Here is a 413,038-nt window from a genome sequence, read left to right on the forward strand (position 1 = left end):
TCGGCCTCGGCTAGGTCGCCGCGATTGCGCAGTTGTTTACCGAGATTCACCATGCACCAATCATTGCCGGCATCTGCGCCACGCCGATACCACATCTCCGACTCAGTCAACTCGCCGCGATTCCATAACAAGTTCCCGAGAAGACTCATCCCCTCCGCGTCGTCAGCCTGTGCGGCGCGTCTAAATAGGGCTTCGGCAGCATCAACCTGTCCATCGTCGAGAAGTTGTCGTGCCCGGTCGACAATTTCCGACAGGTCGGTGCTTGCTGTGCCACTCGTGTGAGGCTTGTCCTGAGCACTCCGATCGCGGAGAGACAAAGAAACCGCTCGCGCAAGCATCGTGGTGGGGTTTTCGCCCAAGTCGACAGCATGCACGGCCTGAGCGAGTGCACCGGCAGTTCGATATCGGTCACTCGGTTCTTTGCACATGCCCCGTGAAATAACAGCGTTCAACGATTCGGGCAGCGTCGGAACGAGATCGTTCGGGCGTGGAGGCTCCGCATTCAAGTGTGCCGCCACCAGTTGTGCGGTGCTGGTCGCCTCGTGGAATGGGTGGCGACCGGTCAAGCTTTCGAACAAGACCATTGTCAACGCGTAGACATCGACGCACCGGCCGGACTTGCCATCAAACTGCTCAGGAGCCATGTAGGCCAACGTTCCTGTACGACCATTCGTATACGCGCTCTGGTCGCGGGCAATTCCAAAGTCGATCAGATACATGTGGCCACTGTCGTGGATAAACATATTCGATGGCTTGATATCGCGATGTACAAGCCCTGCTTGATGTGCCCTATCCAGTGCGGACGCCGCTTCGCGGACGAGTTGGACGGCAGTCGATAGGGGGAGTGGACCTTGCCCGCGCAGGAGTGTTTCGAGATCGACTCCGTCCAGCAATGGCATGTCGATATAGAGGCGGCCGTCAATCTCTCCAAAATTGTGAATCGGGATGATATTAGGGTGTTGCAGGCGCGAAACAGCCCGGGCTTCCCTTTCGAATCGCTCTCGGTAGCGCGTGTCCTCGGCGTATTCGGATAGCAGCACCTTGACCGCTACTTCGCGATCGGTTGCGGTGTCGAATGCCTTCCATACTTTGCCCATCCCGCCGCGGCCCAACATCGTGTGTAATCGATACCGGCCGAAGAGCTCCTCCATGGCAAGTACTTTAGAAGAGCCCACAGACTCCGGATGCCGGAAGGGCATGTAATACACATGCGGTCATCGAACGACTTCTGTCAGGTTTCATCGGGAACTGCCAGGTGGACTCGCATCTGTTCACGTCCTCGCGCAACGAATTGTCGTGTCGCCACTTTCGTTGCTGACGTTCCAGCGGGCGTCTACTCAGGTGCGCCGATCAATTCCGAACGTCACGTTCGCCGACTGTGTGGACGAGCTGGTCGCGCGCCACATCGGACCGCTTTGAGGACCGCAATTGAGGATTTTCAATCTCGCTGTCGATCCAAGAACTCAACTGCGAGGTGATCTTGTCGAGTTCGGCTACAGCGGAATCGCAGTTGACGAGCTGCGGAGCACGGTCGAGCCGAGGAGAACGGTAGCCGGCGGCGGATTCTGAATCCGGCTAGAGACCCGTCGTCGAGTTCTTAGGCGAGTTCGCGGATTTCCCCAACCAGGTTGGTCAGGTGCTCGGGAGCGAATGTGGATTCCGGCATAGGTCAAGTCTCGAGTCGTGCTCAGCATCAGTCGATGCGCTCTGCGTTCGCCAGACAACCGTTCGAAATGTTGCATGCGTGGCGGTGATGGCGTAAGCAGTTTCGTCGGGGTTGTTGTCAGCCGGGATCGCTAGAGTTCACCCGCTGCATATTTCGGGAGGGGATGCAAGGTGGGGCAGGTACAGATCGATGGGCAAGACGTCGTCGCCGTGGATGGCCTATCGGACGAGGTGTTGAGCCGACTAGTTCGTCAACTCGAGGCATGGCAGCAGGACCTGCTTACGTTGGATCGGCGTCAGCGGCTCCTGTACTTCAAACACACGAAGAGCGCTTCCCTCGAGATTGGGTCACCGCAGGGCAGTGACCTGCTTGCCTTGGTCTCAAACGGCGAAACCCCGCTCCATCCGGCCGCCGATGAGCAAGAACAGTCGCCGACACGGTCCATCACAGTGGCGAACAAGGCTGCTGACACGCTGAGGACGGCGTTGCGCAGGCTGGATCAGCAGTCGCAGCAAACGTATGCAGACAAGGGCGTGTGGACGCTGTATCTCGGTATTGGCATACTTCGCTGGATCGACCCGGGAGACGGCGCCCCGGTCGACAGTCCGGTCCTGATGGTGCCCGTTCAGCTGAAGCGGACAGGTGCGAACTCGCCATACGTGCTCTTCCGCGGCGACGACGACATCTCGCTCAACCCCGCTCTGAAACTGCAGATGGAAGAGCTCGGTATCGCTCTTGATGACGTTGACCCAGACACGCCGGACATCAAAGGGCTTTGGGACGCAATTAATTACACGATCAGCGACCGGGATGGGTGGGAGCTGGTCGAACGGACCGTGTGCTCCACGTTTACGTTCCACAAGGAGGCGATCTTCCGAGACCTGCTGAATAATTCGGAAGCTGTGGCTGGGCATCCGATGGTTCAGCTTCTTGCTATCGGTCCGGACGCGCCGGCAGCTGGCGATTTCGCGTTCGAGCCCGCACCTCTGGCCGTGCTGGATGATGTCACGCCACCGGAACGGATGCATAGCATCCTCGACGCCGACTCGAGTCAGCGCCGCTGCATCCTCGCGGCGGCGAATGGTAAGAGCTTTGTGATGGATGGTCCGCCCGGAACCGGCAAGAGCCAGACGATCGCCAACATGATCGCGGAGCTCATGGCGACCGGGAAATCGGTCTTGTTCGTCAGCGAGAAGGCCGCGGCACTAGATGTCGTCCGAGACCGTTTGCGAGATGCAAAACTGGAGCAGTTCCTTTTCGAGCTTCACGGAAATGCTGCTACCCGCAGGGCGGTTGCACAAGAACTTGCCGACACTCTTAAGACGCGTCTCTTAGCACCACGCACGTTCACCGAGCTCGATGCGGGACGGCTTGTGCAGACCCGCGAGGAGCTCAGCGCATTTGCGCAAGCCATGAACGAGATCCGTTCTCCATTGGGGATGTCGGTTTTTCAGGTCGTTGGCCGAATCGAATCGCTCCAGGAACACGTCGATGCCTCCGCAACGCCAGGGTCGCAAGGATCGGATATGAAGCCCGGGGACCTCGCGGCCCTCCGCGAGCACGCCGGTCGACTCGGGAAGCTTTGGCATGTCACCGAAAGCGGTGAAGATTTTCTGTGGCGTGGGCTTGAACGCGACGATCTCGGTTCCCCAGAGGCTCGTGAACTCAAACGAGCCGCGGGTGACTGTGCCGCCGCAGGGTCGGCGCTCTCGGTCCGTATTGATACCGTTGATGCTGAAACGAACCTCAAGCTTCCCCGCGATTCAGAGGGGGTGAAGATCCGATCGAACCTGCTGCGACTCCTTGAGAAGCGGGTCCAGGTTCCTGTGGACTGGTTCACCCGGGACTCTCTCGTTCCGGCGCGGGAGCGCCTCGAGCAGGCTCGATCGGCCGTCGAAAGACTCTCGGCGGGGATCAGCGACCTGGAGAGCACGGTCGGTCCTCGATGGGATGACATCGATGAGGCCTGGCTGGACCCGATGTTGGAAGGATCTACGGATACGCTGCTCGGAATCTCGGTGACTCCGAGCTCGATCGATGTCCTGCGTCAGCAGCTCGCAGACGTCGCCGGTCAAGTAGAGCCTCTCGTTGCGGATGCGGCTCAGCTGGCGACGCTGCTCGGTGTGCCGACGGAGGGAATGACCGCCGGGCGTGCGAGCGAATTGGTGGAGCTGGCGTTGCTCGGAGCGGCTACTGAACGCCCCGAAAGCAGGTGGCTCAATGCTGCATTGCAGAACCAGATCTCCGAGTCTATTGACGCGATGGACAGCCTCGTCGAGCACGCGCGACGCCGCGCGGATGCCATGCGCGACCACTTCACACCCGACGCGCTCGAACTGGACCTCGCGGCGTTAGCAGTACGGTTCCGAGAGGTGCACACCGGCTTCCGAAAGCTATCGAAGGCGGCTCGCACTGATAGGAAGACACTCCGTGCCGTCACCGTGACGGGCAAGGTGAACAAGGACCTGATCGCCCGGCTCGACGAGGCGGCGAGCTGGCAGCAGTCGACCCGAGAGATGGATGCGGGTGCGAAAGTGCACTCGCCCCGTCTGGGCGCCTCCTACGACGGCTTTGCGACAGATTTCGACGCTCTCCGCGCCGCGCTGGAGAACGCACGCCGAGCAACTCAACTTGCCGGTGTGGAGGTTGATTCGGTCAAGCTGGCAAGCCAGCTCGATCGGAACGGCGTGCCGGATCCGGCCTTGGTCCTGATTGCGCAGCGTCTGTCGGGACTACTCGAGAGTTGGCGTGCAGCCACGGGAGCGTTGGGTGATCATCTGCCGGCTTCGGCGGGCGAGAACGGGCCGATAGATGAGGTCGGCCGATGGGCGATGGCAGCGAACGAGCGGCTTGCTCCGGTGCGCTCCGCACTGGGTCAGGTATGCACGGTTGCGCAGGACCAGATCTCGCTCGGACTTGCCATCTCCTACGTCAAGGCGGCGTCCAATGTTCGGGCCAGCATGCGCGAACTCGCGGCGGACTCAGCAGGGGACCGCGCCCTGTTCGGCGACGTCGAGCTCGGCATGGACTCTGATTTCGCCGGAATCGCGGCTGGGCTGGACTGGGCCGAACAGGTTCGCTCGGCGGTCGGGGAGCGCATTCCCGATGCGGCCGCGAGCCGTTTCGCGTTCGTCACGATGCTGGCTTCCGAGATGGACGAGGTCGCCGAACGATGGCACCGTGCATGCGGCAACCTCGTATGGCACTTCTCGTCAGCACGTCAGGCAGAACTCGAAGTCGATCTCACCGCCGATGTCGACGATGCCGTCGAGCTACTGAGCGAGTTGGAGCGCACAGCGGTTCCGGACATCGAGAACTGGTGCGACTATGAGAGAGAGCGGAAGTGGGCCGAACAATCCGGGTTCACGCCGGTACTTGCAGAACTCGCGAAGTCACTGCGGTCCCCTGAAACTGTCGCCCAGTCGGTCGAGTATGCAGCCCTAGAGGCGTGGGCTGACGAGACTGTCCGGCTGGATAAGAGGCTGGCGGGTTACCGGGCGAACGACCGTGATGGTGCGGTTGCTCGGTTCCGGCAGCTGGACCATGCACTCATGAACGACGCCTACGTACGAGTGATTGAGCGATGCAACGATCGTGCGCCGCGTTCATTGACTAGCCGGGCAGCGCAGGTGATCATCCGTGAAGCGGAGAAGAAGACCCGGCACAAGCCGGTGCGTGTACTGCTCGACGAAGCCGGGCCCCTGGCGCAGCAGCTCAAACCGTGTTTCATGATGACTCCCCTCACGGTGTCCCAGTTCCTGTCGTCAAAGATGCAGTTCGATGTGGTGATCTTCGACGAGGCCTCGCAGGTGTTGCCCTCGGACGCGGTCAACTGTGTCTATCGTGGCCGGCAGCTCATCGTCGCTGGCGACCAGAAGCAGCTGCCGCCCACAAGCTTCTTCTCCTCGTCCACTGACCCAACTGACGACGAGGAGGGTGACGAGATCGACGTGTTCCAGTCCGTTCTCGACCTTGCCAAGGGGACCGGAGGACTGACGTCACTGTCCTTGAACTGGCATTACCGCAGTCGGCATGAGGATCTGATCACATACTCGAACTACCGCTTCTACGGTGGGAATCTCTTCACATTTCCCAGTGCGGTCTTCGACGCACCGAACCTCGGCGTAGAGCTGATCCCCGTCAACGGTACCTATCGACGGGGTACGAGTCGTGACAACCCTGTCGAGGCGGCCAAAGTGGTCGAGCGGGTGTTGTACTTCGCCGAGCACCATCCGGATGAGTCGATCGGTGTGGTGACCTTCTCGACCGCCCAAGCCGACTCGGTCCAGGCCGAGATGGAGCGGCAGTCCGCGGAATATCCACGGCTCGTCGGCCTGCTTGGCGACCACAATCGGCTCGACGGTTTCTTCGTCAAGAGCCTCGAGAACGTGCAGGGCGATGAGCGTGACGTCATCATCTTTTCGCTCGGGTACGGTCCGGACGAGAACGGCAAGTTCACGATGAACTTCGGCCCGCTCAACCGAGATGGCGGTTGGCGCAGACTGAATGTCGCGATTACTCGTGCGCGGAAGCGAGTCGAGATCGTATCCTCGTTCCGTGCGGCTGACATGCAGGCCTCTACCAATAATGGTCTTAGGCACCTGAAGCAATACCTTGACTTCGCCGAGCGCGGACAGAAGGCGCTTGCGCTCGACCTCAAAGACAGTCTTGGCGACGTCGAGAGCCCTTTCGAAGAGCAGGTGATCGATCGTATCCGGAGCTGGGGGTACGACGTCATCCCGCAGGTCGGCGTGGCAGGCTACCGCATCGACATGGCGGTGAGGCATCCCGACAGACCGGGAAGCTATGCGATCGGGATCGAGTGTGACGGTGCGGCCTATCACTCGTCCCCGACGGCCCGTGATCGAGACCGGTTGCGCGAGTCGGTGCTTCGGAACCTCGGCTGGGAGATTCACCGAATCTGGGGGCTGAGCTGGTGGCGCGACCGCGAAGTCCAGGAGAAGAGGTTGCGGGCCGCGATCGAGCAGGCGATCGCCACCGACGGGACGGTTACCAAGGTGACTGCCGACCGCGAGATTGCCACACCTGATGTTCAAGTCGTCGACGTCGACTTCGATTCGAAGCCCGATTGGGTGTCGGACTACGACGTGTTCTGCGACTACGACGGTTGGACCGGTGACGTCAAGACCTCCGAAGGTCGGCGGGACCTGCGTAGGTTCTTCAAGCAGGCAATCAAGGCGGAGGCTCCTGTCCACAAGGAAGTACTGCTCGAACGGTTCAAGTACGAATGGGGGATCAAGAGTCTCCGGGCAGCGAAACGGATGATTGCGGAAGACGTCCTTCAATCCGTGGAAGTGGATGGGTATTCGGTCGCCCCTAGTGAAGACGGGGTTTGCCGAATCCCGGGACCATCGAAGCCTGTCGTGCGGATCCCCGCTCCGGGATGGCCTGTGCGCAAGCTCGAGCATGTTCCCCCTGAGGAACTCGATCTCGCGGTCGCACACATAATTCAGGACGCGCACTCGATCGACGTTGATACGCTCGCGCAGCAGGTCGTAAGGCTCTTCGGCTGGCAGCGTGTCACGGACGACGTGCGGTCTATTACTGAATCATCGGTAGATCGGTTGCTCGAGGTAGGGGATGTGACACAGATGGGGACGGGGGAGCTGTCGGTGGTGTTCGACTGACGCCAATGGACTGAGGAGCCTTAGGAAATCGTTGCGCGCAGAAGCTTCAGCGATCCGCAGTCGGTTCCTCCGTGTACAACAAACAACTATCTCCTGCTGTGGGGGAGGATTGAGGGGGAGGGCAGGTGGAGGAGTCCGCGGACTTGCTAACGGATGCCGTTGAGAGGGCTGTCCGAAGTGGCGAGCGTGAACTAGATGACCTCGACCAGGTGGTCGCGTCTATCCTCGAGGCCGTCGAGGGACTCGAGGCGGCTACGGGGTCGGAGATCGGGTCTGTTCTCGAGCTCGAAGAAGAAGTCTTCAAGGCCATTGAGGGGTTCGGTGAGAAGCTCTTTGCCCACCTGGCGAAGCAACGTGAATTACTGTCCACCTTCAACATTGCGTTCTTCGGCAGGACGGGTGCAGGCAAGAGCACGCTCCTTTCGGCATTCGGGGAACTCGACGGCGCGTATGTGTCGCCCGGCGAAAGCGACTGGACTACGAGCGTCGCAGAGATTGACTGGCGTGGATGCCGACTCTGGGACACACCGGGCATCAATGGTTGGGGCCGCACGCAAGCGCGCGCCGACCTCGAGGAAACCGCCCGGCGTGCGATTGAGGTCGCCGACACGGTGCTGCTGTGTTTCGACACCCAAAGCCAGCAGGCATCGGAGTTCGCAAGGGTCAGTGAGTGGATTCGCGAGTACGGAAAGCCCTCAGTGGCTGTCTTGAACGTGCGCAACCTACGGTGGCGACACCCCGCGAAAGTTGCCAGCGAATCAGCGCGAAGAGCGCTGTCGCAGAGCGTGCGTGAACACGTCGATAATGTCAGGACCGAGTTGTCCAGAATCGGCTTGCCCGCGACCCCGATCGTTGCCGTCCAAAGCCGGCGCGCATTGTTTGCTCGTGCCGCTACACCTTTCAAGGGGCCAGCGGTGGCGAACTTTGAGTCGGACCGCGCAAGGTTCGGCGTCGAGTACCTGTCCCGCTGGTCCAATTTCGCCGTCCTCGAGGAGCTGATCGTCGCCTCGATTGATGAAGGCGGGGAAGAGCTACGCAAGACCGCGTTGCGCGAGGGACTACGTGGAATGCTTGAATCCAAGGCTGATGATCTCGATAGGCTGACACAAGACCTCGAGCAACGAATCGACGCAAACGCGAAGCGCATCGAGGATCTTCTCGACGTGCTGGGATACATCGAGGGACTCGACCGGAAGAATCTCCTCGGCAGTAACGGCACGGACCCGCTCACTTCCTTCGAGTCGGCTCGTGGCGTCCGTTTAACATCCGCCCGCGAGGGCCGTCTCGATCGATACGTCGACGACCTGCTGAAATCACACTTGTCCGGCCCGCGTGAAGACTCCCTGAGAAAAGCTGACGAGCTGGTCAATTCTGCATTCCGTGACGGCAAGCTAGTCAGTGAACGCTGCTTCCGTAGCGCCGTCTACACGAGAGCTGATATCGATGCCGCTCTATCGGAAGTGAATGAATCGGCTTCGGCTTTTCTCTTGCGGGAGCTGCAACTAGCTGTTCCCGCTGCGGCTCCAGTGTCCGGGCTTTCTGTGGAGTCGGCAACGGTCGACGGTAAGACGGGTCGGATGAAGGCCAATATGGCAAGAGCGATGAAGTCTACGGGTCTGGCTGCAGGCGCTGTAGCTGGCGTTGTCGTGGTGCCCGCGGTCGTCAATATCTGGAACCCTGGCGGGTGGGTTGGAACCGCGACAGCGTTTGGGCTTCGTACGGTCGCACAGGCGGGCAGGCATATCGGATCGCGCACTGCGAAGAATGCTGAGCGCCAGCGCACTCGAGAAAAGTCGGATGCCCTGCGGGCATCCAGGAAAGCGGTCCACCAGATGTACGACGGGATCGTTCGAGAATCACTCGTGGAAAGTAGGAAGTATTCATGGCAGGCGGCTGCGCCAATCCTGCGAGAAAGACTGATGGAGTCGCTCGCGTTGATTGAGAAGCGATCGGCCGTGAGCGAGTTGACGTTTTGCCTCCGCCAGGCATCGTCGGCAATACCGAGGTCGGATGGCGCCGAGGAAGTTGTGGCACGGGCACGAACCCGTGTGCTGGAACGACATGCTGACTCGCTGCCAGGCGAATTCGTATCAGGCGGCACCAGTGATACGGCCCTTGGTCGATGTGTCTGGTTGGGGGAGGACTGGCTTGATCACACTGAAATCTCGACCGACGTCAGACTGCCCGATCAATTGCAGCAGTTGATCTTCAAGGAGCAGAGCGCGGCTGATCGCTACGATCTCGAACAAGCGCTGAAACGTGCATGGGACGTCGACTCACACTCCGCCGCTGTCGAGCTCGCGCGTACCATCGATGACTTCATCGCGAGCGATTCGCGACTTGCTGAAAAGATCGGAAGCCTGCCCGATCGTCTGGACGGAAAGCCAAGCGTCGTTGTTCTGGGTGACTACAGCTCGGGGAAGTCCAGTCTGGTCAAGCGGCTTCTCGCGGAGCTGGGTGGTGAGGTCACGGATCCCATGAAGATACATGGGAATGCGGCGACCGACGCCGTGCAAACCTATGATCTAGGTGGCATTCAACTTGTCGACACCCCAGGTTTCCAGAGCGGCAAACGCGACCTCGATGAACTTGCGTTGGATGCCGCTAGTGGCGCTGCGTTGGTGTTGATCGTGATGCACGTAAACCTACTCATCGGGGACATGTCGCTGCTCGAGGCGATCGTCAACGGGACGGAGCGCACTGTCGCCAAAGGTTGCCGGACAATCTATCTGATCAACCGATGCGATGAGTTTGGTGTTGACCCCCTGTCTGCACCTGAGGACTTCCTGCTTTGCAAGCGTCGGAAGGAAGCTGAACTCATCACTGCGCTGGGATCGCGTGGTATTCGGGTGGATCCAATTCAGGTGCATACTTTGTCAGGGGATCCGTTCGGGGAGGTCGGTGGACGGACAGGCGTTAGTCGTGCGGACTTCAGTCAACACCGCGATTGGGATGGAGTTGATCCACTGGCTCGCGTCCTAGACTCGTTCTCGATGAGACAGGGGTGTGCGGGTGCAGCCGGAGCACGCCTAGATGCGGCGATCACTTCCCTGCTACAGGTACGAAATCAGATCGGTAGCACGTTGCGGCAACTCCGATCAGACAATGAGGTGCGAGCCTCGCTGCTCGAGTCGATCGAGAATGGCCAGCAGGATGGCAGTCTCTTGATGTCATCGATTCACGAGCGTGTACGTCGCATCGTTGAAACGTATTCGGCCATGGCCAGGGAACAGGTAGCCGCTGCTGGTGAAGCGGACATCCACAAGCTCGCTTCGACGTCCAACTCATGGTGGGCCGACGAAGGACTCGAGTCCGATCTCGAACGCGTCGTGAGCGACTCGTGTAGGGAGATTGATGATTGGTTTCGGGATCACTCGTCGATCATCGGTCGAGAGATGGAGTCCATCAGCTTCACGGCCAAGGCCTTCGCCACCGAGGATCGATTCACAGGACCACAGGTTGCGGGGGCGACTTGGGGGAACTTGATCGGAAATGCTGCCAACTATGGCTCGGAGGCCGTGCGGAGGATCGCCAACCGGGATGCCGTCTACGGGATCGGCAAGGCACTCGGAGTCAAGTTCAAGCCGTGGGGTGCGGTCAACACGGCCGGCAAGATGGCCAGGGCCGCTCCGATCGTGGCTGCGGTCGGGATGGCCGCCGACGGTTACGCAATGGTCAAGGACGAGCGTGCAGAGAAGGATCGCGAAAAGCACCGCAACGATGCGATCAACTTCATTTCCCGTATGGACGACGAACTGGTGACTCACGTGCTGGAAGGGGAAGCCAACGACGGTCTCTTGCCTTATCTCCGTGAACGTACTTTGGCGCTAACTGAACACAAGAGTCAGCTCGAGCATGGACAGTCGGTGACGAAAGCCGAGATCGAAGCTCAGGAGAAGCTGCTTTCGGCCGTCGAGCTCTGGCTGGCCGAGGGTACGAACCTGCGTCACCGAGAAGGGGGTTGCGAGTGATGGAAACGGATGTGCGGCAGGTGAAGGAGTGGCTCGAGCGGCTACCTGGCGGGGCCGCTGTCGGCGAATACACTGAACGGTGGAATGGTTTCAACTCGACATCCAAGCCCGTAGTGACGATTTTCGGATCGTATGACACGGGCAAGAGTTCGCTGATTCGCCGAATTCTTGTGGATGGCGGTGTGCCAGTTCCGGAGTGGCTGACCATCAGTGGACGACACGAGACGTTCGACATCAACCAAGTGGCGTGGGCCGGATGTATTCTGCGGGACTCGCCAGGACTTGCAGTTGGGGCAGACGACGTGCGCGGCAAGTCGAATACGGCACTTGCTTGCGAAGCCATCAGCACAACCGACGTTGCCATCATCACGGTTACTCCCCAGCTGGCGACGGGTGAACGTGACATGCTCATGCAGATCATCGATGGTGGCTGGACAGCGGAGGGTTTGTGGCTGGTGATCTCGCGCTTCGATGAAGCGGGAATCGATCCGGACGACGATCTTGAAGGCTATCGCCAGCTCGCGCACCGGAAGATCGAGGAACTCAGGGATTCCCTCGAAGTGTCGGCCGATTTTCCCGTCCATGTGGTTTCGCAGGACTTTGCACAGATCGCTGGTGCGTCGCGAGACGTGGCGCCTGACATCTGGGACGACTCACGGGCATGGGACGGCATGGATGCTCTGGCACACGATCTCGCGTGTGTCGGAGAGCGAGACTTCGCTGCGATCAGGGGGGCTACGGAAGAACGCTACTGGCGTCAGATTGGGAGGACTGAGATAGCGAAACTGAGACTCCAGCTGGCCGAGTCGGAGGCACTCCTTGCCCAGGCCAATGACGTGATGGCTCGGCAACAGCAGTCCCTCACTGCGCTCGATGCCATCGATAGTGCAGCGCGAGCAGACTTGCATGGCACGGTGCGACAGTCGGTCAGGACCGCATTCGCCGGCGGGTCGCGGGACGCAGCAATCGCGGACCTGCAGTCAACGCTCGGCAGCTGGTACAAAAAGCACAATCGAAGCCTCGATCGCCTCTTGCAGGACGTGAAGAAGTCTGCTCAGCGACAACAGAGTCAGCCCTTATGGCGGCAACTCGAGGAAATGATGTCGGCATTTCGGGACGGTGCGGACCCTGCACGCAGCACCCAGGTCCAGGGGATCGCTACATACGTGAGCAGAATCGGTAGCCCGCTGGTCGAAGCTCTTCGCAAATCCGGGAGCATTCGCCCCGTCGGTACGGGGAGGAGCTCTAGGAAGGTCGCCGTAACCGGGCGGAGCTGGTCACTCGAGCAAGGCGCTGAAGTTGCAGCTGCGGTGTTACCGATTGCCGTCGAGATAGCTCGAATGATCGATGACCGCCGAGCCAGGCGGGAGTCAGAAGCACGGGAACGAGAGGCCGTCCAAGCTCAGGAAGACCTGACTAGAGAAGCCACCGACCGTGCTCTTGGAATATGGACGGAGCTGGTTAGTGAGATCCGGAACGATATCTCCGAAATAGAAGGGACACACTCGGTTGTGCTTCCCGAAGAGCTACGTGACTGTGTTGAGCAACTGCGCGCCGCGATTGTTGAAGGAGATCGCATACTCGGGTGAGTTCCTGATAGTTGAATCGTCTTGTTTCGGTGGTGAGTCCGTCACACTTCGTTCGGAGTGGTCGCACCGGCGTTGTGGCCTTCGACTAGCGACGTGAGTTCGCTCGCTTGCTCATTCGAGGGTCGTCGCACCTCCTGCAGGCCGACCAGACACCGGCGCGAGGTCCGCCCGCGGCCTCTTCCCGGACAAGCAGGCGTCCGCAGGCACACGCCTCAGCGAAGTCTCCGCTGCCGGGTGAGTGGGCAGTCTTCCTGCGCAGCAGGGCACGACGAACTGCCGGGGCGAGTCGGGAGCTTGCGGTGCGCAACACCCTACCCGGGTCCGCGGCGAGGAGAGGGCTCGATGCTGTCCACAGTGTGTCGCCGACAACCGCCGTCGACTCGCGGATTGGGCTGCACGGTCGCAGGAACACCGACGAGTACCGCAGTGGGGCCAGGACGTCAGGTAGATCACCGCTTCGAGATGGCTGGTACCAGACCGACACCGGAACCTCGCCTGCCACGTCGGCGAGTGCGTCAACGACGGGACGTGCGGTCCTCGGGTCGAGATCACTGGACCAGATGTCTATCGCGTCTCTCGCTACCCCGATGTCGGAGATCAGCCGGTCCAGGCCCAGCTCCTGAGTGGTCGGCGAGCCGGACAGGGTGACAACGTCTTTCCATGTCAAGAACTCCGCTTCGGCAAGCGAGGCCGCGGTGAACTTGCGGACGGCGTCGACGGTGGTTCGACTGCGGTGGATGCGGCCGAGATCGGCGACGAGGATCAGCTGATCGCGGGCGCGGCTGGCGGCCACGTTGATCAACCGGGCGCCATCACTGCCCGAGTGTCCGCGCGCGAACCACTGGTGGAGCTTCATCCCGCCACCAGCGGTGTCGACGGCGTCGAACAGCACCACGTTGGCCTCACCGCCTTGGAAGCGGTGCACCGTCGATGCCGCATGCCTGGCACTGGACGGGTCCAACAGTGCGGCGAGTAGTGCGGCCTGGCTGCCGAAGGGGCTGATGAGGGCTGCAGTGACATCTTCGCTGAGCGTCGTCATCAGGGCTGCGGCGAGCTGCGCGTGCATGGGGTTGTAGCGGGAGTGCAGCCCGTGCTTTCGCGCCGCTCTAGGGGAGAGCGCGGAGCTGTCGAGCACCAGAATCGGCGCGTCGCTGAGCGCGGATGTGACTCTGTGCCGTCGGATCACCGATTCGGCGGTTGCGAGCCGGTGCTCTGGATAGAAGCCGTCACTGACGGACTCCGCGATTTTGAGGTGCATCCGATGTTGGACGTCGAGGACCGCAAGGTTGGGAAGCGGGCGTCCGGCTCGCACGGCCGCGTCGATTCCGGCGCTCTCGAACGAGCTGCGGCGCAGCCACAGCTTGGCGTGTGGCTCCTCCGAGACGGAGACCGGCGGAAGCTGGCGGAAGTCGCCAGCGATGACGGTATGTCCACGGCCGAGGCCCGCGGCGAGCATCGTCATCGCAGCGGAAACCATGCTGGCCTCGTCAATGATGACGACATCGAAGACCGCGTCGGCGAGGGTGTCGAGTACCGCCTGGTGGGTGGTGGCAGCAACGAGCCGGGCCTCACGACAGACCTTCCGACGCACGTCGGCGAGGATCTTTCCGAGTTCCTTCGACATCGCACGGTTTCGCGCGATCTGGGCCTCGATGGCGCGCACTCGGTTGGCATCGGCGGGCACATCCGCGTCCTTGGGCTTGGTGATCCGACGGAGTTCCTGTCGTAGCTCGCGGGTTTCTTTTTCTAATTCGACGCGCCGTGCGGCGACGGATTCGCCACGCATCGCGGTGACCTCGTCCGTCAGTACCGGGACCGGACGTCCGGTGAGCGCGTCGGTGGCCGGCTCTCCGACTCGAACCACGTCACCGATTTCGAAGCCGTCGACGTGGTTGAGGAAGCCGGTAAGCGCAACGTCCACAGCTGCGTTCGTCGGGGCGGTGAGGAGCACGCGTTTTCCCCTGGCCAGGAGCTCGCGGATCAGGACCGACAGGGTAGTGGTCTTACCTGTGCCGGGTGGTCCCCACAGCCAGGTAAGGCCGTCGCCGAGGCCCTGACACACCGCATTGCGCTGGGCCCTGTTCAATTCGGGGAGCGCGGGTGTGTCGGAGGCAGGCGCGCCGGCTCCCCGTCCAGGTAGTACCACGTCGAGTGCAGCTGTGGTGTGAAACTGGCCCACGTCGATGAGCAAGCCTTTGAGTCGTTCTAGCTGCCGGCCGAGGAGCCATGACAGGTCGCACCGTAACGTCGCAGATTCGAGCTCTGGACAGCTGTTCGATACTGACAGGCTGATTTCGGTGCCATAGACGGCCACGACTTCGACCTCGTACTTATCGAACTGAGTGATAAGCGTTGCAGTCTGGCCCTCGCGCGTCGGAGCATCGCCTTGCATCTCGAATCGCATCACCTTGCGAGCTTCGGTCACCGCGACGGACGTTCCCCGAGTCAACGCGACGTCGTGAGTAGACCTGGTTCGAGTCACCTCGTTGTGCTCTGACGTGAGAGCGTCCGCCGCCTTGGTAGCCACCGTCTGCCATTCGGGGTCGAGAGGGGCGTTCCACTCCTCGGCTTGTACGTCGTTGAGATCGGCTGACGCGCGTAGTCGGGCGAGTTCACGCTGTTCGCTGCGTCTCAGCGAATTTGATCCTTTTCGCGCTTCGTGTACTCGCGCCGTGCTGCTGTCGGGCTCGGTGTTGGGCGGGGAAGATGCCCACCCGGTGGGTATCCAGCTGGTTTGCGTTGAATCTAGTACGGCGAGTGCGTGTTCATGGCACGCGAAGTAGATGTCGGTGTCTTCGATTCTGCGCAAACCCGCTTGCTCCAGACGGGCACGAAGGGCCGAGCTTTCGATCGGCCCTTCCGAGAAAATCGATTTGAGGGTAGGGATGAGTCGGGACGGGTAACGGCTCATGTAGTCAGCCTTTCGATGAGCATGGAGATTCCCGCTGGCGGCATCCCTGGGTGTCTACCAGACTGCGGCGACAGCCGCGTGACCGTGTCTCGGATGGTGGCGTCGGTCTGCGCTGCATGCCGTCGTCGCCTCGATGGTCTGGTCCTCGATCGACCAGATACTCGGGACCGCACAGGCATCTGAGTACGGATTCGCGAAATCGGCCCGCGGGTTCCGTGTGGGGTGATGACGGTGCTCGAATCGGACACGATGTCGTGGTAATGAACGACGAATCACGTTCCCTGCAGGGGCGGCCGGACGATGTCACACGATTTGTGACTCTCGCACGGTCGGCAGTCACCCCAGCCGGGTGAAACGCGCTGCGACGTGTGAGCATTGGCAGGAGATGCTCTTGGCAGTACCGGCGCCCGGTAGCGACTTGATGACCAGTCGCTTGTGATCGTTGACTACAAGCCGGACGTCAAAATGTCGGCCCAGACGCCAGAGGAGTACTGGGCGCAGTTGTCGATCTACGCCGAGCTGTCGGGCCGGGTGGCCGGGGAGCGGAGCAATGCCCTCGTACTGGTGTTCCTGCATTCCGGGGAAGCCGAGGTGTTGGAGCGGAGATTCGAGGTTCTTCCAGACCAGGAGGGCGGACCTTCCGATCGAACCCATAGTGAACCGGCCCCGGCGTACCCGGAGCCTCGGCCCCTCCGGCCGTTGAGGATCCGGACGTTCCGGGTAGCGACGCCGACCATCGATGTGATCTCGAGCACCCTTCCGTTGATCGTTGAATCGTGGAAATTCGCCCGATGCGGCTGTCTGTCCCCACAAATTTTCGGATTCCTTCACCGCGCCGGAATTCATTCCCGCTGCAAGGCGCTCGTCGTTGAGCGGGGCCGGACAACACCTCGAACGTGGCGACGATCTCCTCGCCGCGGCGACACCCGCCCACTCCCCGTCGGCAGGCCGGAGTACCGGTTGCATTCAGGTACTGCTCCGATTCTCTTTCGCCCTTACCAGGGCTGATGAGACTTTGCAGCATAGTGGACCCCCTTCGGGGAACAGGTCAAATCTGACTGGTAGGCCTCCGGACTCGCGAGAGCGATTCAACACACTTCGGTGGCATCTGTCGGAGGCATCTGCAATGGTTACCGACTGTCAACGGCGCCGCGCGCCTCCATGGGGATAGAAAGCTAGGGCTATAGGATCAGTGCCGCCATGATTTACCTCGATTACAACGCATCAACGCCAGTTGACCCGCGGGTGGAGACGGCCATGGCCGAAGCTTCGTCGCAATTCGCCAATCCCTCGAGCGTTCAGCACAGGAGCGGTCAGGGTGCCGCTGAGGTGGTTGAAGAGGCGCGAAGTCATGTCGCAGACCTAGTCCGCAGGCCTGCACGGGACATCGTGCTGACCAGTGGGGCTAGCGAAGCGGCTGCGCTTGGAATAATCGGTGCTGCACTGGGTGCGCAGGCGCGACCGAACATCGTCGTTGCGGCCACTGAGCACAAGGCCGTTCTCTCAGCTGCCGATGTGGCTGTCAAACTTACCGGTGGGGAGGTAAGGTGCGCTCGCGTCGACCGGTCTGGGATGGTAGATCTTTCACACATCGCGGAGCTGATCGACGACACGGTCTCGGTTGTTGCGGTGATGGCCGCAAACAACGAAACCGGGGTCTTGGGGCCCTCGGCGATCGCATCAGAACTTTCTCGACATCATGGCGCACTCCTTTTCTCTGACGTAACCCAGCTTGCTGGTAAGGGCGACATGTCGGACGTCGTCAATTGCTCTGACCTGCTGGTGTGCAGCAGCCACAAGGTTTATGGACCCAAGGGTGCCGGTGCGCTGGTCGCATCCCGACACATACAGCGACGGCTAGTCCCTATCTTCTCCGGAGGCGGGCAAGAATTTGGACTGAGAGGCGGGACGCAGAACACCCCGGCGCTAGCCGGTTTCGGTCGAGCGGCTCAACTCGCTGTGAAAGAACAGTCCGCCGACACACACCGGCTAGCACACCTCGCGGACAAGTTGTTGACCGACCTACGTTCTCGTCTCAGCGACATCGAAGTGAACGGGATTGAAACAGAACGACTATCCAACACCCTGAACCTGCGATTTTGTGGCGCCGACTCTGAAGCAGTCATGACTTCGATGCCACATATCGCCGTCTCTTCTGGCAGCGCGTGCCAATCCGCAACACCTACTCAGTCCCATGTACTGCTTGCAATGGGTCTGACTCACACGGCGGCGTCCGAGTCGCTGAGGATCTCACTCGGACGCCCCACAACGCTCGATGAAGTCGCACACGCAATCGATGAGATTGCATCAGCGGTGGTGCGTGTTCGCGAGCTGACAACGCGATCGGAAGGCTGATCCATGACCCTCGAACAATCCGCGGTCCCGACGTTCGCGAACCATCAAACGTTCCATCCGCGCTTTGGATGGATCAAGAAGGGCTATGACTCCGCAGCGAAGAACCCCAGCGTCTTCGGTCTGCCAGAGGCGCCAGTCGAACTTGGTGTCGGAAAGAACATGGTTGAAGCAATTCGGTTCTGGTCCTCGGCGACCAGAGTAATTACTCGGAAGCCTCATCCAGAAAGATCGCGTGTATCCATCTCAGTGCCCACGCAATTCGGCCGGGCCTTCCTGGACGAAGAATATGGGCTGGACCCATTCATGGAAGATCCAAGCACGCTGTGGATTCTGCACTGGCAGGCCATATCTGCCGAAACCATGCTGCCGATATGGCGATTGGCATTCAACGATTTCAGTGCAGTCGAGTTCACCGAGGATGAGTTGCTGCAGTACTGTGTTGACGAAGTCGCGGCCACAACGTGGCAACCGCCCAAGGAATCAAGCATCCGGAAGGATGTGGACTGCCTTCTCCGCATGTACACACGACGAGAAACGCGCGGGCGGCAAACCCTGGACGACGTACTTGATTCGCCCTTCCGCGAGTTGCAGATCATTCAGCCTTCTCCCGGCTCCAGAAACAGCTTCCGATTCGTTCGCGGTGAGAAGCGTGGCCTGCCGGCGGCTGCGATCACATACGCGTGCCTCGACTACATGAGCCGTGATGCTGGTGGAAGCAAAACCATCTCGATCGATCGACTTGCCGTCGATCCCGGCTCGCCCGGTCGGATCATGAAACTGACTGCGGAGAACATTGTTGACGCGATCGCCCAATCGGCTCGGGAAGTGTCCGGGATCAAGATTGCCCGGCCAGCCGGAGCGCAACAATTGACTGTCGACTCGCCTCCAATCGAGGTTGCTCGCGAGGTGATGTTCGAGCACCACAAAAAGAGACGCTCGGACCTCTGGGGGGCCGAGAACATCGTAGTTGCGGGGCCGGCCGCAAGGCAGGCCTATCCCGACGATGTGCCGGAACGAGCAGTGAAGACGGCGCAGGAAAAGAAGACTCGAAGAAATTCCGCGAAGGGAACCGCAGCATGAGTGCACTCTCACGACACGTACGCCCGCGCCCGCGGTTCAGTCGGTCAGCGAACGTGGAACGAGACCATGGTGCTCACGCCGTTGAAGGGTATGTCCCGACAGGGCGCGCAATCGACGTCGTCGGGAGGATCGGGCGAGGGCTTGCCGATTCTGCTGCAGGACGCACACTTTCGATAACGGGACCACACGGTGGCGGTAAGTCATCCCTGGCCGTGTTTCTTGATGGGCTGCTGTCTCCAGACAGTGCACCCGAGTACGCTGAATCTCACGCAATTCTGCGCATGGTCGATGAAAGCGTCGACACTCTGATTCTCCAGGGATTGCGAAGCCTGGGAATTCAGGGAGAAGGAATGATTCGGGCTTTCGCAACCGCGAGGACTGAACCCGTTTCGTCCACTATTGCGCGTGCGCTACATTCCGGTGCTGAGCGCACTTTCGGGTCTACGCAGACCATCGTCCCCGACACCTTCGGTGACAGTGAAGCTAGTCGAACGCTGACGACGGACGACATTCGGGACACCATCAAACGGATGTGCGCAACTCGCCCGATGATTCTGATCATCGACGAGTTCGGCAAAAACCTCGAGGCTTTCGCCGAATCCGGTCACCTGGGTGATCCGTATCTCTTGCAAGAACTAGCAGAACTAACTCAGGGCGACGATGCGCTTCCATTGGTGATAATTACCATGCAACACTTGTCATTTGACGAGTACGTCCAAGAGACATCTGCGGCGCGCAGACGCGAATGGTCCAAGGTGCAAGGACGTTTTCAGGACATCCCCTACGTCGAAACACCCTCTCAGTCTCGCCGTTTGATCGTTGGCAGTTTGGAGCGTACGACGACGAAAGTCGGTAGAGCCGCCGAAAAATGGATCAAAGCTAACTCGACGGCATTCGAGCACCTCGGTCTGCGTGATCTCCTAGAGGACGCGCGGGATGCCATTCCGCTGCACCCTCTTACACTTGCGGTTCTTCCGGATCTCTGCACGCGTTACGGTCAGAACGAACGAACATTGTTCTCCTTCATGGGTGGTACGGAACCCCTCGCCGTACCGGCATTTCTCGACAGTTCCGAATGGAATCCGAGGCAACCGCCACCGCTTCTCGGGCTTGACCGGGTCTATGACTACTTCCTCGATTCCGCCGGAAGCATGATCGGGGTCTCCGATAACGCCAGTCGCTGGATGGAGATCGAAACACGCATCAGGGACACCGTCGGCCTCACTTCTGCGGAGCTTCGCGCCCTGAAAGCTATCGGGGTTCTCAATCTAATTTCGAGCGGTGGGAGCGTACGAGCATCACGACCTATGCTCGAGTTCGCGCTTCTTACAGGACAAGACGGCTCGAGCACCCTCGATGAGGTCGGCAATGTGCTGACCTCACTCGAGGACAGGGGGCTGATCGTCTACCGAACCTTCTCTGACGAGTACCGAGTTTGGCAAGGATCTGACTACGACCTTCGGCGCGCTATTGCCGGCGCCAAGAGGCAATGTGCAACGAAGGATCTCGCGACGCTGCTGAATGAAGTGACACCGTTGGAGCCGGCTGTGGCTGGCCGCCACAGCCAACGGAACGGCGTACTGCGAATATTCGAACAGAAATTCAGCAATCTAACGCCCACTGACCTTCAGGTGCCAGGTGCTTCTTGGGATGGCGTGGTCCTTTATGCGACCTCCGACAGGCCTCAGGAGTCGTCGGAGTTGGACACCCCAGAAAAGCCCATCGTGGTGATTACACCCGCCGATTTCAGTGCCGTTGAGGAGGCAGCGCTGGAAGCAGCAGCCTTACAGCTCGCGCTCCACTCCGCGGAGGATGAGAACGCAGACTGGGTGGCGAAGCGCGAGCTTCGCGAGCGAACAGCGGCTGCGCAGCAACAGCTGCGCAGTGAGATTGGTCGCACTTGGAATTCGCACGCCAGCTGGGCTTTCTTCGGTCATGACATTGCGTTGGCGCCCGAGACCGGTCTCTCGGCGGTGTTGTCGACGGTTTCGGACCTGGCGTATTCCGCAACCCCTCGCGTGGCCAATGAGATGATTGCCAGACGCGAACTCACAAGCCAGGGAGCCAAAGCTCGTCGCGTGCTCATGGAAGCGATGCTGACGAAGAGGGACCAAGAGGCATTTGGCATCGAGGGATATGGGCCAGAACGAGCTATTTACGAGGCAGTTTTTCGTTCGACAGGGATGCACCAAGCGGGCTCAGAGGGTTCTGGGGAGATTCAGGCTCCATCGGATAGACGTTGGAAGAGCGTGTGGCAGATAGTCAATTCTGCGTTCGAGGATGCGAGAACTACCCGGACGAATCTGCTCGAAGTCGCTAAGCGGCTAACCGAGCCACCTGTCGGCCTGAAGGAGGGCATTATCCCCCTCCTCATCGTGGCGAACCTTCTCGTCCGTGCCGACGAGATCGCCTTGTATGAGCACGGAAGCCTCGTCCTGTCTCTCGACGACGCCGTCGCCGAGAGACTTACCCGCAACCCAGTCCACTTCACCGTCAGGAACACCGGAGTTGATAGCGGAAGCAGGCGCATCGTCGTGGATGCGCTCTCCGACGGTCTCAAGATCACGGCGGGCTCGCGAAAGCCGACGTTTCTCGATGTTGCAACCGCGCTCTTCCGAAAGTTACGGCTGCTGCCTCCGTACGTGCAGAAGACGAAGAGTGCGGTTTCGGAAGAAGCGCTGCAGGTGCGTAACGCGTTTCATAACGCGTCCGAACCCGATGTTCTTCTTTTCGAGACACTTCCCCAGGTATTCAAGATCAAGCCATTTCCGGCCACTGGCAACGGCAAGCGGGACCTCGCCACGGAGTACGCAAATCGACTTGCGGAGGTCATCAAAGAGCTTGACCGTGCGTATGACGCACTTCTCGAGGACATCGAATCCCACTTGAAGGAGGCGACGGCGGTCAGCGGAACTCGGTCCGAAATTCGCCAACTTCTCGCCGGGCAAGCAGCCAACCTAGACGATCGAATACTCGAGCCTCGGCTCAGGGCATTTGTGGGCGCGCTTGCAAGGGACCTAGACGATCAGGCTTGGCTGGAGAACGTGGCGATGGTCGTCTCGGACGGTCACGCTCCACGCGTCTGGACTGACGATATCGCAAATCGTTTCCCGCTCAGGATTTCCGAACTTGGCGCCACGATGCGCAGAGTCCAAGCGGTTTTGTACGAGCGTCTTGCGGCTGATGCAGAGCCCGACGGCTTCACCATCAGCCGGATGGTCCTTACCCATCCCGACGGCACAGAGCGCACGGAGTTCCTCTCCATCACTGAACGCCAAAGGGAATCGCTCGACCCTCACGTCGAGCCGTTCCTCGAGAAGCTCGGGGCGCTGTTGGGTTCACGGACGGAGGCGTGTCGGATGCTCATGGCAAGGTTGGCCTTCGAAGAGACGGACACCTCTTCTGCATCGCTCGGGAACGACAGGAAGGACATTCACCATGGCTGATTCAGTTCGCCACATCTGTGGCATCAGCGGAGGCAAGGATTCGAGTGCCCTCGCTGTGTACATGCGCGACCGCGTCCCGGAGATGGAATACTTCTTCTGCGATACCGGTGCCGAGCTTCCGGAAACCTACGAGTACCTCGACCGCCTCGAAACGGCGCTTGGGAAACCGATCGCTCGATTGAATCCCAAGAAGGGGTTCGACCACTGGTTCGAGGTCTACCGTGGAACGCTCCCGTCACCCCAGATGCGCTGGTGCACGAAGAAGATGAAGATCGAGCCGCTCGAGGAGTGGATCGGCGACGACGCTGCCGTCTCTTACGTTGCGATCCGTGCTGACGAGTCCGGCCGCAAGGGCTACGTGAGTACAAAGCCGAACATTCGTACGGTGCTTCCGTTCGTAGAAGATGGTATCGATCATGATGGCGTCCTTCGGCTGCTCGATGAGGCCGGAATCGGCCTTCCGAAGTACTACGAATGGCGGACACGCTCGGGATGCTATTTCTGCTTCTATCAACGGAAAGCGGAATGGGTCGGCCTAGGAGAGAAGCATCCCGATCTGCTCAACCGAGCGATCGCCATCGAATCGAAGGTCATGCAGGACGCGGGCGCCGACGGTGACGCATCTTTTGGCGAGTATGCGATGAAGGGCAGGCAGTACACCTGGTCAGGTGGGGAGTCGCTGCCCGACTTGATCGCACGGCGTGAAGAGATCCTCGAGCGGCACGCCAAGGCTATGGAGAGCGCATCCAAGCGGAAGAAGAACAAGCCGGTATGGGATGTCCTCGGTGACGCGCTCGACGACGATGACGATTCAGCGCAATGCTCGGTGTGCGCCCTCTAGGCTAAGGTCCAGTTTCGTTCACATACCAATTGGTCTCGGCAGAGGGGGAGATGCCTTGTGACTGACAAAGTCGGAAATCTGTTGTCGCACTTGGGGTGCGTGTCCATGATCGGCACCCAGAGGACAGCCAATGCTCGATGAACGGCTGGACTTCGACGTGCTTTTGACTCGGGCAGACGAAGAGACGCTACGCGACCTAGTGGGGCCGAAAGTTACTCGCTTGCTTCTTCGTCTGGACCCCAACCTCGCCAGACCAAGCAAACTTCGTGAGCTGTTGAAATCACAGAGGACCGCGAGTGAACTCATCAGAGATCCGAAAGCTCGCACCGCCCTGGTTCGCATGCTCTCGCGGAGTCAGGCGGACGCGCTGGTCGATGGACTGCGCCTTGGTTCGAGAAATGGTTCGAGGGACCCGTACGAACTCCTGACATCCTTGACGCTTCGCAAGGGAAGTGCCAAGGAAGCCAAGTTCCACAGCTTGCTTGGTGTCGCCGTCGATGAGGAAGTCAGCCGGACCGAGATACTGCCGGACAAGCCGGCAGAACCGGGCTACGCACTCTTCCATCACCAAAGAGTTGCGGCGTCTGAGGTGGACGATGCCCTGCGTGCTCCTCCCAGCCGCACCATACTTCACATGCCCACCGGTTCCGGCAAGACACGAACAGCCATGAACGTTGTGTGCGACTACTTGCGGTCAGGCGAACCCCGCATGGCCGTTTGGTTGGCTTACAGCGAGGAGCTCTGTGAGCAAGCCGCTTCGGAGTTCGAGCGCGCCTGGACTAGTCTTGGGAATCGCACGCTGAAAGTCTTTCGATTTTGGGGTTCCAACCCAATCGAGATCGACGACGCTCGAGACGGCCTCGTCGTGTGCGGTCTAGACAAGATGTACAGCTCTATTCGGTCGAAATACCAAACGTGGTCTCGACTAGCGGACAGGTCTCGTCTCGTGATCATCGACGAGGCACACCAAGCTCTGGCGCCGACGTACAAGACGACTCTTGAATTGCTTGTGGACAAACATGCTGAAACCCGTCTCCTTGGCCTCACTGCCACGCCCGGCCGAACGTGGAACGATCTGGACGAGGATAGAAAGCTATCCAACTTGTTCGCTAACAGAAAGGTAACCCTGAAGGTAGAGGGTTACAAGAATCCGGTTGACTACCTAATCGATGAGGGCTACCTCGCGCGAACCAAGTACGAATCCCTTACGTATTCGGGCGGTGTAGACCTCAGCCCCAGAGACCTCCGACAGATTGAGCGGGCCACCGATATTCCGACTGAGGTTCTGGAGCAACTAGCTGGAGACGACGCCCGAAACCTGTTGATCGTTGCACGTGTGGAGGAGTTGATCCTGAGCCACAGCCGCATCATTGTCTTCGCGACCACCGCAGATCATTCGAACACGCTCGCCACCGTGCTGGCCGCTCGTGGGATACGGGCAGCGTCAGTGACGAGCAAGACAGGTCCTTCTGAACGGCAGCGCCTGATATCAGCTTTTCGTTCCGATGAGATGGCACCGCAGGTTCTCTGCAATTATGGTGTCCTTACAACAGGATTCGATGCCCCCAGAACTAGTGCGGCGATCATTGCTCGACCCACAAAGTCTCTTGTGCTATACAGCCAGATGGTTGGTAGAGCGACACGGGGCGTGCAAGCTGGGGGAAACCAAGAGGCCCTTGTGGTTACAATCGTCGACACCTCGCTGCCAGGTTTCGGCGGCATGTCCGAAGCCTTTACAAACTGGGAAGATGTGTGGGATGCCTGAGAATTCAGATTTCGATCTAGTGCCAACACGGCTCGCAATCGCCGCCATGCGCGACAACGGGTACAAGAACACCGCCTATGCCGTCGCCGAGTTAATCGACAACGCAATCCAAGCTGGCGCCCATCACGTCGAGCTCCTCGCAGGTGAGGAAAGTGAGCTGGTTCGAGAGCGACGGCTGCCGCGTATCAAAAAAGTCGGTGTACTTGATGACGGATCCGGCATGGATGCAGAGACCTTGCGGATGGCACTCCAATTCGGCAACGGAACCCGTCTCGGGGATCGCACTGGCATCGGGCGGTTCGGAATGGGTCTGCCGAGCGCGTCCATTTCCCAGGCTCGTTGCGTCGAAGTCTGGTCTTGGACCGACTCACCAGACCGCGCCAACTATACCTACATCAATCTAAAGGAAATAGAAGGAGGACAACAAAGCACAGTTCCGGTGCCCAAAGTTGTTGAGCTTCCACAAGAGTGGCGTGACGTGGCCGAATCCGTGGGGTCTTCGGGCACGCTGGTGGTCTGGTCTGTACTTGATCGAATGCAGTGGCGAAGAGCGTCGACAATCATCGATCGGTCGGAAGACATCATCGGTCGCATGTACAGGCTATACCTTGAAGAGGGAAAGGTGACTATTCGCCTTGCCGCGTTCGACACAGAGGACATGTCGCGTGCAACGACGGAAAGGTATGCACAGGTCAATGACCCCCTGTATCTCATGGAGCCGTCGAGCACTCCGGCGCCCTACGATAAGACCGCGATGTTTGAGTACGACGGAGACACATGGGAAGTGCAGGAAAAGGTTCCGACACCCGACGGTGTCTTGCATCCGGTGACGTTGCGGTTCACTGTAGCGAAGTCTGAGGCCAGACAATCACGCAATGCAGGAAACTCGGCCTACGGTAGGCACGCTAAACGGAACGTCGGCGTGAGTCTCATGCGCGCCGGACGCGAACTCGATCTCGATCAGTCTTTGGTTAGTGCCTCCGACCCGAGGGAGCGATGGTGGGGTGTAGAAGTTGACTTCCCGCCTGCGCTGGATGAGGTGTTCGGCGTTACCAACAATAAGCAGTCAGCACGACACTTCAGTGAAGTAACTGCTTCGATTGAATACCTGCTGAGTACCCCGTCGCGCAGTACTGCGGACCTCAAGGATGAGATGGACGAGAATCAAGATGCGGCTTTACCTCTCGTCGACATTGTCGCCGAAGTATCCCGCCGAATCCGTGTCATGAGGCAGGCTATTCAGGCGCAGGCAATAGGTAGGAAGATTCAGGAAAGGCGCCATGACTTTTCCCCCGAAGCAGAAGCGACCGAGGTGACCAAGAGGTTCCAGGCGGAAGGTCGTACAGGCCAGAGCGACGCGGGAGAAGACTTGCCCACCGATGAACGCGTGAACGCCTTTCAACAGGAGCTAGAAGAAACGGGATACACCCCTGGTCAGGCGCGAGACATTGCAACCGACGCTGTCGTGAATCGATTGAAGTACCATTTTTGTGAGGGACCGCTCGATGGGCGCGCTTTCTTCAATGTTCGGCCGGTGGCTGGTGAGATTGTCATCAAGATCAATGTCAACCATCCCGCATACCACGATCTTGTCGAAGTTCTGCAAAACGAGATATCCGACAAGGATGATCGAGACGAACTTGCCGATCGCCTCCGCCGCGCAAACCGTGGGCTCAAACTACTCCTGATGGCGTGGGCGCGATACGAGGACGAGGAACTTCACCCCGAACGCCGTGAGTCGCTCCAGGACATCCGCACAGACTGGGGCCGCGTCGCATCACGATTCCTCCGCGGCAGCTAGGTGACGTCGTCTGTAGGTTCACAGCTAGAAGTCGCTGCAGCGTCGGCTCAGGAGGAGATCGTCCTGGTCGCGCCATTCATGAAGGAGGTTGTGCTGCGGCGACTTCTAGCTGTGTCTGTCCCTAGGGTCCGCCTTAGGGTTGTTACGCGGTGGCATCCCGCAGAAGTCGCAACGGGAGTTAGTGACCTAGCTTGTCGTCAAGTTGCACTTGAGCGACGCTCAGCGGAGTTCATGCTGTGCTCCCGACTTCACGCGAAGTACTTTCGGTTCGACAATCGGGCATTCATTGGATCAGCGAACCTGACTGCCGCGGCACTTGGGTGGCGTGAGCCCAGCAATCTCGAACTTCTTGTCGACTCTGTACCACTCCAAGACTTTGAAGACCGGGTCGCCGCCCGTTCGGTAGTCGCGACAGACCATATGCAGAATCTAATGGAGCAAGCGTCAATGGCGCTCGACCTTCAGAAGATTGCGGCGTCAAACTCAGAGACACCTGACCCTGACTATCAGGATGGGACAGGTGTAGGGCGAGTTGTGTGGCTTCCGCACTGCCGCGACCCCGGAGCACTATTCGATGTTCAAGCAGGACATCACGATGACGTCACCGCATCAGTCATTCGAGATGCGTTGATCGACCTGCATCACCTTGACATACCAAGTGTCGGAGACAGAGGCATCTTCGATACCAACGTCTCCGCCATGCTTTCCTATGAGCCCGTCGTCACAGACGTGTTTGAGTTTGCAAGGGAACCCAAACGATTCGGTGCGGTCAAAGCCTGGATAGCTGAACGGTATCCAGATGTTGCCGACCCGGCCCGTCAGACACAGACGCTGTATCGCTGGCTAAAGCGGTTTCTACCAGAACGGTTCGAGTTCACTCGCGGAAACTATTCGGAGGTCATTCGCGCGTCAGTGCCTGACAGGAGACAACCCGGTAGTTGAGTTCGAATTTTCGGGTGCGGTTCTTGGGTGACCTGTTCCCCGTGCGCGATTCGAAGGGGAATCATGTGGGGATGTAGGCGGCGCTCGTCGCATGTATACCGTTGCGTAGGTGCGGGCTGAGGTCAAGGACGAGATGTATGAGAACGATGATCTCGCTGCTGATCTCGTCGAGTTCACCCAGGACATACAACGTTGACTGCGTGCGATCAGAAGGTCCTAGCGACACAGCGAAGCATGCAACGGTGATAGGAAGGGCACTTAGACGTTGTCTACCCTGATGGCAGAAGCAACGGGGGTAACCAAGAGGTTTTCAAACAGGAAGGGCGCAGGGGCGTGAGCGACGAAGGCAATGAGCCGACGAAAGATGAACGCGTGGCGGCTCTGGTGCAGGAGTTGGTAGACGGTGGATTGACAGACGATCAGGCGCTTGGCATTTCACTCGATGTTGTCAGCAAGGAAATCAGATACGTATTTACGGAAGGAACACTCGACGGAGGTGCTTTCTTCGACGTTCGGTCGGTCGCAGATAAGATCATCATCAAGATAAATGTTAGACATCCTATTTACCATGACCTTGGCGAAGTTCTCGAAAGCGAGATATCTGACAAGGCTGACCGAGACGAGCTCGCCAGGCGGCTCCGCCGGGCTAACCGCGGACTCAAACTGCTCCTGATGGCTTGGGCGAGATGCGAATACGAGGAATCAGGTGACCGCCGTGAGATGCTTCTGGATATCCGCACCGACTGGGGCCGCACCATGAGTCGTTTCCTCCGTGGCGGCTAGATTCGGTGCCTGTGGGTTCACTGCTAGAAGTCGCTGGTATATGCGTACTCGGAGTTCTCTTGGTTGATTTGTTCATGAAGGAAGTGTGCTACGGCGACTTCTAGCGGTTCATTGACACCCGGATCTTGCTCAAAGTTGTTTCGTAATGGCATCCCTGGAAAGTAGCGACGGGAGTCAGCAACCTAGCATGTCGACAAGCTGCACGGGGCGGAGATAGCGCTGGTCTGCTGGCAGCAGTCACTCGAGATGCGCGTGTCGATCTGCGACACATTGGCATACCAAGTGCGGAGGAGGGAAGCGCCTTCGAGACCAATGTCGCTGCGATGCTTACGCATGAGCCCGCGGCGTATCCGTCTGTGAGTTCGTCAGGGAACCTGGGCGATTCGGTGCGGTGAAAGACTGGATCGATGAACGGTATCCAGGTGTTGCCGACCCGCGTCGCCAGACTTAGACGCTGTATCGCTGGCCCAAGCGGTTTCTGCCAGAACGATTCGACCGGGTGACACGCGCGGTGCGAGCAGGGGTTACGAAGAGCTTCTTGTTGTTAGGATCTGCGACATCTCATTGCGGGGTCCGCAAAGTGTCCGAAGCTTTTTCGAGCTGGGAAGATGAGTGGGATGTCTGACAATTCTGATTTCGATCTGGTGCCGACTCGGCTTGCGATTGCTGCCATGCGCGACAACGGGTACAAGAACACAACCTATGCGATCGCTGAGCTGATCGACAACGCCGTCCAGGCCGGAGCCCAACATGTGGAGCTCCTTGCAGGTGAGAAGCAACTGGCGGTTGGCGAGCGGCGGTATTCGCGTGTATGGGAACTTGGTGTGCTTGATGACGGCTGTGGGATGGACGCCGAGACCTTGAGGATGGCGCTCCAGTTCGGCAACGGGACCCGTCTCGACGATCGTTCCGGCATTGGCCGCTTCGGAATGGGTCTGCCGAGTGCGTCTATCTCGCAGGCGCGTCGCGTCGATGTCTGGTCCTGGACCGACTCGCCAAACCGTGCCAACTACACCTTCGTCGATCTCGACGAAATCGAGGAAGGACAGCGAAGCACGGTTCCAGTGCCTGTAGTTGTCCCTGTCCCGCAGAGCTGGCGTGACGTGGCCGAATCCGTAGGATCGTCGGGCACACTGGTGGTCTGGTCGAAACTCGACCGAGTCCTGTGGAAGAGGGCGTCGGCGATCATCGATCGGGCAGAAGACATCATCGGCCGTTTGTACCGGCGGTTCCTCTACGGGAACCGGGTTACCATTCGTCTGGCCGAGTTTGACACCGATAGTGGGTCGAAGGCCACGAAGGCAAGGCATGCTCGGGTCAATGATCCCCTCTACCTCATGACACCGTCGAGTACTCCGGCTCCCTACGACTACGAGCCGATGTTCGTGCCTGAAGGCGATTACTGGGAGATCGAGCGGAAGATCGAGGGGGCTGACGGTCGGATGTACGTCGTGACGACTCGCTTCACTGTCGCGAAGACTGAGGCACGAGAACCCCTTAACGCAGGAGCAACGCACTACGGCAAGCATGCCAAGCGGAACGTTGGTGTGAGTCTCGTGCGGGCCGGGCGCGAGCTCCAGCTCGAACAGTCCCTGGTAACCAGTGACCCGAGGGAACGGTGGTGGGGTGTCGAAGTCGACTTCCCGCCCGCACTGGACGAGGTGTTCGGTGTGACCAACAACAAACAGTCGGCGCGAAACTTCAGTGAAGTTGCTGGTTCGATTGACAACCTATTGAACAAGGGGTCGCGTAACACTGCGGATATCAAGTACGAGATGTACGAGAATGGTGATTCTGCTGCTGGTCTCGTCGAAGTCATCCATGACATACAACGCCGACTGCGTGCGATCAGGATGGTTCTCCAAATGCAGCCAAGGAGACAGCGGAGGTAGGAAAGCCACGAAGGTAGCGATCCCTTGAGGCAGAGCAACCTAAGTTGCCATGAACATGTAGGCAGAAGGTCGTTGGGGCGAGAGGCACAAATTGGAGGACCTGCCTGAACGTGAACTCATGAGGCTCTTCAGTAGATGTTCTCTCGGTGTATTGACGCAAGCTCAGGTACGAGTCAAACCGTTCCGGTTGCGGGTGAGGCTCTACGCCGTCAGCGACCCGCTAGGCCCGCCAACGGCGAGCGATTGCTCGGTACCGAGACACACAATGATCTCCTCCATCCGACCTATCAAGAATTGTCTGCTGATCCGGCGAACGTAGTCTTCTATCATTGCCAGATCGTCTATAGCCGGTAGTTTCACGTACGCGAGCTGAGTCTGTGCCGTTGACCGAGTTCGAGCGCCGGTATTAGGTCTTGCCGTTGCGGCTTGATCTATACACAGCGATGGGCAAGAAGCCTTCGACTAGGTCGCTAGACGAATCCGTTCGATTCGCGGCATAATACTCAGCATCACAGCGTAACGCGCACAACGATATACGTTACTTGGCAGGGCTTCCTTCGTCGACTTGATTCGTGCGTGCGGCGGGGTGCAGTCGCAAGAACGTATCGGTGGAAGGAATTGGTTATGTCGGCGCCAACCGGATGGACTACCAAACGGCACCGCACAGCTATTGGTCGTTCCGGCCTCTCAATGCCTCTCCGGCAGGCGCTCTTGGATGACGTCTTGACCCAGAACAACACCGTTCTCGACTACGGCTGCGGCCGCGGCCAGGATGTCCGCCGGCTCGAGCAGATGGGCATCGAGGCACACGGGTGGGACCCCTTCTACTCACCAGACAACCCGTTGGATGAGCATGACGTGGTCATGCTCACTTACGTGTTGAACGTCATTGAAGATCAGAACGAGCGGCGACAGGCGCTGTCAACTGCTTGGCAGCTCGCGGGAAAGACGCTTGTCGTCAGCTGCCGCATGGATTGGGAACAGCAACCGGCACGAGGTCACGCTGCCGGAGATGGACTGGTCACAAGTCGTGGCACATTCCAGCACTTCTACAGCGCACGCGAGTTGCGAGCCTCTGTCGAGAACGTAACGGGTGGCTACTGTGTGTCCCCTGTGCCCGGGGTAGTTTACGCCTTCCGCCGCGAGGAGGACCGCCTGGCGTATCTTGCTCGCGGCACCATTTCCGAATTCAGTTGGACAGACAGCGCGGACTATGTATCGGCGCTGGCTGAAGTCATATCCTTTACCGAGAAACGTGGCCGAGTTCCCATGTTCGAGGAAATTCCGGCGGATGTAGTTCCACTGCTTGGAAAAATTTCCCACCCCGCACTGGTTCGCCTGATCAAAAAGGGTGCAGACCCAAACAAGGTCGCAGCGGGTACCAAGAGGGCAACTCTCGATACACTTCTCTACCTCGGAACATCAATCTTCAGTGGACGTACGCGGTTAGGCGATTTGCCGCTTTCGATTCAGGCAGACATAAAGAATTGCTTCCGCAGCTATCAAGAAGCATGCACGCGGGCGGATAGGCTGCTATTGAAGATCCGCGACGATACATACATTCGGGGCGCAATGCGGAACTCTGTCGGAAAGCTCACCGCGACGGCACTCTATGTGCATCAACGAGCGACTCCCTCCATGCCCGTCGTACTCCGCCTCTATGAGCACTGCGGCTTCGTCGCAGCAGGCAGGCCCGAAGGATGGAACATACTCAAGTTGGATCATCGTGGTCGACGGGTCTCGTGGTCGTCATACCCGAAATTCGATTCGGATCCACATCCCACTCTGAATTGGACGTATGGCGTAGATATGACGACACTCGAGAGTCAATATCAATCCTTCGCTGACAGAACGAACAAGCCGCTGTTACATCGCAAGGAAGAGTTCCTAGCCGCAGACGATCCTGCGGCACCAAAGTATCGACGGCTCACGGCGGCGGAGGTACGAGCCGGGCTCTATAGCGAACCCACTCGAATCGGCCTCGAGGTCGGATGGGCCGCCGAACTGGAGCGTTGCGGTGTCGCACTCAAGGGCCATCGGCTTGTGAAGAGGCCCGCCCCATCCGAAGCGACACCTGGGTGAGGACACCAGCGATGTAGTCAGCTGGCGGCACTGTCGCTTCGGTGGGGGAGTCCCTACTCAGTTACGAGTCTTAGGCCAACCGGGACATGGCCTTCGCAAGGTGGTTCGCGACCGGCCTGGTCCGCCGTTGGCGTCCGAATGTGCGAAGTACCGCGACGGCGAGCTCTTCGGCGCTGATCCCTGGCCACTTCGCCTGGATGAATTGTGCGGAGTTCGCGATCTCGACAGGGCTGATGTGAACAAACGGCCGATCCGCTGTGCTGTCGTTCGGCCGGAATTCGCTCCAAACGCCAGGGTCGATCTCACCGGGCCAGACGAACTTGTCGGCGTCCACGAGGAGCCCCGCCTGTTGGATCTGATAGGCAAGCTTCTTTTCCCTCGAGGCTCGGACACGCTGCAGGCCGAAGGATTGAGCTGTCATCTGCACAAGTCGATCAAGGTGGATCGGTCCCTCGTATGTCGCAATTTCGACCGCGGCGGCACGGACCTTCTCCTTGGCGGCCTTCTTGGGAAGGTCGTCGAGAATCTCGACACCCCCAATCTGTACCACTGTCCAGGGCTCGAACTCGAGCCGCTTGTCACCGATTACGCTCGGTTCACGGACCAGCACGGAGGGGTCAGGTGTGACCACTTCAGGCTCTTCTTCGGTCGCGCCGACGGCTTTCTCGGGGGGTGCGTCTACTGTCTCAATGCGCACGGCTGGCTGAACGACTGTTGTTGCCGCGGCCACTTGCTCGGTGACACCTTCTTCTGCGGCAAGTGCCACGAGTGCCTCGTGCCGGATGCGCTTTGCTTCCTCGAGACCGTCGCCATCCTCGAAGTGCTCGAGAAGCCGGACGCAGAAGTCGTTCGCGCGGAAGGCCTCCTCGACTGAGAAGCTATGCATGTGCGCCATCTGCTTGCGGGCTATGCGCAACTCGTTGCCGAGGGTGCTGACGGTCCGCTGCCTGTCATCGAACGGATAGCCGAAATCCCCGAGGCGCTCGGTGATCATCCGAAGCTGGGCCTGCAGGTCGTGGGTCCAGTACTTGTACCCCTTGGAGAAGCCCTTCTTTTGGTCGAGGATCTCCAGCACGACTGTCCACGGGTGATCACCGAGATCTTTCGCGAGCCGCGAGGCGATGATCGGATCCAGTCGGTCCGCGAGATGGTCGAGGCACTCTTTGACCGACAGGTTCGGTTTGAAGGTCATTTCGTTACTTTCCTTTCACGTCTGAGAGCGTTGGCGACTATTGACGCAGGCTCTCAGACATCGGTTCCCGCTTCGCCTGAGGCATTCGCGGCTGCGCGCGACGTGAACAGGGGAACGTCGTATCGCGGGATTCGCCGATGCTGAGTGCCCAGAATCAACTGAACTCCACCAGAGTTCAGGAAAAACCCTTGCTCGAGTGGGCTGATTTCGCTCATCTGTCCTCCCCACATTCGCGCGGCCATTTCAACGATGCGATGCACTCGACGATCCGAGAGATGGCCGACAGGACTGGATCATCCTACGGTCGACAAGTCGAACTTTCGCATCGGGTCGTGGATTTGTGGGGTAGCTTGACAGTCTGAGCCTTCGGAGTGCCGAAGGATCGGGGTCTTGCAAACGCGGTACGGCAGACGGAACATCTGGTGAGCGTTGTCAACTCGGCTTGCGCGCTCCTTGCTGACGATCTCGACCACTACGGCGAACTGCTCGCACATGCCCGAGCCGAACTTGCTACCTAAGCCGTACTCGAGTCACTCGAAGTGCTCCGATGGATGTCGGTATCGAAGGTCAAGTATTGGATGGTGCGGCTATCGGACGGCCTCGCGCTTGCTCGACGAGCACAGGTGACGGAATGGGTGGAGCATGAGGATCTAACCATCGAGGATGCCCACGCCGAACTCGGGAGTCCCGAAAAGGCAGTTGGCATGATCGTGGGTGGCACGGCGTTGGCGCTCGGGGGCAACACAATCGACGTGCGCACCATCCGCATAGACCTGGTTGGTAGCGGGTGGAAGAAGGTTGTAGGTACCCGAAGTGACGGAATTCTTTGGGATGGTGCTGTGATTGTCAGGCCGCGTAGCCGAACTGCTCGAGCCGGCGCCGCGCGACAGCGACCTCGTCCTCTGTGAACAGCGAATTGAACCGGGGGTCGAGGACCTTGGCCTCGACGGTGAGGTCGAGGCGGTTGCGCTCCCACAGGTCGGCGAATCCGTCGGAGACAGTGGGGGAGGACAGCAGCTTACGGGCCGTCGCAAGTGGCCCAAGGTCGGCCAGCATGCTGCGCAATTGGGGTGAGGTGTAGCCCGCTTCGCGGCTAGCGCGGTCGTAGCAGGAGACTAGCTCCCGGCCCAGTTCGAGGACAAGGGTGTCGTCGGCTGCTGACTCGATTGTGGGTTCTGGGGAGGCCTCCTCGCCGGAGGCCGCCACGTTCCGGCGTGCGACGAACCCGAGTAGCGCGTCGACCGAGGTGAACACCTCGTAGCCGAGCTCCTCTAGCCGTGGCAGGTCCGCTTCCTCCGGGTCGAGTTCGAGTACGACGGGGTTGCCCTGTCCAACCTGCAGGCCGTCCGGCCAGAACGCTTCCGCGACGGCGAGCACGCGGCCGCTGACCGGGTCGGCGATCTCGGAGTCGGTGGTGGGCTCTGCGTAGCCGAGACGTCGCATCTCGGCGATCATGTCTCGGATCTGAATGGTCCGCGGATCGTCGGTCTCGTCCGAAGTGACAGCGACGGGCTGCAGTTCGGGTTCGTCGACGGTCGCAGTGCCAGCACGCAGTCCTTCGAGGAATATATGCGCGGCCTCGGCGAGGAGCTCACGACGCGCGGCGAGGAAGGCGGGGTAGTTCTCGACCTTCCACAGTTCGGGGTCGGTCGGAATCCACTGTGAGGCGAGGACTCCGGGGTACTTCGCCTCGACTTCGCCCAGGTACTCCGCGGGTGCACGCTTTCCGATCTGGAGGTTGGTGTCCTGGGTCAGGAAGCAGAAGTTCGCGAGCGCGTTGACTTCACCGTGGCTGTAGTGGTCCCGTAGCAGTGCCTTCGGGAAAATGTGATGGACCTGCAGCGACGACGGCTTGCCCAACAACTCCGCCTCGAGCTCGAGTCCGCTGCCGAAGTCTCGCGCGGCGCTGACGCGGGTGAGCAGGTACAGCAGCGGGTAGAAGCGGGACCCGCGTGTGGAGCCCTCGAAGTCGTGCGGGCGGACCTCGAGTTTGCCTCCGCGGATGCGCTCGAGCGACTCGATGAGCCCGTCGACGCCGGCCCGTTTAACTGTCTCATAGTCCTGCTGAAGATATGTCTCCGTCGAACCACTGAATCTGCCCCAGAGGGCCGAGTGCACGTACCAGTACAGAACCTTGTCGCGGTGTGCGACGTCGTCGAATCGACCGTCGTGCAGCGAAAGCAGGTACGAGACAACGGGGACCGCGTATCGACCCATCAGCACCCGATCGTGGTCTAGTCCGAGCCTTCCTGAGGCTGCGTCGAGGAAGGTGTCCACGTGCTGTACCGACGAGGTAAGGGATTGCTCGAACTCCGGTGCTGACACCTTGTCGAGCGCAGAGAACAGTGCGCGGCCAGTGGAGACGGCGGTTGCGTTGCGTAGCAGCCAGTCGAGGCTGAAGTCGTAGCCGGCCTTCTTCCAGCGGTCCAGGTCATCGCGCATTTCGGCGCGAGCGGCAGGCCACTGCGCGCACAGCTTCGCCAGCGCCAGGTCGCCCTTCGAGAGTTTGGTGCCGCCGGAGTTGACCTTGTTGAATATGTCGACGACCTCGTCGACGGACTTGTGTGCTCCGGTGATCTTCTCCTGGTTGAACTCTCGTTCCTTGACCTGTGAGAGCTGGTTGAGCCGGTTCAAGTACGTCGTCGCGTCGTCGGGGCGGTCCGCGAACCGGGTCAGATACGTCATCGGACCGTTCTGAAACAGCTCCGTGACGCTGACCCAGGTGGGGTCGCCCGACATCTTGGTCGGGGCGTAGAACTCGAAGATCTCCTCCTCGACGTTGAAGTACAGCCCGGTGAACGCGGTCGGGTCGCCCTCGAAGAACGGTGGTGGCGTTCCCCGCACGACGCCGTACATCGAAGTGACGCGCTGCTGGCCGTCGAGGAGCAACTGTCGGACGCCGGCTGCGGCCACTGAGCCGCGGACCGAAACACCGTCCGAGGTGGTTTCCCACATCAGCAGCCCGCCGACCGGGTAGCCCAGGTACAACGACCGCATCAGGCCCCGGACCTGGTCACGGTTCCACACGTAGCCACGCTGGAATTCAGGCAGCAACACCGTCCCCGAATCGATCTCGTCGAGCAACGTGGACAACTTGGGCATGATGGACCTTCCAGGCGAACTGTGATTCCAACAGTGTCTATCAGACGAGGGGGACAAGAAACGGACTCGGCTCATCGGTCCAGGTGACGAGCAGGTCCTCGCGAGCGCGGGTGCAAGCGACGAAGAGGACGCACCGCTCGCGTTGCATGTCTCGGTCATGGGTCTGCAGGTCTTCGTCCGCCGACGTGATCGCTTTGCCAGCCGGAACCTGACTGGCGCCGACGCCGACGACCGCCATACACCGGAACTCCAGCCCCTTCATTGCGTGCATAGACCCGATGGCAACGGAGTCGGCGTCCCCCTTCGACTTCACGAGCGACCGCACCGATACGCCGCGACGGAACAGCTCGTCGAGCACCTTTGTGCCAAGACGATTCGCACGGGTGGCGACGCCGATCTCACCTGGCGCAACACCGCTGTCGATCCATGCCTGTACGGTGTCTGCGACGTAGCTGATCTCGTCACTCTGGGTTCCGAACCCTTTGGTTGTGGGTGGCATCCCGTGAACGTCGGAGCGGCAGCCGGCGATGGAGTCGAGCTGGCCGTCCATGTCGTCGATGCGTTCGCCGCGTAGCAGTTCCAGGCTCCAGCCAAGGATCTCTGCTGTGGTGCGATAGTTCACGACCAACCGGCTGGACCGGCCGGTGACGTTGATCCCGACGTCCCGCAGGCTCACGCGACTGTCGTAGATGCGCTGGTGGGTGTCGCCGGCGATGAACACATCATCAGGCCCCTCTGGCACGGCGGCACGGACAAACCGCCACTGCTCAGGGCTGAGGTCCTGTGCCTCGTCCACGACGACGTGTCGGTACGGCTTGTCGGTGCGTTCCTCGAGTAGCTTGGTGGCCTCTCGGCACACCATCTCGTGGGTCCACTGTCCGCGCTCGCGCAGTGCGTTCTCGAATTCCCACAGCGCCTGCCACACCTTGGCTTTCTGGTTGGCACCGAGTCGCCGGCCCCGCCCGGTCCGCTTGGCGGACAGGTAGTCGGCGGCCGTCGAGACACGCTGGGCGAGTACCACGTTCCTCCACTCAGCGGTGAGGAAGGCCTCACTGAAGGGAAGCTCGAGCCGCGTGATGATCGAGGACCAGAGCTGCTGCTCATCGTTGGAGGTCAGCATCTTCGGTGCGCCATGTTTGTCTCGGAACACCTGGTGCGCCAGCTTGTCGACGTGCTGCACGTCGATCCGGTCGAGCACTTCGGGAGAGGTGGCGAGCAACTTGACGCCGGCGCGTAGCGAGTCAGTGAGGGTGGAGGTGAAGGTGGTTACAAGCACAGGGTCCGTGGACTCTTGTGCAAGACGGTGAGCTCGGTGGAGGGCGACAACTGTCTTGCCGGTGCCTGGCCCTCCCGTCACGCGGGCCGGACCGCGGAAGGCGGTGTCGACGACCGCCTGCTGCGTCGGGTGCAGGTAAATCCGCCACAGTGCGAACGGATGCGCGAACATCGCCATCAGGTCCTGCGGGCCATCGACGAGGACTATCCGATCGGTGCTGCGGGCAACTGCGGCGTCGAGATCGTCGGTGTCGTAGGGTTCGTCCACGATCTTCGCGCCGAGCTCTGACCACACCTGTTCCGGAGTCAGGCCGGATGCGAGTCCGGTCAGCGCATCCCACTGGGTTTCGGGGATGATCGGTTTCATGGCGTCGAGCTGGTTTGTGTCGGTCAGGGTGCGCGCGAGCTGGACAATTGTTTCGTCAATACCGAGGCGGGTGAGGTCGGCGTCGTTGACTAGGGCGAACAGCCGGGTTGGCGTTGATTCAGCCACCTTGGCGAGTTCGGACAGAGATTCGTCGATCATGGCAACGTCCCGAATCTCGATGCCGCCCGTTGCCCGGTTGACCGTCAAGTCGCGTCGTCGAGCCCACGTGTAGGCGTCGTCGTGCGGGAGAACAGTGAGGAGGGTGTACACGTCACCGGTCTCGGGGGCAAGGACGATGCCGCGATAGAACTGATCGATGCGGATGGAGCGAAACCGCCGGTTGCGAGCGTCAGCGATCTTCTCCATGTGAATGCCGGTGTGGGTGGCCGCCTCGAACTTCGCGAGTGTGTCGGTGATCTTGTCTTGAAGAGGCTTGTCGAGTCGCCCGTATTCCTGGAAGCACTCCTTCGCGACAGCGAGCTTTGGCATCAGTGGTTTCTCCCGGCGATCACATCGATGATTCGGGGTATCTCTACCATCTGACACTGGCGGAGTGGTAGCGGTGGTCCGTTGTCGGCCTATTCACCGGCCATACCGAGCTGGACGCGGCCGAAGCCAAGTATCGGCGCAAAAAATAGCTCGCACCACCGCGATCGCCGCCATTGACCCTACCTATGGCTCAACCGACCTGTGGAACCGTCTAGACCCCGCGGGTACGTCGCTACACGGAGCAGCCCGTTGAGCGGGCCTTCCAGGCTTGGCTCAACCCACGCTGTACTTCTCCCAGAAACGCGCACGCAATAGGTGTCGGATACCCTCGTCCAAGTCGTACTTCTGCATCGCTTCGGAGGCGTCAAGCAGAAGTGCACTGTCAATGTCGCGGGGGATAGATGGGCGCGCACGCTGGAGTTCTAGTTTGTCATGAGCACTGGCGCTTTCCTGGAACGATGCGAGGACCCGCGTCACGACCTCATCAATCAATTCATCTTGGTCGTCGCCTTCGTCGTACCCCGGTAGCACTTGGGCGGGAGATCCGGTCGAGGCGCTGTAGGCGAGTACGCTCGTCTGGCGTGGAGCAGTCGGGCCCTGAGGAATAGCCGCGAGGTCGAGAGGAGTCCGAACGGCTGACCTTGTCGACCCGACTGCGGGGCTGGTAGGCCTAGACATGGGTTCTGGTGTGATCGGCTCAGGTGCTGGTTGACGATCGACCTTCATGACTGCAGCATCCACCACCGCGCCGTCGAGGCTGTCGAGCTCGTCAGCAGCCCGGATAAGGTGCCGGCTGACGCCATGTGGCTTGCCGTTGACCGTCGGTACGGCGAGCAGCACGACCTGGACGCCGTGTACCTGCGCCTCTTCGACTGCTTCGGTGAGGTCGTCATCGCCCGAGACGAGAAAGAACACGTCGGATGCACCATTTCGCGCGTGGGCCACGAGGTCGAGACCGATGCGAAGGTCGACCCCCTTCTGCTCCCCATTGACGCCGAAACGCCCGAGCCGGAGCTTGACTTTGGGCAGCTCGCCGATGCGCTCCTGCTGTGGATCAGGGACGCCGTTCTTGGCTGAGTCGTACCAGTGCACCCTCAGCACCGGCAGGCCCGACCGGACTTCTGCAGCATCCACCAATGAACTGATCAGCGCGGAGTAGTTGACGTGAATCCCGCTGCGTAGCGACGTGCCGGTGACGCGGGTCGCGGCTGAAGCGAGCAGGTACCCGGCATCGATGTAGAGAGAACAGGTGCTCCGCATGCGTTCACTATGGCATGCATGGCCGACGGCGACGGGGAGTTTGATCCGCACCCTGCGAAACGTCGCACCATCACCGATGGTTGAGCAGCGGCAAGGAGTGCCCTGCAAAGGGTAGTCGGCGAGTCCTAGAGCGGGAATCCAGATACCAACTGCAGCAATCGATTGCGACGTATGGGTGAACTACCGGTACTGGTACTCGCCGCTTGAACGCTGGGCACAGCGCCTCGGCACCAGCGTTGTCCCAGAATATCCTGGTCGGCCGCATCGCCCGCCGATGCCACGGAGCATATGTATTCGCCCTGCAGGAACAGGAACTGGACCCACACGCATGAAGTTGGCCACGGTGGTCTCCTCGATCCGGTCCAGGTTCAGAATGCTGCCGACCCGAACAACTGACATGTAGTCGGTGAGTTCGCGTTGGAAAATTATCCACGAGTGGCCCGGGTTGGTTGAAGCCGCGATCTCGAACGCGTTGGCCCCAGGCCGGTCTCGGTCAACCCGTGAGCATTCCCAAAGGAGCCTGCCGGCAGATCGGCTTCGGTCATGTGGCGGAACGTCCGTCCAGTCGCCTCGAGTGCACCAATCCCAAGCTGCTGGAACGAATCTTTGGGCAGTGGCTTGTCTCGTACAGGTGCCGGAGTTACAGCACGGTGAAAGTGTCGGCGAGCAGTCCGGATGGGTCGCCCCGGCGAGGGTACTGGGCACGCAGATCGTCGATGGCTTGCGACATCATGGCGGCGTGGTCGATTGCCAATTGCTCGGTCACGGTCCGACCGTCGATGCGGACCAGAATGGTGTCGGGCGGAAGTTCGTCGTGACGCAGGATCGCACCGCTAGCCATCGACAGGACCCAGCCGGCCTGGGGCGTCGAACATCGCGAGCTGATGGAATTCGGCGACGACCAGTCCCGCCTTGGTGGGCAGCGCTCGTTCGACCGCTTCGGTCAGCCGCTCGCCGGGCGCAGGAACAATCCGGGGAGTGCCATTGCGCCATAGGGTCTTTCGCCGATTAGGCCGTGGAGTCGACCCGTGTGCACGGCGAGGACCGCTACGTCGACGGCCACAGACGGGAAGAGGTAGTCGGTAAGCGCCTTGCGTCCGCGTCGCGCCACTCGGCTCGTGCTGGGTGCGGAGCCACGCTTGCGGATTAGCTCAATGATGAGCTAATGTTTAGCGCGAAAGCGATCTAAGGGGGATTCTGTGAGGTTGTCCGAGGAACGAACCGACCGCGCCGCTGGAGTGCTTCTCGCGACCGCGGCCGGCGACGCGCTGGGTGCCGGTTACGAGTTCACGAAGCCGGGATCCGACGTGGTGATCGACATGATCGGTGGCGGACTCGGTTCGTTCGCCCCGGGTGAGTGGACCGACGATACGTCGATGGCTGTCGCGATTGCGGAGGTCGCCGCAACCGGCATCGACATTTCCGATGGAGAGGGTCTGGATGCCGTTGCCGCGCAGTTTGTTCGGTGGTACGACTCCGGACCGGCCGACATCGGGAACCAGACGTCGGCGGTGCTGTCGAGGCGGCCCGCCTCGGCGGACGAGATGCGCCACATCGCCTGGGCGATACCGGGACTCAAGGGCGGTAACGGGTCGCTGATGCGGACCGCGCCGGTCGCGCTGGCCTACCTCGGCGACGTCGACGGGTGCCTGCGGGCGGCGCGTGTGATCGGGCTGCTCACTCACCACGACGAGCGCGCTGTCGAGGCGTGCGAGATGTGGACGTACGCCATCCGTCACGCCGTTCTGAATGGCACGTTCGATGGTGTCCGCGAGTACCTCGCGAAGGCCTCGACGGGAACACGCGACTACTGGGCACCACTGCTCGACGTAGCCGAGCGGGGTACGCCGGCAGACTTCCCGAAGAACGGCTGGGTCGTCGATGCGCTGCTGACCGCGTGGTGGGCGATCAACACCACGGACGCACCGGGTCCCGAGCACCTGGAGGCCGCGCTGGAGCAGGCGGTGCGTGCCGGTCACGACACCGATACCACTGCGGCGATCGCCGGGGGTTTGCTCGGGGCGAGATGGGGTGCATCGGCGGTGCCGGCCCGCTGGCGCCGGATGCTGCACGGCTGGCCGGGCTACCGCGCGCAGGACCTCGTGCGTCTGGCTGTGCGGACGGCGAGGGGAGGCGACGACCGCGAGGGGTGGCCGTCGTCGCCCACCGTCGACTACGCGCGTTACGACACCGGCCGCCGCGTGGTGCATCCTCACGATGACGGCGTCATCCTTGGAGGAGCAGACCTGCTTGCCGATGACCGGTTCGACGCCGTTGTCAGCCTGTGCCGCGCTGGTACAGCATCGATCAGCAGCGAACACATTCCGTTCTGGCTAATCGACGCGGGCGAGGAACGCAACCCGAATTTGAAGTTCGTCTTGGACGATGCGGCCCGAACCGTGCTGCAACTGCGGCAGCAGGGACTGACCGTCGCTCTGCACTGTGTCGAGGGGCGCAGCCGCACTCCTGCGGTTGCCGCGCGTTACTCGATGCTGTTGGGACGCAACCCCGATGACGTTCTCGAGGTCATGCACTGGGCGTGCCCGAACCCACGACTGTGGGAGGTCGCCACCACACCGAAGGAGTCCGCATGACCGTGATCGAAATCGCGCACGGTGACATCACCCGGCAGAGGGCGGACGCCATCGTCAACGCCGCAAACTCGTCGCTGCTCGACGGCGGCGGTGGGGCGGATGGCGCAATCTACGAACGCGGGGGACCGGCGATTCTCGAGGCGTGCCGGATCCTTAGGGCCACGTCGTTGCCGAACGGGCTCTCCGAGGGGGCGGCCGTTGCGACGACGGCGGGAGAGCTGCCCGCGACATGGGTAATCCATACCGTCGGGCCGCGGTACTCGTCGAGCGAGGACCGCAGCGAGGTGCTGCAGTCGTGCTACCGGCGCAGCCTCGCTATCGCCGACGAACTCGGCGCCCAAACGGTCGCGCTTCCGCTCATCTCTTCGGGCAGGTGGCCGAAGCAGGACGCCGTGACGCAGGCTGTCGCCGCCGTCCGGGCCGCGCGGACGAACGTCCGCGTCGTGAAGTTCGTCGTGTCCGACCGTGCAGTTGCCGATCTCCTGCGTCGCGCGGTCGACCTGTTCAGACCGTTCACCCCCTCGGTTGAGGCCCGGCCGTCCGTCGGCCCGTCCAGCGAGAGACGCGGTGCGCCATCGACCGCACTGACAGTCGACCAGACCGAGGACGATGAGGACGATCCGGGCCTCCCGCCGGCCCTGATGGCACTGATCCACCTCGATCCGGGCGGGCACGGATTGCTCACTGCACACGAGGTCGCGACGGTGTGTGGCTATGACCGGGACGCAGTCCTCGAGTATTTGAAGATCACGCAGGAACGAGAGATTGAGTGGCGAAAGTTCGCGGAAACAGCAATCGGTGAGGGTGATCTGGAGGAAGCCGATGCGTGTGAGTACGAGCTGCGGGCGTGGGCGCGGACGTATCAATCGCTGCGGTCGGCACTGCGGGTGATCGCCCTACCTGATGCCACGCGGGCAGCGCGGGCCGCGGCCAAGCAATCACCGGCGCCGTGACACCATGCGCCCGGCGCTGCGCCCAGACGACGACGGCGCGATCCTGGCTGATCACGATTCTGGGTGGTCCTGGACGACGCCGCCCGCACCGTGCCGCGATTGCGGAAGCAGGGGCTGACGGTGGTGATGTACTGCGTCGAACGACGCAGCTGTACCCCCGCACTGTTCTCGATGCTGCTGGGGCACAAATCAAACGACGCAGAGGCGATCGGCTGGACTCGCCCGAACTCGCGGCTGTGGAAGGTCGCTACCACACAAAGGAGTACGCATGACCGTCATCGAAATCGTACGCGGTGACATCACCCGGCACCGTGCGGACGCAATCGTCAACGCCGCGAACTCGTCGCTGATCGACGGCGGCGGTGGGGTGGATGGCGCAATCCATCGGCGCGGAGGGCCGGCGATCCTCGAGGCGTGCCGGACCCTACGGGCCACTACGGTGCCCAATGGGCTCGCCGAGGGAGCGGCCGTTGCGACGACGGCGGGAGAGCTGCCTGCGAAATGGGTAATCCACACGGTAGGGCCGCGGTACTCGCGGCGTGAAGACCGCAGCAAGGTGCTGCAGTCGTGCTACCGGCGCAGCCTCGCCGTCGCCGACGAACTCGGTGCCGAGACGGTCGCCTTCCCGCTCATCTCGTCGGGTACGTTCCGGTGGCCGCAGGGCGACGCCGCGACGCAGGCCGTCGCCGCCGTTCGGACCGCGCGGACAAACGTCCGCGTCGTAAAGTTTGTCGCGTACGACCGTGAGGTTGCCGACCTCTTGCATCGCGCGGTCGGCCGGTTCAACGCTCGCAACCCCAACGTCGGCAACCAGGCCGCCGACGACCCTCTCCGCAATAGAGACGATGCGCCGTCGAGTACACCGACGGACGCCGGCAGCCGAGACGATGCGGAGGATGAGAACGACCAGGATTTTCCGCCGGCCCTGTCGACACTGGTCCACCTCGACTCGGAGGGGTACGGATCGCTCACTGCGCATGAGGTTGCGTCGGTGTGCGGCCACAACCGCGACGCCGTCCTCGACTACCTGCAGATCACGAAGGAGCAGGAGGTCGTCTGGCTCGAGTCCGCGGAAACAGCTCGCGGTGAGGGCGATTCGGAGGAAGCCGACGCGTGTGACCACGAGGCGCGGGCCTGGGCGCAGACATATGAGTCACTGCGGTCGGCATTGTGGCTGATCGTGCTACCGGACGTCACGCGTGAGGCACCGGTCGCGGTCAAGCACTCGCCGACGTCTCGGCTCTTGCCGAGGATGCGCCCCGAGTAGATCAGAGGGACGATGTCGTCCCCCACCCCGTCGAGTTGGCCGGGCTACGACACTCTGCGCCAGGCGGTGCACCGGGACGAGGGTTGATCCCGGGTGGTCGTTATTCGGGGTGGTTCAGTACGGACGGCACGCTGGTCGGTACCCGCTCGATCGCGCATCACCTATTCGAGGAGCCCCGCAACTGCGACGACTTCTACACGTTCGGCGAGTTCTGCCCGCCCAACAAGCCCTTGCTCGCGATGGCGGAGGGGTTGTATGAGCGTGGATACGAGGTCGTCATCGTCACCGGTAGGGACGGAGCGTGGATCGGTCAGAACCCTGGCTCGCCAAGCACTTCCCCCAGCACGCCGGACTGTTCATGCGGTGGAAAGGTGATCGGCGTCCCGGGCATGTCGTAAAGGAGGAGATCCTCATCGAACTGCTCGAGGTCGGTAAAGAGATTCTTTTGGACGCCGACGACGATCCGAGCATCCTCGAGATGTGGGAGCGCAACGGCATCAACACGATTCACGTCACCCGGTAATCTGCGCCCCCTAAGGCCACCGGATGGCAACAATTGCTACGGTGCCGAATCGCTGACGATCCGCGCCTTTTCGTGAATCACCGTCTCCGCCGCGGCGGCATTGACCGTCCGAGCAGCCAGCGTGCGGCGGGCCAGCGATTCCTCGGTAGTGGTGTGGCCGGGTTCACGATGGCACCTGCAATTTCGTTCGCGGCCGATACCACGCTCCTATGAACCTTCGACGGAGTCCTGCCGGCGTGATGCCCGACTACACGTGTACGAGGGCACGTGACCCCGCTGGATCCTGGAGTCTGTGCCTGCCCTCCGGTGTATATGCTGTTGTGCTGCTAGGTTGTCCGCCGGGGTGACCGATCCGAGGGCAAGGCCGTTGATTGAACGTTGACGTCGAGAGGCTGCGGGGGTTCGCCGATGCGGTCAGCGGTGTTTCCGAATCGATCGCCGGCATCGATGTGAGCACCCCGTTCGCCGACTCCGAGTTGGCGCTGCCGGGAACCGAGTTCGCCAAGGTCTGTGTGGCCGGAACGCAGGAGACCTCCGCGGCGCTGAGGAACCTGCACCTCCGGTTGATGGAGGTGTCCGAGATCGCGGAGGGCACGGCAGGTAAGTACGAGGTGTCCGAGGCCGACTTCACCGGCATGTTGAGTGCCATGGATGTTCCGTCGTGAGCCCGACCGTCCCCGAGGTGATCCGGTGGACGCCCGAATCGCTGCGATCGACCGCCGCGAGCATCGATGGATCGTCGCCGACCTCGACGAACGATTCGCGGGCCTGATGATCGAGCAGGATGCGCTCGCCGAAACGTGGAGCGGCGCCGCGGCCACCGCTGCGGCCACGCGGGTGGTTCAGGAAAAATCGTTGGGCGGCGCGGTGGCCGGTGCCCTGTCGGATCTCGCCGAACAGTATCGGGGTACGGCCGGGATCGTCGACGGTGCGCGATCGCATCTGGTGTCCGTCGTTTCCGACGCGCGGGGACGCGGATTCAACGTCGAAGACGACGGATGGGTTGACCCTGCTGCGCTCATCGCCTGGCTCGCCCTAGCCCCGGAGCACACCCGCGACGCCGCCCGGTTGCGGATCGAGAAGGAGGCCGCCGAACTCACCCTCGTTGTCGTGGATGCGCTCAGGCAGGCGCGCGATGCTGCCATCGACGCCGCCAACCGCATCCAGGCGCAATCGACGCACTGCAACAGGCGGGGAAGGCCGCGGTGCCGGGCAATGTGGTCGACCACGGTGACGGAGGGTTCACCATGGTGCCCGACTGGCCGTCGACCATCGCCGCATCGACGATCGGGGTGATGACAGACAAGACCGGCGAGGCCCTCAAAAGTGCCGCGAAAGCTTCCGCGGCCGCCTATACCGACGACGTGGCGCGGAACATCGGGCGGGGCCTCGGCCCGCTCGGTGCCGTCGTCGGTACCGTGCCCGCCATCATGAATGACATCAAGGGGGGCATGAGCACAACGGAAGCAGTCGTGTCCGAGGGCGGCGGCACACTCGCCGGAATCGGAGCTGCCGCGGTAGCTGGCGCCGCTATGGGTTCATTCGTTCCCGGCGCGGGCACTGCCGCGGGACTGGTCGTCGGCGCAGTGGCCGGCGGCGTCGCGACATGGTGGACATCGAAGACAATTCAACGTCACTGGGACTTTTGGAAGTAGTGCAGCAGTCCACCGAGGAAGTTGTGAACTAGGAGAGCTGAGAACATGATTGCCGAGTCATCCCTAACAAACCCCAAGTCTTCGATGGATAACCCGCCGCCCACAGTGTGGCCACAGAGTCTTCGCATCGCTTGGCTCATACTCGCTGTGCTCATGTCCATGCTGGCCGTGGTGTTGGCGTTCTCTACAATTGCAGATGTTCGTCATGAGGAATCGGGCATCGCAGCCGGGTCCGCAGGCGGGCTCATTCTCTTCGTGGGCTTGGTGCTCACCACGATCATGCTTGCCGGATTTCGTTGGGTCGGGCTGTCACGCAGAATTACCCGTTCTCGAAGCGAATACGGAGAAGGGATACAGATTCCGACGGGACGCGTGGGCCTGGTGACTCTGAGCGCCATGTTCATCGGCTGCAGCATGTACGCGCTGGCCGCCGTGATCGCCTCCTACTCCGGTTTGGGAAGCAAGCTGCTGCCAGCGGGCCGAGATACGGAGACCGGACGAACGTACATGGTGATTCTTTGCGTGGGTGCATTGGTGATCGCCACAGCTCTCCTCTTGTTCCGAACGTCTACGGTAATCGGCATCTATCCGTCCGGCGTCAGTCGAGACACCAGGAAGCGGGTAGCTTTCTCGGTGAGACGCTTTGAAACTTTTCTGTCGTGGAACGATATCGATAATGTGGTCGCCGACGAGACTGTAGTCAACAGCGGATCATCTGCGATTCACCATCCTCTAATCAAGCTACAGAACAGCTCAAATATTCCGGCCGACATGCTCCTCAAGTTCGATGGCACCGATGAGATCACTCTGATGGCCAAACTGTTCGTAGCTGAGCCGAACACCCTGCTGTCCCTCCTCCGTTTTTTGAAGGACAACCCCGACCAGCGCGACATCGTCGCCCAGCCCGACGCCTTCGAACTCCTTACGCCCCCACCGCTGCGCGAACGATTCCGCGCCGCACGCCTGGCGAAGAAGGCTGCCTCCGATGCGTGAACTCCCTACAGGGTCGGACAGGATGACCGTGCGGGAATTTCTCGACGTTCACCAGGTGACGTGCACGCCCTGCCACCCGGACGCCGCGGATCCGGTGACCGTCGCGATTCCGCAACTCCCCGGATGGGAACCCGCCCCATCCGAAGCAGCACCCGGCGCCTACACCGTCCTTGTCAGTCCCGCGCACATCTCCGATTATTGGTGTCCCAATGCAGTGCTCCTGCACGGTGAACTCTCCACGGCCGTCGACGCCGAGCAACTGTTGAACTGTGCCTTCACCGATTCCCGACGCCTTCCGGAATGGCGTGAGCACGAGTCGAACCGTGTTCCGTATCAGGGCCACCCATCGGCGTTCGTCCGGGGCGTGTATACCGCCGAACAATGGACCGTGTCCACCACCACCCGTTACGTCGTGATCACCCGCGGTTCTCGGCAATTCTTGACACAGCTGACCGTGACCACCCTGCTCGACCAGGCCGACGACCTCGAGGTTGACGTCACCGTCATCAACGTGGGATTGACCATCACCGTCAGTTGAATCGGAAAGCGTGGGATCGCCGGTTGGTTCCGCTGCAGGCTCCTACGCCAGGACCAAGTTCGGAGAAGTGATCGGCACAGCGATCGCTCCTGGAGTTGGCACGGCCGTGGGTATCGGACTAGGGGCAGCGATCGGTGGTGGGGTGACGTGGGTCATGTCGAAGGGCATTCAAGGGGTCTGGAAATGAAGGATTGCGACCACGGTGAGAATCCCGCAAAAGTTGGACAGGGTCTAATCGCACGAAAGGTGCTCACCGGGGATGGAGATTGACGAAGTGGCGATTGAGAAATCGGCAAAGCTGCCGACTGTTTCGGGTGATTTGGAACAACAGTGGCCGCAGCGGCTTCGGTATGGAGCACTCGCCTTCTCCGTCCTCACGATTCCCGCTGCCGGATTGATGGTGCGGGTTGCGATCGACGGCGTGGCCGCCGACGACTTGGGGTTTGCCCTCGGGTTCGCGGGGGGCGCTGTGCTGATGGTTTGCGTGTTCTTTATCGGTCTCGAGAATGCTGGGTTTCGTTCGATCGGGTTGTCCCGCAAGATCAAACATTGCACCGACGTGCACGGCATCGGCATTCAAATCCCAATGGGCAACGCCGTCCCACTCATGGTTGTCATGCTCGGGGGCGTGGGTGTGTATTGCCTGACGGCCGCAGCATCCTGGTATTTCGGTATGGGAGAGTCGCTGATGCCTGCCGGCCGGGACAGTGGTGCCGGCGCCCTGTACGTGTTGATCATCGGAGGCGTCGCAGTGGCAACTATCGTGTTGCTTCTAATCTTCCGAACACCCACCGTGATCAGTGTCTACCCCAACGGCATCCGCCGTCACGCCCGGAAGTGGCGGGGTCTGTCCATCAAGACGTTCGACAAATTTCTCACGTGGGATGAGATCGGGTCGATCACTGCTGATTCGCTGGTCGTCCGCAGCAGCTGGCACGAAGTGCGTAACCCCCTCATCAAACTGCAGACTGTTGCAGTCGTGCCGCCATCGATGCGCTTGCCACTCGATTCAGACGAGCACGTGACAATTGCCGCACACCTGCACGTCGCCGAGCCGAATACCCTGCTCTCCCTGCTCTTATTCCTGAAGGACAATCCCGACCAACGCGGCATCGTTGCCGGTCCCGACGCCCGTGAACTCCTCACGCCGCCACCATTGCGTGAACGATTCCGCGCAGCACGACTGGCGAAGAAAGGGGCGCCAGATGCCTGAACTCCGCACCGGGTCAGACACGATGACTGTGCAGGAGTACCTCGACGCTCGCCAGGTGGCGTGCACGCCCTGCCACCCGGACGCTGCTGACACTGTGACCGTGGCGATTCCGCAACTGCCCGGTTGGGAACTCGCCCCACCCGAAGCAGTGCCTGGCGCCTACACCGTCCTGGCCAATCCCACGAACACCTCCAAGAATTGGTGCTCCAATGCGGTGCTCCTGCAGGGCGAACTCTCCACGGCTGTCGATGTCGAGCTACTGTTGAACTGTGCCTTCGCCGATTCCCGACGCCTTCCGGAATGGCGTGAGCACGAGTCGAATCGCGTTCCGTATCAGGGCCACCCATCGGCGTTCGTCCGGGGCGTGTACACGGCCGAACAATGGACGGTGTCCGCCACCAACTGTTACGTAGTCATCACCCACGATTCCCGGCAGTTTTTTGACGCAGCTGACCGTGACTACGTTGCTCGACCAGGCCGACGACCTGGCGGTCGACGTCACCGTCATCAACGTGGGACTGACCATCACCACCAGCCGAACCGGACTCCTCGAGGACGCCATGCGGTAGAGCGTCTGGTCATAGCCGATACCTTCTCGCACATCGTTGCCGTACTTCCACACAGGTGGGAGACGAAACTGAGGAGATATCGGTGGAGGCGGGAGTCGTTGGGGGAAGAGAACGGAGGGGAGTCGGGCGTCGACCGTGTCGTGGTCGCACCGATGTGTCGGTTCGGTGGCGTAACTTTCCGTCGACTGCGTAGCCGCAACGGGCGGAGAGGTGGGAAAGTGACGATCGATGATGAGGCTCCCGGCGCTGGCGAACGGGGGGAGATCGCCGACTTCGGCGATCTCGCCGTGGGAGATCTGATTCGCATTTATGGGATCGGGTCGCGGACACTCGTCGTGGGTCGACCGCAGCAGTACACCGATTCGCGCGGTGCGACGTTTCATATCGTCGAAGTGGTTCTCGACGATCAACGGCCGACTCGTATCGTTCTCGACGCCAATTCCCATGTGCACCGCGTTCCGTTCCGCGGCAGTCGATACGAGTTCGAGTTCGATACACCTGTGGACGGTCGAGGGCAGATCAATGCATGGTTGAAGGGGCGCCGGGTCGGGGAGGTGTCATGGCGTAAGAGTGACGGGGTCGTCCTCGACATTTCACCACGTAGTCCACACGATCCTCTTCGCCAGCTACTGATCTCGTGCGCCCAGGAATCGTGCCCGATCCTGAAGGTACCGGACCCGGCAGTGCGCTGGACTCCCGACCCGGACGATCTTGTTCCAGGTGATCTGATACTGCTCCGTGGGATGAGAGTGGTCGTGGGTTGCCCACAGTCGTACACCGACCCAGACGGCCGAAGGTTTTGGACAGTCGCTACCGAGGGCGACCTAGGCAGATCCGAGACGATGATTCTCGATGCAGAAACGCAATGGCGCCGGACGCTGTTCGACGCCAGCCGGTATCGCTTCGAGGTGAGGAGCCGTGGTGAGGGGCTGAGGACAGCGCGGGCAGTGACCAGTGCCGGGTCCAGATCCGCTGCCGGTGAGGTGACCTGGTGGTCCGGCGACGGTTCGATCCACGGAATCGAGCCTGCAAACCCGCTGCATCCGCTGCATCGGCTGCTGACGGAGTGGGTGCGTGAGCAGCCGCTAATCACGTCGGACACCGACCCCGACGTGCTCGACGTTGGAGATGTGGTGCTCAGCGAGGGACGGCAGATGATCGTCACCGGACATCAGGTGCGTGGCTCTCGGGAGCGGCAACGGAAGATTGGTGTAGCCGTCTACCCGGTGCTGTTCGCCGATACGGGGGAAGTGTCCACAATGACGTTCGACCTGACGGTGCCGGTGGTACGGGACGTGTTCGACTCGAGCACCATTCGCTTCGAGATCTCCGACGAGAGCGGCACCGAACGCAGCCTCGCTGCGTTGTCAGCAACGGGCGCGCGACTCGGAATGGTGAGGTGGCGTGAGGCAAATGGTGCGGTGACACACATTGCGCCGGAGCATCCACGGAATCCGGTGCACAGGTTGCTGTTCGAGCGTGCGAAGCAGCTGTGTCCGACGCTGCGTGGCCCGATGCCGCACGTGCCGGCTCGCGACAACCCAGTCGAGAGGATTGCGGCGAGGGAAGCGTTCGTGTCGTCTCTCGACGCGGGGCCGGACATCCTCGGCGCGCACTACATGACTGAGGGCACCGTGGACGGGCCGTGGAACCTGCTGCCGGAGGAACGCGATGCTCTGCGGGCAGCGTGGCAGTGGTGCAGGACCCGACTGTACGTGGTGTTCTCGTTCAACGGGGAATCCGGTACGGACGTCTACACACCGCTGGCGTGGGCGGTTCCGGAGGAGGCTTTGTACCTCCCGGATGTCGTCCACGAAGGAGCGTCGGGACGGCACCTCGAGGTGGTTCAGCGTGCCGCGGAACTCCCCGTACCCGATTATCTTGACTGACCCTGTGCCCGCCCCGCGAAACGGGCCAGGACTCGGTACCGCGGACATCCAGACCCCTCAACTCGGGTGGTCTGTTCGACTTCAACCTGGGGTGCACCGCCGCGAGCTCGGAGTGGTAGGAGACAACTCATCCGACCGCCCCCGGGGAGTTCACCGTGAACGCGACGAACTGCCATTCATGAATGGCACAATGACTGCAACAACGGAACACAAGGGGGAACAGGACAGAATGGTTTTGCCATTGATCCCGGTGGCGCTGATCGCGGCAGCACTACACCGAAGTACGGATCATTCGAACGGAATGAGCAGGCCCAAGCTCGGGTACCGCTCCGCTCGGTCCTAGAACCGCTTGGGTACCTTGCCTTCGATTCCGGCAGCGGCGTGGGCGTCGGGGCCGAAGCCGTCACAGGGGTGAAACGTCAACCGCGGAATCGGTTCCGCGACAGGTTCGCCGGCAGGGAATTCCCGCATCCGGCCAGCAACGTGGCTAGTGCGAGTGCGGTTGCCGCAACGAACCCGGTGGGTCGGAGGCGAGCTCTTACAGCCTCCCGCTGACCTGTAAGGGCCTGGGTCACAGGTGCTCCGGGAACCAGGGGGACAGGTCTTGGGCCACTTTCAACGCCAGCGGGCACGCCTGGTCGGCGGTTTCGACCCCTACCCGCTTGTACATAACCATGATCTCGAGGACAGCGTTGTCGAAGTCGACCGACGCCACACACTGCAGCCCACCCGGGAAGTCGTGTACGAGGGTGCGATGCTCACCGATCTGTGTGTCCTCCACTAGGGTGAGGCGTTTGTCGTTCTCGGACTTCGACAGGAGTTTTCCGGCGGACGACACCACCACCGACGAGTATGGATCATCCAAACGGAATGAGCAGGCCCAGTCCTGGTACGGCTCCTCCCGATCCTCAAACCGCACAGGTACTTTGCCGTCGATTCCCGCGGCAACCCGGGCGTCGGGCCCGATTCCGTCGCAAGGGTGAAACGTCAACCGTGGAATAGATTCGGCGACCGGCTCCCCGTCGGGGGGGTTTCCGCAGCCAGCCAACAGGGACACCGCCGCGACGGCGGCTACCGCGCCAGTCCGGGATCGTTCTTGTCGTGCTCTCACAGGTTGTCTCCGATTCGGCCGAGGCTGCTGGCGGCAATACCTTCCTGTTCTTCGTAGCGCCGTAGTACGGCCTCAAACGTTGCCTTCATGTCCAGCGCGTAGTTCGCGTGGGACTGGAGGAGTCCAACCGCGGAGCTCTCGAAGGCGATCTTGCCGCCGCCGACGGCCTTGTCGTTGAATTTTTGGGTCAGCAGCCTGGCCGATTCCAACTCATGCTCACCGATCCCCAGGGTCTCGATCCACAGTTCTCGTCCGGCGCGATCAGCCATTTCGAACATTGCGTCCGCGTGAGCCTCGCACATGCTGATGCACCGCCGCAGCCCCTCCGGATCGACGCGCAAGTACACCTCGCTCAGGGCTGCCGCGGTGATCTTCGGCCACTCCGTGCCCTGCGGGGCGGGGTCTTGGTCCGGCTCGGGTACCGGTGGTGTCTCCGGGTTTGTCATAGATACCCCTCGGTGCGTATTTCGTTCGTTACCAACGGTGCTCGGCCATCTCGCGCTGCAGTCGAAGTCCCTCGCCGACCAGAGATGACAGCGTGCGCACCAGCAATTCAGGACCGGCCGCTGTTGCGGCGTTCGGGTCGCGCGGACCGACGAGGTACCGTCCGTCGCCGGCGGTGTCGATCCAGCGCATCCTGCCCAGTTCGCCACGCACGTGCCGCGGACCCTGAAGGACTCTGATCGTGCCGCTGCCGGCGTAGCCCTTCCGCATTGCATTTTCGAGCTTGGGTGCGGAGGGCGCGGTGTCGGCGCTACGGAGAATGCCCTGCGAGAAGTAGTCGGGCTCGGGCTCGTCGCGGCGGGCGAAGGTGCGGCGTCCGGGCGCGTTCTGTGGGATCAGACCGATCAACAGTGAGGCCAGATCGTCGGTGATGCCAGCGCCCAGGACGACGTCGCCACCCACGGCGGGTGTCGAACCGGGCTGCTGCACCGCGATCGCGCACCATCGCTGCAGTTGCGCCCCGATGATCCTGATCGGCTGCCCGTCTGCGGTCTCGCCGAAGACTTCCACGAATACCTCGGGTTCAGCGAGGACATCGACTGCGGCAAGCACATTCTGGCGGTCGTCAGCGGCGAATGCTTCCCGGATCTGGTTCTGCTCGTGCTCGAATGCGCTGTAGGTGCGGGCAGGGCTGATCAGGCTGAACGGGAACGGCGGACGATCCTGTCCGGTTGCCGCCCACAACGCCCCGAACTGCTCGCCGCGGAGCTGCCAGTTGCGCATGTTCATGCCCCGATCACCGGCGGTGCCACAGCAGGGAACTTCCCTATCAGTTCGTTTCCGTTGTCGAGGGTGATCAGGTAGCCGGGGGTTTTGTGTTCCTTGTCGCCGTCATTGCCGCCACGGGCTCCGGGTGCGCCCATCATGCCGCCGCCCATCATCCCTGGCCCCCGCACACCCGCACCTGGCGCACCGGTGAGTCCACCGGCCCTACCTCCGGCAGCCCCTCCCGCACTTGGAATGGCGCCGGGAACCCTTCCGGTGAACCCCCCACCTGCGGGTACCCCGCCGACCACTCCGCCTCCGCCACCGCCGAGACCACCGCCACCGATGCCGGGATTGCTGCCCGGCCTGGGTGTGTCGCCCGACATCGGCATACCCGAGGGCGTTGGGCTGCCTACGGCGGACGCGGCCGTGGTGGACGCTGGATTCTCACCTGCCCACGGTGGCGGACCGGCCTGGCCCTGGGCAGGGACGCTGTCGCCCTGACCGGATTCGGGCGATGCGATCGGTGCAGCACCGGGATCGCCGGTACCACCGCTCGCACTCGGGCGTCGGTGTTCCGGGGGCGGCCACGTCGGATCGGGAGAATTGACAACGTCTTCGAGTTGATCGAACACAGGCACTTCTCGGTCGGTGTCTTGCACACCGGGGCGGTAGATGTTGTTCATCGCGTCGAGTGCCTCGCCGTGGCGGCGGTAGTACTCCTGGTCCGAATTCGACAGCCAGGGGGTCAGATTGTCGTACCAGTTCAGACCCTGAACGTCGGGTACCGCTCCACCTTTGAGTTGGGTGGCGGCCTGGTAGATCGGATCGAGGGCGCTAGCCACTCCGTGGAGCTGTGACCTCGTCGGATCGGCGCTTCTCGCGTAGTCGCTTGCTTGGCTGTCCGCGTTGCTTGCCGCGGGACCTTGCCAACTGGTACCGATTTCTCGCCGGATCCCGTCGACGAACGCGGTGATCTCGGTGGAAGCGTCCTCACCGAGCGTGCGCCACGTGCCCTGCACCTGCTCGATGGTCGCCGGAGACATCGACTGCGCAAGGTCGTACAACCTCTCAGGGGTCCACTCGTCGCCCTGGAAGTACTCCGGATCCGGGACATAGATCAGCTCGTTCACAAATCCCCCCTCGACACGACGCGGCCTGCACCCGCCTCGACCCATATGACGCGCCGCCACCTTATCCGGTTCCGGCCGCATGAACAGCACCGGCCGCCCCCGGACGGTGCAACGGCGTCGACCCCGAACACACCGATGGGTCGACTGGGTCAGGCGAACACCGCGCCCGGGTTGAGGATCCCCAGTGGATCGAGCGCCGCCTTGATCCTCCGGTTCAGTTCCATGGCGTCCTCACCGAGTTGTCTCGGCAGCCAGTCCCGCTTGAGCCGTCCGATGCCGTGTTCGCCGGTGATGGTGCCGTCTAGCGAAAGCACGAGATTCATGACGCGGTTGAAGGCGACGTGGGCGCGTTCGGTCGCGCCGGGGTCGGTGGCGTCGTAGACGATCAGGGGGTGGGCGTTGCCGTCGCCGGCATGTGCGACGGTACCGATAAGAATGTTGCACTCCTCGGCGATCGTTTCGACACCGGTAACGAGCGCAGGCAACTGCCGCATAGGTACCCCGACGTCCTCGATTAGGACACTGCCCATTGCCCGAAGGCTGGGGAAGACGGCCCGGCGGGCGAGGGTAAACGCTTCACCCTCCGCAGTGTCATCGGTGGCGAACACCTCTGTCGCGCCATGCGTTTCGCAGGCTGCGACTATGGTCTCGATCTCGTGTGCACCGGCAGAGCCGGGGGAGTCGGACTGGGCGAGCAGCAACGCGCGGGCGTTGCGGTCCAAACCCATGCGGACGCCATCCTCGACGGCGTTGATGCTTGCGTGGTCCATGAGTTCGAGCATCGCGGGGCGGATCTGGCCGGTAATGGCGAGGACGGCGTCAGCGGCCGAGTCGACTGACGGGAAAGATGCGACCACGGTCGACGCGGGTGGTTGCGCGGGGATCAGTCGCATTGTGAGTTCGGTGATGATCCCGAGCGTGCCCTCACTGCCGACGAACAGCTTTGTCAACGACAGTCCGGCGACGTCTTTGAGTAGCGGTCCACCGAGACGCACGGCGCTGCCGTCGGCGAGGACCACCTGCATCCCGAGCACGTAGTCTGCGGTCACGCCGTACTTGACGCAGCACAACCCGCCCGCGTTGGTGGCGGCGTTGCCACCGATCGAGCTGATCTCGACCGACGACGGGTCCGGCGGATACCAGAGTCCGTGCTCGGCGGCGGCCTTCTTCACCTCGGAGTTGAGCAGCCCTGGTTGGGTGACCGCGACGCGGGCAACCGGATCGACGGTGACCTCTCTCATCCGTTCGGTGCTCAGGACGATCCCTCCGTCGACGGCGCTGCATCCACCTGATACCCCCGAGCCTGCGCCGCGCGGAACCACGGGTACCCGATGCTGCGACGCCCAGCGCATCACGGCCTGCACGTCCTCGGTGCAGGTGGCCCGGACCACCGCGATCGGGGTGCCTGCGCCTGGGTCGGAGGCTGAGTCCTGGCGGTAGCCGGCGGTAATGTCCGGATCGGTGAGAACCGCGCCTTTGGGCAACGCGTCGATGAGTTGATCCAGAACCGCCGGATCCAGCGTCGTCATAGGTCCATCATGCATCCGCATGCCGGATCCGCAGCCCTGTTAGTGCCGTACGTGCGAAGAATTGCGTGAACGCGGCCGCCCCTCTACTAAGAGTTCGGAACCTCCGGCGCGAGAACGAAGACAGGTATCTCGCGTCCAGCCTTCTCTTTGTACCCGGCAATCGACGGGATGAGCTGCAGCGCTCGATCCCACCAGAGGGTCTTCTCGTCTCCCGTTACCTCACGGGCGATCATGTCGCGTAGATTCGGGCCGTCTTGCAGTTCGACGTGGGGATCGGCGAGCAGGTTGTAGTACCAGTCCGGATTCTTCGTCGCGCCGCGGTGAGTGCCAACGATTGCGTATTCACCGTCGTGTTCGATGCGTGCCAGCGGGGTCTTGCGTAGTTTGCCGGACTTTGCGCCCCTGCTCGTCATCAGCACAGTCGGTCTTCCCTGGGTGAGCGCGCCCTCCGCGCCTCCCGATTTCTCGTAGAGTTCGACCTGATCAGCTACGACAATCTCCTGCCCCCTGAGGATGAACTTCGAGGGGCTGGGTTCGTATTCGCCGTGGAGAGGCATGCCACCAGTAGATCACTTCCAAGCCCGTTGCTCCACCAGCCGAGAAGTCCGTTGGGGTGCGTGAGTTACAGTCCGCCGAGATCTGACAGAACCCCGATCGCCCCGCCGACCGACTCGTGCAGTGAAGCGATCGACGTCTCAGCCATCGGTGCGGTCCGCGGGTCCTGCAGCGCGAAACCGTGGGCGAGCGTGACCGTGTTGTATCCGCTGTCGGCCGCACGGAGGAGCGCCTCGGAGCCGGCGTCCTCGCCCACCAGTCGATCGAGACCCTCACCGAGAACGTAGAAGCGCCACATCGGCCCCAGATCGGCGCTGTAGACGTCGCGGGTCCTGTCGATGATCGTGTCGGCCTGGAGCGCAATCGAATCCACGATCCGATAGAAGTCGGCAACATGGGTCTGTTTGGTCTGTGCTTCGGCCACGGCGTATGCCAGATCGACTGTGAGATGAGCGTTGTAACCTCTCATGGCAACTTCCGCGGGCGGTGAATCGCACTGCTTGCTCATCGTGAAGTACTGCGCCCAATGGGGATCGACTGGCGCACCGGTGAACTCGGCATGAAGATTGACGAGGTAGCGCCGCAGCAGGTCGGAACTTAGCGCGTGCGCCCAGTCGCGATCTCCGAAGCTGTCGGGATCGCGTTGCATAGGCATGACGGCCGTACTTTCGACGGCGTCGAGGCCGATCGAGAATAGTCCCCGCCAATCGCGATGGCGGACCAGGATTTCGGTGATCTCTTGGTGTCGAGCGACCTCGTCCTCGAGACGCTCGAGGGAAGGAGAGGCGGGTAGCGTCGAGACATTCGACAGCGCCACGATGTGGTCGATTTCGGCTGCGGCCAAGGGGGTTCCGCATGCTTGCGCAATCGTGTTCGCCGCTGTTGCCGATGCGAATGGGGGAGCCGCTATCGCCGTAGGAAGTGCCGACAACAGCACAGCAAAGAGAAGGCGAGCGGACGTTCGCGCGAATTTCATCGGCGAAGCATAACCAGTCGCCCAGCGTCCACGGCGTTACTCGGTCGCCTCCTGGACCAGTCGTGTCAGGGGTGCGACGCTCGCGTCAGCTCGTGTCAGAAAGTTCCCGGCGGCGGTGTGGTCCCCTTCTCGGCCATGACCTGAATCAGTTTCGCGTGCATGTCCGCCGCCTGCTCGGGGGAGTAGAAGCCGACGTTGCGAGGATCGGCCATGTTGTGGAGCTCGTAGGGGTCTTCGTGCAGGTCGTACATTTCGTATTGCGGGCCGGCGACGCCTGCCGGGTCGAAGTACACGGCGTATTTCCAACGGTCATTCCAGATGGCGCGGATGTGACTTGGTTCCTGCACGATGAACTGGCCGTCCGGGGCCCCCGGATTCTGGTCGTCGTAGGTGAAGTGGATGAAGTCTTGCACCCCGGTGGTGGGTTCACCCGGCCTCGCGGATGCTTCGGTGATCACCGGTGCCAGATCGGTGCCGAGGAAGTTCCACGCCGAGCGGTCGGGGACGTGGGCAAGCGTGGCGAGGGTAGGCATCACATCGATGAGAGACGCCAGCGCGTCGGTTCTTGCAGGTCCGGGAAAGAGCACCGGATTGCTGATGACTAGAGGCACCCTCGTCGCTTCCTCGTAGACGTTGAAAATCTTCTGCCGGAGTCCGCCGTGCGACAAACCCATCTCGCCGTGGTCCGAGATCCTGACGACTACCGAGTTCTCGCGCAGACCGGGTGTGGCGTCGAGTGCGTCGAGCACGGTCCCGAGATGGTTGTCGACCACCTTCTGAAGGTACGCATAGAAGTTGACATAGTTCTTCATCGCATCGACACCGACCAAGGGGCCCAACGCGGCTGCGAGCAGGAGCTGGGACTGCACTTGCGCGCTCGGCTTGAAATTGAGTGCAAGCACTTCGTCGATGGAGGGTGGAAGTTCGATTCCCTGATTGAACGCCGCAGATGCTACGGAGCCGTAGTTGTCGCAGTCACCATCCAGCTGATCCCACGTCTGCGGGTACGCCAGGATGTCGTGCGGATTGGCGAGTGAGACGATCAGCGCGAACGGCCTCGTGTCGGTGGGGTCGAGATTCCTGAGAAAGTCGGCGGCCTGGTCGGCGACGCCTTGGTCGAGGTTGGCACACCCACCGCCGAAGTGGGCCGGATCGATGTCCTGGCCCAACTCGGGGGGAATCCATCCATCGAATCCGTAGGCCGCGAGATCGGCGCTGTCGGGTTCGCCGCCATCGGCGTTCTTACTCAGGTGCCATTTGCCTCGATACTGGACGTTGTACCCGGCCGAGGCCAAGAGTCTGGCCATGTTCTGCTCGGTGAGGCGCAGCTGCGGTTCGGATGGCGACAAAGTGCCGCCCTCGGTCAACGTGTTGGTCACTCCGTGCTGCGCGGGGTATAGCCCGGTGAAGAAGGTGGCCCGGCTCGGGGAGCACATCGCACTGTTGCAGTAGGCCCGGTTGAAGGTGAGCCCCTGGTTCGCCAGCCGCTGGCGGTTGGGCAGGTTCTGTTCCGCCCAGCCCTCGGGCCAGTGCATAGGATCCCGCTCCTGATCGGTGATGATCACCACGATGTTCGGGCGGGACGGTAGCGAGCCGGCCGACTCCGCCGCCGCCGGTTGCCTCCCGCTCGCGGCGACGCCCGCCACGCTCGCCATTCCCGCCGCTAGTAGCGTTCCCGCACCGCCGAGGAACGCCCGTCGGGGGACTCCGCTCGTGCCTGCCGATGCTGCGTGCTCGGGCTCTGGGGTCATCGCCTAATTGTCTCTGGGTGGCGAACTCGGGCGGGCGCAATTCGAAAAATCTGCTTGGAAGGTCAGTTTTCAAGGTGCGGTGGGAAGTTGGCTGTTCGAATGCAGGTGGGTGAAGGTTTTTCGTTTCTCGAGGTCGGTGTCGGCGAGGCATATGGCGTGTACGTCAAGCGAATGACAAGGCGGTAGTTCCGTGGAATGCGGTGCCTTCGTGAAGGACTCGATCAGACAACAAGAGCGGTCCGGCCGCATGGAGGGCTCGAGATGTCAATTCAGCTGGGGCTGAATGGCGTTGACGCAGCGATGGGAAAGGGTTGTCTTGCTTCGTGACAAATGCGAATGAATTGGCCATGGCGCCCGCTGGCGATGCCGCCGAGCGCGTAGTGCCAATGGTCCTTCGAAAAGGTGTCATTCGGAGCTAGAGGGCTCGACGACCCGCGGTTATGGTTGAAGAATGAACTCGACTGCGGTGGTCGTTTTTATAGTTATATGGATTGGTATCGGGCTGATTACCGGGCTGTGGATGGCCCGGCGTGGACATTCTCCGACCTGGACGATCGTCGCGGTGATATTGGGGCCCCTGTTCGTTCCGATCGCCTTCGAACGTGCCGAGCGCCGTCCTGTGATCGCTGCTGTGGGACCTGAGTCCCCGGAGTCACCAGAAGTGGGAGCTTCGTCTGGCAAGCCACGACTGCTGATCGGGCTGGACGGTTCAGCCGAGTCGGAGCGAGCCCTCGATGCCGCGCTCGACCTGATGGGAAGCCGATGTGGGACGGTGATCCTCGCCGAGGTCGTCTCGTACGATGATGCGAGCGAGGTGACCTCCGGGAACGAGGTGGAGGAGGCGTCCGGCCGTCTGGCGAAAGTTGCCTCCCGAGTTGCCGGGGTGCGGACGAGCTACGAGGTACTGGCAGGTCCGCCGAGTGAGGCGTTGCGCAAGTTCGCCGAAGAACAGGATGTCGACCTACTCGTCGTCAGCCGTCGCGGACGGGGACTTTCGAAGAGGCTGATGGGTAGTGTGTCCACCGATTTGGTGCAGCACGCAAAAGTGCCGGTACTTGTTATCGAACCCTGACTGGTTGGGCTTGTACCCCGATGCAGGCAACCGGTGTCCCCGGTGCAGACAATTCGACGCCGCCCATCCTCGAGGAACGCCTGAAATAGGTGTGCGTCCACCCAAAGTGGGTATGCGTTTGCCGCGCGCGTGAGAGATCTCCGTAGGATCTCAATTGAGGATGTTGCTTGCCCATGTTTCGAAAGGAAGTCCCGTGCTGCGCACACATCTCGCCGGTTCATTGCGAGCCGAGCAGGCCCAGCAGACCGTCACCCTCACCGGGTGGGTTGCAAGGCGTCGTGATCACGGCGGGGTGATCTTCATCGATTTACGTGACGCCTCGGGTGTGGCGCAGGTGGTGTTCCGTGAGGGTGCTGCTGCAGAGCAGGCCCACCGCCTGCGTGCGGAGTACTGCATCAAGGTGACGGGTGTGGTCGAGGTTCGTCCTGCGGGCAACCAGAACTTCGAGATCCCCACAGGGGCAGTCGAGGTCAATGTCGCCGAACTCGAGGTTCTCAACGAGAGCGCGCCGCTGCCGTTCCAGCTCGATGATCACGCAGGTGAGGAAGCGCGTCTGAAGTACCGCTATCTGGATCTGCGTCGCGAGGGCCCCGGGCATGCCATTCGTTTGCGTTCGAAGGTCAACGCGGCCGCCCGTGCTGTATTGGCGCACCACGAGTTCGTCGAGGTCGAGACCCCCACCCTGACGCGCTCGACGCCGGAAGGCGCCAGGGACTTCCTGGTCCCCGCACGCCTGCAGCCGGGCAGCTTCTACGCGTTGCCGCAGAGCCCCCAGTTGTTCAAGCAGTTGCTCATGGTTGGTGGTATCGAGCGGTACTACCAGATCGCCCGGTGTTACCGCGACGAAGACTTCCGCGCGGATCGGCAGCCCGAGTTCACCCAGCTCGACATCGAGATGAGTTTCGTCAACCAGGACGACGTCATCCTCCTCGCCGAGGAAGTGCTCACCGCGCTGTGGAAGCTCGTCGGGCACGAGATCAAGACCCCGATCCATCGGATGACCTATGCCGAGGCCATGCGGCGATTCGGTACCGACAAGCCGGATCTGCGATTCGGCGTCGAACTGGTCGAGTGCGCCGAGTTCTTCAAGGACACCACCTACCGGGTGTTCCAGGCGGAGTACGTCGGTGCGGTGGTCATGCCCGGTGGTGCAAGCCAGCCGCGCAGGCAACTCGACGCATGGCAGGAGTGGGCCAAGCAGCGTGGGGCGGGCGGTCTGGCCTACGTCCTCCTGAAGGAGGACGGCACCCTCGCTGGCCCGGTGGCCAAGAACCTCACCGACGGTGAGCGTGCCGGGCTCGCCGCACACGTCGGCGCGAAGCCGGGTGACTGCATCTTCTTCGCAGCCGGAACGACGAAGTCTTCACGCGCCCTGCTCGGTGCTGCGCGAGTGGAGATCGCCCACAGGCAGAACCTCATAGACCCGCACGCCTGGGAGTTCGTGTGGATCGTCGACGCACCCCTCTTCGAGCCCACCGCCGAAGCCACCGCCAGCGGCGACATCGCCCTCGGCTACAGCGCCTGGACTGCTGTCCACCACGCGTTCACCTCACCGAAGCCCGAATCGATCGATACCTTCGACACCGATCCGGCCTCGGCGCTCGCCTACGCCTACGACATCGTCTGCAATGGCAACGAAATCGGCGGTGGCAGTATCCGTATCCATCGCAAGGACGTTCAGGAACGAGTGTTCAAGGTGATGGGCATCTCCCACGAGGAGGCTGAGGAGAAGTTCGGTTTCCTCCTCGACGCGTTCGCGTTCGGAGCGCCACCGCACGGCGGAATCGCGTTCGGCTGGGATCGCATCACCGCCCTGTTGGCCGGCGTCGACTCGATTCGTGAAGTCATTGCCTTCCCCAAGTCGGGTGGCGGCGTCGACCCGTTGACGTCCGCACCGGCTCCCATCACCGCTCAGCAGCGCAAGGAATCGGGTATCGACGCCACCCCAGAGCTGAAGACTGAACCTCAGCCGAAGGGTGAGGCAGCCGCAGAACCCGTCAGTGGGGCCGCAGGGTAGGCAGGTTCCGAAGGGGGGTGATATCGCGAGCTAAGCAAGTGCCGCCACGTTACGAGTCGTGCGCGGCGGCGTCTGCAGGAGCACGAAACGGCACCATTGAGGTGACGGTTGATGTGGCTTCGCTCGAAGTGCCCACACCGGATCAAAACAAGTGCTGAAATTCATCGAGGCTCCTGAAAAGGACTCGAACATTTTTGTGACTAGCAGGTAAGTTGGTTCACGATGACTGCAATGCTGGCAGACCCAGTTTCAGAGGTAGTTGCCGCAGCTGAGAAGCTGCTCACCCGCCGTACCGGCGCATCCGTAACGCTGGTGGATCCCGTCGATCTGGGTGGCAGTGGCCGCTCAATAGTGCTTCGGGTACGTGTGGCGGAAAATCCGTTCTCTCTCCCACGGACCCTGGTGATCAAGCAGGTCCGCGAAGAATCCGGGATGCCCGGAACCCGGCCCGTCGACCCCGACGACCCGGGTGGCGACAGCTCGAGCGCGTTCCTTCGCGAGGCTGTCTCCTACCAGTTCGCCACTTCGCTCGCGACCGAGAGCCGGCCCGGTGCGGAACTGCTCGCATCCGACCTCGAAGCCCGACTGCTCGTGCTCAGCGACCTCGGTGACGTAAGCCCGATCAGTACATTGCTCGAGCATTCCGACTCCGACACGGTCGGCAACACGTTGATGGCGATGGCGCAGGCGCTGGGCCGGATGCACGCGGCCACCGTAGGCCGCGAAGAGGACTTCACCGCATTACTGCGACGCACCGGGGTGGCACGGTGCGACGACACCGTTGCCGAACAGGTCGAGCGTGCAGTGCCTGCCGTGCCGAGACTCCTCTCAGAGATCCTCGGTATCGACGTCTCCTCGGACATGACCGATCAGGTGGCGCGTGCCGCGAAATTGTTCGAAAGCCGCCGCTTCCGCGCGTTCAGCCCCTCGGACCTGTGCCCCGACAACATCATCGTCAACGGCGAAGGTGTGCGATTCCTCGATTACGAGTGGGGGGGTTTCCGCGACGCGATGCTCGACATCGCCTATGCGCTGGTCTCGTTCCCGGGCTGCTTGTGCAGCATCGAACTGTCCGAGGATCGGACGCAGGCGATGATCGAGGCCTGGCGTGCCGAGGTGGTGGGGATGTGGCCCGCGCTCGCCGACAACAACGTGCTCGCCACTCGGATGGTCGAGGCGCAGCTGATCTGGGTCTGGTTGAGCACATACCTGTTCCTGCCGGAAAATCACACACGAATTGCCGCCGTGCGCGAGCACCATATGTCGGTGCCGCGCTCGACAGCGTTGATGCGACGCTGGGACAAGCTGGCCCGCTCGGCGAATCGGGCCGGCAACACCGTGGTTGCCCATGAGGCCCGTGCCATTGCCGACAGGTTGCGGGTGCTGTCCGTTGGATGACACCCGACACACGGCGGTACAGAAACGGTCGGTGGTGTCCCGGGTAGCGTCGAACTTGTGAGCGATCTTTTCGGTTCGGATGTGGGTGAGGACGAGTCGGCGGGCCTGTTCGAGACGACGAGTCGGGAAGAGAACCCCCCGACCAACCCTGCTCCCGGTGCCAATTCGATGAACGGACACGCGCCCCTGGCGGTGCGTATGCGCCCGCGTACTCTCGCCGAGGTCGTCGGGCAGAAACACCTGTTGGCACCGGGTGCACCGCTGCGCCGCCTCGTCGAGGGATCCGGAGCGTCGTCCGTGCTGCTGTACGGACCACCCGGTACGGGTAAGACGACGCTGGCATCACTGATCTCCGGTGCGACAGGACGCCGTTTCGAGGCGCTGTCCGCACTGTCTTCCGGAGTGAAAGAAGTGCGAGGGGTCATTGATCTGGCCCGACGGCGGTTGCTCTCAGGGGAACAAACCGTTCTGTTCATCGACGAGGTGCACCGGTTCTCCAAGACCCAGCAGGATGCCCTGCTTGCCGCCGTGGAGAACCGGATCGTGCTGCTCGTCGCCGCGACCACCGAAAACCCTTCGTTCTCCGTCGTGTCGCCGTTGCTGTCCCGGTCACTGGTGTTGCAACTGCAGACGTTGACCGCAGAGGACGTCGAGGCACTTCTCGAGCGTGCGCGTACCGACGAGCGGGGTTTGGGCGGCGCGATCGAGATCGCGGACGATGCGATGGACCACCTGGTGCGGTTGGCTGCCGGGGATGCTCGGCGCGCACTGACGGCCCTCGAGGCTGCGGCGGGCGCGGCGCTCGACCAGGCGGGGCTCGACGAAAAAGGGGAGGGGCAGCGTCCGGTCCTGCTCGACCTCGCGACGGTGGAGGCGAGTGTCGACAAGGCTGCGGTTCGTTACGACCGCGACGGTGACCAGCACTACGACGTGATCAGTGCCTTCATCAAGTCGATCAGGGGATCGGATGTCGACGCAGCGCTTCACTATCTCGCGCGAATGTTGACTGCGGGTGAAGACCCGCGGTTCATTGCCCGACGCCTGGTCGTCCATGCCAGTGAGGACATCGGGATGGCGGACCCGACCGCGCTGCAGACCGCCACTGCGGCGGCTCAGGCCGTGCAGTTGATCGGCATGCCGGAGGCGCGTCTCGCGCTCGCCCAGGCCACCATCCACCTCGCGACCGCACCCAAGTCCGGAGCCGTCATCGCGGCGCTGGGGGCGGCGATGGCCGACGTGGCTGCGGGGAAGGCGGGACTCGTCCCGGCCCACCTGCGCGACGGTCACTACGCCGGGGCGGAGAAGCTGGGCAATGCGGTGGGATACCGCTACCCCCACGACCACCCCGACGGCGTTCTGCCCCAGCAGTACCCGCCGAACGAGCTCGTCGGCGTCGACTACTATCAGCCCACCACACACGGCAGCGAGCGCGAAATAGCTGGGCGCGTGGAGAAGCTGCGGCGCATCGTGCGGGGCTAGGGGGTCCCGCACGGGGACAGCGGTCATGCCTTTGCGCCCGGACGTGTTCTGCGTCACCATAGCGGTGTTCTCCTGCGGCCACCGGCGAGCGCCCCGGGAACCCGACCACATGCGCCAGTTAAGCTTGTAAGTGGTCTATTCGCCGTGTTTGCGGTGCGATCGACTCCAAATCACTGTCACACGCGAAGGGCAACTTAGGTGCAGACCCACGAGATCCGCAGGCGCTTCCTCGACCATTTCGTCAAGGCGGGCCACACAGAGGTGCCCAGCGCCTCGCTGATTCTCGACGATCCGAACCTGCTGTTCGTCAACGCGGGGATGGTGCAGTTCGTGCCGTTCTTCCTGGGGCAGCAGACCCCTCCGTACCCGACTGCGACCAGTGTCCAAAAATGTGTGCGCACGCTCGATATCGAGAACGTCGGGATCACCACGCGCCACAACACTTTCTTCCAGATGGCCGGAAATTTCTCGTTCGGTGACTACTTCAAACGCGACGCGATCAAGCACGCGTGGAATTTGCTGACCTCGAGTGTCGACGACGGCGGATACGGGTTCGACCCCGAGCGGATCTGGGTCACCATCTATCTCGACGACGACGAGGCCCGCGACATCTGGCGGGACGACGTCGGTATTCCGGAAGAGCGGATTCAGCGCCGTGGGATGGCCGACAACTATTGGTCCATGGGCATTCCCGGTCCGTGTGGTCCGTGCTCGGAGATCTACTACGATCGCGGGCCCGAGTACGGCAAGGACGGCGGTCCGGTAGCCGACGAGGATCGCTACATCGAGATCTGGAATCTCGTGTTCATGCAGAACGAGCGCGGGCTCGGTACGAGCAAGGACAGCTTCGAGATCATGGGCCCGCTGCCGAAGAAGAACATCGACACCGGCATGGGGGTCGAGCGGGTCGCGCTCCTGCTGCAGGGAGTCGACAACGTCTACGAGACCGATCTCGTCCGTCCCGTGATCGCGAAGGCTGAGGAGTTGTCGGGTCGCAAGTACGGCAGCGACCACCACGACGACGTGCGTTTCCGGGTGATCGCCGACCATGCTCGCACTGCCGCGATGCTCATCGCCGACGGCGTCAATCCCGGCAACGACGGCCGCGGCTACGTGCTCCGCCGGTTGCTGCGGCGAATCGTCCGCTCCGCCAAACTACTCGGCGCCGACAAGCCCAGCATGCGCGAGTTCATCACCGTCGTCCGCGACACCATGGCGCCGTCGTACCCCGTACTCGAAACCGACTTCGAACGAATCGAGACTGTGGCGGTCGGCGAGGAGTCGGCGTTCCTCAAGACGCTGGCGTCCGGTTCCAAGTTGTTCGAGGGGGCCGTGGAATCGGTCAAGGCGTCCGGCAGCTCGGTGATCGGCGGCGACAAGGCGTTCGCGCTACACGACACTTACGGCTTCCCGATCGATCTGACCCTGGAGATGGCGGCCGAGGCGGGTCTGTCCGTCGACGAGGAGGGCTTCAGGTCGTTGATGGCGGAGCAGCGTCAGCGTGCGAAGGACGACGCCCAGGCACGCAAGCACGCTCACGCCGATCTGACGGTCTACAAGGAACTCCTCGACCGTGGGGAGACCGAGTTCACCGGGTTCCATGAATTGGTCTCCGAGGCGCACGTTCTCGCGCTGATCTCGAATGGCCAGCGGATTCCGGCCGCATCCGCGGGCCAGGACGTCGAGGTCATCCTCGACCGCAGCCCGCTGTATGCCGAGGCCGGTGGCCAGATCGCCGACGTCGGCAACCTCACCGGGCCGGGACTGCGGGTGAAGGTCAATGACGTCCAAAAGATCGCGAAGAAGCTGTGGGTCCACAAGGTGACTGTGCAGGAAGGCCAGATCGCCGAGGGGGACATCGTTCTCGCGCAGGTGGACTCCGACTGGCGTAAGGGCGCGACACAGGGACACTCGGGCACACACATGGTGCATGCCGCGTTGCGGCAGGTGCTGGGCCCCAACGCCGTTCAAGCCGGATCTCTGAACAAGCCGGGCTACCTGCGTTTCGACTTCTCCTGGCAGGGCGCGCTGACGGAGGCACAGAAGCAAGACATCGAAGCCGTCACCAACGAGGCCGTGGCCGCGGACTACTCGGTCAACACATTCGTCACCGACCTAGACAAGGCGAAGGCGATGGGCGCCATGGCGTTGTTCGGCGAGAACTACGGCGACGAGGTGCGTGTCGTCGAGATCGGCGGGCCGTTCTCGATGGAACTCTGCGGAGGAACCCATGTGGGAAGCTCCGCGCAGATCGGCAACGTCACACTGCTCGGCGAGCAGTCCATCGGCTCGGGCGTACGACGTGTCGAGGCCTACGTCGGACTCGATTCGTACCGTTACCTCGCCAAGGAGCGCGCGCTTCTCGCCGGGTTGTCGTCTTCGCTGAAGGTTCCTACGGAAGAGGTGCCTGCCCGCGTCGAAGCACTCGTCGACCGGCTTCGGGCCGCTGAGAAGGAACTCGAACAGGTTCGTGCACAGGCTGTGCTGGCTTCAGCCGGGAAATACGCCGACAAGGCACACCGCATCGGACCTGTCATGCTGGTCGCGGACTCGGCCCCATCCGGTGTCCGAGGCAACGACCTGCGTGGTTTGGTCGCAGACATCCGCGGCAGGTTCGGTACCCAACCGGCCGTGGTGGTATTGCTCGGAGATGCGGACGGCAAGGTTCCGTTCGCGGTGTCCGTCAACGGGCCGGCACAGGAACTCGGACTCTCGGCGGGTGATCTAGTCAAGGACTTCGGGCCGAAGATCGGTGGTCGTGGAGGGGGGAAGGCCGACATGGCTCAGGGTTCCGGTTCCGACACCAGCGGAATTCCGGCCGCCCTCGACGCGGCCCGAGAACACGTTATGGACAAGGTGGGGAATCTGTAACGGTGGATCGCGCGGAATTGGGTCCGGATCGACCCGGAGACGATGACCCAGGGCGCGGTCGACGCATTGGCATCGATGTAGGCAGTGTCCGAATCGGGGTCGCCTCCAGCGACCCCGACGGGATTCTCGCAACCCCTGTCGAGACTGTGCCCCGGTCCAAGGAACGTGGAACCGATTCGCCGGACATTCGGCGAATCGCCGAAATCGTCGAGGAGTACGAGGCGGTGGAGGTTGTCGTCGGGCTGCCCCGGACTCTTCGTGGTGAGCGGGGGAAAGCGGCTTCCATCGCGATCGCGTTCGCGAAGCGGTTGCGACGCGCGGTGGATCCGATACCTGTGCGGATGGCTGACGAACGTCTGTCGACCGTGACAGCTGCGCGAGCGCTTCGGGAGAGCGGTGTCAGCACAAAGGGCCAGCGACCGGTGATCGATCAGGCCGCAGCGGTGGCAATCTTGCAGGGATGGTTGGACGAGCGAAGCGCGTTGATGAACACTGTGGAATCCTGTGCAGACGTGCGGCTACCGGAGGCGGATAAGTGAGTAATCATCGGCGACCTTCAGGCGAGCGACCCGATCCCCACCACCACGCCCACCGACGTCGCCGACATCGCTACCTCGACGAGGGCGACGATCCGGTTCATTTCCAACCACAATCCGAAGAGATCACCACCACCGGCCGACATGCCCGGGTGCACGACGACCGGGACCATCACGCCGACGGAAACGGCAGCAGTCGCGCATCCCGGTACAGCGCGTACTCCTCTCGCAACGCTCACGGTCACCACGAAGCCGGCTACACGGCGCAAGGGTACGAATGGCGAGGGTATGACGACTATTCGCACAGGTACGACGACTATTCCTACGACGGTCCAGATTCCGGCGCGGGCCGCGACACCTCGGGTGTGGCATTCGACGACGCCGAAACCCAGGTTCTCGAAGCCGTTCAGCCGACCCGCATACCTCCCCGGCATCAGACTGGACGGCGCAAGAAGGCCAAAGGTCGGGCCCGTCGCGGCAAGTTGGTCGGAACGCTGGCGGTCGCTGTCGTACTGATCGCGCTCGGTGGGCTGGCGTTCGTGGGTGGCAGGTTCGTCCTCGGCGGCAGCGCTCCGCCGGACTACGCAGGCCCCGCTGGTCCCGAAGTAGTCGTGGAGGTGCATCCGGGGGATACCGCGGAGCAGATCGGAGTGGCGCTCACAGAACGGGACGTCGTGGCGAGCGGGGCGGCCTTCTACAACGCTGCGCTTCAGAACGAAGCCATCAGTAGTGTGCAGCCCGGTTTCTACCGTCTGTCGACCAGGATCCCCGCAGCCGACGCTGTGAGCGAACTCATCGATCCCACGTCCCGGGTCGGGCACCTCATCATCTCCGAGGGCAGGCAACTCCACGACACCACCGATGTGCAGACCGGGGCGACGAAGAAGGGGATCTACACCCTCATCTCCGAGGCCAGTTGCCTCGGCGTCGGCGGGCATCAGACATGCATCAGCTACGACGACCTCAATACGGCCGGGGCTGGAGACTTGAATGCACTCGGTGTGCCGGACTGGGCGAAGGACGCGGTTGCAAACGTTCCGGACCGGGGCCGGCAGCTCGAAGGACTGATCGCAGCGGGAAGCTGGAATTTCGACCCCACCTCGAGCCCCACCGCCATTCTCGCCAGGCTGGTCGGCGAGAGTTCCACACGGTACGAAGGGACCGGAATTCTCACCGATGGCGCCCAGGTCGGTCTGACCCCTTACGAACTGCTGATTTCGGCGTCTCTGATCGAGCGCGAGTCGTTGCCGGCCGATTTCTCCAAGGTGGCTCGAGTCATTCTGAACCGGCTCGCAGTGGGCCAACCCCTGCAGTTCGACTCGACGGTCAACTACGAACTCGACACCACCGAATTGGCCACCACCGACGCCGACCGCGCTCGGGTAACGCCCTGGAACACGTATGCGAGCCCGGGTCTGCCTGCGACCCCGATCGCGTCACCGAGCATCGCTGCACTCGAGGCCGCCGAAGCACCGGCACCGGGTGACTGGATCTACTTCGTCACGATCGATTCGCAGGGCACAACGTTGTTCACCAGGAGCTATCAAGAGCATTTGGCCAACATCGACGAGGCCCATCGCAATGGAATCTTCGAAAGTGGGAGGTGAGCTGGTGACCGCGCGAAAGGCTGGGGTACTGGGCAGACCCATCGCGCATTCACGCTCGCCGCAACTACACCTCGCCGCATATCGGGCGCTCGGTCTGACAGGGTGGACGTACGACCGCATCGAATGCGGCGCAGACGAGCTCCCGGGTCTTGTCTCTGGGCTCGGACCGGAATGGGTCGGCCTGTCCGTCACGATGCCGGGGAAGGTCGCAGCGTTGAGGTTCGCGACCGAGCGAACTGACCGCGCTGTCGCGGTCGGGTCGGCGAACACGCTGGTCCGCGTCGAGGGTGGGTGGCGCGCTGATTGCACCGACGTGGACGGCGTCAGTGGCGCACTCACCTCAGGAGGACTGGGGTCGGTTGTGGGGGCTGATGCCGTTGTCCTCGGTGCAGGAGGGACTGCCCGCCCCGCGCTTGCAGCATTGGCCGACCTGGGGGTCAAGGCCGTTACGATCGTCGCCCGAGACGCGGGGCGGGCGGAAAGTGCGATCGGCTGCGCCGAGTCGCTGGGACTCGACGTCCGCTTGCTGGGATTCGACAGCCAGGAACTCGGTGCCCGCTGCGCCGCCGCCGCTGTGCTCGTGAGCACCGTGCCGTCGGCCGCGATCAACGACCACACCGCGGCGGTCGGGCGCGCACCGTTCGTGCTCGACGCGATCTACGACCCCTGGCCGACACCGTTGGCGAGAGCGGTCGAGGCCGCCGGTGGCAGAGTTGTCGGGGGACTGGAGATGCTTCTCCATCAGGCATTCGGACAGGTGGAGCAGTTTACCGGCCTTCCGGCACCGCGATCGGCGATGGCGGCGGCCCTGCACTAATTGTCCACAGACGCATTGTTCTCCCCAGGCTGATCGTTTGTGCTGGTCGGTGCCATGGACGGTGTGCGCGTCTCGGGCACGCTGTCTGCTATGTGGTCTCTGATTTCGGTGAGCGCGCTGCTCGGCGCGGGCGCCGGTTGGTGTGCGCGCCGAACAGCCTCCCAGTTCGTCGGCGAGCATGTCGTCCAGCGCGGCTGGTGTGAGGCGGTCTGTGCGACCGGGGTCGCCGCCACGGCGTGGATCGCGGCGGGCGAACTCGATGTGTGGCGCCTGGTGTTGGCGATCGCCTTCTGGTGGTGGTGCGTGACTCTGGGCGCAATCGACCTGTGCGTCCGGAGGTTGCCGAACGTGCTGACGGTTCCGGGGTTCGCTGTGATCGTGGGTGTCGGCGTGGCGACGGGTGGGGCGTTGGCGGCGATAGTCGGGGGAGTCCTGCTCGCGACGGTGTACCTCGTGGTGCATTTCGGCGTACCTGGATCTTTCGGAGCCGGCGACGTGAAACTCGCGCTCGGGGTGGGTGCGGCCGCGGGACTCGCGGGAGGCGGGGCCTGGCTGTGTGCGGCGGTCCTCGCGCCCGCGCTGACCGCGGGTGCGGGCTGCGTGTTCCTCGCTGCTCGGCGGTGCCCGCCGACACTCCCGCACGGACCCGCAATGTGCGCCTCGGTGCTGGTTGCGCTCTTTGCTGCGCACATCACGTGATCTCACGCTCGGGTCGGGTCCGGTTGGGCGGACCACCGTCGGAGTCGGGTACGGCGACGTGGAAGGATAGCGATTGTGCTGCGTTGGATAACTGCCGGAGAATCCCATGGTCCCGCCCTCGTCGCGATACTCGAAGGGATGGTCGCCGGCGTCGAAGTGACGTCCGAAGACATCTCGACGCAACTCGCGCGCCGCCGCCTCGGATACGGGCGTGGGGCACGGATGAAGTTCGAGGCCGACAAGGTCACGATCGTCGGCGGAGTGCGACACGGACGCACCCTCGGTGGTCCGATCGCAGTGGAGGTGGGCAACACCGAGTGGCCGAAGTGGGAAACCGTGATGTCCGCTGATCCGGTCGACGCCGAAGTGCTCGAGGGTCAGACACGCAACGCCCCACTTACCCGCCCCCGGCCCGGACACGCCGACTACTCGGGCATGCTCAAGTACGGCTTCGACGATGCCCGCCCGGTCCTCGAACGCGCGAGCGCGAGGGAGACTGCAGCACGTGTTGCGGCTGCCACTTTCGCGCGAGCATTTCTCCGCCAGGTATTCGGTGCCGAGGTCCTCTCCCATGTGATTTCCATCGGTGCGACCGACCCGTACGTCGGCCCCGAGCCGACCGCGTCCGATCTGCCTGCGATCGACGCCAGTCCTGTGCGCGCGTTCGACAAGGATGTCGAGGCGTCGATGATTACCGAGATCGAGGCCGCCAAGCGCGACGGCGACACTCTCGGCGGCGTCGTGGAGGTCGTCGTACACGGCCTTCCCGTGGGTCTGGGATCCTTCATCAGCGGTGCAGACCGGCTTGATGCCCGCCTCGCGTCCGCGCTCATGGGCATCCAGGCGATCAAGGGTGTCGAAGTCGGAGACGGCTTCGAGACCGCGCGCCGCAGGGGCAGCCAGGCGCACGACGAGATGCTTCCGGGCCCGGACGGAGTCGTGCGGTCGACGAACCGAGCGGGGGGCCTCGAGGGCGGTATGACCAATGGTGAGCCGTTGCGCGTCCGTGCGGCGATGAAACCTATTTCGACGGTTCCACGAGCACTCGGAACGGTCGACATGTCGACCGGTGAGGAAGCGGTCGCCATTCACCAGCGTTCCGACGTGTGTGCCGTTCCCGCCGCAGGTGTCGTTGCCGAGTCCATGGTTGCTCTGGTCGTCGCCCAGGCGGCCCTCGAAAAGTTCGGGGGAGACTCGATTGCCGAGACGGCCGCCAACTTCCGGCACTATGCGTCCGAGGTAGAAGCCCGGTTCGCACGATGACGGGTCCGGCCGGCGTCGCACGGCGGGGGTGATTGATCCGATGGCACCGAAAGCTGTGATCGTCGGCCCGCCCGGTTCCGGAAAATCGACGATCGGGAAGCGCCTCGCGCGGGCTCTGGATCTTCCGTTCTTCGACACGGACGCGGCGGTCGAGGTCGAGACGGGCCGCACAATTGCGCAAATCTTCGTCGAGGACGGCGAACCCGCTTTCCGTGCCATCGAGGAAAGGATCGTCAGGAAGGCGGTCGAGAGCAGTGAGGGGATCGTCTCTCTGGGTGGCGGATCGATCCTGTCCGAGCGCACCCGCGCGCTACTGAAGGGTCACACTGTCATCTATCTCGAGATCAGCGTGGCGGAGGGGCTCAAACGCACGCGCGGCAACACTGTGCGTCCATTGCTCGCTGACGGAGATCCCCGGCAGAAGTACACCGAGTTGTTGCGTGTGCGGGGCACGCTGTACGAGGAAGTGTCGTCCATCCGGATACGTACGGACGGGCGCAGTCCCTCCCGTGTGGTCAAGAACCTGGTGTCGAAGCTGACCGAGTGATGGTCGACCTCGACGCAACGTGAGCTTCGGCGGCTGAGGCGGCCGAGAGCGACCTTTGAGAACCTTGGACTGAGAACCTTGGACCCAGAGACAAGCAGAACTGAGCGGAGCAGTAGACAGTGACCGAACCGGTACGCGTACAGGTGCAGACGGCCAACCCATACCCGGTCATCATCGGGCGCGGATTGCTCGGTGAACTGGTGGATGAACTCGTCGGCACCAAAACCGTGGCGATCTTCCATCAGCCACCGCTTGCGGAGACGGCCGAGTCGGTTCGCGCGACTCTCGCCGAACAGGGAATCGATGCGCACCGCATCGAGATTCCAGATGCGGAAGAGGGTAAAGACCTCGCTGTGGCCGGGTTCTGCTGGGAGGTGCTCGGACGGATCGGACTCACTCGCAGTGACGCCGTGGTGAGTCTGGGTGGTGGCGCTGCGACCGACCTCGCTGGATTCGTCGCCGCGACCTGGATGCGTGGTGTCCGCGTGATCCACGTGCCCACCACACTGCTCGCGATGGTGGACGCGGCTGTCGGCGGCAAGACGGGTATCAACACAGAGGCAGGCAAGAACCTGGTCGGCTCTTTCCACGAGCCGTCGGCAGTACTGGTCGACCTGGCGACCCTGGAGACGGTTCCCCGCAACGAGATCGTCGCGGGAATGGCCGAAGTGATCAAGACCGGATTCATCGCCGACCCGGTCATCCTCGACCTCATCGAGGACGATCCCGAAGCGGCACTCGATCCGGCAGGATCGGTTCTGCCGGAATTGATTCGGCGTTCCGTGGAAGTCAAGGCCAAGGTGGTCGCCGCGGACCTGCGTGAATCCGACCTGCGCGAGATTCTGAACTACGGCCACACGCTCGGGCACGCGATCGAGCGCCGCGAACGTTACCGTTGGCGTCACGGCGCGGCAGTGGCGGTGGGACTCGTGTTCGCCGCGGAACTCGGTCGCCTGGCTGGGCGACTCGACGACGAGACGGCGGATCGGCACCGGACGATCCTGGAACTCGTGGGTCTGCCCACCACCTACGACGCGGACGCGCTCGGTCAACTGCTGGAGGGCATGCAGACCGACAAGAAGAACCGCTCAGGCGTTCTACGGTTCGTCGTCCTCGACGGGCTCGCGAAACCCGGACGTCTGGAGGGTCCGGACCCCTCCCTGTTAGTGGCCGCATACTCGGCTGTGGCCCGTGAGGAGGCGTCGGGCGAGGGTGACGGAGCCGTAATGTTGTAAGCCAGTTGGCGAAAGCCGGTCGGTAGGATCACGGCGCGGCGGCATGCGCGATTGCACTCACACCGCCGCGCGAGGACCTCGGTCTCGCCCAGGGGGCGTCAGCACCGGGCGCTAGTCGGTGCGGTGCTTTCCGGCCGCGGGATGCTCGTTCGGGTCGACCGGATCCTGCGAGGCGGTGTCTTCGCTCTCGACACGATCTTCCTCCGCCTTGTCATCCTCTGCGTAGTCGTCGTCCGGGGTCTCCGGCGAATCGGGTTCGTATGCGGCTCCGTGGTACTCCTGCACCCGCTCGAAGACGGTGGTTTCAGCGTCGGAGCCGGAGAATTCCGTGCCTGTGGGCTGCACGTGGATCTGTTCGGTGGGTGCGTCCGTCCCGGCCGCAACCGGTGACGAATCGCCGTTCTCCGCAGACTTTCCGGACTCTCGGCGGACGTAGTACCTGCCGAGGAAGACTGCGAGCATCGCCGGAGCGAAGATGAGCAGTACGGTGAACGCGGCCCCCGACGTCAGCTCGAAGAAGAACGAGTTCTGGGTGACATTGAGGAACGGCAGCACATCGATCAGCCAGCTGCCGAAACCGGCGACGATTCCCCCGAGTATCGCGGCCTTCAGCCACAGGATGGTGAGATCGGCGCCGTCGGCAGGGTCCGGGTTCTCGCGGCGGTCCCGTATGCCGTCCATCCCCGCCCAGACCAATGCGGCGACCACGACAATCGCCAGTGAGAGCCATCTCAGAGGGGATCCCAGAAGAGGCCAGTGTGTGATCGAGAAACCGAGGATCACACGAACCAAAACATGTATCAGGGCCATCCCGAGGCCACGTACCACCCACGCATTCATGGGCACAGCGTAGCGAGCCGAATTTCGGCCCTGTGGTCTCACCCACACCCGGCGTGATTGAAACCTGTTCTCTCCTCCGATCGGCGGCGCAGAGGTGGACGATCGTGACGAGACCGATGCCGGTACGTTTGACTACATGGCTGCTGATCACGGTTCTCGGCGCGCGGCCCTGCGCGCGGCCCTGGCCTCCCGAGATCTCGACGCGCTTCTCGTGACGAATCTGACGAACATTCGATATCTCACCGGCTTCACCGGCTCCAACGCCGCCCTGCTTGTCGATGCGACCGACGTCGAGGGGGCTGAGGAGCGAACCGTCATCTGCACCGACGGCCGGTATCTCACCCAAGTCGGTGAACAGGTTCCCGATCTGCGGGCCCAGATTGCCCGATCCAGCGCCGCTGCTCTGATCGAATCGGTACAGAGCACGTCGACGGTGGCGTTCGAGAGCCACGTCGTCACTGTGGACGAGTTCTCTGCCTGGTCGCTGCTCGCGCCGGATGTGCGCCTGGATCCGGTCCCAGGGCTGGTCGAGGAACTACGCATGGTCAAGGATGAGCACGAGGTCGAGTTGCTGCGTGCTGCCTGTGCGGCGGCCGATTCCGCACTCGCCGAATTGATCTCGCGGGGCGGGCTGCGTCCGGGTCGCACCGAGAAAGAGGTATGCCGTGAACTCGAGGCACTGATGCTCGATAACGGCGCGGATGGCATCTCGTTCGAAACCATCGTCGCTACCGGAGCCAACTCCGCGATCCCACACCATCGCCCCACCAAGACGGTGCTGGGCAGCGGCGACTTCGTCAAACTCGACTTCGGAGCGCAGGTCGGTGGCTACCACTCGGACATGACGCGAACATACGTACTCGAGCGCGCAGCGGACTGGCAACGTGACCTGTACGCACTGGTCCAGCGTTCCCAACAGGCAGGACGAGAAGCGCTGCGCCCCGGAGCAGAGGTTTCCGAGGTCGACGGGGCCGCTCGCCGCATCATCGAGGACGCGGGCTACGGGGAACTGTTTCTGCACGGACTGGGACACGGCGTCGGCCTCGAGATCCACGAAGCTCCGGGAATCGGCAAGCTGGGCACCGGTACACTTCTCGAGGGCGCGACGGTGACAGTCGAGCCGGGTGTGTACTTCTCCGGGCGCGGAGGCGTGCGTATCGAGGACACGCTCGTGGTGCGTGAGCGGGGGCCGGAACTGCTCACACTCACCACCAAAGAACTGACCGTCGTGTAGACGGTTTCGACCTTATCGAGGAGACGCGAAGCAAGTGGCTTCAACTAGTGATTTCAAGAACGGACTGGTCCTGAAGATCGATGGCCAGCTGTGGACGATTGTCGAGTTCCAGCACGTCAAGCCCGGCAAGGGTCCGGCCTTCGTGCGCACCAAGTTGAAGAACGTGCTCTCGGGCAAGGTCGTGGACAAGACGTTCAATGCCGGTGTCAAGGTGGACACCGCCACCGTCGACCGGCGTGATATGACCTACCTGTACCACGACGGTTCCGACTACATCTTCATGGACGGCGACACCTACGACCAGATCTCGATAAGCGAGGAAACCGTCGGTGACGGCGCTCGTTTCATGCTCGAGAACATGGCAGTTCAGGTTGCGACCCACGAGGACGTCCCGCTGTTCGTGGAGCTGCCCGTGACCGTCGAATTGGTGGTCAAGCACACCGACCCCGGTCTACAGGGTGACCGCTCCACCGGTGGCACGAAGCCTGCCACCCTCGAAACCGGAGCCGAAATCAGCGTTCCGTTGTTCATCAACACCGGCGACAAGCTGAAGGTTGACTCGCGAGACGGCAACTACCTCGGGCGTGTGAGTTCCTGAGTGGCCGGTTCGCGTAAGAAACTCGGCCCGCGCCACAAGGCCCGAAAGCGCGCCGTGGACTTCCTCTTCGAGGCCGAGGCGCGAGATCTCGATCCGGTCGATCTCGCGACCGACCGCGCGGAACTGTCCAGCAAGGTCGATTCCGTGGCAGCGGTCCCCGAGTACACGATCACCCTGGTGACAGGGGTCGCCGAGAACCTGGATCGTCTCGACGAGGTGATCTCGTCGCACTTGCAGGACTGGACCCTCGGACGCTTGCCCGCGGTCGACCGCGCAATCCTACGCATCGCGGTGTGGGAGCTGTTCCACGCCAACGACGTACCACCGGTCGTGGCTGTGGACGAAGCGGTGGAGTTGGCCAAGCAACTCTCGACCGACGAGTCGCCCGGATTCGTCAACGGAATTCTCGGTCAGGTGGTGCTGGTCGCGCCACAAGTTCGCGCGGCTGCCGCCGCGACGTCGCAGAAGGCCGCTGCCGACGATTCGGACGACATCCACTCGTAGGTCGTGTCCCGCCCCGCACCCGTCTCGTCTTCTTTCGAAGGTGGACGAGACGGGTGGGCTGGAGGTCAGGGACCCGAGGACCGGAGCAGCCGACGCGCTGATACGCTGTCGGCGTCAGGCATCCTTTAACGATCCGTCCAGTGAGGCGGAGAAGGAGGTCGTTGCATGCGTGTACCCGAAGGGTCTCGCGCCGCCGGGGAACCGGTGGAGTCAACACCCGAGTCGATCGCTTCCGGCGAACCCGCACGCGAGTTGCTCTCCGCAGCTGATGTGGGAAGGACCATCGCGCGCATCGCGCACCAGATCATCGAAAAGACTGCGATCGACGCAGAGGGCGGCGAGGCGCCGCGCGTCGTTCTCATCGGAATTCCCACCAGAGGCACGACGCTCGCAGTGCGACTCGCCGACAGGATCGAAGAATTTTCTGGAGTGCGTCCCCCGATAGGCTCGCTCGATATCACCCTCTACCGCGACGACCTGCGTACCAAGCCGCATCGGCCACTCGAGCGCACATCGGTGCCTGAGGGCGGCGTGGACAACGCGCTGGTGGTTCTGGTTGACGACGTCCTGTTCTCCGGGCGCACCGTCCGGTCTGCTCTCGACGCGCTGCGAGACCTCGGGCGACCACGGGCCGTCCAGTTGGCCGTGCTCGTCGACCGTGGCCACCGTGAACTGCCGTTGCGCGCCGACTATGTCGGGAAGAACGTGCCGACAGCGCGCAGCGAGGACGTCAAGGTTCTCCTGGACGAGCACGATGGTCGCGACGCGGTCATGATCTCCAGGGGAGGAGCCGCGTGAAGCACTTGTTGTCGATCGCCGACCTGACGCGAGAATCGGCCGTGGAGCTCCTCGACGAGGCGCAGCGATTCGAGCAAGCACTCCTCGGACGTGAGGTGCGCAAGCTTCCGACCCTGCGCGGCCGGACGGTCATGACCGTGTTCTTCGAGAACTCGACCCGGACGAGGGTCTCCTTCGAGGTTGCAGGCAAGTGGATGAGCGCGGACGTGATCAACGTCAGCGCGTCCAGTTCGTCGGTGTCCAAGGGCGAATCCCTCCGTGACACCGCGATGACGTTGCGGGCCGCCGGTGCCGACGCGCTCATCGTGCGACACCCCGCGTCGGGTGCGGCGCACCAGATCGCGCACTGGACGAGCCGCCAGGAAGACGGTGGCCCTGCGGTCATCAACGCCGGCGACGGCATGCACGAACACCCCACCCAGGCGTTGCTCGACGCACTCACGTTGCGGCAGCGGCTCGACGGAATCGAGGGCAAACGCATCGCGATCGTCGGTGACATCGCGCACAGCCGTGTGGCACGCTCGAACGCCCTGCTGCTGTCGATGCTCGGTGCCGAGGTCGTCCTGGTGGCGCCGCCGACGTTGCTCCCGGTCGGTGTGTCGTCTTGGCCTGTTTCGGTGGCGCACTCGTTCGATGCGGAGTTGCCCGGACTCGATGCCGTTCTCATGCTGCGTGTGCAGGCGGAGCGGATGAATGGCGGATTCTTCCCGTCTCCTCGGGAATACGCGATCAATTACGGATTGTCCGAGAAGCGGCTCGCGCTGCTTCCCGAGCACGCGGTGGTGTTGCACCCCGGCCCGATGCTGCGTGGAATGGAGATTGCGTCGGCCGTCGCCGATTCAACGAAAACCGCTGTACTGCAGCAGGTGACCAACGGCGTGCACATGCGCATGGCGGTGCTGTTCCGGCTGCTGGTCGGAGCGGAGGGTGCTGCCTGATGAGTGGCAGAGAAGTGAGATGGGTGACGGTGCAGTGACAAGAGAGACAGTGCTCATCGAGAACGTGCTGCTGTACGGGGAGGGCGAGCCCACCGACGTTCTCCTGGCAGATGGAGTCATCGCCGCGATCGGTGCGGATGCCGGCGCGGGGCGCGGCTCGGATGTCGAGGTGATCGATGCGACCGGGCAGATCCTGCTTCCGGGATTCGTCGATCTGCACACCCATCTGCGTGAACCAGGCCGTGAGGACACCGAGACCATAGACTCCGGCTCGGCAGCCGCCGCGCTCGGCGGATACACCGCGGTGTTCGCGATGGCCAACACCAGCCCCGTTGCAGACTCGGTCGTCGTCACCGATTACGTCTGGCGGCGCGGCCAGGAGGTCGGCCTCGTCGATGTCCATCCGGTCGGTGCCGTCACGGTAGGCCTCGAGGGCAGGCAACTCGCCGAGATGGCCACTATGGCGTCGGGCGTCGGGCGAGTCCGGATGTTCTCGGACGACGGCCTTTGTGTCCACGACCCCCTGATCATGCGCCGCGCCCTCGAATATTCGAGTTCACTCGGCGTGCTGGTTGCACAGCACGCGGAGGACCCACGACTGACCGTCGGCGCGGTCGCGAACGAGGGCCCCACCGCGTCCAGGCTCGGACTTGCTGGTTGGCCACGTGCGGCCGAGGAATCGATCGTCGTGCGCGACGCGCTGCTCGCCCGCGACGCCAACGCGCGGGTGCACATCTGTCACGCGTCCACGGCGGGAACCGTTGAGCTGATGAAATGGGCCCGTGGGCAGGGTATTTCGATTTCGGCCGAAGTTACTCCCCACCACCTGCTGCTCGACGATTCCCGGCTGGAGACGTACGACGCCGTGAACAAGGTGAACCCACCCCTGCGAGAGCCTGACGACGTCGCCGCGCTCCGCGCCGGGCTCGCCGACGGCACCATCGACTGCGTCGCCACCGATCATGCGCCCCACGCCGAGCAGGACAAGTGCTGCGAGTTCGCGGCAGCGCGTCCCGGGATGCTCGGACTCGAAACCGCCCTGTCTATCGTCGTGGCGACCATGGTCCGCACGGGCCTGCTCGACTGGCGAGGGGTGGCCCGGGTAATGAGTGTGCGCCCCGCCGAGATCGTCGGACTCGACGACCAGGGACGCCCGCTCGAGGTCGGTGAGCCCGCGAACCTGGTGCTGATCGACCCGGATGCCGAATGGACAGTTGACGGAGCCGCTCTCGCCAGTGTGTCGCACAACACTCCGTTCGAGGCGATGACTCTGCCTGCCCGTGTGACCACGACGATCCTCCGTGGGCGGATCACTGCGCGGGACGGCGAAGCGCGACTTCCGGCTCGCACCGGCGGGGGATGACAGTGGAGAGATTTCTTTGGGTGCTCGGCCTCGCGGTCTTCTGGGCGCTGGCCATCTACTTGATGTACATCGGTTGGCGTGGTCGCGCCCGACGTCAAACCGATTTGGTCGGAGAACTTCCCGTCTTGCCCGCACATCTCGGCGAACAGTTGCAAGCGCCGAGCACCGGACTGTATGTCGGCAGTACCCTCGCGCCGAGTTGGCAGGATCGAGTCGCGGTCGGCGACCTCGGATTCCGGGCTACCGGGGAGATCTCCCGATACGCCGCAGGCATCCTGCTCGAGCGCGACGGCGCTTCTGTGATCTGGATTCCACAGGCCGCCATCCGTGCAATCCGTACCGAACGCGGGCTCGCGGGCAAGGTCATGAGCAAGGACGGCTTGCTGGTGATCCGCTGGGAACTGCCTTCCGGCACCGAGATCGACACCGGATTCCGTGCCGATGACAAGTCGGTCTACCCCGCCTGGGTGAACGAGACGGATCCGTACGACAAGACAGACGAAAACGATTCAGCGAATGCGGCGAACTCTGGCGAGGTCGAGCAGAACGGAGAGAACGCATGAGCGGCTATGACACCGACTCGGCAGTACTGGTCCTCGAGGACGGACGGACCTTTCGAGGCACCACCTTCGGTGCCGTCGGCCAGACTCTCGGTGAGGCCGTCTTCAGCACCGGGATGACCGGCTACCAAGAGACCCTCACCGACCCGAGCTACCACCGCCAGATCGTGGTTGCCACCGCGCCACAGATCGGCAACACCGGATGGAACGACGAAGACGACGAGTCCGTCGGCCCGACCGGAAACACCTCCGAGTCGAGGATCTGGGTCGCCGGGTATGTAGTCCGCGACCCCGCGCGCCGAACCTCCAGTTGGCGCGCCACCGGGTCGCTGCAGGACGAACTCGTGGAGCAGGGCGTTGTAGGGATCGCCGGCGTCGACACCCGAGCCCTCGTTCGCCACCTGCGCACACGGGGTTCGATGCGCGCCGGGGTGTTCTCCGGTGACGCGGTGGCCGACACCGATGTGCTGCTCGAACGAGTGAGGAGCCAGCCGACGATGCTTGGTGCCGACCTCGCCGGCGAGGTCAGCACTACCAGCGGCTACGTCGTCGAACCGATCGGCGGGCAGGCCCGCTTCACGGTCGCCGCGATCGACCTGGGCATCAAGACCAACACCCCGCGCATGTTTGCCGAGCGCGGAATCAGGGTGCACGTCTTGCCATCCGATGCCACGCTCGAACAGATCCTCGATTTGAAGGCGGACGGGGTGTTTCTCTCCAACGGCCCCGGCGATCCGGCGACTGCCGACGGTGCCGTGCATCTCACGAAAGAGGTCATAGGGCAGGGTCTTCCTCTGTTCGGGATCTGCTTCGGCAATCAGATCCTCGGGCGGGCACTGGGTCTGGGCACCTACAAGATGAAGTTCGGGCACCGGGGGATCAATATCCCGGTTGTCGAACACGAGACCGGGCGCATCGCGATCACCGCCCAGAACCACGGATTCGCGCTCGAGGGCGAGGCCGGTCAGGAATTCGACACCCCGTTCGGCAAGGCCGTGATCAGTCACACGTGTGCCAATGACGGTGCCGTCGAAGGCGTTCGACTGCTCGACAACTCCGCCTTCTCGGTGCAGTACCACCCCGAAGCCGCGGCAGGTCCACACGACGCCGCATACCTGTTCGACCGCTTCACAAGCATGCTCGAGGGAGTCAAGAAGTAATGCCACGCCGTTCAGATCTCTCCCACATCCTGGTGATCGGGTCCGGCCCGATCGTCATCGGCCAGGCTTGTGAGTTCGACTACTCCGGAACCCAGGCGTGCCGGGTGCTGCGCGAGGAAGGACTGCGCGTCAGCCTCGTGAACTCGAATCCGGCCACGATCATGACCGACCCCGAGTTCGCCGATTCGACCTACGTCGAGCCGATCACGGCCGAGTTCGTCGAAAAGGTGATCGCCCTCGAAGCGGAGAAGGGGCACCCGATCGATGCGGTCCTCGCGACGCTCGGTGGACAGACCGCCCTCAATACCGCTGTGGCCCTGCACGAGAAGGGAATCCTCGAAAAGTACGACGTCGAGCTGATCGGCGCCGATTTCGATGCCATCCAGCGCGGCGAGGACCGGCAGAAGTTCAAGGACATCGTCACCAAGGTCGGTGGCGAGTCGGCGCGATCACGTGTCTGCTTCACGATGGACGAGGTGCACGAGACGGTTGCCGAACTCGGCTATCCCGTCGTGGTCCGCCCGTCGTTCACCATGGGCGGACTCGGTTCCGGCATGGCCTACGACGCCGAGGATCTCGAACGCATCGCCGGCGGGGGTTTGGCGGCGTCTCCCACCGCGAACGTGCTGATCGAGGAATCAATTCTCGGTTGGAAGGAATACGAACTCGAGTTGATGCGCGACGGCCGCGACAACGTCGTCATCGTCTGCTCCATCGAGAACGTCGATCCGGTCGGTGTGCACACCGGCGACTCGGTGACCGTCGCGCCCGCTATGACGCTGACCGACCGCGAGTTCCAGGAGATGCGCGACCTGTCGATCGCCATCCTGCGTGAGGTCGGCGTCGACACCGGGGGCTGCAATATCCAGTTCGCCATGAACCCCGACGACGGGCGCCTCGTCGTCATCGAGATGAACCCGCGTGTGTCGCGGTCCAGTGCGCTGGCCTCCAAGGCGACGGGATTCCCGATCGCGAAGATCGCGGCGAAACTTGCGGTCGGCTACACCCTGGACGAGATCGTCAACGACATCACCAAAGAAACCCCGGCGTGCTTCGAACCCACCCTCGACTACGTGGTCGTCAAGGCTCCCCGGTTCGCGTTCGAGAAGTTCCCCGGTGCCGATGGAACCCTCACCACCACAATGAAGTCGGTGGGCGAGGCCATGTCCATCGGCCGCAACTTCACCGAGGCGCTGGGCAAGGTCATGCGCTCACTCGAGACCAAGCAGGCCGGATTCTGGACCGGTCCTCAGGTCGAGACCGATGATCTGGACGCACTTCTGGGCGAACTCCGCGTCCCGCACGACGGACGCCTGTACGGCATCGAGAGGGCGCTGACCCTCGGTGCCACCGTCGAGCAACTGTACGACGCCACCGGTATCGATCCGTGGTTCCTCGACCAAATACAGCAGATCCATGAGCTCGGTGCCGGATTGCGTCAGGCGTCCGAGATCACCGAGCACGTACTTCGGCGTGCCAAGCACCACGGACTCTCGGATCGCCAGATCGCGGTGCTTCGCCCCGAAATCGGTGGCGAGGAAGCTGTCCGGGCATTGCGTGAGAAGTGGAACATCCACCCCGTCTACAAGACGGTGGACACGTGCGCCGCGGAGTTCGAAGCCAAGACGCCGTACCACTACTCCACCTACGAACTCGACCCCGAGGCCGAGACCGAGGTGGCGCCGCAGACCGAGAAGCCGAAGGTGCTGATCCTGGGTTCCGGTCCGAACCGGATCGGGCAGGGAATCGAGTTCGACTACTCCTGCGTCCACGCGGCATTGACGCTGTCCGAGGCCGGCTACGAGACCGTGATGGTCAACTGCAACCCCGAGACCGTCTCCACCGACTACGACACCGCCGACCGCCTGTACTTCGAGCCGCTGACCTTCGAGGACGTGTTCGAGGTGTACCGGGCGGAGTCGGCGTCGGGCACGGTGGCCGGTGCGATCGTTCAACTCGGCGGCCAGACTCCACTGGGCCTGGCGACTCGGCTGAAGGCCGCCGGGGTGCCGATCGTCGGCACCAGCCCCGAAGCGATCGACCTCGCGGAAGATCGTGGCGAGTTCGGCAAGGTCCTAGTCGAAGCCGGGCTACCCGCTCCCAAGTTCGGTACCGCCACCACCTTCGCCGCCGCCCGCGAGATCGCCTCGGGGATCGGTTATCCGGTGCTGGTACGCCCGTCGTATGTCCTCGGCGGCCGGGGCATGGAGATCGTCTACGACGAGCCCTCTCTCGAGGGCTACATCTCCCGCGCCACAGAGATTTCCGACGATCGCCCCGTCCTGGTGGACCGCTTCCTCGAAGATGCGATCGAGATCGATGTGGATGCCCTGTGCGATGGCACCGAGGTGTATCTCGGCGGGGTGATGGAGCACATCGAGGAGGCAGGTATTCACTCGGGCGACTCAGCCTGCGCCCTGCCGCCGATCACCCTCGGCCGTGCCGATCTCGAAAAGGTCCGTCGCTCCACGGAGGCGCTCGCCAAGGGCATCGGCGTCAGGGGCCTGCTCAACGTCCAATACGCCTTGAAGGACGACGTTCTCTACGTCCTCGAGGCCAATCCGCGCGCCAGCCGTACCGTGCCCTTCGTATCGAAGGCGACGGCCGTTCAGCTGGCGAAGGCGTGTGCGCGAGTCATGCTCGGCGAAACCATCGCCGAACTCCGCGAGAGTGGTGTCCTCCCGGCGTCCGGTGACGGCGGTTCCGCACCGGCCGACGCTCCGGTTGCAGTCAAGGAGGCCGTGTTGCCGTTCAACCGGTTCCGTCGCACCGACGGCACCGGTATCGACACCCTCCTGAGCCCCGAAATGAAGTCGACCGGCGAGGTGATGGGTATCGATGCGGACTTCGGCACCGCGTTCGCCAAGAGCCAGACCGCAGCGTACGGCTCGCTGCCTACAACGGGATCGGTGTTCGTGTCGGTCGCCAACAGGGACAAGCGCTCGCTGATCTTCCCGGTCAAACGTCTCGCAGATCTGGGCTTCCGCATCCTGGCCACCGAAGGGACGGCCGCGGTTCTGCGGCGAAACGGCATCACCTGCGATCGGGTGCACAAGCACTCCGGTGAGGAGCTCGAGGAAGGCCAGCGCACGATCGTCGAGAAGATCCGGGCCGGTGAGGTCGACATGGTGATCAACACGCCGTACGGCAACTCAGGGCCGCGCGTGGACGGCTACGAAATCCGTAGTGCGGCCGTGTCGATGAACATTCCGTGCGTCACGACCGTGCAGGGTGCTTCTGCGGCGGTGCAGGGAATCGAGGCCGCCATCCGTGGTGACATCGGTGTCCAATCGCTCCAAGCCCTGCACGCAAGGCTGCGGTCGCCCGAGGCAGACGTGGCTCCCGTCACCGAATCCGTCCCGTCGTGAGTGGACACCGTCACCCCTGGGTGCATCGGCTGAAGGCCGCGGTGGAGCATCGGGGGCGGTTGTGCGTCGGTATCGACCCACATCCGGATCTTCTCGAGTCGTGGGGTCTGCCCGCTACCGCGGAGGGACTCGAGACATTCGCCGAGATCTGCGTCGAGGCTTTCGTCGGCGAGGTAGCCGTGGTGAAGCCGCAGGTCGCGTTCTTCGAGGCATACGGGTCCGCCGGGTACGCAGTCCTGGAACGCACGATTTCGGTCCTCACAGCGGCGGGGACGCTCGTTGTGGCCGATGCCAAGCGTGGGGACATCGGTTCTACGATGGCGGCGTACGCGCAGTGCTGGCTGGGTGCACGGTCACCTCTGTCGTCCGATGCCTTGACGGTGTCGCCCTATCTGGGCTTCGGCTCGCTCGATCCGGCTCTCTCGCTCGCCGTGCAGCACGGTCGCGGGCTGTTCGTGCTCGCCCGCACATCCAATCCCGAAGGCGGCAATCTACAGGCCTCGCGGAGCCCCGAGGGAGTCTCGGTCGCCCAGTCCATGGTGGATGCGGCGGTCCGGTTCAACGCCACGGAACCCGGCCTGATGGGACTTGTGGTGGGTGCGACACGCGGACACGGACTGGATTTGTCGAATTTTTCCGGGGCGATTCTCGCGCCCGGCCTCGGCGCTCAGGGAGCGACGCCCGCCGATCTCCGGGAGATATTTCCGGATTCACGAAAGCTGTTGTTGCCGAGTAGTTCTCGGGGAATTCTCCGAGCCGGACCGTCGGTTACGGCCCTGCGCGAAGCCGCTCTGGAGGTCCGCGACGAGATCGAATCTGCACTTGCATAGCCCACTCGAATCCGGCTTCGGTTTCGGGGGTCGGTTCGCAATCGGGGCCGGGCGTGAGTACGGTCGCTATCGCTGCTGGTTATCCAGTGGTTTGCAGTATTTTCCAACGACGAGACGGAGGAACCGTGGCCCTTCCCCAGTTGACTGACGAGCAGCGTGCCGCTGCTTTGGAGAAGGCAGCTGCTGCCCGCAAGGCCAGGGCTGAGCTCAAGGAGCGCCTGAAGCGTGGTGGCACCGACCTCAAACAGGTTCTAAAAGACGCCGAGAACGATGAGATCCTCGGCAAGATGAAGGTGTCGGCATTGCTCGAGGCGCTGCCCAAGGTGGGCAAGGTCAAGGCGCAGGAGATCATGACCGAGCTGGAAATCGCCCCGACCCGTCGCCTCCGGGGCCTCGGCGATCGGCAGCGGAAGGCCCTGCTCGCCAGGTTCGACTTCGAGGCCTGAGAAAGACAGTGGTGGCTGGCGCACAGGTGTCAGATCAAGAAAATACAGTTCCGAGGGGCCGGCTGGTCGTACTGGCCGGCCCCTCGGCTGTAGGAAAGTCCAGCGTGGTGCGACTTGTTCGTGAACGGATGCCGGAGCTCGTCTTCAGCGTGTCCGCAACGACCCGCGAGCCACGCCCGGGCGAGGTGGACGGTGAGGACTATCGGTTCACCTCTCGTGGCGAGTTCGAGCGCATGATCGATTCCGGCGAGCTTCTCGAGTGGGCCGAGATCCACGGTGGACTCCAGCTGTCGGGGACCCCGGCGGCTCCGGTTCGCGAGGCGGTCGAACAGGGGAAGCCGGTACTCATCGAGGTCGACCTCGGTGGTGCGCGAGCGATTCGGGAGGCGATGCCCGAAGCGCTACTGGTCTTCATGGCCCCGCCCAGCTGGGAGGCGCTGGTAGGGCGGCTGACCGGACGGGGGACCGAATCCGCCGATGTCGTCGAACGGCGTCTCGCGACCGCGAAGATCGAACTAGAGGCGCAGGACGAGTTCGACGAGGTCATTGTGAACGAGGATGTCAGCCGATCGTGCGACGAGTTGGTATCCTTATTGGCTGGACGGTCGGACAAGTCTGGACCGATCAGCTAGTTCTCACATCCGCTAGCCAGAACTATCCCAGGAGATACCGAGTGAGTAGCACCCCCGCAGCAGCGTCCGCAACCCCAAGCCACGGCGCCCTGGCGGCCTATGACGTCCCGCTCGGAATTACCAACCCTCCGATCGACGAGCTGCTTGCCCGGACGTCGTCGAAGTACGCGCTGGTGATCTACTCGGCCAAGCGGGCGCGTCAGATCAACGACTACTACAACCAGCTCGGTGACGGCATTCTCGAGTACGTCGGCCCCTTGGTGGAGCCGGGTCTGCAGGAGAAGCCCCTTTCGATCGCCTTGCGTGAGATCCACTCCGACCTTCTCGAGCACACCGAGGGCGAGTGAGCGGAGGATCATCGTGCCTGAGCAGGCGATTGGACCGGGTTCAGGGTACGTGACGCAATCATCGGATTCGGCTCCGCGGGGCGTAGCGCGTAAGCGCATCGTCGTCGGGGTCGCCGGCGGTATCGCCGCGTACAAGAGTTGTTCCGTCATCCGCGCGTTCACCGAGAGCGGGCACCACGTACGCGTCGTCCCGACGGAGTCGGCGCTCGAGTTTGTCGGAAAGGCGACGTTCGAGGCGCTTTCCGGCAATCCGGTGCACACAGGTGTGTTCGCGGACGTCCCGCAGGTTCCGCACGTCCGTCTGGGGCAGGAAGCGGATCTCGTCGTCATCGCGCCGGCAACCGCAGACCTGATGGCCCGCGCCGTGGCGGGTCGGGCCGACGATCTCCTCACCGCTACGTTGCTCACGGCGCGGTGTCCGGTGATGTTCGTGCCCGCGATGCACACCGAGATGTGGGAGCACCCGGCCACCGTGGCCAACGTGGCAACTTTGCGCGCTCGCGGCGCGACCGTGATCGAACCGGCATCCGGGCGCCTGACCGGCCAAGACACCGGGCCAGGTCGGCTGCCTGAGCCTGACGAGATAGCTGGTTTGGCTTCGCTCCTGCTAGAGAGGCCGGATGCGCTACGCCGCGACCTCGAGGGTCGTCGGATCCTCGTGTCGGCCGGCGGTACTCGCGAACCGCTGGATCCGGTGCGGTTTCTCGGTAACCGCAGTTCGGGTAAGCAGGGGTACGCCCTCGCCCGTCTCGCGGTGCAGCGGGGAGCCCAGGTCACCCTCGTGTCCGGCTACACCGCCGGACTTGCCGAACCGTCCTCGGTCGAGATGGTCCATGTACGCACTGCGGAGGACATGCGGTTCGCGGTCGCCAAGAATGCGTCGGGAGTCGATGCGGTGATCATGGCGGCGGCGGTGGCCGACTTCCGCCCGTCGAAATCGGAGACGAGCAAGATCAAGAAGGGTGCGGGCGAACCCGACTCGATCACACTCACCAAGAACGAGGACATTCTCGCTGGTCTCGTCCAGTCTCGCCGCGACGGTCAGATCCCGTCGTCGACCATGATCGTCGGTTTTGCCGCCGAGACGGGGGACGACGAAGGGGATGTACTCACCTACGCGCGAGCCAAACTTCAGCGCAAGGGCTGCGATCTCCTCGTCGTCAACGCCGTCGGCGAGGGCAAGGCATTCGAGGTCGACCACAATGATGGATGGCTACTCGGCTCCGACGGTTCGGAGTCGGCGCTCGAGCACGGATCGAAAGCACTGATGGCAAGTCGTGTGCTCGACGCCGTCGCTCAACTGGTCCGGACCCGATGAGCGAAGTCCCGAAGTGTCTTGGCGGTCGAAGACGCGCCGGAGCAAACCCACGTCGGAGTGGACTCGTCGAATCCCGCCAGTTCCACTGCTGAGAAGATCACGTGCGACGATGACATGGGCGCCCCGTTGGGGTCGTTCGCGCGAATCCGCAGCTAAGCTGCCTTAAAGTGTTGATCAGAGACAATTGTTGTTCAGAGGCAACTGTCGAGAGGGGAATTTTGTGAGCAAGTCTGGTAGTCGGTTATTCACCAGCGAGTCTGTGACCGAGGGGCACCCGGACAAGATTTGTGATGCAATCAGTGACTCCATCCTCGACGCGCTCCTCACCGACGACCCCCGTGCCCGGGTCGCCGTCGAGACGCTGGTCACCACCGGCCAGGTTCACGTCGCTGGTGAGGTGACGACCACCGCCTACGCCGACATCCCGAAAATCGTGCGCGACACAGTGCTCGAGATCGGGTACGACTCGTCCGCGAAGGGCTTCGACGGAAACTCCTGCGGCGTCAATGTGGCGATCGGGGCACAGTCTCCCGAGATCGCTCAGGGCGTCGACCAATCGCACGAGGTTCGCACCGGAGAGCTGAGCGATGACGAGATCGACCGTCAGGGTGCCGGTGATCAGGGATTGATGTTCGGGTTCGCCACCACCGACACCCCCGAGCTGATGCCCTTGCCGATTGCACTCGCGCACCGTCTGTCGCGTCGCCTCACCGAGGTGCGCAAGACCGGCGTGTTGCCCTACCTGCGCCCGGACGGCAAGACCCAGGTCACCATCGAGTACGACGGTGACAGGCCGGTTCGCCTCGACACCGTGGTCATCTCGACGCAGCATGCCGCCGACATCGACCTCGACAATCTGCTCGCCCCGGATCTGCGGGAAAAGGTGGTCGGTTCGGTCCTCGACGAACTCGCCATGCCCAGCCTGGACACCTCTGACATCCGACTCCTGGTCAACCCGACCGGCAAGTTCGTGCTCGGTGGTCCGATGGGTGATGCCGGACTCACCGGCCGAAAGATCATTGTCGATACCTACGGCGGTATGGCCCGCCACGGCGGCGGTGCATTTTCCGGTAAGGATCCGTCGAAGGTGGACCGGTCGGCGGCCTACGCGATGCGCTGGGTGGCCAAGAACGCTGTCGCAGCAGGACTCGCGGAGCGCATCGAGGTCCAGGTTGCCTACGCCATCGGCAAGGCTGCGCCGGTGGGTCTGTTCGTCGAGACGTTCGGCACGGAGAAGACGGATCCGGTCCGTATCCAGCGAGCGATCGTCGAAACCTTCGACTTGCGTCCGGGCGCCATCATCCGGGACCTCGACCTTCTGCGCCCGATCTACGCGCAGACGGCAGCCTACGGTCACTTTGGGCGCACCGATATCGTCCTCCCGTGGGAGAGCGTGGACAGGGCGGAGAAGCTGCGCGCGGCCGCAGGCCTTTGATCGGTTGTCGCGGTGAGGTGGGCGCCGTGGTGGTAGCGGCGCTCCCGTGAGCGCAGGCGGTGTCGTGAGCCCACAAAAGGTTGAGGCAGAAGTAGATCCGATCGCCAAGGTGCTGCCTCTGCTTCCGCTCGCCCACCTCGACCGCGAATTCGACTATCTGGTTCCACGGGATCTCGACGCCCAGGCGCAACCGGGAGTCCGGGTACGCATCCGATTCGCTGGACGCCTTGTCGACGGATTCGTGGTCTCGCGCACCTCGACGAGTGAACATCAGGGGCGATTGGGCTGGCTGGGGCGCGTGGTCTCGGCGGAGCGGGTGCTGTCCCCTGAGATCACCAGGTTGGTAGACCTCGTTGCGCGGAGATACGCCGGAACCCGCGCCGACGTGTTGCGCCTGGCAATTCCGCCGCGGCACGCGAGAGCGGAGTCCGAGGCTGTGTCACAGCCCACCGAGGGTGGGCGCGTGTCACCGCCCACCGCAGTCGAGCCTGTCCAATTCGAGAGAACGGCGTGGGCCAGGTATGTCCACGGTGAAGCGTTCCTGACCGCTCTGTCCGAACAGCGCTCACCGCATGCAGTCTGGCAGGCGCTACCCGGAGAAGACTGGTCGACGCGTCTTGCGGAGTTGGCCGCACTGGTCGCAGGTACCGGAGCGAGCACCGTGATAGTCGTCCCCGACCAGCGCGCGCTCGATCGTGTGGTCGCTTCGGTGGGGGCGCTGCTCGGCAGCGATGCGGTCGTCGGATTGTCGGCGGGGCTGGGTCCGGCAACGCGTTACCGGCGGTGGCTGGCCGCGCTGCGCGGCGCGGCCGCGGTTGTGGTGGGGACGCGAAGTGCGGTCTTCGCGCCGACCCCGCGAACCGGGCTGATCGTGGTCTGGGACGACGGGGATGACAATCACTCGGAGCCACGGGCACCGTATCCGCACGCACGCGAGGTGGCGTTGCTGCGCGCATACGCGAGCAATTGCGCGGTAGTGCTGGCCGGATATGCCCGGACGGCCGAGGCGCAGGCTCTCGTCGATTCGGGATGGGCACACGATCTGGTGGCCTCCCGTGACACCGTCCGCGGCGCCGCCCCCAAGATCACCGCACTCGCAGACAGCGACCACGCACTGGCCCGTGATCCCGGCGCACGGGCCGCTCGATTGCCTGCCATCGCATTCGAGGCGGCCCGTCAGGCTCTCGGAGCGGGCAGGGGCGTGTTGGTCCAAGTTCCCAGGCGCGGGTACGTGCCAAGCCTCGCGTGCGGCAAGTGCCGGGCCCCTGCACGCTGCCGCCGGTGCAACGGCCCCCTCGCCTTGCCGTCCGCTGCAGGCCCTGATGGAGCTGCGACACCGGCATGCCGATGGTGCGGCATCGCGGATAGTGCGCACCGCTGCCATGCGTGCGGTGCGCGAGCGTTGCGTGCCGTCGTCGTAGGAGCGGGCCGTACGGCCGAAGAGCTCGGCCGCGCGTTCCCGGGTGTCGCGGTTCGGATGTCCGGGGGCACGGACGTCATCGACGAGGTGAAGCAGGGTCCAATCCTCGTGGTGTCGACAGTCGGTGCAGAACCCGTGATGACAGGCGGATACGGTGCCGCCCTGCTGCTGGACGGGTGGGCGCTGCTGGGCCGTCCCGACCTGCGTGCGGCGGAGGAAACACTTCGAAGGTGGATGACGGCCTCGGCGCTCGTGGTTCCTTTCAGCGAAGGCGGCCAGGTGGTCGTCGTCGCGGACTCAGGTATCCCGACGGTTCAGGCGCTGGTCCGGTGGGATCCGGTCGGACACGCGCGCGCACAGTTCGAGGAGCGTGCGGAGGTCGGATTTCCGCCTGCGATCCATCTGGCTGCGATCGACGGCAGCGCCCGGGGTATCGCCGATCTTCTCGATGTCACCGAGCTACCTGGGTATGCGGAATTGCTCGGCCCGGTCGAGTTGCCCGCAGGGGAGCGGCTTCCGTTTTCCAGCGACTCGCCGGAGCCGGCCGAGGTCGAGCGCATGCTGATCCGCGTGCCACGCAGTGACGGGAGCGCACTGGCCAAGGCGCTACGTGAGTCGCAGGCGGTGCGCAGCGCGCGCAAGGATTCGCAGCCGACGCGCGTCCAAATCGATCCCATCCACCTCGGGTAGTCGACCGCATCCACCTCGAGAGGCATAGCCGAATCCCACCGGGCTTGCCCAGTTATATCGACTGGCCCAGACTCCCTAGACTGGTCGGCACATCGTCCGAGAAGGGGAGTTGCTTCGTGAGAATCGTGTCGGCCCTCACCGCGGGCCACCGTCCATCGTGTGAGTCGCCGTCGTGCGCATAGTCTTTGCCGGAACCCCCGAACCAGCAGTGCCTTCCCTCGAGCGGCTGATCCGCTCCCCGAACCACGACGTCGTGGCAGTGATCACCCGACCAGACGCTATGGCCGGTCGCGGACGCAAAGTTTCCCGGTCGCCGATCGGTGAACTCGCGGACTCGCACGGAATCGAGGTGCTGACCCCGGACCGACCCTCGGATCCGGAGTTCCTCACACGCCTGACCGACCTCGCGCCAGATTGTGCGCCCGTTGTCGCCTACGGCGCGCTGCTGCCCCAGAAGGTCCTCGACATCCCGGTCCACGGCTGGGTCAACCTGCACTTCTCGTTGTTGCCGGCGTGGCGCGGGGCAGCGCCCGTTCAGGCTGCGATCGGCGCGGGCGACGACATGACCGGTGCGAGTGCGTTCCGGCTCGAAGTGGGTATGGACACCGGTCCGGTCTACGGCGTGGTCACCGAACGGATCCGTTCCACCGACACCGCCGGTGATCTCCTCGGGAGGTTGGCCGACAGCGGAGCGGCGCTTCTCGAGTCCGTTCTCGACGGAATCGAGGCCAGTGCGATCTCCGCGGTCCCGCAATCGGCAGAGGGTGTCTCCTATGCGCCCAAGGTATCGGTTGATGCGGCCCGGATCCATTGGGACAGAACGGCAATGGTGGTCGATCGGCACATCCGCTCGGTCACCCCCGCTCCGGGCGCCTGGACGACGATCGGTGACCTGCGAGTCAAGGTCGGCCCCGTCGCGCTGACGGATGAACAACTCGAACCAGGGGAGATCTCGGTGAGTAAGACGGGCTTGCTGGTGGGCACGTCCACAGTGGCCGTGCGACTCGATCGCGTTCAGCCGCAAGGTAAGAAGCAGATGGCCGCCCTGGACTGGGTGCGCGGCGCCCGCCTCGACGCCGAGGCGCGGGCACAGTGAGCGAATCCAGAAGACCGGCACGCCGCGGACGGTCCGGTTCGGGGGCACGCAACAACCGACCCCGCCAGGCACGCCGCCCCGACGCATCGTGGGCAGGCCTGGATCAGCCGCGGGTGGCGGCGAGAGACGTGTTGCGAGCGGTCCGTGAGCGAGATGCCTACGCGAACCTCGTGCTGCCCGGTCTCCTACGGGAGCGCCGCATCGACGGCCGGGACGCAGCTCTGGCTACGGAACTGGCCTACGGTGCGGCCCGTGCGCGCGGACTCCTCGACGCAGTCATCGCCGAGTGCGCAGGCAGGCCTGTCGAGGAGATCGACGGACCCCTGCTCGATGTTTTGCAACTCGGCGCCTACCAACTGTTGCGCACTCGGGTGGCCCCACACGCCGCGGTCGCGACATCGGTCGACCTCGTGCGGGCGGAAGCGGGACAGGGGAAGGCCGGCTTCGTCAACGCCGTGCTGCGCCGGGTGTCCGAGCACACGGAATCCGAGTGGGTGGAGCGTCTGGCCCCCACCGACCCGGTGGGTCGATTGGCGTTCGAACACGCGCACCCGACGTGGATCGCCCAGGCGTTCTCCGACGCGCTCGGCCCCGACGCCGGAGAACTCGAGGACGTGCTCGTCGCGGACGACGCACGACCGGTGGTGCATCTGGTCGCCAGGCCGGGAGAGATTTCCTCGGAGGAACTCGCCCTCATGACGGGAGGCGAGGTGGGACGGTACTCGCCCTATGCGGTGTACCTCGACGGCGGAGATCCTGGACTCCTCGATGCTGTTCGTGAGGGGTTTGCCGGCGTTCAGGACGAAGGCAGCCAGCTGGTCGCCCTGGCACTTTCCCGCGCCCCGCTCGAAGGGCCGGACACCGGTCGTTGGCTCGATCTGTGTGCGGGTCCGGGAGGCAAGGCGGCGCTACTCGGCGCTCTCGCGGAAATCGAGGGTGGGCGAGTCGATGCGGTCGAACCGGTCGAGCACCGCGCCGACCTGATCCGCAAGACGACCAGGGAACTCCCGGTCGACGTCAGGGTCGCGGACGGCCGTGATCCAGGGCTCGAGAGCGGGTATGACCGTGTTCTGGTCGATGCGCCCTGCACCGGTCTGGGTGCGCTGCGCCGTCGCCCTGAGGCGCGGTGGCGCAGGAAGCCCTCCGACGTGGCCGGACTGGTGAAGCTGCAGCGGGAACTTCTCGCGTCGGCTATATCCCTGGTACGCCCGGGCGGGGTGGTGCTCTATGCAACGTGTTCGCCGCACTTGTCGGAGACCGTCACGGTCGTCGCAGACGCGGTTCGGCGCTATGGCCTGAGCGCCCTCGACACCCGTGAGTTGGTTCCGGGTGTGCCGAATGTGGGGGACGGCCCGAGCGTTCAGCTGTGGCCGCACCGCCACGGCACCGACGCAATGTTCTTGGCCGCACTACGCAAGCCGTCGAACTGACGACACCTTGGTCGAGTCGCGTTCGAGCACCCTCCGGTCGATTCAGAGCTGGTCGAACCGATTGCTCAGTTCGGGGGGTGCCTTGACACGCCACGCCCGCCGGAGGAGTTCGGTCAACTCGGCACCTTCGACCTTCTCGAGGTTGACGAGTATCGAACCGGATCCGTCGTAGTGCGGCGTGGTGTAGTACGGGCCGCCCTGTGCCAGCAGTGCGGCTTTCTCGTCGAGGCCGCACATCACCGCCAGAGCGCCGTCGGACTCGATCCGCAACCGGGCGAGCAGCGTGCCCGCCACCTTCAGTGCCGGGGTCTGGTACGCGGTGCTTTCCTCCACCTCCGGTAGAGACAACCCGATCTCCACCACATCCGTCCAGGTCTGCATACCCCCAGTATGGACCGCATGCCTGGACTCGGACTCGCCGCCGACTAAACTCGCCGTGTGGCAACCCCGATGATTGCACCGTCTATTCTGTCCGCAGATTTCGCGCGTCTCGCCGAGGAGGCGACGGCGGTGGCTGGCGCCGACTGGCTGCACGTCGACGTGATGGACGCGCATTTCGTGCCTAATCTGACAATCGGCCTTCCCGTGGTGAAGAGCTTGCTCGCAGCCACCGACATTCCCCTCGACTGTCATCTGATGATCGAAGATCCCGATCGTTGGGCGCCGTCCTACGCCGAGGCAGGCGCACACAACGTCACAATCCATGCCGAGGCCGCCGACGACCCTTGTTCTCTGGCCAGAGACATTCGTGCTGCGGGGGCGAAGGCTGGACTCAGCGTCAAACCCGGAACGCGGATCGAGCCCTACGTCGAGATCTTGAAGGACTTCGACACTCTCCTCGTGATGAGCGTGGAACCCGGGTTCGGAGGTCAGTCGTTCATGCCCGAGGTCCTGTCCAAGGCGAAGACGATTCGGCGCCTCGTGGACTCCGGCGAACTGACACTGGTCGTCGAGATCGACGGTGGCATCAACGCGGACACCATCGAGGCAGCCGCGGAGGCGGGAGTCGACTGCTTCGTGTCCGGTTCCGGGGTCTACGGCGCAAGCGACCCGGCGGAAGCGGTGCGTGCTCTGAGGGCCGCCGCGGCGAAAGCGTCACCGCATCTTACGTCGCCGTTGTAGCGACGCCATCACAACACGAAAGCCGACAGTGTGAAAGTTTCTGCGCGACATAAGAACTCGGAAGCAGATCTTGACGCGGCCATGCAGATCGCCATCGGCGCTGCGGAATCGGCTCGCGGATTCACAAGCCCCAATCCTCCGGTGGGCGCGGTTGTACTCGATTCCTCCGGGCGCATCGCCGGAGTCGGTATGACGCAGCCCCCGGGTGGTCCACATGCCGAGATCGTGGCGCTACGTGAGGCGGGCGACGCTGCGCGCGGTGGCACGGCAGTGGTCACTTTGGAACCGTGCAATCACCAGGGCCGTACAGGTCCGTGCTCGCAGGCTCTCGTCGATGCAGGCATCGCGGCGGTGTACTACGCGGTGGGCGATCCGAACCCGGAGGCGGCCGGCGGCGCGGCGACGCTCGCTTCGGCAGGGATCGAGGTGAGTTCCGGCTTGCGCGAGCAGGCTGTGGAAAGCGGCCCACTGCGGGCATGGCTTCACCGGCAGCGCACCGGCCTGCCACACGTGACCTGGAAGTACGCGGCCACCCTCGACGGACGTAGCGCTGCCGCCGACGGCACCAGCCAGTGGATCACCGGCCAGGAGGCCAGGGCGCGGGTTCATGCGGATCGGGCCAAACTCGATGCCATCGTGGTCGGCACGGGAACGGTATTGGCCGACAATCCACGACTGACCGCGCGAACGGCCGACGGATCGCTCGCGTCACATCAACCGGTACGTGTCGTCGTCGGTCTCACAGATATTCCGGCGGACGCCCATGTCCTGGACGACTCGGCACCCACACTGCGTCTACGCACGCGGAATGTGGACGAGGTCGTCGCGGCGCTCGCGGAGTACACCGACGTTCTGCTCGAGGGCGGGCCGAGGCTGGCGGGTGCGTTCCTCTCGGCGGGCCGGGTCGACCGGATCCAGGCCTATGTTGCGCCACTGGTACTCGGTGCGGGTGCCGCCGCGATGACGGAGGCAGGTGTGCAGACGATCGACGACGCTCTGCGCTTCCGTTTCGAGTCGATGGAAACAATCGGCCCAGATTTGTTGTTGAGTCTGGTTCCGGCTTCGGCCGGCAGCGCTGATCGCCCGCAAACCTCTGATCACCCAGAAATCTAGGAGTCGCCACAGTGTTCACCGGGATCGTCGAAGAGTTGGGCGAAGTTGTCGGAAAGGAGGAACTGGCCGATGCTGCGCGGTTCACCGTGCGCGGCCCCGTCGTCACTTCCGATGCGTCTCACGGCGATTCGATCGCGGTGAACGGGGTGTGCCTGACCGTGGTAGACGTGCTGGAGGACGGCTTGTTCACCGCCGATGTGATGCAGGAAACGCTGAACCGGTCGAGCCTGGAGAAGATCGACGTGGGCAGCCGTGTGAATCTCGAGCGGGCCGCCGCGCTGAACAGCCGCCTGGGCGGACACCTCGTCCAGGGGCACGTCGACGGAACCGGGCGCATCGTGAGTCGCAATCGGTCCGAGAACTGGGAGGTCGTGCGCATCACTCTTCCAGAAGCCATTTCTCGGTACGTGGTGGAGAAGGGATCGATCACAGTCGACGGCGTGTCGTTGACCGTCTCTGCGCTCGGCGGTGAGCGGGGGGACGAATTCTTCGAGATCTCGCTGATCCCGACCACGCTGCAACTGACCACTCTCGGGACCGCGGACGTAGGTACGGCCGTGAACCTCGAGGTCGACGTGATCGCGAAGTATGTGGAGCGGCTGCAGGCGGCAGACCGCTGAGTCGTAATGTTGAGGAGCATCCCTCGGATGTATCCGTTGTATCGCAGATGCGCAGGACAAGACTTTTGGAGACCGAATACGTGACCAGGTTCGACAGTATCGAGCGCGCCGTTGCGGACATCGCCGCAGGTAAGGCCGTCGTCGTCGTCGACGACGAGGACCGTGAGAACGAGGGCGACCTCATCTTTGCCGCGGAGAAGGCCACCCCCGAACTGGTCGCGTTCATGGTTCGGTACACATCCGGCTACCTGTGTGTGCCGCTCGACGGTGCGGATTGCGACCGCCTTGGTCTGCCACCGATGTACGCGACCAACCAGGACAAACACGGCACCGCATACACGGTGACCGTTGACGCGCGTGAGGGCATCGGAACCGGTATCTCGGCATCCGACCGTGCCGCCACCATGCGGTTGCTGGCGAACCCGACCAGCGGCGCGCATGACTTCACCCGCCCCGGACACGTTGTGCCGCTGCGGGCGAAGGAAGGTGGCGTGCTGCGGCGACCGGGCCACACCGAAGCGGCCGTCGACCTGGCCCGCATGGCAGATCTGCGTCCCGCCGGTGTGATCTGCGAGATCGTCAGCCAGAAGGACGAGGGCGCGATGGCGCAGACCGACGAACTCCGGGTCTTCGCCGACGAGCACGACCTCGCGCTGATTTCCATCGCGGACCTGATCGCTTGGCGCCGCAGGCACGAGAAGCAGGTGGTGCGCGTGGCGGCCGCGCGCATCCCCACCCGGCACGGCGAGTTCACCGCCGTCGGGTACCGCAGTATCTATGACGACGTCGAGCATGTGGCACTGGTTCGTGGCGACATTGCAGGTCCAGGTGGTGACGGCGGTGACGTGCTGGTGCGAGTGCACTCCGAATGCCTCACCGGGGACGTCTTCGGCTCGCTCCGGTGCGACTGTGGCCCGCAACTGGAGGCCGCTCTGGACATGGTCGCCCAGGAGGGCCGAGGTGTGGTCCTGTACATGCGCGGACACGAGGGCCGGGGAATAGGCCTGATGCACAAACTGCAGGCATACCAACTGCAGGATTCTGGTTCGGACACCATCGATGCCAATCTCGAGCTGGGCCTGCCCGCCGACGCCCGCGACTACGGCATCGGCGCCCAGATCCTCGTGGACCTCGGTATCTCCTCGATGCGCCTGCTCACCAACAATCCCGCCAAGCGCGTGGGACTCGATGGGTACGGGCTGCATATCACCGAGCGGGTGTCGATGCCGTTGCGCGCGAATGCCGAAAATCTGACGTATTTGCGCACGAAGCGCGACCGGATGGGCCACGACCTGATCGGACTCGACGACTACGACACGGGTGAGATCCTATGAGTGGCGAGGGAACGCCCGACCTGCAACTGGGTGAGGCGGGCGGTCTCCGGCTGGCGATCGTCGCCGGCCGGTGGCACAGCGAGATCTGCGATGCGCTGATTGCAGGCGCACAGCGGGTAGCAGACGAGGCCGACGTGAAGGATGTCACGTTGGCTCGGGTCGCCGGTGCCATCGAGCTTCCGGTTGTGGCGCAGGCACTCGCTCGTACCCACGATGCCGTCGTCGCTCTCGGTGTCGTCATTCGCGGTGGTACCCCGCATTTCGAATACGTCTGCGAAGCCGTGACGGCCGGCCTGACCCGTGTGTCGCTCGACGAGAACACGCCGGTCGGAAACGGCGTGCTTACGACGGACACCGTGCAGCAGGCGATCGACCGCAGCGGAATGCCAGGCTCGGCCGAGGACAAGGGTGGCCAAGCATGTGCGGCTGCCCTCGATGCCGCGGTCACCCTGGCGAAGCTGCGTCAGGTCGCGGAGACAGTCAAGTGATCGGGAAGCAAGTGATCGAGAAGCGTTCCACGTCCCCTGCGGCATCCGAGTGGGAGTTCGTCGCGAGGCCTCGGAAATCGCGCCGGTGGGCGTTCGGGGTGGCGATTCTCATCGTCGTCCTTCACGTGACGTTCGCGATTCTGCTTCGCGGTGACGGAACGGGTGTCTACTTTCGTTTCGCCGACCAGGTGGCTTTCGCGGGAATCGGTTTTCTCCTGGCAGCCGGGGTGTTGTTGCTGACCCGTCCGAGGGTGAGGATCGGACCCCGGGGCATCGCCGTGAGGAACGTGCTCGGTGAGCGCATCGTCGACTGGGACCTCTACGAAGGTTTGTCCTTTCCGGACGGAGCGGCGTGGGCTCGAATAGAACTCCCCGACGACGAGTACATAGCGGTGATGGCCATCCAGTCGAACGACCGCGAGTATGCCGTGGACTCCGTACGCCGATTCCGCGAACTCGTGTCGGAGCACGCTCCGACCTGACCGGTCCGGCTTTCTGGCTGCGCGTCGATGTGTCGGCTTCGTCGGTGGCGCCGACTAACGTGAAGGAGTGCCAGATCCTTCGACGTATCGCCCGGCGACCGGAACGATTCCGGTCGATCCAGGGGTCTACAAGTTCCGCGATCCACACGGCCGGGTCATCTATGTCGGGAAGGCGAAGAGTCTTCGTTCACGGCTGAGTTCCTACTTCGCCGATATTTCGACGCTGCACCCACGTACCCGGCAGATGGTGACGACCGCAGGCAGTGTCGAGTGGACCGTGGTGAACACCGAGGTCGAAGCGCTCCAGCTCGAATACAACTGGATCAAGGAATTCGATCCACGGTTCAACGTCCGATACCGTGACGACAAGACGTATCCGGTCCTCGCAGTCACTCTGAACGAGGAATACCCGAGGCTGTTCGTCTACCGCGGACCCCGGCGCAAGGGTGTGCGCTACTTCGGTCCCTACTCGCACGCATGGGCCATCCGGGAGACTCTCGATCTCCTGCTCCGGGTATTTCCGGCCCGCACCTGTTCCGCCGGGGTTTTCAAACGTCACAACCAGATCGGTCGCCCCTGCCTGCTCGGCTACATCGACAAGTGCTCAGCGCCGTGCGTCGGCAGGGTATCGGCTGTCGAACATCGTCAGATCGTGGAGGACTTCTGCGACTTCCTGGCGGGGCGCACCGACAAACTGGTCCGGGAGATCGAGTCGCAGATGGTCGCGGCGGCCGAAGAACTCGACTTCGAACGGGCCGCGCGTCTGCGTGACGACCTCGGCGCCCTCAGGCGCGCACTCGAGAAGCAGGCTGTCGTGCTCGGGGACGGAACCGACGCGGACCTCGTCGCGTTCGCGACCGATGAACTAGAGGCCGCGGTGCAGGTCTTCCACGTACGAGGCGGCCGGGTACGCGGCCAGCGTGGTTGGGTGGTCGAAAAGGCAGGCGACGTCATCGACTGGGCCGCTGTGGATTCCGATGCAGGGTCGGACCTGCCGCTGCTCGTCGAGCAGTTCCTCACCCAGTTCTACGGGGAGCAGGCCTCGCTGTCGGGTGACGCCGTCGCGGGTACCAGCGGAGTGCCCCGGGAGGTCTTGGTACCCGTGCTGCCTCCCGATGCCGAGCAGGTTCAAGCGTGGCTGAGCAGCCTGCGTGGATCGACGGTTCGGTTGCGTGTACCCCGGCGCGGCGACAAGAAGGCGCTCGCCGAAACCGTGCAGCGCAATGCGACGGAGGCCCTTGCCCAGCACAAGTTGCGCCGCGCAGGCGACTTCACCTCGCGATCCGCGGCACTGCAGGGAATTCAAGAGGCCCTCGATCTGGATTCGGCGCCACTGCGCATCGAGTGCGTCGACATCAGCCACGTGCAGGGCACCGACGTGGTGGCCTCGCTCGTCGTCTTCGAGGACGGCCTGCCGCGCAAATCCGACTATCGCCACTACGCGATCAAGGAGGCGGCGGGGGAGGGCCGTTCCGACGACGTGGCCAGCATCGCGGAGATCACTCGCCGTCGGTTCCTTCGGCACAAACGCGACGTCGGGGTACCACCGCCGGCAGAGGGCGCGGACACAGACGAGGCGGCGGGGGGTAACGGCGGCGACTCGGCGCCGGAGGCGGCGATCGACCCACAGACCGGAAGGCCCAGGCGTTTCGCATACCCGCCGAACCTGTTCGTCGTAGACGGCGGAGCCCCGCAGGTGACCGCCGCGTCGGCTGTGCTCGACGAACTGGGGATCACCGACGTCGCGGTGATCGGATTGGCGAAGCGACTGGAAGAGGTATGGGTTCCAGGGGAGGAGGATCCGGTGATCCTCCCGCGCACCAGCGAATCCTTGTACCTGTTGCAGCGGGTGCGTGACGAAGCCCACCGCTTCGCGATCACGTTCCACCGCAGCAAGCGTTCCCGGCGCATGACTGCGTCTGCACTCGACTCGGTGCGAGGTCTCGGTGACACCCGCCGCAAGGCGCTGGTGACACATTTCGGATCCGTCGCACGCCTCGAAAAGGCCAGCGTCGAGGAGATCACGGCGGTGCCGGGCATCGGTACCGCGACCGCGAAGGCGGTCCTGGCCGCTCTCGGGGCTGGGAAAGTGTCTGCGCCGGCGGCGGGAGTGGGGGATGATGAACCCGATCGGAACGAATCGGGCACAGGCGGAGAGGGCCGCGTAGATATCGAGCACGAAGGGGCAGGGCAGCGAGACAGCACGACGTAGGGGAACAGCGCTTCACAACGGACGGGTGTCGAGTGAACGAGCAGTACACGCGAAACAACAACACACACACGGTTCGGCCAATGGACTTTCTTCTCGTCACCGGACTGTCGGGAGCAGGTCTGCAGACTGCGGCCAGCGTTCTCGAGGATCTGGGGTGGTATGTCGCGGACAATCTGCCCCCGGAACTGATCTCCAGGATGGTGGATCTGAGTCTGGAATCCGAGTCCCGGCTGGAACGCCTCGCGGTTGTCATCGACGTGCGCAGCAGGTTGTTCACGGGTGACCTGGGTTCCGTCCTCGTCGAGCTCGAGAGCAAGCCGGTGCATACGAGGGTGCTCTACCTCGATGCCTCTGACGAGGTTCTGGTTCGTCGATTCGAACAGGTCCGCCGCAGCCATCCTCTGTCCGGCGGAGGGGCGGAAGGTACTCTCTCCGAAGGAATTGCCGCCGAGCGCGATCAACTCGCCAAGGTCAAGGCGGCCGCAGACCTGGTGATCGACACATCCTCTCTCGCCGTGCACCAACTGCGCCGAAAGATCGAGGATGCGTTCGGCGATGCCGGGAACAGGACGATGCAAGTTACAGTCCAGTCGTTCGGGTTCAAGTACGGTCTCCCGATGGACGCCGATCTAGTATGCGACGTTCGGTTCCTGCCCAATCCGTACTGGATACCCGAGTTGCGCCCGAGCACCGGTCAGAGTGCGGACGTGCGGGATTACGTATTGGCTCAGGACGGTGCCGAGGATTACCTCACCACCTACCACCATCTGCTGGATCTGACGATCGCTGGATATCGTCGGGAAGGGAAGCGCTATATGACCATCGCGGTGGGTTGTACCGGCGGCAAACATCGAAGTGTCGCGATGTCGGAGGCACTGGCGGCTCGGCTCGAGAAGGACCCCGGGGTCAGCGCGCGAGTGGTCCATCGCGACCTGGGGCGCGAATGACTTCAGGTGGCCTGCCGCCGGCCATCGTTGCTTTCGGCGGGGGGCACGGACTGTTCGCCACCCTCAGCGCGGCGCGCCGACTCAGTCGTGACGTGACGGCTGTGGTCACCGTCGCGGACGACGGGGGATCGTCGGGACGCCTGCGCGCCGAACTCGGTGTGATTCCGCCAGGTGATCTGCGGATGGCGCTGGCCGCACTCGCTGCGGACGACCCCGACGTCCGGGACTGGACGGAGACCATCCAACACCGCTTCGGCGGAATCGGAGCCCTGGCAGGGCATTCGGTCGGAAATCTCATCTTTGCGGGCCTCACCGAAGTTCTCGGTGATCCGGTCGCTGCGCTCGACGAACTCGGAAGGTTGTTGCGGATCAACGGGCGCGTCCTCCCGATGTCGCCGATTGCGCTGGAGATCGAAGCCGACGTTCAGGGTCTCGAGGCGGACCCGCGGGTGAGCCGGTGCATTCGGGGACAGGTCGCAGTGGCGACCACTCCGGGCAAGGTGCGTCGGGTGCGACTGCTGCCGGCGAATCCTCCGGCATGCCCGGATGCGGTTCAGGCGATCGGCGCCGCGGACATGGTCTTGCTCGGCCCCGGATCGTGGTTCTCCAGTGTCATTCCTCACGTGCTGGTGCCCGACCTCCGCGACGCCCTGATCGCCACCGCCGCACGAAAGGTGCTGGTGCTCAACCTTGCTCCAGAGCCGGGCGAGACCGCAGGATTCTCCGCCGAGCGCCATCTCCACATACTGTCCCAGCACGCTCCTGAACTGGCCGTCGATTTCGTTGTGGTTGATTCGGGATTGGTGCCGCAAGGTCGTCAACGTGAGCATCTCGCCCGCGCTGCGAGCCAACTCCGAGCCCGCGTTGTCTATGCCGACGTGTCGGAGCACGGTACCCATACACACAATGCGGGCAAGCTCGCGTCCGTTCTCGAACACCTCCCCGGTGACCCCGATCTGGGTGCAGTGAGGAGCACGCCGTCCGAGACAGCAGTGGATGCGGTGTCCGAGACACCAGAGGAAAGGAAGAGCGCTTCGTGGCAATGACAGCAGAGGTCAAAGATGAACTCAGTCGTCTCGTCGTCACTCATGTGAGTTGCCGGAAGGCCGAGGTCTCGTCGCTGCTGCGGTTCGCAGGGGGATTGCACATAGTCGGCGGCAGGGTGGTGGTCGAGGCGGAAGTGGATCTCGGTTCGACAGCGCGGAGGTTGCGCCGGGAGATCTTCGACTTGTTCACCTACAACGCCGATGTCCATGTCCTGAGCGCGGGTGGGCTGCGGAAGTCTTCGCGGTACATCGTGCGCGTCGCGAAGGAGGGGGAGGCACTCGCCCGGCAGACGGGGCTGTTGGACTCGCGCGGACGTCCGGTACGTGGACTCCCCGCGCAGGTTGTGGGGGGAAGTGTGGCCGATGCGGAGTCGGCGTGGCGCGGTGCGTTCCTGGCGCACGGCTCCCTGACCGAGCCCGGACGCTCGTCGGCTCTCGAGGTCAGCTGTCCTGGACCGGAGGCAGCGCTTGCGCTGGTCGGCGCAGCCCGCAGGCTCGGCATCTCGGCGAAGGCACGTGAGGTCCGCGGTATGGACCGGGTAGTGATCCGCGATGGAGAGGCCATCGGCGCTCTTCTGACCCGGATGGGGGCCCAGGACACTCGCTTGGTGTGGGAGGAACGCCGCATGCGCCGGGAAGTCCGGGCGACGGCCAACCGTCTCGCCAACTTCGACGACGCCAACCTGCGCCGCTCCGCCCGGGCGGCCGTGGCGGCCGCAGCCCGCGTGGAGCGCGCGCTCGAGATCCTTGGCGACGAGGTGCCGGACCATCTTGCGGCCGCGGGCCATCTGCGGGTGAAGCACCGACAGGCATCGCTGGAGGAACTGGGGCAACTGGCCGACCCACCGATGACGAAGGATGCTGTGGCAGGCCGAATTCGACGTCTACTGTCGATGGCCGATCGCAGGGCCAAGGAGGCCGGTATCCCAGACACCGAGTCGGCTGTCACCGCGGATCTTCTCGACGACGAGTAGCAACCCGCCGGGCACGGACCCTGGGCGCAGGGTGGATTACGCGCGTCCTGATCCGGCGCACTAGTGTGGTGGAGACATCCAATGATGAATCCCACACCCGACCATCGCGTGAGGGTCGGTACATAGTGCGGGACAGAGATGCACAACCAGAATCATGCGCAAAGGAGCAGATTGTGACTGTTCGTGTAGGTGTAAACGGTTTCGGTCGCATTGGACGAAACTTCTTCAGAGCGGTGGACGCGCAGAAGGCGCTCGGAACGACCGACATCGAGATTGTGGCGGTCAACGACCTCACGGATAACGCATCGCTGGCGCACCTCCTGAAGTACGACTCGATTTTGGGCCGTCTACCGCACGACGTTTCGCTCGAGGGCGAAGACACCATCGTCGTCGGCGACCAGAAGATCAAGGCTCTCGCCATCAAGGACGGCCCTGCGGCGCTTCCGTGGGGTGATCTGGGCGTCGACGTCGTCGTCGAGTCCACCGGAATTTTCACTGACGCCACCAAGGCGAAGGGCCACCTGTCCGCCGGCGCCAAGAAGGTCATCATCTCGGCCCCGGCCAAGGGCGAAGACATCACCATCGTGATGGGCGTGAACGACGACAAGTACGACGGCAGCCAGAACATCATCTCGAACGCGTCTTGCACCACCAACTGCCTCGGCCCGATCGCCAAGGTGCTCGACGACGAGTTCGGCATCGTCAAGGGACTCATGACCACGGTCCATGCGTACACCCAGGACCAGAACCTGCAGGACGGGCCGCACAGCGACCTGCGTCGCGCTCGTGCCGCCGCCCTGAATGTGGTTCCCACCGGCACCGGTGCCGCCAAGGCGATCGGCCTCGTCCTTCCGCAGTTGCTCGGCAAACTGGACGGCTATGCGCTTCGCGTGCCGATCCCGACGGGTTCGGTTACCGACCTCACGGCGAACCTGCGCAAGACGGCGTCCGTCGAGGACATCAATGCAGCGATGAAGGCCGCCGCAGAGGGGCCGCTCGCGGGCATCCTGAAGTACACCGAGGCTCCGCTCGTGTCCTCGGACATCGTCACGGATCCGCACTCCTCCATCTTCGATGCGGGCCTCACCAAGGTCATCGAGGATCAGGCCAAGATCGTGTCCTGGTACGACAACGAGTGGGGCTACTCCAACCGTCTGGCCGACCTCATCGGTCTCGTCGCCAAGTCTCTCTGAGCGAAGGTCCGGTAACTGTGCCAGTTCAGACTCTCGAGGATCTGCGCAAAATCGGGGTGGAGGGACGTGGTGTGCTTGTTCGATGCGACCTCAACGTTCCGCTCGACGGTAACGAGATCACCGATCCCGGGCGCATCATTGCATCCGTTCCGACACTGAAGGCGTTGGCTGAGGCGGGTGCCAAAGTCATCGTGACGGCCCACCTGGGTCGACCCAAGGGCGTGCCCGACCCGAAATTCTCCCTCGCTCCAGTTGCGGCGAAACTTGCCGAGATGCTCGGCCGCAACGTACAACTCGCTGGTGACGTCGTCGGGCAGGATGCCTTGGCGCGTTCGGAGGGATTGACCGACGGCGACGTACTCCTGTTGGAGAACATTCGCTTCGACCCCCGCGAGACCAGCAAGGACGAGGCTGAACGCACCAAGCTCGCTGAGGCGCTGGTCGAACTCGTCGGCGACGACGGTGCGTTCGTCTCCGACGGTTTCGGTGTCGTCCACCGCGAGCAGGCGTCCGTCTACGACGTGGCGAAGCTTCTTCCGCACTATGCGGGGACGCTGGTCGCCGCTGAGGTCGAGGTGCTCGGCAAACTGGGCGGGGCTGACGGCGCGGGGCCCGAACGGCCCTACGCCGTGGTCCTCGGCGGTTCCAAGGTGTCGGACAAGCTCGCCGTGATCGAGGCACTCGCCCCCAAGGTTGACACGCTGGTCATCGGTGGCGGCATGTTCTACACGTTCCTGGCAGCGCAGGGCCTCTCGGTGGGTGACTCGCTGTGCGAGGAGCCGATGATCGACACGTGTAAGGAATTGCTCGAGCGGTACGGCGACGTCATCCACATCCCGCAGGACGTGGTGATAGCGGATTCGTTCGCGGCCGATGCCGAGTCGAAGACCGTGTCGGTGCTCGAGATTCCGGACGGCTGGATGGGTCTGGACATCGGCCCGAAGTCGGTGAGCCGCTTCGCCGCCATCTTGGCCGGCGCCAAGACAGTGTTCTGGAATGGCCCGATGGGTGTGTTCGAGTTCGAGAAGTTCTCGGCAGGCACCAAGGGCGTCGCCGAGGCGATCATCGAAGCGACCGGCAAGGGCGCATTCAGCGTCGTCGGCGGTGGCGACTCGGCGGCGGCGGTACGACTGCTCGGTCTGCCCGAGGACGGGTTCTCACACATCTCCACCGGCGGCGGTGCATCTCTCGAATACCTCGAGGGTAAGCAACTTCCCGGCATATCGGTTCTGGAGGGCTGAATATTGACATCTCCCGCCGCTTCGGCGCATCGAAAGGCGCGAAAGCCCCTGATCGCCGGCAACTGGAAGATGAACCTGAACCATCTAGAGGCCATCGCGCTGGTTCAGAAGATTGCCTTCTCCCTCCCGGCGAAGTACTTCGATCGGGTCGACGTGACGGTCCTTCCGCCGTTCACCGATATTCGCAGCGTGCAAACCCTTGTCGAGGGAGACAAACTTCTGCTCACCTACGGTGCGCAGGATGTCTCGGCCCAGGACTCGGGTGCGTTCACCGGCGAGATCAGCGGTTCCATGCTGGCCAAGCTGGGATGCGCCTTCGTCGTCGTCGGACATTCCGAGCGTCGGACCCTTCACGGTGAGGACAACGCCACCGTGCTGGCGAAGACCAAGGCCGCGTTGAAGAACGGTTTGACCCCGATCGTGTGCATCGGCGAGGGTCTCGACATCCGCGAGGCCCGCGAGCACGTGTCCTACAACGTCGAGCAGTTGCGGGGCTCGCTCGCCGGGCTGTCAGCCGAGGAGGTCTCCAAGGTCGTCATCGCCTACGAACCGGTGTGGGCTATCGGAACCGGTCGCGTCGCCAGTGCTGCGGATGCGCAGGAAGTGTGCGCTGCGGTTCGGGCGGAGCTGGGCGAATTGGCGTCCCCGGCGGTGGCCTCCACCGTTCGCGTGCTCTACGGCGGAAGTGTCAACGCCAAGAATGTCGGCGAGATCGTCGGACAGGCTGATGTGGACGGCGCCCTGGTGGGCGGTGCATCGCTGAAGGCGGACGAGTTCGCCACGCTGTCTGCCATCGCGGCGGGCGGACCGCTGCCCTGAGGCGCTGGCTGCGCCTGTAGGGTGTACAAGGTTGAAGTTGTTTCTACTGGACGGGTGGACGTAGACAGACATGGCACTGTTCCTGGATATCCTGCTGGTGGTCACCAGCTTGCTGCTGGTCCTGCTGGTGTTGCTGCACCGCGCCAAGGGCGGCGGTCTTTCCAGCCTGTTCGGCGGCGGCGTTCAGTCGAGTCTGTCCGGTTCCACGGTGGTGGAGAAGAACCTTGACCGACTCACCGTCTTCACAGCTCTGATCTGGGTGATCGCGATCATCGGTATCGGCTTGGAGATCAAGTTCGGCTGATCGCGAACATCGGTATCGGCCCGGAACTCGAGTTCGGCTGCTCGCCCTCATCATGCGGGCAGGCCGTTTCGGGCCGATACTGGATTCATGATCGAAACCCCACGTGAGGCCACTGAACCCCTCCGCGAGGACATTCGACTACTGGGCGGCATCCTCGGCCAGATAGTGCGGGAGCAAGCCGGCGACAGGGTTTTCGACCTAGTGGAGAAGGCCAGGGTCGAATCGTTCCGGGTCCGCCGTTCCGAGATCGATCGCACTGATCTGGCGGACATGTTCACGCAGGTCTCCAGTGAGGATGCCATTCCCGTGATCAGGGCGTTCAGCCACTTCGCCCTTCTCGCGAATCTCGCCGAAGACATCCATCGCGAGCGCAGGCGCGCCATCCACATGGCGGCGGGAGAACCCGCCCCCGCCAGCACCCTGGCCGCCACCTACGCCAAGCTCGACGCAGCGCGTCTCGACAGCGCTCTGGTCGCCGACGCACTGGACGGGGCGCTCGTGTCGCCTGTCATCACAGCGCACCCCACCGAGACGCGTCGCCGGACCGTGTTCGAGACGCAGACTCGGATTACCGAACTGATGCGATTCCGGGAGCGCACTTCGCTGACCGAGTCCGAGATCGAGGCCGTCGACATCGGGTTGCGCCGCCAGATCCTCACGTTGTGGCAGACCGCCCTGATCCGGTTGGCCCGGTTGCGGATCCAGGATGAGATTGCGGTCGGGCTGCGATACTACGACGCGGCACTGTTCGAGGTAGTCCCCAAGATCAACGCAGAACTCCGCAGTGCCCTGCGTGCCCGTTGGCCGGACGCGAACCTGTATCGCGAACCGATACTGCGCCCGGGGTCATGGATCGGCGGTGACCGGGACGGCAATCCGTACGTCACCGACGAGGTCGTCCGCCAGGCCACTACCCGCGCGGCTGCCACGGCCATCGAACATCATCTCGCCGAAGTCGAGGTTCTCGAAAGCGAACTGTCGATGTCGGCCAGGCTCGTCACGGTCACCCCAGGGCTGGACCTGCTTGCCGCAGCCTCCCACGACGATTCACCGTCTCGAATCGACGAGCCGTACCGCCGAGCGCTGCGGGGAATCAGAGGACGCCTCACAGCGACCGCACAGCAGGTCCTGGGAAGCACACCTGAACACGGGCTCGACATCGGTCTCGACCCCTATCACACCCCACAGGAGATGCTCGACGAACTCGACATCGTCGACGACTCACTGCGAGCCGTCGGTGACGCCACGATCGCCGACGACCGCCTCGCAACCCTGCGGGACTCGGTCGAGGTGTTCGGATTCCATCTCTGCGGACTCGATATGCGGCAGAACTCGGAAGTACACGAGACGGTGGTCGCGGAGTTGCTGGCATGGGCAGGGGTGCACGCCGACTATCGGTCGCTGTCCGAAGATGAACGAGTCGAACTGCTGTCGACAGAGTTGTCCACGCGCCGTCCGTTGACCAGCGCGAAAGCTCGATTCAGCGAACTGACGACGAAGGAGCTGGCCATACTCGCTGCCGGCGCGAGTGCAGTTCGTACGCTGGGCGACGGGGCGGTGCCGAACTACATCATCAGCATGTGCACGTCAGTAAGCGACATGCTCGAAGCAGCTGTCCTGTTGAAGGAAGTGGGCCTACTCGATATCGGATCAGATGTCGGGCCGATCTGTCCGGTCGGGATCGTGCCGCTGTTCGAGACGATCGAGGACCTGCAGCAGGGAGCATCAACGCTCGAGGCGACCCTCGAGGTTCCGGTGTATCGGGCTCTGGTGGCTTCGCGAGGTGACTCGCAGGAAGTGATGCTCGGGTACTCCGATTCGAACAAGGATGGTGGCTACCTCGCTGCCAACTGGGCGTTGTACCGAGCGGAGCTGGACCTGGTAGACATCGCCCGTAAGACGGGAATCCGGCTGCGGCTGTTCCACGGTCGCGGCGGAACCGTTGGCAGGGGCGGTGGTCCAAGTTACGAGGCGATTCTGGCGCAACCTCCGGGGGCGGTGGCAGGGTCTCTGAGAATCACCGAACAGGGCGAGGTCATCGCCGCCAAGTATGCGGAACCGCGTCTTGCGCAACGCAATCTGGAGACACTGCTCGCGGCGACGCTCGAAGCTACCCTGCTCGACGTCGAGGGGCTCGGCGACGAGGCCGAACCTGCATACCGGGTCCTCGACGAGCTCGCGGTGCTTGCACGGCAGGCGTACAGCGAATTGGTGCACGACACACCGGGATTCGTGCAGTACTTCGAGATGTCGACCCCCGTCGCCGAGATCGGATCGCTGAACATCGGCAGTAGGCCCGCGTCCCGCAAACAGACGAAGGCGATCTCGGATCTGCGGGCGATTCCCTGGGTACTGTCCTGGAGCCAGTCCCGAGTGATGCTTCCCGGCTGGTACGGCACCGGCACGGCACTGGAGCAGTGGACGGCTGACGACCCCGGCAATGTGGCTACGTTGTCGCGGCTGTATCAGACGTGGCCATTCTTCAGGACCGTGATGTCGAATATGGCGATGGTGATGGCCAAGTCCGACATGGGGCTGGCAGCCAGATATTCGGAACTTGTGCCGGACGAGGAGCTGCGGCAGAGAGTGTTCGGCAAGATTGCCGACGAACACGCGCGCACCATCCGGATGTACAAGGCGATCACCGGAAATGACACACTGTTCGCCGACAACCCGGGCCTCGAACGGTCACTGCACAATCGGTTCCCGTACCTCGAGCCGCTCAATCACCTTCAGGTGGAACTATTGCGGCGATACCGCAGCGGGGACGACAGCGATCAGACCCGGAGCGGCATCCAGCTGACGATGAACGGACTCGCCACGGCGCTGCGAAATAGCGGGTAACAGCCTGACGGAATTCCCGACCACAATCGTGTCGCGAACTCACTTCGCTACCTCGGGTGTGTGGGCTGGTATCGCCCGTGCAGTAGTCGCGGGGCGCCCCTTCACGCTCCCCTTCAGGTGTGGGACAGTTGTGACTCATGGTTCAAATGTGACAATTTAGTAGTTCTGGGGTCGAGACCTCGATTGGGTTGTTAACCTCTCCTGGGCTGCTGTGCTATCCGGCAGTAGGTGGCCCACTGCCAGGTTGATCCGCTTTGTTCTTCTGAGTCAGGAGAGAAATGTGAATCACCACAGGAGTTTCCGCGGTTGCCTCACTGTTCGGGCGCGCGCCCGGCGTCTGATGCTCGGGTTGGTGGCCGTTTCGACGATGGTGCTGGGTATGGCCGGTATGGGGGCGGGGCCCGCGGCCGCGGACACCGTCATCGCCACCATCGATGTCGGAGACTTCCCACAAGGGGTGGCTATCACCCCGGACGGGTCGCGCGCCTACGTCGCCAACTTCTCGGACAACTCGGTTTCGGTGATCGATACCTCCACGAACACGGAGCTGAGCACCGTTCCGCTCGGGGGCGGGGCACTTCCGGTCGGGGTGGCGGTGCTCCCGGGCGGGTCCGACGTGTACGTCGCGAACGCTGGTGCCGGCACGGTGTCGGTGATTGACACCGGTACGAACATGGTGGACGCCACCGTCACGGTAGAGAGCGGTCCATCCGGGGTGACGGCGAGCCCGGTCGGGCCCCGCGCCTACGTCGCGAACAGCAACAGCGATTCGGTGACGGCTATTGATACCGACACGAACACGGAGATCACCAGCGTCACGGTCGGGGATGCCCCGAACGGCCTGGCTGTGACCCCCGACGGATCCCGCGTCTACGTCGCAAACAATACCGATGGCGATGTAGACGTGATCGAGACAGCTGGCAATAGCGTCGTCGACACCGTCACGGTCGGGAATCTCCCCCTGGGTGTAGTGGTCACGCCGGACGGGTCCCGCGTGTACGTCGCGAACGCCAGCGACGGCACGGTGTCGGTGATCGCCACCGCCGGTAACAACGTCATCGACACCATCGGCGTCGGGAACTCCCCGTCGGGTGTGGCGGTCACGCCGGACGGAACCCGCGTCTACGTCGCCAACGGTGTTGACGGCACGGTTTCGGTGATTGAGACCGCTGGAAACACCGTCGTCGATACCGTCACGGTGGGTGGTGGGCCCTCTGGTGTGGCGGTGACACCGGACGGGACCCGCGTCTACGTCACCAACCGTTTGGACGACACGGTGTCGGTGATCGCCGTCGAGCAGTGCCTCGGATCGTTGTGCATCGACTTCGGTTCGTTGACGGGCAGCGGTTCCGGCGCGGGTGGCGTTTTCAGCTGACCTCCGTATTGCGGAGTCGAGTGACGCCGCGGCCCCGACCGTGAGGGTGGCAGTGTCATCTCGGCTTGCATCCAGGTCCAGGCACCGGTTGCCTCACCGGATGGGCTGTCGTTTTGTTCTCTACCGTGGGAGAGAAATGTGAATTGGCTCAGTGGTTTACGAGATTCTCACAAGTGTGGGAGCCGTACGGCGCGTCTGGTGTTGGCCGCGGCAACAGTTTCGGCGACAGTGATGGTTGGGGTTGGGGCCTCGACTGCGGCAGCAGATACAGTCATCGACTCAATTCCGGTCGGCGAACTCCCGACGGGGGTGGCGATTACTCCGGACGGGTCCCGTGTCTACGTCACCAACGGTGGTAACAGCAGGGTGTCGGTGATCGAGACCGCCACCAACACGATGGTCGACACCATCGCGGTTTGGGACTCCCCGCAAGGGGTGGCGGTGACGCCCGACGGGTCTCGCGTCTACGTCGCGCACCCTTTCAGGGAGGTCGTGGCAGTAATCGAAACCGCCACCAACACGATGGTCGACGTCGTCTCGGTCGGGACTCTTCCGACCGGGGTGGCGGTGAACCCGTCGGGATCTCACGTCTACGTCACCAACCAGCTCGATGATTCGGTGTCGGTGATCGAGACCGCCGGCAACAACCTGGTCGATACCGTCACGGTGGGAGACCTCCCGCTCGGGGTAGCCGTATCGCCGGAGGGATCCCGAGCGTACGTCACCAATGTCAGCGACAAGACGGTGTCGGTGATCGACACAGCTACGAACACGGAGGTCGACACGATCGGGGTCGGTGACCAACCGATGGCGGTGGCGGTGAACCCGTCTGGCTCTCACATCTACGTCACCAACCAGGTCGACAATTCGGTGTCGGTGATCGAGACCGCCGACAACAACCTGGTCGATACCGTCACGGTTGGGGCCCTCCCGAGCGGGGTGGCGGCGAGTCCGGACGGGTCTCGCGTCTACGTCACCAACGCTGGTGAGAACACTGTGTCGGTTATCGACACCGCCACCAACACTGAGGTCGACACCATCCGGGTCGGGGGTCGCCCGGTCGGGGTGGCGGCGACACCCGAGGGGTCTCGCGTCTACGTCGCCAATGTCGATGGCAACACAGTGTCGGTGATTGCCGTCGAGAGGTGCCTCGGATCGCTGTGCATTGACACAGGGGCACTGGTCGGACGTGGCTCGATGGGCAGCTCTGGGAGCTGATACTGGTAGCTCGGCGACGCGTGGCGTCGCCGACTCGCCCATGAGGGTCGCGGCGTCAACAGGGTCCATACGGCGCCGCGGACAAATGTTCAAAGTGCTTTGCACAATCGCGCTGATCTCATCGCCAGATGAACCATCTTGCGGGCGATGGGAACCGAATTCTTGCCCCCTGCGTCAAAACGAGTACTGGGTCACACCGATAGAGAGTCATAGCGTGTCCGGCGAACTTTGAACGAGGGGCGAAATGAGTCATTGCGCAAGCAATCCGGGATATTGGCGCAGGGGAATCGGGGCAATGGGGAGAGCCGGCGCCGGCCCGCGATGGGCAGGTCGAATAGTCACCGACTGTCAGGTGCCCCGAGTGCCAGCAGATCAGGACTCGCAATCCTCCGCCGTGCTACCGGCCGAGGACGAGGATGGATCTGGTCGATGACGGCGTCAGTCCGGAAGCTGTGACGCGGCGGCCGAGTCGAGTAGCCAGCGTGTGGCCGTGCGACCTCGTGCGCCTGACGCTGGGAATTCGACCGGGGGAGCGCCGGCGATCGCCGCTGCCACGGCTTCGGCCTTCGCATCCCCGGATACCACGAGCCACACCTCGTTCGCATGTTGAACGGCAGGCAAGGTCAAGGTGATTCGCACCGGCGGTGGTTTGGGTGAATCGGTGACCGCGACGACATTCCGGTGCCGCTCCCTAACCGCATCGGTATCAGGAAACAGTGAGTTGACGTGTCCTTCCCCACCCATGCCGAGCAGGTGCACGTCGAAGACCGGCAGCTCCTCGGCGCCGGAGTTCGCTGCCAGTTCGCGAGCGTAAGCGTCCGCCGCGGCCTTTGCGTCGGCAAACTCGCCGTCAGAAGCGGCCATGGGATGCACCCGTGCCGGGTCGATGTCGACGTGATCGAGTAGGGCTGCGCGAGCCTGCACCTCGTTGCGTTCCGGATCGCCGGCGGGCAGGTATCGTTCGTCGCCCCACCAGATGTCGAGTGCACGCCAGTCGATGGCCCCAGGACTTTCGCGGACCTTCTCGAGAAGACCGATGCCGGTTCCACCGCCGGTGAGGACGACGGACGCCGAGCCACGTTCCTCCTGCGCCCTTACGACAGTTTCGACGAAGCGCTTCGCGGCCGCGTCGACCAGGGCGTCGATGTCGGCGTGTACTTCCACGTTGATGTCACTCATAGGTCACCTTCGTCAGTCCGGCGAGCGCCGCCTCGTAGACTTCGTCCGGATCCAGTCGTCGGAGCTCCTCGGCCAGGCAATCACGTGTCTCTCGGCGACCGAGCGCGATGAGTGCGTCCACGTGCCCTGTGCGACGCAAAGTGGCGGTGGTCTCGGTCTGGGGTCGACTTATGTTCAATGTCTCCCCTCCGGCGAAGTTCAACTGCACATGGAGCAGCCCGGTATGGCGGACGACCGGGACATCGAGACGGCTCGCCAACCAGCCTGCGAGCATGTCGACTGCAGGCTCCTCGGCGAGACCGGACACGACCGCCGACTCGATCGGCAGGTACGGAGGCTGATCGAGAGCCGACGTGAGAAGCGCTCGCCAGTAGGTGACACGGCTCCATGCCAAATCGGTGTCCCCAGCGGTGTAGGACGCCAGACGCCCTTTGATCTCGGCTGCGGGATTCTCGCCGGCGGTGGCGTCGGTGATACGTCGGATTGCCAATTTGCCGACCGGGTGCTGCGCGGGGATCGGGGGTGATTCCTCGGGCCACCACGCGACGACCGGCGTATCCGGAAGCAGGAAGGGTATGACCACACTGCTCTCGTGCTCGGCGAGTTCCCCGTAGAGGCGCAGGACGACGACTTCGGAGGCCCCCGCGTCGCCTCCCACGCGTATCTGTGCATCCAGGCGTGACGCGGCCTCCCGTGGACCCCGCGCGATCACTATTACGCGACACGGGTGCTCACGGCTCGCCTCGTTGGCGGCATCGATGACGTGTTCTGTGTTCTCACCGTCATGGGTGCACACGACGAGGGTGAGCACCCGCCCCAGCGTGATCACACCTCCGGTCTTGCGGACTTCGATCAACTTCTTGTTGACCGCTTCGGTGGTGGTCGAAGGAATGTCGATGATCATCTACGGCCTTCTCCATTCGCGACCGGTGCGACGCATCATTTCGTCTGCCGACTGCGGACCCCAGGTTCCCGACTCGTATGGCTCGGGTGCGCCGGCTGAGGCCCAGTAGTCGAGCACGGGGTCCAGAATCTCCCATGACAACTCCACCTCGGCGTTGACGGGGAACAACGAGGGCTCCCCCAGGAGCATGTCGAGGATCAGTCGTTCGTACGCCTCCGGGGAGGACTCGGTAAACGCCTGCCCGTAGCTGAAGTCCATGTTGACGTCGCGCACTTCCATGCTCGAACCCGGAACCTTGGAGCCGAACCGCATGGTGACGCCCTCGTCCGGTTGCACTCGAATCACGAGGGCGTTCTGCCCCAGCTCATCGGTCATCGTCTGGTCGAACGGAAGGTGCGGTGCGCGCTTGAAGACGACCGCGATCTCGGTGACCCGACGTCCAAGGCGTTTCCCAGTCCGCAGATAGAACGGCACGCCTGCCCAACGACGCGTGTTCACCTCCAGCGTGATCGCGGCGAACGTCTCGGTGGTCGAGTCGGATGCGAATCCCTCTTCCTCCAACAGGCCCACGACCGACTGTGCACCCTGCCAACCGCCGCTGTACTGGCCGCGGGCGGTGGTTTCGTCGAGTGGCTGCGCCAGCCGGGTAGCCGAAAGGACCTTTATCTTCTCCGCTTGCAACTCGCAAGGTTCGAACGAGATCGGCTCCTCCATAGCGGTGAAGGCAAGTAGTTGAAGAAGGTGGTTCTGAATGACGTCACGGGCGGCGCCGATGCCGTCGTAGTATCCGGCTCGACCGCCGAGCCCGATGTCTTCCGCCATCGTGATCTGAACATGGTCGACGTAGTGAGAGTTCCAAATTGGGTCGAACAGCTGGTTCGCAAACCGCAGCGCCAGGATGTTCTGAACCGTCTCCTTCCCGAGATAGTGGTCGATCCGGAACACCGTGTCCTCGGGAAACACCTCGTTCACGACCGCGTTGAGTTGCCGAGCGCTGTCGAGATCGTGCCCGAACGGCTTTTCGATGACCACGCGCCGCCATCGACCCTCCGACGCCTGCGCAAGGCCTGCCTCGGACAGCTGTTTGAGGACCACCGGGAAGGCAGCGGGCGGAATCGCCAGATAGAAGCCGTGATTTCCGCCGGTGCCACGCTCCCGGTCGAGCTCCGCGAGTGTCGACGCAAGCCGGTCGAAGGCGTCGGGGTCGTCGAACGTGCCCTGGACGAACCGCAGGCCCTCCGAGAGGTGTGCCCACACCTCCTCCCGGAACGGCGTCCGGGAATGCTCGCGTACGGCGTCGTGGACCACCTTGCCGAAGTCCTCGGCTGCCCAATCCCTTCGGGCGAATCCGACAAGAGCGAACCCCGGCGGCAGTAGTCCACGATTGGCCAGGTCGTAGATCGCGGGCATCAACTTCTTCCGTGCCAGGTCCCCGGTGACCCCGAAGATCACCAGGGCGCAAGGCCCGGCGATGCGCGGCAGCCGCTTGTCCTTGCCGTCACGGAGCGGGTTGACCCATTCTTCCGACGCCATCGGTTCCTTCACGCGTCAGCTCTTCTGCGTTGCCACTCGCAGCTGTTCCGCGGTGGCATCCAAGAGCTCGTTCCACGACTTCTCGAACTTTTCGACGCCCTCGTCTTCCAGGACTCGGAACACGTCGGTCAGGTCGATGCCTGCGGCGGTGAGATCGTCGAAGACCTTCTGAGAGGCGGCAGCGGTTCCCGAGACGGTGTCGCCGTGGATCGCGCCATGGTCGGCGACGGCGTTCATCGTCTTCTCCGGCATCGTGTTGACTGTGTTCGGCGCAACCAGCTCGGTGACGTACATCGTGTCGGGGTAGTCGGGGTTCTTGACGCCGGTCGAGGCCCACAGTGGTCGCTGCGGGCGAGCGCCGTTGTCGCGTAGCCCCTGGAACTGTGGCTGCCCTTCGAAGACACGCTGGTACGCGGCGTAAGCCAACCGCGCGTTCGCCAATCCGGCCTTGCCGCGCAGAGCGAGGGCCTCGGGTGTGCCGATCGCGGCGAGCCGGTTGTCGATCTCGGTGTCCACACGGGAGACGAAGAACGAGGCCACCGAATGGATACGGGAGAGATCGTGGCCCGCTGACCGCGCGGTCTCGAGACCGTCGAGGTAGGCGCCCATGACCTTCTCGTAGCGTTCGACGGAGAAGATCAGGGTCACGTTGACGCTGACGCCCTCACCGAGAACCTTGGCGATCGCGGGGATACCGGCCTCGGTGGCCGGGATCTTGATGAACAGGTTCGGACGGTCGACGATCTTCCACAACTCGATGGCCTGCGCCACCGTCTTGTCGGTGTCGTGGGCCAGGCGCGGGTCGACCTCGATCGACACCCGCCCATCGACGCCGTGGCTGGCCTCATGCTGCGGTGCCAGGACATCGCAGGCAGCACGTACGTCGTCGGTGGTCACCGTGCGGACGGTGGCCGAGGCGTCCGCGCCGCGTTCGGCGAGTTCGTTGACCTGAGCGTCGTAAACGTGGCCCTTGCTCAGCGCGGCCTGAAAGATCGACGGGTTGGTGGTGACACCGACGACGCTCTTGGTGGAGACGAGTTCGGCCAGGTTGCCCGAGTCGATACGGTCACGGGAGAGGTCGTCCAGCCACACGGAGACGCCGGCGTCCGACAGCTGCTGGAGATTGATGTTCTGCGTCATGACAGTCATCCCTTCACACGTGCGAGTGAGCGCTGCGCGGCCGCGGTGACGGCCTCGGGCGTGAACCCGAACTCCCGGAACAGCGTCTTGTAGTCGGCGGAAGCGCCGTAGTGTTCGATCGAGACGATCTCGCCGTCGGAACCGACGAACCGGTGCCAGGGCATGGAGACTCCCGCCTCGACGGCGACGCGGGCCTTCACCGTCGGTGGCAGCACACCATCGCGGTAAGCCTGGTCCTGGGCGTCGAACCACTCGACGCACGGCATGGATACCACCCGCGTCGGAACACCCTCTGACTCGAGCGCTTCGCGCGCTGCCACGGCCAGCTGCAGTTCGGAACCGGTTCCGATGAGCACCACCTCGGGAGCGCCGGATGACGCTTCCGCGAGGATGTAGCCGCCCCGGGAGACACCCTCGTAATTCGTTCCTTCGAGGACGGGCAGATCCTGACGAGTCAATGCCAGGCCTGCGGGCGCGCGGGTGGCTTCGTCGGCGCTCTTCTCGAGGACTGCGCGCCAGGCGTGAGCGGTCTCGTTGGCGTCGCCGGGCCGGACCACATAGAGGCCGGGAATCGCGCGCAGCGCTGCGAGGTGCTCGATCGGCTGATGAGTGGGGCCGTCCTCGCCGAGGCCGATGGAGTCGTGCGTCCACACGTAGGTCACTGCCGTCTTCATGATTGCCGCAAGGCGGACAGCGGGTCGCATGTAGTCGCTGAAAACGAGGAACGTGCCACCATATGGCCGGGTCGGGCCGTGCAGAGCGATGCCGTTGAGGATCGCCCCCATGGCGTGCTCGCGCACACCGAAGTGGAGGGTGCGCCCGTACGGCTGCGCGTTCCACATTCTGGTGGAGATGGACGTGGGGCCGAACGAGTCTGCGCCCTTGATAGTGGTGTTGTTGCTCTCGGCGAGGTCAGCGGATCCACCCCACAGTTCGGGTAGCACCGGCCCGATGGCGTTGAGGACCGCGGCGGACGCCTTGCGGGTGGCGATACCCTTCGGGTCCGGCTCCCACGAGGGAAGTCCGTCGGCCCAGCCCGCGGGCAGGTCGTGGCCGAGGAGTCGATCGAGAAGCTTCTTGTTCTCCGGGGCGCGTCCGGCCCAGTCGTCGAAGCTCTTCTGCCATTGCTTGTGTGCCTGCGCGCCGCGCTCGACCACCTTGCGAGTGTGCGCGATGACCTCGTCTGCCACCTCGAACGTCTTGTCGGGATCGAAGCCGAGAGCTCGTTTCACCGCGGCGACCTCGTCGACGCCGAGTGCCGCGCCGTGGGACGCGCCGGTGTTCATCTTGTTGGGGGCCGGGTAGGCGATGATGGTGCGCAGCAGAATCATCGACGGGCGGTCGGTGACCTCGCGCGCCTTTCGGAGCGCCTCCTCGATCGCGACGACGTTCTCGCCGCCTTCGACGATCTGGACGTGCCAGCCGTATGCCTCGTAGCGGGCGGCGGTGTCCTCGGACATCGCGATCGAAGTGTCGTCCTCGATCGAGATCTTGTTGTCGTCGTAGATCAGCGTCAGATTGCCGAGTTGCTGGACGCCCGCGATGGACGAGGCCTCCGACGTAACGCCCTCTTCGATGTCACCATCGGACCCGATGACGTAGATGTGGTGATCGAACGGGCTCTCGCCGAGTGCGGGTTCGGGGTCGAACAGACCGCGTTCACGACGGGCCGCCATCGCCATACCTACGGCAGAGGCCAGGCCCTGACCCAGTGGGCCCGTGGTGATCTCGACGCCGCGCGTGTGGCCGTACTCCGGGTGTCCGGGGGTCTTCGAACCCCAGGTGCGCAGCGACTCGAGATCCTCGAGCTCGAGTCCGTACCCGGCGAGGTAGAGCTGGATGTACAACGTCAGGCTCGAGTGCCCGCAGGACAGCACGAACCGGTCGCGCCCGATCCAGTCCGGATCGGCCGGATCGTGGCGCATGACACGCTGGAAGAGGGTGTACGCGAGAGGCGCAAGGCTCATCGCCGTCCCTGGATGGCCATTGCCTGCCTTTTGTACCGCGTCGGCGGCGAGCACACGGATGGTATCGACGGCCTTGGTGTCCAGGTCGGTCCAGTCGGCGGGGTGAACCGCTCGAGTGAGGACGTTGACGTCGTCTGTGATCGACAAGGCAGATGTCTCCTGACATGGGTGAACGTGGAGCGTGGAGGATGCGTGAGCCTCTTGTGCCACACCAGCCTAGTGTGCTGGCCTATCCGGGTCGATTCGGTTTGCGCAATACGGCGGACTACCATCCTCTGTAGTAGACCGGCTGCGAGGCGAACGACTCCTGGCGCGGATGCCGGCAACCGGAATTGTGATTGCGCGCTTGGTGCGATTACGTGTGGTGCGAGGAGAAAACGTGCGGACAGGGCATCAGCCGAGCGGTCACGGCATCGGCAGCCCCGGCTCCACTCCCCGCGTAACCGACACCGATTCGGTGTTCGGGCGCGTCACGGGAAAGGTCCTGGCTTACATCGCCCTGACGAAGCCGCGGGTCATCGAACTACTGCTCGTCGCAACGATCCCGGCGATGTTGCTGGCTGATCGGGGCAACGTCGACATCGTGCTGATCCTCAGCACGCTGTTCGGGGGATGGATCGGCGCGGCGAGCGCGAACTCCCTCAACTGTGTGGTCGATGCCGACATCGACAAGGTGATGAAGCGCACCGCCCGCAGGCCCCTTGCCCGCGCCGCGGTGCCCACCTCCCACGCGTTCGTGTTCGGGATGACGCTCGCCGTCGTGTCGTTCCTGTGGTTGTGGTGGCGCGCGAACCTGCTTGCGGGCCTCCTGGTCGTCCTGACGATCGCCTTCTACGTGCTGATCTACACCATGGTGCTCAAGCGGCGGACCTGGCAGAACGTGGTGTGGGGCGGCGCAGCGGGCTGTATGCCCGTGATGGTGGGCTGGGCGGCGGTCACCGGCTCGCTGAGCTGGCAGCCGATCGTGTTGTTCCTCGTCATTTTCTTCTGGACGCCACCACACACGTGGGCCCTCGCGATGCGGTACAAGGAGGACTACAAGGCTGCCGGGGTTCCGATGCTGCCCGTCATTGCCACCGAGGAGCACGTGACCAAGCAGATCCTGCTCTACAGCTGGGCCATGGTGATCACGTCCCTTGTGCTCGTACCTGCGGCGGGTCTCGTCTACGCCGGGGTCACGCTGGTCGCTGGTGCGTGGTTCCTGTTCATGGCCCACCAGTTGTATCGCAGCGTCCGAGGCGGAGCGGCGGTGAAGCCGCTCAAGCTGTTCCTGCAGTCCAACAACTACCTGGCCCTCGTCTTCGTGGGCCTCGCCGTCGACTCAGTGCTCGGTCTTCAGACCATCGGCAACATGCTGAGCTGACCTCGCGCCGATCCCTACCTCAGGGCACCAGCACGATCGATCCGGCCGTTACACGCCCTTCCAGGTCGCGGTGCGCGTCGGCCGCGCGTTCGAGCGGGTACTCGCCACCGATTCGTACCGTCAACGTCCCGTCTGCCACCGCGGAAAGGACATCGCCTGCTCGCCATTCGAATTCGTCGCGGTCCCGAATGAAGTGGGCGAGAGTCGGCCGGGTGAGCATCACCGAGCCTGCCGGGTTGAGTCGTTGGGGGTCGAAGGGGGGAACTGGTCCGCTCGCCGCGCCGAACAATGCGAGGGTGCCGCGAATACGCACCGACGCGAGGCTCTGGTCGAACGTGGCCGCGCCTACGCCGTCATAGACGGCCGCCACGCCTTCGCCGTCGGTCAACTCGCGCACGCGGGTCGAGAAGTCCTCGTAGCGCACGACTTCGAAGGCGCCTGCCTCGCGCGAGAGTTTCTCTTTTTCAGCGGAGGACACGGTCGTGATGACCCGAGCACCGAGTCGGGTTGCCATCTGGGTGAGCATGAGTCCCACACCTCCTGCGCCGGCGTGGACGAGGACCGTATCCCCAGAGCGGATCGGATATGTCGTATGCGCCAGGAAATGCGCCGTCATACCTTGCAGCAGTACGGACGCGGCAACCGATGCCCGCATCGAATCGGGAACGGCCATCGCCACCGCCGCGGGCACGGATACCTTCTCGGCATAACTGCCAGGCGCAAAGGGCCAGGCCACTCGGTCACCTGGCGTGAAGTCCGTTACCTCACTGCCAACGACTTCCACGACACCGGAACCCTCTTCGCCCGCGATGTAGGGCAGTGGCCGTGGATATTGTCCGCTCCGGAAGTACGTATCGATGTAGTTGATGCCCATCGCCTCGGAGCGGACCAGCAGATCCGACGGCCCGATCTCCGGTTCGGGAACGTCGACCGATTCGAGGACGTCGGGACCGCCAGTGCGGGAAACCTTTATGGCTCGCATGGTTTCCGTTCTACACGGTGCGCTGGCCGGAGGCTGAAAATGGTTGGACGTCCCCGCCAAGTATTCTCGATACCATGAGTACCGATACGCAAGCGGAACAGGCGCCCTCGCTGCCGTCCAACACCGTCAGCGCAATCAGGAAGTTCGTGGCGGAGCACGGCGGTTCGGCCAGCGCCGTGATTCAACCGATCGGCCTCGGCGGCGTCCGCATCACACTTGTCGGTGCCGATGGAGTCTTAGGCGATCAGGTCGTCGAGGATCTGGCCACGGCAAACGCCGTCGTCGCGTCCTTCGACACAGTCACCGTCGCGGAGTGGGATCGCGCGATCACCAGCATCGTGACGCCCCAGAAGGGCCATTTTCAGAAGATGGCGGGCTGGGTGGCCCGGCAGACACGATTCCCGAAGGCGCGCAACGAGAGCTAGACCGCCGCGGTGTCGGGCTGTAGGACGCGTTCGGACTCGCGAGTGCGTCCCGCGGCCCATACCGCTGCCGTAGCCGCGGTGCACAACCCAGCTCCTGCCACGTGGAACGCCACGAGCACCTCGGGAACGCCCGTGAAGTACTGGACGATTCCGATCAGTGCCTGCGCCAGCACCAGTCCGAGAAGGACCTGCACACGCACCTTTACCGCGGGGCTCGCCTTGACGGCGTACAGGGCGAAGCACAGGCCGATCAGTAATGCCAGGTATCCGACCAGCAGTTGCGCGTGAAGGTGGACTAGCGTGACGATCTCGATCTGAAGGCGGGGAACGACGCGGTCCAGGCTCTTGTCCCCGGCGTGCGGTCCGGCGCCGGTTACCAGGGTCCCGGACACGAGCACGCCGGCCAGCGCCACACCCGACAGAGCGGTCAGCCATCTCAGGGGCGAGGGGATCACCTCGACCGCCCGTCCGTCGTCCGGTTCGCAGATCTTCGCGTACATCACGGTCGCCAGCCACACCATCGCCATCGAGGCGAGCAGATGCACCGCAACGGTGTACCAGGCCAGTCCGGTCAGAACCGTGATACCGCCGATGATGGCCTGCACCACTGTGCCGAGAGGCATCATCCACGCATAGGCGAGGACCTCTTTCCTGCGGCGCGCGCGAGTGACGGCCAGAACGATCGCGGCGGCAGCGGCGACGACGACGAAAGTGAGCAAACGGTTGCCGAATTCGACCACCTGATGGATTACCGCGACCTCACCGTGCCCGACCGGTACGAAGCTTCCAGGGAAGCACTGCGGCCACGTAGGGCAGCCCAGACCGGACGCCGTCACCCTCACGACGGCTCCGGTGACGGCGATTCCACCTTGCGTGAGTATTACCGCGAACGCGATGACGCGCTGCATGCTCAGCGACGGAAGGGGAAGACGGTCTACCAGGCTCAGAAACCCGCGATAAAGCACGACGTCGATGGTAGAGGGCCATCAACTACGGCGCGTAGTTGGGTGCGGGGCAGCAGACCCGGTGATGCGGCGCAGGGGCTGCAAAACCGTCATGTCGGCGATCAGGTGAATCGGAACATTCTCGATGCCAAGGCGCCCGTGACGGCGCCCCAGACCACCAGAACCACGACGCTGAGCACGTCGATCGACGTCGAGAGGGAGGCGTCGAGTGCGTGAGCCAACGCGCCTGACGGGATCAGTCGGGCACCGACGTAGAGAGGCCAAGGGATGTCGCCGGTGAGGAACACCACACTGCCGACACCCACCATCACGAACCACAGGATATTGGCCAGTGCCAGAACGATCTCCGCCTTCAGGGTTCCACCGAGTAGTAGTCCCATCGCTGCGAATGTCACAGTGCCTAGGGCAATGATCACCGCGCCGAGGGCGAGCCCGAACAGGCTGGGACGCCACCCCAGTGCCAGCCCGATCGATCCCAGTAGCACCGACTGAAATGCGACGACGATGACTACGGCGGCGCTCTTTCCCGCGATGATGCCCCACGTGGGCAAGGCGGTTGCACCAAGACGTTTGAGGGCGCCGTACCGACGGTCGAAGCCGACGGCGATCGCCTGGCCGGTGAAGGCCGTGGACATCACAGCGACCATCATCACGGCCGGAACGACCTTGTCGACCCGAGAAGTTCCGAGTTCGCCGATGGGGAGCAGAGAAAGCCCGATCAGCAAGGTGATCGGAATGAACATCGTCAGCAACAACTGCTCGCCGTTGCGCAGGAGCAGTTTCAGTTCGATCCCGGTCTGTGCCCGCAACATAGCGGTCGCCGCGCTCGGGCGTGGCTCGGGTGTGAACGTGCCTGGGGCGAAACGATTCGCCGCCAGACGGTCGGTGGGGCTCAATTTCGTCATCCTCTGAGTTCTCGGCCGGTGAGATCCAGCAAGACGCTCTCGAGGCTTGGCTGGTCCATATGGACATCACACACTAGATGTAGCTGGTCGTGCTATCGGGGGTTACCCACGTTGTGCGCTGGGTGAATGGGATGTGTGGTGAGCAGCACGCTGTCAGCATGTCGGCGCAGCGCGTCTATCGAGATCAGAAACCGTGATACTGCATGACACAAATGGCGATGGCAGCCAACTACGGCGCGTAGTTGGCTGCCATCAGCGTGTAGATGAGTCCAGCGCGTTGTGGAACCCGTCTACGTGGTTACCCGGTGCTGCCCGAACCCTAGCTGCCCGAGCTCACGCTGCCCAGACTTCCAATGCCCGAACTCGCGCTGCCCAAGCTCCCGCCGTCTTGACCGTCGGCGCGTAGCCGCAGGATGCCAGTCACAGTTCCCTGCCAGAAGTTGCCCCCGGGGGTGATCAGGCCCGCCATCTGCAAGGTGTCGTTGGCCATTGTGCCGGGGAGTTCCGTGGTGTTCAGGAGCTTGCCGTCTTCGGGATCGATCACCGCGAACGAGAAGCCGTCCAGTATTGACGTGTCGTCGGAGCCCTCGCGGATCACGGTGTACAGCAGACCGTCACCGGTCGAGAGCTGCGGTACCGCGGAACTGCGGATGTCTTTGGTCCACACCTCTTCGCAGGCACCATCGACGATGTCGATGCGGGCCAACCCGCCTTTGAACGGCGCGCTTTCCGGCACAGCAGGTCCCGCCCCGTCCGGGACGGCGGGGTACGGGTAGCCGTAGGTTCCGGCGACGAACACCGAGTTGCCGATGCCGATGGGGGAGTTCTCGCTGCCACCCGGGGTGCCGAGCACCGGAGTCTTGCAGATCTCTTCGCCACCATCGGTCTTGTACACCAGGAGGTTGTTCCGGCCTTCGGCGTTGTCGACGATAGCGACGAATTCGTTGCCGTTTTCAGGGCCGAAGTATGTCGGCGTGGAACCGGTTCCCCAGCTGAGCTGTCCGGGATTGCGGGCTGATCCCCGGTCGTATAGATTGCGCCATTCTTCCTCGATGGCACCGTCCTCATTGAGGGAGAACTGGTAGAGGGCGTGGGTCGTCGCGACCGACGTGCCGAGGGTCGAGGTGGAGATGCTGTTCTCGATCCGTTCGCCGTCTGCGAGTTGCCGGGTTCGAGTTTCGCCCGCGTCGTCCACTACGCCCACGAGACCGCCACCCGTGGCGAACCACACGTTGCCATCCCAGTCCGGCGCCAGCCCGGTCACATTGTCGTCCGAGGCAATGACGTGCGAGAGATCGATTTTCTTATCGACTTTCAACTGCCATTTGTCATCGGCGTTCTTTGAGTGCCCCACTCGCAGGAGGTGCCGGCTGCCGTCCACCACAACCAGGCGATCCTCGTTGTCCAGGTACGCGTAAACCCCACCCAAGAGGCTGCCCTTCTCGAGCTTCAGCTGGGCGAGGGAGGCGCCGAAGCCGGCGGGCGCCTTGGGATCGATCAGATGGACGGTGGGGGTTCTGCCCACCACAGAGGTGCACAACGCGACGACGAGTTCGTCGTAACCCTGCAGAAGCGTGGGGCATGCCGCTAGCAGCGGATACGCTGACACCCCCAGCGGACCTTCACCGGGGCCGAGAATCGGCGTCGTGTCGGACGACTCTGCGTCGCCGTGCATCGTGGACGTACCAGCCGGACCGAGATACTCATTGGGTTCGGCGGCGACCGGGCCCCACTGGGGCGAAGCACTTGCGGGAAGCGCGGTGTACGCGAGCAGGGCCAGGAGCATTCCAAGTACGGTGCCGGCGGACCGCGCGCGACCACGTGTGAGGGTCGTCAACTTTGCGGTCGCCGCGGGGGGACGTGGGTCAGATGCGAACAGGCCCGGGGCGAAACGGTTCGCCTCCGGGCGGTCGGTGGTGCTCATTCGTGTTTACTTATCCTCTGAGATCTCGGCCGGTCAGCTCGAGGAAGACATCCTCGAGGCTGCGTTGGTCGACTCGAATATCGCAGATCAAAGCGCCAAGATCTGCGCACCACGCCGTGACAACCGCTACAATTTTCGGGTCGATCGGCCCTTCGACGAGATATGTGCCAGGTGAAGGCACGCTCACACGGAATCGGTCGGTCAGCATTTTCTCGAGAGTTCCGATGTCGAGGCCTGCAGGCGCGACGAGCCGCAACTGACCTTCGGACCCGTGTCTGGTGACCTCTGCCGGTGTACCCGATGCGACTATCGACCCGTGATCGATGATGACCAGCTGATCGGCGAGTTGCTCGGCCTCGTCCATGACGTGAGTTGTGAGCAGCACGCTGACGCCGTCGCGGCGCAAAGCGTCGATCAGTTCCCACACCAGCAGCCTTGCTTGGGCATCCAGGCCCGCGGTGGGTTCGTCGAGGAACACCAGTTCGGGTCGTCCGACCAGTGCACAGGCCAGCGACAGGCGCTGCTGTTGGCCGCCGGACAGTCGCCGGTAGGGCGTGCGACGGGCATCTTCGAGTCCGAGGCTCTTCAACAGCCACGCTGGATCGAGCGGGGAGGCCGAGTACGAGGCGACGAGGTCGAGCATCTCGCCTGCGCGAGCCCCCGGGTACGCGCCGCCACCCTGGAGCATCACCCCGATACGGGCGCGCACCGCGTCCGCGTCGGTCACGGGATCGAGTCCGAGGACGCGCACCTTGCCGCTGTCCGGGCGGACGAAACCCTCACACATTTCGACGGTGGTGGTCTTGCCTGCGCCGTTCGGACCCAGTAGCGCCACGACCTGTGCCTGCTCGACAGTGAGATCGAGCCCATCGACCGCCCTGACACCGTCGAAGGTCTTCACCACATTCTCCAGGTGCACAGCCGGTTGGGCCGATCCGGGTGTTCGCGAGGTCACGAGGATTCAGCGTAAGCCTTGGCCTGGTGTGACCTGGCCGCTGCCCTGGCTTTCGGTACCCATCTCGATCGGCACGCGGTCCGGAATAGTCGTAGGTCGCAGCGAATCGACGCGCCACGGCAGGCTGTTGCGGGTGATCACGATCAGCACCCCAGCTGTGAAGATGGTGGCGATGGCGGCCTGCACGATGACGAAGGGCTGGTATTCGCTTCCGTTCGGCATGAGGATGACGCTGACGATCGACGAGAAGACGATGGCGGGGATGCGGAAGGCGGGCGCTGTCGCCCAGGCGGCGAGCGGAAGAACAGCCCACAGCAGATACCAGGGTTGCACCACCGGGAAGAGTAGGACGACGGCGCCGAGCGACAAACCGAGGGCCCCGACCGCGTGAATGCGGCCGGCGAGCACGGCGATCAGCATGCGCAGTGTGATGAATCCCGCAACGACCGCCGCGATAGGTCGCGTCAGGCTCAGCACCGCGGTGGTGTGGTCGCCGAGGCCAAGCAGGACCCCCGCCAATCCGGTGCCCAATCCGAGGAGGGTGGGAATCGACATCCAGCTGCGCACCGCGTTTGCCGTACCGAGCGTGTTCACCCACCCCATGCCGAGTCCGCTGGCCGTACTGACGAAGACCGTGACCACGAGCGCAATCCCGCCGAGCAGGACTGCAGCCGCGAGCACGGCTTTCAAGGTGCCACCCCACCTTCTGGCCAGCGCCATCCCGACGAAGCCCAATGCCAGCAGTGAGGGGATCTTGATCGTGGACGACAGGGCGATGAGGACCGCGCCGGACACCAGCAGGAGAAGCGACTGTCGGCGGATGGGATCGGACCGCTCGATAGCCCGAAGCGCCAACTCGATTCCGGCCAGCATCAGGCCGAGCATCAGCGCCTCGTTGTGGATTCCGGCGACCAGGTGGAACAGGAGCAGTGGATTTGCGGCTCCGAGCCAGAGGGCGCTGACCTCCGCGACACCGCAACGCCTGGCCAGGCGGGGAAGTGCCCAAACGATCAGGGCCACACCCGCGAGGGCGAGAAGACGGTGCAAGAAGATGCCGGCAACAATGTTTTCACCGGTCAGGGCGCTGATTCCCCGCCCCATCCACAGGAACAGCGGGCCATACGGCGCCGGAGTGTCGTGCCAGATCGTAGGCACGGTGCGGGTCAGGACATGATCGAGCCCGAGGGCGCCCGCCGGGCCGATCTTGTAGGGGTCCAATCCGCGGGAGGCGATCTCGCTCTGCGCGAGATACGAGTAGACGTCCTTGCTGAACATCGGCGGTGCGACGGACAGCGGGATGATCCAAAGGAGAAGTGTGCGGTCGAGTTGGGAGCGGCTGAGGCGGCGCACGCCCCCGGCCTGGAGGCTGCCGATGGCGAAGCGTCCGAGCAGCAACCACGCGAGCACGATCATCACCGTGCCGGTCATGGTCAGCGTCAAGGCGGAACTGGGGATGCGCGAGGGAAGTCCGAGGACGCGAAGCCCTTGGACTGGATTCTGTAGCACCGGCTGTGCGCCCGCGCCCAAGGCGCCGACCGCCATCAGGATCGCGCCTGTGGCGCCGAATCGGCGGATACCACGTAACTGCGCGGTTTCCTGCGCGTCGAGACCTGCGGTTTCCGCCTCGTCGCCGTGTAGTGCGGCTGCCACGGAGGGCCGTGGAGACCGTCCGTCGATGCCCAGGATCCTTCGGGCGAGTTCGGCCGGGTGCCGAACGGAGGCGCGAGCCGTCAGGGTCGGCTCCGCGCGGGACGGCTCCGGTTTCTGTGGGGTCAGCGGCACACAGGCAGCGTAGCTGTGCTGCGAACCCGGTCGGCGCGGGCAGCATCGGCAAGTCGCCGAGCCTGGGCGATAGGAATCACAGTGGAGAGGAGGGCAGCCTAAGTAGACCTGCGATCGGAATTCCGTCACACTGGTGTTGTGAAAACCGACGCGACACGACGTGCAAAGAAAGAAAGCGCAGCTCGGGCGCCTTCTTCTGCTGCCACGGCCGAAATTGCGTCATCCGTTGCGGGCCACCACGAGGGACGCACGCGTGCGGCTGTCGTGAAATTGCTCCTCGAGGAGGGCCCTGTCACCGCATCGGAGATCGGAACGAGGTTGGGTCTCAGCGCGGCGGGGGTTCGCCGTCACCTCGATGCGCTCCTCGAATCGGGTGAAGCTCGTGAGGTGTCTGCCGCCGGTACGCGCCACCGCGGACGCGGGCGCCCGGCAAAACACTTCCAGATCACCGCGAAGGGCCGCGGCAGGCTCGTTCACGCCTACGACGACCTTGCCGGTGCCGCGATGCGCCAACTTCGGGAGGTCGGGGGCGAGTCCGCGATTACCGACTTTGCCCGGCGCCGCGTTCAGTCCGTCGTCGCGGACGTGACCCCGGCGGCTGACCAGAGCCCGGAAGGCCTCGAAGCCACCGCAGGCGCCATCGCCGATGCCTTCACCGACGCGGGATTCGCGGCGTCGGCTCGCCGAATCGGTAGCGGAGTGCAGATCTGCCAGCACCACTGCCCGGTCTCGCACGTGGCCGAGGAATTCCCAGAACTGTGTGATGCAGAGGAGGAAGCGTTCGCCCAATTGCTCGGTACCCACGTGCAGAGGCTCGCGACAATCGCGAACGGTGACTGCGCATGCACAACCCACGTTCCACTCGTCCCGCCCGCAGTCCCGAAGTAACACCGCCCCCCAACCGACCCCTTTTCCACAAGCCGCCGGCGACCAGCCCTCGCCGGTCTCGTAAACAAGACTCCGGAAGGAGCTCGCATGACCGTCACTCCAGACCAGGTGACATCCACTGCGCAGGCCAACGCCGAACCGCTCACGCAGGAAGAGACCATCGCATCGCTCGGGCACTACGGGTACGGATGGTCCGATTCCGACGTCGCCGGTGCCAGTGCGCAGCGCGGTCTGTCCGAAGACGTCGTGCGCGACATCTCGGCGAAGAAGAACGAACCGGACTGGATGCTCGACATTCGGCTGCGTGCACTCAAGACGTTCGACAAGAAGCCGATGCCGATGTGGGGCTCGAATCTCGAGGGTGTCGACTTCGACAACATCAAGTACTTCGTGCGGTCGAGCGAGAAGCAGGCCGAAAGCTGGGAGGACTTGCCGGAGGACATCAAGAACACGTACGACAAGCTGGGCATCCCAGAGGCCGAGAAGCAGCGCCTCGTCGCCGGTGTCGCGGCTCAGTACGAGTCCGAGGTGGTCTACCACTCGATCCGCGAAGACCTCGAGTCTCAGGGCGTCATCTTCCTCGACACCGATACCGGCCTGAAGGAGCACCCCGAGCTGTTCCAGGAGTATTTCGGCTCGGTCATTCCGGCAGGCGACAACAAGTTCTCGGCGCTCAACACCGCGGTGTGGTCGGGTGGATCCTTCATCTACGTTCCGCCGGGCGTGCACGTCGACATCCCTCTGCAGGCGTACTTCCGCATCAACACCGAGAACATGGGTCAGTTCGAACGCACCCTGATCATCGTCGACGAAGGCGCCTCGGTGCACTACGTCGAGGGCTGCACGGCACCGATCTACAAATCGGACTCCCTGCACTCAGCGGTTGTCGAGATCATCGTGAAGAAGGGCGGCCACTGCCGCTACACGACCATCCAGAACTGGTCGAACAACGTGTACAACCTGGTGACCAAACGAACCAAGGTCGAGGCCGGGGGATCCATGGAGTGGATCGACGGCAACATCGGGTCCAAGGTCACCATGAAGTACCCGGCCGTGTGGATGATGGGTGAACACGCGCGTGGCGAGGTCCTGTCCGTCGCATTCGCCGGTGAGGGGCAGCACCAGGACACTGGTGCGAAGATGCTGCACCTTGCGCCGCACACGTCTTCGACGATCATCAGCAAGTCGGTTGCCCGTGGCGGGGGTCGCGCGTCCTACCGCGGGCTCGTCCAGGTCAACAAGGGGTCTCACGGCTCGAAGTCGACGGTCAAGTGTGATGCGTTGCTGGTCGACCAGATCAGTCGCAGTGACACCTACCCGTACGTCGACATCCGCGAGGACGACGTCACCATGGGCCATGAGGCGACCGTCTCCAAGGTGAGCGACGATCAGTTGTTCTACCTGATGAGCCGCGGCCTCACCGAAGACGAGGCCATGGCAACGGTGGTGCGCGGCTTCGTGGAGCCCATCGCCAAGGAGCTCCCGATGGAGTACGCCCTGGAACTGAACCGCCTGATCGAACTGCAGATGGAAGGGGCGGTGGGTTAGTGACCACGCCGGAAAGTGTTGTAGAGACTCTCGGAGTGAAAGGTGCCGTTGCGGGCGAGAACCCGCGCACGGCGACGGGATCGCCGATCATCAACAAGGGTGAGGTGTTCACGTCCTACGACGTGAACGCGTTCGAGATCCCGCACGGCCGGGACGAGGTGTGGCGGTTCACGCCGTTGCGACGCCTTCGCGGACTGCACGATGGCACTGCCGTCGCGAACGGAGCTGTCACGGTCGACGTGGCGGGCCCGGATTCGGTGAGGGTGGAGACCGTCGGGCGCGAGGACGATCGCCTCGGTAAGGCAGGCGTCCCCGCCGATCGGGTAGCCGCAGCGGCCTACTCGGGATTCGAGACGGCCACCATCGTGACCGTCGGTCGTGAGGTGGAAGTCGCGGACACCGTCAACATCACCGTCACGGGTCCCGGCGAGGGCAAGGTGGCTTACGGCCACTTGCAGATTCGCCTTGACGCCTTCGCGAAAGCGACCGTGGTCCTCGACCAACGTGGTAGCGGCACGCTCGCGGAGAACGTGGAGTTCGTCCTCGGCGACAGTGCGTACCTGACCGTGGTTGCCGTACAGGACTGGGCCGACGACACGGTGCATCTCGCTGCACACCACGCTCGGCTCGGTCGCGACGCCGTACTGCGGCACAACGCCGTCAGCCTCGGAGGCGACCTGGTACGCCTTACGGCGACTGTCAAGTACGACGGTCCAGGCGGGGACGCCGAACTTCTGGGCCTGTACTTCGCGGACGCCGGTCAGCACTTCGAGCAGCGCCTGCTGGTGGACCACTCCCAGCCACACTGCAAGTCCAACGTGGTCTACAAGGGTGCGCTGCAGGGCAACCCCGAGTCGGGCAAGCCGGACGCGCACACCGTGTGGATCGGCGACGTACTCATCCGGGCGGAGGCAGAGGGAACTGACACCTTCGAACTCAACCGCAACCTCGTGCTCACCGACGGCGCGCGCGCAGACTCGGTGCCCAACCTCGAGATCGAGACGGGCGAGATCGTCGGTGCCGGTCACGCCAGCGCTACAGGTCGATTCGACGACGAGCAGTTGTTCTACTTGCGCGCCCGGGGAATCCCCGAGGATGCGGCGCGGCGACTCGTCGTGCGCGGCTTCTTCCACGAGATCATCAACAAGATCGCCGTCGCCGAGATCCGCGAACGCCTCGAAGCCGCAATCGAGGCCGAACTCGCCGCGATCGGTGCCTGAGCCGAGCCGCGAACCACTACCCCCATTCTCTTCGAAGGATCACAATGCCTACCCCTGACGCCTCCACTCTCGAAACCTCGGTCCTGGAAATCAAGGACTTGCACGTCAACGTCGCGAACACCGACGAAAACGCCGAGCCGATCAACATCCTCAAGGGCGTGAACCTCACGGTCCGCTCGGGCGAGACCCACGCCATCATGGGTCCGAACGGTTCGGGCAAGTCCACCCTGTCCTACGCGATCGCCGGCCACCCCAAGTACGAGGTGACGTCGGGATCCATCACCCTCAACGGCGAGAACGTCCTCGAGATGAGCGTCGACGAGCGTGCGCGGGCAGGCCTCTTCCTCGCGATGCAGTATCCCGTCGAGGTTCCCGGGGTCTCCATGTCCAACTTCCTGCGGACCGCAGCCACCGCTGTCCGTGGCGAGGCGCCGAAGCTCCGGCACTGGGTGAAGGAGGTCAAGGAGGCGCTGACCGAGCTGGACATCGACCCATCGTTCGGTGACCGCAGCGTGAACGAGGGGTTCTCCGGCGGAGAGAAGAAGCGCCACGAGATCCTGCAGCTGGGTCTGCTCAAGCCGAAGATCGCGATCCTCGACGAGACCGACTCGGGTCTCGATGTCGATGCCCTCCGCGTCGTATCCGACGGAGTCAACCGATACAGGGAACGCCAACACGGCGGTGTGCTGCTGATCACCCACTACACCCGCATCCTGCGGTACATCACCCCGGATCACGTCCATGTGTTCGTCGACGGACGGGTCATCGAGTCCGGCGGCCCGGAACTGGCCGACGAACTCGAAGAGAACGGTTACGAGCGCTTCACCCAGGCTGCTGCAACTCGAGGGGCGTAGACACAGATGACCATCTCGGCGCGCGTATTCGACGTAACCCGGATCAGGGAGGACTTTCCGATCCTGGCCCGTACGGTGCGTGACGGAAAACCGCTGGTGTATCTCGATTCGGGGGCGACGTCACAGCGGCCGAATCAGGTGCTCGACGCCGAGAGGGAGTTTCTGACCACCTGCAATGCCGCGGTGCACCGAGGTGCTCACCAGTTGGCCGAAGAGGCTACGGAGGCGTACGAGAACGCGCGTTCGGCGATTGCCGCATTCGTCGGAGCCGATAGTGGCGAACTGGTGTTCACGAAGAACGCGACCGAAGCGCTGAATCTGGTCACGCACGTCTTCGGTGACGATCGTTTCGAGAAACACCTCGGGCCCGGTGACGAGATCGTCATCACCGAACTCGAGCATCACGCCAATCTGGTTCCGTGGCAGGAACTTGCACGTCGTACCGGCGCGACGCTGCGCTGGTACGGCGTCACCGACGACGGACGGATCGATCTCGATTCCCTGCAGTTGACAGAGAACGTCAAGGTGGTCGCTTTCACCCACCAGTCCAATGTGACCGGTGCGGTGGCGCCTGTCGAGGAACTGGTTCGGCGTGCTCACGCGGTCGGAGCTCTCGTGGTGCTCGACGCATGCCAGTCGGTTCCCCACATTCCCGTGGACTTCCACCGGTTGGATGTGGACTTCGCGGCCTTTTCCGGGCACAAGATGCTCGGACCTTCCGGGGTGGGCGTGTTGTACGGACGCCGGGAACTCCTCGATTCGATGCCGCCGTTCATCACCGGTGGGTCGATGATCGAGACCGTCACCATGGAGGGCACTACCTACGCCCCTCCGCCGCAGCGCTTCGAGGCCGGCGTTCCCATGACCTCCCAGGTGGTCGGACTTGCCGCCGCGGTGCGCTATCTCGAAGAGGTCGGGATGGACGCGGTTGCGGCGCATGAGCACACCCTCGTCGAAAAGTCCCTGGGTGCTCTCGGTGCCATCGACGGCGTACGCATCATCGGACCCACCACGTCGGAGAACCGTGGCGGAGCAGTGTCATTCGTGGTCGACGGCATCCATGCCCATGATCTCGGCCAGATCCTCGATGACGAAGGCGTTGCAATCCGCGTCGGTCACCACTGCGCCTGGCCTTTGCACCGTCGGTTCGGATTGGCAGCAACGGCTAGGGCGTCGTTCGCGCTTTACAACACCGTCGACGAGGTCGAGGTGCTCGCTGCGGCGATACGGCGGGCGCAGGTGTTCTTCGGGGTGGTGCCGTCATGAGAATGGAACAGATGTACCAGGAGGTCATCCTGGATCACTACAAACACCCCCATGGCCGCGGCCTCCGTGAACCGTTCGGCGCCGAGGTGTATCACGTCAACCCCACCTGTGGCGATGAGGTGACGTTGCGCGTGCACCTCGATGACGACGGCACGGTTGCGGATGTCTCCTACGATGGTCAAGGTTGCTCCATCAGTCAGGCATCCACATCGGTTCTCACCGATCAGGTAGTGGGGATGCCGGTCGAGGAGGCTGTGCAGACCGTTGACGCATTCACCGAGATGGTAAGTAGCCGCGGTACCGTCGAGGGGGACGAGGACGTTCTCGGCGACGGCATTGCTTTCTCGGGCGTCTCGAAGTACCCCGCTCGTGTCAAGTGCGCGCTGCTGGGATGGTTGGCTTTCAAAGACGCGGTTGTTCGGATAATGGACGAGCGCGAAGCGGACGAAGTTGCGGGCCAAAAGGATTCGGCCGCTCGGATAGACGGCGAACCAGTGCGAATCGGAGGACAGGAATCATGAGCGAGACGCAGACGCCGGGGACGGATGGCGCTGTTGCACCCGAGCAGACGACCGGTCAGGCCGAGGCCGCCGCGGTGCCGGGTGCGATTCTCGACCCGGACCGCCTCGAAGAACTCGAGGAAGCGATGCGCGACGTCGTCGATCCGGAACTCGGCATCAACGTAGTCGACCTCGGTCTGGTTTATGGAATCACCGAGCACGAAGACGTGGTCACACTCGACATGACCCTCACGTCGGCTGCCTGCCCATTGACTGATGTGATCGAGGACCAGGCGCGTGGTGCACTCGTTCGAAGTGGCTTGTGCAGCGAGATGAAGGTCAACTGGGTGTGGCTTCCGCCATGGGGCCCGGACAAGATCACAGAGGACGGCCGCGAGCAGTTGCGCGCGCTCGGCTTCACGGTCTGAAGTATCCGAACACCGATCTACGCGGTTCGGCCTCGGCGAGATGAACGTCCCGCCGGGGCCGTTGTTCTTTCACGGATACTCAAGCGCGCTTTCGCTCTGAACTGGTCGGCTTGGGAGCGTCTTTCTTTCGTGCGGTGCGAGCCGACTTCTTCTTCGCAGGCGCGGCCTTCTGCTCGGCTGCGGCGACACTGCGCTGAAGCGCCGCAACCAGATCGACTACTTCGGCGTCCTCACCGCCCTTGTCCACGGGGGTCGTGGGGAAGACTTTCTTGCCACCCGAACTGATGGCTTCATCGATCAGGGTGCGAAGCTGCGTCTGGTACTCATCCGTGAATTCGGTGGGGTCGAAGTCCTCGGCCATGCTGTCGACGAGTGTCTGGGCCATCGCCAATTCCTTGGCTTTCGGTTTCTCGACGTCGTCGAGCGATGGGAATTCGGCCACCCGCACCTCGTCGGGCCACAATAGCGTCTGAATCACCAGCACACCGTCGCGGGAACGCATTGCTGCAAGGCGTGTGCGCTGGCGCAACGTGAAATAGACGAGGGCTGTGCGATCACTGACCTCTAGCGCCGTCGCGAGCAAGACGTATGCCCGGGGCGAACTGGAGTCCGGTTCGAGAAAGTAACTCTTCTCGAACAGAATTGGATCAATCTGTTCCGTTGGAACGAATTGCAGAACTTGGATCTCGTGCTTCTCCGCGGCGGGCAATTTCCCGAAATCGTCGTCAGTCAACACCACGCGGATACCGTCGGCGGAATCATAGGCCTTGTCGATATCGGCGTACTGCACGATATTTCCGCATTCCGTGCAGACACGGTTGTACTTGATGCGGCCACCGTCTTTCGCATGGACCTGGTGAAACTTGATATCGTGATCCTCCGTTGCCGAGCACACCTTGACCGGCACATTCACGAGACCGAACGCTATCGAGCCTTTCCATATCGACCGCATAGATCCCATGATCGTCTGCGTCCCGCATTTTCGTGAGCGTTCATCGAATTTCCCGGCGAAAGGCCGAAGTGAGAATTTCACGGCGGATATCGCTCGAGGAAGCCAGAAACATCTTGCGCATCGCAGACAGCATTCCGCGCGGATTCGCACGGTCGGACAGGTATGCCGTCTGTAGTCGGATGGGTAGGTCGAAGAAGTGCTCGAAAAACTCAGGGACTTGTTCCGGTTCCAGATTCAGTAGTACCCGGAGACCGAGCGATCGAAGAGGGTGAACAACGCGAGCGCGCCACGGCCACAGACCTTCTGCTGACCCATCACGCAGGTGCCGAGCGAGAACATCCGCGTACTCGAGTGACGTCGCCACGCTGAAGCCGGTTCCAGGATGCATCAACCCTGCTCGGGAACCGAACGGCACGAGCCCTGATGAGCAAGAGTTTCTTGCCTGATGCGGTGGTTCGACGGCGAACCGGACCCTTTCGACTTGCGAGTCAGGCGGAACGACCACCCCTCTGGCTCGTAGTCGGTGGTGGAGGCGAGAAGTCAATACTGATAAAGGAATTGGTGGATGGCCGACTAGGCAGGTTTCCTCCAGTAGGTACTTGTCTCGGGCGAGTGGAACACCGTACAGAAAGGACGGTGCGGCAGAGGTCGGTGCGCCGTTGTCGCGGCGCCAGTCCATGAACACGGCGTCCTCGCCGGCCAGTGCTCGAGCTGCAAGATCGGGCTCGACGACCACGCCGTACGCTGTCTGCTGCGCGAGGTCGGCGCCGGCCCCGGTTCCGCGAGCATCGACCACCACGCGAGCCTTGAGAGCTGAGCCGTCGGTCAGGTGTACGCAAGTAGGGGAGAGGCTGACTGCCCTACCTGTGAAAACAGTGCCCGAGTCCTTCGTGAGCATCGATTGCAGTACTGGTGCGTTCAAAACGCAGTAGGTTCGAGCGATGGTGTGTCGCCGCCTGGTCCAGACCACCGGCCTAGCGACTCTCGAGGCGACAGCGTCGCGTGGAAGCCAATCGGGGAGTTCGTCCTCCCAGGCTGCGTATGTTGCGGTCCACGATCGTTGGGGGAGCGGATCCACCGAGGCGACCGATAGTCCAAGAGCAGTGCAGCGGTGAGCGAGTGCGCGGCCTGCCGGTCCGAGGCCGACGATCGCGACGTCCCACACGTATGAGCGCGCGCTAGTCGTCACGCCGACAGCCTGCCACGGGTTGACCAGTTCCAGCGTCGGACCCCGACGGAACAGGATAATATACCGAATCTACCCGTGACCAACTCATAACACAGCCACGACAGTCCACCCGACCTCCAATCGACTCGACAAGGTCTCTTGAAAACATGAAGTCGGTCTCCACACGGTAGGAAAGGGATCGGACGGCGCCAATCGGAAGCGCAGGGGAGTGGAGTGTGGTCGGCGTCGCTGGTCAGCTGAAGTTGCGGGCGATGACCGATTCGACGAGTTCGGCGGTCGGGAAGTCTGCCATTACGATGCCCGTGCGGCCGGTGCCGGTATCACGCAGGTACTCCTCGGTGCGGGCGAGAATTCCCTCGATACCGGGGACGCCCTTGGCGATGGTCATCGGCAGTACACCACTGGCTATCGCTATGAGGTCCTCACCGCTGGTTGCATTCAGGCCGTTGATGAACAGCGTCTGGTTCGAACCTTGCGCGGTGCGTTCGAAATGGGTGCGGACCTTCTCCCACTTGGTGTCCATCTCGGTGAGACTCGGGAGTATCCAGTCGTTTTGGCTGTCCTTATAGCGGCGCCAGTTGGGCCCGTACACACCGGTGGCGTCGAAGCTCCGCATGATGACGAATCGGCCGCGGATCTCACCGAGGTCCGGGATCGCACCGTCGTAGTCGGCGGGCGGCGTCCACAGGTGTTCGGCCAGCAGGTCACGAGTGTCGGGGTTCTCGTGGATGTACCAGTTCAGCGTGTCCTCGTACGACCGGGTGTTCTCCACCTCGGTGTGTGCCTTCTGCATGAACATGAGTACGGTCTCGCTCGGGTTTTCGCGTAAGAAGTCGGAGACAGTTCGCACGACGTCGGTGTAGTTGGCGTTCAGGTATTCGATGCCGTGGTGGATCGTGAACGCATCCCGGTAGTGCCGGGTGCGGATGTCGAGCACTCGCACCCCGGCCCGTAATTGGGTGGCCAGGTCGAAATCCTGGGTGGCGCCTATCAATGTCGCGCTGTAGGCCATGGTGTCGTGGGTGCCCACCAGGGACAGTTCAGTCGGGTTGGCCGAATCGAGAAGGTCTCGCATCCAATTGGGCTCGGACACGGTGTCGAGACCGCCGCGCCCCATGCTGCCGGCAGCGAAGTCGCTGCTGCCCAGGCTCGACGAGCCCGTTGCGCCGGCGGGATTCATCGGCGCCAGCAGCAGCATCGGGCTCATGGCGAACGCGCGCAAAATGGTGCGGCGGCGGGGAAGGGTTGTGTCGCTCAACTCGGTCTCCTTCTGAGGGGCATACGCATTCGCGATGTGCGATGCCCGAAATACGAACGGCCCACTATTGCAGGAAGCACGCTGCGGAGGGACGGTTTCGATGTATTCCGCCTTGACATGATCGAGGGACTGGACAGACTGATCCGGCACCTTGTGTGAACGACCCGAGCTTGTTCGCCGTGAGGATCGGCTGAGTGGGCAAGCGGGCAAGCGTCGCGATAAAACCTCTCGAATGTTGGTCGGCCCGTGACGGAAGCGGCAAAAAACCGGAATGTTGCAACCACCGACCCTTACAAGACAGGCGCAGAGGGTGTCACAGCGATGGGGTGGGGAAGTGGTACGAGCGATGGCGTCGTCATCACAAACCCCATAGGTGGCGGGGGTGCGTCGTGGAGGATCAGTGCACGTGATCCGCTGGGAGAGCGAGGGGGCGCTCCTTGGTGGCCGACTACGTGCCGGTAGTGAGTCGAGCGTTGATTGGACGTCGAAGCGCGATAGGGGATCCACCACTTCCGGTCCGGAAATCAGTACTCAGTATCGAAGTCGGCCCGGGACGGAACGGTAAGAATAACAGAATACCCATATTAGACTCCCGATGAATCCGACCAAAAACCACTCATCACACCTCACCAAAGAACACAAACCACCCCCTCACACCGACCAAATAGAGGCGGTCGACTCGGCGAATTCGAGGTGGATCAGGAATCCATGGGGGATTCGATCAGGACCCCTGCCGGCAGGGCTTCGTTCGATGGGTAGGCCTGTTCGTACAGCGGTGTCGAACTGAGGGGAGCGTCTCCGGTTGACGAGGGCTGGTATTACCAGTAGGACCGAGTAGGCGATGTCTGGATGTTCGCCCGATCCATCCCTCACTGAACGGGCTGCTTACGAACCGAGGTGCCATATGAATATTCCTGCTGGACTCGGAGTTGCCGTCACTGGAGGCGTCGGCGATATCGGCCGGGCGATAGCGGCCTTCCTGCTCGACTCCGGCGCAGAGGTGACATTGCTGGATATTGCAGCAGACGATCACGCCGCGACGGTGGTCGACAACCTGAGTGCGCGTGGAAAGGTCTGCTATCGGCAGATGGACGTGCGGGACCCGGACGCCGTTGCAAGGACGTTGGAGTCGATCGATCCGCTCGATGTGGTGGTGAGCAACGCAGCGATCGTCGAATCCGCCCCCTTTCTCGAGATCACCCCGAAGCAGTGGGAATCCCAACTGGAATCGAATCTGACGGGCTGCTTCCATGTGGGTCAATCTGCGGCTCGCATCATGATCGATCGTCACAAGCCGGGTCGAATAGTGTTGACCTCGTCCTTTATTCAGGAGATGCCGTGGCCGGAGGTGGCCGCATACTCGGTGAGCAAGGCCGGTGTTCGAATGCTCACCCGTTGCATGGCGGCGGAACTGGCTGAGCACGGAATCCTTGTGAACGCCGTGGCCCCGGGGATCGTCTATGCCGGGATGGCCAAGCGTCAACTGGAGACCGAACCGCAATATGCGGCGCGTGTGGCTACCGCCGTCCCGCTCGGCCGCCTACAGACCGCCGAACAGGTCGCACAGGCTGTCGGGGTGCTGTGCTCCGATGCAGCCGATTACATGACCGGAAGCGTGTTGCTCGCCGACGGGGGTGCGTCACTGCGCGTCCCGCAAGCCACAACCGTGGACGGCGAGGATTCGTGATCGGTGTACCCGGGTGGGCGTGCACCTCGAGTGGCTATGATCGGGTCGGCCGCTGGGCACCAATCCCACCGAGGGGGCGGACGAAGGCGCTGTTCACTTGCATAGCCGGGCGAAGCCCGCGGACAAATGGGCCGTCATTGCGGTTGCACCGGTCTATCCTTGTGGCCTCACCGAGGAAGGTTCCCCACCATGGCATCTCCGTCAGCGCCGCATGGAGCAGCACGGATTCCGTACTTCACTCAGGAACAGGTGTTTGACCACATCGAGCAGCAAGTGCTCAGTGGCGCCCTCGCCGTGGGTGACCGGCTGCCGTCCGAGCGCGCTCTGTGCGCCGAGTACAAAGTAAGTCGTCCTGTGATCCGGGAAGTGCTGCGTGGCTTACAGGAACGTGGCTACATCGATGTATTTCCGGGGCGCGGGTCGTTTGTGCGGGAAGTAGCGACCAGCGATCTGGCGCGGCCGCTGGCGAGGATGGCGCAACGAGGCAACGTCACGGCCCGGCACCTCGTGTCCGCGCGCACGATGCTCGAATGTGAGGCGGCTGCAATGGCCGCCGCACACGGGAGTGATGAGCAGATCGCGGTAATCGGAGATGCACTGCGCCGCCACCAGGCTGCACGCATCCTGCCCGAGTTGGCGCGCACCGATCTGGAATTCCACGAGGCAGTGGCGCAGGCTAGTCGAAACCCGGTGATCGCAGTGATGTTCGGCGCCATCCGCTCCTTGGTCTATGGGCTGATGCTGCGCAGTCTCAGCGACCGGCAAGTGATGCAAGCCGGCGATCCTTGGCATGCGGCCATCTACGAGGCGATCGCTAATCGAGACGCGGAGAAGGCACGCGCGGCCATGGCCGAGCATCTACGGCTCGCACTGGACTTCTACGGCGAGGATCTGGATGTTCCGCTCGACGACGTATTGACCGCATGGGGCATCGACGTAGCTCGGATCGATCACGACCTTGCTTAGGCGACGCGTGCTTGCCTAGAGCATGCCAGCGTTCCACCCGCACCGCCCGGCAGCTGGTACGCCGTCGTATACGCGGACGTCACGCCTTGAATATGCGCTTATCGGGCACCGGATGCCCAATCATTGCTGAAAGTTCGGAATATCCACGTTCGATGTATTGACAGCAGAGGGGAAGGGTCACAGAATACTGGTCAGACCAGTAAGACCACCTGTTGCTCTGTTGGCCGATTCCCGGAAATAGCGAACGTGGCCGGCCTCGACTCCCTGCAGCGCTGACGGTCAGCTTTCCCGCCGTGAGCCTGTGCTCGCGTCGTGCCGATCGCGGCGTCGATGAGGGCAGTGGCAGTCCCTGTTGCGCAGCGAAAGGAACCGAATCGCAGTGAAGATCGTGGACGTTCAGGTCATCGTCACGAGCCCGACCCGCAACTTCGTGACCCTGAAAATCACGACCTCCGACGGCATCATCGGTCTCGGCGACGCGACGCTCAACGGCCGCGAACTGGCTGTGGCGTCCTACCTGCGTGACCACATCAGTCCACTGCTCATCGGCCGCGATCCGAGTCGGATCGAAGACACCTGGAACTATCTGTACAAGGGTGCGTACTGGCGGCGGGGACCGGTCACGATGGCCGCGGTCGCCGCCGTGGACATGGCGTTATGGGACATCAAGGGCAAAGTCGCAGGGTTGCCCCTGTATCAGTTGCTCGGTGGCGCTTCCCGAACAGGCTGCCTCGCTTACGCTCACGCTACCGGGGCAGACCTGCCCGAGTTGATCGACTCGGTACACGAGCAACTCGATCTCGGCTATCGCGCCATCCGCGTGCAGACCGGCGTTCCTGGTTTGGAAAAGGTCTACGGGGTCGGCCACTCGGGCGTTGCCACCTACGAACCCGCGGACCGCGGCGCCCGTCCTTCCGAGGAAATCTGGGACACCTCGGCGTACTTGCGCCATATCCCGTCGGTATTCGAGCAACTGCGCAACCACTTCGGTCAGGAGTTGCCGCTGCTGCACGACGCACACCATCGGCTCACACCCCAGCAAGCGGCGCGATTGGGCAAGGAACTCGAGCCCTACGACCTGTTCTGGCTCGAGGATGTCACCCCCGCCGAAAATCCCGCCGCCCTGCGGCTGGTGCGGCAGCACACCACGATTCCCCTCGCGATTGGCGAAGTGTTCAACAACATTTGGGACACGGAACTGCTGCTGAGCGAACAACTGATCGACTTCATTCGCTGCGCAATCGTGCACGCGGGAGGTATTACACACGTTCGCAAGATCTGGTCACTGGCCGAGCTGTATCAGGTACGCGCAGCATCTCATGGGCCCACCGACGTTTCTCCGATCAACTTTGCCGCTGCTGTGCACATGGGCCTTTCAGCAGCGAATTTCGGCATCCAAGAACATATGCGGCACCAACCGCTCGTCGACGAAGTGTTCCGACACGCCTTCCGATTCGACGACGGTTACCTACACCCCGGGGAGGAGCCGGGGCTCGGAGTCAGTCTCGATGAGGAACTCGCCTCCCGCTACCCCTACGAGAGTGCCTATCTCCCGGTCGCTTACCTACCTGACGGCACCCTCCACGACTGGTAGCGAGCCGACGCAATGCCCTGAAAGGAGCGCACCATGAAGGCCGCACGCTGGTTCGGGCGCCGCGACGTCGCTGTCGTCGATGTCGCGTTGCCGACACCCGGCCCGGATCAAGCGCTCCTGCGTGTCCTGTGGTGCGGTATTTGTGGCTCCGACCTCGAGGAGTACCACGATGGACCGCTAACCATCCCGGTCTCCGAACCGCACCCCGGTAGCGGCCGCGTGGCACCGATAACTCTCGGACACGAAATGGTCGCCGTCGTCGCTGAGGCCGCCGCTGATGGCAGCGGATTCCCCGTAGGCACCGTCGTCATCCCCGATGTCGTCGTCGGCTGCGGCACCTGTTGGTGGTGCAGCCGACACAACGAGGGACTGTGCCCGCAACTCACGGTGCTGGGTTTGCACGACGACGGTGGATTGGCCGAATTCATGATCGCCCGAGCCGATCGCTGTGTACCGGTACCCCCTTCGCTCGACCCCGCCCACGCGGCCCTGGCAGAACCGACTTCTGTGGCTGTGCGCGCCCTCGACAAAGTGCCGCGCGTCGTCGGTTCGACCGTCCTCATCCTCGGCGGCGGCACAACCGGACTGCTGACCGCTCAGATCGCACTCAGCTACGGTGCCGCAACGGTATTCGTCGTCGACATCCGCACCGACCGCCTGACCCTCGCGGAGCAGTTCGGCGCGAGACCAGTCCATCCCGATGAACTGACGGCGTTGCTCGCCGCACTGCCCGAACCGGGAATTGACACGGTGCTCGAATGCACGGGCAGCCCTGGTCTGCTCGATCAGGCCCTGCGAGCCGTTCGTCCTGGCGGCACCCTCGTTGTGGTCGGGCTCCACGGCGGTGCCGAACCGGTCGGCATCCCAGCGTTGGTCCTCGGGGAACGACGCATACTCGGCACCGTCGCGCACATGTACGACGACGACGTCGGTGCCGCCGTTCAACTTCTGGCGGCGGGAACGGTCGATCCCAAACCGTTGATCACACATCAGGTCCCGCTCGACGACACGGTCGCTGTTGCCCTGCCGCTGCTCGCCGATCCCGCAGCCGGTGCGGTGAAGGTGCTCATCGACTGCTCCGAGGCGAACGGGCCGGAAACCGCAAGTCCGCCATGACGATCCACGCACCGAAAACGATTCGACCATCCCGTTTGCCCTAGGACTGTCACCACACCCGACCTCTTCATTCCCGCCTATAGCCGTCTAGCGCCTCAGGAAACACGAAATGCCCAACACCGTCAGCACCGCCTCGTCCACGGCTCATGGTGCACACCGCCTGCGCCACGCATTCTTCATTTCCGCCGCCGCCGCTATGGGGGGATTCCTGTTCGGCTATGACAGCGCAGTCATCAATGGCGCCGTCGAAGGTATCCGTGGGAAGTTCGATATCGGGTCCGCCACCCTCGGGACCGTGGTCGGGATCGCCCTCCTCGGTGCGGCCGCCGGTGCAATGGCGGCTGGACGGCTTGCCGACCGCATCGGCAGGCCCCGCGTCATGCAGATCGCTGCTCTCTTCTTTGCGATCAGCGGTATCGGCTCGATGCTTCCGTTCACCGTATGGGACCTGAGCGTGTGGCGCGCCCTCGGTGGAGTTGCCATCGGGATGGCCTCGGTGATCGGACCCGCATACATCGCCGAGGTCGCACCAGCAGAGTATCGGGGGAGGCTCGGATCCCTCCAACAAGCCGCGATCGTGCTCGGCATTGCCATATCTCAGCTGGTCAACTTCGCGATTCTCGGCTTGGCCAGCGGTGACCAGCGCGGCCCACTTCTCGGCCTCGAGGCATGGCAGATCATGCTCGGCGTGGAAGTGTTGCCCGCACTGGTCTACGGGTTCGTGGCACTGCGCATCCCCGAGTCACCGCGCTACCTCGTCGCGCGAGGACGGATCGCCGATGCGAAACTCGTGCTCTCCGACATCGAACCTGCAGGCACCGATCTCGGTGCAGAACTCTCCCGCATCGACACCCAGATGCACTCGGACCACAAACCGCGACTGCGCGACCTCCTCGGCGGACGCGCCGTCCTGCTACCCATCGTCTGGATAGGCATTGGATTGGCCGTATTCCAGCAGATGTCCGGCATCAACGTCGTCTTCTACTACAGCGCCACACTGTGGCAGTCGGTCGGCATCGACGCCTCGAGCTCGTTCCTCTACTCATTCACCTCGTCGATCATCAACATCGTCGGCACCATCATCGCGATACTGCTGATCGACCGAATCGGGCGCAAGAGGCTCAGTGTGATCGGCTCGGTCGGTATGGCCATCTCGCTCGGCGTGGCCGCATGGGCCTTCTCCTACCTCGTCGGGCAGGGTGACGACGCCTTCCTGCCCAACCCACAAGCAACCATTGCTCTTCTCGCTGTGCATTCATTCGTGCTGTTCTTCGCCGCGACTTGGGGTGTCGTCCTATGGGTCCTCCTCGGCGAAATGTTCCCGAACCGGATCCGCGCTGCGGCGCTCGGGCTCGCGGGTTCGGTGGTATGGATCACCAACTGGCTGATCACCGTGACGTTCCCCAGCATGGCCGAGTGGAGCCTGTCGGCTTCGTACTTCATCTTCGCTGCATTCGCCGCCCTCTCTGCCCCGTTCGTCATCTTGTTCTTGCGTGAGACCAAGGGCAAGCCACTCGAGGACTTGGGGTCGGCTCGATCCGTCCACCTCCACCTCCACCACCACGACCAGAACCAGAGTTAGGGAGATCACCGGTTGGGACGTTCTCGGGTCATCGAACTTCACGGTAAAATCGCTGATTCGTGTGTTCTGTGCGCGGGTTTCGCCGGCGCGAGCGGCATTTTCCTAGGAGTCTTGTTTGATCACCGCCACCGACCTGGAAGTTCGAGCGGGAGTGCGGACCTTGTTGTCCGCCCCCGGGCCGGCCTTGCGGGTGCAGCCGGGCGACCGCATCGGTCTAGTGGGCCGTAACGGTGCAGGCAAGACGACAACGCTCCGCATCCTGTCCGGTGAGGGGGAACCGTACGCGGGCTCGGTCATGCGCACCGGCGATCTCGGCTACCTCCCGCAGGACCCCAAGGAAGGGAACCTAGACGTCCTGGCGAAGGACCGGGTGCTTTCCGCGCGGGGCCTCGATTCGCTGCTGCGGGACATGGAGAAGCAGCAGATTCTGATGGCCGAGGTCGTCGACGATGTCGAGCGCGACAAGGCTGTCCGCAAGTACGGGAACCTGGAGGAGCGTTTCGCCGCACTCGGCGGGTACGAGGCAGAGAGCGAGGCGGCGCGCATCTGCAGCAGTCTCGGCCTGGCCGACCGTATTCTCGGACAGCAACTGCGTACCCTCTCGGGTGGTCAGCGACGGCGGGTCGAGTTGGCGAGGATCCTGTTCGCCGCCTCGGATGGGAGTGGCGGACGATCCGATACGACGCTGCTCCTCGACGAACCGACGAACCATCTCGACGCGGACTCGATCACGTGGCTACGCGGATTCTTGCAGAACCACGAGGGCGGATTGATCGTGATCAGTCACGACGTCGAACTGCTCAACGACGTGGTGAACCGTGTGTGGTTCCTCGATGCGGTTCGCGCCGAGGCCGATGTCTACAACATGAGCTGGAAGAAGTACCTCGACGCGCGTGCCACCGACGAGCAGCGGCGTCGTCGAGAGCGCGCCAACGCGGAGAAGAAGGCCAGTGCCCTGCGTGCCCAGGCCGCGAAGCTCGGTGCGAAGGCCACCAAGGCCGTTGCGGCCCAGAACATGGCCAAGCGCGCCGACAAACTGATGTCGGATCTCGACGCCGAACGGGTGTCGGACAAGGTGGCGCGGATCCGTTTCCCGGAACCTGCCGCATGCGGCAAGACACCGTTGATGGCGGAGAACCTGACGAAGGTCTACGGGTCGCTCGAGATCTTCACCGGTGTAGACCTCGCCATCGACCGCGGTTCGCGCGTTGTCGTCCTCGGGCTCAACGGTGCCGGTAAGACGACACTGCTGCGCCTCCTCGGAGGCGTCGAGACGCCTGATGCCGGCAGACTCGTCCCAGGGCACGGCCTGAAGATCGGGTACTTCGCACAGGAGCACGACACCCTCGACGACGACGCGTCGGTCTGGGAAAACATCCGTCACGCAGCGCCCGACACGGGCGAACAGGAGTTGCGGTCGCTGCTCGGTGCTTTCATGTTCAGCGGTCCGCAACTCGAACAGCCGGCGGGGACACTGTCCGGCGGCGAGAAGACGCGTCTCGCGCTGGCAGGTCTGGTGTCGTCCGCGGCGAATGTCCTCCTGCTCGACGAGCCGACGAACAACCTCGACCCCGTCTCACGGGAACAGGTACTTGATGCGCTGCGCAACTACACCGGCGCCGTGGTGCTCGTCACCCACGACCCCGGAGCAGCGGAAGCGCTCGATCCGGAGCGGGTCATCCTCCTTCCGGACGGCACCGAGGATCACTGGTCACAGGACTACCTGGAGCTCATCCAGCTAGCCTGATCGCTACTGATGCGGGTCAGTCGCGACGGCGGACCGACTCCTCGACGAGGTCGAGCACTGCCGAGAGGTTGTCGCCTGCCTGACCCGATGCGATGCGCGCGACGAGTCCGTCGAGCACGAGGTCCAGGTACTCGATCAGGACATCTGTGGGCACATCGTCGCGGAGGCGGCCCGCCGACTTCTGTCGCGCAAGTCGGGCCAGGGTCGCATCGGTGAGTTCGGCCGAGCGCTGCGACCAGCTCCTGCGAAACTCTGGATCGGTGCGCAGTCTGCGGGCGATCTCCAATCGGGTTCCCAACCAGTCGAACTGCTCGGGTTGGGCCAATAGGTCGCGCATCACCTGGACGAGGCCCTCCTCGGCGACCACGTCGGCCATTCTGGTCGCGTCCTCGTGAGCAAGGGCCAGGAACAAACCGTCCTTGTCCTTGAAGTGGTGGAAGATAGCCCCGCGCGACAATCCGGTGACCTCTTCCAAACGGCGAACTGTGGCGCCGTCGTAGCCGTATTCGGCAAAGCAGCTACGGGCGCCGTCCAGGATCTGACTGCGCCGGGCCGCGAGATGGTCTTCACTGACCTTGGGCACTTTCCCGTCCTCGTCTCACACTGCATGTGCCGACAGTGCGTACGGCGGACCCAGCCGGTAGCCGAGTCCGCCGTACGCCGGTCGCTAGCGGACTAGCTCTTGATCATGTTGCGGAGCACGTACTGCAGGATGCCGCCGTTGCGGTAGTAGTCGGCCTCGCCGGGAGTGTCGATACGTACCACGGCGTCGAAGATGACCCGCTCGCCGTTCTCCCTCGTCGCCGTCACCTTGACGGTCTTCGGCGTCACGCCCTCATTCAGCTTCTCGATGCCTTCGATGTCGAAGACCTCGGTACCGTCGAGCTCCAGCGACGCAGCCGACTCACCGGCCGGGAACTGCAGCGGCACCACACCCATCCCGATGAGGTTGGAACGGTGGATGCGCTCGAACGACTCGGTGATCACTGCCTTGACGCCGAGGAGTCGGGTGCCCTTGGCCGCCCAGTCGCGGGACGAGCCGGAACCGTATTCCTTGCCGCCCAGGACGACCAGCGGGACACCGGCCTGCTGGTAGTTCTGCGACGCGTCGTAGATGAACGCCTGAGGCGCACCCTCCTGGGTGAAGTCGCGGGTGTAGCCACCCGAGACACCGTCCAGCAGCTGGTTCTGCAGGCGGATGTTCGCGAACGTGCCGCGGATCATCACCTCATGGTTACCGCGACGCGAGCCCAGGGAGTTGTAGTCCTTGCGCTCGACACCGTGAGAGTCGAGGTACTGCGCGGCCGGAGTACCCGGCTTGATCGGGCCGGCCGGGCTGATGTGGTCGGTGGTGACCGAGTCGCCGAGCAGTGCCAGCACGCGTGCGCCCTTGACGTCGGTGACCGGAGCGGGCTCCATGGTCATGCCGTCGAAGTACGGCGCCTTGCGGACGTACGTCGAGTTCTCGTCCCACGCGAAGGTGTCGCCCGCCGGGGTGTCCAGGTTCTGCCAGCGGGAATCGCCCTTGAAAACGTCCGCGTACGACTTGCGGAACATGTCCTCGCTGATCGCCGACTTGATGGTGTCGTCGATCTCCTGGGCCGAAGGCCAGATGTCCTTCAGGAAGACGTCGTTGCCGTCCTTGTCCTGCCCCAGGGCGTCGTTCTCGAAGTCGAAGTCCATCGTGCCTGCCAGCGCGTAGGCGATCACGAGCGGCGGGGACGCCAGGTAGTTCATCTTGACGTCGGGGGAGATGCGACCCTCGAAGTTGCGGTTGCCCGAGAGGACCGCGGTGACCGACAGATCGTTGTCGTTGACGGCCTTCGAGATCTCTTCCGGCAGAGGGCCGGTGTTACCGATACAGGTCGTGCAACCGTAACCGCCCAGGTAGAAGCCGAGCTTCTCGAGGTACGGCCACAGGCCGGCCTTCTCGTAGTAGTCGGAGACGACCTGCGAACCCGGGGCCATGTTGGTCTTGACCCACGGCTTGGTCTCGAGGCCCTTCTCGACCGCGTTGCGGGCGAGCAGCGCGGCACCGAGCATCACCGACGGGTTCGAGGTGTTGGTGCAAGACGTGATTCCCGCGACCACGACCGCGCCGTGGTCGAGCACGAAGTCACCGCGCTCCGCGGAACGGACCTGAACCGGGTTGGACGGACGCCCATCTGTGCCGTTCGCGGCCGACGGAACCGTGGCGACATCGTTCGCGGTCGAGTGTTCGACCGGATCGGACGCCGGGAACGACTCCTCGACCGCCTCGTCGAGCGCGGAGTGTGCAGCCTCGGCACCGTTGGTGACGTAGGTGACGATGTCGCGGCGGAAGGCGTCCTTCGACTCCGACAGCAGGATGCGGTCCTGCGGGCGCTTCGGGCCAGCGATCGACGGCACGACGGTGCCCAGGTCCAGCTCGAGGTACTCGGAGTACGAGGGCTCGCGGTCCGCGTCGTGCCACATGCCCTGCTCCTTGGCGTACGCCTCGACGAGCGCGAGCTGCTCGTCGCTGCGGCCGGTCAGACGCAGGTAGTTGATCGTCTCGTCGTCGATCGGGAAGATCGCTGCGGTCGAGCCGAACTCGGGGCTCATGTTGCCCAGCGTGGCGCGGTTGGCGAGCGGCACCTCGGCGACACCCTTGCCGTAGAACTCGACGAACTTGCCGACCACACCGTGCTTGCGCAGCATGTCGGTGACGGTGAGCACGACGTCGGTGGCGGTCACACCCGGCTTGATCTCACCGGTCAGCTTGAAACCGACCACGCGCGGGATCAGCATGGAAACCGGCTGGCCGAGCATCGCGGCCTCGGCCTCGATGCCGCCTACGCCCCAACCCAGCACGCCCAGGCCGTTGACCATCGTGGTGTGCGAGTCGGTGCCGACGCAGGTGTCGGGGTACGCCTGGCCGCCCCGGGTCATGACGGTGGGTGCCAGGTACTCGATGTTGACCTGGTGGACGATGCCCATGCCCGGCGGGACGACCTTGAAGTCGTCGAACGCGCCCTGGCCCCAGCGAAGGAACTGGTAGCGCTCGCCGTTGCGCTGGTACTCGAGGTCGACGTTGCGCTCGAGTGCGTCGGCGCGACCGAAGACGTCGAGGATCACCGAGTGGTCGATGACCATGTCGGCGGGGGAGAGGGGGTTGACCTTGTTCGGGTCGCCACCGAGCGCGGTGACGGCCTCACGCATGGTGGCGAGGTCGACGACGCAGGGGACGCCGGTGAAGTCCTGCATGATCACGCGCGCCGGCGTGAACTGGATTTCGACGCTCGGATCGGCGGATGGGTCCCAATTCGCAATGGCTCGAATGTGGTCGGCGGTGATGTTCGCACCGTCCTCGGTGCGAAGCAGGTTCTCGGCGAGAACCTTCAGTGCATAAGGTAGCTTTTCGGTGCCAGGCACGGCCGAGAGGCGGAAGATCTCGTAGGAGTTCTCACCGACCTCGAGGGTGCTCTTGGCGCCGAACGAATCAATGCTCGTACTCACGTCAGCTCCACTCGTCTATGAGGGCCGCCGACCACGGGGCTGTGTCGACGGCTGAAGGTACTGCGGGCGCGGCTGATTCGTGCGTTGCGACGCTGGCGATGCCGGAATCGGCGCGTACCGCTATACCGATCGACAGTCTAACAGTACGCTTGTCCTGTGAAAATTGGGGGCGGCGTCAACCGGAGGTTCTCGCCGATTGGCGAAGGGATTTCGAGGTGCGCTGCGGATAGAGGGAACAGCGCTCGCCAACGCCTCACGTAGGGTTCACGCGAGGCCGATGTTTTTCACAGCAAACCCGGATGAGAGATGACTACCCTGATCGCCACAGCGCTCCCCGTCAGTTCCACGCTTTCCAACTACTCGGCTCTGCCCATGGCAGCAGACCTTCCGGACGGCGTCGATCTCTCGGCCGTGATCGCGGATGTGTCCCACGACGGGGTATCGGCGCCTCCCGACGAGGTCGCCGACCTGACCGCGGTGGTGGACCGGGCGGCCGAGCACGGCATGAAGTTGAGCATCGTCGTGGTGGACAGAGATCCCATCCTCGATTCGCAACTTCGCGACCTCGCTACCGAGGTCGGGGAGGTAGAAGGCGGCACGGTCTTGGTGCTGAGCCCCCATCGAGTCGGAACTTACAGCGACTCGATCAGTCGGGTGCTGCTCGAATCGGGTCAGGATTACACCTACACCGGAAATCCGGTGGTCGCGGCCAACAATTTCGTTGACGAGGTCGTGGAACCCAGCCTCCCGTGGGCCTTGTTCACGGTGATACTCATCGCTGTCGTTCTCATCGCGTCGGCCGCCACCGTCACCGCAAAGTTGCGTCGGGTGGCCAAGAATCGCGGCGCAACGTCGCACGAGGGAAGTGGCGCCGCTGACGCGCCCGCCCCACCGGAGCAACGGAACCCCTGACACACCGGGACTCCCCGAGTTCCGTGGTCTCGAATCGCGAGATCTGAACTCCCAGGGCGCTGGCCGGCAGGTTCGAAACTTGCCGTTCGGTTGCCGCCCCCTGCACTGCTGCGAATCGGTCGTACCGACGAATCCACCCGCCGACATTTGCGCTGGTCGAATTACCAATGTGTTATTTGTGACTAATGTTTCCGAAGAGTTCATATGTGTCGTACGGTGCAATTGGCGCTATTGGGGAAGAAGGGTCACGATCTAGTGATTGGTACCCAGAGTGACGACAATGCGGTAATCGACATCCGAGCGTTGAAGGGTATGTCTGCAGGATTTCTCCCCACGGCGAGCACAGCGATGTGCGAGAGGTTTCGCGCGACGCAACTGCGTGGTCGGTGCAGAACCGAGGGAGAAAGTTGTGAGGCGACAAGCACGATGTGGAGCGAGACACCGTAACTCTTGTGGTGCGCGTAGTCGCGGTGTCCGTCTTGTGATCGGACTGGGCATCGTCGCCGCCTTGGTGGGTACTGCAACAGGTCCGGCCTCCGCCGTGCCGCCTCCGCCACCCAATCCGTCGGATTCCGAGATCGCCCAGGCCCAGGCGCAGGTGAACGCGGGCGTGGGCGAAGTCAGCAATCTGATCGAAGAGGTGGCATCGGCGGATGAACAACTCGCCCAACTCGACAACGAGGTGGCGATCAAGCGTGAGGGTGTGAACAAGGCCCTGGTCGATCTGCAGAATGCGCGAAGCGCCGCCGACGAAGCAGCGCGCGTCGCTGCAGCGTCGGAGCAGGCGCTGCAAGATGCGGGGACGCAGATCGAACTCGCACAGGAGGAGTTCGACGAGTACATCCGGTCGAGTTACACCCGAGGAACCAATGCCTCCGCCCTTTCTACGCTGTTGGGGGCACAGGGGCCGGGCGACGTCCTCGATCGCGCGCTGGTTCTGAAACTCCTGGCCGAGAGCCAGAAGTCGACGCTCGACAACTTGCAGCGCGCACGAACAGAGCAAGCCAATCGGTATTCCGCTGCCCGGGAAGCAAAGCAGCAGGCGGACGCGGCCGCGGACCGGGCGGAAGAGATGAAGGTGGTGGCCGAGCGGGCGATCGAGGTCGCGCGGTCTGCACTGCAGGATCAGGAAGTAGTGAAGGCGCAGATCGAGGAAAGCCGCGCGGCAGCGCAGGCTCGGCTCGATGCGGCCCGCGGCAACGTGGCGGGTCTGCAGAGCCAGCGCGAGGCGTACGTTGCTTGGGACGAGCAGCGCCGTGCCGAGGAGGAACAGCAGGCTGCGGAGGAGGCCGCTGCAAGGGTCGCGGCCGATGAGGCGTCCCGTCAGCGGGCTGCCGATCTCGCCGCTCGGCAGCCTTCGCACACCGCGATCGACGAGGATGTGGGGAGGTACACGGGGGGCGATACGTTCAACGGGGAGGTGACAACTCCGACATTGCCCCCGGATTCGAAGCCGTCGGGTGGCGCCCTACCGACCGGAAGTGCAGCCATCGAAACCGTGATCGATCGTGGTCTGTCCCAGTTGGGTGTCCAGTACGCCTGGGGAGGCGGCGACGAGAACGGGCCCACCTTGGGGATCAGGGATGGCGGAGTCGCCGACAGCTACGGTGACTTCAACAAGGTCGGGTTCGACTGTTCCGGACTGATGATCTATGCCTTCGCCGGGATCGGGATCTCGCTACCGCACTACTCCGGCTACCAGTACACGGCTGGCAAGCAGGTTCCCTCTGAGGAGATGAGGCGGGGTGACATGATTTTCTACGGGCCGAACGCCAGTCGGCACGTTGCCCTGTACCTCGGCAATGGTGAGATGCTCGAAGCCCCGCAATCCGGATCACAGGTCAAGATCTCACCGGTGCGGTGGGATGGCATGACCCCTTACGTTGTCCGTATGGTGTCGTGACCATGACGACGATGCCGTAATCTGCGGTAAGGATCATGCTTGGTGGCGCGGGGGCTGCTTGCACCTGGAATAGTTGAGCAGGTACGTGTACGGGCGGAACGAATTAGGTGGAAGCGGTGGATTCTTGGTGACCTCACGTGATGATGCGGTGTCGGATGGTGCAGACAAGGTTGAGTCGTCCTCCCAGACCGCTGCCGAAAATGTGAAGACCGGTGGTACGGGAAACGGATCGGGCCCCCAGACCGAGCCGAATTCGTCTTCGAACAACCCAGGCTCAGCTACCACGCCGACGGCATCCCCCGCCTCCAGTCTCGCCGCCGATGTGCAGACGTTGGAGCGGGCGATCTATGAGGTCAAGCGCGTGATCGTCGGACAAGATCGCCTCGTGGAGCGGATCCTGGTCGGGCTCCTGGCGAAGGGACACGTGCTACTCGAAGGTGTGCCCGGTGTCGCAAAGACGTTGGCTGTGGAGACGTTTGCGCGTGTGGTCGGCGGTTCTTTCTCACGTGTCCAGTTCACCCCCGACCTGGTGCCCACCGACCTCATCGGTACGCGGATCTACCGACAGGGCCGCGAGGAATTCGACACCGAACTCGGACCCGTAGTCGCCAACTTCGTTCTGGCCGACGAGATCAACCGCGCACCGGCCAAGGTGCAGTCGGCTCTGCTCGAGGTCATGGCCGAGCGGCACGTGTCGATCGGCGGCAAGCGGTACCACATGCCTGACCCGTTCCTGGTCATGGCCACGCAGAACCCGATCGAGAACGAGGGTGTCTACCCCCTGCCCGAGGCGCAGCGCGACCGGTTCCTGTTCAAGATCCTGGTCGACTACCCCACGGTGGAGGAGGAGCGCGAGATCGTCTACCGGATGGGTGTCGCCGCACCGGAACCCCACCAGGTGCTCGATCCCCAGGAACTCGTGCGCCTGCAGAAGGTGGCGAGTGGCGTGTTCGTCCATCATGCGCTCGTCGACTACGTGGTCCGGGTGATCGCCGCTACCCGCACACCGATCGAAGTCGGTCTACAGGATGTGGACGGGTGGATCGCGTACGGTGCATCTCCGCGCGCCACGCTGGGCATCATTTCCTCGGCACGCGCCCTCGCGCTGTTGCGCGGCCGCGACTATGTCGTGCCGCAGGACGTGCTCGATATCATCCCGGATGTCTTGCGGCACCGTCTCGTGCTGTCGTATGACGCGTTGGCCGACGAGGTGACCCCCGATGACGTCATCTCCCGCGTACTGCAGACCGTGGGTCTGCCACAGATCGCTGCCCAGCCGACGCCGCTTGCACCCGTTGCCGGGCATGACGGATCTACAGGTCAGCCGGCACCCATGCCCGGACCGACAGCGATGAGCCAGTCACGGTGACTGCACGTACTGCCGGCGCGCCCGGCGCCGGATCGCCACCGGCGTTCCGATCCGGAAATCTCCGAGACCCTGAGCTCACGGCCGCATTGCGGACGCTGGAACTGACCGTCCGCCGTCGTCTCGATGGCGTGCTGCACGGTGATCATTTCGGCCTGATTCCGGGGCCGGGTTCGGAGCCGGGAGATGCGCGCGAGTATCAGCCCGGCGACGATGTGCGTCAGATGGATTGGTCGGTGACTGCACGGACGACCCATCCACATGTCCGTCAATCGGTGGCGGACCGGGAACTCGAGACATGGCTCGTCATCGACCTGTCATCCAGCCTCGATTTCGGCACCGCAAGCTGCGAGAAGCGCGATCTCGTGGTGGCCGCCGCAGCCGCCGTCACACACCTGACCAGCGGCGGCGGCAACCGCATCGGGGCGATCATCTCGACTGGCCACAAGTCCACTCGCATCCCTGCGCGCGGCGGCCGGACCCATGTGCAGGCGATGTTGCGGCAGATCGCGACGACTCCGCACGCTCCTGACGGGGTACGAGGCGACTTGCAAGGTGCGGTCGAGTCCTTGCGGCGACCGCAGCGCCGACGCGGTCTCGCTGTTGTCATCAGTGACTTCTTGGGGCCGATCGATTGGGAGCGATCGCTACGCGCGATCTCCGGACGGCACGACCTCCTCGGTGTCGAGGTTCTCGACCCGAGGGACCTGGAACTGCCCGACCTAGGGGATGTCGTGCTGCACGACCCCGAGTCCGGACGCACCAGAGAGTTCACGACCACACCACGCCTGCGCGCCGATTTCGCGCGGGCGGCGGAGGAGCACCGCCTGCAGGTGTCGCAGGCTCTGCGGCGGTGCAGCGCCCCGCTGCTGAGTTTGCGGACCGATCGGGACTGGATCTCGGACGTCGTGCGCTTCGTGTCCGCCCGAAAGCACAGCTTCGGGACCGCGATGAATCAAGGATCCACAAACAAGGGGTCGCGCCGGTGAGCCTGTCCCAGTTCACGTCACCGTGGTGGCTGCTGTTCCTACTGGTCGTTGTCGCACTGGTAGCGGGGTACGTGTGGGTGCAACGTCAACGGCAGAAGCACACACTCCGTTTCACGAACTTCGCTCTTCTCGAGAAGGTTGCCCCCTCGCGGCCAGGACGTGCCCGACACATCCCCGCCCTGCTGCTGGTGCTGGCGTTGGTGTTCTTCACCGTCGCCCTGGCCGGCCCAACCGCGGACAAGCGGGTGCCGCGAAACCGAGCCACGGTGATACTCGTCATCGACGTCTCGCTGTCGATGAAAGCGACCGATGTGAAACCGAGCAGGCTCGCTGCCGCGCAGGATGCCGCCAAGTCGTTCGCCGACGGTCTCACACCGGGAATCAACCTCGGACTCGTATCGTTCGCGGGTACAGCCTCGGTGCTGGTCTCACCGACGACGAACAGGGAGGCGACGAAGGTCGCGATCGACAATCTCCAGTTGAGCGAACGGACAGCCACCGGCGAGGCCATCTTCACCTCGCTGCAATCGATCGACACGCTGGCCACCGTGCTCGGCGGCGGTGATCAGGCGCCACCCGCCCGCATCGTTTTGCTCTCGGACGGCAAGCAGACGGTGCCGGAAAGTCCCGACGACCCCCGCGGCGGTTTCACGGCGGCGAGGCTGGCGAGGGACAAGAACGTTCCCATTTCGACTATCTCGTTCGGGACGAGCTACGGAACGGTCGAGATCGAGCACCAGCGCATCCCCGTGCCCGTCGACGATCCTTCGCTGCGGGAGATCGCCGATCTGTCCGGCGGCAGCTTCTTCACCGCCTCGAGCCTCGAGGAATTGCGGGACGTCTACGACACCCTCGAGGAACAAATCGGGTACGAGACCACACGCGGCGACGCGAGCCGCCCCTGGATCGTCCTGGGGGTTCTGTCCGCAACGTCCGGGCTGGTACTCGCGCTGGTGCTGCGCCAACGGTTGCCGTGATCGCCGTTGCACCCCAGCGGGTCCGGAGATTCCGTCACACCTGAACATATAGGTTGATTCCCATGTCTAACCCACACACTATCGACGACTCGGTCCGAACGGCCTCCACTCCGCGCTCGGTACTTGTCACTGGAGGTAACCGCGGAATCGGCCTCTCCGTCGCACAACGCCTCGCGGCGGACGGACACAAGGTCGCGGTCACCCACCGAGGATCGGGCGCGCCTGAGGGCTTGTTCGGCGTCAAATGCGACGTCACCGACTCGGATTCCATCGACCGCGCGTTCAAGGAAGTGGAAGCGCACCAAGGTCCGGTCGAGGTCCTCGTCGCCAACGCCGGTATCACCGACGACACGCTGATCATGCGTATGACCGAAGACCAGTTCACCTCGGTCATCGACGCCAACCTCACCGGGGCGTTCCGGGTCGCCAAGCGGGCCACCCGCTCGATGCTGCGCGCCCGTTTCGGCCGATTCGTGTTCCTCGGGTCCGTTGTCGGCCTCGCCGGTGGCCCCGGTCAGGTGAACTACGCGGCCTCGAAGGCGGGTGTGGTCGGGATCGCTCGGTCCCTGACACGCGAACTGGGTTCCCGTTCGATCACGGCCAATGTGGTGGCGCCGGGATTCATCGACACCGACATGACCGCAGTGCTCGATGACAAGTACAAGGAAATGATCACCGGCGCGGTTCCGTTGCAGCGGCAGGGCAAGCCGGAGGAGGTCGCCGCAGTGGTGAGCTTCCTGGCTTCCGACGACTCGGCTTATGTCTCCGGCGCGGTGATCCCCGTCGACGGGGGCCTCGGCATGGGCCACTAGCCCCCTTGCAATTCCCGGACATCTTCATCAACAGGAGGACACCTCATGGGTGGATTGCTCGAAGGTAAGACCATTCTCGTCACCGGAATCATCACGGACGCCTCGATCGCGTTCCACGTTGCGAAAGTTGCCCAGGAGCAGGGCGCCAAGGTGATCATCACCGGATTCGGCCGACTCCGGCTGATCGATCGCATCGCGAAGCGCCTGCCGCAACCGGTGCCGCCCGCGCTCGAGCTCGATGTGCAGGACCCCGAGCACCTCGCGAGCCTTGCCGACCGTATCCGCGAGATCGCCCCCGAAGGTGTCGATGGTGTCGTGCATTCGATCGCCTTCGCCCCGCGGTCCTGCCTGGGCAACCCGTTCCTGGATGCACCGTGGTCCGATGTGGGGATGGCCCTCGAGGTGTCTGCCTACTCGTACGCCTCACTGTCGAAGGCGTTGCTACCCGTCCTGAACGACAACGCATCGATCGTCGGCATGGACTTCGATCCCGCCCGCGCGGTCCCGTTCTACAACTGGATGGGCGTCGCCAAGGCCACCCTCGAATCCGTGAACCGCTACGTGGCCAAGGAAGTCGGCGACCGGGGCATCCGCTCGAACCTCGTCGCGGCAGGGCCGATCAAAACTCTCGCCGCCAAAGCTATCGCCGGGACCGCCACCGACGATGCCAAACAGTTGAACGAACTCAACACCGCGTGGGACGAGCGCGCACCCATCGGCTGGAATGTCGACGATCCGGAACCGGTCGCGAAGACCGTGTGCACCGTGCTGTCCGACTGGTTGCCCGGCACCACGGCGTCGATCATCTACGTCGACGGCGGTGCCCACGCGATGGCCGGCTAGGACCGCCCCGGAGAGTGCGCGGCGAAACGACACCACGAAAATGGGCATTATGAGCGCTGTGAATTCGACGAACGAGGCCGATGCGCAATTCGACGCCCTGCTCGTCCTGTCGTTCGGGGGCCCGGAGAAGCCTGACGACGTGCGCCCCTTCCTCGAGAACGTCACTCGGGGAAGGGGAGTGCCGCCCGAACGCCTGGATGCCGTTGCCGAGCACTACATGCATTTCGGTGGTGTGTCGCCGATCAATGCCCTCAACCGCGACATCATCGCCCGCGTCGAGACCGAATTGGCAAGTGCGGGAATCGATGTGCCCGTCTACTTCGGGAACCGTAACTGGCATCCGATGGTCGAGGATACGGTGTCGCAGATGACCAGGGACGGCGTGGGCTCGGCCCTCGTCTTTCCGACCTCCGCATGGGGCGGGTACTCGGGTTGCCGCCAGTACCACGAGGACATTTCGCGCGCTCGGGCGGCAGTCGGCGACGACGCGCCGACGCTCGTCAAGTTGCGGCACTACTACGATCATCCGCTGTTTCTCGACGCAATGGCCGACGCGGTGCGCGCCGCCCGCGAGGAGTTGCCCGCAGCGAACCGTGACACCGCCCGGGTTGTGTTCACCGCCCACTCGATCCCCACCGCGGCCGACGCTACGGGAGGCCCGCCGGAGGCGGGCGGTCACCTCTACAGCAGGCAGGTTGCCGAAGCTGCACGGCTGGTGGCGCAGACGCTCGGCCTGGAAGATTACGACCTGGTGTGGCAGTCCCGTTCCGGTCCGCCGCAGGTGCCCTGGCTCGAACCCGACATCGTCGACCACCTCGATGCCCTTCACGCACGAGGGACGGCTGGTGTAGTCGTCGTACCCGTGGGGTTTGTGTCCGATCATCTCGAGGTGGTGTGGGACCTCGACACCGAGGCCAGAGATCGCGCCGCCGAACTCGGTATGGCATTTGCCCGGGCCGCGACCGCCGGGGCCGATCCGCGGTTCGCGCAACTCGTCGTCGACTTGGTGCGCGCAAGGCTCGAGGGCGAAAGTCCGCGCCGCGCCGGTATCGAGCCATTGCTCGGTGCCGGGTGCAACGGACAGTTGTGTACACCGGGGTGCTGCGCATTGCCGGAGCGTCGACGTCCGGTGAGCTGATCACCGAGCATCCGCGGCGCCCAACCTCCGTTGTCGGCCTCCGCTCGTCGGGAACGTGATTTCAGGCTTCGGCGGTGGCGTTGATTGCGGCGCCTCGTGCGGAGCGGACCACGGACCACAGTGGGCGCAGGAGGTCTTCGACGGTGGCGGCCCCGGTGGCGCTTACGGTGCGGTCGGGCGCGGACTTCTCGGCAACGCCGAGGATCGCGGCCACACGATCGGCGGAGTCCAGAATCCGGAGCGCGCGCGCAGGCATCTCTGCGGGGTATCGGTGGCGTGATGACCGCGCCAACGCGTCCGCGACGAGCGCGCGGGGATCGTTGCCCGAAGCGGTGTCGAGCAGTTCGAGGGTCTCGAGCGCCTTTGCGGCGTCTCGCACGGCTTCCCGCATGCCGTATTCGGCCTCGCCGAGGCCGATGTGGTGGAGGTCGAGCGGGATGTGGTCGATGGCGTATACCGTCCACCGGAGTACATCTGGTCCCTCCGTACTCGGGATCAGTCCCAGTCCGGGGCCCCCAGGCGCGCCCGCCAGGATTCCCTCACCCGCGCGGAGCGCCGCGGCGGCGAACTCCGTTCCCGCCGGAAGCCCGCGTACATCGCCGGGACCGGGAAGTACCAAGCGTAGGTGCGGTTCCGGGTCGGCCGCTGCCCGTCGAATGGGCGGCAGTAGGGCGGCCACCCCGACGTCGCGGGGATCGGGCCAGGGCAACCCGGTGAGGCCCGCCGTCTCCTCGTTCTCCGCGCACACGAGATGCATCGGTGCCCAGCCGTGCATGGCGTCGATGACGTGGTCGGGTGCGCTCTTGCCGACGAGCCACGAACGGGCCCACACGGTGAGAGTGGCGCTGGGTGAGGTCACGATCACCGAGCATAGGACGGCGTGGCAGCGCACCTGTACCCACCGCGCCGCATACGGTTGTCGCTGTGAGCGCAGGCGACGCATACGGTGACATCTTTTCAGGGCATTACCGGACCAGGCGAACGAAGACTCCCACGGTATCCGCCGAGCGTGGCCTGGTCGTCGAAGATGCGGGCACGGGCTTCTGCGGGGCCGTGGTCGGGTTCGAGCGAACGTACGACGGTGACTTCGTGCGGTTGGAAGATCGTGCGCGGCGAACCCGGTTGTTCGGGATGCGCGAGGCGGCGTTCCTCATCGACGGCAAGCCGGTGACGCTGGCGCGACCGAAACCGAAGGCCGCGGAGTCGGCGCCGACGAGATCGGCCTCGGGGTCCACCAAGGTGGAGGGGCTGCGGGCACGGACGGCTCTGGCGAGCCGAATATGGGTGGAAGGTGTGCACGACGCAGCCCTGGTGGAACGCGTATGGGGGCACGATCTGCGTGTCGAGGGTGTTGTCGTCGAACATCTGGAGGGACTGGACAATCTTGCCGACAGGCTGCGCGAATTCCGCCCCGGCCCCGGTAGGCGTGTCGGTGTGCTCGTCGATCACTTGGTGATCGGTGCCAAAGAGAGCCACCTGACCGAGGGACTCGGTCCGCACGTGCTCGTGACCGGGCATCCGTTCATCGATGTCTGGGAAGCCGTCCGGCCCTCGGCAGTGGGAATAGACGCGTGGCCGAAGATTCCCCGCGGCGAAGACTGGAAGACAGGTGTATGTAGGGAGTTGGGGTGGGGGACTCCCAGGGATGGTTGGCGGCGCGTATATTCTGCCGTCAGTGGTTTCCGGGATTTGGAAGCACCGCTGATCGGAGCGGTCGAACAACTGATCGACTTCGTCACCGTCGATTCGGAAGATTCTGGTTAGATGGTGTTGTGGCTGCATTGATTTGGTTGGTGGCGAGTGCCCTGCTCGCGGCCGCGGAAGCCCTGACGGGAGACTTCTTTCTGCTCATGCTTGCAGGCGGCGCACTGGCGACTGCGGGCGTGACGGCGATTACGGATTTCCCGGTCTGGGTCGACGCGGTGATCTTTGGCGTGTTGTCGATCTCGTTGCTCCTCGGAGTGCGGCCTATGTTGCTGCGCAGATTCTCCAAACCGCCGCAGATCCAGATCGGGGTGGAGGCGCTCTCCGGGAAACAGGCATTGGTCCTCGAGGAAGTGGCGGAGCACGGGGGGCAGATCAGGTTGGAGGACGGAGACGTATGGACAGCCCGACCACTTGATACCACGGAGGTGTATCCGCCGGGAACGACCGTGACGGTAATGCAAATTGACGGTGCAACCGCCGTCGTGTGGAGAGGACTGTAGATGGAAGCACTCATAGTGCTGATCGTGATCGTGCTGTTCATTGCGTTGGTGGTGTCCAAGTCGGTGGCCCTGATTCCACAGGCCGATGCGGCGGTGATCGAGCGCCTCGGCCGATACTCGCGGACGATATCCGGGCAGTTGACGTTCCTCATCCCATTTGTGGACCGCATTCGCGCCAAGGTAGATCTGAGGGAACGAGTGGTGTCGTTCCCGCCGCAGCCGGTGATCACCCAGGACAACCTGACGCTCAGCATCGATACCGTCGTGTACTTCCAGGTGACCAACCCACACGCTGCGGTGTACGAGATCAGCAACTACATCGTCGGTGTGGAACAGTTGACCACCACCACTCTGCGTAACGTCGTCGGCGGCATGACGCTGGAGGACACGCTGACCTCACGTGATTCCATCAACGGCCAGCTGCGCGGCGTTCTGGACGAGGCCACCGGACGATGGGGTCTGCGCGTCGCCCGCGTGGAGCTGAAGAGCATCGATCCGCCGCCCTCGATCCAGGAATCGATGGAGAAGCAGATGAAGGCGGATCGCGAGAAGCGCGCCACGATCCTCACCGCAGAGGGGCACCGCGAGTCGGCGATCAAGACGGCAGAGGGTGACAAGCAGAGCCGGATCCTCGCCGCTGAGGGTGCGAAGCAGGCGTCGATCCTCAGCGCTGAAGGTGAGCGCCAGTCTCGCATCCTGAGGGCTCAGGGTGAGCGGGCCGCCAAGTACCTGCAGGCGCAGGGTCAGGCGAAAGCGATCGAAAAGGTTTTTGCCGCAATCAAATCCGGCAAGCCCACCCCCGAACTGCTTGCCTACCAGTACCTGCAGACGCTGCCGCAGATGGCGCAGGGCGACGCGAACAAGGTGTGGATGGTGCCGAGCGACTTCGGGGACGCCCTCAAGGGATTCGCGAAGAACCTTGGTGCGCAGGGCATGGACGGCGTGTTCCGGTACGAGCCGTCCACGACGGACGAGGATCTGCCGAAGCCCGAGGACGATTCGGAAGAGGTCGCGGACTGGTTCGAAACCAAATCCGACCCGACCATCGCCCAGGCCGTTCGCGCCGCTGAGGTCGCAGCCCGTCAGCCGGTAGAGAGCCCCGGATCTCTGGGCAGGCGGCCCGACTCCAGCGAGCAGGGTTCGGTCGCCGGTGGGGCGGTACCGGGACAGCTACCGCCGGGTCACGCCTAACTCACGCCCGAACTCAGGTGCCACGACTGCCCCGTGACTGCGATTGAATCCGCAGTCACGGGGCAGTGGTTTCTCAGGTGATGAGTGCGTATCCCGTCCCGCACACCGCGACCGCCCAGAGCACGCTCGTGAAGGTTCCGATGATGAACTGTTCCGAGGCGTGGGGTTCGCGGAGTTCAGGGTAGCGGGCCAGTCCCTTCACCGCCAGGACGATGGCGATGCCCTCCGGCCAGCCGGCGAGTACCGCGGCGGCGACCGCGGCGCGCTCGAGAAGCCCGATCACCCGCCCGCCGCGCAGAGGCCCCGACGCCGGCGCCGGGGCCGATTCCGTGCCTGCATCGGGCTGTCGGCGTGCGATCCGGAACGCGGCCAAGACCAGAGGGCCTCCGCCGGTCGCGGCCGCCGTGACGGCCAGGACGAGCGTCGCACCGAGCGCGAACCCGGTGACCGGCGTGGTGCTTGCCGCGGCGATCGCCGCAATTGCCAGAGCCGTCCCGGCCGTTATGGGCGCCGCCCACTGCGAGACCCACAGGGGCCTTGGCGTCACACCGAGTACCGGGGGTGCGAGCGTGGCGACGCCGAGGGCGATGAGCGCAAGTACCGTCATATGTCCGCTCTTTTCAGCAGTCGTTCGGTCAGGCGTCGTCCTGCGATCTCGATTTGCAGGCCTGCGGTGGAGAGGCGTTGGGAGACCGCCTGTTTGCTGATGCCCAGTGCCCGTGCGGCCTCGGTCTGGGTGCACCCGCGCCGTATCTGCTCGATTGCCTCACGTCCCTCGTCCGTGCGTCGTGCGACGAGAACGGCGACGAGGCTGAGCGCGGTGTCGGCGTCTGCAGCGCTGTCGAGGTCGGTACCTTCCACCGCGACGCGCCCGGGTGAACTCTTGGCACGTTCGACAGCGACACGTGCGAGTTCGAACGCCGGACCCCGCCCCGCGCGGGTCTCTTTGGGGAGGGGTTCTTCGACGGGTCCGACCCCGATGCCGGTACTCCAATGTTTCCGCGCGACGAGTTCGAGGGCGAGATCGACGACGGTGGCCGGATCGGAAACGACAGCCTGTACTTCGTCGCCGGCCGTGCGTTGGAACGGGCGGACGAGGTCGTGGTCTTCGAGTTCGACGATGAGCTTGTCGACTCGGTCGACGTCACGACGGCTCCTGCGTTGATCGACCGTCAGTACGAACATTCGTCAAGTCTAGAAACTGGATATGCATCTGTCAATAATGAAGGCTTGACTATCGGGTTTCAAGGCTCCCGCATTGCCCACTACTTCGCGGGATCGAGCGCCGGACGCCGCGCGTCAATGATCAGCCCGGCTATTCCCACGGCGATGCACACTCCGGACAGAACGAGAAACGCCGGCTTCGTCTCCCCGGTGAGAGCGTCGCCCAGAACGACGACACCGACCGTACCCGGCAGGAGTCCCACAGCCGTGCCGAAAACGTAGGGAACCAACCGGATGGACGAAACGCCGCAGCAGTAGTTCACCACCGAGAACGGGGCGAACGCGATCAAGCGCAGCGACCCCACGGCGAGCCAGCCCCGACGTGCGATGCGCTCGTCTATCCGGCGGACGGTGGGACTCGAGATGCGTCGCCACACCACGTCCCTGCCGATGACGCGTACCAGCAGAAGTGCGAGAACTGCGCTGATCATCGACGCCAGCACGGTGATCGCGATGCCCAGCCATGCTCCGAACAACAATCCCGCACTCAATGTGAACACCGTGCGCGGGAACGGGAGGACCGTGACGAGGGTATGCGCGGCAAAGAACACGATGGGAAAGGCGGACCCGATCGACTGTGCCCACTCTCTGATCTGGAGCACGGAAGGGTGGGGGATCAACAGGGCGACGACAACCAGGACGCCGGCGAGAACTGCGACGCCGATCACCCGGCGGTCTTCGACGTGTCTTTTCACGGGACATGAGGCTACCTCGACGACCAGGGAGGGCTCTTCCCGAGCGAGCGTCAGACGAGCCGGCGTCCGGTAACTGTAGCCTCGCTGCAGATCTGCCCCCCGAAGGTTCCCGTCACCCGGACAACGGACACTGCGCGCCCGGATTTGATCACTGCGGGGGTGAAGGTGGCGTCGGAATCCAGGCTGACGGGCCGGAAGTAGTTGATCCGTACCGATGCCGCGTCCATGTCGGGGCCGTCGCCGTTCATGGCAGCGTTTGCCGCAAGACTCGCCGCGCACGCCTGGACGCCGCCATGCATGTACCCGCGTTTGTTCGAGATCAGGGGATTGGGTGGAATCACGACCCGTGGTTGCCGCCCGTCCTCCATCCGCGCGCCGATCCACTCGAGCGGTGGCACTCCCGGTGTGGGAAAGTCGGGGATTTGCAGTGTATTCGACGGGTAGGTCCCTTCCTCGTGGCCGGGATCGTCCACGAAGTTTCCCCACAGGGTGGCAGTGGCGATCAGCGTGCCCGCCGTGTCGTATACGTGCGCAGTGGAGGTGCCTCCGTCGGCAGTGAGAGCGAGCAGTCTGGCCTCGGCTCGCAGGGCAGGCCCCTGCCACCGCCTGGGAGTGAGGATGTCGATCGACAGTTCTGCGGTGACGATACCGGCGCGGGTGCCTCGCTCGTTCCACAAAGTGAATCCCAGCAGATCGTCGAGGAGAACGCCCAGCACACCACCGTAGGAGGTTCCGGTGGTGGTTGCGGCAATCGCGTCGATGTCCATGCTCAAATGATTGAGTGGTTCGCCACAGTCGTCGACACCCCTGCTCGGTCTGCCGAGCCCGAACAACCGCTGTGTGACACTGTGATCGGTCAGGGACGGTTCCCGCGCGATGCTCATGGCCAGAGGTTATGCCTCGAGTAGTGATCCGCACGATAAGAGACATCGAAGTGCGGCTAGCATCACAGTCAAAGAACATATTGATCGATCGCTCATCAGGGTCATCCACAGGAGAGGGAGCCGACACCGTGGCACTAGCTTCACAGACGGAGGAAGCTGAGCGGGCGTACGCAGATTGGCAGCGTGCCGTGGCCGGGGTCCTCGCGAAATCGCGTCGGATCGACGCCACCGAATTGGGACCGGACCCGCAGAAAATCCTCGAAACCGTCACGTACGACGGCGTGACCGTCGCGCCGCTGTACAGCCCGCGTGACGAGCATCCAGAACACCAGCTGCCGGGCACCTTCCCATACGTCCGCGGAGCCAGCCCCACTCGCGACGTCAACTCCGGTTGGCTGGTCAGTGGTCGATTCGGTGACGGTGACACCGCTGACGCAGAAGACGTCAACCGGTCGGTCCTCGACTCCTTGGAGAACGGAGTCAGTGCGTTGTGGCTCGCCGTCGGTGCCGGCAATTTGCCCGCCCAGTCGCTCGAACGGGTACTCGACGGTGTACTACTCGACCTCGCACCACTGACCCTCGACGCCGGGGCCGACGCCGCACTGGCCGCTCGGGCGCTGTTCGCACTGCTCGATACGCGGGCGCGGACCGGGGGCAAGGGCACTGTCCGCACGGCGATCCGAGTGCAGTTGGGCGCGGCGCCCTTGACAAGCGCCTTCTCCGGTGCGGCTGATGTCGGGCTCGACGATGCCGTCTCGCTCGCAACCGAGGCGGAGTCGCGGGACGAAAGCGTGCGCGCGATCACGGTGGATGGCACAGCGTTTCACAATTCCGGAGCCTCCGACGCAGAGGAACTCGGCGCGTCGATCGCGGCCGGACTCGAATATCTGCGCGCGCTGACCACAAGTGGGCTGACCATCGAGCAAGCACTCGGGCAGATCGGGTTCCGATTCTCGGCCACCGACGACCAGTTCCAGACCATCGCCAAGTTCCGTGCGGCACGGCAGGTCTGGGCACGTATCGCCCAGGTGTGTGGCGCCCCGGAATCCGGCGGCGCACCGCAGCACGCAGTCACCTCGGCTGCGATGATGGCGCAACGCGATCCGTGGGTGAACATGCTGCGCACCACGCTCGCCGCATTCGGAGCAGGTGTCGGCGGCGCGGATGCCGTCACAGTCCTACCGTTCGACGCAGCGTTGCCGGCAGGGGCTCTCGACGTGTCGAAGACCTTCGCCGCCCGCATCGCCCGCAACACGCAGTTGCTGCTGTTGGAGGAATCGCATCTCGGTCGCGTGCTCGACCCGGCAGCAGGATCCTGGTATGTCGAAGACCTCACCCGGCAGGTGGCGGCGAAGGCGTGGGAATTCTTTCAGCAGATCGAAGCGGCGGGTGGCTACCGGGCGGCGCTCGAGTCCGACCTGATCGCCGAACGTATCGCTTCTACACGGACGCAACGTGATTCGGATATCGCCCATCGCCGAACCACCGTCACCGGTGTCAACGAGTTCCCGAATCTCGCGGAGGCGCCGCTACCGGCGGGCGCATCGGAGACAGGCCGAGTGACCCGGTATGCGGCGACCTTCGAGGCACTCCGTGATCGCTCGGACGCCTACCTGGCGGCAAACGAGGCGCGCCCCAAGGTATTGCTGGTTCCACTCGGGCCCGTCGCGGAGCACAACGTCCGGACCACATTCAGCACGAATCTCTTGGCGTCGGGGGGCATCGAGGCCGTCAACCCCGGCCCCGTGTCCATCGGCGACGGCAGTATCAGCTCCGCAGCAACCGAATCCGGGGCAGGGATCGCGGTGATCTGCGGCACCGACAAGCGATACGCCGACGAAGCCGCGACCGCGGTGCAGGAACTGCGCGCCGCGGGAGTCGGCACCGTTCTGCTCGCCGGTTCGGATTCGATCACCACCGGCGCGGACGGTGCTGCCAGGCCCGACGGATTCGTTACCGCCCGCATTGACGCAGTCACGGTTCTGTCCGGTCTGCTCGACACCATCGAGAGCTCGAGTGACTCCTCGGGCGACGCAGGGAGCATGAAGTGATTACTCGCGAGGTCAAGCATGCGATCGACAGCTTCGCTCGAGTGCCGCTCGAGGATCCGCTGTGTCCGCAACCGCCCGCTCCGTCCGTGGAACGGACTGACGCACTCATCGCAGAGGCCGCAGCCGCGAACCACTACACACCCGAACAAGTGGTGTGGTCAACACCCGAGGGCATCGACGTCAAGCCGGTCTACACCAAGGCCGATCGGGAAGCCGCCGAGGCCGAGGGATATCCGGTCGGCAGCTTCCCAGGAGCAGCCCCATTCCTGCGCGGCCCATACCCCACCATGTACGTGAACCAGCCGTGGACGATCCGGCAGTACGCGGGCTTCTCCACGGCCGCCGAGTCCAACGCCTTCTACCGTCGCAATCTGGCGGCCGGTCAGAAGGGCCTGTCGGTGGCGTTCGATCTTGCAACGCACCGCGGCTACGACTCCGACCATCCCCGCGTGCAGGGCGATGTCGGCATGGCGGGGGTGGCAATCGACTCGATCCTCGATATGCGGCAGCTGTTCGATCACATTCCGCTGGGAAGTGTGAGCGTGTCGATGACGATGAACGGTGCGGTGCTGCCGATCCTGGCGTTGTATGTGGTTGCAGCGGAGGAACAGGGCGTGCCGCCCGAACAGTTGGCCGGAACCATTCAGAACGACATCCTGAAGGAGTTCATGGTCCGCAACACCTACATCTATCCGCCGAAGCCGTCGATGCGGATCATCTCGGACATCTTCGCCTACACAAGCGCGAAGATGCCGAAGTTCAACTCCATCTCGATCTCCGGCTACCACATCCAAGAGGCCGGCGCGACCGCCGATCTCGAACTCGCGTACACCCTCGCGGACGGTGTGGAGTACATCCGTGCCGGACTCGACGCCGGAATGGAGATCGACAAGTTCGCGCCCCGCCTGTCCTTCTTCTGGGCCGTCGGCATGAACTTCTTCATGGAGGTTGCGAAGCTGCGGGCGGGGCGCCTGCTGTGGAGCGAGTTGGTCTCGAAGTTCGAACCGAAGTCCGCGAAGTCGTTGTCGTTGAGAACTCATTCACAGACGTCGGGGTGGTCACTCACCGCTCAGGACCTCTACAACAATGTGGCGCGCACGTGCGTCGAGGCGATGGCCGCAACGCAGGGGCACACCCAGTCACTGCACACCAATGCCCTCGACGAGGCTCTGGCCCTTCCGACGGACTTTTCCGCCCGCATCGCCCGCAACACCCAACTGTTGCTGCAGCAGGAGTCGGGAACGGTGCGGCCGATCGACCCATGGGGCGGCTCGTATTACGTCGAATGGCTCACCCATCAGCTGGCGAACCGGGCTCGCGCCCACATCGCCGAGGTCGAAGAGGCCGGCGGCATGGCACAGGCCATCGATGACGGCATCCCGAAGCTGCGCATCGAGGAGGCTGCCGCCCGCGCGCAGGCCCGCATCGACTCGGGCCGACAGCCGGTGATCGGAGTCAACAAGTACCAGGTGGAAGAAGATCAGGAGATCGAGGTCCTCAAGGTCGACAACTCGCGAGTCCGCAAGGAACAGCTCGACAAGCTGGAGCGGCTGCGCGCCGAGCGGGATCCGGCCGCCGTCACCGCGGCGCTTGCCGAATTGAGCAGGGCGGCCGCGTCCTCCGGCGGTGGAATGGAGAGCAACCTGCTGGCACTCGCCATCGACGCTGCACGCGCGAAGGCTACGGTCGGTGAGATCTCCGAGGCACTCGAGAAGGTTTACGGACGTCATCAGGCCCAAATTCGGACCATCAGCGGGGTGTACCGGGACGAAGCCGGAAAGGTGGCCAACATCAGCAGGGCAACGGAACTCGTCGAAAAGTTCGCAGAGGAGGAGGGCCGCCGCCCGCGTGTCCTCGTCGCCAAGATGGGCCAAGACGGCCACGATCGCGGGCAGAAAGTGATTGCCACGGCCTTCGCGGACATCGGATTCGACGTAGATGTCGGGCCGTTGTTCCAGACTCCGGAAGAAGTTGCCGCACAGGCGGCCGACAACGACGTCCACGTGGTCGGGGTATCGTCCTTGGCTGCAGGCCATCTCACCCTCGTGCCCGCGCTCAAGGAAGCGCTCGAGGCGGTCGGACGGCCCGACATCATGATCGTGGTCGGTGGTGTCATCCCGCCCGGTGACTTCGCCGAACTGTACGAGGCGGGTGCAGCGGAGATCTTCCCGCCCGGAACGGTCATTGCGGATGCGGCATGCGGTCTGCTCGAGAAGCTGGCTGCGCAGCTCGGCCACGATCTCAGCGGCAGCCCGGAATAGCATGGGGCGGCAGCCGGTCGACATCAGTGCCCTCGCCCGGGCCGTGCGCACCAACCAGCGTGCTGGTTTGGCCAAGGCCATTACCCTGATCGAGTCCACACGGACCGATCACCGCGCAGCGGCACAGCAGTTGCTGCTCGAGTTGTTGCCGGAATCGGGGAAGGCGCACCGGGTCGGAATCACCGGAGTTCCCGGAGTCGGGAAGTCGACGTTCATCGATGCGTTGGGGATGTACCTGATCGGCTTGGGGCACAAGGTGGCAGTGCTCGCCGTCGATCCGTCGTCGACCCTCACTGGTGGATCGATTCTGGGCGACAAGACACGGATGGCGCGCCTCGCCCTCGAGAAGGACGCCTACATTCGCCCCTCACCGACATCGGGAACCCTCGGTGGTGTCGCAAAGGCCACTCGCGAGACGATCGTGCTGCTCGAAGCCGCCGGATTCGATGTCATTCTCGTCGAGACGGTTGGCGTCGGGCAGTCGGAAGTCACCGTCGCGAACATGGTGGACTGCTTCTGCTTCCTCACTCTGGCGCGCACGGGCGACCAGTTGCAGGGCATCAAGAAGGGCGTCCTCGAACTCGCCGATATCGTCGCCGTCAACAAGGCGGACGGCAAGCATGAGAGGGAAGCGAGGGGTGCCGCCCGCGAACTGGCGGGAGCTCTGCGATTGATCCATCCGCACGACGCACTCTGGAAGCCGCCTGTCATAACGATGAGCGGGCTGGAAGGAATCGGTCTGGCAGAATTCTGGAACACTGTGCGTAAACACCGTGAAGTGCTCACTGCCGCAGGGCAGTTCGAGGAGAACCGTCGACGCCAGCAAGTCGACTGGTCGTGGACCATGGTGCACGACCAGCTGTTGCGCCGACTCGAGTCCAACCCTAGGGTCCGGGCCATTCGGGGCGAGATCGAAGAGCAGGTGCGGACCGGTTCGCTCACGGCCGCACTGGCCGCCGCCGCAATCATGGACGCCTTCGACGACACCGAAGACGCAGCAGGCTGATCCGCTATCGGGACTCGACGGATTTCGCGAAGCGCCCGACCCGGTCGATGAGATCGTCGAAGAAGGCGTCCGGGTCGGTGCTCACCACGATGTCGACGTTGGGTGCACGATTCCAGTGACCCACCCAGTCCGCGACTGTCGTACCCCTGGTGAGTCGGCCATCCAGTTCGACGTCGACCGTGGCAGGGCGGGTGCGGACCAATCCCGGGTTCAACGCCACCGCCGCGGCGAACGGATCGTGCATGTGCGCGATGAATCCTTGGTCATGGGTGCGGTGGAAGTTCATGTAGAAACGGATCGCGTCGGAGAGGTGCCGGATTACCGGATTCGATGCGCGCGAGCGCACTTCCGGGGTGTCGTCGGGGGAGATGATCTCAGGTGGCGTGCTTCCTGCGGTTTCGCTGAGCCGGCGGACGTGCTCGGGTGTCATTTCGATCGTCTCGGTGACGTCGAGTCCGCACAGGATCGGACGCCGACCCTCCGGCACTCCGGAGAAGGCATTGAACACCTCCTTGGCCGCCTCCGGATCCACCGACACGTTCCATTCTGCCGTGGGCGTGGTGTTGCCAGGGTGGTTGAATGCGCCACCCATCACGACTAGCCGATGCAGCAGGTGCGGCAGTTCCGGTTCGGCTCGGACGGCGTGGGCCAGGTTGGTGAGCGGACCGGTCACCAGACCGGTCAGTTCCCCGGGATGACCGCGGACGGACTCGACCCACAGTGTCGCCGCGTCACGTGCCGACAACTCCCGGCCGGACTCGGGGAGGACGGCGTTGCCGACGCCCTGCGGACCGTGGGTGTCTTCGGTGGTGCGCAGCGTGGCAACGAGCGGGGCCCGGGCGCCCAATGCGACCTCGATGTCGGGGGCGCGGCACACACCCAGCCAGTTCAGGTTGTTCGCCGCCACCTGTTCGGCGGATACGTTCCCCGCAGTGCTGGCGATTCCGAAAATCTCGGCCTCAGGACTGGCCAGCAGGTACAGCAGCGCGAGGGAATCGTCGATGCCGGTGTCGACGTCTACGATCAGTCGCCGCGTACTCATGTGGTAACCGCCAGGGTGTAATCACATATCGTCACAGGGCCATTCTCCACGGGCGGTTGCACGGCAGGGGATGCCGCCGCTCGGCCGCGGATATGCAGGCGCACGCCGTACCGGTCCGCCACTGGCGCGGCAGCAATTCCTGAACGTATGGGCGCCTGTCGCACACCTTCTTCCGTAGGCTGTGGGCATGACCAGATGGGCGGCGGGGGACATCGTCGATCAGCAGGGCCGGACTTTTGTCGTGACCGGCGCGAACAGTGGCCTCGGGGCGGAAGCGACCAAGGCCTTGGTGAGCGCGGGCGCGAATGTGATCCTGGCGTGCCGGAATGTCAAGAAGGGGCTCGCGGTTGCGGTCCCGCTCGGAGAACGCGCCGAGGTACGGCGACTCGATCTCGCAGATCTTGCGTCGGTCCGTGAATTCGCCGAGTCGATCGACTCGATCGACGTGCTGGTGAACAATGCGGGGGTCATGGGGGTGCCGATGCGCCGCACCGTCGATGGGTTCGAGATGCAGATCGGCACAAATCATCTGGGCCACTTCGCGCTGACGGCCATGCTCCTCGGCAAGGTCCGAGACAGGGTCGTAACGATGGCGAGCATCATGCACAAGATCGGCACGATCGATCTTGCCGACCTCAACTGGGAACAACGCCGGTACAGGCGCTGGCCCGCGTACGGGCAGTCGAAACTGGCCAATCTGCTGTTCACATACGAGTTGCACCGCCGGCTCGCGGCCTCGGGTTCGAAGGTGAAGGCGCTGGCGTCGCACCCGGGATACGCGGCGACCAACCTGCAGTCCCACACAGAGACGATCCAGGGCCGGATCCTGTCGCTGGCCAACCCGATCATCGCGCAGCCCGCAAGAATGGGTGCGCTGCCGATGCTCTATGCGGCTACAGTTCCGGACGCTGTCGGCGGCAGCTACCTCGGCCCGTCGTCGATGTTCGAGACCCGCGGCTACCCGAAAGTCGTGGAATCGAACCGGAAGGCGCACGACGAAACCGTTGCGCGACAACTGTGGTCGCTGTCGGAGCAGCTCACTGGTGTCAACTACAACTTCGGAGGATGACCCCGATGGCGATCGAGCGACTCAACCATGCCGTCCTGTACGTGTCCGACCTGCAGCGGAGCCTGGCGTTCTACCGGGATGTGCTCGGGTTCACCGAGCTACCGGGCGGATTTCCCGGTGGGGTGTTCCTGCAGGCGCCGGACTCGGCAAACGACCACGATCTGGGGTTGTTCCAGAGCCCGAATCCGACCAGCGAGGTGACGGCGGGCAATGTGGGCCTCTACCACGTGGCCTGGGAGATCGACACACTCGCGGGTCTGGCCGAGATGCGGGACCGCCTGCTCGCAGCCGATGCGCTGACAGGGGAAAGCAACCACTCCTCGACCAAGGCGGTGTACGGACGCGACCCGGACGGGATCGAGTTCGAGGTGTGCTGGCTGGTGCCCGACGAACTCGTGATCGACGAACTGGTTCCCGCGCAATCGCCCACGCGTTCGCTGGACATCGACGCGGAGATCGCCCGATACGGTGCCGACACCCGAGGCGGGCCGCGCAGCGACCGTCATCTGTGGGAGCGGGTGAGCGCGGCGCGCGCCCGCGGTTGACCGACGCCACGTCGGCGGACCACCGCCCTGGAAGCATCGGCATATCGGCATATCGGCATATCGGCATATCGTCACCGAGCGATGCTCACTCCCATGTGGGTCGGTCTTCGCCCCACGGCCGGGCAGGGAACGGGTAATCGGCATATTCGCCGAGAGCTGGACGGGCACTGAGCAAGTCGCCGTGCTCGACGAGACAGGTGGTGTCGGGAACCGACGCGGAAGCGGGGGCATCGGTGCGGTTTGCAGCGCCGAGCAGGCAGGCGCCGGTGCGGGCGAGGGATACATCGACGGTGCGGGCGAGGCCGTCGCGCCGCCCGGCCAGGAGTGCGTCGACGATCCCGGCCGCGAGTAGATACCCGGTGGCGTGGTCGAGGGCCTGAGCGGGCAGTGCGCCCGGGGTGCCGTCGCGGCCCTCGACGAGCGCAATCCCCGATACTGCCTGCACGATGCTGTCGAAGCCACGCCGCTGAGACCAAGGGCCGCCACACCCCCAGGCGCAAACCCGTGCCGACACCGGGGGTGGCGGGAGTTTCGCGAACACATCGTCGAGGGCTCCCGGCCGGTACCCGGACACCACGACATCGGCATCGGGGATCAGATCGGCGAGGATCGCGCGGCCGTCGGCTGACCGAATGTCGAGCAGGGCGGTGCGCTTGCCCTGGCCGGTATCGCGGTACGTGGTGGCGATCTCCGGGATCGTCGGCGGGTCGATCCGAAGGACCTCGGCACCGAGCAGCGCAAGGGTGCGGGTCGCGACGGGTCCGGCGATCACTCGCGTCAGGTCGAGGACCCTGACTCCGGTGAGCGGACGGTCCGGACTTGCGGAGGCCGGCCCGAACACCGCAGCGTCCGCGTGGGAGGTGGAAGTCACAAGGTCTCCCGAGGCGGCGGCCCGCCCGGCGGGATGGGCCGCCCATTCGGATTCCGACCGAACCCGGGCGGCCACGGCCTGCTCGGCGGTGGCCGCGTCCTCGACGTCCTGAGCGGTCATCGTCGCGACTCGCGTGGCGAGACCGACCCGGTCGGTGTCGCCGGGCAAGCCGAGCGCCGCAAGCAGTCGGCTGCGATGATGTGGATAGTTGGCGTGGGTGCGCACCCATCCATCGGTGGTCACGAAGAACCCCGACAGTTCCGCGAATCTGGGCACCGAAGAGCCGGCTACCCGCAGCATCCGGTCGCTTGCGAACGCGGCGGCGATACGGTCGGGGCGCAAGTGCCACCCTCTGGGAGCCGTTCCGACGGAGTCGAGACAGCGGTCGATCGCCCCCGTGAGCGCCGCGATAGACCCGGCCGCGAGAGCGAACACCGGCAGTCGTGCCGCAAGGTAGTCTCCGGGGTCTACGCAGTCGATCCGGTCGAGGTCCGACCGGACACCTGTCCCTCGGTCGTAGTCGCCCAGCACCCACTCGAACACACCCACAGCAACCTCGCTTCGCCTCGGCGCAATGTCGAACCGAGATTACCTGGGGCACAACAGGCTGCGGCACAGCCCGACAGGGTCTGTGCCGCAGCAGCGCAGCTTGGCAGCTGTTGTCGCACCTAGTGTCCGAGGCGGTCCACGATGCGCGTCGTCAGATCGACCGCTCCCTCGGGTTGATGTCACTGTTGCGGTGGGTACCGTCCCGCACGGTGCCCACGTACTCCTCGACAAGGTCCTCGAGGGCGACTATCCCGACGATTCGGCCTGTTGAATCCGAGGCAGCCCCGAGATGCGAACTCGTGCGGCGCAGACTCGCGAGGGCCTCCGCGAGCGGTGTGGCGGTCGTCATCCGCGGCAGTGGACGAATGCCTGACCGCGGAATCACTGTGTCAGGTCCCGCGTCATCGTCGAGGACGTCGTCGAGTACATCCTTGAGGTGCACGTATCCGACCAGCGAACCGTCCTCGGCACGGACCGGGTAGCGAGAGTATCCGGTCTCGATGACGGCCTCCTCGATGGCGCCGAGCCGTGTACCGCGGGCCGAGAGCGGGACGGTCCGAACCCCTTCCAAGGGGATCATCACCTCGGCGACGGTACGGTCGGTCGATTCGAGGGCCTGGGTGAGCCGCCGGTGCTCCTCCGCGTCGATGAGTCCCTCGGAACGGGATTCGCCGATCATCTCGGACAGTTCGACCGCCGAGACGGTGACCTCGAGTTCAGCCTTCGGTTCGACCCGCAGTGCCCTCAGAATGAGGTTGGCGCACAGGTTGTAGAAGGCGATGACCGGTCGTGCCAGCTTGATGAACACCAGATGCATCGGCACCAGAAGCATCGCCGACCGCTCCGGGCCTGCGAGCGCGATGTTCTTCGGCACCATCTCGCCGAGCAGGATGTGCAGCACGACGATCAGCGACATCGCGATCGTGAACGATATCGCGTGCAGCAAGCTGCTGGGCAGTTCGAACGCGCCGAGGGGGATCTCCAGCAGATCCGCGATGGCCGGTTCGGCCACCTTGCCGAGCAGAATCGAGCAGATGGTGATGCCCAACTGTGCGGCGGCCAGCATCAACGAAAGATCCTCACCGGCAGTGATCACTGTACGGGCGCGCTTCTTGCCCTGCGCCTCTAGTGCTTCGAGCCGGTCGCGCCGCGCCGAGATCAACGCGAATTCGGCGCAGACGAAGAAGGCGTTTCCGGCGAGTAGGACGAAGGTGAGCAGCATTCCGAGCAGGTCAGCCATTGTCACCCTCCTCCCGGTCGGTGTTGCCGCGAACCGGTGTGAGCAGCACTCGGTCGATACGTCGGCCATCCATGTGGGTCACTGCGGCCGTCCACCGGTCACCGTGCGCGGTGTCGGCTGTCGGTAGTTCGACCACGTCGCCATCTCGGGGGATACGTCCGAGATGGGTGAGTACCAGCCCGCCGAGCGTCTCGTACTCACCTTCGGGTGCCGTATACCCGGTGGTTTCGGAGACCTCGTCGACGCGGAGCAGGCCCGAGCACGACCAGCCGTCGCCGATCCGTTGGACGTCGATCTGTGGTTCGTCGTGTTCGTCCCGCACGTCTCCGACAATTTCTTCGATCAGATCCTCCATCGTGACCAGTCCAGCGGTGCCACCGTATTCGTCGACGACGAAGGCGACCTGCATCCCATCGGACCGGATCCGCTCCATCACGGCGTCACCGTCCAGGCTCGACGGAACGACGGGGACCTTCTGTGCGAGCGAACTGAGTCGGGTGGTGCGGCGACGTGCGGCGGGTACCGCGAACGCGTGCTTGATGTGTACGACGCCGACGGAGTCGTCGAGGTCGCCGTCGATGACCGGGAATCGGGAGAAGCCGGTGCGAGCGGCGGTGTCGATCAGGTCGGCCACTGTGTCAGAGGTGGCCAGTGCCTCGATCTTCACCCGAGGCGTCATCAGTTCCTCCGCGGTGCGTTCACCGAAGCGGAGGGACCGATTCACGAGCAGCGCCGTTCCCTTGTCGATTACGCCGCGCTGCGCGGACGTCCGGACAAGTGAACCGAGTTCCTGCGGTGACCGCGCCGACCGCAGCTCCTCGGCAGGCTCGATACCCAGGCGCCTGACCAGCCAGTTGGCGGCGCCGTTGAGCCCGTTGATGGCCCATTTGAAAATGAGCGAGAAGCCGGCCTGGAGTCCGGCCGACGCACGCGCTGTGGGGAGCGGGTGAGCGATGGCGAGGTTCTTGGGAACGAGTTCACCGAAGATCATCGAGAACGAGGTTGCGATAACGAGGGCGATCACCAACGACGTTGCTGCGGCAATGGATTCACTCAATCCGATTGCATCCAAGATCGGCCTGATGAACCGTGCCAGAACAGGTTCGGCCAGATAGCCGGTGATCAGCGTGGTGATCGTGATTCCGAGTTGTGCTCCCGACAGCTGAAACGACAGCGTTCGGTGGGCGTGCCGAACCTGGCGGGAGCGGAGGTCACCGTCGCGGGCGTGCGCTTCGACGGTACTGCGTTCGAGGGCGGTAAGCGAGAATTCGGCCGCGACGAACACCGCGGTACCTGCGGTGAGGGCGAGGAAGCCGAGTAGTGCGAGGAGGCTCAGCGCGATGTCCATACGTTATCGCCGCCGAGCCGGGATTAAAGGGGCGCCGGGTTTGTCACCCGGCTCGGTAGAGGAATCCTCGGAGGAACCGCCGGACGAGGTCTCGGAGCCGGCGGAATCACAGTCCGATCCGGCCGATGCGTCGACAGGTGGGACGTTTGTTACGTATGTGGGTGCCGCGGGCACCGGAGTCCTCTCGTTCTGACTCGGCGACCGGATTCCTCCGGTCGCCGAGAAGTGATGGGGTTTGGCGCTTAATGATACCCCGGTAGGGGTCCGATTCCGGAGAACCGGACCCCCTTATGCGGAATGTCACCAACCGGCGGGAAGGGGGCGTCCCTCCGCGAATCCGGCAGCGGACTGGACGCCGAGAACCGCCTTGTCGTGCAGTTCCCCCAGGGTTCGCGCGCCGGCGTAGGTGCACGTGCTGCGCACGCCCGAACAGATGTGATCGAGGAGGTCCTCGACTCCAGGGCGTTCCGGGTCCAGACGCATCCGCGAGCTCGAAATGCCCTCTTCGAAAAGCCCTTTCCTTGCTCGGTCGAAGGCGGTATCGGTGGCGGTCCTGGCCGCCACCGCACGCTTGGAGGCCATGCCGAAGCTCTCTTTGTAGGCATTGCCTTCCCGGTCGACCCGAAGGTCGCCGGGGGACTCGTAGGTGCCTGCGAACCAGGACCCGATCATCACATTCGATGCACCTGCGGCAAGGGCCAGAGCCACGTCGCGCGGGTGACGCACACCTCCGTCGGCCCACACGTGCTTACCCATTGCGCGCGCTTGTGTGGCGCATTCCTCGACTGCCGAGAATTGTGGCCTACCAACCCCGGTCATCATGCGTGTGGTGCACATCGCGCCCGGACCGACACCCACCTTCACGATGTCCGCGCCCGCATCGATCAGGTCGCGGGTTCCGGCGGCCGAGACGACGTTGCCTGCTACCAGAGGAACTCCGAGTTCGGCCTTCTTGAGGGCTCCCAGAGCGTCGATCATCCTCTGTTGGTGGCCATGTGCGGTGTCGACGACCAGCAGGTCGGCGCCGGCTTCGACCAGGGCGCGTGCTTTTGCGGCGACATCGCCGTTGATGCCGACAGCCGCGGCCAGGCTCAACCGTCCGCTGTCGTCGACGGCGGGTCGGTAGATTCCGGCCCGGATGGCACCCGTGCGGGTGAGCACCCCGGCCAGAGTGCCGTCGGGATTGACGATCACCGCGAGCCTGTCGTGCTTGCCCTCGAGGAGTTCGAAGACCTCACGGGGAGAGGCGGAGACCGGGGCGGTGGCGAAATCGGTCAATGCCACGGTCCGCAGCCGCGCGAACCGGTCGACGTCCGTGCAGGAGGATTCGGTGACGATACCGACGGGCCGATCGTTCTCGACTATCACTACCGCGCCGTGCGCGCGTTTGTGCATCAAGGCCAGGGCGTCGGATACGGCGGCATCGGGGTCCAGCGTGACCGGTGTGTCCACGACGAGATGCCTGCTCTTCACGAAGGACACGGTCTCCGCCACGGCGGACGCCGGGAGGTCTTGGGGGAGGATCACCAGACCCCCGCGACGCGCCACTGTTTCCGCCATGCGCCTTCCGGCGACAGCGGTCATGTTGGCGACGACAATCGGGATGGTGGTACGTGACCCGTCGGATGTGGACAGGTCGACGTCGAAACGTGAGGCGACCTCGGTGCGGTTCGGCACCAGGAACACGTCGTCGTACGTCAGGTCATAGGGAGGGCGATGCCCGTCGAGGAACTGCACGTGTCAGCACGATACCGTGGATACGGCGACAGTGCCTCGTTCCGGTGCGCTCCGCACCCTCTGCGGACCCATCGGGGTTGACATCAGGGCACCCGATGAGGGCGAACGGTAGGCACGCGCCGCTAGCGCGTACCGCCATTGCGGTGCCCGCGCGGATTCGACGCCGATCCAGGACCGTGTCTGCGTCGCGCACCCTCGTTCCGGGCTCTGCCGCGACGGGTGGGGCGCCCTTTCGGGTCGTGTGCACGCCTGTTCGTTTTCGAAGTGGCCTGTGGAGTCGCCCCGGTGCCGATGGCGGGAACGGGCCTTCCCGACGGGCGGCGAGCGCCGGTGATTTCGGTCAACACTGCGTCGCCGGGGTGGACAGGTTCGGTCTGTACCGCGATGCCGATGTTGCGGGTCAACTTCTCGACCTCGGGGCGCTGTTCCTCGGTTACGAGGGTTACCACGACGCCCGCTTCACCCGCTCTGGCGGTCCGTCCGGCGCGGTGGAGATAGTTCTTGGATTCGGCTGGTGGGTCTACGTGAACGACGAGCGAGATGTCGTCGATGTGAATGCCGCGGGCGGCCACATCGGTGGACACCAGCACGGGGGTGGTCCCGTTGGCAAACGACTCGAGGGCGCGAATGCGATGATTCTGCGACTTCCCACTGTGCAGCGCCGCGGCGGCGATGCCGAGATCACGCAACTGGTTCGCCAGACGATCGACCCCGTACTTGGTGCGTACGAACATGATTGTGCGCCCCTGACGCGAGCCGATATGTGCCACAACGGATCTCTTCTCGGACTCGTTGACGAGCAGGAGGTGGTGCCGCATCGCCGTCACGGTAGTCTCGGCGTGGTCTGCCGAATACGCGATCGGATCACACAAGTACTTCTCGACCAGGGTATCGACCTCGCCGTCGAGGGTGGCCGAGAACAGAAGTCGCTGACCTTCCGGAGTCTTGTCGAGAATCTGTGTGACCTGTGGCACGAACCCCATCTCGGCCATGTGGTCGGCCTCGTCGAGCGCGGTGACGACGACGTCGTCCAGAAAGACCGTCCCCTGCGCCAGGTGATCGGAGAGACGGCCAGGAGTGGCAACCAGCAGATCGACTCCGCGGGAGAGCGTTTCGACCTGGCGCCTGATCGGAACTCCGCCCACGACGGCGGCGGTCCGCAGTCCCAGCGAGAGCGCGGGCTCGTCGAGAGCCTGCTCGATCTGCAATGCCAGTTCACGAGTGGGAACGAGAACGAGTCCGCGGGGGAAGCCGCGCCGACTCGCCGCACCCCTCAGCCGTACCAACATCGGCAGACCGAACGCGAGTGTCTTCCCAGATCCTGTCGGCGCCCTGCCCAGGACGTCCTTTCCGGCCAACGCGTCCGGGATGGTCGCGACCTGAATGGGAAACGGGGTAGTGATGCCACCACGACCGAGGGCGTGAGTCATCACGGCGGGGAGACCGAGGCCGAGGAACGTCTCACCCACCGGAGCCGGCGGGGAAGTCTTGGGTTCGGACATTGCGTTGAAGGCTACCGTCTGCGCGGAGCCCACCCGGTCGGCCGTGACGCGAACGGTCCGCGTCACGGCCGAGGCGCGATGTTCCGGAAGCCGGCGACTGGCGGGGTTCAGGCCCGAACCTCGCTACGGTCACCGCTCCACAGAGTGTGGAACTTGCCCTCCGCATCGACCCGTTCGTACGTGTGGGCGCCGAAGAAGTCGCGCTGTCCTTGTGTCAGTGCCGCGGGCAGTCGCTCGGCTCGAAGCGCGTCGTAGTACGACAGCGACGATGCGAACGACGGCACCGGGATGCCCAGCAGAGTGGCCGTGGACACCACACGGCGCCAACTGTCGATGGCCGTCTCGATGGCATCCCGGAAATACGGCGCCAGGACGAGGCTGGGCAGCTTCGGGTTCTCGTCGTAGGCCTCTTTGATGCGGTTGAGGAAGCGCGCCCGGATGATGCAGCCACCACGCCAGATCGTGGCCAGGTCGGCCGGACGTAGATCCCAGTCGTACTCGGCGCTACCGGCCGCGATCTGGTCGAATCCCTGCGCGTAGGCCACGACCTTCGACGCGTACAGCGCCTGACGGATGTCCTCGGTGAACTGCTCGGCGTCTGTCGGCTTGTCCGCGAGCCGACCGGGCGCCAGGCCGACCGCGGCCTTGCGCTGCTCACGCGAACCGGACAGGGCGCGGGCGAACACGGCCTCCGCGATGCCGGTGACCGGGACTCCGAGGTCGAGCGCGGACTTGACGGTCCAGCGACCCGTGCCCTTCTGCTCGGCGGCGTCGACGATCACGTCGACCAGCGCCTTGCCGGTCTTTGCGTCCTTCTGCTTCAGAACCTCCGCGGTGATCTCGACGAGGTAGCTCTCCAGGTCGCCCGAATTCCACTCGGTGAACACCTCGGCGATCTTGTCGGCGTCGTAGCCGAGAGCGTCCCGGAAAAGGTGGTACGCCTCGCCGATCAACTGCATGTCGGCGTACTCGATCCCGTTGTGGACCATCTTCACGAAGTGCCCGGAACCGTCGGGGCCGATGTGTGTGCAGCAGGGGGTGCCGTCGACTTGCGCGGCGATCGACTCGAGCAGGGGACCGAGGGCCTCGTAGGACTCCTTCGGTCCCCCCGGCATGATCGATGGACCGTTCAGTGCGCCCTCCTCACCTCCGGAGATGCCGGCCCCGACGAAGTGCAGACCTCGATCGCGGAGTGAAGCCTCACGACGGATCGTGTCCGTGTACAGGGCATTGCCGCCGTCAATGATGATGTCGCCAGGCTCCATGGCGGCGGCGAGTTCCTCGATGACGGCGTCGGTGGGATCGCCGGCCTTGACCATGATCAGCACGCGTCGCGGCTTCTGCAGCGCCCCGACGAAATCCTCGATGGTTTCGGTACGCACGAAGTCGCCCTCGCTGCCGTGATCGGCGATGAGGGCATCGGTCTTCGCAATGCTCCGGTTGTGCAGAGCGACCGTGTGACCGTGCCGGGCGAGGTTACGAGCAATGTTCGAGCCCATGACGGCCAGTCCGGTGACGCCGATCTGAGCACGGGCACCCTCAGTTTTGTCGATAGTCATGAATACAGCATTCCTTCTCGTTCGGCGGGGCGCGAAATCGGCGGGTGGATGGACCTCCCGCAAGGCTATCGGCAGGATCGACGGGGTGCCGCGCCGAACCCACCGGGCACCGCACCGAGCGATGGCCGGGCCAGGTCTGGCTACATCAGGTTGTGGCGATCACCGAGATCAGCTGCGACGCTCACGCGCCGGGCCGTCGAAACCGTCGTACGAACGCCGTCCTGCGCGGCTGCGGAACCCGCCACTCTTGGAGGTGGGTTGCCGATCGGGCGTAGCCGCAGGGCGACGGCTATCCGGGCGGTCGTCGCTGCGGAAGCGCTTGCCCCCTCCGCGGTTGTCGCCGAAGTCTCGACGGGGAGCGCCGCGGTCGAAGCTGCGCTCTCCGGCAACTCGGTGGCTGTCCCCGCGATCACCGTAGTCACGGCGCTGCGCCCGGTCACGCGTCGGCCGACCGTCTCGGTCCCCAAAGTTGCCACTGCTGCGCTGGGGACGATCCCCACGGTGGCCGGCAGGCCGGTTGTCGGACTGGTAGCGGCGGGCTCCGCGGCCCTCGGAACCGCGGCTCTCGAAGCGGTTGCCCGATGAACGGTCGCCATACGTGCGACCTTCGTAGGTGCGGTCACCCGCATCACGACGGGATCCGCGATTGTCGGAATTGCGGTTTCCGCTGACGCCGTCCCGGCTGCCGTATCCGCCTTCGCGGCGGGGTTGGCGGTCCCCGAACTTGCGGTCGCCTCGACGGTCGCTGCGGAAGTAGTTGTCGCGCAGCGGTTGCCCACTGGGTGCCTGCGCGCCGGTAATGGTGGCCAAGACCTCCGAACCGGGGGCGACTGGCACCGCGGTAGCGGCGACGCCGGCCATCCCGGTCAGGCGCCTGAATGTGCGCTTCTGGTTCGGCAGCACGATCGCGACGACGGTGCCCTTCTCTCCTGCCCGCGCAGTGCGTCCCGCGCGGTGGAGGTAGTCCTTGTGGTCAGCGGGCGGATCGACATGCACAACGAGGTCGATTCCGTCGACATGGATACCGCGCGCGGCGACATCCGTCGCAACGAGCACGGGGGTGCGGCCGTTCTTGAATCGTTCCAGGACTCGGGTTCGCTGGTTCTGAGCCTTGCCTCCGTGCAGCGCCTCGGCGGCAACGCCAACCGCGCGCAGGCGGTCGGTGATTCCCTCGCAACCGAGTTTGGTCCGGGCGAACATGATGGTGCGACCACCCTTGCGGGCGCCGATTTCGGCCAGGACGTTGTCCTTCTGGCCTCGCTCGACCAGCAGCACGTAGTGCTCCATCGTATCGACGCTTGCACGACCGTCCTCCGTCGAGTGCTGAACATGGTCGGGCAGGAACTGCCGGACCAGGGACTGTACCTCGCGGCCCAGGGTGGCAGAGAACAACAGACGCTGTCCGTCGGACGGCGTCTCGCCGAGGATCGACCGCACCTCTGGAAGGAAGCCCATGTCAGCCATTTGATCGGCCTCGTCGAGGGCCGTGATTTCGATCGAGTCGAGGACGCAAGTGCCCTGGCGGAGGTGATCGCCTAGACGGCCCGGGGTGGCGACGAGAATGTCGACGCCACGCCGCAACTGGTCCACCTGCCTGCTGAACGGGGTTCCGCCAACGGCGGGGCGGACATTCAGTCCGAGTACACCCGCATAAGACGCGAGGGAATCGACCACCTGAAAGGCGAGTTCACGGGTCGGCACGAGCACCAGTGCACGGGGACGTTTGGGGGCGGGCCGGTCTTCATGGTGCGCGAGGCGGGCGAGCATCGGCAGACCGAAGGCCAGGGTTTTGCCCGATCCGGTCTGGGCCCGGCCGAGAACGTTGGTGCCGGACAACGCATCCGGAACGGACTGCGCCTGAATAGGCGACGGGGTGGTGATGGAGTTGCGGGCGAGGGCCTGCACCAGGGGTGCGGGCAGGCCGATCTCGGCAAACGTCACGATTGCGGCATCAGCTTCGGTGACATTCCGATCAAGGGTTGGGGTGTCGGCCTTCACTTGTGGGGAAGACGTCGTCTGGACAGCGTTGGTCACGCAGATACCTCTCCGGACATAGGGGCGCGTCGCGGAGCGGGGGCTGCCGGGCAGCACGCACAAAGGGACGAGCCAGGGCACATGTCACCTGGTCAATCCATTCGCGCAAGTGCGGGGAATTGGGCTGTGTGCCGATTCAGTGTTGACGGGCCGCGGGAACGACCATCGAAGAGTGTACGGGACCGGAGGGTCAGTGATCGAATCGGTTGAACTGGGACGTGAGTGACTAGGCCGCCTGGAACAGCCGACTCAGTTCAGTGAGCCAGGGAACCGCGACGGCTATGGTCGGAACGACGAGAATGGCGAGAGAAGCCGCGTATGCGGCCAGAGCGACGGGCATTCGCGCTTCCGAAGAGGCAAGACGCTGGACCCTCAACAGCGTGTCGGGGCCTCCCGCAGCCATCGCACCTTGCGGCGCGTGCGAAGCCGAACAGGCAACAAGTGCCCGAGCGAGCGCAGTCGGCCCAGCAGCGCGGACAGCGGAATCATCGGCCAGCATCTCGATGAGCAACTGAACCGACCCGAGCGCCGACTTGCTACGAACCACTTTCGGGAAGGCGGCGTTGACTGCCGTGAAGGCCTCGAGCACAAGGTCGTGGCGTGCACGCAGATGTGCGCGTTCGTGGCTGAGGATCGCCGTGATCTCGGCGTCGTCGAGCGTGGCGAACGTTCCCTGACTCAACACCACCCGCTGGCGTAGGCCCGGCAGGCAGTAGGCGATCGGCTCGGTGACGTCCAGGACCCTCAGGTCCGGTACGCGGGCGATCATGGACGGTTCGGGACAACGATCGAGGAGGTCGACGAGCATGCGGTGCCGGGAGCGTCGTCGTCGCGTTCGAACACCGACCTGTATGACGGCGAAGATCAGTTTCGCACCGACCACGAGCGTGAGAGTGAGGACCACCATGTAGAGGATCCACAGGGGTAAGCCGAGAGCGTCGATTTCCGCGGTCGGTGAAGTAGTCGGGCGGCCGTCCGGGCCGGGGACGAGGAGTTGGCTGGCGATCGCGAGCCCCGACCCGAAGGCGGACAGCACGGCGGCCAAGGCGATTGCCTGCCATAACACGAGTGCGGCGCGAGGCGCTCGGTACGGCCATCGGGCACGACTCAGCAGCGCAGGAACGGGTCCTGCGAGCAGGAGTGCTAGTACTCCGAATACCAGTGCGGCGGTGGCGTGCATGTCCTAATCATGATGCACGACGATTGTCAGACCGCGCGAGCGGTTCCCGACTGATCGTCGCTGGCGGATCGTTCCTTGGCCTCGAGTGCCGCGAGGGCCTCGCGAAGTGCGTCGGCTTCGTCTGCACCGACCTGTCCCACGAAGTGAACGAGCGCGGCGGCGCGGCTGCCCGACTTGTCGGCCTGTTGCAGCGCGTCCACCATGAGGCTTGCGACGAGTTCTTCACGTTGGTGTACCGGCAGATATCGGTGTGCACGATCGTCGCGCTGCTGAATGACGAGGTGCTTCTTGGCCAGTCGCTGCAGCACCGTCATGACGGTTGTGTACGCGAGGTCGCGTCGTGTAGCCAGTTCCTCATGCACCTGTCGCACTGTCTGCGGTTCGGACGTTGACCAGAGATGTTCCATCACCGCGCGTTCGAGTTCCCCGAGACCAGCCATATTCCGATTCTACGGTTAGCAATCCTGAATACGCGCTACAGGGCGTAGTAAACGCTTGGTACGGCATGTGGTAAGGGTCATATTTTCGGCGGAGCGGACGATGTCCGGGTTCGGGTTGCGTCGACTGGCCCGCCCGTCGCCCCGTACACGTGCCGGGTCCCGATCGGTACCACCAGCGGACGATCGGATACCGGGTCCGCGATCACCGCAGCCTCGAGGCCGAATACCTCCAAGAGGAGTTCGGTGGAGATGACGTCCTTCGGTGTACCTGCCGCGACGATCTTGCCGTCCCGCATGACGATCAACCGGTCGCTGTAGCGGATCGCGAGGTTGAGATCGTGGAGCACCATCACCACGGTGCGCCCCATCTCCTCGTGCATTCGGTCCACGAGATCGAGAACCTCGACCGAGTGGGCCAGGTCCAAGTAGGTCGTCGGCTCGTCGAGCAGAAGGATGTCGGTTCCCTGCGCAAGCGCCATCGAGATCCAGGCGCGTTGACGCTGACCGCCGGACAGTTGGTCGACCGGGCGATCCGCGAGATCGGACACACCGGTCAGAGCGAGCGCCTCGGCAACCTCGTCCTCGTCGTCCGACGACCACTGTCGGATCCACGACTGATGCGGATGCCGGCCGCGGGCTACCAGGTCGGCAACCGTCAAACCCTCAGGGGCGAGAGGCGCCTGGGGGAGCATGCCGAGGGTGCGGGCGACATCCTTGGTGCGCATCGACCCGATCGCCTTGCCGTCGAGCAGCACCGAACCGCTTCTCGGTTTCAAGAGTCTGCTCATCGCACGGAGCAGGGTGGACTTGCCGCACCCGTTGGGCCCGATCACGGTGGTGATCACACCTGTATCAACCTGGAGATCGAGGTTGTCGACGATGATGCGGTCGCCGTATCCGAGGCTCAATCCTTCGGCGATCAGTCGAGCGTCAGGCTGCGCGGTCATGCCGAGACCTTCCGATTGTTGCGAACCAGCAAGTACATCAGGAACGGGCCGCCGAGGGCTGAGGTGACGATGCCGACCGGAAGTTCGACCGGCAGGACCGTACGCGCCACCACGTCGCTGCCCACGACGAGCACGGCACCCGTCAGTGCCGACGCGATGAGCGGCGGTCCTGCGGCGCGAACCAGCCTGAGGGCGACCTGGGGTGCTGCGAGCGCTACGAAGCCGATCGGGCCGGCCGCCGCAGTCGCCACGCCGGCCAGGGTTATGGCGGTCAACAACAGACGCGCCTGAGACCACTGCAGTCGCACACCCAGTGACACGGCATTGTCGTCGCCGAGTCGGAGTGCACCCATCGTGAAGGAGGAGACGACCGCGAAACCACCGATCAGTACGACGGCAACCATCACGGGCCACACCTGGCTCCACGACGCACCGTTGAGGGAACCGTTCAGCCAGATCTGGGCGCGGGAGGCGTCGTTGATGTCGGCCGAGATGAGCAACCACCCGGTGACGGCGATCAGCATGGCGTTGATCCCGATGCCGATCAGGATCAACCGGTAGCCCTCCAGACCGCCACGCCACGCCAGCATGTAGATGACCGCGGCGGTCAGCAGCGCACCGAACAGCGCGGCCAGGGGGATGCCCAAGGTTGCGAGAAGACCGACGAAGGACCCGCCGCCGCCGAGCACGATCAGTGCTACTGCTGCGGCGCTCGCCCCTGACGTGATGCCCAGGATGTCGGGGCTCGCCAACGCGTTACGGGCGATCGACTGCGTGATGGCACCGGCCAGTCCCAGCGCCATGCCGATGAATGCACCGGCCAGCGCCCGGGGTAGGCGAAGATCCATGACGATGAAGTTCTGGGCACTGGAACCGCCACCGAGCAGCACCCTTGTGACCTCGGGGATGGACATCGGGAAGTCCCCGCGACCGATGTTCAGACAGAGCACGAGGAACAGCGTCACCAGCAGCGCAACGTTCACCGCAAGAGCGAGAGGCCGAAGAACGAGCGAGATGGCGCCGAGTCGGAACGGCGGACGTGCCGGGACCCGGGGCACCGCCGCTGTGCCGACGTCGTCGTGTAGTTCCTCCCTCACACTCACAGCTTCACCAGCTTCCTGCGCCGAACCAGCGCAATGAAGAACGGTGCGCCGAACAGGGCCAGCACGATGCCTACCTGCAGCTCACCGGGCCTGACGACCACGCGGCCGACAACGTCCGCTGCAACGAGCATGATCCCACCGAGCAGACCCGCGTAGGGGACGAGCCAGCGGTAGTCGGGTCCGGTGATGGCCCGCGCCACGTGGGGGACCACCAGCCCGATGAACGCGATCGGCCCGCAGGCCGCGGTGGCCGCACCGATCAGGAGCGTGATGGCGAGGATTCCCAAGGCTCTACTGGCCCCGATGTTGGTGCCCAGCGACCTTGCCACGTCCTCACCAAGGCTGAGGACGTTCAGTCCGGGTGTGCTGACCAACGCGAGGATCAACCCGACGATCAGGAAGGGCAACACCTGCCACAGCACGTCGAATCCACGTCCGGCCACCGAACCGACCACCCAGAATCGGTAGGCGTCCAAGCTGGCCTGGTCGAGGATGATGACTGCATTCGTCATCGCCTGCAGGAAGAACGCCACGGCGGCACCGGCCAGCGCCAGACTCAGCGGACTGGCGCCACCGTTGCCGATCGACGACAGCCCGAACACGATCATGCTCGCAGCGAACGCCCCGGCGAATGCGAACCACAGGTAGTCGCTGGGCGCGGTGAAGCCGAACAGGTACATCGACAGCACGGCAAAGAAGGCCGCGCCGGCGCTCAGGCCGAGCAGTCCCGCATCGGCGAGCGGATTGCGGGTGTGGCCCTGGATCAAGGCTCCGGCCACCCCCAACGAGATTCCCACGATGAGTCCCAGCGCGGTGCGCGGAGCGCGGAGAGTGTGCACGATTATGTCGGCTTGGGACCCATCCGCGTTGAAAAGAGCGTGAAAGATCTCCGCGAACGACAGCGGACGCGCCCCGATCGCGACGCTCGCGAGCAGAACCAGAACCAGCAGAACCAGCAGGACCGCCAGGCCCGCGACCTTGCGGCGTCGAATCGTCGCAACCGATACGTCCTTCGCGACGACGTTGAATCCCTCATGCTTCGCTGTGCTCTCCCGGACAACCTCGGTTCCGGAACGCCGGAACACCCGTTCCAGTGCACGCCTGGGTCCGATCGCATCGTGTGTGTGGGTGTCGCGGGTGACGAGGCCGATCCAGCCCTTGCCCGAACTTTGCCCTGTGTTGCCTTCGCGGAAGCCTTGGTTCCACACCGCGAGGGACACCGCTATCGCGACGGCGGCACAGCCGAAGACGATGCGGTCGGCCTGCCCGCCGCCGTTGGCCTCACTCAGAGCATTGACGGTGTACCAGCCGAGAACGAGGGGGATTGCCACGATCCCGAGGTCGAGTGCAGCCGCGAGTGCGCGAAGATGTAGCGGCGCGGAACCGTGTGGAACGTCGCTCCTTCCGTACGGTTCGTCGGTCGGCAGGTGCGGGATGTCGCTGCCGAACTGTCTCGTCGTCACTGGTGCAAGAGCTCCTGACATGTCTGCCCGTAGACCGAGCTGGCGCCGATGTACTCACTTAGGTTACGGAACCCTATCTCCTCTCCCACACATAGTTGCAGTATTAGGGCAGCCTTGCCTATAGTCGCTGTGGTGATGGAGGGTCAGGCGGCAAAACGTCGAGAACCGAACTACCGGACCGCACCGGAGTCCTGAGGGCTGCAGAGACTCCCGGTCCTCCCCGCGGCGGGCCTCGCGCTCTTTTGGGCGAGGCCCGCCGATCCGTTTGTCGCACCTGCGAATATCGCGGTCCAGGGCATCGTGTAGACAAGAGCGGGTGCGCTGCCAGAGTGCACCGTGGTCCGACAGGGAGTGTGATGGTGGGTTCCGGCGAGCAGCAGACGTCGACCGGGGGCGGTCAGATCGACACGGCCGAAGCATTCGGGGTCGGGAACAACGGATTCGAAGGCCTCATCGGACTCGAATACACCGAACTCGGTCCCGACCGTGTGCAGGCACAATGGACCGTCACCCCCAACCACCATCAACCGGCTGGAATCCAGCACGGCGGCGTGTACTGCTCCGTAATCGAGTCGGTCGCCAGCACGGCGGGGATGATCTGGCTCGACGGTCGCGGACACGTCGTCGGCGTCAACAACAACACCGACTTCCTGCGTGCTGTTCGTCAGGGAAGATTGACCGCAACGGCCGAGCCCATACATCGCGGACGTACCCAGCAACTGTGGGAGGTCCGAGTAACCGACGAACAGGATCGCCTGGTCTCGAAGGGACAGGTCCGGCTCGCGAATATCACCGACACCGGCAAACTCGGAAACTGAGGCCGTCGGCGTCGCCTGGCACGAGGTATCACCCGGCAGCTTTGTGTGGCGGCTCACCATGGGAAGCCTCTCGCTCCAGCTCCCGCTCGTGCCGCTCCAACTGTTCCATCGCGTTGCGTGCGAAGACCCACTGCTCGGTGGATGCCATCTGAGCACGTCCCCGGCCGAGGAACGTGACTGTCCACGACAGAATGGTGGAGAGCCTGCTCCGGAATCCCACCAGGTACATGAGGTGGACGGCCAGCCATGCCACCCAGCCGACAAATCCGCTGATCTCGAGCTTGCCGACCTTCGCGACGGCACTGAACCTCGAGATCGTGGCCATGCTGCCTTTGTCGAAATACTTGAACGGCGGACGATCCTCGGGCTTGTGGCCGTGTAGACCTGCTTTGATCTGCTTGGCTGCGTACTTGCCGCCCTGCATGGCGACCTGGGCGAGGCCGGGCAAATTGTCGAGCGACATCATGTCGCCGATGACGAAGACGTTAGGGTGTCCGGGCACCGACAGGTCGGGATTGACCATCAACCGGCCTGCGCGGTCCACCTGGGCCTCGGACTGGTCGGCGATCTGCTTGGCCAGCGGACTTGCCTGCACGCCGGCCGACCACACTTTGCACTGTGACTCGATACGGCGTTCGGTACCGTCCTTGTCCCGCACGACAAGACCCTCGACGTCGACATCGACGACCATGGCACCGAGTTGAATTTCGGTGCCGAGCTTCTCGAGCTGTGCGGCCGCCTTTCGGCTCAACTTCCCGCCGTAGACGGGCAGCACATCGCTCGCGCCGTCCAGCAGAATCACCCGGGCGTCACGCGAGTCGATATGACGGAACGCCCCGGAGAGGGTGCGATGCGCCAGTTCTGCGATCTGCCCCGCCAGTTCGACGCCGGTGGGCCCCGCACCGACCACCACGAACGTCAGCAGGCGCGCCCGCTCCTCGGGGTCGTCGGACAATTCGGCCTGCTCGAAGGCACCCAGAATGCGGCCTCGCAGTTCGAGTGCGTCGTCGACCGTCTTCATCCCGGGTGCGAACTCGGAGAAGTGGTCGTTGCCAAAATAGGACTGGCCGGCGCCTGCCGCGACAATCAGACTGTCGTACGGGGTGACGGTAGACCGTTCGAGAAACTGGGACGTGACCGTTTTGGCCTCGAGGTCGATCTTCTGGACATCGCCGAGGAGTACCTGGGCGTTCTTTTGTTTCCGCAGGACGAGCCGGGTGGCGGGGGCGATGTCGCCGACTGACAGGATTCCGGTGGCCACCTGGTACAACAATGGCTGGAAGAGGTGGTGCGTGGTGCGTGCGATCATGGTGATCTCGACATCGGCGCCCTTGAGGGCTTGTGTGCCGAACAACCCACCGAAGCCCGATCCAATGACCACGACGCGGTGACGGCGTGACTGCGCCGGCCGGTTACTCATTCCTGGCTCCTCGAAACGTAGGCGACCCCTGCAACGGTAGTCGCCACAATTCCAAGCGGCTCAGTAGGCCTGGCTTCAGCGCGCTCGCATGGCGGAATCGATCCAGAGTTTCGTAATCCGCCTCAGTCCTCAGCCCGTTCAGCGGTCAGCACCGCCCGTCGGGAACCGCATGTCGAACGTTTCTCAGCCGGCTATCTCGTCTCGTCGACCTGCTTCCTGCGCGAGCCCGATTTCTCGGATGTCTCTTCAACGAAGTCGGGCTTGATCGAGTACACGAACAACGCGCACACGCCGACCACCGGGACGAGAATGGCGAGCACTGTGACCACGTAGCCGAGACCGACTCCAATTGCTGTCCAATCCATCCGACTTACCTCCTCAGTTGTGGCCTGCTGATGCGCAGGGTAGTCGCTGCTTTCGGATGTCTGCACCGGTGTTCGCAGTCGCCGCAGGTGCGCACGGCGCCGGCGTTACGTCAGGTTGTCGAATTCGCCGATGACCCATGCGCAATGGCGTGCGGCCGAATATTCGAGTGAGGCGGGCCCTTCTCGTTCGATGGCGTTGTCGAAGTTGCCTATGATGCGGTCGAACTCGAGATTCGACAACTGATCCGCGATACGTCTCACCACTGCGGCAGACAGAGGCAACCGATTCGGATACGAGCGGAGGAAGGACACTGTCCGGCGGTCAGGGTTCGGGAACACGCCGTCCCCGGTGAGGAGTACGCCCCGGCCATCTGCACCGTCTCGCCAGTGGGCCACCGCGCTGCCTGGAAAATGGCCACCGATTTGATGCAGAGTCAGACCGGACGCAACCTCATGGGTTCCGGACCAGAACACGACCGGGCCATCTGATCGCGCAAGCCACGAACGGTCCGCATCCGCCACCAAGATCGGTACGTCGCCGAGTGCCTTGGACCATTGGGTCTGCACACCGAACATGTGCGGATGGCTGGCAGCGACCGCGATGACGGGGCCATGCGATGAGACCGCGTCGATCGCTGCCTCGTCGACGAACCCGATCGGATCCCACAACAACGAACCCTCTGGCGTGCAGACCAGGAGAGACTGCTGCCCGATTGCGAACCTCGGTTCCACGTGCAGCCCGTGCAACCCTCGTTCGACTTCGCGGATCGCGACACGATGTCCTTCGGCGGACAATCTCTCGACGGTCGTCCATACCTGACCGCCCAGCGGAATGTACTGTCGCTCGTCCGCGCAGATCGCACAATCATCGGGGAGTGGGATATGGGGGTCCTGTTCTACACCGCACGTGGCGCAAAGAGGAAAAGGCACCCCATGATAATGCACCTCTGGAGTCGCCGAGGGGGGCGTAATCGCGCAGCTATCACATCGGGGGACAGGACGTCCTGCTCAGGCCGTCGGTCAGCGGCTCGCACAGGACGGCAGGCACACCGAACCGAATCACGTTTCAGTGCTTACCCGTAGGGGGAGCGGTTGCGCCGTGGCGGTCAAGGCGTAGGCGGCCTCCGGGAGCGGGGACGAACCCCAGACACCCTCTTCGGGGCCGTCGTTGTCCCTGCAAATCCAATGGACCAAGTAGTCGCCGTCGGGTACGTCGGCGAAGACGAAGTCGCGCGAGCCGGGGCCGATATCCTCATTGGCTGCGCGGAATATGGCGACCGATTCCGGATTCGTGACATCATCGACCGCGTCGAGCCCAACGACTCCGCACACGACGCCTTCTTCGGTGGCGTTGGTGATCGTGGTAGTGACAGTGCTGCCCGACACAGAGGCCGCGAGGGTCACATCGTCAACATTTGCCGCTGCCGGACCTGCCGTGAACACAGCGAATAGTCCGGCACAGAAAATCGAGGTGGCAACACATTCCGTAAGAGTCTTCATCGGGAACCTACGTTCTCAACGACTTCGTCTTGGACATCCTCGTGTCGATCGCTGATACCCGCGGACAGGGCGGATAAACGGAATGCGTGCGATTTGAAAGGAACTTGGCGCTTTCGTTATTCGAGTTCGTATTATTTGCTTGCCGCGTTTTCGGCCCCGTTCGGCAAACATCGCTCGGTTACGGTCCCGGGGACTGGTCATTCCGGCTTGACCAGGGTGAATTGCATGACGTCCACACGTTTGCTGCGGAACTGTTCTGCGCAACCGGTCAGGTATTTCATGTACCGCTGGTACACCTCTTCAGAGGTGATCCGCACGGCGTCGTCATGACGGGCGGCCAAGGCCGCCGCCCAATTGTCCAACGTGCGGGCGTAGTGCGGCTGCAGCGGCTGAATCCGGTCGACACGGAACCCCGCTCGCTCGGCCGGGCCGGTCACCCATTCCGGTTCAGGCAGTTGACCACCTCGGAAGATCTCCCGAACGATGAATATGGCAAAACGGATGGCGTCCTCCGTCACCGGGATGCCCATCTTCTCCAGGGTGGCCCGCTGGTAGGCGACGATCGTATGCAGCAGCATCCGCCCGCCCGGGGGGAGGAGGGAGAAATACTTGTCGAAGAACGCTTGGTAGCGGTGACGGCGGAAGTGCTCGAACGCACCGATGCTGACGATGCGGTCCACCGGCTCGTTGAACTCCTCCCAGCCCTGCAAGCGAACCTCCGAGGTCGGCGTACCCGGTAGGTCCCGGAATAGCTCAGTGGCGTAGCGATATTGGTTTTCGCTGAGAGTGAGGCCAATGACGTTGACATCGTATTTTTGGAGTGCGCGCAGCATCGTCGAACCCCAGCCGCAGCCGACGTCGAGCAGCGTCATGCCCGGATGAAGGTCGCATTTGCCGAGTGCCAGATCGATCTTGGCCTGTTGCGCTTGTTCGAGTGTCATGTCTTCGCGCTCGAAGTAGGCACAGCTGTAGGTCATGCTCGGGTCGAGGAACAGCCGGAAGAAATCGTCGGCCAGATCGTAGTGGGACTGTACTTGCTTGAAATAGGGCTTGAGTTCCGACATTTCAGATCCTTACATCGAACCGCCGGATGAACCCGTTCGCCCCTCATTTTTTGGGGGGAGACCGCAACCTCGAAAGTACATGAAGAGCTTGTCCGGAGGGAGCGCGACCCAACAGCGTAGTTGACATAATGTCGATTATCGGCGCATTGCGGATGCTCATCGTCGCAGCTCACAAGCAAATATGGGCTCTGTCGGTATACACCTGTGGCTAGTTTCGCGAGCACGTCTCCGAGGGCGCATTCTCGTGGCCGCGCGCAACCCACGCAATCAGTTGCAGTCCCGCTCGGTCTGTGGCGTGAATATTATTCAGCCGACTGGATATGTCGAGGCAGTGACGATGCACGCTGACGATGAGGCCAACGCCCCCTCCTCTCACCACCATCGAGTGCTGCATATTCGTCACAGTGACGGAATCGGGGTGCATAGCGCTTCATCGCCGTGCGCTCGGAGCATTCACAATATACTGAAACCTATGAAACCCGACGTGTTCGGGACCGCCCCCACACCAACCGATGCGGAGCTAGTCGAATTCGTCGAACGGATGGGCAACTATTTCGAGTCCACAGGTTCGACCCGGCTCGCAGGCCGATTGATGGGCTGGCTGTTGGTGTGCGAGCCCGAACATCAGTCGTCGGAGGATCTGATAGCCGCGTTACGGGCGTCGAGTGGAGGCGTCAGTACAACCGCGCGGCTATTGATCCGGACAAGGCTGGTCGAGCGGACGGGTGTGGCCGGCGACCGCCGCACCTACTACCGACTGCGCCCACACGCCTTCGAGTCGGTCATGGAGGAACGTCGCCAGTCGCTGACCGAACTGCGGGCTCTGGCAGAAAAGGGACTGACAGCCCTCGGCGGGCACGCTCCGCAGCGGCGCCGACGGCTCGAGGAGATGCGGGAACTGGCCGGATTCATGGAGACCGAGACCTCCGCGCTCCTGACGCGCTACCACAACGAAAGGCGCGGCGGTGATGACTGAGTGGGCGATCGATACACAGAAGTTGACCAAGCACTACGGCGACGTCGTCGCGGTGCAGGATCTCGACCTGCAGGTCGCTCAGGGTGAGATCTTCGGGTTCCTGGGCCCCAATGGGGCCGGCAAGTCCACTACCATTCGTACCCTGCTCGACCAGATCCGACCCACGTCCGGAGCTGCGTCGATACTGGGTCACGATGTGCACCGCGACGCGCTCGCGATACGCCGGATGGTCGGATACGTCCCGGGCGACCTGGCACTTTATCCACGGCTCACCGGCAAGGAGACGCTGCAGTATTTCGCTCGGTTGCGCGGCGGAGTCGAGCAGAGCTACGTCGACGAACTCGCCGAACGGTTCAAGGCCGATCTGGCCCGCAAGGTCGGTGACTATTCGACGGGAAACCGGCAGAAGATCGGATTGATCCAGGCGTTCATGCACCGTCCTGCGCTGTTGGTGCTCGACGAACCCACTGCCGGTCTCGACCCTCTGATCCAGCAGGAATTCCACGCCCTGCTCGAGGAGGTTCGCGACGAGGGCCGTACGGTCTTCCTGTCCTCGCACACCCTTTCCGAGGTAGAACGGGTCGCCGACAGGGTCGGCATCATCCGGGAGGGGCTATTGGTCGTGGTCGAGCGAGTCGACGATCTCAAGCGCAAGGCCATCCGCCGGATCGACTTCGAGTTCGCCGATCCGATACCCTCTGACACCTTCACGGGCGTCGCCGGGGTGCATGGAGCTTCGGTGGACCACCGCCACGCGACCGTGTCGTTCGAGGGATCGGTCAATGACATTCTGAAAGCGGCTATGGCTCATGAGGTTCTCAACCTCAACAGCCGCGAGGCGGATCTCGAGGAGGTCTTCTTGACCTACTACCGCGACGAGCTTCCTGCCGACACGCTGCCCGGCAACCAGGTGAGGCAGGCGTCCGATGCGCACTGACATCCTCGACAAGGACCTCCGTGACCGCAGGACGCCCGTTATCTGGCTCGGGGCCGTACTGATCGTGCTGACCGTCTTCGCCCTCGCCATCGGATCGACGCTCGCGAGCACGATTACCGAGCTCACCAACAGCTTCCCCGAGGCACTGAACGCCTTCATCGGAGCCGACGTACCCGGCGGTTACGTGGTCGGTGAGGTATTCAACCTCATCGCTCCCCTGGCTCTGGTCGGCTACGCCGTGGCGGGTGGCGCCCGGGCCACCGCCGGGGAGGAGGAAGAGGGCACGATGGCGGTGCTGGTCGCGCAACCGGTCACCCGCACCCACATCCTCGCCTCCAAGGTCGGCGGGCTTCTGCTGACGCTGACCGCTGCAACCGTTCTGTTCTGGGCGTCGGCCGCGGCCTCCGATGCCTTGTTCGGGATCGGATTGGCTCAGAGTGCCATCGCCGCCACCTGCCTGCACTTGCTGATGCTCGCCGTGACTTTCGGCGCTCTCGCGCTGGCCGTGGGAGCGATCACGGGCCGGCCCAGCGTCGCCGCCGCCGTCGCCGGAGCGGTGGCGGCCCTGAGCTATATCACCAACGCCATGCTCCCTTTGGCGGATCTGGATGGTTGGGCACGACTGAGCCCGTGGCACTACTACGCCGGGAGCGAACCCCTGTTGAACGGACTCGACCCCGCGTACCTGCTGGTGCTTGTTGCGCTGACCATCATTTCGCTGGCAGTGGCATTCCTAGCGTTCGAGCACCGAGACCTGAAGGGGTGAGAGCAATGACCGCGGAAAGCGCCCCACCGGTCCCCCGGCGCGACGAGTCTCTGGCGCTGGCGGGCAAGCTGATGGCCACCCGGGCTCTGGTCAACAAGGCGATCGCTGACCGGATGACGCTGTCGGTCGTGATCGGCATCTTGCTGGTAGCAATGAGTGCGATGGTGGGTGCACTGTGGCCGCCACTGAAGGAAACGTTTGCCAACTTCCCCACCGCGTTGTTGGATGCGTTGGGCAAGGCGTTCCCCGGCGCCGATCTAGCCACCCCAGCCGGTTGGACCAACGCTGAACTGATGTCGATGGTGGCACCGGCCGGGGCAATCGCGATCGGGGTGATCTCCGCAGTCCGCGCCACTGCGGGCGAGGAGGAAGACAAGACGCTCGGAATGCTTCTCGGCGCACCCGTGGGTCGAATTCCGTTTCTATTGGTCAAGATTGACGCGATGATCGTCCACGTACTCGTCGTCTGCCTATTTCTGGCGGGTGGTCTGGTGCTCGGGAGCGCGATCGGCGGTCTGGGTTTGTCGGCGACTGGAATCTTCGGCGCCGCAGCACATACCGCGTTGCTCGGAATCTTGTTCGGGGTGATCGCTATCGCACTCGGTGCTGCCACCGGTAGCCGTCGGCTTGCGACAGCCGCCACCGGCGCACTCGCAGCCCTCGCGTTTGCGGTCAGCGTATTCCTGCCGTTGTCCGACACCCTCGCTGACGGCGCGAAGATCAGCCCGTGGTACTACTACACGTCTTCGAATCCGTTGGTCAACGGTCCAGACTGGGCGCACCTATCGGTCTTGGGTGTCGCCGCGCTGATCATCGGCGGCGTTGCCGTCGCCACCTTCGAACGACGCGACCTGCGTGGATGAACGAACATTGTCTCCGCCGGTGACCATCGGCCCTAACTTCGTACTGGCTGAAGGCGAACACTTGAAAGCAGCATCGACTTCCCATACCGAACAGCAGCGGTGCGTGCTTCGACCTGGAGGTGGTCGTGAACAGCAGCATCCCCGACGAGAACGTAGTTCGCATCGCGGTGGACCTCGCATGCCGAGCGCCGTCGGTGCACAACAGTCAGCCATGGCAGTGGAGGTATACGGACGGGCAACTCGACCTGTACACCGAAGGCCGCAGGGTACTGGCTTCGGCCGACCCGACGGGCCGGCAATTGGTCATCAGCTGCGGTGCCGCGATCGACCATCTCCAGACGGCAATGACCGCGCTCAAATGGTCCACAGATATCCGGCGTGTCCCGGAAGGACCACACTCGGGACACCTGGCCTCGTTTCGCTTCCGTCACGATGCCCGCCCCCAGTCGCACGATTTCGATCTGCTCGCGGCAATCCGGCACCGCCATTCCGATCGGCGGCCGTTCGATCCGATCAGTGCCACGACCCCGCAACCGGCGTCCTTGATCGAAGCGGCGCGTCACCCCGATGTACACCTGACCGAGTTGGGGCAGGGCACCCGTCCGATACTCGCGAAGGCCACCGAATTGACCGCAGCTTCGCGCAAGTACGATTCCGCGTACCAGGCCGAAATCCATTGGTGGTCAGGTCACTCCGCCCCGAATGAAGGAATACCGCCGAGCGCTCTCGCAACCGCGGACGCCCGCGCAGGCGTCGGCATTGGACGCCGCTTCCCCGATGGCCGGGCCGACGACGCCCCCACGAAGGTCGATCGCTCGACGGTTCTCGTATTGAGCACCGACAGTGACAGTCGCAGCCACTGGCTCCGGGTCGGTGAAGCGCTCTCCGCAGTGCTGCTCGAATCAACGATCGCAGGTCTGGCGACATGTCCGTTGACCCACATGACAGAACTCAGCCAGGCCCGGGAGATGATCCGCGACCTCCTCCCCGATCACGGACTACCGCAAGCACTCATCCGAGTAGGTGTTGCAGAGAAGAAGAGTCCGCCTGGGCACACCCCCAGGCGGCCCGTCGAATCGGTGTTCTCAGTGACCAGACGAGATCATGGTCGGTGATGTTCAGCTATCCGGTGAGATGAACGCGACTGTGTGTGGCCGCTTCGAGATCCGACACTGTGGCCTCGATGAGTTGGTGTGAGAGATCGGCCAGCGCGCGAGCCGTGGCCAGTTCGTCCCCGATTTCGGGAACTTCCGGGTCACTCGGATTTCGCCGCGCGTACCCGACCCCGACGAGTGTGTCACCGCCCGGGGTCCGGAGCCCGGCCTTCGCCCGGGTCTTCGAGCCGTCTTCTCCTGATTCGTGTTCTTCGATGACGATTTCGACAGACCATTGCTTCTCGGTCATCTAGATCAACCTCACTTCGGTAGGGGTCGGTATGGTTTCGGGTTTCGCTTCCTAGTTCGACCGTCGGCAGATCATGACGGTGCACGGGGCATGATGGAGGACATTGCGGCTGGTCGATCCCAGCAGTGTGCCGACGAGCCGACCATGGCCGTGACTGCCGACGACGACGAGTTGCGCGTCGTGGGCGTACTTGAGGATCAACTCGGCCGGGTTTGCCCGTTCGATGACGGTTGTCAGTTGCAGATCCGGGTCCTTCTCGCGCCAGCCGGCGAGATTTTCCGCCATCAGGACGGACTGTTCGTCCTCGACAACTGAACTATTCGTCACCTTCGTGATGGAGTGGCCGTGGGCGATGTCGTCGTCCCAACCGTGTACTGCCAGGACCGGGACATCGAAGGTTGCCGCGAACTCGACGGCCGCGGCAATTGCGAGTGAGCTCAGCTCACTTCCGTCGACTCCGACGACGACGGGACGATTGTCGGGAATCGGGGAAGGCGCGTTCGACCTGATCACGGCGACTGGACACCTCGCGCGGTTGACGACCCTCGTGACTGTGGACCCTGTCACGAGAGCTTCCACCGCTCCTGCCCCGGTGGATCCGACCGCCACCATTTGCGCATGCCGGCTCAATCCTGTCAGTGCCAGCCCTGCTGGGCCGGGATAGGTACCGCTGGAAATCATGATCTCGGGAAACTCACTTCTCACGCGCCTCTCAGCCCGATCCAGGACTTCGTGGGCGGACCGCTCTACCTCAGGGGCGAATTCGGCTTGGAAGAGCGGTGCGGCCTCGCTGTAGTGGTACGCCGGGTTCGACAGGGCGTGGGCGATCCGCAACGTCAGAGACCTCCGATGTGCTATCGCTGCCGCCCACACCGCCGCTTTCATCGCCCTTTCCGAGTTGTCGACGCCGACCACGACAGGTTTGCGTCGTGGAAGATCGTTCATCCTTCTCACCTCCTCGTTCTCTCGCAGGCGATCGGGTCGTTGCGGCGGGATGTGCTCCACCGGACGGCTACGAATCGAGAGTCTCCATCTCCACAGTCTCAGAGTCTGCAACGATTTTGAAGAAGGCAGCGGTCACCTGCCGTTCCAATCCGCCGAGGAGATGGACGCGAACGATGTCGGGGCATGAGCAGAGACTCCTGAGTTGACAGAGATTGCACTCAGGTACGGACCTGCCCGGTTTCGGCAGGAAAGGGACGGATCGCATTGGGCCGTCCTACTGTGAGGGGCACTTACCGCGCAGGATCCGTAAGAGCGTCCAATCCTCGGATTCCTTTCCCGCATACCGAATAGCGAGTCGGTGGGCGGGCTCGTGGTCTATTCGTCGTCTCTGAGTTCGGCTGCCGGATACGGCAGAATCCGCGCAGCCCGGTTCTCGACTGGAGCTGTGTTCATCGTCCGGGCGGTCCGGCTGAGGGACGTCTGTCCACGCGAGTGCACAACACCTCGGGTATCGGGTCAGCCAATCGGCCATTCGGGTGCGTGGCCGAAGTCCTTCCATTCCCGATCCCACTGCCGCATCCGATTTCTGGTATTCATCCAGCGAAACCCGAAGAACAGCAGACAAGCGACCGCTGCTGCGCCCACCCAGACAGACAACGCCGCACCGATGGCGATCGCCGCGTTCTCCGCCGCGGCGGCGGGCGCTTCGGACGCGTTTCCATAGGTGTCGACCCACACATCGACCGTATCGCCGCGTTGTGCGCCGGGCCCGACTTCCACCGAACTCGAGCGCGCCGTGCCGTTCGGGGCACTCCACTCAACCGTTGCGCGCATCTCTGTCTCCGGGGAGCGACCTTGCGTACCCCACGCCACCACTTGCTGCGGGTCGTCGATGATCACGGCAGGTTCTTTGTGGCGGTCCTGGTGCTCGGCAAGTGACTGTTCGGCCAGACCCGAATATGTCGAAACTCCGAACGCCGAGGCCAAGGGGACCATTATCAGGACGAAGGTGACGGCGACGACGACGGCGGCAAAGTCCAACCGGTCGCTCGTACGCATGAGTGGATTTCGGTTCCACGACACAAGTCGCCACCAGTGTGGTGTGGGTGTCTGATCAGTGCTCATCGCGCGCCTCCCCCGACTGATGCTTGGGTATTCAAGTCCTACGCTCTTACGGCGAGCAGTGTAGGGCAGAACGCCCATCGACTGTGGTGACAAGGTCCACACTGCCACTAGGACGCCCCCGAGGTGTCCGGTACGGGGGTAACCCACGCCACGTCGCTGATTCTCTTCTTCACGTGGGCCTTCTACTAGCTACCAGGTCGGCTGGTAGAAGCTCTTGATCACTCCTGGCGTCTGCCGCTGTCGGCGTAATCTGAGTCTGCGGGCAGATCACGCGGCCACGATCGGAGGTTGGCGCATGATCAGGGTGTTTCTCGTGGACGACCATGAAGTCGTCCGTCGCGGGATCGCGGATCTGCTCGGTGCCGACCCCGATCTGATGGTGGTGGGTGAAGCGGCCACCTATTCACAGGCGGTGGCGCTCGCGCCTGCATTGAAACCGGACGTTGCCATCCTCGATGTACGTCTACCCGACGGAGACGGCATCGAGTTGTGCCGCGAATTTCACTCGACGATGCCGGATGTGCGTTGCCTCATCCTGACGTCTTTCATGGACGACCAAGCGATGCTCGACGCGATCCTGGCTGGAGCAAACGCATACGTGGTCAAGGACATTCGTGGCATGGAGTTGGCGGAAGCGGTCCGTGACGTCGGCGCGGGCAAGAGTCTCCTCGACAGTGGTGCCGCCGACGCGCTGCGGGCCAAGATCCGAGCAAACGCAAGCGATCGAAACGGGGTGTTCGGACACCTGACCGATCAAGAACGAACGCTACTGGCTCTTCTCGGCGAGGGGCTGACCAACCGCCAGATTGCCGGTCGGATGTTCCTCGCGGAGAAGACCGTCAAGAACTACGTATCGCGCTTGCTGACCAAGCTGGGAGTCGAACGGAGGACCCAGGCCGCGGTACTCGCCACGAAGATGCCACCGAAACCGGGCAGCACCTGACAGCGGATCGCCCAAGGTCCGCCTTGGTGGGGACCTTGTCCCCTACGCTCCCGACATCAGCACCGCAACGATGGAGAGTAAGGAAACCGAGTACATCATCGAGGAGAGCACAATGTCTGCTCGTCGCCCGATTCTCGTCGGAACAGACGGTTCTGCGTCATCGCTCCAGGCAGTCGCTTGGGCTGCTCAGGAGGCGGCCCTGCGGAGTTCTCCGTTGTTGGTGATCACGACCAATTTCGTTCCCGGAGGTTACGGCATCCCGATGGGCGTGCCGGCGAACTTTTTCGAGGACGAACAACGCGACGCGAAGAACCGGCTGGCAGCCGCAGTCCAGCTAGCCGCCGACACCGTGCCGGGGCGCTCCTCGGAGGTCGAGGCCACACTCTGCACCGGAACTCCTGCCGGTGAACTAATAGAGCGGTCGAAGTCCGCAGCAATGGTGGTCGTAGGTCCGAACAAGCGCGGGATCATCGAACGAGGGTTCCTCGGGTCGGTCAGTTCCGCGGTCATCGCCCACGCGCAGTGCCCAGCGGCCGTTGTCCGCGCCAACCCCGACTACGAGGTCACAGGGGCCGAGGGCCCAGTCGTGGTGGGGGTAGACGGATCCGAACACAGCATGGCCGCCATTTCGATAGCCTTCGAAGAAGCGGCGCTTCGAGGATGTGAACTGGTGGCCGTTCACGCCTGGTCCGACGTCAAACTCCCCAAAGGCGCCAGTGGTGACGACGAGTCCAGGGTGCAGCACGCCCTCACTGAGCAGACTGCCGTGTTGTCGGCGAGTCTCGCCGGCCGCGCCGAGGAATTTCCTGACGTGGATGTTCGAATGGAGGTGGTGATAGACGACCCTGTGCGAAACCTGCGCAAACAAGCGGACAACGCGCGACTGCTTGTAGTGGGTAGCCGCGGACGCGGAGGATTCACAAGCATGCTGCTGGGATCGACGAGTCGGGCTTTGATGCACTCGGTTCGCTGTCCACTCCTCATCGTCCGGTAGCGCGGATCGTCTGAAAGCCACGTCGACATGAACGGGGCCCCGATGCCGGTGCACGACAGACCACAGAACCATTCATCGCCCCTGGTGACCAACGATCGCGACGTGATCGGAGCGGAGACCCACACAGCCTTTGTCGTCATGGTCGGCGATTTCGTCTTCAAGGTGAAGAAGCCGATCAAGACGGCCTTCCTCGATTTCAGCACCGCCGACAAGCGGCGGGCAGCCTGCGAACGTGAGGTGGCTCTGAACAAGCGGCTGTGCCCCGACGTGTATCTCGGTGTTGCCGAACTCACCGACCCAGGTGGGGGTGAATCCGAACCGTTGGTCAAGATGCGCCGGATGCCGGTGGACCGCCGCCTATCCGTCCTCGCCACCGGGAATGAGGACCCGAGTTCACATCTGGATGCGATCGCCGATCTCGTCGCCCGGTTTCATGCGAGCGCCGAGCGAAGTGAAGAGATCGATTGCGACGCAACTGCGGATGTGGTCGCCGAGCGGTGGCGGGGCATCGTTTCCCAAGTGATCGGCTACCGTTGCGGCTTCCTTTCCTCGTCGGACATCGACGAGATCGACTGGCGGGCCCGGAGATATCTCGATGGCCGAAAGCCTCTGTTCGAGTGCAGAATTCGGGATCACTACATCGTCGACGGTCATGGTGACCTACTAGCGGACGACATATTCTGCCTTGCGGACGGCCCACGGATTCTCGACTGCCTCGACTTCGACGACCATCTGCGCCATGTGGACTGCATCGACGATGTCGCGTGCCTGGCGATGGACCTCGACTACCTGGGCCGCGAAGACCTGGCGTCCAGATTCCTGGATCGCTACTGTGCCGTGGCGCAGGACGCTCCGCCCCGGTCATTGCGTCACCACTACATCGCCTACCGTGCCTTCGTCCGCGCGATGGTGGCTTGCCTGCGGTATACGCAAGGAGCCCATTCGGCCCGCGAAGATGCGCGGAAGCACATCGACCTCGCGGTGAATCATCTGCGAGCAGGCACCGTGCGCCTCGGCCTGGTCGGTGGTCTGCCAGGCACTGGAAAGTCGACGCTCTCGCGCAGGTTGGCCGAACGCACTGACGCAATCGTGATTTCCAGCGATCAGGTCCGAAAGGAACTCGCGGGCGTTGACCCGCAATCACGGCAAGGATGCGAACTCGGTCAGGGTTTGTACGGTGACTCGATGACCGAGAACACCTACAGCGAAATGCTGCGGAGGGCCAGTGCCAATCTCAGCGTCGGGCACTCGGTGATTCTGGATGCATCGTGGACCCAGCCGGTGTTCCGGGAGCACGCGGCAGCCGTTGCCTCCCGCAACCACAGTGATCTTGTCGAACTCCAATGCACCACACCGCGCGATGTCGCGATCGAGAGGATAGAGACCCGCCCACCCGGAATCTCGGACGCAACTGCGCCGGTTTACGACGCCATGTCCCTTCGTGCCGCGGCTTGGGCATCGGCTGCAGCAATCGACACGACCGTAGCTACTGACGAGAGCTTGAAGGCCGCCGAACAGATTTGGGATTCCAGTTCGCGATCGCGACGAGGCTAACTCGAAGTCCGTCGCCCCGAGGAACCCGCCTGTGAAGCTGTCAGTGCACCCCTCGCGATGTTTCTGCCGTGCTGAGCTGATGAGAAGGTCGAGTTTGCCGTCACTGCACGGTGAAACTACTCAACATGAACGGGTGATACCTGCAGTGGAAGCCGTAGGATCCGGGTTCATCTGGCGCGGTGAGGGTCGCGGTTGCACCAGGCTTGATCTCGATGTCGAACAGGTCACCGTTGTCGGATGTGGGGCTGTCGGATGTAACGCTGTGCTCGACGGTGTCGTCGTTGCGGAGGGTGACGGTTTGCCCAGGCGTGAAAGGGCCAGAGACGGTGAACGTGTAATCGTGGGCCACGATCTCCGCGCCGTCCGATTCTTGCGGACTCGATGAATTGTTGCTGCTGCAGGCAGCAAGCGCGAAAACAGTGAACAGGATCGGCAGGACAAGCGTGAGAGCGCGTTTCATGTTGGTGCCTCCGGACGAGTGAGAGCAGATGCTTCATGCACCAGTCTTTTTCCGCAGTGTACCGATTTTCGCCAGCCACTCCCCCACGCACGCTTCGGGATACGATCAGTCATCGTTCACGGCCTCCTGGGCATCGGCGTTCGTCACCGGAGTCTGCAGTGCGGCAACAACTTCTGCGTAGAGCGAGGACTTTATCTCACCGAGTGTGCGACCACGCGTCGTAACGAGACCACGAGCGTGTTCGACAGCCTTGGGCAGCACCTCCTCCGTCGACGCTACCTCGTCGACGAATCCGCACTCGCGTGCCTCGACACCGCCGTAGCGGCGACCGGTGACCAGAGCTGTATGTATGGTGGTGGCGGCAAAACGTGCCGCGAGCAGTGCGATGCTGCCGGGCGCATAGCTTGCACCGATACTGATTCCGGGTAGGCAGAAGTAGCCGCGGTCTTCGCGCATCAACCGGTGGTCGTGAGCCGCCGCGAGGATGGCACCGCCGCCGAAGGTGTGCCCGTTGAGCGCGGCCACCGTAGGCAGCGGGAACGTCAGGATCCGTGCGAACAGCGCCTGTACGGAATCGATGTAGGCGTTCAGTTCTGCGGTGTTCTGCAGGATCCATTCGGTGTCGAGTCCTGTGGAGTAGTACTTCCCTATCGCCGTGGTCACCAGCGCTGCGGGGCCGTCGTGCGCCTCGATCTGGTCGAGGAGTTCGCCGACCCGCTCGATCCAATCCGGGTGCAGGGTGTTCTCGCCATCCAGTTCCCCCTTCTCACCGAGGTACAGGATGAAAACATCTCCCGAGCGCTCCACGTAAGGCATGCGCCGAGGCTACCTGCAGAGTCACGCACCGCCCTCGGACGGCGCGCTCAATGGGTGAAGTTTCAACCGTCGCCGGGCAGGGTATGTCGATGGTCAACACGTTGAAGCCGTGGACCATGGCGTTGAGGCGGTGGACCATGAAGATCGAGAGAGGCATTGGGGGCGCCGGTACCGTTCGGGACTACGTCGAGGCCGTAGCCCGGGAGGTTCATGCCGACTCCATCGACTGGTGGGACATGGAGAGTGTCGATGTCGTCCTTGTGCTCCCCTTCCGGCTGCAGGAACTGCCGGAACGCAGTGCGGTGCTGTCGTGGAACCGGAACTTCGGATGGTTCTTGGGCGTGGAGGGACTTGGTAGCAGCGTCGTCGTGATAGACGGTCTAGGGATCGGCCGGATGCCATCTCCTGCGCAGTGCGCAGAGCGGGCTATCGAATTGATCGACGACTATTGTCGGTCGACGCCGACGCCGACGTCGGCGTTGCCGGGTGCCCCGGTCGCAGTGAGCGACCCGCCTCCCACGACAAGTCCTTGTCGTCGCATCGGCACGGAAGTCTCGACGCAGGGACGGAGGGACAGGGTTATCCGGCGACCCTACCTCGGAAGATCCCGAAGAAACTCGGGAACGGGTGCGGACCCTGACGCGCAAATCGGAACTGCGAGTGACTAGGGCATGTTCCACGCCTGAGCCAGGGAGTTACACAGCTGGCTCTTGATTGCACGGATCTTGGGTGTCTCGGTAGCTTTCGGGGCGAGACTGGCGAGAACCAAGTCCATGAATCGTCGTCGGGTCACGCCGAATCGCACGAGTACGTCTCCGTCGCTGGCGCCCCCGAACGGCGCCCACTGGATGGCGAAGTCGATCATCCACCGAGCATCCGAGCTCACGCAGTAGGTCCGTTCGAGCTGATCGCACCGGCGCAGCGCCGATCGCAGCCATTCGATGCCGTAGGTTTCCGGGGGATCGTCCCTGATGGGGGTGTTCAGGCGTCGCACCTGTGCAAGTCGGTGTGTTCGCGGCGCAGGAAACGGCATCGGAACCTCGGTGCATCACAGGGTCGGGGACGAATACGATGATCCCCACCTCGGTTCGGCTAGGCATCGGCCGAATCACCACGGACATACCTATATGGACCGCGCGGTTCCGTTCAGGGCTGCTTGGCCTGGGCGTGTTCGACCGTCCATGCCGCGATCTGGCTACGCGAGTTGAATCCGAGTTTGGCGAGAATGTGCTCGACGTGCCCTTGCGCGGTGCGCTGTGAGATGACCAGTCTTGCCGCGATGGCCTTGTTGGTCAGCCCGTCGGCGACGAGTTCGGCAACCTGCCATTCGCGGCGGGTCAAATTCGTCGAACTGTCCGGGGCAGAGATCGGCTCCCGCCGCTGCTCCTCGAACGCGCACGCCACCGCCTCGTCGAAACGGGTGTTCACGCCGCGCTGGAATGCGGTCTCGAAGGAACGGTCACCGATTGCTTTTCGGACCGACCGCTCGCATGCCGTGTGATGCACGAGCAAGTTTGGATATACCGTGCTGGGGTTGCCGACCGCCTGTGCGATGGCCGCCGCCGCACCCAGCAACTCCGCGGCGTGCTGTGGGCGGTCGCGGCTCACGGCGACCCAGGCCAGTACCTCCAGCGCGCTGCATGCGCTGATTCGGTCATCGACCAGGTGAGATAGACGCAACCCCTGCTTCACGTAATCCTCAGCGAGTTCCAACTGCCCACACTGCCATGCTGCGACCCCCGCCGCCCACAGTGACCACCCTCGGTAGACCGATTCGCCGTGCGCCTCGGTGAGATCGGAGAGTTCGGTTCCGTACATCTTCGCCGTCGTAGTCTCCCCCTGCATTCCACTGACCAACGCCGCACCGAACAATCCCCACACGAGTTGCAGAAGGTTTCCCTTCTCCCGGAACACGACAAGGGACTCCTCCATTCGCGTTCGGGCGCTCGGCAGATCCCCGAAGAACAGGGCGCAACACCCGGCAGCATGCACCATCAGTGCACGCATCAACGCGTCGCCGTTTCGCGCGGCGAGATCCTCGCCCTCCTCGACCAGGTTTTGCGCCGCTTCCCAGTCGCCGTGCATGCCGGCGAGCACACTGTCGACGTACAACGCCTCGATCCGCTCCCGGCTCGGATCACCACCATGTCGCGCGAGAAGTTGATCGAGCCAACGGCGACCCTCGCGGAGCATTCCGCGCGAACGCCAATAGGGATACAGTGCTGCGGCGATGCGGAGTCCGGACTCGACCTCATCAGCCTCGGTCAGGCAGAGGTGTAGTGCCGCTCGCACGTTCAGTTTCTCCGCGTCGAGTCGCTTGATCCACATCACCTGAAGGGGACTTATCCATTCAGCCTCGGCCTGCACCACCAATTTCTCGTACCAATCTCGGTGCTGCCGACGCAGTTCCACGATCTCCCCGGTCTCGAGCAGTCTTTCCCTCCCGTACTGGCGCACCGTCTCGAGGAGTCGATACCGTACCGTCGTGCCCGACTCCTCCCGGATGAGGATCGACTTGTCTATCAGCGACGCCACCACATCGAGTACGTCCTCGACGGGGATGTCACCTGCGCAGATCCCCTCCACGGCGTCCAATTCGAAGCCGCCCGCAAATACCGACAGCCGCGCCCATAACGCCTGTTCACGGGCGGTACACAGGTCGTAACTCCAGTCAATGGACAACCGCAACGTCTGCTGCCGACTCGGAGCGCCTCGCGACCCGACCGTCAACAGCCGATACCGATCTGTCAACCGTTGCAGGATCTGCTCCGCGGACATCACCCGCAGTCGCACCGCGGCCAACTCGATCGCCAGTGGCAACCCGTCGAGTTGCCTGCATATCCGAGCGACCGCTACATGGTTGTCTTCGGTCAATTCGAATCCGGGTATCGCCGCCGCGGCGCGCTCGACGAACAGCGTCACCGCCTCGTACTGAGGCAGACCCTGTAGTGACGCACGTTCAGGTTCCGGCACCGTCAACGGCGGCACACGCAGCACGGCCTCGCCCCCGATGCCGAGCGGTTCACGGCTCGTCGTGAGGATCCGCAACTCGGGACAACTGCGTAGCAACTTCTCCGACAACGCGGCAACGGCGGCGATCACGTGCTCGCAGTTGTCGAGAACCAGCAGCAATCGCCGGGACGAGAGGAACTCGGTCAAGAGCTTTTCCGGGTTTCCGGTGCGCTGCTCTTGCAACCGCAGGGTGGCCGATATGACGTCGACGAGCCTCGCGCCTTCGTCCAGTTCTCCCAAACTGACCAGCCACACTCCGTCGTCGAATGCACGTCTGGAGTCCGCCGCGACACGCAATGCAAGACGGGTCTTTCCCACTCCGCCGATACCGGACAGCGTGACCAGTCGGGACACAGACAGCAGTCGCCGCGCCTCGGTCACCTCACGACGGCGTCCGACGAAACTTGTCAACTCGTGGGGCAGATTCCCCACTGTGTCCTTGACTACCGGCGGCATCAGACCGTCACTCTCGACTCATGCCCCCTCTCGGACACGGTACTCTCCTGCGCGCTTCGCCAAGACCGCTTCGGTTCAAGGCGCGGCCGCACGGGGGATCATCTCACGGTGTCCACCGGGTGGGGGCCCAGTGGCCGGTGTGGGGATGGGTTCTCGCGCGGTGGGCCGCTCGGCTGCTCCCCGCCTCGATCAGGCCGTGCGGGATCATGGTGATGCTGGTGCCGTCGACGACGTACGCCGTGCCGGTGACGGACGCCGTGGCAGCCGAGGTCAGATAAGACACCACCGAGGTCGCTTCCGAGCGGTCGTGCTCGGGGCCGGCGAAGCTCGGTTCCACCGTAGGCAAGACGACCGCGTTGACGGTGATCGAGTACCGCGCCAACCTCGTCGCAAGCAGGCCAGTCAGTCCGCCCGCCCTGGGGAGTTCTGTGATGATGTTGACGATCCGGCCGCCCTCACCGCCTGCGATCATGTACCGCACCGCGCGCTGAATGCACTCCACGGCAATACTGCCAGGGCAGTTGACGAGCACACCGATACCGCCTAGTTCTCCGGCGAACTCGTCGACGGCGGTGACCGCATCGGCTATGTCGGCAAGGTCCATGCGACGGACCGCAGCACGAACAGACTTGGTTCGGACCTTCTTGGCCGTGTCTTCGACGTTGTCCCGGTCCGTGGCGTAAGCAAGGCCGAGATGGAAGCGATCGTCCGCGAGTGTGAGTGCGACGGCCCTCCCCAACCCCGAGTCGGATCCCGTCACCAGTGCGGTACGAATGCTGGGGTCCATGGTTCGGGTTACCCGTCCGTGGAACCGCCCAAACAGTTCCGTACCTTGGATATCGGCTCGCGCAGAACACAACCCGGCAACTCGCCGGAGACTGCGTTCGCGCAACACAGCTCCGCAACCGGCCCCTCTTGCCTGTCCACGATGTTCGAGCCTCGAGTCCGATAGGCGTTTCGTGTCATTCGCTCCCGACGACGGACGTCGTTCGGGACGAATGCAATCAGGCTGTTCACCCCCTATTCAGGTAGGTCTCCAGGACCGGCCCCACCACGGCGAGTACCTCAGGTTCGATCATCTGGTTGTGCTCACAATCGATCTTTACCTCGTCGATCCCGCCGGTAACGGACGCTTGCCATTCCTCGGGTGAATGATCCTCGGACACTGACCCGGTCGAGCTGAAGAACAGCAGATCACCGTCGAACACCTGCGGACGGAAGTTGTTCATGATTTGCGAGGAGTTCGTGTATCCGGAACTGATCCGCTCGAGATGTTGTGGGGTCAGCCCGATCTTCTGCCCGAACGCGTCGTCGAGCAACTCGACGGCCCGCTCGTATGTAAGCTCTTCGCCCTTCAGCGAGTCGAGGTCCAGTCCGAGGCCGTGGAGCAGTTCGGAGACGGTGAGGCGCTCGGGACCCTGGCCGTTTCCGTTCGTCACGTAGCTGTCCATGATGGCGAGGGTCGCCACTTCCTCTCCTTCCCTGCGTAGTTCGACCGCTATCGCGTGAGCGATGACGCCACCGAGCGACCAGCCGAGCAGATGGTACGGACCGTGCGCTTGGACGCGACGCATCTCCAATACGTAGTGGTGCGCCAGTTGCTCGACCGACTCGAAGGCTGGTCCGCCGCTGATGATCGGCAACTGTAAACCGAACGCCGGGCGGTCCTGCGAAAGGTGCTGCAGGATTCCCGCGTATCCCCACGACAGGCCGATCCCGGGATGGATGCAGAACAGCGGAGTCTTCTCCCCGGTCGGACGCAGTGGGATGACCACACCCAGCGCTTCGTCGACGGGCGACACGGCAGTGTCCTGCTTGTCGATCCGCAACGCCAAACCTGCCGGCGTCGGATCCAGGAACATGGCCTGCAGCGGGATATGCCGCCCGAATCGTTCCTGTAGGACAGTCATCACGCGGGTAGCGACGATCGAGTTGCCGCCGAGGTCGAAGAAGCTGTCCGCGGTACCGACCCGGTCCACACCGAGTACCTCCGTGAACGCTTCCACGATGATCCGCTCGGTGTCCGTAGTCGGGGCGCGGAACGCCGCGCCGGTGGTACCGAACTCGGGTGCGGGCAACGCCTTGCGGTCGAGTTTGCCGCCGGGAGTCATCGGGATCTGGTCGAGGACCACCACGGCGGACGGGACCATGTGCGCCGGCAAGTGTTCCGCAGCGTAGGTGCGCAGTTCCGCCGGCTCGAGGTCGACTCCGTCCACGGTCCGCAGGTACGACGCGAGAAGCGTGTCGCCCGATGGTCCGGTGTGACCGATCGTGGCCGAGAACGCGACAGCCGGGTGACGCGCGAGGACGGTATCGATTTCACCGAGTTCGATACGGAACCCTCGGACCTTCACCTGGAAGTCGGTGCGGCCGATGTATTCGAGAGTGTGATCGTCGCGCCAGCGCACGACGTCTCCGGTTCGGTACATCCGCTGCCCCGCTTCGCCGAACGGGCAGGCGACGAAGCGTTCGGACGTCATTTCTGCACGATTATGGTATCCGCGTGCCAGCCCGGGTCCGATGATGTACAACTCGCCAGGCACGCCCATCGGGACCGGTTGCAGTCGTTCATCGAGCACGAGGGAACCGAATCCCAGCGCCGGCGCACCGATGTTGACGACCTCGCCTGGACGCATCGGCGTGCTCACGTTCGCCTGAATGGTGGTCTCCGTAGGACCGTATCCGTTGTGCATACGGCGGTCCTTGCCCCAGATCTCCACCAACTCCGGCGGGCACGCCTCGCCGGCCACCAGGAGGGCGCTGAGCGATTCGAGTCCGACGTCTTCCATGGACGACAGTGCGGTGGGCGTGATGAATGCGTGCGTGACCTCGTTTCGGCGGAACAGTTCCGCCAACTCGGTTCCGCCGAAGATGGTGGGAGGCACGATCACAACCCGCGCCGAGGCGCCGAATGCCATCATCAGCTCGTAGACCGATGCATCGAAGCTCGGGGACGCAAGATGCGATACCCGGGACTCGTGCGTGACCTGGAACCGTCCGCGTTCCTCCGCGGTGAGATTGGCAATGCCGCGGTGGGTGACGATGACGCCCTTCGGCCTTCCGGTCGAACCCGAGGTGTAGATCAGGTATGCCGGGTGCGTCAACTGCAATCGGCTCTTCCGGTCGGCATCGGAGACCGGCGCCGAGGACACCGTCTCGACCTGGTCGACGAACTCGTCGTCGTCGAGCACCAACCACGGAACCGTATCCGGTAGATCGCCTCGGTGCGCGGCGAGGGTGAGTCCGATCGTTGCTCGGCTGTCTGTGAGCATGTAGTCGATCCGGTCACGCGGATACGCTGGATCGACGGGAACGAACGCGGCACCGGACTTGGCGACCGACCAGATCGACACCACTTCCTCGATGGATCGTGGAATACCGATGGCTACGAATGTCTCCGGCCCTACGCCATGGGAACACAGGATGCGGGCCAGCCGGTTGGACCATTCGTCCAGTTCACGATAGGTGACCTGCCGGTCCTCGTACGACAACGCCACCGACTCCGGGTCCAGCGCCGCAGCGGCCGACAACAGGTCGGGCCACACTTCGGGGCGCACTTCGGGCTCGCCCCGGGCCGGAACCAACTCGGCGGATTCCACCTCGTCGAGCAGTGGCAGGTCTCCGATCGGCCGGTCCGGGTCTGCAACGGCGGCCGCGAGGATTCGGTTGAAGCGGTCGGCCATCGAGCGGGCGGTCTCACGGTCGAAGAGGGACACAGCGAAGTCGAGTCCGCCGGAGATACCAGCGGGCACACCGTTCTCATCGAACTGCTCCGCCAGGATCACTTCGAGATCTCCCTTGACCACCCGCGTTTCCAGGTCCACGTTCTCGACCCGCAACTCCGGTAGTTCCAGGGTCGGATTCTCGCTGTTCTGGAATTCGAGGGCCACCTGGAACAGCGGAGAGTAGGCGGTCGACCTGGTGGGGTTGAGTTCCTCGACCAGCCGTTCGAAGGGCAGGTCCGAGTGCCCGAACGCGGCCAGGTCGCTTTCCCGAATTTGCTGGACCAATTCGGTGAACGTTGTTGCCGGGTTTATCCGGCTACGCAGAACCAGGGTGTTGACGAACATGCCCACCATCTCGTCGAGAGCGGATTCACCGCGCCCGGCGACAGGGGTACCGATGACGATGTCGTCCGTGCTGCCGAGTCTGGCCAACAGCACCGCCAGAGCGGCATGAACGGCCATGAACATCGTGGCGTTGTTGGCCCGGGCCAGAGCGGTCAGCCGCACGTGGAGATCGGCGTCGAGGGTGAACTCGACTCGGTCGCCCTCGAATGTCTGCTGAATGGGGCGCGGCCGGTCGGTCGGTAGCTGGAGGACGTCCGGCATACCTGCCAGGGTGTCGGACCAGAACCGCAACTGCCGGTTGATCTTCGAGTCGGGGTCGTTCTCCGAACCGAGGGCATCGTGCTGCCACAGCGTGTAGTCGGCGTACTGGATCTGCAGCGGATCCCATTGCGGTCCGGTGCCCTCGAGCCGTGACGTGTAGGCCACCATCACGTCCCGAGCCAACGGGGCCAGCGAGAAGCCGTCTGCGCAGATGTGGTGAACCACGATCGTGAGCACGTGATGATCGGGTGCGGTCCGGAACAGTGCAGCCCTGACGGGTACGTCGGTGCTCACGTCGAATCCACGCGATACCAGGTCCATCATGTGCCGTGGCAGATCGTCCGGGGTCACGGAGACGATGCTGAAGCTCGGTTGTGCGTCCGCGGCAGCGAGGATCTTCTGGGTCGGTTCGCCCTCGACGGTCGGGAAGACCGTCCGCAGCGTTTCGTGCCGTTCGAGGACGTCGGCCATGGCCAGTTGCAGCGCGTTCACGTCGAGGTTGCCGGTCAGCCGGACTGCCAACGGAATGTTGTAGGCCGGTGACGATGTGTCGAACTGGTTGATGAACCACATTCGCTTCTGTGCCAGCGACAGCGGAATCAGGTCGGGGCGTTCGACCGGTGCGAGTGCAGGCGACGCGCTGCCGCGGTACACGGTGTCCCCGATGTGCTCGGCCAGGGACCGGACGTCGGGGGCCTCGAACAGCGCGCGAACCCCGATGTCGGCATCGAGCGCGTCGCGCAACCGTGCCGTGACCCGGGTGGCCACCAGCGAGTTTCCGCCGAGGTCGAAGAAGTTGTCGTCGATGCCGACTCGTTCGATGCCGAGGACGTCCACGAAGACGTCTGCGATCATCGCTTCGAGATCGTTGGTCGGCGGAGCGAATTCCTTGGTGGTGCTGTGGAATTCGGGTTCGGGCAGTGCCGAACGGTCCAGTTTGCCTACCGGGGTCAACGGAATCTCGTCGAGGAACATGATGCTCGACGGCACCATGTGTGCGGGCAGCCTCGTCGACAGGTGCGCGGTCAGCTCCGACGCATCGACACCGCCGGGTGTGTTGGGCAGTAGGTATGTCACCAGCACGGTGTCTCCCGATGGGCCGGGGACGCCGAGGGTTGCCGCGAAACCGACCCCGGGGAACGCGGTGATCTCCGAGTCGATTTCCTCGAGTTCGATGCGGAAGCCGCGGATCTTCACCTGGAAGTCGCTGCGTCCTACGTATTCGACGGTGTGATCGGACCGCCAGCGGACGATGTCGCCAGTGCGGTACATCCGCTCGCCTGCCTCGCCGAAGGGGTTGGCGAGGAAACGCTGGCTGCTCAGCTCCGGGCGCCGGTGGTAGCCGCGGGCCAGGCCCGCCCCGGTGATGTACAACTCACCGGGAACACCGACGGGGACCGGTTGGAGACGTGAATCGAGCACGAGTTCGCCGACACCGCGGATCGGGCCGCCGAGCGTGATGGGTTCGCCGACCGTCATCGGTTCGCTGATGTTGGCCATCACCGTGGTCTCGGTGGGGCCGTATGCGTTCGACAGGTATCGGTCGGGAGCCCAACGGGTCACCAGTTCCGGCGGGCACGCTTCGCCACCGAACACAACGTGCTGGAATTCGTCGAGCCCTCGAGGATCTACAGTGGCCAACGCTGCGGTTGTGATGAACGCGTGCGTGACATGCTCCGACCGGATGAGTTCGGCCAGTTCGACCCCGCCGTACACCGTCCGTGGCGCGATCACCATCGTTGCACCGACACCGAATGCCTGTAGGTACTCGAAAATCGACCCGTCGAAGCTCGGTGTCGAGAAGTGCAGGGTGCGGGAGGTCTGCGAGGCGGAGAACCGCTGGCGCTGGTCCTCCGCGAAGTTGTCGAGACCCTCGTGCGTGACCACGACACCCTTCGGCTTGCCGGTCGAACCCGACGTGTAGACGATGTATGCCGCATTGTCGAGGCTGATTGGCGATCGACGATCCGAATCTGCAACGGGCAGAGCCGGCTTCGCCTGACATGCTTTCTCGAACTTCGGCGAGTCCAGCTGTAGCCACGGCACCGAATCGGGCAGCTCCTCTTTGTGGGCGGACATGGTCAGCCCGATCGTGGCACCCGAGTCGGTCAGCATGTGTTCGATACGGTCCGCCGGATAGTTCGGGTCGACGGGGACGAACGCGGCGCCGGTCTTGGCCACCGCCCATACGGCGAGCACCGATTCGATCGAGCGTGGGATTCCCAGCGCAACGAACGTTTCCGGACCGGCGCCGCGCGAGATCAGCACCCGCGCAAGCTGGTTGGACCGCTCGTCGAGCTCGCGGTACGAGACGTTGCGGCCCTCGAACGTCAGTGCCGTTCGAGTGGGGTCCAGCGCCGCGGCGTCTTCGAAGATCTGCGGCAGCGTTCGGACGGAGAACCCGGGTCGACCGCGGACCGGAGCGAACTCGGCGAGTTCGTCCTCGCTGAGCAGTTGCATGCGGGCCAAGGGCATGTCGGGACGGTCGGCGAGCCCGTCGAGCACGCGCCGCAGCCGACCTGCGATCTCGTCGACTTCGCTCTTCTCGAAGACCTCGGGAAGATACTCGAACTTGAAGTTCAGCTGGTCGTCGCCGGATGCGACGACCGCAAGGGGGTAGTGCGCGGAGTCCTTGCCGACGATGCCGGTGACGAACATGCCTGCGATGTCGGTCTGCTCGGTCAACCCCTCCTTGTCCACCGGATACGACTCGAACACCGTCAACGTATCGAAACTCGCCCCAGCCCCAGCCACCGACTGGATATCGGTCAACCCCACATAGTGGTGATCGAGCAACGCCGCCTGCTCACCCTGCACCCGCTCGAGCAACTCACCCAACGACTCCGCCGGATCCAAAACCACCCGCACCGGCAGCGTGTTGATGAACAGACCCACCATCGACTCGATCCCCGCGATCTGCGGAGGACGACCCGACACCGTGCCACCGAACACCACATCCGAACGACCCACCAGAGAACCCAACACGATCCCCCAGGCTGCCTGGACGACGGTGTTGAGGGTGAGCCCGCGTTCGCGGCTCAGGTCGCGCAGCCGGGTGGTCCGCTCCTCGGACAGGGTGAATGCGGTTTCCTCCGCGACCACGGAGTGGGCCTCACCACGCTCCATCGGCGCGAGCAGAGTCGGTTGGTCGACTCCGGCGAGCGCGGCACGCCAGGCGTCGAATGATTCGGTGATGTCGTGACGCTTCATCCACGACAGGTAGTCGCGGTAGGAGTGAATACGGGGCAGCAGGCTCTCGTCCGCATCCGTGGCGTACAAGGTCAGCAGGTCGCGGATGACCAGCGGTGTCGACCAGCCGTCGAGCAGGATGTGATGGTTGGTCAGAACCAGCCTGTATTCGTGCTCGGTGAGCTTGACCAGTGCCAGCCGCAGAAGCGGTGCATTCGCCATGTCGAACTTTGCGGCCCTGTCCCGTGTCAGGATCTCGTCGTATCGGCGATCGGCGTCCTCGGGCTCGCATGCCGACAGATCGAACTCGGACCACGGCAACTCGACGTGTTCTTGGATGATCTGCGCGGAGGTACCGGCGCTGTCGTGGACGAACGCTGCCCGGAGGTTGGGGTGCCGGTCCAGCAGGGCCTGCCCGGCGCGGCGGATGCGGTCCGGATCCACCGCACCGCTCAGCTTCAGGACCAACTGCACGAGATACGGGTCGATCGTGGAGTCCGAGAACTGGGCATGGAAGAGCAGACCCGACTGCAGCGGCGACAGCGACCAGATATCGGACAAGGCCGGGAACCTCGCCTCGAGATGGTCGATGGCGTCCTGGTCCAACGTGACCAGGTCCAGATCGGACGGAGTCAGACCACCACCGTCGGAGCTCGTCACATGAGTCGTCAGCGCGGTCAACGCCTCCACCCAGAGGTCGGCGAGTTCACGGACTTCCGAGGCGGCGAGCACCCCGGTCGGGAACGCCCATGTAGCCCGCAACCGGTTGCCATCCGCCCCGGTGTCGGTGACGGCGTTGATGTCGAGCGCCGTAGCCACCGGAATGTCGGAGGCAGGGACATCGTCGAGTTTCGTGTCCGTGACCGGCACCCAGGCGTGCCCACGGATGTCTGTCGACGTCGCCCCGCCGAGCCGGCCGAGGTAGTTGAACGTGACCTGAGGCTGTGGCAGTGCACGCAGCTGATCCGCACTTTCGGGATCCAGGTAGCGAAGCATGCCATAGCCGATTCCGTGGTCGGGGATGGCGAGCAACTGTTCCTTGATCGCCTTGATCGCCGCACCGGCCGCCTTGCCGCCGGCGAACGCTTCGCCGAGGTCGATGCCGTTCAGATCCAGGCGCACCGGGAACATGGCAGTGAACCAGCCGACGGTGCGCCCCAGGTCCGCACCCGGCAGCAGTTGGAATTCACGGCCGTGCCCTTCGAGGCTGATCAGCGACTCGCGGGTGAAGTCGCCGCGCGTACGCCGCCACTTCGCCAGTGCCAGGGCCAGGGCCGCCAGCAGTCCGTCGTTGACGCCGCCGTGGAACGCCTCGGGGACTCGGGTGAGCAAGGCGTCGGTGACGTCGGCTGCCACCTCGACGGTGATCTTGTCTACCGTTCCCGCTACATCGATTTCCCGGTCGAGCGGGCGTGACCCGATAAGTGGGTCGTCGGCTTCGAGTGTGCGCCGCCACAGTTCGATTTCGTCCCCACGTGCGCTGGTCGCCTCAACCAGTCCGTGCGACCAGCGACGCATCGATGTGCCGACCGGTTCGAGCGACACCGCTTCGCCGGCGGACACCTGCGCCCACGCGGTCGCGAAGTCCGGTACGAGGATGCGCCAGGACACACCGTCCACCGAGAGGTGATGCGCCACCACCAGCAGACGACCGCCCCCGGCGCCGGCGTCGAACCACACCATTTGCACCATCACCCCGGCCTCGGGGTCGAGTCTTCCTGCAGCGGAATCGAGTTCGTGCGTGGCGGTCTCCGCGAACGCGGAGTCGACCACCGACGGTACCTCTACCCTGCGCAGCACGTCGCGCACGTCGACCGCGCCCGCCGCTTGCACCTCGATCCGCCACTGCGACTCCGTGCGATGCAATCGGGCGCGGAGCATGTCGTGGTGATCGATCACGGCCGCAATCGCGCGTTCGAGCAACGACTTGTCGGTCTCGGTGGGCAACGACAGCAGCGCGGTCTGAGTGTAGCGACGGAAGTCGCCGCCGCGCTCGAGCAGCCACGACGCGATCGGGGTAGCCGGCATGTCGCCGATACCACCGCCGGGCAACTCCTCGAGCACTTCCACGTCCGCGGCATCGGACCAGGACGCCACCACCGCCAAACCCGCCACGGTCTTGGCCTCGAACACATCCCGCGGCGTCAGCACCACACCCGCAGCCTTGGCACGCGCCACCAACTGGATCGACATGATGCTGTCACCACCGAGCGCGAAGAACGAATCCTCCACCCCGACAGCGTCGAGACCCAACACCTCGGCAAACAAGTTCGCCAGCACGGTTTCCATTTCCGTCGCCGGAGCACGACCCGACGACACCCGAGCCCCGAAGTCCGGCTCCGGCAGCGCCCGGCGATCCAACTTGCCGTTGCTCGTCAGCGGAAGGGCCTCTAGCACCACGAGGGTGGCCGGCACCATGTATGCGGTGAGTCGGGTGCCGACGAACTCGAGTGCTGCGGACACCTCGATGGTGGCACCGGACTCGGGCACCACGTACCCGATCAGCCGGTGGCCACCGTGCCCGTCGTCGCGGGTGAGGACGACGGCCTGTGCGATGCCCGGGTACGACAGCAACGCCGATTCGATCTCGCCGAGTTCGATCCGGAAACCGCGGATCTTCACCTGGAAGTCGCTGCGGCCCAGGTACTCGAGCTGACCGGACTTGTTCCACCGCGCAAGGTCACCCGTCCGGTACATGCGAGCACCCGGGCGCCCGGGGTCCGCTACGAAACGGGTCGAGGTCAGTGCAGCCTGGCCGAGATAGCCGCGGCTCACCTGGTCCCCGGAAACGTACATCTCCCCGATGGTGCCGGTGGGAACCGGTCGTAGGCGCCGGTCGAGAACATGAACATGTAGGCCCGCGATGCCGCGCCCGATGACACTGGCCGAGGCAGACGCCGCGAACTCGGGACCCAACGGGAGATAGCTGACGTGGACCGTGGTTTCGGTGATGCCGTACATGTTCACCAGCGTCGGGGCCGAAGCGTCGTGCCTCGAATACCACCGGCCGAGCTGTGCAAGGTCGAGCGCCTCGCCACCGAAGATCACATAGCGCAGCGCGAGAGCGGCTGCGTTCACGTCCATTTCCGACACGATGCGGTCGGTCTCGGCGAGTTGATAGAAGGCGGTCGGGGTCTGGTTGAGTACTGTGACCTGCTCGTTGCGCAACAGTTCGTGGAACATTTCCGGTGACCGCGCCGTGTAGTAGTCGACGACGACGAGGCGTCCGCCGTAGAGCAGTGGACCCCACAACTCCCACACAGAGAAGTCGAACGCGTACGAGTGGAACATCGTCCACACGTCGGTCTCGTCGAACCCGTAGGTCGGCTGGGTGTTCGCGAAGAGTGTCAATACGTTCCGGTGTGAGACGACGACGCCCTTCGGCCGTCCGGTCGAACCGGATGTGTAGATCACGTATGCCACGGAGGACGGGTCGAGGGGCGCCACCCGCTCGGCGTCGGTGATCGGCGCCGCCGACTGTTGCGCCAGATCTCCGGTGGTATCGGGGTCGTCGAGCAGGATCGGCGGTATCTCCGAATCCGGGAGTGCGGCGGCGGCGTCCGTGGTGGTGACGACACAGTTCGGGGCGGCGTCGTCGAACACGAACGCCAGGCGATCCGATGGATTGGTGATGTCGACCGGAAGGTAGCCACCACCGGCTTTGATCACGGCCAGCAGCGCGATGATCAGCTCGCAGTTTCGTGGAAGAGCCACGCCGACGAGGCTTTCCGGACCGACGCCGCGGGCGATGAGCAGACGGGCCAGCCGGTTGGACCGTTCGTCGAGCTCACTGTAGGTCAGGGCCACGTCCTCCGCAGTCACCGCCGTGGAGTCGGGGAACCTGGCCACGCTCTGGGCGAATCGGTCCGCAAGCGTGTCCTGGTCGGAGACCACTCCGGCGACGTTCCATTCGGTTGCCATCGCCAGCCGCTCGGCCGCATCGGTGAGCACGATGTCACCGACAGGAGCTTGTGGGTCGGTGGTGACCGCCTCGAGGACGCGCAGGAACCGGTCGGCAAAAGTGCGCACAGTATCCGAGTCGAACAGATCGGTCGCGTAGATGAACGACGCGGTGATCCCCGACGCCACTCCATCGGTGTCGAATCGTTCCTCGACACTGAGTTGCAGGTCGAACTTGGCGACCCCGAGATCGAAATCGACTGCGCTCGCGGTAAGTTCCGGCAACTCGAGGGTCGGTGTCTCGTTGTTCCGGAATTCGAGAAGCACCTGGAACAGCGGCGAATGCGCGGTGGAACGCTCGGGCGCGAGGACGTCGACGAGCCGTTCGAACGGCAGGTCCGAGTGATGGAACGCAGCCAAGTCGGTGGCCCGCACCTGCTCGATCAGGGATCCGAAGCCCTCGGCGGGGTCGATGACCGCACGCAGGACCAGGGTGTTGACGAACATGCCGACCATGTCGTCGAGCGCTGCGTCGCCGCGCCCGGCGATCGGGGTGCCCACCGCGATGTCCTCGGTGGATGACAGCGCCGACAACAGCACCGACAATGCGGCGTGGACGGTCATGAACATGGTCGAGTTGTGTTTGCGCGCCAACGCCGAGAGCGACCTGTGAATGTCGGCCGGAACGGTGAAGTCGACCTGCGCTCCGCGGAAGGACTGCTGGACCGGTCGCGGGTGGTCGGCCGGAAGCGCCAGTAGTTCGGGCAGGTCGGCCAGCTGATCGGTCCAGTACTGCAGTTGACGGGAGATCAGCGACTCGGAATCACTCTCGCTGCCCAGCTGATCGAGCTGCCAGAGCGTGTAGTCGGCGTACTGCACCGACAGCGGCTGCCATTGCGGCGCACCGCCCGCGATCCGGGCAGCGTAGGCGCCCATCACGTCCCGTGCGAGCGGGGTGAGCGAGAAGCCGTCGGCGCAGATGTGGTGCACCACGATGACGAGCACGTGATCGTCTGGGGCAAGCGCGAACAGCGCCGCCCGAATCGGCACGTCGGCCGTCACGTCGAACCCGGCATTCGCGAGATCTGCGATGCGATCGTGCAGTTCGCCCTCCGGCACCTCGGCGATCTCGAGGTTCGGGGCCCACTGTCCGGGTGAGAGCACGACCTGAGTCGGTTCCCCGCCGTGGGACGGGTACACCGTCCGCAACGATTCGTGTCGGACGAAGACATCCGTCAACGCTTCGCTGAGCGACTCCACGTCCAGGTGACCGGACAGCCGGACGGCCATCGGGATGTTGTACGCGGCCGATGACGTGTCGAACTGGTTGATGAACCACATCCGCTTCTGCGCCAACGACACCGGCACGTGCTCGGGGCGCACCATCGGACCCAGCGGAGTTCGGACGTGACCGTCGCCCTGTGCCCCGGCGAATGCCGTCGACTCGATCAGGCGGGCGAGTAGATGGATGGTGGGCGCCTCGAACAGGGCGCGGACGCCAATGTCGGTGTCCAATTCCGCCGTCAGGCGCGCCGCGACCCGGGTCGCGACGAGCGAGTTTCCGCCGAGGTCGAAGAAGTTGTCGTCGATGCCGACCCGGTCGATACCGAGGACGGTGGTGAAGATGTTGGCGATGTTGTGTTCGAGCACGGTCGACGGCGGCCGGAAATCGTCCGTCGTCGGCAGGAACTGCGGTTCTGGCAGTGCCGCTCGATCGAGCTTGCCCACCGGGGTGAGCGGGATCTCGTCGAGCAACATGATGCTCGACGGCACCATGTGAGCGGGCACCAGGTCCGCCGCCCACTTCTTCAGTTCCGGCGGTTCGACCACCGCTTCTGCCTCGGGGAGCACGTAGGACACGAGCACCGTGTCGCCCGCCGGGCCGGGACGTCCGAGAGTGACCGCGAACGAGACGGAGGGGTGCTCGGACAGGGCGTTGTCGATGTCGCCGAGTTCGATGCGGAAGCCGCGGATCTTTACCTGGAAGTCGGTGCGGCCCATGTATTCGACGGTGTGGTCGGGCCGCCATCGGGCGAGGTCGCCGCTGCGGTACATCCGGTCGCCGGGTTCGCCGAAGGGATTCGCGACGAAGCGCTCACTGGTCAGGCCCGCGCGCGCGTGGTAACCGCGAGCGAGGCCCTCACCCGTGATGTACAACTCCCCCGCGACGCCTTGGGGCACCGGTTGCAGCCGTGCATCGAGAATCACCTCGGCGACCCCACGGATCGGGCCGCCGAGCGTGACCGTCTCCCCCGGCTCGAGGGGATCGCTGAGGTTGGACGAAATGGTCGCCTCGGTGGGGCCGTAGACGTTGAACAGCTTCCGTCCCGGCGCCCAGCGGCTGACCAATTCCGGAGGAATGGCCTCACCGCCGGCTGACACCTTCTGGAACACGTCGAGACCCGTGGGGTCCACGGAGGCGAGCGCCGCCGGAGTGATGAACCCGTGCGTGATCCCTTCACTGCGGATCAGTTCCGCCAACTCCTCGCCACCGTAGATCGACGTCGGCACGATCACCATGGTCGCGCCGACGGGAAACGACATCAGGTAGTCGAGGACCGAAGCATCAAAGCTCGGAGATGAGAAGTGCAGGGTCCGCGACGAAGAGTCCGTCCCGTACTGGGTCCGCTGCTCCTCGGCGAAGTTGTCGAGGCCTCGGTGGCTGACCACGACGCCCTTCGGGGTGCCGGTGGACCCGGACGTATAGATGACGTACGCCGGATGCGCGAATTGCAGGGGCACAATGCGCTCGTCGTCCGTGAGTGGCGCCGACGACATCTCCAGCGCGGCCAATTCGGTCTCGGGGTCGTCGAGTATCAGCCACGAGACCTCGCCGAGCAGCCGGTCGCGATCGGCTCCGAGTCGCACACCGAAGGCGGCGCCGGAATCGGTGAGCATGTGTTCGACCCGCTCACGCGGATAGTTCGGGTCGACCGGTACGAACGCCGCACCGGTCTTGGTGATCGACCAGACGGCCAGAACCGATTCGATGGACCTCGTAATGCCCAGTACGACAATATCTTCCGGTCCGACTCCTCGATTGATCAGAACTCTCGCGAGTTGGTTGGACCGCTCGTCGAGTTCTCGATACGACACTCGGCGATCACCGGAGACCAAGGCGGTGGAGTCGCCCGCGGCCGCGGCGGCGTCGGAGAAGATCTGCGGTAGCGTCCGCTCCGACCCACCGGTCCTGCCCCGAACCGGAACCAGCGCAGCTTCCTCGGCAGCGGTGAGCAATCGCAGTTGCGCGAGCCTCATGTCCGGACTCTCGGCGAGCGCGATCAATGCTTGGACCATGCGGTCGCCGATGCGCTCTATGCTCGCTCGATCGAACAGCGCGGGGAAATACTCGAACTTCAGCTGCAGATGCTCGTGCGCCGATGCGATCAGGGCGAGCGGGTAGTGAGCTGCGTTCGCGCTGTCGCGCACGTCGTGCACATGCATGCCTGCGATGTCGGTCTGCTCGGTCAACCCCTCCTTGTCCACCGGATACGACTCGAACACCGTCAACGTATCGAAACTCGCCCCAGCCCCAGCCACCGACTGGATATCGGTCAACCCCACATAGTGGTGATCGAGCAACGCCGCCTGCTCACCCTGCACCCGCTCGAGCAACTCACCCAACGACTCCGCCGGATCCAAAACCACCCGCACCGGCAGCGTGTTGATGAACAGACCCACCATCGACTCGATCCCCGCGATCTGCGGAGGACGACCCGACACCGTGCCACCGAACACCACATCCGAACGACCCACCAGAGAACCCAACACGATCCCCCAGGCCGTGCGAATGAGGGTGCTCAGCGTCAGGCCGCGTTCGCGTGCAAGCGTGCTCAGCAGTTCGGTTCGGTCGGTGTCGAGGTCGACGACCAGCTCACTCGCCGGGGTATCGCTCTCAACGGAGGCATCGGCCGGCACCAGCAAGGTCGGATCTGTCACCCCCGCGAGGGAGCGGCGCCACACCGCGAGCGAGTCGTCGGTGCTGCGCTGCGACAACCACGCGAGGTAGTCGCGGTACGGGTGCACCCGCGGCAGCGCGGCGGCGTCGCCCTCTGTGACATAGAGCGTCAGAAGGTCACGGATCAACAGCGGCATCGACCAACCGTCGAGCAGGATGTGATGGTTCGTCACGATCAGCCTCTGCCGGTCACCACCGATGTGGAACAACATGAACCGCAGCAAGGGTGGCTCGGCCATGTCGAATCCGCGGACCCGGTCCTCGTCGACGAGACGGGTGATCTCCGCTTCTCTGCTCGCATCGTCGAGTTCGGAGAGATCGATTTCCGCCCACGGAAGTTCCACGTATTGGTGGATCGCCTGGACCGGGGTGCCGTCCTCGTCGTAGACGAACGACGCGCGCAGGTTCGCATGGCGATCGAGCAGGGCTTGCCCCGCGACGCGCAACCGAGACGCCTCTGCACCGCTCAGTTCGAGCGTCATCTGCACCGTGTACGAATCGATCGACTGATCCGCCAGCAGCGCGTGGAAGAGCAGGCCGGACTGCAGCGGTGAGAGCGACCAGATCTCCGACAACGCCGGGAAGCGCGATTCGATGCGGTCGATGGCACTTTGGTTCAGTGTGACCAGGTCCAGGTCGGAGGGGGTCAGACCACCGGCGTCTGGGCGGGCCGCGTAGGTCGTGAGCGCGGTCAGCGCCTGCACCCACAGATCGGCGAGTTCGCGGATCTCGGCGACGTTCAGGACACCGGCCGCATACGCCCAGGTGGCGCGCAACTGGGGCCGGTTCTCGACGGCGGTGGTGACCGCGTTGACCTCGATGGCCGACGTGATCGGGGTGTCGAGATCCTGGGCCCGGTCCATGTCGACCTCGCCGGTCGGGGTCCAGCCGACCCGGTTGGCCGCTTCGGACAGGTCTGCCGCGAAGCGGCCCAGATAGTTGAAGCTGATCTGCGGCAACGACCGAGCTGCGAGCTGCGCGGCGGTGTCGTCGTTCAGGTACCGCAGCATCCCGTAGCCCATACCGTGGTCGGGGATGGCGAGCAGCTGTTCCTTGATCGCCTTGATCGCCGCACCGGCCGCCTTGCCGCCTGCGAACGTTTCGTCGAGGTCGATGCCCGCCAGATCCAGCTTGACCGGGAACATGGCCGTGAACCAGCCGACCGTGCGTCCCAGGTCCGCTCCGGGGACCACCTGATCCTCACGGCCATGGCCCTCGAGGCTGACCAGCGTTCCGTCAACCTGCTTGCCGTCGATCGTGGCGGCACGGCTGCGGCGCCACTGGGTCACCGCCATGGCGAGTGCGGTGAGAAGACCGTCATTCACGCTGCCGTGAATGACCTCCGGCAGCGTGGTGAGGACAGCCTCACTGACCTCGGCGGGAAGCTGGACGGTGATGCGACCCACTGTGGCATTGACGTCGATGTCCGGGTCGAGTGGACGGGAGCCGACCAGCGGGTCCTCGCAGTCGAGGATGCGCTGCCACAGCTCGAGTTCGTCGGTCCGGTTCGCGGCCTCGTCGGCCAACCCGTGCGCCCATCTACGCATGGAGGTGCCCACCCGGTCGAGAGCGGGTTCCTGTCCTGCGGAGACCTGCGCCCACGCAGTCGCGAGGTCGGGCACGAGGATGCGCCAGGAAACACCGTCGACGACAAGGTGGTGTGCCACCACGAGCAGGCGTCCCCCGGACTCTGCGGCATCGAGCCACACCACCTGCATCATGACCCCGGCCGCCGGATCCAGCCGGTCGAGGGCGGCATCGAGTTCCGCGATTACCGTGGCGGCGAAGTCAGGTGTCCCCGGGGCGGCGGACACGGCGACCACGCGAATCAGATCCCGTGCCTCGACCGAACCGACCGGACGGACCTCGAGCTGCTGCTTGCCCGCCGAGACGTTCAACTGCGCGCGAAGCATGTCGTGCCGGTCGAGGACAGCCTGGAATGTGCCGATAAGGGGTTCGAGTTCGTGTAGATCGGGCGGTGCGGTCAACAGGGCGGACTGCGACATTCTGTTGAACTCGCCGCCGCGTTCTATTAGCCAGCGGACGATCGGGGTAGCCGGCATGTCGCCGATACCACCGCCGGGCAACTCTTCGAGCGCCCTCGCATCGGACGCACCCGCCCACGACGCCACCACCGCCAAACCCGCAACGGTCTTGGCCTCGAACACATCCCGCGGCGTCAGCACCACACCCGCAGCCTTGGCACGCGCCACCAACTGGATCGACATGATGCTGTCACCACCGAGCGCGAAGAACGAATCCTCCACCCCGACAGCGCCGAGACCCAACACCTCGGCGAACAAGTTCGCCAGCACGGTTTCCATTTCCGTCGCCGGAGCACGACCCGACGACACCCGAGCCCCGAAGTCCGGCTCCGGCAGCGCCCGGCGATCCAACTTGCCGGCAGGGGTCAATGGCAGCTGGTCGAGTATGACCAGCGCGGACGGCACCATGTACGGGGCGAGGAATTCGCCTGCGAACTCGAGAATTGCCTCCGGATCGAGTTCCGCGCCCGCCGTCGGAACCAGATAGCCGACCAACCGATTGACACCGGTGCTACCTGTGTGCGCGGACACCACCGATTGGGCGACGCCCGGGTAGCGGTTGAGTGCGGTTTCGATCTCGCCGAGTTCGATCCGGAAGCCGCGGATCTTCACCTGGAAGTCGCTGCGGCCCAGGTACTCGAGCTGGCCGGACTTGTTCCACCGCGCAAGGTCGCCTGTCCGGTACATGCGGGCGCCGAGACCGCCATAAGGGTTGGCGACGAATCGCTCCGCGGTGGTTCCCGCCCGGTCCTTGTATCCGCGCGCAAGACCCGATCCGGTGACATATAGTTCGCCGGTCACGCCATTGGGCACCGGGTGCAGACGGGAATCGAGCACCATCGTCCCGGTTCCCAGCAGTGGGCGGCCGATCGTTACACCCTCACCGGGCTCCAACGGTCCGGCCGAGCTCGACACCACGGTCGCTTCAGTGGGGCCGTATTCGTTGAACATCCGCCGTCCGTCGACTACCCACTGAGACACCAGTTCCGGCGGGCACACGTCGCCACCGGTGGTGACCACCCGAAGCAGGTCCAGATCTGTCGGATCCACCGACGCCATGGCGACCGGAGTCATGAAGGCGTGGGTGACCCGTCCGTCGCGGAGAACGTCGGCAAGTTCGGTACCACCGACGATCGACGACGGCGCGATGACCATGGTCGCGCCCGACCCGATGGCGAATAGCAGCTCCAAGATCGATGCGTCGAAACTCGGCGAAGAAAAGTGCAGCGTGCGTGACCGCGGAGTGACGCCCATCCGAGTTCGCATATGGGTCGCGAAATTGGCCAGTCCATAGTGAGTGACGACGACACCCTTCGGGGTGCCGGTAGAACCCGAGGTGTAGATCAGATAGGCCGGATTCTCCAGGCAGAGGGGATGCGTACGGTCGGCATCGGTGATGCCGGCGGTCGGGTACTCGGCCACCTGGTCGTCGAATTCGGGCGTATCGACCGCAACGCTGGGGGTGCAGTCGGGCAAGCCGGGCAGGAACTCCGAGACGGTGAGCGCGAGCGCAGCGCCGGAATCACTGAGCATGTGCGTGATCCGGTCGCTCGGATAGTTCGGGTCGACCGGAACGAACGCGGCGCCGGATTTGGCGACTGCCCACAACGACACCACCGATTCGAGCGACCGCGGCATCGCCAGGGCAACGACCGATTCCGGGCCGATACCGCGCGCGATGAGCAGGCGGGCCAACCTGTTCGATCTCTCGTCGAGGTTTCGGTACGTCACCTCCTTGCCCCGGTAGGACACAGCCGCAGCCTTGGGGTCGACAGCCGCCGCGGCTGCGAGTAGTTCGGGCAGGGTCCGCGGTTCCGTGTCCGGACCGCCCATCACCGGTGCCAGCGCCGCACGTTCGGGTGCATCCATCAGAGCGATGTCACCCACCGCCATCTCAGGCTCAGAGGTGACCGAATCGAAGATCCGCGACAGATAGTTCGCGAAATCCGCAATGGTGGACGGCTCGAACAGACTCGACGCGTACGTGAACGACGCGGAGATCCCCGCGGCCTCACCCGATGCGCCGAACTCCTCTGTGAGAGTGAGTTGCAGGTCGAAATTGGAGATGTCCGACGGCAGGTCCAGTCCGGTAACGGTCAGCCCGGGCAGTTCCAGGCGTGGGCGTTCATTGTTGCGGAATTCGAGCACCACCTGGAACAGCGGCGAGTGCGAGGTCGCGCGTTCAGGCGAGATTGCGTCCACCAACCGCTCGAACGGCAGATCTGCGTGGTGGAAGGCGCTCAGGTCGGTGTCCCGCACTGTGGACAGCAGCTCGGTGAACGAGGCACCGGGCACAACCGGTGTCCGCAACACGAGGGTGTTGACGAACATGCCGACCATGTCGTCGAGAGCGGCGTCGCCACGACCGGCGATGGGGGTGCCCACCGCAACGTCGTCGGTGTCGCCCAGCCGGGCCAGCAACAACGCCAGCGCCGCATGCACGGCCATGAAGACACTCGAATTATGTTCGCGTGCCATCGCTATGAGCCGACTGTGGACCTGTGCGTCGATGCTGAACTTGTGGATTCCGCCTTCCATCGACTGCTCGGTCGGCCGCGGATGGTCGGTCGGCAGGGCCAGCAACTCCGGAAGCCCGGTGAGTGTGCCCATCCAGTAGTCGAGCTGCTCCGCGAGAAGGCTTTCCGGGTCGTCGGCGTCGCCGAGTACCCGGTGTTGCCAGAGTGCAAAGTCGGGGTACTGGACCGGCAGCGGCGCCCAATCCGGTGCCTGCCCCCCGGTCCGCGCCGCGTAGGCGGTCATGACGTCTCGGGCAAGTGGCGCCATGGAGAAGCCGTCGGCGCTGATGTGGTGGACCACGATGACCAGCACGTGCTCTTCGGGATCCGTTCGGAACAGGGCGGCACGCACCGGCACCGCCACGGTTACATCGAAACCCGCTCCAGCCAGTCGTGAGATATGTTCGGGCAGTTCCGCTTCCGTCGTTCTGATCGGCGCCAGATCTGGCACGACGTCCTCGGTCGGCAAAATCCTCTGGAGAGGTTCACCGTCGACCATCGGGAACATGGTGCGCAGCGACTCGTGCCGGCCCATCACATCCGCGACCGCGTCCTGTATCGCATCGTGGTCGAGGTCGCCGGTCAGCTGCACCGCGAGTGCGATGTTGTATGCGGGGGAATCGGGATCGAACTGGTTGATGAACCACATCCGCTTCTGCGCCAGCGAAACCGGCAGCCGGTCCGGTCTTTCGCCTCCGACCAAGGAAGGACGCTCGGCCCGCTTGCCGGTCTCCGACTCGATACGGGTCGCCAGCGCTGCGACGGTCGGAGCATCGAAGATCTCTCGCACGCCGATCCGGCTACCCAGTGCGGCATTGGCTCGCGCCACCAGACGAGTAGCCACCAGAGAGTTGCCGCCGAGGTCGAAGAAACTGTCGTGCACACCGATTCGTGGCGCATCGAGCAGATCCCCAAAGATGGACCCGAGGATCTCCTCGATCGGATTGCGTGGTGTGACGAACTCGGCAGACGGGCTGAGGAACTCAGGCTCGGGCAGTGCCCCCCTGTCCAATTTCCCGGTAGCGCCGAGAGGGAATTGGTCGAGCACGACGATCCGGGTGGGCACCATGTAGGCGGGCAGCACTTTCGCCGCCGCGTCCCGCACGAGGGCGGTGTCGATGTCGGCGCCGGACACGGGAATCACGTAGCCGACCAGGCTTTCGCCGGTGGCCTCGCTGCGATGGACGGTCACCACAGCCTGTGCCACCGATGGGTGCGCCAATACGGCCGCCTCGATCTCGCCGAGTTCGATGCGCTGGCCACGTAGCTTGACCTGGAAGTCGCGGCGCCCGATGTACTCGATATTGCCGTCGGCGCGCCAGCGGACGATGTCGCCGGTGCGGTACATCCGCTGCCCCGCCTCGCCGAACGGGTTCGCGACGAACCGATCCGAGGTCAGGTCACTGCGGCCGACATACCCGCGGGCCAGCTGGACCCCGGCCAGGTACAGCTCTCCGTGCACGCCGACGGGGACCGGGTGCAGGCGGGAATCGAGCACATAGAGCTGGGTGTTCCACACCGGCGCCCCGATCGGCACCGAAACACGGTCTCCTTCTGTGCACTCCCAGTAGGTGACGTCGACAGCAGCCTCCGTCGGCCCGTACAGGTTGTGCAACGCCGCGGTGCCGAATTCCCGGAATGCGTCGGCCGTGGCAGGTGGCAACGCTTCACCGCTGCAGAACACCTGCCGGAGCGAACCGCAGAGGTCGGGGTCGGCGCCCGCGGTGAACACCGCCAGCATCGACGGCACGAAGTGCATGGTGGTGACCTGGTGGTCGGCGATGATGTGGGACAGGTAAGTGGGATCTCGGTGGCCGTCCGGCGCGGCGAGCACCAACTGCGCACCGACCTGCAGAGGCCAGAACAGCTCCCACACCGATACGTCGAAGGTGACGGGCGTCTTCTGGAGCACGACGTCCGTATGCCCTATCCGGTAGGTGTCCTGCATCCACATCAGGCGGTTGACGATCGCTCGATGGCTTACCGCAACGCCCTTCGGGCGCCCCGTCGACCCTGACGTGTAGATCACGTAGGCCACGGAATCGGGGCGGATCGGGCCGCCGCGCTCGGCGTCGGTGATCGGAGCACTCGCCCGGTGAGACAGGTTCAGGGTGTCGATCTCGATCGCGGCGCATCCCTGCGCGTCGCCGATACCCTCGGGACAGTCTCGTGTGGATGTGAGAACGCACGCAGGTCCGGCGCTTTCGATGACGTATGCGATTCGGGAGGCGGGGTGGTCCGGGTCCAGAGGAACGTATGCCGCCCCGGTCTTCTCCACCGCGTAGATCGCGATCATCAGTTCGAGTGAACGTCGCAGGGCAACTGCGACCAGCGATTCGGGGCCGACACCGCGCGCGAGGAGTTCGCGAGCGAGACGGTTGACGCGCGCGTCGAACTCCGCGTACAGCAACTCCTCTCCCCCGAACACGACGGCACCTGCGTCAGGCGTCCTCGCCACCTGGGACTCGAACAGATCGACGAGTGTCGACCCCGGTATCGCGACGTCGGTGTCGATCCACTTGTCGAGCATCCGGTGCGTCTCCTCCGCACCGATCAGGTCGAGATCTCCCACCTTGGCATTCGAACGAGCGGTGATCATCTCGAGCAGGGTCACGAAGCGCTCGGCCAGAGCCGTCATCGTCGGCGGGTCGAACAGTTCGGAGGCGTAGGAGAACTGGACGTCTATCGGGCCCGGCGTACCGGAATCCTCGGTGTGCTCTGTGAGGATTACCTGCAGATCGAACTTGGCGGCGCCGGTATCGAGTGCCTCGACGTCAGCCTCGAGTCCGGGAAGTTCGAGTCGCGTGTTCGCGAAGCCCTGCAATACCAGCATCACCTGGAACAGCGGCGAATGCGCCTCGGAGCGGGTCGGCTTCAACTCGTCGACGAGCCGCTCGTAGGGCAGGTCGGTATTGCTGAATGCGGCGAGGTCCACCGAGCGCGTATGCGAGAGCACCTCGGGGAAAGTGAGTTCCGGATCGACCTCGGTGCGCAGGACCACTGTGTTGACGAACATGCCCACGACGTCGTCGAGCTGGCGTTCGCCGCGTCCGGAGACGGGAGACCCGATCGACACGTCGGACGACCCACTCGACCGGGACAGCAGGACCGCGAGGGCTGCATGTACGACCATGAACAGGCTGGCATCGTGGTCGCTCGCGACCTCGAGCAGCGCGGCGTGGATACGCGCCGGGATCGCGAAATCGGCTGTGGCCCCGACCATCGACTGACGGGCGGGACGGGGTCGATCGGTCGGCAGGTCCATGACCTCCGGTGCGCCTTCGAGGGTGTTCGCCCAGAAGGCGAGTTGACGCGAGAGGACGCTGGTGGGGTCGTCCGGCGAACCCAACAGTTCGCGCTGCCACACAGCGAAATCGGCGTACTGGATCTCCAGCGGCGCCCACTGCGGGGAATGTCCGTCGACGCGTGCGCGGTAGGCCACCATCACATCACGGGTCAATGGAGTCATCGAGAGACCGTCGGCAGCGATGTGATGAACCACGAACACCAGCTCGTGGTCATCGGTGGCGATGCGGTAGAGCTGGGCGCGAAGCGGCGGATCCACCGTGACGTCGAAACCTGCCGCGGCGTCCGCCATCAGGCTCGATTCGAGTTCGCTTGCCGCGACGTCGACGACGTCCAGGCGCGGACTCACCTCGGCGACCGGGAGAACAACCTGGATCGGCCCGTTCGGGGTGTTGGGGAACACCGTCCGGAGCGATTCGTGCCGAGTCAGGACGTCATCGATCGCGGCGCGCAACGCCTCGACGTCCAGAGTGCCACGCAGTCGGATGCCGACTGGAATGTTGTAGGCGGGCGACGTGGTGTCGAGTTGGTTGATGAACCACATGCGCTGCTGGGCCAGTGACACCTGCACAGGTCCGGACACCGGCCTCGGAGTGAGTTCCGGGCGGGGCGTGGTCAGCGGACCGCGGGCGTCCACTCGGGCGCTGAGCATTGCGACACTGGGGGCCTCGAACAGATCCAGCACCCCTATGTCGGTGCCCAACGCCGAATTGACGCGGGACACCACGCGGGTCGCGACGAGCGAGTCGCCGCCCAGGTCGAAGAAGCTGTCGTCGGCGCCGATGCGTTCTACCCCCAGGAGCGTCGCGAACGCATCCGCTACCTGCATCTCGGTCGGCGTCGTCGGTGCCCGGTAGATGGTCGAGGTGGCCTCGAAGTTGGGCTCCGGCAAGGACTTTCGGTCGAGCTTGCCCGCCGGGGTCAACCGGACCTCGGAAAGCACCATCACCCTGGCCGGGACCATGTGTGCGGGCAGGGCGGCGCCGGCGTGTTCGAGGATGTCACCGACGTCGATCTGCGCATCGGCCTCGGGCAGTACATAGGTCACCAGTGCCGTGTCACCGGATGGCGTGGTCCGGCCGACCGTGGTCGCGAACGCCACGGTCGGGTATGTCCGTACAACGGCGTCGATCTCACCGAGTTCGATACGGAAACCGCGGATTTTCACCTGGAAGTCGGTGCGGCCGAGGTATTCCAGATCACCGGACCCGTTCCAGCGCGCCAAATCACCTGTCCGGTACATCCGCTGACCAGGTGCGCCGTGCGGATCGGCGACGAAACGTTCAGCGGTCGCAATCGACCGGTTGTGGTACCCACGGGCCACACCGGCACCGGCGATGTACAACTCGCCCGGAACTCCGAGCGGTACCGGGTGCAAACGCTCGTCGAGCACCAGCAGACTGCAACCGCGCGACGGGCGGCCGATCGTGACCGTTTCGCCGACTGTCAATGGCCCGGCGACGCTCGCGACCACGGTCGCCTCTGTCGGGCCGTAAGCATTGAACATGACGCGGTCAGGCGCCCACTGCGCCACTAGTGCGGGGGGACAGCTTTCGCCGCCGGTGACCACGCACCGGAGCTGATCGAGGCCGGCGGGGTCGACGGACGCGAGCGCGGCAGGGGTGACGAACGCGTGGGTCACGCGCTCACGACGCAACAGCTCGGCCAGTTCGGCACCGCCGTAGACGGTCGGCGGTGCCACCACCATTGTGGCGCCGGCGCCTATCGCAAGAAGTAGTTCCAGAATGGACGCGTCGAAACTAGGCGACGAGAAGTGCAACGTGCGCGAGTCGGACGTGACGGCGAACCGCTCCCGCTGATCCTCGGTGAAATTCGCGATCCCGGTATGGGTGACTTCCACCCCCTTGGGGGTGCCCGTCGAACCGGAGGTGTAGATCAGGTAGGCCGGATCCGTCATTCGCAGCGGCCTGAGTCTGTCATCGTCGGTGACGGTGCCGGTCTCCTGTTCGGCCAAGGACTGCACGAACGCGGTATCGTCCATCACCAACCACGGCGCCGTCTCCGGTAACGAGGACCGATGCGCCTTGACCGTCAGACCCACCAGCGCACCGGAATCGGTGAGCATGTGGATTATACGGTCTGCCGGGTAGTGCGGGTCGACCGGAACGAACGCCGCTCCGGATTTCGCGACGGCCCACGTGGCCAGCACCGATTCGATGGATCGTGCGATTGCCAGCGCTACAACCGAACCCGGTCCTACGCCGTGAGAGATCAGCATCCGCGCGAGACGGTCGGACTGATCGTCGAGTTGGGCGTAGGTCAGACTGCGTCCCTCGAAGACGAGGGCGTCTCCGTCGCCACCGGCTTGCACCGCGTTCTGCAGGAGCGCGGGAAGGGCGCGCGCCTGCACAGGCGGCTCGCCTCGGACCGGTGCGAGGTCGGCGTACTCCGCCGGTTCGAGTATGTCGATGTCCCCGATCGGAAGGTCAGGGTCCGTCGTAACCGCCTGCAAGATCCGAACAAGTCGTGCCGCAAGCGCTTCCGCACTGCCGCGGTCCCACACGTCCGTGGCGAATCCCAGCTGACCGCTGACATCGCCGTTCTCCGATTCGGACATGGAGAAGACGAGATCGAGTCCGGATATGCCCTGATCGCTGTCGATCTGGCCGCCCGTGACGTGTTCAGGAGAATCGGACGGTTGACTGTCAGCGGTGAGCTCGAGCATCACCTGGAACAGCGGAGCATGTGACGAATCGGGGTCGGTGGCGACCAGCGCGACGAGTTCGTCGAACGAAAGTGCGCTTTCGAACGCGGCCCGGTCGGAGTCGCGAACCCGGTGAAGGTGGTCGACGAAGGACGATGCGCCCTCAACCCTCGACCGCAGCGCGACCTTGGCGGGGGATCCGACTGCATCGCCCGCGCTGGTCGGCGTTCCGATCACGACGTCGTCGGTGTCGCCGATCCGGCCGAGCAGCACGGTCAGCGCAGCGTGCAGAACCGTGAAGACTCCGGTGCCTGCTTTCGTCGCGAGCGCGGCCGCGCGTCGACGCAGGTCAGCGTCGAGGGCGAAATCGACGACGTCGACGGCTCCCGATCGCTCACCGGGCCGGGGCCGGTCGAGCGGCAATGCCGCTACCTCCGGCAAGCCTGCCAGCTCCCGCTTCCAAAATTCGAGACGGGATTCGTGCTCGAGGATCTCCCTGCCGAGTCTGGCGCTCTCGGTGTGGATGTCGGCGATTTGCACCTGCGGATCCGCGGTGACGAACTCCTCTGTCAACTCCACGAACCGGCGGTGGTGCGAGCGCAATTCCTCGGAGCTGTACCGGTTGGGGTTGCCCCGGAAGTCGAGCAGGGTCTGACCGTCACCACCCTGATAGATGTTGAACAGCAGATCATCTACAGGGCCCGATGTGACGATGTGATACTCGCCTGTCACCGAACCCATGGTCAGCGCCTGATGGAAGAGCATGACGTTCACCAACGGGCCTGCCAGTCCGTCCGGATCTCCGGCGAGTCCGGCGTCGCGGCGGATGTCCTCGAGGCTGCACCGCTGATGACGCAGCGCCCCCATCATTTCCAGCTGCACCCGCTGCACGAGTTCGGCCACAGTGTCCTCGGGATGGACCGTGATGCGCAGAGGGGCGACGTTGACCAGCATGCCGCCGGACCGCTGCAAGGGGGCGGTGGTTCGGGCGGATACCGGCAGATTGACGAGCACATCCCGCTTGCCCGTCATACGCGAGAGATAGCAGGCGAACGCGGCGACCAGTACGGCGGCTGATGTGGCACCGACCCGCTGGTCCGACTGTTCGAGGTAACCCAGCGTGGCCTCGGATACCGTCGCGCTCTCGAGCAGGCTCCGCGCTGCGGCGGGGGCGTTGCGTGTGGCCAGAGTGGAGCCGCTCTCGATCCCGACGATACGTTCGGCCCAATAGTTCCGGTCGTTTTCGAACCTGGTCGAATCCCGGTACTTCTGGTCGAGTTCGTACAGCTGACGCAAGTCGAGCGCACGGCTCGGCTCGGGTTCCGTCCCCTCGATGGCAGCCGTATACAGGGCCGCCATCCGATTTATCAGCGTCATGCCGCTGTAACCATCGAGCGCGACGTGATGAATCCTGGAGTACCACAGGTAGTGCTGATCACCGACCTGCAGGATGGTAATTTCGAAAAATTTGTCACGGGTCAGCGTGATCGGCGTCGCGTAGTCCTCGTCCATCCACGCCCGCGCCGCGGACATGGGGTCGGGCTCCCCGCGGAAGTCGCAGAACCCGAGCGACTGGTCGATCGCGTAATCGACCGACTGGTATGGTTCGCCGTCGACGTCCAGCAATCGCAGGAACGGAGACTGGAACTCGCGAGCCGCGATCGTTGCGGCCTCGCTCAGCAGGTCCATGTCGATCTCGCCCTGCAGGTCGACGTACTGCGCGATGAACTTGGGAACGGTGGGGCTCAATTGCTGCGCGAACCACATGCTCCGCTGCACCGAGGAGAGGGGGAACGCCCCGTCCGGAACGTTCGGGTCTTCGGCACGACTGTTCGGCTGTGGTTGGTTCAAACTCGTCATCTCGTTCCCCCAGCGGGTAAAAAACTGTGGATGCGCAAGTTCTGCGCGTGTGACGGATCAACAGTCACCGGTGTCACACGCTTTATTGATCGTGCTGCACGCGTAGGCCCGGCGTTCACAAATTCGTGATGTTTGTTCAGGAATTGATGTCGACACGATGTCCGCCACAGTAGGACAGGTCTGGTAGGTGCGTCGTTTGCTTGCCTCGCCCGCAACCGGGGTTCAGCGGAAACACTCGGCCTCACGTGCAATCTTCACGAGTTCGGCGCACAGTGACTCCACCTCGGTCGCGGTCGCTCCTTCGGCAACGGCTGTTGCCACGTCCTCTGCGGCACATCGGACCTGGAAGACCCGATCGACCATGGCGGATGCTTCTGCGGGGGTGAGCACGACGGCATCGGGGGGAATGCTCGTGCCCTTGACCTGGTTGCGTTGCTCGTAGGCGCGCTGCCTGCAGGATTGACGGCAATACCGGCGGCGCCGACCGATCCCTGACTCCGCCACTTGCCGTCCGCACCACACGCAGGAGTCCGTTCTGCGGGAAGCGCTGTTCATAATCACCCACCTTACTGTTCGGCACCGTCGCAACCGCCCGGTACGATTGCGGGGTTGCACCTGCGTAGCGTGCGGGAACCAATCGAGAAGTCATGACGTTGTAGATGAGTGTGAACGCTTGGTTCTGACCCAGGCGTGCTCGCGGGGAGACGAACGACGAGAGGACACAACCATGGCAGATCGCGTACTTCGAGGGAGCCGACTCGGTGCGGTGAGTTACGAAACCGACCGTGACCACGACCTCGCGCCCCGTCGGATGGCCAAGTATCGGTGCGACAACGGAGAAGTCTTCGACATTCCCTTTGCTGACGACGCCGAGATCCCCGGTACGTGGCTGTGCCGCAACGGGCTCGAGGGAACCCTCATCGAGGGCACTGCACCCGAGGCCAAGAAGGTCAAGCCGCCGCGTACCCACTGGGACATGCTGCTCGAGCGCCGTTCCAAGGAAGAGTTGGAAGACCTGCTCAAGGAACGTCTCGACCTGCTCAAGGCGAAGCGTCGGGGAGCTTGACTCGGGTCGCTGAACTTTATGAACGCCGCCTCGGTATATCCGGGGCGGCGTTCGACGCATATGGGCAAACCGATTCGACGTGGACGCGCTCATGTTCGCCAGCGGGGTGGTACTCGTCTCGACAGAACCCATTCGAGAACTCCGATCTGTTGAACGTAGGCGCGCTGCATTTCGAGCATACAAAGCTTTGAGTGTCACGCCCCGAACACGCAGTCGAAGAAACCACGCATGACCTGCATTTCATGCCCGCATATTGGCTCGAGAGGCAGGTCCCATGACGGCTTCCAATTTACTAGTCGGTACGTCGGAGTCAAGGGCGCGGTCTCCTCTTCCGCTCACTTTCATACCTGGGGTACGAAAGTTGACACCCGGGTTGCGGAGCAGCCACACCCGGGTACGAAACGCCGACCCTAGTTGAACGAGGGGGCAAACGCTCGTGATCTGTGCAACTCTTCGCCTGCCCTGTGTATTCCCTCACGGTGAGCATCAATCGGCCGACGCCCCGAGTTCGTGATCATCCGAGGTCTACGTCAACGAACGACGAACGGGCGAGAGTGCAATCCTCCTCCCGCAGAAGAGAGATCCGTCAAGAGCCGGATCGGTTGCCGGAGTCGTCGGCCGCCGTGCCGGCGACTCTCGCACGAACACCGCGACGCCGTTGTACCACCGCGAAAGCGATAGCCCCGAGTGCGCCGACGCAGAGAAGAACCTCTGGAACCGGGCCCAGCCGGCTTGCCAAGGTGAGCTCGGTGCGCAACGGAACCTGCGCCACCAACGCGTCAGGTACGAACAGGGGGGTTTGCTCCACCGTGGAACCGTCAGGGGCGATGATCGCGCTTACGCCGCTCGTCGCGGCCACGACGACCGCTCGCCCGTGCTCGACCGCCCGCACCTTCGACATGGCGAGTTGCTGGTAGGTCATCTCGGTGTCACCGAATGTGGCATTGTTCGTCGGGACGGCCAAGATTTCGGCCCCGTTGCGAACCGACTGCTCGAACGCCCGGTCGAAGACCACCTCGTAACAGGTCGCGACACCTACGGCGACACCGTTCGCGTGAACCACTCCGTCGCCGTGACCGGGAACGAAATTGCCCGCCTGATTCGCGTAGGGCGACAGGTGCTCGAAGAAGCCACGGTAGGGCAGGTACTCGCCGAACGGTTGGATGATCTTCTTGTCGTGCCGCTCCTGCGGTCCCGAGTATCCGTCCCACACGATCACCGAATTCGTGGCGGTTCCGTCGGAGTTGGCCAGCACCGCCCCCACCAGGATGGGTGCGCCGACCGCATCGGAGGCGCGCGAGATGTCCGCGGCCGCGTCAGCGTTGCGCAACGGGTCGATGTCGGAGGCGTTTTCGGGCCAGACGACGATATCCGGTTGCGGCACCGACCCAGACGCGACGTCCGCGGCGAGCTCGAGGGTTCGGTTCACGTGATTGTCGAGGACCTGCTTGCGTTGGGAATTGAAATCGAGTCCCAATCTGGGGACGCTGCCCTGAACGGCGGCGACGGTGATCGTTCGGTACCCCGAATCCATACCCGGCAGCGTCGGCCAGAGCGCCGACGACAGGACCGGCGCCGCGAGGGCGGCAATCAGACCGCCCACGAGGGTGCGCCTCCAGTTTTCGGCGCCGCCGGCTCGGGCGCGAACCGCCATCACAACGGACGCCAGGCCGACGCCGGTCAGCGCCACCGCGAAGCTGAGCAGCGGGGCGCCACCGACACTCGCCACCGGCAGGAGCCATCCCTCCGGCTGCCCGAACGCCAACCTGCCCCACGGAAAGCCGCCGAACGGAACACTCGAACGAAGCCACTCGGTGAGTGACCAGCACGCCGCGATCCACAGCGGCGCCCAGCGCAACCGGGACACGAGCACGGCCAGCAGCCCGAACAGGCCGATGAACAGCGACTCGATGGTCGCGAGCGCCAGCCATGGCAGGGGGCCGACATACACCCCGATCCACGGCAGCAGTGGTATGAGGAAGCCGAGTCCGGCGAGATAGCCGTACCCGAACCCGGCGCGCAGACGTCGCGGCGCCGCCCCGGCGGTCAGGACCAGTGTCAGTAGAGCGATGCCGATCGGCGCGAGAAACCACAGCGGCCGCGGCGGGAAGCTGGCGAACACCAAGAATCCGGCCAACACGGACAACGCGCAGCGCAACAACACGCCGCGCACTCCGGTGGTCCAGCCATGCACAGTGCTGTCCCTAACGCTCATAGACGACACTCCCCCGGTGCACCGATCGCAGCAATACTGGTGCGGGTGCGTCATCGAGACGAGGCAGGGCCGGGACCCGCGACCGTGGATCGGTGGACCATCGCTGCACCGAATCCTTGGGGGCGTCGACGACCAGTTCACCGACATCCCATACCGCGTAAGACGCGGGCGCACCCGGATTCAGTGTTCCCGCAACCCCGTCCCGGACTCCCCCGGCGCGCCAGGCTCCTTTGGTGGCCGCGGAGAACGCGGCGCGCGGCGAGATCCCGCTGGCCGGGGCGCGGTGGTGCACCGCTGCACGGAGCATCGCCCACGGTTCGACCGGGGTCACGGGCGCGTCGGACCCGAACGCCAGCGGCACCCCGCCGGACGCGGCCTTCGCGAACGGATTGAGAGTGAGGGCGCGCTCGGCTCCGAGGCGTCGCGCGTACAGGCCCTCCGTGCCGCCCCACAAGGCATCGAAGACGGGTTGAACGCTCGCGATCACACCCCACGATGCCATTCGAGCCACGTCCCGGTCGCTCATCATTTCTGCGTGTTCGAGTCGGTGCCCCAGCGCCGCGACCGCAGGACCGCCCAACTCGTCTACGACGAGCGCAAAGGCGTCGAGCGCTGCCGCAACGGCGGCGTCACCGATCACGTGAAATCCCGACTGGATCCCGGCGACAGTACAGGCCCGGATGTGATCTGCGATCTCAGCGACCCCGAGGTAGCTCTTGCCGGTACTGCCACTCTGATCCGCATACGGCTCACCGAGCCATGCCGTGTGCGAACCGACGGACCCGTCGATGAACAGGTCGCCGCCGAGTGCATGGGCACCCGTGGACTGGAGCAAATGGCGGGCCTCGTCGGCATCCGCAACGGCCTCGCCCCAGTAGCCGCGTACCTCGACGCCGTGGGAGGTGGCCAGGAGCTCACGAAAGTCGTCGAGCCCGGAAATGTCGGGACCGCCGCACTCGTGCACCGCGACCACGCCGCGGGACGCGATGGCGTCGAGTGCCGCGGCACGGGCAGCGGACCGTTGACGGGTAGTCAGCAGAGAGCGCGCTTCAGTGCGGGCAGCATGGTGCGCCTCGACAGTCAGTGGACCTTCTGGTGAGTACCCGGCGGCGTCGGGCAATGAGGCAATCGACTGCCGCAGCGCGGTCGAGCACACCGCAGAGTGGGCGTCGACCCTCGACAGGTACACCGCGCGTCCGGGTGCGGCCTCGTCCAACTGGGACGTGGTCGGGGGCACGCCCTCCGGCCAGGTCGTTTCGTCCCAGCCGTGCCCCCAGATTATGGCGTCGCGGTGGAGGTGGGCGAAGGAAGACAGCCGGTCGAGGCACTCGCGAAGCGAACCGACCCCGACGAGGTCGAGCCCCACGATGTTCAGCCCCAACGCGGTGATATGTACGTGCGTGTCGACGAATGCAGGCGCGACGAAGGCGCCGTCCAGGTCGACCACGTCCGCCCCCGGATGGAGGGCACGGGCGGCACGTTCGTCACCGACCCACGACACGATTCCGTCGGTCACCGCCATCGACGTGGCATCTGGGGCATGGGAACTGTAGATTCGAGCGCCCACCAGCAGTTGTGTACTCACGGGCAAGCAGTCTGCCTCCTACGGCCGACCGTCCGGATCACGGGTGGGGTTTCGGGACTCCGCATCGCTGACGTGCCCCTCGATCACCCTGCCCTCGAACGCCTGGTCCTCGAATACCTCCTCTACGACTTCGCCGTCTACCACCTGCCCCGATCCGTGTCGGGTTGTCCGCGTGAAGGCACCCGCCCCAGCTGTGAAGGCCGCGGCGCGGCTACCGCCCAACAAGACGACAACCGGCCGAAGAAGCCGACGGGTGGGCGGCAGGAGAAAGAGCAGCCCGATCGCGGAGGTGACCAGGCCGGGAACGAACATGAGCACGGATCCCAGTGCGACGAGCGCACCGTCCGCAACTGCGGCACCGGGCGAACCCTTCCCACTCGCGGCGAGGCGCAATCCTTCCATCACCCTGCGCCACTGTGAACCCATCAACAGAAGACCGATCAGCGTTCCACCGAGCAGGAGCAGCACCGTCCACAACACGCCTATCGCGTTCCCGACCAGGACGAGTGCGGCGACCTCCACCACGACATACAACAGGAACAGTGCGGCGTACATCACGCCCCCTTTCGGATGGCCGGTTCAACGAGAGCCTTCGCGGCCAACGTCTGATCGTTCAACGTCCGGCAGCCCTGATTTTCTCCCGACCACAGGTAGCCAGAGCGTCTTTCAGCCAGCCGGAGCCGCGATCGATACCGTGCCTCTTCTCTCACCGAGTCGCCTCGGCTGCTCGCTTTCGCGTGGCCCCGGGGCTTACCAGGCCGGTCTCGTAGGCCAGCACGACAGCCTGCACCCGGTCCCGGAGATTCAGCTTGGTGAGAATCCGCCCTACGTGGGACTTGATCGTCGACTCGGACAGGAATAGTCGTTCCGCGATCTCCGAGTTCGACAGTCCGGCAGCGACTACTTGCAGCACTTCCCGTTCGCGCTCGGTCAGCGCGTCCAGGATCTCAGGGTCTCGGCTCGGCGCTGGATCCTTGTCCAGAAACCACTCCAGCAGCCGTCGAGTCACTCGCGGCGACACCACCGCATCGCCTGCTGCGACACTCCGAATGGCAGACACCAGATCTTCAGGCGGGGTGTCTTTCAGTAGGAATCCGCTGGCCCCGGCACGCAACGCGCCGAGGGCATGCTCGTCGAGGTCGAAGGTTGTCATCACCAGCACCCGACTCGAAACACCCGACTCGACGATCTGGCCGGTAGCGCTCACACCGTCCACTACGGGCATTCGGACGTCCATCAGAACAACGTCGGGTTGAAGTTTGCGCACCGCGACCAATGCCGCCGCTCCGTCGCCGGCTTCGCCGACGACGGTGATGTCGTCATGAGCGTCGAGCACCATTGTGAGGCCCATCCGCATCAGTTCCTGGTCGTCGACGAGAAGTACGGTGATCGGCACAGGCGCAAACCTAACACCGCGCTACCGGTGGATGGTGCCGCATGGTGACCTGAGAATCGCCGTCGTGGGCGCGAAATCCACCTATGATCGAGGTGTCCGGTAGTGTCGAGCGCTCGGATCGGGGTATCCAGATGCGAATCGCGGATATATTGCGCAGCAAGGGCCCGGCGGTTGTGACGGTGGATCCCGGGATGTTGGTCGGTGAGTTGATCGGCGAACTTTCCAGGCACAACGTCGGTGCGCTCGTGGTGATGGAGGAAGGCACCGTCGCCGGCATCGTGACCGAACGCGACGTGGTACGCCGAATCTACGAGCGCGGTCGCGAGGTCCTGGATGCACGGGTCGCGGACATCATGACCACCGCGATCTACGCCTGCGTCCCGTCCGACACAGTCGACAGTCTTGCCGAAACCATGACCGAGCGCCGAATCCGGCATCTGCCGGTGATCGTGGACGGGCGCCTGGTCGGCATCGTCAGCATCGGAGACGTGGTCAAGAGCCGGATAGGTGAACTTCAGACCGAACGTGACCAGCTCGAGTCTTACATCGACCGAGGCTGAGCACCGGCAACGAACTCCGAGAAGCGTGATGATGATGTCCCTCTTCGCTGTGGAATACACCTACAGCCCGGAAAAGTCCTCGGGTCGCGACGATCACCGGACCGATCATCATGCCTGGCTCGCGGAACTCGCCCGGCGCCACATCCTGCATTCGATGCATCCGCTGGGCGACGGCAGCGGCACAGTTATGGTCGTCGACGCCAAGGACAAGGAATCCGTTGCACGGCTGTTCCGGCACGATCCGTATTCCCTCGCTGATCTTGTCGATAACGTGCAAATCAGCGAATGGACTCCCCCACCGGGAGAGTTCGACAGTTGACAACTGCCCGGACCGACGCGTTATGTCGGGGATCCGTCCTGGCACCGATCGGATTTCACGACCACACTGGGGTGCCCCACCGAGCTGAGGAGGAAATGATGGGCGACAGCAACCCGTTCGGGTTCGACCCCGACGATCTCGACCGCGTGATCCGAGAAGCGGGCGAGGAGTTGCGTAGCGTCAAAGACCGGATCGCGAAGTTCCTCGATCAGGCAGATTCGCAGATCCCGTGGACCGGGCTGTTCGCGGACATCGCCAAGACGCCTGGTCCCGCCCCGGAGCCCGAAACCGCCGGCGAAGCGGGCGACGGCGTATGGGCCATCTATACCGTCGACGCCGACGGTCTTGCCCGTGTCGAGCAGGTCTTCGCAACCGAACTCGACGCACTCCGAGCGCACAGGCACAACACGGACCCGCAGAGGTCGGTTCGGTTCCTCCCCTACGGTGTCACCGTGAGCGTCCTCGATTCGTCGGACGAGTCCGGACGGACCAGCGAGTCGGCTCCGCCGGAAACGGATTGACGACGACTCCTCAGTCCCGTATTTCGAGCGGTAACTCCGCGGTCACCCGCCAACTCCCGTCGGTTTGCCGCCCCGCTTCGAGCGTGCCCTGCAAGACCGCGACCCGCTCACGCATACCCAGGAGTCCGTTGCCGGATCCGAACGAGAACAGGCCCGATGCGTTGCCGTTGTCGATGATTTCGACCAGGACATCGGTGTCGCGACGCCGCACCCGGACCTTCGCCCTCGGCCGCTCCCCGGCGTGCCGCAATACGTTCGTCAGCGACTCCTGAACCACTCGGTGCACACCGAGACTGACTGCGGGACTGATGTCGTCCAACTGCCCGGTCAACTCCAACTCGACCGGCAGTCCCGCACTGCGCATCATGTCGACCAAGCGGGAGAGGCCGGCGGTGCCGTGCTGGGGCATGTCGTCCGTCGCCGGTTCTGTGCGCAGCAAGGACACGGTTCGGCGTAGTTCAGCGAGAGCTTCCCTACCGGTGGTCCCGATGTTCGCCAATGCCTGTCGGGCGACGTCCGGGTTGGTCCCCACCGCGTAAGAGGCGCCGTCAGCCTGCACGATCATCACGCTCACTGCGTGCGCGACCACGTCGTGCAATTCCCGCGCGATGCGTGTCCGTTCGGCGGCAACCGCATCCTCGGCGCGGCGATCCCGGTCGTAATCTGCCACGGCAAGCCGAGCGGCCACCTCCTCGTCGTACGCCCGCCGGGCACCGAGAAATTCCGCCGTGATCCAGGAAAGGGCGAAGATCAGCAACGCGATCACCCCTGTCACGGTCGCTTCTTGCCTGAGCAGCCCGATCGCCAGCGCAGAATCGACAACGAGACCCACCGCGAACAGGGCGGCAACGTATCGACCGACGTAGGCGACAAGGGTGTAGAGCGCCACAGCGAGCGCGAACAGCCCGGGGTGCTGAGCGTCGAGGTCATCGATCGAGTAGCTGACGAGGGTGATCGTGATCGACATGACCAGGATGACCCCGGCTGCCGTACGTGGATAGGTACGGCGGCACACGATCGGGAGGCACAACAACAGGCCCATGATCAGCTGCACCCAGGCGGAGGTGTGGTCCGATGCCGTGAAGACGAGCACCTCGAGCGTGAGGAGAATCGCCGCCAACATCGAGTCCGCGACCGTCGGCCTACCTCGCAGCCACAGACTGAATCTCCGCATGGATGCAGCCTAGGGACCCCGATCAGGGTGTGGTTGAGTCATCCACCATGAACGCGGGTGACTGGACGCTACTGCTCACGGCTGCAGTGGCCGCCGGATGGGTCGATGCCGTGGTCGGCGGCGGCGGACTGATCCTCCTACCTGCGCTGTTCCTCGCCCTACCGCAGTTGACGCCACAAGCGGCTCTGGCGACCAACAAACTCACCGCGTTCACCGGAACCTCGGCAGCTGTCTACACATTCGCGCGTCGCGTCTCGATGAACTGGAGACTTCTCGGTCCGGCCTTCCTGCTGGCGGCAGTGACATCGGCACTCGGCGCGGCCACGGTGTCGCGGATCAACAAAGATCTGTTCATCCCGCTCATCATGGTGGTGCTCGTCGGCGTCGCCGTGTTCGTCACGATCCGCCCACAAGTTGGTATCACGCTCGCGAAGGACCGGCCGACCCGGCGGAAAGTCATCGCAGTCGTGCTGCTCGCAGCGGGATTGTTCGGATTCTACGACGGACTGTTCGGGCCGGGAACCGGGACGTTTCTCATCATCAGTTTCGCGACGTTGCTCGGTACGGAGTTCGTACGCAGCGCCGCGATGGCGAAAGTGATCAACCTCGGGTCGAACTTCGGTGCCTTGGTGCTCTTCGCTGCCACTGGGCACGTGATATGGGTTCTCGGGTTGAGTATGGCGGTGTGCAACGTGATCGGGGCCGTCGTCGGGTCTCGAATGGCGTTGACCAAGGGTGCCGGGTTCGTCCGGATCACCCTGCTGGTGGTGGTGATCGTCATGGTGATCAGGTTGGGCTGGCAACAGTTCGGCTAGATGCCGGACTACCGTGGTCGAAGTGACGGCTCCTCGACAGGTTGATCCGGAATTCCTTGCCCTCCCACTGCGTTCGCTGGCGGATGCAGCACTGTCGGCGGCGCGGTCGGCGGGTGCCTCGCACGCCGACCTACGCGTGCACGGGCTGACCAGTCAGTCTCTGCGACTACGCGACGGGGAGGTGCAGTCGGCGGTCGACTCGAGCGAACTCGGGTTCGCGGTGCGCGTCCTCATCGATGGCACCTGGGGGTTCGCCTCACATGCCGAGTTGACGCCCGAGACCGCTGCTGCGACAGCCAGGGAGGCGGTGGTCGTGGCTCGGACGTTGCGCGGTCTCGGCCGGGAACACGTCGAACTCGCTGCTGAGCCCGTATACACCGATGTCAGCTGGGTGTCGGATTACGAGGTCGATCCGTTCGAAGTTCCGGCCGAGGACAAGATTTCGCTACTGCGCGAATACTCCCGCAAGCTGCTCGCATCCGACGGTGTAGACCACGCCACCGCTGGTTGCCTGCAGGTCAAGGAGCAGACGTTCTACGCCGACCTCGCCGGCTCGTCGATCGTCCAGCAACGAGTGCGACTGCATCCGCAACTCGAGGCCACCACCGTCGACCATTCGGCCGGCCTGTTCGAGACGATGCGCACGCTCGCGCCACCGGTCGGGCGCGGGTGGGAGTATGTCGCGACGGACGGCTCCTGGAACTGGACGGACGAACTGGCACGCATCCCGGGACTGCTGGCTGAGAAGGTGAAGGCTCCGACCGTGGTGGCCGGCCCCACCGACCTGGTGATCGACCCGACCAACCTGTGGTTGACCATCCACGAGTCGATCGGGCACGCCACCGAGTACGACCGTGCTGTCGGCTACGAGGCCGCATACGCCGGGACCTCATTCGCCACCCCTGACAAGCTGGGCACCCTGCACTACGGGACACCGATCATGCACGTGACCGCCGACCGAACCGTGCCGCACGGGCTCGCGACGATCGGATACGACGACGACGGAGTCGCGACTCAGTCGTGGGATCTGATCGCCGACGGAGTACTGGTCGGATACCAGCTCGACCGGGCGTTCGCGACGCGTTTGGGGCTGGACCGCTCCAACGGCTGCTCGTACGCCGATTCTCCCCATCATGTGCCCATTCAGCGGATGGCCAATGTTTCACTCGGGCCCGATCCCGTGACCGATCGCGGCACCGAGGATCTCATTTCCGGCGTCGAGGACGGTATCTACGTGGTCGGCGACAAGTCCTGGTCGATCGACATGCAACGGTACAACTTCCAGTTCACCGGCCAACGGTTCTACCGAATCCGTGGTGGAAGACTCGACGGGCAACTCCGCGATGTCGCATACCAGGCGACCACCACCGATTTCTGGGGATCCATGGAGGCGGTCGGCGGTCCGTCCACCTGGCAGCTCGGTGGGGCCTTCAACTGCGGCAAGGCGCAACCCGGACAGATCGCGGCCGTCAGTCACGGCTGCCCGTCCGCCTTATTCCGTCGCGTCAACGTACTGAACACTCAGACGGAGGGTGGCCGATGATCGCACCGCAGCAACTGATCGAGCGGGTTCTCTCCAGGGCCACGGTCGACGAGACCATCGTCATCGTCACCGATGCCAGTGAGGCGTCTCTGCGATGGGCACGCAACTCGATGACGACCAACGGCGTGTCTACCTCACGTAGCTGGACGGTTGTCTCGATCGTCAGGGACGGCGAGACCGCGCGAGTGGGCATCGTCAGTTCGACCAGCGTGAATTCCGCCGATATCGACGCGGTCGTGCGCTCCGCCGAGTTGGCCGCCAGAGCGGCCGGACCCGCATCCGACTCGATGCCCCTGCTCACCGGCACCACGGCCGAGGACAGCTGGGACGACGGTGCCGAGCACACCGAGATCAGCGCATTCGAGCAACTTGCGCGGGACCTGAGCATGGGATTCGACCGTACGGACGAACTCTACGGTTTCGCCCACCATCGACTTCACACCAGCTGGCTCGGCACGTCTACCGGGATCCGCCGCCGAGTGGTTCAGCCCACCGGGTCCGTCGAGATCAACGGCAAGCGAGGCGATGCCAGCGCCTGGGTTGGTACCAGCACCAAGGACTTCACGGATGTTGCCTGCGGGAAGATGCTGCACGAACTGTCGACGCGCCTGGACTGGGCGAGCACCCGGGTCGAGTTGCCGGCCGGACGTTTCGAGACAGTCCTTCCTCCCTCCGCCGTCGCGGACCTCATGATCTGCCTGATGTGGGCGATGGAGGGCCGGGGCGCAGAAGAGGGGCGTTCTGCACTGTCGGCTCCCGGAGGCACCCGGATCGGGGAAAGGTTGACCACGCTCCCCCTCACGCTGTATTCCAACCCGGTCGAGCCCGGGTTGGAATACGCGCCGTTCGTCACCGCAGGATCGTCGTCCGAGTCCTTGTCGGTCTTCGACAACGGGATGGACACCGGCCGCGTCGACTGGGTACGCGACGGTACCGTGAACGCGCTCGCGTACCCGCGAGCCGCAGCGAAGGAGTTCGGCGCAGATGTGGCCGTACCGGGCGACAACCTGATCCTCGACGCCGCGGGTTCGCTGTCGCTCGATCAGATGGTGGCCGAGACCGAACGAGGCCTGCTCCTGACCACCCTCTGGTACATCCGGGAGGTCGACCCCGCCGCGCTGCTACTGACCGGACTGACCCGGGATGGCGTCTACCTCATCGAAAACGGCAAGATTACGGCCTCGGTGAACAACTTCCGGTTCAACGAGAGCCCACTCGATCTGCTCCGCCGAGTCACCCAGGCCGGTGCCACCGAACGGACCCTGCCCCGCGAGTGGAACGATTGGTTCACCCGAACCGCCATGCCACCATTGCGCATTCCGGACTTCCACATGTCGTCGGTCAGCAAGGCGCTCTGAAGACACCGAATTCCAGCCTCCAGCACGTGAAGCGGGGACGAACGTCGCGGCTGCAAACGACCGGAAGATCGACGCGGCTCTGACAGGTTCGCTGGGAGACCGACCTGTCTTGACCGTTCGTGCCATCGGTCGATGACCCTCACACCGACGCAATCACGCCTTCTCAATAGCGGAGTGGGAGCCTCGCTGCATCTAAGAGAATGAGCTATTACACAGCAATCTACATTCCAGGTCTCGATGTGCGCGATTTATCCCCACGACAATGCGTCTTCTTACCGCAAATTAGATTGCATTGGAGCTCACGTCATGTAGAACTCGTCAATTGCATTTGTAGAAATATCGGAACGTTCGCCGAGTCGATGGAAATGAGTCGGGTCATTTTCTCGCGAGAATTTCGCATTCTTGGTCATTTGGCGGTTGCCGGGTTACAACACGTTGGCGTTCATCGGGATAGAGTGAGAAGGACGTAGTCCAGTTGGAGAGGGGCCTGCAGGTGGGTGTCACGGTCTTGGTAGTTGCAGTGGCAGTGGCCGGGGCCCTTGCTCTCGACCAACTCGGGTTGTGGGCGGAACGTCGCGGGTGGATCTACTGGCGGAAGAAGAAGGGGACCGGTGGCCTGTCCGGGGCACTGGAGTACATCGACACCCTCTTTTCACCCTCGACGCATAACGTTGTGCAAGAACGGGAAAGCAAGAGACTGACCCGAGTAGATTCGGCCACAGGAGAGGAACTCGACCTCGAATCCGGCACTGTCTTTCTCGAGATGCGCGATCGCACGAATGGTCCGGACAACCCTCGCCCATCGGTGAACTGAGCCCGAGTGTCGCTCGAGCCAGGCATCGAGGCCCGTCCGTGAGGGGCGCAAGTAGACAGACGCGCTGAATTACGTTGTTTTGCTGGTGATTTCATTTAGCCCTGCCTGATCAGGGTTGTCTACCTCGGGGCGTTCCGCTGTGGCGATCTCGCGTGGAGCCGGAGCGGTTCATCTGCCGGGCATCGCGCGAGTCGCCACGTTCGCGGTGTTCGTGCTGGCGCTAGTAGCGTGATAACCCGACGGTCACCGTAGACGCGCGCAAAACCAAAGCGTGCGTGCCGAAGGCTGCGAAAACTCTTCGCGGATGTGGAACCGGACCCACCCGGTGCGCGATAGTCTTGAGGTGTGAACGCAGCTGCGTTCGGCGAGGTGAAAGGGACATGAACCGCCACCGACCCATGAATCGGCGGTGTTGGCCGTGACAGGCAGTACGCTCCTGGACTTCATTCTCGTAGTGGCGTTCATCCTGCTCGGCGGGGTGTTCGCTGCGACCGAAATTGCCCTGGTGTCTCTGCGGGAGGGTCAGATTCACGCCCTCGCGCATCGCAGTCGCCGGGGTGCGCGAGCGGCCGGTCTGGCCCGGAATCCGAACCGCTTCCTTTCCTCGGTGCAGATCGGCGTCACCGTCGCCGGCTTCTTTTCCGCGGCGTACGGCGCCGCGGCGCTCGCCCCGAGCATCGCCCCGGTGTTACGGGGTTGGGGGATGTCGGTCGCGGCTGCGGACGCAGTGGCGCTGATCTTTACCACTCTTGTGATCGCGTACTTGTCGTTGGTACTTGGTGAACTCGTCCCCAAGCGCATTGCTCTGCAGAACGCCACCGGGGTGGCGTTGGTGACGGCGCCGCCGCTAGACCGATTCGCGACACTCGTTCGTCCGGTGATCTGGCTGCTGTCGGTCTCGACCAACGCACTCGTTCGTCTTCTCGGCGAGGACCCGTCCCGCAAGAGGGAGGAGATGACGCCTGCCGAGCTGCGGGAACTGGTCCTCGGTCAACGTGGGATCGAGGACGAGGAGCGCCGCGTCCTCGCCGAAGTGTTCGACGTCGGCCAACGGACCCTGAACGAGGTGATGCGGCCACGGACCGAGGTGGACTTCCTCGCCGCGGACACCCCGGTCCGTAAGGCGCGGGCCGAGGCCCTGGCCATGGCTCACAGCCGCTTCCCCATCGTCGATACCTCTCTCGACGATGTCGTCGGCTTCGTCCACGTCCGTGATCTCCAACTAGCTGATCCGGTAGAGGTCCCCACCGTCGAGGATCTGTGCCGACCGATCCTCGCGCTGCCCGGATCCAAACCAGTACTCTCCGCGCTGGCCTTGATGCGCCGCGGCAGCGCGCAGATTCTCCTCGTCGTCGACGAGTACGGGGGCACCGCGGGCATCGCGACCCTCGAGGACATCGTCGAGGAGGTCGTCGGCGAGATCGGCGACGAGTTCGCGCCGCTGTCCGAATCCAATGCCGTCGACGAAGATGGGCAGGAATGGGAGATCGACGGGATGCTTCTCGTCGAGGACTTCGAGAAGGACACCGGGACAACGGTTCCCGGCGGGCCCTACGAGACCATCGCCGGATACGTGCTTCACAGCCTGCAACGGATTCCCCGACTCGGGGACGTCGTCGAGGTCGACGGCCACCGCCTCACCGTCAGCGAGATGGACGGACGTCGTATCGCGGCGTTGCACTTGTCGAAACGCGGCTCCGGGAAACGGCCCCAGGATCACAGACCGACATAGCCGACGAATGCACTGCACGGCGTGAATCGAACGGGCCTTCCGTGGCATACATCCGACACCGGGCCGTCTATACCCGTGTTCGGCGCACTGCACGACACCAGGGTGACCATGCTCCTATCTCGATGTAGGCCATCCATCACTGGGTGCCGCACGGTCCGAAACCGTTGCGCACGTAAATAGTTGGAGAGGCTGGTGAACTCACCCGAAAGCCCTTCCCCCGAAGATTGCGCCGGCAGTAGCGGAGGCCCAGCTAGAGAAGGATCGGCTATCGAAGGTCCTGAAGGACCAGACTTGCGCCCGAAGCCTGTCGGGTCAGCAGACATGACGGGTCGACGCTCGAAACTAGTATTCCGAAACAACTCGGCCGCCGGGCAGGAATCGTTTGCCGCATTCGGAAAATCCAACATGAAAGCACCGTTGGATTCTGAAACTACCATCAATCAAGCCCCAAAAAAGTCCGCAACTTGGAATTCTAATGCGTTTCACGCTATCGGCTCATGCGGTGCCGATGGACATCTGAGCAAACAAACTCAAGTAATCAACATTTCTTATAGCAATTGTTTAGCTATCTCTGATTCGTCGACCATCACCCCTGTGGAAGACGGGAGTCATCCGGTGGCGGCGCCACCCGGGAGTCGGGCGCAAACTCGACGAGCATTGCGCAGAACCAATCACGAGATATCTTGGTTCGGAACTCCTTTGAACCGACTACTTCAACTACGGTCTGACGATCGGATCAGCTGGTCAGACACCAATTCCCGCTGGTCCCCCACCCAACTCGACGTCGTCATCGTCGTCGAAGTCGTTCTCCTCGAGCGACTTGAAGTATCGGGTGATGGTCTTGGTGGACACCCCGATCTCCTCGGCGATGCGCTTCTTCGACATCCCCTGCCCGTACAGGTAGCGGATGTAGCTGCCCTTCGTGTCATCGACGGCGCGCGGTCGCCCACCGACCCGGCCCCGCTCACGGGCCGCAATCAGCCCGGCCTCGGTGCGCTCACGAATCAGATTGCGCTCGAATTCTGCTATCGCGGCGAAGATATGAAAGATCAACTTGCCCCCGGGAGTGGAGGTTTCGATCTTGTCGTTGATCGATTCGAGCTGCACCCCCCTGGCCTCGAGTTCTCCTACCAGCTTGATCAGGTGCAGGAGCGAACGTCCCAGCCTGTCGAGCCGCCACACGACCAGGGTGTCACCGGGACGTAGGTGCTCGAACAGCTTCTGCAGTTCGGGGCGGTTCTGCTTCGCACCGGACGCGTGATCTGTCCAGATTCGCCAGCACCCAGCGGCTCGGAGGGCGTCGAGTTGCAAGTCTGTGTTTTGCATGCCGGTTGACACCCGGCAGTACCCGAGTTTGCTGCCGCCGCCGTCACGCCGCGGGCTGAAAATGTCCGATTTATCCATGTTCTGTGTCGTCACTTGTGTCGTTTCCGAGCGTCCAGGGGGTCTATCGGTGCAGGGCCGGCGCGGAAAATCCGCTATAGAGAAGGTACGGGACAAAACTCGTGAGCCACGTCATTTTGTCCCATACCCTTTTGTCCAAGGTTTTTGTCCCACCGTGTCGTGGGGCGATTCGGTCGAGGCGATCGAGTGCTGGACCCGGACTTAATCGGTGGTTTCTGTCCCACCCAATACGTGCTGGTCGCAGCAAATCGACTACCGGTCTTCGGGGGTGATGGCCAATCCGATCGTCCCTGACTTCCCACGGCGAATCAGGCTGCCCTTCATCGTCAGCCAGCCGACAATGCCGTACTTACGGGCGATCGCATCGCGCGCATGATCGGTCTCAACGGAATCGAGAATCACGGCCCGGGCAGGAACCTCGGACCCCTTCGGATTGCCTCGGGCGTCGCACGCCGCGACCGTAACCTCCGAGTTCCGACGGATGCGCTTGACCTTGTACGAGGCGGTCACTGTCCACATCAGCAAGCGGTCACCGTCGGCAGCTGCCCACAACGGCGTCCCCACCGGGGTGCCATCCTTCCGAAACGTGGTGAGCAAGACATATTTTGCCGACATCACTCGGTCGAATTCTGCGTTCACCAGTCTCATGCTAATGGGTGTCGGAGTGGGTTCGTCGAGGTCATGCGGCCGTGATTGATTCCGATTGCCACACAGGTGTTCTGGCCGATTCCTCCGTGCTAACCATCCTGTGAAGCAACTATCGCCTGTTCCAAGACAGGCCGCATCGAGTTCGCATCGCCATCGGCTTCTAGGAGGTTCCCGAGAGGGACTCGGTGAGTATGGGCCAGAAGCTGTGCAGATCGTCTTGCCAGTAGCCCCAGGAGTGAGTGCCGGTGGGTCGGAAATCGTAGGTGGCCGGGATTCCCAGAGAGTTCAGCCGGTTGGCAAGCTGGTGTGTGCACGAATTGACACCAGCCTCGATGATTCCCCCCGCTACCACCTGGTTGGCAAGCGCCCCGACATCTCCGTTGACACCCGGATCGTCGAGGGTCTCATGAGGACCGGGCAGCCCGGTTCCACTCGTGATGTACAGATTGATGCCACGTAGCTTCTCAGCGTTGACAACGGGATCGTTCATCACCCAAAGCGGGTCGCCAGGCGGTCCCCACATGTTCGCGGGATCGCCGCCACGGGCGCTGACGACGAACTCGACGTAATTCATGCCGGGGGGCGTGCTGGTCTCCGCACACCCGCTGAACGCGCCGACCGCCCGATACAACGAAGGGGCGGCCTCAGCCAGACCCAGTACCGAGGTGCCCGACATCGACAGTCCTGCGATGGCGTTCTCCCCGTTCGTACCCAGTGCAGCGTCGGCTATCGGGGGAAGTTCCTGCGTGAGGAACGTAGTCCACTTGTTGAGGCCTAAGACTGGATCGGGCCGCTGCCAGTCGGTGTAGTAGCTGTACGCACCGCCGATAGGGGTGACGACATTGATGTTCTTGTCGGCAAAAAAGTTGACCACGTCTGTCTTGGCCTGCCAGGTTGCCTCGTCCTCACCACCGCCGGCACCGTTGAGTAGGTACAACGTTGGACGGGGAACACTGGTGTCTGCGGGACGGATCACCTCGAGTTGGATCACCCTCTCCATCGCTGCCGAGTAAACGTACATATTCAGTTGACGGTCGTTGACCACTTCGATGTGGTCGAGAGCAGATCCACCTGCTGATACCGGATTGTCTACTGGGAGGGCTCGCCACCCGTCTGCTGACGCTGCGGCCACCCCGCTGAACACGCTTGATGAGGCAATGGCGGCGACCAAGAGTGCCCGGAGGTATCCGATTGCGGTCATAGACGCTCCTCGTACGGTGATACAAAGAACATTCCCCATCACGGTAGCCGGAAAACATTCCGGTGGGCCGGGGTATCTTCCGGAAAGTTCGACCCGAAGTCGTCACTGACAGTCCATAAGCACGAGCGGAATGATGCCGCCACCCTCACAATCGGAGGCGGCACTGGGGTTTCGGTGTGGGTATCAGCTGAACATGCTGCCAGCGCCCGAGCCGCTGCCAGTGAGCGAACCGAAGTCGATGCACAACGATCCCGAGCACTCGACGGCGATCACCGACACCGTGTCGTCGGCGCTGTCCGTGACGTAGACACGGTTACCGAATGGGGAGACTGCCACAAATGCTGGCGCCCCGCCCACCGGGATGGTCTCGATGACGCTGTTGCCGGCGGTCTCGATCACCGGCACTGAATCATCACCGGTATCGGCGACGTAGACGCGGGACCCGTTGGGAGTGACCGCCACCCCGGCAGCGCCGACCCCGACCGCCACGGTGGTGACCACGCTGTTTCCGGCGGTCTCGATCACCGACACCGTTCCATCGTCGTTGTTGCCCACGTAGACCCGGGACCCGTCCGGAGTGACCGCCACCCCGAGCGGGCCATTTCCGACCCCGACGGTCGTGGCCACGGTGTTGTCGACGGTTTGGATCACCGACACCGTGTCGCCTCCGGTGTTGGTGACGTAGACGTGGGACCCGTTGGGGGTGACCGCCACCCCGATAGGGAAGCTCCCGACCCCGACTGTGGTGACCACGGTGTTGTCGACGGTTTGGATCACCGACACCGAAGGACCTCCAGTGTTGGTGACGTAGACGTGGGACCCGTCCGGGCTGACCGCCACCCCGAAGGGGTCGTCGCCGACCGGAATGGTGTCGACCACGGCGTTGCCGAAGGTGTTGATCACCGACACCGTGTCGTCATCTCGGTTGGTGACGTAGACGCGGGACCCGTCCGGACTGACCGCCACCCCAAGCGGGAAGGGCCCGACCGAAACGGTGTCGACCACGGTGTTGCTGAGGGTGCTGATCACCGACACCGTATCGTCGCTGGCGTTGGCAACGTAGGCGCGGAACCCGTTCGGGTTCACTGCCACCCCGTTCGGGAAGTCCCCCACCGGGATTGTGTCGATAACGGTATCCGCGGCAGCGGTCGCGGCGCCCATCCAGGCTGTACCGAGCACCATCGCGACAACGGCGAACAACCCGAGCACGAGACGCCGCGCCTGCGCACGAATCGCGGTGTACCTGCGGAAACTACTGTGGTGATTCACATTTCTCTCCTGCCGGAAGGGAAACGAAAGGATCAACCATGCAGTGACGCCAGCGGGCAACCAGCTCGAATTACCAGCCCAGGGCAGGCTAACAATTACACTTTGCTTTCGAGGCCACGACTCGCCGAAAGTCACCAACGAACCCCTGTGACGGCACCACCTCGAGGTCACCGGTGACGACGACCGTGGGACTTTCGGTACGCGAATCAGCTGAACGCGCTGCCAGCGCCCGAGCCGCTGCCAGTGAGCGAACCGAAGTCGATACACAACGATCCCGAGCACCTCTCGACTGCGATCACCGACACCGTGTCGTCGGAAAAGTTGGTGACATAGACACGGAACCCGAGCGGGGAGACCGCCACGAAGGCAGGGTCATCCCCGACGGGTACGGTCTCGACCACCGTGTTCCCGGCGGTTTCGATCACCGACACCGTGTCATCCAGGGTGTTCGTGACGTAGACGCGGGATCCGTCCGGGGTCACCGCCAACCCGAACGCGCTAGTACCGACCGGAACGGTGTCGACCACCGTGTTCCCGGGGGTCTCGATCACCGACACCGTGTCATCCAGGGTGTTCGTGACGTAGACGCGGGACCCGTCCGGGGACACCGCCACCTCGGACGGATCGTCGCCGACCGGAACGGTGTCGACCACGGTGTTGCTGGCGGTTTCGATCACCGACACCGAGTCCTCGAAAGCATTGGTGACGTAGACGTGAGATCCGTCCGGGGTCACTCCCACATCGGACGCGCCGTTACCGACCGGAACGGTGTCGACCACGGTGTTGCTGGTGGTATCGATCACCGACATCGTGAAGTTGAAAAGGTGGGCGACATAAACGCGGGACCCGTCCGGCGACACCGCCAATCCGCGAGGTACATCCCCGACCGCGATGGTGTCGACGACGGTGTTGCTGGTGGTATCGATCACCGACACCGTGCCGCCTCCGGAGTGGGTGACGTAGACGCGGGACCCGTCGGGGGTGATCGCCACCCCGAAGGGGCCGTTCCCCACAGGAACGGTGTCGACGACATTGTTCCCTACCGTTCTAATCACCGACACCGAATCGTCGGCATTGTTGGCGACGTAAGCGCGGGACCCGAACGGGGACACCGCCACCCCGAGAGGTGAGCCCCCCACCGGAACTGTGTCGATAACGGTATCCGCCGCCACCGCCCCCGCACCGATTCCGGCCATACCCAGCACCATCGCAGAAACAGCTGCCACCCCGAACATCACACGCGGGACGCGCCCACCGACCGCGCGTCGACCTCGAAAACCACTGTGCCAATTCACATCTCTCTCCTACCGTGTAGGAACAAAGTGGACAGGCCATGCAGAGCGGTCTTGGTGGTCGGATCCGACCACCCGTCGATCGGAGGCTAACACCAAATTCGAGTCAAACCTCGGTTCCGCCGTACGACGCGCACAACCAGCAGGCTGCATATCAAGTGAATGGGCGGCAACGATGGACACGAGCTGCCACGTCGCCGTCGGCAGATGCAAGTCGGCAACCACATGACGCCGCCACCCACGATCGCAGGGTGGCGGCGTCCTTACTGTTTCGGCGTGGTTGTCACAGATGAGGGCGCTGCCCGTCGAACCACCTTCAGGCGGGTTGACTACTGCCCGTCACCGATCAGGAGTCGGAGCACAACGATCCGGAGCACGTCTCGTCGGCGATCACCGACACCGTAGAGTTCATATGGTTGGTGACGTAGGCGTTGGACCCGTTCGGGCTCACCGCAACCCCGGGGGGACCGTCCCCGATGGTGGCGGGGTCGACAATGTGTGGCTGGAGGTATCGATCACCGCCAGCGTGTCGTGGACAGCGTCGGTGACGTAGGCGCGGGTTCCATCCGGACTCACCGCAACCCCGAGTGGGCCGTCCCCGATGTTGACCACGTCGACCACGGTGTTGCCGACGGTCTCGATCACCGACACCGTTCCGCCGTTGTTGTTGCCGACGTAGACCCGGGATCCGTCCGGAGTGACCGCCGCCCAGAGCGGGAAGATCCCGACCTCGACTGTGTCGACCACGGTGTGGCTCACGGTCTCGATCACCGACACCGAATTGTCCAAACCATCGGCGGTGTAGACCCGCGACCCGTCCGGACTAACCGCTACCCCGAAAGGACCGTCGCCCACCGGAATGGTGTCGACCAGGGTGTTGCCGGCGGTCTCGATCACCGACACCGAATCGCCACCGGTGTTGGCGACATACACGCGGGACCCGTCCGGGGTGACCGCCACCCCGTTCGGGAAGATCCCGACCCCGACTGTGTCGACCACGGTGTGGCTCACGGTCTCGATCACCGACACCGTTCCGTCGTCGTTGTTCGAGACGTAGGCGCGGGAGCCGTCCGGGCTCACCGCAACCCCGAAGGGGCCGCCACCGGCGGGAATGGTGTCGACCACGGTGTTGCCGGCGGTCTCGATCACCGACACCGTTCCGCTGTTGTTGTTCGAGACGTACGCGCGGGAGCCGTCCGGGCTCACCGCCACCCCGCGGGGGAAGTCCCCGACCACGACGGTGTCGACAACCGTATCCGTGAACGTGTCGATCACCGTTACCGAATCCTCACCGGTGTTGGCGACGTAGGCGCGGGACCCGTCCGGGGTGACCGCCACCCCGGACGGGAAGTTCCCCACCGGAATTGTGTCGATGAGGGTGTCCGCTGCCACCCCGCCCATACCGATCCCGGCCATACCCAGCACCATCGCCGACAATGTCGTCACCGAGAACATCAGATTGGCGGCGCGCTTCCCCGCCGTGCGATGACCTCGAAAACCACTGAGCCGTTTCACATCTCTCTCCCGAATCAGGGCGACAAGACGGACAGGCGATGAAGTACGACAACCGGGAACCGGATCCGACCACACGCTGACATGAGGCTAACAATCGCAGTTCGGATCAGACCCCGGAATCAGTGAGAGACCGCACATCTACCAGGACAGGCGAGCACCATCGGCGATCGTGTCGGTGGCGGCACACGTTCTTCACCGCGGCGCGGGTGTCAGCTGAACATGCTGCCGGCCCCCGAGCCGCTGCCCGTCAATGACCCGAAGTCGATGCACAGCGACCCGAGGCACTCCTCTATGGCGATCACCGACACCGTGTCGTCGAAAGAGTTGGCGACATAGGCGCGGGATCCGTCCGGGGTGATCGCCACACCGAACGGACCGTCCCCAACCGTGACGGTGGTGATCACCATGTTCGTGCCGGTATCGATCACCGACACATTGCCACTGATGAGGTTGGTGACATAGGCGAACGCTCCGTCCGGGGTGATCGCGACGTCTTGAGGGAAGTTCCCCACCGCGACGGTGGTGACCACCATGTTCGTGCCGGTGTCGATCACCGACACCTGGGCGGAACCCTGATCGGCGACGTAGGCGAACGCCCCGTCCGGGGTGATCGCCACCCCTCCCGGAGTGTTCCCGACCGCGACGGTGGTGATCACCATGTTCGTGCCGGTGTCGATCACCGACACATCACTGTCGACAACGTTGGTGACATAGGCGAACGCTCCGTCCGGGGTGATCGCCACCCCCTCCGGGCCGTTCCCGACACCGACGGTGGTGATCTCGGTGTTAGTGCCGGTGTCGATTACCGACACATCGTTGTCGTTGGCGTTGGCCACATAGGCGAACGCTCCATCCGGGGTGATCGCCACCCCTTGAGGCAAGTCCCCTACCGGGACGGTGGCGATGACGGTGTCCGCCGCCGCCACGCCTGCCCCCATCCCGGCCAGACCTAGCACCAACGCGACAACGGACATAAACCCGAGCACGATCCGCCGCGCCTGCGTAAGGATCGTGGGGTTCCTGCGGAAACTACTGTGGTGATTCACATTTCTCTCCTGCCAGAGGGGAAACGAAAAGATCAACCATGCAGTGATGACGGCCCGCAGCCAGTTTCGATCACCAGCCGAGGGCAGGCTAACAACCACACTCTGATCTCGAGCCCACGACTCGCCGAACTCACCGACGAACCCCAGTGACGGCGTCATCCTCCCGGCCGCTGCGGCACCGTCACCGGGGTCCCCGGTGCGGATGTCAACTGAACACGCTGCCGGCCCCGGACCCTGTACCAGTAAGCGAACCGAGGTCGATGCACAGCGACCCGAGGCACTCCTCGACGGCGATCACCGACACCGTGTTGTCGAAAGAGTTGGTGACGTAGACGCGGGACCCGTCCGGTGTCACCGCCACCCCGAACGGGCCGTCCCCGACCGCAACAGTCTCGATGACCGCGTTCGTCGCGGTCGCGATCACCGATACCGAAGCGCCACCATTGTCGGCAACGTAGACGCGGGACCCGTCCGGGGTGACCGCCACCCCGCGCGGGGAATCCCCGACCGTGATGGTGTCGACTTCGGTGTTTGTGCCGGTGTCGATCACTGACACCGAATCGCCGATAAGGTTGGTGACGTAGACGTGGGACCCGTCGGGGGTGACCGCCACCCCGGACGGGGTGTCCCCGACGGTGACGGTGTCGACCACCGTGTTACCGACCGTCTCGATCACCGATACCGTGTCGTCGAAGAGGTCGGCGACGTAGACGTGGGACCCGTCCGGGGTGACCGCCACCCCGAACGGGCCGTCCCCGACGGTGACGGTGTCGACCACCGTGTTACCGACCGTCTCGATCACCGATACCGTGTCGTCACCCAAGTCGGTGACGTAGACGTGGGACCCGTCCGGGGTGACCGCCACCCCTGTCGGGAAGCCCCCGACGGTGACGGTGTCGACCACCGTGTTACCGACCGTCTCGATCACCGATACCGTGTCGTCATTACGGTTGGGGACGTAGACGTGGGACCCGTCCGGGGTGATGGCCACAAGGAACGGTCCGTCCCCGACCGTGACGGTGTCGACGACCGTGTTACCGACCGTCTCGATCACCGACACCGAATCACCCAACTCATCAGCGACGTAGGCGCGGGCCCCGTCCGGGGTGATCGCCACCCCTATCGGTTGATCTCCGACCGGAATTGTGTCAATGACGGTGTCGGCCGCCGCGCCCCCCGCTCCCAGCCCGAACATACCGAGCACCATCGCGGCTACGGTGGTCAAAGGGAGCAAGAGGCGTCGGACCTGCCCGCGAATCGTGGGGTTCCTGCGGAAACTACTGTGGTGATTCACATTTCTCTCCTGCCAGAGGGGAAACGAAAGGATCAACCATGCAGTGATGACGGCCCGCAACCAGTTTCAATCACCAGCCAAGGGAAGGCTAACAACCACACTCTGATTTCGAGCCCACGACTCGCCGCATCTCCTCAACGACCACTGGGCAGCACCAGAAGGGCCTGAGCACCCAGACTCCCGCCGGGCGAGGCTTTCAATTGCGGGCCGAGAGTGCACGGGCCAGCGTGGGCCCGATGATCGCCAGGGCAGGCGGCCCGATCATCTCGTTGTGCTCGCAGTCCACCTCGTACTCGTGGATGAGGCCGGCCACGAGCGGACGCCACTCGTCCGCCGAGTGCGACCGGGCGGCGCCCTCCCCGTTTCGCGCAGCCGGGAAGATGAGCAGGTCACCGTTGTAGACCTGCGGGACGTACTGGTGCCCGAGCTGCCTGGAGATCTCGTACCCTGCGGCGATCCGCTCGAGGTGCCGCCCCTGTACTCCGGTATCGGTCCCGAACGACTCGTCGATCAACGTGGCCGCGCTTTCGTAGGTCATCTCGCCATCAACATCGAAGTCGAGTCCCAGCCCGCGCAGAAGATCCCGGATATCGAGTTCGCCGGACAGCGGGTCTTCGCCGGTGCTCGGATAGCTGTCCATGATCGCAAGCGTGGCAACTTCGTCGCCCGATCTCTGCAGTTCAACGGCCATTGCGTGTGCGATGATTCCTCCGAGCGACCACCCGAGCAGATCGTACGGCCCCTCCGGCTGTATCGCCTTCATCTCCGTGACGTAGCGGTGTGCTAGCTGTTCCATCGACCGGTATTCGCTGTCATCGCTGATCGTGGGCAACTGCAGTCCATACACGGGCCGGGCCGGAGGCAGATGCCGCACCAACCCGGCGTACCCCCAAGACAGTCCGATAGCCGGATGCACGCAGAACAACGGTCTGCCGGATCCCTGTGCTCGTAGCGGAATCACCACGGCAAGTGCATCTTCCACCCCGACATTTCGGGTCGGGTCTTCGAGGCGGCGAGCGATCCCCGCCGGCGTCGGATCGAGGAACATCCATTGCAGCGCGACGCCGCGATCGAGTCTGGCCTGCAATGCACCGACGACTTTGGTGGCGAGGAGGGAGTTTCCGCCGAGGTCGAAGAAGCTATCGGCGGTGCCCACCCTGTCCACCCCGAGAATGTCGGCGAACAGTTCCACGATCACCTGCTCGGTCTGCGTGGCCGGAGCACGGTACGCGGCGGCGTTCGAACCGAATTCCGGTGCGGGCAGCGCTTTTCGGTCAAGCTTACCGACCGGGGTCATCGGAATCTCATCGAGCACGACCACCGCAGATGGCACCATGTGTGCGGGCAAACGCTCGGCGGAATAGGAGCGCAGTTCCGTCGGCTCCACGTCCCGTCCGTGTCGAGCGCGCACATAGGAGGCGAGCACGGTGGATCCGGACGGTCCGGTGTGACCGATGGTGGCGGCGAAGGCAACCGCCGGGTGGCCTGCGAGGACGGCGTCTATTTCCCCGAGTTCGATACGGAAGCCACGAACCTTGACCTGGAAGTCACTGCGGCCCACGTACTGAAGGGTGAAATCGCGCCGCCACCGCACCACGTCCCCGGTCCGGTACATCCGGTCACCCGGCTTCCCGAAGGGACAGGCGACAAAGCGTTCCGCGGTGAGCGCTGTCGGGTTGTGATAGCCACGTGCCACGCCGGGCCCCGAAATGTACAACTCGCCGGGCACACCGACCGGGACGGGCTGAAGTCGCTCGTCGAGGACCAGAAACGCGAATCCCACCGCGGGTGCTCCGATGTTGGGGTCCTCACCGGGACGCATCGGCGCGCTGACACTGGCCTGGACCGTGGTTTCGGTGGGACCGTATCCGCTGTGCAGGCTGCGACCCGGAGCCCACTGGGCCACCAACTCGGGCGGGCAGGCCTCACCAACCAGATCCAGTACCCGAAGCAAATCGAGTCCGGTGTTGTCGAGTGCTGCGAGCGCGGTCGGTGTGATGGTGGCGTGGGTGACCTGCTCGCGGCGGAATAGTTCCGCCAACTCACTGCCGCCGAGGATGGTGGGCGGCACGATCACGACACGCGCCGAGGCGCTGAACGCCATCATCAGCTCGAACACCGACGCGTCGAAACTCGGGGAGGCGAAGTGCGACACCCGGGAATCGTGTGTGACCTGGAATCTTTCACGTGTTTCCGCGGCAAAGTTGGCCATGCCCCGGTGCGTGACGGTGACCCCCTTCGGTTTCCCGGTGGATCCAGATGTGTAGATGAGGTAGGCCGGGTGGGCCAGATACAACGGACTCGTCCGGTCCGCGTCGGTCACCGGCGCCGACGACACCCCCGCCACCTGCTCGGCAACATCCGCGTCGTCAAGGACCAGCCACGGAACCATGTCGGGCAGGTTGCTTTGGCTACCTCGCACGGTGAGGCCGAGTGAAGCCCGGCAGTCGGTGAGCATGTAGTCGATGCGCTCGCGCGGGTACCTGGGATCGACGGGCACGAAGGCCGCGCCGGCTTTGGTGACCGACCAGACCGATACCACCGATTCGATCGAGCGAGGCATTCCGAGTGCGACGAAGCTCTCCGGTCCGACGCCGTGGCGGTGGAGGACCCGCGCGAGTCGGTTGGACCACTCGTCGAGTTCTCGGTAGCTGATCTGGCGGCTCTCGCAGGACAGTGCCACCGCGTCCGGGTCGAACGCGACGGCTGCGGTCAGCAGGTCGGGCCAGAGCTTCGCGGGCACATCCGGTTTGCCACGGGCGGGCACCAAGGTCCGCGTCTCCAACTGGTCGAGGAGCGGGAGGTCGCCGATCGGCCGGTCGGGATTCTCGGTGACGGCTTCGAGTATCCGCACGAAACGGTCGGCGAATCCGCGAACGGTGTCGGCGTCGAAGATGTCGGTGGCGAAGTCGATGGCGCCGTTCATCCCTGCCGGCGCTCCGGTGGCGTCGAATTCCTCCGCCAGCAAGAATTCGAGATCCATCTTGACCACACCGAGCTGGGGGTCGATCCCCTGAACTTCCAGCCCCGGCAACATCAGGACAGGGCGCTCGTTGTTCTGAAACTCCAGCGAGACCTGGACGATGGGCGTGTACGCGGTCGATCGCGTCGGCCCGATCGCATCGACCACACGCTCGAAGGGGACGTCGGCGTGTGCAAAGGCGCCGAGATCCACTTCGCGACAATGCGCCGCCAGAGCGGTGAACGTCGCAGCCGCATCCACGTGCGTGCGTAGGGCGAGCGTGCCCACGAACATGCCCACGAGATCATCGAGCTCCGGTTCCCCGCGGCCGGCTATCGGCGTTCCGATCACGACATCGTCGGTGCCGCCCAGCCGGGCCAACAAAACGACGAGCGCGGCATGGACGGTCATGAAGTCGGTGGAATGCAGACTTCGCGACAGCGATCGGATGCGCCCATGAAGGTCGGCGTCGATGGAGAAGTGGATGCGGGCACCGCGGAAGGACTGCTGGGAGGGCCGATCCCGGTCGCTCGGCAGCTCCAACAGATCGGGCACACCCGCCAGGGTGGTCCTCCAGTAATCCAGTTGGGTCCCGATCAGGGACTCGGGGTCGTGCTCGGAACCCAGCAACTCCCGCTGCCACAAGGAATAGTCGGCATACTGCACCGGAAGTGGTGACCACCCTGGTGATCCGCCACCGGACCTGGCGCTGTATGCCGTCATCATGTCCCGCACAAGCGGGCCCATCGAGAACCCGTCCGCGGCGATGTGATGCACCACGACGGCGAGTACGTGCTCGGTCGCGGAAAGCGAGAACAGTCCAACCCTGATCGGGAGACTGGAAGTGACATCGAAGCCTGCCGAGACGAGCGGGGTGAGCTTCTCGCGGAGGTGGTGCTCGTCGGTCACGGGGACTGGGACCAAAGACGGCGCCGCACCCTCGGCGGACACAATCTGTTGCACCGACTCGGAACCACGGATCGGGAACATCGTTCGCAGTGACTCGTGCCGATCGATGACGTCGGTGATCGCCGAATTCAACGCTCGCACATCGAGTTCACCGCGCATACGCAACACGATGGGAATGTTGTAGGCGGCCGAGGTGGTATCGAGCTGGTTGATGAACCACATGCGCTGCTGAGCGAACGACAGAGGAATGTCGTCAGGCCGCGGATGGGCTGCGAGCATCGGACGTACGGTCGGCCCCGCGCCGGCGTGACCGATCCGTGCCGCCAACGCGGCGACCGTCGGCGCCTCGAACAGATCACGCACCCCGTTGTCGGTGCCAAGCAACGCCCTCAACCGCGACATCACCCGTGTCGCACTCAGGGAGTTGCCGCCGATGTCGAAGAACGCCGCGTCGGCAGCTACATGCTCGAGACCGAGTACCTCCGCGAAGACGGAGGACACCGTCTCCTCGATCGGACCGACCGGTACCCGGGATCGACCGGCTCCCGAGTAATCGGGCTCCGGTAATGCCTTGCGATCCAATTTGCCCACTGCGGTCAGCGGAATGCGTTCGAGCACCATGATGGAATCGGGCACCATGTGAGGCGGCACGCGCTCGGCGAGGCGGCGGGTGAGTACGACAGCGTCGAGGGTGCTGCCCGACGCCGGTACGACATAGGACACCAGCAGGGTGTCCCCCGCAGGCCCGCGGTGCGTTACGGTCGCGGCGAAGCCGACGTCTGGCTCCGACATGAGTGCCGAGTCGATCTCGCCGAGTTCGACGCGGAAACCGCGAACCTTGACCTGGAAGTCACTGCGACCCACGAACTCGATGCTGCGACCGGCCGTCCACCGCACGATGTCGCCGGTGCGGTACATCCTCTCGCCGGGGCTGGAGGGGTCGGCGATGAATCGCTCCGCCGTCAGTGCAGGTCGCCGGTGATATCCGCGGGCCAGCCCGGGACCGCCGAGATACAACTCCCCTTGGGCTCCCACGGGGACCGGTTGCAAGCGACTGTCGAGCACCAGTGCCGTTACACCGCGGATGGGCCCGCCGATGGTGATCGGTTCCCCGGGAACCATGGGTTCGCTGATGTCGGACATGATCGTCGTCTCGGTCGGCCCATAGGCGTTGTGCAGCCGCCGACCCGGTGCCCAACGGCCCACGAGTTCGGGTGGGCACGCCTCGCCGCCGAACACCAGGTCCGTCAGATGTTCCAGCCCGGCGGGATCGAGGGACGCCAGCGCCGCGGTTGTGATGAACGCGTGGGTGACTTCCTGCTCCGCCAGGAGCCGGGCCAGCTCCTCGCCGCCGAACACCGTCGTGGGTGCGATCACCATCGTTGCGCCCGCTCCGAATGCCTGCAGGTATTCGAACACCGATCCGTCGAAGCTGGGCGTGGAAAAGTGCAGGGTCCGGGACTGCGCCGTCGCCCCGAGCCGTTCGAGCTGATCGAGGGCGAAGTTGTCCAGTCCGCGATGGGTGACCACCACTCCCTTGGGTCTGCCCGTCGACCCCGACGTGTAGATGACGTAGGCGGCGGTGTCCAGGGTGATCGGACCGGTTCGGTCGGCATCGGTCACCGGCCCGGCAGACTGCTGCGCGCATTCGGATGCGAACTCTGCTTCGTCAAGGGCGAGCCAACGCGCGCCGCCGGGGAGTCGGCTCCGGTGCTCGGTCGTGGTCACACCGAGGGTTGCTCCGCAGTCGGCGAGCATGTCGTTGATGCGCTCATCGGGGTAGTTCGGGTCGATCGGGACGAATGCCGCCCCGGTCTTTGCCACGGCCCACACCGCCAGCACGGACTCGACGGATCGCGGTATACCGATCGCCACGGATGTTTCGGGGCCCGCACCCCGGCCGATGAGTGCGCGGGCAAGATAATTCGATCGTTCATCCAGATCGCCGTAGCTGACCTCGATGGTCTCGAAGGGTGCGGCGGTGTAGGACAGGGCGATCGCATCCCGGTCCAGCGTGACCGCTTGTTCCAGAATCTGCGGCAGAGTGCGGGTCGATCCACCCGGGCGGCCGCGAACCGGTACGAAATCGGTGCGCTCGCGGTCGGTCAGCAGCGACAGCGCGGCCAACGGCCGGTCGGGGGTGGTGCAGGCGTCGAGGACCCGCAGCACGCGCCCCGCGATGGCCTCGACCACTTCCAACTCGAAGACGTCGGGGAGGTATTCGAATTTCAGGCGTAGGCGAGTATCGACGGACGCCACCAGGCTCAGCGGATAGTGGGCGGAATCTCGTGCGGTCACTCCGGCGACGCGCATTCCGGCCGTATCGGTGTCGGCCGAGAGTCCCACCCGGTCGACCGGGTAGGACTCGAACACGGTCAACGTATCGAATCCGACCTCCGGCCCTGTCACGTACTGAATGTCCGCGAGGCCGATGTAGTGGTGGTCCAGCAACGCTGCCTGCTCGGCCTGCACCCGTTCCAGCAGTGCCCCCACCGTTTCGGCGGGGCGCAGCCTGATTCGGACGGGCAATGTGTTGATGAACAGTCCGATCATCGACTCGATGCCTGCCAGTTCTGGGGGTCGACCCGAGACGGTGGAACCGAACAGTACGTCGTCGCGACCGGTCAACGCACCGAGCACGATCCCCCAGGAAACCTGCACGAGAGTGTTGAGTGTCAGTCCACGTGCACGCGCGAGCTCGCGCAGGATGGTGCTGCGATCCTCGTCCAGGTCGAACACCCACTCCCGTGCCAGGGTCGACGACTCCCCGCCTCGAACACCCGGGACGAGCAGCGTCGGTCCTTCCACCCCGGCGAGGGCCTCGGTCCATACCTCTCGGGAGGCCTCCAGATCGCGCTGCTCGCGCCACGCCAGATAGTCGCGGTACTCACGTACACGCGACAAGGGCGACGGGTCGGCGTCTGCGGCATACAGTTTCAGCAGCTCCCCGAACAGCAAGGGCATCGACCACCCGTCCAGGAGGATGTGATGGTTGGTCGATACCAGCCGGAACCGGTTCTGCCCGGTAGCGATCAGCATGAACCGGATCAGCGGGGCGCGGGTCATGTCGAATGGACGGATCCGGTCCTCGGCAAGCAGTCGCTCGACCTCGGACGCGGCGGCACCCTCGTCGAGACCCGTCAGATCGAATTCGCGCCAGGCCGCCTCCACGTGTTGCCGAACGACTTGAACCGCGTTGCCGTCGGCGTCGTGCAGGAAGGCTGTACGCAGGTTGGCGTGCCTGGCCAGCAGGGCGTCGACCGCTCGCCGCAGTCGTTGCTCATCCACGTCACCGACGAGATCGAGCGTCACCTGCACCAGATAGACATCCAGTGAGTCGTCGGCGAGTTCGTGGTGGAAGAGCATGCCCGCCTGCAGCGGCGACAGCGGCCACACATCAGTCAGGTCCGGGCACCGGACTTCGAGCGCCGCGACCGCGTCCTGCCGGAGTTCGACGAGGTCGAAATCCGACGGGGTGAATCCGCCCCCACCCGACTCCACGTGCGCACCGAGAGCGCCGAGGGCTCGTACCCACAGCCGAGCTAGATCGTCGACCTCTTCGCCGGTCAGGACTCCCGGAGGGTAGGTCCAGGTGGAGTTCAGCGCAGGTCCGTCGTCCGAGTCGACGATCATCGCATTGATGTCGACGACAGCGGTGACGGGCATCTGAGCGCCCGATGCTGTGCGTAGTCCGGATTCGTCGACCGGCACCCACCCCTCACCGGTATCCGTTCCGGTCGGACCCAACCGTCCGAGATAGTTGAAGCTGATCTGGGGTGACGGACGCGATGAAAGGACTTGGGCTGTCTCGCTGTTCAGGTATCGCAGCAGACCGAAACCGATGCCGTGGTCGGGAATGGCACGCAACTGCTCTTTGACCGTCTTCATAGCGGCCGCCGCTGACGGGCCGCCCTCGAACGCATCATCGAGGTCCACGCCGCGAAGGTCGAATCGCATCGGGAAGATCGAGGTGAACCAGCCAATCGTGCGGGAGAGATCGGCGCCCGGCACCACCTGCTCCTCACGACCGTGCCCCTCGAGACTCATCAGTGCCGCTGGGAGGTCGACACCGCGCTCTCGTCGCCATCGGATCAGCGCCATGGTCAGTGCCGTCAGCAACGCGTCCCTCACGCTGCCGTGGAATGCCTGCGGCACCTTTGTCAGAAGAGTTTCGGTCAACGCGGCGGGAAGTCGTACCTCGATGTCTGCTGTAGAGGCGGCGGTGTCCGTGACGTCGAGCGGGCGTGAACCCAGTACCGGGTCGGGTGAATCCAGGATCTTTCGCCAGAGTTCGACCTCGGCGGTGGCGTGGGGTTCACGCGCCACGTCGCCGAGCGCATGGGCCCACCGGCGCATCGACGTCCGTGGCGGCTCGAGCGTCGGTGCCGCGCCGGACTGCAGTTGCGCGCACGCCAGGGCGAGGTCGGGGATCAAGATCCGCCAGGACACACCGTCGATCGCCAGGTGGTGGATGGTGATCAGCAACCGGCCGTCCGCGCGGTGGCCCGCATCGAGCCATACCGCCTGCATCATCACTCCCGACTCCGGGTCGAGCTGCTCGAGCGCCGCATCGAGTTCGGTCGCGGCAACCTCGGAGGTTTCGGCCCGCACACGAACCCGGCGGAACACCGTGTCCGCGCGCACCGCGCCCGCTGCTTGCACCTCCATCGACCAGCCCTCCTCGGTGCGCGAGGTGCGGTACACGCGCGCCCGCAGGAGGTCGTGTCGGTCCAGCACGGCCTGCAGGCCCCGGATCAGAGTGTCCTCGTCCAATGTCGCGGGGAGCGTGAACATGGCGGACTGTGAGTAGCGGCGGAAATCCCCACCACGTTCGAGCATCCACCGCACGATCGGCGTCAGCGGAACCTCGCCGATGCCACCCCCGGGCAGTTCGTCGAGCACGACCGCTTCGTCTCCCGTCGCGGCTGCCTCTGCCAGCCTCGCAACGGTTTTGCGCTCGAACACATCTCGCGGCGAGATCAGTACCCCGGCCGCCTTCGCGCGGGTGACCAGCTGGATGGACATGATCGAGTCCCCGCCGATGGTGAAGAACGAGTCGTCGACACCCACCGAGTCCAGGCCCAGAACTTCGGCGAACAAGTCGGCGAGGATCCGTTCGGTGTCGGTGACCGGACTGCGGCCCGCGCTCACCTGCTGCTCGAAGTCAGGCTCGGGCAGCGCTTTCCGGTCGAGTTTGCCGTTCACCGTCAACGGCATCTCATTCAGAACCAGTACGGCCGCCGGCACCATGTACGGCGCCAATCTCTCCGCGGCAGCGTCGATTATCGCGGCCGGGTCGAGCGCGGCGCCGGTCTCGGCAACCACATACCCCACCAGTCGATCCTGGCGCACCGCGACCGCCGACTGCGCCACCGCCTCGCACGTGAGCAGTACCGACTCCACCTCGCCGAGTTCGATCCGGTAGCCCTTCAACTGCACCTGTAGGTCGTTGCGGCCGAGATACTCCAACTGTCCGGTCCCGGTCCACCTGCCGAGGTCACCGGACCGGTACATCCGAGAACCGGGGGCGAGCGGGTCGGCCACGAATCGTGTGGCGGTAAGAGCGGAGCGGCCGAGGTACCCACGTGAGACCTGCGCACCGGAAACGTAGATTTCGCCGACCACGCCCGGCGGCACCGGGTGCAGTCGCCGGTCGAGCACGTAGACACCCAACCCGGGAAGTCCCCTGCCGACTACCGAGGCGGATCCGGCTGCCGCGAGATTCCGGAAGATCGGCAGATGAGTGACGTGCACGGTCGTTTCCGTGATGCCGTACATGTTGATCAGCGTTGGCATGGTGTCGCCCCGACGCGCGTACCACTGCGCCAGTTGCCCGAATTCGAGGGCCTCGCCGCCGAAGATTACGTACCGCAGAGACAAGGCGGGGCCACCGGCAAGACGATCCGTCTCCGCCAGTTGGTAGAAGGCCGAGGGGGTCTGGTTCAGGACCGTGACGCCTTCACGCTGCAGGAGTTCGAGAAACCTCTCGGGCGAGCGTGCGGTGAAGTAGTCCACCAGAACCAGTCGGCCACCGTGTGCGAGCGCGCCCCACATCTCCCACACCGAGAAGTCGAATGCGGTGGAATGGAACATCGTCCACACGTCCGCCGGACCGAACTCGAACAGCGGCTGCGCATTCGCCAGCAACGTGACCACGTTTCGATGGCTGACCTGAACGCCTTTCGGCCGCCCGGTCGAACCCGAGGTGTAGATCACGTAGGCTGCCGAATCCGGGTGCAGTCGAATTCGACGATCCCGGTCGGCCACGGGCCGGGAAGAACACTGCTGCATCGCCTCCAGTACCTCGGGGGCGTCCACGACGACCAATGGAATGTCGGGCAGCTCGATCGTCCGGGCATCCGCGGTCGTGGTGAGCACACACTGCGGCCGGGCGTCGTTCAGCACGAACGAGAGCCGCTCGGTCGGAGAGGTCGCGTCCAGCGGCAGGTAGCCGGCTCCCGACTTCACCACCGCCAGCAACGCCACCACCAAATCGATCGACGGCGTCATACACACGGCCACCAGTGTTTCCGCGTCCGCCCCTCGCGACAGCAGCAGTCTCGCCAGCCGGTTGGCCCGCTCGTCGAGTTCGCGGTACGTCGCCGACGTGTCCTCACAGCGCACCGCGACAGCGTCACCGTCGGATGCCGCGGCCTGATCGAACAAGTCCACCAACGACACCGGTGCGACGGTGGTTCCCGGTCTGTACGCGGAGGTGAGCAGGAGTTCACGTTCGGGAGCGCTGAGGATTTCGATGTCCCCTACGGGCACCGTCGGGTCCGTGGACACCGCTCCGACCACGTGCACGAAGCGCTCGGCGAGACCCTCCACCGACCCGCGGTCGAGCACATCGGTCGCGTACCGGAAGCCGGCGGTGATCCCGGCCGGTTCCCCGCGTTCGTCGACCCGTTCTGCCAGGCTCAGCTGAAGATCGAACTTCGCCACGTCCAGATCGACGTCGAGAGACTCGGCGGTGAGCCCCGGCAGTTCCAGCTGTGTACGGGTGGCGTTCTGGAACTCGAGCAGCACCTGGAACAGGGGTGCATGTGCGGTGGACCGCTCCGGTGCGAGTTCGTCCACCAAACGTTCGAAGGGGACGTCCGCATGCTCGAACGCCCCGAGGTCCGCCGACCGCACCCCAGTGAGCACATCCGCGAAAGACGATCCCGGTGTCACCGTCGTTCGGAGCACGAGTGTGTTGACGAACATGCCCACCATCTCGTCGAGCGCGGCGTGGCCACGGCCCGCGATCGGTGTCCCGACGACTACGTCTTCGGATCCCGACACCCTCTCCAGGAGCACTGCCAGTGCCGCATGCATCACCATGAACAACGTCGAATTACTCTGGTGCGCAATGTTGGTCAGAGTGCGATGCACTTCGGGTGCAATCTCGAACGCGACGACGGCACCGTCGAAGGACCGCTGCGCGGGCCGAGGCCGGTCCAGTGGCAAGGCCAGCACGTCCGGGATGCCCGACAACGTCCGGGTCCAGTATCGGAGCTGCCTCGACATCATCGAGTCGGGTTGCTCCTCCGTACCCAGAATCTCCCGCTGCCACAGGGCGTAGTCGGCGTACTGCACGGGCAACGGCGCCCAATCGGGCGTCTGCTGTCGTGCGCGTGCGGTGTAGGCGAGCACTAGGTCGCGGGCCAAGGGACCCATCGAGACGCCGTCGGCCGCGATGTGATGCACCACCATCGCGAGCACGTGACGCTCGGGAGCGAGTCGCAATAGCTCTACCCGGAGCGGAACCTGCCCGGCGACATCGAACCCGACGCCGAAGAGGGCGGTGAGCGTGCCTCTCAGATCCCGCTCGGAGACCGGGGTGGGGATGAGATCCGGTGTGGCGACTCCGGAATCGACGATCACTTGCCGGGGCCCCTCGGCGGAGCCGGGAAACACGGTTCGCAATGTCTCGTGACGCTCCACGACGTCACCGACCGCCGCCGCCAGTGCCGCCAGATCCAGCGCTCCGTCCAGTTGCAGAGCGACCGGGATGTTGTAGGCGGACGAGGCGGTGTCGAACTGGTTGATGAACCACATGCGCTGCTGCGCCAGCGAAAGCGGGATCCGATCGGGACGCGGCCTGGCGGTAAGCTCCGCGGAAGCCGAGCTCGGCACCCCTGACGACTCGATCCGGGCCGACAGATCCGATACCACGGGCGCATCGAACAACGCCGCGACAGTCAGTTCGGTGTCGAGCACGCGGTTGATACGTCCGACTGCTCGTGTGGCACTGAGCGAGTTACCGCCCAGGGCGAAGAAACCGTCGTCCGCACCGACGCGGTCGATGCCGAGGACGTCGGCGAAGGCTGTGGCGACCGCCGCCTCGACGGATGTGCTCGGTGCGCGATACTCGGTCGTGCCGATTTCCGGTTCGGGTAGTGCTTTCCGGTTGAGCTTGCCGTTCGCGTCCACTGGTAGTTCCGAGAGCACGACTATCACCGAGGGCACCATGGAGTCGGGAAGCGCGGCCCTTGCGGCCTCGAGCACGGTATCCGGATCGATCACCGCCGCACCGGCCGGCACCACGTACCCGGCCAGATAGTCACCAGACGGCCCGTCACCGCGCAGCACCACCACCGCCTGCGCAAGATCGCCCCGACGCAACAGCACGGCCTCGATCTCTCCCAACTCGATCCGCTGGCCCCGCAACTTGACCTGAAAATCGGTACGACCCAGGTACTCGAGCTGCCCCGACGGCAACCACCGCACCAGATCCCCGGTGCGATACAACCGCGAACCCGCCGGCACTCCCGGCGACCGAGCCCCGAACGGGTTCGCCACGAACCGATCCGCACTCAGGTCGGGTCGCCCCTGGTACCCGCGGGCCAACTGCACGCCCGCCAGATACAACTCCCCCGCCACCCCCACCGGGACTGGCCGCAACCGGACGTCGAGCACGTACGTTCGGGTGTTCCACACCGGCACCCCGATCGGCACCGACGCCACCGCCGGACCACCATCTTCGGTACCGGTCTCGTAGAAGGTCACATCCACCGACGCCTCCGTCGGCCCGTAAAGGTTGTGCAACCGCGCCGGGCTCATCCGATGCAGCCGTGCCGCCGTCGTCGGCGGTAACGCCTCACCGCTGGTGAACACCCGTCGCAGCGAAGCACACCCACCGAGATCCGCACCCGCCAAGAACACGTCGAACATCGACGGCACGAAGTGCACCGTGGTGACCGACTCGTCCCGGATCACTTCCTCGAGGTACACCGGATCACGATGGCCGTCCGGTTTCGCGATCACCAACCGGGCACCGGTCTGCAACGGCCAGAACAACTCCCACACCGACACGTCGAACGTCACCGGCGTCTTCTGAAGCACCACATCATCCGAGGACAGCCCGTACTGCTGTTGCATCCACCACAGCCGGTTCACGATCGACTCGTGCGAAACGGTCACGCCCTTGGGTCGCCCGGTCGAACCGGAGGTGAAGATCACGTACGCCGGATTACCCGGGTGCAGCGGTGCCACCCGATCGTCATCTCGGACGGGACGGGCGTCGAAACCGGAGACATCCAGTGTGTCCACCCGCACCACCGGCACCCCCGTGGGCACCGTCACTTCATCCGCGGCCGTGGTCAATACGAGCACCGGATCGGCCGTCCCCATCACGTGCGCGATCCGTTCGACAGGCTGATCCGGGTCGATCGGTACGTACGCGCCGCCGGCCTTGACCACCGCATAGATTCCCACCAGCATCTCCACCGACCGGCGGACGGCAACCCCCACCGAGGTCTCCGGACCGACACCCGCCGAGATCAAGTACCGGGCCAACCGGTTCACCTGGGCGTCGAACTCCGCATACGAGAGCACCGTCGAGCCGAACACGATCGCCGGTGCCTGCGGGCTCCGGGTCACCTGTGCATCGAACAACTCGGCCAACGACATCACCGGCACCACACGGTCGGTCGCGTTCCAGGCATCGACCACCAGATCCCGCTCGCCCGGCCCGAACACCTCCACGTCACCGACCGTGGTGCCCACATCACGGGCGATGGCCCCCAGAATCAGAGCCAAACGCTCGCCGAACCCCTCCACCGTCGCACGATCGAACACATCCGGCTGATAGCGCAGATTCAGCCGCAGTCGTGGTTCGAGAATCGACGTGAGCGTGACCGGATAGTGCGTGGCGTCGCGGGCATCGAGACCGGTCACCCGCATTCCCCTGATATCGGTGTTCCCGTCCAACCCCGAGGTGTCGATCGGGTAGGACTCGAACACCGAGAGAGCGTCGAACAGGTTGCCCAGGCCCGCCCGCGACTGGATCTCACCGAGGCCTAGGTAGTGGTGGTCGAGCAGGGACGCCTGCTCCTCCTGCAGGCGCGTGACCAGCTCGGCGAAAGTCTCGTTCGGATCCACCCGCACGCGCACCGGCACGGTGTTGACGAACAGCCCCAGCATGTTCTCCACACCGGGCAGTTGCGGCGGACGACCCGAGACCGTGGCACCGAAGACTACGTCGTCGCGGGAGAGTAACCGGGACAGCAGCACCCCCCATGCCGCCTGCACGACCGTGTTCATCGTGACCCCAGCCCGCGCAACCAGCGTGGCGAGAGCATCGAGCACCGGGGCGCTCAGTTCGACGTCGATTTCGTGAGGAACACCGTGGAGCGCGGCCGCGGCTTGCGGCGCCAATAGCGTCGGCTCGTCGGCGCCGTCGAGCGCTTCTTCCCACACCCGGGCGGACGCGTCCGCGTCCCTGCTCGCCAGCCACTCCAGATACGTGCGATACGAGGAAGCCTCCGGCAGGACCGGCTCCTCGTCGCCGGCGTAGCGCACCAGCAACTCCCGCACCAGCAACGGCATCGACCAGCCGTCGAGGATGAGGTGGTGGTTGGTGATCGCCAGCACGAAGCGCCCGGGCGCGGTACGCACCAGCGTCAGGCGCAGCAGCGGAGGCCGGCCGAGGTCGAACCGGGCGGCGCGATCCTCGTCGAGGAGCCGTCCGAGCTCCGTCGCGGTGTCAGGTCCGGCGTCGGTGAGGTCCACCTCTCGCCACGGCACCACCACCTTCTCGACCACCAATTGAGCCGGGACCCCGTCGTCGTAGACGAACGCGGTCCTCAGATTCGGATGGCGAGCCAGCATCCCGGACATGGCGCTGCGCAGGCGCTCTCCATCGACCGCACCCTCGAGGTCGATGAGTAGCTGTGCCGTGTAGACGTCCGTCGACTCGGCGGCCAGTGAGGCGTGGAACAGCAGCCCGGACTGCAACGGTGACAGTGACCACGCATCCCGCAGCGAGGGGAACCGCTGCTCCCATCGTTCGATCTGTTGCTGGCTCACCGATACGAGCGGAACGTCGGACGGGGTCAGCCCACCGGTACCCGGCCGTGACGCGTGGGCAGCCAGCCCTTCGAGGGCGCGACGCCACAAGTCCGCGAACGCTGCCACCTGTGCCTCGTGAAGCACCCCACGGGGGAACGCGAACGTCGCCCTGAGCCGGGGTCCTTCTGCGCTGTCGTCGACGACGGCGTTGATGTCGATCACGGATGCGACCGGCATTCGAGGATTCTGGGTTCCACCGAGTGCACCGCTGCCCTCCACCGGCAGCCAGGCCTCCGTACCGCTGGTGGTGCTCATCCGACCCAGATAGTTGAAACTCACTTGCGGGGAAGGGAATCGACGCAGAGCCGACGAGGTCTCCGCGTCCAGATACCGCAACATTCCGAAGCCGATCCCATGATCCGGGATTGCGAGCAACTGCTCCTTGACGGCCTTCATCGCATGCCCTGCCGCGCGCCCCCCGGCCATCGCGTCGTCGACGTCGATTCCGGTGAGATCCATCCGTGCCGGGTACACGGTGGTGAACCATCCGACGGTCCGGGACAGGTCTGCTCCGGCGACGGCGCGCTCCTCACGGCCGTGCCCCTCCAGGGTGATCACAGAGTCCGAGATGTCGGCACCGTGCTCGCGCCGCCACACGATCAGTGCGAGTGTCACCGCGGTCATCAACCCGTCTGAGACGTTTCCGTGGAAGGCTTCCGGAAGCGCGGTGAGCAGTGCGCCCGTCACCGTCGGCGACACTTCGGAGGTGACGCGATCGACGGTGGCGGCGACGTCAACCGCGGGATCCAGCGGGCGCGATCCGATGAGAGGGTCGGGGCCATCGAGCATCTTCTCCCACAAACGGAGTTCATCCGTCCGTTGCCGCACGATGTCGCGCAACCCGTGCGACCAGCGCCGCATCGACGTTCCGACTGCGGGCAGCGCGGGAGTCGAACCCGCCTGGAGCTGCGAACACGCCGACGCGAGATCCGCAATGAGGATGCGCCACGAGACACCGTCGACTGCGAGGTGATGCACCACGACGAGCAGTCGCCCGGCCTCGTTCGGGGCGTCGAACCAGACCATCCGCATCAAGGTGGCGCTGGCTGGATCCAAGTGGTCGGCCGCAGCTTCGAGTTCTGAGGCCGCGAGCGCGGTGAAGCCGTCGCCGTCGACCGTTTCGATCGGCACCCGGTGGACCAGCGACTCCGCAGGCACCGACCCGGCCGGCAGCACCTCCATGCGCCATTGGCACTCGCCTGCGGCGGACAGGCGTGCACGGAGCATGTCGTGACGGTCGAGCAGCGCCTCGACGGCTCGAACGAGGACATCGTGGGTGAGTCCGACGGGCGATGCCAGCAACAGTGCCTGCGAAAACCTGTCGAGCCGCCCGCCGCCACCGCGCTCGAGCACCCATCTCACGACCGGCGTCAGCGGTAGGGGGCCGACTCCACCGCCCGGCAACTCGTCGAGCACCGCCACGTCGGCACTGTCGAAGCGGGCCGACTCGGCGAGACCGGCGACAGTCCTACGTTCGAACACGTCGCGGGGCGAGAGGATCACGCCGGATGCTTTGGCGCGCGCCACGAACTGTATCGACATGATGCTGTCGCCGCCCAGTGCGAAGAACGAGTCGTCCACACCCACCGAGTCCAGGCCGAGTACCTCCTTGAACAGTCCGGCGAGAAGGACCTCGGTCTCGGTTCGCGGGGGCCGACTCTCGGACACGGCAGCCACGAAGTCGGGCGCCGGAAGCGCTGCGCGGTCCAGCTTTCCGTGCACCGTCAACGGGAGCGCCTCGAGTTGCACCAGGGCTGCAGGCACCATGTATGCCGGCAACCGTGCACCGACGAAGTCGAGTACGGCTCTCGAGTCGATCCTCACCCCGGGTTCGGGCACCAGGTAACCGATCAGCCGATCTCCGCCGCCGTCGTTCCATACATCCGTCACTGCCTGGGCCACGTCGTCGTGAGCGAGCAGAGCCGACTCGACCTCACCGAGTTCGATGCGGAAGCCTCGGATCTTCACCTGGGTGTCGGTACGACCGAGGTACTCGAGCTGGCCCTCGGTCGTCCAGCGCACCAGATCGCCGGTGCGATACATCCGGCAACCTGGCGGGCCGAAGGGATCGGCGACGAAACGCTGCGCGGTCAGGGAGTACCGCCGGTGGTAGCCCCGCGCGAGCGCCGGGCCGGCGAGATACAGCTCCCCGACAACCCCGGCGGGCACCGGCTGCAGCCGTGCGTCCAGCACGACTTCTGCGAAACCGCGAGTGGGTGCTCCGATCGTGACCGGAGCGCCCGGCACCAACCCGGTACTGATGCTCGACACCACGGTCGCCTCGGTGGGCCCGTATGCGTTGAACATCCGCCGTCCCGGTGCCCACCGTTCGACCAGTTCGGGAGGACACGCCTCTCCCCCCGTGACCACACACTCGAGTCCGGTGAGACCGGCGGGCTCCATCGACGCCAACGCTGCCGGCGTGACAAAGCAATGTGTGATCCGGTCGGACTCCAGAAGCTGTGTCAGCTCGGTGCCGCCGACCAGGGAGGGTGGCGCGATCACCATCGTGGCCGCGGAGCCGGTCGCGAGCAGCAGTTCGAGAATGGAGGCATCGAAGCTCGGCGACGCGAAGTGCAACGTTCTGGACTCGTCGGTGGTGCCGAATGTCGCCTGTTCCTGTGCCGCGAAGTTGGACAGACCGCGATGCGTGGTGACCACACCCTTGGGCCTGCCGGTCGACCCGGACGTGTAGATCAGGTAGGCCGGGGCGTCGACCCGCACCGGCGACGTCCGTTCGTCATCGGTGATCGCCGAATCCGGGAAGGCCGACAGACGATCATCGAAGTCGGCGTCGTCGAGCACCAGGCACGGCACCGTGGCGGGCAGCGCGTCACGGTGCGGCGACGTCGTCACCGCCCAGACGGCACCCGAATCCGCGATCATGTAATCGATCCGTGTCGCCGGGTGACCCGGGTCCACCGGAAGAAACGCCGCCCCCGACTTGGCCACCGCCCAGACAGCCAGAACGGATTCCACCGACCGTGGTAGGCACAATGCGACGACGTCTTCCAGGCCGACACCGCGCTCGATCAGCATGCGGGCCAACTGGTTCGAGCGCCTGTCCAGGTCGCCGTACCGCACTTCACGGCCTTCGAAGACCAATGCCACAGCCTCCGGGTCGTTGGCGGCGGCGTGCGCCAACAGGTCCGGCAGCGTCCGCGCCGCCACCGCTGGGCCACCTCGCACCGGAGTCAGTTCTGCGCGCTCGGGGGCGTCGAGTATGTCGATGTCCCCCACCCGCGCGTCGGGGGCGGTGGTGACCGCCGCCACGATGCGCGCGAACCGTTTTGCAAAGCCTTCAGCAGTCCCCTGGTCGAAGATATCGGTCGCGTACCCGAGTGCCGCGGTGATACCTGCCGGGTTGCCGTCGGCGTCCACGTTCTCCGCCAAGGTCAATTGCAGATCGAAATTCGTGGAGTCGATGTCGAGATCAAGTCTCCGAATCTGCAGATCCGGCAGCTCCAGCGCGGGTCGCTCTATGTCCTGGAACTCCAGCATCACCTGGAAGAGCGGCGAGTACGCAGTCGAGCGAGATGGACTCAGGACCTCCACCACTCGTTCGAACGGGACCTCCGCATGGGTGAAGGCGCCCAGATCGGTTTCCCGCACACTGCCGAGTAATTCGGCAAACTCAGCGTTCCCGTCGACGCGGACGCGCAGTACGAGCGTGTTGACGAACATGCCGACCACGTCGTCGAGTGCCTCGTGGCCACGTCCCGCGATCGGTGTCCCGACCGCAATGTCATCGGAACCACTCAACCGTGCCAGCATGACCACCAGCGCGGCGTGCAGGGTCATGAACACCGTCGTGTTGTGCTGCCTGGCCAGCCTCACCACGCGGGCATGCACCTCAGGTTCGATCACGAACTCGACGCGACCGCCGCGAAGTGAACGGACGGCCGGTCGTGGGCGGTCGATGGGAAGCTCCAACACTTCCGGCAGGTCCGACAGCGTCGTCGTCCAGTAGGCCAACTGTCGCGAGATCAACGACTGTCCGTCGGATTCCGAACCGAGCCACTCCCGCTGCCACAGGGTGTAGTCGGCGTATTGCACAGGCAGCGGCGCCCAGGCCGGCGCCTGCCGCTGTGTGCGTGCGGTGTAGGCGAGGGTGACGTCGTGGGCCAGGGGTCCCATCGAGAAGCCGTCGGCCGCGATGTGATGCACCACCACGGCGAGTACATGAGTTTCCTCGTCAAGCCGGAAAAGATACGCGCGCAACGGGACCTGCTTCGTCACGTCGAATCCGGCGGACAGCGCTCGCACGCAGCGTTCGCTCAGCTCGGCATCCCCCGACACGTCGATCGGAGTGAGATCGGGTACCACGCTCGTCGCGGGCAAGATCACCTGTCCTGGCCCGTCGGCGGCGAGCGGGAAGATGGTGCGCACGGCCTCGTGCCGGGCGATGACGTCGGCAATGGCCCCCTGGAGAGCATTCACGTCGAGTCGGCCGTCGAGGCGCAACGCGAACGCGACGTTGTACGCCGATGAGGAGGTGTCGAACTGGTTGATGAACCACATTCGCTGTTGCGCCAATGAGACCGGGACTTCCGCGGTGTCTTCCCTCGGCTTCAGTGGCGGCCGGGATTCGACCCCTTCCTCTGATCCCGCCAGCAGCGCCAGTCCCGCGACGGTGGGCGCGTCGAATACGTCGCGAACACCTACGCGGTCGCCGACAGCTGCGTTGATCCGCGCCACCAATCGGGTGGCGATCAGCGAGTTGCCACCGAGGGCGAAAAAGTTGTCTTCCACTCCTGCCCTCGCGATTCCGAGCAGGTCGGCGAAGACATCGGCCACGATCTCTTCGATTGGATTCCGTGGAGCCACGAATCCCAACGCGCCGGAAACGAAATCGGGTGTCGGTAGCGCTTTCCGGTCCAGTTTGCCGTTCGCATTCACCGGCAGTTCGGCGAGCACGACCACCACCGACGGCACCATGTACCCGGGAAGCGCCTCCGCGGCGGTGTCGAGGACGGCCCGCTCGTCCAGCACTGCCCCGTTGGTCGGGATCACATACGCGGCGAGGTAGTCGTCGCCCGTCGGACCGTCGCTGCGAAGTACGACCACCGCCTGGGCGATGCCCTCATTCCGCAACAACGCGGCCTCGATCTCCCCGAGTTCGACACGTTGACCGTGCAACTTGACCTGGAAGTCGGTGCGGCCGAGGTACTCGAGCTCGCCGACGGCATTCCACGACACCAGGTCACCGGTTCGATACATCCGGTCGCCGGTCGCACCGAACGGGTTAGCCACGAAGCGTTCGGCCGTCAAATCCGGCCGCGACACATATTCCCGCGCCAGCTGGGCACCCGCGAGGTACAACTCACCCGCCACACCCACCGGCACCGGCCGTAGCCGGGCGTCGAGCACCAGTAGGCGTGTATTCCACACCGGTGCGCCGATCGGCACTCGAACCGTGTCGGCGTCCGTGAACTCGTGGAACGTCACGTCCACCGCAGCCTCGGTCGGACCGTACAGGTTGTGCACCCCGGCACCAGGTACCAGCGTCCGCATCCTCGCCGCCGTCTGCGCGGGCAACGCCTCACCCGACGCGAACACCCATCGCAGGCTCGTGCATCCCGTCACCGTTGGTTCGGCAGTGAACACCGCCAACATGGATGGCACGAAATGTACTGCCGTCACACAATGCTCGGCGATCACCCCTGCCAGATACCGCGGATCGCGATGACCGTCCGGGCGCGCGATCACCACCCTGGCGCCGACCTGCAACGGCCAGAACAATTCCCAGACCGACACGTCGAACGTGACAGGTGTCTTCTGCAGCACCACATCATCGGAGCCGACCCGGTACTGCCCTTGCATCCACGCCAGACGATTGACGATCGCCGCGTGTGTCACCCCCACGCCTTTCGGTCGACCCGTCGACCCGGACGTGAAAATCACGTACGCCGTGTTCTCCGGCCGCAGCGGCGCCGAGCGGTCCCGATCCCGCACCGGACTCACCGGCAGCGCGGACACATCCAGGGTGTCGAGATCTACAACCGGGATCTCCCCCGGCACGTCGAACACCCGAGATCCGGTGGTGAGCACACATTCCGGTGCGGACGTCGCGAGAATGTGCGCGATGCGCTCGGCGGGCTGGTTCGGGTCGATCGGGACGTATGCGCCACCCGCCTTGATCACCGCATAGATCGCCACCAGCAGATCCGTACCGCGGCGAATCTGCACCCCCACCAGCGACTCCGGGCCCACACCCGTCGAGATCAGATAGCGGGCCAGCCGATTCGCACGGGCATCGAATTCGGCGTACGAGAGCGTCGTGCCGTCGAAGGTGACTGCAGGCGCGTCGGGTGTGCGGGCGACCTGTGCGTCGAACGCCTCTACCAGTGTGGTGCCCTGCACCTCGTGCGTCGTCGAGTTCCAGATATCGACCACCAACTCTTGTTCACCCGAACCGAGGACCGCGACGTCACCGATCGGCACACTCGGATCGGCGACCACACTCTCCAGAATCCGGAGGAACCGTGCTCCGAACCCGGCCGCCGTCGCCCGGTCGAATACGTCGGATGCGAACGTAAACGCCGCTGAGATCCCTTTTGCGGTCCCCGCTTCGTCGTAGCGTTCCGCGAGGGTCAACTGCAAGTCGAACTTGGACACGCCGGATTCGACCTCGATGATCTCCACCGCAAGCCCAGGCAACTCCACACGGGCTTGGTCAGTGTTCCTGAACTCCAGAAGGACTTGAAACAGAGGCGAGTACGCGGTCGAGCGAACCGGTGCGAGCGCGTCCACCACGCTCTCGAAGGGCACCTCAGTGTGATCGAACGCTGCCAAATCCACTTCGCGAGAGTGGGAAAGCACTTCCGCGAAGGTTTCGCCGGGTTCCACCACCGTCCGCAATACCAGTGTGTTGACCAGCATCCCAACCAAGTGATCGAGTGCCTCGGCACCCCGCCCGGCGGTCGGTGTCCCGATCGCGATGTCCGCGGACCCGGTCAACCTCGCAAGCAAGACCGCCAGCGCCGAGTGCATCACCATGAACATCGTCGAATCGTGCCGGCGCGCGAGCAGGAGAAGCTCCTGGTGCAATCGCGCGGGCACCGAGAACGAGGCAGTCTCGCCCCGCAACGATCTTTCTGCAGTCCTGGGCCGATCCAGGGGAAGATCCAGCACGTCGGGAAGGCCGGACAGCGCCCTCTTCCAGAAGTCCAACTGTTCCGACATCAGGCTGCCGGGATCTGTGTCGCTGCCGAGGACCGCCCTTTGCCACAGGCTGTAGTCGGCGTACTGCACTTGAAGCGGTTGCCAATCCGGCGCCTGCTGCCACACCCGAGCCGTGTATGCAACAGTCAAGTCTCGCGCCAGCGGCGCCAACGATGCTCCGTCAGCCGAAATATGGTGCACCACCAGCATCAACACGTGCTCGTCGGTGCCGGTCCGGAACAACGCACATCGAAGCGGCACCCCTGCACTCACGTCGAAGCCCTGCGTCGACACTTGCACGATCCGGTCTCGCAACGACCCTTCGGACCCGACGGGCGTCGGTGTGAGATCGGGAATCACCTGTTCCGGTGAAACGATCACTTGGTACGGCCCGTCGACCGACGCGGGATACAGCGTGCGAAGCGCTTCGTGCCGTTCTGTGACATCGAGCATCGCCGCCCGTAGCGCCTCCGCATCGAGATTCCCGGACAAGCGGATCGCCATCGGAATGTTGTACGCGGGCGACGTGGTGTCGAACTGGTTGACGAACCACATACGTTGCTGCGCAAGGGATAGTGGAATTCGCTCGGGCCGCAACTGCGGTACGAGGCGGGGGCGGCCGCTGTGGTCGAGGTCGGCGCGCTCGATTCGTCGCGCCAACGATCTCACGGTCGGCGCCTCGAACAGCGCCCGAACACCGACCTCGACACCCAGTGCAGCACCTATACGTGAGGTCACCCTGGTTGCGACCAGCGAGTTTCCGCCGAGATCGAAGAAACTGTGGTCGCGGCCGATTCGTTCCACACCCAGAACGTCCGCAAACACCTGGGCTACTACCTGTTCCACCGGATCGACGGGTGCATGAAACGCGGTTTCCGCAGACAGGAAATCCGGTGCGGGCAATGCCCCACGATCGATTTTCCCTACCGGAGTCATCGGAATCTGGTCCAGCATCATGATCACGGTCGGCACCATGTACGTCGGCAATCGTTCTCCGGCGTAGTCCGTCAGCTCGGCCGGCGTGAGCTGCCGCCCAGCCGACGGCAGGACGTAAGACACGAGCACCGCCTCGCCGGAGGGCGCCGTTTGCGGCAGCGTCAATGCAGCCCTCACACGCGGATGTGCGTGGAGGACCGTGTCGATCTCACCGGGCTCGACTCGGAAGCCTCGGATCTTCACCTGAAAATCGCTGCGGCCCAGATACTCGAGCGTTCGGTCGGTTCGCCACCGCACAACATCGCCGGTTCGGTACATCCGATCGCCGGGCGCCCCAAAGGGGTTGGCCACGAACCGCTGGGCGGTCAACTCGGTCTTGCCGTGATACCCCCGCGCGAGGGCATTGCCCGAGAGGTAGAGCTCCCCCGCCACGCCCACCGGCACCGGCCTCAGTCGCCCATCGAGCACGACCTCGCGGAATCCGGTGAGCGGACCACCCAACGTGATGGCATCGGCCGGCGCAATCGGTTCACTGATGTTCGACATGATCGTGGTCTCGGTCGGCCCGTACGCCTGGTACAACCTCCGGCCGGGCGCCCACCGCGTCACCAACTCGGGCGGGCACGCCTCACCACCGAACACCACGTCCTGGAAGTCGGAGAGTCCGTCCGGCTCGATCGATCCGAGCGCGGCTGTCGTGATGAATCCGTGGGTGACCCGTTCGGCTCTCAGGAGCCGGGACAGCTCTGTACCGCCGTAGATCGTCGGCGGAACGATCACCATGGTCGCTCCGACGCCGAAGGCCTGCAGGTACTCGAAGATCGAGGCGTCGAAGCTCGGCGTGGAGAAATGCAGGGTCCGTGATGTCTGCGTCGCACCGAATCGTGACCGCTGCTCTGCCGCAAAGCTGTCCAGACCTGCGTGCGTGACCGAAACTCCTTTTGGTCGGCCCGTGGAACCCGATGTATAGATCACGTAGGCGGAATTCTCCATGCGCAGAGGGCGCACTCGTTCGGCGTCGGTGACGACCGATACCGACTCCGTCGCGCAACGGTTCCGAAGTTCGTCGCCGTCGATCACCAGCCACGGAATCGAGTCAGGCAACCGGGAACGCTCGGCGGACACCGTCAGGCCCGCCGCAGCTCCGGAATCGTCGAGCATGTGCTCGATTCGCTCGGTCGGATAGTTCGGATCCACCGGCACGAACGCGGCGCCCGACTTCGCGACTGCCAGCATCGAGACAACCGACTCGATCGAACGGGTAATGCACAGTGCCACGTAGTTCTCCGGCCCGATGCCTCGACCGACCAGGACACGTGCCAGCTGACTCGAACGCTCGTCCAGTTCTCGATAGGTCACCGTGGTGTCACGATAGGAAAGCGCCACACCGGCGGGGTTCTCACTTGCTGCCGCTTCGAACAATTCAGGCAGTGTTCGTTCCGAACTTCCCGGCAGACCACGAACCGGAACGAGGATGTCTCGTTCAGCATCGGAAAGAATGTCGATTTCACCGATGCCGATTCCCGGGTCCCCGGTGACAGCCTCCAAGATCCGGCGGAACCGCTCACCGAGCCGCAACACGGTATCGGGTTCGAACAGATCGGTCGCGAACCCGAGAGCCACCGCGATTCCGGACGCGGCGCCGTCCACGCCGAAAATCTGCCCCACGGTCACCCGGAGATCGAATCGGCCCAGGCCGTGATACGCAGTGGCTGTGGTTCCAAGGGTCGCCGCGCCTTCGGGGGTCTGTACGCCGTCTCGGCTCTCGAACAGCACCTGGACGATCGGTGAATACGCGAGGGACTCTCCCACCCCGAGCGCTTGCACCAATCGTTCGAAGGGGATATCGCTGTGCTCGAATGCCTCTTCCTCGATTTCCCGAGTGCGGGTGAGGAGGGCCGTGAAGGACATGTCCGATTGCGCGCGGGTGCGCAGCACCAGGAGGTTCTGTGCACCGTCTGCCGTGGCCAGTGTTCCGACCGCCACATCCGAGGTTCCCGAAAGCTTGCTCAGCAGCACCGTAATGGCGGCATGGAGGACCGGGAAGGGCGTGGTGCCGTTTTCGTGTGCCAGCGCAAGCACTCGGCGATGTGTGGCTGCGCCGATCAGGAGTTCGACACTATCTGCGTGCAGGGACTGGGCCGCAGGCCGGGCCCTGTCGGAAGGCAGGTTCAACACCTCGGGAAGATCCGAAAGCCTAGCCGCCCAGTACGCCAGTCGTTCGGCCTCGAGCCGTCGCTGTTCGCCCTCGCGCGCGGTGGCCTCGTGGATCGTCGAAAGCCGGGCTTGTGGGTCGGCCTCGATGAACTCCTCGAGCACTTCGACGAAGCGCTGATGGTGCATGCGCAGCGCCGGACTCTCGTAGCGGTTCGGATTCGCCAGTAGATCGACGACAAGTCTGGCCGGAGTGCCGCTTTGGTACACGTTGACCAGCAGATCTTCTACCGGTCCGGACGTGACGATGTGAAATTCGCCCACCAAGGAACCGAACTGAAACTCCTGGTTGAAGAGCATGATGTTGACCATGGGTCCGTGTAGCCCGACGCCGCTACTGGCGCCCAAGTCACGACGAATGTCATCGAGACTGCACCGCTGATGCCGCAACGCTCCGACCAGTTCGTGCCGAACCCGCGACACGAGTTCGGCGACCGTGCCGCCTTCGTCGACCGAGATCGGCAACGGTGCGACATTGACCATCATGCTGCCGGAATTGCGCAGCACCGACGCTGTCCGTCCTGACAACGGAACATGTACCAGCACAGTTTCCTCGGCCGTGGCGCGCGACAGGTAGCAGGCGAAGGCGGCGATGATCGTGGCAGCGGCGGTCGCGATCGCCTTCGTGTCGGAACCCTGAAGGCTGGCAGCCGCGCCCTCGGACAACGCGGTGCTCTCGACCATGCTCTCAGAAACTGCGGGAGCGGACCGGGTGGTCAAGCTCGTTCCTTCGACACCCGCGACTCGGCTCACCCAATATTCGCGATCCGCCGCAAAACGTTCGGACGATCGGTTGCGGGCGTCGATCTCGTACAGTTCACGCAGGGACACAGCTCGGATCGGATCCGGTTCGCGACCCTCCACCGCGGCCGAATACCGGTGCGCGATACGTTTGACCATCGTCGCCGCACCGTAACCGTCGAGCGCAACGTGGTGGATTCGGCAGTACCAGAGGTAGTGCGACTCTCCGACACACAGGATCGAGGTCTTTACCATGCGACCCGCACCGAGGTCGATCGGAGTCTGATAGTCCTGGCTCATCCACTCATGGGCGGCAGCGACTGGGGCGTCCGAATCACGAAAGTCGATGAAATCGACCGGAATGTCGGTCGTGTCGTCGATGCGCTGCATCGGCCGCCCGTCGACCTCGACGACCTCGAGGAAGGGTGACCGGAACTCCCGAGCGGTCGCGACAGTTGCCCGCCGCAACAGCTCGACGTCGAGGTCACCGTGCACCTCCACGTATTGCGCTATCGAGATCGGCACCGAGGGGTCGAGTTGCTGTGCAAACCAGATCGCACGCTGGGCTGCCGACAGGGGAAAATACGCCGAGTCCGGAATTTGCTCAGGCAGATTTCGCGGATCTTCGGGCGTCACGGTGATACCTCCACGTAAGGTTTCCCCGACCGGTGAAAGCGTGTCCGCCCACGAATCCAGACCCGCAAATGTAAGAGGCGGACGCTTCCGCTCGCCCCCCAGACCATGCGTTCGCGAGCATTAGGGCACATACGATCTCATAGTTGCACAGCTTGCACGGCTCTGTTCGGCCATTCGTTCGCGAAGCGGCTCGACCAGGTTGAATGGGCTGCGTGAGGGCCTATTCGGGGTGGTGTAGCTGCCGCAACCAACGACTTTTCTTCGACCCAGGTTCGCTGCAGCGGGGAACTCACCAGGCAAGCTCGAGCGGCCTCCGTGCACCGACACCATCTCGCCGGTGGGGCGATACCGCCGCGTCGGTTCCCGGTCGATCAGACCCGCCGTCCAACGAGGTCACAGGTACCCTCGAGCTAGTGATCAACTGGACAGAACGCGCTCGGGACATAGCAGAGAACGTATTTGTTCCGGCGGCCAACACTGTCGACGCCGAGGGGAAGATCCCTCCCAACCACTTCGAGGTGCTGGCCAAGGCAGGCTTCTACGGCATCAGCGCACCCCCCGAGCTCGGCGGACCCGAGTTGAGCCCCGACGACCGGGCAGATCTGTTCGAAATCCTGTTCGGTAGCTGTCTGGCCACCGCGTTTACATGGGCGCAGCACGGCGGCGTTGTCAAACGGCTGGCAACATCGCCGAACACCGCCCTGCGCGACACCTACTGGAACGGCCTCGTGACCGGGTCCGTCAAGAGTGGCATCTCCGGCGCGGGAGCCGCCCCACAGCCGCCGCTGCTCCATGCGCGGCGCACCGAAAGTGGCTACGTTCTCAACGGTGTGGCGCCGTTCGTCACCGGTTGGGGCATCATCGATGTCGTGCTGTTTCTGGCCCGCGACGAGGTCGACGATTCGATCGTGGCGATGATTGTCGATGCACACCCGAACAAGGGGGTTTCTGTTCAAACGCTGCCGCTGATCGCCGCCCACGCAAGCAACACCGTCCGAGTCGGATTCGAGAACTTCCAGGTCTCGCGAGATCGGGTGTGCGAAGTGATCACCCGCGACGAGTTCATGGCCGGAGAGACACTTCTTTCCAAGTTCAACGCAACGATGCCGTTAGGCATCGCTCGGCGGTGCTTCGCGGAACTCGAAAAGCGGGCGGTCGACACATCTACCTTTGCGGCGCAGCTGCCGACCGTCCGTGACCATCTTGACGCCACGTTGACCGGAGAATATGACCGGAACGTGGCCCGAGCGGAGGCCGCGGTACTGGCCATTCGAGCCGCCACAGCCCTCATGGCAGCGACCGGCAGCTCCTCGTCGGTGAGAGGCAACACCGCCGAACGACTCGCCCGTGAGGCAATGTTGGCCATGATGGTCGCATCTCGGCCCGAGCTTCGCACCGCGCTAGTCGGTCAACTCGCAGCGCCGACCTCATTGACTTGATCCTGCCCGTGAAGGAAGACAGCGACTCCCGCCTTCGTGGCGCAACATCGACGGTGTGGCCCCCGCACTGATAGTCCACCTTGTTCGATCCGATCGCGCGGTACGCTCGATTTGGTGAACCACTGGACAGAACGCGCTCGGGAAATAGCAGAGAACGTATTTGCGCCGGCGGCCGACGCTGTCGACGCGGAGGGAAAGATTCCTCCCAACCACTTCGAGGTGCTGGCCAAGGCAGGCTTCTACGGCATCAGCGCACCCCCCGAACTCGGCGGACCCGACTTGAGCCTCGGTGACCGGGCAGAACTCCTGGAAATCCTGTTCGGTAGCTGCCTGGCCACCACATTTACTTGGGCGCAGCACGGCGGCGTCGTCAAGCACCTGGCAACATCGCCGAACACCGCCCTGCGCGACACGTACTGGGACGGCCTCATGGACGGGTCCGTCAAGGGCGGCGTCTCCGGTGCGGGAGCCGCCCCACAACCGCCATTGCTTCACGCGCGACGCACCGGCGATGGCTATGTTCTCTACGGTGCAGCGCCGTTCGTCACCGGTTGGGACATCATCGATGTCGTGCTGCTTTTCGCCCGCGACGAGGCCGACGACTCGGTTGTGGAGGTGCTCCTCGACGCGCACCCGAGCAAGGGGGCTTCCGTTCGCGCGCTCCCCCTGATAGCCGCCCGCGCGAGCAACACGGTCCGAATCGAATTCGACAACTTCGAAGTCCCGCGCGATCGGGTATGCAACGTGATCACCCGCGACGAGTTCATGGCGGGAGAGACTCTTCTTTCCAGGTTCGCTGCATCGATGCCCATGGGCATCACCCGCCGGTGCATGGTGGAGCTCGAGAAGCGAGCGGTAGACACGACCGACTTCGCGTCACAATTGTCGAACGTCCGTGACCATCTCGACGCCACACTGATCGGAGGATTCGACCAGCACTTGGCCCGTGCAGAGGCGGGCGCACTGGCCATTCGGGCCGCGACGACGCTCGTGGCGGCCACCGGCAGTTCCTCGTCCGTATCAGGCAACACCGCCGAACGACTCGCCCGTGAGGCGATGTTGGCCATGGTCGTCGGATCTCGGCCCGAGATTCGCACTGCATTGCTGGGCCAACTCTCGGCCACACCCTCGGTCGAGTGAGGGAGCGGCCGCAACTCGCTCACGACGCGGCCACCGAATAGAACTCGAGTCGTGTCGAATCAGACTGTCCGGCAGAAATTCGCGCCGGTGTCTCCCCGCCGGTCAAGACACGCGCAAGATCATCGCTTTCAGCGGCTCCAACACCGCCCCGCGTCCGAAGTTCACGCCGAGTCGAGATGATTCGCAGGGTTGCGTGGTAAGTAGCAAACACATAGCATTAATTGAATACTTGTCAATCGGGAAATTTTCTCACCTTCACTTCAGTCATGCCTCGAGAAATTGCGAACCGGGAGTTGTGATTCAACAAGGGGGTTCGATATGAAAAAGGTAGTAATAATTTCCGGTGCATCATCCGGGATCGGCTTCGCCACGCTGAAGAAGCTTGTGTCCGAAGGCCATACAGTCTATGGGTCCGGACGGGCCGAGAAGGATGCGGCCAAGATAGAGAGAGCCGGCGGTAAACCGCTCGAAATGGAGATGACCGACTATTCGACACTCGAAAAAGCGGTGAATTCGGTCATGGAAAACGAAAACCGGATCGACGTACTTTTCAACAATGCGGGTTATGGTCTTTACGGCTCTGTCGAGGAGACCTCAATTGACAAAGCCAAACACCAATTCGAGGTGAATCTGTTCGGCCTGGCCCGCCTTACGCAGCTTGTCTTGCCTCACATGCGGAAGCAAGAATCTGGCACGATCATCAACACGTCATCGATGGGCGGCAAAATATACACGCCGCTCGGCGCTTGGTATCACGCCACCAAGCACGCGGTTGAGGGCTGGTCGGACTGTCTACGACTCGAGTTGAAGCAGTTTGGGATCAACGTAGTCGTAGTCGAACCGGGCGGTATCCAGACGGCATGGGGCAGCGTTGCCGCCGACAACCTTCAAGAGATATCGAGCGGAGGGCCTTACAAGGACTTCGGCGAAAGGGTCGCTGATGGCATGAGGAACAGATACGAAAAGCAAGACTCACTCTCGCCTCCGTACGTTATTGCAGATGTCGTGTCGAAAGCCATATCTTCCGATCGGCCGAAGACAAGATACGTAGCAGGCAAGTACGCTCGACCATTGCTGTTCATTCGCAAATACTTTGGCGATCGAGTCTACGATCGCGTAGCAATGTCCGCAGCCTGAGCCTCCGCTCGGCGATCTGATCGGAACGGATTCCCGCAACGACGATCAGTCGCCCTCGAGTTCACCCTCGGTTTCGAGGTATACCTGCCGCAAGCCATCGAGCGTCTGTTGCTCGGGATGCTCCCACATGCCCCGATCCACCGCCTCGAGGAGGCGTTCGGCAATCCCGTGCAGAGCCCACGGGTTGGACTGCTCCATGAACTTGCGGTTCTGTTCGTCGAGCACATACGACTCAGCGAGATTCTCGTACATCCAGTCGGCGACCACATCGGTGGTGGCGTCGTATCCGAACAGGTAGTCGACGGTTGCTGCCATCTCGAAGGCGCCCTTGTAGCCATGGCGGCGCATCGCCTCGAGCCACCGGGGGTTCACGACGCGCGCACGGAACACCCGCGCCGTCTCCTCCGACAGGGTTCGGGTGCGCACCGACTCGGGGCGGGTGCTGTCGCCGATGTATGCCTCCGGTGACGTACCGGTGAGTGCACGAACCGTCGCGACCATCCCACCGTGGTACTGGAAGTAGTCGTCGGCATCGGCGATGTCATGCTCACGGGTGTCAGTGTTCTTGGCCGCCACCGCGATCCGCCGGTACGCGGTGCGCATGTCGTCGGCCGCAGGGGCACCGTCGAGTCCGCGACCGTATGCGAACCCGCCCCACGTGGTGTAGACGTCGGCCAGATCCGCGTCCCCGCGCCAGCTCTTCGAGTCGATCAACTGCAGCAACCCGGCTCCGTACGTACCCGGCTTGGAACCGAAGATGCGGGTGGTCGCGCGTCGTTCGTCGCCGTGTTCTGCGAGATCAGCCTGCGAATGCAGTCGGACAAAGTTGCTGTCGGCTGGTTCGTCAAGGGCGGCCACCAGCCGGACCGCGTCGTCGAGCAGAGCCAGCACGTGCGGGAACGCATCGCGGAAGAATCCGCTGATCCTGACCGTGACGTCGATGCGCGGGCGGCCCAACTCGTCGAGGTCGATCACCTCGAGATCGACCACTCGGCGGCTGGCCTCGTCCCACACCGGCCGGACCCCGAGGAGCGCGAAGATCTCGGCGATGTCGTCACCCGAGGTCCGCATCGCCGAGGTGCCCCACACCGACAGGCCCACCGACCGCGGCCAGTGCCCGTGATCTGCCCTGTACCGGTCCAGCAACGATTCAGCCATCGCCTGACCGGTTTCCCAGGCCAACCGGGACGGCACCGCTTTCGGGTCCACGGAGTAGAAATTGCGGCCTGTAGGGAGCACATTGATCAGCCCGCGCAACGGTGATCCACTCGGACCGGCCGCGATGAACCCACCGTCGAGCGCGTGCAGCACCTGGCGGATCTCGTTGTCGGTTTCCCTGAGCCTGGGCACCACCTCGGTCGCCGCGAAGCGCAGTATCTGTGCAACCGTGGCGTCGTCGGTGAGAGTGTCGGCGGCTTCGGGCCTCCAGTCCGCGTCGTGCATGCCCTGTACCAGCGCCTGAGCCCGTACCTCGACATCGTCCACGCGGCTGCGGGACTCGTCGCCGGCTTCACTGAGACCGAGCGCCTCACGCAGCCCCGGAACGTTCTGCTCGCCACCCCACATCTGTCTGGCACGCAGCATGGCGAGAACGAGTTCGACCTCGGCTGCGTCGCGGGGCGCCTGGCCGAGGACATGGAGACCGTCGCGGATCTGGACGTCTTTGATCTCGCACAGCCAGCCGTCGACGTGCAGCAGCATGTCATCGAACACGTCCTCGTCGGGGCGTTCCTCGAGGCCGAGGTCGTGGTCCATCTTGGCGGCTCGCATCAATGTCCAGATCTGCTGGCGAATCGCGGGCAACTTCGACGGGTCCAGTGCGGAGATGTTCGCGTGCTCATCGAGGAGTTGCTCGAGTCGGGCGATGTCGCCGTAGCTCTCGGCGCGGGCCATCGGTGGAATCAGGTGATCGACCAGGGTGGCGTGGGCGCGACGCTTGGCCTGGGTGCCCTCGCCGGGGTCGTTGACGAGGAACGGGTAGATGAGCGGCAGATCTCCGAGCGCGGCGTCAGGTCCGCACGCCGCGGACATGCCGAGTGTCTTGCCGGGCAACCATTCGAGGTTGCCGTGCTTGCCGAGATGGACCACCGCGTCGGCCCCGAAACCGCCCGCCTCGCTGTCTGCTGCAATCCACCGGTAGGCAGCCAGGTAGTGATGGCTCGGTGGAAGATCCGGGTCGTGGTAGATCGCGACCGGGTTCTCGCCGAATCCGCGGGGTGGCTGCACCATGAGCACGACATTTCCGAATTGCATTGCTGCGATGACTATTTCACCTGCAGAATCCTGCGTTCGATCGACATACATCTCGCCGGGCGCGGGACCCCAGTGCTCCTCGACGCGCTCGCGCAACTCCCCGGGCAGCGACGCGAACCATTCGCGGTAGCGATCGGCGGAGATGCGGATCGGGTTGCCCTCGAGTTGCTCGGCAGTCAGCCAGTCCGGGTCCTGTCCACCTGCAGCGATCAGGGCGTGGATCAGGGCGTCGCCGTCCCGCGTGGCGAGTCCAGGCACGGCGTCCGGCCCGTCTTCCGGCCCCAGGTCGTATCCGGCCGTGCGCATCTCGGTGAGCAACCGGATCGCGCTCGCCGGGGTGTCGAGTCCGACTGCGTTACCGATGCGGGCGTGCTTGGTGGGATACGCCGACAGCATCAGTGCGATGCGCCGCGCGGGGGCGGGGATGCGGCGCAGGCGCGCGTGCCGGACGGCAATCCCCGCCACCCGAGAAGCGCGCTCGGCATCCGGAACGTAGGTGGTCAGCCCATCGGAGTCGATTTCCTTGAATGAGAACGGCACCGTGATCAGCCGACCGTCGAATTCGGGCACCGCGACCTGCGTGGCCACGTCGAGTGGAGAGAGTCCGTCATCGTTGGACGCCCACGATTCGCGGCTGCTGGTCAGGCACAGGCCTTGCAGGATCGGCACGTCCAATGCGGCGAGGGCGGCTACGTCCCATGCTTCGTCGTCACCACCGGCCGTGACCCCTGAGGGTTTGGTACCGCCGGCGGCGAGCACAGTGACCACCATGGCATCGGCGCGGCGTAACGTCCGGAGTAGCTCTGGTTCGGCGGTGCGCAGCGACGCACAGAAAATCGGCAGCGGGTTGGCGTCGGAGGCCTCGACTGCCTCGCACAGCGCCTCGATGTACCGGGTGTTACCAGCCAAATGCTGGGCGCGGTAGTAGAGCACGGCGATCGTGGGCCGGTCCTCGACCGGATCCGGGGCGAACGGTGCGATTCCCCAGCTGGGCAGGCGCACCGGAGCCTCGAAACCGTGACCGGTGAGCAGCACGGTGTCCGACAGGAAGTGGTGCAGCTGCGCGAGATTGGCCGCACCGCCCTCGGCGAGGTAGTTGTGCGCCTCGGCAGCCACTCCCGCGGTGACCGTCGAACATTCCATCAACTCGGCGTCGGGAGCGTGCTCACCACCGACGACCACCACGGGCAATCCGCTGGCCAGAACGGCGGCAAGCCCCTCCTCCCACGCCCGCCGCCCACCAAGGATGCGCACGACGACGAGATCGGCGCCCTCGAGCAACACGGGCAGGTCTTCCTCGACGAGCAGTCGAGACGGATTCGCCAAGCGATAGTCCGCGCCGCTGGCGCGGGCACTGAGCAGATCGGTGTCCGAGGTGGAGAGCAGCAGAATCACAGCGGAAGCCTTCCTGGGGTATCGCGCCCCGTGGCGGTGGTTCGACGAAAACCGTGGGTTCGGCGGGTCAGCAGGCGAGGGTCTGGCTCGCCCACCGAGATCGGTGAGCCCACAGTGGCGCGACCGCACCGGATTCCCACCGGTTTCCTCTCCTGGTGCCGCAAGTGCTGGTGATGCTACCGGTCGCCACCCGTAGCCTGGGACCATGGTCGACGCCCGTTCCCGCCCCGATGCCTGCCCCGGCGCTTTCCGGTTCCACCAAGCCGCCGACGGCCCACTCGCCCGCGTGCGGCTTCCAGGCGGCACCTTGACGCCCGGACAAGTGCAGACACTCGCGGAATCCGCACGCGATCTCGGCAACGGCGAGATCGAACTGACCTCCCGCGCCAACGTGCAGTTGAGGGCAATCAGTGACCCGCAGGCGCTCACCAACCGCCTCGGCGATGCCGGACTGTTGCCGTCACGGACACACGAACGTGCTCGCAACATCCTCGCCTCACCGCTGACCGGGCGCATCGGCGGACTCACCGATCTCCGCGGCATGGTCGACGAACTCGACCGGAGGCTGTGCGCCGACGCCAGGTTGGCCGAACTACCGGGCCGCACCCTCTTCACCCTCGACGACGGTCGCGGTGACATCACCCCGCTCGGTGGCGATTTCGGTATCCATGCGGTCGGACAGACCGAAGTCGCCGTGGTACTCGCCGGTCGCGACAGCGGCGCCCGAATCGCGGTGACGGATTCAGTGACCGTACTCCTCGATGCCGCCCGCGTATTCCTCGAACTTCGCGACCAGCACTGGCGACTGTCCGAGATCACCGACGCGGTGGAACGCACGCTCGCGTCCCTCACCCTCGCGCCGACCGCCGAACCGGTCACCGGGTTCGGCGAGCATCACGCACCGATCGGGTGGCTCGAGCAACCGGACGGTGGCGTCACGCTCGGCGGTGGTCTCGCGTTCGGAATCCTCGATACAAGGATGGCGGAGTTCCTCGCCGCGATCGACAAGCCCGTGATCATCACCCCGTGGAAAACCTTGCTGCTGTGCGACCTCGACGAATGGTCCGCCGAGCAGGTGGTACGTGTCCTCGCCCCGATGGGCCTGATCTTCGACGAGAACTCGCCCTGGCTGAACGTCAGCGCCTGCACCGGGCAACCGGGGTGCGAGAAGGCTCATGCCGATGTGCGCGCCGACGCTCGGGAGGCTGTTCGCAGCGGCGAAGTCCCACCGGAGGGCCGCACGCACTGGTCAGGATGCGAGAGGCGCTGCGGGCGCCCGTCTGGTGAAGTCACCGACATCGTCGCGACCGCGACTGGTTACCGAGCCGCGACCGCGACTGGTTACCAGGTGGAGAGTCCTTGAGCTGTGGGCCTCTATCGTGAGCGAATGGTCGACTACATCCGAGACGGCGCGGAGATCTACCGCCGGTCCTTTGCCACGATCCGCGCCGAGGCGGATCTGCGTGCTTTTCCCGAGGATGTCTCGAAGGCTGTGGTCCGGATGATTCACGCCAGTGGCCAGGTCGATCTGGTAGGCGATGTCGCGTTCACCCCCGGAGTCGTGAAGGCCGCTCGCGCGGCACTGGAAGGGGGCGCCCCCATCTTGTGCGACGCGCAAATGGTGGCCGCCGGGGTGACTCGGAAGCGTTTACCTGCGGACAACGAGGTGCTGTGCACGCTGCGTGACCCGCGGGTCGCTGCGCTGGCCGAGCGGATCGGGAACACCCGCTCGGCCGCTGCTCTGGAGTTGTGGGGCAGCAAACTCCAGGGCGCCGTGGTCGCGATCGGCAACGCCCCGACCGCGTTGTTCCATCTGTTGGACATGATCGAATCGGGTGCGCCCAGGCCTGCTGCGATCGTGGGGGGTCCGGTCGGCTTCATCGGTGCCGCCGAGTCGAAGGAGGCGTTGATCGAGCACCCCAGCGGACTCGACTATCTGGTGGTTCGCGGTCGTCGGGGTGGCAGCGCCATCACGTCGGCAGCCCTGAATGCGATTGCGAGTGAAGTCGAATGAGCTCCGAGGCGCCCAGGCCCGGCAAGCTGTGGGGAGTCGGAATCGGGCCGGGCGATCCGGAACTGGTGACGGTCAAGGCCGCACGGATCATCGCCGAGGCCGATGTGGTCGCTTTCCACAGCGCCCGGCACGGCAAGAGCATCTCGCGGGCGATCGCGGAGCCGTACATGCGTGAGGGCCAGATCGAGGAGCATCTCGTCTACCCCGTCACGACCGAGACCACCGACCATCCCGGTGGATACCAGGCGGCGATCGACGAGTTCTACGAGAAGTCCTCGGAGCGGTTGGCCGCCCACCTGGAGGCAGGCCGCGCCGTGGCACTCCTCGCCGCCGGCGATCCGCTTTTCTACAGCTCCTACATGCACATGCACAAACGCCTGTCGCAGCGCTTCGAGGCGGAGGTGGTTCCCGGTGTCTCTTCTATCAGTGCCGCCTCCGCGGCGTTGGCGATGCCGCTCGTGGAGGGCGAGGAAATCCTCACCGTCCTACCCGGCACGCTTCCGCAGGGCGAGTTGACGCGCCGGCTGCGAGAGACGGACGCCGCCGCGATCCTCAAGCTCGGGCGCACGTATCCGATCGTCCGGAAGGCGTTGAAAGAGTCGGGGCGGATCGACGAAACCTGGTACATCGAACGAGCCAGCACAGGGCGGCAGCGGATCGACGCGGCAGACAACGTCTCGGACGAAGACGTTCCCTACTTCTCGATCGCCGTCGTTCCCAGCCCGTCGAACACCCGACGAGGCATGGCCGCCCCCGCCGGTGAACTGGTCGTCGTCGGGCTCGGTCCCGGCGATCTGGCGTGGACGACACCCGAGGTGCAGCACGAATTGTCGCTGGCCACCGACATCGTCGGCTACGGCCCCTACATCGACCGGGTGCCGGAGCGTCCCGGGCAGCGCCGCCACCGCAGCGACAACAGGGTCGAGGCCGAGCGTGCGGCGATGGCACTCGATTTGGCGAAGAACGGGGCACGTGTCGCTGTGGTCTCGTCCGGCGACCCGGGCGTATTCGCGATGGCGGCCGCGGTTCTCGAGGTAGCGGACGAGGATCAGTGGCGCAACGTTCCGGTGCGCGTCCTGCCCGGAATGACGGCCGCAAACGCCGTCGCAAGCCGGGTCGGCGCCCCCCTTGGGCACGACTATGCCGTCCTGTCCTTGTCCGATCGGCTCAAGCCATGGGAGGTCGTGGCTCGGCGCATTTCCGCCATCGCCGGCGCCGACATGGCCTTCGCCGTCTACAACCCGGCGTCGAAATCACGTACCTGGCAGGTAGGAGCGATGCGCGACCTCGTTCTCGAGCATCGCTCCCCCGACACCCCGGTGATCATCGGCCGTGACGTGGCCGGCGCGCAGGAGTCGGTGCGCGTTGTGCACCTCGCCGACCTCGACCCCGCCGAGATCGACATGCGTTGTCTGCTGATCGTCGGCTCGTCCATGACGACCGTGGTTGAGGGCGAACACGGAACCAGGGTCTTCACTCCCCGCCGTTACCCGGGCTGAAGACGGAGGTGCCGTCGAGGCGGCGTAGAGCAACACCCCGCGGTGACAGGGTGATCTGTCAACTCCACCTATGAAGTGACGCTCCGGGTCCGGACACGAGGGGCTTGATCAGTTTCAGGTCCACGTCGGCAGGCCACGAACATCTCGGTGTGGTGGTAGACAAGTTTCATTGGGACTGTTGCGCCCGTGTTCACACATCGGTCCTGGCACCGACCCACTGAACGGACGGAGAACCTTCGATGGCTGACGTGCGTCAGGCAACCTATGACCTACTGCGCGCCCATGAACTGACGACGATCTTCGGGAACCCCGGATCCAACGAACTGCCCTTCCTGGCTGGAATGCCCGACGACTTTCTCTACGTACTGGGCCTGCACGAGGGGGCCGTGCTCGCCATGGCGGACGGCTATGCGCAGGCGCGCGGCGGCCCGGCATTCGTGAACCTCCATGCGGCGGCGGGCACCGGCAACGCGATGGGTTCGCTCACCAACTCGGTGTATTCGCACAGCCCCCTGATCATCACGGCGGGACAGCAGGTTCGTTCCACGATTGGCCAGGAAGTGATGCTTGCCAACGTCGAGGCGCCGACGCTCCCGAAACCCCTCGTGAAGTGGTCGAGCGAGCCTGCATGCGCACAGGATGTACCCAGGACCATCAGCCACGCTATTCACATCGCGAACCTGCCCGCCAAGGGGCCGGTGTATGTGTCGGTACCGTACGACGACTGGGAGCAGGAAGCACCCGTCGAGACCCGGCACCTGGTCGAGCGCACCACTGCGCCTGCCAACTCGCTGACGGCGGATCAACTCGGGGTACTCGTCGAGGCTCTCGCCGGTGCCCAACACCCCGTCCTGGTGCTCGGCCCCGAAGTGGACGCCGAGCGCGCCAACGACGAAGCAGTGCGCCTCGCGGACGCCTTGTGCGCTCCGGTGTGGATCGCACCATCGCCGGCGAGATGCCCGTTCCCTACCCGTCACCGCAGCTTTCGGGGCGTGCTGCCGGCCGCCGTTCAGGGGGTGACCGACGCGCTCGCGGGGCACGACCTGATTCTCGTCATTGGAGCGCCAGTCTTCCGCTACCACCAATTCGCGCCGGGTGAGTACCTGCCTGAGGGCGCCCGGTTGATCCAGCTCACGAGTGATCCAGGTGAGGCCGCACGGGCACCAATGGGCGACGCGTATGTGACCGGCATGCGTGACTCCCTGACCCGCCTGGCCGACGCGGTGCCGGGACGCGGTGCAACACTCCCCCCGCTCGAGGGGATACCTCCTGCTCGAACATCGCCGGACGGTCTTCACCCGGAGCAACTGTTCGCACTGGTGCGCGAGACCGCGCCCGGCGATGTGGTCTACGTGAAGGAGTCGACATCGACGACAGGGGCTTTCTGGTCTCAAATGGACCTGTCTCGGCCGAACAGCTACTACTTCCCCGCGTCCGGTGGTCTCGGGTGGGGGCTTCCCGCCGCAGTCGGCGCCCAACTCGCACTCCCTGACCGCCGCGTGGTCGGACTGATCGGGGACGGATCTGCCAACTACGGCATCACGGCCCTGTGGACCGCCGCCCGATATGACATCCCGGTAATCATCGTGATCCTCAAGAACGGAACGTATGGTGCGCTGAGGTGGTTCGCGCGGATCCTCGATGCTTGTAAAGCCCCCGGGTTGGACGTCCCCGGTATCGACTTCGCTGCCATTGCGTCCGGATACGGCGTCACCGCGACCTCGGTTCGGACATCAACTGATTTCGTCGCCGCGTTCGAGGAAGCGCTGGCCGACTACCGCCCGGCTGTGATCGAGGTCGAGACCACCGTCACCGAACCTTGAATCTTCAACACCCTGGTCACCTCCTGCGCGGAGGAATCCGTCGTTCGTGACCGGTCGACTCATGAAGCGAGCTGACTGGCGGTGGTTCACGGGGTGTTGAGATACTCCTCGATCGCCTGCTGCGCCCTGGGGTTCCCCTGCGCGATGCCGACGATGGCACCGGTGAGCGCCCCGATGGGTGAACCGATCATGCAGCCCGCGAGGCTGCCCGGAAACATCGATACACACCCGACGCCGAGTCCTATCGCCGCGCCGATTGCCATTCCAGCCGCGCCACCGTTGGCCCATCCGAGTCCGAGTTCGTTGAGCATGTTCTCGAGCGCGGCCTGCTTCTCAGGCGATGGCGGAGGACCGAAGAGATCGGGCATCAGCGGAGGGGGTGCCGGTTCGACGGGCGCCGGTTCAGCGGGTGCCGGGGCGGGGCCTGGGTCGGGTGCCAGGGGATCCGCTTGCGCAGTACCCGCTCCGAGAGTGACGGCCAAAGCTACGAGGGCTGACGCTGCTGATTTCTGTATCAAATTCATTGCGATCCACCTTGCTGGCTGAGGTCAAACTCTTCTTGACTGTAGCCGAAATCACACTGGCGGACTCGAAACAAAGGCCCGAGCATGGGCCGCACTCTGGTAACAGCTGGTTTTCTGGCCGGTGAACAGTGGTGCCTGAAGTCACGAGTCCCGAAATCAACGGGGCGGACGATCACTGCCGGGGCCATCAGCGAAAACTGCCCGATAAGTCTGCTTCTGCCGGTTGGTGAATGTAGCCTTGAAGAACTCGAGAGCATCGGTCCGGAATTCCGCAGGCCGCACGTGGAACCGGCGCACCGAAAGGTCAGCCACTTGATCGCGAAGCCGATTCTGGCCATGTCCGCATGTATCACAGCGGCGGTTCTGCTCGCCTTACCCGCCGGCGCCACACCGTCATCGGGAGTGAGTGCGCAGACACTACTCGAGACCACCGTTCCCGGTACGTCGGGGGGCACGGTGCTCACCCTCCGGCGCATCGAGATCGCACCCGGTGGCACGACCGGGTGGCACTACCATGACGGTCCGGTGTACGGGTTTGTCGAATCGGGGGAACTCACCCGGACTCTCCACGACTGCACTACCGCTGTGTCGACGCCGGGTCAGGTCGTCATCGAGGGCCACGGAAGTGACCAAGTCCATGTGGGCGACAACCTCGGTTCGGCTCCCGTCGTCCTCCTCGCACTCTATGCCGAACCAGAGGGAAAGCCCTTGTCCGAGGACGTTTCCGACCCACCGTGCTGACGCCTACGCGGTGCGTGTAACCCATCAACGAGAAACCGAGGGTCCCCACCGCTGATGGTAGCCGTGGAGATCCTCGGTTTCGAAGCTCTGTCGAATGGGCTGATTGGGACGGAGCGTGATCACCCTATGGAATCAGCGAGCTTCCGAGGTCGATGAACTGGATCGTTCTGCTCATCCAGCTCACCATCATTTCGAGATACTGCTGCAGCATGGGGATTTCCTTCCTCAGGGTGTCGGCGCAACGGACAGGGTGTTCAGGTACTTCGCAAACGTCTCGACCAGATCGACAGATGCGAAATTCACTAGATCAGAACTGAAGTCGAGGGACAGCTCTAGCATGTTTTCTCACTCCTGATTACGGGGCTTCGACAGGACCGAGGTCACCGACGGAACCAAGGATCTCGTTCAGAGATCCGGCCACTGCCGACGAACCGGCCGGCAACACGTCGATAATGTTGCCGACGGCCGCAAATACTGCACCGATCAGCCCATCCAAAAGTGCCAGTGGGTCGATCAGCGACCCTAAATCAATGCTCGAAACGAGGTCGAGAAGACTTCCGGAATCCATTGTCGTTTACTCTCCTTGTGATCGACCATTTTCAGACCCAACCGAAATCAACGGATAATGCGAACGGCTCGAACAAAATTGCAGGGACCGCTATCCTGATCAGGTTGCCCAACCCACTTTCCAACGCCTCCGCAATTGACCCAGAACCCATTATTCGACTCCTGTCGTGTAGCAGCACATGAACGGAACCTGCCTTCTTTCAGCTGAGGAGGGCCGCATCGACCAGCGATCCAATAGCAGGCGTCACAGAACCCGAGTACACATCGGCTAGCAGGTCAGTTAGCAACGTCGCCGTTGCCTCCAGGAATGACACACTCATTCGATTTTTTCCTTCTCTGCACGGGTGTTGAAATCACTCATCGGACATGGCACGGCCCCTCACTGATTTCATATAGAGCGACCACGAGAAACACACAGAACACTTTGGTGAAACCGTTTCGGGGATCCGGTTGCCCCGCTCTTGGAGTCAACCCAACTGTGTTGCAAGGAAACTAACCGATGATGTTCACCTTGGAAAGTCCTGGACCGAAGATTGTCATAATCAACCAATCGTTGTGCAATTGCGCTACTTTTCAACCGTCCAGTACGGCGACGTCAATTCGTGAAACCAATTCGTCGAGCAAACGGGGTCAACGAGTTGCTTACCGACGGGAATCCCCGGTTCGGCGGGCCGCGGACCGACCCGGCGCCGAAGAATCTTCGGCCTCATGGGTGTGCGAACCAAGCCACGCCATCACACCTGCGACATCGTGCACCACATCGACGCCCGGCGGCAGCGGTGGACGGCGAATCATGAGCACAGGAATTCCCATGGCACGCGCGGCCGCAACCTTCCCGTAGGTCTGGTCTCCGCCGCTGTTCTTGGTGACCAGAACGTTGATGCGGTGCTCTTGCATGAGTTCGCGTTCAGCCGCCGACGTGAACGGCCCCCGAGCGAGTAGAAGCCGCGACTGCGGCGGCATGTCGGCGTCGGGCGGATCGATAGCGCGCACCAGAAACCACAGGGCTCCCAGTGCTGCGAACGAGTCGACGCCCTGCCTGCCGATGGTGAGGAACACCCGCGAACCCACGTCGGGCAACAGCTGCGCCGCGTCGGCGAGATCGGCCACCTCACGCCAGTCGTCGCCGGTTCGGCGCACCCACTCGGGACGCCGCAAGAGCAATAGCGGGATATTGCACCGACTGGCGGCCTCGACCACGTTCGCCGTAATCCGGGCTGCGAACGGGTGGGTAGCATCCACAATCGCGTCGACCGGGTTCGTCCGCAGCCAGTCGGCGAGTCCGCCCGCTCCCCCGAATCCGCCGATGCGCACGTCGCCGACCGGCACCCGAGGATCCCGGGTGCGGCCGGCCAACGACGACACGGCGTCGGTGTGTGGATCTTCACTCACAGCCGCCGCGAGCACACGGGCCTCCCCGGTACCGCCGAGGATCAGGATTCGCGGCATCGTCAGTGAGTGGTGCGAGTACGTGTTGTCGAATACAGATAGCTGTCCGGAAACCCCTCGGCAGCAAGCGCTTTGCCGACCACTACTACGGCAGTCTTGGTGACACCGGCGACTTTTACCTGGTCCGCGATCGTGGTGAGAGTCCCGCGCAGCACGATCTCGTCCGGGCGTGAAGCGAACGCGACGACGGCGGCGGGGCAGGTCGGCCCGTAGTTCTCGGTGAGTTCCTCGACGATCTGATCTATGCGATGCGCACCCAGGTGCACCACCATGGTGGCGCCGCTACGACCGAGAGACCGCAGGTCCTCACCCTCAGGCATTGCGGTCGACAGGGTGGACACCCTGGTCAGCACAATGGTCTGAGAGACACCGGGAACGGTCAACTCCCGTCCCAACGACGCCGCCGCGGCAGCGAAGGCAGGAACCCCCGGAACGATGGTGTATGTGACGCCGGCGGCGTCGAGTCGGCGGGCCTGTTCGGCGACGGCACTGAAAACCGATGGGTCACCCGAGTGCAGGCGTGCGACGTCGTAGCCCGCCGCGTCGGCCTCGAGCAGGTGGGCGACGATCTCGTCGAGGCTCAACCTCGCCGTGTCGACGATCTGAGCACCTACCGGGCATTCGGCCAGTAGTTCCTGCGGAACCAGGCTTCCCGCGTAAAGGCATACCGGACTCGTTGCGATGATCCGCTGGGCCCGCACCGTGACCAGGTCGGCGGCTCCCGGGCCGGCTCCGATGAAATACACCGTCATGATGGACAACCCTTCGACTGCTTGGTCACCGACCACTGCACAACGGGCAGTTGCGGTCGCCACGTGGTGAACCCGCCGAGCGGCTCGCCTCGGTACACCTGGAACTTGCGAATCTGGCCACCGTGTTTCGAAACCGACTGCAGCAAAACTACTTCCGATTCCGCTGTCACGGCATTCGCCACCAATCGACCACCAGATCCGAGCCGGTCCCAACACTCGTCGAGCAGACCCTTTCTGGTGAGCCCACCCCCGACGAAAATCGCGTCGGGCAACGACAACGCCGCCGGGACATGCTCGAAGGCGCCCGGGGATTCGCCGAGCACCATCAGTGAAGACACTCCCAGCGTGCGGGCGTTTTCCTCGATCGTCTTGACCCGGTGGGCATTTCGCTCGAAGGCCACTGCACGGCATCTTGGATGGGTGCGCATCCATTCGATGGCTATGGTGCCGGATCCGGCCCCCACATCCCACAGCAACTCACCCGGTGCGGGCGCCAACGCACAGAGCGTCACCGCACGGATCTCCTGTTTGGTCATCTGCCCGTCGCCGGAGTACACCTCGTCGGGCAGCCCGGGGATGCGGGTCAGACGCACCCTCCCAGGATCGGCTCGGCACTCGATCGCGATGACATTCAGGCGGTTACCGAGTTCGCGCGTCCACGTCGATGCCGTGCCGTCGATCCGCGACTCCGTCGGTCCCCCGAGACCGCCGAACACAGTGAGATGCGATTCCCCGAACCCGTGATGCGTGAGCTGAGCGGCGACGGCTGCGGGCGTGTGCTCGTCGCGGCTCAGCACCAGTAGGCGTGCGCCCGAGACGGCCGCTGGAAGCAGGGACTCGACCGGTCGGTCTACAAGGGAGACTACCGAGGTGGCGTGCGCAGGCCACCCCATCCGGGCGCAGGCAAGGGTTGCCGACGACGGATGCGGGATCACCTGCACCCGCTCTGCGCCGAGCAGATCGACCAATGTGACGCCGATTCCGTGAAACATCGGATCGCCACTGGCCAGAACGCAAATCTGCCGACCGGCGTGCTCAGCAACAAGCCCCTGCAGGGCAGGTATCAGCGGAGACGGCCATGGCACCCGGAGCGCTCCCGAGTCGGGGACCAGATCGAGTTGGCGCCGGGATCCCATCAATACTTCGGCGCGCTCTACCTCATGGCGCGCGCGAGGTGCCAATCCGTTCCATCCGTCGGCGCCGATACCGACGACGACCACTTCGTCTCTCATCGCGGCATCCGCCGCCAGATCGCCTGGGGCACCATCCGCATTATGAAGAAGACGGGCCCAAGCCGTCCTGGCACCGCCACCCGACTCGAACCCCGGCTCAGGCCGCGCACGACCGCCTCGGCTACTTGCCCGGGGGTGCTCGACATCGGCGCCGGCGACATCCCCTCGGTCATCCGCCCGATCACGAAGCCGGGCCGGACCAGCAGGAGTGACACTCCGCTGCCGTGGAGGGCGTCACCGAGGCCGCTGGCGAACCCGTCCAGCCCAGCCTTCGCCGAGCCGTATACGTAGTTGGCGCGGCGCACGCGCACGCCGGCCACGGACGAGAACACGACTATCCGCCCCGACCCCTGCTCGCGGAGCAGGTTGGCCAGATGGGTCAGCGCACTGATCTGCGCCACATAGTCGGTGTGGACCACGCCGACAGCGTGGCGAGCGTCCCGCTCGGCGCGCGCCTGGTCTCCCAGAACGCCGAACGCTAGCACTGCCACCGACAGCGGACCGTGCTCGGCCACAACGGACGTGAGCAGCTGTTCGTGGCTGTCGAGGTCGTCGGCGTCGAACTCCACGCACTTCACTACCGCCGCGCCCGCCTCGAGTAGCGAGTCCCGTTCCTCGGCGAGTTCGGTGCTCCGGCGGGCGGCGAGGACGATCGTGCGTCCGGGCGCGAGGCGAGATGCGATCTCGAGGCCGATCTCGCTGCGGCCGCCGAGGAGGAGCACCGCCCCGTGATCGTCGATCAGGTTCGAGCGCCTCCCGCTGTCGTTCTTCGATCCCAGGGTCACTCGTCCAGTCTCCTCGATTAACCTCGGGACATGGACCGCACCCCCTCCCCCCCGATCCACCTGACCGACGAGGCACTGACCTTCCTCGCTGAAGATCGCCTGGGTACACTCACGACGCTCCGCAAAAACGGCACCCCCCACGTGGTGGCTATCGGCTTCACCTGGGATCACGGGCAGGGGCTGGCGCGGGTGATCACCCGCGGCTACTCCCAGAAGGCCCTCAACGTCGAACGCGGGGGGTATGCGGCGGTGACTCAGGTCGACGGACGACGCTGGATCACCCTCGAGGGGCCGTCCCGGGTCCTGAACGACGCCGATGCGGTTGCCGACGCGGTAGCCCGCTACACAGCTCGGTATCCCCGGTACAGCACTCCCGACCACCCGGCCCGGGTGGTCGTCGAGATCGCGGTCAGCCGCGTACTCGGCTCGGCCGCGGTGTGTCCCCGCTGAACCGCAGCTTCCACGGGACCAAGGCGGACTCGAGCTGGACGGCGAGGCTCATCTTGGAAACCCCGTCGGTGCGCTCTTCGAATCGGATCGGCACCTCGGCAATCGTCAGACCCCGCCGCACCGTGCGGTAGTTCATCTCCACCTGAAACGCGTAGCCGTTGCTCTGCACACCGTCGACGTCGATCGCACGCAAGGTGTCGGCTTGCCACGCCTTGAATCCGGCGGTCGCGTCTTTCACACGCAGCCGCAAGATCGCATTTACGTAGAAGTTCGCCCACGCCGACAGCGCCTTGCGGTACCACGGCCAGTCGGCGGCGACTGCGCCGCCGGTCACGTACCTGGATCCGAGCACGACGGCCGCGTCGGTCGTCGTGAGTGTCTCCAGCATCCGAGGGACGGCCTCACAGGGGTGCGACAAGTCGGCGTCCATCTGGATCACGATGTCGGCGCCCTCGGACAACGCACGACTCATCCCGGCCACATAGGCGCGCCCCAAGCCGTCCTTGACTGTCCGGTGCAGGACACCGAGCGGAATCGGACCGTCGATTCCGAGTTTGTCTGCAACCTCGCCCGTGCCGTCCGGCGAATTGTCGTCGACAACCAGCACATGCATGTTCGGAATACCCAACGCCGCGAGAAGTTCGACGATCTTGGGCAGGCTGTCGCGCTCGTTGTAGGTCGGTACAACGACGGTTACCTTCGGGGCAACGTTCTCCATGACACCTTCGTGTGATCTGTGTTTCCACACTCGCCGCAACGCACGACGACGGATGTGGGCGTTAACAAATAGCTGATGTTACCCGGGGAGTACTGCCAACCCGTGCGGGCGGGTGTTCACCGGTTCGCATCCGTCGGCGGTCACGATGACTATGTCTTCGATCCTCGCACCCCATTCGCCGCGGAAGTAGATGCCGGGCTCCACGCTGAACGCCATTCCCTCCTTCAACTCGATCGTGTTCCCCGACACGATGTAGGGCTCTTCGTGTACGGACAGCCCGATGCCGTGCCCTGTCCGATGGACGAAGGCCTCCGCCAAGCCGTGCGCTGCCAGCAGGTCACGGGCCGCCGCGTCTACAGCTTCCGCTGTCACACCGGGACGAATCAGATCGACGGCCGCGGCGTGTGCCTCCTCGAGCACGGCGAACCTCTCCGCGACCGCTGGGTCGGGTTCTCCCATGCTGTAGGTGCGTGTGGAGTCCGAGTTGTATCCGACTTCGACGGGACCGCCTATGTCGACGACCACGACATCACCCGACTCGACGACGCGATCGGACACCTCATGGTGGGGATCGGCCCCATGCGGCCCTGAACCCACGATGACGAACGCTGCCTCGGTGTGCCCCTCCTCGAGTATGGCGGCGACGATATCGGCCGCAACCTGAGCTTCGGTGCGACCGACCCGAAGGAACTCGCCCATCCGGGCATGGACCCGGTCGATTGCCTGCCCAGCCCGGCGCAGAGCGTCGATCTCCGCTTCGTCCTTGACCATTCGCAGTTCACGGAGAACATCCGTGGCGAGCACTGGCAGCACACCGAGTGCCTCGGACAACGGGATCAGATGGAGCGCGGGCATCGCGTCTGTGACGGCGGTCCGTGCGGGCGAAGGGAGGAGCGCCGCCACCGCGCGGTACGGGTCCACGCCATCGACCCAGTCCCGGATAGTCAAGCCCAGGTCGGACGCCGCTGACTCGGTGAGCGAGGCCAGCTCCAGTCGCGGCACCACCACCGATGCGGTCTCGCCGTTCGCCGGAATCACCAGGCAGGTCAGGCGTTCGAACGACTCCGCCCGCGAACCCAGCAGATATCGCAGGTCGGGTCCCGGAGTGATCAGGAGGCCGTCGAGGCCGGCAGCGCGGGCGAGGCCGGCGGCACGAGAGATTCGGTCTTCGTAGACAGCAGTGGGAAAACGGGCGGGCGATGTGTCTAGGGAACTCATGACTTCAGGCTAAGCCGGTTTGGCAGGATGAGGGACATGTCCGGACCTCTGCTTCTCCTCGACGGCGCCAGCCTCTGGTTTCGTGCGTACTACGCACTTCCCGATTCGATCACTTCTCCGGACGGCCGCTCCGTCAATGCGGTGCGTGGCTTCACCGACATGGTCGCCACGCTGATCACCAAATTCGAACCCTCGCGGGTCGTGGTGTGCCTGGACCTCGATTGGCGACCTGAGTTCCGGGTGCGGGCAGTGCCCACCTACAAGGCGCACAGGGTCGCCGCAGACACCGACGGGACCGAGGAAGAGGTACCCGACACCCTGTCGCCCCAAGTACCAATGATCCTGAATGTCCTTGCCGCCACCGGGATAGCCACTGCAGGTGCCGAAGGTCTCGAAGCGGACGACGTTCTCGGCACCCTCGCCGCCACCGAGTCACGCGACACCACGATCGTCGTCACGGGCGATCGCGACCTCCTCCAGGTGGTTACCGACGATCCGGTGCCCGTTCGGGTGCTCTATGTCGTGCGTGGACTCGCGAAGGCCGAACTGCTCGGACCAGCCGAGGTGGCAGCCAAGTACGGCGTTCCTGTTGACCGCGCCGGCGAAGCCTACGCGGAACTCGCTCTCCTACGCGGTGATTCGTCCGACGGCCTACCCGGAGTGAAAGGGGTCGGCGAGAAGACCGCCTCCAGCATGTTGATGCAGTACGGGTCAGTGAAGAACCTGCGGGCCGCCGCGCTCGATCCCAGCTCCGGAATGGCGAAGGGGATGCGGGCGAAGTTCGCGGCCGCAGCCGACTACCTCGACGCCGCATTGCCAGTCGTTCAGGTAGTGCGCGACGCTGAGGTTTCGTTCTCACGGGACGACGCGCTGCCCGCGGCGCCGGTGGACCCGGCCCGGCTCGACGAACTTGCTCAGGACCTGGGAATCGCGAACTCGGTCGGACGCCTCGAGAAGGCGCTGAAGTCGGCGGCCGCTGCTCAGTCGTTCTGACATCACGCCCCAATCCTCCGGCACCTGTGCGATTTTGGGCTGACGCTCGGTCCGATGTGCCCGGGGTCTTCTGAACTCGAGGCGGGCAGACAACGCGACTTCGATATGCCCGAAATGGGCGGATTCGAGACTTCGCTATCATTCCCGCCCATTACCCCGTCGAGCAAAGAGGTTCACTTGAGCATCGCCAGAAGGATCGCCGCCACTGCGGCCGCCGCGCTCACCAGTGCAAGCATCGGATTCGGGGTGGCATCGGCTGCCCCCGCAGAAGAGAAGGCTGCCCCCACAGACGAGAAGGCCACGTCGGCGGCTACTGCCGTGGGGCCGGGAACCACTATCAAAATTGAGCACCCCGATGGCTCCTGGTGGAGGTGCACCGTCGCGTTTACCGCGACGACTCCGTCGAACGAGCCGGTGGCCGTGACAGCCGGACATTGCGCAATCCCCGGATCGAAGGTGTATGTCGACGGAAGGTTGATCGGCGAGACCGACCAGACGTCGTCGAGAGACGATGGCACGTTTTCACCGGATTGGGCGACCATCACGTTGAACGATAAAGCTCAGCCGGTCGCCGCTTCGGACAAGGTGGCGCCGGAGTCGGTCGGGAAGGCCCAGGTGGGCGATGAGGTGTGTCTACAGGGGTCGACCTCGGGATGGCAATGCGGCGAGGTGACCGGCATCCTCGGTGACTGGATCTACTCCGATCTCGAGCACGCGCCCGGCGACAGCGGCGGGCCGATCATCCGTACCAGCGACAACGCCGCCGTGGGGATCCACTCGGGATGGAGGTTCGACGAGGACTACGGCGAATCCTACTCGCTGGCAGCTGCTCTCACGAAGGCCGGAGGATACCTGCTGACCACCGTCAACGGGCCCGCCCCCGCACCCGAGACATCCCCACTGGGCTCGCTGGGTAGTTCCTGAAGCTGAATCGCCTTGGCCGCAACCGATCGTGCCGGTATCGCCAACTCTGGCTGCCCTGAGATTGCACCCTAACTCTGCGTCGGCAGTTTGTGAATGGTGACAGGGTTCGGCCGAACCTGCCCACCTCCCCAAAAAACAGGGCATAGGGCAATACACTCCGACGGCCAGCGTGGATGACATCGCGGTCTCGCTGCCGCCCGCTCCCACCACCGCGTCAACACAGTCGAACAATGAGGACTAGATGAGCATTACCCGCAAGATCACCGCTGCTACCGCCGTCGCTCTGACGATTTCAAGCGTCGGGTTCGGGGTGGCATCCGCTGCCCCCGCAGACGAGAAAGCCGCATCAGCGGGTACTCCCGTGGGGCCGGGGACCGAGATCACTGTTGAGATGCCCGACGGTTCCTGGTCGGGGTGCACCGTTGCGTTTACTGGAACGACTCCGTCGAACGAACCGGTGGCGTTGACAGCGGGGCATTGCGCCTTTCCCGGAATGCGCATCTATGCCGACGGAAAGTTGATCGGCGAGACCGACAAGTCGTCGCTCGAGGAGGAATGGGATCCGATCTCACCGGACTGGGCGACCATCGCGTTGAACGAGAACGCTCAGCCGGTTGCCGCTTCGGACAAGGTGGCGCCGGAGTCGGTCGGGGTTGCCCGGTTGGGCGATGAGGTGTGCAGCGACGGGAAGACATCGGGATGGCAATGCGGTGTGGTCACCGCTATCACAGGTGACTGGATCTGGCACAACCTCGTGATGGCACCCGGCGACAGCGGCGCGCCCTTGATCCGCACCAGCGACAACGCTGCTCTGGGAATTCACTCAGCACGCGGTGACCTGTTGCCCATGGACTACGGCAGGTCCTACTCGCTGGCCGCTGCTCTCACGAAGGCAGGAGGATACGAGCTGACCACCGTCAACGGGCCCGCCCCCGCACCCGAGACCTCCCCACTGGGCTCTCTCGGCAGTTCCTGACACCGAATCGCCCGCGATCGAGCGGGTGGGGCAACGCCCAGCACCGTCGGCCGCGACACCCACCGGGTGCATCGCGGCCGACGCGCTCGAATAGCTAACTGGGGCGGCCCATCTCGTACGTGCTGTCGCCGTCACCGAAGTCGGCGAGCACTGCCCCGGACGTCTCGAGGCCGCACCCAATTCCGTAGCCGAAAAATCAAGGCATACAAGCAATCCGACTCCGATGCGTCCATTTCGGAAGGCGTCGAGATTGCATTGTCATGACCCGCCCGGCGCACCGTCGAACGAAGAGGTTTACTTGAGCATCACCAGCAAGGTCACCGCCGTTACCGCCGCCGCTCTGGCGATTGCCGGCATTGGATTCGGGGTGGCATCCGCTGCCCCCACAGAGGAGAAGACGGCATCAGATGAGAAGGCGGCCTCGGCCGCTACCCCCGTGGGGCCGGGGACCACGATCATCGCGGAGAGAACTGATGGCAGCCGGACACGGTGCACGGTTGCGTTTGTCGCGACTACCCCCTCGGGCCAGCCAGTGGCACTGACTGCAGCGCATTGCGCTCTCCCTGGATGGAAGATATATGTCGACGGAAAGTTGATCGGTGAGACCGACAAGTCGTCGAGAACGGAGGACTCGGGTTCCTTTGCACCGGATTGGGCGACTATCGCGCTGAACGAACAGGCTGAGCCGTTTGCCGCTTCGGACAAGGTGTCACCCGAGTCGGTGGGCAAGGCTCGGGTGGGCGATGAGGTGTGCCTGCAGGGGTCGACCTCGGGATGGCAGTGCGGTGAAGTGACCGGCGTCTCTGGCTACCGGATCTGGTACGACCTCGAGGACGCGCCTGGTGACAGCGGCGGGCCGATCATCCGCACCAGCGACAACGCCGCACTGGGAATTCACGTTGCACAGGTCTCGGTGTTCAACGCAGCATGGGGCGAGGCTCACTCGCTGCCAGATGCTCTGTCAGAGGCTGGAGGATACGACCTGACTACCGTCAACGGACCCGCCCCCGCACCCGAGGCATCTCCACTGGGCTCTCTCGGCAGTTCCTGACACCGAATCGCCTGCGATCGAGCGGGCGGGGCGAACATCGAGGCACGGTCCCAGCGGGGTCAACGCCCATCGCCGTCGGCCGCAACACCCACCGGGTGCACGCGGCCGACGTGCTCGCATCGCTAACTGGGGCGACTCACCTCGTACGTGCCGTCGTCGTCGGTGAAGGTGATAGTGACCTGCTTGTCCTCCCCGTCGACGACGAGGGTGCAGGTAAAGCTGTTCCCCGTCTTCACTTCCTGTCCCGCCGGGCAATTGACATCCGAGACGTCGTCCACGCCGTACGACTCGGTGACGATTCGCTCGACGCCCTCCTCGGCTGCCTGTTGATCGAGGGTGTACGTGCGGAACACGGTGAGCGCAAGAGTCAGGGCCGCAGCCGCGACCACTATCAGTGCCGCGGCACCTGCCATGATCCAAGGAGGCATCGTCTTCTTCGGTGGCGGCGGACCCCACTGCTGGCCGGGACTGGGCCCCCACTGCTGGGGCGCACCCCACCCGGGTGGCTGTCCGGGCGGCTGTCCGGGCGGCTGGCCGTACTGAGGCGGACCCCACTGCTGTCCGGGGTACGGCGGCTGCCCCGGACCCGGCGGACCCCACTGCTGCGCGGGTGGCTGGTGACCGTGCTGGGGCCCCCAATACTGACCGCCGGTACCGTCAGGATCGCCCCCACCCGGCTGCTGCCCCTGAGCCCACTGCCCATTCGGGTCGTTCGGTCCGTAAGGGCCGCTCATGTCGCCTCCCACTCACGTGTCAAGTTTTGTACTACCGTAACGCCCGGCCGCGGGTTTCGGGCGATGGCACAAAGCTGCAGATCCAACCGAATCGGTCGGCTCACGCAACATCCACCGCGACGACACCGCGACGAATGACCGCAACCGCACGACCTGCGGCCTTGCTCACCTCGGGATCCGGTGAGGTCGAACGAACCTGCTCGAGCAGATCGATCACCTGCCTGCACCAGCGGACGAAATCGCCCGCAGACAGTGCGCGTCCCTGATCCCCTGCCGCGATCAGTGCTTCGACCAGCGAATTGCCGCTCGCCCATTGGAAGATGGAGGAAGCGAAACCGCTGTCCGGTTCCCTTGTCGGTGACAGCTTGTACCGGATCTCGTCGGCTCGCAGCTCTCGCCACACCCGCACGGTCTCGTCCAGCGCATGCCGCAGAGCCCCGGGGCCTTCGTTCTCGACTGAGTCTCCCTCTCGGCGAGATTCGAAGACCACCGAGGAGACCGCCGCGGCAAGCTCCGCGGGTCCGAGTCCCTTCCACACACCCTGCCGGAGGCATTCGGCAACCAAGAGGTCACTCTCACAATAGATTCGACTCAGCCGGGTACCGTGCTCCGTCGCTTCCGGGTGCTCACCGACAGAGATGTAGTCGCGCTCGGCCAGCAGCGACATGATGCGATCGAAGGTGCGCGCCAACGAGTTCGTGGTAGCGGCCACCTTCTGTCGCATCGTCTCGGTCTCGCGAGCGAGCCTGCTGTGACGCTCACCTATGCGGCCCAAATGCTCGCGGTCGGGCCAACTGTGGCAGGGATGCTGCCGAATGGCGCGGCGCAACCGGGCGATCTCGGCGTCGCCACCAGCGGCGGACTTCTTCCGTTTCCGCCGTCCGGGCGCGACGATTCCGGTGCTGCGCAACGCAGACGCCAAGTCTCGCCGCATCCGCGCCGTGTGATGATCGAAGCGCCGAGGCAACCGCATCGACCCCAAAGAACGTGCCGGCTCCGGAAAGTCGCCGGCCGAGACCCGGCCCGCCCATTTGGCCTCGGTCAGAATCAACGGCTTCGGGTCCGTCTCATCGCGGTCGGGTTCGAGTACGACGGCAAGACCTGAATGCCGGCCGACGGGGATCGCGATGACATCGCCGCGGCGGAGGGCCACGAGCGACGCGACGGCGGTGTTTCGACGTTCGGCCCGGCCCTGCCGCTCGAGCGACCTTTCCCGGCTCTTCAGTTCCTCCCGCAGCTGCACATATTCGAAGTACTCACCGTCCACCCCACCCAGCCGTTCCGCGAGCGTTGCAAGGGCAGCCTCGTTGCGTTCGATACCCCGGGTCAGCCCCACCACGGATCGGTCAGCCTGGAACTGCGCGAACGACCGCTCGAGCAGGGCACGCGATTCGGCGGCACCCATGCGGTCGACGAGGTTGATCGTCATGTTGTAACCGGGACGGAACGAACTGCGCAGCGGAAACGTCCTCGTCGAGGCGAGGCCTGCCACATCCACCGGCTCCACACCGGGTTGCCAGAGGACCACCGCGTGACCTTCGATGTCGATACCGCGGCGCCCTGCTCTTCCCGTCAGCTGGGTGTATTCCCCGGGTGTGAGCTCGGCGTGGGCCTCACCGTTGTACTTCACGAGTCGCTCGAGAACGACGGTGCGGGCAGGCATGTTGATGCCGAGTGCCAGCGTCTCGGTGGCGAATACGATCCGAACGAGACCCTTGACGAACAATTCCTCGACCGTTTGCCGAAATGCAGGCAACATTCCCGCGTGGTGGGCGGCGAGGCCCCGCTCGAGGGCCTTACGCCACTCCCAGTAGCCCAGGACCCTGAGATCGGCCTTCGGTAGCTCCGCCGTGTGTGCGTCGATGATCGTCCTGATCTCTTCGACCTCTTCCGGCGTGGTCAGGTCGAGCGGTGAACGCAGGCACTGCGTCAACGCGGCATCGCACCCCGCCCGGCTGAAGATGAAAGTAATGGCAGGGAGCAGTCCCTCGCCGTCGAGGCGGGCTACCATCTCGGGTCGCGGCAGCGGCCGGAAGCTGGAAAACCCCGATCCGCCACCGCGCCGCCCACGCCCCCGCGGCTCCCAGGAGTCGGCCCGATCCAGCGCCTGTCTCTGCTTGACGTGACGCACCAGATCCCGATCAACCGTCGGGCCGTTGTCCACATCCTCGCTTCCTGCATGCACGTCGAAGAGATCGAACAGCCGACGTCCGACCATGATGTGCTGCCACAGCGGGATCGGGCGGTTCTCGTCGACCACGACCGTGGTGTCGCCGCGCACGGTTTCCATCCACGCACCGAACTCTTCGGCGTTGCTGACCGTCGCCGACAAGCTGACGAGGCGAACGTCGTCGGGTAGGTGAAGGATCACTTCTTCCCACACTGCGCCGCGGAATCGATCCGCCAGGAAGTGCACCTCGTCCATGACGACATGGGACAACCCCCGCAATGTCTGCGAATCCGCATACAGCATGTTCCGCAGCACCTCGGTGGTCATGACCACTATCGGCGCTTCCGAGTTGATGCTCGAATCGCCGGTCAGCAACCCGACGGTGTCCTTGCCGTAGCGCCGCACCAAATCGGCGTACTTCTGGTTGCTCAGTGCCTTGATGGGCGTGGTGTAGAAGCACTTGCGTCCGGCCGCGAGCGCCAAGTGCACCGCGAATTCGCCGACCACGGTCTTTCCTGCACCGGTCGGGGCGCATACGAGGACACCGTGCCCACCCTCTAGTGCGCGGCAAGCGTGGATCTGAAAGCGGTCGAGCGCGAAGCCGAGCTCAGCCGAGAACACGTCGAGTTCGGTTCCACCGGCCTTCTCACCTGGATTCACTGCCACCCCGTCAGATTGTCACAGTGTGTCGGAGAAGTCCTGGCCCTGCTTGTTCACGTCGTTCACATCCGCGTCGGGGCTTGCTGTCACCGCATCGGACTTGCCGGCTCTACCCCAACGTCGAGACCGACCAGCCGGTTCGGGTACAGGGTTCGCTTTGGTGTCGAACGCTTCGCTCAAGTCCGACGGTGCGTCGATCGGCGACGATTCATCGTCGCTGAGGGTGCCCCATTCTTGGTTCGTGCGACGAGCCTTTCGTCGATCGTTGAGGCGCGCGACTTGCACGGCGCACTCGAACAGCAAGGTCAAGGCGAGCGCCAGCGCGAGCATCGAGAACGGGTCCTGCCCCGGGGTAACGATCGCGGCGAACACGAACAGCGCGAAGATCAGGCCACGGCGCCACGCCTTCAGCCTCTCGTAGGAAAGGACGCCGGCGAAATTCAGGGCGACGATCAAGAGCGGGATCTCGAAGCTGACACCGAAGATGATCAGCAGGTTGATGATGAACCCGAAGTACTCAGCACCCCCGAGTGCTGTGATCTGGACATTGTCACCGATCGTCAGCAAGAAGTGCAGGGCCTTGGAAACAACCACGTATGCCAGCACGGATCCGGCGATGAACAGCGCAGCGCCGGAGGCGACGAAACCAACGGCGTAGCGACGTTCGTTCGAACGTAGACCCGGGGTGACGAAAGCCCACAGCTGATACAGCCAGATCGGGCAGGCCAGGACGACACCGGCCGTCAGCGCAACCTTCAATCGGAGCATGAACTGCTCAAATGGCCCCGTCGCGAGCAATCGGCAGGTGCCGTCACTACTGAGTTCGGCCCGACTCGAGTCAGGAAGAGAACAGTACGGCCCGCGAAGCAACTCGCCGAGGCTCTCGATCCCCAGAATTTGATGGGAGTACCAGAGGAACCCCACCACCGTGGTGACCAGGACGGCCAGGACCGACCACAGCAATCGCGTACGCAGTTCGTAGAGGTGATCGACCAACGTCATCGTGCCGTCGGGGTTGGTCCTCCGCTTGCTGTTGCGCGGATCAAAGGGAATTCGCACTAATGTTTGCCCTAGTCTTGGTCAGCAATCAACCGGGGTGAAGATTCACCCCGGTCGTCAGGCGGCTCCGGCTAAGCCGACTTGGGTTCGTTGTGCTGTGACTGCACCGGTGCCGGCGGGGTGACCGGTGTGGTCGCGTTGTCCGCGGCGGGCAGTTCGGCCGGTGCACTCTGCTGCGGGGCAGAAGCACCCGGCTGCGCGGCGGGCGCCGGCTTGCTGTCGTCGTTCTGCATCTCCTTGACCTCGCTCTTGAAAATTCGGAGCGAGCGTCCGAGTCCACGAGCCGCGTCCGGCAGCCTCTTGGATCCGAAAAGAATGACGACGACGAGCGCAACGATGGCCCAGTGCCAGGGGCTTAAAGCTCCCATGTGTAACCTCCAAAACGTCAGGTCACCCGATCGTACCGGACATACCCGGCAACGAACATCCCCATGGAATGCTAGGTCTGCGGCCGTTTTGCCGCCGCCTGCTGTGCGCGGAGATCGGTGACCAGCGCTTCGCCGGTCCATCTGCGTTCGCCGCCGGCCTCAGCCTCTCGGATCAACGTGACAAGTCTCGCATTCACCGGCGCATCTTTGTCCGCCGCAGCAGCCAAACGTACGACCTCCCCGCTGATCCAATCCACCTCGGTCCGCCTGCCCGCCTCGAGGTCATCCCACATCGACGACCGTGCATGCGGGTCGATTGCCAGCATTCGGCCCCCCACCACCCTGAACAACCAGTCAGGAACGGTCAGTAGGCGGGGAATCCATCGCGGTGGCAGCGGCGTGAGCTTGGCGACCGCAATCCCGCCGGCGGTCAGCAGATCGAGTGCTTCCCGCTGAGCCATGGCGACAGCGCGTCGGAATGGACGCTGTGACAACTCCTCGCGCAGTGGCAGATCGGACAGGGCGTTGATCGGATTGTTCAGATTGAGCAAGAGCTTCGCCCACTGCACCGCACGGAAGTCGTCATGCTGCTGCAACGGCAATCCCGCACCCTCGAACGCGGGCGCGAATCCGTTTACGGCGTCATGACGCTCGATTTCCAGATCACCTTCGGACCCTTGATGAAAATGCCCGGGTCCACGGCGAACCACGTTGAACGGCACCATCGCCGCAAGAACAACGTGGTTCGGCAGCATCTTGCGTAGCGTGTCCGCGTTGTCCAGGCCGTTCTGGGCGCTCACCACGATGGCGCCCGGGCCGATAGCCGAGGCCAGCGCCGCGCCCACCTCGGCGGTGTCTGCCGACTTCACGGACACGATGACGAGATCGGCCGGAGCCGCCGAATCGAGGTCGGTAGCGAAGCTGACCGCGGAAGCATCCACGCTCACATCCGCACCATGCAGGTCCGTCAGGCGCAGCCCGTGATCCCGGATATCGGCCCCGATCCTCTCGCGGCCGATAAAGGTCACCTCGGCACCCGCCGCGGCGAGTCGCCCTCCGATGTAGCACCCGATGCTGCCCGCACCGAAGACGGTGATCCGCACCGGACGGCCATTCTCGCTCATGCGTCCACGCTGTCGTAGGCCGAAAGCGCCTCGACGGCTCGACGACGCACCTCTTCCTCGAGTTCCGGCGGCCCTAGCACGGTGATCCCCGCACCGAAGCCGAGTACCAGGCGTGCCATCCACTCGAGAGCCCCGTAACTCATGCTCGCCTCCATCGAGCCGTCCGCGCCGACCTCGATGTCGTCCATCGGGTAGGAGTCGAGCACCCACGCGCAATCTGCAGCGATATGCAATCGCGCCTGCGGAAGGGAGGTGTCACCGCTGAACAGCTCCAGGTTGGAATCAGGCTCGAGCGCCTGGGCCGGCGGGGCAGACGGCTCGTCCAGTTCGGTGGCGGCATAGATTCGGTCAAGGCGGAATAGACGGACACCTTCGGCCGATCGGCACCACGCCTGTAGATAGCTTCGATTCTCGACCAGAACGATTCCTACCGGATCGACGATGCGTTCGCTGACCCGGTCCCGAGACGCCGAGAAGTACGTCAACTGCAGCGCGCGCCCGTCGTTCAGCGCGGATCGAACGGAACCGGCGATCGGATCCTCGGCGACGCCCTCGTCCGTGTCCCGACCGACGGGACCCGACGCCCTCCCGCGCGCCGCGGTACCGGCGGCGTCCTCGATCTTCGCGATCGCGCTGTATGCCGCAGACGGGTCGACCATGCCGGGCATCTCCACCAGCGAACGCAGGGCAACGAGCAGCACAGTTGCCTCCGTGGACGTCAACCGCAGGGGACGATCGATACCCGCAGAGAACGTCACCTCGATGCTTTCCTCGGAGAACGAGAGGTCGATGAGGTCGCCGGGACCGTAGCCCGGCAAACCACACACCCACAGCTGATTGAGATCGGACATCAATTGGGCCGTGGACACTCCCAGTTCCGCAGCAGCATCGGCCGCGGATATCCCGGGGTTCGCGATGAAATACGGCACCAGATTGAGGAGCCGGGACAATCTCGTCGACAATTTGCTGGTCATGATTCTCGCTCCCCTGCCGCCTCGCGCAGCTTCGTCAGCACATCGTGGCGCAGTTCCGGAGGCTCGAGTACCAGCGCGTCGGTCCCGTGCCCCGCGATGAGGCGTGCGATCCACTCCCGCGAGCGGACGGGAACCTCCAGCACGCTGCCTGCTCTGTCATTCATTTCCTTCTCCGTCGCCTTCGTGCAAAATCGCCGCAGCTCATGGGCTCGGCCCTCGGCGACCCATACGGTGGCCGTGCCGCTGACCTCACTCGACCGGGTAGCTCGATCGACGATGTCACGAAGGTCGGCACCCGAGGGTTTCTTGACGATTCCGGACGGACCGAACTCGACGACGTCGTCGCCGATCCGGGACAACCGAAACGTTCGGACCGCGTCGCGGTCGAGATCGTGACCGACGAGATACCACCGACCGTGCGCTGTTACGACGCCCCAGGGTTCGACGGTGCGTTCGGTGAACGGCTCGTTCAATGCACCCCGATGGGGAAAGCGGACGGCACGGCCTGCATCGACCGCCGCGGTGAGCTTGCGCATCGCAGGCTCGGACCCCCGAGTGCGGGCGGGTATGGCGGTGATCGGCGTGACCGCCGAGTGGGAGTCCACCTGTACACCCGCAGCCCGCAATTTCAGAAGCGCACGCTGCGCCGCCGCCGCCAGCTCCGGCGACTCCCACAACTGGACCGCAACCGCAACCGCGGCGGACTCCTCCTGGCTGAGATCGACGTCGGGGAGCTCGTAGGCGGTGCGATTGATCCGATACCCCTCAATCGTCGAGAGTCGTGATTCTTGCCCGACCTCGAGCGGCACACCAAGATCCCGAAGTTCGTTCTTGTCACGCTCGAACATGCGACTGAACGCCTCGTCGCTAGCGGAGTTCTCGTACCCGGCGACGCTTTTCCGAATCTTTTCAGCGGTGAGGTACTGGTTGGTGGACAGCAAACAAATCACCAGGTTCGTCAAGCGCTCGATCTTTGATATCGACACGCCGGGAAGCCTAACGGGTGAACCTGCGGTTGACCGGCAAGCCTCACTACATCGAGGCAATCAGCCTCTCCACCCGCTCGTCGACCGACCGGAACGGGTCCTTGCACAGCACCGTCCGCTGGGCCTGGTCGTTGAGTTTGAGGTGCACCCAGTCGACGGTGAAGTCGCGTCCGGTCTCCTGAGCGGCGATGATGAACTCACCGCGCAGCTTCGCCCTCGTCGTCTGAGGCGGAGTATCGACCGCCGCATCGATCGTCTCGTCCTCGACGACCCGCTTCACGAGACCCTTGCGTTGCAGTAGGTCGAATACGCCCCGACCCCGCTTTATGTCGTGGTAAGCCAGATCCAGCTGTGCGATCTTCGGGTCGGCAAGCTCGAAACCGTGGCGGTCTTGGTAACGCTGGAAGAGCTTGCGCTTGATCACCCAGTCGATCTCCGTATCGACCTTCGCGAAGTCCTGGGACTCGACAGCGTCCAACATCCGACCCCAAAGGTCCACTACCTGGGTGATCTGCGGATCGGGGTCACGCTTCTGCAGGTGCTCCACCGCCCGCGCGTAGTACTCACGCTGAATGTCAAGCGCACTGGCTTGTCGGCCGCCTGCCAACCGCACCGGACGCCGCCCGGTGATGTCGTGGCTGACCTCGCGGATCGCGCGGATCGGATTGTCGAGGGCGAAGTCGCGGAACGACACCCCCGCCTCGATCATCTCGAGCACGAGTGCGGCGGTCCCCACCTTGAGCATCGTGGTGGATTCCGACATGTTCGAATCGCCGACGATGACGTGCAGCCGGCGGTACTTCTCCGCGTCGGCATGCGGTTCGTCACGGGTGTTGATGATCGGTCGCGACCGGGTCGTCGCAGATGAGACACCCTCCCAGATGTGCTCCGCGCGTTGCGACAGGCAATATGTGGCCGCCTTGGGCGTCTGCAGGACCTTGCCTGCGCCACAGATCAGTTGTCGGGTCACCAGGAACGGCAGCAGCACATCCGAGATTCTGGAGAACTCGCCCGCCCGAGCCACCAGAAAGTTCTCGTGGCAGCCGTAGGAGTTGCCCGCCGAATCGGTGTTGTTCTTGAACAGGTAGATGTCGCCGCCGATACCTTCCTCGGCAAGCCGTTGCTCCGCGTCGATCAGCAGTTCCTCGAGCACCCGTTCGCCCGCCCGGTCATGGTTGACCAGTTGGACGAGGTTGTCACACTCGGCCGTCGCATATTCGGGGTGCGAGCCCACATCCAGATAGAGGCGGGCACCGTTCCGGAGAAATACGTTGGAACTACGGCCCCAGGAAACCACCCGACGGAACAGATAGCGTGCAACCTCGTCCGGGCTCAGCCGCCTGTGACCGTGGAAGGTGCAGGTCACGCCGAACTCTGTCTCAATTCCCATGATTCGCCGCTGCACATCTCGACAGTACAACGCCGAACACCCACGGGAGATGGAAAACCGACGGCTACGCCAGATACATTCGCCAAGTTGGTGAACGCACAGCTATGCCGGGCGCATCGAATGGACGAGATGATGCTCGACCACCGTGGTGAGCGGCGCTCTCGGAGCACCCCGCCGAGCTCGATTCTTCGGTCGACGCGCCGACACCGGCCTCAGTCCTCGGTGTCGGTGGGCTTCGCCTCGGTTTCCGGCTTCGATTCCGCAGCGGGTTCCGGTTCGCTATGCGGTGCCTTGGGGAGCAGCTGCTCGAGTGCCGATCCGACGATCCGGCGGAACGCCCGGCGGGGCCGCGACTGATCGAGCACCGCCACCTCGAGACTGGTGACATCGACTTCCCGCTTCTCACCCTCCCCCGAACCACCTTCACGGAGGGCCGTGACCGCAACTCTGATGGCGTCCTCGAGGTCGAGGTCGGCACGATACGACTCACGCATAGCGGTAACGATCGGCTCGGTGGTGCCGCCCATCACGACGAAATGTTGTTCGTCGACGATGGATCCGTCGTACGTGATGCGGTACAGCTGAGGCGGCTTCGGGCTGCCGGCGCTCCCGACCTCGGCGACACAGATCTCGACCTCGTACGGCTTCGGCTGTTCGGTGAAAATCGTGCCTAGTGTCTGCGCATAGTTGTTGGCCAGCGATCGGCCCGTCACGTCACGACGATCGTACGAGTAGCCGCGCATGTCGGCGTGCACAATTCCCGCCCGCCGAAGATTCTCGAACTCGTTGTACTTTCCGACGGCCGCGAAACCGAGACGGTCATACAGTTCGCTGACCTTGTGCAAGGCCGTGGACGGGTTCTCCGCCACAAAGAGCACACCATCGTGGAACGTGAGCACCACGACGCTGCGTCCCCGGGCAATCCCCTTGCGCGCCAACTCCGAGCGGTCCCGCATGATCTGCTCGGCCGAGGCGTAGTACGGCATGGTCATCGCGCAGACCCCCCTTCTTCGCTGCGCTCGGATACGATGCGGCGAGCCAACTCGGACGTCGTCTCCGTCGGCACATGCACCGCGCCCGCCCGCGTGATGGTGACCGCGGTCGGATAGATACCCCGCGACAGATCGGGGCCACCGGTTGCCGAGTCGTCGTCGGCGGCGTCGTACAACGATTCCACGGCCGCCCGAAGGGCGGTTTCCTCGTCGCTGTCAGGCGCATACAACTTCTTCAACGCCGACTTCGCGAACAATGATCCCGAACCGACCGCATGGTATCCGGCGCGTTCCTCGTACCGCCCGCCGACCACGTCGTATGACACGATGCGACCGGCAGTTGCATCGTCGGCGGCGTCAAGGTCATATCCGACGAGCAGCGGTACCACTGCCAGACCCTGCATCGCAGCCCCGAGGTTGCCACGGACTATCGACGCGAGGCGATTGGCCTTGCCGTCGAAAGTCAGCGGAACACCCTCGATCTTTTCGTAGTGCTCGAGTTCGACGGCGAACAGCCTGACCAGTTCGATGGCGATACCCGCGGTACCGGCAATTCCGGCCGCGGAGTAGTCATCGGTGACGTAGACCTTTTCCACGTCCCGGCTGGCGATGAGGTTGCCCTGCGTCGCACGCCGGTCACCGGCAAGGACGACGCCACCCTTGTAGGTGAGCGCCACGATCGTCGTTCCGTGTGGAGCGAGATCACCGCTCCCCATCCCGTCACCACCCCGTGCCGTCGTCGAGTGTAAACGATGGCCGATCCTGTTCTCCGGCAGCATTTCTGGCGCGTGAAAACGCAGATACTCGGTGAACGAAGAAAGATTCGAGCCGAAACTGAGCCCTGCGCCACCGTCGCCGATCCGAAGTGCCGGCCGATCATCCGTCACTGGCCACCCTTTTGGACGTACGCCCGGACGAAGTCCTCGGCATTCTCCTCGAGCACGTCGTCGATCTCGTCGAGTAGGTCGTCGGTGTCATCTGCCAGCTTTTCACGACGCTCCTGACCAGCGGCTCCGTCACCGCCAGGGGTGTCGTCATCGTCGCCACCACCAGTGCGCTTGGTCTGCTCTTGCGCCATCGCCGACCTCCTTCTTCAAAGGGAGCTCATTCTTGCGAGCGTCCTGTCCCGCCAAGCGGTCTGACTAGCTGATCCGCTCGGACCTTCACCCTACCGAGCCGCGAGGCCGCGCGGGCGACGACGCGACGGCGAGTTCGATACGGATGTGTCCATATCCGGTCACCCGTTCAGTTCGTGAGCTTGTCGACTAGTTCTTTCGCCGTCTCCACGGACTCCAGCAGCTCTCCGACGTGCGCTTTGCTACCGCGCAGTGGCTCGAGGGTAGGGATGCGCACCAGCGAGTCACCGCCCAGGTCGAATATCACAGAGTCCCAGCTTGCGGCCGCGATATCGGCGCCGAACCTACGAAGGCACTCTCCGCGAAAGTAGGCCCGCGTATCGTCGGGCGGCGCGTTCACGGCGTCGAGAACCTGCTGTTCCGTGACAAGTCGTTCCATCGACCCACGAGATACCAGAAGATTGAACAGCCCCTTGTCGAGCCGAACATCGGAATACTGCAGGTCTATCAGGCCGAGTTTGGGTGCCGCCCAGCCCAAACCTTCCCGAGTGCGCACGCCCTCCAAGAGGCGAAGCTTCGCGGGCCAGTCCAGGAGATGAGCACATTCCATCGGATCGCGCTCTAGAAGGTCGAGCACCATCGCCCACTTCTCGAGGAGATCCTTCACACGCGGGTTGTCGCTACCTTCAGCCGAGGTGAATTTGTCCACCCGATCGAGGTAGATCCGCTGCAGGGCAAGCCCTGTCAACTCACGACCGTCCACGAGAGCGACCGTCGCGCGGAGTGTCGGATCGTGGCTGATGTGATGCACCGCCGTGACCGGACGTGCCAGTTGCAGATCCGAGAGGTCGACGCCGGCCTCGATGAGATCGAGCACCAACGCGGTCGTGCCTACCTTCAGATACGTTGACATTTCGGCGAGGTTCGCGTCGCCGATGATGACGTGGAGTCGCCGGTACTTGTCCGCATCCGCGTGGGGTTCATCTCGGGTATTGATGATCCCGCGCTTGAGTGTCGTCTCGAGCCCGACTTCGACCTCGATGTAGTCGGCGCGCTGAGACAGCTGAAATCCTGCCTCGTCGCCGGACTGACCGATCCCCACCCGGCCTGCCCCGCAGATCACCTGGCGCGATGCGAAGAACGGCGTCAGCCCGTTGATCACCGCGGAAAACGGGGTGGCCCGCGACATGAGGTAGTTCTCGTGGGTGCCGTAAGACGCACCCTTGCCGTCCACGTTGTTCTTGTAGAGCTGGAGCCGCGGCGCACCGGGGACACTCGACGCGTGCCGTGCCGCCGCCTCCATGACCCGCTCACCAGCCTTGTCCCAGATAACGGCATCGAGGGGATCGGTGACCTCTGGAGCCGAATACTCCGGGTGTGCGTGATCGACATACAGCCGCGCACCGTTGGTGAGGATCATGTTCGCCGCGCCGACCTCGTCAGCGTCGATGACCGGTGCCGGGCCGCTCAGCTTGCCCAAGTCGAAGCCGCGGGCATCGCGCAACGGCGACTCCACCTCATAGTCCCACCTCGTACGCCTGGCACGCGGGACACCGGCTGCCGCCGCATAGGCCAGCACCGCCTGAGTGGACGTCAAGATCGGATTGGCCGAAGGCTCGCTGGGTGAAGAGATTCCATACTCGACCTCGACGCCGATGATCCGCTGCATGCTGCGAGCCTATGTGATCACCCCCCGCTCCCAAGCACACTCCCCGATGCTCGAGTTTTCCCGCACGGCGTCTACGCGACCGCGCAATCGAGGTACCAGTCCGCGGAAATCGCCCCGAGCACGGTACGCACCCCACGTGGTGCCCAGGTGTGGGAGCGGTCTTCGACGATCTTCGGGTCGGTCAGCACGACGGTCTTGTGGCGTGTCTCGATGGTGCATCCGCCCTCCGCCATTACGTTTCGCACCCAGTCGCTGTTTGCGCCGTAGGTCAACGCAAACCGATAACGACCGTCTACATCGAACACGTTGACAGGGGTGCGATAGAGCGTGCCCGAGCGGCGGCCGCGGTGTTCGACGACGGCGAAACTGGGCAGATACTTGGCGGCGCGGCGTGCCACCCGATTGGTCGCGACACGGTTGAATCGGGCTAACGAACGCGGCAACGCCATGATCTCTCCCCTTCGGTGCCCGAACGGATCACCTGCACTCGACACTACCGATCCCGCGCGTGGCTCACGGTGCCAATCGCCTCAGGGGAGATCGCCGACTGCGGCGCGGCCTACGACGAACCAGCCAACGCAGCATCGGCTTTGCCGGATGGGCTGGCCCGTCGCGACCACAGTCGAGATGGACTACAGGTACTGACCTGTGTTGGATTCGGTGTCGATGGCGCGGCTCGCGCTCGCGTTCTTACCGGTGACCAACGTTCGGATGTACACGATCCGTTCCCCCTTCTTGCCCGAGATCCGTGCCCAGTCATCGGGGTTGGTCGTGTTCGGCAGGTCCTCGTTCTCCGAGAACTCGTCGACGATCGAATCGAACAGGTGCTGGACCCGCAGCCCTGGGGCACCCGTGTCGAGTACCGACTTGATCGCGTACTTCTTGGCGCGGTCGACGATGTTCTGGATCATCGCACCCGAGTTGAAGTCCTTGAAGTACAGGACCTCCTTGTCCCCGTTGGCATATGTGACCTCGAGGAAGCGGTTCTCCTCGCTCTCGGCGTACATGCGGTCCACAACACGTTCGATCATCGCCTGGATGCAGGCGGTGCGGTCGCCACCGAACTCCGCCAAATCGTCGGTGTGCACCGGAAGGGTCTCGACCAGGTACTTGGAGAAGATGTCTTGCGCCGATTCCGCGTCGGGGCGTTCGATCTTGATCTTCACATCCAGACGCCCGGGACGAAGGATCGCCGGATCGATCATGTCCTCACGGTTGGAGGCGCCGATCACGATGACGTTCTCCAGCCCCTCGACGCCGTCGATCTCGCTGAGCAACTGAGGCACGACCGTGGTCTCGACGTCAGAGGAGACGCCCGATCCGCGGGTGCGGAAGATCGAGTCCATTTCGTCGAAGAATACGATCACGGGCGTGCCCTCGGACGCCTTTTCTCTGGCCCGTTGGAAGATGAGCCGAATATGCCGTTCGGTCTCACCGACAAACTTGTTCAGCAACTCGGGGCCCTTGATATTGAGGAAGTAGGACTTGGCCTCCTTGCTGTCCTGCCCACGGGACTCCGCGATCTTCTTCGCCAGCGAGTTGGCGACCGCTTTGGCGATGAGCGTCTTGCCGCAGCCCGGCGGACCGTACAGCAGCACGCCTTTGGGTGGCCGGAGCTCATACTCGTGGAACAGCTCCTTGTGCAGGAACGGCAACTCGACAGCATCGCGGATCTGTTCGATCTGTCTGCCGAGTCCACCGATGTCGTCGTAGTGCACATCCGGGACCTCTTCGAGGACCAGATCCTCGACCTCGGCTTTAGGGATTCGTTCGAACGCGTACCCGGCCTTCGAATCAACCAGGAGTGAATCGCCCGGACGCAGCCTGCGGGTGAGCGAGTCCGCGTCGTACGGAACCATATCCTTCTCACTGTCGGCCACGACCGTCGTGAGGGGTTCGGCCAGCCAGACGATCCGTTCCTCGTCCGCGTGCCCGACCACGAGTGCCCGCCTGCCATCGTCGAGAACCTCGCGCAGCGTGCAAATCTCACCGACACGCTCGAAACTTCCGGCTTCCACGATGGTCAGTGCCTCGTTGAGACGCACTGTCTGGCCGAGGCTGAGGGTCTCGGCGTCGACGTTCGGCGAGCATGTCAGACGCATCTTGCGACCGGACGTGAACACATCAACCGTCTGGTCATCGTGCACGCCGAGTAGGACGCCGTAACCGCTCGGCGGCTGACCGAGACGATCGACTTCCTCCCGAAGCGCAACGAGCTGTTGACGAGCTTCTTTGAGGGTATCCATCAATTTGGTGTTCCGGATGGACAGCGAGTCCACTCGAGATTCCATCTCACGAAGCTGCTCCGGTGAATCCGCGAGCTGCCTGCGCAATGCTGACGCCTCCGCGCGTAACGCTTCGAGCTCTCGTGCAGCCGCAACCGGATCGGGGTTCTCTGTCGAGCTCATGTGCGTCTCCTCCCAATGAAGATCTATCAACGCTACCGGGACCGCCCGTGTTCTGCTCCGTGACACGGATTCTCTCGATTGCGAATTGGCATACAAGACAGCGGCCCGGCTGCTGAATCCAACATGTTGCCTTACTATCTGCTGCCGAATTCCTCTGTTCTGCATAACGACCGGGTTCGTCGTGATAATCCGCAACCTGGTCGTTGTTCAGCCCTTACCCGAGCGGCGCTTCGGCTTCAGGGTGGTTGTCCCCTCGGCCAGGCGCCGCGCACTCACCAGGAATGCGGTGTGCCCCTGCATTCGGTGCTCCGGACGCACCGCGAGACCGACGACATGCCAACCGCGCACGATCGACTCCCACGACCGCGGCTCGGTCCAGCATTCCTGCTCACGCAGGCTCTCGACGACCTTCGAGAGCTGCGTCACAGTCGCCACGTACACAATGAGGACGCCACCGGGAACCAGCGCCTTCGACACGGCAGACAGCGCATCCCACGGGGCCAGCATGTCGAGCACTACCCGGTCGACCCGACCACCCGCCGCTTCGACGTCGAACCCACTGACGTCGCCGATCGTCAGATCCCAGTTCTCCGGTCGTTCCCCGAAGAACGTTTCGACGTTCCGGACCGCGTGCTGGGCGTGGTCGTCCCGCAACTCGTACGAGATGACCCGGCCTTCAGGCCCCACGGCGCGCAGAAGCGAACACGTCAGCGCACCCGAACCCGCCCCGGCCTCCAGTACACGTGCACCGGGGAAGACATCCCCCTCATGGACGATCTGGGCGGCGTCCTTGGGATAGATGACCTGCGCGCCCCTAGGCATGGACAGGACGTAGTCGACGAGCAGCGGTCGCAGCGCGAGATACGGGGTGGAGTTCGTCGACTTGACCACACTGCCCTCGTCGATACCGATCAGATCGTCGTGGAGGATTGCACCGCGGTGCGTGTGGAATTCCTTGCCCGCCTCCAAGTTGACGGTGTAGCGCCTGCCCTTCGCATCCGTCAGCTGGACGCGATCACCTACCCGAAACGGCCCGCTCGGTCGCGACTCGCGTCCCACCATTGTCACCGACTCCTCAACCTCTTCGTCCCGGCACCGCTGCAGCGCCCACACAACAGCCACGTCTCGACTGTCGGACCTGGGACCTACCCTGCCAGGTGTGAGCATCTCAGAGTCCCCGGCCCCCGATACAGAGGGTTCCCCACTACAGGTCGACGAAATGCCGACCGGCCGTGGCCGTCCTGCTCTGTCGCCGTCCCGCGCCGGAGACTTCAAGCAGTGCCCGCTGCTCTACCGGTTCCGCGTCGTCGACCGGCTCCCCGAGGTTGCCACACAGGCGCAGGTGAAGGGCACCCTCGTGCACGCGGCGCTGGAAGCGCTGTTCGGGCTGCCTGCCGCCGAGCGGGTACCTCAGACTGCCGTCGATCTGGTACGGCCGTCGTGGGAACAGATGCTGGCGAGCTCACCCGAGCTCGCCGATCTGGTGCCCGATGACGAACGCGAAGCATTCCTCGACCACGCATCCTCCCTGGTCACAGCCTATTACCGACTGGAAGACCCGACACGATTCGATGCGGAATCACGCGAGCTGCGGGTCGAGGCCGAACTCGACGACGGTGTACCGCTCCGCGGGTTCGTCGACCGAATCGACGTCGCCCCCACCGGAGAGGTTCGGGTGGTCGACTACAAGACGGGGCACGCCCCGCAGGAATTTTCCGAGTCCAAGGTCCTGTTCCAGATGAAGTTCTACGCACTGGCACTGCTTCGCACCCGGGCTATCGTTCCAACACAGCTCCGTCTGCTGTATCTCGGTTCCGAGACGGTCCTGACCTACGTGCCCACCGAGGACGAGTTGCGACGGTTCGAACGCACGTTGTCCGCGATCTGGAAAGCAATCCTGACGGCAGGCGAAACTGGCGATTTCCAGCCCAAGCCGAGTCGGCTCTGCGACTGGTGTGACCACAAGTCCCGATGCCCTTCATTCGGCGGAACACCGCCTCCCTACCCGGGGTGGCCTGGGGACCTGCCGCAGACCTTGCCGAAATTCGTGGAGATTGCCGAATGAGGTCCGAGTCCTGAAACCTGCTCCATGACGGTACCCTCCCGGGCTGGCCTTACCGGGCGCTCGACCCGCCGGCGCGGAGCACGCGCAATACGGGGTGCCGAATGTCGCGGATCAGAGAGCTCGGCAGGATCGGATGTTCGAGGCGAGGATCGCCTTGGCGCCGATGCTTGCGAGTTCGTCCATGAGGCGGTTGTGACCATCGATCGGCACCATAGCCCTGACGGCGACCCAGTTCTCGTCGGCGAGCGGCGACAGGGTCGGCGACTCCAGGCCTGGGGTGATCTTCAACGCGGCATCGAGGATGGCCTTGGGGCAGTCGTAATCGAGCATCAGGTTCTGCTGCGCGAACACGATGCCGCGCACGCGTTCGATCAGCTGGTTTCGCGCAGGGTCGTCCGTCGACGAGTGGGCACGCTCGATGAGTACGCCTTCGGAGTCGCAGAGGGAATCACCGAATGCGACCAGGTTGTGTTGGCGAAGAGTACGACCGGAACCGACGACGTCGGCGATGACGTCGGCGACACCGAGTTGGATCGAGATCTCCACGGCCCCATCGAGGCGGATGACCGAGGCCTCGATGCCGCGGGCGGTGAGGTCGTTGCGCACCAGGTTGGGGTAGGACGTGGCGATGCGAAGCCCTGCGAGATCCTCGAAAGTCCAGTCCTTGCCCGCCGGTGCGGCGTACCGGAATGTCGAGCGCCCGAAGCCCAGTTGCAGACGCTCGGAGACGGGAGCGCCCGAGTCACGGGCGAGGTCGCGGCCGGTGATCCCGAGATCGAGTTCACCGGAACCGACGTAGATCGCAATATCCTTGGGACGGAGGAAGAAGAACTCCACCCCATTGGGCCGATCCAGAACGGTCAGGTCGCGGGAGTCGGTGCGACGACGGTAGCCGGCCTCGCTGAGGATTTCGGCGGCGGACTCGGACAGCGAGCCCTTGTTCGGGACTGCGACGCGCAGCATGACAGGGGTTCCTTTCGGGAGCGGGTGAGATTGTTTCGATCACCGATCACAAATGCCGGTAGACGTCCTCGAGCTTCAGGCCCCTACCAACCATCAGCACCTGCGTCCAGTACAGCAACTGGGAGATCTCCTCGGCCAACGCCTCGTCACTCTCGTGCTCGGCGGCGATCCAAACCTCACCCGCCTCTTCGAGGATCTTCTTTCCCTGCGAATGGACACCGGCGTCCAATGCTGCGACGGTACCCGACCCTACTGGGCGGGTGGCAGCACGCTCGGTCAGCTCGGTGAACAGGGATTCGAAGGTCTTCACGGGTACCCATTGTTTCACGTCCTCCTGCTTCCCACCCCCGCGGCTAGGTGGGAAGGGGTCACCACTGCAGTGCGCGGCGACTCTCGAATCGACGAACCTCGCCCGAGTGCGGATCGGTGAACTCGACCGCCCGCGCGAGCAGTCGCAGTGGGGTGGAGAAGTCGTCGGGCTCTCGGCGACGAAAGTCGGGATAGTAGTTGTCGCCCAAGATCGGCAGGCCGAGCGACGACATATGCAGTCGCAGTTGATGCGTTCGGCCAGTTCTCGGCCGCAGTCGGTATCGGGCGTGTAGGCCGCGGGTCTCGACTAGATCGATGAGGGTCTCGCTGTTCGGCTCCCCTGGCTCTTCGGTGGCAGTCATGACGCCGTGTTCCTTGACGATCCGACTGCTTACGGTTCGTGGGAACTCGATCGCGGGGTCGTGCGCGGCGATTGCTTCGTATTCCTTGGCGACCTTCTGCGAGACGAACAATTCCTGATACGGCCGACGATCCTCACGACGGATGAGGAACATGAGAACACCGGCCGTCATGCGGTCGAGGCGGTGCGCGGGGGTCAGGTCTGGCAGGTCCAACTCCCGCCGGAGTCGCACGACCGCTGTTTCGGTGATGTGAGCGCCGCGCGGAATGGTGGCGAGGAAGTGAGGCTTGTCGATGACGACGAGACGGTCGTCGCGGTGGAGAATCTCGATGTCGAACGGCACCCGAGTCTCCGGCGGTGGCTCGCGGTAGAAGTAGACGAACCGCGTCGGGGCATACCTTGTCTCACGGTTCACAACGCGCCCGTGCTCGTCGACGACGCCCCCGCCATCGATGAGCGAGAGCCAGTGAGCGCTGTTGTCGGGATGAGCCTGCATCAAGAACTCGGCGACGGTTCTCACCTCGACCCCTGCCGGCATCCGGATCCGGTCGGGCCCGAGGCCGTCACGGACCGGTAGCGGTGCCCCGGCCACCTCAGTGGGTCCGCTTCGCGGCCGCGCAGCCGTCGCAGATCAGTGCCAGTTGCCGCCCCTGGTTCTCAGGCAGGTTCTCATACCGGGATGTTGGGCCGTTGCACTTGGTGCATCGGCCCAAAGTCTTTGCTTGGTCGGTGAATTCGATGCTCATTCGCCTGTCGAAGACGTAGAGCGATCCTTCCCACAGACCGGCGTCACCGAACTCCTCGCCGTACCGGATGATTCCGCCGTCGAGTTGATAGACCTCACCGAACCCACGTGACAACATCAGGGACGACAAGACCTCACAGCGCACTCCCCCGGTGCAATACGTCACAACCGCCTTGCCCTTCAGGTGGTCGTACTTGCCGCTGTCCAGTTCCTGCACGAAATCTCGTGTGGTCGAAACGTCTGGGACAACGGCGTTCCGGAACCGCCCGATCTGTGCCTCGAACGCGTTGCGGCCGTCGAAGAAGACGACATCCTCACCCCGCCCCTCGACCAACCGGTGCAGGTCGCCGGGCGCTAGATGCATCCCGCCCCCTATTACCCCATTCGCATCCACCCTCAACTCATCCGGTGCCCCGAACGTCACGATCTCCGGCCGCACCTTCACACTCAGCCGCGGAAAGTCGTCCCCGAGTCCGTCGGACCATTTGATGTCGGCATTCTTGAACGGCGCATAGCTTCGTGTGCCTTTGACGTACCGCTTGACGTCATGGATATCACCGCCGACCGTGGCGTTGATGCCGTGCTTGGAGACGAGGATACGGCCGGTCAGATTGTGCGCCTCCGCGAGCGTGTACTGCCACAGCCGTATCGCCTCCGGATCGAGAAGTGGAGTGAACGCATAGAACAGCACAATTTTCGGAACAGCCACGGGAATCGAGGATACTCAGCGCCGTACCACGGTCGGTTGCACCCAAAGCTCCGACAATTCCAGCGCGGACAGACCTTCGAGGCTGTCCCGGAATACCCGGCCTGGAGCAACCGGGACCTCGACCTCGCACGGAACCACCAGAACGATGCACCCTGCGGCCTCCGCGGACGCGACACCGGTGGGTGAATCCTCGATCGCAAGGCACTCGGACGGACTCAGTCCCAGCAACTCGGCGCCGCGCAGATACGGGTCGGGGTGTGGTTTACCTGCCGGAACCTCGTCACCACACACCGAGTAGTCGAAGTGCTCGCGACCGATGGTGTCGAGTGCCCGATCGGTGAGCCGACGCCCCGTATTGGTCACCAGCGCCGACTTGAGCCCGCTTGCTCGGATAGCCCGCAACGCTTCCCGCGCACCGGGTCGCCACGGAATCCCGCCACGGAAGCGTTCTTCGACCCGGCTGAGCATCCACTCCCTGGCCTCGGACAAGGCGTACGGATCATGGTCGAGACCGAGGGAGTCGAAGATCACACCGAGAGTCTTGGCGCTCGACGAGCCGATCGTCTTTCGACGCGTCTCCTCGGTCATGGGCCCACCGAGATGCAGCGACAATTCTCGCACCACCACGTCCCAGATCTTCTCCGAGTCGAGCAGTGTTCCGTCCATGTCCCACAGGACGCCCTTCGGACCCTCCGGTGCATCAGACATTGAAGTAGTTCGCCTCCGGGTGGTGCAGCACGAACGCGTCTGTGGACTGCTCGGGATGCAACTGCAGTTCCTCGGACAGTTTCACTCCAATTCGTTCGGATTCGAGCAACGCCACCAACTTCGCGCGGTCCTCGAGATTCGGGCAGGCACCGTACCCGAAGGAGAGTCGGGCACCGCGGTATTCGAGATCGAAGAACCCGGAAACCTCGGACGGATCCTGCTCTGCCACATTGTGACCCCCCGGCAGCACGAGTTCTTCGCGTACACGCCGATGCCAATACTCGGCCAGGGACTCCGTCAACTGCACACCGATACCGTGCACCTCGAGGTAGTCACGGTAGGAATTGGCGGCAAACAGCTCGTTCGCGAAGTCGGCGATCGGCTGTCCCATGGTTACCAACTGCATCGGGAGCACGTCGACCTGGCCAGTCTCCTTCGCCTGAGCGTGCGAGCGGATGAAGTCCGCGACACAGAGGAAGCGATCACGCCGCTGACGCGGAAAAGTGAACCGGAAGCGTTCCTTCGCATCTGGGTTCGGGTCGGTGAGGACTACAACGTCATCACCCTCCGATACCGCCGGAAAGTACCCGTACACCACAGCGGCGTGGGCGAGGATTCCCTCGGTGCTCAAACGGTCCAGCCAGTACCGCAAACGGGGACGGCCCTCGGTCTCCACAAGTTCCTCGTACGTTGGACCATCCCCGGCCCGCTGGCCACGCAAACCCCACTGCCCGAGGAACAGGGCTCGTTCATCGAGCAGCCCGGAATAGTCCGACAGCGTCAGGCCTTTGATGATCCGGTTGCCCCAGAACGGTGGGGATGGAACCGCGATATCGGTGGCGACGTCGGAGCGCTCCGGCACCACGATCGGAGACTCGGAAGCCTTGCGCTTCTCGGCAATCCGCTTGGATCGTTCATGGCGGGCCTTGCGTTCGGCCGCCTTCTCGCGTGCGGCGATTGCTTCGGGGCTGTCCGGGGGCGGGCCATCTCCGCGTTTGACAGCCATGATCTCGTCCATCCGACGTAGGCCCTCGAAAGCATCGCGCGCGTAGCTGACATCTCCGTCGTAGACCTCGGCCAAATCGTTCTCTACGTAGGATCGCGTCAGCGCGGCACCACCGAGGAGCACAGGGAACTTTTCCGCCACGCCTTTGGCGTTGAGTTCCTCCAGGTTGTCCTTCATCACAACCGTCGACTTGACGAGCAACCCCGACATTCCGATTACGTCGGCCTTCCGCTCGACCGCAGCGTCGAGGATGCTGGCAATCGGCTGTTTGATGCCCAGGTTCACCACGTCGTACCCGTTATTGCTCAGGATGATGTCGACGAGGTTCTTGCCGATGTCGTGCACGTCACCTTTGACGGTGGCAATGACGATGCGCCCCTTACCGTTCTCACCCGTCGCCTCCATGTGCGGTTCGAGGTACGCCACTGCCGCCTTCATCACCTCGGCGGACTGCAGTACGAACGGAAGCTGCATCTGGCCGGACCCGAAGAGTTCGCCGACGGTCTTCATGCCGGACAGCAGCGTCTCGTTGATGATCGCGAGCGGCGGCTTCTCGATCATGGCAGCCGTCAGATCGTCGTCGAGTCCGTTGCGTTCGCCGTCGACGATGCGGCGTTCCAGCCGCTCGAACAACGGAAGCGCGGCAAGTTCCTGGGCGCGAGATTCGCGTGCAGAGGCAGCCGAAACCCCCTCGAACAACTCCATCAGCTTCTGCAGCGGGTCGTACCCCTCGCGCCGGCGGTCGTACACCAGATCCAGTGCCGCCTCCCGCTGCTCGTCCGGAATACGCGCCATCGGAATGATCTTCGACGCGTGCACAATTGCTGTGTCCAGGCCGACTTCAGTGCACTCGTGGAGGAACACCGAGTTCAAGACCTGCCGGGCGGCGGGGTTGAGTCCGAACGAGATGTTGGACACGCCGAGCGTGAAGTGCACGCAGGGATGCCGCTTGTGGAGCTCGCGGATCGCCTCGATGGTTTCGATTCCGTCCCGACGCACCTCCTCCTGACCGGTGGAAATCGGAAACGTCAACGCGTCGATGATGATGTCGGACTCGTCGAGACCCCAATTGGTAGTGATGTCCTCGAGGAGTCGCTCGGCAATGGCGACCTTCTTCTCTGCGGTACGGGCCTGCCCCTCCTCGTCGATGGTCAGGGCGACGACGGCCGCACCGTGTTCCTTCACCAGACGCATGATTCTCTGGAACCGCGAGTCGGGTCCGTCACCGTCCTCGTAGTTGACGGAGTTCACAGCGCACCGGCCGCCGAGGTGTTCGAGCCCCGCCTGCAGAACCTTCGGCTCGGTGGAGTCGAGCATGATCGGTAGCGTCGACGCGGTCGCGAAACGACTCGCAAGGGCAGCCATGTCCACCGCCCCATCACGGCCGACATAGTCGACGTTGAGATCGAGCATGTGGGCGCCGTCACGTGTCTGGTCTTTCGCGATGTCGAGGCACTTCTGGTAATCCTCGGCGATCATCGCCTCGCGAAATGCCTTGGACCCGTTGGAGTTCGTACGTTCACCGATCATCAGGATGCTGGCATCCTGCTTGAACGGCACAGCCGTGTAGAGCGAGGAAGTGCCCGGATCGTGCACTGCGGAGCGCTCTGCCTTCTCGACGAGGCGGACTGCCTCAGACACCTGCCGAATGTGCTCGGGGGTGGTACCGCAGCATCCACCGACCAGGCCGAGACCGAACTCGGCCACGAAATTGCTGAGCGCCTCGGCGAGTTCCTCTGCCGTGAGCGGATACTCGGCACCGTTCGGTCCGAGTTGCGGCAGTCCTGCGTTGGGCATGACCGATACCGGGAGCGAGGCGTACTTGGACAGGTAGCGCAGATGCTCGCTCATCTCGGCAGGACCCGTCGCGCAGTTCAAGCCGATCATGTCGATGCCAAGCGGCTCGAGCGCCGTCAGAGCGGCACCGATCTCACTGCCCAGCAGCATTGTGCCAGTGGTCTCGACCGTGACGTGAGTAATGATCGGCAGCCTCGACCCCAGAGTCTCCATCGCCCGTTGGCTACCCAGAATGGCGGCCTTCGCCTGGAGCAGATCCTGGCACGTCTCAATGAGGATGGCATCGGCTCCCCCGTCGATCATGCCCATGGCGGCCTCGCTGTACGCGTCCCGCAGGCTGGTGAACGGCGCATGCCCGAGTGTCGGCAGCTTGGTTCCAGGCCCCATCGAACCGAGGACGAAGCGTGCCATGCCGTCGCGGCCCGGCCCCATCTCGTCTGCCACCTCACGCGCTAGCCGGGTACCCTTCTCGGCCAACTCGCGGATGCGATCCGCGATTTCATAATCGCCGAGGTTGGGCAGGTTGCAGCCGAAGGTGTTGGTCTCGACCGCGTCAGCCCCGGCCTCGAAGTAGGCGCGGTGGATGTCTTTCAATACGTCGGGGCGGGTGTCGTTGAGGATCTCGTTACATCCCTCGAGTCCGAGGAAGTCGTCGAGCGTAAGATCTACGGCCTGCAACATGGTGCCCATGGCTCCGTCGCCGATGACAACGCGCTGTTTCAACGCATCGAGCAAGCCAGAGTGAAATGGTGCAGACATGCCGTCCAGACTAATGCGCGCGGCAACCAAGCCTGGCCGTAGGCTGGGTAGGTGAGTTCCAGTGAGTTCCCCGTCACGTCTGCAGTAGGCCAGGACAAGGTTCCCGACCCCAACGAATCAGGCGCCATGGACAGTGACGTGCCCACACTTCGAGACCCTGTCCTCGTCGCCGCGTTCGAGGGCTGGAACGACGCCGCCGATGCCAGCAGCGGCGCCGTCGAGCATCTCGAACTGATCTGGGACGCCCAACCACTGGCCGAGCTCGATTCCGAGGACTACTACGACTACCAGGTCAATCGTCCCTCTGTTCGACAAGTGGACGGGGTCACCCGGGAGATCGTGTGGCCGGCCACACGACTGTCCGTGTGCACCCCTCCCAGCAGCGACCGCGACGTCGTTCTGCTCCACGGAATCGAACCGAACATGCGCTGGCGCAGCTTCTGCGATGACCTGCTCGAGTTGATCGGTCGACTCCAGATAAAGACGGTCGTAATCCTCGGCGCGCTGCTTGCGGACACCCCACATACACGTCCTGTTCCGGTCACGGGCAGCGCGTACAGCAGCGAAGCTGCGGCGAGGTTCAGGCTCGAGCAGACCAGGTACGAAGGACCGACCGGTATCACCGGCGTGCTACAGGACGCCTGTGTCAGGGCCGGCGTACCTGCTGTGTCGTTCTGGGCGGCCGTGCCCCACTACGTCTCCCAGCCACCGAATCCCAAGGCGACAATGGCGTTGCTGCAACGGGTCGAGGAAGTCCTCGACATCGAAGTCCCACTCGGCGAACTACCGTCGCAGGCCGAGGACTGGCAACAAGCTGTCACGGAGATGACGGCAGACGACGAGGAGATCGGTGACTACGTTCGTTCCCTCGAGGAGCGCGGCGATGCCGAGACCGATATCTCCGATGCCATCTCGAAAATCGATGGTGACGCCCTGGCAGCCGAGTTCGAGCGTTACCTACGCAGACGAGGTGGTCCCGGCACCTTCGGGCTGTGACGGAGAGTCAACCGGATCGATTCGCAAACCGGTCGAACGCACGGCACTCCATGCCGGCGGATTCCTGTGTCGTGCATCTGGTGCCTACTTCACCGCCGTCGCGTAGATCCATCGCTTCGACAGGTCGGCAAGCTCCTCGGGAAGCTTTGCAACCGTCCTGCGGTATCTCGCTGCCAACTCGAAGGGATATTCGTCCTGCACCGTCCATCCGTGTTCGGCCAGCCAAAGCGATGGATCAGCACGTTCGTCCGAGTAGAGCAACTCCGTGATGTCGATGGCGCCGAACAGATTCTTGTCGAAGTACTTCTCCCGGGCCTCGGCAAAGCGCTGTATATCACCGCCCCCCGCGTAGTTGTCTACGACGACTCGACTACCGGGCGGTGAGAGTTCGTCGATCCGGCTGAACAGCGCATCGTGGGCTGTACCGGGAAGGAATGGCAGGAGCCCTTCCGCCGACCACGCGACGGGCTTGGTGGGGTCGAAGCCCGCGGCTTCGAGTGCGGCCGGCCAGTCGTCGCGCAGATCGACGGCCACGGGGCGGCGATCGGCCTTCGGTCGGGCTTCGTGCTCGGCGAGGACCTTTCCTTTGAACTCGAGGACTTTCGGTTGGTCGATCTCGAACACGGTGGTGTCCGGTGGCCAGTCGAGTCGATACGCGCGGGCGTCGAGTCCGGCCGCGAGAATGACTGCCTGCCGCACCCCCGACGCTGCGGCCGACAGGAAGAAGTCGTCGAAGAACTTGGTCCGCACACTCACAAGAGCGGCCGAGGGGTCCGAGAATATGTCTCCCACCGATGTCGGGTCGGCCAGCATCGCTGTGAAATGCGGTTCGCCTGCCGCCGCAACGAACCAGGGCGCGAACTCATCCCGAACCAGAGCATCCGGTTCGCTCGACTCCAGGGCCCGGAAGGTAGCCACCCCCAGCGCGGTCAGCCCCACACTGTCGACGATGCTCCACGAATCTCCATCAGACCGCATCTCTGACCACCTCTACAACCTCGTCGCAGGCTCGAACGCACCGACTCGCGACGAGGACGACACCCCAGCCTGACCAGCCACATCAGCGCCACAATCCAGCGAGGTCATGAGACCTCACCGGACTGCTCGGTCAGCCCGTCGAGGCGATCGACTTCCCGAAAGCCTACTCTCGCCCTGCCAGCCATCTCACCGGTCACGCGGACGCCCCGAGCGGATGCTCGCGATACTCGCGGACATTCCTTGCGTCTACGCGAACCGAGCTCTGAGCGTCTGGAGTTGTTGGTAATTGGCGACGCTGGGACTGGACGAGCGCTGGGACTGGATTTGTCGGTTGAGTGCGTGCCCGGTTGCCGTTTATTCGTACAATTATTGTGTTCCGTCCCCGACCGATTAGGTCGATGCGCGGCCGGAGTTCAAGTTGCCAGCGATGGGCCGGGTGCCCGTTTTCCGAGGCCGAGCAAGATGTCGACTGAATCACGGCGCTGTGCTGCTTCAGCTCAGGCCGCACTCCCCCGCGGGCAGACGTTGGTGCCCGACAAGTCCCACTCCCTCGCCGATCCTACGAACGGCTACGCCCCGCTCGGCCGCTCACCCAGAGCCCACTCCCCCGGTTGCCGTGAATGGCGCCGAAGGACCATGGCAGTGGATTTCTCGTCGCTACTTCGCCGCCGTCAGCCAGACCTTTTGCGTCGCCAGGTCGTCGAACTCCTCGGGAAACTCCGGGAACGGTCTGTCGTACTTGTCGGCCAGTTCGAGGGAAGTCGCACCCTGCACCGACCATCCGCGTTCGCTCAACCACCCCGGAGGATCGGTCCGCTCGTCCGCGTAGAACAACTCCGACACATCGAGATCGCCGAACGGATCGTGGCCGCCGAACAGACTCTTGTCCATGAACTTGTCTCGCATCGCATTGAAGCGCTGTATCGTGCTGCTGTCGCCGAAGTTGTCGACGGCGAGTTGGCTACCGGGAGTGGAGAGTTCGTCGATCCGACTGAACAGCGCATCGTGGGCTGCACCGGGAAGGTAGGGCAGGAGCCCTTCGATCGACCACGCGACGGGCTTGGCGCGGTCGAAGCCCGCGGCTTCGAGTGCGGCCGGCCAGTCGTCGCGCAGATCGACGGCCACGGGGCGGCGATCGGCCTTCGGCCGGGCTTCGTGCTCGGCGAGGACCTTTCCTTTGAACTCGAGGACTTTCGGTTGGTCGACCTCGAACACGGTGGTGTCCGGTGGCCATTCGAGTCGATACGCGCGGGCGTCGAGTCCGGCCGCGATAATGACCGCCTGCCGCACGCCCGACGCCGCGGCCGACAGGAAGAAATCGTCGAAGAACTTCGTCCGCACACCCATGTACCCGACGAAGGGCATGTCCTTCAGCGCCGACGAGTCGGCCAGCAACTCGGTGAAATGGTGTTCGCCTGCCGCCGCGACGAACCAGGGCGCGAAGTCATCCCGAACCAGGGCATCCTGCTCGTCCGACTCCACGGCCCGGAAGGCAGCCACTGCTAGCGCGGTCAGCCCCACACTGTCGACGATGCTCCACGAATCTCCGTCAGACCGCATCTTTGACCACCTTTACAACCTCGTCGCTGGTTCGCTCGCGACACCACAACCTGACCAGGCCACATCGGTGCCGCTGTCCAGCGAATTCGCCAATGTCCCACCGGGCCGACGTACCAGCCAGTCGAGACGATCCACTTCCCAAAGCCTACGCGCGCATCGCCCCTGTTCTCAGGGTTGCGGCAGCGCTCCCCTGCTCCAGCGCCGTGGTGACTGGGCCACTATTTCACCGCCGTCACCCAGGCCAGGCGCTTGGAGAGGTCGTCGAACTCCTCGGGAAGCTCAGGAAACGGTCTGTCGTACTTGTCGGCCAGTTCGAGGGAAGTCGCACCCTGCACCGACCATCCGTGTTCACTCAACCACCCCGGCGGATCGGCCCGCTCGTCCGCGTAGAACAACTCCGACACATCGAGATCACCGAACGGATTGGTGCCGAAGAACTTGTCGGGCATCGCACTGAAGCGCTGTAACGTGCTGCTGTCGGTGAAGCTGTCGATGGCGACTCGACTACCGGGCGGTGAGAGTTCGTCGATCCGGCTGAACAGCGCATCGTGGGCTGTACCGGGAAGGAATGGCAGGAGCCCTTCCGCCGACCACGCGACGGGCTTGGTGGGGTCGAAGCCCGCGGCTTCGAGTGCGGCCGGCCAGTCGTCGCGCAGATCGACGGCCACGGGGCGGCGATCGGCCTTCGGTCGGGCTTCGTGCTCGGCGAGGACCTTTCCTTTGAACTCGAGGACTTTCGGTTGGTCGATCTCGAACACGGTGGTGTCCGGTGGCCAGTCGAGTCGATACGCGCGGGCGTCGAGCCCGGCCGCGAGAATGACTGCCTGCCGCACCCCCGACGCTGCGGCCGACAGGAAGAAATCGTCGAAGAACTTCGTCCGCACACCCATGAAGCCGGCAAAGGGAATGCCCTGCAGCGACGACGAGTCGGCCAGTAACTCTGTGAAGTGGTGTTCGCCCGCCGCCGCGACGAACCAGGACGCGAAGTCATCCCGAATCAAAGCATCCGGTTCGCTCGACTCCAGGGCCCGGAAGGTAGCCACCCCCAGCGCGGTCAGCCCCACGCTGTCCACGATGCTCCACGAATCTCCGTCAGATCGCATCTTTGGCCACCTTTACAACCTCGTCGCCGGTTCGCTCGCAACACCACAACCTGACCAGGTCACATCAGCGCTACTGTCCAGCGAATTCGCCAATGTCCCACCGGGCCGACATACCAGCCAGTCGAGACGATCCACTTCCCAAAGCCTACGCTCGGATCCCGCTTCGATCTTGTGTCGATCCGGCGTCCGCGGCTCGGTTTCGAGTCTTCGGCGACGGTCGAGCCGGGGGTGTCGGGAAGGTGCTGCTGTCGGGAAATGTTGACTGAGTATCCGAACGCAGCGATCGAGTTTATTCAGCTTATTTTGCAGTTCCGTACGCGACCGATTATGTGCTCAAGATCATCGCACTGCAGGTCAGTGCCCAAAGGTGCCGTTTCTCGAGCCGATCCCGACATCCACACGGCTCGGAGCGGGCCGCTCCGCTCGGAGCGCGCTCTCCCGGGTTCGACGATGGCGTCCCGCAAGTCCTGCTCCCTCGTGACTGCATCGGCGCTCCTGTCACCCCGCTCCCCCACCGGTGAGGTGACGCCCTCCCGGCAAGTCTGATCGGGGTTTGCGCGCCCTCATGGTGCAAAAACCGTCAGTAGGTGTCGTATGAAAGAACGAGTTCGTAGCCGCTGTCGCTGTGTCCCGCGATGGACAGGTCAGCGCCGCCACGTAGGTCGACCAGACTGCCGGTACCCATGCCCGGCAGTACTTCCATTCGTACCGACACAGACCCCTGATCTTGACTGCCGATGTGTTGGAACACACATGTCCCCTCATGCCCGCCGATCGAGCCCTCGAAGCGTTCGACGCCGAGAACCGGTGCGACATCGGCCTTGTACGTGATCAGGTAGGCCAGCGAACTGGTTCCCTCGATGTCCCCTGTGTACGAGTAGTGAACGATCGCTTGGGTGGCGCCACGTTTGGGGTAGTAGACGCCACCGGCGGTCATGCCTTCGCCATCTATGTCGAATATCGGCGATTCCGACCACGATTCGATGCAGAACTTGCCAATTGCAGTCTCTGAGTACGTCATGTCTCCAAACTCTAAATACGTGACAGCAGACCGTTCTTGAACAAACGCGACAGTATGATGAGCGAATGTCGAGTGCGCCAGGACATCCTGAAGCGATTGTCCGACCAACGGCCGCCGCGCGTGCATTCGAAGTCGAGCGGATCGCTCCACGAGAAGAGTTGGCCGAATTCGTCGACTACCACTGGCTGGTCAGATGGTCGGACCAGAAGCCGTATCAACAGCAAGTAGTCCCTCAGCCACGCGTTCATATCGCCGCCGAGGATGGGCAGCTATTGGTTCACGGGATTTCCCGCAAGCCGTTCTACCGAACGCTGGTGGGAACTGGGCATGTACTGGGAGCTGCGTTCCACGCTGGAGGATTCCGGTCGCTCACGAGAAGCACCGTTGCAGCGATTTCGGGAACAGTCCAACCCGGACGGCATCTTCTAGCCGGCGACGACAGACCGGTCGCGGAACAAATTCTTGCCAGTACCGACACCGCCGAGATGGTCGAAGCATTCGAGCGGTACATACTGCTGACTCGTCCCGTCCCCGATCCCACTGGACGGGAAATCACGGACTTGGTCCACGAGGCTCAATGCCGTCGCGACATAGTCCGAGCCGATCAGCTTGCCGCGCATGCCGGCTGCAGTTTGCGTACCCTGCAACGACTCTTCGCCGAGTACGTCGGAATCGGGCCGAAGTGGGTAATTCAGAGGTTTCGCATACTCGACGCAACCGCCGCCGCCCACTCCGGCCACCCGATCGATTGGTCAGCACTCGCCCACCAACTGGGATTCAGTGACCAAGCTCACCTGACTCGGGTCTTCACTCTGATAGTCGGAACACCCCCAGCTGCCTACCAGCGCGCGAACGACACGCTCTAGGCTCCGACTCGCTCAACAGCTCGATGCGAAGACCTGTTGTGCCGGGACGGGACCTTTCTACGGATTCGGATTACCTTGTCGCGCAGCCAAGGCCATACGTCGTCGCTGTGTGGAATCGTCGATCGACGATGATTTCGGGTGAAATCGGGTGCCCTGGTGGATGCGCAGTGCGACGTGACATTGTTCTGTTTATAAATGGTTCCGTCGCGGACCGACTTTGCTACACTCGCGTGATGGTGGATCAGGAGAATGCCGAGTTTGCGGGTCATGGCGCCAAGGTGCCGTTTCCGAAGCCAGAGCGTGACATCGACCTGTACCGACGGGCGATCGCCACACTCCGGGCCGCGCTCCCCCAGGGTTGGACGCTCGCGTCCGGCAAGTCTCGCTCTCTTGCCGATGCACCCGAGCGCCTGTTGGTCGGCTCCCCCGGCGGTGAGGTCGCGTCCTTCTCGGTAATTCCGGCACGCGGTGTACTCGCGGGCGACGCCGCCCGGTTCGCCGACGGGCTCTCGGGGTCCGATCGGGGATTCGTTTGTGCTCGATACCTTTCCGAACCCGTTCGCCGTCAACTAGACGCCAGAGGTCTGTCCTACGCCGACGCGACTGGCAACACCTCACTGTCCGCCGACCGGCCCGCGATCTGGGTACGCGATCGCGGTGCCGATGCGGACCCGTGGCGCGGACCTGGGCGTCCTGCCGCCCAGTTGACAGGCGACCCAGCCGCGCGTGTAGTACGCGCGCTCGCTGATCATTCGGGCCAACTGACGGTCCCGGAACTCATCCGACTATCCGGGGCGTCAACTGGGGCGACCTACAGGGTTGTCGAAACCTTGGAAGAACGAGATCTCCTCGAGCGGCTCCCCCGTGGCCCGATCACCAGCGTTCGGTGGCAGCAAATGCTGCGCGCCTGGAGCAGCGATGCAAACTTCGGGGACTGCCCCACAGTCGGCTACTTTGCGCCAGAAGGAGTGCGATCGTTCCTGACACGACTGGGGAAACACTCCGATCACCTCTACGCGGTGACCGGCTCAGTCGCGGCTGCCGCATTCGCCGAATACGCGCCGGCGCATCAGGTACAGATCTATGCCGATCACGATGAGGCACTGGCCCGTGCGCTCGAACTACGGCCCGTCGACGAAGGCGCCAACGTCCTCATCGCCACCCCCCGATCAGCGGCGGTGTTCGAGCGCACTCTCTTCCGCGACAACGTCCGCCTGGTCGCCCCGACACAGGCGTTCGCCGACCTTCTCGCCGGAACCGGTCGTCACCCGCAAGAAGCGGAGCACCTCCTCGAGTGGCTGACTGAGAACGTAGACGAGTGGAGAACACCACTCCGCGCACCGGAATCTCCGTGACTGTCAGCGTCCCGGCACGACTAGTCCGAGCTTCGGGGCCGTTGCCCACGCCTCACCGCTCGAGAGTCGCGTACGGGCACTGAATCCGCGGGATGTACATTTCGTAGCCTCACCGAGTGAGTGGATAGATCCCGACCGACGTGGGGATCCGTTCGCACAAAATAGGAGTACCGGGTTGGCTATCGGAGTTGGGCTCAGGATCGGCACTGTCGTATCCACTGCGGTTGTGGCGTCGAACGATCCGGGCTCACCGGATCCGATTGTCATCGCCAGAGACACCGTCCTGCACATGTGCCCAGACGGCACAGCGATTCTCGGAGGGTCCGCACCTCGTTCCTTCGGCGAGACCCATACAGTTTCGGCGTTCCTTCCCAGCGTGGGCAATCCAGCTGGCGTCGAAGTTGGTGACGGGTCCCGTTTCCGTGCCGAAGACCTCGTAGCCGGCTCGATGCGCTGCCTGCTCAGGGAATGCGAACCCCTTCCCGATCACGGCGGGCGTACCGGTGGTGCTCCCGACATTTTCGCCGCATATCCGACCCGATGGGACTCGGCTACAGTTGCGGCACTGCGCGACGCACTGGATTACGCTGACATGTCGTACTTGTCCTTGGTCTCGGACGCCGAAGCGGCGGCGGCGTGGTTCGAGTCCGAGATCGCTGAGCGTCCCGGTCAGCTGGTCGGCATCTACCATGTCGACGACACCGGAGCGACCGTCGCATTGATCCGATCCGGCGTCGAGGCAGGAAAAGCGTTCCGATTCCCCTCCGGTGGCACCCCCACAGCGCAGCTCGCCACAGCACTTGGGGCGTTCGGTTGGCTGCCGAGCAACCTCGACGCCGTCGTCGTAACCGGCGACGGGTTGATCGCGCGAGATTCCGCAGCCGTGCAGGGGCTTGCGGACACTGTGAGCGAGAAGTTTGACGTTCGCTGCGTCGTGGGTCCCGGGCCCGAGCAGACGGCAGCCCTTGGGGCCGCGATCCGAGCCGCCGGCTTCAACCCGACCACGCACAAGATCACTCCCATCGGGTTGCCGCCCTCCTACGAAGTCACCGAGGTGATAGAGGCCCTTGCCGACACCGACACCGACACCGACACCGAGGCCGAACTCAATTCCGACGCACAGGAAAAACCATCTGTTTCAGCCGCTGTCGTGGCCGACACTCCTGCCCGCACTTCCGTTTCCACGCAGGTCAAGGACGATCCCGTCACGGTAGCCACTGCCACGCAGGTCCAGGATGATCCCGCCACGGTAGCCACTGCCACGCGTGCCGGTAACAAGCCCGTCCCCGACGCCAGTTCGCGGGACTCCTGGCTCATGGCGGCCGCGGTCGGAGTTGTACTCGTGCTGTTCGCGATCGTCTTCGTGTGGCTCGTCCTCTGATCCTGGCTCAGTGACTGGTCTGAAGGGGGCAAGGCGTATCGAAACAGTCTTTGCCGGCTCGCCAGAGGTTCGGCTAATTATGCGTTTCCGTCGCGGGCTGATAACGCTCACTCGATGGCACAGGACGTTGCCGTGCGCCGCGTTCTGGCAATGTCGATTGACCTGTCGTCAGGGCGAATCGAACCGCGTTTCACCCGATTGCTCGTCCGACGGCTTCGCGGAACCGATCGGGGGGTGTCAGGACAGGCAGATACCGAGGAGGGCATCCACCGCGGTGGCAAACTCTCTCGGCGCGTTCGCATCGGAGCCGCCGTTGTCGAGAGCGCGACGGGCCCAGCCGTCGAGGGCGTCGAGCGCCTTCGGGGTGTCGAGGTCGTCCGCCAGGTGCTGGCGCAACCGCGCGATCGTGTCGGTGGCAGACTGCGCCGACCTCAGCGCAGCAGCATCCCTCCACAATGCCAATCTTGCACTCGCCTCAGCGAGCACCTGATCGGTCCAAGGTCGATCCTGCCGGTAGTGCTCGGACAACAGCCCCAATCGAATAGCAGCCGGGTCGACACCCTCACCTCGCAGCTTGGACACGAACACCAGATTGCCGCGACTCTTCGACATCTTCTCGCCGTCGAGACCGATCATTCCGGTGTGCACATAGTGGCGCGCGAAACGGCGGGCGCCGGTGGCCGCCTCGGCGTGCGCCGCCGAGAACTCGTGATGCGGGAAGATCAGGTCACTTCCACCGCCCTGCACGTCGAACCCCGATCCGATGCGGTTGAGCGCGATCGCCGAACATTCGATGTGCCAACCAGGACGCCCCGGTCCGAATGGAGACGGCCAGGACGGCTCGCCGACACGAGCTGCCCGCCAAATCAGGGCGTCGAGAGGATTCTGCTTCCCGGCGCGGTCTGGATCACCACCACGCTCAGCGAAGAACTTCCCCATCGTCTCGCGGTCGTAGCCGGACTCGTAGCCGAACTGCTCTGTCGCGTCAGCCCGGAAGTACACGTCGGGAAACTCGGGGTCGTCGACGGTGTACGCGGCACCGGAGGCGACGAACTTCTCGATCATCTCGATCACTTCGCCCATCGACTCGACGGCACCGATGTAGTCGCGTGGGGGCAGGACTCGAAGCGCCTCCATGTCTTCGCGGAACAGCGCCGTCTCCCGCATCCCGAGAACGACCCAGTCTTCGCCGTCGCGGTTGGCTCGCTCGAACAGCGGATCGTCGATGTCGGTGACGTTCTGCACGTAGTGCACGTCGTGCCCGGCGTCGCGCCAGATCCGATTCACCAGATCGAAGGTCAGGTACGTCGCTGCGTGACCGAGGTGGGTGGCGTCATAAGGTGTGATACCGCACACATACATGGTGGCTGTACGCCCCGGTGTAACCGGACGGACCTGCCGGTCGGCGGTATCGAACAATCGCAGCGGGGGCCCCTGGCCGGCGACGGACGGAACAGGGATTTCGGACCAAGACTGCATGACAGTGAGCCTAATGGACCCACCATTGCGGCTCGACGGGAGCCGCCCCCACTCAGAACGCAGGCCACGGTATGGGCCGACGACCTCTCGGACGAGGCATGACCGGAGCCGCGACCAGGTCGACGGCACGCTCGTAAAGTGCGACCACCTCGTCCGGTGTTATGTACGCACCCAAGCGAACACCGAAGTCCCCCTCGAGCGAGGAGATCAGTCCACCGACGTCGGCGACAAGAGTTCCCGGCACTTCCGTCCCGGCCCACCCCCACAACACGGTCCGCAGCTTGTTCTCGGTGTGCAGGCAGATGCCGTGGTCGACACCATAAACGGAGCCGTCCAGACCTTCTAGTGCGTGGCCGCCCTTGCGGTCGGCATTGTTGATCAGGACGTCGAGAACTGCCATTCGCTGCAGCCGAGGGTCGTCGGCGTGTATGAGCACGATCGGGTTGCCCTCCATATCGGTGGCCTGCAGGATCGCGAACCACCCCTCGGGCACCGCGTCGGGTGTGCAGATGTCGACCAGATCAAGGCCGGCGGCGCCATCACCATGGCGGTCTGGAGTATCTATCCATCGCTGTACCATTCCGCGACCAAAAGGTCCCTCACGCAACACCGTGTGAGGAATTACGCTCCAGCCGAGTTGCTCGGATACCAGGTATGACGCGTACTCCCGTCCGGCAAGTGTGCCGTCCGGGAAGTCCCACAACGCACGCTCCCCACGGATCGGCTTGTAGACGCACCGAACAGAATTCGCCCCGGACACTGCGTCGCAGACCAGAGTGGCATTGCTGGCGTCCGTAATCCGACCGATGAGAGTCAACTCGCCCGACTCCAAGGCATCGGACTCCTCGGCAGACAACTTCAATCCTCCTGATCGCCTTCCGAAGTGAGTCCGAAGCTCTGACCTCGGCGGTATCCGTTGGTTCGAATACAGATGTGACCCTCTGGGGCGAGCGGTTCCGTACACAACGGACACGGTGCACGCCCGGCGGCGATGACTCGTTCGGATCGCAGCGAAAAGTCTCGTGCCTGCAACGGGGAGAGAAAGACGCGGACGGCGTCCGGACCGTCCTCGGAGTCGTCGAGGACAACGGAATCGTCGAACTCGGTTTCGCTGACGGCGAGTAATTCGACCACTACGGACTCAGCGTCCGCATCCCAGCCCAGCCCCATCGTGCCAACCCTGAACTCGACCTCGATCGGGGTCACGAGCGGGCTGACATCGTCGAGTTGAGCCCCTTCCGGTGGCACCTCGGTGCCGAACCGCCGATGTACTTCTTCGAGGAGGAGCCCCATCCGATCGGCGAGCACCTGAACTTGCTGCTTCTCCAACAAGACGCTGATCACGCGCGTCTCGTGCACAGCCTGGAGATAGAAGGACCTGTCGCCCGGCTCACCCACCGTTCCTGCAATGAATCGGTCAGGAGTGCGGAATACGTGAATTGCGCGTGACATTGCACCTCCTTCAACTGGAGCTGGGCACTGCTGCGCCGCTCACTCGTTGTTCCGTTTCGGGCTGCTCCTTACAGCATGCTGCATTCATTATCCGTCAATCGTCACAACCGGACCTCCCCCCCTGGCACCGATCCGGATACTTCGGTGCTCGCAGACTTCGGTGGCGTGTTCACACCCGCCAGATCCGCCCCCGTGTCATTCATCTTCAGCACGTATGGGCGCGTAGAGGTGTAGCGGACGACGCTGATCGAAGCTGGTTCGGCAACAATCCTCTGGAATCCGTCGAGATGCGCGCCGAGGGCATCCGCAAGGATCGATTTGATGACGTCGCCATGGGTGCACGCCACCCACACCACGTCCCGGCCGTGCAGCTCCGCCAGCCTCGTGTCGTGCTCCCGGACCGCTGCCACAGCCCGGGCCTGGACTTGTGCCAGACCCTCTCCTCCCGGAAACACCGCCGCAGACGCGTGCTGCTGCACGACCTTCCACAGTGACTCCTGGAGCAGGCCCTCCAGCTTGCGCCCGGTCCACTCGCCGTAGTCGACTTCGACGAGCCGGGGCTCCACGACGGGATTCAATCCACGCGCACGGGCGAGTGGACCGACCGTCTGCTCGCACCGGGCGAGCGGTGAATGCACTATCTCCTCAACTGCCACGTCAGACAGCCGGGATACGACAGCCTCCGCCTGCTCGCGGCCGCGGTCGTCGAGTTCAACCCCCGGCAACCGGCCGGCGAGCGTGCGCGCGGTATTGGACGTAGAGCGCCCATGTCGTAGAAGGACAACTGTCATTGACTCAGCCTATGTCGCGCACTCTCCGACCGTGTGATCTCAGGTGGCCGAAACCACACCGGTCGCGAGAAGCGAGAGCACCACGACGCCGAGGACGATGCGGTATCCGACAAACCAATACATGGAATGGTTGACGACGAATCGGAGCAGCCATGCGATCGACGCGTAGCCGACTGCAAACGCAAGCATGGTGGCGACGAACAACTGTGGGCCACTGGCGTCGAGTCCTTCACCCACCGGTTCGAATGCGTCGGGAAGGCTGAAGAGACCTGATGCCACGACGGCGGGTATCGCGAGGAGAAAGGAATAGCGGGCCGCGGCCTCACGAGTGAGCCCGAGGAAGAGGCCTGCGCTGATCGTGCCACCCGACCTGGAGACGCCGGGGATCAAGGCCAACGCCTGAGCCGAACCCATGATGATGCCGTCCCGGGCGCGAAGGTCCTCGATGGGACGCACCTTGCGCCCGTAATACTCGGCCGCCGCAATGATCAACGCGAAGACGATCAGCATCGTCGCGATCAACCACAAGTTTCGGGCGACGGTACGGATCTGATCCTTGAACAGGAACCCGAGCACACCAACCGGAATCGTGCCGATAATCACGTACCAGCCCATCCGGTAGTCGAGATCACCTCGATGCTCGGGATGCAGCAGTCCCCGAAACCATGCGGCCACGATTCGTCCGATGTCGCGGGCGAAGTAGATGAGCACGGCCGCTTCGGTGCCGAGCTGGGTCACCGCGGTGAAGGACGCACCCGCGTCAGTACCGAAGAAGATCTCCGACACGATCCGAAGGTGGCCGGACGAGGAGATCGGCAGGAACTCGGTCAGCCCTTGGACCGTCCCCAGGACGATGGCCTGGAGCCAGGTCATCGCCTCCCCCATCACTGCGCGATCCCGTCGGACGTTCCATGCCGGTACCGATTCCCCTTGTCGCGTTCGCAATTCACCGGCGCCACCGTACCGGCAAAGGAGACCTCCGGCAGAATCCGGCGTGGCAAGGCCGCGACCACGCGATACCCCACTAGTCTGCTGTGGTGGCCAGTCCCGGGAGCCAACCCTTGCCTCCCGGTCAATACGAGACGCAGGCGGTTATGGAACAGAGATCGGTCGGAGCAAGCGGTTTACGAGTGTCACGGCTCGGTCTGGGCACCCTCAATTGGGGTCGGGACACCGACGGCGATGAAGCCGCCGCACAGATCGCAGCTTTCGTCGACGCAGGTGGAACACTCGTAGACACCTCACCCGCATACGGCGACGGTGTGGCGCAGAGGATCTTGTCGGAGCTCCTCGACGACGTGGTGGCGCGAACCGACCTCGTTCTGAGCTCCAGCGCGGGAATCAACCTCAAGGGGCCCTCGCGGATCGACTGCTCGCGAAGGGGTCTCATCACTCAACTCGACGCCACCCTGCGCGAACTCGGCACCGACTACCTCGACATGTGGCAGGTGGCTGCATGGGATCCGTTCACCCCTGTCGACGAGGTCGCCGCCACTCTCGACTATGCGGTGTCGAGTGGCCGCGTGCGATACGCCGGAGTCAGGGGGTACCTGGGGTGGCAATTGGCCACTGCGGCAGGCGCTTGCCGATCCACGACTCTCGTTGCCACCCAGGCCGAATACTCACTGCTGGCACGGGGGGTCGAAGAAGAACTCGTTCCGGCCGCCACACATCACGGAGTCGGCGTGTTCGCGGCGGTGCCGTTAGCTCGCGGAGTCCTGACCGGCAAGTACCGGAACGGTATTCCCGTCGACTCGCGCGGCGCCGACGATGCGCACGCGGATGACGTCAACAGTTACCTCGCCGGTTCCTCTGCCGGTGTCGTGGACGCTGTCGTGACGGCGGCCGATGGTCTCGGAACCTCCCCGCTGGCTGTCGCACTCGCTTGGGTTCGCGACCGTCCCGGCGTCGCGAGCGCGGTGGTCGGGGCCAGGGACATCGCACAGCTGACCGGGGTGCTGGTCGCCGAGGAGCTCAGCCTTCCACGCGCGATCGCATCGGCGCTCGATGACGTCAGCGCCTAGCTGAGCGGATCAGGGGGCGATCACAATCCGAGACGGCTGAGCACCGCTCGGACGGTAGTTCCGTCTTCTTGGCCGTCAACCGACGAATCGGGATGGGTTACCGCATCTCGCACGACGGCGATGACGCTGCGCTCGTCGGTCAGGTCGATCTCGCGGACCGATCGCTGGGCTGACGCCACGACGTCATCGGGGGTCGGAACCTCGGTTTCGGCGTTCACCCGATATATCTCGACATGCATGGTGCTCTTGCGTACCCGGAATGCGTAGGAGTTGCCGTCTGCTGTGGTGCCGAAGCCGTGCGCGTACGCTCCGACCGAGATGTCTTCGACAGTGAAAGTCGGTGTTGCAGGTATCTCCATGGAATTCTCCTCGATTTCCTCACATCGGCATCCGAGAGATGGCCGAACAGAGGTCGATGTTGCTCACGGTATCGCTTCCGAACCCGCTCGGCGACGACCAATTAGGTGAGCGTTTCGTGGATCGGCAATGCTAGTGGACAGTTGTACAGGTACAGCTCGATGAAAGAACCTTTAGGAGTAGAACATGGCCGGACCGGGAGCGCGCGCCGTCGCCACATGTATCGGATTAGCATTCCTCCTGGTCGCAGGCTGCTCTTCTAGTTCCGATGAGGACGCACCGGTAACGATCGAACCCGCGAGTGCCGCGCAGTCTCCACCCCAGAACGCCGTGCCCGACGGTATCGTCCACCCCGTCGACCAGCCGATCGATTCGATCACGTTCGACCCCGAGACACAGACAGCTGTGGTTTTGGAGAACGCCGAAAACCGGATTCTGCTGCTCCGCGGCGACGACCTCACCGCGCCTGCGCGCACAATCGATCTGGATGGGGCCGTTGCCCAGGTCTCGTCGGCAGCTGGCGGTGTTGCCCTTCTCGCCATGAACAAGCAGGTAGGACGCCTGAACTTGAGCACAGGAGAACTTTCGTTCGTGCCCGCAGACGGCGATGTGCGGTCGGTCGCCCAACTCCCCGACGGCCGAATCGCCATGGGCCTCGGCAATGGCGAGATTCACATAGAGGACACCGTCACAGGTGAGTCACAAGTAATCGACGGATTGACCTCGGTCGACGGACTGGCCGTGGTCGGCGACACACTCACCGCACTCGACCGCAGTCAGACGTCCGTCACGGAGGTCGACATGGCCGACTCCTCGCTCGGCCTCGCCTTGCGGGCCGGTGAAGGTGCCACGCAGCTCACCACCGACCACTACGGGCGGATCCTGGTCACCGATACCAAAGGCAACGAACTGCTCGCCTACACCACCGACGACCTGATGCTCCGCCAGCGATTCCCCGCCGGGCCATCACCCTACGCAGTCGCCTACGACGACCAATCGGACCGGGCCTGGGTCACTTTGACCGGGACCAACGAAGTGGTCGGATTCGACCTTTCCAGCGGTGTGGGAGTTGAAACAGCCCGTTATTCCACCGTCCGGCAGCCGAACTCCGTCGCGGTCGATACCGTAAACGGAGACCTCCTGATCGGTTCCGCGACGGGAGACGGCCTGCAGCAGATCCCGACGAGGAGCCCGTAGATGTCATTGCATTCACGTCACGTCCCCTCCGGATGGGAACGCGAGTCCGAAGAATTCGAGTACGTGCCGCTTCGACTACCACCCGACGTCACGCGTGTCAGTGCATCGATGAGATTGGCGATACAGGCAGAGTTCGGGGGCTGGGAACTGTCGCGGGTCCGCCTGTACTCCGACGGGAGCCGCCGAGTATTGCTCAAGCGAAGGAAGACCGCTCACCATGTCCCCGACCCCGCAATCTAGGGAGACCTTCTTGTACCACCTGCTCTTGCGGGTAATGTTTCTCGTTCCCCCGGAAAGGATTCATCACCTGGCCTTCGCCGCAATACGGTTCGTCACCCGGTTTGCGCCCCTGCGCCAACTGGTCGCCAAGGTACTCGTCGTGGACGATCCGGTTCTGCGGAACAAGGTGTTCGGGGTCGACTTCCCGGCCCCGCTCGGGCTCGCTGCCGGATTCGACAAGGACGCGAAGGGCGTCGACGCGTGGGGTCCCCTCGGTTTCGGCTTCGCGGAAGTAGGTACTGTCACGGCCCAGGCACAGCCCGGCAATGCGGCGCCGCGACTGTTCCGGTTGCCGGCCGATCGCGCGCTGATCAACCGGATGGGTTTCAACAACCACGGCGCGGGTAGCGCCGCCAACCATCTTCGCCGGCGGCGGCCCGGTGTTCCGATCGCTGCGAATATCGGCAAGACCAAGGTGGTCGACGCTGCTGACGCACCTGCCGACTACACGGCGAGTGCACAACTCCTCGGCCCGCTGGCAGACTTCGTGGTGGTCAATGTCAGCTCACCCAACACACCAGGACTGCGAGATCTCCAGGCCGTCGAATCGCTACGGCCCTTGCTGCGCGCGGTCCTCGACACCGTGAACATCCCGGTTCTGGTCAAGATCGCTCCCGACCTGTCTGACGAGGACGTCGACGCGGTCGCAGATCTCGCCATAGAACTCGATCTCGCCGGAATCGTCGCAACCAACACGACAGTTCGACGAGATGGTCTGAAGACCCCGGAAGCGGAGATCAGCGCGATTGGTGCGGGCGGATTGTCCGGCGCTCCGGTCGCCGAACGGTCTCTCGAAGTACTCCGCCGCCTGCATGCGCGGGCCGGCGGCCGCTTGGTGTTGATTTCCGTCGGCGGCATCGAGACAGCTGACCAGGCATGGGAGCGCATTCTGGCGGGCGCGTCCCTGGTGCAGGGATACACCGGCTTCATCTACGGTGGCCCCTTCTGGGCACGCCGTATCCACAAAGGACTTGCCCAAAAGGTGCGCGCCGCGGGCTACCGCAACATCGCCGACGCAATCGGGGCGGGCGCCGTCCGGTGACCAACTCCGACCTCACTGTGCCCCGACACGACCGTCCGGTTCGCCGGGGCACCTTTCGAGGTCGGTCTACCGCTCGTACGTCCCTGTGATCGTGGCCCGTGCAAGGGAATGCTGGAAGAGATTGAAACCCAGGAAGGCGGGAGTCGAGTCTTCCGTTACGCCGTCGAGAGCCTCCACGTCGACAGCGTGAACCGCGACGATGTAGCGGTGCGGTCCGTGGCCCGGCGGTGGCGCCGCGCCGAGAAAACGGCGCAGGCCGCCGTCGTTCTTCAATGTGATCGCACCGTGTGGGAGGCCGGTGCCGGTGTCGTCACCGGCACCGGTCGCCAGAGTGGTCGTCTCGGCTGGAATGTTCGCCACGGCCCAGTGCCAGAACCCGGACGCGGTCGGCGCGTCCGGGTCGTACACGGTCACCGCGAAACTCTTGGTCCCAGTCGGAAAACCTGACCACGACAACTGTGGTGAGTCGTCTCGGCCGCCTGCGCCGAAGATTCCGCTGACCTGGCCGTTCTTCAGTGGCTGACCGTCAGTGACATCGGTGGATGTCAGCTCGAAGCCTGGCAGATCGGGTAGTGCATCGTACGGATTCGACATGCGGTTCCTTTCATTTCTCGTATCGGTGTCTCGGGGTCAGCTGTGGCGCAGGAAATGTTCCAGCACGCGCGTGCCGAACTTCAGTGCATCGATAGGGACTCGTTCGTCGACACCATGGAACAGCGCGGTGAAGTCGAGGTCGGGTGGCAACTGCAGCGGGGAGAATCCGAAGCATCGAATGCCGAGCTTCGCGAACGCCTTGGCGTCGGTTCCTCCCGACAACATGTACGGCACCGTCCGGGCCCCCGGATCGTGGGCGAGGATCGCCTTGTTCATGGCATCCACGAGATCACCGTCGAACGTGGTCTCGTAGGAGTCGAGGTCAGTAATCCACTCGCGCTCGACGTCTGGTCCGATGAGCTGGTCGACAGTCGCCTCGAACTCTGCCAGCCTGCCGGGCAGGATTCTGCAGTCGACCACTGCCTCCGCAGTCTGCGGAATGACGTTGGCCTTGTATCCAGCGGACAGCATCGTCGGATTGGCGGTGTCGCGCAGGGTAGCTCCGATGAGGTTTGCGATAGTCCCAAGTTTTTCGAGCGCACCATCAATGTCCGGCGACGTCGGGTTCAAGTCCAACCCCGTCTCCTCCCCCACCACGTCAAGGAATTCGGCCACCGAATCCGATACGACCAACGGGAACGTGTGTGCTCCCAGCCGAGCGACCGCCTGCGCAAGGGTGGTGACGGCGTTGTCGGTGTGCAGGAACGAGCCGTGCCCGGCCCTGCCCTTGGCTGTCAGTTTCATCCATTTGAGACTCTTCTCGGCGGACTGCACGAGATAGAGCCGCCGCTCGGTACCGTCCGGGCGTGGAACGGTCAGGGAGAAACCCCCGACCTCGCCGATCGCCTCGGTTACCCCTTCGAAAAGGTCGGGTCGATTTGCGACCAGCCACTGGCACCCATACGCACCGCCTGCCTCCTCGTCGGCCACGAATGCGAACACGAGATCGCGTGGCGGCACGATTGCCTCTGTCTTGAATTGGCGGGCGACCGCCAACATCATGCCGACCATGTCCTTCATGTCGACAGCTCCGCGACCCCATACGTAGCCGTCTTCGACGGCGCCGGAAAAGGGGTGAACACGCCAGTCGGCAGGCTCGGCGGGCACCACGTCGAGGTGGCCGTGCAGCATCAGCGCACCGCGGTCTGGATTCGAGCCTTTCAGCCGTGCAAACACGTTGCCGCGCCCCGGCGCCCCGGACTCCACGTACTCGGTCTCGTATCCGACTTCCTCGAGTTTGGCTGCCACCCATTGCGCACACTCGCGCTCGCCCTTCGTCGTGGCAAGCTCTCCTGTGTTGCTGGTGTCGAATCGGATCAGTGCACTGACGAGCTCCACGACCTCAGCTTCGGCGCTACCCTGGCCTGGGGTTCTCTGTTTTGTTGGCACCCCACTTTCCTACCACCTGAACAGCACAAATGCTGCGGTGCGAGGTGCGATTTGGGCCGTGGCGCTTCATAAGTTAATCTTTTTCAGCACCCCGGAAAGGGAGCACGCAGGTCCGAGTGGCGGAATGGCAGACGCGCTAGCTTGAGGTGCTAGTGTCCTATTAACGGACGTGGGGGTTCAAGTCCCCCCTCGGACACTCTGAGTTGAGACAGACGAGAAGGCCCCGGTTCATCGAACCGGGGCCTTCTTCGTGAGAGGCGAAGTTCGATGGGTGAAGCAACAACGGCAATCGATCCAGCGGATCTCGAGATCTGTTTGCGGGTTCTCGATCAGGCGGCGGGCCTCGACGATTCGGATCCCGACTCCATCACCCTCCAGCGGGCTGTGGGACACCTCTTCAAGAAGCTGAAGAAGAGAAGGCGGATCACGGCCCGCAACGCCACCACCGAGGCCGACCGCCGTGTGGTGGCCGCGACGGCGACCGGATCACCCGACCGTATCGACGACGAGACCGCCGGAATCCCCCTGACATCGAATACCGACGGCGCCATCGCCGGCACATTGATCCGGCCCCGCCCCTGCTACATCTGCAAGCAGCGCTACACCCAGGTCGATGCCTTCTACCACCAACTCTGCCCGAACTGTGCAGCCAAGAGTCGCGCGAAGAGAGACGCACGGACGGACCTTACGGGGCGCCGGGCTCTGCTGACCGGGGGTCGCGCCAAGATCGGCATGTACATCGCGCTGCGTCTACTCCGCGACGGCGCACACACGACGATCACCACCCGGTTCCCCAACGACGCGATCCGACGGTTCAAGTCGATGGAGGACAGCGGCGACTGGATTCACCGGTTGCGGGTGGTGGGCATCGACCTGCGAGACCCTGCTCAGGTGGTAGCCCTAGCTGATTCCGTTGCGGCGCAAGGCCCGCTGGATATTCTGATCAACAATGCGGCGCAGACGGTGCGTCGTTCTGCCGGCGCATACAGTGCGCTGGTGGAAGCAGAGTCCGGCGCACTCCCAACAGGTGATCTTCCCGATGTCCTGACGTTCGGGAAGACGAGCGACGCGCACCCTTCCGCCCTGACCGGCTCGTTGTCGGATGTGTCGGCGACGGCTGGTTCCGGACTGTCGCCCGATGCGATCAGCTCACTAGCGCTCGTTGCCAAGTCGGCATCACCGGATCGGATCGATCAAAGCCTCGCCGTCGACGCCGGGGGACTGTTGCCCGACCTGACACACTCGAACAGTTGGGTCCAGACTGTGGAGGCAGTCGACCCGGTCGAACTCCTCGAAGTTCAGCTTTGCAACTCGGTTGCCCCATTCATCCTGGTCTCCCGACTTCGTGCCGCTATGGCGGCATCCGAGGCCCACCGCAAATACGTAGTCAATGTCTCCGCTATGGAGGGACAGTTCAGCCGCGCTTACAAGGGGCCTGGCCACCCGCACACCAACATGGCAAAGGCTGCACTGAACATGCTGACCCGCACCAGTGCCAAAGAGATGCTGGAAGACGGAATCCTCATGACCGCGGTAGACACTGGCTGGATCACAGACGAGCGGCCGCACTACACCAAGATGCGTTTGGCCGACGAAGGCTTTCACGCCCCTCTCGACCTCGTCGACGGTGCCGCCCGCGTCTACGACCCGATCGTCCAGGGTGAGCAGGGTGTCGACCTGTACGGCTGCTTCCTGAAGGATTACCAACCCTCCCCCTGGTGATCGCGCACGGTTCCAGCACGCCTGGTGAACACGACCCGGCGAGAACATCTGGCTCGAGCTTCGACGGGACCGATCCCTTCTCCGCACGGTGATAATGGGTTCGTACGTCGTCGAAACGGAGGCACGTGATGGCGATAGCCGTTGTCCACCGAGATAGTCCCGAAGGCAGGGCGGCGATCGTCTATGCCGCCCGCATCGCCATTCGAAGACACGAGCAGTTGGAGGTCCTGCACGTGTTGGACGACGCGTTCGGCGGCGATACCGAGTCCGACCGATCCGCTCTTCGCGCCGAGGTTCAGGCCGTTCTCGAAAACGGCGAGGTCGGTGAGTCGCCTTGGGAACTGCGCACCAACGAGCACAACGGGGATCAATTGAGCGCCCTTCAGTCACTCGTCGACAGCAGCGGTGCCGACCTATTGGTAGTAGGCATGCGGCGCCAGTCCCCGATCGGCAAGTTCCTCCTCGAACGATGGCTGCAACGCCTCCTCCTCGAGGTCGAGGTTCCGATCTTGGTGGTCAAGGAAGATGCGTACAGCGCAGCCTGAGCCTCAGCCCCGAACAGCAGCATAAACGCATAAAATAGATAGAGATACTCGGACACAAGGGGGTGCATCGATGGGCAACGCAGCATTGTTCGGTGCACTCGCAGATGTCACCGCCGCCATGCACATGACCTTCATCCTGTATGTCGTGCTCGGCGGCTTCCTCGCGTGGCGCTGGCCGCGCACGATCGTTCTTCACGTTGCCGCCGCAACGTGGGGATTCACCGGTCTCCTCGTCGGCATCGACTGCCCGTTGACACACCTCGAGAGTTGGGCCCGGGTCCAGGCGGGGCAGAGCCCACTCCCCTCCACCGGATTCATCGACCACTACCTCACCGGGGTCGTCTATCCCCAGGCTGCTGCGGGGTTGGTCCAAACCCTGGTGGCGCTCGGCGTCATCGTTTCTTGGCTCGGGTACATAGTTCTCCGGATCAGGGCCCGTGGAACTGCCACAGCGCAGCACCGCAGCCTCCAGTTCTCACACAGCCCTCACCACACCGGCGGTTGATTTCTCCCAATCCGGTTCACGGTTCGGTGCCATGACCGCCGGCATATTCCGTTGCGTTCTAAGTATTTTCAACTTCGCGTGCCGCCAGCGCTTGGATTCGCGAGGCGCACCATCACCACAGCAATGCCCTTCCAGACAGCCGCCACCCGACTAGTAGGGTCATGCCATGACCGACAGCACACGTGAACTTGACCTTGTCGTATACGGGGCCACCGGCTTCGTAGGCAAGCTTCTCGCCGACTACCTTGCGCAACACGCTCCGGACGGCGTCCGCATCGCGCTCGCGGGACGATCTGCCGCCAAACTCGAGTCGGTGCGATCCTCCCTCGGCCCGAGAGCAGCCGAGTGGCCCGTGATAGTTGCCGATTCCGACGACTCCGACGCAATCGCGGATATGGCGCGCCGTACCCGTGTCGTTGCAACCACGGTGGGCCCCTACGCGAAATACGGACACGGCCTAGCCGCGGCGTGTGCGGACTCGGGTACCGACTATGTGGACTTGACCGGTGAGGTTCTATTCGTCCGCGACAGCATCGATGCCAACCACGATCGGGCTCGTGAGACCGGCGCCCGGATCGTGCACTCCTGCGGGTTCGACTCGATACCGTCCGATCTGGGCACGCACGTGCTGTATGAGGCCGTGCAGGCCGCCGGCGCCGGCGAACTCACCGATACAACACTCGTTGTCACGTCCATGCGCGGTGGAGTGAGCGGCGGCACGATCGATTCGATGCGCACCCAAGTCGATGTGTCGAAGAAGAATCCGTCGTTGCGTCGCCTCGCGGCCTCACCGTACTCGCTGAGCCCCGACCGCTCACGGGAACCGGACCTCGGAAAGCAACCCGACATGACCGTGGTGAAGGGAGGCGACGTCGCACCCGAGGTGAAGGGGTGGCAGGCACCCTTCGTCATGGCGTCCTACAACACTCGGATAGTGCGTCGCAGCAACGCACTCCGCGATTGGGCCTACGGGCGGAAGTTCAAGTACCGCGAGGTGATGAGCGTCGGGTCCTCCCCCGCTTCGCCAGTGCTCGCGGGTGCGGTCGCCGCCGGACTCGGCGGTCTGCTCGTCGGCATGACGCTCGCGCCCACCCGATACGTTCTCGACCGCGTCCTGCCCTCACCTGGTGAAGGTCCCAGCGAGGAAAGCCAGCGCAAGGGCCACTTCACGGTGGACCTGTACACGACCACGACGAGCGGCGCCCGGTACACGTCACGAGTGGGGGCGAAGGGCGACCCCGGATACAGCGCCACCGCGGTCATGCTTGGAGAATCCGCACTGAGCCTCGTCCTCGGTGGTGACGCGCTGCCGGACGCCGCCGGGGTCCTCACACCCGCAACGGCTTTGGGTGACGTTCTGGTGAACCGGCTACGCGATGCCGGATTCGAGATCTCCGCGCGAAAACTGTGAGTCGATGGGCGCGTGCGGTGGATCGTCACCGCACGCGCCCACCTCCTCGCTTGCCAGACCTCACGCGCAACTCGGCTCTTCAGCAGCAGGTGCGAAAGCTCGCGCAGTCCGACACCCACACACGGTCCCGGAGTCCTCACCCGCTCACGCCCACTGCGGCGGCCCCTTCGGCTAACTCTCGGCACCCCCGGGCGCATCACTACACTGCTAGGGGAAACATCGGACAGCAGCAGGAGAAAGTACGTGGGGCAGCATCGCGACGACTCGCGCGCCAGAGGTATCAGCAAGGGGCCCGTGATCGCGCTAGGTCTGGTCGCCGTGCTCGTCCTGGGAGTAGTCTTCTGGTTCCAACTCCGCGACCGAATCACCCACCAGGGGATTGCTGCTGCCAACGCATGTGTCGAAGGTGACTCCGTGCTCGCGGTCGCCGCTGATCCCGACATTGCACCCCAGATCCAGACGCTCGCCGACCGCTACAGCGCAACTGGGCCGGTTGTCCGCGACCACTGCGTGACGGTGACGGTCACATCCGTAGCCTCGGATACGGTCCGCAATGCCCTGTCCGTAGGCATGAATGGCACCTGGGACACAGCCGTACTCGGTCCTCGCCCGGCACTGTGGATCCCGTCGAGTTCGCATTCGGTGAGTCAGATTTCAGAAGCCGGAGTAATCGACGGCGAGCCGCGCGGCCTGGCGACCAGTCCCGTGGTTCTCGCGGTGGGGCCGGACATCGAAAGTGCCCTGGCGGCAGCGTCCGTCGACTGGAACGATCTGCCGTCGCTGCAGAGCGGCAATGATTCCATTCCACCCCTCGGCATGGCACTTCCCGGAGGGCCAGGCGCGGAGAGCACCGAAATGGCAGTGGAATCCATCGCCGCCGCGGTTGCGGGTAGCGCGGCAGGCCCGGTGACGCCGGAGCAGGCGCGCTCCACACCAGTTACGTCCGCGCTCAGCGAGTTGGTACTCGGCTACGAAGCCGTTCCAGGAGCAAAGCCGACGACGACACGGGACGCGCTCACCACACTTGCTCAGCAGGGTGACCCGACCGCAGCCGGGATCCACGCGGTCGCCGCCACCGAGCAGCAGGTCTACCAGACGCTGCGTCAGATTCCCGGGACCGACCTCACCGCATACCTACCCCGGGGTGCGACACCCGTCGCCGATCACCCCGCGGTCATCCTGTCCGGTCAGGCGATCGACGAGACACAGAGTCGCGCCGCAGCACAGTTCGCGGACTTCGTGCGTCAACCCGAGCAGGCGCGAGTGTTGGCTGATGCAGGGTTCCGCGTCGATGGACTGGAACATCCCGGCGACACCACACTCACCTTCCCCAGTTTCGAATCCGCCCTGGTTCCGGCCGATGCCGCGGCCGCCACTGATTTGATGCAGGTGATCCAGAATCCGGTCATCGAACGCACATCGACGATCTTGCTCGACGTGTCCAGTTCGATGGGTGACCAGGAAGGATCCGCAACGCGCCTGGAGAACACAACGGCGGCTTTGATAGACCGGCTCGATCAATCCCCGGACACGTTGAATCTCGGGTTGTGGGAGTACAGCACAAACCTCAGCGATTCCCGGCCCTACAACATTCTCGTCGCAACCGGACCCGTCTCCGGAGGCGGCTACATCGAGGGAACCAGAAGACAGGCCCTGCGCAACCGGCTTGCGAGAGCGGAACCGGCTACCGGTTCCGCAACCTACGCTTCGCTCGAAGCCATTTACGAGAATGCAGTCGACGGATACACACCGGACCGTATCAACTCGGTCCTGCTCATCACCGACAGCGGCAATGATGACGACTCCGTCACCAGTGAGGCTCTACTCACGTCGATCGCCGAGACTTTTACACCTTCGGCGCCCGTGCGCATCGATATCGTGACGATCGGCCAGAATCCCGACCTCGAGACCCTGCAGATGGTGGCCGATCGCACCGGCGGCTCACTCGAGCAGATCGAATCCTCCGACGGCCCCGCATTGCAGATCGCAATCGACAAGCTCCTGTCATGACGACACTGCTGGCTTTCTCCGTATTCCTGGCGCTGCTCACGTGGTGGCTGCACCGCCGACTCGTTCGGGCCACTCGGATGCCCCGTCCGTGGTCGACCATCGTCGACGTCGTTCTCGTAGCTCTCTGGGTTCTCGCCACCATCGGTGTCGGCAGCGGCGACGTCTTCGACCCCGCATGGGCGCGTTTCCCTGGCTACCTGGGCTGGGTGTGGCTCGGCATCGGCTTCTATCTGGTACTCGGACTGGTTCTGGTGCTGCTGCTGTCACCGGCGACACGACTCGTCGGACGTCTGCGACATGCTGACAACGGTGAACGTGTCGACCTGTCCCGGCGGCGAAGTCTGCGTCTGGCCACCGCTCTCGTCGTGGTAGGTGCTGTCGGTGCCGCGGGCTTCGGAGCGTCGGCGGCCGCCCGCCCACGGATCGTGCAAGTGCGGGTGCCGTTGCGGCGCCTTCCCGTCGAGTTCGACGGCGTTCGCGTAGCCCTCGTGTCCGACCTCCACGTCGGGCCGGCGCGTGGAGTCGGATTCACTCGACAGGCAGTCGACCTGGTGAACTCCGAGAAGCCGGATCTCGTCGCGATCGTCGGTGATCTGGTAGACGGGACCGTTGCCAAGGTCGCACCCGATCTCGAGCCGCTCGCAGACCTCGAGGCCCCGCTCGGAGTATTCGGCGTCAGCGGCAATCACGAGTTCTATGCCGACGACGGTGGCCGGTGGCTCGATGTGTGGGACCGTCTCGGCATTCGCACCCTGCGCAACGAACACACGACAATCACCCGGGCAGGTGCGGCCATCGACATCGCGGGCGTCCACGACTACACGAGCCCAGACCCATATAAGCCCGATCTTCACGCAGCTCTTTCCGGACACGACCCATCGACATTCGTCGTGCTCCTCGCTCATGAGCCACGGCAGGTTCTCGAGGCCTCCGATCTGGGAGTCGACCTGCAATTGTCCGGCCACACACATGGTGGGCAGATGTGGCCGGTTCGCTATCTTGTCACGCTGCAGCAGCCTTCGGTATCGGGCCTCGACCGGATCGGCGACACCGTCCTCTACACCACGCGCGGTGTGGGTGCGTGGGGTCCGCCCGTGCGGGTGGGGGCCCCGCCGGAGATCACGATCCTCGAACTCGTGCGCGAGGACTGATCCGGCAGGGCCCCACTGTCAGGCTCCTTCGAACGCCGAGATCGGTGGGCATGAGCACACCAGATTTCGGTCGCCGCGTGCACCGTCGATCCTCCGCACCGCAGGCCACACCTTCGGCCTGTTCTTACCGCGGGGGAACACGGCTGTCTCGCGGGAGTACGGGTGGTTCCACTCGGCTGCGATGCACCCGGCTGTGTGCGGGGCCCCGCGCAGTGGGTTGTCGTCCACCGGCCACTCCCCCGAGCCCACGCGGTCGATCTCGGCGCGGATCGCGATCATCGCCTCGCAGAACTCATCGATCTCCTCGAGATTCTCGCTCTCGGTTGGTTCCACCATCAACGTGCCCGCCACCGGGAAACTCATGGTCGGTGCGTGGAACCCGTAGTCGGCGAGGCGCTTTGCGACGTCGTCGACAGTCACACCGGTGTCCTTGGTGATCTGACGCAGGTCGAGGATGCACTCGTGCGCCACCATTCCGCCCTCGCCCGTGTAGAGCACGGGAAAGTACTCGTCCAGACGACGTGCGATGTAGTTGGCCGAGGCGATAGCGGTGAGGCTGGCCCGGCGCAGGCCCACGGCACCCATCATCCGGATGTACGCCCAGGTGATCGGCAAGATCGATGCACTGCCGTAGGGGGCTGCGGATACCGGGCCGGCAGTGCCGAGTTCGGGGGCGAAGGGGTGACCCGGCAGAAACGGCGCGAGATGCGAGCGAACACCGATCGGACCGACGCCCGGGCCGCCGCCGCCGTGCGGTATGCAGAATGTCTTGTGCAGGTTGAGATGGCTCACGTCCCCGCCGAAACGGCCAGGCCGGGCGAGTCCGACGAGAGCGTTGAGGTTGGCACCATCGACGTAGACCTGCCCGCCGGCATCGTGGACTTCAGCACAGATGTCAGCGATCTCATGCTCGTACACCCCATGCGTCGACGGGTAAGTGATCATGATCGCAGCCAAGCGTTCGGCATGATCTGCGATCTTCGCCCGAAGATCGTCGACATCCACATCTCCGTTGGGACGGCATGCGACGACCTCGACGCGCATGCCTGCCATCACAGCGGATGCGGCGTTGGTGCCGTGCGCACTCGACGGGATGAGGCAGGTGTCTCGATGGTCGTCGTTGCGGCTGAGGTGATAGTTGCGGATCGCGAGCAATCCGGCGTATTCGCCCTGACTCCCAGCGTTCGGTTGCAGGCTGACCGCGTCGTAGCCAGTCACTGCCACAAGCCAATCCTCGAGGTCTTTGATGATGCGGAGGATTCCGGGGGCGTCCTCGGTAGGCGCAAACGGGTGCAATCCAGCAAACGCCGGCCACGTGATTGCTTCCATCTCTGCGGCGGCATTGAGCTTCATGGTGCACGAACCGAGGGGAATCATGCTGCGGTCGAGTGCGATGTCCTTGTCCGACAGCGCCCGCAGGTATCGCATCATCGCGGTCTCGGTGCGGTACCGGGTGAACGCTTCGTGTTGCAGGTAATGAGAGCCGCGGAGTTGCGCATCGGGAACAGGAATCCCTTCCTGCGAGACTGCGGCGCCGGCGCCACCGAACGCAGCCAGCACCGTTGCCAGGTCGGCCTCCGTCGTGGCCTCGTCACAAGAGATACCGACATGATCAGTGTCGACGAACCGGAGGTTGATCCCCGATGCCTTCGCCCGGGCTACAACGTCCGCGGCTTGGCCCGGCACGTGCACGAGAACAGTATCGAAGAATTGATCGTGAACCACCGTGACGCCCAGCTTCCGCAAGGCAGCCGCAAGAGAATGTGCCATGTTCGCAACGCGCACAGCGATGGCTTTCAGTCCCTCGGCACCGTGATAGCTGGCGTACATGGCCGCGAGAATCGCGAGCAGTACCTGCGCAGTACAGATGTTGGAAGTCGCCTTCTCCCGGCGAATGTGCTGCTCACGAGTCTGCAGGGCCAGGCGGTAGGCCGCGTCACCGTCGGCGTCGACAGAAACACCCACCAAACGTCCCGGCAACTGGCGGGCGTGTTTGGTGTGCACGGCGAGATAACCGGCGTGTGGGCCGCCGAAGCCCATCGGAACACCGAACCGCTGGGTGGTGCCGAAGCACGCATCCGCACCGATCTCTCCGGGAGGTGTGACAAGAGTGAGGGCCAGCAGGTCGGCACCGACGGCCACCAGGGCGCCGCGCTCGTGGGCCGCGGCGATCGTGCTGGTGTAGTCGACGATACGTCCGGATGCTCCGGGTAGCTGCCCGAGAACACCGAAGAAGTCACCCTCCGGCAGTCCCTCGGACAAGTCCGCTACCACGATCTCGATACCGAGGGGCTCCGCTCTCGTCTCGATCACCGCAAGAGTCTGCGGGAAGAGGTCGGCGTCCACCACGAACCTAGAAGACGTGCTCCTGCTCGCCCGTCGAAGTAGGGTCATCGCCTCAGCGGCGGCGGTCGCTTCGTCGAGCATTGACGAGTTGGCGACCTCCATGCCGGTGAGGTCGGCAACCATCGTCTGGAAATTGAGCAGAGCCTCGAGGCGACCCTGACTGATCTCGGGCTGGTAGGGGGTATAAGCCGTGTACCAGGCCGGATTCTCGATGATGTTCCGGACCAGGACGGGCGGGGTGAGGGTGTCGTAGTAGCCGAGTCCTATCATCGACTTCGCCACCGTATTCTGCGCGGCCAGCGCAGATAGTTCGGCCAGCGTCTCATGTTCGGATACCGGCGTCGGCAATGCGTCGAGACCGTCAGCGATTCCACGCGAAACCCCGTCCAAGATGGCGGCGGGAACCGCCTTCGACGCAAGATCGTCGAGCGACTCAGCTCCGATCAGTTCGAGGATGTGCGCAAGTTCCGCAGCATTCGGGCCCACGTGACGGTCGGCGAATGTACGGCTTCCAGCGTCGATCACGACAACTCCCAGCAGTTCGGAGGATCAGGACACGCACCGCCTGGCGGTACGTCCCTCCCCCTCTGTCGCCTGCTCGGGTCGAGCGCCTGAGAGATTCGGTGCCGTCGTTGGCGATGACGACCCTTTCCCCGTCGGCGGGTGGGTGCTCCCACCGCTTTCCAGAGGCGTCGGAGCCCGCACGGTCCTGTCTGCCTGAGAGATTGACGGGGAGGTATTGCTCCTTCGGCGTCCGGACCCCCACAAGACTGCTGACAGTGCATGCGGTGCCCGAAACTCTCCCGCACGGCGTCGACGCAACATCAGTCTATGCCAGGCCACTGACACGGTTACGCGCGGCGCCTTCTGTAGTGGACGCGCCGACTAGCCCGTCTTGCGGTTCGCGCGATTCTTCCTGCGCGACGCCAACTCGTCCTCCGGGCTCTGCTCGCTCTCGCCGCCATCGGCGCGCTCTGCGGGGAAATCGGCTATGGTGCCTGTCAATTCGCGCATCGCACCGCTCACCGCGATCCCGAACACGCCCTGTCCTCCCTGAAGAAGGTCGACGACTTCCTCGGGCGATGTGCACTCGTAGACCGTGGTCCCATCCGAGAAGAGTGTGATCCTGGCCAGATCCCGAACACCACGCCTGCGAAGGTGATCGACGGCCACGCGGATGTTCTGTAAGGAAATTCCCGTATCGAGCAGGCGCTTGACGATCTTGAGGACAAGAATGTCTTTGAACGAGTACAGTCTTTGGCTGCCTGAACCCGCAGCGCTGCGAATGGATGGCACCACCAAAGACGTGCGAGCCCAGTAATCAAGCTGACGATATGTTATGCCCGCGATCTGGCAGGCGATGGGGACGCGGTATCCGACAAGGTCGTCAGGCACGGTATCGTCCGGAAAGAGACCCGGTTGGATCTCTTCGGAGCTGAATTCCGCCCCGGCAACGCTGTCGCCGGGCGCAAGATTCAGCGCATTTTCCTGCGGCCGATCTCCCAACTGACTACTCCCTCTCGCACGTTGCACTGAACCCAACGATCAGCGCGTCTGTGACGCGCGCAGTCAATGTTCGCGGCGCATACACCACAACCACATTCGACAGGCGCGAGCACCACCAGTGACATCGAGCAAGTCCGTACCCCGAACCTATTCAGCGTACGCCCGACCTAATCCGCACGGCAGAAAATCGATCTGCACGACGGAAAATCACTACAGCGAACGCTATGACTCCGGCTAGTCGGGGTCAACGCAACGCGCCGAGTGAACCTGAACCGTTACTGCCCTGCCCAAGCGTTGGTCCGCCGCCGACCTAACCGTCCGTAGCCTTGAAGTCGTCAGGTGAAACCGACTCGAGAAATTCTTTGAACTTCTCGACCTCGTCCTCACGCTCGTCCGGCATGACCAGACCCGCCTCGCTGAGGACTGCTTCGTCGGCGAAAATCGGGACCCCGATCCGGAGTGCGATGGCGATCGAGTCCGAAGGCCGAGCCGAGACGCGAATGTTCTCGTCGAATACGAGGTCGGCATAGAACGTGCCCTCGCGGAGGTCGACGATACGAACTTCCTTGAGGGTACGACCGAAGGCTTCGATCAGGTTCTTGATCAGGTCGTGAGTGAGTGGACGTGCCGGCTCGACACCCTGCTGTTCGAGAGCGATCGCCGTGGCCTCGGTCTGGCCGATCCAGATGGGTAGATACCGTTCGCCCTCGGATTCGCGCAACAACAACACGGGTTGATTTTGGGGCTGCTCGACACGAACGCCGATTACGTGCATTTCGCTCATCGCGTCTGCCTCCGCCCTTAGATCATTCGTACCCGGCACACCATGCCATATCAGGATTCTATTCGATTCGTGCCCACGCTTCGACCGTACAGCCGTTCGAGCACAGCGCTGTTGGGAAAACCGAGATGGGAACGGGCACCGAGTTCACGTCATCGGTCGAGCGCGCCCCGAACCGCCGACTTCACCAGACAGGTGTGCAACGTCAGAGAAAGCGCCGCCAATTCACGCACCATCTCCTCTGCCCTGTCGCGCGCCCCCTCGTGACGGCCTTTGGCAACTGGTCCGGCGATCTGCGCGACCAATGCTGCCTCTCGATCGGCTGCGAGCTTGAATGCCCTCAGGTGCCTCACTTCGAGCCCGAACGCTGACATCGCCTCAGCCGTCCGCGCAAGTGTCACCGCATCCTCGTCGAAGAAGCCCGCCGGCCCGGGGACGACCAGACCTGCTCGGATCAATTCACCCAGGAGTTTCTCGTCGATTCCGGCACGAGCGATGAGATCAGCACGGGTGATCCGAACTTCACGGTCAGTCAGGAACTCTTCGGGCGACACCACGCCCGGAGCCACCGTAAGGGCACGCGGCCGGCGCGGCGAAGAATCGCCGCCGCCGACCGTCGCAGCACTTACGTCAATGGCTTCGAGTTGTTCCTTGATGACCTTCAGCGGCAGATATTGATCTCGCTGCGCTGTCAGCACGTAACGCAGCCGTTCGCAATCTGCGATCGAGAAGCGCCGATATCCCGAGGGTGTGCGTTGAGGGCTGATGAGACCCTCGGCTTCGAGGAATCGGATCTTCGAGATCGTCACATCGGGAAAATCGGGGCGTAACCGGTCCAGCACGGAGCCGATCGACATTCCCGATTGCGCCTGCTGCCGCGCGGCGGTCACTGGCTACCTGCACCCGCTGACGTCTCGCCGATCTGCGAACCACCGGCGGTGGCCCGAGGCCCGGTCAAGAAGACCAGTCGGAACTTTCCGATCTGGACCTCGTCTCCGTTGGCCAGCACAGCCGAATCGACCGGCTCCCGGTTGACGTACGTGCCATTGAGGCTTCCGACGTCGACCACCTGAAACTCGTCTTCCTCCTGACGGAACTCCGCGTGACGACGACTGACAGTCACGTCGTCGAGGAAGATGTCGCTGTCTGGATGCCGTCCGGCCGACGTCGTCGGCTGGTCGAGCAGAAAACGCGACCCTGCATTCGGGCCTCGCTTGACAACGAGCAGAGCCGAGCCTGCGGGCAGTCCCTCCACACCCGACACCGGAGCTTCCGGAGCCTGGCTCGTCGAGGAGTTGTCGAGCTCATTGAGAAAGTCCGCGCGGAAGACCGACGTCGTTTCCGCCGGCGTCTCCCCGAATACCGCGTCGTTGCCGTTCTCGCTCACCGTTTCTCCTCCTAGTTCGATCATCCAGCAAGATTCGCTGGACTACGCAATGCCACTGGGTACTACATAATTCGATCTCCCGTGCACATTTACCTCTGCGCACACTGCCACGACCACGCTCAAACTACGGACCTGCACCCCGACCCGGCATATGCGTTCACTTCGACCGTACCCTGCACACGCCCGCGCGTGTAGCGGGTCGGGCGGCCGAAACCCTACCAACCGGTATTCAGGTAGCACTTCTTCCGGCGGTCCCGGTATCGGGGCTGCAGGAGCCTTCCGAATCCGCTCGAGAACCGCTCCGTGGGTCCGCCGTAGACTATCCGGCCGTGATATCTGCATAGCCGACGGCGTCCAGCATCTGCGCCAGGGCCGAGTCGAGCGCTGCCTCGTCGTCGACACCGAGGTCGACCAGCCACCCGTCTGCGTAGGGCGAGGAATTCACGAGTTCCGGACGATCGTCCAAATCAGTGTTGGCCGCAACGACTTTCGCGGTCAGCGGAGCGAAGATATCGGACACGCTCTTGGTGGATTCGACCTCTCCGAGAGAATCGCCCGCCTTCACCTCCTCGGCGACCGCCGGAAGCTGCACGAACACGACGTCGCCGAGTTGGGACTGTGCGAAATCAGTGATACCGACGCGTACCGTCGTCGGCCCAGTCCGCTCGACCCACTCGTGTTCGGGGGTGTACCGACGATCGGCGGGAATTTCGAGCTCACTCACAGAGGCTTTCCTTTCGATGGCAATCCGCGGGCGGATGGGGATCAATTTTCTGAAAGAGCGTATTGGCGAGGTTTCGTCTCTCGCAAGGCGGATATCGTGACCTGCTGTGATTGTTCGATCTTCAGCTGTCCACCGCTGCGCGCGACGGTGTCGACCACACCTCCTGGAATGTTGAGAGCCGCCGCAAGAGTAGGCGGGTCCCCGATGGCGACGACACCGTAGGGAGCGCTCACCTGCCGACCGTCAATCGAAATGTCACCGGGCGATCCCGATACCCACGAGTCGACGCCGATGCGGATCGGTGCACTTCCCTCGCCCCGGATCTGTATGGCCTCGACTCCCGCCGCCCGCAATTCCTGCACGAGGTCGAGAAGAACCTCCGACCCGACCCCCTTGTTGGGGTCTGTGATAGTCATCGTCACGCCGGGTCCGGTGGCCGGGGCGATGCCGACCTGAATCGACAGTGCTGTCAACCGCGCCTGCGCCTCATCGAGTGCAGCCTCCGAACTCCCCCCGTGTTGCAGGGTTGTCAAGGTCTGCTCCAGCGAGGCGATCTCCTGTCGAAGAGCCGCCTCGCGCTGGTTCAGCGTGTCCAGAACGACCAGAAGATCGGCGGGACTCGCCGTGTCGAGGCTGTCTCCGGAATCTGTGCTCTTCACCTGCGTCACGATTGCCACTCCCAGCCCCGCGATCAGGATCGCGGCAAGCAGCGCGAAGACAACTTGCGGACGCTGCGGGGCCGCCCCCTGGCCTCGGCGCAGCTCATGTCTGCCCTCATATCTGCTCACAGTTCGCTCACGCCCCGAACAGGCGACGCCGCAGTGCTGCCGCGTTGCCGAAGATCCGGATGCCCAGTACCACCACGATTGCTGTCGACAGTTGCGTTCCGACGCCGAGTTGATCACCGAGCCACACGATCAGCGCCGCCACGAGCACGTTGAACGCAAAAGACACGACGAACACCTTCGAGTCGAAGATCTCGTCCAGATATGCACGCAGCCCGCCGAACACCGCGTCGAGCGCGGCCACTACGGCGATTGGCAGGTATGGCTGCACCGAGTCCGGCACCTGCGGGCTGAAGATCACCCCGAGTGCGATTCCCACCAGCAACGCGACCGCCCCGTAGATCGCAGGACCGGCCTTCACCAACGTCTTCACTTGTGCATTTCCTCCATCCGACTGCCCGGTGCCGACTGCACAGTCTCACGACTGCACAGTGTCACGGTGCTCCCACCGACCGGGCCGCTCGCATTTCACGTACAGGGGCACCGGGCAGGTGGAGATCGTCAGCCTCTGCCACAGAAAAACCGGCACCGTACAACTGCGCCACGCCCGACATCCGCAGATATGCGTCGCTGACCACGAATCCGGTCTGCAGTGGGCCCGGCGGACCAATCGCCGACACCACGTAGGGCGAGAAGACCGGCTGATTGTCCACCAGCATCGCACCACCTGCCTGCCTGATCGTCACCGCTGGTCCGATCCGCACGTCGCCGACCGCGACAGCCTCCGCGCCGCTCGCCCACAGCGAGTTGACCACCGACTGGAGGTCGCGATCGAGTACAACAGACTTCCCTTCGACACTGCGCTGAGACGAATCCGAGAGGTTGCGCCGAGCTCGAGGGTCCGTCAGGGTGACCGTCAACCCTGGACCCTGGACCGCCTCGACGGCAGCATCACCTTCGAGTTCGCGAAGCTCATTTAGCAGCGAAGCTCCTCGTGCGTCGCCTTCCAGCGCCGCGTCGCGAGCATCATCGACTCGCGACGTCAACGTGTCGCGAGTAGCTGCGAGGGCGCCGACACTGTCCTCGACATCATGAACCTTCCGCAGAATCTCGGTTCGAACCTGTGCCGTTGCCGGAAGTCGTTCGACAGCCTGCCGGTAGGCGACCGACAGGACCAGGCCGACCAGCAACGCACCGACCACGATCCAGACCTGCCGACCGCCTCTCGACGATCGGAAATGGCCTTTTTGCCTGTCTCGCGCCGCAGCCCGATATCCGGGGTCCAAATGATCGTTCATGAGCGATTTGAGCAGCGACGGCACCGGATTCCTGCGAACGCCGGAATCTGTCCGTTTCATCAGCGGACCTCTCGTCCATTGCCCACCCCGCCGCGCACCGGAACCGTCCGCATCACGTCGAGCGCATTCACTACGTAGAGCAGACCGGTCCAGACATACAACACCGTGCCCCAGATCAGGAGTGCAGAGCCTAGCGGCTGCGCCACGGTTGCGATACTCCAGTCACCTTGCGCAGCCAGGATCGTGGGCAGCGCGAACATGAGGAGGAAAGTCGCACCCTTTCCGAGGTACATCACCTCTGGGGCTGGCAGGCCGCGTCGGCGGTAGACGACGAGCGTGAGAGCGAGAATCGCGTCCCGACCGATCAGGATCGCTGCCACCCACCACGGGATGAATCCACGTACGACGAAGGTCACCAGCGTCGTGACGACGTAAAGGCGATCGACGAAAGGGTCGAGAAGCGCACCGAGTCTCGACGACTGGTCGAGTACCCGAGCGAGCTTGCCGTCGAGCCAGTCGGTGAATCCGCTGACGATCAGGATCGCGAGCGCCCAACCATCGGACTGTGTCACCAGTAGCAGGTAAACGAACAGCGGGACACCGAGCAGTCGAACCACGCTCAGAACGTTCGGAACGGTCACAATCCGGTCCGACAGCGCAGCGTCCCCGTCCACCGAACTCACCAAGTCCTCCCCAGCTTCGATTGCCGCATCCGCCTGCGGATGATCGTCGCACCGCCACCGCTACTCTTCCACAACGGGTGGTCGGCCGGTCCACAGCGCGTTGCTGCTCAACCCGTGTCGCCGGAGAGGTCGACAACTATCGAAGTGGGATCGGGACGCGAGCGATGGAATCTGCGGTCAAACTTCCCAGGTACAGCCACCCGTCGTGCTCACGCACGCCGGTGATCGGCGAATAGCTGCCCTTCCCGCCACGGAGGCTGCGCACGATCTCGCCGTGAGCGTCCAGCGCGATCACCCAGCCGGCGTGCTCGGGGTCGGGTTGGACGGCGTCGGGCAGATTCGCCACCGCAATCCTCAGCGTCGGGTAGGGCGCGATCATGTCCAACAGCTTCATCCGCGGGCTGTACAGCGCGACCCAGAACAGCCCGTCCGGTGTCTGGGATGTCATGTTGTCGGGGATTCCTGGGAGATTCTCTGCGAACAGCGAAGTGCAACCTTCCGCCGGACCGGTGAGATCGACGCGGGAAATTTGGTAGGCGCCGGTCTCTGCGACTAGCACGAACGACTCGTCCGAGGCCAGCCCGACGCCGTTGGCGAACTGGAGTCCCTCCGCCAGCAGATCAGTTTCTCCCGTGCGGGGGTCGAGGCGGAGGAGTCGACCGGTCCCCCGGTGCTCGAGGAGGTCGTAGCGGTGATCGGCAATCGTGAAGCGCGCTGAGGAGTCAGTAAAGTACACGGCGCCGTCTCGGCCCACCGCCGAGTTGTTGCACGCTACGACCGGACGTCCCGCCGCTGATTCCGCCAGGACCTCCACTCGACCCTTCTCATCGACCCTCAGCACACCCCGCTCGGCATCGCAGACCAAAAACCTTCCGTCGTCGAGAACCTCCACGCCGAGTGGCCGTCCGTGGGTATTGGCGAGTTCAGCGGCCCGGCCCTGATCGTCGAACCGCCAAATCCGCCCGTCGTTGCCACCGGTAATCACCCGGCCGTCGTGATCGACGGCGACATCTTCGGGGCCCTCGCCGGAAGGGAGCGCCCACCGATGCGCCTCGTCGAGGGCGCTGTTGGGTGCGAGCAGCCCTGTGAGCGGCGGCGGTGTGGGGGCGTGCCACCGAACTGGGTCGACACCGGTGCGGTCGAGCTTGCGGGCAATCGTCTCGAAGATGGTCACAGAAGGTGAGATTAGTCGCACGAACCAGCCGGATGTGGCGTTACGTCAACCGACAGGGCGAAGTGGCGTACCTGAGCGTTGAGATCGTTCGAGCGCTCAACTGGAATTTACGGACACCCGATCGAACTCCCCGGCCTTCAATTTTGCCCAGTACTGGACGAACTCGGGGCGGATGACTCGAGCGAGGAAATAGAGCCCGATGACATTGCTCACCGCCATGAGGAAGAAGATCGAGTCGGCGAAGAGGATCACCGCTTCCAGGGCCGACGCCGCGCCGATCACGGTGAACACCAGAAATATTCCCTTGTACACCATTTCGGCTGTACGGCTGTCGCCGAACAGGTAGCCGAATCCCTTCATCCCGTAGAACGAGTTGCTCAAGATGGTGGAAAAGGCGAACAGTAGGACCGCCAGCGCGAGCACATAGGGAAACCATGAGACCACGGATTCGAACGACCTCGAGGTCAGCGTCACTCCATCGACGTCGAGGGCGTCAGCATCCCGAAAGACACCGGTGACGACGATCGTCAGCGCCGTCATCGAGCAGATCACGATCGTATCGATGAAGGGTTCAAGGGACGCGACGAAGCCTTCGGTAGCCGGACGATTCGTCTTGACCTGAGAGTGCGCGATCGGCGCATCGCCGACACCGGCCGAGTTCGAGAAGGTTGCCCGCTGGAACCCGACGATCAGCGCTCCGATCGCACCGCCCGCGACCCCCTCGGGTGAGAACGCACCCGCCACGATCTCGCCGACCGCCGCGGGAAGCGCGCTAAGGTTGACGACTATCACGACCAGGCACCCGAGAAAGTAGATGACCGCCATGACCGGCACCAGCACGCTCGTCACGCGGGCGATCGACTTGATTCCTCCGATGATGACGGCGGCGACAACTACAGCCATGGTCAGTCCGATGATCCAGCGATTACCGCCCAGTGCGTTGCCGAGCGCCCCGTCCCCGGCTACGCTCACTAGCTGCGCGGTGGCCTGATTCGCTTGAAAAGCGTTGGTGCCCAGTGCAGCCAACATCATGCACAAGGCCCATGCGGATGCCAGCACCAATCCGAGCCGACGAAACCCGATCTGGGCCAATCCGTGACGCAAGTAGTACATCGGCCCGCCGGACACCGAGCCGTCATCGTGTACCTTGCGGTATTTCACCCCGAGCATGCACTCGGCCATCTTCGTGGACATGCCGACGAAGCCGGCCAGCACCATCCAGAAGGCCGCCCCCGGACCGCCGATCGTGATGGCAACGGCGACACCCGCGATGTTGCCGAGGCCTACCGTGCTGGCGACCGCTGTGGCCAAGGCCTGGAAGTGCGTCACCTCGCCTGGTGCGTCGGGCGAGGTGTACTTGCCGCGAACGAGAGCAATGGCGTGCATCATCCCGCGGACGTTGAGGAATTTGAGCCAGAGCGTGAAGAAGACGCCGCAGATGACCAGCCACGTCACGATCAGGGGTACATCGGCACCGAATAGAGGCACAGAGTAGAAAATGATGTCGGCGACCCGTTCGGCGAACGATCCGAAGTAGCGGTTGAGAGTCTCGTCCACACCTCCCTGAGCGAGAACGGATGTGGTGGCCACGTTGGCTGCGATCGTCATCACGGCACGACCACCACGGGGACGGTGGCGTATTGCACCAGACGGCTCGCTGTACTGCCGAATATGGCTGTTCGAAGATTCGATTCGCCGATTCGGCCGACGACGATGGCGTCATAGCCCTCGTTCCGCGCGACATCGGCAAGCACCTCCGAGGGGCGGCCGTGATAGATGCCCGATTTCACATCGACATCTCCGAGATCATGGTCTGCGATCCACTCCAATATGGGGTCGATGACGTCCGTCTGGGCGCGCTCGATCTCAGCTTTGCGCACGAGGGGACGTGCCGCATTGTCCTCGAGAGTGGGAAACGAAAAGCGCGACCAGTTGATGACGTGAGCGACCCTGATCTGCCAGTGATTGATGTGCGCTCGGTCCAGCGCGAACTTCACTGCCCGCCGTGACGCATCACTGCGGTCCACTCCGACAACTACTGATTCCATGGTGTGCTCGAGCTCAGGTGGTGAAGATCAGGTCGTGCCACTGCTTGTGCGCGGCGCCGGTGATGTCCGACATCACGTGTTTGATGTTGGTGTACTCGTCGAACGAATAGGTCGACATGTCCTTTCCGAAGCCGGAGGCCTTGTACCCGCCGTGCGGCATCTCGCTGATGATCGGAATGTGATCGTTGACCCACACGCAGCCGGCAGCGAGCTCGCGGGTGGCACGCTGCGCGCGAAACACATTGGTCGTCCACGCCGAAGCGGCCAGACCGTAGGGGGTGTCATTGGCCAGAGCCAGCCCGTCGTCGTCAGCGTCGAACGGTAGGCATACCAGCACCGGTCCGAAGATCTCGTTCTGCACGATCTCGGAATCTTGTGTGGCATCGACGATCAAGGTCGGGTCGTAGTAGGCACTGCCTTCTGGTGCGTGCTCGGGCACCACACCACCGCACAGCACCTTCGCGCCGGACGCACGGGCACGCTCCACCATCGCGGCGACGTTGTCGCGCTGAGCCAGTGAGATCAGCGAGCCCATGTCGGTTGCCGGGTCATCGGTCGGTCCGACTCGGACACCGCGCATCAGCTCGGTGACCCGGCTGACGAATTCGTCGTAGCGCGGCCGCTGGACATAGGCGCGGGTGGCAGCAGTGCAGTCCTGCCCGCCGTTGATCAGCGCACCGGCCATCGCGCCGCGCGCGGCCGCTTCGATGTCGGCGTCATCGAACACCACGAACGGTGCCTTGCCGCCCAGCTCGAGGTGCACTCGTTTGACGCCGCCCGCCGCGGCGGCTGCAACCTGCCGACCCACACGTGTGGAGCCGGTGAATGACACCATGGCGACGTCGGAATGTTCCACAAGTGCCTGCCCCACCGGGTCACCGCGCCCGGTGACGACGTTGATGACACCGGGAGGAATACCGGCCGCAACTGCGGTCTCGGCGAACAGCAGCGTCGTCAGAGGGGTCAGCTCGCTCGGCTTGAGCACGATGGTGTTGCCCGCAGCGATCGCCGGCAAGATCTTCCAGGCCGCCATCTGCAGCGGGTAGTTCCACGGTGCGATGGAGCCGACGACGCCGATCGGCTCGCGCCGTATCGACGAGGTGTGGTCACCGGAATACTCGCCGCTCGCCTTGCCCTCGAGGTTGCGGGTGATGGAGCCGAAGAACGAGATGTTGTCGATCACGCCCGGGATGTCGAAGCCCTGTGCGAGCTTGATCGCCTTGCCGCCGTTGCGACTCTCCAACGCCACGAATTCGTCACTGCGTGCTCTGACGCCATCGGCCCAGCGCAGCAACAGTTCGGCACGCTGAGCCGGCGTCGTGCGCGACCAACCCGGGAAGGCGGTGCGCGCGGATGTAACTGCTGCCTCGACGTCTGCCCGGGACGCCGACCGTCCGGTGGCCAGAGTGTGTCCTGTTGAGGGGTCGACGATCGTCAGCTCCTCGTCAGAGCTCCCGACGCACCGTTGTCCCGAGATGAACTGCAGCGAGACATTGTCGGTCATGACCGCGGCGCTCAATTCCCGACCACGGCCACGCCTGCTGCCTGGAGCAGGCGGGCGAGTTCGTCGCGGTGCTCCTGAGCCAGCGGCAGTACCGGACGACGGGCCGGACCCGCGCCTTGGCCGATCAGCTCGAGGCCGGTCTTGATTCCGCAGGCGTAGTTGTGCGCCTCCAGAAATTCGCAGATCGGATGGATCCTGGTCCACAGCTCCCGGCCGGCTGTCAGATCACCACGGACGGCGACCGCCTCGTAGAGATCGGCGCACAGTCGCGGGATCACACTGGCTGCACCCCACACGCCGGCCTTGGCCCCAGAGGCCAGACCGGAGAATGTGAGTGTGTCCCACCCGTTGAGCGCGGTGATCGTGTCGGCATGGCGTTGCTGGATCGCAGTGAACGCCACCGCGTCGCCTCCGGTGTCCTTGAAGCAGGTCACTCTAGTCTTGCGGGCCAGTTCGGCGAACTGGTCGGGGGTCAGGTTCACCCCGGTCGCCGAAGGGATGTTGTAGTACATGATCGGCACGTCGATTGCGTCGGACACCGCGCCGAAATGCGCCAGCAGTTCGGCGAAGGACGGCGCGTTGTAGAACGGCGGCACGACCATGACGGCCGCCGCCCCGGCGTCGCTGGCATGCCTGCTCAGCTCGACGGTCTCGGCAGTGCTCAGGGCGCCGGTTCCGACGACCACGGGCACCCGGCCCGCAGCGGCCTCCAGATAGACCTCGGCGGAGCGCTTCCGCTCCGCCGAGGTCAACGTGGTGAACTCCCCGGTGCTGCCGCCAGGTACCAGGCCGTGTATGCCGTTGCCGACGATATGGTCTGCCTGCCGCTTGATGCCGGCCTCGTCGATCGCCGACCCGTCGTGGGTGAAGGGAGTGACGACGGCAGCCAGGATGCCGGTGAACTGTTCAACCATGGTGGTGCTCCTCAGGTGATCTTGGGGACGGTGGTGGAGTCAGCGGACACGTCGTCGCGACGAAAACCGCTGTGGGGAAACGATGTCGGCGATGTCGGACGCGTCGGAACGCTCTCCGGCGCCGAGGATCTGAGCCGAGACCAGTTCGGCGGTGCCGGGGGCCAACGTCAGGCCGAGCATGCCGTGCCCGGATGCCATGTACGCGTTCGCGAATCGGTCCAGCCGCCCGATGACCGGCAGACCGTCGGGGGTCATCGGGCGTAGTCCGGCCCACGGAATCGCGGCGCCCGGCGGATCGTCCCAGCCGTCGAGGTTCTCGGCGGCGGCGCGGCGGATGGCCCCGACTCTGGTGGCGTTGACGCGCTCGTCGAAACCGCCGAACTCCATGGTCCCCGCCAATCGCAGGAAACCGTCCAGGGGCGTGGCGGCCACCCGCGCGTCCTCGAGTGTCAGCGAGTGGTTCAACTGCACCGGCGCCGGACTGTAGTCGATGCTGTACCCCTTGCCCGGCCGGATCGGCACAGGCGCGCCGAGCTGCCTGGATAGCGGGCCGCTCCATACCCCTGCCGCCAGTAACAGGGTGTCACCAGCTATGTCCTCGCCTGATTCGGTCACGACGCCCCGGAAGGTGTCGTCGGCGGTGAAGAAGCTCTTGACGCGGGTGTACTCGCGGATTTCGACGCCGAGTTCGACACACCGCTTCACCAGTCCGCACGTCAGCGAGTCCGGTTCGATCTGCCTGTCCTGGTCGAATAGCAGGCCGTGCCTGATGCGGGTGGATAGCGCGGGTTCGGCTTGCTGCACACCGTCGCGGTCGAGATGGGTGGGAACCAGACCGAATTCTTCCCATGCCCGGAGGAACTCGCAGTGATCGCGGTAGCGCTCTCTGGTCTCGAAGGCCAACAGCACGCCTGCGGTGTGCATTTCGAATTCGATTCCGTCAGTGGTGTATTCGTCGAAGAGATCGTTGGCGTCAGACACCATCCGCAAGGTGACGTCCAGGCCGATTCGGAAGTCGCGCTCGTTGCAGTGCCGTGCCATCTTCAGCATGAACCTGACGAAATCGGGCGCCAGCGAAGGCTTCACATATAGCGGACTGTCCGCTTTGAGCATCCAGCGCAGACCTTGCAACAAGGCGCCGGGTGCCGGGACGGGTCCGCATTCGGCCCGCGCGACCTTGGCAGCATTGCCATGACTGGCAGCTGAGCCGACGGTGCGGGCCTCGATGACGGTGACAACGCATCCCGCCCTGGCCAGCCGATAGGCGCACGCGAGAGCGACGACCCCGCCTCCGACCACGATGACGTGCATGACACGTTCTCCAGAACCCGAGAGATGATGCTGATTGTATGACAACCTGCACGCAACGATAGGGGTGCAGGTTTCGTAGTGTCAATGCCCGCTCGCATATTTGCCAGAGATGGTCAGCTGCCAGGCGCGCTGAGCGATGCTCTACGCCGACACCGTCTGCGATCCCCATAGATCGCCCATGGCGTAGCCGCACGGAAATGGATCATCGGAGTCGAGGACCAGCTGGTTGAACGCGGTGATCCAGCCGCGGCCGCTGACCGACGGCAGCACCGCGGTTCGGCCGGCCACTGCGGTTTCGCCGCGAAGCACACCGGTGAACGTCGTGCCCAGCAGGCTCTCGTGCACGAAGGGCTCACCCAGGGCCAACTCACCGCGAGCGTGTAGGGCCGCCATCCGCCCGCACGTCCCGGTGCCGCACGGCGACCTGTCCAGCGCTCCGGTCCACGTCGTGGGATCGTCTAGGTCCACGACGCCATTCGGTAGGACCACGGCGTTACGTCCCGATACACCCGATGTGGGGGACGGTCCGTGGATCATCGTCAGGTCAACCTGGTTGATGTCGGGATTGTCGCTGTGGGCTACGGGAAAGCTGCGCTGGGCCACGGTGCGCAACACGGCTCCGGCGCGGGTCAGTTCGCGGGCGGCGCCCGGGACCAGGTCGATACCCAGGTCAGCGGCCCTAGCCTGCACGAAGAACTGGCCACCGAAAACGATGTCGACGGGAACCGTTCCATAACCGGGCACCTCGAGCGGGTGGTCGATGGCGACCACGAATGCCGGAACGTTGTCGAAGGTGACCCGGGTGACGCGGCCGCCATCGATGTCGGCGAGTACATGCACAGCCCCCACGGCGGTATCGACGCGCAGCGTGGTTGTCGGTTCGGTCACGGTGAGCGTGCCGGTCTCGAGCACGGCAGTCACGGCACAGATCAGATTACTGCCCGACATCGGCCGAAATCCGCCTTGCTCGACGACCACGATGCCGAAGTCGCTGTCGGCATGTACGGGCGGCAGCACCAGCACGGCGCACAGGCCGGGATAGCCTCGGGGTTCGTGTAGCAGCATCAGCCGCAGATCCTCGAGGTGTTCGCGGCAGTACTCGAGCCGATCGGCCATGGTGGCGCCCTTGACCTGAAGATGGCTGCCGATCAACACACGCCCGGGCTCACCGGCGGCGTGGACGTCGATCGTGTTGATTGTTCGCCGCGACACCACGGGCGGCCTCCTCTCGATCGATGCATTGTCAGATCGTCAGCGATGTACACCGCGATTTCGAATGGGCCCATGCGCTGTCAAAATCGAATCGGCCGATCAGTCGACCCATCTGACATCAGTGCGACAAGTTCACGTGCACTGTCCACGGTGTGTTCGACCAAGGCGGTGTGGATGCACTCGAGGTCTCGTGAGTGGATGGCCTCGATAAGGTTCAGGTGCATCTCATAAGCGCGCTGCGGATCTTGCCGGGTTGCCTGATCGCGAGCCAGCGCGATGGTCATGTGCGCCGCCGTTACCGGCCAGAGCCGCATCAGGAACGAGTTACCGGATGCGGCCCAGATGCCACGGTGGAATGCCAGGTGCGATTCATGTTGCACCAGAAAGTCTTCGGCCAACGCATTGCGCTCGTAAACCTCCCACACCGCATCTATCGCCTTCATGCGACTCCCACTGGTGTCGGCGATGATGTCAGTGGCCGCCTGCATGTCCAGAGCCACTCGCACGTCGGCCATGTCCAGCACGGCTGCGGCGTCGAGATCGGCTACGCGCAAGCGTCGGTACGGCTCATGGATCAGCAAGCCCTCCTGGGCGACCTGGTTGAGAGCCTCGCGCACGGTCGGTCGGCTTACGCCCAGTGCCGTGCTCAACGCCGACTCGGTCAACTTCTCACCGGGTTTGATCGTGCCCAGTACGATTCCGCGTTTGATCTGGTCGATAACGGCGTCACGCCGGGTAACACTCTCGGCCGGACTCAACTGGAGGGCCGCAGGATTCGAGACCGCGTCGCGGTTGGATTCGACGGTCACTGCTCTCAGCCTCCCGTGTCCAGCACCCACAGGTGCAAACGCATATTGACTGACAATCTACCTCACGGTGGTGTTGGGAGCTCGGGAGAGATGTCCTAGCGCCATGCAAAGACCGGTTGGTCGAAACAGTCGATCCGCGTGTGCCTGCCATGCATCGCTACCTCACGGAACTGATAGACCACGGCGCCGGTCGGCGCGTGCACGAGATGACGGCGAAAAGGCCATTGGATCACGGGTTTCGACGACTCGGGAATCTCCACGAAGCGGGGCTCCACATCGATCTCGGGCACCGTCACGGCGAAGACCTCCGAGACCTCGTCGCGGTTGGGCACCAATGCGGTGATCGGCGTGTCCGCCCACACGACGTAGGGCGTGATGACGTAACCCGACCGGGTGACGTAGTCGTCGAGCCGACCCAGCACCGCCGAAGACTCGACGTCGAGCCCGAGTTCCTCGTGCAGTTCCCGGCGGGCGGCATCTTCCCCCGTCTCCCCCGGATCGACAGCGCCGCCCGGCAGCGCAAACTGTCCAGGGTGGGCGCGCATCCGACTCGATCTCATCGTCATCGGCACCGCCTGCCCACCTGATCCGTCGGGCATCACAGCGATCACGACCGAAGCGGAGCGCCGGTTCGACACATCCGCGACGAACGGATCGAGCCGCGCAAGAGAGTCGGTGAGGTGGTCCCTGTCGAGTTCGTGCCCGGTCACCATCACACGACAGTAGCGCCCGGACGACCGCCGGCCTCGAACCAGCGCTTCGACGCGTCGGTATGCCGCAGACATCAACCGGACAGACCGACCGGTCCTCTCACACTTCCGCAGACCGAGGCCACCGTGTTTAACTGGTTTCAGCTGGAATGAAAGCTCACCGCGTCATCTGAGGGGCTGAACGGCCGTGACGAAAGCCCAGCACGTCAGGCATCTTCTTCTCGTCCCGGTTCTCGCCGCGCTCTTCGTGACCGGCCTGGGTACGGCAGAATCGGCCACGTCTTCGAGCACCGCCGGAAAGATCCTCGCGCCGTCCGTTCTGCCCGCGAGCGATCAGGTCGTCGGTATCGCTCATCCGGTCATCATTCAATTCCCCGAGGCGGTCCGTGATCGTGCGCTCGCCGAGCGCGGCGTCGAAATCACACCCTCACAACCCACCGACGGGCGATTCTCGTGGATCGACGACCGGTCGGTGCAGTGGACTCCAGATCAGTTCTGGCCCGCGAACACGCGCGTGACTGTCGCAGCGGCGGGTACGCGGTCGCAGTTCGAGGTGGGTGACGCGCTGGTCGCGGTGGCCAACCGGACGACACATCAGTTCACCGTCAGCATCAACGACCAAGTCGTGAGGACGATGCCGACGTCTTTGGGCAAGCCCGGTTACGAGACACCTGTCGGCACATTCCCGATCATCGAGCAATTCCGCGACATGATCATGGACTCGTCAACGTACGGCGTCCCGATCGATTCACCAGAGGGCTACCGGATCTACGTCGAGTACGCGACTCGCATCACGTGGGGCGGGATCTTCGTGCATGCCGCACCGTGGTCGGTCGACTCGCAGGGCTTCGAGAACGTCAGCCACGGCTGCATAAACCTCAGCACCGAGAACGCACGGTGGTTCTACCAGAACGCTAAGATCGGCGACCCGGTCATCGTCAGGGGATAAACCTGCCCAACGATAAGACCCCGACAGCTCCAACCGCAGTTGCATCTCCAGCCCACCCGGGTATCAGAGGGTGAAGGCCATGTCCGCCATTATCCGACGCCCAAGCACCTCGTCGCCGCGGATGCTGATCCGACCCCGGTGATCTGCTGCGCGGGTGCGACCGCCGCACAACCGGGTGAACACCGTCGAGGGCAGCCGGATAGTCACCCTCGAAGCCGTGTCCGGTCTCTCCACCACTTCTCGGCTGTCAACGGCCACATGGATATCGGTGGTGATGGGCCCGGTCAGCTCGAACGTGACGATCGAACCCTGCGGGGCCTTCGCACGCCCACTGATCACGTATCCCAATCCGCCCTCATCGCGGATGCCTGGCCCCGAGGACTCGAGAAGTTCCGCAAGGGCGTATTCGGCCGCCTGGCCGGTCTCATCGCCGGCGACCCCGACAGCATCCCGAATGTCTTGTTCGTGAAACCAGCAGTCGAAGAGGCGAACTCGCATGAAACGACCGTAGGAGAACGGCCCACTCAAGGTCTCGGTGGGCGCGTTGAAGTCCGACTGCGTCATGGCCTCGAGAACTCTTGCGCGATGCGCCGTAATCTCCCGATACTTCGCGAGGACCTGTTGCGAGGTGCAGCCGCGAAATGCCGCGACCCACCGCTCGACTTGCAGACCAACCCGGTTGCGCACGTGTTCGAGCTGTGACAAGTCGTCTGCGGAGACCGGAGTGTCGACCCCGCTGAGCATCAACTCGGTGCCCACGATATGGGCGACGACGTCGTGGACTCGCCACCCCGGTAGCGGCGTCGCTGACGCCCACTGCGCATCCGTGAGTTCAGGCAGCAGGGTACCGATGACCCGCCATTGCTCGATCAGCGCAGCGGTCAGCGGTTCCTTTGCTATCGCCTTCGATACTCCTGTGCCGGCCACCTTCGCCAGCGTACATTTCGCCCGCCATCGAACGGATTTGCAGACGGGAGTATTCGATCGGCAGCCAAGTCCCGAATCTCCACCGACGCAACGTGTTCGAGCGCAAGAACCTCCCGTCGCAGTTTGTTCACGTGCGCCCTCGAGCATGCGGATCCGCAAGGCATCGAACGAGCGGGTGGGTCGCGCAGCGAATCGATCCACCGTCCTCGGTGTGGTTGCCGAAGGGGATGGCATGCACAGTGATTCCCCGGGCTTCGAGTTCGCCTCTCACCATCGATCCGTCCTCGTCGTCGTTGTATCCGAGGATGTAGTTGTCCGGGTCGATCGGCAGTCCGTTGCACGCAAGCAGTCGGGCCTGTCGAGTGGTTACCTCGATCAGGTCCCACCCGTCCAATGCACTCGGGAGACCGTCTACGAACGCGTCAGGGCAGACGATCGCGAGACCGTCACGTGGGATGGAGAGGCACACGTCGAGGTGCAGGAACTCGGGGCCGATACTGACCTGCTCGACATCGTAGCCTTGCGGCCCGAGAATCGTGGCCAGCCAGTCGACGCCGCGCGTGCTCGAGCCCACCGTCGGGTTGAGTGTGGTCCCCGCCAGGATGGTCTTCCCGAGCACGAGTAGGTCGCCTCCCTCGAGCGCGGCGTGATCGTTCTTGTCGTAGTCTCCGCTGGTCATCGAGGTGGCATCGACGAGCGGCATCTGGAACCACTTCGCGCCGGAGCCTTCGACGCGCTCGGCGAACAGCTTGCGGTATCCGAGCATGTCGGCGCGTCGGAAGGGTGCGCCGGGCGCAAGTTCGATCACGTTGTCACCGACGACGAGCATCGGGTCGCGGCTGTAAGTCTGGATGAACCCGTTCACCAGCCACTCCTTGCCGAAGTTTGCAGCTACAAGTTCGCGGGTGATCTCCGTCGGCCGGTGTACAACGACCCCGAACCGTTCGAGGACCGCGATGAGCGCGTCGTTCTCGGCCTCGACGAGACGTGTCTTCGGTAGATCTGTCGACAGTCGGCCCGACCGTTCCCACATCTTCTCCGCCTCGGCTTCGGGGAGCACGCGGACCCCCTCGGCTGCCCACCTCGCCTGGTCCATATCCGGGTAGAGCATGATCCCCCGCCCGACGATCACTTCCTTCAAGGTTCCGTACTCGAAGTCGACTGCGATGTCATCCATGTGCGCCCCCGGATTCGGCCGTCTACGGTATCGCTCGCCCGTCAACGGTATCGCTGGTCACCACGTCCGAACTGCGGAAACGCAGGATTCGAACAAGTGCCGCGAATAGGCGTCCTCGGTGCGAGCGCAGAATCGACGGCGCGAGAATTCGCCCCGCAATCTCACCCGGAATGCCTTCATGGCGCTGTTGTCGTCTCAGTCGCCGACTGTTCCCAGGGAGGCCAGCAAGCTCTAGCGCCAGATGTTCTTCCCGAAGTTCCGTGAGGTCGCGGTCAGGGCAGATGTGGCATGACGCTGGCGGCGAACAGCTCGAGCTGTTCTAGATCGCTCATATCGAATAGCCACGTGTACACCCGCTGGATACCAAGTTCCGACAATGCCCCACAGCGATCGACGACCTGGCCGGGGGTGCCGACCAAGGGACTGATGTCGGTCACTCCCGGAATCAGCTGGCGCACTGGATCGGCACGCCTAGCGACCTCCTTGTCGTCGCGGCCGATACACAGCGCGAACACCGCCGAATAGACCATCGACTCAGCGGGACGGCCCGCCGCGGCCACCGCCTCGGCGACCCGCTGCAACTGCGCAGCGGCCGCATCGGGTTGCGCCAAGCCCGGCAGGTTGAACTCGCCGGCAAACTGCGCGGCGAGCGCTGGCGTGCGCTTGGCGCCCATACCGCCGACGATGATCGGCGGATGGGGGCGCTGAAGTGGTTTCGGCAGCGCGGGACTATCGGTCAGTGTGTAGTAGGAACCCTGGTAGTCGAACGTCTCACCGATAGGAGTGCTCCACAGGCCGGTGAGGATCCCCAACTGCTCGGCGAGCCTGTCGAACCGCTCACCCAGGGTCGGGAACGGAATTCCGTACGCTCGGTGTTCGTCTTCCAGCCAGCCTGCGCCGATGCCGAGTTCGATGCGGCCAGTGCTCATTTCGTCGACCTGGGCGACCGTGATAGCCAGCGGACCCGGATAGCGAAACGTTATCGAGGTGACCATCGTGCCCAGTCGGATTTTCGTTGTTTCGCGGGCGAGGGCGCCGAGCGTCACCCAGGAATCGGTGGGCCCGGGCAGGCCCGCGACGCCTGGTGCAAGGTAGTGGTCGGACCGGAAGAACGCCGAGAATCCCAGATCCTCTGCGGCTTGTGCGACGGCTAGCTGATCGGCATAAGTAGCACCAAACTGGGGGTCGACGATAACGCGAAAGTCCACCCCACCAACGTAGGACACACACGCCTCGCTATGTGGAACAACGATCACAGGTCAGCCGCATCTGGCCCAACTCTCATAACGGCGGACCTACAACCAGGGTTCGCACCTGCTGCTCCAGCCAACCGGGGCCAGACCATCGGGTGTGTGAGGCCTGGCCCGGCGTGCGTTTACCGGCGGACCGAACACCAGGGCTAACTGGGCGGCTCCGAATTCGCTGGATCGCCGACAATTCTCATCGACGGCACCGACGCCTTCGATGACCCGCTGCCTTTGGCGGAGCTCGCGTGCCGCGTCTACCCGACCGCAGACGGCCTAGCAGGGGTGCCGACCGTCGAACAACTGGCCGATGCGTTGCGGAGCCGAAGCTAGTCGCTACGCGGAGGACGCCGACCCACTACGGCATGTGCCCAACCAACGACATAGTCTGCGCGGAGCGGAGAACGCCCGGTTGGAGGAGTTGGTCGCCACGATCACCGATGGTCGAACCGTGAAGATGATCAACGCAGAAAAGCCCTGGTAGAAACCATCTCTACCAGGGCTTTCCTTGGTCGGGCTGACAGGATTTGAACCTGCGACCACTTGACCCCCAGTCAAGTGCGCTACCAAGCTGCGCCACAGCCCGTCCACACCCTCGATCAGGTGCTCGATGAGATTACATCAGCGATGGTACGTAACGCTAATCGACTGGTCAGTGCAACTTTCGTCGTCTCAGCGTCCTCGTCGCTCTCGCTTTTCCCGCACGCGTACCGAGATGCGGACCGGACTACCGTCGAAATTGAACTCCTCGCGCAGACGCCGCTCGAGGAATCGGCGGTAGCCTGCTTCGAGGAATCCAGTAGTGAACAGTACGAACGTCGGTGGACGCGTGCCTGCCTGCGTGGCAAACATCACGCGGGGCAGTCGTCCACCGCGCATCGGCGGCGGCGTCGCAGCTACGACTTCTTTGAGCCAGGTGTTGAGTCGGCCCGTGGGGATCCGCTTGTCCCAGGATTCCAAAGCCGTGTCGAGAGCGGGCACCAACTTCTGCACCGCGCGCCCTGTCTGCGCGGAGATGTTCACGCGTTGCGCCCACGGCACCCGCACAAGATCGCGGTCGACTTCACGATCGAGTTGCAACCGGCGGTCTTCGTCGACGAGATCCCACTTGTTGAACGCGATCACGAGAGATCGCCCAGCATCCGCAACCATGCTGAGCACGCGCAGGTCCTGCTCGGAGATCGGCTCGGACGCATCGATCAGCAGAATCGCGACCTCAGCGGCCTCGATGGCACTCCTCGTTCGAAGCGACGCGTAGAACTCGGCGCCGCTGGCGTGGCTGACCCGTTTCCGTAAACCCGCGGTGTCGACGAATCGCCACGGCCTACCACCGAGTTCCACGATGGAGTCGACGGGGTCGACCGTGGTGCCCGCGATGTTGTGCACCACCGAACGCTCGCCACCCGACAATTTGTTCAGCAGACTGGACTTGCCGACATTCGGCTTTCCGACCAGCGCCACCCGTCGGGGTCCGCCGCCGGGAATGCCCTCGCGCGGCGTCGCGGGGAGCGCTGTTAGAACCTGGTCGAGGAGATCCCCCGTGCCGCGGCCGTGCATCGAGCTCACCGAATATGGCTGTCCCAGGCCCAGCGACCACAGTGCGGCGACCTCGGATTCGGTGCGACCGTCGTCAACCTTGTTGGCTACCAACAGAACCGGTGTCTTGGAGCGGCGCAGCACCTTTGCGACAGCCTCATCCGTGGCCGTTGCACCCACCACCGCATCGACAACGAGAAGGATCGCATCCGCGGTCTGCATGGCAAGTTCCGCCTGACGCGCCACAGACTGCTGCAGACCCTTGGCATCTGGTTCCCAACCGCCGGTGTCCTGTACCAGGAATCGGCGTCCACTCCAGTTCGCCTCGTAGGAAACTCGGTCTCGAGTGACCCCGGGAATGTCCTCGACCACGGCTTCGCGGCGGCCGATGATCCGATTGACGAGAGTGGACTTGCCGACATTCGGGCGGCCGACGACGGCGAGCGTGGGCACGGCGACATGGGGCTCTTCGGCACCACCGTCCGCTAGATCCAGGATCTCCCAGTCGGATTCTTCACTCCAGGTTCCATCGCCGACGAACTCGGTTGCGAACTGTTCGGTCACTGCCCTGCTCCAGTTCTCTCGCTTACCACCTGCAGCAACCTGCCGATCACATCTTCGATTCCGAGTTCGCTGGTGTCGACCAGCGTGGAGTCTTCGGCCGGCCGTAGCGGCGACACGGCGCGCGTGGAATCGAGGTGGTCCCGACGCCGCACGTCGGCGAGTACTGCCGCATAGTCGTCGCCGCGGCCCTCCGCGAGGTTCTGCATGTTCCTACGCTTGGCCCGAGCCTCCGCCGAAGCGGTCAGATAGATCTTCACGTCGGCATCTGGAAGCACGACTGTTCCGATGTCTCGACCCTCGACCACGATTCGGTCGGCCTCGCCCGCAAGACGACGTTGCGCCTCGACCAACAGTTCACGGACTGCAGCGACGGCGGAAACAGCGGAAACAGCGCCGGTCACCTCGGAACCGCGGATCTCCTGCCCCACGTCCTCACCATCGAGAAGTACGTGCTCACCCGATGGGTCGGTGCCGATCGACCACGGGAGCCCGGCAGTCGCTTCAGCGATCGCGGAAGGATCGGCTAGATCCACGCCCTTTCGGAGCACATGCAACGTCGCGACCCGGTACATAGCTCCAGTGTCCAGATAGCGGGCTTCGAGTCGCATCGCCAGTTGACGCGCCACGGTCGACTTTCCGGTTCCTGACGGACCATCCACCGCCACGACCAGCGATGATGCACTCATAGCCCCACCGCCCCATATAGCCCGCCGACCTCGCCTCGACCGAGTACCCGCAGGGTACCTGGGCGCTGATCTCCGAGCGCGACCGCGCCGATGTCGGTTCGCACGAGTCGGATCACCGGGTGCCCGACGGCGTCGAATAGTCGTCGCACTATGTGTTTGCGCCCCTCGTGCAGCGTCACGCGAACGAGCGACTTACCTTCGCTGATATCGAGCACCGTGAAGGTATCGACTTTCGCGGGTCCGTCGTCGAGTTCCACACCCTCTTTGAGTTTCTTGCCGACGCCACGCACGATGGCGCCCGAAACGGTCGCCATGTACGTTTTCGACACCTCGAACGACGGGTGCATCAGTCGGTGCGCGAGATCGCCATCATTGGTCAGTAGCAGCAGTCCTTCGGTATCGGCGTCCAGGCGCCCGACATGAAACAAGCGCTGGCCTGCGGTAACCCTCTCAGAGACGATGTCACCGACGCAAGGGCGCCCCAAATCGTCCGACATCGTCGACTGCCAACCCCGGGGCTTGTTCAGCGCGAGATGCACCAGATCCTTTTGGACGACGACCCGCACGCCATCCACGCGGACCACCGCATTCTCGGGGTCGATGCGCAACCCCTGCTCGATGACGATGCGGCCGTCGACCTCTACGCGGCCCTGGGAAATCAGTTCCTCGGCGGCACGCCGCGAGGCTACTCCGGCCTGGGCCAGCACCTTCTGCAAGCGCATACCATCGCCCTGAGCGGGACCCGAAGGCCGATCCGCGTCAGAGTATTGATGGCGGGCCGGCTTGGCGTTGCTGATCTTCGTCGCCTGGGCCTGAGCGCGCTGCGGCTTGGCCGACTTCGGCTTGCCACGCTTGTTCTTGGCGACGGCGTCGGGTCTGCTGGGCTTTCCCCCTGCGACATCCGAGCGGGTCGACCACTGAGCAACTCCCGACCGGTCGGTCTGTTTTATGTTCTCCGACCGGCTTGGGCGCCGCTTCATATTCTTGCGATCCGGTGCGCCATCTCGGCGAGCGGGCTTTTTCACTCTCTTCGATCCTTGTCAGTCTTCAATGTCCAGCCCGGTGTCCAACTCTGCTGGGGATGACGTAGCTTTATTCATTCTCGCAAATCGTGGATCAGATTCCACACTGTCGCTGATGTCGTCTATCAGATCCACATCCGGCAACAACGGGGCCAACGCGGGCAGATCGGCGAGAGAAGCCAGACCGAGCCGTTCCAGAAAGAGTTCTGTTGTCGAATATTGAGTGGCATTGGTGTCGGGGTCGACGCCGGTTTCGGCAATCAATCCCCGCGCGAGAAGTGTGCGCACCACCCCGTCTACGTTGACGCCGCGCACAGCACTGATCCGCGCACGGGTCAGCGGTTGACGGTATGCCACCACCGCGAGAGTTTCCAACGCGGCTCTCGTCAGTTTCGATCGCGCGCCATCCAGCAGGAGTCGCTCGACATACGGCGCGTGGGCAGTCCTGGTATACAGCCGCCAACCACCACCGGCATATCGAAGATCCATCCCGCTCCCGCGCGCCGTGAAGGCCGCAGACATGCGATTCAACGACTCCGTGACGCGTGCCATCGAGGCTCCGGTCGCGGAGGCTAGCTGGTCGACTCCAGCCGGGGAGTCGACAATCAACAGCAACGACTCGAGCACGGATTCGAGTTCGGTGTCCGAGAGTTCGGTTTCGACATCGAAGCCGTCGTCCGTCTCGTCGAACATGGCCGAACTCATCCGTAATCCTCCTCGCTCACCGGAGCGGTCGTACCCTCTCCGGTCCAGCTCACCAACAACTCCCCCAAAGGCTCGGGCTGTTCGAACGCCACCGACTGTTCCCGATACAGTTCGAGCAGCGCGAGGAATCTGGCCACGATCTCCACGGTCGCCTCGCATTCCGAGACGAGATCACCGAAGCGGGCCCATTCCCCCACCCCGCGTTCTCGAAGCAATTCCATCATCCGTTCCGCCTGCTCCGAGACCGACACAGCATGCACGTGCAGGTGATCCAGGCTCACTGACGGTTTCGGCCGGGGCGTGAACACCGTCGCGGCAATTTCGGCGAAACGCTGAGCGTCTACGCCCAGCAGCACCTCGGGTAGCAGCTGGGTGAACTTCTCTTCCACGGACACCGAACGCGGATACCGGCGCAGAGCCGCAGCCTCTAGTTCGCCGAACAATTGTGCGACCTGCTTGTACGCGCGGTACTGGAGGAGCCTGGCGAACAGCAGGTCACGGGCCTCGAGTAGTGCGAGGTCGTCCGCGTCCTCCACCTGCCCCGACGGAAGCAGACGAGCGGCCTTGAGGTCGAGCAGTGTCGCAGCGACTACCAGGAACTCGGTGGTCTGGTCCAGACCCATTTCTGCACCGAGCGCCCGAGTGTAGTTAATGAAATCGTCAGTCACCTGGTGCAGCGCGACTTCCGTGACATCCAACTTCTGCTGGTTGATCAGCGTGAGGAGCAGGTCGAACGGCCCCTCGAAGTTCTGCAGCGCAACTCGGAACCCCTGTTCGGGAGGAGCTTCCTGCTGATCGGGCGGGTCCATCACGTCGATTGCCATGGGCGGGCCGTCAGTCTGCGGTAACGCCGGAATGTCCTGTGTGTACACCACTTACTGGCCGGACCGATGGATGACTTCGCGCGCCAGCGCGCGATACGCTTCGGCACCGGTCGATTTCGGCGCCCAGGTCGTGATCGGTTCCCCAGCGACGGAAGTCTCTGGAAAACGGACCGTTCGGTTGATTACCGTGTCGTAGACGACATCACCGAACACCTCCACCACACGCTCCATCACCTCACGAGCGTGAAGGGTCCGCGAATCAAACATGGTCACGACGATACCGGCGAGTTCGAGTCGGGGGTTCAACCGGTCGTGGACCTTCTCCACCGTGTCGTTGAGCAACGCTAGGCCTCGCAAGCTGAAGTACTCGCATTCCATCGGGATGATCACCGAGTCCGCGCAGGCCAGGGCATTGACGGTGAGCAGGCCCAGAGACGGCTGACAATCGATCAGAACATAGTCGTATCGATCGAGAACGGGGTCGAGCACCCGCCCAAGTGTCTGCTCCCGGCCCACTTCGGTGACCAGTTGAATCTCGGCCGCCGACAAGTCGATGTTGCTCGGCAGAAGATCCAGTCCTTCGACCCGTGTCCGCATCAGCACCTCGTCGATCGCCACGCGCGGTTCGACAAGTAGGTTGTGGACGGTCAACTCGAGGTCGTGATGCGCCACCCCGAGACCCGCGGACAGCGCACCCTGCGGATCGAGGTCGACAAGCAACACTCGACGACCGAACTCGGCGAGCGATGCACCCAGATTGATGGTGGAGGTCGTCTTCCCTACGCCACCCTTCTGGTTGCACATCGCGATGATCTTGGCCGGTCCATGGGAAGACAATGGAGCCGGATCAGGGACCTCACGTGTCGGCCGACCCGTAGGGCCCAACTCACTGTGTTCTACCGCGACGTCTTCATCAATCAAGGCAGCGGCGCCGGATTGCTGCACACCGAACATGTCGCACTCCGATTGCGGAAGCCCCGACTCCGCCGCTGGCGGCTGCGGTGTCACCACGGTCCGATGATCTCCTGTTCTTTCGATCTTCGTTCCCGATCTCACATCGTTATACGAACGCTACCGCCTCGTACCGTGAATCTCCCCCCGACACGCCCCCTCTTACCTCGTCCGGGAGTACGCCTTTCACCTAGCCCGAGGATGCGCTTGCGCCCAGACCTCGCGCAATGCACCCACCGTTACCAGCGTATAGATTTGGGTCGTCGTGACGGAGGCATGCCCCAGCAACTCCTGGACTACTCGCACGTCGGCTCCGCCGTCCAGCAGGTGTGTTGCAAACGAGTGGCGAAGTGTATGGGGCGACACCCCAGAAGTGATCCCTGCCGCATCGGCGGCGTTCTGCAGCACCTTCCACCCGCTTTGCCTCGACAGGCGCCCACCACGAATATTGAGGAACAGTGCCGGTGTTCCCCGTGACATCAAGGCTGGGCGGCCCTGGACGAGGTAGGCGTCCAGGGCTTCGATGGCAGGCCGGCCCACCGGCACCACCCGCTGTTTGCCACCTTTCCCCCGCAGCAGCACCGACCGAGTCTCGATGTCCAGATCGTCGACATCGAGTCCGACGGCCTCGGAGATCCGCGCGCCCGTCGAGTACAACAACTCCAGGAGAGCACGATCACGGACCGCCCTGGGGTCTGCTGCCGCCCCACCGGCACCGACTGCGCGGAGCAACGAGAGCACCTCATTCACCGGAAGTGATGCGGGAAGCCGCTTTGCCGAGGTGGGCGGCCGGACGTCACGGGCCACGTCGATGGCAGTCATTCCCTCGGCGGCCGCGAACCTGTGGAATCCCCGCACAGCAATCAAGGCACGAGCTGCAGAACTGGCTGCAAGCGCGGGGCGGTCGTGAGCCGGGTCGCCGGTGCGCAACGTAACCACGAAGTCACTGACGTCCTGCTCACGAATCCGGCCGATTTCGGCGATCCCCCGCTCAGTAAGGAATTGCTCGTATCGTTCCAGGTCGCGCCGGTACGAACCGAGAGTGTTGCGAGCCGCTCCGCGTTCGACAGCCATGTGATCGAGATACGAATTCACCTGCCGCGCTATCGACGTCACACCTACTCAGCTCCGTCAGCGACAGTTCGCGAGCGCTTCCTCGCGCTGAACCTCTCAGGCCGATCGACCCAGAGCGCATTCTCATCACGAAGCTCGGCCTCGGCGCCCGTGCGAACTGCCGCCAAGGCCATCACACCCGACACCGCAGTGGCGTTGACGATCGTCCCGCTCAGCACCATGGATACCACCTCATCGAGCGGTATCCGCTCGATGTCGAGGTCGGCCTCCTCGTCCTCCGGGTGCGGCCGATCCACCTCGTAGAGATCTTCGGCGAGAAACACCCGCACCGACTCGTCGGTGAACCCGGGTGAGAGGAGGACATCGACGAGAACCGACCAGTGATGGGCGCCCAGTCCTGTCTCTTCCGCAAGCTCACGTCGGGCTGCTTCTACGGGGTCTTCTCCCGGCTCGTCGAGTAGGCCCGCAGGAATCTCCCACAACCGGCGCCCAACCGGGTGCCTATATTGGTGGATGAGGACCAGTCGACCTTCCTCATCAAGCGCCACGACAGCGACGGCACCGTGATGCTCTACGACTTCACGCTCGGCCGTCCGACCGCCCGGCATCGCTACACGGTCTACCCGAAGGGCCAGGATCGCACCGCTGTAGACGGTGCGCGAGTCGAGTGTGTCGAACTCGTGCCGGCCAAGGTCGGGCATGTCCCGCCCTATCCAGCGCTGTCGACAGACGCGACCTCGTCGCGATCAGTGCCGACCGAGGAGGCCTCGTCGCGATCGGTGGGATCGGACGTCTGGCCGGCCGGCACTACCGTCACAACGCGGCCCTCGCCGTGCACATCGACGGGAAGGCGTTCTTCTAGCTTGTACTTCAGCGCCGCGTCGACGAATGCGGCGAACAGCGGGTGCGGGCGCGTCGGGCGGCTCTTCAACTCCGGATGCGCCTGGGTCGCAACGAAGAACGGGTGCTGATCGGCCGGGTACTCGACGAACTCGACCAAGTGACCATCGGGAGAGGTTCCGCTGAAACGAAGTCCGCTCTTGGCGATCCGATCCCGGTAGGCGTTGTTGACCTCGTAGCGATGACGATGACGCTCGGACACGTGCTCGCTTCGGTATGCGTGCTCAACGACCGAACCCTTGGCCAGGGTCGCCGGATACGCGCCGAGTCGCATCGAGCCGCCGAGATCGGCCTCACCCGCAACGACGTCTTCCTGGTCGGGCATCGTCGAAATGACCGGATGCTCAGTCTCCGGCTCGAACTCCGCAGAGTTGGCGCCTGTCAAGCCCACGCTACGTGCAGCCTCGATTACGACGCACTGCAATCCGAGGCAGATCCCGAGCAGCGGAACCTTCCGGTGCCTGGCATATGCGATGGCACCGAGTTTGCCCTCGATACCGCGGATCCCGAATCCGCCGGGGACGAGCACGCCGTCGACGTCACCTAGCGCGGCCTGCGCACCGGCCTCTGTCTCACACGCATCCGACGGCACCCAAGAAATCTCAACCTTCGATCGGTTGGCGAACCCGCCTGCCCGCAACGCCTCGGTTACCGAGAGATACGCGTCCGGAAGATCGACGTACTTCCCGACGAGCGCGATGCGGACAGTCTCACGTGGCTCGTGGACTCGCTCGAGCAAGTCACCCCAGACGGTCCAATCGACGTCGCGGAACGGCAGACCCAGCTGACGCACCACGTAGGCGTCGAGACCCTCACTATGAAGCACCTTCGGGATGTCATAGATGGATGGCGCATCAGGGGTGGAGATGCAGCCGTCGACATCGACGTCGCACATGAGTGCGATCTTGTTCTTCAGCGCCGGAGGAACCTGGCGGTCACAGCGCAGGATCAGTGCGTCAGGCTGAATACCGATGCTGCGAAGCGCCGCAACCGAGTGCTGTGTCGGTTTGGTCTTCAACTCACCCGACGGCGCAAGATACGGGACCAGCGACACGTGGAGGAAGAAGACGTTGTCACGGCCGACGTCGTGCCGCACCTGACGGGCGGCCTCGAGGAACGGCTGCGACTCGATGTCACCGACAGTGCCGCCGATCTCCGTGATCACGACATCCGGTTTGTGCCCCTCGAGATCCGGTTCACTCATCGCCAGGATGCGACTCTTGATCTCGTCGGTGATGTGCGGGATCACCTGGACGGTGTCGCCGAGGTATTCACCACGCCGCTCCTTGGCGATGACGGTCGAATACACCTGGCCGGTGGTCACATTGGCCTGACCGGACAGATCCCGGTCGAGAAAGCGCTCGTAGTGGCCGACATCGAGGTCCGTCTCGGCGCCGTCCTCGGTCACGAACACCTCCCCGTGCTGGAAAGGGTTCATCGTGCCCGGATCGACGTTCAGGTATGGATCCAGCTTCTGCATGGTCACGCGCAAACCCCGCGCGGTCAGCAATTGCCCGAGACTCGAGGCCGTGAGGCCCTTACCGAGCGAGGAGGCGACGCCGCCGCTTACGAAGATGTGCTTGGTAGCGGTACGCGACTGAGTGCGTGACTGTGACAAAGGGGCTCCCGTGACGACTGTGCAGGACTTGGTCTGTTCGAGCAATGCTGGGGCCTGCCGACCCACGGGACTTCACGGTAACACCTAAGCGCACGTCCGGAAACAACGCGCTCAGATTGACCCGCCCGTGTGACGAGCGCTACGACGGCTCGGCCCCAACGGTTATGCCGCCGGCGCCGGGTCCCGTTCCATATTGGCCCGAACCACCGACAAGTTGTTCCTCCAGCGCGAGCGGAACGGTGATCTTCCCCGCTTCGCGGTCGATATTGTCGATCGTTGTCAGCGTTGCCGACAGCGCGGCGTCTGCTCGGGCCACTGCGACCGGTCCGTTGTCCTGCGCCGAGCCGGAACGTCCAGCAAGTACCGTCCCCCCACCGCGAGCATCGAACGCTCCCGCGAACCGGGCTACCACCGCGCCGCGGTTCCCTCCGACGCCGTCCGCGTCGTGATTGCCGGTCAGCACCACCGCAAGCTCTGCCGGTTGAACGGCTCCGTCCTCGTAGACGATAAATCCCGCTCCACGTAGTGTCTCGAGGGCCAGTGCCATCTCCTCGGGCGAACTCTGCGGCTGACCGGTGTCCTTGCTGAGCAAGAGCACCGATCCGAGCAGGTCACCAGCCAGGCTGCCCTGGTCGACGGCACCGGTTCTCAACGTGACACCCGCTGGGATCACATTGTTGACCACTGTCCGCAAACGGTCACCCCCTGTGGCATCGATAAATGCATCCGTCAGCGACACCCGACCGGTCACCGACCCGCCCGCTGCCGCAATAATCCGATTGATTCCATCGAGGTCCGCGTGGTCTGCGTCCGGGGTCGTTACAACCATGACCGTTCGTCCGGCGAGCGTATCGGCCACGACACGGCCACCTATCACAGAATCGAACCCGTCTGCCGAATTCAATTGCTCGGTGAGTTGATTGTTGCGTTCGTTCGCGTTCTCTACGTCGTTTTGTAGCCCCGCCTTGTCGTCACGCAATCCCGAGACGAGACCGCTCGACAGCAGTCCCGACCCGATCACCACCCCGATCGCCAGGGCCAGGAAGATCGCCGCGATGGACACCACGTGCTGACGCAGAGAAATCATGTGAAGAATCCCTGGATCCACAACGCGAAGCTGTTCCAGGTATCGACTACCCAATCCAGCACCGGCCCCCCGACGTTCGACACCAAGAGAGCGACGATCACCGCTACCAAAGCGGCCAGAATCAGCAGCGCGATCGCGCCACCCGAAACTCGACTCCGATACAGGGTCGCCACCGCCTTGGCATCCACCAGCTTCGGACCAACCTTGAGTCGGGTCATGAAGGCTGAGGGGTTGACGTCACGGCGGCCACGGTCGAAGAACTCGTCGAGCGACACGGTGTTGCCAACTGTGACGATCAACGATGCGCCATGATGGTCTGCGAGCAAGAGCGCCAAGTCGGACGGGGAGCCGGACGCGGGGAAGGTCATTGCGCCGATGCCTAGGTCCTGGATCCGTGACAGACCTGGCGCGTGCCCGTCCTGATCTGCGGGCAGGACAACTTCTGCACCCGACTTCAAGGTGGCACTGGATATGCTCTCAGGGTCACCAACGATGAGATCGGGCCTGTATCCGGAAGATTTCAGGATGTCCGCGCCTGCCCCCACGCCGACGAGGATCGGCGAATACTCCTTGATGAAGGGTTTGAGGTTCTTCAGATCGACCGCGTGTTCCGGCCCGTCGGACACGATGACGACATGCCGTTCCTTCATATCGACGTCCACGTCCGGAACCCCGACGCTGTCGATCAGAAGCGGGCTCTCCGTGCGGATGAACTCGATGGTGTTGCCCGAGAATGCCTCGAGGTGATCGACCAAGCCTGTCTTCGCCTCGATCATCAAGTCGGAAATCTCCGCCTCGGTCTGCTCGTCACCCTTTGCGATACGCCGCTCGCCGGAGTAGACACCACCCTCGTGGACGCGGACTTTGCCGCCGTCCTTGATGGTCTTGAAGACTTCGGTGCCCGCTGAATCCACCAGCACGATTCCGTTGGAGACGATCACCTCTGGTCCCAGATTGGGATAGCGGCCCGAGATCGAGGGCGATGCATTGATCACCGCAAGTACGCCGGCCTTCACCAAGGCGTCCGCGGTGCATCGATCGAGATCCAACTCGTCGAAGACGACGATGTCACCCGGTCCGACACGGCGCAGCAACTTGTCGGTGTTGCGATCCACCCTGGCGATGCCGCTGATCCCCGGCAAGGTCTGGGTGTTACGTGAGCGCAGTGCGGGCAGTTTCATGGCATCGATGATGGACCGGATTCCGCAGCTACCTGTGGAGGCGCGCCGAACCCGTGACCACATCAGCCAGTACCTTGCCACCGCATGCGACCCGGCTATCCGTCATCCAGTCAGGTCGAACGCTCGGAGTTGGCGGTTGCCAACAGTTCCTCCGCGTGAGCGCGACCGGTCTCGGTGTCGCCCAATCCGGCAAGCATCCGGGCCAGTTCCACCACCCGTTCGTCGTCGGTGAGGGTGTGGACTCCGCTACTGACGACCCCACCCGAGTTGTCAACTTTGTCGACCACCAAATGGGTGTCCGCGAATGCCGCCACCTGCGGTAGGTGAGTCACCACTATGACCTGGTGTGTCCGCGCCAGTCGCGCGAGCCGTCGGCCGATCTCCACAGCGGCCCTCCCGCCCACGCCGGCATCGACCTCATCGAACACCATCGTCGCACCCGAATCCGACCCGGCGAGAACCACCTCGAGGGCGAGCATCACCCGCGAGAGTTCTCCGCCGGACGCGCTCTTGCTGATAGGCAGCGACTGCGCCCCACTATGGGCCGAGAGTCGGAACTCCACCTCATCGACACCCGACGTCCCTGCGTGCAGTTCTGTTCCGTCGACGGCGATCGGAGCGGTGTCCTGCGGCCCGGCAATCCTCGGCCGGACCAACACCTCGAGGGCAGCCCGGCCCATCGCCAATCCGGAAAGTTCCGAACTGACCGACTTCGCGAGCTTTGCAGCGGCCTTTACGCGGGCCGCAGTCAATTTCGAAGCCGCTTCCGCCACCGATACAGCCGAGTCCTCGACCTGCTTGGTCAGCGCGGCCAACGCATCCGAGGACACATCGATCCTCTCCAGCCTCGACCGCGCATCTTCTGCCCACTGGAGAACGCCGTCCACGTCCGCCGCGTACTTGCGGGTCAGGTTCTTGAGTTCCGCTTGTCTCGACAGCAATGCATCGAGGGCGCCGGGATCGGCCGGAAGCGCGGCAAGGTAGGCCGTCAGGTCTGCGGACACGTCTGTGACCACCGCGACCGCATCGGCAAGACGCGAACCGAGTCCGTGTAGTTCGCGGTCGCTTGACGATTCGATCCTCGCGCGTGCCTCCGACAACAGGTCGAGCGCAGATGTCGAGATGCCGACGCCGTTCATCTCGTCGCTCCCTGCGAGTGCCGTCTGCGCATGCTGAGCTGCGGATCGCAGCGAATCGACGTCGGTGAGTCTACGCACCTCCGAGACGATTGATTCGTCCTCGCCAGGTGTCGGCGCCACACTGTCGATCTCGTTGAGCGCGAAGGTCAGTTGGTCGGCTTCCTGCACAAGTTCACGAGTACGTCCGGTCCGTTCGCTCAACTCCGATCGCAGGGTCAGCCATTCGTCGCGATACTTGCGGTACCTGGCAAGCAACGGCCCCACAGTGGCGTCGGCGAAGCGATCGAGGGCGGCACACTGCTGGTCCGCCCGGAGCAGCCGTAGCTGATCATTCTGACCGTGCACCGTCAGCATCGGGTCGGTGAACTCGGACAGAGCCCCTGCCGGAACACTTCGCCCGCCCAAGTGGGCACGGGATCGGCCGTCACTGCCGACAGTGCGTACGGCGATTATGGTGCCGTCTTCGTCCCGCTGCGCGCCGGTGGATTCGAGTAACCGAGTAATAGCCTGTTCGACATGGTCCGAGCTTTCATCGGTTACGAATCGTCCCTCGACCACCGCCCGCGAAGCCCCGAGACGGACTCGACCTGCATCGGCGCGGGCACCGCTCAGTAGGTGAAGGCTGGTCACCACCATCGTCTTCCCCGCTCCGGTTTCACCGGTGAGGACCGTTAGACCTTCGTGAAACTGGGCCGACGCCTCGGAGATCACGCCGAGGTTATCGATCCTGATCTCTGACAGCACGTCTAGTGTTTCCTTCCCCGCCACCCAGTGACGGGCAGCTCGAACTTCCGCACCATCCGGTCCGCGAATGGAGCCGAATCCAGTCGTACCCAGCGAACGGGTTCCTTGCCGCGTACGATTTCGACGCGAGCCCCCGCGGGGAGCTCGAGAGTGCGTCTGCCGTCGCAGAAGACCAAGCCGTCGTGGCTGCCTGCCATTGTCTCCACCGCGATCAAAGACTCCGGGCTCGTCACCAGTGGCCGCGCGAACAGGGCGTGCGCGTTGCTCGGAACCACAAGCAGCGCTTCCAGCTGCGGCCAGACCACTGGACCTCCGGCCGAGAACGCATATGCAGTCGACCCCGTCGGCGTCGAGACAAGAACGCCGTCACAGCCGAAGGCAGATACTGGGCGGCCGTCCACCTCCAGAGCTACTTCCAGAACCCCGAGCCGTGATCGGTTCTCGATGCTGGCCTCATTGAGAGCCCAACCGCGCTCGATGACTTCATCATCGACGCGTACGAGAACGTCCAATGTCATCCGGTGTTCGATGCGATACTCGCGACGCACAACCTGAGCGAGCGCTTCGTCGAGATGCTCGGCTTCGGCCTCCGCCAGGAATCCGATCCGGCCCAGATTGATGCCGAGGACCGGGATGGACGCAGCCCGGGCGAGTTCTGCCGCTCGCAGGAACGTCCCGTCCCCGCCGAGTACCAGCACCATCTCACATCCGCGGGCAGCATCCGGGCCCGCCTGCACGATGCTCACTTCGAGTCCGGGCACCAGGAATTCGTCGGCAGCCATGGCACTCATCGGTTCGATCCGGGTGCCGTCGATCTCGTCGACGAGGACCCGCATCCTGATGCCTGCGCGCTCGAAGATCTTGCCCAAACGACGTGCCGTCTCCGTGATCTCGGCACGTCCCGGATGTGCCACGAGCAGGATCTCCCGCTCGCGCTTCTCGACACCGCTGCTTCGCCCGGTCACTGTGGTCCCTCCCGCACCGCGGCGCGAATCAACTCTTCCGCCGACTCGCCCGAGTCAGTATCCGTCCGGGGTGTGACATCTGCCCGGAGCCAAAGAAAATACTCTACGTTTCCCGAGGGCCCCGGCAACGGACTCGCCACCGCCCCAATGGTGCTCAGCCCCAGAGCAGCCGCCGCCTCGGCGACCCCGAGCACCGCGGTGACACGTAGTTCTGGGTCTCGCACTACTCCGCCCGAACCTACATGATCTTTGCCGACCTCGAACTGCGGCTTGACCATCGGAATCAGATCCGCCCCCTCGGCCATGCACGCGGCGAAAGCCGGTAGGACCAATTTCAGGGAAATGAACGACAGATCGGCGACCACGAGATCGACTGGACCACCGATCTGGTCGGCATCTATGGAACGCACGTTCGTCCGATCCACCACATGGACTCTCTCGTCGGACTGCAGCCGCCACACCAACTGTCCGTAGCCGACATCGACCGCCACCACCTCGCGCGCGCCTCGGTGAAGCAGAACGTCGGTGAAACCGCCGGTCGAGGCGCCGGCGTCGAGGCACCGCTTCGCCTCGACCTCGAGTCCGCGTGGCTCGAAGACCTCGAGCGCACCAAGAAGTTTGTGCGCACCACGCGACGCCCACGACACCTCGTTGTCGACTTCGACGACCCGTAGGGGCGTTCCCGTCTCTACCGCGGTGGCGGGCTTGGTCGCCGCCACACCCGAGATCAGTACTCGGCCAGAGGCAATTAGTTCCTGCGCGTGATCGCGGGAGCGTGCGAGTCCCCGCCGGACGAGTTCGGCGTCCACCCGTGCTCGGCGTGCCACCTCAGATCTTGTCCACGGTGGCCAGTGCCTCCACCAGCACGTCGTGGGCCTTCTCGAGGATATGGGCCTTGCGAGGAATGACTCCCACGCCGTGCTCGTCCTCTGGGTCCGGTTCGACAGTCCCGAGACTCGACAGCAATCCATCGACCTCCGCATGAATCATTTCGGGGTCGACACTTCGCGGAGGCCCGGGAAGGTGAGCGCCCGGGCGCGGAATCGGCGTGCTCATCGGGCACAACGCTAGTGCATCGCGTTCCGATACGCATGCAGCGAATCGCGTGACGAAGGCCGCTAGTTCAAGAAGTCAGTTTCCCCACTCCGACACGACCGCGCTCACAGCGGGCGATGTCGATGTGATCCGATCGAATTCGGGAAACTTCCAGGCTCCGACAGCCGTCGTTCGCAACAGCGCGGTCGAGTCCACCGATTCACTCGGCACGGCAGTCGATTCGATGACCAGATCCGTTCCGTCGAACTCCACCGACCAACGCGAGTCTTCGCAGATGCGCGAGTTTTCGGCGGGCGCATTCAAGGCATCCAATCCTGCGGCGAGATACGTCGGACGCTGCCCTTCGGCTGCACGCAAGACGTCGAGCGGTGTGCTCACGCCTGTGAGCACCAGCAAGGAGTCGACACCAACCGCATTCGCACCTTCGATGTCGGTATCGAGCCTGTCGCCGACCACCAATGGACGAATGCTCCCGCTCAGGCGCATCGCATCCTCCAGCAGCGGCGCTGCAGGCTTACCCGCGACAAGGGGAGCATGAGAGGTGGCGGCCCGCAAAGCCGCCACCATCGAGCCGTTGCCGAGGACCAGACCTCGGTCTGTAGGGAGTGTCGAGTCCACGTTCGCAGCCACCCACACCGCACCCGACCGGATCGCAAGGGTGGCTTCAGCGAGGATCGCCCAATCGGTGGTCGGCGAGTGCCCTTGGACCACCGCCGCCGGCGAATCCGCGAACGAGCGGACAGGATTCAGGCCGACTCGACCTACCTCTTCGGCTAGAGCCTCGGTGCCGACGACAAGCACCGCCGAGTCCGGGACCACGTTCTCCGCGAGAAGTCGGGCGGCGGACTGCGCACTCGTCACTACCCGGGACTCGTCGGCGTCGAACCCGAGTTCGATGAGATGCTCCGCAACCACGCTCGGCCGACGACTCGCGTTGTTGGTTACGTAATACAAAGGTTGCGACCCCGACGCCAGAGCCTCACGGGTACCTGGAATTCCCAGTTTTCCTCGGTACAAGGTTCCATCGAGGTCAAGCAGCAGGGCGTCGTATCCGTCGCGCAAGTCCGTCACTGATCGTCTCCGGTCAGCTCCGCTACACGCTCCTCGGCGTCGGTCTCACCGTCGAGATCAGCCGCTGCCGAGTTGAGAAACCACTGAAGTGCTTCCTCGACGCGACCCGCAGTCAGCAACGCCTCCGCGTATGCATAGAAGAGCCGGGCGGCACCGGAACCCGTGCGCGACGCGTCGAGATCAGGTGTCTGCAACGTGACCACGGCTTGATCGAACTGTCCGAGATCCATGCGCGCTCCGGCGACCACCATCCGTAACTCGGTAGCCTCGTCGCCGGACAACGCGGCAGCTTCGTCGCTTCGCCCGAGTTCGATTGCACGCTCTGGACGGCCTAGTCCGCGTTCACAATCCGCCATCACCGCGAGAAGACCGGGACCACCGGCCATACGCCGGGCAGCTCGCAACTCGGACAGCGCCTCCGCCCATTCCCCGGCGTGGTAGGCGGTAATACCTGCAGCCTCACGTACAACCGCGATACGGCCGGCACGCTGACGTGCAGCGCGCGCATGCGCCAAGGCGAGGCGTGGATCTTCCTCTACGAGTTTTCCTGCCATCACCAGGTGTCGCGCGACCGTCTCCGCGTTCGCCTTGTCCAGGCTCAGCAAGTCACGGCGAACAGTCGGGTCGAGTTCAACGGCCTCGATTTCGTCCGGCAGATCCGGCTCTTCCGGACGCGCCTGCCGCCGCTGTGGACGGTCACCGGCACGTCCGCGGGGAGCGAACCCGCCCTCGCCGCCGCGTCGGGCACCGCCACCGCGACTGTCTCGGCCTGAGCCACCCCGGCCATCGCGAGAGTCGCGTCGTTGACCGCTCGGCGAACCACGACGGCCGGACTTCTGCGCAGCGTCACGTCCAGAAGCAGCGTCACGTCCAGAATTGGAAGCACCGCTTCTGTCGGTATTCGAAGCACCGCTTCGGCCGGAATTCGAAGCACCGCTTCGGCGGAAGGATCGACGTCCGTCGTCACTGTCCGACACAGTCATTCCTTTCACACAAAAACCACGAAAGGGGACCCAGTATGTTGGGTCCCCTTTCGTTAACGGGTGTTCGGCGGTGTCCTACTCTCCCACACCCTGTCGGGTGCAGTACCATCGGCGCTGGAGGGCTTAGCTTCCGGGTTCGGAATGGGACCG

At 63.9% G+C, this 413,038-nt stretch carries 312 protein-coding genes, 2 tRNA genes, 1 rRNA gene, 3 pseudogenes and 2 riboswitches; of the genes and pseudogenes, 153 read left to right on the forward strand and 165 right to left on the reverse strand.

Going from position 1 to position 413,038, the window contains the following annotated elements; genetic code table 11:
- The coding region (locus AB0I57_RS07780) for a protein kinase (RefSeq protein WP_358332111.1) at positions 1 to 1,151 on the reverse strand (1,151 nt) is incomplete at its 3' end.
- Between the two features lie 685 nt (positions 1,152 to 1,836).
- Between AB0I57_RS07780 and AB0I57_RS07785 the strand changes: the two genes are divergently transcribed.
- The 3 genes from AB0I57_RS07785 (at position 1,837) to AB0I57_RS07795 (ending at position 12,874) form a co-directional block, all read left to right on the forward strand.
- Positions 1,837 to 7,314 carry a DUF4011 domain-containing protein gene (locus AB0I57_RS07785; RefSeq protein ID WP_358332114.1) on the forward strand — a complete coding sequence of 1,826 codons (5,478 nt, stop codon included), beginning with the start codon at positions 1,837 to 1,839 and terminating at the stop codon, positions 7,312 to 7,314.
- A 125-nt stretch (positions 7,315 to 7,439) separates the two neighbouring features.
- Positions 7,440 to 11,285: a GTPase gene (locus AB0I57_RS07790; RefSeq protein ID WP_358332117.1), complete on the forward strand. Its 3,846-nt coding sequence runs from the start codon at positions 7,440 to 7,442 to the stop codon at positions 11,283 to 11,285.
- A complete protein-coding gene (locus tag AB0I57_RS07795) occupies positions 11,282 to 12,874 on the forward strand; it encodes a GTPase domain-containing protein (protein ID WP_358332120.1) in 1,593 nt (530 codons plus the stop codon). Before AB0I57_RS07790 ends, AB0I57_RS07795 begins: the two co-directional genes overlap by 4 nt.
- 85 nt (positions 12,875 to 12,959) lie before the next feature.
- Here the strand turns inward: AB0I57_RS07795 and AB0I57_RS07800 are convergent, their stop codons facing one another.
- Positions 12,960 to 15,683 carry an AAA domain-containing protein gene (locus tag AB0I57_RS07800; protein ID WP_358332123.1) on the reverse strand — a complete coding sequence of 908 codons (2,724 nt, stop codon included), beginning with the start codon at positions 15,681 to 15,683 and terminating at the stop codon, positions 12,960 to 12,962.
- A gap of 1,302 nt (positions 15,684 to 16,985) precedes the next feature.
- Here AB0I57_RS07800 and AB0I57_RS07805 point away from each other — a divergent pair.
- From AB0I57_RS07805 to AB0I57_RS07835, 7 genes are all read left to right on the forward strand, one after another.
- Complete coding sequence (locus tag AB0I57_RS07805; protein WP_358332126.1) at positions 16,986 to 18,140, forward strand: cysteine desulfurase family protein; 1,155 nt, start codon at positions 16,986 to 16,988, stop codon at positions 18,138 to 18,140.
- 3 nt (positions 18,141 to 18,143) lie between these two features.
- Complete coding sequence (locus AB0I57_RS07810; protein WP_358332129.1) at positions 18,144 to 19,220, forward strand: DUF4007 family protein; 1,077 nt, start codon at positions 18,144 to 18,146, stop codon at positions 19,218 to 19,220.
- A gap of 350 nt (positions 19,221 to 19,570) precedes the next feature.
- Positions 19,571 to 22,666, forward strand: coding sequence for a hypothetical protein (locus AB0I57_RS07815; protein WP_358332132.1), 3,096 nt, complete (start codon positions 19,571 to 19,573; stop codon positions 22,664 to 22,666).
- Entirely contained in the window at positions 22,659 to 23,507 is an 849-nt protein-coding gene (locus AB0I57_RS07820) for a phosphoadenosine phosphosulfate reductase family protein (protein WP_358332134.1), read from the forward strand. The genes AB0I57_RS07815 and AB0I57_RS07820 overlap by 8 nt, the downstream gene beginning before the upstream one ends.
- Before the next feature lie 130 nt (positions 23,508 to 23,637).
- Positions 23,638 to 25,272, forward strand: coding sequence for a DEAD/DEAH box helicase (locus AB0I57_RS07825; RefSeq protein WP_358332137.1), 1,635 nt, complete (start codon positions 23,638 to 23,640; stop codon positions 25,270 to 25,272).
- Positions 25,265 to 27,073, forward strand: a complete 1,809-nt coding sequence (locus tag AB0I57_RS07830; protein ID WP_358332140.1) for an ATP-binding protein — start codon at positions 25,265 to 25,267, stop codon at positions 27,071 to 27,073. The genes AB0I57_RS07825 and AB0I57_RS07830 overlap by 8 nt, the downstream gene beginning before the upstream one ends.
- Before the next feature lie 447 nt (positions 27,074 to 27,520).
- A complete protein-coding gene (locus AB0I57_RS07835) occupies positions 27,521 to 28,015 on the forward strand; it encodes a hypothetical protein (RefSeq protein ID WP_358332143.1) in 495 nt (164 codons plus the stop codon).
- 61 nt (positions 28,016 to 28,076) lie between these two features.
- On the opposite strand, the gene AB0I57_RS07840 is transcribed toward AB0I57_RS07835, so the two are convergent.
- A complete protein-coding gene (locus tag AB0I57_RS07840) occupies positions 28,077 to 28,241 on the reverse strand; it encodes a hypothetical protein (RefSeq protein ID WP_358332146.1) in 165 nt (54 codons plus the stop codon).
- A 107-nt stretch (positions 28,242 to 28,348) separates the two neighbouring features.
- Between AB0I57_RS07840 and AB0I57_RS07845 the strand changes: the two genes are divergently transcribed.
- The 3 genes from AB0I57_RS07845 (at position 28,349) to AB0I57_RS07855 (ending at position 32,772) form a co-directional block, all read left to right on the forward strand.
- The gene (locus AB0I57_RS07845) at positions 28,349 to 28,798 is read left to right on the forward strand and encodes a hypothetical protein (RefSeq protein WP_358332149.1); all 450 of its coding nucleotides are present in this window, start codon (positions 28,349 to 28,351) and stop codon (positions 28,796 to 28,798) included.
- A 617-nt stretch (positions 28,799 to 29,415) separates the two neighbouring features.
- Positions 29,416 to 30,690, forward strand: a complete 1,275-nt coding sequence (locus AB0I57_RS07850; RefSeq protein ID WP_358332152.1) for an ATP-binding protein — start codon at positions 29,416 to 29,418, stop codon at positions 30,688 to 30,690.
- A 624-nt stretch (positions 30,691 to 31,314) separates the two neighbouring features.
- A complete protein-coding gene (locus AB0I57_RS07855) occupies positions 31,315 to 32,772 on the forward strand; it encodes a DNA phosphorothioation-associated putative methyltransferase (protein ID WP_358332155.1) in 1,458 nt (485 codons plus the stop codon).
- Positions 32,773 to 32,842: 70 nt separating this feature from the next.
- Here AB0I57_RS07855 and AB0I57_RS07860 read toward each other — a convergent pair whose 3' ends face one another.
- From AB0I57_RS07860 to AB0I57_RS07885, 6 genes are all read right to left on the reverse strand, one after another.
- Positions 32,843 to 33,964, reverse strand: coding sequence for a Swt1 family HEPN domain-containing protein (locus AB0I57_RS07860; RefSeq protein WP_358332158.1), 1,122 nt, complete (start codon positions 33,962 to 33,964; stop codon positions 32,843 to 32,845).
- A gap of 53 nt (positions 33,965 to 34,017) precedes the next feature.
- Positions 34,018 to 34,179 carry a hypothetical protein gene (locus AB0I57_RS07865; protein WP_358332160.1) on the reverse strand — a complete coding sequence of 54 codons (162 nt, stop codon included), beginning with the start codon at positions 34,177 to 34,179 and terminating at the stop codon, positions 34,018 to 34,020.
- Between the two features lie 631 nt (positions 34,180 to 34,810).
- Positions 34,811 to 37,066 (reverse strand): DUF262 domain-containing protein, encoded by a 2,256-nt coding sequence (locus AB0I57_RS07870; RefSeq protein WP_358332162.1) that lies wholly within the window; start codon positions 37,064 to 37,066, stop codon positions 34,811 to 34,813.
- A 40-nt stretch (positions 37,067 to 37,106) separates the two neighbouring features.
- Positions 37,107 to 39,197 (reverse strand): UvrD-helicase domain-containing protein, encoded by a 2,091-nt coding sequence (locus AB0I57_RS07875; RefSeq protein ID WP_358332164.1) that lies wholly within the window; start codon positions 39,195 to 39,197, stop codon positions 37,107 to 37,109.
- 273 nt (positions 39,198 to 39,470) lie between these two features.
- A complete protein-coding gene (locus AB0I57_RS07880; RefSeq protein WP_358332167.1) occupies positions 39,471 to 40,457 on the reverse strand; it encodes an NYN domain-containing protein in 987 nt (328 codons plus the stop codon).
- A gap of 640 nt (positions 40,458 to 41,097) precedes the next feature.
- Entirely contained in the window at positions 41,098 to 41,298 is a 201-nt protein-coding gene (locus AB0I57_RS07885; protein WP_358332169.1) for a hypothetical protein, read from the reverse strand.
- 358 nt (positions 41,299 to 41,656) lie between these two features.
- Here AB0I57_RS07885 and AB0I57_RS07890 point away from each other — a divergent pair.
- The 13 genes and pseudogenes from AB0I57_RS07890 to AB0I57_RS07950 all read left to right on the forward strand — a co-directional run.
- Positions 41,657 to 42,583: pseudogene (locus AB0I57_RS07890) on the forward strand (ADP-ribosylglycohydrolase family protein); the annotation flags it as partial.
- Positions 42,584 to 43,047: 464 nt separating this feature from the next.
- Positions 43,048 to 44,004 carry an O-acetyl-ADP-ribose deacetylase gene (locus AB0I57_RS07895; protein ID WP_358332172.1) on the forward strand — a complete coding sequence of 319 codons (957 nt, stop codon included), beginning with the start codon at positions 43,048 to 43,050 and terminating at the stop codon, positions 44,002 to 44,004.
- A 268-nt stretch (positions 44,005 to 44,272) separates the two neighbouring features.
- Positions 44,273 to 44,776, forward strand: a pseudogene (locus AB0I57_RS07900) (O-acetyl-ADP-ribose deacetylase); the annotation flags it as partial.
- 796 nt (positions 44,777 to 45,572) lie between these two features.
- The gene (locus tag AB0I57_RS07905) at positions 45,573 to 45,794 is read left to right on the forward strand and encodes a hypothetical protein (RefSeq protein WP_358332175.1); all 222 of its coding nucleotides are present in this window, start codon (positions 45,573 to 45,575) and stop codon (positions 45,792 to 45,794) included.
- Between the two features lie 371 nt (positions 45,795 to 46,165).
- Positions 46,166 to 46,459 (forward strand): hypothetical protein, encoded by a 294-nt coding sequence (locus tag AB0I57_RS07910; protein ID WP_358332178.1) that lies wholly within the window; start codon positions 46,166 to 46,168, stop codon positions 46,457 to 46,459.
- A gap of 25 nt (positions 46,460 to 46,484) precedes the next feature.
- Complete coding sequence (locus tag AB0I57_RS07915) at positions 46,485 to 47,090, forward strand: hypothetical protein (protein WP_358332181.1); 606 nt, start codon at positions 46,485 to 46,487, stop codon at positions 47,088 to 47,090.
- On the forward strand, positions 47,090 to 47,449 hold the full coding sequence (locus AB0I57_RS07920; RefSeq protein ID WP_358332184.1) for a hypothetical protein: 360 nt from the start codon (positions 47,090 to 47,092) through the stop codon (positions 47,447 to 47,449). Before AB0I57_RS07915 ends, AB0I57_RS07920 begins: the two co-directional genes overlap by 1 nt.
- Positions 47,450 to 47,602: 153 nt before the next feature.
- Complete coding sequence (locus tag AB0I57_RS07925) at positions 47,603 to 48,442, forward strand: hypothetical protein (RefSeq protein ID WP_358332187.1); 840 nt, start codon at positions 47,603 to 47,605, stop codon at positions 48,440 to 48,442.
- Between the two features lie 22 nt (positions 48,443 to 48,464).
- Complete coding sequence (locus AB0I57_RS07930; RefSeq protein WP_358332190.1) at positions 48,465 to 48,980, forward strand: LpqN/LpqT family lipoprotein; 516 nt, start codon at positions 48,465 to 48,467, stop codon at positions 48,978 to 48,980.
- A gap of 10 nt (positions 48,981 to 48,990) precedes the next feature.
- Positions 48,991 to 49,167, forward strand: coding sequence for a hypothetical protein (locus AB0I57_RS07935; RefSeq protein ID WP_358332193.1), 177 nt, complete (start codon positions 48,991 to 48,993; stop codon positions 49,165 to 49,167).
- 72 nt (positions 49,168 to 49,239) lie between these two features.
- The gene (locus tag AB0I57_RS07940) at positions 49,240 to 50,193 is read left to right on the forward strand and encodes a hypothetical protein (protein WP_358332196.1); all 954 of its coding nucleotides are present in this window, start codon (positions 49,240 to 49,242) and stop codon (positions 50,191 to 50,193) included.
- Between the two features lie 22 nt (positions 50,194 to 50,215).
- Positions 50,216 to 50,614, forward strand: a pseudogene (locus AB0I57_RS07945) (LpqN/LpqT family lipoprotein); the annotation flags it as partial.
- Between the two features lie 366 nt (positions 50,615 to 50,980).
- Complete coding sequence (locus AB0I57_RS07950) at positions 50,981 to 52,651, forward strand: hypothetical protein (protein WP_358333334.1); 1,671 nt, start codon at positions 50,981 to 50,983, stop codon at positions 52,649 to 52,651.
- A 571-nt stretch (positions 52,652 to 53,222) separates the two neighbouring features.
- On the opposite strand, the gene AB0I57_RS07955 is transcribed toward AB0I57_RS07950, so the two are convergent.
- From AB0I57_RS07955 to AB0I57_RS07990, 8 genes are all read right to left on the reverse strand, one after another.
- A complete protein-coding gene (locus AB0I57_RS07955) occupies positions 53,223 to 53,762 on the reverse strand; it encodes a DUF3558 domain-containing protein (protein WP_358332199.1) in 540 nt (179 codons plus the stop codon).
- Entirely contained in the window at positions 53,759 to 54,208 is a 450-nt protein-coding gene (locus AB0I57_RS07960; RefSeq protein WP_358332202.1) for a hypothetical protein, read from the reverse strand. Before AB0I57_RS07960 ends, AB0I57_RS07955 begins: the two co-directional genes overlap by 4 nt.
- A 28-nt stretch (positions 54,209 to 54,236) precedes the next feature.
- On the reverse strand, positions 54,237 to 54,995 hold the full coding sequence (locus AB0I57_RS07965; RefSeq protein ID WP_358332205.1) for an ESX secretion-associated protein EspG: 759 nt from the start codon (positions 54,993 to 54,995) through the stop codon (positions 54,237 to 54,239).
- Positions 54,992 to 56,104: a hypothetical protein gene (locus AB0I57_RS07970; RefSeq protein WP_358332208.1), complete on the reverse strand. Its 1,113-nt coding sequence runs from the start codon at positions 56,102 to 56,104 to the stop codon at positions 54,992 to 54,994. Before AB0I57_RS07970 ends, AB0I57_RS07965 begins: the two co-directional genes overlap by 4 nt.
- A 149-nt stretch (positions 56,105 to 56,253) precedes the next feature.
- Positions 56,254 to 57,633 carry an FAD-linked oxidase C-terminal domain-containing protein gene (locus tag AB0I57_RS07975; protein WP_358332211.1) on the reverse strand — a complete coding sequence of 460 codons (1,380 nt, stop codon included), beginning with the start codon at positions 57,631 to 57,633 and terminating at the stop codon, positions 56,254 to 56,256.
- A gap of 86 nt (positions 57,634 to 57,719) precedes the next feature.
- Positions 57,720 to 58,190, reverse strand: coding sequence for a nitroreductase family deazaflavin-dependent oxidoreductase (locus tag AB0I57_RS07980; RefSeq protein ID WP_358332213.1), 471 nt, complete (start codon positions 58,188 to 58,190; stop codon positions 57,720 to 57,722).
- A 65-nt stretch (positions 58,191 to 58,255) separates the two neighbouring features.
- Positions 58,256 to 59,164: a DUF5995 family protein gene (locus tag AB0I57_RS07985; protein ID WP_358332216.1), complete on the reverse strand. Its 909-nt coding sequence runs from the start codon at positions 59,162 to 59,164 to the stop codon at positions 58,256 to 58,258.
- Positions 59,165 to 59,259: 95 nt separating this feature from the next.
- Positions 59,260 to 60,915, reverse strand: coding sequence for a sulfatase-like hydrolase/transferase (locus tag AB0I57_RS07990; RefSeq protein WP_358332219.1), 1,656 nt, complete (start codon positions 60,913 to 60,915; stop codon positions 59,260 to 59,262).
- A gap of 451 nt (positions 60,916 to 61,366) precedes the next feature.
- Between AB0I57_RS07990 and AB0I57_RS07995 the strand changes: the two genes are divergently transcribed.
- The 12 genes from AB0I57_RS07995 to aroB all read left to right on the forward strand — a co-directional run bounded on the left by AB0I57_RS07995 (position 61,367) and on the right by aroB (position 76,456).
- Positions 61,367 to 61,987 carry a universal stress protein gene (locus AB0I57_RS07995; protein WP_358332222.1) on the forward strand — a complete coding sequence of 207 codons (621 nt, stop codon included), beginning with the start codon at positions 61,367 to 61,369 and terminating at the stop codon, positions 61,985 to 61,987.
- Positions 61,988 to 62,180: 193 nt separating this feature from the next.
- Positions 62,181 to 64,004, forward strand: coding sequence for an aspartate--tRNA ligase (aspS, locus tag AB0I57_RS08000; protein WP_358332225.1), 1,824 nt, complete (start codon positions 62,181 to 62,183; stop codon positions 64,002 to 64,004).
- A gap of 222 nt (positions 64,005 to 64,226) precedes the next feature.
- Positions 64,227 to 65,402, forward strand: coding sequence for a kinase (locus AB0I57_RS08005; protein WP_358332228.1), 1,176 nt, complete (start codon positions 64,227 to 64,229; stop codon positions 65,400 to 65,402).
- Positions 65,403 to 65,459: 57 nt separating this feature from the next.
- Positions 65,460 to 66,881, forward strand: a complete 1,422-nt coding sequence (locus tag AB0I57_RS08010; protein WP_358332231.1) for a replication-associated recombination protein A — start codon at positions 65,460 to 65,462, stop codon at positions 66,879 to 66,881.
- Positions 66,882 to 67,079: 198 nt separating this feature from the next.
- A complete protein-coding gene (alaS, locus tag AB0I57_RS08015) occupies positions 67,080 to 69,752 on the forward strand; it encodes an alanine--tRNA ligase (RefSeq protein WP_358332234.1) in 2,673 nt (890 codons plus the stop codon).
- 2 nt (positions 69,753 to 69,754) lie between these two features.
- Positions 69,755 to 70,291 (forward strand): Holliday junction resolvase RuvX, encoded by a 537-nt coding sequence (ruvX, locus tag AB0I57_RS08020; protein ID WP_358332237.1) that lies wholly within the window; start codon positions 69,755 to 69,757, stop codon positions 70,289 to 70,291.
- A complete protein-coding gene (locus AB0I57_RS08025) occupies positions 70,288 to 71,895 on the forward strand; it encodes an endolytic transglycosylase MltG (RefSeq protein ID WP_358332240.1) in 1,608 nt (535 codons plus the stop codon). The genes ruvX and AB0I57_RS08025 overlap by 4 nt, the downstream gene beginning before the upstream one ends.
- Positions 71,885 to 72,712 carry a shikimate dehydrogenase gene (locus tag AB0I57_RS08030; RefSeq protein ID WP_358333290.1) on the forward strand — a complete coding sequence of 276 codons (828 nt, stop codon included), beginning with the start codon at positions 71,885 to 71,887 and terminating at the stop codon, positions 72,710 to 72,712. Before AB0I57_RS08025 ends, AB0I57_RS08030 begins: the two co-directional genes overlap by 11 nt.
- A gap of 90 nt (positions 72,713 to 72,802) precedes the next feature.
- Complete coding sequence (locus tag AB0I57_RS08035; protein ID WP_358332243.1) at positions 72,803 to 73,411, forward strand: A24 family peptidase; 609 nt, start codon at positions 72,803 to 72,805, stop codon at positions 73,409 to 73,411.
- A 75-nt stretch (positions 73,412 to 73,486) separates the two neighbouring features.
- Positions 73,487 to 74,674, forward strand: a complete 1,188-nt coding sequence (gene aroC, locus AB0I57_RS08040; RefSeq protein ID WP_358332246.1) for a chorismate synthase — start codon at positions 73,487 to 73,489, stop codon at positions 74,672 to 74,674.
- 40 nt (positions 74,675 to 74,714) lie between these two features.
- A complete protein-coding gene (locus tag AB0I57_RS08045; RefSeq protein WP_358332249.1) occupies positions 74,715 to 75,221 on the forward strand; it encodes a shikimate kinase in 507 nt (168 codons plus the stop codon).
- A 119-nt stretch (positions 75,222 to 75,340) separates the two neighbouring features.
- Positions 75,341 to 76,456 (forward strand): 3-dehydroquinate synthase, encoded by a 1,116-nt coding sequence (gene aroB, locus AB0I57_RS08050; RefSeq protein WP_358332252.1) that lies wholly within the window; start codon positions 75,341 to 75,343, stop codon positions 76,454 to 76,456.
- Positions 76,457 to 76,567: 111 nt separating this feature from the next.
- Here aroB and AB0I57_RS08055 read toward each other — a convergent pair whose 3' ends face one another.
- The gene (locus AB0I57_RS08055; protein WP_358332255.1) at positions 76,568 to 77,296 is read right to left on the reverse strand and encodes a B-4DMT family transporter; all 729 of its coding nucleotides are present in this window, start codon (positions 77,294 to 77,296) and stop codon (positions 76,568 to 76,570) included.
- Positions 77,297 to 77,432: 136 nt separating this feature from the next.
- On the opposite strand from AB0I57_RS08055, the gene AB0I57_RS08060 reads away from it, so the two are divergent.
- The 18 genes from AB0I57_RS08060 (at position 77,433) to AB0I57_RS08145 (ending at position 97,463) form a co-directional block, all read left to right on the forward strand.
- Entirely contained in the window at positions 77,433 to 78,530 is a 1,098-nt protein-coding gene (locus AB0I57_RS08060) for an aminopeptidase P family protein (protein WP_358332258.1), read from the forward strand.
- Positions 78,531 to 78,564: 34 nt separating this feature from the next.
- On the forward strand, positions 78,565 to 79,128 hold the full coding sequence (gene efp / locus AB0I57_RS08065) for an elongation factor P (RefSeq protein WP_358332261.1): 564 nt from the start codon (positions 78,565 to 78,567) through the stop codon (positions 79,126 to 79,128).
- A complete protein-coding gene (nusB, locus tag AB0I57_RS08070; RefSeq protein WP_358332265.1) occupies positions 79,129 to 79,632 on the forward strand; it encodes a transcription antitermination factor NusB in 504 nt (167 codons plus the stop codon). It abuts the gene before it with no gap.
- A 165-nt stretch (positions 79,633 to 79,797) separates the two neighbouring features.
- Positions 79,798 to 80,430 carry a bifunctional pyr operon transcriptional regulator/uracil phosphoribosyltransferase PyrR gene (gene pyrR, locus AB0I57_RS08075; protein ID WP_358332268.1) on the forward strand — a complete coding sequence of 211 codons (633 nt, stop codon included), beginning with the start codon at positions 79,798 to 79,800 and terminating at the stop codon, positions 80,428 to 80,430.
- Complete coding sequence (locus AB0I57_RS08080; RefSeq protein WP_358332270.1) at positions 80,427 to 81,368, forward strand: aspartate carbamoyltransferase catalytic subunit; 942 nt, start codon at positions 80,427 to 80,429, stop codon at positions 81,366 to 81,368. Before pyrR ends, AB0I57_RS08080 begins: the two co-directional genes overlap by 4 nt.
- Before the next feature lie 19 nt (positions 81,369 to 81,387).
- Positions 81,388 to 82,731 carry a dihydroorotase gene (locus tag AB0I57_RS08085; RefSeq protein WP_358332272.1) on the forward strand — a complete coding sequence of 448 codons (1,344 nt, stop codon included), beginning with the start codon at positions 81,388 to 81,390 and terminating at the stop codon, positions 82,729 to 82,731.
- Entirely contained in the window at positions 82,728 to 83,294 is a 567-nt protein-coding gene (locus tag AB0I57_RS08090) for a transporter (protein WP_358332274.1), read from the forward strand. Before AB0I57_RS08085 ends, AB0I57_RS08090 begins: the two co-directional genes overlap by 4 nt.
- Complete coding sequence (gene carA, locus AB0I57_RS08095; protein WP_358332276.1) at positions 83,291 to 84,451, forward strand: glutamine-hydrolyzing carbamoyl-phosphate synthase small subunit; 1,161 nt, start codon at positions 83,291 to 83,293, stop codon at positions 84,449 to 84,451. The genes AB0I57_RS08090 and carA overlap by 4 nt, the downstream gene beginning before the upstream one ends.
- Positions 84,451 to 87,819, forward strand: a complete 3,369-nt coding sequence (gene carB, locus AB0I57_RS08100; protein ID WP_358332279.1) for a carbamoyl-phosphate synthase large subunit — start codon at positions 84,451 to 84,453, stop codon at positions 87,817 to 87,819. The genes carA and carB overlap by 1 nt, the downstream gene beginning before the upstream one ends.
- Positions 87,816 to 88,649, forward strand: coding sequence for an orotidine-5'-phosphate decarboxylase (gene pyrF / locus AB0I57_RS08105; protein ID WP_358332282.1), 834 nt, complete (start codon positions 87,816 to 87,818; stop codon positions 88,647 to 88,649). Before carB ends, pyrF begins: the two co-directional genes overlap by 4 nt.
- A gap of 125 nt (positions 88,650 to 88,774) precedes the next feature.
- Positions 88,775 to 89,095 (forward strand): integration host factor, actinobacterial type, encoded by a 321-nt coding sequence (mihF, locus tag AB0I57_RS08110; RefSeq protein WP_070378468.1) that lies wholly within the window; start codon positions 88,775 to 88,777, stop codon positions 89,093 to 89,095.
- A gap of 8 nt (positions 89,096 to 89,103) precedes the next feature.
- On the forward strand, positions 89,104 to 89,727 hold the full coding sequence (gmk, locus tag AB0I57_RS08115) for a guanylate kinase (RefSeq protein ID WP_358332285.1): 624 nt from the start codon (positions 89,104 to 89,106) through the stop codon (positions 89,725 to 89,727).
- Positions 89,728 to 89,768: 41 nt separating this feature from the next.
- Entirely contained in the window at positions 89,769 to 90,074 is a 306-nt protein-coding gene (gene rpoZ, locus AB0I57_RS08120) for a DNA-directed RNA polymerase subunit omega (RefSeq protein ID WP_358332288.1), read from the forward strand.
- 49 nt (positions 90,075 to 90,123) lie between these two features.
- A complete protein-coding gene (coaBC, locus tag AB0I57_RS08125; protein WP_358333292.1) occupies positions 90,124 to 91,392 on the forward strand; it encodes a bifunctional phosphopantothenoylcysteine decarboxylase/phosphopantothenate--cysteine ligase CoaBC in 1,269 nt (422 codons plus the stop codon).
- Between the two features lie 220 nt (positions 91,393 to 91,612).
- Positions 91,613 to 92,827 carry a methionine adenosyltransferase gene (gene metK, locus AB0I57_RS08130; protein WP_358332291.1) on the forward strand — a complete coding sequence of 405 codons (1,215 nt, stop codon included), beginning with the start codon at positions 91,613 to 91,615 and terminating at the stop codon, positions 92,825 to 92,827.
- A 64-nt stretch (positions 92,828 to 92,891) separates the two neighbouring features.
- On the forward strand, positions 92,892 to 94,937 hold the full coding sequence (locus AB0I57_RS08135; protein WP_358332294.1) for a primosomal protein N': 2,046 nt from the start codon (positions 92,892 to 92,894) through the stop codon (positions 94,935 to 94,937).
- A 172-nt stretch (positions 94,938 to 95,109) separates the two neighbouring features.
- A complete protein-coding gene (gene fmt / locus AB0I57_RS08140) occupies positions 95,110 to 96,033 on the forward strand; it encodes a methionyl-tRNA formyltransferase (RefSeq protein WP_358332297.1) in 924 nt (307 codons plus the stop codon).
- A complete protein-coding gene (locus AB0I57_RS08145; protein ID WP_358332300.1) occupies positions 96,030 to 97,463 on the forward strand; it encodes a transcription antitermination factor NusB in 1,434 nt (477 codons plus the stop codon). Before fmt ends, AB0I57_RS08145 begins: the two co-directional genes overlap by 4 nt.
- Positions 97,464 to 97,505: 42 nt before the next feature.
- Here the strand turns inward: AB0I57_RS08145 and AB0I57_RS08150 are convergent, their stop codons facing one another.
- The gene (locus tag AB0I57_RS08150; protein WP_358332303.1) at positions 97,506 to 97,844 is read right to left on the reverse strand and encodes an MmcQ/YjbR family DNA-binding protein; all 339 of its coding nucleotides are present in this window, start codon (positions 97,842 to 97,844) and stop codon (positions 97,506 to 97,508) included.
- Between the two features lie 57 nt (positions 97,845 to 97,901).
- Between AB0I57_RS08150 and rpe the strand changes: the two genes are divergently transcribed.
- The 17 genes from rpe (at position 97,902) to AB0I57_RS08235 (ending at position 116,795) form a co-directional block, all read left to right on the forward strand.
- Positions 97,902 to 98,585: a ribulose-phosphate 3-epimerase gene (rpe, locus tag AB0I57_RS08155; RefSeq protein WP_358332306.1), complete on the forward strand. Its 684-nt coding sequence runs from the start codon at positions 97,902 to 97,904 to the stop codon at positions 98,583 to 98,585.
- 81 nt (positions 98,586 to 98,666) lie between these two features.
- Positions 98,667 to 99,698, forward strand: a complete 1,032-nt coding sequence (gene ribD / locus AB0I57_RS08160; RefSeq protein ID WP_358332309.1) for a bifunctional diaminohydroxyphosphoribosylaminopyrimidine deaminase/5-amino-6-(5-phosphoribosylamino)uracil reductase RibD — start codon at positions 98,667 to 98,669, stop codon at positions 99,696 to 99,698.
- A gap of 11 nt (positions 99,699 to 99,709) precedes the next feature.
- Positions 99,710 to 100,318, forward strand: a complete 609-nt coding sequence (locus AB0I57_RS08165) for a riboflavin synthase (protein WP_358332312.1) — start codon at positions 99,710 to 99,712, stop codon at positions 100,316 to 100,318.
- An 80-nt stretch (positions 100,319 to 100,398) separates the two neighbouring features.
- The gene (locus AB0I57_RS08170) at positions 100,399 to 101,652 is read left to right on the forward strand and encodes a bifunctional 3,4-dihydroxy-2-butanone-4-phosphate synthase/GTP cyclohydrolase II (RefSeq protein WP_358332315.1); all 1,254 of its coding nucleotides are present in this window, start codon (positions 100,399 to 100,401) and stop codon (positions 101,650 to 101,652) included.
- Positions 101,649 to 102,140: a 6,7-dimethyl-8-ribityllumazine synthase gene (gene ribH / locus AB0I57_RS08175; RefSeq protein WP_358332318.1), complete on the forward strand. Its 492-nt coding sequence runs from the start codon at positions 101,649 to 101,651 to the stop codon at positions 102,138 to 102,140. The genes AB0I57_RS08170 and ribH overlap by 4 nt, the downstream gene beginning before the upstream one ends.
- Entirely contained in the window at positions 102,137 to 102,622 is a 486-nt protein-coding gene (locus AB0I57_RS08180; RefSeq protein WP_358332321.1) for a PH domain-containing protein, read from the forward strand. The genes ribH and AB0I57_RS08180 overlap by 4 nt, the downstream gene beginning before the upstream one ends.
- A 67-nt stretch (positions 102,623 to 102,689) precedes the next feature.
- The gene (gene uvrC, locus AB0I57_RS08185; RefSeq protein ID WP_358332324.1) at positions 102,690 to 104,834 is read left to right on the forward strand and encodes an excinuclease ABC subunit UvrC; all 2,145 of its coding nucleotides are present in this window, start codon (positions 102,690 to 102,692) and stop codon (positions 104,832 to 104,834) included.
- An 80-nt stretch (positions 104,835 to 104,914) separates the two neighbouring features.
- The gene (gene rapZ / locus AB0I57_RS08190) at positions 104,915 to 105,781 is read left to right on the forward strand and encodes an RNase adapter RapZ (protein ID WP_358332327.1); all 867 of its coding nucleotides are present in this window, start codon (positions 104,915 to 104,917) and stop codon (positions 105,779 to 105,781) included.
- Positions 105,778 to 106,827 (forward strand): uridine diphosphate-N-acetylglucosamine-binding protein YvcK, encoded by a 1,050-nt coding sequence (gene yvcK, locus AB0I57_RS08195; RefSeq protein WP_358332329.1) that lies wholly within the window; start codon positions 105,778 to 105,780, stop codon positions 106,825 to 106,827. Before rapZ ends, yvcK begins: the two co-directional genes overlap by 4 nt.
- On the forward strand, positions 106,824 to 107,801 hold the full coding sequence (whiA, locus tag AB0I57_RS08200; RefSeq protein ID WP_358333295.1) for a DNA-binding protein WhiA: 978 nt from the start codon (positions 106,824 to 106,826) through the stop codon (positions 107,799 to 107,801). The genes yvcK and whiA overlap by 4 nt, the downstream gene beginning before the upstream one ends.
- A gap of 173 nt (positions 107,802 to 107,974) precedes the next feature.
- Positions 107,975 to 108,994 carry a type I glyceraldehyde-3-phosphate dehydrogenase gene (gene gap, locus AB0I57_RS08205; protein WP_358332332.1) on the forward strand — a complete coding sequence of 340 codons (1,020 nt, stop codon included), beginning with the start codon at positions 107,975 to 107,977 and terminating at the stop codon, positions 108,992 to 108,994.
- 17 nt (positions 108,995 to 109,011) lie between these two features.
- The gene (locus AB0I57_RS08210) at positions 109,012 to 110,235 is read left to right on the forward strand and encodes a phosphoglycerate kinase (RefSeq protein WP_358332335.1); all 1,224 of its coding nucleotides are present in this window, start codon (positions 109,012 to 109,014) and stop codon (positions 110,233 to 110,235) included.
- Between the two features lie 3 nt (positions 110,236 to 110,238).
- Positions 110,239 to 111,054 carry a triose-phosphate isomerase gene (gene tpiA, locus AB0I57_RS08215; protein WP_358332338.1) on the forward strand — a complete coding sequence of 272 codons (816 nt, stop codon included), beginning with the start codon at positions 110,239 to 110,241 and terminating at the stop codon, positions 111,052 to 111,054.
- 70 nt (positions 111,055 to 111,124) lie between these two features.
- On the forward strand, positions 111,125 to 111,358 hold the full coding sequence (gene secG / locus AB0I57_RS08220) for a preprotein translocase subunit SecG (RefSeq protein WP_358332341.1): 234 nt from the start codon (positions 111,125 to 111,127) through the stop codon (positions 111,356 to 111,358).
- Positions 111,359 to 111,445: 87 nt separating this feature from the next.
- Positions 111,446 to 114,202 (forward strand): phosphoenolpyruvate carboxylase, encoded by a 2,757-nt coding sequence (gene ppc, locus AB0I57_RS08225; RefSeq protein ID WP_358332344.1) that lies wholly within the window; start codon positions 111,446 to 111,448, stop codon positions 114,200 to 114,202.
- Positions 114,203 to 114,482: 280 nt separating this feature from the next.
- On the forward strand, positions 114,483 to 115,577 hold the full coding sequence (locus AB0I57_RS08230) for a YncE family protein (protein WP_358332347.1): 1,095 nt from the start codon (positions 114,483 to 114,485) through the stop codon (positions 115,575 to 115,577).
- A 231-nt stretch (positions 115,578 to 115,808) separates the two neighbouring features.
- Positions 115,809 to 116,795, forward strand: coding sequence for a YncE family protein (locus AB0I57_RS08235; RefSeq protein WP_358333298.1), 987 nt, complete (start codon positions 115,809 to 115,811; stop codon positions 116,793 to 116,795).
- Positions 116,796 to 117,233: 438 nt separating this feature from the next.
- Here the strand turns inward: AB0I57_RS08235 and pgl are convergent, their stop codons facing one another.
- The 5 genes from pgl to tkt are packed head-to-tail and all read right to left on the reverse strand — an operon-like array spanning position 117,234 to position 123,665.
- A complete protein-coding gene (gene pgl, locus AB0I57_RS08240; protein ID WP_358332350.1) occupies positions 117,234 to 117,974 on the reverse strand; it encodes a 6-phosphogluconolactonase in 741 nt (246 codons plus the stop codon).
- Positions 117,967 to 118,878, reverse strand: a complete 912-nt coding sequence (gene opcA, locus AB0I57_RS08245; protein ID WP_358332353.1) for a glucose-6-phosphate dehydrogenase assembly protein OpcA — start codon at positions 118,876 to 118,878, stop codon at positions 117,967 to 117,969. The genes pgl and opcA overlap by 8 nt, the downstream gene beginning before the upstream one ends.
- Positions 118,879 to 120,423, reverse strand: coding sequence for a glucose-6-phosphate dehydrogenase (gene zwf, locus AB0I57_RS08250; RefSeq protein WP_358332356.1), 1,545 nt, complete (start codon positions 120,421 to 120,423; stop codon positions 118,879 to 118,881).
- Between the two features lie 3 nt (positions 120,424 to 120,426).
- Positions 120,427 to 121,551: a transaldolase gene (gene tal, locus AB0I57_RS08255; RefSeq protein ID WP_358332359.1), complete on the reverse strand. Its 1,125-nt coding sequence runs from the start codon at positions 121,549 to 121,551 to the stop codon at positions 120,427 to 120,429.
- A gap of 5 nt (positions 121,552 to 121,556) precedes the next feature.
- Positions 121,557 to 123,665: a transketolase gene (tkt, locus tag AB0I57_RS08260; protein WP_358332362.1), complete on the reverse strand. Its 2,109-nt coding sequence runs from the start codon at positions 123,663 to 123,665 to the stop codon at positions 121,557 to 121,559.
- A 232-nt stretch (positions 123,666 to 123,897) separates the two neighbouring features.
- On the opposite strand from tkt, the gene AB0I57_RS08265 reads away from it, so the two are divergent.
- Positions 123,898 to 124,881, forward strand: coding sequence for a heme o synthase (locus tag AB0I57_RS08265; protein WP_358332365.1), 984 nt, complete (start codon positions 123,898 to 123,900; stop codon positions 124,879 to 124,881).
- A gap of 19 nt (positions 124,882 to 124,900) precedes the next feature.
- Here the strand turns inward: AB0I57_RS08265 and AB0I57_RS08270 are convergent, their stop codons facing one another.
- Positions 124,901 to 125,863, reverse strand: coding sequence for a quinone oxidoreductase (locus AB0I57_RS08270; protein WP_358332366.1), 963 nt, complete (start codon positions 125,861 to 125,863; stop codon positions 124,901 to 124,903).
- A gap of 74 nt (positions 125,864 to 125,937) precedes the next feature.
- On the opposite strand from AB0I57_RS08270, the gene AB0I57_RS08275 reads away from it, so the two are divergent.
- The gene (locus AB0I57_RS08275; RefSeq protein ID WP_358332369.1) at positions 125,938 to 126,288 is read left to right on the forward strand and encodes a hypothetical protein; all 351 of its coding nucleotides are present in this window, start codon (positions 125,938 to 125,940) and stop codon (positions 126,286 to 126,288) included.
- Here the strand turns inward: AB0I57_RS08275 and AB0I57_RS08280 are convergent.
- The 5 genes from AB0I57_RS08280 to mptB all read right to left on the reverse strand — a co-directional run bounded on the left by AB0I57_RS08280 (position 126,285) and on the right by mptB (position 132,819).
- Positions 126,285 to 127,253, reverse strand: coding sequence for a heme A synthase (locus AB0I57_RS08280; protein ID WP_358332372.1), 969 nt, complete (start codon positions 127,251 to 127,253; stop codon positions 126,285 to 126,287). The genes AB0I57_RS08275 and AB0I57_RS08280 overlap by 4 nt on opposite strands.
- A 101-nt stretch (positions 127,254 to 127,354) precedes the next feature.
- Positions 127,355 to 128,158, reverse strand: coding sequence for an ABC transporter permease (locus tag AB0I57_RS08285; protein ID WP_358332375.1), 804 nt, complete (start codon positions 128,156 to 128,158; stop codon positions 127,355 to 127,357).
- Between the two features lie 319 nt (positions 128,159 to 128,477).
- Complete coding sequence (locus AB0I57_RS08290) at positions 128,478 to 129,944, reverse strand: hypothetical protein (RefSeq protein WP_358333301.1); 1,467 nt, start codon at positions 129,942 to 129,944, stop codon at positions 128,478 to 128,480.
- A gap of 148 nt (positions 129,945 to 130,092) precedes the next feature.
- Entirely contained in the window at positions 130,093 to 131,037 is a 945-nt protein-coding gene (locus tag AB0I57_RS08295; RefSeq protein ID WP_358332378.1) for an ABC transporter ATP-binding protein, read from the reverse strand.
- 6 nt (positions 131,038 to 131,043) lie between these two features.
- Positions 131,044 to 132,819 carry a polyprenol phosphomannose-dependent alpha 1,6 mannosyltransferase MptB gene (gene mptB / locus AB0I57_RS08300; protein ID WP_358332381.1) on the reverse strand — a complete coding sequence of 592 codons (1,776 nt, stop codon included), beginning with the start codon at positions 132,817 to 132,819 and terminating at the stop codon, positions 131,044 to 131,046.
- Positions 132,820 to 132,957: 138 nt separating this feature from the next.
- Between mptB and AB0I57_RS08305 the strand changes: the two genes are divergently transcribed.
- The 7 genes from AB0I57_RS08305 (at position 132,958) to AB0I57_RS08335 (ending at position 139,523) form a co-directional block, all read left to right on the forward strand.
- The gene (locus tag AB0I57_RS08305) at positions 132,958 to 133,707 is read left to right on the forward strand and encodes a metalloregulator ArsR/SmtB family transcription factor (protein ID WP_358332384.1); all 750 of its coding nucleotides are present in this window, start codon (positions 132,958 to 132,960) and stop codon (positions 133,705 to 133,707) included.
- Positions 133,708 to 133,794: 87 nt separating this feature from the next.
- A complete protein-coding gene (sufB, locus tag AB0I57_RS08310; RefSeq protein WP_358332387.1) occupies positions 133,795 to 135,255 on the forward strand; it encodes a Fe-S cluster assembly protein SufB in 1,461 nt (486 codons plus the stop codon).
- On the forward strand, positions 135,255 to 136,475 hold the full coding sequence (gene sufD, locus AB0I57_RS08315) for a Fe-S cluster assembly protein SufD (RefSeq protein WP_358332390.1): 1,221 nt from the start codon (positions 135,255 to 135,257) through the stop codon (positions 136,473 to 136,475). Before sufB ends, sufD begins: the two co-directional genes overlap by 1 nt.
- Before the next feature lie 44 nt (positions 136,476 to 136,519).
- Positions 136,520 to 137,329 (forward strand): Fe-S cluster assembly ATPase SufC, encoded by an 810-nt coding sequence (gene sufC, locus AB0I57_RS08320; protein WP_358332393.1) that lies wholly within the window; start codon positions 136,520 to 136,522, stop codon positions 137,327 to 137,329.
- A 6-nt stretch (positions 137,330 to 137,335) separates the two neighbouring features.
- Complete coding sequence (locus AB0I57_RS08325; protein WP_358332396.1) at positions 137,336 to 138,595, forward strand: cysteine desulfurase; 1,260 nt, start codon at positions 137,336 to 137,338, stop codon at positions 138,593 to 138,595.
- Positions 138,592 to 139,116, forward strand: coding sequence for a Fe-S cluster assembly sulfur transfer protein SufU (sufU, locus tag AB0I57_RS08330; RefSeq protein WP_358332399.1), 525 nt, complete (start codon positions 138,592 to 138,594; stop codon positions 139,114 to 139,116). The genes AB0I57_RS08325 and sufU overlap by 4 nt, the downstream gene beginning before the upstream one ends.
- Complete coding sequence (locus AB0I57_RS08335; protein ID WP_358332401.1) at positions 139,113 to 139,523, forward strand: metal-sulfur cluster assembly factor; 411 nt, start codon at positions 139,113 to 139,115, stop codon at positions 139,521 to 139,523. Before sufU ends, AB0I57_RS08335 begins: the two co-directional genes overlap by 4 nt.
- A 79-nt stretch (positions 139,524 to 139,602) precedes the next feature.
- Here the strand turns inward: AB0I57_RS08335 and AB0I57_RS08340 are convergent, their stop codons facing one another.
- The 3 genes from AB0I57_RS08340 to AB0I57_RS08350 form a co-directional block, all read right to left on the reverse strand.
- Positions 139,603 to 140,484, reverse strand: coding sequence for a Ku protein (locus AB0I57_RS08340; RefSeq protein WP_358332404.1), 882 nt, complete (start codon positions 140,482 to 140,484; stop codon positions 139,603 to 139,605).
- Positions 140,485 to 140,515: 31 nt separating this feature from the next.
- A complete protein-coding gene (locus AB0I57_RS08345; RefSeq protein ID WP_358332407.1) occupies positions 140,516 to 141,664 on the reverse strand; it encodes a lycopene cyclase family protein in 1,149 nt (382 codons plus the stop codon).
- A 232-nt stretch (positions 141,665 to 141,896) separates the two neighbouring features.
- Positions 141,897 to 142,922, reverse strand: coding sequence for a phosphatidylinositol-specific phospholipase C (locus AB0I57_RS08350; protein WP_358332410.1), 1,026 nt, complete (start codon positions 142,920 to 142,922; stop codon positions 141,897 to 141,899).
- A 904-nt stretch (positions 142,923 to 143,826) separates the two neighbouring features.
- On the opposite strand from AB0I57_RS08350, the gene AB0I57_RS08355 reads away from it, so the two are divergent.
- The 6 genes from AB0I57_RS08355 to AB0I57_RS08380 all read left to right on the forward strand — a co-directional run bounded on the left by AB0I57_RS08355 (position 143,827) and on the right by AB0I57_RS08380 (position 151,614).
- Positions 143,827 to 144,609 (forward strand): SDR family oxidoreductase, encoded by a 783-nt coding sequence (locus AB0I57_RS08355; protein WP_358332413.1) that lies wholly within the window; start codon positions 143,827 to 143,829, stop codon positions 144,607 to 144,609.
- Between the two features lie 189 nt (positions 144,610 to 144,798).
- Positions 144,799 to 145,575 (forward strand): FadR/GntR family transcriptional regulator, encoded by a 777-nt coding sequence (locus AB0I57_RS08360; protein WP_358332416.1) that lies wholly within the window; start codon positions 144,799 to 144,801, stop codon positions 145,573 to 145,575.
- Positions 145,576 to 145,954: 379 nt separating this feature from the next.
- A complete protein-coding gene (gene manD / locus AB0I57_RS08365; RefSeq protein ID WP_358332419.1) occupies positions 145,955 to 147,169 on the forward strand; it encodes a D-mannonate dehydratase ManD in 1,215 nt (404 codons plus the stop codon).
- 33 nt (positions 147,170 to 147,202) lie between these two features.
- Positions 147,203 to 148,285 carry a zinc-binding dehydrogenase gene (locus AB0I57_RS08370; protein ID WP_358332422.1) on the forward strand — a complete coding sequence of 361 codons (1,083 nt, stop codon included), beginning with the start codon at positions 147,203 to 147,205 and terminating at the stop codon, positions 148,283 to 148,285.
- 109 nt (positions 148,286 to 148,394) lie between these two features.
- Positions 148,395 to 149,867, forward strand: a complete 1,473-nt coding sequence (locus AB0I57_RS08375) for a sugar porter family MFS transporter (protein ID WP_358332425.1) — start codon at positions 148,395 to 148,397, stop codon at positions 149,865 to 149,867.
- Between the two features lie 115 nt (positions 149,868 to 149,982).
- The gene (locus tag AB0I57_RS08380) at positions 149,983 to 151,614 is read left to right on the forward strand and encodes an ABC-F family ATP-binding cassette domain-containing protein (RefSeq protein ID WP_358332428.1); all 1,632 of its coding nucleotides are present in this window, start codon (positions 149,983 to 149,985) and stop codon (positions 151,612 to 151,614) included.
- A gap of 16 nt (positions 151,615 to 151,630) precedes the next feature.
- Here AB0I57_RS08380 and AB0I57_RS08385 read toward each other — a convergent pair whose 3' ends face one another.
- Positions 151,631 to 152,197, reverse strand: a complete 567-nt coding sequence (locus AB0I57_RS08385) for a helix-turn-helix domain-containing protein (RefSeq protein WP_358332431.1) — start codon at positions 152,195 to 152,197, stop codon at positions 151,631 to 151,633.
- Between the two features lie 92 nt (positions 152,198 to 152,289).
- Positions 152,290 to 155,091 carry an aconitate hydratase gene (locus tag AB0I57_RS08390; protein ID WP_358332434.1) on the reverse strand — a complete coding sequence of 934 codons (2,802 nt, stop codon included), beginning with the start codon at positions 155,089 to 155,091 and terminating at the stop codon, positions 152,290 to 152,292.
- A gap of 306 nt (positions 155,092 to 155,397) precedes the next feature.
- Between AB0I57_RS08390 and AB0I57_RS08395 the strand changes: the two genes are divergently transcribed.
- From AB0I57_RS08395 to AB0I57_RS08430, 8 genes are all read left to right on the forward strand, one after another.
- Positions 155,398 to 156,003 (forward strand): DUF6676 family protein, encoded by a 606-nt coding sequence (locus AB0I57_RS08395; RefSeq protein ID WP_358332437.1) that lies wholly within the window; start codon positions 155,398 to 155,400, stop codon positions 156,001 to 156,003.
- Positions 156,004 to 156,484: 481 nt separating this feature from the next.
- On the forward strand, positions 156,485 to 157,906 hold the full coding sequence (locus AB0I57_RS08400; RefSeq protein ID WP_358332440.1) for an NlpC/P60 family protein: 1,422 nt from the start codon (positions 156,485 to 156,487) through the stop codon (positions 157,904 to 157,906).
- A gap of 202 nt (positions 157,907 to 158,108) precedes the next feature.
- Entirely contained in the window at positions 158,109 to 159,275 is a 1,167-nt protein-coding gene (locus AB0I57_RS08405; RefSeq protein WP_358333304.1) for a MoxR family ATPase, read from the forward strand.
- Positions 159,272 to 160,261 carry a DUF58 domain-containing protein gene (locus tag AB0I57_RS08410; RefSeq protein ID WP_358332443.1) on the forward strand — a complete coding sequence of 330 codons (990 nt, stop codon included), beginning with the start codon at positions 159,272 to 159,274 and terminating at the stop codon, positions 160,259 to 160,261. Before AB0I57_RS08405 ends, AB0I57_RS08410 begins: the two co-directional genes overlap by 4 nt.
- Positions 160,258 to 161,238, forward strand: a complete 981-nt coding sequence (locus AB0I57_RS08415; RefSeq protein ID WP_358332446.1) for a VWA domain-containing protein — start codon at positions 160,258 to 160,260, stop codon at positions 161,236 to 161,238. The genes AB0I57_RS08410 and AB0I57_RS08415 overlap by 4 nt, the downstream gene beginning before the upstream one ends.
- A 62-nt stretch (positions 161,239 to 161,300) precedes the next feature.
- Entirely contained in the window at positions 161,301 to 162,050 is a 750-nt protein-coding gene (gene fabG1, locus AB0I57_RS08420) for a 3-oxoacyl-ACP reductase FabG1 (protein WP_358332449.1), read from the forward strand.
- Positions 162,051 to 162,095: 45 nt separating this feature from the next.
- A complete protein-coding gene (gene inhA / locus AB0I57_RS08425; protein WP_358332452.1) occupies positions 162,096 to 162,893 on the forward strand; it encodes an NADH-dependent enoyl-ACP reductase InhA in 798 nt (265 codons plus the stop codon).
- A 40-nt stretch (positions 162,894 to 162,933) separates the two neighbouring features.
- The gene (locus AB0I57_RS08430; RefSeq protein ID WP_358332455.1) at positions 162,934 to 164,031 is read left to right on the forward strand and encodes a ferrochelatase; all 1,098 of its coding nucleotides are present in this window, start codon (positions 162,934 to 162,936) and stop codon (positions 164,029 to 164,031) included.
- A 61-nt stretch (positions 164,032 to 164,092) separates the two neighbouring features.
- On the opposite strand, the gene AB0I57_RS08435 is transcribed toward AB0I57_RS08430, so the two are convergent.
- A complete protein-coding gene (locus tag AB0I57_RS08435) occupies positions 164,093 to 164,890 on the reverse strand; it encodes a hypothetical protein (protein ID WP_358332458.1) in 798 nt (265 codons plus the stop codon).
- 65 nt (positions 164,891 to 164,955) lie between these two features.
- Between AB0I57_RS08435 and AB0I57_RS08440 the strand changes: the two genes are divergently transcribed.
- The 3 genes from AB0I57_RS08440 to AB0I57_RS08450 are packed head-to-tail and all read left to right on the forward strand — an operon-like array spanning position 164,956 to position 167,429.
- Positions 164,956 to 165,795 (forward strand): DUF3097 domain-containing protein, encoded by an 840-nt coding sequence (locus tag AB0I57_RS08440; protein WP_358332461.1) that lies wholly within the window; start codon positions 164,956 to 164,958, stop codon positions 165,793 to 165,795.
- 8 nt (positions 165,796 to 165,803) lie between these two features.
- Positions 165,804 to 166,238: an NfeD family protein gene (locus tag AB0I57_RS08445; protein ID WP_358332464.1), complete on the forward strand. Its 435-nt coding sequence runs from the start codon at positions 165,804 to 165,806 to the stop codon at positions 166,236 to 166,238.
- Positions 166,239 to 167,429, forward strand: a complete 1,191-nt coding sequence (locus tag AB0I57_RS08450) for an SPFH domain-containing protein (RefSeq protein WP_358332467.1) — start codon at positions 166,239 to 166,241, stop codon at positions 167,427 to 167,429.
- A gap of 73 nt (positions 167,430 to 167,502) precedes the next feature.
- Here the strand turns inward: AB0I57_RS08450 and AB0I57_RS08455 are convergent, their stop codons facing one another.
- The 4 genes from AB0I57_RS08455 to AB0I57_RS08470 form a co-directional block, all read right to left on the reverse strand.
- Entirely contained in the window at positions 167,503 to 168,036 is a 534-nt protein-coding gene (locus AB0I57_RS08455; RefSeq protein ID WP_358332470.1) for a hypothetical protein, read from the reverse strand.
- Complete coding sequence (locus AB0I57_RS08460; protein WP_358332473.1) at positions 168,033 to 168,614, reverse strand: hypothetical protein; 582 nt, start codon at positions 168,612 to 168,614, stop codon at positions 168,033 to 168,035. Before AB0I57_RS08460 ends, AB0I57_RS08455 begins: the two co-directional genes overlap by 4 nt.
- Before the next feature lie 80 nt (positions 168,615 to 168,694).
- Positions 168,695 to 169,348, reverse strand: a complete 654-nt coding sequence (locus AB0I57_RS08465) for a TVP38/TMEM64 family protein (protein ID WP_358332476.1) — start codon at positions 169,346 to 169,348, stop codon at positions 168,695 to 168,697.
- 50 nt (positions 169,349 to 169,398) lie between these two features.
- Positions 169,399 to 170,232, reverse strand: coding sequence for a hotdog domain-containing protein (locus AB0I57_RS08470; RefSeq protein ID WP_358332479.1), 834 nt, complete (start codon positions 170,230 to 170,232; stop codon positions 169,399 to 169,401).
- A gap of 128 nt (positions 170,233 to 170,360) precedes the next feature.
- Here AB0I57_RS08470 and AB0I57_RS08475 point away from each other — a divergent pair, with 128 nt between their 5' ends.
- The 3 genes from AB0I57_RS08475 to meaB are packed head-to-tail and all read left to right on the forward strand — an operon-like array spanning position 170,361 to position 175,550.
- On the forward strand, positions 170,361 to 172,283 hold the full coding sequence (locus tag AB0I57_RS08475; protein ID WP_358332482.1) for a methylmalonyl-CoA mutase family protein: 1,923 nt from the start codon (positions 170,361 to 170,363) through the stop codon (positions 172,281 to 172,283).
- Positions 172,280 to 174,544: a methylmalonyl-CoA mutase gene (gene scpA / locus AB0I57_RS08480; RefSeq protein ID WP_358332485.1), complete on the forward strand. Its 2,265-nt coding sequence runs from the start codon at positions 172,280 to 172,282 to the stop codon at positions 174,542 to 174,544. The genes AB0I57_RS08475 and scpA overlap by 4 nt, the downstream gene beginning before the upstream one ends.
- 1 nt (position 174,545) lies before the next feature.
- Positions 174,546 to 175,550: a methylmalonyl Co-A mutase-associated GTPase MeaB gene (gene meaB, locus AB0I57_RS08485; protein WP_358332488.1), complete on the forward strand. Its 1,005-nt coding sequence runs from the start codon at positions 174,546 to 174,548 to the stop codon at positions 175,548 to 175,550.
- Between the two features lie 4 nt (positions 175,551 to 175,554).
- On the opposite strand, the gene AB0I57_RS08490 is transcribed toward meaB, so the two are convergent.
- Entirely contained in the window at positions 175,555 to 176,592 is a 1,038-nt protein-coding gene (locus tag AB0I57_RS08490) for a nucleoside hydrolase (RefSeq protein ID WP_358332491.1), read from the reverse strand.
- Positions 176,593 to 176,779: 187 nt separating this feature from the next.
- Between AB0I57_RS08490 and AB0I57_RS08495 the strand changes: the two genes are divergently transcribed.
- Positions 176,780 to 177,661: an oxidoreductase gene (locus AB0I57_RS08495; RefSeq protein WP_358332494.1), complete on the forward strand. Its 882-nt coding sequence runs from the start codon at positions 176,780 to 176,782 to the stop codon at positions 177,659 to 177,661.
- A gap of 5 nt (positions 177,662 to 177,666) precedes the next feature.
- Complete coding sequence (locus AB0I57_RS08500; RefSeq protein ID WP_358332497.1) at positions 177,667 to 178,206, forward strand: VOC family protein; 540 nt, start codon at positions 177,667 to 177,669, stop codon at positions 178,204 to 178,206.
- An 85-nt stretch (positions 178,207 to 178,291) separates the two neighbouring features.
- On the opposite strand, the gene AB0I57_RS08505 is transcribed toward AB0I57_RS08500, so the two are convergent.
- The 12 genes from AB0I57_RS08505 to AB0I57_RS08560 form a co-directional block, all read right to left on the reverse strand.
- On the reverse strand, positions 178,292 to 179,557 hold the full coding sequence (locus tag AB0I57_RS08505; RefSeq protein ID WP_358333307.1) for a CoA transferase: 1,266 nt from the start codon (positions 179,555 to 179,557) through the stop codon (positions 178,292 to 178,294).
- A gap of 220 nt (positions 179,558 to 179,777) precedes the next feature.
- A complete protein-coding gene (locus AB0I57_RS08510) occupies positions 179,778 to 180,866 on the reverse strand; it encodes a hemolysin family protein (RefSeq protein ID WP_358332500.1) in 1,089 nt (362 codons plus the stop codon).
- The gene (locus tag AB0I57_RS08515; protein WP_358332503.1) at positions 180,859 to 182,214 is read right to left on the reverse strand and encodes a hemolysin family protein; all 1,356 of its coding nucleotides are present in this window, start codon (positions 182,212 to 182,214) and stop codon (positions 180,859 to 180,861) included. The genes AB0I57_RS08510 and AB0I57_RS08515 overlap by 8 nt, the downstream gene beginning before the upstream one ends.
- Positions 182,215 to 182,514: 300 nt before the next feature.
- Positions 182,515 to 183,951 (reverse strand): GuaB1 family IMP dehydrogenase-related protein, encoded by a 1,437-nt coding sequence (locus tag AB0I57_RS08520; RefSeq protein WP_358332506.1) that lies wholly within the window; start codon positions 183,949 to 183,951, stop codon positions 182,515 to 182,517.
- 122 nt (positions 183,952 to 184,073) lie between these two features.
- A complete protein-coding gene (locus AB0I57_RS08525; protein WP_358332509.1) occupies positions 184,074 to 185,453 on the reverse strand; it encodes a DEAD/DEAH box helicase in 1,380 nt (459 codons plus the stop codon).
- 107 nt (positions 185,454 to 185,560) lie between these two features.
- Positions 185,561 to 187,012, reverse strand: coding sequence for an NADP-dependent phosphogluconate dehydrogenase (gene gndA / locus AB0I57_RS08530; protein ID WP_358332512.1), 1,452 nt, complete (start codon positions 187,010 to 187,012; stop codon positions 185,561 to 185,563).
- Between the two features lie 168 nt (positions 187,013 to 187,180).
- Positions 187,181 to 189,046, reverse strand: coding sequence for a DEAD/DEAH box helicase (locus tag AB0I57_RS08535; RefSeq protein WP_358332515.1), 1,866 nt, complete (start codon positions 189,044 to 189,046; stop codon positions 187,181 to 187,183).
- 226 nt (positions 189,047 to 189,272) lie between these two features.
- On the reverse strand, positions 189,273 to 190,226 hold the full coding sequence (locus tag AB0I57_RS08540) for a M56 family metallopeptidase (protein ID WP_358332518.1): 954 nt from the start codon (positions 190,224 to 190,226) through the stop codon (positions 189,273 to 189,275).
- Positions 190,227 to 190,252: 26 nt separating this feature from the next.
- Entirely contained in the window at positions 190,253 to 190,666 is a 414-nt protein-coding gene (locus tag AB0I57_RS08545; RefSeq protein WP_358332521.1) for a BlaI/MecI/CopY family transcriptional regulator, read from the reverse strand.
- A 77-nt stretch (positions 190,667 to 190,743) separates the two neighbouring features.
- Positions 190,744 to 191,613: an ABC transporter ATP-binding protein gene (locus tag AB0I57_RS08550; RefSeq protein ID WP_358332524.1), complete on the reverse strand. Its 870-nt coding sequence runs from the start codon at positions 191,611 to 191,613 to the stop codon at positions 190,744 to 190,746.
- Positions 191,610 to 192,716, reverse strand: coding sequence for an iron chelate uptake ABC transporter family permease subunit (locus tag AB0I57_RS08555; RefSeq protein WP_358332527.1), 1,107 nt, complete (start codon positions 192,714 to 192,716; stop codon positions 191,610 to 191,612). The genes AB0I57_RS08550 and AB0I57_RS08555 overlap by 4 nt, the downstream gene beginning before the upstream one ends.
- Positions 192,713 to 194,179 carry an iron ABC transporter permease gene (locus AB0I57_RS08560; protein ID WP_358332530.1) on the reverse strand — a complete coding sequence of 489 codons (1,467 nt, stop codon included), beginning with the start codon at positions 194,177 to 194,179 and terminating at the stop codon, positions 192,713 to 192,715. The genes AB0I57_RS08555 and AB0I57_RS08560 overlap by 4 nt, the downstream gene beginning before the upstream one ends.
- A gap of 356 nt (positions 194,180 to 194,535) precedes the next feature.
- On the opposite strand from AB0I57_RS08560, the gene AB0I57_RS08565 reads away from it, so the two are divergent.
- The gene (locus AB0I57_RS08565) at positions 194,536 to 194,997 is read left to right on the forward strand and encodes a PaaI family thioesterase (protein WP_358332533.1); all 462 of its coding nucleotides are present in this window, start codon (positions 194,536 to 194,538) and stop codon (positions 194,995 to 194,997) included.
- Positions 194,998 to 195,025: 28 nt separating this feature from the next.
- On the opposite strand, the gene AB0I57_RS08570 is transcribed toward AB0I57_RS08565, so the two are convergent.
- From AB0I57_RS08570 to AB0I57_RS08590, 5 genes are all read right to left on the reverse strand, one after another.
- Positions 195,026 to 196,417 carry an NAD(P)/FAD-dependent oxidoreductase gene (locus AB0I57_RS08570; RefSeq protein ID WP_358332536.1) on the reverse strand — a complete coding sequence of 464 codons (1,392 nt, stop codon included), beginning with the start codon at positions 196,415 to 196,417 and terminating at the stop codon, positions 195,026 to 195,028.
- A gap of 191 nt (positions 196,418 to 196,608) precedes the next feature.
- Entirely contained in the window at positions 196,609 to 196,782 is a 174-nt protein-coding gene (locus tag AB0I57_RS08575) for an adenylate cyclase (protein WP_358332539.1), read from the reverse strand.
- A gap of 105 nt (positions 196,783 to 196,887) precedes the next feature.
- The gene (locus AB0I57_RS08580) at positions 196,888 to 197,712 is read right to left on the reverse strand and encodes an MBL fold metallo-hydrolase (RefSeq protein WP_358332542.1); all 825 of its coding nucleotides are present in this window, start codon (positions 197,710 to 197,712) and stop codon (positions 196,888 to 196,890) included.
- Positions 197,713 to 197,841: 129 nt separating this feature from the next.
- Positions 197,842 to 198,282: a hypothetical protein gene (locus AB0I57_RS08585; protein WP_358332545.1), complete on the reverse strand. Its 441-nt coding sequence runs from the start codon at positions 198,280 to 198,282 to the stop codon at positions 197,842 to 197,844.
- A gap of 197 nt (positions 198,283 to 198,479) precedes the next feature.
- Positions 198,480 to 199,346 carry a cyclopropane mycolic acid synthase family methyltransferase gene (locus AB0I57_RS08590; RefSeq protein ID WP_358332548.1) on the reverse strand — a complete coding sequence of 289 codons (867 nt, stop codon included), beginning with the start codon at positions 199,344 to 199,346 and terminating at the stop codon, positions 198,480 to 198,482.
- A gap of 472 nt (positions 199,347 to 199,818) precedes the next feature.
- On the opposite strand from AB0I57_RS08590, the gene AB0I57_RS08595 reads away from it, so the two are divergent.
- The 5 genes from AB0I57_RS08595 to AB0I57_RS08615 all read left to right on the forward strand — a co-directional run bounded on the left by AB0I57_RS08595 (position 199,819) and on the right by AB0I57_RS08615 (position 204,003).
- A complete protein-coding gene (locus AB0I57_RS08595; protein WP_358332551.1) occupies positions 199,819 to 200,322 on the forward strand; it encodes a transcriptional regulator in 504 nt (167 codons plus the stop codon).
- Positions 200,315 to 201,259 (forward strand): ABC transporter ATP-binding protein, encoded by a 945-nt coding sequence (locus tag AB0I57_RS08600; RefSeq protein WP_358332554.1) that lies wholly within the window; start codon positions 200,315 to 200,317, stop codon positions 201,257 to 201,259. The genes AB0I57_RS08595 and AB0I57_RS08600 overlap by 8 nt, the downstream gene beginning before the upstream one ends.
- Positions 201,249 to 202,025 carry an ABC transporter permease subunit gene (locus AB0I57_RS08605; RefSeq protein ID WP_358332557.1) on the forward strand — a complete coding sequence of 259 codons (777 nt, stop codon included), beginning with the start codon at positions 201,249 to 201,251 and terminating at the stop codon, positions 202,023 to 202,025. Before AB0I57_RS08600 ends, AB0I57_RS08605 begins: the two co-directional genes overlap by 11 nt.
- Positions 202,026 to 202,030: 5 nt before the next feature.
- Entirely contained in the window at positions 202,031 to 202,888 is an 858-nt protein-coding gene (locus AB0I57_RS08610) for an ABC transporter permease subunit (protein WP_358332560.1), read from the forward strand.
- 125 nt (positions 202,889 to 203,013) lie between these two features.
- Positions 203,014 to 204,003: a hypothetical protein gene (locus tag AB0I57_RS08615; RefSeq protein WP_358332563.1), complete on the forward strand. Its 990-nt coding sequence runs from the start codon at positions 203,014 to 203,016 to the stop codon at positions 204,001 to 204,003.
- 7 nt (positions 204,004 to 204,010) lie between these two features.
- On the opposite strand, the gene AB0I57_RS08620 is transcribed toward AB0I57_RS08615, so the two are convergent.
- The 3 genes from AB0I57_RS08620 to AB0I57_RS08630 all read right to left on the reverse strand — a co-directional run bounded on the left by AB0I57_RS08620 (position 204,011) and on the right by AB0I57_RS08630 (position 206,362).
- Positions 204,011 to 204,292 carry a DUF1876 domain-containing protein gene (locus AB0I57_RS08620; protein ID WP_358332566.1) on the reverse strand — a complete coding sequence of 94 codons (282 nt, stop codon included), beginning with the start codon at positions 204,290 to 204,292 and terminating at the stop codon, positions 204,011 to 204,013.
- 51 nt (positions 204,293 to 204,343) lie between these two features.
- Positions 204,344 to 205,237: a universal stress protein gene (locus AB0I57_RS08625; RefSeq protein ID WP_358332569.1), complete on the reverse strand. Its 894-nt coding sequence runs from the start codon at positions 205,235 to 205,237 to the stop codon at positions 204,344 to 204,346.
- A gap of 516 nt (positions 205,238 to 205,753) precedes the next feature.
- Positions 205,754 to 206,362 carry a hypothetical protein gene (locus tag AB0I57_RS08630; RefSeq protein WP_358332572.1) on the reverse strand — a complete coding sequence of 203 codons (609 nt, stop codon included), beginning with the start codon at positions 206,360 to 206,362 and terminating at the stop codon, positions 205,754 to 205,756.
- 295 nt (positions 206,363 to 206,657) lie between these two features.
- On the opposite strand from AB0I57_RS08630, the gene AB0I57_RS08635 reads away from it, so the two are divergent.
- From AB0I57_RS08635 to AB0I57_RS08645, 3 genes are all read left to right on the forward strand, one after another.
- The gene (locus tag AB0I57_RS08635; RefSeq protein WP_358332575.1) at positions 206,658 to 207,305 is read left to right on the forward strand and encodes a response regulator transcription factor; all 648 of its coding nucleotides are present in this window, start codon (positions 206,658 to 206,660) and stop codon (positions 207,303 to 207,305) included.
- A gap of 112 nt (positions 207,306 to 207,417) precedes the next feature.
- Positions 207,418 to 208,299: a universal stress protein gene (locus AB0I57_RS08640; RefSeq protein ID WP_358332578.1), complete on the forward strand. Its 882-nt coding sequence runs from the start codon at positions 207,418 to 207,420 to the stop codon at positions 208,297 to 208,299.
- 84 nt (positions 208,300 to 208,383) lie between these two features.
- A complete protein-coding gene (locus AB0I57_RS08645) occupies positions 208,384 to 209,853 on the forward strand; it encodes an AAA family ATPase (protein ID WP_358332581.1) in 1,470 nt (489 codons plus the stop codon).
- 100 nt (positions 209,854 to 209,953) lie between these two features.
- Here the strand turns inward: AB0I57_RS08645 and AB0I57_RS08650 are convergent, their stop codons facing one another.
- Positions 209,954 to 210,313, reverse strand: coding sequence for a cupredoxin domain-containing protein (locus AB0I57_RS08650; RefSeq protein ID WP_358332584.1), 360 nt, complete (start codon positions 210,311 to 210,313; stop codon positions 209,954 to 209,956).
- Between the two features lie 105 nt (positions 210,314 to 210,418).
- Positions 210,419 to 211,129 carry an enoyl-CoA hydratase/isomerase family protein gene (locus tag AB0I57_RS08655; protein WP_358332587.1) on the reverse strand — a complete coding sequence of 237 codons (711 nt, stop codon included), beginning with the start codon at positions 211,127 to 211,129 and terminating at the stop codon, positions 210,419 to 210,421.
- A gap of 50 nt (positions 211,130 to 211,179) precedes the next feature.
- On the opposite strand from AB0I57_RS08655, the gene AB0I57_RS08660 reads away from it, so the two are divergent.
- Complete coding sequence (locus AB0I57_RS08660) at positions 211,180 to 211,797, forward strand: DUF6292 family protein (RefSeq protein ID WP_358332590.1); 618 nt, start codon at positions 211,180 to 211,182, stop codon at positions 211,795 to 211,797.
- Here the strand turns inward: AB0I57_RS08660 and AB0I57_RS08665 are convergent.
- From AB0I57_RS08665 to AB0I57_RS08685, 5 genes are all read right to left on the reverse strand, one after another.
- The gene (locus tag AB0I57_RS08665) at positions 211,794 to 212,123 is read right to left on the reverse strand and encodes a hypothetical protein (protein WP_358332593.1); all 330 of its coding nucleotides are present in this window, start codon (positions 212,121 to 212,123) and stop codon (positions 211,794 to 211,796) included. The genes AB0I57_RS08660 and AB0I57_RS08665 overlap by 4 nt on opposite strands.
- A gap of 152 nt (positions 212,124 to 212,275) precedes the next feature.
- A complete protein-coding gene (locus AB0I57_RS08670; protein ID WP_358332596.1) occupies positions 212,276 to 214,597 on the reverse strand; it encodes a LuxR C-terminal-related transcriptional regulator in 2,322 nt (773 codons plus the stop codon).
- Positions 214,598 to 214,700: 103 nt separating this feature from the next.
- A complete protein-coding gene (locus AB0I57_RS08675) occupies positions 214,701 to 215,384 on the reverse strand; it encodes an SDR family NAD(P)-dependent oxidoreductase (protein WP_358332600.1) in 684 nt (227 codons plus the stop codon).
- Between the two features lie 226 nt (positions 215,385 to 215,610).
- Positions 215,611 to 242,367, reverse strand: a complete 26,757-nt coding sequence (locus tag AB0I57_RS08680; protein ID WP_358332603.1) for a non-ribosomal peptide synthase/polyketide synthase — start codon at positions 242,365 to 242,367, stop codon at positions 215,611 to 215,613.
- Between the two features lie 222 nt (positions 242,368 to 242,589).
- Entirely contained in the window at positions 242,590 to 242,922 is a 333-nt protein-coding gene (locus tag AB0I57_RS08685) for a hypothetical protein (protein ID WP_358332606.1), read from the reverse strand.
- A 172-nt stretch (positions 242,923 to 243,094) separates the two neighbouring features.
- Here AB0I57_RS08685 and AB0I57_RS08690 point away from each other — a divergent pair, with 172 nt between their 5' ends.
- Positions 243,095 to 243,433, forward strand: a complete 339-nt coding sequence (locus AB0I57_RS08690; RefSeq protein ID WP_070380723.1) for an RNA polymerase-binding protein RbpA — start codon at positions 243,095 to 243,097, stop codon at positions 243,431 to 243,433.
- 586 nt (positions 243,434 to 244,019) lie between these two features.
- On the opposite strand, the gene lnt is transcribed toward AB0I57_RS08690, so the two are convergent.
- From lnt to AB0I57_RS08710, 4 genes are all read right to left on the reverse strand, one after another.
- Positions 244,020 to 245,648, reverse strand: coding sequence for an apolipoprotein N-acyltransferase (lnt, locus tag AB0I57_RS08695; protein ID WP_358332609.1), 1,629 nt, complete (start codon positions 245,646 to 245,648; stop codon positions 244,020 to 244,022).
- Positions 245,638 to 247,239, reverse strand: coding sequence for an amidohydrolase family protein (locus AB0I57_RS08700; RefSeq protein WP_358332612.1), 1,602 nt, complete (start codon positions 247,237 to 247,239; stop codon positions 245,638 to 245,640). The genes lnt and AB0I57_RS08700 overlap by 11 nt, the downstream gene beginning before the upstream one ends.
- Before the next feature lie 12 nt (positions 247,240 to 247,251).
- Positions 247,252 to 247,788, reverse strand: coding sequence for an FxsA family protein (locus AB0I57_RS08705; protein WP_358332615.1), 537 nt, complete (start codon positions 247,786 to 247,788; stop codon positions 247,252 to 247,254).
- 151 nt (positions 247,789 to 247,939) lie between these two features.
- Positions 247,940 to 248,629 carry a response regulator transcription factor gene (locus AB0I57_RS08710; protein ID WP_358332618.1) on the reverse strand — a complete coding sequence of 230 codons (690 nt, stop codon included), beginning with the start codon at positions 248,627 to 248,629 and terminating at the stop codon, positions 247,940 to 247,942.
- 131 nt (positions 248,630 to 248,760) lie between these two features.
- On the opposite strand from AB0I57_RS08710, the gene AB0I57_RS08715 reads away from it, so the two are divergent.
- The 3 genes from AB0I57_RS08715 (at position 248,761) to AB0I57_RS08725 (ending at position 250,029) form a co-directional block, all read left to right on the forward strand.
- Positions 248,761 to 249,189 (forward strand): CBS domain-containing protein, encoded by a 429-nt coding sequence (locus AB0I57_RS08715; RefSeq protein ID WP_358332621.1) that lies wholly within the window; start codon positions 248,761 to 248,763, stop codon positions 249,187 to 249,189.
- Between the two features lie 34 nt (positions 249,190 to 249,223).
- A complete protein-coding gene (locus AB0I57_RS08720) occupies positions 249,224 to 249,508 on the forward strand; it encodes a YciI family protein (RefSeq protein WP_358333310.1) in 285 nt (94 codons plus the stop codon).
- A gap of 98 nt (positions 249,509 to 249,606) precedes the next feature.
- A complete protein-coding gene (locus AB0I57_RS08725) occupies positions 249,607 to 250,029 on the forward strand; it encodes a hypothetical protein (RefSeq protein WP_358332624.1) in 423 nt (140 codons plus the stop codon).
- 10 nt (positions 250,030 to 250,039) lie between these two features.
- On the opposite strand, the gene AB0I57_RS08730 is transcribed toward AB0I57_RS08725, so the two are convergent.
- Positions 250,040 to 251,203: a histidine kinase gene (locus AB0I57_RS08730; protein WP_358332627.1), complete on the reverse strand. Its 1,164-nt coding sequence runs from the start codon at positions 251,201 to 251,203 to the stop codon at positions 250,040 to 250,042.
- A 47-nt stretch (positions 251,204 to 251,250) separates the two neighbouring features.
- On the opposite strand from AB0I57_RS08730, the gene AB0I57_RS08735 reads away from it, so the two are divergent.
- The 5 genes from AB0I57_RS08735 to AB0I57_RS08755 all read left to right on the forward strand — a co-directional run bounded on the left by AB0I57_RS08735 (position 251,251) and on the right by AB0I57_RS08755 (position 257,465).
- Positions 251,251 to 252,018 (forward strand): TSUP family transporter, encoded by a 768-nt coding sequence (locus AB0I57_RS08735; RefSeq protein ID WP_358332629.1) that lies wholly within the window; start codon positions 251,251 to 251,253, stop codon positions 252,016 to 252,018.
- A 22-nt stretch (positions 252,019 to 252,040) separates the two neighbouring features.
- Entirely contained in the window at positions 252,041 to 253,561 is a 1,521-nt protein-coding gene (locus AB0I57_RS08740; RefSeq protein WP_358332632.1) for a TldD/PmbA family protein, read from the forward strand.
- On the forward strand, positions 253,558 to 254,919 hold the full coding sequence (locus AB0I57_RS08745) for a metallopeptidase TldD-related protein (RefSeq protein WP_358332635.1): 1,362 nt from the start codon (positions 253,558 to 253,560) through the stop codon (positions 254,917 to 254,919). Before AB0I57_RS08740 ends, AB0I57_RS08745 begins: the two co-directional genes overlap by 4 nt.
- A 493-nt stretch (positions 254,920 to 255,412) precedes the next feature.
- Positions 255,413 to 255,733: a DUF6191 domain-containing protein gene (locus AB0I57_RS08750; RefSeq protein WP_358332638.1), complete on the forward strand. Its 321-nt coding sequence runs from the start codon at positions 255,413 to 255,415 to the stop codon at positions 255,731 to 255,733.
- A 418-nt stretch (positions 255,734 to 256,151) separates the two neighbouring features.
- Complete coding sequence (locus AB0I57_RS08755) at positions 256,152 to 257,465, forward strand: hemolysin family protein (protein WP_358332641.1); 1,314 nt, start codon at positions 256,152 to 256,154, stop codon at positions 257,463 to 257,465.
- 744 nt (positions 257,466 to 258,209) lie between these two features.
- Here AB0I57_RS08755 and AB0I57_RS08760 read toward each other — a convergent pair.
- The 9 genes from AB0I57_RS08760 to AB0I57_RS08800 all read right to left on the reverse strand — a co-directional run bounded on the left by AB0I57_RS08760 (position 258,210) and on the right by AB0I57_RS08800 (position 294,033).
- Positions 258,210 to 258,884 (reverse strand): recombinase family protein, encoded by a 675-nt coding sequence (locus AB0I57_RS08760; RefSeq protein ID WP_358332644.1) that lies wholly within the window; start codon positions 258,882 to 258,884, stop codon positions 258,210 to 258,212.
- Positions 258,885 to 259,121: 237 nt separating this feature from the next.
- Entirely contained in the window at positions 259,122 to 259,517 is a 396-nt protein-coding gene (locus AB0I57_RS08765; RefSeq protein WP_358332647.1) for a PPOX class F420-dependent oxidoreductase, read from the reverse strand.
- Positions 259,518 to 259,677: 160 nt separating this feature from the next.
- Positions 259,678 to 260,718, reverse strand: coding sequence for an alpha/beta hydrolase family protein (locus AB0I57_RS08770; protein ID WP_358332650.1), 1,041 nt, complete (start codon positions 260,716 to 260,718; stop codon positions 259,678 to 259,680).
- 183 nt (positions 260,719 to 260,901) lie between these two features.
- Complete coding sequence (locus tag AB0I57_RS08775; protein ID WP_358332652.1) at positions 260,902 to 261,987, reverse strand: YncE family protein; 1,086 nt, start codon at positions 261,985 to 261,987, stop codon at positions 260,902 to 260,904.
- A 206-nt stretch (positions 261,988 to 262,193) separates the two neighbouring features.
- Complete coding sequence (locus AB0I57_RS08780) at positions 262,194 to 263,282, reverse strand: YncE family protein (RefSeq protein WP_358332655.1); 1,089 nt, start codon at positions 263,280 to 263,282, stop codon at positions 262,194 to 262,196.
- 444 nt (positions 263,283 to 263,726) lie between these two features.
- The gene (locus AB0I57_RS08785) at positions 263,727 to 264,794 is read right to left on the reverse strand and encodes a beta-propeller fold lactonase family protein (protein WP_358332658.1); all 1,068 of its coding nucleotides are present in this window, start codon (positions 264,792 to 264,794) and stop codon (positions 263,727 to 263,729) included.
- Between the two features lie 209 nt (positions 264,795 to 265,003).
- On the reverse strand, positions 265,004 to 265,840 hold the full coding sequence (locus AB0I57_RS08790; protein WP_358332661.1) for a beta-propeller fold lactonase family protein: 837 nt from the start codon (positions 265,838 to 265,840) through the stop codon (positions 265,004 to 265,006).
- Positions 265,841 to 266,045: 205 nt separating this feature from the next.
- Positions 266,046 to 267,134, reverse strand: a complete 1,089-nt coding sequence (locus AB0I57_RS08795) for a YncE family protein (RefSeq protein WP_358332664.1) — start codon at positions 267,132 to 267,134, stop codon at positions 266,046 to 266,048.
- Between the two features lie 196 nt (positions 267,135 to 267,330).
- Positions 267,331 to 294,033: a non-ribosomal peptide synthase/polyketide synthase gene (locus AB0I57_RS08800; RefSeq protein WP_358332667.1), complete on the reverse strand. Its 26,703-nt coding sequence runs from the start codon at positions 294,031 to 294,033 to the stop codon at positions 267,331 to 267,333.
- A 413-nt stretch (positions 294,034 to 294,446) separates the two neighbouring features.
- Between AB0I57_RS08800 and AB0I57_RS08805 the strand changes: the two genes are divergently transcribed.
- From AB0I57_RS08805 to AB0I57_RS08815, 3 genes are all read left to right on the forward strand, one after another.
- Positions 294,447 to 295,472: an acyl-CoA dehydrogenase family protein gene (locus AB0I57_RS08805; protein WP_358332670.1), complete on the forward strand. Its 1,026-nt coding sequence runs from the start codon at positions 294,447 to 294,449 to the stop codon at positions 295,470 to 295,472.
- 114 nt (positions 295,473 to 295,586) lie between these two features.
- Positions 295,587 to 296,612, forward strand: a complete 1,026-nt coding sequence (locus AB0I57_RS08810; RefSeq protein WP_358332674.1) for an acyl-CoA dehydrogenase family protein — start codon at positions 295,587 to 295,589, stop codon at positions 296,610 to 296,612.
- Between the two features lie 318 nt (positions 296,613 to 296,930).
- Positions 296,931 to 297,749: an oxidoreductase gene (locus AB0I57_RS08815; protein ID WP_358332677.1), complete on the forward strand. Its 819-nt coding sequence runs from the start codon at positions 296,931 to 296,933 to the stop codon at positions 297,747 to 297,749.
- A 45-nt stretch (positions 297,750 to 297,794) separates the two neighbouring features.
- Here AB0I57_RS08815 and cobN read toward each other — a convergent pair whose 3' ends face one another.
- Entirely contained in the window at positions 297,795 to 301,397 is a 3,603-nt protein-coding gene (cobN, locus tag AB0I57_RS08820; protein WP_358332680.1) for a cobaltochelatase subunit CobN, read from the reverse strand.
- 80 nt (positions 301,398 to 301,477) lie between these two features.
- Positions 301,478 to 301,545: riboswitch (cobalamin riboswitch) on the reverse strand.
- 57 nt (positions 301,546 to 301,602) lie between these two features.
- On the opposite strand from cobN, the gene cobG reads away from it, so the two are divergent.
- The 4 genes from cobG to mdlC all read left to right on the forward strand — a co-directional run bounded on the left by cobG (position 301,603) and on the right by mdlC (position 306,733).
- A complete protein-coding gene (gene cobG / locus AB0I57_RS08825) occupies positions 301,603 to 302,760 on the forward strand; it encodes a precorrin-3B synthase (protein WP_358332683.1) in 1,158 nt (385 codons plus the stop codon).
- A gap of 24 nt (positions 302,761 to 302,784) precedes the next feature.
- Positions 302,785 to 303,411, forward strand: a complete 627-nt coding sequence (locus AB0I57_RS08830) for a precorrin-8X methylmutase (RefSeq protein WP_358332686.1) — start codon at positions 302,785 to 302,787, stop codon at positions 303,409 to 303,411.
- Positions 303,408 to 304,910, forward strand: a complete 1,503-nt coding sequence (locus tag AB0I57_RS08835; RefSeq protein WP_358332689.1) for a precorrin-2 C(20)-methyltransferase — start codon at positions 303,408 to 303,410, stop codon at positions 304,908 to 304,910. Before AB0I57_RS08830 ends, AB0I57_RS08835 begins: the two co-directional genes overlap by 4 nt.
- Before the next feature lie 239 nt (positions 304,911 to 305,149).
- Complete coding sequence (mdlC, locus tag AB0I57_RS08840; RefSeq protein WP_358332692.1) at positions 305,150 to 306,733, forward strand: benzoylformate decarboxylase; 1,584 nt, start codon at positions 305,150 to 305,152, stop codon at positions 306,731 to 306,733.
- 86 nt (positions 306,734 to 306,819) lie between these two features.
- On the opposite strand, the gene AB0I57_RS08845 is transcribed toward mdlC, so the two are convergent.
- Positions 306,820 to 307,257 (reverse strand): hypothetical protein, encoded by a 438-nt coding sequence (locus AB0I57_RS08845; protein WP_358332695.1) that lies wholly within the window; start codon positions 307,255 to 307,257, stop codon positions 306,820 to 306,822.
- 312 nt (positions 307,258 to 307,569) lie between these two features.
- On the opposite strand from AB0I57_RS08845, the gene AB0I57_RS08850 reads away from it, so the two are divergent.
- Positions 307,570 to 307,998 (forward strand): cupin domain-containing protein, encoded by a 429-nt coding sequence (locus AB0I57_RS08850; RefSeq protein ID WP_358332698.1) that lies wholly within the window; start codon positions 307,570 to 307,572, stop codon positions 307,996 to 307,998.
- A 355-nt stretch (positions 307,999 to 308,353) separates the two neighbouring features.
- On the opposite strand, the gene AB0I57_RS08855 is transcribed toward AB0I57_RS08850, so the two are convergent.
- The 5 genes from AB0I57_RS08855 to AB0I57_RS08875 form a co-directional block, all read right to left on the reverse strand.
- Positions 308,354 to 308,566, reverse strand: coding sequence for a hypothetical protein (locus tag AB0I57_RS08855; protein WP_358332701.1), 213 nt, complete (start codon positions 308,564 to 308,566; stop codon positions 308,354 to 308,356).
- A gap of 641 nt (positions 308,567 to 309,207) precedes the next feature.
- A complete protein-coding gene (locus tag AB0I57_RS08860) occupies positions 309,208 to 310,014 on the reverse strand; it encodes a cobalt-precorrin-6A reductase (protein WP_358332704.1) in 807 nt (268 codons plus the stop codon).
- Positions 310,015 to 310,016: 2 nt separating this feature from the next.
- Positions 310,017 to 310,766 carry a precorrin-4 C(11)-methyltransferase gene (gene cobM, locus AB0I57_RS08865; RefSeq protein ID WP_358332706.1) on the reverse strand — a complete coding sequence of 250 codons (750 nt, stop codon included), beginning with the start codon at positions 310,764 to 310,766 and terminating at the stop codon, positions 310,017 to 310,019.
- Positions 310,763 to 311,998 carry a precorrin-6y C5,15-methyltransferase (decarboxylating) subunit CbiE gene (gene cbiE, locus AB0I57_RS08870; protein ID WP_358332709.1) on the reverse strand — a complete coding sequence of 412 codons (1,236 nt, stop codon included), beginning with the start codon at positions 311,996 to 311,998 and terminating at the stop codon, positions 310,763 to 310,765. The genes cobM and cbiE overlap by 4 nt, the downstream gene beginning before the upstream one ends.
- On the reverse strand, positions 311,995 to 312,783 hold the full coding sequence (locus AB0I57_RS08875) for an SDR family NAD(P)-dependent oxidoreductase (RefSeq protein WP_358332712.1): 789 nt from the start codon (positions 312,781 to 312,783) through the stop codon (positions 311,995 to 311,997). The genes cbiE and AB0I57_RS08875 overlap by 4 nt, the downstream gene beginning before the upstream one ends.
- Positions 312,784 to 312,813: 30 nt before the next feature.
- Here AB0I57_RS08875 and AB0I57_RS08880 point away from each other — a divergent pair, with 30 nt between their 5' ends.
- Positions 312,814 to 313,233, forward strand: coding sequence for a pyridoxamine 5'-phosphate oxidase family protein (locus AB0I57_RS08880; RefSeq protein ID WP_358332715.1), 420 nt, complete (start codon positions 312,814 to 312,816; stop codon positions 313,231 to 313,233).
- Here AB0I57_RS08880 and AB0I57_RS08885 read toward each other — a convergent pair.
- Both AB0I57_RS08885 and AB0I57_RS08890 read right to left on the reverse strand, forming a co-directional pair.
- A complete protein-coding gene (locus AB0I57_RS08885; RefSeq protein WP_358332718.1) occupies positions 313,193 to 313,951 on the reverse strand; it encodes a polyprenol monophosphomannose synthase in 759 nt (252 codons plus the stop codon). The two genes, AB0I57_RS08880 and AB0I57_RS08885, sit on opposite strands and share 41 nt — an antisense overlap.
- 78 nt (positions 313,952 to 314,029) lie before the next feature.
- Positions 314,030 to 315,169, reverse strand: coding sequence for a Xaa-Pro peptidase family protein (locus AB0I57_RS08890; protein ID WP_358332721.1), 1,140 nt, complete (start codon positions 315,167 to 315,169; stop codon positions 314,030 to 314,032).
- Positions 315,170 to 315,205: 36 nt separating this feature from the next.
- Between AB0I57_RS08890 and AB0I57_RS08895 the strand changes: the two genes are divergently transcribed.
- From AB0I57_RS08895 to AB0I57_RS08910, 4 genes are all read left to right on the forward strand, one after another.
- The gene (locus AB0I57_RS08895; protein WP_358332723.1) at positions 315,206 to 316,162 is read left to right on the forward strand and encodes a 5'-3' exonuclease; all 957 of its coding nucleotides are present in this window, start codon (positions 315,206 to 315,208) and stop codon (positions 316,160 to 316,162) included.
- Between the two features lie 177 nt (positions 316,163 to 316,339).
- Entirely contained in the window at positions 316,340 to 317,086 is a 747-nt protein-coding gene (locus AB0I57_RS08900; protein ID WP_358332726.1) for a S1 family peptidase, read from the forward strand.
- Positions 317,087 to 317,327: 241 nt separating this feature from the next.
- Positions 317,328 to 318,062: a S1 family peptidase gene (locus AB0I57_RS08905; RefSeq protein WP_358332729.1), complete on the forward strand. Its 735-nt coding sequence runs from the start codon at positions 317,328 to 317,330 to the stop codon at positions 318,060 to 318,062.
- A gap of 298 nt (positions 318,063 to 318,360) precedes the next feature.
- Entirely contained in the window at positions 318,361 to 319,113 is a 753-nt protein-coding gene (locus tag AB0I57_RS08910; RefSeq protein WP_358332732.1) for a S1 family peptidase, read from the forward strand.
- Positions 319,114 to 319,235: 122 nt separating this feature from the next.
- On the opposite strand, the gene AB0I57_RS08915 is transcribed toward AB0I57_RS08910, so the two are convergent.
- The 15 genes from AB0I57_RS08915 to AB0I57_RS08985 all read right to left on the reverse strand — a co-directional run bounded on the left by AB0I57_RS08915 (position 319,236) and on the right by AB0I57_RS08985 (position 335,785).
- Complete coding sequence (locus tag AB0I57_RS08915) at positions 319,236 to 319,847, reverse strand: DUF4333 domain-containing protein (RefSeq protein WP_358332735.1); 612 nt, start codon at positions 319,845 to 319,847, stop codon at positions 319,236 to 319,238.
- A 100-nt stretch (positions 319,848 to 319,947) separates the two neighbouring features.
- Positions 319,948 to 322,683 carry an RNA helicase gene (locus tag AB0I57_RS08920; protein WP_358332738.1) on the reverse strand — a complete coding sequence of 912 codons (2,736 nt, stop codon included), beginning with the start codon at positions 322,681 to 322,683 and terminating at the stop codon, positions 319,948 to 319,950.
- Between the two features lie 12 nt (positions 322,684 to 322,695).
- Positions 322,696 to 323,736: a twin-arginine translocase subunit TatC gene (gene tatC / locus AB0I57_RS08925; protein WP_358332741.1), complete on the reverse strand. Its 1,041-nt coding sequence runs from the start codon at positions 323,734 to 323,736 to the stop codon at positions 322,696 to 322,698.
- A gap of 71 nt (positions 323,737 to 323,807) precedes the next feature.
- Positions 323,808 to 324,104 carry a Sec-independent protein translocase subunit TatA gene (gene tatA / locus AB0I57_RS08930; protein WP_358332744.1) on the reverse strand — a complete coding sequence of 99 codons (297 nt, stop codon included), beginning with the start codon at positions 324,102 to 324,104 and terminating at the stop codon, positions 323,808 to 323,810.
- A gap of 71 nt (positions 324,105 to 324,175) precedes the next feature.
- Complete coding sequence (locus tag AB0I57_RS08935) at positions 324,176 to 325,228, reverse strand: 2-dehydropantoate 2-reductase (RefSeq protein ID WP_358332747.1); 1,053 nt, start codon at positions 325,226 to 325,228, stop codon at positions 324,176 to 324,178.
- On the reverse strand, positions 325,225 to 326,202 hold the full coding sequence (locus AB0I57_RS08940) for a YafY family protein (RefSeq protein WP_358332750.1): 978 nt from the start codon (positions 326,200 to 326,202) through the stop codon (positions 325,225 to 325,227). Before AB0I57_RS08940 ends, AB0I57_RS08935 begins: the two co-directional genes overlap by 4 nt.
- On the reverse strand, positions 326,199 to 327,188 hold the full coding sequence (locus AB0I57_RS08945) for a YafY family protein (RefSeq protein WP_358332752.1): 990 nt from the start codon (positions 327,186 to 327,188) through the stop codon (positions 326,199 to 326,201). Before AB0I57_RS08945 ends, AB0I57_RS08940 begins: the two co-directional genes overlap by 4 nt.
- A 46-nt stretch (positions 327,189 to 327,234) precedes the next feature.
- Complete coding sequence (gene pafA, locus AB0I57_RS08950; RefSeq protein WP_358332755.1) at positions 327,235 to 328,593, reverse strand: Pup--protein ligase; 1,359 nt, start codon at positions 328,591 to 328,593, stop codon at positions 327,235 to 327,237.
- A 197-nt stretch (positions 328,594 to 328,790) separates the two neighbouring features.
- On the reverse strand, positions 328,791 to 329,570 hold the full coding sequence (prcA, locus tag AB0I57_RS08955; protein WP_358332758.1) for a proteasome subunit alpha: 780 nt from the start codon (positions 329,568 to 329,570) through the stop codon (positions 328,791 to 328,793).
- Positions 329,567 to 330,457 (reverse strand): proteasome subunit beta, encoded by an 891-nt coding sequence (prcB, locus tag AB0I57_RS08960; RefSeq protein WP_358332761.1) that lies wholly within the window; start codon positions 330,455 to 330,457, stop codon positions 329,567 to 329,569. The genes prcA and prcB overlap by 4 nt, the downstream gene beginning before the upstream one ends.
- Entirely contained in the window at positions 330,454 to 330,648 is a 195-nt protein-coding gene (locus AB0I57_RS08965; protein ID WP_358332764.1) for a ubiquitin-like protein Pup, read from the reverse strand. Before AB0I57_RS08965 ends, prcB begins: the two co-directional genes overlap by 4 nt.
- A 167-nt stretch (positions 330,649 to 330,815) precedes the next feature.
- Complete coding sequence (gene dop / locus AB0I57_RS08970) at positions 330,816 to 332,315, reverse strand: depupylase/deamidase Dop (RefSeq protein ID WP_358332767.1); 1,500 nt, start codon at positions 332,313 to 332,315, stop codon at positions 330,816 to 330,818.
- A gap of 71 nt (positions 332,316 to 332,386) precedes the next feature.
- A complete protein-coding gene (locus tag AB0I57_RS08975) occupies positions 332,387 to 332,764 on the reverse strand; it encodes a nitroreductase family deazaflavin-dependent oxidoreductase (protein WP_358332770.1) in 378 nt (125 codons plus the stop codon).
- A 183-nt stretch (positions 332,765 to 332,947) separates the two neighbouring features.
- Entirely contained in the window at positions 332,948 to 334,723 is a 1,776-nt protein-coding gene (arc, locus tag AB0I57_RS08980) for a proteasome ATPase (RefSeq protein ID WP_358332773.1), read from the reverse strand.
- Between the two features lie 207 nt (positions 334,724 to 334,930).
- Entirely contained in the window at positions 334,931 to 335,785 is an 855-nt protein-coding gene (locus AB0I57_RS08985) for a tRNA (adenine-N1)-methyltransferase (RefSeq protein WP_358333312.1), read from the reverse strand.
- Between the two features lie 97 nt (positions 335,786 to 335,882).
- On the opposite strand from AB0I57_RS08985, the gene AB0I57_RS08990 reads away from it, so the two are divergent.
- Positions 335,883 to 336,788 carry a RecB family exonuclease gene (locus AB0I57_RS08990; RefSeq protein ID WP_358332776.1) on the forward strand — a complete coding sequence of 302 codons (906 nt, stop codon included), beginning with the start codon at positions 335,883 to 335,885 and terminating at the stop codon, positions 336,786 to 336,788.
- 111 nt (positions 336,789 to 336,899) lie between these two features.
- Here AB0I57_RS08990 and hisG read toward each other — a convergent pair whose 3' ends face one another.
- Genes hisG through metH form a run of 6 tightly spaced genes read right to left on the reverse strand, consistent with a single transcriptional unit; the run spans position 336,900 to position 344,145 of the window.
- Positions 336,900 to 337,751 carry an ATP phosphoribosyltransferase gene (hisG, locus tag AB0I57_RS08995; RefSeq protein ID WP_358332778.1) on the reverse strand — a complete coding sequence of 284 codons (852 nt, stop codon included), beginning with the start codon at positions 337,749 to 337,751 and terminating at the stop codon, positions 336,900 to 336,902.
- A 46-nt stretch (positions 337,752 to 337,797) separates the two neighbouring features.
- Positions 337,798 to 338,079, reverse strand: coding sequence for a phosphoribosyl-ATP diphosphatase (locus AB0I57_RS09000; RefSeq protein WP_358332780.1), 282 nt, complete (start codon positions 338,077 to 338,079; stop codon positions 337,798 to 337,800).
- A gap of 40 nt (positions 338,080 to 338,119) precedes the next feature.
- Complete coding sequence (locus AB0I57_RS09005; protein ID WP_358332782.1) at positions 338,120 to 339,013, reverse strand: pseudouridine synthase; 894 nt, start codon at positions 339,011 to 339,013, stop codon at positions 338,120 to 338,122.
- Between the two features lies 1 nt (position 339,014).
- Complete coding sequence (locus tag AB0I57_RS09010) at positions 339,015 to 339,875, reverse strand: rhodanese-related sulfurtransferase (RefSeq protein WP_358332785.1); 861 nt, start codon at positions 339,873 to 339,875, stop codon at positions 339,015 to 339,017.
- Between the two features lie 15 nt (positions 339,876 to 339,890).
- Positions 339,891 to 340,583 carry an HAD family phosphatase gene (locus AB0I57_RS09015; RefSeq protein ID WP_358332788.1) on the reverse strand — a complete coding sequence of 231 codons (693 nt, stop codon included), beginning with the start codon at positions 340,581 to 340,583 and terminating at the stop codon, positions 339,891 to 339,893.
- Positions 340,576 to 344,145 carry a methionine synthase gene (gene metH / locus AB0I57_RS09020; protein WP_358332791.1) on the reverse strand — a complete coding sequence of 1,190 codons (3,570 nt, stop codon included), beginning with the start codon at positions 344,143 to 344,145 and terminating at the stop codon, positions 340,576 to 340,578. The genes AB0I57_RS09015 and metH overlap by 8 nt, the downstream gene beginning before the upstream one ends.
- Positions 344,146 to 344,196: 51 nt before the next feature.
- Between metH and AB0I57_RS09025 the strand changes: the two genes are divergently transcribed.
- Positions 344,197 to 345,141 (forward strand): PAC2 family protein, encoded by a 945-nt coding sequence (locus tag AB0I57_RS09025; RefSeq protein WP_358332794.1) that lies wholly within the window; start codon positions 344,197 to 344,199, stop codon positions 345,139 to 345,141.
- 84 nt (positions 345,142 to 345,225) lie between these two features.
- Here AB0I57_RS09025 and AB0I57_RS09030 read toward each other — a convergent pair whose 3' ends face one another.
- The 4 genes from AB0I57_RS09030 to AB0I57_RS09045 form a co-directional block, all read right to left on the reverse strand.
- Positions 345,226 to 346,119, reverse strand: a complete 894-nt coding sequence (locus AB0I57_RS09030) for a class I SAM-dependent methyltransferase (protein ID WP_358332796.1) — start codon at positions 346,117 to 346,119, stop codon at positions 345,226 to 345,228.
- A gap of 657 nt (positions 346,120 to 346,776) precedes the next feature.
- Complete coding sequence (locus AB0I57_RS09035) at positions 346,777 to 347,679, reverse strand: class I SAM-dependent methyltransferase (RefSeq protein WP_358332799.1); 903 nt, start codon at positions 347,677 to 347,679, stop codon at positions 346,777 to 346,779.
- 218 nt (positions 347,680 to 347,897) lie between these two features.
- Positions 347,898 to 348,782, reverse strand: coding sequence for a class I SAM-dependent methyltransferase (locus tag AB0I57_RS09040; protein WP_358332801.1), 885 nt, complete (start codon positions 348,780 to 348,782; stop codon positions 347,898 to 347,900).
- A gap of 580 nt (positions 348,783 to 349,362) precedes the next feature.
- Positions 349,363 to 349,803, reverse strand: a complete 441-nt coding sequence (locus tag AB0I57_RS09045) for a DUF3224 domain-containing protein (RefSeq protein WP_358332803.1) — start codon at positions 349,801 to 349,803, stop codon at positions 349,363 to 349,365.
- 65 nt (positions 349,804 to 349,868) lie between these two features.
- On the opposite strand from AB0I57_RS09045, the gene AB0I57_RS09050 reads away from it, so the two are divergent.
- The 3 genes from AB0I57_RS09050 (at position 349,869) to AB0I57_RS09060 (ending at position 353,405) form a co-directional block, all read left to right on the forward strand.
- A complete protein-coding gene (locus tag AB0I57_RS09050) occupies positions 349,869 to 350,669 on the forward strand; it encodes a helix-turn-helix domain-containing protein (RefSeq protein ID WP_358332806.1) in 801 nt (266 codons plus the stop codon).
- A 233-nt stretch (positions 350,670 to 350,902) separates the two neighbouring features.
- Entirely contained in the window at positions 350,903 to 352,024 is a 1,122-nt protein-coding gene (locus tag AB0I57_RS09055; protein ID WP_358332809.1) for a helix-turn-helix domain-containing protein, read from the forward strand.
- A gap of 175 nt (positions 352,025 to 352,199) precedes the next feature.
- Positions 352,200 to 353,405 carry a hypothetical protein gene (locus AB0I57_RS09060; protein ID WP_358332812.1) on the forward strand — a complete coding sequence of 402 codons (1,206 nt, stop codon included), beginning with the start codon at positions 352,200 to 352,202 and terminating at the stop codon, positions 353,403 to 353,405.
- A gap of 237 nt (positions 353,406 to 353,642) precedes the next feature.
- Here AB0I57_RS09060 and mshC read toward each other — a convergent pair whose 3' ends face one another.
- The 5 genes from mshC to AB0I57_RS09085 all read right to left on the reverse strand — a co-directional run bounded on the left by mshC (position 353,643) and on the right by AB0I57_RS09085 (position 358,012).
- Positions 353,643 to 354,884 carry a cysteine--1-D-myo-inosityl 2-amino-2-deoxy-alpha-D-glucopyranoside ligase gene (mshC, locus tag AB0I57_RS09065; RefSeq protein ID WP_358332815.1) on the reverse strand — a complete coding sequence of 414 codons (1,242 nt, stop codon included), beginning with the start codon at positions 354,882 to 354,884 and terminating at the stop codon, positions 353,643 to 353,645.
- 52 nt (positions 354,885 to 354,936) lie between these two features.
- The gene (locus tag AB0I57_RS09070; RefSeq protein WP_358333315.1) at positions 354,937 to 355,740 is read right to left on the reverse strand and encodes an SCO1664 family protein; all 804 of its coding nucleotides are present in this window, start codon (positions 355,738 to 355,740) and stop codon (positions 354,937 to 354,939) included.
- A 2-nt stretch (positions 355,741 to 355,742) separates the two neighbouring features.
- On the reverse strand, positions 355,743 to 356,336 hold the full coding sequence (locus AB0I57_RS09075; RefSeq protein WP_358332818.1) for a DUF3090 domain-containing protein: 594 nt from the start codon (positions 356,334 to 356,336) through the stop codon (positions 355,743 to 355,745).
- Positions 356,337 to 356,437: 101 nt separating this feature from the next.
- Positions 356,438 to 357,127 carry a histidine phosphatase family protein gene (locus tag AB0I57_RS09080; RefSeq protein WP_358332821.1) on the reverse strand — a complete coding sequence of 230 codons (690 nt, stop codon included), beginning with the start codon at positions 357,125 to 357,127 and terminating at the stop codon, positions 356,438 to 356,440.
- 39 nt (positions 357,128 to 357,166) lie between these two features.
- Positions 357,167 to 358,012 carry an undecaprenyl-diphosphate phosphatase gene (locus AB0I57_RS09085; RefSeq protein WP_358333317.1) on the reverse strand — a complete coding sequence of 282 codons (846 nt, stop codon included), beginning with the start codon at positions 358,010 to 358,012 and terminating at the stop codon, positions 357,167 to 357,169.
- A 209-nt stretch (positions 358,013 to 358,221) separates the two neighbouring features.
- Here AB0I57_RS09085 and AB0I57_RS09090 point away from each other — a divergent pair, with 209 nt between their 5' ends.
- Positions 358,222 to 359,151 (forward strand): aldo/keto reductase, encoded by a 930-nt coding sequence (locus AB0I57_RS09090; RefSeq protein ID WP_358333320.1) that lies wholly within the window; start codon positions 358,222 to 358,224, stop codon positions 359,149 to 359,151.
- A gap of 20 nt (positions 359,152 to 359,171) precedes the next feature.
- Here AB0I57_RS09090 and AB0I57_RS09095 read toward each other — a convergent pair whose 3' ends face one another.
- Positions 359,172 to 359,510, reverse strand: a complete 339-nt coding sequence (locus tag AB0I57_RS09095) for a hypothetical protein (RefSeq protein ID WP_358332824.1) — start codon at positions 359,508 to 359,510, stop codon at positions 359,172 to 359,174.
- 184 nt (positions 359,511 to 359,694) lie between these two features.
- Between AB0I57_RS09095 and AB0I57_RS09100 the strand changes: the two genes are divergently transcribed.
- Genes AB0I57_RS09100 through AB0I57_RS09110 form a run of 3 tightly spaced genes read left to right on the forward strand, consistent with a single transcriptional unit; the run spans position 359,695 to position 362,026 of the window.
- Positions 359,695 to 360,705 (forward strand): hypothetical protein, encoded by a 1,011-nt coding sequence (locus AB0I57_RS09100; protein WP_358332827.1) that lies wholly within the window; start codon positions 359,695 to 359,697, stop codon positions 360,703 to 360,705.
- Positions 360,706 to 360,945 carry a DUF5703 family protein gene (locus AB0I57_RS09105; RefSeq protein WP_358332830.1) on the forward strand — a complete coding sequence of 80 codons (240 nt, stop codon included), beginning with the start codon at positions 360,706 to 360,708 and terminating at the stop codon, positions 360,943 to 360,945. It begins immediately after the preceding gene.
- 10 nt (positions 360,946 to 360,955) lie between these two features.
- Positions 360,956 to 362,026: a quinone-dependent dihydroorotate dehydrogenase gene (locus AB0I57_RS09110; RefSeq protein WP_358332833.1), complete on the forward strand. Its 1,071-nt coding sequence runs from the start codon at positions 360,956 to 360,958 to the stop codon at positions 362,024 to 362,026.
- 66 nt (positions 362,027 to 362,092) lie between these two features.
- On the opposite strand, the gene AB0I57_RS09115 is transcribed toward AB0I57_RS09110, so the two are convergent.
- Both AB0I57_RS09115 and AB0I57_RS09120 read right to left on the reverse strand, forming a co-directional pair.
- Positions 362,093 to 362,620: a YbhB/YbcL family Raf kinase inhibitor-like protein gene (locus AB0I57_RS09115; RefSeq protein WP_358332836.1), complete on the reverse strand. Its 528-nt coding sequence runs from the start codon at positions 362,618 to 362,620 to the stop codon at positions 362,093 to 362,095.
- 36 nt (positions 362,621 to 362,656) lie between these two features.
- Positions 362,657 to 364,009, reverse strand: coding sequence for a M20/M25/M40 family metallo-hydrolase (locus AB0I57_RS09120; RefSeq protein WP_358332839.1), 1,353 nt, complete (start codon positions 364,007 to 364,009; stop codon positions 362,657 to 362,659).
- A gap of 110 nt (positions 364,010 to 364,119) precedes the next feature.
- On the opposite strand from AB0I57_RS09120, the gene AB0I57_RS09125 reads away from it, so the two are divergent.
- From AB0I57_RS09125 to AB0I57_RS09155, 7 genes are all read left to right on the forward strand, one after another.
- Positions 364,120 to 364,205 (forward strand) — tRNA-Leu (locus AB0I57_RS09125).
- 71 nt (positions 364,206 to 364,276) lie between these two features.
- The gene (locus tag AB0I57_RS09130) at positions 364,277 to 365,731 is read left to right on the forward strand and encodes an SDR family NAD(P)-dependent oxidoreductase (RefSeq protein ID WP_358332842.1); all 1,455 of its coding nucleotides are present in this window, start codon (positions 364,277 to 364,279) and stop codon (positions 365,729 to 365,731) included.
- A 128-nt stretch (positions 365,732 to 365,859) separates the two neighbouring features.
- Positions 365,860 to 366,276: a universal stress protein gene (locus AB0I57_RS09135; protein WP_358332845.1), complete on the forward strand. Its 417-nt coding sequence runs from the start codon at positions 365,860 to 365,862 to the stop codon at positions 366,274 to 366,276.
- Between the two features lie 70 nt (positions 366,277 to 366,346).
- Entirely contained in the window at positions 366,347 to 366,781 is a 435-nt protein-coding gene (locus AB0I57_RS09140) for a DUF2784 domain-containing protein (RefSeq protein ID WP_358332848.1), read from the forward strand.
- Between the two features lie 166 nt (positions 366,782 to 366,947).
- Positions 366,948 to 368,192 carry a saccharopine dehydrogenase NADP-binding domain-containing protein gene (locus AB0I57_RS09145; RefSeq protein ID WP_358332852.1) on the forward strand — a complete coding sequence of 415 codons (1,245 nt, stop codon included), beginning with the start codon at positions 366,948 to 366,950 and terminating at the stop codon, positions 368,190 to 368,192.
- 243 nt (positions 368,193 to 368,435) lie between these two features.
- The gene (locus tag AB0I57_RS09150) at positions 368,436 to 370,202 is read left to right on the forward strand and encodes a substrate-binding domain-containing protein (RefSeq protein ID WP_358332854.1); all 1,767 of its coding nucleotides are present in this window, start codon (positions 368,436 to 368,438) and stop codon (positions 370,200 to 370,202) included.
- A complete protein-coding gene (locus AB0I57_RS09155) occupies positions 370,199 to 371,353 on the forward strand; it encodes a metallophosphoesterase (RefSeq protein WP_358332857.1) in 1,155 nt (384 codons plus the stop codon). Before AB0I57_RS09150 ends, AB0I57_RS09155 begins: the two co-directional genes overlap by 4 nt.
- Before the next feature lie 18 nt (positions 371,354 to 371,371).
- Here AB0I57_RS09155 and gcvP read toward each other — a convergent pair whose 3' ends face one another.
- From gcvP to AB0I57_RS09250, 19 genes are all read right to left on the reverse strand, one after another.
- On the reverse strand, positions 371,372 to 374,224 hold the full coding sequence (gene gcvP / locus AB0I57_RS09160; RefSeq protein WP_358332860.1) for an aminomethyl-transferring glycine dehydrogenase: 2,853 nt from the start codon (positions 374,222 to 374,224) through the stop codon (positions 371,372 to 371,374).
- Between the two features lie 169 nt (positions 374,225 to 374,393).
- Positions 374,394 to 374,515: riboswitch (glycine riboswitch) on the reverse strand.
- A 69-nt stretch (positions 374,516 to 374,584) separates the two neighbouring features.
- On the reverse strand, positions 374,585 to 375,178 hold the full coding sequence (locus AB0I57_RS09165; protein ID WP_358333323.1) for a MerR family transcriptional regulator: 594 nt from the start codon (positions 375,176 to 375,178) through the stop codon (positions 374,585 to 374,587).
- 337 nt (positions 375,179 to 375,515) lie between these two features.
- Positions 375,516 to 375,989, reverse strand: a complete 474-nt coding sequence (locus tag AB0I57_RS09170; protein ID WP_358332863.1) for a bifunctional nuclease family protein — start codon at positions 375,987 to 375,989, stop codon at positions 375,516 to 375,518.
- A 149-nt stretch (positions 375,990 to 376,138) separates the two neighbouring features.
- A complete protein-coding gene (locus AB0I57_RS09175) occupies positions 376,139 to 376,876 on the reverse strand; it encodes a MerR family transcriptional regulator (protein WP_358332866.1) in 738 nt (245 codons plus the stop codon).
- Positions 376,873 to 377,373, reverse strand: a complete 501-nt coding sequence (locus AB0I57_RS09180) for an FHA domain-containing protein (RefSeq protein ID WP_358332869.1) — start codon at positions 377,371 to 377,373, stop codon at positions 376,873 to 376,875. The genes AB0I57_RS09175 and AB0I57_RS09180 overlap by 4 nt, the downstream gene beginning before the upstream one ends.
- A gap of 319 nt (positions 377,374 to 377,692) precedes the next feature.
- Positions 377,693 to 378,097: a glycine cleavage system protein GcvH gene (gene gcvH / locus AB0I57_RS09185; RefSeq protein WP_358332872.1), complete on the reverse strand. Its 405-nt coding sequence runs from the start codon at positions 378,095 to 378,097 to the stop codon at positions 377,693 to 377,695.
- A 41-nt stretch (positions 378,098 to 378,138) separates the two neighbouring features.
- On the reverse strand, positions 378,139 to 378,885 hold the full coding sequence (locus tag AB0I57_RS09190; protein WP_358332875.1) for a DUF881 domain-containing protein: 747 nt from the start codon (positions 378,883 to 378,885) through the stop codon (positions 378,139 to 378,141).
- 7 nt (positions 378,886 to 378,892) lie between these two features.
- Positions 378,893 to 379,255, reverse strand: coding sequence for a DUF1290 domain-containing protein (locus AB0I57_RS09195; protein ID WP_358332877.1), 363 nt, complete (start codon positions 379,253 to 379,255; stop codon positions 378,893 to 378,895).
- Between the two features lie 61 nt (positions 379,256 to 379,316).
- Entirely contained in the window at positions 379,317 to 380,180 is an 864-nt protein-coding gene (locus AB0I57_RS09200) for a DUF881 domain-containing protein (RefSeq protein WP_358332880.1), read from the reverse strand.
- The gene (locus AB0I57_RS09205; protein WP_358332883.1) at positions 380,180 to 380,803 is read right to left on the reverse strand and encodes a CDP-alcohol phosphatidyltransferase family protein; all 624 of its coding nucleotides are present in this window, start codon (positions 380,801 to 380,803) and stop codon (positions 380,180 to 380,182) included. Before AB0I57_RS09205 ends, AB0I57_RS09200 begins: the two co-directional genes overlap by 1 nt.
- Positions 380,804 to 380,939: 136 nt before the next feature.
- Positions 380,940 to 381,977 (reverse strand): SMP-30/gluconolactonase/LRE family protein, encoded by a 1,038-nt coding sequence (locus AB0I57_RS09210; protein WP_358332886.1) that lies wholly within the window; start codon positions 381,975 to 381,977, stop codon positions 380,940 to 380,942.
- A gap of 96 nt (positions 381,978 to 382,073) precedes the next feature.
- Positions 382,074 to 383,585 (reverse strand): alanine/glycine:cation symporter family protein, encoded by a 1,512-nt coding sequence (locus tag AB0I57_RS09215; protein WP_358332889.1) that lies wholly within the window; start codon positions 383,583 to 383,585, stop codon positions 382,074 to 382,076.
- Positions 383,585 to 384,025, reverse strand: a complete 441-nt coding sequence (locus AB0I57_RS09220) for a universal stress protein (protein ID WP_358332892.1) — start codon at positions 384,023 to 384,025, stop codon at positions 383,585 to 383,587. The genes AB0I57_RS09215 and AB0I57_RS09220 overlap by 1 nt, the downstream gene beginning before the upstream one ends.
- Positions 384,026 to 384,038: 13 nt before the next feature.
- Positions 384,039 to 385,529 (reverse strand): gamma-aminobutyraldehyde dehydrogenase, encoded by a 1,491-nt coding sequence (locus AB0I57_RS09225; RefSeq protein WP_358332895.1) that lies wholly within the window; start codon positions 385,527 to 385,529, stop codon positions 384,039 to 384,041.
- Between the two features lie 11 nt (positions 385,530 to 385,540).
- Positions 385,541 to 386,443, reverse strand: coding sequence for a dihydrodipicolinate synthase family protein (locus AB0I57_RS09230; RefSeq protein WP_358332898.1), 903 nt, complete (start codon positions 386,441 to 386,443; stop codon positions 385,541 to 385,543).
- Between the two features lie 39 nt (positions 386,444 to 386,482).
- Positions 386,483 to 387,754 carry an FAD-dependent oxidoreductase gene (locus AB0I57_RS09235; protein WP_358332901.1) on the reverse strand — a complete coding sequence of 424 codons (1,272 nt, stop codon included), beginning with the start codon at positions 387,752 to 387,754 and terminating at the stop codon, positions 386,483 to 386,485.
- A gap of 141 nt (positions 387,755 to 387,895) precedes the next feature.
- On the reverse strand, positions 387,896 to 388,966 hold the full coding sequence (locus tag AB0I57_RS09240; RefSeq protein ID WP_358332904.1) for a proline racemase family protein: 1,071 nt from the start codon (positions 388,964 to 388,966) through the stop codon (positions 387,896 to 387,898).
- Positions 388,967 to 389,046: 80 nt separating this feature from the next.
- Positions 389,047 to 389,775 (reverse strand): GntR family transcriptional regulator, encoded by a 729-nt coding sequence (locus AB0I57_RS09245; RefSeq protein WP_358332907.1) that lies wholly within the window; start codon positions 389,773 to 389,775, stop codon positions 389,047 to 389,049.
- Between the two features lie 95 nt (positions 389,776 to 389,870).
- On the reverse strand, positions 389,871 to 390,488 hold the full coding sequence (locus AB0I57_RS09250; RefSeq protein ID WP_358332910.1) for a CoA pyrophosphatase: 618 nt from the start codon (positions 390,486 to 390,488) through the stop codon (positions 389,871 to 389,873).
- A 184-nt stretch (positions 390,489 to 390,672) separates the two neighbouring features.
- On the opposite strand from AB0I57_RS09250, the gene AB0I57_RS09255 reads away from it, so the two are divergent.
- On the forward strand, positions 390,673 to 391,434 hold the full coding sequence (locus tag AB0I57_RS09255) for a L,D-transpeptidase (RefSeq protein WP_358332913.1): 762 nt from the start codon (positions 390,673 to 390,675) through the stop codon (positions 391,432 to 391,434).
- A gap of 63 nt (positions 391,435 to 391,497) precedes the next feature.
- Here AB0I57_RS09255 and AB0I57_RS09260 read toward each other — a convergent pair whose 3' ends face one another.
- From AB0I57_RS09260 to rrf, 22 genes are all read right to left on the reverse strand, one after another.
- Complete coding sequence (locus AB0I57_RS09260) at positions 391,498 to 392,361, reverse strand: maleylpyruvate isomerase family mycothiol-dependent enzyme (RefSeq protein WP_358332916.1); 864 nt, start codon at positions 392,359 to 392,361, stop codon at positions 391,498 to 391,500.
- Between the two features lie 127 nt (positions 392,362 to 392,488).
- Entirely contained in the window at positions 392,489 to 393,538 is a 1,050-nt protein-coding gene (locus tag AB0I57_RS09265) for a hypothetical protein (RefSeq protein WP_358332919.1), read from the reverse strand.
- A 272-nt stretch (positions 393,539 to 393,810) separates the two neighbouring features.
- Positions 393,811 to 394,746 (reverse strand): LLM class F420-dependent oxidoreductase, encoded by a 936-nt coding sequence (locus AB0I57_RS09270; protein ID WP_358332922.1) that lies wholly within the window; start codon positions 394,744 to 394,746, stop codon positions 393,811 to 393,813.
- A gap of 545 nt (positions 394,747 to 395,291) precedes the next feature.
- Positions 395,292 to 395,368, reverse strand: a tRNA-Pro gene (locus AB0I57_RS09275).
- 86 nt (positions 395,369 to 395,454) lie between these two features.
- Positions 395,455 to 396,882, reverse strand: a complete 1,428-nt coding sequence (der, locus tag AB0I57_RS09280; protein ID WP_358332925.1) for a ribosome biogenesis GTPase Der — start codon at positions 396,880 to 396,882, stop codon at positions 395,455 to 395,457.
- Positions 396,879 to 397,568: a (d)CMP kinase gene (gene cmk / locus AB0I57_RS09285; RefSeq protein ID WP_358332927.1), complete on the reverse strand. Its 690-nt coding sequence runs from the start codon at positions 397,566 to 397,568 to the stop codon at positions 396,879 to 396,881. The genes der and cmk overlap by 4 nt, the downstream gene beginning before the upstream one ends.
- The gene (locus AB0I57_RS09290; RefSeq protein WP_358332929.1) at positions 397,565 to 398,593 is read right to left on the reverse strand and encodes a pseudouridine synthase; all 1,029 of its coding nucleotides are present in this window, start codon (positions 398,591 to 398,593) and stop codon (positions 397,565 to 397,567) included. The genes cmk and AB0I57_RS09290 overlap by 4 nt, the downstream gene beginning before the upstream one ends.
- A 15-nt stretch (positions 398,594 to 398,608) precedes the next feature.
- Positions 398,609 to 399,295, reverse strand: a complete 687-nt coding sequence (locus AB0I57_RS09295; RefSeq protein WP_358332930.1) for an SMC-Scp complex subunit ScpB — start codon at positions 399,293 to 399,295, stop codon at positions 398,609 to 398,611.
- The gene (locus tag AB0I57_RS09300; protein ID WP_358332933.1) at positions 399,292 to 400,119 is read right to left on the reverse strand and encodes a segregation/condensation protein A; all 828 of its coding nucleotides are present in this window, start codon (positions 400,117 to 400,119) and stop codon (positions 399,292 to 399,294) included. Before AB0I57_RS09300 ends, AB0I57_RS09295 begins: the two co-directional genes overlap by 4 nt.
- Before the next feature lie 51 nt (positions 400,120 to 400,170).
- Entirely contained in the window at positions 400,171 to 401,073 is a 903-nt protein-coding gene (locus AB0I57_RS09305; RefSeq protein WP_358333326.1) for a ParA family protein, read from the reverse strand.
- 183 nt (positions 401,074 to 401,256) lie between these two features.
- A complete protein-coding gene (gene xerD / locus AB0I57_RS09310) occupies positions 401,257 to 402,186 on the reverse strand; it encodes a site-specific tyrosine recombinase XerD (RefSeq protein WP_358332936.1) in 930 nt (309 codons plus the stop codon).
- A gap of 2 nt (positions 402,187 to 402,188) precedes the next feature.
- A complete protein-coding gene (locus AB0I57_RS09315; RefSeq protein ID WP_358332939.1) occupies positions 402,189 to 402,845 on the reverse strand; it encodes an NUDIX hydrolase in 657 nt (218 codons plus the stop codon).
- Between the two features lie 8 nt (positions 402,846 to 402,853).
- Complete coding sequence (locus AB0I57_RS09320; protein WP_358333329.1) at positions 402,854 to 404,662, reverse strand: CTP synthase; 1,809 nt, start codon at positions 404,660 to 404,662, stop codon at positions 402,854 to 402,856.
- A gap of 139 nt (positions 404,663 to 404,801) precedes the next feature.
- Positions 404,802 to 405,749: a copper transporter gene (locus tag AB0I57_RS09325; protein WP_358332943.1), complete on the reverse strand. Its 948-nt coding sequence runs from the start codon at positions 405,747 to 405,749 to the stop codon at positions 404,802 to 404,804.
- Positions 405,746 to 406,930 carry a putative cytokinetic ring protein SteA gene (gene steA, locus AB0I57_RS09330; protein ID WP_358332946.1) on the reverse strand — a complete coding sequence of 395 codons (1,185 nt, stop codon included), beginning with the start codon at positions 406,928 to 406,930 and terminating at the stop codon, positions 405,746 to 405,748. Before steA ends, AB0I57_RS09325 begins: the two co-directional genes overlap by 4 nt.
- Before the next feature lie 110 nt (positions 406,931 to 407,040).
- The gene (gene recN / locus AB0I57_RS09335) at positions 407,041 to 408,813 is read right to left on the reverse strand and encodes a DNA repair protein RecN (protein ID WP_358332949.1); all 1,773 of its coding nucleotides are present in this window, start codon (positions 408,811 to 408,813) and stop codon (positions 407,041 to 407,043) included.
- 2 nt (positions 408,814 to 408,815) lie between these two features.
- Positions 408,816 to 409,778, reverse strand: coding sequence for an NAD kinase (locus AB0I57_RS09340; RefSeq protein WP_358332952.1), 963 nt, complete (start codon positions 409,776 to 409,778; stop codon positions 408,816 to 408,818).
- On the reverse strand, positions 409,775 to 410,605 hold the full coding sequence (locus AB0I57_RS09345; protein WP_358332955.1) for a TlyA family RNA methyltransferase: 831 nt from the start codon (positions 410,603 to 410,605) through the stop codon (positions 409,775 to 409,777). The genes AB0I57_RS09340 and AB0I57_RS09345 overlap by 4 nt, the downstream gene beginning before the upstream one ends.
- A gap of 1 nt (position 410,606) precedes the next feature.
- Positions 410,607 to 410,834 (reverse strand): hypothetical protein, encoded by a 228-nt coding sequence (locus AB0I57_RS09350; protein ID WP_358332958.1) that lies wholly within the window; start codon positions 410,832 to 410,834, stop codon positions 410,607 to 410,609.
- A gap of 75 nt (positions 410,835 to 410,909) precedes the next feature.
- Positions 410,910 to 411,905: an HAD-IIA family hydrolase gene (locus tag AB0I57_RS09355; RefSeq protein WP_358332961.1), complete on the reverse strand. Its 996-nt coding sequence runs from the start codon at positions 411,903 to 411,905 to the stop codon at positions 410,910 to 410,912.
- Positions 411,902 to 412,888, reverse strand: a complete 987-nt coding sequence (locus tag AB0I57_RS09360; protein ID WP_358332964.1) for a hypothetical protein — start codon at positions 412,886 to 412,888, stop codon at positions 411,902 to 411,904. Before AB0I57_RS09360 ends, AB0I57_RS09355 begins: the two co-directional genes overlap by 4 nt.
- A 62-nt stretch (positions 412,889 to 412,950) precedes the next feature.
- A 5S ribosomal RNA gene (gene rrf / locus AB0I57_RS09365) occupies positions 412,951 to 413,038 on the reverse strand; the annotation flags it as partial.

The organism is Rhodococcus sp. NPDC049939 (assembly GCF_040656415.1).
Taxonomy (GTDB): Bacteria; Actinomycetota; Actinomycetes; order Mycobacteriales; family Mycobacteriaceae; genus Rhodococcus_F.

Excerpts from the sequence above, each read along its gene's own strand:
- AB0I57_RS08470 (WP_358332479.1), bottom strand. The coding sequence starts at position 170,232 with ATGAGCATCGCGCGGGAACCGTCCCTGACCGATCACAGTGTCACACAG.
- AB0I57_RS08725 (WP_358332624.1), top strand. The coding sequence starts at position 249,607 with ATGGGCGACAGCAACCCGTTCGGGTTCGACCCCGACGATCTCGACCGC.
- AB0I57_RS07805 (WP_358332126.1), top strand. The coding sequence starts at position 16,986 with ATGATTTACCTCGATTACAACGCATCAACGCCAGTTGACCCGCGGGTG.
- mshC (WP_358332815.1), bottom strand. The coding sequence starts at position 354,884 with ATGCAGTCTTGGTCCGAAATCCCTGTTCCGTCCGTCGCCGGCCAGGGG.
- cbiE (WP_358332709.1), bottom strand. The coding sequence starts at position 311,998 with ATGAGAGACGAAGTGGTCGTCGTCGGTATCGGCGCCGACGGATGGAAC.
- secG (WP_358332341.1), top strand. The coding sequence starts at position 111,125 with ATGGCACTGTTCCTGGATATCCTGCTGGTGGTCACCAGCTTGCTGCTG.
- AB0I57_RS09230 (WP_358332898.1), bottom strand. The coding sequence starts at position 386,443 with ATGGTTGAACAGTTCACCGGCATCCTGGCTGCCGTCGTCACTCCCTTC.
- AB0I57_RS08235 (WP_358333298.1), top strand. The coding sequence starts at position 115,809 with ATGGTTGGGGTTGGGGCCTCGACTGCGGCAGCAGATACAGTCATCGAC.
- AB0I57_RS08045 (WP_358332249.1), top strand. The coding sequence starts at position 74,715 with ATGGCACCGAAAGCTGTGATCGTCGGCCCGCCCGGTTCCGGAAAATCG.
- AB0I57_RS08395 (WP_358332437.1), top strand. The coding sequence starts at position 155,398 with ATGACTACCCTGATCGCCACAGCGCTCCCCGTCAGTTCCACGCTTTCC.
- AB0I57_RS08570 (WP_358332536.1), bottom strand. The coding sequence starts at position 196,417 with ATGAGTAACCGGCCGGCGCAGTCACGCCGTCACCGCGTCGTGGTCATT.
- AB0I57_RS08965 (WP_358332764.1), bottom strand. The coding sequence starts at position 330,648 with ATGGCGCAAGAGCAGACCAAGCGCACTGGTGGTGGCGACGATGACGAC.
- AB0I57_RS08935 (WP_358332747.1), bottom strand. The coding sequence starts at position 325,228 with ATGAGCGAGAATGGCCGTCCGGTGCGGATCACCGTCTTCGGTGCGGGC.
- AB0I57_RS08605 (WP_358332557.1), top strand. The coding sequence starts at position 201,249 with ATGCGCACTGACATCCTCGACAAGGACCTCCGTGACCGCAGGACGCCC.
- yvcK (WP_358332329.1), top strand. The coding sequence starts at position 105,778 with ATGACTTCAGGTGGCCTGCCGCCGGCCATCGTTGCTTTCGGCGGGGGG.
- pyrR (WP_358332268.1), top strand. The coding sequence starts at position 79,798 with ATGCGTGTACCCGAAGGGTCTCGCGCCGCCGGGGAACCGGTGGAGTCA.
- AB0I57_RS08595 (WP_358332551.1), top strand. The coding sequence starts at position 199,819 with ATGAAACCCGACGTGTTCGGGACCGCCCCCACACCAACCGATGCGGAG.
- ribD (WP_358332309.1), top strand. The coding sequence starts at position 98,667 with ATGCAGATCGCCATCGGCGCTGCGGAATCGGCTCGCGGATTCACAAGC.
- AB0I57_RS08680 (WP_358332603.1), bottom strand. The coding sequence starts at position 242,367 with ATGACGAGTTTGAACCAACCACAGCCGAACAGTCGTGCCGAAGACCCG.
- AB0I57_RS09225 (WP_358332895.1), bottom strand. The coding sequence starts at position 385,529 with ATGACCGACAATGTCTCGCTGCAGTTCATCTCGGGACAACGGTGCGTC.
- AB0I57_RS09130 (WP_358332842.1), top strand. The coding sequence starts at position 364,277 with ATGGGTGAAGCAACAACGGCAATCGATCCAGCGGATCTCGAGATCTGT.
- AB0I57_RS08815 (WP_358332677.1), top strand. The coding sequence starts at position 296,931 with ATGAAAAAGGTAGTAATAATTTCCGGTGCATCATCCGGGATCGGCTTC.
- tal (WP_358332359.1), bottom strand. The coding sequence starts at position 121,551 with ATGACGCAGAACATCAATCTCCAGCAGCTGTCGGACGCCGGCGTCTCC.
- AB0I57_RS08430 (WP_358332455.1), top strand. The coding sequence starts at position 162,934 with ATGGGCATTATGAGCGCTGTGAATTCGACGAACGAGGCCGATGCGCAA.
- AB0I57_RS07810 (WP_358332129.1), top strand. The coding sequence starts at position 18,144 with ATGACCCTCGAACAATCCGCGGTCCCGACGTTCGCGAACCATCAAACG.
- AB0I57_RS08285 (WP_358332375.1), bottom strand. The coding sequence starts at position 128,158 with ATGACGAAATTGAGCCCCACCGACCGTCTGGCGGCGAATCGTTTCGCC.
- dop (WP_358332767.1), bottom strand. The coding sequence starts at position 332,315 with ATGCAGCGGATCATCGGCGTCGAGGTCGAGTATGGAATCTCTTCACCC.
- AB0I57_RS09300 (WP_358332933.1), bottom strand. The coding sequence starts at position 400,119 with ATGGCAATCGACGTGATGGACCCGCCCGATCAGCAGGAAGCTCCTCCC.
- AB0I57_RS07995 (WP_358332222.1), top strand. The coding sequence starts at position 61,367 with ATGAACTCGACTGCGGTGGTCGTTTTTATAGTTATATGGATTGGTATC.
- rapZ (WP_358332327.1), top strand. The coding sequence starts at position 104,915 with ATGGACTTTCTTCTCGTCACCGGACTGTCGGGAGCAGGTCTGCAGACT.
- AB0I57_RS08860 (WP_358332704.1), bottom strand. The coding sequence starts at position 310,014 with ATGCCGCGAATCCTGATCCTCGGCGGTACCGGGGAGGCCCGTGTGCTC.
- AB0I57_RS09140 (WP_358332848.1), top strand. The coding sequence starts at position 366,347 with ATGGGCAACGCAGCATTGTTCGGTGCACTCGCAGATGTCACCGCCGCC.
- AB0I57_RS08565 (WP_358332533.1), top strand. The coding sequence starts at position 194,536 with ATGGTGGGTTCCGGCGAGCAGCAGACGTCGACCGGGGGCGGTCAGATC.
- AB0I57_RS08550 (WP_358332524.1), bottom strand. The coding sequence starts at position 191,613 with ATGACCGCGCAGCCTGACGCTCGACTGATCGCCGAAGGATTGAGCCTC.
- AB0I57_RS08975 (WP_358332770.1), bottom strand. The coding sequence starts at position 332,764 with ATGGCGTTGCCGCGTTCGTTAGCCCGATTCAACCGTGTCGCGACCAAT.
- AB0I57_RS08515 (WP_358332503.1), bottom strand. The coding sequence starts at position 182,214 with ATGGACATCGCGCTGAGCCTCCTCGCACTACTCGGCTTCCTCGCCCTC.
- AB0I57_RS07820 (WP_358332134.1), top strand. The coding sequence starts at position 22,659 with ATGGCTGATTCAGTTCGCCACATCTGTGGCATCAGCGGAGGCAAGGAT.
- AB0I57_RS07880 (WP_358332167.1), bottom strand. The coding sequence starts at position 40,457 with ATGCGGAGCACCTGTTCTCTCTACATCGATGCCGGGTACCTGCTCGCT.
- cobG (WP_358332683.1), top strand. The coding sequence starts at position 301,603 with ATGGTCGACGCCCGTTCCCGCCCCGATGCCTGCCCCGGCGCTTTCCGG.
- AB0I57_RS08905 (WP_358332729.1), top strand. The coding sequence starts at position 317,328 with ATGAGCATTACCCGCAAGATCACCGCTGCTACCGCCGTCGCTCTGACG.
- AB0I57_RS09250 (WP_358332910.1), bottom strand. The coding sequence starts at position 390,488 with ATGGTGACCGGGCACGAACTCGACAGGGACCACCTCACCGACTCTCTT.
- sufB (WP_358332387.1), top strand. The coding sequence starts at position 133,795 with ATGACCGTCACTCCAGACCAGGTGACATCCACTGCGCAGGCCAACGCC.
- AB0I57_RS09050 (WP_358332806.1), top strand. The coding sequence starts at position 349,869 with ATGTCGAGTGCGCCAGGACATCCTGAAGCGATTGTCCGACCAACGGCC.
- AB0I57_RS09135 (WP_358332845.1), top strand. The coding sequence starts at position 365,860 with ATGGCGATAGCCGTTGTCCACCGAGATAGTCCCGAAGGCAGGGCGGCG.
- AB0I57_RS09235 (WP_358332901.1), bottom strand. The coding sequence starts at position 387,754 with ATGCACGTCATCGTGGTCGGAGGCGGGGTCGTCGCTCTCGCGTGCGCC.
- AB0I57_RS08885 (WP_358332718.1), bottom strand. The coding sequence starts at position 313,951 with ATGGAGAACGTTGCCCCGAAGGTAACCGTCGTTGTACCGACCTACAAC.
- AB0I57_RS09220 (WP_358332892.1), bottom strand. The coding sequence starts at position 384,025 with ATGGAATCAGTAGTTGTCGGAGTGGACCGCAGTGATGCGTCACGGCGG.
- AB0I57_RS07870 (WP_358332162.1), bottom strand. The coding sequence starts at position 37,066 with ATGCCCAAGTTGTCCACGTTGCTCGACGAGATCGATTCGGGGACGGTG.
- AB0I57_RS09045 (WP_358332803.1), bottom strand. The coding sequence starts at position 349,803 with ATGACGTACTCAGAGACTGCAATTGGCAAGTTCTGCATCGAATCGTGG.
- steA (WP_358332946.1), bottom strand. The coding sequence starts at position 406,930 with ATGAAACTGCCCGCACTGCGCTCACGTAACACCCAGACCTTGCCGGGG.
- carB (WP_358332279.1), top strand. The coding sequence starts at position 84,451 with ATGCCACGCCGTTCAGATCTCTCCCACATCCTGGTGATCGGGTCCGGC.
- AB0I57_RS07860 (WP_358332158.1), bottom strand. The coding sequence starts at position 33,964 with ATGACCTTCAAACCGAACCTGTCGGTCAAAGAGTGCCTCGACCATCTC.
- opcA (WP_358332353.1), bottom strand. The coding sequence starts at position 118,878 with ATGATCATCGACATTCCTTCGACCACCACCGAAGCGGTCAACAAGAAG.
- AB0I57_RS08335 (WP_358332401.1), top strand. The coding sequence starts at position 139,113 with ATGAGCGAGACGCAGACGCCGGGGACGGATGGCGCTGTTGCACCCGAG.
- AB0I57_RS08290 (WP_358333301.1), bottom strand. The coding sequence starts at position 129,944 with ATGCTCCTGGCCCTGCTCGCGTACACCGCGCTTCCCGCAAGTGCTTCG.
- AB0I57_RS09170 (WP_358332863.1), bottom strand. The coding sequence starts at position 375,989 with ATGAGCGAAATGCACGTAATCGGCGTTCGTGTCGAGCAGCCCCAAAAT.
- AB0I57_RS07960 (WP_358332202.1), bottom strand. The coding sequence starts at position 54,208 with ATGACAAACCCGGAGACACCACCGGTACCCGAGCCGGACCAAGACCCC.
- AB0I57_RS08985 (WP_358333312.1), bottom strand. The coding sequence starts at position 335,785 with ATGGTGGGACGCGAGTCGCGACCGAGCGGGCCGTTTCGGGTAGGTGAT.
- AB0I57_RS09080 (WP_358332821.1), bottom strand. The coding sequence starts at position 357,127 with ATGACAGTTGTCCTTCTACGACATGGGCGCTCTACGTCCAATACCGCG.
- AB0I57_RS09145 (WP_358332852.1), top strand. The coding sequence starts at position 366,948 with ATGACCGACAGCACACGTGAACTTGACCTTGTCGTATACGGGGCCACC.
- AB0I57_RS08655 (WP_358332587.1), bottom strand. The coding sequence starts at position 211,129 with ATGCCTTACGTGGAGCGCTCGGGAGATGTTTTCATCCTGTACCTCGGT.
- AB0I57_RS08845 (WP_358332695.1), bottom strand. The coding sequence starts at position 307,257 with ATGAATTTGATACAGAAATCAGCAGCGTCAGCCCTCGTAGCTTTGGCC.
- AB0I57_RS07865 (WP_358332160.1), bottom strand. The coding sequence starts at position 34,179 with ATGAGCGAAATCAGCCCACTCGAGCAAGGGTTTTTCCTGAACTCTGGT.
- AB0I57_RS08630 (WP_358332572.1), bottom strand. The coding sequence starts at position 206,362 with ATGAGCACTGATCAGACACCCACACCACACTGGTGGCGACTTGTGTCG.
- AB0I57_RS08325 (WP_358332396.1), top strand. The coding sequence starts at position 137,336 with ATGACCATCTCGGCGCGCGTATTCGACGTAACCCGGATCAGGGAGGAC.
- AB0I57_RS08835 (WP_358332689.1), top strand. The coding sequence starts at position 303,408 with ATGAGCTCCGAGGCGCCCAGGCCCGGCAAGCTGTGGGGAGTCGGAATC.
- AB0I57_RS08940 (WP_358332750.1), bottom strand. The coding sequence starts at position 326,202 with ATGACCAGCAAATTGTCGACGAGATTGTCCCGGCTCCTCAATCTGGTG.
- AB0I57_RS08620 (WP_358332566.1), bottom strand. The coding sequence starts at position 204,292 with ATGACCGAGAAGCAATGGTCTGTCGAAATCGTCATCGAAGAACACGAA.
- AB0I57_RS09035 (WP_358332799.1), bottom strand. The coding sequence starts at position 347,679 with ATGCGGTCTGACGGAGATTCGTGGAGCATCGTCGACAGTGTGGGGCTG.
- AB0I57_RS09015 (WP_358332788.1), bottom strand. The coding sequence starts at position 340,583 with ATGTCTGATGCACCGGAGGGTCCGAAGGGCGTCCTGTGGGACATGGAC.
- AB0I57_RS08275 (WP_358332369.1), top strand. The coding sequence starts at position 125,938 with ATGAGTACCGATACGCAAGCGGAACAGGCGCCCTCGCTGCCGTCCAAC.
- sufC (WP_358332393.1), top strand. The coding sequence starts at position 136,520 with ATGCCTACCCCTGACGCCTCCACTCTCGAAACCTCGGTCCTGGAAATC.
- AB0I57_RS09350 (WP_358332958.1), bottom strand. The coding sequence starts at position 410,834 with ATGAGCACGCCGATTCCGCGCCCGGGCGCTCACCTTCCCGGGCCTCCG.
- AB0I57_RS08705 (WP_358332615.1), bottom strand. The coding sequence starts at position 247,788 with ATGTACGCCGCACTGTTCCTGTTGTATGTCGTGGTGGAGGTCGCCGCA.
- AB0I57_RS08575 (WP_358332539.1), bottom strand. The coding sequence starts at position 196,782 with ATGGATTGGACAGCAATTGGAGTCGGTCTCGGCTACGTGGTCACAGTG.
- AB0I57_RS09315 (WP_358332939.1), bottom strand. The coding sequence starts at position 402,845 with ATGCCCGACCTTGGCCGGCACGAGTTCGACACACTCGACTCGCGCACC.
- AB0I57_RS08735 (WP_358332629.1), top strand. The coding sequence starts at position 251,251 with ATGAACGCGGGTGACTGGACGCTACTGCTCACGGCTGCAGTGGCCGCC.
- AB0I57_RS08915 (WP_358332735.1), bottom strand. The coding sequence starts at position 319,847 with ATGAGCGGCCCTTACGGACCGAACGACCCGAATGGGCAGTGGGCTCAG.
- AB0I57_RS07815 (WP_358332132.1), top strand. The coding sequence starts at position 19,571 with ATGATTCGGGCTTTCGCAACCGCGAGGACTGAACCCGTTTCGTCCACT.
- AB0I57_RS09115 (WP_358332836.1), bottom strand. The coding sequence starts at position 362,620 with ATGTCGAATCCGTACGATGCACTACCCGATCTGCCAGGCTTCGAGCTG.
- AB0I57_RS07940 (WP_358332196.1), top strand. The coding sequence starts at position 49,240 with ATGGAGATTGACGAAGTGGCGATTGAGAAATCGGCAAAGCTGCCGACT.
- AB0I57_RS09265 (WP_358332919.1), bottom strand. The coding sequence starts at position 393,538 with ATGGATGACATCGCAGTCGACTTCGAGTACGGAACCTTGAAGGAAGTG.
- AB0I57_RS08855 (WP_358332701.1), bottom strand. The coding sequence starts at position 308,566 with ATGGATTCCGGAAGTCTTCTCGACCTCGTTTCGAGCATTGATTTAGGG.
- ppc (WP_358332344.1), top strand. The coding sequence starts at position 111,446 with ATGATCGAAACCCCACGTGAGGCCACTGAACCCCTCCGCGAGGACATT.
- AB0I57_RS08340 (WP_358332404.1), bottom strand. The coding sequence starts at position 140,484 with ATGGGATCTATGCGGTCGATATGGAAAGGCTCGATAGCGTTCGGTCTC.
- AB0I57_RS08490 (WP_358332491.1), bottom strand. The coding sequence starts at position 176,592 with ATGAGTACGCGGCGACTGATCGTAGACGTCGACACCGGCATCGACGAT.
- AB0I57_RS09075 (WP_358332818.1), bottom strand. The coding sequence starts at position 356,336 with ATGTCACGCGCAATTCACGTATTCCGCACTCCTGACCGATTCATTGCA.
- AB0I57_RS09055 (WP_358332809.1), top strand. The coding sequence starts at position 350,903 with ATGGTGGATCAGGAGAATGCCGAGTTTGCGGGTCATGGCGCCAAGGTG.
- AB0I57_RS08635 (WP_358332575.1), top strand. The coding sequence starts at position 206,658 with ATGATCAGGGTGTTTCTCGTGGACGACCATGAAGTCGTCCGTCGCGGG.
- AB0I57_RS09040 (WP_358332801.1), bottom strand. The coding sequence starts at position 348,782 with ATGCGATCTGACGGAGATTCGTGGAGCATCGTGGACAGCGTGGGGCTG.
- AB0I57_RS08745 (WP_358332635.1), top strand. The coding sequence starts at position 253,558 with ATGATCGCACCGCAGCAACTGATCGAGCGGGTTCTCTCCAGGGCCACG.
- AB0I57_RS09155 (WP_358332857.1), top strand. The coding sequence starts at position 370,199 with ATGACGACACTGCTGGCTTTCTCCGTATTCCTGGCGCTGCTCACGTGG.
- inhA (WP_358332452.1), top strand. The coding sequence starts at position 162,096 with ATGGGTGGATTGCTCGAAGGTAAGACCATTCTCGTCACCGGAATCATC.
- AB0I57_RS08650 (WP_358332584.1), bottom strand. The coding sequence starts at position 210,313 with ATGAAACGCGCTCTCACGCTTGTCCTGCCGATCCTGTTCACTGTTTTC.
- AB0I57_RS08450 (WP_358332467.1), top strand. The coding sequence starts at position 166,239 with ATGGAAGCACTCATAGTGCTGATCGTGATCGTGCTGTTCATTGCGTTG.
- AB0I57_RS08720 (WP_358333310.1), top strand. The coding sequence starts at position 249,224 with ATGTCCCTCTTCGCTGTGGAATACACCTACAGCCCGGAAAAGTCCTCG.
- AB0I57_RS07930 (WP_358332190.1), top strand. The coding sequence starts at position 48,465 with ATGACCGTGCGGGAATTTCTCGACGTTCACCAGGTGACGTGCACGCCC.
- AB0I57_RS08830 (WP_358332686.1), top strand. The coding sequence starts at position 302,785 with ATGGTCGACTACATCCGAGACGGCGCGGAGATCTACCGCCGGTCCTTT.
- AB0I57_RS07825 (WP_358332137.1), top strand. The coding sequence starts at position 23,638 with ATGCTCGATGAACGGCTGGACTTCGACGTGCTTTTGACTCGGGCAGAC.
- cobM (WP_358332706.1), bottom strand. The coding sequence starts at position 310,766 with ATGACGGTGTATTTCATCGGAGCCGGCCCGGGAGCCGCCGACCTGGTC.
- AB0I57_RS08035 (WP_358332243.1), top strand. The coding sequence starts at position 72,803 with ATGTGGTCTCTGATTTCGGTGAGCGCGCTGCTCGGCGCGGGCGCCGGT.
- fabG1 (WP_358332449.1), top strand. The coding sequence starts at position 161,301 with ATGTCTAACCCACACACTATCGACGACTCGGTCCGAACGGCCTCCACT.
- AB0I57_RS08525 (WP_358332509.1), bottom strand. The coding sequence starts at position 185,453 with ATGTCCGAACCCAAGACTTCCCCGCCGGCTCCGGTGGGTGAGACGTTC.
- AB0I57_RS07985 (WP_358332216.1), bottom strand. The coding sequence starts at position 59,164 with ATGAAATTCGCGCGAACGTCCGCTCGCCTTCTCTTTGCTGTGCTGTTG.
- tatA (WP_358332744.1), bottom strand. The coding sequence starts at position 324,104 with ATGGGAGCTTTAAGCCCCTGGCACTGGGCCATCGTTGCGCTCGTCGTC.
- AB0I57_RS08685 (WP_358332606.1), bottom strand. The coding sequence starts at position 242,922 with ATGAACAGCGCTTCCCGCAGAACGGACTCCTGCGTGTGGTGCGGACGG.
- AB0I57_RS08150 (WP_358332303.1), bottom strand. The coding sequence starts at position 97,844 with ATGCAGACCTGGACGGATGTGGTGGAGATCGGGTTGTCTCTACCGGAG.
- AB0I57_RS08460 (WP_358332473.1), bottom strand. The coding sequence starts at position 168,614 with ATGTTCGTACTGACGGTCGATCAACGCAGGAGCCGTCGTGACGTCGAC.
- AB0I57_RS07990 (WP_358332219.1), bottom strand. The coding sequence starts at position 60,915 with ATGACCCCAGAGCCCGAGCACGCAGCATCGGCAGGCACGAGCGGAGTC.
- prcA (WP_358332758.1), bottom strand. The coding sequence starts at position 329,570 with ATGACCATGCCGTACTACGCCTCGGCCGAGCAGATCATGCGGGACCGC.
- AB0I57_RS09085 (WP_358333317.1), bottom strand. The coding sequence starts at position 358,012 with ATGGGGGAGGCGATGACCTGGCTCCAGGCCATCGTCCTGGGGACGGTC.
- AB0I57_RS08495 (WP_358332494.1), top strand. The coding sequence starts at position 176,780 with ATGACCAGATGGGCGGCGGGGGACATCGTCGATCAGCAGGGCCGGACT.
- AB0I57_RS09090 (WP_358333320.1), top strand. The coding sequence starts at position 358,222 with ATGGAACAGAGATCGGTCGGAGCAAGCGGTTTACGAGTGTCACGGCTC.
- AB0I57_RS08500 (WP_358332497.1), top strand. The coding sequence starts at position 177,667 with ATGGCGATCGAGCGACTCAACCATGCCGTCCTGTACGTGTCCGACCTG.
- AB0I57_RS08545 (WP_358332521.1), bottom strand. The coding sequence starts at position 190,666 with ATGGCTGGTCTCGGGGAACTCGAACGCGCGGTGATGGAACATCTCTGG.
- AB0I57_RS07925 (WP_358332187.1), top strand. The coding sequence starts at position 47,603 with ATGTCCATGCTGGCCGTGGTGTTGGCGTTCTCTACAATTGCAGATGTT.
- mdlC (WP_358332692.1), top strand. The coding sequence starts at position 305,150 with ATGGCTGACGTGCGTCAGGCAACCTATGACCTACTGCGCGCCCATGAA.
- AB0I57_RS08770 (WP_358332650.1), bottom strand. The coding sequence starts at position 260,718 with ATGACCGCAATCGGATACCTCCGGGCACTCTTGGTCGCCGCCATTGCC.
- AB0I57_RS08360 (WP_358332416.1), top strand. The coding sequence starts at position 144,799 with ATGGCATCTCCGTCAGCGCCGCATGGAGCAGCACGGATTCCGTACTTC.
- gndA (WP_358332512.1), bottom strand. The coding sequence starts at position 187,012 with ATGACTATCGACAAAACTGAGGGTGCCCGTGCTCAGATCGGCGTCACC.
- lnt (WP_358332609.1), bottom strand. The coding sequence starts at position 245,648 with ATGAGCGTTAGGGACAGCACTGTGCATGGCTGGACCACCGGAGTGCGC.
- arc (WP_358332773.1), bottom strand. The coding sequence starts at position 334,723 with ATGAGCTCGACAGAGAACCCCGATCCGGTTGCGGCTGCACGAGAGCTC.
- AB0I57_RS08375 (WP_358332425.1), top strand. The coding sequence starts at position 148,395 with ATGCCCAACACCGTCAGCACCGCCTCGTCCACGGCTCATGGTGCACAC.
- AB0I57_RS08610 (WP_358332560.1), top strand. The coding sequence starts at position 202,031 with ATGACCGCGGAAAGCGCCCCACCGGTCCCCCGGCGCGACGAGTCTCTG.
- AB0I57_RS08625 (WP_358332569.1), bottom strand. The coding sequence starts at position 205,237 with ATGAACGATCTTCCACGACGCAAACCTGTCGTGGTCGGCGTCGACAAC.
- AB0I57_RS07920 (WP_358332184.1), top strand. The coding sequence starts at position 47,090 with ATGACAGACAAGACCGGCGAGGCCCTCAAAAGTGCCGCGAAAGCTTCC.
- AB0I57_RS09095 (WP_358332824.1), bottom strand. The coding sequence starts at position 359,510 with ATGGAGATACCTGCAACACCGACTTTCACTGTCGAAGACATCTCGGTC.
- AB0I57_RS09360 (WP_358332964.1), bottom strand. The coding sequence starts at position 412,888 with ATGACTGTGTCGGACAGTGACGACGGACGTCGATCCTTCCGCCGAAGC.
- AB0I57_RS07875 (WP_358332164.1), bottom strand. The coding sequence starts at position 39,197 with ATGCCAAAGCTCGCTGTCGCGAAGGAGTGCTTCCAGGAATACGGGCGA.
- AB0I57_RS08675 (WP_358332600.1), bottom strand. The coding sequence starts at position 215,384 with ATGGACCCCAGCATTCGTACCGCACTGGTGACGGGATCCGACTCGGGG.
- AB0I57_RS07895 (WP_358332172.1), top strand. The coding sequence starts at position 43,048 with ATGACCGTGATCGAAATCGCGCACGGTGACATCACCCGGCAGAGGGCG.
- AB0I57_RS08590 (WP_358332548.1), bottom strand. The coding sequence starts at position 199,346 with ATGTCGGAACTCAAGCCCTATTTCAAGCAAGTACAGTCCCACTACGAT.
- AB0I57_RS08600 (WP_358332554.1), top strand. The coding sequence starts at position 200,315 with ATGACTGAGTGGGCGATCGATACACAGAAGTTGACCAAGCACTACGGC.
- AB0I57_RS08895 (WP_358332723.1), top strand. The coding sequence starts at position 315,206 with ATGTCCGGACCTCTGCTTCTCCTCGACGGCGCCAGCCTCTGGTTTCGT.
- AB0I57_RS08270 (WP_358332366.1), bottom strand. The coding sequence starts at position 125,863 with ATGCGAGCCATAAAGGTTTCCCGCACTGGCGGTCCCGACGTCCTCGAA.
- AB0I57_RS08055 (WP_358332255.1), bottom strand. The coding sequence starts at position 77,296 with ATGAATGCGTGGGTGGTACGTGGCCTCGGGATGGCCCTGATACATGTT.
- AB0I57_RS08455 (WP_358332470.1), bottom strand. The coding sequence starts at position 168,036 with ATGACGGTACTTGCGCTCATCGCCCTCGGCGTCGCCACGCTCGCACCC.
- AB0I57_RS07885 (WP_358332169.1), bottom strand. The coding sequence starts at position 41,298 with ATGGCTAGCGGTGCGATCCTGCGTCACGACGAACTTCCGCCCGACACC.
- AB0I57_RS08690 (WP_070380723.1), top strand. The coding sequence starts at position 243,095 with ATGGCAGATCGCGTACTTCGAGGGAGCCGACTCGGTGCGGTGAGTTAC.
- AB0I57_RS08660 (WP_358332590.1), top strand. The coding sequence starts at position 211,180 with ATGGGTGAAGTTTCAACCGTCGCCGGGCAGGGTATGTCGATGGTCAAC.
- AB0I57_RS09295 (WP_358332930.1), bottom strand. The coding sequence starts at position 399,295 with ATGAGTTCGGCCATGTTCGACGAGACGGACGACGGCTTCGATGTCGAA.
- AB0I57_RS07835 (WP_358332143.1), top strand. The coding sequence starts at position 27,521 with ATGGCGCTCGACCTTCAGAAGATTGCGGCGTCAAACTCAGAGACACCT.
- AB0I57_RS07850 (WP_358332152.1), top strand. The coding sequence starts at position 29,416 with ATGTCTGACAATTCTGATTTCGATCTGGTGCCGACTCGGCTTGCGATT.
- sufU (WP_358332399.1), top strand. The coding sequence starts at position 138,592 with ATGAGAATGGAACAGATGTACCAGGAGGTCATCCTGGATCACTACAAA.
- AB0I57_RS08640 (WP_358332578.1), top strand. The coding sequence starts at position 207,418 with ATGTCTGCTCGTCGCCCGATTCTCGTCGGAACAGACGGTTCTGCGTCA.
- hisG (WP_358332778.1), bottom strand. The coding sequence starts at position 337,751 with ATGCTGCGCGTCGCAGTCCCGAACAAGGGCTCGCTGTCCGAGTCCGCC.
- AB0I57_RS08540 (WP_358332518.1), bottom strand. The coding sequence starts at position 190,226 with ATGCACGCCACCGCCGCACTGGTATTCGGAGTACTAGCACTCCTGCTC.
- AB0I57_RS07855 (WP_358332155.1), top strand. The coding sequence starts at position 31,315 with ATGTCGGCGCCAACCGGATGGACTACCAAACGGCACCGCACAGCTATT.
- AB0I57_RS08730 (WP_358332627.1), bottom strand. The coding sequence starts at position 251,203 with ATGCGGAGATTCAGTCTGTGGCTGCGAGGTAGGCCGACGGTCGCGGAC.
- AB0I57_RS08585 (WP_358332545.1), bottom strand. The coding sequence starts at position 198,282 with ATGAAGACTCTTACGGAATGTGTTGCCACCTCGATTTTCTGTGCCGGA.
- AB0I57_RS08090 (WP_358332274.1), top strand. The coding sequence starts at position 82,728 with ATGACAGTGGAGAGATTTCTTTGGGTGCTCGGCCTCGCGGTCTTCTGG.
- AB0I57_RS07965 (WP_358332205.1), bottom strand. The coding sequence starts at position 54,995 with ATGAACATGCGCAACTGGCAGCTCCGCGGCGAGCAGTTCGGGGCGTTG.
- AB0I57_RS09100 (WP_358332827.1), top strand. The coding sequence starts at position 359,695 with ATGGCCGGACCGGGAGCGCGCGCCGTCGCCACATGTATCGGATTAGCA.
- AB0I57_RS08715 (WP_358332621.1), top strand. The coding sequence starts at position 248,761 with ATGCGAATCGCGGATATATTGCGCAGCAAGGGCCCGGCGGTTGTGACG.
- AB0I57_RS07975 (WP_358332211.1), bottom strand. The coding sequence starts at position 57,633 with ATGACGACGCTGGATCCGGCGGTTCTGGATCAACTCATCGACGCGTTG.
- ribH (WP_358332318.1), top strand. The coding sequence starts at position 101,649 with ATGAGTGGCGAGGGAACGCCCGACCTGCAACTGGGTGAGGCGGGCGGT.
- AB0I57_RS08890 (WP_358332721.1), bottom strand. The coding sequence starts at position 315,169 with ATGAGTTCCCTAGACACATCGCCCGCCCGTTTTCCCACTGCTGTCTAC.
- AB0I57_RS09215 (WP_358332889.1), bottom strand. The coding sequence starts at position 383,585 with ATGACGATCGCAGCCAACGTGGCCACCACATCCGTTCTCGCTCAGGGA.
- pgl (WP_358332350.1), bottom strand. The coding sequence starts at position 117,974 with ATGAGTGACATCAACGTGGAAGTACACGCCGACATCGACGCCCTGGTC.
- AB0I57_RS08670 (WP_358332596.1), bottom strand. The coding sequence starts at position 214,597 with ATGCCGCCGGTAGTCAAGGACACAGTGGGGAATCTGCCCCACGAGTTG.
- AB0I57_RS08880 (WP_358332715.1), top strand. The coding sequence starts at position 312,814 with ATGGACCGCACCCCCTCCCCCCCGATCCACCTGACCGACGAGGCACTG.
- cmk (WP_358332927.1), bottom strand. The coding sequence starts at position 397,568 with ATGAGTGCATCATCGCTGGTCGTGGCGGTGGATGGTCCGTCAGGAACC.
- carA (WP_358332276.1), top strand. The coding sequence starts at position 83,291 with ATGAGCGGCTATGACACCGACTCGGCAGTACTGGTCCTCGAGGACGGA.
- AB0I57_RS09325 (WP_358332943.1), bottom strand. The coding sequence starts at position 405,749 with ATGATTTCTCTGCGTCAGCACGTGGTGTCCATCGCGGCGATCTTCCTG.
- whiA (WP_358333295.1), top strand. The coding sequence starts at position 106,824 with ATGACAGCAGAGGTCAAAGATGAACTCAGTCGTCTCGTCGTCACTCAT.
- AB0I57_RS09305 (WP_358333326.1), bottom strand. The coding sequence starts at position 401,073 with ATGTTCGGTGTGCAGCAATCCGGCGCCGCTGCCTTGATTGATGAAGAC.
- AB0I57_RS08085 (WP_358332272.1), top strand. The coding sequence starts at position 81,388 with ATGGGTGACGGTGCAGTGACAAGAGAGACAGTGCTCATCGAGAACGTG.
- AB0I57_RS08060 (WP_358332258.1), top strand. The coding sequence starts at position 77,433 with ATGGCTGCTGATCACGGTTCTCGGCGCGCGGCCCTGCGCGCGGCCCTG.
- AB0I57_RS09105 (WP_358332830.1), top strand. The coding sequence starts at position 360,706 with ATGTCATTGCATTCACGTCACGTCCCCTCCGGATGGGAACGCGAGTCC.
- meaB (WP_358332488.1), top strand. The coding sequence starts at position 174,546 with ATGGGGCGGCAGCCGGTCGACATCAGTGCCCTCGCCCGGGCCGTGCGC.
- AB0I57_RS08510 (WP_358332500.1), bottom strand. The coding sequence starts at position 180,866 with ATGGCTGACCTGCTCGGAATGCTGCTCACCTTCGTCCTACTCGCCGGA.
- AB0I57_RS09200 (WP_358332880.1), bottom strand. The coding sequence starts at position 380,180 with ATGAAACGGACAGATTCCGGCGTTCGCAGGAATCCGGTGCCGTCGCTG.
- AB0I57_RS07980 (WP_358332213.1), bottom strand. The coding sequence starts at position 58,190 with ATGCCTCTCCACGGCGAATACGAACCCAGCCCCTCGAAGTTCATCCTC.
- metH (WP_358332791.1), bottom strand. The coding sequence starts at position 344,145 with ATGTCTGCACCATTTCACTCTGGCTTGCTCGATGCGTTGAAACAGCGC.
- AB0I57_RS08370 (WP_358332422.1), top strand. The coding sequence starts at position 147,203 with ATGAAGGCCGCACGCTGGTTCGGGCGCCGCGACGTCGCTGTCGTCGAT.
- AB0I57_RS08765 (WP_358332647.1), bottom strand. The coding sequence starts at position 259,517 with ATGAGACTGGTGAACGCAGAATTCGACCGAGTGATGTCGGCAAAATAT.
- AB0I57_RS07830 (WP_358332140.1), top strand. The coding sequence starts at position 25,265 with ATGCCTGAGAATTCAGATTTCGATCTAGTGCCAACACGGCTCGCAATC.
- AB0I57_RS08355 (WP_358332413.1), top strand. The coding sequence starts at position 143,827 with ATGAATATTCCTGCTGGACTCGGAGTTGCCGTCACTGGAGGCGTCGGC.
- AB0I57_RS08005 (WP_358332228.1), top strand. The coding sequence starts at position 64,227 with ATGACTGCAATGCTGGCAGACCCAGTTTCAGAGGTAGTTGCCGCAGCT.
- AB0I57_RS09030 (WP_358332796.1), bottom strand. The coding sequence starts at position 346,119 with ATGCGGTCTGATGGAGATTCGTGGAGCATCGTCGACAGTGTGGGGCTG.